Below are 390,961 nucleotides of genomic sequence, written 5' to 3'. Positions count from 1 at the left end.
CAAATTTTTCTTTAGACATTTTTAAAAGTCCCTCTAAACAAACACGGTTACGATGGTACGTTACCACATTAACCTAATGTAGAAAATAATACTATTTGTTACTAAGGAAAAGAGGAAGATAGAAGACTTAGTGGTGCTGATAGGCGGATTTGAACCGCCGACCTCACCCTTACCAAGGGTGCGCTCTACCAACTGAGCTATATCAGCGTTTGGAGCGGGCAGCGGGAATCGAACCCGCATCATTAGCTTGGAAGGCTAAGGTAATAGCCATTATACGATGCCCGCTGTTCTAAATTCGTCTGTCCCATAGGATTCAATTAAGAGATGGTGGAGGGAGAAGGATTCGAACCTTCGAAGGCTGAGCCAACAGATTTACAGTCTGCCCCCTTTGGCCGCTCGGGAATCCCTCCACATTAATTGAATACTTGTTTCGATAAGCGTTAAATGGTGCCGACTACCGGAATCGAACTGGTGACCTACTGATTACAAGTCAGTTGCTCTACCTACTGAGCTAAGTCGGCGTTGCGTTTCGTAAGCAAGTGGTGCGCATTATAGGGATTTAGAAAAAGCTTGCAAGTCTTTTTTTTGAAAAAATATTAAAAAAGCAGTCTTTCGATTGTTAAATATGCAAAGTGATGATTTTTTAAATATTTTTTACCTTTTTATTGCTGCAATTCCCCAAATAATGTTATTTATACTGTATATTTCTACCCATAAAAGCTAGGATAACTCATCATATTTAAGAGATTTTGGCAATGAACTTGCAAAAAAACAAAAAAATCACACCGTTCCTAACGTTTGAACGCAATCAATGGGCAGAATTACGTAAATCCGTTCCTCTAAAGCTAACTGAACAAGATCTCAAGCCACTTCTTGGTTTTAATGAAGATTTATCACTAGATGAAGTCAGTACCATCTATCTTCCTTTGGCTCGCTTGATTAACTACTACATTGATGAAAATCTTAAACGCCAACAGGTATTACATAAATTCCTTGATGTTGCATCACCCAAAGTTCCCTACATTATTAGTATTGCGGGAAGTGTATCTGTTGGCAAAAGCACCTCTGCTCGTATTTTACAAGCACTACTCTCGAACTGGCCTGAAGAGCGAAAAGTCTCCCTTATTACCACAGATGGCTTTCTTTATCCTCTTGCAACCTTAGAAGAAAAAAGCTTGCTCAAACGCAAAGGCTTTCCAGAATCTTACGATATTCAGTCACTTATTCGTTTTGTTTCGGATATTAAATCGGGTAAAAGACAGGTTAAAGCTCCGATTTATTCGCATCTTACCTATGACATTATTCCCGATCAATTTAATGAAGTGGATCAACCAGATATTCTTATTTTAGAAGGGCTTAATGTACTACAAACAGGAATGAACTACCCAGCTAGCCCACACAATGTGTTTGTTTCAGATTTTGTAGATTTTTCAATTTATGTAGATGCCGATGAAGATCTACTCAAAAAGTGGTATATCAACCGTTTCTTGAAATTCCGCCGTAGTGCATTTTCCGATCCTAACTCTTATTTCCACCATTTCTCGCAATTATCGGAACAAGAGGCAATTTCTACCGCATCAACAATTTGGGATGAAATAAACGGGCTAAACTTACGTCAAAATATTCTACCAAGCCGAGAAAGAGCTAACTTAATTTTGGTAAAAGGCGATGATCACGCTATTCAAACAGTGAAGCTAAGAAAATAAATGGCAAAATCGACAGGTTTCCAATTTAAACAATTTTTCATTGCACACGACAAATGTGCGATGAAAGTTAATACAGACAGCATTATTCTTGGCTCCATCGTCAATACCTCGCAATGTAAACAGATCCTTGATCTAGGAACAGGTTCAGGATTACTTGCAATAATGTTGGCACAACGTACCGCTTACGATTGCCAAATTACCGCCGTAGAATTAGAGCAAAACGCGTTTATACAAGCCACAGAGAATATTCACCATAGTCCTTGGTCAGAGAAAATTACACCAATACAAGCGGATGTTTTACAATTAACATTAACAGATAAATTTGACTTGATTGTGTCTAATCCCCCTTATTTTGAACATAGTCTTGCTACCAGAAGTAGCGAACGAGATCTGGCTAGAACTACTCCCCAAAGCCATTTAATTTGGTTAGCACAAGCGAAAAAATGGCTAAAAGAAACTGGCCATATTGCATTTATTCTCCCTACAGAAACAAGTGAAAAGTTAATTCAGCAAGCTAAACACCAAAATTTACACTGTGTTGAGAAGTGGAATATCATCACGAAAGAAGGGAAAAAACCGAAAAGAAGCATTACGATTTTTTCTCAGCAAATGACTACGTATATTGAACAAGAATTGATTATTTATCAATCTAACAACGAATATACCCAAAGATTCAAAGAACTGACAAAAGACTTTTATTTGAATGGGTGAATTCAAATAACTGTGGGAAGGCTATACCTTCCCACAATGCTTACCAACTATAGCGATAAACCGCTTGCACTTTATAAGGCTGATCTAAGCGCTTTATAAAGTAAAAAGCCTACCACTTTTTGTAGCAGGATTTATATTATATTCTAAAATTAACCTTGTGAAGAAATACGTTTCATATCTGTCATATAACCACGTAACTCTTGACCAATTAACTCAACTGGGTGGTTGCGGATTGCATCATTAATATCACGCAAATATACATTGTCGATTTCAACTGTTGGTGTTGGTTCGCCTAAATCGCCTTTTTGTAACGTCGGGATTAATTTCTCTGCAAGAATTGGGGTTGCAACGTGTGAGAATAAGTAGTTACCGTATTCTGCTGTGTCTGAAATTACCACGTTCATTTCGTATAAACGTTTACGAGCGATAGTATTCGCAATTAACGGTAATTCGTGTAATGACTCATAGTAAGCAGATTCTTCATAGATACCGCTTGCAACCATTGCATCAAATGCCATTTCAACACCCGCTTTAACCATTGCAACCATTACTACGCCGTTATCGAAGTATTCTTGTTCAGAAATTTTGATACCATCTGCTTTTGGTGAATTTTCAAAGGCTGTTTTACCTGTTTCTTCACGCCATTTTAATAAGTTAGCATCACCATTAGCCCAGTCTGCCATCATTGTTGATGAGAATTCACCGCTGATGATGTCATCCATATGTTTTAGGTATAGGAAGTTAAGTTGTTCTTTAATTTCTTCCGCTAATTCAAATGCACGAATTTTCGCAGAGTTAGATAAACGATCCATCATTAACGTGATACCACCTTGTTTTAAGGCTTCAGTGATGGTTTCCCAACCGTATTGGATCAATTTACCTGCATATGCTGGATCTTTACCGTCCGCGACTAATTTGTCATAACATACGATAGAACCTGCTTGTAGCATACCGCAAAGAATAGTTTGTTCGCCCATTAAGTCAGATTTAACTTCAGCAACAAATGAAGATTCTAACACGCCTGCACGATCACCACCTGTTGCTGATGCCCACGCTTTTGCAATAGCTAAACCTTCGCCTTTCGGGTCATTTTCAGGGTGAACCGCAATAAGAGTCGGCACACCGAAACCACGTTTATATTCTTCACGCACTTCTGTACCCGGGCATTTTGGTGCTGTCATTACAACAGTGATGTCTTTACGAATTTGTTCACCTTCTTCAACAATGTTGAAACCGTGTGAATAACCGAATGCTGCACCTTGTTTCATTAAAGGCATTACATCTGCAACCACTTTAGAATGCTGTTTGTCTGGTGTTAAGTTAATCACTAAATCTGCAGTTGGGATTAACTCTTGGTATGTGCCAACTTTAAAACCATTTTCAGATGCACGAGTAAATGATGCACGTTTTTCTGCAATCGCTTCTGCACGCAATGCGTAAGCAATATCTAAACCAGAATCACGCATATTTAAACCTTGGTTTAAACCTTGTGCACCGCAACCTACGATAACGATTTTCTTGCCTTTTAAAAAGTTACAACCGTCAGCAAACTCGCTACGATCCATAAAACGACAGCGACCTAATTGGTCTAATTGTTGGCGTAAGTTTAATGTGTTGAAATAGTTAGCCATTTTTTTGTTCCTTCTGAATAAATAGGGATAATTAAACGTTATGAAGTATAACTTAAACTTATAATTGCCAAAAGTGATATTATTAGGATTTATAATTGCATATTTTGCAAGTTACAAATTTTTGAGAGAAAAGCACCGTTTGCTTTTCGTCTAGGAAATGTTCGGCTATAATTACGGAGTTTTTCACTCCACAATTTTATAGAAGGAAACCAAAATGGGCTTAGAAAACGTACCTGCTGGTAAAGAGTTACCAGATGATATTTATGTAGTAATTGAAATTCCAGCAAACTCAGATCCAATCAAATATGAAGTGGATAAAGAAAGCGGTGCTTTATTTGTGGATCGCTTTATGGCAACAGCGATGTTCTATCCTGCAAACTATGGTTATGTAAATCACACTCTTTCTTCAGATGGTGACCCAGTAGATGTTTTAGTTCCAACACCATATCCATTACAACCAGGTTCTGTAATTCGTTGCCGTCCAGTTGGCGTATTAAAAATGACTGACGAAGCAGGTGGTGATGCAAAAGTAGTTGCGGTTCCACACACTAAGTTAAGTAAAGAATATGACCACATCAAAGATGTAGGTGATTTACCAGCATTGTTAAAAGCACAAATCCAACACTTCTTTGAAAGCTATAAAGCATTAGAAGCAGGTAAATGGGTTAAAGTAGAAGGTTGGGAAGGCGTTGAAGCTGCTCGCCAAGAAATTTTAGAATCTTTCGAACGTGCGAAAAAATAATTTTAAATATTTATAAATTAAATGCCAAAGCTAATCCCTTTGGCATTTTTTAGATCAGGATGCAAATATGAAATCACTCAAAAAATTCGGTTTAGCTATTATGCTTGCAACAGGTTTAGTTGCTTGTACCACAACCCAAGATATTAACCAAGAAGCCGCATTAAGCTACCGACAAGTACAACAAGAAGCAAAATCAAAAGGTGTACTTGATACTACCTCTGCAACATCTAAACGTATTCACGCTGTATTTAATAAAATGCGACCGTACGCAGAAAAAGAAAATAAAACAGGTGTTCCATTTAATTGGGAAATCAGTGTAGTACGCTCTGATGAACTCAATGCGTGGGCTATGCCAGGCGGCAAAATGATGTTCTATACTGGACTCGTTGAAAAGTTAAAACTTACCGATGATGAAATTGCAACAGTAATGGGGCACGAAATGGCTCACGCACTAGAAGAACACGGTAAATCAGATCGTACCGTAAGTACGATTACAGGTATTATCGGGGCTGTTGCCGATGTAGCAGTTACTGCAAGCACAGGCGTAAATACCGAAGGCTTACTGAGTACTGGCGTTGATTTAATTGCCAACAAACCTTTCTCTCGTAGTCAAGAAACAGAGGCTGATGAAATTGGCTTATTTTTAATGGCAAAATCTGGTTACAACCCTAAAGCCGCACCAAACGTATGGGTAAAAATGAGCCAAGCAACGGGCGGTTCAGGTGGCTTACTCGAAAGTTTAATTTCTACTCACCCCGTCAATGCTGATCGCCAAGAAAATTTACAGCGTTTAATGCCAAAAGCAATGGAATACTACAACGCAAGAAAATAAGCGGTAGGATAAATCTCATTTTTTACAAAAGTCTTTGAAAATACCAAAGGCTTTTTTTGTTTCTTAATAATTTTTTAAGATTTGTTTGGTTTAATACGCTCAACAAAGCAAGAGAGCCTTGTTTTTACATTTAAACACTTTAACTAAGGAAATTAACGATGAAAAAATTATCTCTAATTACTGCATTAGCATTATCAACTATCAGCGTATCAGCATTGGCTTCAGGCTTTCAAGGTACAGCAAATGGTGGTTTTACTAATAATGCTCAAACAGTTAGCCGAGTGACTGATATTAAAGATCTGCGTGATGATCAATATATCGTTTTACAAGGTAAAATTGTAAAACAGCTTACCAAAGATGACTTCTTATTCCGTGATGCAAGCGGTGAGATTGTTGTGGAAATTGACAAAGACGATTGGGGTGGTACACAAGTTGGTCCAAATGATGAAATCCGTATTTTTGGAGAAGTAGATAAATCGTGGAATAAAACAGAAGTTGATGTTCACCGTGTAGAAAAAGTACAATAAATAACCCTAAAGGAAAAAGTGGCGAGAGTGCCACTTTTTCTGTTTATATCAGTGTAGATAAGTATAAGAGAATAACAATGCGAATTTTATTGATTGAAGACGATAACTTAATTGGTGAAGGGTTAAAAATTGGGCTAACAAAATCAGGCTTTAGCGTAGATTGGTTTAGGGATGGAAAAACAGGGCTAAACGCCTTGGAGGCTGCCCCTTATGATGCCGTTGTATTAGATCTTACCTTACCTAAAATGGACGGTTTGGAGGTATTACAACAGTGGCGAAAAGCTAACCAAGATATCCCCGTACTTATTCTTACCGCTCGAGATACACTAGACGAACGCATTACAGGATTACAACGTGGTGCCGATGACTATTTATGCAAGCCATTCGCACTAGCTGAAGTTGTTGCTCGACTACAAGCCTTAATTCGCCGCCGCTACGGGCAAACTAACCCGATTATTGAACATAGCTTAGTCAAGTTTGACCCTAACCAACATAAAGTTTTCTTACGCGACCAAGAAATCTCACTGACAACTCGAGAATATAATTTACTGGCACTTTTTATGCACAATAAAGAGCGTGTATTAACCCGTTCTGCTATTGAAGAAAAACTCTATACTTGGGACGATGAAGTGAATAGTAATGCTCTTGAAGTTCATATTTATAATTTGCGTCAGAAATTAGGTAAACAGTTTATCCGCACCGTCCACGGTGTTGGCTATACCTTAGGAAAAAATGATGAAGCTGATTAAAAATGCTAGTTTACGCTTACGTTTAATCATTGTAATTTCCTTAACTGCATCATTTATTTGGCTTATTTCTACCGTTGTTGCGTGGCTACAAGTGCGTAAAGAAGTTAATCAAGTTTTTGATGCACAACAGATTTTATTTGCACAACGATTAGCCAGTTCAGACTTGCGAGCAATGCTTATTGAGCGTCCGCACCCGAAGGAAAAATACCACAAAAAAGGCGGATTTCGAGCAGATTTTGATGATGATGCTTTAGCATTTGCTGTCTTTACTTCACAGGGAGATATGCTACTCAGTGACGGAAGAAACGGTGATAACTTTCTTTACAGTCGAGAGCAGGGGTTTACTCGTTCACATTTAAGCAGCGATGATGACGAATGGCGTATTTTTTGGCTACCGATTGGTGACGGAAAATTAGTCATTGCTGTGGGGCAAGAGCTTGATTACCGAGAAGACCTTATTTTAAAAATGGTTTTCGGGCAAATGTGGATTTGGTTTGCTAGCCTACCATTATTGATTGCTCTCGTGATTTGGTTAATTAGTCGTGAACTGAGAACCCTAAAACAAGTGAGTGAACAGGTTCGTCAGCGTACTCCTGAAGATCAAGCGGTCATTTCCACTGAAAATTTACCAAAAGAGATTTTGCCACTGGTCAATAACTTAAATCACTTTTTTAGCAAAACATCAACAATGCTTTTGCGTGAACGGCGTTTTACTTCTGATGCCGCCCACGAATTGCGTAGCCCGTTAGCAGCGTTAAAAATCCAAACAGAAATCGCTCAACTTGCAGGAGATGATAGTGAATTACGCGAGAAAGCATTAGATAACCTAACAAAAGGGATCAATCGTGCTACACAGCTGATTGAGCAACTACTCACGCTATCTCGTTTGGATAATTTGCAGGCATTAGAAGGTGTGGAAGATATACATTGGGAGAAACTCCTTCCATCGCTAATCGGCGAATTGTATTTTCACGCAGAAAAACGCCAAATGGAATTACAGTTTGAGCAGCTTGCAACGCCAATGCTCAAACAAGGACAGCCACTTTTACTGTCGCTAATGGTTAGAAATCTCATTGATAATGCTATCAAATATTGCCCTGAAAGCACAATTATTCGAGTGACACTCGCCAAACATAAACTGATTATTGCAGATAACGGAGGTGGCGTTGATAGTACAGATTTAGCAAAGTTAGGGCAACGTTTCTACCGCCCTGCAGGTCAAAATGAAAAAGGTAGCGGTTTAGGCTTATCTATCGTTCACCGTATTGCGGAGTTACATCAATACCAAGTGAATTTAGAAAATAGCGTATTAGAGAAAAAACAGGGATTAAAAGTCACGATAAGTTGGTAAAACATTTGGGGATATATTAGATTAATATTGGTTTAAAGCTCTTAATTCTATAAGTCTTTAAGTGCAGAAGATCAAACTTAATCTGATAGTCCCCCTTCAGGTTTTCTACATATGGGTAAATGTTCGTCAACTGTTACTACCATTGTTGTAATTAATAAAATTAGATATACGCTGTAACAATATTGATGAGTGTGGCCTGCTATATAGTCAATTAACATTAAAATAAAACACCAATTCCTATTCAATGCTTTCAAGCTTAGATAAATACCTTCTAAGCCATCTCTTAATAGTTTCTCTGTGTTTTATAATAATTGGACACTATTTATGGTCATCATCCTTCCAGACCTTAAACTGTTGCATTAGCTGTCTCATTTGTTGGGTATTTTTCTTGAATGCTCGGCAATAAGGACAAAATAGTAGGTGAATATTTACTGCGCAACGTTGATTAAATGCAAGTTGTTGTTCATTACCTAAAGAAACTAGCTCTGTAATTTGTTTACATTTTTTCATTATTTTTTCTCCCCAAACCAATTTTTTGATAAACATGCTTGCAGTTGTAATCTAGCCCGAAACAGAATAACGTGTAAATTAGACGTGGAAACTTCACATTCCTGACAAATTTCATCAGTGTTCATTTCCAAATATTCTCTCATCATAAAAATTCTTGCTTGTTGGGCAGGTAGTTGTGTGAGACAGGTTTCAAAAATTACCCAAAACTCTTTTTTATAGGTACTACTCTGTACGCTTTGCCATTCACTTGGCTCAAAATAAGTTACATCCCAGTGATCTCGTTCAGTAAAGAAGGCATTCGGAGTGTCTTCTTCATAAATTTCAGATACGGTGACTGTGCGTTTACGATAGTGAATTAAATCAATAATTTTATTTTTTAAAATAGCGAAAACCCAAGTTTTTAAGGCAGATTTACCTTTAAAAGAATGTGCATTTTTATAAGCACTTGTGAGAGCTTCTTGCACTACATCTTCGGCAAGATCGGGATCTTTTAGTTGCAGAGTTGCGAATTTCACCATTTGCTGACGAATTTCTTCTATTTGCTGTGGTGGAATTTGAGTAAGCTTTTGTTGCTCTCTTTCCATTATGAATTCTCCTTTTATAATATTTATACTATTTCAGATTACTAGCAAACGTTAATTTAGCAACCATTTTTTCCACTAGCTCTTTATAGACTAGAAAAATAAATAGCGTTAAAACTTTTGTGGTTTTAACGCTATTTTATCTTTAGATTAATGAGACTGCATCAACTACACATATCCATAATTCATTAAGCGTTGATAGCGGCGATCAAGCAATGCTTCTTGATCTAAAGGTGAAAGATCAGCCAAATCATCGAGTAAACGTTGTTTTAAGTTAGCTGCCATTTCATCTACATTACGGTGCGCTCCGCCGAGTGGCTCTGGCACGATGTTGTCGATAAGTTCTAACTCTTTTAAACGTGGTGCGGTTAAGCCCATTACTTCGGCTGCTGTAGAAGCTTTATCAGCGCTTTTCCATAAAATAGAGGCACAGCCTTCAGGTGAAATAACGGAATAAGTACTATACTGTAACATATTTACTTTATCGCCCACACCGATGGCTAATGCACCGCCAGAACCGCCTTCACCGATAACCGTACAAATTACTGGTACTTTTAAGGTTGCCATTTCACGTAAGTTACGAGCAATCGCTTCAGATTGTCCACGCTCTTCCGCTCCAATCCCTGGATATGCTCCCGGAGTATCAATGAATGTAATAATTGGTAGATTAAAGCGTTCTGCCATTTGCATTAAACGTAACGCCTTACGGTAGCCTTCAGGGGCTGGCATTCCGAAATTACGTTTTACTTTTTCTTTAACATTACGCCCTTTTTGATGGCCTATAACCATTACAGGACGACCTTCTAAACGAGCAATACCGCCTACAATTGCTTTATCATCTGCAAAAGCACGATCACCTGCCAGTTCATCAAACTCTGTGAAGATTTTTTCAATATAATCTAAAGTATAAGGACGACTAGGGTGACGAGCCATTCGGGAAACTTGCCAAGCATCAAGATCAGCAAACGTTTTTTTAGTTAATTCTTCGCTTTTCTTTTGTAAGCGTGCGATTTCATCATCTAAATTGATTTTATCATCATTGCCAACCGCAGAACGTAGCGCATCAATTTTTGCTTCTAATTCGGCAATCGGTAACTCAAAATCTAAATATTCTTGGTTCATAATTTTTCCTATCTGTTTTCGCAGAAATAAAACTGCCGTATTCTATCAGTGATTTTCATCTCAAGCGGTTTATTTTTACGATTTTTTGCAAAAAATCTGACTGATCAGACCGCTTATTCAAAGCTAACTCACGCTAAACTGCCCCATACAACCTTTATCTTTAAGCATTAAATCGGTTACGCCGAAGGTAAAAGGCAACGCATCAGTGGCAGAATGTTCAAAGCGGACAAGCAAGGTAAGTTCTTGATCTTTTTCCAACCAAACGGTATCTCTCCACGCCAACTGTTGAATTGGGCGTTTTTGGCGGTTTTCCGTTTCGATGATAAATTTTGCTCCTTGTAAACTAAAACCGATAGATTCATTAGTGGTTAAGTACCAACGCTCTACACTGCCTTTTTGAGCGGTAAAATCAATTCGCTTAGGATCAAAACGCTGTTGGTTAATTAAGCGGTCAAAAGGACGCAAGGTAAATTTACGCTCTTTGCTAATTTTTAGATTAAAATCATCTTTATTAAATGGTGGCAAAGTTACATTTGAATGTAGTGCTGAAGGTAAACCTTGTGGACGAAATTCCACGATTACGTTATCAATCAACTCATCATTATTTTCAAAAAATTGCTCGATTTTGTCAAAAAATCCACGTTTCTGACCGCTTATGAGTGAAATTGTGTCGCCTTCGTTGAGATCTATCAGCAGTTCTACACGTTCTGATGGAGCAAGAGAAACTGACTGGCTTTCAATGGGTTCGGCAAAATAGCCTATACCTGTTGCGATTACATAAAGTGGCTTGTCATTGTCCAAGCGTAAATCATAACGACGTGATAGGGAGGCATTTACAATACGTAATCTCACCCAGCCACGTGGCACTTCGAAATAGGGAGATTCTTGTCCATTCACAAATAGTCGTTTACCGAGAAATTGTGGGGCTTGGTTATCCAACACTTGCACGCCAGAACTGTTTGTTAGTTGGTCTTGGATTATCAACGGGATATCGTTTACGCCATATTTATTTGGAAGTTGAGCTTTACGACTTTCACTATCTTCTATGAGCCACAATCCTGCAATGCCACGATAAACTTGATAGGCTGAATTAAGCATTGTATCTGCACAATACCACGCAGTACAGGCGGGTTGATTAACGGATAATATCGGCGACCAACTACTGTTAGGGTCAAATTGACGATGAATAGAGCCGATCATTTCCGTAGGTGCCAATAAACCTTGAATATTCACCGACATTTTTTGTGGAAGGCTGTTTGTGTAGGTTAGTTTCACAAAATCGCCCGACTTCACTCGAACGGTAGGAGCAAGATAGTGACCATTTACTCCCCACACATCAGCTAATTTTCCTTGATCAAATTGAGTTTGTGCAGCACGAAAATCTAAACGTACAGGTCGCCCACGACCAACATCAATGAGGGGTGGAATCGTCAATGGTTTACGCGTTTTTGCCAAAAGCGTATTAGGTGCAAGGGAAATACCACTAGCAAGTGCTGCACGAGAAAGGAATTGTCGGCGAGAAAGTTTCATCGTGATTACCGTTTTACTTTTTTTGTTCTAATTGAGCCACTTCTTGATCTAATTCGGCTAATTTATTTGCCATGAGTGTGTGGCATTTTTCCATCAGTTCTTTAATATTTTCTCGGTTGTAGCCTGTGGTATCAACGGGCTCAAGCATTTCACAAATAACGGTGCCGTTATCCCAGCGGTTGAGATCAATTTTATTATGTAAGCTTGAGCAAACAACGGGCACAATTGGCACGCCAGCAGCAACGGCTGTGTGGAATGCACCTGTTTTAAAAGGCAACAAACCACGCCCACGGCTTCTTGTGCCTTCTGGGAACATCCAAATAGATACTTGTCTCTCTTTGATAATCTCCGCCACTTTATTCATTGTGCTAATTGCACTGCTGCGTTTTTCTCTATGAATAAAAATGTTGCCTGTTGCCCAATAAACCAAACCAAAGAAAGGAATCCAAATTAAACTGCGTTTTCCAACACTGACTGTTCTTGGTGGCATCATCGAAGAGATAGTAAGCATATCGTAGTTATTTTGATGATTACCAATATAAATAGCAGGATGAATTGCGTGTTGTCTGCCACGCATAATCAATTTAAGACCGACTAAGCGATGAAGTGAACCAAAAGATCGAGCAACAACCCCCACAGAGCTTGGGTGACGAAGGCGAGCTAATGCATAAAGAGTTCCAACAACACTAATAACAATAGAAGCAATCGCAACCGCAATAACACGCAAAAACATCAACATAATAAAATACCTTTAACAAAAAAACTGAAGATAAAGTATAACGAAAATGGCTAAAATTACCATAAACAAACGCTATGATTTACGTTGAATCAATTTATTAAATCAATTTTCATTACAACAAAAAATCGTTATATTAGTATTGCTTTTAAAGCATCGCTCATTTAATTTTGAAGAAAGGACAGATTATGACCCAAATTACATTAGCAGGTAACCCAATTGAAGTAGCGGGTACATTTCCAGCAAAAAATACAACTGTTGAAAATTTCACTTTAGTAAACAATGGCTTAGAAACTGTTGCATTAGCAGATTTTTCAGGAAAACGTAAGGTATTAAACATTTTTCCGAGCATTGATACTGGCATTTGTGCAACTTCTGTGCGTGTTTTCAACCAAAAAGCAGCTGAATTAGCAAACACAGTGGTACTTTGCATTTCAGCAGATTTACCTTTTGCACAAGATCGTTTCTGCGGAGCAGAAGGCATTGCCAACGCTCAATCACTCTCAACGTTCCGTAATAAAGAGCTACATACGCAATTAGGCGTAGATATTGCAACAGGGCCTTTGACAGGTTTAACAGCTCGTGCTGTGATCGTGCTAGATGAAAATAACACTGTTTTACACAGTGAATTAGTACCTGAAATTAAACAAGAACCAAACTACGATGCTGCATTAGCTGTGCTTTAATCTGATAGCGGTACGTTATTGAAAATAATTTGGGGCTTTCCTAGATAACTAGAACAAATTCTCCCTCTTAAAATGGAAATTTGAATTTTTAAGTCTCTGTCACAACGCCATATACATTCCTTTAAATAAAGCTCAAAATGCTCTTTAGGAATACGCATTAAACTTGCGTAAATGGCGTTTTGTTTGAATCCAAAAATTATCAATTCCGTTAATATAATTTGTTTTTCTACAAAATGCGTGCAGTGACACCTGCCACGAAAAACCCAATGTGGCTTGTTTGTGCTAACTTAGACGACTTTTTCTCATTCAGATATTTTATCCTAAATGGAATTTTAGTAAGTTATATAGGGCAGCCCCAATAATTTTTATAAGGATAATAGGAAATGAATAAAACAATCTCTCTTGGCAATGTACATATTGCAAATGATAAACCCTTTGTACTTTTCGGTGGAATGAACGTATTAGAAAGTCGTGATATGGCAATGCAAGTTTGCGAAAAATACGTTGAAGTGACCCAAAAATTAGGTGTGCCTTATGTCTTTAAAGCCTCTTTTGACAAGGCAAATCGTTCTTCTATTCACTCTTATCGTGGGCCGGGAATGGAACAAGGCTTAAAAATTTTCCAAGAGTTAAAAGATACATTTGGCGTTAAAATTATTACAGACGTACACGAAATTTATCAATGTCAGCCTGTTGCTGAAGTGGTTGATATTATTCAGCTCCCTGCATTTCTTGCTCGTCAAACTGACTTAGTTGAAGCAATGGCTCGCACTGGTGCGGTTATCAATGTGAAAAAGCCCCAATTTTTAAGCCCAGGGCAGATGGGAAATATTGTTGAGAAGATTGAAGAGTGCGGTAACGATAAAGTCATTTTATGTGATCGTGGAACGAACTTTGGTTACGATAATTTGGTTGTCGATATGCTTGGCTTTAGTATTATGAAAAAAGTATCAAAAGGTTGTCCAGTGATCTTTGATGTCACGCACTCGTTGCAATGCCGAGATCCTTTCGGTGCAGCATCGGGCGGTCGCCGTTCTCAAGTGACTGAACTTGCCCGTTCGGGATTAGCGGTGGGATTAGCGGGATTATTCTTAGAGGCTCATCCAAACCCAAATCAAGCAAAATGTGATGGCCCATCAGCATTACCACTTTCCGCTTTAGAAGGTTTTGTTAGCCAAATGAAAGCGGTAGATGATTTAGTGAAATCTTTCCCCGAATTAGATACATCAAATTAAATAATAACGGTTAGCGTTGTCGCTAGCCGTTTTTTATAAACAAAAGTCGTTTGTAAATTTTTTGTTAAAACTAACCGCTTGTTATATAGTCACGATAAATTTATACAATAAGAAATAAAGGAGTTAATGATGTTGAACATTGTTTTTTTAGATAGAACAGGAGTGCCAGCAAGCCACGATATTCCACGTCCAAGTTTTCCACATAATTGGGTTGAATATGATCGCACTTCAGCAGATGAAACTTACGAACGAGCTAAAGATGCAGATATTGTGGTGACCAGTAAAGTGGTTTTTAATAGTGAGCTTTTAGCAAAATTACCAAAATTAAAATTGATTGCGATAACCGCAACAGGAACCAACAATATTGATTTAGTTGCCGCAAAAGAGCTGGGTATTGCGGTTAAAAATGTAACGGGATATTCATCAGTGACAGTACCTGAACACGTTTTAGGAATGATCTTCGCTCTTAAACATAGTTTAGTTGGCTATCATCGAGATCAAATCGCTTCTGATCGTTGGGCAACCTGTGGGCAATTCTGCTATACCGATTACCCGATTACAGATGTGCGCGGTTCAACATTAGGCGTTTTTGGTAAAGGGTGCTTAGGCACAGAAGTTGGGCGTTTAGCACAACTACTAGGAATGAATGTGCTTTATGCAGAACATAAAGGTGCAACAACCATTCGTGAAGGTTATACCGCATTTGAAGATGTTTTAAAACAAGCCGATATTGTTACATTGCATTGTCCATTAACTGAAACGACACAGAATTTGATCAATGCAGATACATTAGCCTTAATGAAACCAAGTGCTTACTTAATTAATACTGGACGTGGTCCTTTAGTTGATGAAACAGCTTTATTACACGCCCTTGAGAATGGTGTGATTGCAGGGGCTGCATTAGATGTATTAGTGAAAGAACCACCTGAGAAAGACAACCCGCTTATCCAAGCAGCAAAACGTTTACCTAATTTATTGATTACCCCACATATTGCGTGGGCGAGTGATTCCGCAGTAACTACTTTAGTCAATAAAGTCGCACAAAATATTGAAGAATTTGTCGCAACGGGAAAATAGGAGACTTCGATGAAAACAAAAACAGCAGTTGCATTAGCATTCGCTTCATTATTTGCTTTTTCAGCACCAGCAATGGCAAATGAAATGGCAAAAATTGAAGTTAAAGTTCAACAATTAGACCTACAAAATGGTAATAAGGATGTGGGTGTTGTGACGATTACTGAATCGCCTTATGGTTTAGTCTTTACACCAAATCTAACAGGACTTTCTCATGGGTTACATGGTTTTCATATTCACGAGAACCCAAGCTGTGAACCTAAAGAGAAAGATGGAAAGTTAGTTGCAGGTTTAGGTGCTGGCGGGCATTGGGATCCAAAAGGAACGAAAAAACATGGCTTCCCTTGGGTAGATGATGCTCATTTGGGAGATTTGCCTGCATTAACGGTGGATCACGATGGTAATGCAACTAATCCTGTACTTGCCCCACGCTTGAAGAAATTAGATGAAGTAAAAGGGTACTCATTGATGATTCACGCAGGTGGAGATAACCATTCTGATCACCCTACACCTCTTGGTGGTGGCGGTCCACGAATGGCTTGTGGCGTAATTAACTAAAAAATAACACAGCATAAGCGGGTAGATTTTGGTAGAATTTTACCAATTTCTACCCGCTTATATTTTTTAATAAAATGATGAATTTTAAGATCCCTTTATTTATTGCATTACGCTACTGGCGTTCTAAGAGTGGCGACAAATTTGGCCGATTAGTCACTAATTTGGCCAGTTTAGGCATTGTCTTAGGTGTCATGGCATTGGTAATTGTATTGTCGGTAATGAATGGTTTGGAGAATACCCAAAAACGCAATTTACTTTCAACGTTACCCCACGCTATTGTTACGCCCAATGAACGTCCTTGGGATGTACCAAAATCACTGCCTGCTCCGAATTTTATTGATAAAGCAGTAGTTATTAACCGAGCAAATGTCATTATTCAAAGCCAGCAAGGTATAAATGCAGGACAGCTGATTGGCGTTCAGTCGAATAGCGATGATCCTTTACTAGCAGAAATAACAAATCTCTCGGATTATCTGCCAAATAACCAGTACAATGTGGTTATTGGTTCTCGCCTAGCGCAGCAATTGAATTTAAATATAGGCGATAAAATCCGTTTAATGATTACGGAAAATAGTCAATATACTCCATTTGGACGAGTACCTGTTCAGCGATTATTTACTATATCTGAGATTTACTATTCCCAAAGCGAAGCAAGTGAATATATCTTATTTGCTAATCTGAGTGATGTGGGGCGTTTATTACGCTTGGAAGAGACTACTGCACAAGGATTGCGACTATTTTTAGCTGATCCATTCCAAGTAACTGAGCTTGCTCAATATTTCCCCGAGAATAATTGGCAAATTAACGATTGGCGTGAACAGAAAGGGGAATTTTTCCAAGCAGTGAGAATGGAAAAAAATATGATGAGCTTGTTGATTAGTTTAATCATTATTGTCGCCATTTCGAATATCGTGACTTCTTTAAGTTTAATGGTGGTTGATAAACAAGGCGAAATTGCTATTTTACAAACACAGGGATTAACAAAAAGCCAAGTAATGCAAATTTTTGTTGCACAGGGTGCGATAGTGGGTGTTATCGGAGCATTATTAGGGGGCGGGTTAGGTCTCTTAATTGCTCAACATTTATCAGAGATACTTAATTTTATAAACCCTTTAGGCGTAGTGTTACCTACAGAAGTTGCCTATTCACAAGTTGTGATTGTATTACTTTCATCAATGGCATTGTCCTTATTATGCACGCTTTACCCAGCTTATCGAGCAGCTAAAATTGAACCAGCAGAGGCGTTACGTTATGAGTAGAAAATCGCCAATCCCCAAAATGCCTTGGGCGGCTGATCATCAATGGCAGTTAAAACCTTATTCTTTATTCGTTATTTGTTTTGCAATGGCGTTGATGGGAATCGGCGATGGATTGTTGGTATTGGCTAATTTGGGGGCAACACCTTGGACAATTTTTGCTCAAGGTGTGGCTTTACAAACAGGATTATCTATTGGTGTTGTAATTGCAATTGTAAGCTTAATCGTATTGTTATTATGGATTCCACTTAAATTACGCATTGGTTTAGGGACTTTGCTGAATGTCTTCATCATCGCACTTTTTGTCGATCTCACCGTCAATTATATTCCTACTCCATCAGGTATGATAGCTCGTATTTTCTTGATGATTTTTGCTATTGTTCTATTCGGCATTAGTACGACATTTTACCTTTCTTGCCAACTTGGAGCCGGACCTCGTGATGGTTTGATGGTAGGTGTTTGTTTAAAATATGGTTGGAAAGTTGGGGTTGTTCGTACAACCATTGAAGTGACAGTAGCTCTTCTAGGGTTATTATTAGGTGGCACATTAGGTATCAGCACTATTGCTTTCGCTCTTGGCGTAGGTTGGATTATTCAATTTACAGCAATTGCATTCCAACGTTTTTCTCGTCAAACAAGCGGTGAGATTTAATCAACATTTTACAAAGGGGTTATTAATGTCAAATATTAAAGAGATCTATTTAGCAGGTGGTTGCTTTTGGGGAACAGAAGCATTTATGCAACGCATCAACGGGGTGATTGATGCTGAATCTGGTTATGCAAATGGCGGTAGTTTAAATCCAACCTATAAAGATGTTTGTAATGGAAGTGGACACGCAGAAGTTGTCAAAGTGACTTATGATGCTGAGAAAATCAGCCTAGCAAAATTATTGGATTATTACTTTAAAGTGATTGATCCAATCAGTGTCAATCAACAAGGTGCGGATAAAGGTATTCAATATCGTACCGGTATTTATTATGTTAATCCACAAGATAGCCCGATTATTACTCAATCTCTCGCAGAATTACAAAAAGCCTATACTCAGCCATTAGCGGTAGAAAATGAGATGTTAGAACACTATTTTCCTGCTGAAGAATATCATCAAGATTATTTGGATAAAAATCCGAATGGTTATTGTCATATTGATATTCAGCTAATGAATGAGATCTTAAAAAATCAAGATTAGGCGAGATAAAATGGGATGTATCGGTAACCTTTACTGAAGTGTAAATTAGTGGAAGTTATAGTCAATTTTTATTATAATTGGTAGGCTACTACTGGATTTTTGCAGTATTTAGTTTATTCGATTTTGATAATAGGAGAAAATATTATGTCTACGATGGAAGGAAAAAAAGTTCCTCAAGTTACATTCCATACTCGTCAAGGTGATCAATGGGTTGATGTTACCAGCTCAGAGCTTTTTGATAATAAAACAGTCGTATTGTTCTCATTACCGGGGGCATTTACCCCAACTTGTTCATCAACACACTTACCACGCTATAATGAATTAGCTGCAGAATTTAAAGCATTAGGTGTTGATGATATTATTTGTGTATCAGTGAATGATACTTTTGTCATGAACGCTTGGAAAGCAGATCAAGATTGTGCAAATGTAACTGTATTACCAGATGGAAATGGTGAATTTACCGCTGGCATGGAAATGTTGGTTGATAAAAATGATCTTGGTTTCGGCAAACGTTCTTGGCGTTATTCAATGCTTGTTAAAAATGGCGTGGTTGAGAAAATGTTCATTGAACCAAATGAACCAGGCGACCCATTCAAAGTATCTGATGCAGATACAATGATTCAATATCTCAAACCTGATTGGAAAGCAAAACCATCAGTCTCTATTTTTACAAAACCAAGTTGCCCTTACTGCATTAAGGCTAAAGCTTTATTAGCTGAGAAAGGTTTCGCTTACGAAGAAATTGTGTTAGGTCGTGATGCTAGCACCACTTCTGTTCGTGCGATTACAGGCAAAACTAGCGTGCCACAAATTTTCATTGGTGGTCAATACATTGGTGGTAGTGACGATCTTGAAAAGTATTTTGCTTAATTTTTAAGAATTAAAGTTTACTAATATTAAAACTTAGCTCATATTACTGTGGGCTAAGTTTTTACATTTATATCTAGCATATTATTTTGTCTATTACACCTCCATTACACCGATAATTAAGAGTGAGAAGTAGACTAGCACACTTGCTAATCTAATACCGTCCCTAAACAATTCCTACCAGTTATTTAAATCCCATGTGCCGATAGTCTATTACCCCAAGATTTCACCAATCTTAAACCAATCACTGCGCCCGTTTAAAAAGTCTTGAATAGACATCGGTTTTTTACCCGAAGGTTGTAGTTGGGTAATGTTTAATACCCCCTCTTGAGTGGCAATTTGAATCCCGTTTTTATCAACAGCCAAAACAGTTCCTGCTGTTTCGGTTTGGTGTGGAAGTACGTTTGCTTGATAAATTTTGATGCGCTCTTCAACACCTTCTCGCTGTAATGTCAAATAAGCAATAGGTGCAGGGTTGAAAGCTCGAATGTTACGCTCTAACTGACAAGCGGTAAGATTCCAATCTAGTTTTGCTTCTTCTTTTGTTAATTTTTCCGCATAGTTTGCTAATTCATCTTGTTGTTTTTCTGGACTAAACTGACCGCTTTCCAAGCCATTTAATACGTCAATTAACGCAGGCGGTGCTAGTTTGGCAAGCTTAGCATAAAGTGTCGCAGACGTTTCTGTTGATGTAATAGGCGTTGTGACTTTATAAAGCATATCACCTGTATCTAGCCCGATATCCATTTGCATAATCGTAATGCCTGTTTCCTTGTCTCCAGCCCAAATTGCACGCTGAATTGGAGCTGCACCACGCCAACGTGGAAGTAGTGAACCGTGAACGTTTAAACAACCATACTTAGGCGCGTTAAGCACTGCCTCGGGCAAAATCAGCCCGTAAGCCACTACAACCATTACATCGGCATTAAGTGACTGTAGCTCTACTTGCGTTTCTTCTTTACGTAATGATTTCGGTTGATAGACAGGAATGTTATGTTCTTCCGCAAGTTGTTTAACAGGACTAGCTTGCAATTTTTTGCCACGTCCCGCAGGCTTATCTGGCTGAGTATAAACAGCAATAACGTTATGGTCTGAGTTAAGTAATGCTTGTAAATGGGTTGCTGCAAAATCAGGTGTGCCAGCAAAGATAATGTTTAGTTTTTTCATCGTTGATAATAAAAATGTTATTTTGTCGAATAACATTATTGTAACGTAAAAATGGTTTTAACGTTGAAACAAATTAGGCAATTAAATAATGTTCAATTTTTATACTTGCTCTATTTTATCAATCGAAGTAATATTGTATCTACTTAACTACATTATTAGGGGAGAACAAAATGCCAATTATGACCTGTCGTGAATTTAATCAACGTTCTAGTCAAGCTCAAAAAGCGGCGATGATTGAGCCTGTGATCATTACTAATCGTGGAGCACCCGCATTTGTGTTAATGACATATAGTGAGTATGAAAAAGCACAGCAGGCAAAACCATTTCGTTCTGCTTTAGATGCTTTATTGCCTATTGATGATGAAAATATTGATCTAGAATTACAACCACGCAGTCGTAGTCAACGCCGTCCTATAGATTTAGAAGATTAGGGGTAAAAATGTATTTACTTGATACAAATGTAATCAGCGAAGTGCGCAAAATTAAACAAGGTAAAGCAAACCCTAATTTTGTTGCGTGGTTTTCAACAATCTCAGAACAAGATATTTTTATCAATGCTATTGTGCTAATGGAAATTGAACGAGGTATTCTGGCGAAAGAACATAAGGATTTTCGCCAAGGTACTGTTTTGAGAACCTGGTTCGATAATGTCGTTTTACCGACATTTCACAGTAAAATCCTTAAAATAGACGAAAAAACAGCAGAGATCTGTGCCAAATTACATATTCCTGATCACGCTCCTGAAAACGATGCTTGGATTGCCGCCAGTGCTATTCAACATAATTTAACACTCGTTACTCGAAATTCGGCTGATTTTATACGCACAGGCGTAAAGTTGTTTAATCCGTTTGAAGTGTAAATTGATTGAATACAAGCGGTGAGATAGCAATATCAATTTGCAAATAGGTATAATAGCCACTCTTTCTGCTGTTTAGACTAAATATCCAATTATATGTCAGTCCGTTCAATATTGTCCTGAAATGATCTTCATCATAATTCAAACAATCCCATTTGCCCATCATCATTCATTTGCTTTGGTTGCCCCCTTTTATCTAGGTCTAGAATCTGCATTATCATTGGCATTGGATTTGTAGGATCAATTACAATAACCTTCGTATCTTGCATCACTTGGCGATTTAAATCATATTTTGGATTTTGTTGATATTTATCGTGATAAATAACTGCACGAGGAATACCATACTCTAAAGATTTCTCCATTGCGTGACGTGAGCCACTGTCAATTTTCAATGCGGTAGGATCTACACTATTCGGAGTATAACTGGCACTTAAGATTACAATATCACTAAATAGTGCTTGTAAACGATCTCGTTTAACATAACGAGAACTTAATTCCATTTTAGTGCTAGGTGAATCGAAATATTCAGTAATAAGTAATCCACCACTTTCAACTATTTGTTGAGAAAACTCACGATGTTTAACAGGCATTATATTATTTAATGGACTTGGCAAAATCGCCACCGTAGCCCCGCCAAATTTGAGTGTTTGATCGTGGGCGATAAAATCACATCCTTGAGCAAGACCGCTTACAATTACAGCATCTTTTTGCACTAAATGGCTAACGATTTTACGTTCATCCATTTCAGTATCTTCATCAGGTGTTAAAACACCAATTACTGCCACATTAGTATTTTCTAAACTTAATAAGCCTAGATCACCTTTATAAAAAAGGACGTTAGGTTGTTCACTTTCTTTTACTGTACCTCTATAGGTTGGGAATTTTTCATCTCCAATTGCTACAACCCCATCGCAGCTATCACCTAAAAGTAAAATCTGCTTTTCAATATGATTTTTTCTTTGCAAGAAAATATCTTCTGAAACAACTTCTTTTTTTACATTTTTTTCTAATAATTCAACTATTAATTCAAAAGGATAAATTTTTTTGCTACTCAAATTTTTATTGATCCAAGCATCTCCAATCCCATTGAACGTTTTTGCAGTAAGAATATTTAGAGCATTATCAGAATATTTCATTATTTTATCCTCAAAACGGAATCTCATCATCCAGCGTATCAATTGGATTGCCAAAACCAAAAGCATCGAACTTGATATTTCTTAAACTATCATTGTGGTGAACAGTTCTCGCCACTGTAAATAATACTACTTTATTTGCACCTTCATCTAATAATGCTTGAATACAATCTTCATCAATATTAATAGTTTTAGTGTAAATATCATCAATAAGTAAAATATTTTTTCCTTTTACACCGAATGAAACCAGACAGGTTTCCTTGGTAATGCCAGGGTATGGTAAATCTCCATCACCACCATATTCCGGTTTATGGTGGAAATGAGTCGTTCTCGTATTCTTGAATCTCTGAATCTGCTTTATATTTATTCCAATATCCAACGCAATCTGTCTCATTGTATCTGAAAAAAGAAGCTGATTAGGCTTGTAGTAATCTGTTGTCTTAGCTCGAGGCACTATACAAATAGTATCTAAATGTTCTTTTTTTATAATTTCACTGACCGAGTCATAACTGCTAACTAGAAGCTCCTTACAAGCATTATTTAAATCAACATTACTATTTGTTCCAAAGTCATTTTTTAGACAATTAATAAAATCTGGATTATTGGGTTTTCTCCAACCTAAATAATCTAAAACATAATAGGCTTGAATATTTTGATGTAAATATTCATTGATTTCAAGTTGATGAGAGTGTGAAAGCATTTTTAACTTCCTTAGGATTGATTTGAACAAGTCTTATGCCTGAAACCCCTGATAATTTTGCTGAATTAAGTTGATGTTCATCATCATCTATAATTACTACATCATCAGGGTTTAAATTTAATTGAGAAATGACCAATGAGTATTTGTCTAAACTGTCATTAGTGTAAAAAATACGATCGAATAGACCTTCTAAATTAAAAAAATCTAATATAGGAATAACACGTCTTGGATTTGCATTAGTAACTAAAATTATTTTTATTTCAGGATTAGATTTAATATCTTCTAGTACTCTAATCAAAGCCTGATTTTTTTGAATGTAGGACATAAAAGCAGGATATATTTTATTCTTATAAGCGGCAATTTTAGGTACATCAAGTCCAGTATTAAGTATTTCAAGAATAATCTCATAAAAACCTGTTTTCGTAATACGTCTATCAGGCATAGAGGAAACAATTAACTGATATTGTTCATCACTTACTTTGATTTGTGAAATATCCTCTATAGAACGTAGATAGGCAAGATTATTAGCTTCATTGGTAAACGCTAGCGTATTATCAAAATCAATGAGTAAGTATTTATAAGCTGGTAGATTATGCAACATAGCGAAACTTTGTAAAAAATCCTGTTGTAAGATTATGTCCATTCTACAAATCATTCACTTATGCTACAATCCACAAAAAATTCACATTACCTCCACAAAAAGTGCTGATAAGGTTAGGCTATGAATATCAATGATAAAATCCGTTTATTTCGTGAAGATCATCAGTTATCGCAAGAAGAAATGGCGACAAAATTAAGTATGTCCACTAAGGGATATGCCAAAATTGAACGTGGTGAAACAAGAGTTAATTTTGAAAGATTGGAACAAATTTTAGCTGTGCTAAATGCCGATATTTATGAATTACTAACTTATGGGGAAAATAAAGGAATTACTATCAGTACAGGGAATAATAATACTAATGCAAGTTCAAATATCTTCTTAGGTAATGATGATGTTGCAAAATTAAATTTAATGCTAGCCCATAAAGATGAAATTATTAAATTAAAAGATGAGACAATTGAAAGCTTAAGAAATGAAATTAGTCTGTTAAAAGAAAAACTGGCTAATACTAAATAGTAAGTAGCTCCAAATATAAAGCGGTAGGATTGTGACAAAATTTTGCAATATTTTATCATAATCCTACCGCTTATTTTGTGTCTCCAATATTAATGCTTCAATTTGAGTTAATAATTCAGGTACAGATGTAATAGCTGTTTCATAGACTACCACAAAGTCTAATTCAAAATAACCGTGAGCAATAACATTTCGCATACCTCTCATATAACGCCAAGGAATATGTTTATGTTGCTCAATAAATTCAGGATATTTATTGCTTAATACTGTAGCAATTTCACCCATTGCAATTAAGCTCATTGCGACAGCATTTTCGGAACGTTTATCACTTAAGAAGTCTTCTAAAGGCATACCTTCCACAAAAGCCTGAATATCTAAACAAAGTGAACGAATTTTGCCTAAATAATCAGGTACACGAAAATCGACACTCATAGTAATTTTGCCTCTGCTAATACTTGCTGACGAAATTTTTCAGGTAAACTGCGTGGGGTAAGAACATCAACTTTTATACCAAGCAAATCTTCCAATTCCATTTGCAAACCACATAGATCAAACATTGTCGTTTTAGGAGTGGTATCTACCAAAATATCTAAGTCACTGTTTTCGGTGTCTTTACCTTTGGCGACTGAACCAAATATACGCACATTCTCCACTGCAAATTGTCGGCTGATTGCCATAATTTCAGTGTGTTTAGCTTGAATAAGTTGAGATGGGGTCATAATCGGCACCTTTAGTCACTCTCGTTGGTGAAAAGTATAACGGAAAAGAGCTTGATTTGAAATTTTGAATAAGGCTTTTTCCTTTAATTCGGTATAGCGTTATGTTTAGCCGACAGAAAAATAAGATTTTCCTAATAACAAAAGCGGTAGGACTTCGCAAATATTTTGCAAATTGCAAAAATACCTTAAAACCCTACCGCTTGTATTGATTGTCTAACGCAAAATCAAAATCGGTTTATCGCTATTGCGTGCAACTTTAACCGTATTTGAACTTAAACCTTTCGCTTTTGGTTTACTACTTGCTAACATCACAATCAGATCGACCGATTTCTCTTCAGCAATACGGTTAATTTCTTCATAAATTGTACCATGCGCAACGATGTGTTGTACTTTCGAACCTGCCGGGAAATGCGTTTGAGTAAATTCGTGTAAGGCTTTATTTGCTTCTTCAATCACAGATTTATCAAAGTTCTTAGGTAAGAATGCGGAGATAAAACTATCATCAATCGGCTCAATAATGGTGACGACACGATAAATCGCATCAGGGTTATTCGCAGTAATTTGTAGTGCGGTATCCACAACAAATTTGGCACTTTTCAAATCACTTAAATCAATCGCAATTAAGAGTTTATTATACATATTGATTTCCTTTTAATAAGCGGTCAGATTTTTGCAAAATTTTTCAATCATCTCACCGCTTTAGCTTTTTAATTAAGGTTTACGGCGACGTTGATTCCAAGCAACCCCTAAAATGAGTAACAATGCAGGAATGAACATCAACTCTTTTGGTAATGAGTTTTGTGGTAAAGCTACATCAAGAATGGTTTGATCCCAATTTAAGCCGACTTTAGCGGCTGGGGACTCAAGCTCGACATTATCAATGATAATTTTCGGTGATGCTTTACCGTCAATCTCAATTTTCTCGCCTGTATCCAGTAACGTTAAACCAAGTGCTTTAATTCGATCTTCGCCACTATCACCTTGTGGTACAGTGAGCTGTGAGTAAAACTCAATTGGTTTACCGTATGGGTTTACACCCGCCACTTTAATGGTTAAATGTTGCCCCACTGGTGTTTTCGCAATTTCTTCAACCATTTGTGCAGGCTCAATATGGCGAGCAGTTGGTGAAATATGCTCCATAAAGAAGCCCGGTCTGAATAATACAAAGGCAGCAAAAATAAGTACGAGACTTTCCCACAGTTTATTTTTCACTAAGAAATAGTTCATTGTTGCTGAAGTAAAAATCAAGATACCAATAGTCGCACTCAAGAAGACTAAAATACCTTTCGCCCAACCTACATCAATTAACAATAAATCGGTATTGAAAATAAATAGGAATGGCAAAATAGCGGTTCTTAAACTGTAATAGAACGCTTGAACCCCTGTTTTGATTGGGCTACCGCCTGAAATTGCCGCAGCAGCAAAAGAGGCTAAGCCAACAGGTGGGGTTACGTCTGCCATAATGCCGAAATAGAAGACAAAAAGGTGAACAGCAATAAGCGGTACGATTAGACCATTTTGTTTACCTACTTCCACAATAACTAATGCCATTAAAGAAGATACGACAATATAGTTTGCGGTGGTTGGTAAGCCCATTCCAAGAATTAAACTGAAAATTGCCACAAGGATTAACATCAACAAAATGTTACCCATTGAAAGCATTTCAATAATGCCCGAAAGTTGTACGCCAAAACCTGTTAATGACACTGCACCCACAATAATACCTGCGGTTGCGGTTGCAATACCAATGCCGATCATATTGCGAGCACCAGACTCTAAACCATCTACCAGTTCTTGTACGCCTTGTTTGAATAATGCAGTTTTATTGCCCTGATCTTGACGGAAGAAACTTAATAGTGGGCGTTGAGTGACTAAAATAACAGAAAGAGCAGCCGTTCCCCAGAAAGCAGATAGCCCTGGTGACATTTGCTCAACCATTAAACACCACATTAACACAACAACAGGAAGAAGGTAATGTAATCCTGCATTCACTGTTGGTTTGCGATATGGCAATTTTGCAACTTGTGAATTTGGATCGTCCATTTCTAAATCAGGGAAACTTGCCACACGCTTAATTAACGCGAGGTATGCCACTGCTAATAATACACAGACAATTAAGAATGCAAAATCAGGTGTAACGGTTTTGATCCAACCTAAGCCATAGTAAACAGCACTTGCTAAAGCTACCACTGCTAAGATATAGCTTACAACTTTTAGTAGGGTAACAAGAATAGGGCTAATTGGCTCAACTCGCTCTAATCCTTTTAATCCCATTTTTTGAGCTTCTAAATGCACAATATAGACAAGGGCAATATAAGAAATCAGAGCAGGTAAGAATGCGTGAGTAATTAACTGGCTATACGGCATATTAACGTACTCAATCATTAAAAACGCTGCAGCCCCCATTACAGGTGGCATAATCTGACCATTCACTGATGATGCAACTTCAACAGCTCCTGCTTTTTCAGCACTCAAGCCGACACGTTTCATCATCGGAATAGTAAATGTCCCCGTAGTAACTACGTTGGCAATCGAAGAGCCAGAGACTAACCCTGTTAAAGCAGAAGAAACCACCGCAGCTTTACCCGGTCCACCACTTAAATGTCCTAAGTAAGCGAAAGCGGTTTTAATAAAGTAGTTACCCGCACCAGCTTTGTCTAACAATGCACCAAACAATACGAATAAGAACACATATTTTGTGGAAACACCAAGTGCGACACCAAATACCCCTTCAGTTGTGATCCACTGTTGGTTAATAATTTGAGAAAGTGAGCCTGAACGGTGGCTGATAATCCAGCTGGTTGGTAAAAATTGCCCGAAGTAGTTATACAACAAAAATACCACGGCGATAATCACTAACGGCAAGCCAAGACTACGGCGACAGGCTTCTAACAATAGTATAATACCTAAACAGCCTGCAATAATATCTTGTATATTTGGTGCACCAAAACGAGTCACCAAGCCTTCATAAAAGAAAATATAGTAAGCGGCAAGGAAAGCACCGAGCGTTGCAAATAGCCAGTCTTGATAAGGTACTCGATGTTTTGGTGAAGTCGCAAATGCAGGGAAAGAGAGATAAGCTAAGAACATTGCAAAAGCGAGGTGGATTGAACGTGCTTTTGTATCATCAATCACCACGTTGAGATCTAATCCCCAATTACGCAATACCTCTTGCAACCAAAATGGGAACGGTGATGTGTAATAAAGTTGGAATAACGACCATAGAATTGCCGTCGCAACAATAATCTTTTTGGTTAATCCTGATGGATTACGCCCTCCAGAGTCACTTGATGCCACCATATCTTGTAGGTCATCATAGCTGGCTGTTTTTTCTTGTGCGGACATAAATAAAATATTCCTAAAATGAGAAAACAAGCGGTCTGTTAGTTTAAAAATTTTGCAAAATTTTATACGCAACTAACCGCTTGTGATGTTGAACCGAAAAAGGCAGGAACTGACCTGCCTGTAAAAATAAAAGGGCTAAAATTATTTAATCCAACCTTTTTCTTTATAGTAACGTTCTGCTCCTTCGTGTAATGGTGCAGATAACGCATTTTTCACCATATCTTCTGCTTTTAAGTTCTCGAATGCTGGGTGTAAACGTTTGAAACGGTCAAAGTTATCAAATACCGCTTTCACTACCGCATAAACTTTATCTGCTTCAACATCAGTAGAAGTCACTAAAGTCGCATATACCCCGAAGCTTTCCACAGGGTTATCCGTACCTTTATATAACCCACCTGGAATAGTTGCTTTTGCATAGTAAGAGTTTTCAGCAACTAATTTATCAATTGCTTCGCCTGTCACTGGGACTAAGTGAGCATCACAAGATGCTGCGGCTTCTTTTAATGCACCATTTGGGTGACCAACGTTATAAGTGATTGCATCTAAGTTGTTATCACACATTACTGATGCCATTTCAGATGGTTTTAATTCAGACGCAACTTTAAATTCTTTGTCTGTCCAACCTTTTGCATTTAAAATCACATTCATTGTCGCACGAGTACCTGAACCAGGGTCGCCCACATTTACACGTTTACCTTTTAAATCATCAAAAGACGCAATTTTGGCATCGGTACGAGCCATTACGGTAAACGGCTCTGGGTGAATAGAGAAAATAGCACGCAATTTATCGTTTTTCTTCCCTTCAAAAGAGCTTGAACCGTTGTAAGCGTGGAATTGCCAGTCAGATTGTGCAATCCCCATATCCATTTGTTTAGCTGCAATTGAGTTTAAGTTAGCCACTGAACCACCTGTTGAAGGGGCATTACATTTTACTTGTGTTTTTGCAGTATCGCGGTTTACTAATTGACAAATAGACTGACCAACAACGTAATAAACACCTGTTTGACCACCCGTACCAATAGTAATAAATTTCTCTTCTGCTTGAGCAGAGATTGCAGTGGTTGCAAGTGTTGCGAATAAAGAAAGTTTTAATAATTTTTTCATCTAATGGATCCTCTTATCAGGAAAGAATAGAATATGTTGTGTTATGATTTGATTATCGTTAGAAAACAATAACAGGTAACAGATATACAAGACTTTTAAATGATACGCAAACGATTTCTTCATTAAATATGAAGAAAGTCACAATTTTGTTACAAATTTTTTACGAAAACAGAAAATGGAATATTTTATCCCCAAGGCAGAAATTATCTTTGAAGAAGAGATCAAAAAAAGCCGATTTATCACTTACTTGCGTCATACGGAAGGGTTAGAACAAGCCAAAGCCTTTTGGGCGGAGATCAAGCAACAACATCCACAAGCTCGTCATCACTGTTGGGCTTGTGTTGCAGGTTCGCCCAACGACTCACAACAATATGGCTTTTCTGACGATGGCGAACCATCAGGTACAGCAGGTAAGCCAATGCTTAGCTATTTGATCGGAAGTGGTTTGGGGGAAATCAGTGCGGTAGTCGTTCGTTACTATGGCGGGATTTTGCTCGGCACTGGCGGGCTAGTAAAAGCCTATGGCAACGGTGTGCAACAAGCCCTACTGCAAGTGGAAAAATTCCGCAAAGTTTTACGCCAATCTTACCGCTTACAATGCGAATATGATCAATTTAACAGCTTGCAACATCTCATTGATGAGTGGGATATTGTTATTGAAGAACAACAATTCAGCGATAAAATTGAGCTAACGCTCGCTATCAACCCGACACAAGTTGAAACCTTTCAAATGCTTTTAACCCAAAGGTTTGCAGGCAAGCTAGCACTTGTAAAAGCGGTTTGATAGTGGAATTTTTTTACAAGTTTAATTGCTTGGAATAACCGCCTCTCTTGCAATCCAAGTCATCCAAGTTTGTTGTAAAAGCGGTTTTAATTCGGCACTATTTGTGGTTAGTGTTTCCAGCTCTTGCAAAATAGCTGCTAATGATGCACTTTGTTCGCTCAAATAAGTGAGTAACCAGAAATCCAGTTGGTTTAAGGTTTGAAAATAAACACCAAATTCACTGTCTCGCCACACAATCAATTGAGTGGTTTGAGATGCCAATTCAACAAATTGGGAGCTAATAAAATCGCTCTCATAACTGCGTAAAAAAGCACAGCCTGATAATTTCATTTCTGTTTGTTCATCCCACTCAAATGATGACGGCACATTTTCTTGAGACACTTCTGCCAATAGCTGTGTATATTCAAAATCCATTAGCTCAAGAATGGCAGGCGTAAATAACTCTCGTTGTTGGCAAAAAGTGAGAAATTCCCCAGCGATATCTTGGAAATAAGGCGAATGGGCTTTTCCTTCTCGAATAAAGATTTCTTTGCTTTCTACCCATTGTGAACTTTCAAGATGTTTTGGCACTTCTACATAGCAACGATCGATAAATCCTAGGGTATTATTTCTGACTAAACGGGCGTAAACAGCTAAACGAGTTGGATCGTACGAATGCTCTGCCGATATACCTTGCCGAATAGCATTGGCAAGGGCTTGTTGAGTTTCGACAAGTTGATTATGGCTATTTGTGATATTTTTTGTGGTCATTCGCTTTCACCTTCCCCATTATTTTGCATATTTTCTTTGCAATTCAGCGATATGCTGTATTTCAGCACATAATTCTGAAAAGGGTGGAAAATTAAAATCACGTTCCAATAATGTTGGCGGAATATGGGGTAAACGCTGATAAGTATAATCAAGCAGATCCCAAACCGTTCCTTTTACCGCTTCACCGTGAGTGTCGATCAATAATTCTGGTAGATGGCGGAATTCTCCTTTGACTTTATTAAACGATTCGCCACTTTCATTGATAGGCGTGGTGGCAGAATGATCTTCATCGTGTCCTGCAATATGAATGTAATTTACTCGGCTCACATCGACATTATCAATAAACAGATAAGGATCGAGCAAATTGTGATTAACGCCATTTACATAAATGTTATTGACATCTAAGTGAATGCCGCAATCAGCTTCCTGAGCAATCGCATTTAAAAATTCCACTTCATTCATTGTGCTAGTTGGTGAGTGTAAATAGTAGGAAGTATTTTCTAGCGAGATGCGACAGCCTAAAAAATCTTGTACATCACGAATGCGTTGGGCTGTATGCTTTACAGCTTCATCAGTAAATGGCATCGGTAATAAATCGTACAAATGCCCTTCACATTCACAATAGCTTAAATGCTCGGAGAAAAAATGTGCGTTGTATTGTGTCATTAAGGTTTTTATTCCTTGCAATAGCTCTCGGTCTAAAGGGGCTTGTCCACCTAAAGACAAAGATAGACCATGAACGGCAAGGGGGATTCGTTCTGCAACTTGGTCAAATTGATAACGTGCTAATCCCCCCATTTTTAGCCAATTCTCAGGGGCAACTTCCATAAACTGAATCGTGCGGTTATCGGGTAGCTGTAAAAAATCTTCCGCTAAATCACGTCGATAACCTAAACCTGCTCCAACTAACATTATTTTCTCCTGTTAATTAAGCGGGTTGATTTGTAGAAAAAATAGCAGATCTACCCGCTTATTGTGTAACGTTATGGTTTACTTTGAACCACCACATTTACCTTCGCCGCATTTACCTTCAGCCGCTTTCATTTTTGGATCAGCTTTTTTATCGTGTCCACCACATTTGCCTTCACCGCATTTACCTTCAGCCGCTTTCATTTTCGGGTCAGCTTTCATATCATTGCCACCACATTTGCCTTCACCACATTTACCTTCTGCGGCTTTCATTTTTACGCATTTGCCATCTTTCATTTCCATACAATTATCAGTCGCCATTTTGTCCATTGACTTGGTTTCTGCACTCACTTGAGCTGAAACTGCCATTGCTAATGCACCTGCTAATGCGGTTAATGTTGTTACTTTTTTCATTTTAAGCTCCTATTCGTTTTTTTATAAAATTAAAGAAATTTCAACCATTTATAAGTTGAATGTTTTTTCTGTAAAAAATAATCTACAGAAAAGAACCCTGCTCCCTGCATTAAGAGCGGTAATAGCGTTACTAGATAAATCAACGGCATTTTAAAACCGCTATTACATACGTTATACCCTAGCCCTGCGTGAACCGCATACCAAGCAACCAAAGTTAAAACAGCTAAACTTAATGCACTAAATCGTGTGAATAAACCGAATGCAAGCAATACAGGAAAGAGTAATTCACTTCCCATTGCAACCACCCAGTTAAAATCCGCAGGTAAAAGATGAAACGGAAATGGAAACTGATCTTGAATTGAGCCAAACCAATTTTCTCCATTCCATTTTTCAATGCCCGCTTCTAAAAATTCATAGGCTAAAAATAGGCGGAGCCCTAATAAACCTAATCCTGTCGCTGACAAGCATTTAACCTGACACGCTGTCGGTGTTGCTTTTGTTAGCATTGTTGTCTCCTTTTATTTATTCTTTGCAAAATTAGACGGAGTGCTTTCTAGGTTCTTACAAAAATTTCAAGATTTTTTTGGAATAAGTTATAAAGAAAACAAAATATCATTATTCATCAATGAGTTATGATTAAAAAGAGTCGAGAAAGGAAATGAGTAATAAGTCTGTTAATAAGGATATTTGTGCATCAAGGGGCTTGTGTCTATTGTAGTTAGGATAGATTAAGACTTTTTATCACAATGACATTTTGGGGGAACAGGATCATCACCCCCTTCACTTAATGGATGGCAACGGCTAAGGCGTTTTGCGGTGAGCCAACTGCCTTTTATTGCTCCGTGAATACGAATTGCATCTAAGGCATATTGTGAGCAAGTGGGATAAAATCGGCAACGGGGGCCAAGCAATGGGCTAATGACGTAACGATAAAAATGTACCAATCCAAGCAATAAATAAGCAATTACGCTTGGTTTTGTTTGGTTTGTTGGGCGAGACGAATGTGGCGTTGCCATAGTTTTTCCAAAATCTCGAATAATTCTGCGTTACTTAATTTGCCAATGCCTGCTTTAGCAACAAAAACAAAATCATAATGAGGTAGCTGTTGCTGTTTTAGGCGAAAACTTTCTCGCACAATACGTTTAATTCGATTGCGATCGTGGGCTCGTTTTAAATGTTTTTTGGCAACAGTTAAACCTAAGCGGGGATTTTGAAGAGAGTTTTCTCTCGCAAGAAGCGTTAGTTGTGGAGTGCTTGCACGAAAAGGCTGTTCAAAAACAGCTTTAAATTGAACGGGAGCTAACAGACGTAGCTCCCGAGAAAAAGTTAGCTTATTCACACTAGTCACTTATTTAAACTAAGTGCTTTGGCTCGCTTACTGCTATTACGCAGATAAGCTCTTACGACCTTTAGCACGACGACGTGCTAATACTTGACGACCGTTTTTAGTTGCCATACGAGCACGGAAACCGTGAGTACGAGCACGTTTTAATACTGATGGTTGAAATGTACGTTTCATTTGCTATCTACCTAATAAATTAAATAACATTGGCTATGTGCCAAATAAGGATTACGAAAAATAGAGTGCGAATTCTACCGATAAAGAAAGTAAAGATCAAGGTAATTCATCTGTTAGTTAGAGTTTAATTGCTAAAAAGAGTACAACAAATAGCATAACGCCTAAACTTTAGGTGACTATTGTATCAGCAAGCGGTCAAATCCCAAGTATCCTTTACAAATGGATTTACCCTTGATTTATTAAGGTTACTTTGCTAAAAGATAGCTTTCAATGCGTCATTTTTTAGGGGGAAAGTATGATTCAATCAATGAAACAGTTTCTGAAAATGGAATCAGCAGGTGGGATTTTATTATTGATTTTCGCAACCTTTGCAATGATTTTTGCAAATTCGCCATTAAAAGAGCTTTACTTTGACTTTCTTGAAATGCCTGTGAGTATTCAAATTGGCTTATTTAGTATTCATAAGCCTTTACTAATGTGGGTTAATGATGGTTTTATGGCGGTATTTTTCATTCTTGTTGGTTTAGAAGTGAAACGAGAAATGCTTGTTGGGGCACTCTCTAGCTACCAAAAAGCAATTTTCCCAGCAATCGGTGCTGTGGGTGGAATGGTTGTGCCTGCACTGATTTACGCCTTATTTAACTTATCTTACCCCGAACATCAAGCTGGTTGGGCGATTCCAATGGCAACAGATATTGCCTTTGCAGTTGGTGTACTTGCTTTGCTCGGTAAACGAGTGCCTTTCGGCTTAAAAATCTTTCTACTTGCCCTGGCGATCATTGATGATCTTGGGGCAATTGTGGTAATTGCCATTTTCTTTTCTCACGAATTAAGTACAACAGCGTTAGTCTCTGCGACCATTGCTATTACTGTGTTAATTGCAATGAATCGCTTAAAAGTAACCGCTTTGTGTGCTTATTTAGTAGTTGGGATTATCTTATGGGCATCGGTATTAAAATCAGGCGTACACGCCACTCTTGCTGGCGTTATCATTGGTTTTTGCATTCCACTAAAAGGTAAAAATGGCGAAAAGCCGTTAATGGATTTGGAACATATTCTTGCACCTTGGTGTTCTTTTGTGATTTTGCCACTGTTTGCCTTTTCAAATGCAGGTGTTTCTTTATCAGGAATGGGCTTACATAGCTTAACTTCAACCTTAACCTTAGGGGTTACTTTAGGGCTCATTGCAGGGAAAACCTTGGGCGTATTTAGTTTCAGTTATTTGGCGGTTAAATTAGGCATTGCCAAATTATCTGATGACGTGAATTTGAAACAAATTTTTGCAGTAGCGGTACTTTGTGGTATCGGTTTTACAATGTCAATGTTCCTTGCTGGGCTAGCATTTGGTGGCGAAGAAGCCGATGGTAAATTTATGTCTTTAGCTCGCTTGGGTATTTTGATCGGCTCATCAGTTTCTGCGATTGTGGGTTATGTGTTATTAAAACGCTTTACTAAGCCTATAAAACTAGACAAATCAATAGGTTAAGGTATTATTCATTTCTTTTACGCTTCGCTCTTGGGTGAGCGGAGTCGTAAATTTTAGCAAGATGTTGAAAATCTAAGTGAGTATAAATTTGGGTTGTAGATAAGTTGCTGTGTCCAAGCAATTCTTGCACCGCTCTCAAGTCAGAGCTTGCTTCTAACATATGTGTTGCAAAGGAATGGCGGAGCTTATGTGGGTTTAAATGAGTCGTTAGCCCCTGTTTTTTCCCCCATTTTTCCATTGCCAGTTGAATGGAGCGATGAGATAAACGCCCACCACGTTGATTTAAGAAGACAGCATTATCTTTAGGTTGAAAAGCCGCTCTCACTGCAAGCCATTGTTGTATTGCCTCAATCGCTTTAGCACCCATTGGGACAATCCGTTCTTTATTACGTTTTCCCAGAACCTTCACTTCTCCGACTTGTAAATCCATATCGCTTAAATTTAACCCTTGTAACTCAGATAGGCGTAAACCCGAGCTATACATCAGTTCCATCATTGCCAAATCTCGCAAGTCAAGCGGTTCGTTACTCTCAATATTTAGCAACTGTGTTACCTGTTCGGCATCGATATTTTTTGGTAAATGTTTATTTGTCTTTGGTGCTTTAATACCAATCGCATTATTCGTTTTTAGCTCTCCTTTACGCACCAAAAAAGCGAGAAATTGTCTTAGTGCAACTAGCCTTAGTCCGATACTTTTGGCGCTTAACCCTTTTTTATGGCTCTCACTCAATACCCAGCGAATAACCGAAACATCAACATCCTGCCATTCAGTAATCTGTTGGTTAGCTAATAATTCACAAATAGCGGTGAGTTGGCGTTGGTAATTTGCTAATGTGTGTGCACTTGCTTGCTTTTCGATACGCAGAAAATCCCAGTACGTTTGAGTATGTGTATAAAGTGAATGGCTAGACATTATAAAGAGATATAGTGAACAATAATGAGAATAAAATTAAATGGAAAGTAGGTTGTTGGCAAGAAAAAAGTGATAAGAAATCTCGTCTTAAAAATAGCAATATCAATATTTTTAAGACGAGTGAATCAGTCATTAACCGTGAGCGTTCTCTTGACGGTGACCTTCATCTAAATGAACAAAGTTCACTAAATCATCGGTACTTACTTGGAAAGCTTTACCAAAACCTTTTACAAATAAGCCTTGTTCAGGTTTAAAGCAAAATAGGTTGAAGTCTTCCATTTTGGATAAATCCGCTACAATATCTCCATGACGAGCTTGCAGAGCAGCAACTGCACTTTCCCATTCTGCAGAATGACGAGCTAACACACGAGCTGTTGCATCAAAAGTCAAACGGCGACGAGCATAAATTTCACGAGTTTTACTTTCGTCATCAATTAACATTAACGATACTTTTGGCACTTCTTGCAAATTACGAGCGTGACGTGCAATCGTTGAGATTAGCACCTGATATTCGCCATTGTTGATCACAAATGGTGCATAACTAACATTTGGTGTACCATCTTTGTCTACAGTCGCAAGCACAATCGTTTTAGTTTGTTGTTTGAGTTCTTGGATCTCTGGACCTAAACGATTTTGTAGTACTTCCTGACGATTGGTTGTCATATTGTCCCCTTTTATTTAAATGATTTGAATAGTTCAACTTGTTCTGGGAAGAGCTGACGCTTCTCATCTCGACCTAAGTAAATCTTAAAGATAGTTTGCCCGTTATGCGCAATAAATGCGATGTTATAGCTTTCTTTACCACGGAATGGCAAGCTTACAAAAGCAATTTGAGCAATGTTATCTAGTTTTAAATGCCCATGAATTGCCCCTTCATCATCCTTCATATTTAGGTTGTAATAACCACGCCCAATAATTCCACTTGGGAAACGATCTTTAATTTCAAAGATCGATCCTTCTTTTTCAATAATGGTGGTAAAAATTCCCCAATTACTTACCGCTTGTAAAATTTCTTCCGCACGTTCTGCAGGAAATACACGAACAAATTCTTCAGGTAATGCTACTAATACATTACCTTCAGGCGTGTTTAACTTGTCCGCAATTTCAAGGGTGATAAGGTTTGGTTCTTGAGCTAATAATTCAGCCACTTGTTGTTTGAGAGATGACATATTCTGGTACCCTTAATAGTTTTGATAGTAATTATCAATTATATTTTTTTTGCTTGAGTATGCAAGAAAAATCCATATTTTGTCTGCTATAAACATAAACCTAAAATGCCTATTTAAATAAAATAGATATTCCAACTTTTAACAAGATCAAATTATACCGCTTTTTGAATGTATTTATGATAATTCAACTGCAACCACTGCAAGCCAACAACGGCAATAACATTATCTATTTTACCTTGCTCAACCCATTGATAGGCTTGCTTTCGACTAACGACGTGAACAAGAATATCTTCGTTTTCTTCTTCTAGCCCATATACACCGCCGACCTGTGAGCTATCCACCAACCCTAAGAAAATATGTAAGCGTTCTACCGTTCCACCTGGGCTATCCCATACACTGACTGCGTGCTGTAAATTGCTTACGGTCAAACCCGCTTCTTCTTGGCTTTCTCGAATAGCTACTTCTTCAGGCGATTCGTCAGTATCAACCATTCCTGCGATAAGTTCGACCAACCAAGGCGATTGTGAGCTATTTGGATCATAAGCCCCGATCCGCACTTGCTCAACCAATACAACACTGTCTCGTACAGGATCGTAAGCGATTACTGCTGATGCAGCCCCTTTAATCAATAATTCACGAACAACTTCGCCACTCATTCCTCCTGAAAATAATTTGTGTCGAAAGAACATTTTCTTAAGTTCAAAATGCCCTTTATAAACTGTTTCTTCGCGGATGATCTGTAAATCTTGTTGTGAAAATTGGTGAATTTGGCTCATATTTTTCCTTAACTTTTACGTAAGCGATCAGAATGTACAAAATATAATGCGATGACCATCACTAATATCGCAAGTGCAAATAATAATGTGTGCATTGCATTAGAATGATCAACAATAATTAACCTGACCATTGCGGTAATGCCGATATATAAAAAATAGCGTAATGGAAAATGGTAATTATATTTAAAATATTGAACTATTAGCGCAAGAAATTCAAAATAGAGAAAGAAGATAACAATCTTCTCAACAACTTGGAATTTCTCACTATGGTGTAATAATAAATCGATTAACGAATAAGCTTCAGAAAATAAAGCATAAGATAGAATAAGACCAGCAGCTAATAATGAAATATTTAATAACCATTGAAATCCTTCTGAAACTAATTTTCCAAAATGAGAGTGTTGTCCTTCAAAATTTATTTTTGGCATAGCGAATGATTAACTTGATAGATAATAGGGTTTAAATTTTCAATTAAATGAAGTTGCCCATTTTCCCATTGATAAATAGGCGGTAATGATAGCATAAATTCAGGTTGCTCAAAGAAATAAGCGAGATAAAAAGGTAACTGATCATAAAAGCATAGCTGACCTTTCGGACAATAAGCTGATGTAATCCTTTGCTTACTTAATGAATGCTGCACTTCAGAAAGTTTAATAATTCCTACGCCTTGTGATTTTAAGATAGCTTCTCGCAGGCACCAACTCAAATAAAAACGAGAAATAAGCGGTTGGATTTGCGGCAAAATTTGCGTATCCTGAATTTCAGTAATCTCTTGCTCACTGGCATAGTATTTCAATAATTCATTATAACGGCGTGTTTTTTGTGGGTGTTCAATATCAATCCCAACTACTCGCTTTATCCTATGATCCGATAGAATAATCGCAACCCATTCCCCTGAATGAGAAATATTAAAATCTACTTCACTATTAGGAATATATGGGCGACCACTATCGGTTTTCTGAATGTTATTTAATAATGTTAAATCAAGATTATGTTTTTGAAATGCCTTATATAATAGAAAATCGGCCATTTTACGACTTTTCCATTTATTTAAAAGGCGTTCAGAGAAATGAGAGATATTATTTTCTTGCCATTTTTCACTATTAAAAAATTGATTAGGAATAAATTCCTGATTATGTGCAAATAAAATAGAGAAGCGGTTAGTTTTGTGCATTTTTTTACAATTTCGTTTTACAAAAACAGTGGTTTAGATGGTCATCAACTAATCCCATTGATTGCATAAAAGCATAGCAAGTCGTTTCCCCAACAAAAACAAATCCTTTTTTCTTCAAGGCTTTAGACATTGCTTTAGAAATGTCTGTTTTAGCAGGTACATCACTTAAATCAGTGATATTATTGACTTGTGGTTTGCCATTAACAAATGACCAAATAAATTGGCTAAAATCTTCGCCTTCCGCTTGCATTGCAAGATAAGCCTTTGAATTACGAATAATTGCTGCTAATTTTGCTCGGTGGCGGATTAAGCCTTGGTTTTCCATTAAACGATTAAGATCATTCTCACTCATTTGAGCGATCTTTTGGGGATCGAATTGATAAAATGCAGATCGATAATGTTCTCGCTTTTTCAACACTGTAATCCAAGAAAGCCCTGCTTGTTGGCCTTCTAAGCAGATCTTTTCAAACAACTTCTGACTATTAAATTCAGGTTTTCCCCATTCGTGATCGTGATAATCAATATAAATTTGACTATCTCCAACCCAATCACAACGCACCATTTGTAACTTCTCTAAAAGTAACTAACATCTAGCCCAAATAATTTCCCCAACAACCGTAATAACATTGATTAGGGTTGATGGGGAAGTCTCTAAGGGCTATATGCTTGAATAATTACTACTTCTTACATCCTGGGAACCCTAAGGCCTCACGACTTGCATAATAAGCTTCCGCCACGCCTTTAGTTAATGCTCGAATGCGTAAAATATAACGTTGGCGTTCGGTTACAGAAATTGCTTTGCGAGCGTCTAATAAGTTAAAGCTATGTGCAGCTTTTAAAATACGTTCATACGCTGGCAATGGTAGCGGTTTTTCTAAATCCAATAAGTATTGCGCTTCTTTTTCATACTGCTCAAAACATTTGAATAAGAAATCAACATCAGCATATTCAAAGTTATAAGTGGACTGCTCGACTTCGTTTTGGTGGAATACATCGCCATAAGTGGTGATACCCAATGGACCATCCGACCAAACAAGATCATACACACTATCGACACCTTGAATGTACATTGCCAAACGCTCTAAACCATAGGTAATTTCGCCCGTTACAGGTTTACATTCTAAACCGCCAACTTGTTGGAAATAAGTAAACTGGGTCACTTCCATGCCGTTAAGCCACACTTCCCAACCTAAGCCCCACGCCCCTAACGTTGGGTTTTCCCAGTTATCTTCTACAAAACGAATGTCATTTTGAGTTGGGTCGAAACCTAGCATTTTTAGGCTATCTAAATAGAGTTCTTGAATATTATCTGGAGAAGGTTTAATCACCACTTGGAATTGATAATAATGCTGTAAGCGGTTTGGGTTTTCACCATAGCGACCATCGGTTGGACGGCGTGAAGGTTGCACATAAGCAAACGCCATTGGCTCTGGCCCTAATGCACGCAAGCAAGTCATTGGGTGAGACGTTCCCGCCCCTACTTCCATATCGAAAGGTTGTACAACGGTTGCCCCTTGACTTGCCCAGTAATCTTGTAAGGCAAGAATCATACCTTGGAAGGTTTTCACATTAAATTTTGCTGACATTGTGATTCCTATTGATAAATTCAGTTAAAAATGTTGGCTATTATAGCGGTAAGCGGTGAGAACGTGGGAATTTTTTGCAAAATTTATTAAGAAAAAACCTTGCAAGTTGCAAGGTCTAAAATAAGTTGATTTAAAATCAAACATCTACAATTTTGAGAAGAATTTATAGGATGGAATGACTAACAAGCTCGCAAGCACAGCTTTAATTACACCACCAATGATGAACGGATATAAACCAAAGGCTAATACTTTATCCGCAGGTACAAAGAACGATAATTGTGCTAGTCCAAATACAAAGGTAATTACTGTTGCAAGTAAGGCAACGGCAACACTTTTCCAGAATGAGCTTAATACACCTTTGTCGCTAAAGTATCCAAGTACATAAGCTGTTGGCACGAAACCAATCAAATAACCACCTGTAGCCCCTAATAAGGTTTGGAAGCCAGAGGAAGCATTCGCAAAAACAGGTAAGCCAATTGCACCTTCAAACAAGTAAAGTAACACTGCTGATACTGCCGCTTTTCGTCCTAATGCAAAACCGACAACGGTTAATGCGAGAGTCTGTCCCGTAATTGGTACGGGATACATCGGCACTGAAATTTGAGCAAAAATAGCAATTAAATTTGCACCAATTACGGTTTTCAGAATAAAAGCAAAAGCACGGTTAGCTTCTAACCATCTTTTAGTTTGGGTTAATTGTGCTGTGAACATAGGTTCTCCTTGGGTGAATAACACAAGCGGATTATACTGAAAAGCATTTCATGAAGTAAAACAAAATAGGAGTCATTGTGGTAAAACCAGTCTATATTTACTCTGATGAAGGCACTAGTGAGGTTGGAGTGAAATCGCTACAACTTGCTATACCACAGAAATTGGGGTATTCGGCTCATTTGATTAAGGCTGAACAACTAATTCAGCAAGGATTGGAAGATGCTGCTGCATTCATTATACCTGGGGGAGCAGATCTGCCTTATTGTGCCAAATTAAATGGTGTTGGTAATCAGTTAATTCGGGCGTTTATTGAGAAAGGGGGATTATATATTGGTATTTGTGCAGGTGCATATTATGCCTGTAAGCAACTAGAATTTATTGGGCAAGATTATAAGGTATTCGGTGATAGGGAGCTGTCGTTATTTAATGGCGTGGCTATCGGCTCTTTGCCTGATTTAACCCAACAGCATTACTATGATGAAAGTGTAACATCTAAAGCAATGGTTGAAATCACCTTGGCAAATCAACAAAGTAAGCCATTCTATTATCACGGTGGAGCAACATTTGTAGCGCCATCGGATTCCACTCATCAAGTTCTTGGCTATTATTCGCAACAACGCCCTGCGATTATTTATGGCACATTAGGCAAGGGGCATTATTTATTATCTGGCGTGCATTTCGAGCTACAAGCAAGTATTTATCAAGAGTACGTGGTTGCTAATACGAAAAGTTTATCTGAAAAGATCAAAGAACAACAGATTATGCAACAACTAACATTTGATTATGGCGAGACTGTTTGGGAAAAAATAAGAGAGATATTGATGAGAAAATAAAAATAGAGCAAGGTCAGTGCCTTGCTCTATCTCTTTAGTTAAATTTAGGGTGCTGGATAATAAGTGTGTGAACCTGGACCAACAGGTAAACCAAAGACAAAGACCCAAATATAGAACAACATTGTCCAACCAACAATAAAGATGAACGAATAAGGAATCATCATTGCCATTAGTGTTCCGACACCTGTATCTTTCTTATAACGAACCGCCACAGCCATAATTAAGCCAAAATAGCTCATCATTGGTGTAATGATGTTGGTTGTTGAATCGCCGATACGATATGCCGTTTGAATCACTTCTGGTGCATAACCGACTAACATTAACATTGGTACGAAAATAGGTGCAGTTAATGCCCATTGTGCAGATGCTGATGAAATCATCAAGTTAATAAAGGCACATACTAAAATAAAGCCGATAAATAGCGATGGTCCCGTTAAACCAAGTTTAGTCAGTAAATTAGCACCTTCTACCGCCACAATCGATCCTAAGTTTGTCCAACCAAAGAAAGCAACAAATTGTGCAGCAAAGAAAACAAGTACAATGTACATTCCCATTGAACTCATACTTGATGACATTGCTTTAACAACATCATTATTATTTTTCATGGAGCCAGTAACTCGACCATATACATAGCCTGGAATACCGAAGAAAATAAAGATAAAGACAACAATACCGTGTAAGAATGGCGAACCTGCAACTAACCCTGTTTTCGGATTACGCAAAATACCGTCTTCAGGCACAATAGACCAAGCTAACAATAACGAGAAAATAAGAGCGGTAATACCTGCCCAAACTAAGCCTTTTTTCTCTAATGGCGTTAATTTTTCCACTTTATTTTTCAAGATTTCAGCATCCGCTGCACTTGCAGGATCGTATTTGCCCAATTGTGGTTCTACAATTTTTTCTGTAACAAAATAACCTAGGAATGAAACCAAGAAAGTACTGATGAACATAAAATACCAGTTCGCTTCAGGGCCCACGACATAATTTGGATCTACCAATTTCGCAGCTTCTTGAGTAATACCAGAGAGCAATGGATCTACCGTCCCTAAAAGCAAGTTAGCACTATAACCACCAGAAACCCCAGCGAAAGCTGCAGCAAGACCAGCCAATGGGTGACGACCCAAAGCGTGGAAAATCATTGCAGCTAATGGAATGAGTACCACATAGCCTAATTCTGCGGCAGTATTAGAAATTACCCCAGCAAACACAACGGTAAAGGTAACTAATTTTTTCGGTGCACCGATCACTAAACCACGTAATCCAGCAGAAATTAGCCCGGATGCTTCTGCAATACCAACACCAAGCATTGCCACTAATACCGTACCTAAAGGTGCAAATCCTGTGAAGTTTTTCACCAAGCTACTTACCATATAACCAACACCTTCGGCACTTAGTAAGTTTTTCACTGCAATCGTACCGCTAGCATTTGGACGAGGATCTGGCACACTCACTCCCATTGAAGATAAAATGGCAGACACCACAACCAATATGACACACATCATCATAAATAAAATAATCGGATGTGGTAATAAGTTACCAAGCCACTCTACACCACCTAGAAAGCGTTGAATGGCGCTCTTTTTCTGCAAATTGTCTTGCATTAGACATTCTCCTTAGTTATAAAAAATCGGCGAATTATCACACAATATCAGCAAAAACAAAATATATGTAACATTTTTTTCACATCAAATTTATGAAAATTGAACCTTAGCGCCAAAATACGATACACTAACAAGCAAAAATAAAGCCTAGGAGTTTAAAATGAATATCCCATTCTGCTTACCTGAAAACATCAGCCCAGAAGACTTTTTGCAAAACTATTGGCAAAAAAAACCGCTTCTTATCCGTAATGGATTACCACAAATTGTTGGATTATTCGAACCACAAGATATTATTGAACTAGCCCAAGAAGAAGAGGTAACTTCTCGCTTAATTCAAACACAACAAAAAGCAGAAGGTGAAAAGTGGTCGCTTAAACGCAGTCCACTCTCTGCAGAAGATTTTGATAATTTACCAGAACAATGGTCTGTTCTTGTTCAAAATCTAGAACAATGGTCGCCAGAATTAGGGGCATTATGGCAGGCATTCAACTACATTCCGCAATGGCAACGTGATGATATTATGGTCTCCTATGCCCCAGAGGGTGGCTCAGTTGGCAGACATTACGATGAATATGATGTGTTTTTAGTGCAAGGCTACGGACACCGTCGATGGCAATTAGGTAAATGGTGTGATCCAAGTACTGAATTTAAACCTAACCAACCCATTCGTATCTTTGATGATATGGGCGAACTCATTTTTGATGAGATTTTGGCACCTGGCGATGTGCTATATGTACCATCTCGTTTATCTCACTACGGCGTTGCACAAGACGACTGTTTAACTTTCTCATTTGGATTACGCTATCCAAATGCAACCGATTTAATCGAAAATCTCTGTAAAACGATTGAGCATCAAGCAGAAACCTTACCAAGCTCACAATTCGCGATGCCATTCCGCTTATCGCCAAACGTCCAACCGAATGCGTTACTCGATCCAAAAATGGTTGCAACATTAAAAGCACAACTCATTGATTTATTAGCAAACTCAACACAATTCGATGCATTATTTACTCATAGCGTAGCCACTGCGGTAAGCTCACGCCGTTATGAACAACTAACCGAAGATAATGAATTTTATCCTGATGAAGTGCAAGAAGTATTGGAAGCAGGTGGGTTTATTCAACAAGATGCAAATGTAAAAATTCTTTATACCGAAAACCCATTGCGTGTTTATGTTAATGGTGAATGGATTGACGAATTAAATGACGCTGAAGCAAATTTACTGATCCGTATTGCTAACGGTGATGCAATTTCGTGGAATAAACTTGCATCAAAAGTGGAAAATCAAGATCAACTTGAATTATTACTCGATAGCCTATGCGACTGGCTAGACAGTGGTTGGGTGGTATTGGAAGAGAACGAGCAAGGATAATCCCTGTAAGTTCAACGAAAATTGATAGCACCAACCTGAACGTTGGTGCTTAAATTCCATATAGTGTCATGGACAAAAGTGTGGATTTTACTCATTCTTCTATCAAAACACAATGACAACCAAACTATTTGAACCTTCGTTTGAGCAAGTTCTATTGCCTATCATCGATTTACTTAACAGTGCCTTTAATAATTATCTTATGGCAATTTACGATTTCATCGAATAAAACGATTATCAGCACTTGTCAATGATCTAAAATACAATAATATCATCTTGCCTTTACCTTCTTATTTACACATTTAAATGCCTAATTCATTCCAAATTTCATCAATACGTTTAACCACATTCGGATCTTTTTCAATTGGGGTACCCCATTCTCGTTGGGTTTCTCCTGGCCATTTGTTTGTCGCATCTATCCCCATTTTTGAGCCTAGCCCTGCGATAGGGGAGGCAAAATCTAGGTAATCAATCGGGGTATTTTCGATAAGCGTTGTATCACGAGCAGGGTCGCAGCGAGTAGTAATTGCCCAAATGACATCTTTCCAATCTCGAGCATTCACATCATCATCGCAGACAATCACAAATTTGGTGTACATAAACTGACGTAAGAAGGACCAAACCCCCATCATTACGCGTTTAGCGTGTCCTGCATATTGCTTTTTAATCGTTACTACCGCTAAACGATATGAACACCCTTCAGGCGGTAAATAGAAATCCACAATTTCTGGGAACTGTTTTTGCAAAATAGGAATAAAGACTTCATTTAATGCTTCACCCAGTACCGCTGGTTCATCAGGTGGACGACCTGTGTAGGTAGAATGATAGATAGCATCACGTCGCATTGTGATATGGGTTACCGTAAATACAGGGAAATACTCTTGTTCATTATAGTAACCTGTATGATCACCATAAGGGCCTTCTAAAGCGGTTTCTTGTAAGTCGATATAACCTTCCAACACAATTTCCGCACTGGCTGGCACTTCCAAATCATTGCTGATGGATTTCACAACTTCGGTTTTATGTCCACGCAATAGCCCTGCAAATGCGTATTCGGAAAGAGTATCTGGAATAGGCGTAACTGCTGCCAAAATAGTTGCAGGATCTGTCCCTAATGCCACAGACACAGGGAACGGTTTATCAGGATTAGCCTCTTTCCATTCTTGAAAATCTAATGCTCCACCACGATGAGAAAGCCAACGCATAATCAATTTATTCTTCGCAATTAACTGTTGGCGGTAAATACCTAAATTAAGGCGTTTTTTATAAGGCCCTTGAGTAATCGTTAGCCCCCAAGTGACTAGAGGAGCAACATCGCCTTTCCAGCAGTGCATAATCGGCAGTTTGTAGAGATCAACATCCTCTCCCGATAACACGATCTGTTGGCAATCAGCTTTACTTAATACTTTACTTGGCATATTAAGTACTTGTTTCCATTGTGGAATTTGCCCGATTAAATCTTTAAATCCTTTTGGTGGCTCAGGTTCTTTCAAAAAGGCTAATAATTTACCTAGCTCTCGCAAAGCAAGTGTGCTTTCTTGCCCCATTCCCATTGCAACACGATCCGCTGTACCAAATAAATTGCATAGCACTGGCATATTAAACCCTTTCGGATTTTCAAACAGTAGTGCTGGACCGCCTTTACGCAGGGTGCGATCGGCAATTTCCGTCATTTCTAAATAAGGGTCAATTTCTTGAGTAATGCGCTTTAACTCGCCTTTTTGCTCAAGTACGGACAAAAATTCACGCAAATTTTTATATTTCATTATGTTGTTCCTGTATATCATCTTCGCCCTAAAATTTTGACTTTTTAGGGCGACAGAAGAGAAGATTTGAAACGCTATATTGTCGGTTTCTTTTATTGAACAAATCTAAAATTTGGAAGAGCGTGCATTCTAAACCTTGTTAATATAACTACACAAGCAGGCTAGCCCTTAAATGTCGGTAGCATATTAAACATTGCGAGGAAATGAAATAAAGCGGTCACAATACCAAATATAATTACCAATAAAATGGTTACAGAACCACCTCCAACAATGAAGCCAGATTTACCTTTTGCTAAGGTGCGAGATTTTCCAGCAAGCAAGGCTGGGATAGCACAAGCCCAAATGGTAGCCACTGCTCCCGCATAACCAATAGCTTTTAAAAAACCTAGCGGAAATAAGACCGATAAAATAAGCGGTGGTAAGAATGTGACAGCCCAAGATTTTGTGCGGCCTAATTTACTGTCATCGAATTTGAATAAGTCTGCCAGGAAGTCAAATACCCCCAGTCCAACACCAATAAAGGAAGAAAGTATCGCCGCAATAGAGAAAGCATTGATCGCTTGTTTTACAGTACTAGATTCAATCACGTTGCCTAACGCTTGCAATAGCACATCTAAGTTACCATCACTGGCAATAACTGGTGCAAATTGATTACGAGGTAAGTTGCCAAAAATAGACCATACCCAAAGTAAATATAGACTTAGTGCAATCATTGTGCCACCAAGAATAGCGAGTTTTGCTTTACGCTCTTCACCATAGTAAGCACGCATTGTTGCAACAGAGTGATGGTAACCAAAAGAGGTTAATGCGACAGGTAAAAGCCCCATTGCATACATTGCATAGTCGGCATCTACTGCTTGAGTGTCAAACAGTGTACCAATATCAATATTGGCGGTTAGCCCAAACACACTAAAGATAAATGACAATGCCATAAAAATAATTAGGATTACCGAAACTCTATCTACAATGCGAGTGGAATGCCATACAAAAAATGAAAAAAACAGCACAAAAATAATTGACCAAATGCGAGAATCTAACACCATAAAATTCCCCATTAGCTCACTTAAGATACCTCCAGATGCTGTGGTATAAGCATAAAGCAGGATGCCACCAACGAAATAAACGGACAAGTTATTAATAACATTGACTGTGTTGCCTAACAAACTTTTAGTTACGGTATTGAATGAGGCTCGTAAATCAAAATGTTTATAAGCTTCAAGCAGTAACCAGCCAGATAAGGTCATAACAACCATTGTTAAACAGATGATCAACGTTGACCAAATAGTCCAAGCGCCAGCACCGGATGTTGGTAAACCAAGCATACCTGCTCCTACGCATACACTCGCGATGATACAAGCACCACCAAAGATAGAGGGACTTTTTTTCATAGTAAATTTCCTTGTAATAAAGTAAAAAAAAGCCACCCATATTATTTTAAGGGTGGCTAATGTTTATTAAACTTCTTTTAAACGAGCGGTGAAGTGACGTAATACTTTTGGCTCATAAGTAAAGGTTAATCCTTTGATATTTTGAGCATTTTCCTTCACTTTTTTAAAGGCCTCAATAATAAAGTCCATATGAGTTTGTGTATAAGTCGCACGAGGAATTGTTAAACGTAATAGCTCCGCAGGGCAAGGTAATTGTTTGCCTGTCTTTGGATCACGACCAAGTAAGAATGAACCAATCTCAACGGCTCTGATCCCTGCAACCTTATATAGCTCACAAGCAAGCGCTTGAGCAGGGAATTGATCTGCTGGGATATGTGGTAATAATTTACCAGCATCAACGAAAGCTGCGTGTCCGCCAGGCTGTTGGCACACAACCCCGATATTTTCTAAACCTTTAACAAGATATTCAATTTGGTTGATACGATAAGCTAGCCAATCTTGGCGCATACCATCGCGTAAACCAACCGCTAAGCGCTCCATTGCACCGCCTTCTAATCCACCATAGGTTGGGAAGCCTTCTTGTACCACACAAATGGTACGACATTCGTTATACACATCTTCCATAGTACTATCTTTAAAGCACAATAATCCGCCCATTGGCACCATAGCATCTTTTTTGGCTGACATTGCTAGTGCATCGGCATATTTGTAGCTTTCGTAAGTGATTTGCTCAATTGTCCAATCTTTATATTCTGCTTCACGTTGCTGAATGAAATAAGCATTTTCTGCAAAACGAGCTGAATCCATAATGACAGGAATGTCATACTTACGAGCAATTTCATACATCGCTTTCATGTTTGCTAATGATACAGGCTGACCACCAGCAGAGTTACAAGTAATCGTACATACAATATAAGGAACGTTATTTGCACCTACTTCTAGGATGCCTTGCTCTAATTTCTCTAAATCAAAGTTACCTTTGAAATCATGATCCACGCCAGTGTCAAAAGCTTCTTTGATGTAGGTATTACGCACAGTTGCACCATTGATTTGGCTATGCCCTTGTGTGGTATCAAAGAAATAGTTAGAAAAAACCACCATTTTGCTACGATCTAAGCCTTTTTCTTGTTCACGTTTTTTAATTAAAACAGGAATGTAGATTTGTTCTGCACCGCGCCCTTGGTGAGTTGGTATTGTATATTCATAGCCAAAAATTTCTTTAACTGCATTAGCAAGAGCATAATAACTACGACTACCGCTGTAAGCTTCATCTCCGCGTAACATTGCTGCTTGCATATCTTGCGTGACTGCACCTGTACCACTATCAGTTAGTAAATCAATGAAAATGTCTTTGCTATCCAATAAAAAAGGGTTCATTCCCGCCTTTAAAATAGCCTCATCACGATATGCACGAGTTGTACGTTTTACAGGTTCAATAACACGAATACGAAATGGTTCTGGTAAATGTTTAAAGTTTTCCATAGTGGGATCCTCAAAAAATAAAAATGGTCAAAAAGCAAAAATAAGCCAAGAAGGCTATTGCTTAATTAAAAAAACAGATAGAGATAAGCAAAAATCAAATGCTTATTAATGGGGAGAGTTAATGCACTATGGGAAAATAAAAGGCAACGACTGGATCAATAATAATCCAAACTTGGTTGGGTGATAAGGTTGAAAACATAAGTAATCCTTCAGTTTATAAATGGAAGAAAACAATCTTTTATTGAGAATGTTTCTCAGCTATGTAAACTAACACCTGTATAAAAATTTGTCATCTATGATTTTTCAAATGTGTGAGAAATATCACAAAAAGATGTACTTTTATAACTCATAGTGTATTGGCTTATCACTTTAGTAATAAATTTAGACTAATATCATGCACATACTATATTTGTGGTTATACACTATTTTGTCTTTTGTGTGTAAGCGGTAAGATTACCGTAAAAATTTACCGCTTAAATAACCATAAAAAAATTATAGAAATATTATGGAATTCTGCTAAGATCTAAAGAATCAATGAACATACGGGAGACAATAAAATGTTTAAGAAAACAACGCTTAGCCTAGCTTTATTAGGTGCCACAACGATTGCAAATGCTGACGTCCTTACCACAGTAAAACCGCTAGGTTTTATCGCAAGTGCCATTACAGATGGCGTAACTAACACTCAAGTGCTATTACCAACCAGTGCTTCACCACACGATTACAGCTTGAAACCATCAGATGTTGAAAAATTACAATCTGCGAATTTAGTGGTGTGGGTTGGTGAAGAAATGGAATCTTTCTTAGAGAAAAGCGTGGATAACTTAGCGAAAGAAAAAGTGCTTACGCTTGAAGATGTTGAAGAAATCAAACATATCGTAGAACACACTAAAGAAGAGAAAGAAGAACATCACGACCACGATCATAAGCACGAACATAAACATGAGCATAAGCATGATCACAAACATGAACATAAGCATAATGGACACGACCATGATCACGATGAAGACTGGCATATTTGGCTCTCACCAGTAGCAAGTGAAAAAATTGCAGAACAGATTGCAATGCGTTTGAGCCAACAAATGCCTGAACAAAAAGCTAAAATTGAAGAAAACTTAGCGAATTTTAAAGTAGCATTAAATACAAAAAGTGCAGAAATTGCGAAACAATTTGAGAATGTGAAAGAAAAAGGTTACTACACTTTCCACGATGCTTATGGTTATTTTGAGAAAACCTACGGTTTAAATTCTTTAGGTTCATTTACTATCAATCCAACCATTGCACCAGGAGCCAAAACGCTAAACGCTATTAAGAAAAATATCGCCAAGAATAAAGCGGTTTGCTTATTTGCAGAACCACAATTTACGCCGAAAGTGATTGAAAGTTTGAGTAAAGGTACATCGGCAAAAGTAGGGCAATTAGATCCGCTTGGTGCAAAAGTTGAATTAGGAAAAGATGCCTACCCACAATTTTTACAATATCTGGCTGATCAATTTAGTGAATGTTTAGCTAAATAAGCTATCTTGAATTTGAAAGCACTTGCTAACAACAAGTGCTTTTTTATTTCCGTATTTTAACTTAACCAACAAAACTTTTCGCTTACTGCAGTTTTCATTAGGAAACACCATTTAAAATAGTAGGTAAATTTGATTCTATTACGAAATCAATATGAAAAATTCATTTTAGGTTTCGATTCACTACTTCTTTTGAACGGTGTGGGATATCTCTATTTTATTCAACTAAATAATTCACAAACTATCTAACGGAAACTCCGCAATATGTTGAGCTAAAAAAGTCTGTAATTGCGATTATATTCGGCTATATGCCAGTCCAAAATGCAACAAGGTTAAATCCGATCAATGCGTTGAGTCCTGGATAACTAGCGAACAAGCGATATATTTCCTTATTTTGTTTGCAAAAAATTCACATTATCACGCCATTTCTTAATACAAAAAAGACGAGATAAGGCGAATAATTCTAAATGGGGAATTGCCAGATTGGCTTTGCTTTTCCATACTTTATTAACATTAATGAGGCTGATGCATATATAAGTATTTGACTGATTAATTTCGTCTGGGCTGAGTAAAATCATTATTCTTTCACCCTCAAATAAGCTAAGATGATTGTAAATATTTGTAAGGTAACAAGTAGTATTTAAATTCCTTGCGAACACATTTTGAAATGTTGCATTTAGATTATAAATTCAATGAGTAAAAAATAATGAAGAATTTTACCGGACTTCAATTACAACTTGAGATATTACGCTTCATACCGAAAACTCGATTTATTACTTCGGATGAAATTTTGCAAAAGTTAAAAGATCTTGGTATTCAACGAGATTTAAGATCTATCCAACGACAAATGCAAAAACTTTGTGAACAATTTGATATTGAATGTGATATGCGAGATCGCCCCTATGGTTATCGTTGGAAACCGAACACTAAGGGGCTAGATTTACCCATTTTAAATGAGCAACAGTCGCTTGTTCTGATGTTGGCAAAACAATATCTCAAAGGTATTTTACCTGTCAGTATTATGAGTTCAATGGACGGCTTTTTTCAACAAGCAGAATATAATCTTGTTTATGATAGCCACAAAAAATCAGGGGCTGAATGGCTAGATAAAGTTGCCATTGCTCCAACCAGCCAGCCGCTTTTGCCTGCTCAAATTGAGCACTCTATTTTTAGGGAAATTAGTATCGCACTTTATAATAATTGCTTGCTTGAAGTACATTATCGCAATCAATCTGGTGTGGAACATTACGCTGAAGTTAAATCACTTGCCCTCGTACAACAAGGAGCAGCACAGTATCTGGTCGTGCAATATGTGGACGATAAAATCAGGCATCTTGCTTTACATCGTTTTATCAGTGCCAAAGCCACCACTTTTGTCTTTAAGCGTCCTGATTTCAATCTGAAACACTACCTTGCCGAACAACATTTTGGCTTTGGTGATGGTAAAAAGATCCGTTTTACTTTCCGCATTGCTAAACCTTCAGGGTTTCATTTAACAGAAACACCTTTGTCTGCCGATCAAAGTATTATTGATGAAGGCGAAACCTATCTTGTGAAAGCTACAGTAGTCGAAAGTGAAATGCTAAATTGGTGGATTGCGAAGTTTGGAGATGATTTGGAAGAAGTTAGTCGGGAAGTTATTTAATACGATACTATAGTTAATTAATGACAAAACATTAATCCGTGTTCAATGCAATCAAACTTATCTAATTTAACTTTGATATTAATTGACTATAATTTGATGGAATTCATATGAGTTTATAATTATCTTAGGGAGTATATGATGAATACACCAAATCTTTTTAGCATAGCAACCAAAGAACTTAGCCAAGATGCATTTTTTACATGGCTAATATCATTTGCTGATGAAAAATATGAAGAGCATTTATTAAATCAATGTGCTAGAGAATTTATTATGGAGATGATTAAAACTAAATATTCGTCTTTTAATGAAACAATAAAAAATGTAGATGCGAAACGACAATGGAAAAATATTGATATTATTGTAACAATTAATAATAAATACTTTGTTGTTATTGAAGATAAAACTTATACAAGGCAACACGATAAACAGTTATATCGATATAAAGTTAATGCAGAAAAACATTGCAAAGAGAGAAACTTATTAGAACCTGTGCTTATTTACTTAAAAACAGGCAATGAGAGCTTATCTAGTCTTAATCATGTAATAAATGAAGAATATGTGGTTTTTGATCGTCCTAAAATTCTCTCAATTATTAATAAATACTCGTCAATCAAAAATGATATTTTTAACGACTTCTTTATTAATTTATCTGATATAAACAATAGATACAATAAGTTTATAGAAAAGAATATTAGAGAATGGAAAGGAAATGATTGGGAAGGTTTTTATATGCTCATTGAGAAAAGCCTGAAATTAGATGATATTAATTGGGGGTTTGCCAATAATCCTAATGGTGGATTTTGGTGGTGCTGCTTTTCTTGGTTAGATTGGAAGTATCATTGCAGTATTTATATGCAGTTAGAACAGTATAAAAATAGATTATGTTTTAAAGTTGAAACTGATTCCAATATGGAAGAGTCAAGGGCAGATGTTAGAAATGAGCTTTATAGGGCTATTGTGAATAAGGCTAGAAAATCAGGATTAATAGGGATTAAAAAGCCTGAACGATTTGGTTCAGGAGCTTATATGACTTTTGCTGTTGTTGAGCAGGAAAATTGGCTTGGTGATGGAATTATTAATGTTGCCAAAGTTATTGAAAATATACATAACTACCAAAATTTCTTTACTGAATTTCATAAAGAGTTAATGTAATCGAATATATGGCGACATAATTTGTCGCTTTAATCTCTAAAATACCTTTCATCAAAAGATGAAAGGTATTTTTTATGGAGGGTAATAAAATGGAAAGAGTAGAAAATGAGCAAATGTATAAACTAACCGCACCAACAGTATCGCTTTATGCTGAAAAAATGATGTTGAAAGTGTTGTTTGAACATAGAGGGCTAGAAGCAATTTTTCAAGAATCCCGTTGGAAAAGCAATGAGGTTGCGAGTGCATTAGGCTTACCGAGTAAGTTAGAGCGAGAAGAAAATTTACCTGAATTAGTTAAGCAGTTATTGCTACCACGTTATAAAAAATTGAAAAAAACGACCGTATTTTCTGATAAAGATTGGCTACAAACGGAAGAAAATTTAGCAAAATTGGCTCAAATTCTATCATTAAATGCTCCTGAAGTTGAAGTATTACGTTTTTCATTACATCTCAAAATTGAAAGTGGTTTTGAAGACGTTTTTAATTATTTTTCACAAAAAAATTTGGCTCAATCGACAGATATTTTAGCGGAATTGCTTAACTTACCGAGAGAAAGTGTGCGTTCTAGCCTAAAAAAGAGTAGCAAACTCTTTCAGTATGGATTGTTAAATCGTGCTTATAACCCTAGTGATATTGATGAATTTATAGAATGGGGCGAGATTTTAGATCCCGAAGATTTTCTCCTTTCCCCTATAAGTGAAGAAAAATTATTAAAAAACAGTGTGATTCTAAGTGATCAACCTAAGCTCTCTTTGGCTCACTTTTACTACCTTGATGAAAATCTCAGTGTGATGCAGCATTATCTTCAACGAGCAGTTGAAAAACAGCAAAAAGGTGTCAATTTTCTGATTTATGGCAGACCTGGTACGGGTAAAACTGAACTGGCGAATGTGTTGGCAAACTCGCTCAATTTAACAGCTTATAATATTGCTTATATGGACGATGATGGTGATGTTATTCGCGCTGAAAATCGCCTCAATCATTGTCGATTGTCGCAAACACTTTTGGAACGAAGCCAATGTAATTTGTTGATTTTTGATGAGATTGAAGATGTATTTGCCAATTCATTCTTTGATCGTTCTATAGCTCAGAAAAACAAAGCATGGTTAAACCAGTTGTTGGAAAATAATGCCGTACCGATTATTTGGCTTTCCAATTCTGTATATGGTATTGATGAGGCATTTCTACGCCGATTTGATTTTATTCTAGAAATGCCTGAATTGCCTATCAAAAACAAAGCTGAATTGATCCGCTCTTTGGTTGGAGATAAGCTATCAGAAGCCTATGTGCAACATTTTGCTCAAGAGCGGTCATTAACACCTGCGATTTTAGAAAGGGCAATTAAGGTAGCAAATCAGGTAAATTTTGTAGATAAAAATTTTGCAGATATTCTGCTTAATCTATTTAATCAAACTTTGCAATCGCAAAGAAAAGTGAAAATTCAACCGCTTGCTGAAAATAAAGTATCGTATGATTTGGATTGGGTTTCTTGTCAAGGGAACATTCACCACATCAGTGAAGGATTAAAACGCAATAAAAAAGGTCGAATTTGTTGCTACGGTCCTGCTGGAACAGGTAAAACTGCTTGGGCAATGTGGCTTGCAGAGCAACTTGATATGCCGCTATTGCTTAAACAGGGATCTGATTTACTTGATCCTTATGTGGGAGGTACGGAGAAAAAAATTGCACAGGCATTTGAGCAAGCTAAATCAGATAATTGTGTATTAGTTTTTGACGAAGTTGATAGCTTTTTGTTTTCGCGAGATGGGGCACAGCGCAGCTGGGAGCGTTCTCAAGTGAATGAAATGTTAACGCAAATTGAAAGATTCGATGGCTTGTTGATCGTTTCTACTAATTTGATAGATTTACTCGATCCTGCAGCATTGCGTCGCTTTGATCTCAAACTGAAATTCGATTACCTTACCCCGAAACAACGCCAAGATTTTGCACAAAATCAGGCTGAAAAATTAGGCTTAGGAAAGTTAAGCGAAAGAGATCTGCATTTTATCGAATGCTTGAATTTACTGACACCTGGGGATTTTGCAGCAGTAGCTCGTCGTCATCAATTTTCCTCATTTGAAGAAACGAAAACGTGGTTAAATGCTTTGCAAGAAGAGTGCCAAATTAAGCCCCAATTCAACCAAACAAGAAGAATTGGCTTCTAGCTAGTTATATGGGGAAGCTTGGGATAATCAAATCTCGCAGAGGAAATAATTGATGAAAAACGATCTTAATTACGCTGTTGAATTAATTAAAAAATCCGATGGTATTTTAATTACTGCTGGTGCAGGTATGAGCGTTGATTCTGGCTTACCCGATTTTCGCAGTGTGGGTGGATTTTGGAATGCTTATCCTGCTTTTCGTGAGCATAATATCAATTTTGAAGATATTGCCACACTGCTTGCGTACGACCAAAATCCCGAACTTGCTTATTGGTTTTACGGACATCGCTTGTTGCAATACCGCAATATTATACCGCACGAGGGGTATCAAATTTTAAAACGCTGGGCAGCTACAAAACCGCAAGGCTACTTTGTTTTTACCAGCAACGTAGATGGACATTTCCAAAAAGCAGGTTTTGAAGAAAGTTGCGTTTATGAAGTACACGGCACGTTGGAACGTCAGCAATGTATTAAAAATTGTCACCATTTGAGTTGGTCTGCGCAGGATTTTCACCCTGAAGTCGATAATACAATGTTACGTTTAACTAGCGAAAAGCCACATTGCCCTAATTGTGGTGGCTTAGCTCGTCAAAATGTGCTGATGTTTAATGATTGGACTTATGTAAGCACTTACCAAAATACCAAAAAAGTGCGGTTGGATATGTGGTTAGAAAAGGTAAAAAATCTTCTCGTGATTGAGCTAGGAGCAGGCAAAGCCATTCCAACGGTAAGACATTTTTCTGAACGCACAGCAAAAATGAAAAAGTGAGGTCTCATTCGTATCAATACGCAAAATAGCGGTGTGCCGAAAATGCACTTTTTGAGCCTAGAAATGACCGCACTTGAGGCATTAAAAGCTATTGATGCGTTGCTTAATGTAGATGAATCAGACTAAAAATAAGCGGTAGAAAAATGGAAAAATTTTGCAAAATTAGTTTTTGTCAGCTAGCAGGAAAAAATAAACGGCGTAATCAAGATGCGTTATTTAATGGCGAATCTGTTTTTCAATATGTTTTCAAGAAATTATACTTCAAGAATGAGATATGCTCTTATTATGCACTGATGGATTAACTGACAGCATTGATTCAGGTAATAGAAAACAGATTTGGGATAGATATGATAATATTTTAGAACGGTTAAATGGCTATCAAAAGTTGGTGAAAGATTTGATGTTTTATGATTATATGTCGGTTATAATTCCTAAAATTTGTTAAATTAAACTTAGGAGATTGTAAAATGACAGATTTGCATATTAGTAAAGAGAGTATTGAAAACCTTTTTAGTAAATTACCAAGAGGAAAAAAATTCATTATTCCAGACTATCAGAGACCATATAGTTGGGATATTGAAAAGTGTGAAACACTATGGAGTGATATTGAGTCTTTTAGCAAAACAGAAGAAGCAGCTAAACATGAAAGTTATTTTCTTGGTACGATTGTTTCCTATGAAAATAATGATAATCAAGAAATTATTGATGGTCAGCAAAGAATAACATCTTTTATGTTGTTATTAAGAGCTTTTTATACTCAACTAGAAAAAATGGATAGCAATAATAAAAATGTAATTGGTCTGAAACAAAGATTAGAGCCTTGTATATGGGAAATTGAAAGAATTTCTCGAGAAGTAGATAATAAGTCTAATATTAAGATTCTTTCCGATGTTGCTACTGAAGCAGATAATGAGACATTTCATAAAATTATTGAGAGTGGGCTATTTGATGAAAAGAAATTAGATAACTATACTCAAAATTATGCTTATTTCCTAAAAACATCACAAGATTACGCAAAAAATCACCCAATGGAATGGGAGAACCTATGTGTAACAATATTGGAACAATGTATTATATTACCTATAAAATGTGATAGCCAAGATACTGCATTGACCATTTTTTCAACATTAAATGATAGAGGACTACCGTTATCCGATTCAGATATTTTCAAAGCTAAGATGTATAAAACTTCTGAAAATAGAAAAGAATTTGTTGAGAAATGGAAAGAGTTTTCAGAAATATGTAAATTATCTGGATTAAACATAGATGATATTTTCAGATATTATTCTCATGTTATTAGAGCTAGAAATGAAAATACAGAAAAAGAAATTGCTTTAAGAAGATTTTATTTAAAAGAACACTTAAAAGATGTAGATCTAGATAGTTTAATTAAGTTGGCAAAATTCTGGTTTGAAATAAGAAACCAAAGCCCAACTCCAGTTAAAGAAGATAACGATTATATCTCTATTGAGTGTAGAAAATATATACAATGTCTTAATCATTATCCAAATGATTATTGGAAATATGTAGTTAGTGTTTTCTTCTTTTCTGAATATAAAGAGTTTAATGAAGAATTTTTGTCTCTTCTTAAAAAGCTAGTGGCATTTTTATTTGCAAAATTCATTGAAAGCCCTACGGTTAATGCAATAAAAACAGATGTTTTCAAGTTCTGTGTTTTTGTTTATTGGAGAGGTAAGAAAGGTTCAATGTTAGAATTGCCAAACAAAGACGAAGTTTTCAAAAATATTCGTTTGTTTAGCAACTCCAAGTTAACTAAGTCTTTAATTCTTTTGCATTCTTATCTTGTTGCAGGAGATGATCAAAAAGAATTGATTTCATCTACTTTTGATATTGAGCATATTTTTCCTAAGAAATGGCAAGATACTAATTATAATAGTTGGGATTTAAAAGAAGCTGAATCTTACTTAGAAAGACTAGGTAATAAAATTCCATTTGAAAGTAGGTTGAATATTCAGGCTGGAAATGGTTATTTCGGTAAGAAAAAAGAAAAGTATGCGTTGTCTAAGATCTATGAAGTTAAAAAACTTAGTAAATATGAGAAATCTGACTGGAATAAAGAAGATATTGAAGTTAGAGAGACACAAATGATTGATTTACTCCAGTCATTCTTTTCTAAAAACTTGTAATTAAATCTGGAGGTTTAGGTTATTTCGATCTAAGCCTTTTTTATATTTCCTAGCCATACTAAATGTCGTCTCACTTATTACAATAATCACATTAAAACAAAAGAGGAAATAACTATGCCTATGTTGATTTACACTATCGGTGATTATTTTGCACTAAATAGAAAAGATGTTCATTTGATTCACTCTAAAAATGCAACAGAAGATAATTGGGAAGATGGGAATGATATGTCGATTGATCCTCGCTTTCAATGCTATCTTTTATCACTTAAGGGCTGCATCAAGCAATTTGGAAAGGATATTTCGATTACGGTATGAGTTAGTGGAGAATTGTTTTAATCTTGCGATCTAGTATAGAAGATCAAACTTAATCTGACAGGCACTACGGTTATAAATGGGAGTCTATCAGATTGGGTTTATTCTTCTGTAAAACCTACCTACTTATTCTTGTTGTATAATAACGTTTTCTGTTTATATCGGTGTATCCTTAATGTCTTTAGAAAACCTATTATTGTGGCGGCGGTTTATTTCTACCCTTGCCTTTTTCTCAATGCAAACCGTCTTTTTTGTGTATCTACAACAAAAAGGCTTATCTAATGCACAAATCGCATTTTCGCTCTCGTTGCTATTCTTTTGTAGCCAAGCATTAGCTATTGTGGCAGGAATACTAGGTGACCGCTACGGCTTAGCTAAAATGATGTTATTAGGTTGCTTACTTGATGTGATTGCCTATATTTTCTTTCTCTCTGCAACACACTATTTCGTACTATTATTAGCAACGATCTGCTTTGGGTTGGGAAGCTGTCTATTTGCGACGAATGCAAGAGCCTGTTTATTGGCGTTAGCCGGAGATGAATACTCCGCTAAAACTCGCTTACAAGGGAAGTTTTTGAAAGTCACTAGTATGTCATCAATGGCAGCACCGTTATTAACGATTCCTTTTATTAAATTTGAACAGATTGAATGGCTTATCTGGTGCTGTTTTTTATTAGAAGCAGTACTTTTTACTTTTATGGCAAGACCATTTTATCAAATGAAAAATGTGAATAGCTTAGTTAAATTTCGTTGGGGACAAATTCGAGAAATTATTACAAAAGAGTTTTTATTCGTCCATTTGATGCTACTCTTGCCGATTAGTGTAGCAATGTCTTTCTTCGTAATTTTCCCTTATCTATTTGATAATAAACTAAGTGTACCTGAGCAGATTCCTGTTGCATTATTTATCAATGGTTTAATGACGGTAGGGTTACAATCAACCTTTTCTAAACATATCAATTTAACCCAAAAGCAACTACTTTGGATTGGGCCATTATTAGCAGTGGGCATGATTTTACCCTGGTTTATTACCTTGAAGTATGCATCACTGGTTTCAGCCTATCTTTATTTGATTGTATTTACTGTCATTGAAGTTTATGTTTTAACCGCAATGGCTAATTTATTAGTGAAATTTGATAATGGAACAAATCGCGGATTTATCTTCGGATCTTCCCGCTTATTACAATCTATTTCCACGATGATCATAATGAACTTAATACCCTATTTATTTTTAATTTAAAGCAGCTCAGGATAATAAATGAAAACCATAATGTTAATTAGCTTAGGTGCGATATTCGGTGCGGTATTCCGTTGGAAAATGGGAGTGTGGATTAATGGATGGTTTCACTCCTTCTTTTTAGGCACATTAACCATCAATATAATAGGGTGCTTTGTTATTGGATTATTATTAGGACTAAATTTGCAAGATAGTACTAGGTTGATCGTCATTACAGGGTTTTTAGGCAGTTTTACTACTTTTTCTGCATTTTCTATGGAAGTCAGTCAAAGTTTATTAGCAGAAAAATGGCTAAATGCTTTCATTATTTTTAGCTGTAATTCATTTGGTGGCATATTCGCGACTATTTGTGGTATCTATATCATAAAAATATTTACCAACTAATATAATTACAAGTCGATTATTCAGACGAATAATCGATAGATAAAATAATCTAACCAATTACTAAATTTACAAAAAACACAATATAACTTACCGCTTATTGAGAACTCAGTCAGTGCTATACACTAAGCCATCAGAGCCATTCAACAAGCGGTAAGTTTATGAAACTTTTTTACAATTTTAATTAACGATCTCTCAAAACTAATAAGCCTTAATTTCAAACTCTTGCTGCAATTTTTCAATACTGTCGATTTTCTCGAAGCCTTTCAAATTAGCAGGTTGATTGATTTTGTCATTCACACCAATCGCTTGGCTAGCAAAAACTAAACCACTTTGTTCTATAACCGCTTTTTGATAAAACGAGATAATATCTTGCTGGGTCAGCTGTTTAATTTGCTCAATAATTTGCGTTTTGCGGTCAAACTTATTATTTCCACGAGCAAAATCTGTAAGATATTCACCAAACTCCTGCCCTAGAGACTCTGGCTTATGCTGTAATAGCTCAATCAAACTGTTGCGATATTTTTCAAACTCAGCTTGTGGCATCTCTTTGAGCTTGGTGAAGGTTTCTGTAAAGAAACGTTCATTATGCTGCATAATGGTTTGAGCTGATGCTGTTGGGCTTTGCACCAAGAATTGTAATCCTGATGTTTTACCTACTGCTGTCGTTGTCGCATAGACTACATAGCCAAGCTGTTTGTCGGTACGTAGATCGTCAAAATACCAGCGAGAAATAATGCTTTTCAGTAACGATGCTCTGCTGATTCCTTCTAACTCTGGATAATTCGTTGGGAAAAAGGCAATAGCAAAAGCATTATCTTGATGAGGGATATGTTTAATATAATTTATTTTACGTTGGCTTTGGTTGATATCCAAATAACGACCAAAATCTAGCGTTTTATTATTATTTTTGAGTAATTTCTCCGTTTCTAATGCGATGTTTTTTACCTGTTCATCAGATAAATTACCCACAGATAATAAACGTAAACTCGTTGCTTGAGTTAAAAGTTTTTCACGAATAAGGGCAATATCTGATAATGTAACTTGAGCAATCATTTCTCGTTTTTTGCTATTTTCAGCATAAGGATAATTTGCAAAATTACCTAAAGCCATATTCGCTTGACGAGCTGCATTATCTTTATCTAAACGATCTAATGCTTCTAAATAACGCTGCTTTGCTTGTGAAAGAAAATGCTCACTTAATTCAAATTGTTTAAAGTTTGAAATGCTATCTTGCAAAAATTTTGCCATATTCTGCGTATAGCCTTCTACGCGAATCGCCAAACCATTTTCGCCTAAAACAGGGGAAAGGGACATTCCAGCTACTGATGCCTGAAAGGCCAATTTAGTACGAGCTAAATCTGCCATATAGCCAAGTAATACTGCACTCACCTCTTGTTTTAAATCCACGACTTCAGGAGAGATTTTTAAACCTAGCAACAAGGCAACTTTTGGCTCATTTGGGAAATAATGACTTGGCATTGCATAAATTTCCGTTCCAGCTTGTTTATCAATAAGTTGTGGTTTTGTACGAGAATTATCCACCTTATTTAGTGAGAAATCCGTCGCAAAATAAGGGTTTAATGCAGGCAATTTGATTTCTGGGTTATCGGCAAAATTAAGCCATTGCTGTTTTTGTTCGACACTAAATTTTGCAACAGCATAAGGTGCTTCGAAATATTTAGTTTTTTTATCTGTTGGTGCTTTATCGTCAATCAACATAATACGAGCATTATCAATATGCATTTCTGCTAGTTTTGCTTGAATAGCTTTTTTATCCATTGTTTCGATGAGATAAGGCTGATCGATAATATGTTCTAATGGGTAATTCAGCATTTGGCTAACCAATTGGGCAACATAATCTCCACTTTTCTCAACTTGTAAATGTTGGAATTCTTGATTGAGGCTCTCTTTTAATTCATTAAAATAGCTTTCTTGAATACCTGATTGTTTTATTTTTTCTATTTGTTGGAAAACCATTGAGATAATTTTATCTTTTTCAGCTAGCCCTTTTTCAGTTAATTGAATATAGAAAGTAAAATCACCACGATTACGGCTTACATCATCAGATGCAGTTGCTTGAATACCACTATCAGATAAACCCTGTTTAACTAAATAATCTGACAATGTGCCATCACTATTATTACTAAAAACATAAGATAGATAATTCCCTGATTTTTCTTTGAATGCAGATTTATCTTCTGGTAAATCAAAAGAAATGGCTAACATTTTATTAGGCTTAACTGGTTTATAAGAAATAAACACCCCTTTATCTTCTGTTCTAAAAAATGGCACAGTAACTTTAGGTTCAGATAATTTTTTATTTTCTACCTTACCTAAGGTCTTCTCAGCTAATATGACCAGTTTTTCGATTGGCTGATTAGAATATAAAACGGCTTTCATTAAATTTGAAGAATAATATTTTTGGTAGAATTTTACTAACTCTTCTTGTAATTTACTGTCTTCTTTATCTGATAAGGTTATATTATTTCCTACTGCAAATTTAGTAATAGGGTGATTAGGATTTGCCGTAGCTAAATTAACATCGTGCATTAAAAAACCGTCATTAGATTTCGCTCTCACCATTTCAGCATTGACTGCATTAACTTCTTTTTTCGCATTACTTTCAGCTAATAGTGGTTGAGCAAAAGCATCACTTAAACGTGCCACTGCTTCATCAAAGGCATTATTATTCACCTCTAGATAATAAACTGTGCGATCTGGTGCGGTATAAGCATTGTTATAGCCACCATTTTTAGTTAAAAAACCATCTAAACTATTGGTTTCAGGGAAAGATTTTGACCCCATTAAGATCATATGTTCAAGGTAGTGGGCAAGCCCTTGCTGTAATACCGGATCTTCCATTGAACCAATCGGTAAACCAATAGACATCAACGATTTATTCGCTTTATCATCAGAAATCAGCAATACTTCCATTCCATTTGCCAATTTAATCCCTTGATAAATGGCTTTATCAGTTGGACTTTTGTTGATGGCGATGTTAATCAGCTCGAAGTCTTTTTGTTGCTGGCTAACGGTGATAGCGGTCGGATTTTGCGTAGAATTTGCAAAAACTTGTGTAGAACTAACCGCTCCCAAAGCAAGAATGGCTTGTAATGTATAGCTTAATACGGATTTTCTCATTATTCCTCTCCTTTTATATGGTCAACCATTGTGGCAAACCAATCGAGTGTACGTTGATGAATGTCAAGATAATTTAATTCATTTTGTTGCATTAAAATACGTTTAATATAATTGTCGTCTAATGCGGATATTGCATTGGCACAATAATTTTCTATATTGATATCCTTTTTATTTAAATCTTTAAAATAACCTATAAGATTATAGTTGATGACAATTTGCAAGATTCTTCCGCTATCTAAATAATCTTCAATATAGCGAGTAAGTAATGCTCTCGCATCTTCTTTGCTAATGGCTGAGAATGTCAATGCTTTTACATCTTTATTATCACGATAATAGAATTTAATTTGTTTTATACCTACATTAGATAATGTTAAGATTAGATGATATATCCATATCTGAATTATGTCTTTATCACGCAGCTTACCTACTCGCCACAAAACGACTTCATCATTAAATCTATTTTTTATATTACCTACTAATCGTAAGTCATTTTCTAACAGTGTAAATTTTTCATCAATTTCGATAATTTTACTTGATTGAGACAAATAGCTATCAATTTTGTCTTTAAGTAGTTCTACATTATCAATTAAATTCTCTTTAGATAATGTCTCAAAATGCTTTATAGGTAAATTACCTTTTAAACGTTCATTCGTGAAAAAATGTTCAAAATTTTCTTTATCTTCTTTAACTAGGTAGTCTAATAAAATAAATCTATCTAAATGAGATAATGAAAAATTCTCGGCATCGGATATTTCATCTTCGTATCGTTCAAAATTAACACCAAGATGAACATTAAAAAAGAATTTCACTGGGGATTGCAAATACTGGATCAAATGTTGAATGTCAATTTCAGTCTGTACTTCAACATTATCAAGAGTAACTGGAGTAATAAAAGATTTAGCATCAGTACTTTGCTTATTATTTTCCAACCATTCTTTATCATAACTAATATGGTTATGTTGAATATTTTTAGGGCTGAACACTGTCATTGGATGATGACTAATTTCAATCTCTTTATAGTAGCTCTGTTCAGGAATAATATTTTTTTGTACAAAATTCAGTAGCTGTGATACCAATACCGAAGGCAATTTTTCCGAGTTATCAGTTAAGGAACGTCCAATATAACTAATATAGAAAATATTTTGAGCCGACAATAAGGCTTCTAAAAATAGATAACGATCATCATCACGTCTTGCTCGATCTCCTTTTTGTGGAGCATATTGCATTAAATCAAAACTATTTAAGGTTTGCTGACGTGGGAAATTACCTTCATTCATTCCAAGTAAGCAAACGACTTTAAAAGGGATTGCTCGCATTGGTAATAAGGTACAGAAATTCACTTTACCCATTAAGAAGTTTAAATTGCTGCGTTCTTGATTTAAATAGCGTTCAAATAATTGTGCTATAACTTCAACATTGAGCTTTTCTGTGAATTTAGCTATTTCAATATAATTAACAATTTTTTCAATAGTTTGCTGCAAGACTAAAATGGTTTCTGCATATTCACTATTATCTGCATAAAATTGATTAATCAACTCTGTTAGTTGTATTTTCCAATCATTAATGTCTTGAGCATCTTGAATAAAATTAAACCAAGCGGTAAGATTTTCAATAAATTTTGCAATTTTTCCCACAAGATCAGCACTTAATCCATAACTTTCATTAAAAGCCAAAATATCTTGCCAGCTATTATTTTGCTCTTTTAAACTCGTTCCGAGTAATAGTCGGTTAATACCATTTTCCCAAGAGTTATAATTTCCCCAGTCTAGATTATCTTTATTAAATCCGTAGCGAACACCTGATGCAATTACCCAGTGTTTAATTATTGAGAATTGTTCTTCAGATAAATTAAATTTATCTCTTATGGCTTTCACATCAAATAAATCTAGTACTTCTTCTGTTGTCATTTTTCTCTCTTTAAAAGAGAGTAATTGCAAGAAACTTGCAATAATTGGATTTACATAGCTAATTTTCTGATCGGATAATGTAAAAGGTATAAAACGGGGATCTTGATAAGCATAGCGTGAAAATACCGCATTGATATAAGGTGCGTAGCTATCAATATCGGCAGACATTACAATAATATCTTTAGGTGATAACTCTGGGTTTTGCTCAAACATAAAGAGAAGTTGGTTATGGAGAACTTCAATTTCTCGCATTTTGCTATGACAAGAATGAATTTGAATAGAGCGATCATTTTCTGCAATAGATAATTCAGGTTTATGCTCGAAATTTAAAATAGATTGTTTTATCTGTGTTAAAAGCACGCTATTTTCTTGCACTATTGGTGTAAATAAATTGACTTCCTGATGCTGTTTTTCAACTAATAAATTTAGAAATTCTTTACCTTGTTTTCCCCAGGTGTTCAGTAAATAATTCCCTTGATATATAGAACCCTCTAATTCTTGAGGTGATAATTTATGTTTCAATAACAGCTTTTCTAATAGTTTTTCTTCTTGATTATCAGCCCAGAAAATTTGGCTAGGATTAGTAAAGAATAAATGTATTTGGCAATGTTCACTTAATTTATGTAATACATTGATTTGTGTTAATGGTAAAGATGAAATACCAAAAATAAAAATACGTTTTGGTAGTTTTTGTTTTTCTATTTCAGTTAAATTGTCTAATTTTTCAAAATAGCGTTGTTGTAAATAGGCTCGATGAGAAGTATTAAAAACAATTTCATCGCTATCCTGTTTTAAATCATTCACTAACACATTCCATAATAGACTTTGCCATTGAATATTTTGCCAAATTTCAGTTTCATCTTTAGAAATAAAAGGGCTTTGTTGCTTAAGATGAGCAAAATGACTTTCGAGATTTCCTTTTTCCCAGTCAATTAGCCAATCTGGGCGGTAAACTAAGTATTGGTCAAATAAATCAGCTATTTTACTGGCGAGTTGAAATAATTTGAGTTGCTCAAAAGGGTTCAAATAGGCTTTGAGTGGTGAAAAGCTAGGATGTTCTAAATAGTTCGGAATTAAGCGCATTAAACGCCATATCATTGCATCACGTTCAAAAATATTCTCTTTTGGGAGTTCAGGAAAAAGCAAGCGATACTGCTGCCATAGAAAACTTGTCGGGTAAGGGAAGTTAATGTTCCCAGCAATGCCGAGCCTATCTGAAATTTGAATTTGTAACCATTGTGCCATTCCAAGACTTTGTACCAAAATGGTTTCAGACTCAAGGGGGTTGGGATTTGGATCTTCTTGTAAAATATGGATAAGGAGTTCTTTTTGTAGATCTAATTGATCTGAGTGATAAACAATAAACATAGCCATTCCTTTTGTGTGATGAGCTATTTTACCTTGTTCACTTTGAATGATCTACCTACTCAGTGGAGCTCAGTTCTATCTTTCCAAGCGGAAAGATAACGGTGATTTTTTGCTCTAAACAACTGATTTCAAAATTAAGATTATTTTGTTTAACTATTTTTTCACAAGGTTCATTGATTGCTTTTAAGTTAAGTTGATTTTCTGCGATCTGTAGGGCTTGTTGCTTTTGGTAAAGATAATTTGCCTGCTTATTTTGTAAAGATTGCCAATTAGCATAGGCTAAAAATAAAATCATAAAGAGAGAAATTGCGATAAGTAGGCTTGTAAGTGTTTCTGCTTTTACTATTTTAATCATTTGCTAATAAATTCCTTGAATAAGGTAAATATTGCCAGTAAGAAAATTGCTCTTCAATGGTATTAACGACCGAGCTTTTATAGCTCAAATTACGCTCTTCACGAAAATTGTCATAAGATGAATAGAGTACACCATAAATTTTTTTACCTTTAATATCAAAATAATGATCAGTGATAATAATTCCATAGAAATCCTGGTTTAAACGCTCATCTATATCATTAGTCATTATGACAATTTGTGGTTCACTTTCACTACTATTTGGTAATTCATCTAATGAAGAAGCATAATGCAGAGAAGATTGATAACGTTCTAAATCTAACCAATCAAGAATGTTATCTACTTGAATATATTTATCTTTGGTAGGTTTAGGTTGAATAAAAATACTCTTAAGAATACAACTGTATTGATATTTTACATCACCACTCTTTTCTATTATATTTTCTCGCTGCTGTTTATGACATTCATTATTTAGTTCTGATAAGGATTTTTTAAACTCAGTCAATAGTTGAAATTTCTGATTGAGATATTGATGATAACTATTCTGTGAATAATGATCTCGATATAATATATCCTGGTAAAATAAAAAAACAACTACCAAAATTCCACTAAACAGCAGTAATGATGTTAATAATGCACTTGCTCGGTATAATTTCATTATTTTTCTTTACCATTTAAAATATAAACATAGCTATTTAACTCATATGTCAATTTCTTATCTTTTGCTGTTGAAGTGATAAGGTGAATGTGCAATAAGCTTCCTTCATTTTTCCAAGAGAAGGTTAGATTCTCCACTGTATAATCCGCCAAATCAGACATTTTTCTCCACTTTCCCGTTTGACAATTAGAGAGATATTCTTGACAATATTCACCAACACAATTATCAATACTTTTATTTTCAAAGACATAAATCATATTATTCTCAAACTTAAATCCAAAAAACTCTTTACTAATTTCTTTAGTTTTATTTGATTTGTGCAGTTTACAACTTTTTGTTTTATTTCTATTACCAATACAACCATCGCCATTAAGATCATAGAAAAAAACAAAGCACCGTTTATTTAAGAAATAATGTTGATCATTATCAGAGAATAACTCAACATTAGATTGTTCTCGATAATCACCTTGATAAGCAAGATGCTGTATGTTTTGTTGTAAATAGTTAATAATTTGATGCGATTGTTTTTGCAAGTTAAATAGTTTCTCTTTTTTATATTGATTAAAATAAAAATTATTTAGTAAGTTAGAAATAGAGAGTAATATAATTGTTCCAATAAAAATCACAACCAGTATTTCGATTAGGGTAAAAGCTTTATAAGTTCTTATTACAGTTTGATCTTTTATTTTTCTGAATAACATTTACTACTCCATTTTGTTCAAAATGTAATGTTTCACTTAATTTGTTAATAGATAAACCTAAACATTTAGATTCTATTCGACCTGATTTACCATCTAAATTGATAAATGTATTTGGATATAGGCTTTTACTTATAAAATTAACACCATAATGTTTCTGTTTATATATTAAATAATTACCTGATATATGGCAGTTAGAGAGATTTAGACAATCACAACTTAGTTTCTTCTTACCATCGACTTTCTCTAATGCAATAATGCACCAGTTTTGTTTATCTGAATGAATTGTAAAGGAATAGTTTTGTTTAGAATAATAGGATTTCGCCTGCACCTGATAGAAAAATGATCTAATTTGGTTAATATGATTGTTTAAAATAAAGTAATCTTGTATTTTAAAAAATATGGGAGAAATGAAATAGATAGCAATAATAGAGATTGCTAGGGTAGTGAATAATTCAATAGTTGTGAATGCTCTATACATAATATCTCCCAAAAGATAGGGAGATATTAAGTCAGAATATTAATTTGTATAGTCAGTTAATCAAATTTTGCGATCGTGATCGAAAAATTAGAATGAGGTAGTATCTTGGAATAAGCCTACTTTGAGATCTGTTGCGGTATAAATAACTTTACCATCTACTTCTACTTCGCCATCCGCAACACCCATGACTAATTTACGATTGATCACTCGTTTCATATTGATGCGATAAATTACTTTTTTCGCTGTTGGTAAAATTTGCCCTGTGAATTTTACTTCACCAACACCTAGTGCACGCCCTTTACCTTTACCACCAATCCAACCGAGATAAAATCCAACAAGTTGCCACATCGCGTCTAAGCCCAAACAGCCTGGCATCACAGGGTCGCCAATGAAATGGCAACCAAAGAAAGGTAAATCTGGATGAATATCTAATTCCGCTTCAATATAACCTTTCTCAAATAAGCCTTCATCTTGTGCCATTTTGGTAATTCTATCCATCATTAGCATTGTTGGTGCAGGTAACTGTGGCCCCTCTGCACCGAATAATTCGCCACGACCTGATGCGAGTAAATCTTGATAATCATAGCTAGATTTGATGTTAGGTGTACAACTGTTCATTATTTTTTCCTGTAATAGATGGGTAAAAGCCTATTATATTAGGCAGTTTATATGCCATCATAGTAACAGAGTTATAAAATAGCGTACAGTTGTAAGCTGACTTGTCGGATCAGTTAGCGAGCCTTAAAAAATAATTTGCAAAGTTTTTGTAGCGTCGAACCGCTTGTTCCTTCACTCTGATTATTTTCAATCTGTTGATGGACTAAAGCATAGATCGATGATTGCTCACTCTCTTCGGGAAGATCTTCGTCATAAAATGCGTGTTGTAGCAAAATTTGAATCGCTTCAGACACATTTTCTACCGTCCATATATGAAACCGCTTTTCTCTAATTGCAGAGAGTACTTCGGGTTTTAAACTCAGATGAGATAAGCAAACACTTGGAATAATCACGCCTTGTTTTCCTGTTAATTCTCTAGCTTGGCAAATGTTGAAAAAGCCTTCAATTTTTTGGTTTACCCCCCCCACGCTGAGAACATTTCCAAATTGATCGATTGCTCCCGTTACTGCAAAAGATTGCGGTAAAGGTAGCTTTGTTAAGGCGCTGATGAGTACGCAAAAGATCGCTAATGATGAGCTATCACCATCGACTTCTCCGTAAGATTGTTCAAATGCAAGAGAGGCAGAAAACGGTAACTGAGTTGGAAATTCAAGTAAATTTGCTAAACAGGATTCTGCAATCATTATCCCTTTAGAATGAATATTGCCCCCAAGCTCAACCTTACGTTCGATATCTTGAATTTCACCATCGCCATACTGAATATTACAGCTAATACGCAATGGCTCGCCGAAAGCGTAAGGTACACCATCAAACTCAACAACGGAGAGTGCATTTATTTGTCCAACAACTTCATCTTCTGTTTCGATATAAAGCTGGTTATCTAAAATATCTTGTAGTACATATTGATTTAAAACTGCCGATTGCTGTTCTAATGTAGTTAAATAATCTTGAATATCAGCAAATTCATTTTGGTTTGGATAAAAAGTAGCGATTGCCAAAATGTGTTTTTTCAACAATGTAGGCGAAATTGAAATGAGTTTCTGATTTTCACTTTCACGAATATAGTGGCGAAGTAATTGGTTAAGTGCTTTATGTGAGAAACTCTTATTCAATAGTTTTTGAGTAAACGTTTGGACATAATTGCCCCATTGTTCGATTTGTATTGGCTCTGAAACGGCGAGATAAGACTCTATTTCTGCATATTGGCAGAATTGATATAGTGAATCATCGTAAGCATAGAGTGTTGCAATATCATCTCGGCTACCCACTAAAATCAGTTTAAATTCCGCTTGAATAGTTGGCTGTGCTTTAGGAACGGCATTAACCATACAGGGTTCATAATGTTTGAACAGCAGTGCTTGCTTTAACTTATCCCATTGAGTGAGATCAAGTAATAGCGTATTGATATTGAGTAGTAAAACATCATTCTCTAGCGTCTGTAAAATCCCTTCTATATTTTCAATACGATTTTCTTTCTCTAAATAAAAATAATATCCAAATAAACTATTACGATTAAATTCATTTTTAATCGTTGCCTGAATATGCTGTTTAACTAAGAAACTATTTATCTCTGTTAAAAATTCAGGAAGTGTTTCTGTTTTTAGAATTAAACAAGAGCCTGTATCAGCTAAGCCAAATTGCTGTATTGCATTTTGAGCATTTTTCTGAAAATCAAAAAAACTGATAGGGCTATACTTATCTGAAAATGAATATTCAATATTTAGTGATTGCCATTTAATCGGAGAGAACTGCACAAGATTGCCTCATTATAGAAATTTGCCCCATTATACCTAGAATTCAGCTATACTTCACAACATAGTCGCTTGATTTTGGAAATTTCATCGACTATCTATTCGGAGGCAAAATGAGATATCAGAAACTAGAAATTCAAGAAGCCAATTGGAAATGGAAATATCTACTTAAAAAGCATCGAGAAGGCGAAAACATTACCAAACATACGGAGCAAACGCTGATCGAATTAAAAGTCCAGCTACTGACCACATTACAAGAACCAGAAGAAATTGAGCAATGGATTAAGGCTGAAATGACTTCCGAACAACGCAAAAAAATGCGTCAATCTATTCGTGCAAGACGTAAACGCTTTTTTAATGCCGAGAAGCAATCAACACGCAAGAAATCCATTGATTTAGACTATGCAAGCTGGCTGAGGTTATCCAAACAGTCCACTGATATGGGAATGACTTTATCAGAAACGATTCATTACTTAATTGATGAGCTTGAAAATAAAGCGATTTATGCCGAACAACTCACTAAAATGAAAGCAAATTTGAAATCGTTGTTGAAGTAAACAAAAGGGCTGACCCGATATATTGGACTCAGCCCTTGAATTTATTAAGCGATCCAATGTTATTAATTGGATCACAATATCAATCACAATCTTACGATTAGTCGCCGAGACGCTCTTTGATACGTGCAGATTTACCTGAACGCTCACGTAAGTAGTAAAGTTTAGCTTTACGTACCGCACCTTTACGTTTAACAGCGATGCTGTCAACTACTGGTGAGTGAGTTTGGAATACACGCTCAACGCCTACGCCATTTGATACTTTGCGTAAGGTGAATGCTGAATGCAAGCCACGGTTACGAATTGCAATAACCACGCCTTCGAACGCTTGCAAACGTCTTTTACTACCTTCTACTACCCATACCTTAACTTCTAATGTGTCACCTGGACGGAAGCTAGGTACATTTTGTTTTAACTGTTCTTGTTCGATTTGTTTGATGATGTTACTCATTTTGTAAACCTTCTAAATCCTAGAATTAACTGATTTTGTGTCGTTGTTTAATCTTCTTCAACAACACCCTTTGTTCGTCAGTCAGAGCTAGGCTATCCAATAGCTCAGGGCGTCTTAACCACGTTCGCTCAAGCGATTGTTCTAATCGCCATTTACGAATTTCTTCGTGATGACCCGACATCAGCACCGTAGGCACAGGTTCGCCATCTAATACTTCGGGGCGTGTATAATGCGGGCAATCCAGTAATCCATCAGCAAAAGAATCTTCTAATGCGGAGGCTTGTTTGCCTAATACACCAGGAATAAACCTTGCAACAGCGTCAATCAACGTCATTGCGGGTAACTCCCCCCCTGTTAGAACATAATCACCGATTGACCATTCCTCATCAATTTCAGCTTGAATCAATCGTTCATCAATGCCTTCGTATCGCCCACAAACTAAAATCAATTTTTGATTTGTTGCTAGCGCTTTTACGCCTGCTTGATCGAGCTTACGTCCTTGTGGCGAGAGATAAATCACTTTAGCCTCTACACCATCTTCCTTACAAGCGGTTGCTTTTGCTTGGTGAATTGCATCACGTAGCGGTTGCACCATCATCAACATTCCTGGTCCACCACCATAAGGGCGGTCATCAACGGTTTTATGTTTATCAAACGTGAAATCTCGAGGATTCCAGCATTCTACTTGTAAGAGGTTTTGTTTTACTGCTCTACCTGTTACCCCGAATTCGGTAATTGCTTTAAACATTTCAGGAAAGAGTGAAATGATACCAATCCACATAGTTATAATTTCCTAATTTGCTACAACTAAAGCTAACCGCATACCTGAGGTTAGAAACCAGCGTCCCAATCCACCGTAATTGTTTTGGTGGCGAGATCTACTCTTTTAACTACTTGTTCATATAAGAACGGAATTAAACGTTCTTGTTTACCAAAAGCATCTTTACTGTTTGCACGTACCACTAAAACATCATTTGAACCCGTTTCCATTAGTTCGGTCACGATACCCATTGTGTAGCCTTCAAGGTTTACCACTTGGCAACCAATTAAATCGTGCCAATAGTAATCACCCTCTTCCAATTCAGGAAAGCAGCTTAAATCTACACCAATTTCTATATTTGTTAAGAGTTGAGCAGATTCTCGGTCATCTGTCCCGACTAATTTCACAATCAAATCATTATTGTGATAACGCCACGTTTCAAGTTCAACTTGTTGCCATTGGCCTTTAATATTTAAGAACCAAGGCTGATAGTCGAAAATGCTTTCAGGAAATTCTGTTGATGAATAAAGACGTAACCAGCCACGGATACCATAGGTAGACCCTAATTTCCCCACAACTTCAATTTTTTGTTCGCTCATATTCACCTACATTTAATAATTTGTGGAAATTAAGCTGTTTGACGAGCTTCTTTCACTAATGTTGCAACACGATCTGAAAGTGATGCACCTTTAGCAACCCACTCATCAACTTTAGCAACATCTAAACGTAAACGTTCAGCGTTACCTGCTGCGATAGGGTTGAAGAAACCGATACGCTCAATAAAGCGACCGTCACGCGGTGAACGGCTGTCCGCTACCACGATTTGATAGAATGGGCGTTTTTTAGCTCCGCCACGAGTTAAACGAATGGTTACCATAACCTTCCTCTAATTTTTGATAGTAAAAAGAAAACCCTCGTTCGAGGTGAGGGTACGAAACTTGTCTTGCTCAATAAAAAGAGAGAAAACAAGCGGTCGGATTATACTGATTTTTTACAAAAAAACAAGGGATATGAGGATATCTGATGAGAGAGTATAGATAAAAGAATTAAGCATTAACAACGGAATAACATTTGAATAAATCAAAATCGGTAAAGATAATTTATCTCTTGTTCTTTACCGATTTTTATTCACTAAGGCTCTTATTTTTTAAGCTTTTTAACAGCTTCTTTCAATGGAGATACTTTTTTCTCCGTTGCTTTTTTCACTGTTTTCTTAGTCGTTGTGGTTTTGCTTTCCTTTTTCTCAGCTGAGGTTTTTTTTACCGCTCTTTTAGCTTTTGCTGGTGAAGATTCTGCCTCTGGTGATGCCAAATTTAGTGTTAAATTATGTGAATCAGCCCATTCAACCAATTTAGCTAAGAAAATATTTCCCATTGGACGAGGATCACCTGTAAATAATGTGGCCAACCCATTATTGTCAATAATATGACGGCGTAGTTCTAAACGCTCTTGATGGTTTTCAGCTAAACGAATTGCACGATCTACATACTCATCAACAGTGTTAGCAATCAGCCATTCTGGTAAGCCTAAGCGTTTAAATAATCCTTCATCAATATGCTCGTGTACTTCAGGACCTGTTTTACAAACACCCACCAAGCCAAGTGTTACCATATCAATAATGCCATTGGTATTACCAAATGGGAATGGGTTTAACATCATATCGCAATTATGCAGAATGGTTAGGTATTGATGATAAGGTGTGTGTGGATATGCTGTAGCACTATCACCTAAATGGCTTTTAATAAAGCGTTCAACATAAGGATGAGTAATGCCTGAGGATTGTCCTAGGGCGAAGTGGAAGTGTACTTTCACATTTGCTCGTTCTTTAATTACGCGTAATGCTTCTAGGAAATAAGGGTTTAGCTTCATTGTGGTTGCAGCAATACCAATATTCACTACTTCAGGATTTTCTCTGAATCGATATTCTACATTGGTTGGAGCTAATGCAGATGGCACATAAGGTAGAGCATCTTTTGGTAAGCGTAATAATGTTTCGCTGAAGCATTCTTCAGCACCGACATAATCATCTTCCACAATAACATATTCGATAAAATCAGAATGTGTTGTCGCTGGGTGCCCCAAAGCTACCGCTTGGATTGGTGCAAGACGAGTATTACTTGCAAAAATGGTGGTTAAATCCATACCAATGCTTGGCATATACAGAATTGCCGCTTGGTTTTCATCACAGACTTTTTTCAATACTAGTAATTTATCAATAACTGTGCTTGGATCTAATAAATGAAATTCATCAAATACAGCTCGTCCAGCTTCATCGACGGCTTCACTTCCTAACCCGATAAGGTAAAATTTCTCACGAGCAGCAATCATTGATGTTGAGTGCGTGCGATAAATTGAATGCGCCGAATGGAAGTGTTCTAATAAGACCACCATTACAGGCTTTCCATTACGGTAACCTATTGTAGATACATCACGATCTTGCCAGTTCAATTCGAGTAAATGACGTCTAAGGACTTGGTTTAACGCTTTTTTCACAATATGCTTATTTTGTGCAATGTCGTAGCTACAATGCATATAAACATCGTGAGAAATATTAGCAGGTAAGCGATTTAGGTTATTAAGCTGAGCCAGTTTATCTGGAAACCACTGTAGAATCGCACCTCTTTTAGCAAATGATGCACTCGTACCAATAAATCTTGGTGATTGTAATGCAAAACATAGTGATGCACATAGCTCGGGTGATAATACCCACAGCGAATCTAAATTTAAGCTGACATTTGATTCAGGTAAATAGAGAATGCAGAATTTAATCACAGCTGCTTCAGTAGGTTCGATATGAATATCTAAAGGATTTTCTGTATTTGGATTGCAGTTATAGTTTTGTAGGATATGATCCGCATTGACATACGGCGATGCAGCAAATATGATCGATAGCCAACGTTGAAGAGTTAAAAAGCGTTGTGCACCATCAAGGGTGATAACTAAATTCGGGTCTTTGAATAACGTGGTAATTGCCACTGCCATTCTAGTGCAGAAATAAATCGCTTTTTCTTTTGGCATATTGTCCAACTGCTGTGGGCAATCAAATTCAATATGATGAAGTTCACCAAAGTTGCTGTCAATTTGACTTAAAATTGATAACAATTCATTACAAGCTGTTTCATAATCCTTATTTTCGACTGCTTGTTCAAACCTAATAACATTTGGTTTTTGTTGTTCTGTCATTCCTATTCTCCTAGAAAAATTAACAAGTTCCCCACAGATCATATTCATCTGCGTGAGTAATTGTTACCGAAATAATTTGTCCAACTTCGACATTTTGCTCGGTTAAATTATCAATATAAACCACACCATCAATTTCAGGTGCATCTGCCATTGTACGACCGATAATGCCTTCATCATCAATCTCATCAATAATAACAGGCAATACTTTTCCAATTTTCTGTTGTAATCGCTCTGCGGATATTTTTTGTTGTAATAACATAAAACGATGGAAGCGATCCTCTTTAACTTCTTCTGGCACTTGATCTTCCATATCAGTAGCCACTGCTCCATCTACTGGGCTAAATTTAAAGCAACCTACACGATCGAGTTGTGCTTCTCGCAAGAAATCCAGTAATAGTTGGAAATCTTCTTCCGTTTCACCAGGGAAACCCACAATAAAAGTAGAACGTAAAGTGAGTTCAGGGCAAATTTCACGCCATTTTTTGATACGCTCTAAGGTTCTTTCAATTGAGCCTGGGCGTTTCATCGCTTTGAGTATTTTTGGACTCGCGTGCTGTAATGGAATATCCAAATACGGCAAAATTTTACCTTCCGCCATCAGTGGAATTAAATTATCCACGTGCGGATAAGGGTAAACATAATGTAAACGTACCCAAGAACCTAATGAGCCAAGTTTTTCACATAGTGTCATTAAATCATTTTTAATCGGCATTCCATTCCAGAAAACGGTTTTAGTCGCATTTTCTTTCTTTTTATCTAAACCGTAGGCAGAAGTATCTTGCGAAACGACTAAAATTTCTTTAACACCTGCATCTACTAAACGTTTTGCCTCGTCTAAAACTTGTACGATAGAGCGACTATCTAAATCTCCACGCATTGACGGAATAATGCAGAATGTACAGCGATGGTCGCAACCTTCCGAAATTTTTAAATAAGCGTAATGTTTCGGCGTTAATTTAACCCCTTGCTTTGGCACAAGGCTCACATAAGGGTTATATTCTGGTTTTGGCACATATTTATGGACGTGTTTCATTACCGCTTCATAACTATGTGGACCTGTAATTTCCAATACTTTCGGGTGAACTTCTCGGATCTGATTTTCTCGTGCACCTAAGCAGCCTGTTACGATCACTTTGCCGTTGGCTTCTAAGGCTTCACCGATAGATTCTAATGATTCTTGAACAGCACTGTCGATAAAACCACAGGTGTTCACAATCACTAACTCCGCCCCTTCATAACTTGGAATAATGTTATAACCATCAGAGCGAAGCTCTGTCAAAATACGTTCCGAATCCACTAAATTTTTCGGGCAACCAAGGCTAATAAAGCCAATGTTTGGTGCTGAATGCATAAATAATCTCGATAAAAATAACTAGGTAATAAAAATTGATCTATTGTATATCAATAGGAAAAGAGGAAAATTGTACAAAAATTATTAAGATAAAGCGATAATAAGCGGGCGGTTTAGCGTAAAAATTTGCAAATTTTTGCAAAGAACCGACCGCTAGGAAGGCATTAATCTATACTATTAAGCATTGCTAATACAATTGCGGAGGATTTTTCAGCTGCAAGTGGTAAAAATTCATCGAAAGAGAGATGAGATTCTTTATCTGCCACATCAGAAATCGCACGCACCACCACAAATGGTACTTGGAAAGCGTGACAAACTTGAGCGATAGACGCAGCTTCCATTTCGACTGCTGCAACGGTTGGGAAATCTTGGTGAATTTGAGCGATTTTGTCCGCACCATTGACGAAGAGATCGCCACTACAAATTAGCCCAACCACTGCATTAAAGCCTGCTTTTTGGCTTTCTTTAGTGGCAAGTTCAACTAACTGAGCATTAGGTGTAAAGCCTGCTGGATTTGCTGGTAATTGTCCTTTTTCATAACCAAATGCTGTTACATCAACATCGTGATGGCGAACATCGCTAGAAATCACAATATCTCCTACATTTAATTTGCTATCTAATCCCCCCGCTGAGCCAGTATTGATAATCACATCGGGCTTAGTCAGTTGAATCAGTAATGTTGTACCAATTGCAGCGGCTGTTTTACCAATGCCCGATTGTAATAAGGCAATATTGGTATTGTTAATTTTACCTTCATAGATTTTACAGCCCGCGATTTCGGTGATTTTAGGTTCTGCAATATAGCTAAGTAAAATCTCAACTTCCTGTGCCATTGCACCAATAATTGCTATTTTCATTGGGGTTTCTCCTGTTGTTCTTGTTGTAGTTTCTCAACTAAAAAATCTAACACTGCATAAGTGTAATCATCGTTATATAAGGTATTACGAATTAAAATATATTTTCCATTTAGCACTGCAATCGGCGTAATAGGTGGTTCATATTGCACATAATGTTTTTCTGCTTGTTCAACGAGTTGTTTTACTGGTTCAGACTCAAAAGTTTGATGAAACTGTGCAATATTCAGTTGATTAGTAGTCAGCCATCGTCTGATTGCCTCATTGTTTTCCACTAATTCTCTTTTATTTTTGGTATGTGCACTATCAAATAAGTATTTATCACTCAAATCTGGACGACCAATCACTGTAAAGGTTGCATTCAGTTGAGCGGTAAAACGAGAGCCTTTCGGAAAAGCAGGGGAGCGAACTAACGCTACTTTATCGCTATTGCGTTTTGCGTAAGCAGTTAAATAGTCATCTGCATCTAAGCAGATCTGACAGCCATATTCATAAAAATACTGTATTAACACTTTGTCTTTCGGTAAAGGAATATCCAATGTTTTTTTATAAGAATAGTAGCCCTTTCCATCTTTAAAAAGCGGTTCGTTTTGCTGACTTTTTCGCAAATTACCCACAAAATCCAACCGCTTATTATTCGCTGACTTATCAAAAATTCGTGAGTTTTCTGCTTTTGATGGTAATGCTAACCATAAGCCCAATAGGCATAATAAAAAGATTTTATATTTCATTTTTGTATCAATAGTGTGGCGGTGGTGTTTCTTCCGATTGGCTTGCGATATTACTTGGTTGCATTCCTTTGAGTTTTTCTGCCAAATGTCGCATCTGATTTTGTAATTTATCAATGGCAAACTGTTGGGTAATTAACGCTTGGTTTAATTCTTCAATCGTTTGTTCTTGAAAAGCCACTTTTGTTTCAAGTTCGGTTAAATAATCCAGCACTTTTTCAAGATTTGTTGTCATATCCATCATAAAAAGGTTGTATTCAAAAAGAATACACTTTACCCTATCCCACTTTGTTTTTACACACTTTTAAAGGAAAACTTATGTTAAAAACTAAACTTTCTGCAGTTGCGGTGCTTGCAACTACGCTTTTTACTGCTCAAACCGCGTTAGCTGAAAAAGCCGACCCTAAATTTGTTGATGATTCCTCTTACGCGTTTGGCGTGTTAATGGGTAAAAATATTGAAGGTATGATTGAATCACAAAAAAATCTTTTCCCATACAACCAAGATCGTATTTTAGCGGGTGTTCAAGATACATTGAAAAAAAGCGGTAAATTAACCGATGACGATCTCAAAAAGCAACTTGAGAATTTAGATAAATATTTACGTGAGCAAGAGAACAAAATTCAAGCAGAAAAAAATAAAGCGACCACAGAATCAGGCAATAAATACCGTGCGGATTATGAGAAAAAATCAGGTGTAAAAAAAACAGCATCGGGCTTGCTCTATAAAATTGAAAACGCAGGCGAAGGTGAGTCACCAAAAGCAACGGATACCGTAAAAGTTCACTATAAAGGGACTTTAACAGACGGGACAGTTTTTGACAGTTCTTACGAGCGTAAAGAGCCGATTGAGTTTCAATTAAATCAACTTATCCCAGGTTGGATTGAAGCTATTCCAATGCTGAAAAAAGGTGGAAAAATGGAAATCGTATTACCACCACAATTAGGTTATGGCGATCGTCAGGCAGGAAAAATTCCAGCAAATTCAACGCTGATTTTTGAAATTGAATTGCTTGATTTTAAAGCAGCAAAATAAATTTATTTCCCCCCTTTAACTAAAGGGGGATTTCATTTTGGATATCTGTAATGAGTGCAACATTTAATCCCCTTTCTGATGAAGATCACGCTATTTTAGCGTCTTATTTCCCTGTCGTTGATGGTATTGCCGCCTTAATTGGAGAGCATTGTGAAATCGTGCTACATTCTCTAGAGTTTCTTGAACATTCGGCAATTTATATCGTCAATGGGCATAATACTGACCGTAAAATTGGTTCACCCATTACCGATAGAGCCTTGTGGTCACTTCATCATATGCAAACGGATAGTGTATCAAAACCCTATTTTACTCGAGCAAAAGGCGGGGTATTGATGAAGTCTATCACTATCGCTATTCGTAATGGCAAACAGCACGTTATTGGGCTAATTTGTATCAACCTAAATTTAGATGTGCCTGTTTCACAATTTTTAAGTACGTTCATCGCACCACAAGAGAGCGATACTAGCGTGAATTTTGCCAGTTCCGTTGAAGACTTGGTGGCACAAACGATAGAAAGCACGATTGATGAAATCCAAAATGATCGAAATGTGGCGAATAACAATAAAAATCGTCAAATCGTGACCACTTTATTTGAAAAAGGGATCTTTGATATTAAAGATGCAATTAACCAAGTTGCAGAACGGTTAGATATCTCTCGCCATACCGTCTATCTCTATATACGCCAGATCAAACAGGATAACGAATAATGCACTATGTTCTTGCCATAAAAGGCGGTGTCTATGGCTCGCAATCTGCCTATTTAGCTTATCAAGTTGCTAATGAATTATTAGCGGCAGGTCATTTCATTTCACAAATTTTCTTTTTTCAAGAAGGGGTCAGCAATGCAAATAAATGGGTTGATCCTGCCAGTGATGAAATCAATTTAGTCGAAGAATGGAAAAATTTAGCCGAAACTTACCGCTTGTCGTTACATCTTTGTATTGCCGCAGCCCAACGTCGCGGTATTGTGGAACATAATCTTGCTGATTGTTTTGTGTTGGCTGGATTAGGTGAATTTAGTCAAGCCGTTTTAACATCCGATCGATTACTGACATTTTAAAATGAAAAAATATAAACTTGCCATTGTTTTTACCCAGCCCCCTTTTGGTTCAAGTACGGGTCGAGAAGGACTAGATGCATTGCTTGCTGTAAGTGCCTTTTGTGATGAAGATGAAATTGCGATTGTATTTATCTATGACGGCGTGTTTAATTTAATCGCTCATCAAGATCCAACTCAGATTTTACAAAAAGATCATATTGCTACATTCAAATTACTTGAACTTTACGAACTGAGTGAATGTTTTATTTGTCAAAATTCCCTTGAAGAACGGCAATTACAGCAAGCAGAATGGATATTAGATGAATTGCATTTTGTCGAACGAGAACAGATATTTTCCTTATTACACCAAGCAGAAAAAATACTGACTTTTTAACTTATAGGTTTAAAAATTATGCTTTATACCTTCTCAAAAGCACAATACGATCTTCATCAACTACAATCCATCCTTTCACAAGTTCAGCCTGAAGATGCCGTTGTTTTATGGCAAGATGGTGTATTACAAGCGGTCAAATACCCTGAATTTTTTGCAACTATCACAAATCTTTTTATATTAGAGAATGATCTACAAGCAAGGGGACTAAAAACTGATTTTAAAGTGATTTCCTTAAGTGAATTTGTTATGGTAAGCGAGCGATATTATCCGCAATTTGCATTATAGGTGGTGAAGATGGATTTACACGCAATTCGAGAAGATTATAGCAAACAAGCACTATGCTCCCTTCTTAACTTTAAGGATGTTCTATGGCAACAATGAAGGATATTGCACGAATTGCGGGAGTATCACTTTCTACCGTCTCACACGTTGTCAATCGTTCTCGTTTTGTGAGCGAAGAAATCACACAGCGTGTACAGAAAGTAATTGATGAATTGCATTACAAGCCCTCCCTTGTCGCCCGTAGCCTGAAAGTAAAAGAAACGAATACGATAGGAATGATTGTAACTGCAAGCAATAATCCTTTCTTTGCTGAAGTTGTTCACCACGTTGAGCGTTACTGCGAACGACACAATTACCATCTTATTCTAGTCAATACAGAAGCTAACCATCAAAGTTTACAGAAACACTTAGAACGCTTGTTATTAAAACAAGTTGATGGATTACTACTCATGTGTGCCGAGCCACAGGATATCAACGTTGAGTTTATTACCGAGATTCACTTGCCTATGGTGGTTATTGATTGGTGGCAACAACCTTTAAAAGCGGATATTATTCACGAAAATTCAGAACTTGGCGGCTATCTTGCGACAAAAGCACTTATTGATGCAGGTTATACCGATATTGCAGTGATTACTGGGGAATCATCAAAACCTTTAACCGTTAATCGTTTACAAGGTTATAAGCGGGCAATTTCAGAATATCATTTACAATATCGTCCAGAATGGATTATTGAAAGTCATTTCCATTTTGAAGGTGGAATTGAGGCAACTCAACAATTATTGGCTTTGTCAAAACGCCCAAGAGCAATTTTTGCAATGAGTGATAGTATTGCTATCGGGGTCTATCAAGCTCTTTGGCAAGCAGGATTACAGATCCCACAAGATATTGCAGTGATTGGCTATGACAACATTGAATTAGCTCAGTATTTATCGCCACCACTTTCTACGATTCACCAACCGAAAGCTCGTTTAGCCAAAAATGCCGTTGAACAATTAGTTAAACGTATCAGAGATCCTAAAATTCCATTAAATATTGTACAACTCACACCAGAGTTGGTTAAAAGAAGCTCCTTTTAAATAAAACTCATTTTTAGGGGCTGTCCTAGATAACTAACAAAAATTCGATTTACGATAAAAATATTTGAATGAGAAAAAAATCGTCTAAGTCAGCACAAACAAGCCAAACTAAGATTGCATTAGGTGCTGATGCCTGTATGCTAGAGAGTGCGTTTGTATATGCTCTGGCGGATTCTGGGCAAGCAGGCGTAGAAAATATGCTCGATATTTTCAAAAAAGAAAGGTGTAATGGACAAAATAGTTGGCACAAAGTGGCTTAAATTCTTATATTACGGTGCTATATAGCAGTTGCAGAAAGATTTAACTAATTGAAAACATTAGAAGATAATCTGCTTGAGCCACTTACTATAAATATTCTTAGCAACTATTTTGCCCATTTCCTTTTAATAACGATCAAGCTATCAAGGAATTAGCTGCTCTAAACGCCATAAATCCGCAAAACTGGCTCGTTGTTTGATTAAATGAGCTTGGTTGCCATCAACCATTACTTCTACGGCTTGAGGGCGAGAGTTATAGGTCGAAGACATTGTTGCACCATAAGCTCCCGCCGAACGAACTGCAATTAAATCACCTTCTGCAACGGCTAATTCACGCTGTTTACCTAAAAAGTCCGAGGTTTCACAAATTGGACCAACAACATCATAAACTGCTTTTTCACGCACTAAACTCTGGTCAATTTCTATAATTTGCATATAGGCTTCATACAGTGCTGGGCGAATCATATCGTTCATTCCTGTATCCACAATCGCAAAATTACGGTCTTCATTCTGTTTGATATATTCGACTTTAGTGACCAAAATCCCTGCATTTGCAGTAATAGCTCGTCCTGGTTCTAAAATTATTTCTAAATTCGGATAGGCTTTAAGTTTATTTAACAATGCTGCTGCATATTCTGTTGGGTGCGGAGGCGTTTCATCTGTGTAAGTTACACCCAATCCACCACCTAAATCTAAGTGATGTAATTCAATACCATCTTGTTTAAGCTGCTCCATTAGCACAACCAAGCGATCTGTCGCATCTAAGAATGGTTGTAATTCAGTTAATTGCGAACCGATATGGCAATCCATTCCTGTAATTTTTACGTTCGGTAATGTTTTGGCAAAACGATAAACTTCACGAGCTTCGCTAACGCTTACGCCGAATTTATTCTCTTTTAAGCCTGTTGAAATATACGGGTGAGTATGAGCATCAACATCTGGATTAACGCGTAAAGAGATCGGGGCAATTTTACCAAGTTGCCCAGCCACGTCGTTAATTCGTTTTAACTCAGGAATAGATTCAATATTAAAGCAACGAATACCCACTTCTAATGCTCGTGTAATTTCTTGACGTGATTTTGCCACACCAGAAAAAACCACCTTACTTGCCTCTCCGCCAGCAGCAAGGACACGCTCAAGTTCGCCTTGAGAAACAATATCAAAGCCTGAACCTAACCGAGCCATTACATTTAATAATGCGATATTTGAATTGGATTTCACCGCAAAGCAGATTAAATGTGGGTGTTCGCCAAAGGCATCATTAAACGCGTGCCAGTGGCGTTCAAGAGTTGCTCGAGAATAAATATAAGCGGGTGTACCAAATTGTTGAATAATATCTGTCACGGCAATTTCTTCAGCAAACAGTTGCTGATGTCGATAATTAAAATGATCCATAATCTTCCGAGTATATAAATATATGTGTAAATAATTGAGATAATCACACCGCTTATATTACGGCTGTTGCTCTTGCGGTGTATTTTCTGGGAAGTAAAGCGGACCTTTTACCCCACAAGCCGTTAATGTGATACCGCTGAACAATGCAATAATCAGTAATTTTTTCATAGCACCTACTTTAGAACTAGCGACAAGCGAACTTCGCTCAAAGAATGGCGATTGTACCGAAGATATGCAATACACGCAAAGAAAAAGCCAAGCTAGCTTCATAAGTGGTCAGATAAGCTGGCTTTCCAAGTCTCCATAAAAGCATACTTGATCCAATGTATGCTAGACTGCGAAGAGAAAAATGACATTATAGAAAGCCTATTTATTCTAGCGTTATAAGCCTAAGTAATCCTTGATGAAAATCTAAGGCTCTATATTATTTTAGGGGCTGAAGTAGATTAGCAAGAATGTTAGTCTATAAAAATGAAGATAACTCATTGTAAATTAAAGAAATATATACAAAAAAGACTGCTTGAATTTTTTGTGCTTGAAGTGACCGCTCGTTCAGCTGCTGATATTCTTGGTATTCAACCTAACTCAGCGATTTTGTTTTACCATAAAATTCGTCAAATCATCGACTACCATTTATCCCTTGAAGCCAATGATATTTTTGAGGGAAAAATCGAGTTAGATGCGAGCCATATTGGCTGCTCATTAATGTCAGCCTCTTTGTTACTGAGGCTCAGAGAATATATAAAAAACAGAAAATAGTAATTTAACTTTAGAATTGACTGATATCATTTAATAAATCATCCTTTTGATAACATTGTTTAGGAGAAAAAATGGAGAATTTTGTAAAAGATTACCAGCTAAATATTAATCTAGCGATTATCATAGTATTAATCCTTACCGTTCCAAATGTTGCCATGACTGAGTTTCAGATAAATATTTCTCAGTTTATTGATGACTATTTATTTGGTGATATAGGTTTAGTTTCATTAGATAGACCTTTTATGTCTAAGGTCATTGCAAATTATATTATTATATCTGCGATTTTATCTGGAGTATTATGCTCTTTCATTAATAATTTCTTTGAAGGAGAATTCTCCTTTGGAGGAGTTTTAATACTCTTAGTTTTTTTTATCATCGCTTTATATTGGTCTGTACTTTCTAATCATATTGTAATACCGCCTGAAAAACCTTATATACGGATAGCTAAGAACTCTTTAGTTTTTTATGGAATATGTGTGGCTGGCTGTTTTTGCTTTTTATCAATAGGAATTACAACAATCATTTATCTTCTGAAAAAAACCAAATCATTTATTGAATTAATCAAATAAATATAAGGAGATTTGAGTGGAATTAAATAATGATCTTGCCCTTAATACTTAGGAGTTTTCTATGATTGCCTTAATGATTTTAACTTTCTTTATTTTCGTGATACTCATCACCATTGGCTTGGCTTATGTGGTTAAAAGAAAATGGCTTAAATGCTGCATTATTATTTTCCTGCCAATGATTGCTTACTTTAGTGTATTCTTTGGGCATTTTATTAAGTTATTTATTCACCCTGTTTATTGCTATGTTCATCGTAATGAAGGGATTATCATTCACACATCACCAGATAAATGGCGAGAAATCAAAGGAAAGGATTTTGCTATAAAACCTATTGTTGGATATGACGCAGATGGATATTTATGGGATTCAGGAAGATATTTTGATTTTAACTATGAAACAGATAAATTTTTCGGTAAAACAAAATATAAACTACACTCAGTAAATACAAATAATCCAAATTTAACGCTGTATGTTGATTATGATGGAATTAATTACATATCTTCTAAAACCACCTATATTTCTTATGATATTAGTAAGGAGAGTGTTTTGGCTTCATTTTCAGAATATTCTAATCCCTATATTTTTCTCTTGGGGCTTTTTGACGGATTTTATGAATGTAAACAGCCAGATTCTCTTGATGAATTAAAAGATTATATAAATAAAAACTACACTTCATCAGAGTAATTAAGATTTTACATGATTGTTCTAGTTCTTATACGCTCAAAAGAAAATGGCTGAGGGTTTACAGCTTACATAAAAGCACTCATCGCATTATTGGATTTATGCTAAACTCTCGCCCAACAATTTCCAGCTTGAGAAACGCAATGAGCCAGCCACAGCCGTTAATCCGAATTTTACCCCCTCAGTTAGCTAACCAAATTGCCGCAGGTGAAGTGGTTGAGCGTCCTGCATCCGTAGTGAAAGAGCTGATCGAAAATAGCCTTGATGCGGGGGCTAATCAAATTCAAATTGATATCGAAAAAGGCGGTTCACAGTTAATTCGTATTCGAGATAATGGCTGTGGGATCGGTAAGCAAGACTTAACCCTTGCCCTTGCCCGTCACGCAACAAGCAAAATTTCCACCCTTGAAGATTTAGAAGCCATTTTAAGTTTAGGCTTTCGTGGCGAAGCGTTAGCCAGTATTAGTTCGGTATCTCGTTTAACGCTCACTTCTCGCCCTGAATATCAGGCAGAAGCGTGGCAAGCCTATGCTCAAGGCAGAGAAATGGAAGTTGAAATTCAGCCTGCTTCCCACCCTATTGGCACAACCATTGAAGTAGCAAATCTCTTTTTTAATACCCCTGCACGCCGCAAATTCTTGCGTACAGATAAAACGGAATTTGCCCATATTGATGAAGTTGTTCGCCGCATCGCACTAGCCAAACCTAATGTAACTTTTGTGCTAACCCATAATGAGAAAAAAGTACGCCATTATAAAGCGGTGGAAGATCGTAGCCTTGAACAACAACAGAAACGAGTAGCTACAATTTGTGGCGATGAATTTATCCAACAGGCGACACATATTGACTGGCAACACGATGATTTACATCTCTATGGCTGGGTCGGTTCTCCTACGCTTGCTCGCCCACAAAATGATGTCAGTTACAGTTATGTAAACGGACGAATGATGCGAGATAAAACCATTAACCACGCCATTCGCCAAGCCTATGGCGATCTATTGCCGAAAGAAACCTATCCTGCATTTGTATTATTCTTGGATATTGATCCGAGTTATGTAGATGTTAATGTCCACCCAGCTAAACACGAAGTCCGTTTTCATCAAGGCAGATTGGTTCACGATTTTATCTATCAAGGCGTGCTGAATGCTTTACAAGCTCAACCACACTTACCTTTATCGGAAAGTGAACTCGGCGAACCTCTGCCAACTTATGTGCCAGATACAAATACGGGAGCATCAGGGCGAAATATCTTTGCAACCTCTACGGTTTCACCAATGCCATCATTCTCATCATCAGAAAGAGACAGCAAAGAACGCTTTAGTCGTTCAGCATCGACTTATTTTTCTGAACACCAACGTGAAAACGTCAATAAAGGGGCACAAAAATGGTATGGGGAATTATTAAAAACGGAAACAAACCCAACAAAACACCAAGAAGATCCTGCGGATAAGCGGGTAGATCCTACTGATATTTTGCAAAAAACTCCGCTAATCTCACCGCTTAACAATATTGCTCCGCCATCAGCCACCGATTATAGTCAAGTGCTTGCGGTTGTAAAAAATCAAGCACTGTTATTAAAACAGCGTGATGAGTTCTTTCTCTTGCCTTTAAATCAACTGACACAACTTCACTTACAGCATCAGCTAGAAAAACAGCAGAGACAAAGTTTACTTATTCCACTAAATTTAACGCTTGATCAGCCACAAGCAGAACATTGGAAAAAAATTGCTCAACCGCTTGCAGAATACGGTTTTGTGATCCAACCCAAGCAATTTCAAGGGCAAATACGTTTAAGTATATTGCAAGTGCCAACTTGTTTACGCGAGCAAAATTTACAGCAATTATTGCTCAAGCTACTGCAACAACAAGCGGTGGATTTAGCCGATTTTTTTGCAAAAAATATTGAGCATCCAACCGCTTATAGCCTAGCCGATGGCATTAGTTTAATGGCGGAATTAGAACAGCACGCTCACACTCAACAACGGTTAGAAACACTCAAAATCCGAATAGATTTTGCTCACTATTTAGCCCCATTAGCTAATTAACATCATAAACGAAAAAAATTATCGAAAAAAATGTGCAGTACTCCACATTTTTGAACATTGCTTACTGACAATGAGTATTAAATCAGTAGAGTATCGCTCTAGATTATTTTTTTAGAGTTTACCCAAAATGAAAGACGCTTATCGATTCCCCGATTTAGCGTCCATTGTACGAATTGTGCAGATTACTGATCCCCATTTATTTGCTTCGGACGATGGACGATTGCTTGGTGTTCCGACCATTCAAAGTTTTCAAGCCGTACTAGATGCTATACAACAGGAGCCTTTTGACTATGATTTTATTCTCGCCACTGGCGATTTAGTCCAAGATCATAATCGAGAAGGCTATCATCGCTTTGCTCAGATGGTAAAGCCCTTGAAAAAGCCGATCTTCTGGTTAGAGGGTAATCACGACTTACAGACACAAATGCACAATGCCCTGGCTCTTTACGCACAAATTCAACCACATAAACAAATTTTAGTCGGCGATAAATGGCAGGTACTAATGCTAGATAGTCATATTGAAGGCATTCCCAAGGGTGCATTAAGCGATGCTCAACTTTCGTGGTTGGCTGAAAAATTAGCTGAATATCCTGAACGCAATGTGTTAATTGCTTTACATCACAATATTCTTCCAACTAATTCAGCTTGGTTAGATCAACATAGCCTTGCAAACCCCTATCAGCTTGCGACTGTACTAGAGCCTTTTCGCCATAATATTAAAGGGATTATACACGGGCATATTCACCAAGAAGTGGATAGTGAATGGCTAGGCTATCGTATTCTTGCAACCCCTTCTACCTGTATTCAATTTAAACCAAATTGTGATCAATTTACCCTAGATCCATTGCCACAAGGCTGGCGAGAACTTGAATTATTTCCTAACGGCACGATTCACTCACGTGTAAAACGCCTCATGCATAATACTTTCTTACCTGATTTTAATGGCTGGGGCTATTAGATTTTACCCAATAAAAAATGGGAGCCCCTCAAATCACTCCCATTTCCTATTTGCCTTATTCAATCTAGCGGATTACTCCACCGTTACCGCTTTAGCAAGATTGCGTGGTTGATCAACATCAGTGCCTTTGATTAGGGCAATGTGGTATGAAAGAAGTTGAAGTGGCACTGTATAAAAAATTGGTGCGGTAACTTCATCAACTTTTGGCATAACTATGGTTTTAAATCCTTCTGAATCACTAAATCCAGCATCATGATCCGCAAAGACATAAAGCTGTCCGCCACGAGCACGTACTTCTTCAATATTTGATTTCACTTTTTCGAGTAAGTCATTTTCTGGTGCCACCACGATCACTGGCATATCACTATCAATCAGTGCGAGTGGACCATGCTTTAATTCCCCAGCCGCATAAGCTTCAGCGTGAATATAAGAAATTTCTTTTAATTTCAAAGCGGATTCCATTGCGATTGGATAAAACTCACCACGTCCTAAAAAGAGTGTGTGATGTTTATCCGCAAAGTCTTCCGATAATTTTTCAATTGCTTTATCAAAAACTAGTGTACTCTCAATTTGTGCTGGTAAGCGTTGTAGAGATTGAACAATATGTTTCTCTTGTTCTTCACTTAAATTGCCTTTTAAACGACCGATTGCAACATTTAATAGTAACAAACAGGTGAGTTGCGTTGTAAAGGCCTTAGTTGATGCCACGCCAATTTCAACCCCTGCTTTTGTCATAAAGGCAAAGTCAGATTCACGCACTAATGAAGAACTTGCTACATTACAAATCGTCATTGCTGCCATAAAGCCTGATTCTTTTGCTAGACGCAATGCGGCTAAGGTATCTGCCGTTTCACCAGATTGAGAAAGTGTGATCAATAAACTATTTGGACGAGTCACAAATTTACGGTAGCGGAATTCAGAGGCAATTTCCACATCACAGCTCACGCCTGCAATAGATTCAAACCAATAACGAGCAACCATTCCCGCGTTATAAGATGTCCCACAAGCAACAATTTGAATATGTTGAGCATCTTTGAGAATTTGTGCAGCATTAGCCCCAATTGCATCAACCACAACTTTATCATTGGTAATACGCCCTTCTAAAGTGTTACGAATTGCCACTGGTTGTTCAAAAATCTCTTTCTGCATATAGTGGCGATATTGTCCTTTATCCGCAGCATCTTGTTCAAAGTTACCTTCGTGGATTTCACGCACTACTTTTACACCACTACGATCAAAAATATCGACTGAGCGACGAGTAATTTCTGCGACATCACCTTCTTCTAAATAAATAAAACGGCGAGTAACATTCAATAGTGCAAGCGGATCTGATGCAAGAAAATTCTCTCCCATACCTAATCCGATGACTAATGGGCTACCAGAGCGAGCAACAATTAAATGTTCAGGCTCTGCTTGGTTCATCACCACTGTGCCATAAGCACCACGCAGTTGCACCACTGCTTTTTGGACCGCTTCTAGCAAACTCTTAGCACTGCGTAATTCCCATTCGACTAAATGAGCAATAACTTCAGTATCCGTCTGTGATTGGAATGGGTAGCCACGAGCTTGTAATTCGCTACGTAATTCTTCATAGTTTTCAATAATGCCATTATGTACAACCGCGATATTCCCCGAGCGATGTGGGTGAGCATTCGTTTCAGATGGTTCACCGTGAGTTGCCCAACGGGTGTGAGCGATCCCTGTTCCACCTAATAATGGGTTGGCGTCCAGAGCTTCGTCTAATGCTTTAACTTTGCCGACTCGGCGAACAATTTGCATCTGTTTGTCGAGATTTAATACAGCAATCCCTGCTGAGTCATAACCGCGATATTCTAAACGATGTAAACCATCGACTAAAATTTCCGCGATATCACGTTGTGCCACTGCACCTACGATTCCACACATATTTTGCTTTCCTTTTGTAAATATTTGAGAAAATGTAACCGCTTATAAGCGGTCAGAAACCACTAATTTTTTGCAAGAATGACTTCAACGCCCTGTTGCTCAATCTGTAATTGAATCTCTGGTGCAAGTTGGTCATCTGTAATCAATTTATCAATTTGTTGCCATTGCAATTCTAAATTAGGCATTTTCCGCCCAATTTTTTGCGATTCAATCAACACAATCACTTCTCGAGCTACTTCTGCCATTACTTGACTTAAGCCGATAAGTTCATTAAAGGTTGTTGTTCCACGTAAAAGATCTAAGCCGTCAGCACCGATAAAAAGTTGATCAAAGTCGTAAGAACGTAATACTTGCTCGGCAACCTTCCCTTGAAAAGATTCAGAACGAGAATCCCAAGTTCCCCCTGTCATCAATACCGTAGGTTCGCATTCTAAGGTGGTTAATTCATTGGCCAAGGCTAAAGAATTGGTCATAATCACCAAACCTGTTTGGTTTAAGACTTTGACTAACGCACCTGTTGTGCTTCCGCTATCAATAATAATGCGATTATGTTCTCTAATCTGCTGAACAGCGACTTGAGCAATAGCTAACTTTTGTTTCGAAAGTTGTTCGTGAGATTCTTCAATCAACTCGGTTGGAATTTTTATTGCTCCACCATAGCGACGCAATAAAAAACCGCTTTCTTCCAAAGCGGTTAAATCCTTGCGAATTGTAACTTCTGAGGTTTCAAACAAAGTTGCCAGATTCTCAACACTGACTTCACCTTGTTCTTGTACCATATTAGCGATAATTTGACGACGTTGCTGCGTATTTCGTTTTGACATATCTATTTCATTTATCTTTCGAACCGAAACTTATATCGCATTATATCGCAAAAATACCAAATGAAAAGTAAAGAAAAATGGTTAGCTTAAAATTCACTCGCTATTTACTTAACGGTGAGAAGGTAAAATATATCGGCTAAGGTATCGCCAAACGACAATCAAAGTAATGATGGCACCAATGATGATTGGCTCAAGCGTAATACTTTTTACCGACCAATAATAGTGAATACCTGCACTGATAATAGCTAAATAAGCAAACTGATGAATCGTAAACCATTTTTTACCCAGAGCATTTTTAATTGAAGGCAGGGACGTTATAGCCATTATGAGCAAGATAATAAATGCGATACCACCAAAGATTAAGTAGGGACGCTCCACTAATTCCTCGAAGAATAAGGTGAAATCAAAATTCAGCTCTAAAGCTAGATAACTAGCAACGTGAAGTAACGCATAAAAGAATGCCCATAATCCCAGTGGACGACGTAAAATCTGATATTGGTTTTTATTGACTAACTGTAAAACAATCCCTAATAAAAACATAATACAGAAAATAACAATGGCGGTATAACCAAGAAAATGCTCAATTTCTTTTATAGGATCTGCACCTAAAGCGGTTTCATTTTCAGATAACAATACTGAAGCCAGCCAAACAAATGGGGCAAAACACCCCAAATGGATTATCACTCTATATAGTGTCAGCATTAGTAATTTACCCTTAAATCTAAACCTTTATATAGATGAGCGACTTCTTGCTCATAACCATTAAACATTAACGTAGGTTGACGTTTAACGCTTAATAAACCACCAGAGCCGATCACTCGTTCAGACGCTTGTGACCAACGTGGGTGATCAACATTCGGATTAACATTGGCATAAAAACCATATTCTTGTGGTGCTAATTTTTCCCACGTAGTTTGTGGGCGAGTTTCTGAAAGCGTAATTTTTACAATGGATTTAATGTTCTTAAAGCCATACTTCCAAGGCACCACTAAACGAATTGGAGCACCGTTTTGTGGCGGTAAGGCTTTTCCGTATAAGCCAACGGACATTAAGGTTAATGGATGCATAGCTTCTGCAAGCGTTAAGCCTTCCACATACGGATAATCAATACCACCACCAAAGAAACGGTTTTTTTGCCCTGGCATTTGTTCAGGATCGTACAAGGTATGAAATACGACATATTTAGCTCGGCTCATTGGCTTTGCTTTAGCAAGCAGTTTATTCAATTCGAAGCCAATCCAAGGCACAACCATTGACCAGGCTTCAACACAACGAAAACGATAAATACGTTCTTCTAACGGAAATTGTGTGAATAGCTGGTTATAATCTAAGGTAAATGGATTTTCTACTTCACCACCGATTTCAACTGTCCAAGGATCAACCTTAAAATCTTTCGCATACTGTGCAGGCGAGCCTTTATCAACGCCAAACTCATAAAAATTATTATAGCCCGTCACTTTATTCTCTGGAGTTAGGATCAAATCACTTTTACCAGCTGCTTTAAAATCTAATTTTTTCAACGTGTTATTACTCTCCGCTAAGCTGATATTAGGTAACATCGTTGTAGCCGCACCCAGCCCCATTGCAGTAATAATTTTACGGCGTTGATAAAAAATATCTTCAGGGGTAACATCATTTTCAGTTAATTTTTTCATTATGATCTCCTCATCGCAGTATAATCTATCTATTGGACGTACCTAGTCCCCAAAAATTACAACAAAATACCGATTATTGACAAAAATTATCCTTTATTTGTTAGATTATATCGCTCTAGAATAAAAATAACTTATTGTAAATCAAGAGATTCCATAAACTTTTTGAATTATTGTTCCTATTTTACTTGGTCTAAATCCAGCCTATTCATCTATGTTTTACAACCCTAAAAAATATTTTGGCACGAGAGGGTTACTCTCGTGCCATTAGAATATACGTATAAAAAATTTTATCTCATCTAGTAGGGGCACACTGCTTGGGTCTGTTTATTAAATATAACCAATTAAGAATCGCCAGAAATCTGAAAGTTTAAGCGATACATACTCCATAAACCGCAAAACTTTGCTAAAATCCTGCCGCTTATGGATAGGAGAACAGGATGCAAATTGTTACTAAGTTAATTCCAACAAAACTAATATCAAGTCAGTCGCCACCGATTTTGCAATCTCAATTACAAGGAGTTGAACGAGTTGCATTGTTGCGTCTATTAGATCAAGCGAAATCCTATCCACTTACCTTAATTACTGCCCCAGCAGGCTATGGCAAAACAACTTTACTTTCCCAATGGAAAAATCGTTTATTAGCCAAAAATATTCCGTTGGCGTGGTTTACTCTAGACGAAAGTGATAATAAAGCGGAGCAATTCTCACATTATTTCGCATCTGCGTTAGCCAAAGCAACGGGGATTTCGTTACAAGATATTGGCTATCAAAACAGTTTAATCGATTATTTTGGTCGATTATTAGCACAATTAGATCAAGTGCAATCCCATTTTTATCTGATTATTGATGACTATCATCTCATTGAAAATAGTGAAATTCACGATGCCTTGCGTTTTTGGTTAAAGCATCAACCAAATACCATGAGCTTGATTTTGCTCTCTCGTCTTACGCCGCCACTGAGTATTACTAATTTGCGTATTCACGATAAATTATTGGAAATTGATGTTCATCAGTTGGCATTTACGCCTAATGAAACTCGTCAGTTTTTTGAGCAAAAATTAAATGAAACTTTAAGTGATGAGATTGTATTTTCGCTGTGTGAACGTGTAGAAGGTTGGGCAACCGCCTTACAGTTAATGATTTTAGCGATTAAGCAAAATAGTGAGTTAATTCATTTTCCTGAAAAATTATTAAGTAAACTCAATCAGTTACATATTGCCGATTATTTAAATGAAGAAGTTTTCCATTATGTTGAACCTGAAGTGAAACAGTTTATGCAACGCTGTGCCATTTTACGTTCAATGAATGAAAAATTGGTCTTAGCACTGACGAAAGATGAAAATGGTGTTAAAAAACTTGATGATTTGGAGAAACAAGGCTTATTTATTCAGCGTTTAATCCAAGATGATGGCGAAATCTGGTGGAAATTTCACCCGATTTTAGCCTCCTATTTAGCTCAAAGTTGCCGTTTAGAATTACCGAATGAGTGGCAACAACTTCATCAAACGGCATCAATGGTTTGGTTAAAATTGGGCTATGGCTCGGAAGCCTTATATCACGCTCAAATGCTAGATAACCCTGAAACGCTTTACCGTATTTTACAAGAAAATGGTTGGTCTCTGTTTCATCAAGGGCAATTAAAATTACTGGAAGATTGTTTAACCCATTTACCTTCAGAATTTTTATGGCGTGATGAGAATTTGGTGTTGTTAAAAGCGTGGTTGGCACAGAGTCAGCATCGTTATCAAGACGTATTGGGTATTTTGCAAAAATTTCAGCCAAAAGCACCGCTTACAGAGAGTTTTCAAGGGCGATTTGATGCGTTGCGGGCTCAGGTTGCTATCAATAATGGTGATGAAGAACAAGCCTATTTATTGGCAACTCAAGCATTAAATAATTTGCCATCAGAATTTAACTATGCACAAATTGTAGCGAAGTCTGTTATTGGTGAGGCACAACATTGTCGTGGTTATTTAAAAGATGGCTTGCAGATAATGCAACAAGTAGAAAAATTAGCCACTCAACAACGGGCTTATCACCATTGGCTGTGGTCGAGATTACAACAGTCTGAAATTCTTTCTGCACAAGGTTTTTGGCAATCTGCTTATGATTTATTGAAAGAAACCACGCAACAGACTAACGATTTTCATCAAATTCCGATGAATGAATTTTTGCTCCGTTTAAAAGGGCAAATTTTATGGGAATGGCATCATTTGGACCAAACAGAAGCGATGGCAAATGCGGGGATTGAATTACTTGAGAATGAAGAAGAGCAAGTTCAATGTTTGGCGTTATTAGCTAAAAGTTCTTTAACTAAAGGCGATCTCAATAATGCAGAGCGTTTAATCGAGCATTGTCGTAGTTTACTTGCTCGAAGCTCGCCCCATAAAGATTGGGTTACCGCCATTGATGAAGTGCAGCTGATTTATTGGCAAATGAAAGGTGATACGCAACATTTGGAAAGTTGGTTGGCTCAGGCACATTTCCCTGCTCAAGAACATAATCACTTTACTCAACGTCAATGGCGTAACATTGCTCGTTGCTATTTATTGCGGGAAGATTATGAGCAAGCATTACGAATTTTAAATAGTTTGTTAAAAACCACGGCTATTTTTAATTTAGTCAGCGATAGCCAACGTGCGTTAATTTTGCGCAATCGCTTGTATTACTTGCAAGGTAAGCCAGATTTAGCCCAACGAGATCTTATTCAAGCACTTAATTTGAGCCAGCAAACTAACTTTATTAGTGCGTTTGTGATTGAAGGGGATTTAGTTGCACAACAAATTCGTCAATTATTACAGCTTAATGTACTTGATGAGCTTTCGACCCATAAAGCACAATTTATTTTACGCAGTATCAACCAACATAATCGCCACAAAACCGCTCATTTTGATGAAGCCTTTGTGAAGAGCTTGTTGGAAAACCCACAAGTGCCAGAATTATTGAAGATCAGCCCGCTTACCCAACGGGAATGGCAAGTGTTAGGGCTGATTTATTCGGGATATAGCAACGAGCAAATTTGCCAAGAATTAGTGGTGGCGATCACCACTATTAAAACCCACATTCGTAATCTATACCAAAAAATTGGCGTGAGTAATCGTAGTGAGGCGATTGAATACACCCGTAGTTTGTTGCGAATGATGGGGTATTAGGACGGAGTTTTCAGAATTATGTAACCGTTACACAATCTCCCCTCGCCCGCTTGCGGGAGAGGGAAGATTTGACGTTCGTTCAGAACGGCAAATCAGGGAGAGGGCAAAGGATGGTAAATTTGTGAAAAAGTGGTAAAAAGTTACCGCTTGTTTGCCCTCTCTCTGCTCAAAATTGCTGAACGCATTTTTGAGCTGTCTCTCTCCCGTAAACGGGAGAGAGTATCTTTTATTTTGTGCAATGACTACATAATATCGGATTTACAGCAACTCCGCCTGTTCTAAAATTTTCTGTTGCTCTAACGCCAACTTCGCTTGGCGTTTTTCTTCTTTACGAATTTCATCTTCCGCCTCCCATTTGTCGTAGGCTTGGACAATTTTGGCGACAACAGGGTGGCGAACAATATCGTGGCTATCAAAATAGTTAAAACTTAACTCCTCAACATTGCCAAGCACTTCCATTGCGTGCTTTAAGCCTGATTTTTGGCTACGGGGTAAATCCACCTGAGTTACATCCCCTGTGATCACTGCTTTAGAATTAAAACCGATACGGGTTAAAAACATTTTCATCTGTTCAATGGTGGTATTTTGGCTTTCATCTAAAATGATAAAAGCATCGTTGAGCGTTCGACCACGCATATAGGCAAGCGGTGCGATTTCGATAACATTTCGCTCCATTAGTTTTTGTGCACGTTCAAAGCCTAGCATTTCAAATAGGGCATCGTACAGTGGGCGTAAATAAGGCTCAATTTTTTGTCCGAGATCGCCCGGTAAAAAGCCAAGTTTTTCACCTGCTTCAACCGCTGGGCGAGTGAGCAGAATACGGCGAATTTCTTGGCGTTCCAACGATTCTACCGCCGCAGCAACCGCCAAAAATGTTTTCCCCGTTCCTGCAGGCCCAATACCAAAGCTAATATCGTGGTTTAAAATATTGCGTAAATAGGCTTGTTGGTGTTCGCCTCTAGGTTTAATGACTCCCCTTTTGGTTTTAATCGCAATTTCATAACCCGATGATTGCCACTGACCTTGTAACAACATTCGACTTTCTTGAATTGCCATATGTACATCTTCTAAGTCCAACTCTTTAATTTTTCCTTTTAGTGGTGCGGTTTCTGCATAGAGCTGCTGAATAAGTTTGGCACTATTTTGCAATAGTGACGGAGAGTAGTGATTTTCTTCTTGAGGTTGTAAGGTAAAGGTAAATGCGTGGCGAGCAATAATAAGATTAAAACTTTTTTCGATTAGTGCGAGGTTTTCATCAAAAGCACCGCAGAGTGATTGTAAGCGAGCGTTATCTTCGGGTTCTAAGGTAAAGATCAATTCGTTCAAAATGTTTCCTTTAGTTACTGTTATTTGCCGTTTTTTTGTATGGTACAATGTCTGCATTGTCGCCGCAACCATTGTTTATTTTGCTGCTTTAACCTATGGTATTGGCAACTGTGGAAGATTACTCTGTATGATGGATAGGCGTTATCGTTTAAAAGTTAAAACGCATTAGGAACAGGAAAATGACAACAGAAAACAAAAATTTCTTTCGGAAATTACTCGATAAATATAACCAACTTTGCAAAGATTTAGGCGTTGATGCTGGGGCTTGTCGTGGTTGCGTACCTGTTGTCAAATTTGACCCTGAACCTGAAAAAAAGAACGAGCCTAAAGATGTAAAAGAAGATAAATAGGCAAAAAATATAAAACCATAGCATCGTAATTACTCAGCGGTGCTATGGTTTTTTCCTACTCTGACTTCATACTCCAGTGACAGCCAAAAGGATGATTTATCTCAATGGAGAGTAAAGAATAATAGTGAAAATAATTTTATTTGGAGATCTGAAATGACGAACTTAACTTCCTTTCAAACAATGGCAGAGCAAGCATTACACGAATATTGTGAACGCCTTTCTTTACAGCCTAAAGATCTTTCCACAACGATGTGGTATCAATTTATTGCACAAATTAGCCAACAAGCTATTTTGCAAAATTTCCCTAAAAACGCACCGCTTACAAATACTCGTAAGGTTAATTATCTCTCAATGGAATTTTTAATCGGTCGCTTACTGGGTAATAACTTAATGAGCTTGGGCGTTTATCAAGACGCTGAGAGCTTATTAGCCAAATATGGTCAAAATTTGGTGGACGTACTAGAACAAGAACGCGATCCATCATTAGGTAATGGTGGTTTAGGACGTTTAGCCGCTTGTTATTTAGATTCAATGGCGAGCCTTGCTCAACCTGCGGTTGGCTACGGTTTACATTATCAATACGGTTTATTTAAACAGGGTTTTGGTTCAACGGGCGAACAACGAGAAACAGGTGATGGGTGGAATCGAGATTTCTATTTACAACAACATCATCGCCCTGAATTACAGCAAACGGTTGGATTTGCTGGGGAAGTTTTACATTGTGGCGATGATCGCTATGAATGGCAGCCTGCGTGGACTATCTGCGGTGAAGCATTTGATTTACCTGTTGTTGGCTATAAAGGCGTACAACAGCCGTTGCGTTTATGGCAAGGATATAGTGAAACCGCTTTTGATTTAGCCCAATTTAATGATGGCGACTATTTACTGGCGGAAAGTAAAGTGGTCGATGCGTCCAAATTAACTAAAGTGCTCTACCCGAACGATAATCACCAAGAAGGTAAAGAACTTCGTTTAATGCAACAATATTTCCATTGTGCTTGCTCAATTGCTGATATTTTACGAGAGCATTTAGCGAAAGGTCGTAGCTTACAACAGCTCCCTGAATTTGAAGTCATTCAGCTGAATGATACTCACCCAGCTATTGCGATTCCTGAGTTAATGCGTGTATTACTCGATCAACATCAACTCCATTGGGAAGATGCATGGGCGATCTGTTCAAAAACCTTTGCTTATACCAACCACACATTATTGCCTGAAGCCCTTGAGCAGTGGGATCAGCCTTTGTTAGCTAAAATGCTACCACGCCATTTAATTATCATTGATCGTATCAATAACGAGCTTTATCAACAGGTTAAAGCCGAATTTAGTGAAGATGAATTTAGCCAAGCGTGGCAAGAAACCGCCGTTTTAATGAATAATAAAGTCAGAATGGCAAATTTATGTGTTGTTGGCTCTTTTGCAGTAAATGGAGTGGCACAAATTCACTCTGATTTGGTGGTAAGCGATCTTTTCCCTGCCTATGCTCGTTTATTTAAAGGACGTTTCCACAATGTGACTAATGGTATTACCCCTCGCCGTTGGATTCGTCAATCTAACCCTGCGTTAAGTCAGTTATTAGATCAACATATTCAAGGGGATTGGACAAAAGATCTTGAATTACTACGCCAAATTGAGCCACTTGCAAAAGATCCGCAATTCCAGACCGCTTATCGCCAAATCAAACAGCAAAATAAACAAGTGTTAGCTCAAGTTATTCAAGAAACTATCGGCTTAAAAGTGAATGAAAATGCGATATTTGACGTTCAAATTAAACGTTTCCACGAATATAAACGTCAGCATTTAAACTTACTCAATATTATTGCGACTTATCAAGAATTAAAGGCAAATCCTGCTCAGGAATGTGTACCGAGAGTCTTTATTTTTGCAGGAAAAGCTGCACCCGGCTATTTTATGGCAAAACAGATTATCCAAGCGATAAACGGTGTTGCTAAGGTTATCAATAGTGATCCTGATATGCAGGGTAAGCTGCAAGTTGCTTTCTTACCTGATTACCGAGTGAGCTTGGCAGAAAAAATTATCCCGGCTGCAGATGTTTCCGAGCAAATTTCCCTTGCAGGTAAAGAAGCATCGGGTACAGGGAATATGAAATTGGCACTAAACGGTGCAATTACATTGGGGACATTAGATGGTGCTAATGTAGAAATTGCAGAATACGCAGGGGAAGAAAATGTGGTTATTTTCGGCCATACCGTTGATTCTGTTCGCCAATTACGCACAGAAGGATATGTCTCTAAACGCTATTACGAGCAAGATGAAACCTTGCGTAAAGCGATTGATGCACTTGCAGATGGTACTTTCTCTGATGGCGAAACAGAGCGTTTTGAAGCCTTAGTGAACGATATGCTTCATCACGATTATTTCTGCGTATTGGCGGATTTTGCAAGCTACCGCCAAGCACAGCAAGAAATTGCAAAACGTTACCAAAATCAGACCGCTTGGGTAGAATCCACCATTCTCAATACTGCTCGTCTAGGTACTTTCAGCTCTGACCGCTCAATTCGTGATTATCAAACACGCATTTGGTATAAGGCATAGTATTAGGCAAAAATAACTGTAAATGGAAAAGTCGTTGCTAATAATATTTTTCTTATGTTATTAGCAACTCTTTTTATTTAAAAAAATCCAGTATAAACAATATATTACTCTTTCTCATTAAGCTGCTATGAGAGCATCATTTATCCTCGGTTCTTTAAATAAGCATTCTAGCCTATTTGTCGTTTTTTCTACATCTAGGTCAGCGTATATCTCATAGGTAAATAACTAAATACCATTAAATACTTGGTAAAGCACGTTTAACAGCAGCTAGTTGTCTGATGAGTTTATAGGGGAATTTTTATTTGGTGTGAATGTTGAAAAATGGGCAACATACACTGTTGCCCTGAATTGATTAACGAATTACCACTACATCAATCGCAGATGGTCCACGATCTGAATCTTGAACAGTATATTCTACTTTATCGCCTTCATTTAAAGTTCTAAAGTTAGTGCCTACGATACCAGAAAAATGTACAAATAAATCTTTACCATTATCCGCAGGAGTAATAAAACCGAACCCTTTATCTGAGTTAAACCATTTAACTGTGCCTTGTAATTTAGACATTTTGTCTTCCTTTATGTATGAAATTAAATTTGTGCTTGAAACAAGCGGTAACGCTAAGAAATTGAATTTAGATAGAGATAGATATTAAAGGACTTTCAGGAACAAATTTAAAACTTGTAGTACAGGAAGTGCAATAAATAACGAACTTATATAACCCGCTTTTTAGCTTGAGAGGCATTAGAACACGTTACACCATTTAAAGCAAACGTTTTCTCAGTAAAAAAATAGTAATAGTAAAAGGTGAGAGAACTCTTTTCTAATAAATGATCTCACCAAGAAAAGCTATTTAGTAGGAAAAGCAGTAGTGATTAAATGTCCCGTTTTGCTGTTCCAATCCACTTCTGCAATAACAGCAGGATAAAAATGGACACTTTGTTGATGTTGGGTCAAATGTTGAACCAAATCAAAGACTAAAGGAAGGTGAGAAACAATTAAGATATGCTTTGCACCTTCTTCATTTAGAAAGGAGAGATAATCCAATACATTATCAGGATCGCCCGAAGGGGTAATTCCCTGCCAAGTTTCGATAATATTTGCAAAACTTTGCATATATCCTACCGCTTGCATTCCTTGACAAAGATGTTCTGCAGTTTGTTGTGTGCGCACATAGGGGCTAACGATAATCTTATCAAAAATAATTGATTGATCTAAAAGCCTTTTTCCTAACCATTGGCCTTGTGTATATGCCATCATTTCACCATTTTCGGTCAATGTTCTTTGGCTATCGGATGTAGCATTGAAGCCAGCTTCTCCATGCCGCATTACCCAAATCTTCATTATTCTTCCCGTCCTTATATTTAAACTAAGCAGATTTATGCGTATAATGCCCCCCGTTTTTTATGGTTGCAAGCAATTTCTATAGAACCGCAACCGACTGAAAAGATTTCAATTATTTTTAACTATCATGAATGGAGTAACTCAATAATGTCTCGTAAACTCAGAAGAACCAAAATTGTTTGTACAATGGGTCCTGCAACAGACCGTGGCAATACGTTAGAAAAAATTATTGCCGCTGGTGCAAATATGGTTCGTATGAACTTCTCTCACGGTGTACCTGAAGACCATATTGGTCGTGCGGAAAAAGTGCGTGAAATATCTAAACGCTTAGGTAAACACGTTGCGATTCTTGGCGACTTACAAGGTCCAAAAATTCGTGTATCAACGTTCAAAGAAGGGAAAATTTTCTTAAATATCGGTGATAAATTTACCCTTGATGCAGATTTACCAAGAGGCGAAGGTACACAAGAATCAGTGGGTTTAGATTATAAAAATCTACCAAATGACGTTGTACCGGGTGATATTCTATTATTAGATGATGGTAACGTTCAATTAAAAGTGATTTCTATTGATGGTAAAAAAGTCTTTACTGAAGTGACTGTTGGTGGCCCATTATCAAACAATAAAGGGATTAACAAATTAGGCGGTGGTCTATCTGCTCCAGCCTTAACAGAAAAAGATAAAGAAGATATTAAATTAGCCGCAAAAATTGGTGTTGATTATCTTGCGGTATCTTTCCCACAATCAAGTGCAGACTTACACTACGCACGCCAATTAGCTCACGAAGCTGGTTTAGATACTAAAATTGTTGCGAAAGTAGAACGTGCTGAAACTGTTGCGACTGAAGAAGCGATGAATGACATCATCTTAGGTGCTGATGTGATTATGGTGGCTCGTGGTGACTTAGGTGTTGAGATCGGTGATGCAGCGTTAGTTGGCGTTCAGAAAAAATTAATTCGTCGTTCACGCCGTTTAAATCGTGTTGTGATTACTGCAACGCAAATGATGGAATCAATGATCAAAAAACCAATGCCAACTCGTGCGGAAGTAATGGACGTTGCAAATGCGGTATTAGATGGTACTGATGCGGTAATGCTTTCAGGTGAAACAGCAAATGGTGATTACCCTGTTGAAACAGTAAAATCAATGGCAGAAGTTTGTTTAGGTGCAGAAACAATGCCAAGCATCAATGTGTCTCGTCATCGTATGGAAGATAAATTTAATGCGGTAGAAGAAGCGGTTGCAATGTCAGCAATGTACACAGCAAACCATATGGACGGCGTGAGAGCAATTATTGCATTAACACATTCAGGTGAAACAGCAAAATTGATGAGTCGTATCAGTTCAGGTTTACCAATTTATGCTCTTTCTCGTAATGAGAAAGCGTTAAATCGTGCCGCACTTTATCGTGGTGTAACACCAGTCTTCTACGATTTAGATAGCCGTACTATTGAAGGTGCGAAAAAAGCATTAGCCTTATTAAAAGAACAAGGTTATTTAATGAGCGGTGATTTAGTGCTTCTCACTCACGGTGATGAATTAAAAGAAGGCGGTACAAATACCAGCCGTTTATTACGTGTTGAATAATTAGTCATCAAGAAAAAATCCACGCAAATGCGTGGATTTTTATCATCAACCTATTTACTCTCTTACCTATTATGCTAACACTACTCGCGTATCTTAAATCGGAAAAACTGATCTCAGAATTAAATTATCAATTTGCTAAATTGATCGATAATAAACAGCAAAACCAGGGCTATTCAAAGTTACAACAGGATTTAGCGATTTTGGTTAGTGCTTTGGTTTCTTTTAATGTAATGCAAGGTCATAGTTGTATTCGACTAGACTCGGCTTTGGCAAGTAATCCTTTTGGCTTAAATCGGGAATTGAGTGATGCAATTTTGCAAAAAATTGAGCATATCTCACCGCTTGAATGGCAAAGTGTGTTAGCCAATCACATTGCGTTTAGCGCTGATCCAAATAAAGTAACGCCGATGTTATTCCAACATCAACGAGTTTATTTCTATCGCTATTGGCAAGCTGAAAACCAAATTGCACAATATCTTCAACAAGCGGTCAGTTTACCGACACAAAATACAAATTTTACCCTTGAACAGCAGATTATCACTCAATTTTTCCCAGAAAAATCAGAAAATATTGACTGGCAGAAAATAGCTGTGGCAACGGCACTAAAACAGTCATTTAGTATTATTTCAGGTGGTCCAGGAACAGGCAAAACTCGCACTGTTGCCATTTTATTAGCCGCATTACAACTCAAGCAACTCAAGCTTGGGCTACCGTTACTGAACATTGCACTTGTTGCTCCAACAGGAAAAGCGGCGGCTCGTTTAAAAGAATCTATCCACCAAAATTTACAGGGGCTATCTTTGCCCGATAACTTAAAAAATGAAGTGCCGACGAAAGCCTCGACAATTCATAGCTTGATTGGGATTTACCCCCATAGCGATACGCCACGTTACCATTCACAAAATCCACTGCATATTGATTTAATTGTGGTCGATGAAGCCTCAATGATTGACTTATTTGTGATGGATAAATTACTCAATGCGTTAAAACCAAATACTCGGGTTATTTTACTGGGTGATAAAGATCAGCTTGCGTCCGTAGAAGCAGGCAGTATGATGAGTGAGCTTGGGCAATTTTTAACTTTGGGATACAGCCCTGCTCATAGCCATTATTTAAGTGAAACTACTGGGGAAATGATTCCAGCTAAGAGTGATAATCCACCTTTTATTTGTGACTCTCTTTGCCACTTACGGCATAGTTATCGCTTCGATGATCGGTCTGGCATCGGGCAACTGGCAAAAGAAATTAACGCTCAACAAGCGATCAGTTCCTGGGATATTTTTGCTGATTCACAATTTACTGATCTGAGTTTATGTGCTTATCCGAATGCTAGTGAGTTTGCTACACAGCCACTTTGGACACAGCATTGTGTTGAAATGGTCGTCAAAAAAGCGGTCATGCTTTATCGTGATTATCTGCAAGAAGTCAAACATTATAGAAGTGAACCTACAAAAGAAAATATTCAGGCTATTTTTACCGCTTTCCAACAAGTGCGTTTCCTTTCCGCCCTACGAGTTAGTGAACTAGGCGTTGAGAAGCTGAACCATACAATCGCAGAAGCGTTGCTACAACACCATTTGGTTCACTTCCGCAACAGTCGCGAAAACTACATTGGCAAGCCTATTTTGGTGACTGAAAATGCCCCACAACTCAATATTTACAGTGGCGATATTGGAATTATCCTACCCGATGAGCAAGGTAAATTGCGTGTTTATTTTGAAACACAAACAGAAAAAGGTGATTATTTAAGTATCTCTGTAAATCGTTTACCGAGTAATGAACCTGCTTATGTGATGACAGTTCATAAATCACAAGGCTCTGAATTTGCTCATACGTTGTTAATAATGCCTCTTACGTTCTCTCCTGTAATCAGCAAAGAGCTACTGTACACAGCAGTGACACGAGCCAAATCACAATTTACCCTATTTAGTAATGAAAAAATCTGGAAACAAGGGGTAAATATGAAAATTCAACGTCAAAGTGGTTTAACAGAACAGTTAGCAAGTTTCCATTAGCAATAAAGCGGTATTTTTCTGCTGTAAAACTACCGCTTTCCCACTTTTAATTTCAATTTCTCACTCAATTTATGATGTAAGCCAAATATTTTCTTATTTAAAAGGCGTAGAATGATATCCATTTCTTATGGTTTGGATTCAGCAGTTATGAGCCTCATTCAAAATAATGGACGTTTACTTAAACAAAACTTCGCATCAGGATTAGTTGTTTTTCTCATTGCCTTACCGCTCTGCTTAGGGATTGCATTAGCATCAGGCGCTCCGCCATTATCAGGTATTGTGTCTGGTATCGTGGGCGGTATTGTCATTGGTTGGCTAAGTACATCGCATATTAGTGTATCAGGGCCCGCTGCAGGGTTAGCTGCAATAGTGTTAAGTGCGATTAGTGAATTAGGTTCTTTTGAACTCTTTCTATGTGCAGGTTTAATTGCTGGGGCTATTCAGCTCTTACTTGGGCTTATCAAGGCAGGAAGTATTACAAACTATATTCCTTTTGCGGTAATTGAAGGTATGTTAGCAGGTATTGGGGTTATCATTATTATTAAAGAGCTACCTTATGCCTTAGGGAGCGATAAATTATTATCGGTATTTTCTGATCCAATTATTCACGTTCATTTAGGTTCATTGATTGTCGCTTTTACCGCTTTACTGATTGTGATTGGCTGGGATTTTATTCCACAACTGCGAAAAATTAAAATTCTGCCATCAGCACTAATTGCAGTGATTGTAGGAATTCTTATCAACGAATGTTTCATCTATTTTAATAGTCCATTGGCTATTCCGACCAGCCAATTAGTGCAACTTCCCGTACCAGAAAATTTAGAACAAGCAGAAAGATTGATCCGTTTTCCCGACTTTTCAGGCTTCAGTAACCAAATTGTTTGGGTAACAGGGATTACCATTGCGATTGTTGCCTCTATTGAAACATTGCTCTCAATTGAAGCAGCGGATCGTTTAGATAAACATCGTCGCATTACTGATACAAATCGAGAATTACGCACGCAAGGCATTGGGAATGTAATAGCCTCCTTATTGGGCGGTTTACCGATGACTTCTGTGATTGTTCGATCTTCTGCGAATGCGAATGCAGGGGCAAGCCATAAAATTTCTGCTATTTTCCACGGGCTACTATTACTTATTTGTGTACTGTCTATTCCAAGCCTACTGAATAAAATTCCCCTTGCTAGTTTAGCCGCTATTCTGATTATTATTGGTTACAAACTTACTAAACCAAGCATCTATTTGCACTTTTGGCAGAAAGGTATCTATCAATTTATTCCTTTTGTTGCCACTATGATTGCAGTGGTCTTTTTAGATTTGTTAAAAGGAGTAGGAATTGGCTTAATTATTAGTATTTTGTTTATTTTATACGGTAATATGAAACGTTCTTATTATTTAAGTCGAGAAGAATTGGTGGATGCAGATAATATTGTGTTAGAGCTAGGTGAAGAAGTGTCTTTTTTAAATAAAGCCGCATTAAAGAGAACATTAAAAAATATTCAACCTAATTCTAAAATCACTATCAATGCAGAACGAGCCATTTATATTGCGAGCGATATTTTAGAATTACTTGAAGATTTCACGAATGTCTATGCTCAAGAAAATAATATTCAAGTTAAATTGAAAGGTTTTAAATATGATTATGAGCATCAAGAAGGCGTTGAACATACTCACGTCAGAGTAGAGCATAGGAGTAGAATATAAATACACAAGCGGTTGCTTTAATCGAATTATTTGCGAAATATCATATTAAAGTAACCGCTTGATTAACTGTTATATCTCAATTAGTTTGTCACAAAACTATCAAATGTTAATTCATAGTTATCGCCATCTCGGCTATATGAAATATAGCGTGGGAATTTTTCACCTACATATTTCTTCACCGTAATATATTTATCACCGGTTTTAAATCGATAGGTAATTTCTTCAACGGAATTTCCTTTTACTTGGAGACTTTTTTGCGATTTATTGAGTGCTACATTTTCTGAAGGATATAATTTTTTACCATTGGTTGTTTGGAAACTATTTGGTAACTTATCGTAGTAACTTAATTGGAAAGCTAGCGTAAATAAATCAAATGTTGGTAATGTTAGCGATTCTTTTTTCAGTGGTTCTTTTACCTTACCATATTGAATGGTACTTGAATCCAATTCAGCCATCGCATAAGTTTTACCGTTACGAGAATCTCGATAACTTAACATATTAAACTGTTTATTGCTTTCATAACCTTTGGCTGTAAAGACAATATTGTATAAAGGCACATTTATTTTTGACTGAATTGAATAATTTTTGCCATCATTTTTGAAATGAACGTAAGCGGGCATTAAATAATTCGAGCTATACTTCAGATTAAAATTTTCTGCGACAAGATTGGCACTTAAGCCCAAAAAGCTGAACGCTAATACCACAAACTTATTTAATAATTTCATTATTTTTCCTCTAAATTGGTGCTTTCAAACAAGCGTAAAATCGCATTGTTATCCCGCAACTGCTCAGCTTCCTCCACCTTCATTTTAGTTAAATGTGGTGAAAAATAGCTAATAAAATCATACATATAATTACGCAAGAACATTCCGCGTTTAAATGCAATTTGCGTCATACTTGATTGGAAAAGATGGCTTGCATCAATTGCAACCAAATCTTTATCATACTGCGTATATGCCATCGATGCCATTATACCAACCCCTAGCCCTAAGCGAACATAAGTTTTGATTACGTCAGCATCCGTTGCGGTAAATACAATATTTGGCAATATACCTACTTTATTAAAAGCGTGATCGAGATCGGAGCGACCTGTAAATCCAAAGGTATAGGTAATTAAATCATATTTACCAAGCTCTTCGACCGTTAATTTCTGATTTTGTTTCGCTAATTGTGCTAAAGGGTGATCAGGTTTGACAATAACTGAACGATTCCATAAATAACAAGGTAATAATATCGCATTTTCAAAGAGATATTGTGCTTCTGTGGTAATTGCAAGATCGACTTCCCCTGCAATCAAGGCATCGTAAATTTGATTTGGAGAGCCTTGATGTAAATGTAAGCTAACTTCAGGATATTTTGCTTTAAATTTTTCAATCACATCAGGTAACATATAACGAGCCTGTGTATTGGTTGTAGCAATACGCAAGACCCCACGATTTGGACGAGTTTGTTCTTCCGCTACCGATTTAATACTTTGAGCCTTCACTAATAACTCACGAGAAATTGCTACAATTTTTTCGCCCGCCGGCGTTAGTCCTTTAATATGCTTGCCATTTCGCTCAAAAATGTTGATCCCAAGCTCACTTTCAAGTAAGCGGACTTGTTTACTGATCCCTGGCTGAGACGTATAAAGCACTTCCGCCGCTTCAGTAATATTGAGATTTTGGTTCACAATTTCGACAATATAACGTAGTTGTTGTAGTTTCATAATCAGCTCACTTCTGTAAAATTTTCATTAAATCTAACCGCTTACAATCTTCACTAAGTCAAGAATCTCAGCAATTTCATAAGTTGGTTGAATTGTTGTGCTATTTGGTTGTTTTGTTGGATTAAACCAACAAGTATCGATTCCGACATTAATTCCACCTTGCACATCAGAAGATAACGTATCGCCAACCATTAGAATAGCGTGTTTATCAACATGTCTCATTTGTGCAAAAGCTGATTCAAAGATTTGTGGTGCAGGTTTAGCTGCTCCAACAGTTTCAGATACAACGACCACATCAAAATATTTATTTAATCTCGTATTCTCTAAGCGTTTTTGTTGTAAAGCTTGAAAGCCATTGGTAATGATCGCCATTTTTACTTTACCGAATAAGCTATCTAGCATTTCCCTTACATTTTCTAATGGCTGGCTTAACAATGCCATTTCTGCCATTAACTCGTGATTTAACGCCAAAGGCTCTTGCCCTGTCTGTTGTGCTATTTTTTCAAAGCGAATTCTTTGTAAATCTTGTGCTGTGATCTCTTTATTTTGATAAGCGACCCAAAGCGGTTTATTAACCGCTTGAAATTGCTCATAATCTTGTTCATTAAATGGCACGCCATAACGTTCCATCATTACTTTTAACCCTAAAAATGAGTTGAACGAAAACAGCGTTTCATCCGCATCAAATAAAATCCACTGATATTTCAATTTTCCACCTTATGAGCATCGTGTTGAGATCGATTCTTCAAGTGCCATCCATAAAATATTTACTTATTTTAAATAGCTTTTGTTACTTTTAGTTATAAAAAGTAAATTAATATTTAGAACGAATCGGAATGTTATAAAACCAAATGAGATAATAAAGGAATATCGTAGATAAGTTAAGTTTACTGCTCGCAAGAAGATTAGTTCGTTTTGATAATAAACAAGCGGTTTGATTGGTAAATAGTTTTGCAAAACATATCTAAAATCAAACCGCTTTCTATTGTTTAGTAATGAAGGACTGCTTGATGAGCTAGCTCCCTAGCAAGTTTATCTATATGTAACACATCTGCTATTTGTTTCACTTTTATCGGAGCAATATTTTCCACCACGCTACGATTGATATCGACAATATCAGTAAAACGAATCTGCTCATTTAAAAACGCTTCAACTGCAATTTCATTTGCTGCATTCATTGCTGTTGTTGCATATTGTCCTTCGGCAAAAGCATCAATGGCTAATTTTAAATTAGGATAACGTTGGAAATCAGGCTCAATAAAGGTTAATTCTTTAATTTTAAAGAAATCTAAAGGCTCTACTCCAGCGTAAATACGGTTTGGATACGCCATTGTGTGTGCAATCGGCGTTCGCATATCGGGGTTTCCCATTTGAGCAATTACGCTACCATCGACATAGCGAACCATTGAATGAATAATCGATTGCGGGTGGATAATAATTTCCATTTCATCTGCTGTGGCATTAAATAACCAACGTGCTTCAATATACTCCAATCCTTTATTCATCATTGTGGCGGAATCAACGGAGATTTTTCTCCCCATAGACCAATTTGGGTGAGCAACCGCTTGAGCAGGTGTAATCGTTGAAAATTCTGTTAAAGACTTCGTACGGAATGGACCACCGGAACCCGTTAAAATAATTTTGCTAATGCCTAATTCTGCTAATGGACAAAAACCAATTTGTTGCTGAGCTTCTGGCGGTAGTGATTGAAAAATTGCATTATGTTCGCTATCCACAGGAAGTAATTTTGCCCCAGATTTTTTCGCCTCATCAATAAATATTTGCCCACAAGTTACTAACGATTCTTTGTTTGCGAGCAGTACCTGTTTCCCTGCTTGTACTGCAGATAAAGTGGGTAATAACCCCGCTGCACCAACGATAGCTGCCATTACCATATCAACATCAGTGTGAGCAGCTAATTCACAAATGGCTTTTTGCCCCGCGAAAACTTCCGTTTTACAATTTCTTTGTTTTAAATTATCGGTTAATTGCTTTGCGGCATTTTCATCATCAAGAGCAGCAAAGCGAGGTTGATATTTCTCACATTGTTCAGTCATTAAGGTAACATTACGCCCACCCACTAAAGCAAATACCTGATATTGTTCTGGGTTATGATCTACGACAGATAAGGTACTTAAACCAATTGATCCCGTAGAACCTAAAATTACGAGTTGTTTCATTTTTATCCTATTTTTATCTCATTTTATATATGAATTGAGTATATCACTTTACGCCAATAAACTCAGTCTTTGACTCTGCTGATCTCAAAATCATATATTATTTTAGATGTAATCCTCGTACCTAAGAAATCAGTCGAAATTAGATAATCCCACAGCAATGCTTGAATTTCTTACCTGAACCACAGATACAAGGTTGTTTCTGTGTGGGTAATGGAACGGTGGGATCAACAAAAAACCAGCGATTATTGATCTTCACAAAGAGAGAAATTTCGTGATGAGCTTCTATACCCGATTCAGTTTGGAATAAGGCGTTAAACTCTACGGTACTGTGCTGTTTTGAAATAGCAGGCTTATGTTCCAAAATTTCTAATCCTGCCCAACGAGTTGATTTGCCCCATTGTTCCATCGCTTGTCTATCAAGTAGAGCTTGTTGGCTTGGCACTGTGGTTGCCACAATATAATCAATGTTTACTTGAGTATAAGCAGAATAACGTGAACGCATTAGCTGTTCTGCTGTACTAGGATATTGTTGTGTAAGATGAAATGGCTGACAACATTCCTGATAGGTTTTTCCAGATTGGCAAGGGCATAATTGTGTCATAACTTGTAAAAAATCGGCGGTAACTGACCGCTTGTTAAGGTTGAATGCTTATATGAATTTGAAATAAAAAACCTGTGCTCAAGAACACAGGTTTTTCAACTAAATAGAATTATTTTTTCACACGAGTGTGTAAACCTTTCTTCTCTAAGTTACGATAAATCAACCATTGTTGTGCAATCGTAATTAGGTTAGACGTTAGCCAGTAAAGTACTAAGCCTGACGGGAACCATAAGAAGAATACTGTAAAGAGTACAGGCATAAAGTTCATTACTTTCTGTTGTACTGGATCTGCAACTGGTGTTGGCGACATTTTTTGTAATAAGAACATTGAGCCACCCATTAGTAATGGCAGAATGTAATATGGGTCTTGTGCCGATAAGTCTTGAATCCAGCCAAAGAATGGAGCGTGGCGAAGTTCTACCGCTTCCATAAATGTCCAATAAAGTGCGATGAAAATTGGCATTTGTAACAGAATTGGTAAACAACCACCCATTGGGTTTACTTTTTCTTCTTTATACAATTTCATCATTTCTTGGCTCATACGTTGGCGGTCATCACCGAAACGCTCACGCATTTCTTGAATACGTGGTTGTAACATACGCATTTTTGCCATTGAGGTATATTGAGCTTTGGTGAGCGGGTACAGAATTGTTTTTACTACAATTGTTACCCCAATAATTGCAATACCCCAGTTAGTTACAAGGCTTTGGATAAAGGTTAAAAGCATAAATAGTGGTTTTGCAATAAACCAAGCCCAACCATAATCTACGGTTAAATCAAAGTTATTTGCTGCTGCCGCCATTGCATCTTGGTCTTTCGGGCCAGTCCATAAATTGCTCTTAATGGTTGCTTCGCTATTTGGAGCAACTTGAGTAATAGGGCCACGATAGCCGATAGTGCCTACACCGTTTGCTGTGCGAGTGTAAAGGTTATTTTCCGCATCTTGATTTGGGATCCAAGCAGACACAAAGTAGTGTTGCAAAATTGCGGCCCAACCAGCTTTGGTATCAATAGATAGGTTTGCTTTTGCCATCTCATCAAAGCTATATTTTTTATAGTTTGCTTCTGAAGATGAATAAGCGCCGCCAGTATAAGTAGGCATTGCGAAGTTACCTGAGCTTTCAATTAAAGTATGTTTAATTTGCCCGTAAGGTTGAACTTCCACAGTTTCAGCACTGTTATTTTTAATCGTGTAATTTACCGCAATATCATAACTACCACGTTTTAATGTGAAGGTTTTGGTATAAGTTACACCATCTTTTTCTAATACTAACGGCACAGTAAGTTCATTTTGATCATCGGCTAGACGGAAATTATCCGCTGTTACTTGATACTGAGCACGACCAGAGTTGGTATCAATACCGTTTTTACCAACTAAACCACTTTGGGCGATATACTGGATTTTTTCATTGTCTTGTAATAATTCAAATGGATTTTGAGAATTCAGCTCCGCATTAAATTTTAATAGATCCGAATCAACAACATCACCACCTAATGTATCAACGGTTAAACGTAATACATCACTCTCAATCGTGATTGTTTTGCCTTTAGTTGATTGTTCAGTAAGAGGTGAACTTGCATTAGACGATGCAGGTACATCACTCGATTGGGCAACTTGTTGTGGGGCCTGTGCTTGTGCCTGTTTTTGTGCTTGGATTTCAGGATTATAGTCCTGTTGCCATTGCGTAAAAATCAAGAACGACACAAGCAGTAAGCCCATAATCAGTAAACTACGGTTTGAGTTCATTTTAAGCTCTCTGTGGTTAAAGGGATATCCCTAGGTTAAAAAAGGGCTATTCTAATATAGGTTGTTAAACGATCCAACCAACTTTTGAACAACAAGCGGTATTTTCTGATAAGTTTTTATAGATGATGTCTTACTTTTGACATTAATTGATATAAAACCTAGCTTTTTATCTTGCTATACATCCGATTTAACAACCTTAAATACTAAAAGAAGAACCACAGCCACAAGTTGAACTTGCATTAGGATTGTTCACAACAAAACGAGAGCCTTCTAACCCTTCTACATAATCGACAGTACCACCGATTAAATATTGTAAGCTCATCGGATCAACCACTAGTCCCACACTTAGATTTTCGATAGTCAAATCACCATCATTGATTTCATCATCAAAAGTAAATCCATATTGAAATCCGCTACATCCCCCACCAGTGATGTACACGCGTAAACGCAGATTTGGATTTTCTTCCCCTTCAATTAAACTTTTCACCTTTTTCGCTGCCGCGTCAGTGAATGTCAGTGGGACAACGATATCACTCATTTGTAAACCTATTAAATTTTTATAATACTTGTCTATTATCTAACAAGTATAAGGTTCAATCAAGATTTGATCTAACGCAAAATTTAGTTGATTTTCTTTTTGTGAAGAACATTTTAGAATAGCGCTCTATTAATTTTCCTAAAAATATAAGCAAAATGATGAAAACCATTTTCGTAACAGGCGGTGCGGGCTTTATTGGTTCTGCGTTAATTCGCTATTTAATTGAGCATACTGAGCACAACGTAGTAAACATTGATAAACTCACTTATGCAGGGAATTTATCCTCTCTTGAAACAGTTAGCCATAGCTCACGTTACTATTTTGAACAGGTTGATATTGCTGATAGCGGTCAGATTTCTGCACCTTTTGGCAAATATCAGCCTGATGCCATTTTTCATCTTGCGGCAGAAAGCCACGTTGATCGTTCAATTGACAGTGCAAAAGCCTTTATTGATAGCAATATTGTAGGGACTTTCACACTATTAGAATGTAGCCGTCATTATTTACAACAGCTAAATGAAGCGAAAAGAAACCAATTTCGGTTCATTCATATCTCAACCGATGAAGTGTTTGGCGATTTGGATGATAAACAAACACTTTTTACCGAAAAAACGCCTTATGCCCCAAGTAGCCCATACTCTGCATCAAAAGCAGCGAGCGATCATTTAGTTCGTGCGTGGTATCGAACTTACGGCTTGCCTACCATTATTACTAACTGTTCCAATAATTACGGTTATTATCATTATCCTGAAAAGTTAATTCCATTAGTGATTTTAAATGCGTTACACGCCAAGCCTTTGCCGATTTATGGTAATGGTGATCAAATTCGAGATTGGTTATTTGTTGATGATCACGTTAAAGCCCTTTACCAAGTGTTTATCTCAGGAAAAGTTGGGGAAAGCTACAATATTGGTGGCAACAATGAGAAACGAAATATTGATGTCGTACAAGCGGTCTGTTCGTTGCTCAATTTTGCAAAAAAACAAGGGAAACTAACCGCTTACCAAGAACACATTGCCGACATTGATGATTTTAATCAGTTGGTCACGTTTGTTGCAGATCGAGCAGGGCACGATAAGCGTTATGCAATAGATGCAAGTAAAATTCAACAGGAACTAGGCTGGAAGCCAGAAGAAACCTTTGAAACAGGCTTAACAAAAACAGTGGATTGGTATATTAAAAACCCACAGTGGTGGCAGCCATTGTGGGATAGGTGATATAGTTAATCCGCATTCTTCATTAAATTTTGAAAATTTTTTTACCTTAGCCCTTGAAACTCTCAAATTTATCTCTATTTATTGTTCCGTCTGAGCGGGAACGTCAAATTACTTCCCGTTTATTTTTGAAAAAATCTTTTAAGTTGGCTTGAAATGTAGCGAAGTAACCCTATTTTGTAGCTAACTTTAACGAACATACAAATTTATTTGGAGAATTAAAAATGGGAAAAATTATTGGTATTGACTTAGGTACAACCAACTCTTGTGTAGCCGTAATGGACGGCGATAAACCACGCGTGCTTGAAAATGCAGAAGGTGCACGCACAACACCATCAATTATTGCTTATACCGACAAAGAAACCCTAGTTGGTCAGCCTGCAAAACGTCAGGCAATCACAAATCCGAAAAATACCTTATTTGCAATCAAACGTTTAATCGGTCGTCGTTTTGAAGATGCTGAAGTACAACGTGATATTGAAATTATGCCATTTGAAATCAGCAAAGCTGACAATGGCGATGCGTGGGTAACGGTAAAAGGCGAAAAAATGGCACCGCCACAAATTTCTGCGGAAGTATTGAAAAAAATGAAGAAGACTGCGGAAGATTTCTTGGGCGAGTCAGTAACTGAAGCGGTAATTACAGTACCAGCATATTTTAACGATGCACAGCGTCAAGCAACTAAAGATGCAGGTCGTATCGCAGGTTTAGAAGTAAAACGTATTATAAACGAACCAACAGCAGCAGCATTAGCTTACGGTTTAGACTCTAAAAAAGAGAACCAAATCATCGCAGTTTACGACTTGGGTGGTGGTACATTCGACTTATCTATTATCGAAATTGATAACTTTGATGGCGAGCAAACCTTTGAAGTGCGTGCAACCAATGGTGATACTCACTTAGGTGGTGAAGACTTTGATAACCGTTTAATCAACTACTTAGTAGAAGAGTTCAAAAAAGAACAAGCTGTTGATTTACGCAACGACTCAATGGCAATGCAACGTGTGAAAGAAGCGGCAGAAAAAGCGAAAATTGAGCTTTCATCAGCACAATCTACGGAAGTAAACTTACCGTACATTACAGCGGATGCAACTGGCCCTAAACACTTGGTTTTAACCGTAACGCGTGCAAAATTAGAAGCGCTTGTTGAAGATTTAGTTGCTCGTTCATTAGAGCCAGTAAAAGTCGCATTAGCAGACGCAGGATTGTCAGTATCTGAAATCAATGATGTGATTTTAGTGGGTGGTCAAACTCGTATGCCATTAGTGCAACAAAAAGTGGCTGAATTCTTCGGTAAAGAACCACGTAAAGATGTAAACCCAGATGAAGCGGTTGCAATCGGTGCGGCTGTACAAGGTGGTGTTTTAGCGGGTGATGTAACAGACGTTCTTTTATTAGACGTAACACCGTTATCATTAGGTATTGAAACAATGGGTAGCGTAATGACAAAACTTATTGAGAAAAATACCACAATCCCAACGAAACATAGCCAAGTGTTCTCAACAGCGGAAGATAACCAAAGCGCAGTAACTATCCATGTATTACAAGGTGAACGTAAGCGTGCAAGTGATAACAAATCGCTAGGTCAATTTAACCTAGACGGTATCCAACCTGCACCACGCGGAATGCCACAAATTGAAGTAACGTTCGATATTGATGCAGACGGTATCTTACACGTGTCAGCGAAAGATAAGAACACAGGTAAAGAACAAAAAATCACCATCAAAGCCTCTTCTGGTTTAAGTGATGCTGAAGTTGAGCAAATGGTGCGTGATGCAGAAGCAAACGCAGAAGCAGACCGTAAATTTGAAGAGTTAGTCCAAACTCGTAACCAAGCTGACGCGATTGTTCACTCAACGCGTAAACAAATCACTGAAGCTGGTGATGCGTTAAATGCAGATGATAAAGCGAAGATCGAAGAAGCCGTTGCAGAGCTTGAGAAAGCAGCAAAAGGCGAAGATAAAGCAGACATTGAAGCGAAAATCGAAGCTTTAGTGAAAGTGTCTGAGCCACTTATCCAAGCAGGTCAAGCACAAGCTCAACAAGGTCAGCAACAAGCCCAACAAAGCCACAAAGATGACAGCGTAGTGGATGCTGAGTTTGAAGAAGTGAAGGATAATAAGTAGTCTTTCTGTGTGAAAATGTAGGGGCGTATTGCATACGCCCTTTTAACGTATAAAATTTGGAGGAAATATTATGGTTGTAAAAGATATTCTAAAAAATATTTCTTTATGGATAAAACGTAATTTAATAGCTACTGTATTAGTTGGCATTATTATTCCAGTAGGGCTTTTTGTATATGAATACAATGATAGTAAAAATAAAGACTATTTATTAGAACTTGATAGTGCTAGAAAAGAAGTTGACAAAATACAAAATACAAATGCTTGGTTAATAAAATGTTTAACTAAAGATTCTTATCCTGAGAAAATCTGTATTAGCCATTTGTCATACAATAAATACGATAGTAAAGAAAAATATATAGCTCAAATAAAGAGAGTATTTGTTGCAAATAAAAACATACTTAGCGATCTTTTTAAATATGAAAAGAGAGAAAATATTTATATCATATTAGAGAAATTACTTACTGAAAGTGATATCAATAAATTTAGTTTATTATTAGATGAGTTTAATACTGAACTGGATTTGTTACAAGAATTTATAGCTACTGAATACCACAAAAAGACAAAGTAATTTTTATAGAATTTATACTTTATCATTTCTGCAATTGAAATCCCCCTATAGCGCCCCTTTTTAACGGGTGCTGAAATGTATAAAAGGCACTCGTGTGGACACGAGCGCCATCAGGGATATTTGGTAGCCTAGACTTAAACTCGTACTTAACAAGCGGTTAGATTTCACCAAAACTTTGCAAAGAAACCGAAATGAAACTTTACCCAATCATCACAAAAACATTAGACAACACAGCAATTAGCCAAGATTTTCAACAACTTTGGCAATCGGTTGAATTACCTAAAAATAGTCAGTGTTATGGAGTTTATTTCAACTATACCGAACAAGGTTATGATTTTGCGATTGCAACAGAAACACCAAATCAAAATATGCCAATTATGATTGAAGATTTAACTTGGTATGAAAAATTTAGTACTAAAGTTGAGTTACTTGGCGAAACGTGGGAAAGCATCAATCGCAAAGGAAAACAAGGTTTGTTAAGACGTGCCTTTACGGTTGATTTTGAACAGTATCAGCCAGATGGAAAGGTTGATGTGTTTGTCTCGATTGTGGCACATTGTTAAAAAGCTCTCTCTTTGCTAAAGAGGGGAAATATTACAAGCGGTCAAATTCCAGCAAATTTTTACAAATTTAAAACGGAAGATTTATGTCAAAACGTGATTATTATGAAGTCCTTGGATTAAGCAAAGGGGCAAGTGAGCAAGAGATCAAACGTGCTTATAAGCGTTTGGCGGCGAAACATCACCCTGATAAAAACCAAGGCAGTAAAGAAGCAGAAGAAAAATTTAAAGAGATCAAAGAAGCCTACGAAGTGTTAGGCGACAGCGAAAAACGTGCAATGTACGACCAATACGGTCATCAAGCCTTTGAGCAAGGTGGATTTGGCGGAGGCGGTGGCTTCGGCGGATTTGGTGGTGGCGGTTTCGGTGGCTTTGAAGATATTTTCAGCGAAATGTTTGGCGGTGGTTTTGGTGGCGGACGTGGTCGTCAGCGTGTTGTGCGTGGCGATGACTTACAATACAACCTTGAAATCACTCTTGAAGAAGCCGTTCGTGGCGTGAAAAAAGATATTCGTATTCAAACACTTGCGGAATGTGATACTTGCCACGGTAGCGGTGCAGAATCTGGCAGTAAAGTTGATACTTGCCCAAGCTGTCACGGTTCAGGACGCATTCGCCGTCAGCAAGGTTTCTTTATGACAGAACAAGCCTGTCCAACTTGCCACGGTACAGGTAAAAAAATAGAGAAACCTTGTAAATCGTGTCACGGTGATGGACGTGTGCATAAGACCAAAAATCTCTCTGTTACTATTCCACCAGGTGTTGATACTGGCAATCAATTACGCTTATCAGGCGAAGGGGCTGCTGGGGAAAATGGCGCACCAGCTGGCGATTTATATGTGGTTATCCACGTTAAAGAACACGATATTTTTGTGCGTGATGGCTCAAATCTCTATTGCGAAGTACCGATTAGTTTCACAATGGCTGCATTAGGTGGCGAGATCGAAGTACCAACCCTAGATGGCAGAGTGAAATTAAAAATCCCAGCTGAAACGCAAACAGGCAAACTTTTCCGAGTGCGTGGCAAAGGCGTGTCTTCTCCAAGAGGTGGCTATGCAGGAGATTTAATCTGCAAAGTTATTATTGAAACGCCAGTTTCACTCAATGAAGATCAGAAAGAATTACTGCGTAAATTAGAAGAAAGTTTAGAAGGAACCGGTAAAAATCGTCCGAAACATCAAGGTTTTTTTGATGGCGTGAAAAATTTCTTCGATAACTTAGGTAAATAGTAAGTTAAATAACAGAGAACGGTAGGGAAACCTACCGTTTTTTATGAATATCAAAACCAACAATATTTGTTGTCTATTTAAAATCGTTGTATGATTTCCGTCAAATTCTCGCAAAACAAAGAGCAAAATATGAGCGAAACATTTTCTTTAATTACCACATTCCAACCTGATTTATGCGTCAAGCTTGAACAATATCGCATTATTGATATTGAAGGTGCAGACGCTGAAAAATATTTACAAGGTCAATTAACTTGCGATGTAACAAAACTTGCAGAAGGCGAACAAACCTTAACTTGCCATTGTGATCCTAGGGGTAAAATGAGTGCTCTGTTCCGCTTATTCCGTCAATCTGCAACAAAATTTGTGGCGATAATGCCAGTCGATTTGTTACCTGAAGCCTTGGTGCAATTAAAAAAATATGCTGTATTTTCTAAAGTGACTTTTACGGAAACAGGGGACGCGATTTATGGCACAACAAGCGGTGAGATTTTTGCAAAATTTCACGAAAATGTAACCGCTTGTCGCATATCAACTGAGCCTACTCGCTATCTGTTATGGGGTAATTTAACCTTAGAAACCACAGGGAAAGGTAGCGATTGGGATTTGCTTGATATTCAACAAGGTATTCCTTTATTGTATAAAGCAAATCAGTTTGAATTGATACCACAAGCCACAAATTTACAGCAACTTGATCAAGCAATTTCCTTTACAAAAGGCTGCTATATCGGGCAAGAAACAGTCGCAAGAGCAAAATATCGTGGGGCAAATAAACGAGCATTATTCACGTTAGTGGGTAATGTTCAAGGTGAAATCACGTTGCCAGAGGTTAGCTCAAGTGTTGAGATGCAAATTGAACAAAACTGGAAATCCACAGGCACAATTTTAGCCGTTCAGCAATATCAAGGGCAACTTTGGGTGCAAGTTGTAATGAATAAAGAGGTTGAAGCAGAAAGCGTATTCCGTCTTGGTAATGTAATGCTTTCAATCGCTCCGTTGCCATACTCTTTGGAAGAAAAATGATGAGTGATTTTGTCTATCCACAAGCGACACTTATTGCTGGTGTTGATGAAGTAGGGCGAGGACCTTTGGTTGGAGCGGTCGTTACTGCTGCGGTAATTCTCGACCCCAATAATCCTATTACAGGGTTAGCCGATTCTAAGAAATTATCTGAAAAACGCCGAATAGCCTTAGCCGAAGAAATTAAACAAAAAGCACGCTGTTGGTCATTAGGACGTGCGGAACCTGATGAAATCGACCAACTCAATATTTTGCACGCAACAATGTTAGCAATGCAACGGGCGGTAGCAGGATTGGCGATTCAGCCTGATTTTGTATTGGTTGATGGCAATCGTATTCCGAAATTAACAATGCCTGCTCAAGCGGTAGTAAAAGGCGATAGCTTGGTGGCTGAAATTAGTGCTGCATCTATTCTTGCGAAAGTAGCAAGAGATCTTGAAATGGCAGAACTCGACCAACGTTATCCGGAATATGGATTTGCTAAACACAAAGGTTACCCAACCAAATTGCATTTTGAAAAACTTGCGGAATTGGGCGCAACGCCTTTCCATCGTAAAAGTTTTGCTCCTGTTGCCAAAGCCCTAATGAAATGAAAAAAGAAGAACACTACTTACAACGTTGCTTAGAATGCGATACGGTTGTGAATATTGCAAAAGATCTGCATAATCAGACCGCTTGTTGCCCAAATTGTGATGAGGTCTTACAGTCAGGCAATCGCTGGGGATTAAGACGTTGTACGATTATTGCCCTTTCTATTTTGATTTTATTACCCTTTGCACTATGGTTTCCATTGATGAGCATTGACCTATTAGGTGTGCCGATTGACGCTTCGGTTTGGGGTGGAGTATGGAAGATGGCAACTGCAGGTTTCCCTTACACTGCTTTTATGATTTTAATTTGCTCGGTCATAATGCCTATCTCTTTTGCATTATTAGTGATTTCCTTGCGTTTACAACGTTTATTAGGCTATCGTCCTCGATACACTCTGATTTTTCTCAAAAAAGCAAAACAGTGGGTGATGCTTGATGTTTATTTAGTGGCTCTAGCGGTTGCCGCTTTCAAGGTACGTGAATATGCCCCGCTTTCTTTTGATATTTATTTGCTTCCTTTTGTATTAACCACCATTCTGACGATTTTGTTGTTTATCAAAATTGATCCGAACCGATTGTGGAATGAGTTTTACCCTGAATATCATTCGCTTTCCCCCGATTACCCATCACAGCCAACACTTTGCCCTGAATGTGATTACACTTTCGATGAAAATATTGTCGATAAAAAAGGGCGACAACGTTGCCCACGTTGTGAAACCAACTTGGCAATTCCTGATAGTGCTAAATTACAACGTGTTTGGGCAACCCTTGTTGCTGGGGTGATTATGATGATCCCTGCGAATATTTTACCGATCTCATCAACGGAATTTGCAGGCTCAACTTCCGCAGACTCACTAATGAGCGGAGTGTTACTCTTTATCTCAATGGGAAGCTATACGGTGGCCGCAATCGTATTTATTGCGAGTATTGCTGTGCCGTTTAGCAAAGTAGGTGTGATTTTATATTTATTACTTGCTATCCATTTTCGTTGGAAACACCCAATCCATTGGCAGATGAAATTGTTACATTATGTCCATTTTGTTGGACGTTGGTCTATGTTGGATTTATTCGTGTTAGCACTGATGATGTCATTGGTAGAACGTGGGCAAATTATTAGCTTCTCAGTGGGCGATGCAGCGTTCTATTTCGGTGCCGCGGTCTTTTTAACGATGATCTCTTCATCTAATTTAGATGCAAGAATGTTATGGCGAATCCACCGAGAACATCAAGATACAAAAACAAGCGGTTAGATTTGCTCAATTTTTTGCAAAGGTTTATACTTCAACCCCGATATTCATAATAAAAAGGAGGACGCTATGCGTGTCGATACCTCTCAACTCTGTGATATTTATTCCGATCAAGTCGATGTAGTCGAACCTATTTTTTCGAGCTTCGGAGGAAATTCTACCTTTCACGGAAAAATTACCACAGTAAAATGTTTTGAAAGTAATGGCTTGATTGCCGAAGTTTTAGAGGAAGACGGACAAGGCAGAGTTTTATTAATTGATGGTGGTGGTGCAGTTCGCCGAGCATTGATTGATGCGGAATTGGCTCAACTTGCCGTAGATAACGGCTGGGAAGGCATTATTGTTAATGGTGCTGTACGCCAAATTGATGTGTTAGAAAGCTTAGATATTGGTATTCAAGCGCTGGCACCGATTCCAGTGGGGGCAGAAGATACGTCTGTTGGTGAAATTGATACCCCAGTCAATTTTGGTGGCGTCACATTCCTACCTGAAGATTATGTCTATGCTGACCTTACAGGCATTATTCTTTCACCAGAATTGTTAGATTTTGAAGAGATGACAGAATAGTCTTTAGTCATAAGATAGTAGAGAATAAAGGACGCTTGTTAAGCGTTCTTACAGACCATAGCGCAAAAGTGGATTTATTTTTAGCGGCTGAAATAGATTAGCTCTAAATTTCACTGTATTATCCCAATGTTTTGAGTGCATTTTAGGCATCCAAACATTAGACTGCCAAAAGGATGAATTTAGGCAGAAAAGAATTTAAGCTCAAATTAATCTGACAGACACTGTGATTTTAAACATGGGCTGTCAGATTGAGTTTGAACATTTATAACTTAACATCATCCACATAACGTTTAATAAATTTTGCTTGATGCTTTTGCATCACTTCTTCAATCGAAATATTGTACTTATCCGCCAAAATAAATAAGTTGTCAAATACATCACCAAGTTCTTCAATCAGATTTTCACGTTTTTGTGTTTGATCTTGTTCAATCTGATCTGGACGCTCACGTCCAATTTCAATGGCTCGTACAGCACACGCGACTTCCCCGACTTCTTCAGATAAATAAGCCAAACGTCTAAAAACATCGTGACGATACCAATTTTGTTGTTGATAGAACTCACTCACCCATTGTTGATACTCTGAAAACTGCATTTGGTTTACCTTAAAAGTTTGTTATGATTTCGGTACACTTTACTGAAAATAGGAAGAAAAAGAAATGAATATTACCGTTTATTGTGGGGCAAGTCTTGGTAATAACTCAAAACATCAACAAGCTACTATCCAATTAGGGCAATGGATTGCTCAAAACGGGCATACTCTCATTTATGGTGGCGGAAATGCAGGACTAATGGGTTTAATTGCCAACACTGTCTTAGAAAACGGAGGTAAAGTAATCGGCATTATGCCAACCTTTTTACAAGAACGAGAACTTGCTCATACAGGCTTAACAGAAATGATCAGCGTTGATTCAATGTCTGTACGTAAACAAAAAATGATTGAACTTGGAGACGTCTATATTGCTCTACCCGGTGGTCCAGGAACTTTAGAAGAAATCAGCGAGGTGATTTCGTGGGCAAGAATCGGGCAAAATAATAACCCTTGTATCCTATTTAACAGCGACAATTACTACCAACATCTTCAACAATTTTTTTATAAGATGGTCGAGCAAGGCTTTTTAACCGCAACCGACCGCCAAAAAACACTATTCTCCGATGATTTGAATGAAATCACCCATTTTATTGCCCATTATACGCCACCTGAAGTTAGGCGTTATTAATTGGTAATTAACACTGTTTTATAAAAAATCTGCACCTTAATCAGTTAGCTATTTTCGAACTTTTGGGATGCAGATCATATTTCTTATAAAATTAGGTCGCTTTTAAATTTACTGAATAATTAAGGCACAATCACTGTGAAAACGTATGCGGCTAAATTTACTAATAACACGATACCGTAGAGCATATTAGAACGTCCGTGGTTGAGTGAAACCATTACCACAAAGGTGGATAATGCAAGTAAAACCATTGATTTCCAGTCTAAGCCTAAAACCATATTGATGTCGTACATTAGACATACAATAACAACCGATGGAATGGTTAAACCGATACTAGCTAATGCCGAACCTAATGCTAAGTTTACGCTCGTTTGAAGACGGTTACGGCTGGCAGCAGTTAAAGCAGCTAACCCTTCTGGCATTAGCACTACCGCAGCAATAATAACCCCAACTAGTGCAAGTGGTGCACCTGCACTTACTACCATACTCTCAATTGTTGGTGATAATGCTTTTGCAAGTAAGACAACTATGCCTAAACAAACGACTAACAGCAACAAGCTGATTAACGCTACTTTGGTCGATGGTGGTTCGGCGTGATGCTCTGGGTTATCATCATCCGCTAAGAAATAATCACGATGACGAACGGTTTGCACCATAATAAATGCTCCATAAAGCACTAACGATGCGAACGCAACAAAGACTAACTGTGATGGGCTATATGTTGGGCCTTCGGTTGTGGTGGTAAAGTTCGGCAAAATTAGGGTAAACGCTAAAATTGAAATAAGCGTAACTAATGCCGTACTAACAGATTTTTTACTAAAAAATTGTTCGTGGTGTTTAAGTCCACCAATCAATAAACAGCCACCTAAAATACCATTTAAGATCAGCATAATTGCTGCAAATACGGTATCTCGTGCAAGATATGCTGCGTTATCACCGCCTGCGATCATGAGCGATACAATAAGTGCCACTTCAATGACAGTAATCGCTAAGGCTAAAATAATGGTACCGAATGGCTCTCCCACTTTGTGAGCCACTACTTCAGCGTGGTGAACGGCAGAAAGAACACTACCAATTAACAATGCACCGCCACCAATTTGTAGCCATAAACTATCTTTTACCCCAACAAAATAAATAACCCACGCCAAAATAGGTAAAATAACTGACCATAACGGTAAAGGAGAATGTGTGTTGTTTGCCATAAAACCTCTCTGTTATTAAAATTAGCAATCTTGATCTTTTGTGCTCATTATTTCAATGATCTGCCTATCCATATGCACCATACTTTTCGTAGCAATCGCACAAAGATTATTGATTGATTTATCTACGCTATGCTCCACAATACCTTCATTGCCTGTTACTCGGCTATTATCTAACGCCATTAGTACCGCTTTATAAGCAGATGAAACACCCGTAGAAACTTTCATTGCACAGCTATTTGCTGCACCATCACATAACACACCGCTAATATCACCAATCATACTACAAATCGCCATACTAATGGCATTAAAACGTCCACCTAGTAAATATGCCATTCCCGCCGCACTTCCCATTGCAGCGGTTGTCACCGCACACAATGCGGAGAGTTTTGGTAATTTACTGTGGATATAAATTGCAATTGTATGTGATAGAAATAATGCTCTGATCAGTTGTTCATCATTTGCATTAACAAAGCGAGCAACAATGACCGATGGCATTGTGGCAGCAATTCCTTGATTGCCTGAGCCTGAATTACTCATCGCAGGGAGTAACGCACCTCCCATTCGAGCATCTGATGCGGCTGTCGTTTCAATTACGATTCGATTAAGTAAGTCATTTGAAAGTAACCCAAGTTCAATCTGTTTTCTTAACGTCCTACCAATATGTAAGCCATACTCTTTCTCTAAACCTTCTTTAGACAAGGCACTATTGAGCTTGGCTGCCTCAGCAATAAACGCAATTTCCTCAAGGGGAGTTTGCATTGCAAAGTCATAAATATCTTGTGCAGTAAGTTGTTCAAAAAATTGATAGTCATCGACTACCTCAAGCACTTCTGCTTGCTTTTGAAATAAAATCTCGCCATTTTTCTCAATCAGTACAACATTCGTATGAGAATCTTGAATACAGACTTTAACCCAACCTTGTTCACCTAATACAAGAGCTTCGGAATAAAGGGGAAAATCCACATTGGCAATATCAACTCTGACTTGATTGGCATTAAGCATTGCTTTTGCGAGTTCGACATCTTTTGGTTGAATATTTTTCAACACTTCCAATCCTGCATTAGCATCGCCTGCAATCGCACCTACTGCGGCGGCTATCGGCAATCCCACCATACCTGTTCCAGGCACAGTTACCCCCATCCCATTCTTCATTAAGTTTGGGGAAACTTTTGCTTGAATCTGCAATAAATCTGAACCTAAATATGAGACTGCAATAGCAGATGCCAACGCGAGCGAAATTGGTTCAGTACAGCCTAATGCTGGGGCTACATCTCGTTTTACAATTGCGATCAACTGATCGCCAAATTCTATCTTTTTCATCCAACTCTCAACTTTTGTAAAAAACGCAACATTCTAACCGCTTGTATCTCTTGATAAAAATAAAATTTGAGATTAGTTGTTTACACTTGCATAAAAATGCAATTTGTGTGAATTAAAAATAAAATTTGTGCTTATATTGGCACTTTTCAAAAGTTTAACTTGAATGCAATCGTTTGCTCTATTAAACTTAGTCGCCTACTTCTAGCAAAGGTTAATGGCGACTCGAAAGTACCAACCAACAGACTTTATTATTAGGAGTAAAATAATGTCGAAACCAGCAATTCTTGTTCTTGCAGATGGTTCAGTTTTTCACGGAAAATCCATTGGTTATGATGGCTTCACTATTGGTGAAGTGGTCTTTAATACTGCAATGACAGGTTATCAAGAAATTCTTACCGATCCTTCTTATCATCATCAAATTGTTACTTTAACGTATCCCCATATAGGTAACACCGGGGCAAATGATGAGGACACAGAATCCCGTTCCGTTTATGCCGCAGGTTTAATTATTCGTGATCTTCCTCTTTTACACAGCAACTTCCGCTCTAATATTTCCCTCCAAGATTACCTTATAAAAAATAAAACTGTTGCGATTGCTGATATTGATACTCGTCGTTTAACGCGTATCCTGCGTGATAAAGGTGCTCAAGCAGGCTGTATTTATGTGGGTACAGATGAAGCCAAAGCTTTGGAATTAGCAAAAAGCTTCGGCTCAATGGCAGGTCAAGATCTTGCTCAACGCGTAACGTGCAACGAGCTTTATCAATGGACGGAAGGTGAATGGCATTTACCTGTATCAAATAATGGCAAAGCTTACGAAACACAAAATCAACCTGAATTTCACGTCGTTGCCTACGATTTTGGGGTAAAACATAACATTTTAAGAATGTTAGCAGAACGTGGTTGCCGCTTAACCGTAGTACCAGCAAAAACATCAGCAGAGGCGGTATTAGCGTTAAATCCAGATGGTATTTTCTTATCCAATGGGCCAGGCGACCCAGAACCTTGTGATTATGCAATTTCCGCTATTCAAAAATTATTAGCCACGAAAAAACCAATTTTTGGCATCTGTTTAGGGCATCAGCTACTAGGTTTAGCCGCAGGCGGTAAAACCAAAAAAATGACATTCGGACACCACGGTGCCAACCACCCAGTACAAGATCTCGATAGCCAAAAAGTGCTAATTACGAGCCAAAACCACGGTTTTGAAGTGGATGAAGCTAGCCTACCAGCAAATGTACGAGTGACTCACCGATCTTTATTTGATGGAACCGTACAAGGTATTGAATTAACTGATCAATCAGCATTTTCATTCCAAGGGCATCCAGAAGCCAGCCCAGGCCCAAATGATGTTGCCTACTTATTTGACCGTTTTATCACTGAATTGAGAAAGGCGAAAACAGCTTAGTAGCTGATAGACATTTGGAGTAGAAGACTGATGCGAACTTACCCATTCAAACTGGTTAACGTCTTTGCCGAAAGCCATTTTGGTGGTAATCCACTGGCGGTATTTCCCCAAGCGGATAGCTTGGGTGATGAGGAAATGTAGCAGACCAAACGGCCTTTCTTTAAGGCTTGATGAACAACAGACAATTTATGTTGGTGGGAATGTGATTGAAGTTGGAGAAGGGAATTTTACATTACCCTGACAAGCGGTGGAATTTTAAGAGAAATTTGCAAAATGTTGTGAAGAAGTGACCGCTTGTATAAAGATGAAATACAGATAATTTATCAGATTAACCAAAGAGAACCACAAAATGCCAAAACGTACAGACATACAAACAATTTTAATTATTGGAGCAGGTCCGATTGTCATCGGGCAGGCGTGTGAATTTGACTATTCGGGAGCGCAGGCGTGTAAAGCGTTGCGTGAAGAAGGTTATAAAGTGGTGTTAGTCAATTCTAACCCTGCAACGATTATGACCGATCCGAATATGGCGGACGTAACTTATATTGAGCCGATTGAGTGGCGAACTGTTGCGAAAATCATCGAAAAAGAGCGTCCAGATGCCATTTTGCCAACAATGGGCGGACAAACCGCATTAAACTGTGCGTTAGATTTATCTCGCAATGGTGTATTGAAAAAATACAATGTCGAGTTAATCGGTGCAACAGAAGATGCGATTGATAAAGCGGAAGATCGTGGTCGCTTTAAAGATGCGATGACCAAAATCGGTTTAAATACCCCGAAATCCTTTGTTTGTCATAGCTTTGAAGAAGCACTAACTGCACAAGAACAAGTAGGCTATCCAACCTTAATCCGTCCTTCTTTCACAATGGGTGGTTCAGGTGGCGGTATTGCTTATAACCGCGATGAATTTATGGCAATTTGTGAACGTGGTTTTGAAGCCTCACCCACTCACGAATTACTGATTGAGCAATCTGTATTAGGTTGGAAAGAGTATGAAATGGAAGTGGTGCGTGATAAAACCGACAACTGCATTATCATCTGCTCTATTGAAAACTTTGACCCAATGGGCGTACATACAGGCGATTCTATTACCGTTGCTCCAGCTCAAACCTTAACAGATAAAGAGTACCAAATTATGCGTAATGCCAGCCTTGCGGTATTGCGTGAGATTGGGGTAGATACAGGCGGTTCTAACGTTCAATTTGCGATTAACCCTGCAAATGGTGAGATGATCGTCATTGAGATGAACCCTCGTGTAAGCCGTTCTTCAGCCCTTGCATCAAAAGCAACAGGTTTCCCGATTGCAAAAGTCGCTGCTAAATTAGCGGTAGGTTATACCTTAAATGAGTTACGTAATGATATTACGGGTGGTTTAATTCCTGCGTCTTTTGAACCAACACTTGACTATGTCGTAACCAAAATCCCACGTTTTGCCTTTGAAAAATTTGCAAATGCCGATGATCGCTTAACCACGCAAATGAAGTCGGTTGGCGAAGTAATGGCAATGGGACGCACATTCCAAGAGAGCTTGCAAAAAGCCTTGCGTGGCTTAGAAACAGGTATCTGTGGTTTCAATTTACTTTCGGAAGAACCTGAAAAAATCCGTCGTGAATTAGCTAACCCGGGTCCTGAGCGTATTCTTTACGTTGCTGATGCTTTCGGTGCGGGTTTCTCATTAGACGAAGTTCACCACTATTCTAAAATCGACCCTTGGTTCTTAATTCAAATTAAAGATCTTATTGATGAAGAACTGGCTTTGGAGAAAAAACAGTTCAGCGATTTAGACTATGATGAATTACGCCGTTTAAAACGCAAAGGTTTCTCAGATAAACGCATCTCTCAATTAACCAAAGTAAGTGAGAAAACAGTGCGTGATTACCGCCGCAGTTTAAATATTCTACCTGTATATAAACGTGTCGATACCTGTGCTGCAGAATTTGCTTCAGATACTGCATATCTCTACTCAACTTATGAAGAAGAGTGCGAATCTAATCCATCAGATCGTAAGAAAGTCATGATTTTAGGTGGTGGTCCGAACCGTATTGGACAAGGGATTGAGTTCGACTACTGCTGTGTTCACGCATCATTAGCATTGCGTGAAGCAGGTTTTGAAACCATTATGGTGAACTGTAACCCTGAAACGGTTTCAACGGATTTTGATACATCAGACCGCTTATATTTTGAGCCATTAACGCTTGAAGATGTGCTTGAAATTGTACGAGTAGAAAACCCTTGGGGTGTAATCGTACATTATGGTGGTCAAACGCCATTAAAATTAGCGAATGCGTTACACGAAGCAGGAGTGAATATTATCGGGACATCCGCAGATAGCATTGATGCTGCAGAAGATCGTGAGCGTTTCCAACGTATTTTAAATGACCTAAATTTAAAACAACCCGCAAACCGTACCGCTCGCAACGCATCTGAAGCAGTAGGACTAGCAAATGAAGTGGGTTATCCGCTTGTCGTTCGTCCTTCTTATGTCTTGGGTGGACGCGCAATGCAGATTGTTTATAACGATGATGAGCTCAACAAATATATGCGTGAGGCGGTATCTGTTTCAAATGATAGCCCGATCTTACTCGACCATTTCTTAAATAATGCGATTGAAGTGGATGTGGACTGTATTTGTGATGGCGAAAATGTTGTTATTGGTGGCATTATGCAACACGTTGAGCAAGCAGGTATTCACAGTGGTGACTCAGCTTGTTCATTACCTGCATACTCCCTAAGCGGTGAGATCCTTGATGAAATTCGCAGACAAACTAAAGAAATGGCATTTGCACTTAAAGTACGTGGTTTAATGAATGTTCAATTTGCAGTACAAAATGATGTTATTTATGTGCTTGAAGTCAATCCACGTGCAAGCCGTACTGTGCCTTTCGTGAGTAAAGCAACAGGACAATCGCTGGCTAAAATTGCTGCTCGAGTAATGGCTGGAGAAACTTTAGCGGAACTGAATGCGTTAGAAGAGGTTATTCCACACAAATATTTTGTGAAAGAAGCGGTATTCCCATTCATTAAATTCCCAGGAGTAGATACTATCCTAGGGCCTGAAATGCGTTCAACAGGTGAAGTAATGGGCGTTGGTGAAACCTTTGCAGAAGCCTTCTTTAAAGCTCAACTTGGGGCGGGAGAACGTATTCCAAAAGTCGGTAAAGTCTTTATGTCTGTGATTGATCAAGATAAAGATACCTTACTGAAAATTGCCAAACGTTTCCAAGAACAAGGCTATGGCTTATGCGCAACCTTCGGGTCGGCTAAATTCTTACGTGAAAATGGCATTGCTGTCCAAACCATCAACAAAGTGCGTGAAGGTCGCCCACATATTGTCGATGCACTGAAAAATGGTGAAATCGCTCTGGTCATCAATACCGTAAGTGGCGATCCAGAAGTCATTGTCGACAGCCACTCAATCCGCCGTACTGCGTTACAACAACGAGTACCAATTTACACTACGATTGCTGGTGCAGATGCGGTGTCAGTGGGCGTACATCATATTAATGAATTTGATGTCTATTCTGTCCAAGAGCTCCATAACGAGATCAAACACTAACTAATAAAAGCGGTGAGATTTGGTAAATTTTTTACTTAATCTCACCGCTTTAGTTAAGGTGTAATGGAAAAAATCTAATACAGTCCCTTAAATTTTACTCAATTCTTTTCGCATTTGATCAATAACAGCTTTATAGTCGGCTTGGTCAAAAATCGCAGAACCTGCAACAAACATATCTGCTCCTGCTTGTGCAATTTCTGCGATGTTATTGATTTTTACTCCACCATCAACTTCAAGGCGAATATTACGTCCACTTTGAACAATACGGCGACGAACTTCTCGTAATTTATCTAGAGTCGAAGGAATAAAGGCTTGTCCGCCAAAGCCAGGGTTTACCGACATTAATAAAATCACATCAATCTTATCCATTACATAGTCTAAATAATGTAGTGGTGTTGCAGGGTTAAACACTAAGCCAGCTTGACAGCCATTATCTCGAATAAGCTGTAATGAGCGGTCGATATGTTCGCTGGCTTCGGGGTGGAAAGTAATAATATTAGCACCTGCTTTGGCAAAATCGGGAATAATTCTATCAACAGGCTTTACCATTAAATGCACGTCAATTGGGCATTGAATACCGTAATCACGCAATGCTTTACAAATTGCAGGCCCAAAAGTTAAATTCGGCACATAATGGTTATCCATTACATCAAAATGAATTAAGTCAGCTCCTGCGTTCAGCACATCATTTACATCATCGCCTAGGCGAGCTAAATCCGCAGAAAGAATAGAAGGTGCAATAAGAAATGGTTGCTGAACCATTGTAGTTCCCCTTAATTGAAAAGTAACAATGTAATAATGAACGTTAGCCTAGTATATTTTAGCTCAATAAACGTTGAGAAACCAAATTTTTAAAAGCCATAAAAAAATTATAGCTATTTTTCAAAATATCAGGCAAAATAAATCCACTTTTTATTTATGGTTTTATTTGGAGTTTATATGAAAAAAGGAATCCACCCTGAAAATTATCGTGAAGTCTTGTTTTATGACAGCAGTGTACAACAAGGCTGGGTTATTCGTTCTTGTGCGAGTACCAGTAAAACAATGGTTTGGGAAGATGGCAAAGAGTATCCGCTTTATCCGTTAGATACTTCTTCAGCATCACATCCTGTTTATACGGGTAAACGTCGTGAAGCCAATACTGAAGGGCGTGCAAGTAAATTTAATGAACGCTTTAAAGGTATTTCAAGCTTAACGAGTAAAAAATAAGGAAACACAATGAAAATTTTAAATTCACTGAAAACAGCAAAATCTCGTCACCCAGATTGCCAAATTGTTCGCCGTAAAGGTAAACTTTATGTGATCTGCAAAACGAACCCACGCTTTAAAGCTCGCCAACGTTAGTAAAAATAATTTATCTATCAAAGCGGTTGTTTTAGATGAGCAATTTGCAAGCTTTTGCTAAAATCTTACCGCTTATTTCCTACTTCTTAAAACAGATCTTCGACTCTCTTTTCAAATAGGCAGAAATTTTTGTAAGATCGTGAGATCTTAACCAATTTTTCAGGTATCATAACAAACCCTTTTCATTACTATTTTGGAGCAAATCGTGTCTTCCCTTTGGTCTGATTGTTTAAGCCATTTACAAACAAAAGTTTCCGCAACAGATTACAGTACTTGGCTACGTCCACTTCAAGCAGATCTTGTGAATGGGGAGCTGGTTCTTTATGCTCAAAATCAGTTTGTGGCAAATTGGGTACAAGATAAATTTATTACGGAGATTACAGGCTTAGCTCGTTTTTTGGCTAAAAGTGATGAGCTACAAGTTTCTCTCAGGGTTGGTTCCAAGCCGACTGAGCCGCAGGCTACACCTGTGGTAGAGAAGGTTGAGAGTGAGCTTGTATCCCCAAATCTACGCACAGGCATTACCGAAACACTCACTTTTGGCAACTTTGTGCAAGGTAAATCCAACCAACTGGCGAAAGCCGTTGCTCAACAAGTTGCCGCAAACCCTGGAGAGAATCACTGCAATCCATTTTCATTGTATGGTGGAACAGGCTTGGGTAAAACTCACTTATTGCACGCTATTGGTAATGAAATTTTGAGTCATAAGCCGAATGCCCGAGTGGTTTATATTCATTCGGAGCGTTTTGTGCAAGATATGGTAAAAGCAATTAAAGCAAATACCATTGAAAATTTTAAGAAATTTTATCGCTCGTTAGATGTATTAATGATTGATGATATTCAGTTTTTTGCCAACAAAGAAGTTACACAGGAAGAATTTTTCCATACCTTTAATTCACTCTTTGAACGTAGTAAACAAATCATTGTAACGTCTGATGTATTTCCTAAAAACATTGAAAATATTGAAGAGCGTATTCGCTCCCGTTTAAGTTGGGGCGTAAATGCAGCTATTGAGCCGCCAGAGCTTGAAACCCGAGTTGCAATTTTAATGAAAAAAGCCGAAGAACGTGGCGTATATTTAGAAGAAGATGTTGCTTTTTTCCTTGCACAAAAATTACGAACTAACGTAAGAGAATTGGAAGGGGCATTGAATCGTGCGATTGCGTGGAGCAACTTTACTCATCGTCCGATTACTGTTGATGCGGTGCGTGAAGCCTTAAAGGATCTTATTGCATCTTACGATCATTTAATTACGATCGAGAATATTCAGAAAATCGTTGCGGAATATTACAATATAAAAATGGCGGATCTAAAATCAAAAAGTAGAACTCGATCCGTTGCTCGCCCACGCCAAATGGCGATGGCACTAGCGAAAGAACTGACTAACCATAGCTTGCCTGAAATTGGGCGAGAATTTGGTGGTAGAGATCACACTACTGTAATGCACGCTTGTAAAACAATCAGCGAAATGCGTGATACAGATAGCAGTATTCAAGAAGATTATACTAACTTAACCCGTAAATTATCGTCTTAAGGAATGGTTATGCAATTTACAATTACTCGTGAACAATTACTAAAACCTTTACAACAGGTTTGTGGGGTATTGAATAGCCGCCCAAGCCTTCCTGTCATCAATAATGTTCTACTCGAAATTGAAGGTAATCGCCTTGCATTAACAGGGACAGATTTAGAAGTAGAATTAACCACCCAAGCAGAGCTGGCACAAGCGGTTAAATCCGCAGGAAAATTTACCATTCCTGCAAAGAAATTCTTAGATATTTGCCGAGCTTTACCAGAAGATAGCGTGATTTCGGTACAGTTTGAAGAAGATCGAGCTTTAATTCGTGCAGATCGAAGCAAATTCAATTTAGCAACTTTACCTGCATCAGATTATCCAAATTTAATGGATTGGAAACCTGAAGTAGATTTTACTATCGATCAAGCAACGCTTGCTCGCTTAATTGATGCGACTCAATTTTCAATGGCAAACCAAGATGCCCGTTACTTTTTAAATGGAATGAAGTTTGAAACGGAAGGAAATTTATTAAGAACCATCGCGACTGATGGTCATCGCCTTGCAGTTTGTACCATTCCACTCAACCAAGAGCTTTTAACTCATTCAGTGATTGTGCCACGCAAAGCGGTACTTGAGTTAGCTCGTTTAGTCGGACATAGCGATAATGCGGTACGTTTAGAAATTGGCACGAATAATTTGCGTGTATCAATGGACGGTATCGTCTTTACCTCAAAATTGATTGATGGGCGTTTCCCTGATTATCGCCGAGTATTCCCGCGTAATGCAGATCGTGTATTGGAAGCCGATGCTGAAAGCTTAAAACGCTCTTTGGTACGTGTCGCGATTTTATCTAATGAACGTTTCCGTGGAGTGCGTTTAGCATTAAGCCAAAATTTATTGAAATTAACAGCCAATAACCCAGAGCAAGAAGAAGCAGAAGAAATTGTTGATGTTTCGTACGAAAATGTGGAAATGGAAATTGGCTTTAACATCAGCTACTTATTAGATGTATTAAATACGTTAAAATGCCAACGTGTTCGCATTAACTTAGTTGATGCAAACTCAAGTTGTTTAATTGAAGATTGTGATAATTCAACGGCGGAATATGTCATAATGCCAATGCGTTTATAATCAAAAATCACACCGCTTGTAATGTCATTATCTCGTTTAATTATCAATAATTTTCGTAATTTAACTGCCGTGGATCTCGAATTGAGCCACGGCTTTAACTTTTTAATTGGTGAAAATGGGAGTGGCAAAACTAGCCTGTTGGAAGCCATTTTTTATTTAGGACATGGCAGATCCTTTAAAAGCCATATTAGTAATCGGGTAATTAACTACGAACGCGATCATTTTGTGTTATTCGGTAGAGTAGAAGAAGCGAAACACGAATGGTCAGTCGGGTTACAAAAAACTAGGCAGGGCGATACTACACTCAAAATCAATGGTGAAGATGGAAAAAAGATTTCCGATCTCGCTCATTTATTGCCAATGCAAGTAATTACACCAGAAGGGCTGACTTTGTTAAATGGTGGGCCAACCTATCGCCGAGCTTTTTTGGATTGGGGATTATTTCATCAGCATAATGAATTTTATAACCATTGGGCAAACCTCAAACGCTTGCTTAAACAGCGAAATGCAGCTTTAGCTCAAGTCCGAAATTATGCAGAATTACGTCCTTGGGATATCGAATTAGCAAAATTAGCTCATCTTGTGAGTGATATGCGAGCTGTATATGCGGAAGCTCTCCGCCCTGAAATTGAAAAAACCTGCCAATTTTTCTTACCTGAATTAGAAATTACAGTCAGCTTTCATCAAGGTTGGGAAAAAGAGAGTGAATATAGTGAGATTTTAATGCAAGGTTTTGAGCGAGATCGCACTGTGGGGTACACAATGGTTGGGCCACAAAAAGCAGATTTCCGCTTCAGAGCCAACGGATTACCTGTGGAAGATGTTCTCTCTCGTGGGCAGCTAAAATTACTGATGTGTGCATTACGTTTGGCACAAGGGGAATATTTAATTACCCAAAAATCCCGTCAATGTCTATTTTTAATTGATGATTTTGCATCAGAGCTAGACCCAACCAAAAGAGCTTTATTAGCAGAACGCTTACGTCAAAGCGGTTCACAAGTTTTCGTTACCGCTATTACTCAAGATCAGCTTAACCAAATGCACTGGCAAGGACAACAGTCAGATAAACGTTTTAGCGTAACACAAGGTAAAATAGTACTTTTGTAATTTAATAAGATTAAGAAAAACTATGAAAAACATTTCTTAAATCAGCACTTCTAATAAATTTACCACGTTATACTCAACGCCTTTGAACGAGCCCACGACTTCCAATATCATTTACCACTACATAATGATCAGTTCCAAATTTACTACATTTTACTCGGTTTTAGCCTTGAAGAACTGGCACTCAAGTGGTTGAGCGAATTATAAAAGCCTTTAGAATATAAATTATAAAAATAAGCGGTTGGATTTTGGGGATATTTTGCAACTCAACTTTATAGCGAGTAAACTACATTCATTTTACAGAATTTTCTTAAAATCAAACCGCTTATGTCATTACTTCAATTTACTTTACCCAAAAGCGACAGCACCCATCAAGATCACCAAACGTTAGGTAATCTTGTGGGGCATTCCGATACGCTTGCCATTGCGGAAGCGAGCCAGCAATTTAATGGCTTGAGTGTGGTTGTTACGCCCGATACTCGCACTGCATTACGTTTAGAAAAAAGTTTATCGCAATTTACGCCATTGCCAGTGCAGCTTTTCCCTGATTGGGAAACTTTGCCTTATGATAATTTTTCGCCCCATCAAGATATTATTTCAGCTCGTCTTTCTGCACTTTTCCAATTACAACAAGGCAGAAAACAGATTTTATTGTTGCCGATAAGTACGTTATTGCAAAAGGTATGTCCACCGAGTTATTTAGCGAATAATGTTCTATTGATCAAAAAAGGCGATACATTTTCGATTGAGAAATTACGCTTACAACTTGAAAATGCGGGGTATCGAGCTGTTGAGCAAGTTTTAGAATATGGTGAATATGCGGTGCGTGGGGCATTGCTTGATCTCTATCCTATGGGGGCAGAGCAACCGTATCGCTTAGATTTTTTTGATGATGAAATTGATTCAATTCGTACTTTTGATGTGGATAATCAACGCACTATTGCCGAGATTGCAGAAATCAATTTATTGCCTGCTCACGAATTTCCAACTGACAGTAAAGGCATTGAGTTTTTCCGTGGTCAATTTCGTGAGCAGTTTGGCGAAATTCGCCGAGAGCCAGAGCATATTTATCAGCAGGTAAGTAAAGGCATTTTGAACGCTGGTATTGAGTATTGGCAGCCGCTCTTTTTTGAGCAAATGGCGAGTTTATTCGACTATTTGCCTGAAAATACGTTGTTCATCACTTTCAATGATATTCAAGCTAAGGCAGAGCAGTTTCATCGAGATACTGAACAGCGTTATGAAAGCCGTAGAGTTGATCCAATGCGTCCATTGCTTGCACCAAATAAGTTATGGTTTGCAATTGATGAAATAAATCAACAACTTAAACGTTATGCACGCTTGAGTTTAACCAGCGAGAAAGTCAGAAAATCTGCGGCAAAACAGAATGCCAATTTACAACCTTTGCCTGATATTGCGATTCAATCAAGCAGTAAAGAGCCTTTTGCTCAATTCCAGCAATTTTGCCAAAAGCTGACGGGGCAGATACTCTTTTCGGTAGAAACGGAAGGCAGGCGGGAAACGTTATTAGAGCTACTTTCGCCACTGGGTATTAAACCTAAGCAAATCAAAAAACTAGAGCAAGTGTCAGATCCATTTAATTTGATGATTGGGAATTTAGATCAAGGGTTTATGATCGAGCAAGCAAGCGGTGAGATTCTTGCAATCATTTGCGAAACGGATCTGCTTGGCGAAAAAGTTCAACAGAACCGTAGCCGAGAGAAGCAACGAAAAACCGTTAATCCCGATACTTTAATTCGGAATCTAGCAGAACTGAAAATAGGGCAAGCCGTTGTACATTTAGAAAATGGAGTTGGGCGTTATGCAGGGCTAACAACCTTAGATGCAGGCGGTATTAAAGCAGAATATTTAGTTTTAAATTATGCTAATGATGCCAAATTATATGTGCCTGTTGCCTCATTACACCTGATTAGCCGTTATATTGGTGGGGCTGATGAAACTGCTCCTTTACATAAATTAGGCAGTGAAGCGTGGGCGAAAACACGTCAGAAAGCGGCTGAGAAAATTCGTGATGTCGCTGCCGAATTACTTGATGTGTATGCTAAACGTGAATCTCAAAAAGGCTTTGCATTTCAATATGATCGAGAGGCTTTCCAGCAATTTAGTGCAACTTTCCCGTTTGAAGAAACTGAAGATCAGAAAATAGCGATCAATGCGGTAATTAGTGATATGTGTTTACCGAAAGCAATGGATCGCCTGGTGTGCGGTGATGTTGGTTTCGGTAAAACGGAAGTAGCAATGCGAGCGACTTTTTTGGCAGTAATGAACCAAAAACAAGTTGCTATTCTTGCCCCTACTACGTTGTTAGCACAGCAACATTATGAAAATTTTAAAGATCGCTTTGCAAATCAGCCTGTTAATGTTGAAGTATTATCTCGTTTTAAAACAGCAAAAGAACAAAAAGAGATTTTAGAGCGAACAGCCGAAGGTAAAGTCGATATTTTGGTTGGTACGCATAAATTATTACAAGGTGATGTGCAGTTCCGAGATTTAGGCTTGTTGGTGATTGATGAAGAGCATCGCTTTGGGGTTCGACAAAAAGAGCGAATTAAACAGCTAAGAGCGAATGTGGATATTTTAACGCTCACTGCGACACCTATCCCTAGAACCTTAAATATGGCACTAAATGGAATGCGTGATCTCTCTATCATTGCCAGCCCACCTGCCCGCCGTTTGTCGATTAAAACCTTTGTTAGACAAAGTGATGATCTGCTTATTCGAGAAGCTATTTTGCGTGAAATTCTGCGTGGCGGACAAGTTTATTATCTACATAATGACGTTGCGACTATCGAAAATACAGCTCAAAAATTATCAGAGCTTGTGCCTGAAGCCCGTATTGTGATTGGACACGGGCAAATGCGAGAGCGTGATTTAGAGCGAGTAATGTCCGATTTCTATCATCAGCGTTTTAATCTGTTGGTTTGCTCAACCATTATTGAGACAGGGATTGATGTCCCAACAGCGAATACCATTATTATTGAACGAGCAGATAAGTTCGGACTTGCACAGTTACACCAGTTGCGTGGACGTGTTGGGCGTTCTCATCATCAAGCCTATGCTTATATGCTAACGCCACACCCGAAAACATTAACCAAAGATGCACAGCAACGCTTGGAAGCAATGAGTAGTATTGATAATCTTGGGGCAGGTTTTGTGTTGGCGACCCACGATTTAGAAATTCGTGGTGCAGGCGAATTACTCGGAAGTGAACAGAGCGGACAGATTGAATCTATCGGCTTCTCACTTTATATGGATCTGCTTGAAAGTGCCGTAAAAGCCCTACAAGAAGGGCGTGAACCGACTTTAGATGAAATTACTCAGCAACAAGTTGAGATCGAGCTACGAGTGCCCGCATTATTGCCTGATGATTATGTACCTGATGTCAATATGCGTTTGTCTTTCTATAAACGTATTGCCAGTTGTGAAAATGTGGAAGGGTTGAAAGATCTTAAAATTGAGTTGATCGATCGTTTTGGTTTATTGCCAGAAGCTACGAAAAATCTATTTCAAATCACACAATTACGCCATTTGGCGAAAGGGTTAGGGTTGAAAAAAGTTGATGCAGGCATCAATGGTGGATATTTAGAATTTAAACCCACCGCTCAACCTGACCCGATGAAGTTCTTAAAACTTATTCAATCGGATAAACAAACCTATAAATTTGATGGACCACATAAGTTCCGTTTTAGTAAACCAATGGAAAATTCGGTAGAGCGATTAGCATTTGTTAGTAGCTTGATTGAAGATCTTAGTCAAGATCAGATGTAGTATAGGTTAAGCGGTTAGATTTTAATAAAATCTTGCAAAAATTCAGCAAAAAGCGTGAATTTTAAACTAACGAAAAAGATTTTTAAAATTCCGTTTGACACACTCTAATAAATCGCTAAAATGCACGCCATTGAGACGCTACAGCCACGTAGCGTTTTTTGCGGGAATAGCTCAGTTGGTAGAGCACGACCTTGCCAAGGTCGGGGTCGCGAGTTCGAGCCTCGTTTCCCGCTCCAATTATTTAAAGCGTTGTGCCCGAGTGGCGGAATCGGTAGACGCAAGGGATTTAAAATCCCTCGCCTTTCGGGGCGTGCCAGTTCAAGTCTGGCCTCGGGCACCATTTAAATTCATACCAAACAATTCAATGCGGGAATAGCTCAGTTGGTAGAGCACGACCTTGCCAAGGTCGGGGTCGCGAGTTCGAGCCTCGTTTCCCGCTCCAATTATTTAAAGCGTTGTGCCCGAGTGGCGGAATCGGTAGACGCAAGGGATTTAAAATCCCTCGCCTTTCGGGGCGTGCCAGTTCAACTCTGCTCTCGGACACAATTTAATTGTTTTTAGATGTATTAGATTACCCCTAAATTTCGCAATGTTTTAAGCCGTATTTTAGGTGTAACAACGTTAAAAGATATTCATATTCCTTCAAGCATAAAGGAAAATTTTTTCGGTTTATTGCACTATATTTTCGAAGAAGTTACTTTATTTGACTCCAAATCTCGGATTTTCACGACAGTGCGCTCTGTTGCTTTATTTTACCACCTAAATTTAATAAACCCATCTTGTGATTGTTAGAATAAAATATGATAGTTTACTCTCTTGTTTAGGTTGAATTTTAACATTCATATTCTAAACGGAAAAAAATGCTCACTTTTTATAGTGAATTGTCATCTGTCTAATTCTCTAGATTTTATGTTAATTAACTATAAATGCACACTATTGCCTAGTTAAAAATAAAAAACCCAGCATAAGCTGGGTTTCTTAAATCTAAAACAAAAATTATTTGATTTTTGCTTCTTTATAAACAACGTGTTTACGCACAACAGGATCAAATTTTTTGATTTCCATTTTTTCTGGCATATTACGTTTGTTTTTAGTTGTTGTGTAGAAGTGACCAGTTTCAGCAGTTGAAACTAATTTGATCTTCTCGCGATTACCTTTAGCTGCCATTGGTTACTCCTTAGATTTTTTCGCCACGAGCACGGATCTCAGCTAATACTGCATCAATGCCTTTTTTATCAATAATACGCATGCCTTTCGCTGTTAAGCGTAAAGTCACGAAACGATTTTCGCTCTCAACCCAGAAACGGTGAGTGTGAAGGTTTGGTAGAAAACGACGTTTTGTCGCATTCATTGCGTGCGAACGGTTGTTACCAACTGCTGGACGCTTGCCTGTTACTTGACAGACTCTAGACATTTTTAATTCTCCGATATTACTTAAGCTTAAGCTAAATGGTTCGGGCTACCAGAAGGGCTCAACACCATCTGACGACCTCGTCAGGCACATAACCCGACCCACAGACTATTTTAAAGAGTGCGGATTATACTTGTTTTGCCCCTTTCATTCAAGGGGAAATTTGCTCATTTTCTGCATTGGACTTCTCTTCTTCGAATGAAAAATAATCACCTTTTCCCACAATAATATGATCCACAAAGCGAATATCCACCAGATCGCAAGCCATTTCGATCTTTCGAGTTAAATAACGATCTGCTTCGCTTGGCTTGCAATTACCTGATGGGTGGTTATGTGCCACAATAATCGCAGCGGCATTATATTTTAGTGCGGCTTTGATTATCTCTCGTGGATGCACCGATGCTTGATTGATCGTACCAAAAAATAACTTTTCTTGTTTAATCAAACGGTGTTGATTATCTAAAAAGAGTACCATAAAAACTTCACGTTCATCGTCTTCAAGCTCCGATTGGAAATACATTACCGCTAAGTAGGGAGCGCTGATTGTTTCATTAACTTCCATCTGCTGTGATAAATAACGCTTGGTCATCTCCTTTGTTGCTTGTAGTTGAATATATTGAGTTTTCCCTAAACCTTTTACTTGGCAAAAATCATCTAAGTTTGCAGTCAGCAAGCCACGCAATGAACCAAAGGTATTCAATACTTGATTAGAGAGTTCCATCACTGGCAATCCTTTTACCCCTGTGCGTAGAAAAATGGCGAGTAGCTCTTCATCAGTTAAAGATTTTGCACCGAATTGTAATAATTTTTCTCTCGGCATTAGGTTATTGGATATTTGTTTCATATTTTTTACTCAATTAAATTTTGGCGGAAAAAGCATAAAAGAAGGCAAGCCTTATACCAAAAGACTTTAGTTGGTTTTTCGATCGAGATCGCAAAAATAGGGCGTTGTGAGCAAGTGCCTATTTGCGTAAAATAGCCTTTTATTTCTAAAAGCGATCTTACTATGCTCAAAAACAAAAAAATTGTTGTTGGAATTACTGGCGGTATCGCAGCGTATAAAACAATTGAACTGATTCGTCTGCTAAAAAAAGCGAATGCAGAGGTTCGAGTAGTACTTACACCTGCGGCAGAAGCCTTTGTAACACCACTGACTTTACAAGCGATTTCAGGTAATGCGGTTTCACAATCTTTGCTCGATCCGCAAGCGGAGCTGGCTATGGGGCATATTGAGTTAGCAAAATGGGCGGATTTAATTGTTATCGCTCCTGCGACAGCAGATTTTATTGCAAGACTAGCAATTGGAATGGGCAATGACTTACTTTCAACCCTCTGTTTAGTGACAGCAGCTCCGATAATGTTAGCTCCAGCGATGAATCAACAGATGTACAAGCGGTCGGTTGTACAGCAAAATTTGCAAAATCTGCGTACACAAGGTGTATTGACCGTTGGGCCAAATAGCGGATTTCAAGCTTGTGGCGATATGGGGGAAGGACGAATGTCTGAACCTGCAGAAATTTTCCAACATATAGTACAGCATTTTTCAGCAACACAAGATCTGCAAGGATTAACGGTTGCGATTACCGCAGGGCCAACTCGTGAAGCGATTGATCCCGTTCGTTATATCAGCAATCATAGCTCAGGAAAAATGGGATTTGCGATTGCAGAAGCCTTTGCTAAACGGGGGGCAACAGTAACCTTAATTAGTGGCCCAGTAAATTTATCGACCCCAAATAATGTTGAACGAGTCGATGTGATTTCAGCACAAGAAATGGCGCAACAAGCGGTAAGATTTGCACAACAATCTGCCATTTTTATCGGTTGTGCTGCAGTGGCGGATTATCGTGTTGAAAAGATTGCTGAACAAAAAATCAAGAAAACCGCCGATAACGCTCATTTAACGCTTAAATTAGTTAAAAACCCCGATATTATTGCCACTGTGTCAAATTTGACTGAGAATCGTCCTTTCACAGTGGGTTTTGCCGCAGAAACGGAAAATGTGGCGGCATATGCTAAAAGTAAACTACAGCGTAAAAATTTAGATTTAATTTGTGCCAATGATGTATCCGAAGGGCAGGTTTTTGGTTCAGAACAAAATAGCCTTCAGCTCTTTTGGCAAAATGGCGAGAAAATCTTACCGCTTACCGACAAAAGCCAGCTTGCTACACATTTAGTCAATGAGATTATTGATTTGTATGAAAAGGTGCAATGAAGTTAGAAGTTATTCAAGATCACTTAGGTGAAGGAACTTTTCCAACTTTTGCCAAAGGTTCTTTAGTTAATTTATTATCAGCTTGAAATTCCGATTAAAGATTTACAAGGAAATAAAATGAAACAGATCGATTTAAAAATTTTAGATAGCCGTATTGGCAACGAATTTCCACTTCCAACTTACGCCACAGAAGGATCGGCAGGGTTAGATTTAAGAGCGTTAATCAATGAGCCATTAACGATTGGAGCGGGGCAAACGGTGCTAATTCCAACGGGCATCTCTATTTATATTGCAGATCCAAGTTTGGCGGCGGTAATTTTACCACGATCGGGATTAGGGCATAAAAACGGGATCGTATTGGGTAATTTAGTTGGCTTAATAGACAGTGATTACCAAGGTCCATTGATGGTTTCATTATGGAACAGAAGCCAAGAAGCCTTTACAGTGAATGTGGGAGATCGCATTGCTCAGCTTGTTTTTGTGCCAGTGGTGCAAGCTCAATTTAATATAGTAGAAGATTTTACGGCTACCGAACGTGGTGAAGGTGGTTTTGGCCATTCAGGTAAGCAGTAATAAGCGGTGAGTTTCTGCTAAAAATTTGTAAAAAGGGGATAAAATGACAGAAATTGTCGTGAAAATGCCAAAAAAATCTATTAAAGAGCGTCAGCAACAAGTGTTGGAAGTATTGATTAGTTTACTCAATTCTGAAACAGGGATGCAGCGTATTACAACGGAGCGTTTGGCAGCTGCAGTTGGGGTGTCAGAAGGGGCGTTATATCGCTATTTTCCAAGCAAAACCAAAATGTTTGAAGCTCTAATTGAGCGAATTGAATTTACTTTAACCAGTTATATCAATGCGAGTAAGCGAAAAGAAAACACTGAATCGGCAGTTAAAGCAATCTTACAAACTATTTTAGAATTTGCTCAAAAAAACCCTGGGGTGACACGCATTCTAACAGGGCACGCTTTGATGTTTGAAGATAAAGAGCTTAAAGCTCGTGTTGCTAAATTTTTTGATGGGTTAGAGCTACAGTTCGTTAATATTCTTCAGATGCGTAAGCTAAAAGAAGGGCGAGCCTTTGCCGATGAGCGGGCATTGGCAGGTTATTTAGTTAATTTCTGTGAAGGGCAATTTTTACGCCTTGTTCGCTCAAACTTTACGTTTAATCAGCACCAACACTTTGAAAAACAGTGGGCGTTGATTAAGCCACTTTTCTATTAGTTTTCTACATAGGATAGATAATGATTATTCCTTGGCAATCTTTGGAAGAAACAACGTTAAACAACATTCTCGACTCTTTTATTTTACGAGAAGGGACGGATTACGGTGTGAGAGAGCTTTCACTCTCTGAAAAACGAGAGAGATTACTTGCTCAGTTAAAATCTGAGCAAGTAGTGATTGTATGGTCTGAATTACACGAAAGCCTTGATATCAAAGATAAAAAATCTTTCTTAGGGAATTACTGAATTTGTGCTAAAATCACTCGGAGCAATTACGCTATAAATGGATTAAAAGGCTTATTATATGCAAGATGTTTCTATTTCTACTGCTCAACTTGAAAATGTGTCCCCTTTACCATCAATTCATGATCCAGCAGTAGAGTGGTTTTTAACCCACTGCCATATCCACCGCTATCCTGCTAAATATACGCTTATTCACGCAGGGGAAGATGCTGAATCGCTGTTTTACATTGTAAATGGTTCAGTTTCGGTGTTTATTAAAGATGATGACGGTAAAGAGATGCTCTTAACTAATCTTGGGCAGGGGGAGTTTGTTGGTGAGATTAGCTTATTTGAAGAGCGAACACAGCCTCGCACTGCTTGGGTTAGAACCAAAGGGAATTGTGAAATAGCGGAAATTTCTTATAAAAAATTTAAACAGCTTGTGCATTTAAATCCTGATATTTTGATGTATTTATCTGCTCAAATGGCTCGCCGTTTACGGATGACATCTCGCCAAGTAAGTAATCTTGCTTTTTTAGATGTAACAGGGCGTATTGCTCAAACTCTAATGAACCTAGCCAAAATGCCAGATGCGATGACCCACCCACAAGGTATGCAAATTAAAATTACTCGCCAAGAAATTGGACAAATGGTTGGGTGCTCTCGTGAAACAGTTGGACGCATTTTAAAAATGCTTGAAGATGATGGGCTAATTTCCGCTCATGGTAAAACAATAGTGGTATTTGGGACGAGATAGTCTAACTATACTCTAATATGATATTAAATGCCTTGATATATAAATGTAAAGGTATTTTGGGGTACTCACAAATCTCTAGACATTGTGCTAGAGGTTTGATTAATAGGGGATACCCCAAAGGTGTAAAGGTGTAATGGCACAATAGTGGTTATAGGATATGATTTTCTACAACTTATTTTGTGAAAATACTATAAAAAGACTAGCTATTTTGGTCTATTACAACCTATTTAATCCTTTCCAAACGCTGAATTAACGTCTCTTCGGGGACAGCTTGAATTTTTCGCATTTGATAGAATAGTAATGCAGCTGCAATACTCAAACTAATGCAGAACATAATCCAGAAACCGCTTGCTGCCATTGGTTGGCCTAGCCAGTCAGTCATCGACAAAATATATCCAAAGGGCATTCCCACTAGCCAATAGCAGAAAATCGTAATGGCTAGAGTGGGATTGGTATATTTATAACCGCGTAAAATACCATTACACACCACTTGTAAAGCATCAGGAATTTGATAAATCGCTGCAAAAATCAGTAGGCTTGATGCAATTGCAATAGAAGTTGGATCACTTGTAAATGCGTGTGGGAGTAAATTTCGACAAAGAAAAATCACCGCAGCAAAGAAAATCGCTAATATTACTCCCGTAAAGAGTGCGTGATAGCTGAGATGTTTTGCTCCTTCAATATTTTTTTGTCCAAGTGTCTGCCCAACAAGAATTGTCGTCGCAATCCCAAAAGAGAGTGGGATCATAAAAAAGAGAGAACTTGTCTGTAACGCAATTTGATGGCTTGCAACCACTTGTGCCCCTAAAGGTGAAATAATGAGAGATGATGTAGCAAATAACATTACTTCCGTAAAAAGAGCAAAACCAATAGGAGTGCCCAATTTAAATAGCTTGAGCAAAGTTTCTCGGTTTGGCATTTCGATCCACTTATCGAATAACTTAATATCTTTTTGGGGTTGGTTGGTATAGCAGTAATGTAGCATCAAGCCAAACATTATCCAATTCACAATAGCCGTTGCGACACCACAGCCAACTGCTCCCATTTCGGGTAAGCCGAATTTTCCAAAGATAAAAATATAATTCAGTGGAATGTTAAGTAATAAACCAATGAAAGTAATGATCATCGCAGGCTTAGGGTTAGATAAACCATCATTCATACAGCGTAAATTTACGGATAACAATGCAGGGATAAGCCCGACACTTAATGCAACTAAATATTGTGCAGTTTTACCAGAAAACTCCGCAGGTGTTTGCATAAATTCAAGAATAAGATTGCTATTCAAATAAATGGTAATAAGTGGAATACTTAAACCAATTACAATCCAAAAACCTTGACGAATCTGGTGGACAATTAAATGGCGTTGACCTGAACCATTTAGGTAAGAAACTGTTGGGGTAATGGCATTTAAGATCCCTAAAACAAATAGAAACAGAGGAAAGTAAATAGAATTGCTAACCGCAATTGCTGAAACATCAGCATCACTGACTAATCCAGCCATAATAATATCTGCCAATCCCATTCCTGAAACTGCTAGCTGAGAAATAAAAATAGGCGTTGTCAGTTTTAACAGCCGTTTCATATTTTCAGGATATTGTTGCCATTGAAAGTTCATCTTATTTCTCCCTTTTCATTTTTTAGTTTCTTGTTCGCCAGTTTAATTTATTGTGTTTCTAAAAATCAGGGTCAACATTAAAAGTCATTGGTTCACCTGTAATCGGGTGAGTAATAGATAGCGATTGTGCGTGTAAACAAAGCCTTGGAGCCAAACTTCTTGCCAGTGGATTTGCATAAAATTTATCGCCTAAAATAGGGTGTCCTAACGCCAAACTATGCACTCTTAATTGATGTGAACGCCCTGTATATGGAGTTAATTTTACCCTTGTAATGTTATTCGGATAATGTGCAAGAATTTCATAGAATGTTACCGCTTGTTTACCTCGCTCAAAACAGATTTTCTGACGAGGGCGATTTTCCCAATCACAAATTAACGGAAAATTGATTGTGCCAGTATCGCCAACGCTCTCGCCTAATTTACCCCATAGTAACGCTTGATAATGCTTTTTCGGCTCACGTTCACGAAATTGACGCTTTAACTCTTTTTCTGCCTGTTTACTTAATGCAAACAGTAAGATCCCACTTGTTGCCATATCTAAACGATGAGCAGGCTCTGTAAAGCCATATTTCTGTTGAACTCGAACCATTGCACTATCCTGATATTCAGGCCGATTTCCTGGAACAGAAAGTAATCCACTCGGTTTATTGATTACCAAAATATGATTATCTCGATAAACTTCATCTAGCCAAGGGTCTGTTGGAGGGTAATATTCGATAAGTGCCATAATGCTTGTTATAAATTACGTCATATAAATTTCGTCATTCTAACAGAGATTAAGACTAATCCCTAAAAGAATGGAAAATATTATCTGACCGATCTTTTGACTGCACTAGGGAAAAATATATTTCCTAGATGAGTTAAAGCAATATAACTTTAAATAACTGAATTATTTTGAGTTTTAGCGGTCTAGTCTATCGACCAATTTTTTAATCAACGTTAAGGAAAGAATATGAATTTTAATCAAATTTTAAATACCGTATTAGGCACCGTGAAACAATCTGCGGGCAAAATCAATAAACCAAGTGAAAATACAGCAGATACAATCACTAAAATTGGTGGTGGTGCTGCTTTAGCGGGTATTTTATCAATGGTATTAGGCAGAAATGGTGGAGCAAGCCTAACAAAACTTGGCTCACTCGCTGCATTGGGCAGTATTGCTTACCAAGCCTATCAAAATTATCAAAAAGATCAGGCAAATACTCAGCAACAAGTGTCTGAAGCTGCATTTACTTCAACATATCATAGCGAAGAAGAACGTAGTAATGTAATTTTGCGCACAATGATTGCAGCAGCACTGTCTGATGGCATACTTGATGAACACGAAAAAGCATTAATTGAGCAAGAAGGGGGTAATGACCCTGAATTACAACAATGGCTATCACAAGAAATCGCAAACCCTATTCGAGTTTCCGAGATCGCTAGCATTGTCGGTAACGATGTTGCATTAGCAAGCCAGGTTTATTTAGCCGCTCGTGTTGTTTGTAAAGAACTTTCTCGTAAAGAGATTGTATTCTTATCACAACTCGCCACAGCGTTAAATCTTGATGACGCTTTAGTTGAACAACTTGAAAAACAAGCGGGCTTTTAATTATATTTTTTACAAAAAATGGCAAGGCTAATTCCTTGCCATTTTGATTTAAGCGGAAAATAGGACAGATTGCATCTACTCATATGTAGAAGATCAGGGCGGTGACCATTGATTAGAAATAGACTTAGACTTAAGTAGTGAGTTCTGCAAAATTTTTTGCCTATCCGACCGCTTGTTAATTAACGGCGTTCATCCTCGAAATCGTCATCTTCATCATCGAAGAATTCACCGTCTTCACCATATTCATCTTCATCGCTGTTTGGATCTTCAAAATAGGTTCCCCAACCTTCGTATTCTGCTCCTGCTTTTTCAATCAAGGGCAGTAACTCTTTTTGCTGTGCGGTGATCAAGTCAGCATTTAATTCAATTTCACTGACAATGTCACACACGAAAATAACTTTACCATTTTCTTCTTCAAGTTCTTCAGCTTCAGAAATTTCGTAGCCAAGTTTATAGGCATCAACCACTAATTTTTCTAGTTTATCAAAATCGTGGTGGGCTACGTGGTGCTCAATAATATAAAGTGCTTCAGGATCTGAACCATCAGCGAGTAAGTCTTCGATAATTTCATCGGTGGTTTGGCGTAATTCGGTTAAATCGTACATTGTTTATTCCTCTATTGTGGCAAATACTTCTGCAAACCAAGTATCAAGTTTGTTAGCTAATTTATCAATACCAATACGGTTTAGGGCGGAATAGGCTTCTACTTGAACATCACCTTGGAAAGGTAAAATAGCTTCTCTGACCATTTTCACTTGCTTACTTCTCGCACTTTGGCTCAATTTATCCGCTTTGGTTAAAAGTAATAGCACTGGAAGTTCTGATGCGACTGCCCATTCGATCATCTGTTGATCGAGATCTTTTAATGGGTGGCGAATATCCATTAAAATCACCACGCCACGCAAACAATTTCGTTTCTGCAAATACTCGCCTAAAGCATCTTGCCACTGGCGTTTCATCTGTTCAGGTACAGCGGCGTAGCCATAACCAGGTAAATCAACGAGCTTACAGTTTGGCTCAACTTCAAATAGGTTGATAAGCTGAGTTCGACCTGGGGTTTTTGATGTGCGAGCAAGGCTTTTTTGGTTAGTGAGTGCATTTAATGCGGTTGATTTTCCTGCATTAGAACGCCCTGCAAAAGCAATTTCTACGCCATTATCTTCAGGTAAATGACGAATATCAGGGGCAGAAGTTAAAAAATGGGTTTTATGATAGTTAAGTTTAATCTCTGTCATTTTTTTCTATAAAATTAGTCTGTTTATTTCAGTATTGTGTGACTATTCTAATTTATCTCGTCGCAAATGTATCCCTAAAAATTTTTTAACGATGGAAATTCATTATTAAACATACTTAATTGCTAGAATTTTTTCATCTTTGAAATAGGTTTTTGCCAGTGATTTGGACGTTGTAAACTGGGGGCGCGTGAGAGTTTGCAATCAATACTCACAAATCAAATGATCCGGATGGGAGAAACGATATACTGACAACGGTTGTATTGTTTATTTTAACTCATTTAAGATATAGGTGGGGATAAACCCGACCCGTATTATATAATTTCTTAGCTTATATATACGTATTGGTTTGCACAGATTGGATTATAATCTAACAATAGTTAGTCCTAATTCTCCACTTCTTATTTTATTTTTGAGGCTGAAGCAGATTAACAGGAATACTGTACTGCTTCAACTTTAAAGTATTTATTAACAGCAATCTTAGCTATGAAGCTACTCTTTTAAGAACAACTAAAAACTTTTGTTTACATTTAAGAAAATCTGTTTCTTATCATAAGAATATATAGCAATATTACTATCTGTTTTAGAGTAATTAAATGTTAATCTTGGTGTTAAGCCCCAGAAATGTAGATTTTTATTCCATAGCGAAATAGATGCAGAATATTCCTTATTTTTTTGTTTCATACCAAAGAAAGTTTTTTCTTTGTAGTTACGTTTACCTACTCCTAAGGTAGTAGAAGTCGCAAAACCTTTACCCCATTCCTGCCCCCAGGTTAGTCTTGTGCCAATTCGCTCGTAAGAGTTAGTATCATCTTTAGCTGATTTTTTAGCTGTATCAAGAGCCAATGACCAGTATTGTGTAGCACTTGGTAAATACATTACGCTATTAGACAGACTATGAGATGCACCATTATATTGTTTGCTATAACTCAATCTATCATACATTTCATAACCAAAGTCATAAGAGGACGTATATTTCCAGTTCTGATTTAGCCAATACGATAAATTAAATACTGCACCATAGGTGTTAGAATATTTTTTTAGAGACTTGGTTGAATTAGCTCCACCAGCATACCAGCGTTTATCAATATAAGGAGTTAAAGACAAATCTAATCTCGCATTAGAATAGCCGATACCTAGTCCAACATGAGCATTGACATCATTATAGTATTTATTATCCCAATAATATTTAGTGGATAAATTGCTATCAAAGGCAATATATTTACCGTTACTCAGATTCCATTGCTTATTTGCGCCAACCCATGCAGAAACACCTTTTCCGGATTGTCTTGGAGACGAATACGTAATTGAATGACCATTTGGTAATGTAACTTTTGTTCCTTGTTTAGCTGCATTTGATAAATTTTTATCATTTAAAAAGGTACCACCAAAAGAAAAGTCCCATTCTTCTTTACGGTTGATTGCATTAATATAGTTATCAAATACCACAATATCTTGTTGTGATACGCCTCTTGAGGCTTTTAAGTGTTCAAATTGTTTTTTTGCAGCTTCAAATTCTTGGTTATAAAATAGTGTCTCAGCCAATTGAAAACGAATAAAATTGTTATCTGGAAATTTGGTATATAATGTTCGATAGGCTAATATAGAATCACTTAAATTCTTATCTCTTAATAAAATAGCATTTGCCCAATCAATTAAAGATGTATCCGCATTTGGTACTAAAGCATATAACTTAATATATCCTGGTAGAATACCAACATTTTTACTTATCAATGCTTTTACAAGTAAATCTTCTAATATATCTGGATTTTCAACTAATTCACGCCCTGTATATTGTACAACTACTTTATCACTTTCTTGCGAAATGTTGTCATGTCCAATCTGATTATTTCTTAGTAACTCCTTTTCAATTTTATCAGAATTAACAACTGGTTTCATATCTACACTCGTTTGGTTTGGGTCTTTATTTAGTTCCCAGGCAGCACCAGATATAGGAATAAGAGTTGAAAAAAGCGCAAGGTATAAAGGTTTTATATTCATTTTAAAATTCCTTAATAGTTATATAGTCATTTCTATAATGTACCTATAAATACATCATAGAAATGACTACAAACTCCTAAAAAAACAGTCCATATTAGATATGGACTGTTTACAATAAAGCTAAGTTAAACTAAAACTATTTGTTTTCGTCAGTTTTAACACCCCAAGCAGATCCTTCAGCAGGAGCTGAACCTGGTACATTTTGTACTTTAGCACCGAATACTGCACCCCAGCTATTTGCTGGATCGGTAGCTTTACTTGCTAATGAACCACCTAACTCTTGAGCTTGCTCACCAAATAAGTTCGCATTGAATGTACCTTCGCCACCACTTGAACGCATAGAAGTACCAGAAATACTTCCGTTATTTTCTAATTTACCATCAAATTTAGCGATTGTACTTGCACCATTGCTCCATACATCATATAAAGAACCAGCAACATTCTTAGTTGCTAAATCAATTTTAGCTGTAACGTGAGTACCACTTACTAAATTTGGCTGTGGGATTTTTGGCTCTGCACTTAAAGCATTAGGAACTTCTTTGCTTGGTGCTTTTTTCTCTAATACAGGTGAATGTTTGAAACCATAAGTTACTGCATGACCTTGGTAAGTTAGGCTACCAGCATTAACTTTTTGACCTTTGCCATTATATGTTGCATAATCACCCGCTAATTTAGCCGCTAGGTCTGCATTATAAGCAGTATCACCAACACCACGATAGAAATAGCTATCCTCAGTACCATTTACACCATATTCACCGTAGCTAACAACTTTAGTTTTATATGCACCTGTATCTAAGCCATTTTTAGTATCTTCACGCTTAACCTGATCTAATTTCGATGTTACACGACCATATTGAACATGACTTAACTTAGTACCTTCAGTATATGCACCTCTTTGGTCTTTCTTACCGAAAGGAGCGTTTGCTAATGCACTTTCACTACCAATTACCTTACCATTTGCATCTTTACCTACTAAAGAATTACCATCAACAAAGGTTCTGTGTCCATAAACTTCAGCAACAGTTTTAGTACGATCACGTAAATCAGCAGCTGTATGAACACCACCTACAACTTGATCATTAGAGATATATACTTTACGACCTTCTTGGTAAACCAAAGCTAAGCCAGAATCTGTACCAGCAGTAGATGTTTTAGTTTCGTTTGCTGTTCTTACAACACCGCCTTTAGTATTACCAGCAGTTTTGTAAATATGGTTTAATTTGTGTTGACCACTAGTATTGACTGTGTTACCACGGAAATCAAAATCTTCTAAGTAACCAATAGGTGCTGTTGGATCTGTAACATATGTATCACCTTGTTTTTTCAATGGTACCGATACAACGATAGTATCTAAACTTGGATATAGCTCAATACTCATATTGTCTGAACGACCAGTAGAGCTAGATGCCAAATCATTCTCGATATTTAAAACAAAATTAGATTTGTTCTTTTTAACTAATTTGTGACCTACAGATGTAGTAGCTTTAACTTTTTCTTCTGCTGCTTTAGCTGCTGCTGCTTTAGCTGCTGCTGCTTTAGCTGCTTTATCTGCTGCCTCTTGTGCTGCTTTAGCTGCTGCTGCTTTAGCTGCTGCATCTTTTGCTGCTGTATCGTCACCACCTTTGCTACCACCAGAGCTACAAGCTGCTAATACTGCAGCTGAGATTAACGTTAAGCTAAATTTAACAAATTTGTTTTTGTTCATAATTTTTTAACCTTTATATAAAGTTATTGAGTAAAGACACTCATAATATCTTGAACTATTATTAAAATACAATAGTTCCCCTTTTGTATACAAAAGACCGATTAGTCTTTCAGACGTAATTTACACCAAAGAATAAGAATGAGATCAATCGTTATTTCCACTTTAAGGTTAAAATGCAACCAAATAAAGTATGTATAATACACAAAATAAGCTCTCTAAAGCCTCAACTTATTTTTCAGTTTTAGGCTCTTCATTGCTCTCCACAGCATTCGGGGCTTCTTTCGTTCCACTTTTAAGATCAGAAGCTACATTTTGAATTACTTTTCCTGCACTGTCCATTTTATCTGCAATGACTTCTTTGGCATCTTTTAATGTTGAGCTTAAAGACTCTTTCACTTCACCTAACGCTTCAGATAACTTACTTTTCTTTTCTGATGTAGTTTTTTTCACCTCTTCAACTACTTCTGCAACCGCTTGTTTTGGCTGACTTAACTTAGCTTCAATAGCTTGCTTCACTTCTTGCCATTTATCGTCTGAAATTTTTCTTGCTTCTGCCACTTGGCTTTCTACTGAATTTTTCATTTCTGTCAGCTGTTTTTCTGTTTCTTGCTTAATTTTTGCAATTCTTTCTTCTGCAGATTTGTTTGCTTCTGCAACTTTTTCATCTGCTTGTTGTTTTACTTGAGCTACTTTTGCATCAGCTTCTTCATATGCTTTAGCTATATGTTCTTCAGCAATTTTCTGGATTTCGACTAACTTCTCATTTGCAACTTTTTCTAATTGAGCAAATTTTTCTTGAGATACCTTTAAATCTGCTTCGAGTTTACTTTTTCCATTATCACAAGCAGTTAAAGTAAAAACAGTTCCCAATGCAATCGCTAATAATGATTTCTTCATTTTAAATTCCCCTATGTTTTCAATAAAATAAAGGCACAGAAAACTGTGCCTAAATATAAACTAAAATTATTTGGTTTCAGTTGAAGGTTTTATTTCTTCTACTTTTTCACCAACAGCCTTCATAGCATCTTTTGCTTCAGAAACTGCATTTTTCATTGCATCTTTAGCTTCTGCCATTTTTGTTGCCGCTGCATCTTTCATTTCAGTTGCTTTTGTCGCTGCCGCATCTTTAGCTTCAACTACAGCTGCTTTAACTTCTTCTGTTTTTGCTGCCGCTGCATCTTTCATTTCAGTTGCTTTTGCTGCTGCCGAATCTTTAGCTTCAACTACAGCTGCTTTAACTTCTTCTGTTTTTGCTGCCGCTGCATCTTTCATTTCAGTTGCTTTTGCTGCTGCCGAATCTTTAGCTTCAACCGCAGTTGCTTTAACTTCTTCTGTTTTTGCTGCCGCTGCATCTTTCATTTCTGTTGCTTTTGCTGCTACCGCATCTTTAGCTTCAACCGCAGCTGCTTTAACTTCTTCTGTTTTTGCTGCCGCTGCATCCTTCATTTCAGTTGCTTTTGCTGCCGCCGCATCTTTAGCTTCAACCACAGCTGCTTTCACTTCTTCTGTTTTTGCTGCCGCTGCATCCTTCATTTCAGTTGCTTTATCTGCTGCCGCATCTTTGGCTTCAACAACCGCTGCTTTCGCTTGCTCTACTTTAGTTTCTGTTGCCTGTTTAACTTCTGCGGCTTTCTCTTTTGCTTGGTCACAAGCTGCTAACGTTAAAGTTGAGCCTAATACTAATAATGCTAATAATGATTTTTTCATAATCAATTCCTTAAATTGAAGGGTTAAACGATGCAATTAGAGAGCCTTTTTTGAAAAAAGTTCACAATGACTCTCTATTTATCATCATTTGATTATTCTTGCACCGAATTGGTTGTTCTTGATGCTGAATAAACGTGACTTACTGCGCTACTATGCCCACCAAATCCTTTTCCGTAGAAATAGTATTTAGAACCTTGCCACTCTGTAATTGGGAATGGTTCGGTCTGCTCATCAGAAGATGCAGCAATCACCGTATCCGCTTTAGTATGGCTAACTCGAGAGAACGTGCCTAATTTACCTTCAAATTGATAATTGCTTTGGTAAATTCCAATTACTTGCTCCGTTTGCTCCACATTTGCTACATCAACATTTGATTGAATCTTATCGCTTTCAACTAACTCAATATGGCGACGTTCGTGATTTTCTTTTACTAGATCGCGATTTGTAGGTTGAGAAACTACTAAGCCAAATGGCTCAATGGTTGTAACATCTGATGTTAATTGAACATTCTCACTAGCTACAGACTCTTTTGGATACTGGTGCTCTTTTACCAAATCACGATCTGTTTCTTGGGTAACAACAGTACCGAAAGGCGTGCTACTTTCAACTACGGGTTGAACACTTTTCTCTTGTTGTTGCAACATTTCATCAACAGATAAGAATGTTGGTTTTTCTTCTTGTCTTACTGTTTCGCAAACTTTTACCCAGATCTTACCGCTTGCAAATTCAGGCGAGGCAACAGCTGAAGTCAATGGCATTGGTGCTTTAACTTCATCTTTACGTTCACGACGACGTTGATTACCCACTCGTAAATGACGCGGTAAACGACGCTGACGAGATTCTCGTCCTTCACTCCGTTCTTCAGTTTCGGCTGTTGTAATGACAGGTTCAACATTATCTACTTTTGGTTCAACAAATTGCTGAATGCTAGCAGCTTTCGTTGCTTTCACGTCATTGGTTGGTGCTTCTGCTTTTGCAGTTTCAACTTTTGCTACTTCTTGGGTATTGTCAGCCACATTTTCAACTCGTACTTTTTTGCGTAAATCGCGACGTTGGCGACGCTCTGCAATTTTGGTATCTCGCTCTTTTTCTTGAACTGCAACCACTTCTTCCACAACTTCTCGGCGCTTTTTCGACTCCGTTGATTTCGCTTCTTCTTGTGGTGCTTTACGCTCTTGTCGCTCGTTACGAGTAGGACGTTCACGGCGTTGCTGACGGCGATCTCTTGAATTACGCGTTTTACCTTTTGTTTTCTTCTCTGGCTCTTTCGGCGCTTCGCTAAACCACCCTTTAATTGTTGCCAATAAACGACTAATCAATGATGGTTTTGCTGGCTCAGTTGGCGTTGGTGCAGGTTGAAGATTTAACTCTGTACTCTGTAATACAGACTCTACTGTTAATACAGGCTCATTACGGCTCACTAAAGCATCTTCAGAATGATGATGTGTTTCACAATTATCTTCAGATTTTTCTTGATAACGTTTCGCTAAATCATAACTCAACGTTGGAACAACTTCATTTTCACGCAAACGATACACACTAAAGTGTGGTGTTTGCATACTTTCTGTTGGTACAACAATCACTTGAACATTATGACGTTTCTCAATATCACTGATAGCTTTACGTTTTTCGTTCAACAAGTAAGAGGCAATTTCAACTGGAACAATGGTATGTACCTGAACAGAGTTCTCTTTAATTGCTTCTTCTTCCACTAAACGCAGAATAGATAAAGCGATAGATTCATTATCACGAATTTTTCCAGTGCCTTGGCAACGTGGGCAAACGTGTGATGAAGCTTCACTCAATGATGGGCTTAAACGCTGGCGAGACATTTCCAATAAGCCAAAACGAGAAATACGACCAAATTGAATTCTTGCTCGGTCTTGGCGAGTGGCTTCACGAATACGATTTTCTACTTCACGTTGATGACGAACTGGCGTCATATCAATAAAGTCAATGACAATTAAGCCCCCTAAGTCACGTAAACGGAGTTGGCGAGCAATTTCATCAGCAGCTTCTAAGTTAGTATTTAATGCTGTTTCTTCAATATCACCACCACGAGTTGCTCGTGATGAGTTAATATCAATTGCCGTTAAGGCTTCAGTGACATCAATAACAATTGAGCCACCAGAAGGTAAACGCACCTCACGTTGGAAGGCGGATTCAATTTGTGATTCAATTTGATAATGACTGAATAGCGGTACTTCACCTTCGTATAAGCGCACACGATTGATAAAATCAGGACGCACTAAACGAATATGATTTTTTGCTTTTTCAAAGACTTTTTTGTTATCAATTAAAATTTCACCAATGTCACGACGCAAATAATCACGAATTGCACGTACAATCACATCGCTTTCTTGGTGAATTAAGAATGGTGCCGGGCGAGACTCTGCTGCTTTTTTGATCGCCTCCCAATGGTGAAGAAGAACTTTTAAGTCCCATTGTAACTCTTCTGGTGATTTTCCAACGCCAGCAGTGCGGACAATTAGACCCACATCATCAGGAACTGTCAAGCTATCTAATGCTTCTTTCAGTTCTAAACGTTCATCGCCTTCAATACGGCGAGAAATCCCACCAGCTCTCGGGTTGTTTGGCATTAAAACCAAGTAACTACCCGCTAATGAGATAAAAGTAGTGAGTGCCGCACCTTTGTTACCACGTTCTTCTTTACCCACTTGGACAATCACTTCTTGTCCTTCTTGGATAATGTCTTTGATATTTGGGCGACCTTGGAAAACATAACCTTCAGGGAAATATTCGCGTGAAATTTCTTTTAACGGTAAGAAACCATGACGCTCTGCTCCGTAATCAACAAAAGCGGCTTCAAGACTGGGTTCTACTCGGGTAATTTTCCCTTTGTAAATATTGGCTTTTTTCTGTTCATGACCTGGACTTTCAATATCCAAATCGAATAAACGTTGCCCATCAACAAGAGCAACTCGCAACTCTTCTTTTTGAGTTGCATTGATTAACATTCTTTTCATTGTGTTTTCTCATTATTGTTTTATTTTGTAATACACACTTGTCTTTTTCGTACTAAGCCGATAGTGGCAATCTCCCGATTGTCTTAATAATGTAATATCAGACAAGCTGTGCCTATGATGATATTTTTTATGTCTTACACTCAAAAACTTTTGGCTGCATAATCAATCAGTTATGCCTGTTTAATTGAAATAACAAGCGGTGTTTTCTTCCCTATTTTTTGTAAAACTGCCGAGCAGTCCGCATAGCGAGAAAAACGTGCCATTATGGCATTTAACGCAGAAAATAGAAAGGTAAAACAGAGCGATTTTTTGACAAATACCCGGGTAAGATCATACTTTCCATAATTTTATGATCTAATAGCGATTTATATGCAATCTCAGTACGAGTCATAAAATGAATGTTTTCAGTTTTTTCGACAATTTATTGGTTTCTCGAACATATAAAAAAATACTTTTATATCAGTAATTTAGATGTTGATGCAGAGACATTAGTGATAGGCGAGAGCAAAAAATCTAGCCATGTTACATCAATTATCCTTGCCGCCTTAAACTTGGAATGATTACAGTGGAGTATGCCGAGAAAGATAACGAGAGCAAATTGATGTAATGAGTTTAGATATCGCCTGTTGCTCGGGCATGGCTTGAAAAATGGGCAACATATACTATTTCCCCTTGATAAAATCAAAATTCGCTGTAACTAGTTCTTTACTTAATGATTATACTGCGGTAAAATGGCACACCTTTTTTAGTTCTATGCTGCTGACGATTATGGCTAAAACAGACTAATCGAAATAGATTGCAGCTTATTTTAAACATATATTTCCTTGAGGTGATGGCATATGCCAGTAATTAAAGTTCGTGAAAATGAATCATTTGACGTTGCATTACGTCGTTTCAAACGCTCTTGCGAAAAAGCGGGTATTTTAGCAGAAGTTCGCGCTCGTGAATTCTACGAAAAACCAGCTGCTGTACGTAAACGTGAGAATGCATCTTTAGCAAAACGTCACGCTAAACGTAATGCTCGTGAGAACGCACGTAACACACGTTTATACTAATTTAACGTTTTAACGTTATTCAAGAAACCGTGAAACCAATTGGAATCACGGTTTCGGCATTTATAAATATCCCATTTTATAAGCATTTATATTTTGCAAAATTTTTATAAAATCTAACCGCTTATTATTCTCTCGCAAGGATATTCAATGAAAGGCACAATTCCACGTTCATTTATTGATGATCTTATTGCTCGAACCGATATTGTTGAGCTTATCAACAGTCGTGTTAAATTGAAAAAGGCTGGACGTGATTATCAAGCCTGCTGTCCGTTTCATCACGAAAAATCTCCATCATTTACCGTTAGCCAATCCAAGCAGTTTTACCACTGTTTCGGCTGTGGGGTACATGGTAATGTGATTAGCTTTTTAATGGAATATGACAAACTTGAATTTCCTGAAGCGATAGAAGAACTTGCTGCATTACACGGACTAGAAGTTCCACGTGAGAATGTGTTAAATAGGGATGGAAAGCCACAAACGAGTTTACAAACCAGACGTAATCTATACGAATTACTTAATGCGGTTGCCCAATTTTACCAACAACAGCTAAAGCAAGACCAAGCCAGTCAAGCATATTTGGACTATCGTGGCTTATCTACCGAAATTATTCAACGTTTTGAAATCGGATTTGCACCTAATGCAATGGATTCTGTCTTGCGAAAATTTGGGACAAGTCAAGATGAAGTCCAGAAATTATTAGATACAGGAATGCTTTCTAAAAACGATCGTGGAAATGTTTACGACCGTTTTCGTAACCGAGTAATGTTCCCGATTCGAGATAGACGTGGACGAGTAATTGCATTTGGTGGGCGAGTGATGGGCGATGAAAAACCGAAGTATTTAAACTCACCTGAATCGACAACTTACCACAAGGGTAACGAACTCTACGGTTTATACCAAGCCTTACAACATAATGAGAAACCCGATTTTCTATTTGTAGTGGAAGGCTATATGGATGTCGTTGCGCTTGCTCAATATGGTATCAATAATGCCGTGGCATCTTTGGGTACAGCCACGACAGGCGAACAAATTCAGCAGATGTTCCGTTGCACAGAGCAAGTAATTTGCTGCTATGATGGCGATAGAGCGGGTCGAGATGCGGCTTGGCGAGCATTAGAAAATTCCCTACCTTATTTACACGATGGTCGCCAGTTAAAGTTTATTTTCTTACCTGATGGGGAAGATCCTGATACTTTTGTTCGTCAGCAAGGAAAAGAAAGGTTTGAAACCTATTTACAACAAGCACAAACATTAAGCGATTTCTTATTTAACTCACTATTAGCAGAAGTCGATCTTTCAAACAAAGAAGGGAAATCTAAACTCGCATCACTAGCGATCCCATTGATTAAGCGTATTCCAGGTCAAATGTTGCAAGTCTATTTACGCAATATTTTAGGACAAAAATTAGGAATTTTAGATCCTGCTCAAATTGAAGCGCTTCTACCGCAACAAGTAAATAGCACAAATGCTGGTCTTAAAACACCTAAAATTGAACGAACACCAATGCGGTTGTTAATCGGCTTATTATTACAAAACCCATCCCTAGTGAGCTTTGTTACTGAAGAAATTATTTTATTAGAGCAACTAGATGAAAAAGGAACACCACTCTTCTTAGAATTAGTGGATATTTGCCGACAGCATCCGGGAATGACCATGGGCGGATTACTTGAACATTTACGAGAAAGTGAGCATTATCGCGCCCTTGAAATGCTAGCAAATTGGGATCATTTAGTTGCACCTGATAATATTGAAGAAACGTTCAAAGAAACCCTCAGATTTTTTTATAAAAAGTTTGTGAACCAAGAAATTGAACGATTACAAGCTAAAGATCGCCAATCTTCCTTAACACTAGAAGAAAAACAGGCACTGATTACTTTGCTTTCTATGAAAAATTAAGCGGTTACTTCCAAGGAATTTTTTACAAAGCTACATATCAAGGGTAAAGAGTGGTATAATCCATCACTATTTTGTCCTCGTAAAATGCAAAAACGGATACAACTATGGAACAACAGTCTCAATTAGAAGAACAACAATCTCAGTTAGAACTGCTTATCGCTCAAGGGCGTGAGCAAGGCTACTTAACGTTATCAGAAGTTCACGACCATCTTCCTGAAGAGCTTGTCGATGCCGATCAAATCGAAGACATTATCCAAATGATCAACGATATGGGGATCAAAGTATTAGAAAGAGCACCTGATGCGGATGATTTAATGCTAGCAGGTGGTATACCAGATGAAGATGTCGTAGAAGAAGCCACAAAAGTGCTTTCTACTGTGGAATCGGAATTAGGGCGAACAACCGATCCTGTGCGTATGTATATGCGTGAAATGGGGACAGTTGAACTTCTAACTCGTGAAGGTGAAATTGATATTGCTAAACGTATTGAAGATGGTATCAATGCGGTTCAATGTGCAGTTGCTGAATATCCAGAAGCATTAAGCGAATTTATCGGACGCTATATCGAAGTAGAAGCTGGTACAATGCGTCTATCTGATTTAGTGACCGCTTTTGTTGATCCAAATGTAGAAGAAAACGTTGTTTTAGAAGAGATTGATGTCAATTTAGATGACGAAGAAAATTCAGAAACTGTTGCCGATGTAGATGATGAAAATGAAGAAGATGAAAGCGATGGCAGTTCTGATTCTGGTGATGATAATAGTATCGATCCAGAATTAGCTCGCGAAAAATTCAATGCATTGCGTGAACAACACGAGAAAGCATTACAAACCATCCAAAAATATGGACGTTCAAGCAAACGCTCACGAGATCAAATTCAAGCCTTGTCTGATATTTTCAGAGAGTTCCGTTTAGTGCCAAAACAGTTCGACTTATTAGTTGAATTTATGCAAAAAATGATGAAACAAGTGCGTGTGGAAGAACGTCAGATTCAACGTTATGCCGTTGAATATGCACAAATGAAGAAAGCAGATTTCTTAAAAGCATTCCAAGGCAATGAAACATCAGACGAATGGATCGAGAAAGCAATCAATGCGAAAAAAGGTGCGGTTCCAAAACTTGCCGATTATGCAGAACAAATCCGCATTAACATTGTGAATCTACGACAATTAGAAGAACGCTCAGGACTAACGATTACTCAAATTCGTGAAATTGGCGGACGTATTTCTGAAGGCGAATTAAAAGCTCGCAAAGCGAAAAAAGAGATGGTTGAAGCAAACTTACGTTTGGTTATTTCTATTGCCAAGAAATACACAAATCGTGGTTTGCAATTCCTTGATTTAATCCAAGAAGGAAATATCGGCTTAATGAAAGCGGTCGATAAATTTGAATATCGCCGTGGTTATAAATTCTCAACTTATGCAACTTGGTGGATCCGCCAAGCAATTACACGTTCGATTGCCGACCAAGCTCGTACAATCCGTATTCCAGTGCATATGATTGAAACAATCAATAAACTGAACCGAATTTCTCGTCAATGTTTACAAGAAATGGGACGAGAAGCAACGCCTGAAGAACTCGCAGAGAAAATGGGAATGCCTGAAGATAAAATTCGCAAGGTGTTAAAAATTGCTAAAGAGCCAATCTCGATGGAAACACCAGTCGGTGATGATGACGATTCACATTTAGGTGATTTCATTGAAGATAGTACATTAGAATTACCATTAGATTCAGCAACAGCAGAAAGCTTGCGTATTGCAACTAATGAAGTTTTAGAAGGTCTAACACCGCGTGAGGCGAAAGTACTGCGTATGCGTTTTGGTATTGATATGAATACCGACCATACTCTTGAAGAAGTGGGTAAACAGTTTGATGTAACTCGTGAGCGTATTCGTCAGATTGAAGCGAAAGCATTACGCAAACTAAGACACCCAAGCCGTTCGGAAACATTGCGCAGTTTCTTAGATGACTAATTCTTTTCCCTTGCCTCATTGGCAAGGGATTTTTTTATCTTTCGCAAAATAATTTTGGAAAGCAACCGCTTATATATCATTAAGGAGAACATTATGAAAAAATCATTAATTGCGATGCTGATTTCTTCAGTGTTAATACTAACAGCGTGTGAAGATACTAACCTTCCACAAAAAGTATTTGAGGCAGAGAAAAAAATTGTTCAACTAGAAACAGACTTCAAAAAATCACAAGCAGATTTAAGTGCGACAACAGAAGAGCTTAATAAACTGAAAAGTGAATATGAAACACTGAAAGGCGAATATTTTACGGCTAAAACTGAATTAGATAAGAAATCAGTTGGTTTTCCTACATTACAAGTAGAAATTAACCCGATCTTTAATAAATCTGAAACCGTTAAGCACCCGAAAGATCCAACAGATGAATACTATCGTGAAGAAACTGGCGTCAGTGTTTTTGCTTCTCTAGCGACTACAAAAGTTGATTGGTTAGATCAGCTCCTTTTAAAAGAGGCGTTTAAATATGTACAGGCAGAAAATGAGACTGTACCGACAGAGCTTACGCAAGAAATTATCAAAGAACGCTTAGAAAAAGATTACAATGAGTTAGTTGCAGAAGCGAAAGAGGATAAACCGATTGGCTTAAGTTATAGTCTTGAAAGTAGTTATCTTGGGCAACGTAACAACATTGCTACATTTTCAATGGTTCAGCACACTTATTCGGGTGGAGCTCACGGAATGTATTTTACTCGATACATCAATGTGGATGCCAATAAAAAAGCCGTCATTCAAGTCGATGATCTAGTTTCTCCTAAAAATCAGGCTCAGGTTAAAGAAATGTTATGGCAAAACTACCGTAGTGATCGCTTAAATGAACAAGGGCAATATGACGGCTATGCAAAAAAAGAAGATATTGAAATTTCAGAAAACTTCTATTTTGCCCCAGAGGGAATCTATTTTGTGTATTCACCTTACCATTTAGGGCCTTTTGCGGAAGGAGAAGTTGAAATTGTGCTAGATTGGTATTCTGCAAATAAACTGATCAATATCTCTTATCAACGTACAGAAAAAGATGGCTATGGTTTGAACCCAAACGAAATGTAATTAGGTTATAAGTATTAGAAGCGGTTGGATTTGCAAAGAAATTTACAAATCCAACCGCTTTTTATATTTAATGATTAGCGAGATGTGATAAATAAACATCAAAACGATGGTTCTTAGTCTCTTGGCTAAAATCAGGTTTCTGCTCGGCAAGGAACGGAGCATAGTCTGGGCGTTTAACCACAACACGTTTACGAGCTAATTGCTTCGCTGGAGAGAAAAAATCATCGGAATCTAAGTCCGCCCCCACTAAATGTTGGAAAACCCGCATCTCTTTTTTAACTAATGCACTTTTTTGCTTGTGGGGATACATTGGGTCAAGATAAACCACATCAGTGTAATCTAGGCTAGGATTTAACTCATAAATAGAACGAGCAGTAGAAAGTTTCATCCGTTGCTGCATAAATTGCCCAATCTCAGCATCAAGGTAAGCTCGCTCTAATCCATCTTCAAGCAAAGCACATACAATTGGGTTACGCTCCACTAAAGTCACTTGGCAACCAACACAAGCCAAGACAAAGGCATCTCGTCCTAGTCCTGCAGTTGCATCAATTACAGTCGGTAGATAATCGCCTTTAATACCCACCGCTTTTGCTACAGCTTCGCCACGTCCGCCACCAAATTTTCGGCGGTGTGCGAGAGTACCATCGACAAAATTGACTGCAATCGCACCTAATTTATGCTCATCTACTTTGCGTAGTTCTAAACGTTCATTGGTGAGAACCAAGGCTAAAATAGCATTGTTGTCGTGAACCAGTTGCCATTTGTCGCAAATAGACTGAAATTTGCTGTGATAATCGCTTTCGTTAATCAGTTGGATCATAAAATAAAATGTTCAAAGAGTTCATCGATATGGGCATTCAAGCAATCTTTTCCTGCAACGTTTTCATTTTGCCACGCTTGTTGCAAAATTTGTGGCGAAACTAACCGCTCATAGTGGTCAGCAAGCGGAAAATAACTGATATGCCAAGGCTCTATCCCTATTTTTTTATCTTCTCTATCCATAAACGGAAAATAAAAACCAAATTGTTCCGCATTAGCCAAGAGCCAATTAGCCAAGCGTTGAAAATATCCACCTGTCTGATACTCCCAAGGTTCTAACTGCAATTTTTGCCCTTGTGGCAATAAATCAGGGTCGAAAATATCAATTTCTGTTCCCCAATGATGACGACTTGCTCCAGGAATTGCAGACCAACGCAGAATGGCCTGACATTTTTGCCACTCATTGAGTGAACTTAGATCAATCGCATTGCCATCATCATCGTGGACTTTACGTTCACCATTAAATTTTGCATTCCAAATTTGCTGTTGTCGTTCAAAATCACGAAAGGTACTGGCTGGTTGCAAATTAAACCCTACATTTTTTGCTGCTTGCTGTAATTGTACAAAGGCAGTAGCAACATCTGCTTGCAAGTAATGGTTTGAGGATAACTCATTTACCAAAGGAATAAGATGCTGCCTTGTTTTCCCTGTGAGTACATCATTTAAATTGTGAACACTCATTTAATTTGACTCGGCTAAAACGTCTTCAAGAATTGCATAATAAACTTCACCGCAAGTTGCTAAATCGTCTATATCAACGCATTCATTCACTTTATGAATGGTGGCGTTTAATGGGCCAAACTCAATCACTTCAGCACCCATTGGTGCGATAAAGCGAGCATCAGAAGTACCGCCCCCGGTATCAAGACGCGGTGTGATTTGGGTAATTTTTTGCAATACTTTGACTGCTGTATCAACGAGTTTTCCTTTAGCAGTTAAAAAAGGTTTGCCTGATAAGTGCCAACTAATACGATATTTTAAGCCATGTTTTTCAAGCATTTCTGCGACTTTTTGTTTAATCAATTCATCGTTTACTTCCGTACAATAGCGTAAGTTAAACTGCACAAATAACTCCCCGGGTATCACGTTGTTGCTCCCTGTTCCTGCTTTTACATTAGCAACTTGTAAACTGGTCGGTGGGAAGAATTCGTTACCTTGATCCCATTGATAGCTGGTTAATTCAGCCAAGAATGGTAAGGCTTTATGTACGGGATTTTCAGCAAGATGAGGATATGCAACGTGTCCTTGAATACCTTCAATATAGAGATCGGCAGTAATGGATCCTCTACGCCCGTTTTTAATCACATCACCTAATTGCTTGCTACTCGATGGTTCACCCACAACGCAGTAATGGATAGGCTCTTGACGCTGAATAAGCGTTTCAACCACTTTCACTGTGCCATCTTTGGCGGAGGCCTCTTCATCAGACGTAATGAGTAATCCGATTTTACCTTTATGATTAGGATTATGTCTTACAAAATTTTCTGCAGCGACAACCATTGCCGCTAATGAACCTTTCATATCTGCAGCACCACGCCCGTAAAGCATATTATCGACGATACGGCCTTCAAAAGGTGGATAAATCCACTGTTTCTCATCCCCAACAGGCACCACATCAGTATGACCCGCAAAAGCAAAACACTGCCCTTCACCGTGAGTTGCCCATAAATTTAATGTATCACCAAAAGGTAACCATTCCAATTTAAATCCTACCGCTTCTAAACGTTCTGCAATGAGTTGCTGACAGCATTGATCATCGGGGCTAATAGATGGACGTTGAATTAGCCCTTGTGCTAAGTTAATAATTTGGTTCTTCATATTATTTACCAAAAGCCTGTTCATATTCTGTTTCATTAAAACCAATTAACGCAATATTCTCGGTTAAAACGATAGGGCGTTTAATCAGTGTGGGTTGTTCATTAAGTACTTTTAACGCTAGCTCTTTACTTAAATTATTTTTAATCTCATCATCTAGTCCACGCCAAGTAGTACTGCGTTTATTAACTAAATTTTCCCAACCAAATTTATCTGCCATTTGTGCCAACCAATTTGCATCTAAACCATCTACTCGATAATCGTGTAACTGTGGCGATAAAGCGTTATCTGCTAACCATTTAATTGCTTTTTTGACGGTATCGCAGTTTTTAATACCATAGACTTTTGTCATTTTATTTCCCTTTAAACAATGAGATACTAATTTACATTATTGTTTGTTATTTTTCGTTTGGCTACTAATTCCGTAAATAAAAATTCGTAGCAGATCTTGGAAGAGCTGTTGTTCATTACCTATATAGTGATTAGTGATCTCTTTTTTTCGAGAAAATATATCAAGAGCTTTAATCAGCATATCTATTAAAACAATAGGAATATCTCTCGCAATAATATCTTTCTCCTGTAATTGTGTAAAAAAATAGTGCATAAAATCGTGTTTTTCTTGCTCCATTTCTCGGAAAAACATTGTTAATTCAAGATCTAAGGAATGTAAATCAGATAGTATTGCTTGACTATACAAGCCATCTAGAGCTTTTTTCTGTAAAGAAAAAATAGTTTCAATGATTTCTTCTAGACTTGCTTGCTGTTCCAGTAATTGTAAAAAAGCCTGACGAGTTGTATTTTTTTGCTCGGTAAATAGTTCTTTTATCAATGCTTTTTTATTTTTGAAATGCTTATAAAAAGTGACCCGGCTTACCTTGGATTGTTGGCAAATTTCGTCAATAGAAACCCTTTTCAAACCTTGTGCTGAAAATAGTTGTTCGGCAATCAGTTTGAGTTTATCAATCTTTTTCATCTTATTCCCCCAACATTGCGGATCTTAACGGTATATTTTTAAAATGCAAGTTTATAACAATTCTCATTTACAATTATGATTTGCTTTAGTAAAATTTACAAAAATATTTTTTGTTTTAATATTTTGTAAACCAAGGAGTGTTTATGCGGAAATATATGATGACTTCTCTATCGATATGTAGTGCTATTTATACAAGCAATACGTTAGCAACAGAAGGAAAACCAGAAAAATTAGACGAGATTACGGTTATAGGTGAAAAATTTGAACGTAGTCGGTCTACAACAAGTTCTAGTTTAGAGCTATTTAGCTATAAAGAGATGGTTAGGAAGCCTAATTATTCGGCACTAAACCAGTTAATTAGAAATAACACGAATATTTTAGAAACCGGCTTAGGGAATGATTTACCTACCATTCGTGGTATTGAGGGAGCTGGACCTGGGGCAGTCGCTTTCTTTGCTGGAGCAAGACCAAGATTAAATACTCAAATTGATGGGAGAACCTCCAATTATAATGAATTAGCGTATGGTACAAAATCTTTGTGGGATATAAAACAGGTAGAAGTATATAAAGGTCCACAAAGTTATGCTCAAGGTCGAAATGCCATTGCGGGATCAATTATTATGCAGAGTAATGATCCTACTTCTGAGTGGGAAGGCGCCACAAAGATAACTGTAGGCAATCAAAGTCGCTATCAAGTAGCAGCAATGCTATCAGGTCCTATTATACGAGATGAAGTATTATTCCGTCTTAGTGTGGATAGACAAGGAAGAAAATCGTTTGAAAATTTAGCAACGTATTCTCCTGCTGGAAATTCTCGCCAATTTGAAACAACAACGACAAGAGCCAAATTACTTTGGTTACCATCTAACTTACCTGATTTTTACAGTCGCTTAACTTTTAATCATATAAAGTCAAAATCTCCGCAGGGAGAAAATACTCCAAATGCAGTGAGTAATCAGTATCGTCCAGTATTTCAAACTCGTTCAGGTTCTTCTATTTGGGAAATCGGTTATCAGTTATCTCCAGAGTGGAAGCTAGAAAATAGAGCTATTTATACGAATTACATTCATGATCGCTTATCTTTAAACTTTCCTAAAGGTGCTCCAGCTCGTGTGGATGGTAGGGAATGGCAAGTTGAACCTACTTTGAAATATGATTATGGAAACCATCGTGGCTTACTCGGTATTTTTTATTTTGAAGGAAACCAAGATGACTCCGTTTCAATGAATGTTCTGAATGCTTACAAAGATACAACAAAAACCAAAGCTATTTTTGGTGAACTGACATTTAATCCAACTACAAACTTAGAAATAAGTATATTTGGTCGTTATGAGCAGGAAAAACACAAACGCGTTGGTGGGCTAGGTCGTTTTGCACTAGATCATCAAGACAAAAAGAATGTCTTTTTACCAAAGTTAGATATTGCTTATTTGGTGGATGAGTATCAGCGTATAGGTATGAAAGTAGGACGAGGATATAATCCTGGTGGTGCAGGAATTACATTTGCACCACCATTTAAAACTTATACTTATAAGGCTGAGTTTGTTTGGAATTATGAACTCTATCATCGTTGGAAATCTCAAGATAAACGTTGGTTAGTGACAAGTAACGTTTTCTATAACGACTACAAAGATATGCAAATTCCATACACTGAAGGGCGAGCAGTTTACATTCATAATGCGGATAAAGTTCATACTTACGGTGCTGAGCTTAATGCAAATTGGGAGGTTGCAGATCGCTTTCACTTATTTGGAGGTGTAGGATTGCTAAAAACGAAGCTGAAATCCTATCCGATTGCTAGCTATCAAGGAAATGAACTTGCGAGATCACCTCGTTATACCTTAAATTTGGGCGGTTATTATCAATTCCCTATAGGAGTTGAAATCGGAGGTGATATTCGTTGGACAGATGGTTATTTCTCTAATCAAGCGAATAGTCAAGAATCTCGTATAAGTGCTTATTCACAAGCAAATGCACATATTGCCTATAACTTTAAATATGGTCGTGTGGCTCTAAATATAGATAATATCTTTAATTCTCGTAAGAAAGTTGTGACAACTGCTTTAGGAACTACTTATCAGCAACCACTACAACTTAGCTTATCTACGGAACTGAGATTTTAATTATGGCAATATCTCAACATTCAGATATTTGTTCTCCAGTAGCTAAACAATTACGTTTGGCTACTGGCCTAGCAATATTATCACAAGGTTTAAAGCTAATTATTTGGGTGCTAATGGTCAAAATAGTTTTGCTTGCAGAGCAAACTAAGGAATTTCCACTTATACAAATTATACTATTACTAGTAATCTCAATTAGTTATTACACTTGTAAAATCAAGGCTCACGATCAATCGCATTATGCCGCTTTTGAATTAGAAAAAATATTACGTCAGCGTTTAGTGAGTAAAATTAGTCAGCTACCGTTGGGAAAAATTAGACAAATTGGTTCGGGAGCGATGGCTAAAGTAATATGTGATGATGTACACGAACTACACAGTTTTGTTGCAGACGCCCCTCCGCTTAGAGCAGAAGCATACTCGACACCATTATTTGTCTTCCTTGCACTCTTTCTTATAGACTGGCAACTTGCTTTTGCAACCTTAATATTTACTGTGTCCATATTTGTATTGATGAAATGGTTATTGCGCCACAGTAAATTATCGCGCAATGAATATGCAAAAGCTGTAGCAAATATAAATAGCTCTCTTATTGAATATGTACAAGGCATGAGTACTATCAGGACATTTGATGCTGGTGAAGGGTCTTATAGTCGTTTCAATACAGCACTAAATGAATTTAATAAGGTAATGCTTGCCTGGTTGAAAAGGGTAGGATTAGCTACTCGTTTGGCAAGGAGCTTATTTAGCCCGTTACCAATGATGCTTTTCCTTGTTGTTGCTGGAGTGATTTTACAGAAATACCATTCTATAGCATCTGAAACACTCTTTTTCTTTTTAGTTTTAGCTGCTGGATTAATTGAAACGATGCTTCCCTATATGAGTTTATTTCATTTATTGGAGAAATCTAGAGCTGCAATTGAACGGATTTATCAGATTGAAGCTGAGCATAACATTGTTACTCAACAACCATATCAGTTTCCAACCGACTACTCTATCTCTTTTCAACAAGTAGATTTTGGTTATGATAAACAGCAAAAGCTTGCATTGAATGAGGTTAGTTTTACAGTACCAACCAATACTTTTACAGCAATTGTCGGAGAATCTGGGTCTGGGAAGAGCACTATTATCAATCTTTTATTACGTTTTTGGGATACTACAAGCGGTCAGATTCTTCTGGGGAATTGCAATATTCGTCATATTCCAACAGAGAATTTGATGTCATTATGCTCAGTTGTGTTTCAAGATAATTTTCTATTTTCTTGCACAATTGCAGAGAATATTTCCTATGGACTTAATGATGTAAGTCAAGAGCAGATTGAAAACGCAGCTAAGAAAGCCCAAATCCACGATTTTATTATGAGTTTGCCCGAAAAATACAATACAAAGGTTGGTGAAAGAGGGCAATTATTGTCTGGTGGACAGAAACAGCGTTTAACTATTGCGAGAGCATTTCTACAAGATAGACCAATATTATTACTAGATGAACCGACTTCTTTCTCTGATGCAAAAAATGAAGCCAGCTTAGTTGAAATATTCCAAACATTGATGAAGAATAAAACGGTAATTATGATTGCTCATCGATTATCAAGTATTGTAAAAGCAGATCAAATTATATATTTATCTCAAGGAAAAATTATCGCTAAAGGTAATCATAATGATCTGTTAAAAGAGTCTCCAGCATACCAACAGCTATGGATGGATTATCAGCAAGCACACCAGTGGAAAATGAGATAGTAGGAATGAAGATACAAGATTATTTTAATGAGCAAACGCAAAAGATCAAACCGATTTATTACATATATTATTATTTAATAAATTCATCAGGATCACAAAAACCTAAGTTATTGAGAAGTTTATTTTTTTCAGTTCTTTCTTCAATATTATTTGGTGTGGCGATTGTATCAATGTATCCTTTTTTAATGGCTTTGGAATTAAATGATAATTATCAATTAACATTAATATTTATCATCTGTTCTTTAGTTATGGCTATTGTCTGTCGGGTTATTGCGGAGCAATATGATACAAAAGGCTATTCTCATTATGCTGCTTTTGAATTACGTAAATTATTAGGGGAAAAATTAAGAAAGGTTTCTTTATGTACTTTAACTAGCTTTCGTTCAGGTGAATTAAATTCTATTCTCGTTCAAAGTGTAAATGAAGCAGCTGGTTTTGCATTTACATTAATTAGTATGTTAATTTATGGTTCTGTAATTCCTATTTCGGTTTCTTTCTTTTTGTTATTTATAGATTATCGTTTTTCTATTCTTATTCTATTTATCTTGATTGTTATTATTCCACTATATTTATGGAGAAGAAAAGCATTTAGAAGAGGATTTAGCCTATTGGCTGAAGCACAGCAACATCTAAAGGGAGAATCAATAGAATTTATTCAAGGGCTAGATATCCTTAAGTTAACAGGACAAACTCAAAATCAGCAACAGAAATTTCAACGTGTGATTAATGATGTTGCAACTATTCAAAATATAGGAACTAAAAAAGGAGAACGCCCTAATTTTATTATTACATCAACTACACAGTTGAGTTTAATACTAATTCTTATTTTTGGTGTATCTTGGTTAGTTTCTGGTAGTGTAGATTGGGCCTTATTAGCGATGCTAGTTATTTTAATGGCGAGAATTGCAGACATACTCAATTTTTTTGTGCAAATGTCATCTTTATTAGAAATATTTGTAATTAGTTGTGAAAAACTAGAAAAAATAATGGCATTACCAGAATTAGTTGAAAATCAGCTCGATAAAATGCCAACGAATTACAATATTGAATATAAAAATTTGCATTTTTCCTATTCAGATAAGGAAGTTTTGCGAAATATTAATTTATATATTCCTGAAAATACATTAAATGCTTTTGTGGGAGAGAGTGGCTGTGGAAAAACAACATTAGTAAGAATGTTGCTACGTTATGCAGATCCACAGAAAGGAACTGTTTTAATTGGCGGTATTGATATTAGAGAATTTAGTCAAGAGCAGCTAATGAGTTTAATTTCGGTTGTTTTCCAAGATGTTTATTTATTTCAAGATAGCGTAATAAATAATATTAGAATGGCAAAGCCATCTGCTACAGATGAAGAAGTCATATCAGCTTGCAAGCAAGCTCAATGTCATCAATTTATACAAGATCTACCAATGGGGTACCAAACAATATTGAATGATATGGGAAGTAATTTTTCTGGAGGGGAAAAACAGCGTCTGGCCATTGCTAGAGCTATTCTGAAGAATGCTCCTATCTTGATCTTAGATGAACCGACCGCTTCGCTTGATACAAAAAATGAGCTTGCTGTGCAGAAAGCATTAGATTTATTGGTTAAGAATAGGACTATCCTAGTCATTGCTCACAGATTATCGACTATTGTATCGGCTAATCAGATTTTTGTGTTATCCAATGGAAGTATTGTTGAAAAAGGAGAACATCAGACGCTGTTAGCAGATAATCGAAATTATGCACAATATTGGAGTTATCAGCAAAATGGAAAGTAAGATACCTTATCAATTACGCTATCAAGATTGGGCGTTGTTATTAACCAGTACATTTTTCAAATTTAGTATTGTTGCATTTTATATGATTGCCTTATTTGCGATGTTGAAAGATATAGGGTTTGATTTAACACAATTGAGTTGGATTTACTTATTAGGCATATTTGAAATCGGAAAGTTTATTATTTCACCTGTGATTGAATATTTCCGTTTCGAGAAATTTGGAAAATTCCGAACTTGGTTATTTATTTCAAATTTTTTTGTGATATTTAGTATATCTTTACTCTACTTTATCGATCCTATTCAACAATATACCTTACTACTTTTAATTTGTTTGTTACTTAATTTTAGTAGCTTGATTTTTGGGTGTGCTACTCTAGGATTAATGTGTGCTTTCTCAAGTAAAAAACAGTACGGAATTGGTAGTGCTGTACAAGTCATCGCAGGTAGATTAGGGAAGATCATAGGGGGAGCGTTAGTACTCTTTATATATCAGTACTATGGTTGGAATGCTGCAGTTTCCGTAATGTTTATTAGTTCACTATTACTAGCAATACAAATTTTATTGTATGCTGAACCTAAGTCGCTAATACAGGAAAAAGTGACTTTTGGTCAATTATATAAGAGATTTGTTTTATTCTGGAGACAGCAGAATAATGGATATCAATGGTTTCTAATACTATTTCTTATATTCATTCCCAGTGGTGCATTGGTAAGTACATTCGTACCTAGTTTAAGCTCATTGGGGTGGAAAAGTAACGAAATAGGTGTCTTACTTTCAGTTGTAGAACCTATCCTAACTGTATTTTTTGCGCCACTAAGTGTATTGCTATTACGCAGATACTCATACTTTAATGTTATTTTTTATATTCTCTTATCTCAAGTATTAATTTTTGGACTATTTTCTATATCATCTCATTTTAGTAAAGAAAATTATCTATTTATAGCATTCCCGATATTGCTACTAAGTATTAGCTATGCTCTATTAGTACCTTGTTTACTAACCCTTGTTTTAGATAAATCCGACAAAAATTACCCGACACTAGATAGTTCTTTACAATTCTCAATTGCATTATTAGGTGGGTATTTATCTGGATTCTTCTCTCTCAGATTTGCTAATATATTTAATTTTGATGTGGTTTATTATTTTTCCAATACAATATCTCTTATTATCCTAATTTTATTTTTTTATAGTCGAAAGAATTTATTTAACTAAAACTAATTCGAATTGTTATGAATATGAGAAATCACTCACATTCCGCCATCGCTTGCCAAATCTTTAACGCATCTGCAGTTTCGGCGACATCGTGAACACGCACAATTTTTGCACCGTTTTGTACGGCTAACAATGCTCCAGCAACACTGCCGATTGTACGTTGTTCAACAGGTTTGTTTAGCACATTGCCAATCATTGATTTACGAGATAATCCAGCTAATACAGGGTAACCAGACTGCACAAAAGCATTGATATGTTTGAGTAGTTGATAATTGTGCTGTACAGTTTTGCCAAAGCCAAAACCAACATCTAAAATAATATGCTCTTTCGGAATACCTGCGGTTAAACAGGCAAAGATACGTTGGTTAAGAAAGTCGGCAACTTCTTCAACCACATCATCATATTCGGGATTTTGTTGCATATTTTGTGGCGTGCCTTGCATATGCATTAGACAAACAGGTAAACCTAATTGTGCGGCGGTTTCTAGTGCATTCGGTTCTTGTAAAGCACGAATATCATTCAGAATATCAGCGCCAACTTTTGCTGCTTGGCGGAAAACTTCTGCTTTAGAACTATCTACGGAAATTAAGCAATCAAAACGTTGGCGAACCGCTTCTACAAGTGGAACAACACGTTCTAACTCGTCAGCTAAATCCACAATAGGTGCATTCGGGCGAGTGGACTCACCACCAATATCAATAATATTGGCCCCATCATTGAGCATTTTCTCAACTTGGTAAAGGGCTTTATCCAGTGTGAAAAATTTACCTGAGTCAGAAAATGAATCAGGGGTAAAATTCAAAATTCCCATAATCTTTGGAGAAGTGAGATCTAACAAGCGGTCAGATCCTTGTTGGTTTTTGAAATGGATTTGCATAATTGTTCTACACGTGAAATTTATCGAGAAATGACTTCAATATCATCATATTTAATATAGCTACCTACCGCAGATATAACCTTTTTCACTTTGATATGAGAGCCAATATCTACGCGTCGATATGTTTCAGTATCATCAATTTCTTCTGTACCAAAATCAGAATAAAACCTTACATAATGATAAGAACTTCGCCTTTTGGATGTATATTCCTTATCCAAAACAGTAGCAGGGTATATATATTCCTCTCCCAAAAGCAATGTATAGTGAAAAGAAATTGCATTCATAAATAGTAAACCTATAAATATTGGAGCTAATAAAGTTGCACCAATATTTTTTAATATCTCTAACAATTCGCTATTTTGCTCTGTGTTCTTATCTAAAAAAATCCATTTCACAGATAAGGGTAAGAAGATGATGAATGACGTAATCATATAATAAGTCACATTTTCCGTTGTGACCTCAAAATTCATATAAATATAGAGCGAATAACCTATTGAGAGTAACATAATTAGGCTAAACAAATAGCTTTTGCCATTTTCCATCTGCAAATTTCCTTTCAAATTTGACCGCTTGTCACTACTCCGTCCTGAGTTTTGCCAATACACCTTTCAAGGTTTTATCAAGCGGAGCGGTAATCACCATCTCTTCACCTGTTTTAGGGTGTTCAAAACGGATCGCATAAGCGTGAAGGAATAAGCGATTTAGCCCAACAGTTTGCATTTTCTGATCAAACTCACGATCACCATATTTATCATCTAAGGCAATAGGGTGTCCTGCATATTGGGTATGCACACGAATTTGATGAGTTCTTCCTGTTACTGGAGATGCTTTTACGAGTGTTGCAGTAGGGTAACGCTCTTCAATCACAAAACGTGTTTCAGATGGTTTGCCTTCTTCGCTCACTCGCACAATTCGCTCACCACTAGAAAGCTCATTTTTTAATAGCGGAGCTTTAATCACTTTAACGTGAGATTGCCACTGACCACGCACAAGGGCGAGATAATCTTTTTGTACGATTTTTTCTCGTAGTTGTTCGTGCAAATTACGCAGAGCAGAACGTTTTTTTGCCACAAGCAAAATGCCAGAAGTATCTCGGTCAATACGATGTACTAATTCTAAAAAGCGAGCTTCCGGACGTAATGCTCGTAACGCTTCGATAACCCCAAAACTTAAACCGCTACCTCCGTGAACTGCAATCCCTGATGGTTTATTGATGACAAGCATTACTTCATCTTCATATAAAATGTGCTGTTCTAATTCTGCAACCTTATTTAATTTGGTTGAAATCGGTGCTTCATTTTTTTCAGCGACTCGTACAGGTGGAACACGCACAATATCTTCGGCTTGCAACTTATATTCAGGTTTAATTCGCCCTTTATTAACACGTACTTCGCCTTTACGCACAATACGATAAATTAAGCTTTTGGGTACGCCTTTTAATTTAGCAAGTAAGAAGTTGTCCAGACGCTGTCCAGCCTCATCTTCGCTAATGGTAAAAAATTGCACTGTGGCACTAATGATTTTTTCTGTTGTCATTACGATCACTTATAAAACAAAATTGCATAAATCCTACCACAAATTTACCCTTTGCGGAAAAATGGATTATGCTAGAATTCCATTTTATTTTACTGTTGTAAATATAGGAGAGAGAATGACAGCACAAGCAAATAATGCCAATAATGATGGGGTATCAGAAGTCGTACAAAATTTGAATGTACAAGAAGCCACCAAAGTGATTAAAAAAGTGAGTTCAATGGATGTCCAAATGATTTTAGATCAATGGATTATTCCATACGGCACTAAAATTTTGGTTGCTATTGTAATTTATATTGTAGGTAAATTCCTTGCTCGAGTATTAAGTCGAGTATTGGGACGCATTGTATTGGCATCAAGCCGAGATGAAATGCTCCAAAGCTTTGTATCATCAATGAGTTACTTTTTATTCTTACTTATTGTGGTTATTGCTTCACTCTCTCAACTAGGCATTAATACCAGCTCTTTAGTTGCCTTAATCGGTGCTGCAGGTTTGGCGATTGGTTTGGCTTTACAAAATTCACTGCAAAATTTTGCTGCTGGAGTGATGATTTTAATCTTTAAGCCATTTAGACGTGGCGATTTTATTGAAGCGGCAGGGACTAGCGGCAAAGTTGAGCAAATGGGTTTACTGGTGCTTGAATTGCGTACTGGTGATAATAAAACCGTATTAGTGCCGAATGGTAAAGTCTTTGCAGATAGCATTACTAACTACTCTCGCAATGAAACTCGTCGAATCGATATGATTTTTGATATTAGTTACGATGCCGATATTGAGAAAGCCAAAAGTATTATTGCTCAAGTGTTATTTGATGATGAGCGAGTGCTTAATCACCCAGAGCCAACCATTGCGGTAGGAAATTTGGCCGCAAATAGTGTGCAATTATTTGTTCGCCCTTGGGTTCAAACCTCACAATATATGAACACGCAATTTGATTTATTGGAAAAAGTGAAAATAGAATTTGATAAAGCGAATATCTCAATTCCATACAATCAATTGGATCTTCATTTCCCTGATGATGGTGTCATTACACTAGGTAAACCAAAATCATAATTACGGAAAGCGGTTAGATAAGCGGAATTTTTTGCAAATTCCGCTTTTTTGTATCAATAAAACCATAAAAAAATTATTGATTTAGATTTCGGGAGTGTTTATCATGGAATAACCATTATTTTTTTAAGGTTTATTATGAAAATAAATAAAATTAGTTTAGCTATTATGTTGAGTTGTCATTCTGTATATGCTTCAGAGCAATTAGAACAGGTTAATGTTTTAGCTCAAGATTCTGTAGGTTATCATTTAGGTAGAGCAGCATTAGAAAAAATATCAGTAACAGATAAATCCATCAACCATATTCTACTTAAATCACCGTTAGTCAGGGGAGCAAGTGAAGCAAATAATAGTCTCACTCAAGGTGAAATCTCACCACCGAATATCACGTTTTATGGTGAAAAGTACTACAACAACAACTTTCTTATCAATGGGATCTCGACCAATGATAATGTAAACCCAATTGGGTTAGGTAACCAAAGTGTTTTACCAAGAGCAAGGACGCTCACGGTTGATCCTGAAAGTATCCCAACAGGACACCCACAGTTATTTTGGGTAAGCCCTGATCTTATTCAATCTGTGGAGGTCCTTGACAGTAATATTCCAAGCCGTTATGGTCAATTTACTGGAGGTGTTGTTGAAGCTGAATTATTAGAACCAGATTTTAAACGACATTCAGGTAAGATTTCATATAGAACCACGCGAGACAGCTGGACCAAATTTCATATTGATGGGCAATTAAGAGAAAGTTTTAACAAAGCAGAATACCCATTATTTCAACCTAAATTCACTAAACATCAGTATCATATTCAAGTAAATCAACCTCTATCTAACAGTTCGGCACTACTTTTTGCTTATGATAGACAAGATTCGTTTATTCCACAGCACCAACGTTATTTGAAACAAACAAATAAACAAAAACGCCGTAATGAAACATTTTTGTTGAGTTATAAAAATGAATTAAATGGCAATAACGTATTGCTCACGAACCTAATGTATTCGCCACATATTGGAGATTACTATCTTGATAATGTGAAAAACGGTGCGTTCAGAGAAAGTGGAGGTGGTTGGCTAGCTTCATTACGCTGGAAGAACTACAACCAATTAGGATTATTAACAACAGATTTATCTTATCGTACCACTAAAAACCAGACAGCTTATGATGCTCAACATTTATCTAACTATTATGTAACTCCGAGTATCAACTGGCTATCTGAACCTGATCCTGATAACGATGAATTTAATACAGCAAGAGAAGGTGGAATCGGTAAGAAATTTACCCAGCAAAAGCAAATTCAATTTAAGCAATCACTAGATTTACACAAATGGCAAACAGCACAGCTTGAACATAATTTGAGTTTAGGCTGGGAATACCAATATAACCAATCGCAACTTAGACAACCGAATCTATCTGTTCAAAGAACATATAGTCATTATTTAATGGGAGAGCGATTTACACAAAAACAATGTGATGAATGTATTCCAGGCGAACAATATGTAGTCAGTCGTACATTTTATTATCCAGTAACAGGAAAAGTTGATCATAATCGAGTAGCACTTTATTTACAAAATAGAATGAAATGGCACAATTTTACTTTAACGCCCGGCGTTAGAGCAGAATACGGGCAATTTATGGAAAAGTGGAATATTGCACCTCGCATCGCTTTAAATTATGACGTGTTAGGGTTAGGCAAAACATATATTTCCACAGGATTTAACCGCTATTATGCAGATGATTTATTGGACTACCAACTACGTTCTAGCTTTAAGTTTAAAGGTGAAGAAGAGCGACGACTAGACTTTAGTGGTTGGGATTACAAAACAAATCAATTTACAACCAATTATCGTGGTAGCACATTAAAAACGCCTTACAGTGATGAAGTAAATGTGGGAATTACTCATCGGTTTAATAATGCTATTTTAGAAGCAAAATGGGTTCAACGTAGTAGTAAAAAACAGTTTGTAACTAAACGAGAAGACAATTTACTCTTACTTACTAATTCAGGTTATGGGAAAACAAATAATATCAGTTTACAAGTAAGTAATCCTGAAGTAATTAAATTACCAAGCGTTGAGTTAGGTTGGAAGATTGGGGTGAGTTATCAAAAGACCAAATCTAATCAAACGATTGATTATACCCAAAGTGATTGGAGCAATTTTGGTATTACGAAAATGATTTACAAAGGTAAATTAAGAGACATTGATCAAATGCCAAGTCAATCTTTTAATGATCCTTGGCGAGCATCGCTTCAACTCAATAGTTATTTCCCCGCACTTAATTTATCATGGTTACAACAACTTAACTATGAATCTGGTTCTCGATATTACGAACGTAAGGGAGCTAGATGTTCAGCTGTTAATAGCGAGTGTGCAGGCTACGAAGGATTAGTTGTCAAGCTATCAGAGATTAAGCAGTCACGTAATATTACTCTCGATTGGACGTTCTCATGGAAAAAAGCAATGTCACAACATCAGGCAATCTCTATGGATTTAAGTGTATTCAACGTATTAAATCGAGTTTCTAAAGCGAATATCGTTGATGATGGTAGTGGCGGTAGCTATCAAACATATAAACCAGGCAGACAATTTTGGTTAGGTGCGAAATATGAATGGTAATATTTAATAGTAGCTCACTATGTAATTAACTCAAAAAGCGGAATTTTTACAACTTCCGCTTTTTAGTTGTCAACAACGCTAGATACACCTACAGTTACAACAAGAAATAAAATATTTAAAAAATGGTGCTTTTTATTATATGCTCCAAAGTTAGATAAATTCTCGACAAAAAGAAAATGCGATCTTGTCCTGGAAATTCTCGCATGTTCACCTTGTTCTTCCCTTCCCATTTCCTAAGCTTTCTCGTATAATCAAATACTATTTTTATTAAAAAAGTTAATAATTACAAGTCAATGCAATTAATTCGTGGTGTTCATAATCTTGGCTATTATCCAGCGTTGCAAGGTGGGTGTGTGCTGACGATTGGTAATTTTGATGGTGTACATTTGGGGCATCAGAAAATTATTCATCGTCTTTTGAGCAAAGCTCATTTATTAAATTTGCCTTCAGTTATAATGATTTTTGAGCCACAACCTCGAGAATTTTTTGCAAAAAAACAACAAAATCTAACCGCTCCCGCACGTTTAATGCGATTACGCGATAAAGTTAGTGCATTAAAACCATTAGGAATTGACTACCTTTTATGTGTCAAATTTGATAAGCACTTCGCAGAACAAGAGCCTCTAACATTTATTCAAGATTTATTGATTGATAAATTACAAGTGAAGTATCTTAGTATTGGTGATGATTTCCGTTTTGGCCAAAAGCGAAAGGGAGATTTTGCAATGCTACGAAGTGCAGGTAAAAAATATGGTTTTGAGGTAGAAGATCATCATAGCTATTGCTTGGGGAAAGATCGTATTAGTAGCTCATTAGTGCGTAACGCTTTGGAACAAGATAACTTGTCTCTTGCTCAAGAGTTGTTAGGTAGACCTTATACTATTAGTGGGCGAGTGGCTCACGGTAATAAGTTAGGAAGAACGATTGGTTTTCCTACCGCAAATATTATGCTAAACCGCCTTGTTACCCCTATTCAAGGGGTCTATGCAGTAGAAATCGAAACACCTAGTGGTTGTTTTAATGGTATTGCGAATGTCGGAAACCGCCCGACTATCAATGGAACTAAGCCTTTATTAGAAGTTCATCTTTTTGATTTTAGTGAGCAAATTTACGGCCAGGCAATACAAGTCAGCTTTTTGAAGAAAATTCGTTCAGAGATTAAATTTGCAAATTTTGAAGCTTTAAAGCAGCAAATTGAACAAGATGTGGTAGCAGTGAAAGAATTTTTTACAAGCGGTAAGATTTGCTAGATTTTTTGTAAAAAATAGCAAGAACAGACCGCTTATCTTATTTATATTTTTGATTGATTGGAAAATAATATGACAGACTACAAAAACACTTTAAACCTGCCTGAAACAGGTTTCCCAATGCGTGGGGATCTGGCAAAACGTGAGCCAGATATGTTGAAAAATTGGTATGATAAAAATCTTTACCAAAAAATTCGTGAAGCATCAAAAGGCAAGAAAACCTTTATTTTGCACGATGGTCCTCCGTATGCAAACGGTACACTTCACTTAGGACACGCAGTTAATAAAATCCTCAAAGATATAATTATGAAGTCTAAAACGGCATTGGGCTATGATACACCTTATGTACCGGGTTGGGACTGCCATGGTTTACCGATTGAATTGAAAGTAGAAGGTATTGTGGGTAAGCCGAACGAGAAAATTTCTGCTGCCCAGTTCCGTCAAGCTTGTCGTGATTATGCAAAAGAGCAAGTAGAAGGTCAGAAAGCGGATTTTATCCGTATGGGTGTATTTGGTGATTGGGATAACCCTTATCTCACAATGAATTTTAATACCGAAGCAAACATTATTCGTACCTTAGGCCGTGTGATTGCTAACGGTCATCTTTATAAAGGTTCTAAACCTGTTCATTGGTGTTTAGATTGTGGTTCTTCTTTAGCTGAAGCTGAAGTAGAGTATGAAGATAAAGTATCCCCTTCTATTTATGTACGTTTCGCTGCTACAAATAGCGCCGAAGTCGAAACTAAATTCAATGCTCAAGGGAAAGGAAGCGGACAGATTTCTGCGGTAATTTGGACAACAACCCCTTGGACATTACCCTCTAACAGAGCAATTTCATTAAATCCTGAATTAGATTATCAACTACTTCAATTTGGTGATGAGCGTGTGATTTTAGCCTCTGCATTAGTTGAAAGCGTGCAGAAAGCAGCAGGTGTTGAACAAGTTGAAGTGTTAGGTTCTGCAAAAGGATCTGACTTAGAACTGCTCCGCTTTAACCACCCATTTTATGATTTTAGCGTACCATTTATTTTAGGTGATCACGTTACCACAGATGGTGGAACAGGTTTAGTTCATACTGCACCAGACCATGGTCAAGATGACTTTATCGTCTCGAAAAAATATGGTTTAGAGATGGCTGGCTTAGTGGCCAATGACGGTAAATTTATCTCAACTACGCCATTCTTCGCAGGAAAAGGGGTCTTTGAAACAAATGATCTTGTGTTAGAAAAATTAAAAGAAACAGGCTCATTACTTAAATTAGAACGTATTAAACATAGTTATCCACATTGTTGGCGTCATAAAACCCCGATTATTTTCCGTGCAACACCACAATGGTTTATCGGAATGGAAACGCAAGGCTTACGCCAACAGGCATTAAGTGAAATTAAACAAGTACGCTGGATTCCAAGTTGGGGCGAAGCTCGTATTGATAATATGGTGGCAAATCGCCCTGACTGGTGTATCTCGCGTCAACGTACTTGGGGTGTGCCGATGACGATGTTTGTCCACAATGAAACGGAAGAGCTACACCCACGCACTTTAGAATTATTAGAAGAAGTTGCAAAACGTGTAGAACAATCAGGTATTCAGGCTTGGTGGGATCTTGATCCAGCTGAGCTATTGGGCGAAGATGCAAAAACCTACCGTAAAGTACCAGATACCTTAGATGTTTGGTTCGATTCAGGATCAACTTATGCATCGGTGGTTGAGCAACGTCCAGAATTTAACGGTAAATCTGCTGATATGTATTTGGAAGGTTCAGACCAGCATCGAGGTTGGTTTATGTCTTCTTTAATGCTCTCTACCGCAACAAATGGCAAAGCACCTTATCGCCAAGTCTTAACGCATGGTTTTACCGTAGATGAGAAAGGCCGCAAAATGTCTAAATCACTAGGCAATGTAATTGTTCCAAGTGAAGTTTGGAATAAAAATGGTGCGGATATTTTACGTTTGTGGGTTGCATCAACAGACTATACAGGCGAGATTGCTGTTTCACATAAAATCTTAAATAGTGCAGGTGATACTTATCGCCGTATTCGTAATACCGCTCGTTTCTTATTAGCGAACTTGAATGGCTTTGATCCACAACGTGATCTTGTTAAGCCTGAAGAAATGATCTCATTAGATCGTTGGGCGGTAAGCTGTGCGTTAGAAGCACAGAAAGAGATTAAAGATGCTTACGATAATTATCAATTCCATACAGTAGTGCAACGCTTAATGCGTTTCTGCTCGATTGAAATGGGATCGTTTTATTTAGATATTATCAAAGACCGTCAATACACAACGAAAGCAGACAGCCTTGCTCGCCGTAGTTGCCAAACTGCGTTATGGCATATTTCAGAAGCCTTAGTTCGTTGGATAGCTCCTATTCTATCATTCACCGCTGATGAAATTTGGGGGTATTTACCAAAAGTAGAAGGGCGTTCAGAGTTTGTCTTTACTGAAGAATTTTATGAAGGTTTATTCGGCTTAGGTGAAAATGAACAGCTTGATGATGCTTACTGGCAACAGCTACTCAAAGTGCGTGCCGAAGTAAACCGAGTACTAGAGCAGGCTCGTAACGATAAACTGATCGGTGCAGGTTTAGAAGCGAAAGTCACCGTTTATGCTAACGATCAAATCCGTCCATTATTAGAACAGCTTGGCAATGAGTTACGTTTTGTGTTGATTACATCACAAACAGTGGTCAAGCCATTAGCAGAAGCGGATATTGCAGAAGGTGAATTAGCGGGGCTTGCGGTGAAAGTTGAACGTGCGGACGGTGAAAAATGTCCACGTTGCTGGCATTATTCAACAGATATTGGTGCAAATGCAGAGCACCAACATATCTGCGGACGCTGTGTTGAAAATGTGGTAGGTGCAGGCGAAAAACGCCAATTCGCTTAAAACGTAAAATATATGTAGGGTGGGCTTTAGCCCACCATTGACTACTTAAACTCTAATTTTTGTTATTGAGCTTATCTTCAAGACCTTTTCAATAGAAACTATAATACAAATAAGCGGTCTATTTTAGTAAATTTTTTACCAAATCTTACCGCTTAGGCTTTATGGAGCAATTCAATGCTGAGTTTAAACAAACTAACTCGTGCAAGAAACTATTTGGATAAATTGCAATATCTACCGCAATCAGCTAATCAAATTCATTTTCTGCGTAATAGTGCCGAATTTAAACAACAAATTCTAGCCTTAATTGCACAAGCAAAATCTCGAATTTATATTACAGCACTTTATTTTGAGAAAGATGAAGCAGGACAAGAAATTCTTGATGCCCTTTATCAAGCAAAGTTAGCTCGTCCTGGATTAGACATTAAAATTTTAGTCGATTGGCATCGAGCACAACGTGGACGTATTGGTGAAGATGCCCACAGTTCAAATGCAGATTGGTATGCTAAAGTTCGTCAGCAATATAACTTAGCCACAGAGAATGATATTGCCTTTTATGGTGTCCCTATCAATGGACGTGAAGTTTTTGGGGTATTACATTTAAAAGGTTTTGTATTTGATAATACCCTGTTATATAGCGGTGCAAGCATCAATAATGTTTATTTACATCAATTTGAACGCTATCGCTACGATCGCTATCATCAAATTGAAAATAAAGCCTTAGCAGACAGCTTTGTGAAGTTGATTGATGAACATATTTTGCCTAATGTTGCGGTTAATCGTTTAGATGAAACTCGTCCTAAAACCACAGAAATTCGACCGCAAATTAAAGCGTTTCGTAAGTATTTAAGCCAGCAACAGTATCATTTTAGTGGAGAGAAAAAGCGTGATGATGCTTTGATGCTTTCTGCATTATTAGGGCTTGGGCGAAAAAATAGCTTGAATAAAACGATAGAAGCCTTGTTTTATCAAGTTGAACAGAAATTAACGATTTGCACCCCTTATTTTAATTTCCCTCGTTCTCTGCAACAGCGAATTAAATGGCTGTTGAGTAAAGGGAAAAGTGTTGAAATCATTGTGGGAGATAAAACCGCAAATGATTTCTATACACCGCCAGAAGAGAAATTTACTATGGCATCGGCATTGCCATATTTATATGAAAAGAATTTGAGAGCGTTTACAAGACGTTTTGATCCTTATATTCAAAATGGTCAGCTTAACGTTCGTTTATGGAAACACGATGCAAATACTTACCACTTAAAAGGTGTTTGGATCGATAACCGTTATATTTTATTAACGGGTAACAATCTGAATCCGAGAGCTTGGGGGTTAGATGCAGAAAATGCAGTATTGATTTCTGATCCTAAAGCCGAATTAGCGGAACAATCTACACAAGAACTTGAACAAATTCGTACTCACACAACATTACTAAGTCATTATAGTGATTTAGAAATCCAGCGAGATTATCCTGAGAAAGTGCGTAAATTATTGAAGAAATTTGGTAGAGTGAAGTTAGATAAAATAGTCAAAATGTTGTTATAAAACAAGCGGTCAGTTCCTAGTGAAATTTTGCAAATTTTCATTCGAAACTGACCGCTTTCTCATTACAGAATGTTATTTTTTATTTTTAAGATCTGCCACTTTTTGTGAACGATAGATTGCGTTGATTGCGTGAACTAACGCTCTTGCAGATGACTCGACAATATCAGTGGCTAAACCAACACCGTGGAATCGGCGCCCTTGATGTTCTACCACAATATCAACTTGTCCTAATGCTTCAGCCCCTTCACCTTTTGCGGTTAAATGGTAGTTGAGCATTTTAATTTCCATTCCGGTAATTTTGAGAATGGCATTAAATGTGGCATCAACAGGACCATTCCCACCTTGTGATACTTCGCTTAAGCGTTGTCCATCTAATTCAACTTGTACAAAGGCAGACGCTGGTAAACCACTGATAAGCTGTGAGGTAATCACGTCTAATTTCAAACGATCTTCATCGCCTTGTTGCATATCAATAAAGGCAAGGGCTTCTAAGTCGTAATCGAAAACTTGTCCTTTCTTATCAGCAAGTTTTAAGAAAGCCCCGTATAATTTATCTAAATCGTAGTCGCTTTCTTGATAACCCATTTCTTCCATATGGTTTTTAACCGCAGCACGCCCAGAACGAGCAGTCAAATTGAGTTTTTCTTTTTTCAAACCAATTGTTTCTGGTGACATAATCTCATAGGTATTTTTGTTCTTCACCATTCCGTCTTGATGAATACCTGATGAGTGAGCAAAAGCATTTGAGCCGACAATTGCTTTATTCGGTTGAATAGGCATATTACAAAGTTGGCTAACCATTTGGCTGACACGATGGATTTCTTGCGTATTAATGCGAGTATCTAAGCCGTTAAACATATCTTGGCGGGTTTTAATAGCCATTACCACTTCTTCTAATGCGGTATTGCCCGCTCGTTCACCAATACCGTTAATGGTACACTCAATTTGTCTTGCACCGTTTTGTACTGCGGTAAGTGAGTTAGCGGTTGCCATACCTAAATCATTATGACAGTGAACAGAAATCACCGCTTTATCAATATTTGGAACACGATTCATTACGTTAGCAATAATATCTCCATACTGGTAAGGTAAGCAGTATCCAACGGTATCAGGAATATTAACGGTGGTTGCCCCTGCGTTAATCGCTGCTTCAACTATTCGACAAATGTTATCTACCCCAGTACGCCCCGCATCTTCACAAGAAAATTCAACATCATCAGTATAGCGTCTTGCTCGTTTAACAGCATTAACCGCCATTTCCAATACATCATCAAAAGTGCGGCGAAGTTTGGCTTCTACGTGCAATGCAGAGGTTGCAATAAAGGTGTGAATACGGAAGGCTTCAGCTACTTTTAAGGCTTCGGCAGCTACGTCAATATCTTTATCCACTGCACGAGATAATGCACAGACTCGGCTATTCTTAATATGGCGAGCAATGGTTTGTACCGATTCAAAATCACCCGATGAAGACACAGGGAAACCCACTTCCATTACATCGACTCCTAAACGCTCTAGAGCAAGGGCAATTTGTAGTTTTTCTTTTACGGTTAAACTTGCTTTTAATGATTGCTCACCATCACGTAAGGTCGTATCAAATATAATAATATTGTTGCTCATCAGGTAACCCTCTCTCTGAATTAAATCTCTTTTATGTATAAAAAAGCCCGCATTTTAACGTGCGGGCTAAGTGTGGATAGTGAACTTTTTCTCCTACCGAATCTCATCCTCGCACAGAATGCGTGAGAAGCAGTGTTAGGTTAAGAGAAAGAAGTTTCATCATTGTGTGTTTTATGTTTGCATTAGTTATTCGTAAATTGGTCGGTATATTAACCTTATATAGAATGAAGTCAATAGCATTTTATGCTATAAGCAAACGATTGACTGTAGAGTAATTGTGCTTTATTTAGTTTAAAATCTTATATTTGTTTTATTTATTAGTTTTTTATACCTTTTTACTCTATTGTTACCAAAATAAAAAAGGAGTTATGGAGTAAAATTCAATCTTTAATATAAATAGCTTGATTTACTATTTTTTATACACTTTATCTCTTTTAGAGATTTTATTTTGATGTTAAACCATAAATTTGTTAGCCTTTTACCATTATTTTTTGAGCTAAGGATATTCTATGTATAAACCATTTCGTGCAATTATTTCCGATTTAGATGGAACATTACTTAATCGACATCATAAGATTGGACAATTTACGATTGAAACACTGGAAAAACTGGCTAAGCAGGGGATAGATATTTATCTAGCAACAGGACGAAATTACCCCGATGTTAAACACATTATTAGTAAAGTAAATGTCCAAGATGCAATGCTTGTTACCTCAAACGGTGCAAGAGCAAATAATTTAGCTGGTGAACAATTAGCTAGCTATTATTTACCTGAAGCTTTAGCATTCGAAATAATGACGCAGACACCTTTTGATAAAAAAATGGTATGTTTGAATAGCTATCAAGGTGATGAATGGTTTATTAACGTAGATGTTGAACAGTTACGAGAATATCATCAAGACTCAGGATTTATGTATCAGGTTGTTGATTTTACTCACCACCACGCAAAGCAGACAGAAAAGATTTTCTTTATTGGTAGAAATCCAGAATGCTTACTTCCCGTTGAACAGTATATTCAGCAAACCTATGGTGAGTTAGTTCAAATGACTTATTCCACACCACAATGCCTAGAAATTATGGCAAAAGGTGTATGTAAAGCTAATACATTGCAAGATCTAGTAAAATTAAGAGGATATGAACTCTCTGATTGTATTTCTTTTGGTGATGGAATGAATGATGTTGAAATGCTTTCACTGGCAGGAAAAGGCTGTGTGATGGGGAATGCTGACTTTCGTTTAAAACAATGCTTACCCAATAATGAAGTGATTGGTAGCAATAAAGACGAAGCAGTGGCAAGTTACATTCGAGCTATTTTTGGTTTACTTTAGTATTTCCAAGGAAAACGGGCTTACAAAGAATAGGTTATTAAATATGAATGTTCAGTTAAAACGTTTCGAAACTCTTGTAGAATTTAGTCTTAATCTGAGACAGCTCATTGTTTTTATATTTTAGGATAAATAAAGAAATTTGGGGCAATAGCCCCAAAATAAATCGGAATGTTTGCTCAAAACCTAAGGATTGTATTATTGAGCTAGGAGTTTTTTAGTTAAATCAATTACTTGTTGAATTTGATCTGGGGATAATTTACCCTCTGACACAAACTGGACTTTACCAGATTTATCTAAAACTGCGATAAAACTCTCTTTTTCTTTGAGTTGCCACGCTTTTTTAACAGTGCTGTTTTGATCCAAGATAACTTGGCTATGCGAGTTTTCTAATTTTCCATCTTCTGCACTGCTTTTCACAAAAGCACCCGTAGCAACTATGGCATCGTCAGCATTGATAATTGTGGTAGTTTGGTATTTTGCACGATCAAAGCCTGCACTTTTAATGGCGTTGATCAAACCTTGGTTTTTCTCTTTTACGCTACTTCTACCCGCTAGGTGATGAACAACTCTCACTTTTCCAGATAAACTTGCTGAAGACCACGCTTTGTAGTTGATCTTTTGACCTTGAGCAACTAACTCCCCATCCTCTGCTACCGTAACAGGAGGTAAGGTTGCATTTAACTGTATGTTATGTGCCATAGCACTATTTACAAAAAATAGTGCTGAAATAACCGCTAGTGATGATAATTTTTTCATTTTTTACCTTTTTCTATTGAATTGTTAAGTAATAGGAACAATTATGGCCATTCTACACTGAAAAAGAGAATGCAAGAGAACCGATCAGTCTCTTTATTGATTTTCTTCTCGTTTAATAGGTAATTTTATGCTATTTTACACAGCGTTTTTCTCTTGGTAGAAAAGAATTTTATTATTATTTTTTGAATTTTAAGGAGCTTAATATGCAGCAAGGTGGCGGATTAGAAATGATCTTTATTTTGGTAATCTTTGGTGTAATCTTCTATTTTATGATTTACCGTCCACAAGCAAAACGCCAAAAACAACAACGTGAACTTCTCGCTAGTTTAGCAAAAGGTAATGAAGTGCTAACAAGCGGTGGTTTAGTGGGTAAAATTACCAAAGTATCAGCAGAAGATGAAAATATCGTGATTGCGTTAAATGATACAACAGAAGTTACTATCCAACGTGCATTCGTGGTTGCAGTGTTACCAAAAGGTTCATTGAAATCTCTTTAATTATTTCTTTTAAATACGGGGATATATTGTGTTAAACCGTTTCCCTCTTTGGAAGAACCTGATGGTGATCTTTGTGATCGCCATTGGTGCTTTATACGCCCTTCCAAATTTATATGGCGAAGATCCTTCCGTACAGATTTCTGGTACAAGGGGTCAACAAGCGTCTGGTGAAACTCTCACCAAAGTTCAATCTGTTCTTCAATCAATGAATATCACACCAAAAGCAATGAGTTTAGAAAACGGCTCTATTTTGGTACGCCTAAGTAAAGATGAAGAGCAACTTCCTGCTAAAGAAAAAATTTCTGAAGCACTTGGCAATAATTATTCTGTAGCATTAAATCTTGCACCTGCGACACCTCAATGGCTTACCGCTATCGGTGGTGAACCGATGAAACGTGGTTTGGATTTACGTGGTGGTGTCCGTTTCTTGATGGAAGTGGATATGAAAACCGCTTTGGCTAAACAACAGGATCAGTTGCAAGAAACATTACGAACAGAATTTCGTAAGGAAAAATTACAATATAAAGCGGTTAAAAAAGCCGATAATTTTGTAAATGAAGTAGAGTTTGCGGATAGTGATTTTGCTGATAAAGCGATGCGTTATATTCGTAGAATGCATACTAATTTAGAAGCAACCCGCCTATCTCCCACTGAAGTCACAATTAGCCCATCAGCTCAAGGTTTAGCAACAGCTCGTGATACAGCAATCGAGCAAAATCTTTCGATTTTGCGTAAACGTGTTGAAGAGCTAGGTGTTTCTGAACCGACTATTCAGCGTCAAGGTGCAGATCGTATTGTGGTTGAGTTACCTGGTGTTCAAGATACCGCTCGTGCAAAAGAAATTTTAGGTGCAACAGCGACGCTTGAGTTTCGCTTAGTCAATACCACTGCAAATCCTGAATCTGCGGCTCGTGGTATTATTCCTGCAGACTCTGAAATTAAACATACCAAAGATGGTGCACCAACAATTCTTTTCCGCAAGGCAGTATTAGGTGGTGAGCATATCATCAATGCCAATTCAGGTGTCGATGATAAAGGTTTACCACAAGTGAGCATCAATCTTGACAGTGAAGGTGGTGAGCTAATGGCAACCGCCACAAAAACTGCCGTAGGTAAGCCGATGGCAACCCTTTATAGTGAGTTTAAAGACTCAGGTCGCCGAGATGAAAAAGGCAAAGTGATTTTAGAAAAACACGAAGAAGTCATCAATATTGCCACCATCAACTCTCGCTTGGGTAGCCAGTTCCAAATTACAGGGATTGATAGCCCTGCTGAAGCACAAAACTTAGCGGTTCTTCTGCGTTCTGGTGCGTTAATTGCTCCAATTGTGATTGTTGAAGAACGTACTATCGGTGCGTCTTTAGGGGCGGATAACGTCGCACAAGGTATGGAGGCTGGGCTGTTAGGTTTAGCTTTAACTATCTTATTCTGTGTAGTTTACTATAAAGTCTTTGGTTTATTTGCTACAGGTGCTTTATTAGCAAACCTTGTTTTAACCATTGGTTTAATGTCACTCATTGGTGCAACTCTCACAATGCCAGGTATCGCAGGGATTGTGTTAGCAGTTGGTATGTCAGTAGATGCTAACGTATTGATTTATGAGCGTATAAAGGAAGAAATTCGTAATGGACGTTCCATTCAACAAGCGATTCACGAAGGTTATAATGGAGCGTTTACCAGTATCTTTGACTCAAACTTAACAACGGTATTAACGTCATTGATTCTTTATGCAGTGGGTACTGGGCCAGTGAAAGGCTTTGCGGTTACCTTAGCATTAGGGGTAATGATCTCAATGTTTACCGCTATTACAGGAACTCGTATGTTAGTGAACTGGGTTTACGGCGGTAAACGTGTTAAAAAACTTTGGATTTAGGGGAATCAAATGACTGCACAAACAGAAAAAGAGGTAGAAATTAAACTACCATATCGATTGGTTCCTTTTATGAAATACCGAATGGCTGCATTCCTGTTCTCTATTATTGTAACGGGGTTATGTATTTTTACGGTAGTAACAAAAGGGTTTAACTGGGGGCTTGATTTTACTGGCGGAACAGTTATTGAAACCAATTTTTCTCAACCTGCGGACTTAGCTAAAGTGCGTGATGTGTTGGATAAAAATGGTTATCCAAGTGCATTGGTACAAACGTTTGGTGGGCAAAAAGATGTAATGATCCGTCTGCCTGCCTCTGCTGGCGATATGACATTAGGTAATAAAGTAATGGATTTAATCCATCACGAACTGGATGCTGGAGCAAAAATCCAAAGTATTGAGTTTGTCGGTCCAAATGTAGGGGAAGAGCTAACGCAAGGGGCGATTTATGCGACTTTAGCTACGCTTGCAATGTTATTACTTTATGTCGGTATTCGTTTTGAATGGCGTTTAGCAGTGGGCGGGATTTTAGCCCTTTTCCACGATGTAATGGTGACTATCGGGGTATTTTCATTCTTACAAATTGAGATTGACTTAACCTTTGTTGCTGCGATCTTATCGGTGGTTGGTTACTCATTAAACGATAGTATCGTGGTATTTGACCGCGTGCGTGAAAACTTCCCGAAAATTCGCCGTTCAACTTCAATAGAAGTGGTCGATATATCGTTAAGCCAGACACTTTCTCGTACATTGATGACATCGATCACAACGTTATTTGTTGTGCTCGCACTCTACTGGCTAGGTGGTCCAACATTGCATAGTTTCTCACTTGCATTACTGATCGGTATTGGTTTTGGTACTTACTCATCGATCTACATTGCGATTGGTGTTGCGTTGCAACTTGGCTTGAAACGTGAACATATGATTCAACCAGTTGTAGAAAAAGAAGGTGCTGATCAACAATCACTAGTCGATTACTAAATAACGATTAAATAGATATAAAGCGGTATGATTTGTGAAAAATTTTGCGAATCTTACCGCTTTTCTATTTCCATTTTTAGTTAATTTATTTTAAGGGACTGTATTGGATTAGCCCTAAATTTCACACCATTTCCGCAATGGTTTTAAGCTGCATTTTAGGTGTTCCAACATTAAACCGAAATTCACATACCTTCAAGAATAAAGGAAAGTTTTTTCGGTTTATTCCATTATATTTTCGAAGTACTCGCTTGGCTTGACTCCAAAAATTTTCAATTCCGTTAATGTGATTTTCTCGCTCGGCAAATATCTCAGAATGGTTAATTCTTTCGTGATGAAATTCACTCACATCTAGGGATAAAATAGTGCTGCAGAATTGGGGGGGTATCCCAAATACATAGGCGACGGATCGAGCGGTTACTTTTAATACAAAAAATTCAAGTGCTCATCTTCATCTGACTAGACTAGCATACTTGCTAATCTAATATAGTTCTCTAAGATTTAAAACAAAGCATCAATATTCCTTGCTATAAAATAGCAAACGTTTGCTTAAATTGATATAATTCGCCAGTTTTCTATTTATCTTACAGGATTCTCCTATGCAAATTAGTCTTAAAAAAATCTATTCAGGAAAAGTACGTGATCTATATGAGATTGATGATAAACGTATGTTAATGGTAGCAACAGACCGCTTATCTGCGTTTGACGTTATTCTTGATGATCCGATTCCAGGTAAAGGCGAAATTCTTACCCAGATTTCAAATTTCTGGTTTAATAAACTTTCACATATTATGCCAAATCATTTTACTGGTGATTCTGTTTTTGATGTGCTCCCAAAAGAAGAAGCGGAAGCAATTCAACATAGAGCAGTAGTATGCAAGCGTTTAACACCTGTAAAAATTGAATCAATCGTACGTGGTTATTTAACGGGAAGTGGCTTAAAAGACTATAAAAAAACAGGTACTATTTGTGGATTGCCTCTACCTGAAGGGCTAGTTGAAGCAAGCAAATTACCACAACCAATTTTTACGCCATCGAGCAAAGCAGAAGTTGGCGACCACGATATCAATATCAGCTATGAAGAATGTGAGCGTCAAATCGGTGCTAAACTTGCCGAGCAAGTAAAAAAAGCAGCATTGGCACTTTATACTGAGGCAGCAGAATATGCTTTAACGAAAGGTATCATTATTTGTGATACCAAATTTGAATTTGGCTTAGATGAAAATGGGACTTTAACGTTAATGGATGAGGTATTAACGCCAGATTCTAGCCGTTTTTGGTCTGTAGATACTTACCAAGAAGGTACAAATCCGCCATCATTTGACAAACAATTTGTGCGTGATTGGTTAGAGAATAGTGGCTGGAACAAACAAGCACCAGCTCCAAAAGTGCCTGCTGATGTGATTGAAAAGACAGTAGCAAAATACCAAGAAGCGTTGGATTTATTGACTAAATAAATCAATAAAGTTAGGGCATAACAGCTATACTGTTATGCCTTTAATTTTTACTTACTTGATAGCCCGACAAAAACCAACACTTTCTTACATTTTCGGCACAAATACTGGCGATTTTGCCGCAAGATTGCATTATGTCGGCGGACAGATAGTTGATGTGTTTGGCACTCACAACGATAGTTAAATCGTTCTCCTTGTACGCTAGCCGTATCAAAGCAATGGTAGGTTTCTGCTGGGACGCCTAATACGGTTTCCATTACCATTTTCCACTCTTTTCCGTGAGGCTGAACACGCCCGAATTGTTGATAAACCACTAAATGTGCCAGTTCGTGTGGTACAACTTGTTGTATAAATGTTTCGCCATTTTCTTGAAGCAAAATCGGATTTAGACGGATCTCATTTTGTTGTAGATAGGCAACGCCTGCTTTCATTCCTTTGACATCATAATTGACAGTTGGTAGTAGGAAATTTTTATTGAAGTAGCAACTAGCCTTATCCAAATCTCGCTTTATCTGGCGTTGGACTTGCATTTTTAAATGGCGAATCGAGATCATTAACGTGGGCAATCCATTACCGACCATTGCTTATCATAACAAATATATAGCTCATTTTTACTTGCCCCTAAATAAGCATTTTTAAGCTGAGGGTTATATTTTTTGACCCATTGGAATAATTCTTTACGTGATAAATCTTGTGCAGGCAAGTTTAAGCTACGGAATAATTCACGTTGTTTCGCAAAATAGCTTTCTGCATCATTAAAAGCGCAAGCACCGTGCTTTTCCCATTGCCCCTGTAAAAGAGATGCGCCTGGAGATTCTGGTAAATACTGTTTAATCAATGTTTCAGGTAATTGAGCTAAGTCACCTTTACAAAAACGAGGGTGGTCGGCAGGTGATTTGGCTTGTGCATTTTGTGGCCATAAACCGTGGATAACCCAGCCAAATTGAGCTTTATCATTACATTGATATTGCAAATGTTTTGGAACATTCCCGCTATTTTTCTGTTTTTGTAGATCGCAAAATTCAGGCGACCAAGATAGAGCAAGCATATAGTAATCAACAGGTGAGTTACGATTTTGCCCTAAATTATCATTTGCCATTAAGGTATCATATTGCCCCAAATCGTTAGGTAATGGTTGTTGGGATTGTGTTTGCGTATTGGGGCTAGGCGTTACAGATTTCTTCTCATTATTTCGCCAAGTAAAGATGGCAAAAATGACAATAATGATTAAAAAAATCAACTGATTAAGTTTACGATTCTTATTGGTTTGTGTTTTTTTCATTTGAAGTAAATTAGGCGTAATAAAATGCCTACTATACCGAAAAGATACCGCCTTGCAAGCGGTAAGATTAGCCTAATATTTTGCAAAGTACGTCTGATTTTTAAGTTATTATTATCTTTGGTTATATAAAATGCATAATGTTTCCTTAACTTTTCATAAGAAATCCGTATTCTGTGTCAAAATTAACATCACTTTAATAAAGAAGGAAATGACCATGACTATTTATGCAGATAACTCAGAAACTATTGGCAATACTCCCCTTGTTCGCTTAAAAAATTTCGGACATAACGGTAACCTTTTAGCAAAAGTGGAAGCTCGTAATCCAAGTTTTAGCGTGAAATGCCGTATCGGTGCGAATATGGTGTGGCAAGCAGAAAAAGATGGAATTTTAACTAAAGATAAAGAAATTATTGATGCGACAAGTGGTAATACGGGGATTGCATTAGCCTATGTAGCTGCTGCTCGTGGGTATAAATTAACGCTAACAATGCCTGAAACAATGAGTATTGAACGCCGCCGTTTATTACGTGGTCTAGGAGCAACCTTAGTACTAACTGAAGGTGCAAAAGGAATGAAAGGCGCGATTGCTAAAGCAGAAGAGATTTTAGCAAGCGAACCAAACCGTTATGTGATGCTAAAACAATTTGAGAACCCTGCAAACCCTGCTATTCACGAACAGACAACAGGCCCTGAAATTTGGGATGCAACTGAAGGGAATATTGATGTATTTGTCGCTGGTGTTGGTACAGGTGGTACTATTACAGGGGTTAGCCGTTATATTAAACAACAAAAAGGTAAACAAATTGTGAGTGTTGCTGTTGAGCCGAAAGAATCTCCAGTAATTACACAAACTTTAAATGGCGAAGAAGTTAAACCAGGCCCACATAAAATTCAAGGTATCGGCGCAGGCTTTATTCCTAAGAACTTGGATTTAAGCTTAATTGACCGAGTTGAGCAAGTGGATAGTGAAACTGCGATTGAAACTGCTCGCCGAGTTCTTTCAGAAGAAGGGATCTTAGTTGGTATCTCATCAGGTGCGGCAGTAGCGGCAGCAGATCGTTTAGCGAAATCACCTGAATTTGCAGATAAAACTGTTGTGGTGATCTTGCCATCAGCTTCTGAGCGTTATCTCAGTACCTTATTGTTTGAAGGCATTGATGCCTAACTTGAGGATAATTTTGAAAATTTATACCTCCCTGGCATTTAATTAAGGGCTGAAGTAGATTAGCAGTTATGTTAGTCTACTTCAGCACCAAAGAAAAAAATGACCAGGCAAAGCAGAATAAGCCTCTCTTTTTCGTATTTAAAACGATAAGGAAAAATATTTACTGTCGTTGTTGAAAATACCAAGATTAAACGTTTCTCCTTGTTATTAAAATGAAACTGAATAGTTGGAGATTCTACGTATACTTATCACAGTGATGATGCCCAAAATGTGGTTGAATTTCATCACGAGCAAATTAACCATTCAGAGACACTTATAGAGAAGAACATCATATCAATGGAATATGAGAATTTTAATTTTTGGAGTAAGGCCAAGCGAGTACTTCGAAAATATAATGGAATAAACCGAGAAACCTTTCATTTATTCTTGAAGGAATGTAAATTTTAGTCTAACGTTGGCCCACTAATATCCAAAAAATGGTGTGAAATTTAGCACTAATCTACTCCATCCTTATATTTTTTCGTAAACCTACAGAAAAACCTTATACATTTTCAGTTACAATATAAGTAATTTCTACATTATTACCCCAATCCATGCCTTATGGTAGTTCACTCAAATTTAAGGAATAACTATGACTTCATCTCTCTCTCTCTTTGAAAAAGCCCAAAAAGTAATCCCAGGTGGTGTAAATTCGCCTGTTCGAGCCTTTAAAGGCGTCGGCGGAACACCTGTTTTTATCGAAAAAGCACAAGGTGCTTACATTACCGATAGCGAAGGTAAACGTTATATTGATTATGTGGGATCTTGGGGCCCAATGGTGTTAGGACACAATCACCCTGCAATCATCAATGCGGTACTTGAAGCTGTGCCAAATGGGCTAAGTTTCGGCGCACCAACCGCTATTGAAATTGAATTAGCCGAATTAGTATGTAAACTTGTTCCATCTATTGAAATGGTTAGAATGGTCAGCTCTGGTACAGAAGCCACCATGTCCGCAATCCGTCTTGCTCGTGGTTATACCAAACGCGATAAAATTATTAAATTTGAAGGCTGTTATCACGGTCATTCTGACTCTCTACTAGTAAAAGCTGGCTCTGGTGCATTAACACTCGGTCAGCCAAGCTCTCCTGGTGTTCCTGAAGATTTCGCCAAACATACCATTACTTGCGAATACAACAATTTAAACTCCGTCAAACAAGCCTTTGAACAATACCCAAATGAGATTGCCTGTTTAATTATTGAGCCTGTGGCTGGTAATATGAACTGTATTCCACCAAAAGATGGTTTTTTACAAGGTTTGCGTGAGCTATGCACTGAATACGGTACTGTCTTTATTATTGATGAAGTAATGACAGGGTTTCGTGTGGCATTAGGTGGTGCTCAAGCACACTATGGTGTAACGCCTGACTTAACTACTTTAGGTAAAATTATCGGTGGCGGTATGCCTGTCGGTGCATTTGGTGGCAAAAAAGAAATTATGGAGTATATTGCACCAACCGGTCCAGTGTACCAAGCGGGGACACTTTCAGGCAACCCGATAGCAATGTCAGCAGGTTTAGCCTGTTTAACCGAGCTATCAAAAGCAGGTAATGAAGCCAAACTAGCCGAAAAAACCAAAACGCTTGCGGAAAGTTTCAAAACGCTTGCAGACAAGCACAATATTCCACTAACAGTGCAATATGTTGGCGGTATGTTCGGTTTATTCTTTACAGAACAGCAAACTATCGAAAGCTATCAAGATGTAATGAAATGTGATGTTAATGCTTTCAACACCTTCTTCCACAAAATGTTAGAAAAAGGTGTTTATCTTGCACCAAGTGCATTTGAAGCTGGCTTTATGTCACTTGCTCACAGTGATGAAGACATCGCCTACACATTAGCAATGGCAGATCAAGCCTTTGCAGAAATGAAATAACGACAGCAAGCGGGGAGATTTTGAGAAATTTTTGCAAAATCTCCTTCTTTTTATAACATAGCGATAGAAATCGACAGTGAAGTGCCTTGTTACATATTACGTAGCCACTACATAACATTGCAAAATTTTGCTACAATCTGAGCGCTTATTTATCATCAAAGAGAAGAAGAATGACGATCAACACCAGTACTTTTAATCGCTCTTGGGCGAGAGTGGTGCTTAATGCACTACTACGTTATGGCGTAAAACATTTTTGTATTGCCCCTGGCTCTCGCTCTACTCCGCTGACACTTGAAGCGGTAAGATTACAGCAACAAAATGCAGCCGAATGCCATACGCATTTTGATGAGCGTGGTTTAGGCTTTTTTGCGTTAGGGGTGGCGAAAGCAACTCAAGCACCTGTGGCGATTATTGTCACTTCTGGTACTGCGGTGGCAAACCTTTACCCAGCAGTGATTGAAGCGAGCCTTACTCATCATAAATTGATCGTCTTATCGGCAGATCGTCCGCCTGAATCAATTGGTTGTGGTGTAAATCAGGCAATTCAACAGCAACATATTTTCGGGCAATATCCTGTGGCAAGTTTGAATTTGCCAAAACCTTCTTCTCATTTTAGCCCAAATTGGTTAATTGCAACGGTTGAACAGGCTTGCACACAACAAGTAGAAAAAGGGGGCGTTGTGCATATCAATGCACCGTTTGCAGAGCCTTTATATGATGCTGATGAAAATGCGATTGGGCAAGATCCTTGGTTAGCACCTATTCAACGTTGGTTAAACCAACCCCAAACAAAATGGATCGACCAACAGGCGACTCAACAAGACGTGTTAATGCACGAAAATTGGGATTATTGGCGAACCAAACGTGGTGTGGTTGTTGTAGGTAAATTACCTTTAGAGCAAGGAATGGGCTTGAAACTTTGGGCGGAAACGCTCGGTTGGTGTTTAATCAGCGATGTGCAATCAGGTATTGAAGCAAGTCTGCCATTTGCTGATATTTGGCTATCAAATAAAACTGTCGAACAGCGTTTATTACAAGCCGATATTGTAATCCAATTTGGCTCGCAAATTGTGAGTAAACGAGTAAACCAATTTCTCAATGCGTTTAAAGGCGAATTTTGGTTAGTTGAAAACTCCCAAGATTACCTAAACCCTTATGCACATCAGCAAACTCGTTTTGTTGCCAAAGCTCATCATTTTACACGAGTACATCCACCGCTTCGCCAAAAACCTTGGTTACTTGAGCCATTGGCATTATCACAATTCTGTGCCGGTTTTATTGAGCAACAAGTGGGCGGTAATTTGAATGAGGCTTCATTAGCACACCATATTGAACGAGTAATGCCGCCAAATGGCAACCTATTTTTAGGGAATAGTTTATTTGTACGATTAGTTGATGCACTGTGCAAATTACCTGAGGGCTATCCTGTTTACACTAATCGTGGAGCAAGTGGCATTGATGGCTTAATTGCGACCATTGCAGGTATTGCAAAAGGTAGCAATGCTCCAACTGTTGGGGTTATTGGTGATATTTCTTGCCTACACGATCTAAACTCTATCGCATTGCTACGCAATATTACGCAACCAACACTCTTATTTGTGATTAACAATAACGGTGGGGCAATTTTTGATATGCTACCTGTTGATGCTCAAGCAAAAGAAAAATACTACCGTTTATCGCACAATTTAGAATTCTCACAAATTGCCACAATGTTTGGTTTAGAATATCTACGCCCTTACACTTGGGCAGATCTCGCCACCAAACTCAAACAAGCATACGCTCGCAAAGGTGTAACGATTGTCGAAATCAAAGTGAACGATCAGGAAGGTAGCTCATTATATAAAGCCTTACTCGAACAAATCTCACGAGCTTCTATTGACTAATGTTAGCTTACCAATGGCATCGTGATTCGGGCATTCCTTTGGTTTTCCTACACGGATTGCTCGGCTCTCAACAAGATTGGCAACAGGTCATTTGCCTGTTGCAAAAAAATCCACAAATCCGACCGCTTACGCTTGATCTTCCTTGCCATAATCAAAGCCAACATATTGATTGCCGTAGTTTCAGCGATGTTCGTCAACAACTTTATTCCACGTTAAATACCCTTATTCAAGAGCCGTTTTACTTAGTGGGTTACTCATTAGGCGGGCGTATTGCATTAGATTATCTACATCATCAAGAGCAGGCTAACTTGCTAGGTGTGGTGTTAGAAGGTGCTAACATAGGGCTACAAAGTGAACAGGAACGTCAGACTCGTTGGCTGAATGATCAACATTGGGCAAAACGATTTCGTACCGAGCCACTTCGCAATGTGCTAGAAGATTGGTATCAACAAACTGTTTTTGCCGATTTAGATATTCAGACGCGGGCTGATTTTATCCAAAAAAGGCAAGATAATTGCGGAGAAAAAATTGCACAAATGCTTGAAGCGACGAGCCTTGCCAAACAACCCTTTTTTGATTGCAAAACGAGAAATGATCTGACCTTTTTTATTGGAGAAAAAGATCAAAAATTTCGACAAATGGTTGAAAAGCATCATTTGCCTTATCAACTGATATTAAATGCAGGGCATAATGCACATCAGCAATCCCCTGATCTCTTTGTGAAAAATTTATTAGCTTTTATCGAAAGGAAATAATATGGCTTTACGTCGTTGCCCAGAATGTCATAAAAAAATTAGTGATAGTGTGGAACATTGTATTCATTGTGGTTTTTCGTTCAAAGAGGCTGATTTAGAAATTTATAAGCAAAAACTTGAACAACGCCGTTTAGAAAACCAAGAAATCAATCGCCAAAGTGTCAAGATCCATCTCATCTGGTTAGCAATATTCATTGCAGTGATTGTCACTGCAACGGTGCTACAAAATTAAACGGCCACAAAATGTAGCCGCCATTATTATTTAGAAACTAACATAACCATTTAATTTTTCTAAAGTGCTTTCACCAATTCCTGATACTTTTGAAAGCTCGGCTATATTTTTGATTTTCCCATACTTTTTACGGTATTCAATAATCGCTTTTGCTTTAACTTCACCAATTCCATCTAATGTTTGTAATGTTTTTTCATCAGCGGTATTAATATTTACTTTAGCTACTTTTTTTGCACTATTTTTAGCTGAAGTTAGTGTTTCTTTCGCATTAGCTACTTTTGTTTCAGCACCTTGTTTTACCACTGAAGCTTTTTCTGTTGCTACTGATTTTGCAGAATCTTTCGCTGATGTTACCACTTCTTTTGCGTTAGCTACTTTTGTTTCAGCACCTTGTTTTACCGCTGAAGCTTTTTCTGTTACTGCTGATTTTGCAGAATCTTTCGCTGATGTTACCGCTTCTTTTGCGTTAGTTACTTTTGTTTCAGCACCTTGTTTTACCGCTGAAACTTTTTCTGTTACTGCTGATTTTGCAGAATCTTTTGCTGATGTTACCGCTTGGTTGGTTACACTTTCTTTGATTGTAGCCATTGGATTGGTTGTTTCTGCAAATGTAGTAGAAGAAACTGCCATAGCAATACCAAGTGCAACTAACGATTTTAATGATTTCATTGAAGAATCCTTATAAAAATAAATAATGTTTATTCTAGGAAAGCCTAGAGCCAAGCATAAGACATATAGTTAAAGTTAAAGTTCCATAAAATAAAAAGGCTATTCTCCATCACAAGAATAGCCTTTACACTTTTATTTAACAGAAACTATAAGTTGATTACAGCAAAGAATACAAGTACGCTATAAAGGGCTGATAATCCGTAGAAAATCCAAGCACCAGCAGGAATGTGTACTTTAAAATCATGTAATCCTAAATGGATACGGTGCATACCACACCACATCGGGAAAATTAAAAATGCTAAGATAGCTAATTTTCCGATCCAAGTATGCGCAAATGCAATAATATTATCTGGAGTGATAATCCCAAATGGTAATAAAAAACCGAGAATTAACACTAACACAGGGAAAAAGATCGCACTAATTGCACCACCAGCACCGAATAACAACCATACTGCTGGTTCATTCGAACGTTTTGGGTTAAGTTTATCCATTTTATTCCCCTTATACTAAAATTAAAGCAAGTAAGCTCACAAATGCGGTAATTCCCCAAAAAGCTCGAGAAACTAAAGTCACGTTGATGCGTTCATTTTTGACAATAATATTCATCATTTGTGGCGCCATGCCAAAGAAAGTAAAGCTATTTAATAATACCGCCCCTAAGGTAATAATATTTAGAATAACTACCACTGGGTTTTGTAAGAATCCCACGAAATCAGTTTCAAAAGTGCCTTTACCTAAAGAAACTAATCCATAGAGTAAAACTAAGCAGAACCAAACAGTTGGTACTGATGTACTTTCACGCAAGACATAGAATTTGTAAAAATCTAACTTTTTCCACCATGTTGGTTTAATCTCACGCACATATTTTTTGCGTTTACTGGCTGTTGTTGTCATCTTACTCTCCTTACTTCTGCGGTTTTAACATTGCAAATACATAGTCTTTCGCACTTTCAATCTTGCCTTGGTTTACAGCAGATGCTGGTCCAACGTGTTTTGGACAAACTTCTGAACAATAACCAACGAAAGTACAACTCCAAACACCATTTTTGCCGTTTAGAATTTTCATACGTTCCGCTTTACCATTATCACGGTTATCTAAATTATAACGGTGAGCAAGGGTTAATGCGGCAGGACCAACAAATTCAGGATTTAAACCAAATTGTGGACAAGCTGCGTAACATAAACCACAGTTAATACACATTGAGAATGTACGATATTTCTCTAGTTGTGCTGGAGTTTGTTTTGTACGACTTTTCGCTAATTCTGCTGATGGGTGAGGTTTGCCATCTAATTCTGGTGCTTTATTATCAATGATATATGGCTTGATAGATTCCAAACTTTCAATAAAGTGGCTTAAATCAACTACTAAATCACGTTCAATCGGGAAGTTTGCAAGCGGTTCAATTCGCATATAACCACTGTAATCACGTAAGAAGGTCTTACAAGCCAATTTTGGCTTGCCATTTACCATCATCCCGCAAGATCCACAAATCGCCATACGGCAAGACCAACGATAAGATAACTCTGGCTCTAATTCATCTTTAATATAGCCAAGTGCATCAAGTAGTGAAGTTTGGCTATCGTAAGGTACTTCATATTTAGCTAAGAATGGCTCGTTATCTTGTTCAGGGTTATAACGAAGCACTTCGACTGTCATTTTACTTTGGTTAGTCATCTTCTGTTACTCCTTTTTTGCTGCCGCTTTTTCTTGTGCTTCCGCTTCTGCACCATAAACACGTTTTGCAGGTTGTGATTTAGTAATTTTCACATCGCTATATTTAATCGTTGGTGCACCATCTGCATTGTAGAATGCTTGAGTGTGTTTTAAATAATTTACATCATCACGCTCTACATAGTCTAAACGTTGGTGAGCACCACGAGATTCTTTACGTTCAACTGCTGATGATGAAATAGATTGAGCAACATCAAGGATATATCCAAGCTCAATTTTGTAGAGTAAGTCCGTGTTAAATACGCTTGAGCTATCTTTTACTTTGATACGTTTATAACGTTCTTTTAACTCTGCAATTTTAGCGACTGTTTTTTCCATACTTTCTTGTGTACGATAAATACCACAGCCTTCTTCCATTGAGTCACCCATTTCATTACGAATTTGTGACCAAGATTCTTCGCCCTCTTGACGAGCTAACGCATAAACACGTTCTAATACATCTTGAGCCTGTGCATCAATTACTGCTTGATTACGTGGACTAGCTTCGACTGCACGTTGAGCTGCCATCTCACCTGCTACTTTACCGAACACGACTAATTCAGCTAGTGAGTTTGAACCTAAACGGTTAGCGCCGTGTAATCCTGATGATGCACACTCACCGACTGCAAATAAGCCTTTAATGCAAGTTTCGGCTTGTTGATCAACTTCAATACCCCCCATCGTATAGTGAACAACTGGACGAACAGGAATTGGTGCTTTAGCGGGATCTACACCCTCATAAGCTTTTGCTAATTCACAAATAAACGGTAAACGTTCGTGTAAGTATTTTTCACCTAAATGACGTAAGTCTAAATGTACGACATCAACACCTTTTGCTGTTTTTAATGTGTTGCCTTTACGCCATTCTTGCCAGAATGCTTGAGAAACTTTGTCACGCGGACCTAATTCCATATATTTATTTTCTGGTTTACCGATTGGAGTTTCTGGTCCTAGACCATAATCTTGTAAATAACGATAGCCATCTTTATTCACTAAAATACCGCCTTCCCCACGACAACCTTCAGTCATCAAAATACCGGTATTTGGTAAACCTGTTGGGTGATACTGTACAAATTCCATATCACGCAATGGCACACCATGACGATAAGCCATTGATAAACCATCACCTGTTACGATACCACCATTGGTATTGAAACGATATGCACGACAGCCACCGCCTGTTGCAATAACAACTGCATTTGCATTGATTTGGACGAAAGTTCCTTCCATCATATTCATTGCGACACAGCCACGAGCGTGACCATCATCAACTAAAATATCTACAACAAAATGTTCATCAAAACGAATAATCTGCGGGTATTTAATTGATGTTTGGAAAAGGGTATGTAATAAGTGGAAACCTGTTTTATCGGCTGCAAACCAAGTACGTTCGATTTTCATCCCACCGAAACGACGTACGTTTACATCACCATCTTCTTTACGGCTCCAAGGGCAGCCCCAACGTTCAAGTTGAGTCATTTCAACTGGAGAGTGCTCTACGAAGTACTCTACCACGTCTTGTTCGCACAACCAGTCACCACCACCAACGGTATCGTGGAAGTGTTTATCATAAGAGTCAGTTTCTTTAACTACCGCAGCAGCTCCCCCTTCTGCCGCAACAGTATGGCTACGCATTGGATAAACTTTTGAAATTAAAGCTATTTTTAGATTTGGATTTGCTTCCGCAGCTGCAATTGCAGCTCGTAAACCGCCACCACCAGCGCCCACAATGGCAACATCAACATTGATAGTTTGCACAATTTCCTCCTTGGGAATATAAATACATCAACTAAAATTTGCAGATATTTTGCCATTATTTCTTATGGTTTATAACCACTTTTTACAATTTCTTAACATAAAAAAAGCAGTTTTGTGATCTATCTCAAAAAACAGATCAAGCCATTCCAAGGTATTGATAATCGCTCTTATTAAGTATGTGATTTAATAAGAAATTTTACTAAATAAGCTAGTCATATTTATATAAACACTATAATAATTTATCCACAATAATGAATAAAAACAATGTTACAATATTCCCCATGTCATATTAAGTAACGCTCAGACAAAAAGCCCTACATTATCTTCATCTGTGTTACAAAATTATGCCATAGCCCTTAGCGTAACCATAAACTAAAGAAGCTGTAGCCTCATCAAGATTATGAACTTGTTTATATTGATGAGCAGGGAGTGATTCTTTATTTTTATGTTAATTGACTATACTATGCCAATGAAATCTCTTTTTTTGTTTTTTATTCTCTTACTGAGCTTTACTGCTCAAGCAAACTCATCTTGCATTGAAAATCGTAGCGAAAATGGTGTTATTCATATCAGTAAGATCAATCTGAATTGTCCTCATCTTGAAATGATTACGACATTACCAAAAGATCAGGGATTAACTGTTTCTGAATTTGCTGAAAAATATCAAACTAATGTGGCAATTAATGGGAGCTTTTTCCGTAAAGATCTATCGCCTCTTGGCTTAAATATCTCTCAATTTAAAAAATGGCAAAAAAGCAATGACACCTTAGCTCGCTCTTTTTTGGCTTGTACCGCCAATAATCGTTGCCATATTGATCCAATAAATCGTATTACTTCTGCTAAGCCTAACTGGAAATTAGCACTCGCAGGGTGGCATTATTACAGTGAAAAATCAGGTAAATTTGAATGTTCCACACGTGACAAAATTGGTTGTTCGCAAGATATTTTTACGGGTAAGCATCCAAGAACAATGATTGGGTTAGATGAAAAGCATAACTGGCTCTATTTAGTTGTAGTTGAGGGGCGACAGCTTACCTATCGTGGAATGACAATGGATGAATTAGCACAATTAGCGACCCAGCTAAATCTAACTTACGCATTGAATTTAGATGGCGGGGGAAGTTCGACAATGGTGATTGATAATAAACGTATCTCCGCGCTACCTTTGTTACAAGGTTCAGAAAGAAAAGTTGCTAATCATTTTGGCGTGAGATTACAGCGGTAACAAACTTATTATTTCTATATAGGAAAGAGTCTATTGCTTTTTAATGCCTTTATCTAGCATAGGTGAAATTATAGAATAGTCCCTAAGTTGATACAAAATGAAGGACTTACAATGAAATATCTTTATCACTCAGCTGACTCTCGTGGCAATGCTGATCATGGTTGGCTAAAAAGCCGTCATACTTTTAGTTTTGCAAATTATTACGATCCTGAACGCTTAGGTTTTGGGGCGTTGCGTGTTATCAACGATGATTTTGTCGAAGGTGGAATGGGGTTTGGTACTCATCCCCATAATAATATGGAAATTATCTCAATTCCTTTGTCTGGCGATTTGGCTCACAAAGATAGTATGGGAAATGGTAGTATTATTCGCAATGGCGATATTCAAGTAATGTCCGCAGGCACTGGTATTACCCATAGCGAAATGAATGCAAATCGTGATCAAGCGGTTACATTTTTACAAATTTGGGTAATTCCGAATAAACGCAATGTTGAACCTCGTTATCAACAAATTACCATTGCTGACCAAGCTAAACCGAATGATTTCCAGCAAATTCTTTCACCCAATCCTGATGATGAAGGCGTTTGGATTCACCAAGATGCTTGGTTCTCACTAGCAAAATTTGAGCTTAACCACAGTAAAACGTATCAATTACATAAAGAAAATAACGGTGTTTATGTATTTGTTATTAAAGGAAATGCGAAAATCGGCAACAAAGAACTCAATGAACGAGATGGTTTAGCTGTATGGGACACACAATCTTTTGATGTCACTGCATTATCTGAAAATGCAGAAATTTTGCTGATGGAAGTGCCTGTGGCTTAAACATAATAAGTGTCATATTTTATAACGCCCGAATCTGTCGGGTGCTTAACATTGATAGTGTGTAAGGGATTTCCTAAATCATTTACGCTCTTCTACTTGTCGTAAAATATCCAAAAACTCTTGAGGTAAATAAGTTACCGCTTTGGCTTTGATTTCTTCTGGCACGCCTTGATAAAAGGTTTCTGCAATTGAGCCTGTAATTGCAGCAATAGTGTCAGAATCTCCACCTAAAGATACTGCAAGACGTATTGAATCTTCAAAATCTCGGCTTTCTAAAAAAGCAATAATAGCCTGTGGCACACTTCCTTGACAGCTGACATCAAACTCATAAACAGGGCGAATTTCATCGCAAGTCTGATTTAAGTTATAGGCAAAAAGCTGTTCAATAAAGTCTTTAATAAACGCCTTATCTTTACCTGCTCTTGCAAAATAAATTGCCGAAGCCACCGCTTGTGCCCCCTTAATGCCTTCTGGGTGATTATGCGTAATCTCAGCAGATTGTTTTGCTCGCTCTAATACCGTATCAATATCATTGCAAAGCCAGCCCACTGAAGAAACTCGCATTGCCGAACCATTCCCCCAGCTGTTATAAGGTACAGGAATAACATTCGGGTTTAACCAACGAACAAAAGTACCACCGTAGCCAGCATAAGGATATTTATTTCCCCATTTACGCACTATCGCAACAAGATCATCTTGGTAATTGTTCAACGCCCATTCTGCAATAGCGATAGTACAAACCGTATCATCAGTAAAACAGCATTCAGATGTAAATAATTCAAAATCGACACCCTTATAATTATTAAATTCAAAACGTGAACCAATAATATCGCCTGTAATTGCTCCAAACATATTTTTCTCCTAACTTAATATATTCTTGTAGATATAGCCACCTAAATAAATAATTATCAATAGAAATAATGATAATGACTTTATCCTCTCTAGTAATAATATTATAGGTGATACTTTATAATCACACCTAATTACAATATTAAAATTTCTTTGATACACAAATAACTCAGAATCGTCATCCTTGTAGTCATTAAATTCAACATCTGAACCAATAATATCACCTGCAGTAGCTCCCAATATATGTTTTATCCTATTTAATGAAAATGATTCTTGCTCTGCTAAATTTACCGTTTCACCTGTATTTTCAATAGTTTGAACAAATTGATTTAAACAATTTTCAAATTCTATTCCCCAATTAGTATTTTCAACAGAAGGATTCAATTGAAATTCCGTATCAGGAAGCATATTTTCAAATGGAATTTGAGATACCCCAAGTGATAAATAGATACCATTTATTTGATCGAGTATGGATATAAATTTCTCTAATTCTTTTTGGGCTTCTTTTTTTAATTTGTTTAGCTTTTTTAAACAACCTTTTCTCTGCCATTCAATCGCTTTTCGGGCAATCCAATTTTCATCACCAAAAGTCATTTCACATTTAACTGCTTTTAGTTTCAACGGTGATGTATCTGGCAAATCTTGAGATAATTTAATACTAGATAACAAGAGCTCTATTTTAAGATTGTCTAGCTCTTTTTCTTTCTCTGTTTTATCTGATAGAGATGGGGTTATATCTGTCATATAGCATTCCTCTGTGGTAAAAGTACTGTTTTGTAATAAGCCTATTGTTACCTAAGAGAAATGTTTATGCACGTCAGGTTGTGTCGTGGGGAAAAATTTTTTATAAATGTGAATAAATCCTCCCTTTTAAGCTACTAGCAACCTATAGCTTGGGGTATTTAATGAATGGACACACGCAGTGTGTCCGAAACATCGTCAATAATCTATATGTGCATATCTTGCACCATTAGATCTTTGGAAATTTTTTTAGAAATGGTGAGAATTGAATTTTTTCAACAAAAGATAATTTTCGAGTTACTGTTTCTTCGCCACATTTCGGACAATTACCATAAAATACATATACAACATCAGAAGTCATCAATACATCACTTTTCCAATCACATTTAGGGCAACATTCTCTTAATGGTTCATTAAATGGCATCATAATTCGGGTTTCCTTATATTTTATGTAATGTTATTTGCATTCACTACGGGATAAAACGGCTTACCCCAATCAATTTCAGAATGATTTTCCATCATAATTTGTAACATTGCTGGAATGAGCAGTTTTAAAACATTACAACCATCGCGTAATTGTTCTCGATTAACTCGACTATTGTAAGTTGCACCACCGTGAATAATTTGGTTTCGTAATGTATAAAGGCGACCAAACATCACATCTAAAATACGTTCTGTTTTTTGATTTTCTAAAGCGGAGAAAAAACGTTCACGCTCTTTTATCTCTAATTTTAGGTACTCTTTTTCTGGGATTTTTCCGTTATGAAAATCCCAAAAAGGTTGGAAAACAAAAGGGTTATCCAACAACAAGCGGATATATTGAGGAAATTTTTTCCAAACTAAGTGATAGATCGTTTTCTCATTATCAAATGAGCAAATTCGTAATAAAAACTCATTAAATGTTGCTCTATCTCTTTGCTCGTCTAGCTCACGAGCATAAGCGGCATTAAAAGCAATCCATAATGAAATAAACTGACTATCTAAATCTGCATCTTGTTCAGCTTTCTTTAACCAGCTTAGAGAACGATAAACTCGTAAGCGGAAATTGTCATTAAAAGATTCTTTGTGGAATTTGAAGGTTGATTCTAGTTCTAATAGCATAACGGCAACTGATTATTTAAATTTATGGATAGGGTTTAAGATAGTATTCTAGTTGATAAATCATAGAGCCAATCTGATTGATTGGCTCAACTTAAATATAGTTTGAATTTATCAGTGAATAGAATCTAATTCATAAAAATTAAATTTTCAATTAATTTATTTAGAGAATCAGGAATTTCTTTATCTTCTGGGAATTTAAACTCATTAAAATACAAAATATTGGAATGCTTGTTATCGTATAAATAATATTGGTGTCCATCCCCAAATGAATAAAGCACAACACACTCTATAGGTAGTTCAGGAAATTCACGTCTCAATGCCAATGTTGCACTGATTACATTGAGATAGCTATTTTCAGGAATACCTAAGCCATAGAATTCTTCTCCATTAGCTGAGATTGCCCCTATATTAACCAAAAAAGTTTTGTATTCTACAGAAAAAGAACAGCCTAGTTTTTGCTCAGCACTATCGATCTCAGCTTGGTTTGCAGTGTGAAGACTAATACCTTCAGTCAATAATTTATTTTTTAAATCACACATTTTTTTCTCCTATTACCCATTATTAGACATCATTATTAGCTTGTTGTTCTTTTACTGCTTCAGCCATTGCTTTCCAATGTTCTTTACGCTCTTGATTAAAATTAGGACGAGCAATTTCTGATTCAATAGCTTTATCGTGAAGAATAGCATCGTTTCCATCTCCTCTATGTTCTTTCTGGGTTAGCTGTGCTAACGGAGCATCACTACTTTGACCAACATGGTGTAGTTCAATTGGTTTTCCATTTTTATCCAATGGAGCTAATCCCTGCTCCATTCTTTCAAGATTTGTTCTTCCAAGCTCATCTTTTTGGTCATAATCAATGTCTGTTCGAACCAAACACCATTTACCATTGATTTCCATTGGTTTTAGCCCTGCTTTTTCATAAATCTCAACTTCTTCTTCACTGGTTAAGTTTTCAATGATCTCCTCAGGCCACCCATTTTCTCTTAATCGTTCCTTTGTTTCATCAGTAATCGGAGTTAAGTCTCGATTTTCTAATGATTCGAGTAATTTTTCTGAATCCATATTTGTGGGAGCAATATAACATATACGAGGATCATCTTCAGCGATATCAAGAGGTTCTACCTGAGGAGAAGGGTATAAATCGCCACCATTCAAATCACCGCTTATATCGTCAGTATCTGGCAACTCTACTTTGGGAAAAGGATGCAGATCCCCACTATCCAAATCACCGCTTATATCGTCAGTATCTGGCAACTCTACTTTGGGAAAAGGATGTAAATCTTTATCATCTGAATTATCTTTTAAATCCTTAATCTCAGAAGAAATATCTATTTTATTAAAATTACCTAGTTCATTCATAATACAATTCCTTATTTAAAAATATATTATCCTAATAGTTTGAAAAACTCTTCTTTTGATGAAATATATTCATCTGTTATGGAAGAATAAAATCCTATTAATTCTTTATCTGAATAATCCAATATATTTGCATCAGGATCTTTTTCTAATGTATTTAACATATTTAATAACTTATTTTTATGTTTGGGAAGGATAGTTGAGTCCTGAAATACATTTCTTATTTTTTCAAAGTCTAACTTATCTCGCTTTTCTAATTTTTTACTAAATAAAAACTTAGCTAAACATTCATTGAATATTTTTCTTTGTTCTTGTTTCTTTTCTTGCCTTTTATCTGGTTGTTCAAAATACTGCTCATTAGTTTCAAAATAAGCAACCTTACACAAAATCGGCTCTAACCAATCATTTTGATACACAACAGCTACGCCTTTTGGTAGTTTAGCAATTTCTTCTAGTTGCTCATCCGTTACACCGGATGCCTTAGCAGCCAAGCGACGATCTGTTTCTTCAGGTAAACGCATAATAATTTTGGTGTTGGTATTACGAATAGCTGAAATATCTACCGCACCAGGTGATTGGTCTGCAATAATAAAACCTTCTCCATAAGTACGCATTTCTGCAATTGCATTAGATAGCATTTCAACGGCTTTACCTGCCACATTTGAACCTTCGCTACTTTGCTCGCTTGATGTACGTTTTAAAATGTTATGCGCTTCTTCTAAAACCGTAACGTGTTTTAGCTTCACATTCATTCCATTGCTTTCGCTAGTACGATGTTCGCTTAAACGCATAACTAAAATACCCATAATGAGAGATTTCGTTTCTTGCGAACCTATACGGCTTAAATCTACGATCACATTTTCATCAAATAAAATATGATTATCGACTTCATCAGCACTGAAAATTTGCCCATTTAATCCGTTTGTTAAAGATTTTACTCGGGTTACTAAAGAACCTTCATAGTTACTTTTTACCTCTTGCGAGAATTTAGATTCGTTAATCACTTTTTCTAGCTGTTGGAGCAAATCTTTAAAACTTGGGAAAAGGTTTTTATGTCTATTTTCAGAAGTTTCTAAATTCCAACCACTTACTCGATAGGCTTCAAGCATTGCATCTTTCAACACAGCTGGCATTGCAGCATACATCGGCCAGCAGACGTTAAAAATCTCAACCAAGCGATCAATATGCTCTAAAACGTGAATATCTTCAGGGAATTTGAATGGATTGATACGTAAAAGTGATGTTTTTTGAGGATTAGTCCCAAAAACCTTCACATCAGATCGGAAGCCAAACACATTTTTATACTCCCCTTTAGCAGGCTCAATTACCATAAATTTCACATCATTTTGGTTGAGCTGATCCAGTAGTTGGTAAACCGTATTACTTTTCCCTGAGCCTGTTGAACCTGTGATAAAAATATGGCTAGAGAGTTTTTCTACATCAAGTTCTACTTTTTGTGGTAAATCCTGCCATAAATGACGAACTTGCCCTAAATTGACCACTCTTTCTGCTTTTTCATTTTGTCCGTTTACATTTTGGATACGGCGACCAAATGGCATCGCTTCCACTACCGTAACAGTCGAAGTAGAACGACGTGGTAGCGAAAGTTGAATTGCCATTTCTTTGCCTGATACCAACGTTGATGGGGTCAAATAACCAACACCTAAACCTTGAGAAAACTCTGCGGTTAAACGAGGGTGAGATAAATTTGCCAACCACGTTAATACATCTTTTGCCAAGGCTTTGTTTGGGCGTCCTTTTACTTCGGTGTTATCCCAAGTTGTAAGAGAAAAATCTTCACTATTGGAATTTGCCCCACGCATTAACCCTAAGAACATACTAGCAAGCGATTGTGATGCAGCAGTGTTATCACTGATAAAATATGCCGCACTGTTCCAACCACCATAACGGCGAGCCTCATTAACACGCTCTAATTGTTGATCCACCTTTTTCAACATCTGTTCAATATTTTTATCCGTCATTTCTAAAGTAATTTGACGGCTAGAACCGATAGTTTGATTAGTACTATGGGCTTTATTTTTATTTATCGCAGTATTTTCGTTTTTTGTTTCGGATTTTGCTGTGCTTTCTGAAGAGCCCTCGGTTTCATTTTCGGATGTTCCAGTGGTTGTAGAAGAACTGCTCCCTTCTGTTGTACTGCTGCCTAGTACGGTACTTAGCACAGCACCGCCTACGCTGATACCAATACCAATAAGTGGATTAGATAAACCTGCCAATGCAGCGATTTGAATTGCACCATTTGCTACTGTTGAACCAACGGCGATTGCTTTTTGAGCAGCACCTGCTGTGGATGTGCTGCTAGATGTACCATTGGTTTGACTAATATTTTTACCACGAGAGATGCTATAACTTGTTCCCTTAGTTTCAGTCAGACCAATACTTGTTCCAAAAGAGTGGCTGATGCCTTCACTGATACTTAACCCCACACTATCACTTTCATTTTCACCAAAAGAAAGTGTTTGTTTGAGTAATGGGGAAGCTGAGTGGCAACGCCTTCATAACCTGCTTGAATCCTATCTAACTGATGAGCAGAGACTGGTTCAGCTAAAATCAATGCTTGATATTCACGCCCTTCTGCTGCATCAATAAAATGCTCCAGCCCTTGCATAAAATGCTCACGTTCTTCTACGGAGAGAGAAGGCACACCTGTTACTGCTGTGATCGATAATGAGCGTTCAGATGCAAAATCTTTAATTAGCTCTTCACTCTCTTTACCTTTCAATCGATTAAGTTGGCTACCAGCAAAGTGCCCTTTAAAGGTTTCATCGAGTAATTGTCCAGCAGTACCGCCTTGCATTTTATTCGCTGCTCCTCTTGTACCAAGATAGAGCATCGTTTCAGAACCATTACTTTGTAGTAATAAGAACACAGAATAACCAGCTGTACCCAGTGCCGTGTAAGCTGCTGTCATACTTTCTAGCATTGATTGTTTATTTTCCAATACTACTCGTTCAACCTTGAAAATGCGTACATCGGTAGCAAAATTGATTTTGATTTCCTCTGATGGGAACTTCTCTAGTGTTTGTAAATCAAATTGCCCTAATTCAGATAAATAACTTTTATTGAGTAATTCACGCCCATTAACCAATGCGGATAACGCTTTTCGACGAATTTGTTGCTCTTCAATTTTTAACATTTCTTGATTAGCCACTGATATTTCTCCTTAGTGAAAAAGTTTCCATAATGCCAACGCGACTAACCCACCTACGGCAAGAATGGCTGCTAATACTTTGGAATTACTGTTATTTGTTGATTGTTCCTTTGTTTGTCGTGCGGGTTGCCCCGTTTGACTACGCGGTGTAGATTGTGATGCAGTACGTTGCGAGCCAGCTTGAGTTTGCACTTGTGGCTCTTTACGCTCCACTTTAATTTGTTGGAAATCAGGATCGCCTTTCTTCATCAAAGTTTCACGCACATTTACCAAATGGAAAAAACGCACCAAAGCAAAGTTCAGGTTCAAATCACCTTGCTGTAAGTTAAAATAACGCCCATTCCATTTGCTCTCATCTTGCTCAATTTCCGCAATAAAAGCACTGGTTTTATACTCTTCAAATACGCCTTTTGCATTTTTTTCCACATAAAAGACCGCTTGTATAAGCTCTTCAATGGTTAAGCGGAAGTCTGATAATTCTGCAAATAAAAATGCACGAATTGCGGATACATCTTGTGCGTCTATATAGCCTTTTAGTTTGCTATTTGGTATATAACGGCTTAAATCTGGCTCAACATACTGATTAGCTTTTGGTGTTTCTTGGGTAAAATTAGTTGTCGTGTTTACTGTTTCAGTCATATTTTCTACGGCAAATCCTTGTTCTGGGATTTGTTGTAGCCGTTCTTTTACCTGAATTAGATGCTCGCACAATTCCTGAGAAAAATTATTTGCAAGTAAATTGACCTTACTAAAGAAATAATGGCTTACCCAATGGTGCTGGAGTTTTAAATCGGCTTTAATATGCTCGGCTAATGGGGAGAAAATCCCCCCTTGTTTTACTAGTTCTGCTAATTCTTTGCGATTTTGTGCAGCAGAAATTTTTCCGTTCTTTAAATTAGTAATAAATTGCTGTTTCATCTTAGTTCTCCTTAAAGGGAAATGACTTGTTCTAATTTTTCCTTAAACTTATTGATCTGATCTAATTTTTGTTCAGCGTCCTTAATTTGCTGATCTAATTTCTCTTCATTTTCCATTTTTACTTGCAATTCTTCGGTAATTTTATTCATTGCAGCAGTATATTCTTCATCAATGAATGTCTTAAATTGGTTAAGATAAGTTTTAGTATCTTCTTCAATTTTATTATAGGCATTCTCTACTATTCCATTTAAGTGTTGATAAATGTTATCGTCTTTAGTTTTGTAGAATTTATTCAGGTCTACAACAAAATATTCATCTCCATAAATATCATCTCCCCAAGTCCAAAACTTGAATGTAGAGAAATACTTAACTTTCCCAATTACATCTCTAGTTGAAAAAGTGTCATTATCTCCCACTGATAATTCTAAGTTGCTCATTGTCTGTTTTAAACTTTCCAATACTGGTAATGGTAGTTTGCTAAAATCCTCGCCATTAAATAAGCTATTATTAAACTTATCAAAAATCTGTTTCAATTTGCTCTTTGCTTTCTCTTGTGCTTCTTCTACTAAAGTAGGGAAATAGGAAAGCAATTCCATTGCTTTATTTCTCACGTCTTCTTCCAAGCTTGCCACTCGGCGTTTTGCCTCTTCTACAGTAGCTTCCCCCTTAAAATCACGCCCAAATTTAGACATCATTTCTCGTATATCGGCTTCTTTATCTCTAATTTGACTTATAATCTCCTTAGAGAGTATGTTACTGCCATTGACTGAAGAATAAGAAGAGCTAGAAGAGAGAGAATAGCTAGAAGAATGAGAAGAACTATCAACCAACAATCCATCAATCTTAGCTTTGGCATCCGCTTTTAGTTGTTCACTATTTCGTAGATTTCCTAAAATTTCTTTGACGCGTTCTAATTCATCCTTCTTTAGTTTCAATGATCTAACTAATTCTTGCTCATCACTGCTGATTTGGATTGTGGTTTTTAACGCGTCATAGGCACGATTAACACGGTTTGGCAAATTATATTTATCAATATATTCATCAATCATCGCCTCAATTGCTGGAATACCTGTACGGTATTCAGCTGGAGCAACCTCACGACTTGCTAAAATCTGTTTGGCACTGCTGCTTAATGGCATATGTTCAACAAAATCAATGCCAGGGTAATCGCCATCAGGTAAACATTTTCGTTTCCATTTATATATTGAATCTTGTTCATCACGAGTTAATTGTTCGTTAGCAATTTCTCTTCTAATCAATCCTGTATTTAATGCTGAGACGGGATAAACAAGTGGGTCATCAATCCCATAACTTCTCAAAATATCGCGAGCATCTTCTAAGAATTTTTCAACAGTGGTTTCTTTCTCAATATCAATGCAATCCATTTTATTAATTACAAAAATAAAACGATCTTTACTCTGCTTACCGCCTTTTCTCATAATATCGGAAATCATTGATAATACTGATTTATCGTCATCTATCCCCAAGTGCTGAGCGTTTAATACATATAAGATCAGTGGATTACGTAGGGAATCTTGAATATAAGCTTGGGTGGTTTTCCAGTGGCTTCTATCTTGGCTGTTGTTAGGCCCCGGAGTGTCACTAATAACCAAACGGACATCTTCACGCTCTGTAATACCAACAATATTCCCTTCCAACTTAATAAGTTTGGTATCTTCTAATTTGTTCCATTCTTGTAAGGTCGCAAGAGTGATTTGCTGTTGTGGATCAACCAGTTCACCGTCTTTGTTGTAGCGTTCACCAATAAATTCTTTATGTTTCATTTTGTCATTATCAGTGATTTGAGCAATAGTAGCTGTCGTTGCTTGGTTCGCATTCGGTAATAGTTCACAGCCTAGCATTGCGTTAATAAATGTCGATTTACCTGCCGACATTGTTGCTGCCACATATACGTCAAAATCACGGTTAAATGCAGCTTCAAAATTAGCTTGAATTTCTTTACTTTGTTCGATTTTTTCTTTGAAAATAGGGTGTTGCTGAGCTTCTTGCATCAACCCTTTAATTTGCTCCAAACGCTCACTAACTTCGGTAGCTTTTTCCCATTTAACATTAACTTCAATGCCTTTTTCTTTGGCTTTTTCTGCTGCAATTTTTACATCAGAATAATCCGCTTTTACGCCTTTAAAAATCACATTAAAACTGCCATAGCCATTAAATTCATTGCGATCGACTTCTTCAAAGAAGTTTTCAATCCAAAGTTGTAAACGTTTATTTGCATATTGCATTAACGATGAATTTACTGCTGGAGTTTGCCATTCTGCATCTTGTGAAGGGCGAGCAAAAAAGTGAGTTTCAATAGTAAACGGGTTATGTTCAATACGAATTTCGTAACTCATAGTCTTTTCCTTATGGGTAAGTAGATAAATTAAAATGGGGTTTTCGATAATCTTTGTTGCAATAAATATTGTACAACACCAAAACCAGTTCGCATTATTGACTTGCTTAGGCGTTGTTTGGTAATAGTGCCGTTAGCAAATTTTACTCTGCCAACAGCTTTTGTTTTCTTTAATTTATTTAATATTTTGAGTTTTTGTGTCGTTTCTATTGTAGATGCAATAATCAAATTATCGTTTAAGCTGTTCAAAGCAATATTGACATCTGCTCGTTCAGTGCGTGTAAGCGGTGTATTATTTAACATTTTTTGCAATATCAGTGCGTAATGTGCCGCTGTTGGAATAATAGTGGGTTTATTAAATCCAATGTTAATGAGATATTTTTGAGCATTTGCAACCACCTTATCTAAACGTTCGCCTTTTTCTTCATCTAAGCAATCCGCTTTATTGAGTAAGAAAATAATCTGCTTGTGTGGATCTTTTTCTAATGTAGCTTGGATTTTCTCTAACAGGCTTTTATCATCATTTACTCCTAGTTGTGTTGCATTTAGTACATACAAAATCAAACCATAATTACCATCATTAATGACTTCCATCGTTAAATTCTCGTGGCTTTCATCTTGGCTATTATTAGGGCCTGGTGTGTCGTAAATAACAATATCCATTGCATCATTGTGTAAAGCCTGAATATCTCCTGCAATATCAATCAATTTGATATTAGGGTCAGCATTCCACTTTTTCATCGTATCAGCATCAATTTTGTGAGATTCTTCTAGCAATTCATTTTGGTATGAATAAGCACTTCCAGAAAAGAAAGGTAGATGATCTTGATCGTGAATTCGGGTAATGGTAGCTGTCGTTGCTTGATTGGCAGAATGGAGCAATTCTTTCCCTAAAAGAGCATTGATCACCGTTGATTTTCCTGCACTCATTGTGGCAATCACAACCACATCAAATAAATTTTTTGACATATATATCCTATGTTAAAGATTACAATTACGATTTTTTATACACTACACTAATTCGATTATTTGCAATATCCCTTGCAATTTCATAATCAGGGTCGTAAGTTAAGATATTATGTGCAGCGATAGAGGCGAGAGAGAAAATACCTAATGCAGGGTTTAATAATCCTGCCATTCCTGCAACAATGCGATTTTTAGTGTAAATTCGGCATTTTAAGTATTGGCTTTCAATATACTTTTCTAAAACTTCTGTGATATCCAGCATATCTTCCGTTTTTACACCGCAGATCTCAAAAGATTGTCTGCTATCAATAAGTGTTTGGAATTGGTTGTAATAATTTGAATAAGTGAGTGTTGCCATTGTTGTTCCTTAGTTATTACTCGTTAAATATTGCTGAATATTTTCAATCATTTTATGTTGTAGCCTGTCGGGGCTAACAATCGTCAAATGGGGGATCCAGTACTGCACAAGGGGAACGATTTCCATTTCGTTGATATTTTTACAGGAAAGGAGTAGTCCGCCGTCATCGAGTCGGTGTAATAATTGTTGGTTAGGCAGTAAATTGCGGCGTAAAAAATAAGGGGCGGCAATTTTGTTCACTTTCACCACCACTTCAGCAATTTGGTTGCCGTGAGAGATGCTGTCGTTTTGTTTAATCTCTTCTATAAATTGTTGATTGGGTTCGAAAGTTTGATCAAGCACTTTGAGTTTGCTAATCTGTTTAAAGCAAAAGGTTTTCTGTTTGTCTTGATCGGTGCCGAGTACATACCAAATGCCGTTTTTGTTGATCAGTGCGTAAGGGGCAATTTGGTAAAATTTTCCGTCAATCTGACCGCTTTTGATGTAATCAAAGTGGATAAATTGGTGTTTTTCGATGGCGGAATGAATTTGATCAAAGGCTTTTTCTAAGCCACTAATATCTTCATATTCAAAGCCTTTAATGCGAATGCTATCAACCAGTTTTTCTTGGAAGAATTGGCGATCAATTTTAGGGAAAAGATCAGCTATGCTGGCGAAACTGGCAAAGCGTTCAATTTCGCTTTGGTTGAATACGCCTAATTTTGAGCGGTCAATTTGGTAATAACGTGGGCCTTGCTCTTTCCATTCTAAAAAAGAAAGGCGTTCGTTGATATCACGTTGAATGGTGCGAATGGAGCAATCAAATTCCCCTGCTAATTCATTGATGTCGATTCGTTCTTGTGTATTTAATTGCGAGAGAATAAACGCTAAACGTTGTGCGAGTAGATTGTTCTTTTTCATTTTTTCTCTTGTCTGAGTTGCTTATGGCACTATATTAAAACAGTCATATTGAATTAGCACGTCAGGTTATGTCGCTTATTAAAAATTTGCTGATGTTATACTATTTTTATGTTGGACTGATGAGCATGTATTTAGCTAAAATAATGGTTCAGCTTTTTAGTATAACGCTTATACTCCCTTTTTAATCCAGTACTGATAAGGCACAGATGCAGTTTGGCTTTGTAGCAGTTGATGATCCATAAATTGACAAAAACTCGGAATATCGCGGGTGGTGGCAGGGTCGTCAGCAATGATAAATAGCACTTCCCCATCAGCCATATTACGAATCGTTTTACGGGTAAGCATTACAGGCTCAGGGCAACGCAGCCCTAAGGTGTCTAAGGTTTGATGAATAGTTATTTCGTTCATTATTTTTGATTACTTAACATAAGGCAATAAGATGAAAACATTATTTTCGCAACATATTGTACGATTACAGCAGATTGTCCAACAAGCGTTAGAATTAGCTCGCTTAGATGGCTTGTGGATTTACGCAGGGGGAATGAAATATCATTTTTTAGATGACCAAACCGCACCCTTTAAAATCAACCCACATTTTAATTATTTCTTCCCAGACCCAACCGCAGAACAAAGCTGGATTTTTGTTGATGGAAAAAATAAACCGAAAGTTTATTTTTATGCACCGCAAGATTACTGGCACGTTGTGCCTAATCCGCCTGTTTCTGCATTTTTTGCCGATGAATTTGACTGGCAAATGCTAACTGAACCTAGCCAAATTAAGCAATATATTACGCAACCGCAACATTGTGCTTTTATTGGTGATGATGTAGCGTTGGCAGAAAGTTTAGGCTTTGAACATATCAACCCTAAGAAAGTGTTAAATGTACTGCATTTTGAACGTTCGATCAAAACAGAATTTGAAATTGAATGTATTGCTAAAGCACAATATAGTGCAATTAAGGGGCATTTAGCAGCGAAAGATGCCTTTTTCTCAGGGAAAAGTGAGTTTGAAATCAATCTCGCTTACCTGCAAGCAACAGAACAATCGGATAATAACGTCCCTTATGGCAACATTGTTGCGATTAACCAAAACAGTGCAGTGTTGCATTATACTCGCTTAGACACTCAGTTACCAAAAGCTCGCCACAGTTTCTTGCTTGATGCAGGTACAACTTGTTGTGGTTATGCCTCAGACATTACCCGTAGCTATGCTTATGATCCACAAAGCGAATTTGCTCAGCTTGTGGCTCAAATGGAGCAATTTAAATTAGCAATCATTGATGAGCTAAAAGTGGGAATTAACTATTTGAGCTATCACACGCAAATGCACCAGTGGATTTCGCAAATGTTGCGTGAATTTGATTTTGTTAAACTACCCGCCGAGCAAATTTTTGAAGAAGGAATTAGCCGTATTTTCTTCCCTCATGGATTAGGGCATCAGCTTGGCTTACAAGTACACGATGTGGCAGGTTTTCAACAAAATCATCGGGGAACACATAAAGCTCCGCCAGATATTTATCGAAGTTTACGTTGTACTCGTGATCTTGCCGAAGGAATGGTACTCACAATTGAGCCGGGGTTCTATTTTATTGAGATGTTGCTAAATCCTTGGCGAAATGCACCGCTTGCTCGTTTCTTTAATTGGGACAAAATTGATCACTTTAAGCAGTTTGGTGGTATTCGAGCGGAAGATAATGTTGTCATTCGAGCGAATGGAGCAGTAAATCTAACTGCGCTGGCAGAAAGGTAAAATAATTATTGAATTAAATTGCATATTTATGCAATAATTGACGCCATTATGAAGCGGTGCGATCCGCTTTTTTATTTACAAAAGGAAGAAATGAGTATGGCACTTTGGGGTGGGCGTTTTACACAAGCCGCAGATCAACAATTCAAATATTTTAACGATTCATTACGTTTCGATTATCGTCTTGCTTTGCAAGATATTGATGGCTCAATGGGGTGGGCAAAAGCCATTCACTCTGTTGGTATTATTAGTGCAGACGAATTAACGCAATTACTTGCTGCATTAAAACAGTTGCGTGCTGAAGTTGCACCCAATTTAGCGATTGTACTGCAAGAAGATGCGGAAGATATTCATAGCTGGGTTGAATTGCAACTGATTAAAAAAGTGGGCGATCTCGGTAAAAAATTACATACGGGGCGAAGCCGTAATGACCAAGTTGCTGTGGATATGAAATTGTGGTGTAAAGCACAAGTCCTTTCTTTGCAAGAATCTGTTCGTGCTTTACAAGAAAAATTAGTTGAAACGGCTGATGCTAATCAGCTTTCTGTAATGCCAGGTTATACCCATTTGCAACGTGCCCAACCAATTACTTTTGCTCACTGGTGTATGGCGTATTATGAAATGTTAGAACGTGATTATAGCCGTTTAACCGATGCCTATAAGCGAATGAATACTTGTCCGCTCGGTTCAGGGGCTTTAGCTGGAACGGCTTATGGAATCGATCGCGATCAACTGGCACAAGATCTCGGTTTTGAAACCGCAACTCGCAATAGTTTAGATAGCGTATCAGATCGTGATCACGTGCTTGAATTATTAGCGGCGGCTTCGATTAGTATGATGCACCTTTCACGTTTTGCAGAAGATCTGATTATTTTTAACAGCGGAGAGTGTCATTTTGTTGAGCTTTCTGATCGTGTGACATCAGGTTCATCACTGATGCCACAAAAGAAAAACCCAGATGCTTGTGAGCTTGTTCGTGGTAAAACAGGGCGAGTATTCGGAGCATTAACAGGTTTATTAACCACCCTAAAAGGCTTACCGCTTGCTTACAATAAAGATATGCAAGAAGACAAAGAAGGTATTTTTGATGCCCTTGAAACGTGGCAGGCTTGTATCAACATTTCAGCGTTAGTCCTTGAAGATATTAAAGTCGATACCGAAAGTACCAAAGAAGCCGCTCGCCAAGGTTATGCAAATGCCACCGAATTAGCCGACTACTTAGTTGCAAAAGGCATTCCATTCCGCGAAGCACATCATATCGTGGGCGAAGCGGTGGTATATGCCATTGCACAAAGTAAGGCGTTGGAAGAATTAAGTCTTACGGAATTTAATCAGTTCCATTCTTCGATTGCGGAAGATGTTTATCCTATTCTCTCCCTGGATTCTTGTTTAGCAAAACGTTGTGCTAAAGGTGGCGTGAATTTAGATCGTGTTGCTGAAGCAATCCAAGTGGCAAAAATCAATTTAGGGTTGTAATAATTTATTGTATTTACAAATGGACACACGCAGTGTGTCCTAATAAAAAAGCAAAAGTTTTGCCAAAAAAGAGCAATATCTCACTGCTTAAGGAGAAAACCATGAGCCAATCATTTCCCCCTGAAATCAATATCGTAACCTATAATCAAATTCCCGTTGTTGAAGTGAATCACCCTAAATGTCAGGCTAAAATTTCACTACAAGGGGCACAGTTATTCAGTTGGCAACCTGCTCATTGTTCGCAAGATGTATTGTGGCTCAGTGAAGTCGAACCTTTTGTAGAAGGGAATGCAATTCGTGGTGGTATTCCGATTTGTTACCCTTGGTTTGGTGGAGTGAAACAACCTGCTCATGGTTTTGCTCGTTTGCGTCTTTGGACATTGAACCAATATCAAATCACAGATGATGGCGTTGAGCTACTTTTCAAGCTCGATAATGATGCTGAAATTAAGATGCTATTAAATGAAACTTGCACCCTAACTTTTACTCATTTCAGTGAAGAAGCTGCTCAACTTGCTCTGCATAGCTATTTCAATGTTGCCGATATTGAGCAAGTCGCAGTGTTTAATCTACCTTCTGATTGCTTTAATTCTCTGACACAGCAACAACAAGCGGTCAGTTCGCCACGAAAAATTACCGAAAATGTTGATGAAATTTATTCAGCTGAAAAATCACCAAGTATCATTGCAGATCAAGATAATCATCGTGAAATCAGTGTTGAGCATATCAACGCTTCACAAATTGTCGTATGGAATCCTTGGCATAAAGTCACGAGTTCAATGAGTGAGCAAGGTTATCGAACAATGTTATGTGTTGAAACCGCTCGAATTAGCTCACTTTTAGCTAAAGGCGAGCAAGTTAGTGTGAAGATCAGCGTAAAATCAAACTAATTTATGCTATTATTTGCCCCATTGCCAAATGGGGCATTTAATTTTTAAGAGAAAGCTATGACAGAATTAAAAAATGATCGTTATTTAAGAGCATTATTGCGTGAACCTGTGGATATGACACCTGTCTGGATGATGCGTCAAGCAGGGCGTTATTTGCCAGAATATAAAGCAACTCGTGCACAAGCAGGGGATTTTATGTCGCTATGTCGCAATGCAGATTTAGCTTGTGAAGTCACGCTACAACCTTTACGCCGATATGATCTTGATGCGGCTATTCTGTTTTCCGATATTTTAACCATTCCAGATGCAATGGGCTTAGGGCTAAGTTTTGGTGCAGGTGAAGGGCCGAAATTTGCACGCACGATCCAAACTAAAGCTGATGTAGATAACCTACCCATTCCTGATCCTGAAGGGGAATTACAGTATGTAATGAACGCTGTGCGAACTATTCGCCGAGAGTTAAAAGGCGAAGTACCCTTGATTGGTTTTTCAGGTAGCCCTTGGACACTAGCAACTTATATGGTTGAAGGTGGATCGTCAAAAGCCTTCACCAAAATTAAAAAAATGTTATATAGCGAACCAAAGGTCTTAAACGCTTTACTGAATAAATTAGCCGATAGCGTAACGCTTTACCTGAATGCTCAAATTAAAGCGGGGGCTCAATCAGTGATGATTTTTGATACTTGGGGGGGCGTATTGGCTCATCATGATTATCCTCAATTCTCATTGCAATATATGCATAAAATTGTCGATGGTTTAATTCGTGAGAATGAAGGACGAAAAGTGCCTGTAACTCTCTTTACTAAAGGTGGCGGATTATGGTTAGAAGCGATTGCAGATACTGGCTGTGATGCCGTTGGTTTAGACTGGACGGTGGATATTGCTAATGCACGAGCCAGGGTGGGACATAAAGTTGCTTTACAGGGTAATATGGATCCGAGTGTGTTATATGCGCCTGCTGAGCGTATTGAGCAAGAAGTTAGCGATATTTTAGCTGGGTTTGGTAATGGTTCAGGTCACGTTTTTAACCTTGGACATGGTATCCACCAAGATGTACCTGAAGAAAGCCCGAAAATATTTGTTGATGCAATTCACCGCTTATCTCAACATTATCATGAAAAATGCAATGACTAGGCTCAACAGCTAGCGAATAATTTAAGGAATATAACGATGCGCAATCCTATTCATAAACGTATGGAACGCTTTGAAACTTGGCAACACCTAACTTTTATGGCGTGCTTATGTGAGCGAATGTTGCCGAATTTTGAGCTTTTTTGTGATGTGAGCAAGCGGTCAGATCAGGCTAAAATTTTCCAAAATATTCTTAATTTAGTTTGGGAACATCTTACTGTTAAAGGAGCAAAGATTAACTTTGAAAATCAATTAGAGAAACTTGAGGAGATTATTCCTGATGTTAATCAATTTGATTTTTATGGCGTTTTACCCGCAGAAGATGCTTGCGAAGGTTTATCCGAATTGCTACACGCTATCATCGCAGGGGAAACATTAGAGCAAGCGATTAAATTAAGTCAGCTCTCATTATCAACTGTTGCGACTTATGTGGAAATGCAACAAGAGCGAGAATTAAACGAGCAAGAGCTAAAAAATACCCCTGAAATCCAAGAAGAATTAGACGTACAGTGGCAAATTTATCGTTTGTTAAATGAATGTGAAGAACGAGATATTGAATTGATTTTAGCCCTTAAAAATGAGATACGCACCAGTGGGATTAGTAATATTGGGTTAAAATTTAACCAATAAGTGCGGTAAAACTAACAATTTTAAAATTATTCTCTTTGAGAATAATTAACTTTAGATTAAGCTATCGCAGCATTCACGCAATTTTATTAAACTAAATCTTTTAGAGGATAATCATTATGAACAAAACTGAGTTAATCGATGCAATCGCAGCAGGTGCAGAGTTAAGCAAGAAAGATGCAAAAGCAGCATTAGAAGCAACATTAAATGCGATTTCTGATAGCCTTAAAAAAGGTGATGCAGTACAACTTATCGGTTTCGGTACTTTCAAAGTAAATCACCGTAAAGCTCGTACAGGTCGTAACCCAAAAACTAACGAAGCGATTGAAATCCCAGCAGCTAATGTACCAGCGTTCGTTGCAGGTAAAGGATTAAAAGATTTAGTAAAATAATTTCGCTGAATTAAATTTGAGAATAAGCCTAGAGAATATCTAGGCTTTTTGCGTTTATTAGACTTGATTTTTCCGCTACAATATCGCCAATTTTTACCATTCAACGAAATAAGACAAAAATAACACAATGAAACCATCTATTATCAGTAAATTAGAAAGCCTTAGCGAACGCCATGAAGAGTTACAAGCCTTGTTAGGTGACCCTTCTGTTATCAATGACCAAGAAAAATTTAGAGCTTATTCTAAAGAGTATTCACAGCTCGAGGAAGTTGTTGGAACATTTAATCGTTGGAACAAATTACATAGCGATATTGAAGAAGCTCAAATTCTGCTTGATGACCCAGATATGAAAGAGATGGCTCAAGAAGAGATTGCAGAAAATAAGGCTGAGATTGAACAGCTAGAACAGCAATTACAAATTTTACTTCTACCAAAAGATCCGAATGATGAATATAACGCATTCCTTGAGATTCGTGCAGGAACAGGCGGCGATGAAGCGGGTATTTTTGCAGGTGATTTATATCGTATGTACAGCCGTTATTGTGAAGGCAAACGTTGGCGTATTGAAGAGCTATCTGCTAACGAAAGTGAGCAAGGGGGCTATAAAGAAATCATCGTGAAAATTAGCGGTGAAGGTGTTTATGGACAGCTCAAATTTGAATCGGGCGGACATCGAGTTCAACGTGTACCAAAGACAGAATCACAAGGGCGTATTCATACTTCAGCCTGTACGGTTGCAGTAATGCCAGAATTGCCAGAGTCTGAGCTACCTGAAATTAACCCAGCAGATTTGCGTATTGATACTTATCGTTCATCGGGTGCAGGTGGTCAGCACGTTAATACAACCGATTCAGCGGTGCGAATTACCCACATCCCAACAGGGATTGTTGTGGAATGTCAAGACGAGCGTTCCCAACATAAAAATAAAGCAAAAGCTTTAGCAGTATTAGCTTCTCGTATTGTACAGGTTGAAAAAGAGAAACAAGCACAGGAGCAGGCAGATACTCGCCGTAACTTACTTGGCTCAGGCGACCGTTCGGATAAAATTCGTACTTACAACTACCCACAAGGGCGTGTTACTGATCACCGCATAAATCTCACCGTTTACCGTTTAGATGAAGTGATGAACGGTAAAATTGATGAGTTAATTCAGCCAATTATTACGGAATATCAAGCGGATCAGCTAGCAGCATTGTCGGAGCAGCCTTAATAACTAAAATGAATTATCAACAATGGCTCAAATTCGCTGAACAGACCTTGCTTGAGAATACGGAGCAAGATCCCTTTCTCAATGCGAAAGTTGATGCGAATTTACTGTTACAAGCGGTAACAAAACGTTCTAAATCTGCAATTTTTGCTTTTTCGGAAACAGTGCTAAATGATGTTGAGCTAAAACAATTAGCAGAATTGCTTGCTCGCCGAGCTAAAGGGGAACCTATGGCATATATTTTAGGCGAAAAAGAGTTTTGGTCATTACCGCTAAAAGTATCAACGGCGACTTTAATTCCCCGTCCAGATACCGAGCGATTGGTTGAAATTGCGTTAGAGCAGGCTCATAAGCGGGCAGATTTACATAAAAATCTACAAATTTTGGATTTAGGCACAGGCACAGGAGCAATTGCTTTAGCGCTAGCCAATGAGCTACCGAATGCAAGTATTATTGGGATTGATAAACAGCCAGAAGCGGTAATTCTGGCGGAACAAAATCGCCAACAATTAGCTTTATCTAATGTGAAATTTTTCGTTAGCGATTGGTTTCAAACCTTGCAAAATCGGCAATTTGACCTTATTGTGAGTAATCCCCCCTATATTGACGCTAACGATGAAAATTTAATGAAAGGGGACGTGCGGTTTGAACCATTATCCGCATTAGTAGCAGAGCAAAATGGTTTAGCGGATTTGCAAAAAATTATCGAAAACGCACCGCTTTATTTGCACAAAAATGGAGTGCTAGTACTGGAACATGGTTGGCAACAAGCCAGTGCAGTACAAGCACTATTTAAACAATATCAATGGGATAACCCACAAACCGCACAAGATTATGGCGGTAATGATCGAGTAACTTGGGCAGTATGGACGAAATAATTAGCATATCAACTTTTACCAAAAAGCAACGTACTGAATTACAACGTTTTTTATATCGTGAGCTAATTCGATTAAGTACGCTAGTAGATGATAATCTGACTGAACCACAAATTTATGGTTTGATGTCGGCATTAGTTAAAAAAGCAAAATATCAAGTTAATGCAGAAGGCGATCTTCCACGTATTCAGCAATTACTCAATTTTATGTATGGCGAGCAAGGTTTTCATTGCCATCATCAAGAGTATTTTTACACCGATAATTTACAGATAGACAAAGTGCTACGCCGTAAACGTGGAATGCCAGTATCATTAGGGGCTGTATTATTGCACCTAGCATCTGCATTGGATTTACCACTCTATCCTGTTAATTTTCCAACGCAATTAGTTGTACGAGCAGAAATTACCACCGAAACAGGACGTAAAGAAACCCATTTTATTAACCCTTGGGACGGTTCTTTTTTAACTCGAGAAAAAATGGAAAAATGGTTAGAGGGAGAAATGGGATTTGGCACAGAGCTAAGCCGAGATTTTTTACGAATTGCAGAAGCTGACGAAATGTTAGAGCGGTTAGAAACAGTCTTTAAAATGGCACTAAGCCGAGAAGGTCGCTATGAAGATACTTTGCGTATTATTGAGTACCGCTTGATGTTTCAGCCTGAAGATCCTTATGAAATTCGGGATCGTGGAATGGTCTTGGCGAGTATGGATTGCTATCAAGCGGCTTATGATGATCTTAGTTATTTTATCGATCAATGTCCTGATGATCCGTCTGCGATGATGTTAAAACTAGAAATTGCAGGGCTTGAAAAACAAAGTAAAGCCAGTATGGTGCATTAAATACGGGGCTAATATACTTCAGCACCTATAATTTTGTTTTTCAATTGGTTATTATTTTTTATCGGGACGCTCTGTATAGTATACGTCCCGTCTGAATGGAAAAACTTTTCAACAACCTAAGGTAAATTTACTTCGCCGAAACGTGTTTAATAAAAATCTGGCGAGGCTGTTTTAGACCAAGTTGTTCAGCTTCATTAACTAAATTCATCGCTTTGTTGATATCTTTGTCTTTTAATGCTTTAAGTACAGCTTGGTTAAAATAGTTTTCCGTACTTTGTTCTACTGGTTGAGTAGGTTTATTCTCTTTAGTCGATTTAGGCATATCGGTTGCCACAGTACCAATTTGTGTCGTTGGTGTTTTGGCTTCAAATAAAGGGCCATTTAAACCGATAAATTGACTTGTTTGAACGCCTTCCACTTCCACGCTTACTTTACCTTGATTACTATGTGTTACTGTAATATCTGCAATCGCAGGTGGTTGATTACCTTTTGCTTTAGCTAATAATTTGGCTGGGTGAGTCATCATTGTTTTGCCTTGTAGCTCTTGCTCAGTTGTGTAGATCAACAGATAAATAAAATCTTGATTGTTAGCTGGTGTTAAACTTAGCTCAGCTTGATATTGTGCTGGGTTTAAACCACGCTCTTCACTGAATTTGAATTGTGATGCGGGATAACGCATCGCAGGATTAAAGTGGGAATCAAGCACTAAAGCATTAGGTACAAAAATAGTATTATTTTTTTGTACAGGACTTGCAATGTTAAGTTTTATCATCCCTTGATTAGCGGGGATTTTATAAGCAAGTACATTACCGCTTGCACCTTGTAATTGGTTAGTAAAATGGTCGACATCACTGTCATTTTGCTGTGATAATGCTACATCTTTCCATTGGATATTCGCAAGCTCTGCCTTACTTGGTTGTAAGACTGTGGCATACAGTTGTGAAGTAAAAAAAACGGTTGAGAGTAAAAGGGCAATTTTGGTTTTCATAACGCCTCCGAGAGATAAACAAGCGGTCAGTTTTGCAAATTTTTTTACCAATCTGACCGCTTCACTGTTTTATTTTGATTTTAATCCATTATATTTGGAAGTAATCAAACATTACCACCACGCTTCAAATTGAACGCCACCAATAAATTCACCATCTTTTGCTTTATAGCCAGCATTGGTACGATTTGCTGTGTTGAATTTGTCGTTCCAGTGAGCGTAAGTTCCAAAGACTCGGATCGCAGGGCGTGCCCAAATACTTGAACCTGCTTGCCATTGTTGTGCAAGGGTGTATTTGGTTAGACTGTTTTTCTTGCCGGTTGCTTGATCTTTAATTACATCATAGCCAACTTCTGCCAGTGTGCTCATCGTATCATTCCATTTATACATCGGACGAATACCGGCTGAATACCAGGTTTTACCTTGTTTATTTTTTAGGTTTGTTTTTTCGTAGATTAAAGCATACATTACTTCAACTTTATCACTTGCAGTAACAACGCCTTGATTGATTAAGCGGAGCATATCGCCACGATTGCTAGATAACGAACCTTGTGCGTGTCCGTTATTCCAAGATGTCATCGAGTCTTTAGCGTATTGTGCAGTGAATTTATTAAAGCCACCAAAGAAATTACCTTGGGTATATTCTAGCGTTGCCATATAGCCTTTTTTCGTTGCTTTATCATTGGCAAAGCGTGAATCATCTTTTTTGTGAGCATTACCATAATCAAAGCCGATTTCTAATGATCCGTCTTTCCAAAGTTCAATCCCAGCTAAACGAACATCAAAAATATCGTTGTAAACGTCTTTTTCCTTACTACGATCACTCTTATAAGTTTTTGTTGCATAATCATAGTAGTAAGAGAATGCACCACCCGATTCGGTATCGCGAGTTACCGCTAAAGAGAGTTTACCAAAGCCTAAATCCACATTTTCAAGTCCAGCACCCGGACCTGAAATATCCCAGTAGTAGAAGTCATTCATATGCACATCGTGGCGTTGGTAGAAACGTTTACCTGCCCATAAAGTCGCACCCGGTAAGCTATCAGCAAAGTTTTTGAATTGTACATTTAATTCTCGTAATGCTGGGCTTGTTGCTGTCCAGTCATTATTGTGTAGCGTACCGCCATAAGCGACATTCGTATCAAAATAAATGGATTTTTCACCCGATTTAAATAATTCTTGACCTAATTTCAGTTCAGCATAAGTATCTGACTCATTACCTAAACGGTATTTTGACCCACCACCGTTTACGCTAAATGCAGATTGCTCACCACCGCCAGAAGTCCAGCCGATACCTGAACGAGCATAGCCGTGAAAATCAACCGCTAATGCTGAAGTAGATAGTAAAGCACCAGAAATAAGAGTTGCTAATACGCTCTTGTTAATATTCATAGGAAACTCCTTATGTAATAGTTGTAAGTTAAGGTTTACATTATGAAAAAAATCGTTATACGCCGAGTTCTTTGAATAACCGCTTGCACGCTGTGCCATCTTCTTTGAAGAGATGGCAGCGATTTGGATTGATGCCAATGGACATTTGATCTCCTTCTTCCACAAGCACAATATCATTTTGACGGTAAACTAGGCTTTGTTTGATTGGTGGCATTTCAACGTGAACTTGGGTTTCATTGCCAAGTTGTTCCACCACTTTTACGGTGCCTGTGATACAAACTTCACTTTGATCACAAGGTAAAAGATGCTCTGGGCGAATACCAAGAGAAAGGTTATCGCCTACTTTCACACCTGTACTATCCACAGGAATCCAGAAATTCAGGTGTGTTGAATCTGGTAACTCGATTTTTACGCCATCTGCTTTTGTATCAATGACTTTTACAGGTAAGAAATTCATTTTTGGTGAACCGATAAAGCCTGCAACAAAGCGGTTAGCAGGGTAGTGATAGAGCTCTAAAGGTTTACCAATTTGAGCCACATTGGTGGTAATTTGTGTGTTGTTTCCTAGCGCTTGTAATACCACGATTTTGTCAGCGAGTGTCATCGCTTCAACTTGGTCGTGAGTAACGTAGATCATTGTTCTACCAAGTTTTTTATGTAGCTTAGAAATCTCTACTCGCATTTGTACACGCAAGGCTGCATCTAAGTTAGAAAGCGGTTCATCTAGCAAAAATACTTCAGGTTGAGAAACCAAGGTTCGACCAATCGCAACACGTTGGCGTTGTCCGCCTGAAAGCTCTTTTGGTTTACGTTGTAATAAGTGTGCAAGTTGTAAGATTTCTGCGACTTGATTAACACGTTGTTCAATTTCTGCTTGTTGTTTTCCTGCTAATTTCAAACCGAATGACATATTTTCAGCCACATTTAAATGTGGATAAAGGGCATAAGATTGGAACACCATACCTATATTACGTTTGGCAGGCGGTACATCATTCATTCGTGTTTCGCCAATATAGAGATCGCCTGTTGTAATATCTTCTAAACCGGCAATCATTCTTAATAAAGTGGATTTTCCGCAGCCTGAAGGGCCAACAAAAACAACAAATTCGCCTTCTTTAATATCAAGATTTACATCTTTTGAGATATGTATATCGCCGTAGGATTTTCCGACACTCACTAATCTTACATTTGCCATTTTAATTATCCTTCATTTACTATTATTTCAACGTTGCTAAGATTACTCATTCTTTGTCCAGTTGAAATCATACTTAGCAAAAAATTTTTTACTCAAGTTAAAAAATCTTTTTAACTAAAAAACACAAAATTTTGTGAGCTTACTCACATTTTTAAGTGATATTTTTGTGATCTGTTTCACGCTTTTTCCGCTTTGATCTAAAAATGTGAAATAGATCACTAAATAAACTGATGGGGTTGAGAAAGGGGGATGATGAACTCCATTATCAAATCTTTCATTATGCAACCGTCAAATTTCATTTAACCTAAAATGAGGAAAAAGCGATGAAAAACTTAACCAAAACAGCATTAGCCGTATTTGCAGGATTATGTTTAGCACAAGGCGTGCAGGCGAAATTAGTTGAAGGTCAATTAAACATTTGGATTAACGCCGATAAAGGTTATAACGGCTTAGCCGAAGTGGGTAAAAAATTTGAACAAGAAACAGGGGTAAAAGTTGTTGTAGAACACCCAAGCAAATTAGAAGAATTATTCCCACAGGTTGCATCAACTGGCGATGGCCCTGATATTATTATTTTCGCTCACGACCGTATGGGCGGTTATGCACAATCAGGTTTATTGGCAGAAGTTCACCCAAGTGCAGACTTTAAAGCAAAACTTTCTGATATTGGTTGGAATGCGACCAAATATAATGGCAAACAAATTGCGTATCCGATTGCGGTTGAATCTCTTTCATTGATTTACAATAAAGATTTAGTAGCAACTCCGCCGAAAACGTGGGAAGAAATTGAGAAATTAGATAAAGAACTCAAAGCGAAAGGCAAAAATGCGATTATGTGGAACTTGGCAGAACCGTATTTCACTTGGCCGATTATTTCTTCACAAGGTGCTTATGCCTTTAAAGTAACGCCTGAAGGCTATGACGTAAAAGACATTGGCGTAAATAATGAAGCCGCTCAAAAAGGCTTAAAATTTGTCGTTGATCTTGTTAAAAATAAAGTAATCAATGCGGATACAGACTATTCTGTTGCCGAAGCGTCTTTTAATAAAGGCGAAACTGCAATGACTATCAATGGTCCTTGGGCATGGTCAAACATTGAGAAAAGCAAAATCAATTACGGCGTTGCGGTATTACCAACTTTAAATGGTAAAGCAAGTAAACCATTTGTAGGTGTTTTAAGTGCGGCGGTTAATGCTTCAAGTCCGAACCAAGACCTTGCTAAAGAGTTCTTAGAAAATCATCTCTTAACGGATAATGGCTTAGACACTGTAAATACAGATACACCACTTGGTGCGGTGGCATTAAAGAGTTTCCAAGCAAAATTAGCCTCGGATGCTCGTATTGCAGCGACAATGGCAAATGCTGAAAATGGTGAAATTATGCCGAATATTCCGCAAATGAGCCGTTTTTGGTATGCTGAAAAAGCTGCTATTGATAGTGCAGTCAATGGTCGTCAGCCTGTGAAAGCAGCTCTTGATGAAGCTCAAGCAAAAATTGAGAAAGAGTAATTTAAAGCACTCTCTTTAGAAAAATCTAGGGAGATTTGATATAAATGATTAACAAAAAGTAAGTGATAAAAACCCTCTTATTTTTCTACAAATCTCCCCTAACCCCTCTTTACTAAAGAGGGGAATAAAATGACAAGCGGTTACTTTCTATCAATTTCTTGCAATTTCCTACTCGCCGTTCAAAACAAGGAAAATAAAATGCTAACTTCCACTCATACTTCAACTGCTCCACTTTGGAGCAAACGCATTTTTATTGCACTTTTGTATCTCATTGCTTTTTATTTAGTGTTTACTATTTACTTACAAGGCGAAATTCTTTTTGCACTTTTAACCTTGGTTGTTGTGGCATCAGGTATTTTTGTATTTAGTTCAGAACGAGCATATCGCTGGCGTTATCTTTTCCCTGGTGTTTCGGCGGTAGGTATTTTTGTGGTATTTCCACTTGTTTGCACCGTTGTGATTGCATTTACTAATTATAGTGGGACGAACCAACTCAATTTTGAAAGAGTGGTCAGCCAACTACAAGCCCAACGTTATTTTTCAGGAGAACGCTACAATTTCAAATTACTTGAAGCAGAAAGCGATAAATTCCAAATCTTATTAGAAAATAGTGCATTGCAAAAAAATTATCTTTCCGCACCGCTTGCACTGACTGAATTAAAAGGAGATGTGAAATTAGACGAAGTGGCTCTTTTGCCTGAAAGCAAAGTTGCACCATTAAAAACTATTACGCAAAATCGCCAACAATTACAAACAATCAATGCGATTTTGCCTAATGATGAAATGCTGACAATGAGTTCACTTCGTCAATTTTCACAACAAAGCCACCGCTTTAGTTTTGATATTGAAGGTCAAATTTTAACCAATAATGAAACAGGCGAACGCTATAAACCGAACGATCATATTGGTTTCTTTCAACAGATTGATGAACAAGGGAATTTTAGTGGAAAACGTTTAGAACCTGGCTACACAGTGGGTATTGGTTGGCAAAACTTTGTTAAAATTTTAACCGATGAAGGCGTACAAAAACCTTTTATTCAAATCTTTATTTGGACAGTGACCTTCGCTTTTCTTACGGTTTTTTTCACTACGCTGTTAGGAATGATCTTTGCATCTTTAGTACAGTGGGAACCTTTAAAAGGTAAAGCAGTGTATCGCCTATTATTGATTTTGCCTTACGCTGTACCAGGCTTTATCTCCATTTTGGTGTTCAAAGGCTTATTTAACCAAAGTTTCGGGGAAATTAACCTTATTTTAAATAACTTATTTGGTATTCGCCCTGAATGGTTTAATGATCCGTTCTTGGCTAAAGTGATGATTTTGATCGTCAATACTTGGTTAGGTTACCCTTATATGATGATCGTCTGTATGGGATTATTGAAAGCTATCCCGAATGATCTTTATGAAGCCTCTGCGATTGACGGTGCAACGGTATGGCAGAACTTTACTCGCATTACAATGCCACTGCTGATTAAACCATTGATGCCATTAATGATTGCTAGTTTTGCCTTTAACTTTAATAACTTTGTGTTAATTCAGCTGCTTACACAAGGTCGCCCATCAATGATCGGTACAAGTACGCCAGCAGGACATACTGATTTATTAGTCAGCTATACCTACCGCATTGCCTTTGAAGGTAGTGGAACTCAAGATTTCGGCTTGGCGGCTGCGATTGCGGTGATTATCTTCTTACTTGTGAGCGGTTTAGCATTATTCCAAATTCGCTTAACCAAATTACAGCAAGATTAACAGGGAGGAAAATATTATGGCTATTGTTCAACCTAAATCAATGAAAACACGTTTGTTTGCTACACATTTTTTCCTGATTGTATTTTGTGCGTTAATTATGTTTCCATTGTTAATGATTTTAGGGATCTCACTTCGTCCAGGTAACTTAGCTCTTGGCGAAATTATTCCAAGCCAAATTTCACTTGAACACTGGAAATTAGCATTAGGGTTTAGTGTGACCAATGCAGATGGTACGGTAACTCCGCCACCATTCCCTGTCTTATTGTGGCTGTGGAACTCCGTAAAAGTCGCTGGCATTACGGCAATCATTACGCTTGCTCTTTCAACGACTGCCGCTTATGCCTTTGCTCGTTTACGCTTTGCAGGGAAATCAATGTTGCTACAAAGTATGTTGATTTTCCAAATGTTCCCTGCTGTGCTTTCTCTTGTTGCGTTATACGCATTGTTTGATCGACTAGGCAACTATGTGCCATTCTTAGGACTGAATACTCATGGTGGCGTTATTTTTGCTTATCTTGGTGGAATTGCAATGCACGTTTGGACAATCAAAGGCTATTTTGAAACGATTGATAAATCACTGGAAGAAGCAGCCGCTCTTGACGGTGCAACACCTTGGCAAACTTTCCGCTTAATTTTATTGCCTTTGTCTGTACCCATTCTAGCGGTGGTATTTATCCTATCTTTTATTTCATCAATTATCGAAGTGCCTGTCGCTTCTTTACTCTTGCGTGATGTAGAAAACTATACGCTTGCCGTTGGAATGCAACAGTATTTACACCCACAAAACTATTTATGGGGGGATTTTGCAGCTGCAGCAATTTTATCCGCTATCCCAATTACGTTGGTATTTATTATTGCACAACGTTGGTTAGTTGGCGGATTAACCGCTGGTGGTGTAAAAGGTTAAAGAATTCGTAAGATAATTTTCTTCTGCTTGTAGGGACACACTGCGTGTGTCCGAACGAAAAAATAGAAATAAAAAAGATTTGGAGCAATAAAATGAAACAATCTCACCCATTTTTAAACAGCTATTTCCTTGATGAACACGGTCGCCGTTGCTATGCAGAACCAAGTGTATATGAAAAAGTGGCTAAATTACTTGGGACACCCAAAAGCCCGAAAATCTTACCCTTTGTGAAAGTATTCAAACAAGGTGAAGCGATTTCTATTGCATTATTTGTTGCGGATAAAACGCAAAAAATTCCTCAAGCGTGGCAATTAACCTTAGAAAGCGGTGAGATTTTAACGGGAAAATGTAAACGCAATACCATTCATTTACCGAATAATTTGCCCCTTGGTTATCACCAACTTAGCCTTGGCGATAGCAATGCAAATTGCCGTATTATTATTACCCCTGAACGAGCATTTCAGCCAACTGAATTAGCAGAGAAAAAGAAACTCTGGGGAGCAATTTTACAGCTTTATACGCTCCGTTCCGAACAAAACTGGGGAATAGGTGATTTCGGCGATTTAGCTGAATTTCTAACGCGATTAGCGGAAAAAGGCGGACATTTTGTTGGTTTAAACCCTATTCACTCACTTTTCCCTGCTAATCCTGAAGGGGCAAGCCCGTATAGTCCGTCTTCTCGCTTATGGCAAAATATTCTTTATATTAACGTTGGTGCGATTGAGGCATTTCAACAGAGCCAAGAAGCTCAAGCGTGGTTCTATTCTAATGAGATCCAACGCCAATTAAATGAAGCTCGTCAAAAAGAATATGTGGATTATTCACAAGTAACTTGGCTGAAATTAGAAGGGTTACGCTTAGCTTATCGCCATTTTTGCCAACAAGATCAATCCCAATTTGAACAATTTATTGCCGAAAATGGCGAGCCATTAAAAGTGCAAGGAACATTTGATGCATTACATCAATGGCTTTCCTCACAATTTAGTGAGCAGTGGGGCTGGAGTAGTTGGGATGTAAAATATCAAAGCTATCACACCGCTTCCGTACAGCAATTCCAAGTAGAGCAAAGCGATCTAGTACGGTTCTATATGTGGTTACAATTTATCGCACAGCAACAGTTACAAGCCTGTAACCAACTTGCAAAACAATTAGGAATGCCAATCGGTTTTTATCGAGATCTTGCTGTTGGCGTAGCCGATAATGGTGCAGAAACCTGGGCGGATAAAGATCTTTATGTGTTAGGTGCATCTGTGGGGGCTCCGCCTGATATTATGGCTCCACAAGGACAAAACTGGGGCTTATCGCCTATGCACCCAGAAGTATTGCAAGAACGTGGCTATCAACCCTTTATCGATCTATTGCGAGCCAATATGAAAGACTGTGGGGCATTACGGATTGACCATATTCTTGGCTTTGCTCGTTTATGGTGGGTGTCAAAAGGCGATAGTGCTAAGAACGGGGCCTATGTGAAATATCCTTTAGAAGATCTGCTTTCTATTTTAGCCCTTGAAAGCCAACGCCATCAATGTTTAATTATTGCTGAAGCCTTAGGTACTGTACCAGAAGGAATGTTAGAAGCTCTAGAGGATAAAGGTATTTTGGCGTACAACATCTTCTACTTTGAATATGATAACCAAGGTAGCAAGCCACTAGAAAACTACCCTTATCAAGCAATGACGACACTTAGTACCCACGATTTACCAACGGTACAAGGCTACTGGAAAGGCTATGACTTTGAACTTGGGCAAAAATATGGTGTTTACCCAAACGAAGAAGTGTTGCATATCTTACGCGATACTCGTCATTCTAATAAAGAAGCGATTCGTAGAGCGGTGGAAAGTGTTCAAATTTTAGAGCCTGATAGTGCAGGTATAACCCAAGTGTTCAATCATCAGCTACAAAGCTATGTAGCTGATACGAATAGCGTGCTATTTGGAACACAGCCTGAAGATTGGCTGAATATGTTAGAGCCTGTTAATATTCCCGGCACAAGTACCGAATATCCAAACTGGCGTAGAAAGCTATCTCAAACCACACAAGCTATCTTTGCTGATGAAAAGGTACAACAGTTACTTGATACAATTTGCCAAAAGAGAAACAAATAAAGATCCATTCATTGATTAGACTGAAATAAAAATGCTGCTTAACAAGTCGTGATTTCAGACTATGGATAACCCCACTTTTACAGACAATCTAGTAAGGGTGGGTTTATTTTGGCGCTTTAGTTCTTTTCTTGCGCTTTACTTTAAATTGTCGCTTAAGCGGTGAGTTTGGCAGATTTTTTACCACCATCTTATATAAAACCTTTTAATTTACAAATTTCTTTAAGAATCTCACCGCTTTTTGCTGTTTTATAGTATCCTTCTTGCTTTAGTTATTGCCTTGTAAGAGAGTATTTCCTTTGAGTAAACGCCGATTAACCCAAAATCAACAACGCCGTATTCAATCTAATCATCATAAAAAAATCAGTAAAAAAGAATTTGAGTGGCAAGATGAAATGCTTGGCGATATTCAGCAAGGTATTGTCGTTACTCGCCACGCCAAACACGCTGATGTGGAAACGGAAAGCGGTGAGATTTTTCGTTGTAATTTACGCCGTACACTAAAGAATGTTGTTGTGGGAGATGTGGTTTCTTGGCGGTTAGGAAATGAGCAATTACAAGGGATAAGTGGTGTTATTGAAGCGATTTATCCACGCAAAAATGAATTAAGTCGCCCTGATTATTATGATGGTATCAAGGTAATGGCGGCAAATATTGATCAAATTATTATTGTGTCCGCGGTATTACCCCAGCTGTCGTTGAATATTATTGATCGTTACTTGGTCATTTGTGAAAATGCGAATATTCCTGCTTTGATTGTGTTAAATAAAATTGATCTGCTTGATGCTCAAGCTCGTCAAGAAGTCGAAAAACAGTTGGCAATTTATCAAAAAATTGGATATCAAACGCTCTGTTTATCGGCAGATAGTGGTGAAAATATGGCAACATTAGATGCTTATTTAGCACAAGGTACTTCTATTTTTGTTGGGCAATCAGGCGTTGGAAAGTCGAGCTTAATCAACCGTTTATTACCTGAGGTGAACGCTCAAACGGGGGAGGTTAGTGATATTTCAGGGCTAGGACAACATACTACAACTGCATCTCGTTTATATCATCTACAACAAGGTGGGAATTTAATTGATTCGCCAGGGATTCGTGAATTCGGATTATGGCATTTAGAGCCTGAACAAATTACCCAAGGCTATCGTGAGTTTCAATCTGTATTGGGAACTTGTAAATTCAGAGATTGTAAGCATAAAGATGATCCAGGTTGTGCAGTGCGAGAAGCGGTTGAATTGGGTAAGATTGATTCTGTTCGTTTTGAAAACTATCATCGTTTAATTGAAAGTCGTGAGGAAACAAAAAGCCAGCGACATTTTCGTAAAGAGGATTTGTAAAATTGTAAATCTAAAATTTGCAAATCATTTTCATTTGCTTAATTTCCGAGAAAGTATATAATAGAAAGTGCGTAAGGCCATAACTTTTTTAAGGAGATTAAAATGAAAAAAATAGTCGCGCTCTTAGGTACAATTTTACTTGCTGCTACACCATTGTCAGCAAAACAATTTAAAGTTGTCACAACCTTTACTGTTATTCAAGACATCGCTCAAAACGTAGCGGGTGATAAAGCAGTGGTAGAATCTATCACTAAACCAGGTGCTGAAATCCACGATTATCAACCGACCCCGCAAGATGTTGTAAAAGCACAATCTGCTGATTTAGTGCTTTGGAATGGAATGAATTTAGAACGTTGGTTTGAGCGTTTCTTCACTCAAGTGAAAGATAAACCAGCGGTAGTAGTAACAGAAGGTATTACCCCAATTTCAATTTATGAAGGCCCATATAAAGATATGCCAAATCCACACGCTTGGATGTCTACCAAAAATGCCTTAATTTATATTGAAAACATTCGTCAAGCATTGGTGAAGTATGACCCAGAGAATGCAGAAGCCTATAATAACAATGCAAAAGCTTATGCAGCAAAAATTACTGCGTTAGATGAGCCACTTCGTGCAAGACTAAATAATGTGCCTGAAGCACAACGTTGGTTAGTAACTAGCGAAGGTGCATTTAGCTATTTAGCACAAGATTATGGCTTTAAAGAACTCTACTTATGGCCGATCAATGCAGATGCTCAAGGCACTCCGCAACAAATCAAAAATGTTATCAAGAAAGTACGTGAGCATAAAATTCCTGTCGTATTTAGCGAAAGTACAATTTCTGATAAACCTGCAAAACAAGTTGCAAAAGAAACAAAAGCAAAATACGGTGGCGTGCTTTATGTAGATTCTCTATCTACTAAAGAAGGTGCAGTGCCAACTTATATCGATCTGCTTAATGTTACTGTAATTACCATTGTAAAAGGTTTCGAAAAATAGGTTGTAACTAATGAGATATCACGTAAGTTCGCTTTCTGTGAAAGATGTTACTGTACGTTATAACAATGGGCATACTGCCATCCACGATATTACCTTTGACCTAACTGGTGGCACAATTTGTGCATTACTAGGGGTCAATGGTAGTGGAAAATCCACTCTATTCAAAAGCATTATGGGGCTAGTAAGTCCCGAAGGAAAAATCAATATTTGCGGTATGCCTGTTGATCAGGCATTAAAGCAAAATTTGGTTGCCTATGTACCGCAAAGTGAAGAAGTGGATTGGCAGTTTCCAGTGTCTGTTTATGACGTGGTAATGATGGGACGCTATGGTTATATGAACTTCTTACGCTTGCCAACAGCGTTAGACAAGCAGAAAGTGCTTGATGCAATGGAGCGAGTCAATATTGCTCACTTGCGTGATCGCCAAATTGGTGAGCTTTCTGGTGGGCAAAAAAAGCGTGTCTTTCTTGCCCGAGCCTTAGCACAAGAAAGCCAAATTATTTTGTTAGATGAACCCTTTACAGGAGTGGATGTAACCACTGAAAACGCAATTATGGATCTATTGAAACAATTGCGGGATGAAGGACATCTTATTCTTGTTTCCACACATAATCTAAGTTCTGTTCCCAGTTTTTGTGACCAAGCAGTAATGATTAACCGAACCGTTCTCGCAGCAGGTGCGATTGAAACTACTTTCACCTCTGAAAATTTAGAGCGTGTGTTCGGCGGAGTATTGCGTTATCAACATTTTCTTGCGGATGAATCAGAACAACGCAAGGAATTGTAATGTTTGAATGGTTACTTGAACCTTTCTCTTATGATTATATGTTTAAAGCCATAGTGGCAAGCGGTGCGATAGGAGCAGTCTGTGCTTTTCTTTCAGCTTATTTAATGTTAAAAGGCTGGTCGTTAATTGGTGATGCACTTTCTCACGCTGTCGTTCCGGGTGTTGCTTTGGCATACGCATTTTCATTACCTTATGCGATAGGGGCGTTTTTTTCAGGCTTTATTGCAACTATTGCTATTTTAGCGATTAAATCGGTTACCAAATTAAAAGAAGATGCCATTATTGGTTTTATTTTCAGTACTTTTTTTGCTTTTGGATTACTGATTATTTCTATCAATCCAACATCAGTAAATGTGCAGTCTATTATTCTTGGTAATATTTTAGGTATTGCCGATGAGGATATGTTACAGGTTGCTATCATTCTTGGGGTTTCACTCTTTTTTCTGATTATTTATTGGAAAGATTTATTACTTGTCTTTTTTGATGAAGTGCAAGCAAAAGCTGTCGGTATTTCACCTATTCGACTTAAAATTCTATTTTTCTCTCTGCTCAGCGCTTGTATTGTAACTGCTTTACAAAGTGTGGGTGCAATTTTAGTCATTGCGATGGTGGTTACACCCGGGGCGACTGCTTACTTACTGACGGATAGATTTGGAAAATTACTGATTATCTCAATTATTCTTGGTGGCGTAACTGGTTCCGTTGGAGCTTATTTAAGTTATTTTGCAGATGGTGCAACGGGTGGATTCATTGTTTCACTACAAACTTTGATTTTTCTAATCGCCTTTTTCTTCGCACCTAAATATGGATTATTACCCCGTAAATTTGCAAAAAAATCGCAAAAAGTGACCGCTTACGGAGAAAGTAATAATGTTTGATGCCATTATAAATTGGTTTGCTGAACCACTTTCATATCCCTTTATGCAACAAGCATTGATTGTTGCTATGGTTGTTGGTGTTGTTTGTGCCACTTTGTCCTGCTATTTAGTCTTGAAGGGGTGGTCATTGATGGGTGATGCAATTTCTCACGCCGTACTACCAGGGATTGTAATTGCTTACTTACTTGCTATTCCATTAGCAATTGGCGCTTTTGTCTCGGGTATTTTCTGTGCTGTTGCTGTCGGTTATCTGAAAGACAACAGTCGAATTAAAGAAGATACCGTAATGGGAATTGTTTTCTCAGGAATGTTTGCCTTTGGATTGGTGTTGTTTGCCAAAGTACAGAGTGATCAGCATTTAATGCATATTTTGTTTGGCGATTTACTTGGTATAACAGCAGAAGAATTTCGTCAATCGTTGTGGATTGCATTAACAGTATTACTTGTTATTTTAATAAAACGCAAAGATCTACTGCTTTATTGCTTTGATCCTAGTCACGCAAGAACAGTTGGACTAAATAACAAAGTGTTACACTATGGTTTATTGGTCCTACTTGCATTAGTTATCATCAGTGCGATGCAAGTGGTTGGGGTTATTCTAGTTGTTGCGATGTTAATTACTCCAGGGATTACAGGATATACCTTAGCAAAGCGTTTTGATCGTATGTTACTTATTGCCATAGCAACATCCTTGATGAGTGCCTTTTGGGGCGTTTTCCTAAGTTTCCATTTTAATGTTGCGACGGGTCCGGCTATTATTTTGATACAAGCGTGCTGTTTCTTGATCAGTTTTGCGATAAGTAAGTTACGCTGATGTTACCGATATAAATAGAAAGAGCCAGTAATCGAATTACTGGCTCTTTTAGCTAATACTAGACATATCAATAACGTTGTTTAATTGAATTGAGAGCAATTAACCCTTTATCACAACTTTTTTGTTGAGTGGGAATATCCATTTTAACAATTTGTTGTTTAGAGGAAGAAAGTTTCTCTTGTAATTTTTTTACTTGGGCTGTGTGCGTACCAGGTTGTTTAGCGGCTTCAGCAATTAACTTATCACCTTCATTAAATAACTTTTGGCATTGTTGAGCTAGTTTATTACTAGATGATACTTTTGCCATTGATAAAGAAGATGTTTTTACTTCAGATGCTAAGGTTGTTCCTGAGAGAATAACTGTACTTAGTAAAATTAATATTTTTTTCATACAAAATACCTAAAGATAACGATTTCTGAATCCTATCAAAGAAAATCATTTTAGTCACATATTTATTTTTATTTCTTGTAAAATTTTTTGCTATATCTAATGACTTTTAACGGGAAATTCGTAGATTGATTTATATCAATAAAGATTAAATAAAGGTTAATAAAAGTTAAATTTTAAGCCAAAAATGTGAATTATGTAATGGTTTTGCTATTTTTAATTCCAATGTTTACGAGTAGAATGTAGCGCTGACAATCTAGATAAAAATAGGTTTTAAGCTGTTTTTTATTCAGGTCAATTTTTATGGGTGATTACTTGTATTTTGTAGTCAATAATTCAGATTCATATAGACAAAGAGGTTTGAGATGTTAGACGTTGTTGAACTCTCACGATTGCAGTTTGCTTTAACTGCTCTCTATCACTTCTTATTTGTACCTTTAACGTTGGGGCTTTCTTTCGTACTTGTTGTGATGGAAACACTTTATGTTACCACGGGCAAAGAAGTGTATAAAGATATGACAAAATTCTGGGGTAAATTATTTGGTATTAACTTTGCTCTAGGGGTAACAACTGGTATCACAATGGAATTCCAATTTGGTACTAACTGGTCATACTATTCTCACTATGTAGGTGATATTTTTGGTGCTCCATTAGCTATTGAAGGCTTAATGGCATTCTTCTTGGAATCTACATTTATTGGTCTTTTCTTTTTTGGTTGGGATCGTTTATCTAAAGGTAAACATTTAATCGCAACTTATGCTGTTGCATTTGGTTCTAACTTCTCTGCATTGTGGATTTTAGTTGCAAACGGTTGGATGCAAAACCCAGTAGGTTCAGAATTTAACTTTGAAACAATGCGTATGGAGATGGTAAGTTTCTCTGAGTTATTACTTAACCCAGTAACTCAATCTAAGTTCTTACATACCGTTTCAGCTGGTTATGTGTGCGGTGCTATTTTTGTATTAGGCATTAGTGCTTACTATATTTTAAAAGGTCGTGATTTAGGTTTTGCACGCCGTTCATTCTCTGTGGGAGCTAGTTTTGGTTTAATTTCTATCGTTGCAGTGTTAGTAATGGGGGATGAATCTGGCTATGAAATTGGTAAAGCACAACCAGTAAAATTAGCTGCGATGGAAGGTGAATTTGAAACTCACCCAGCACCAGCACCTTGGAATGTGGTTGTATTACCAAATACTGCGGAGATGAAAAATGAATTTTCACTTTCTATCCCTTATGCAGCAGGTATTATTGCAACTCGTTCTTTAGACACTGAAATTACAGGTTTAAAAGATTTAAAAGCTCGTAATGAACAGCGTGTTCGTAATGGTATGGTTGCTTATGCGTTATTAGAAAAATTGCGTTCAGGTAACTATACAGCAGAAGAAAAAGAAGCGTTTAAAGCTGTTCAACCTGATTTAGGCTTTGGTTTATTATTAAAACCTTATACTGATAAAGTGGTTGATGCAACTGAAGAACAAATCAAGCAAGCTGCTGCAGATACAATTCCTAATGTTGGTCCAACATTCTGGTCTTTCCGTATTATGATGGCTGCTGGTGGTTTAATGCTACTTCTTATTATTGCAGCATTCGTACAGAACGTTCGTGGCACGGTAGGAACAAAACCAATCTTACTTAAAGCATTATTATGGGGATTACCATTACCATGGATTGCAATTGAGAGTGGTTGGTTTTTAGCTGAATATGGTCGTCAGCCTTGGGCAATTTACGAAGTATTACCAACAGGTGTTGCGAATTCAGCATTAACTACGACAGATTTATGGATCTCAATCGGTTTAATCTGTGGTTTATACTCACTATTCCTTGTAGTAGAGATGTATTTAATGTTCAAATATGGTCGTTTGGGACCAAGTTCATTAAAGACAGGTCGTTATTATTTCGAACAATCTACTAACAAGTAGGAGATTAAGATATGTTAGATTATGAAGTTCTACGATTTATTTGGTGGATTTTAATCGGTGTTCTGTTGATTGGTTTTGCGATTACTGATGGCTTCGATATGGGGGTATTAACCTTATTACCTGTTGCTGGAAAAAGTAATGTAGAACGCCGAGTAATGATCAATTCAATTGCTCCACACTGGGATGGTAACCAAGTTTGGTTATTAACAGCGGGTGGTGCGATCTTCGCTGCATGGCCAACTGTTTATGCAACATCATTCTCAGGGTTCTACTTAGCAATGATCCTTGTGTTAGCCGCATTATTCTTCAGACCAGTAGGTTTTGAATATCGTGCAAAAATTGATGATGCTAAATGGCGTAATGCTTGGGACTGGGGATTATTTGTTGGCGGATTCGTTCCATCACTTATCTTTGGTGTAGCATTCGGTAACTTATTACAAGGCGTTCCATTTGAATTTAACGAGTTAAATCAAGTGAAATATACGGGTTCATTCTTTGGTTTATTAAATCCATTTGCATTGTTATGTGGTGTTGTAAGTTTAATGATGCTTACTACACAAGGTGCAACTTGGTTACAAATGAAGACCACAGGTGAATTACGCAATCGAGTAAGAACGATAGCTCAAGTAACAGCATTAGCTACTTTAGGTGCATTCATTCTGGCTGGTGTATGGATTTATTTCAAAGATGGTTTTGTTGTAACAAGTACTTTAGATCATACCGCTCAGTCTGTATTTACAACTAAATCAGTTGCAGTGGAAGCGGGTGCTTGGTTCCGAAATTATGCAGAAATGCCAGTACTTTGGGTAATTCCTGCGTTGGGTGTAGTGGGTGCATTACTAACAGTTGTTGCTTCTAAAGCAAATAATTCTGGTTTAGCATTCTTTGCATCATCAATTATGTTAGCTGGAATTATCTTAACTGCGGGCGTTTCAATGTTCCCATTTGTTATGCCATCAATTTCTCACCCAGAAATGAGTTTAACAATGTGGGATGCAACAGCGAGCCATAATACATTAAATATTATGTTTATCGTTGCGTGTATTTTCGTTCCGATTGTTTTAGCTTACACAATCTGGAGCTACATTAAAATGTACGGACGTCTTGATGTTAAATTCATTGAGAAAAATAGTGCAAGTTTATACTAAGGAGAACCAAATATGTTTTATGTAACTTGGGTATTAGGTGTTTTACTTGCTATTCTATTTGCGACAGTGGTTACGATTAGCATTGAAAAGACAGGTAAATTTGACGAATAATGATTGATTTATTCTATGACATTACAAGAAAGGGCTGGCTAAAAGCCCTTTCTTTTATCCTAGCAACAGCAATGTTTGCATCAATTTTATTAAATGCAAATACGTTTGCGATGTATTTTGGGGGGCGTATTCCTTATTTGGCGGTTCTTGTATTTTATGGAATGGCTATTTTATGGATCCACGGAATTGGGTTTGAGATCAAATCCAGCTTTTTTAAAGCTATTTTCCTACCCATTATTGGCTATTTGATTGTTTTACCATCACTTCTTTACATTGCTTTAAACTAAAAAGGCTATTTCACTCAAGCTCTAACATTTTTACTCATCGAAAGTGGAAAGAGCTTGCACAACAAATTTTCTCTCTCTAAAATAAGCAAAAATTTGCGCCTAGTTTTTGGGCGTTTTTCATTTGCACAATAGGATTGCTCAATGAATTTTCCTATTCGAATATATTATGAAAATACTGATGCTGGTGGTGTCGTTTATCACGCTCAGTATTTAAATTTTTTTGAACGAGCTAGAACCGAATTTTTACGCTCTTTATCTTTTTCACAAGAAAATTTATTGAGAGATAGAATTGCCTTTGTAGTTAAGAAAATTGAGATTGATTATAAAGTACCAGCTCGTTTAGACGATTTACTTAATGTTGAAACAACGATTATTGACATCAAAAAGGCGTCAATTTTATTTCAACAAAAACTGTTGAAAGATAACCTTTGTTTAAGTGAAGCGAGAGTGTTAGTTGCTTGCGTGGACTTAAATAGAATGAAGCCTATCGCAGTTCCTCAGGAAATTTATCAAGCAATGCAACAAGCGGTTTGATAAGTTAAAAGTTTTACAAATTCGGAGTTTGATTAAATGGCAACTGAATTTAATTTAGTTTCATTATTTTTAGAAGCAAGTATTGTGGTAAAAGTAGTAATGTTTATCCTAATTGCTTTTTCTATTTTATCTTGGGCTGTGATTATTCAGCGTAGCAAAGTACTTGCGAGAGCAAAAAAAGATTCTTTAGCATTTGAAGATCGTTTTTGGTCTGGTGAAGATCTTCATCGTTTACACGAAGGTTTAGAACATCGCCGTGATGGTTTAAGCGGTGCAGAACAAATTTTTTATGTTGGTTTTAAAGAATTTAACCGTTTACAACAGGCTAATCCTGATGCTCCAGAATCGACTATTCAAGGGTCAAGCCGAGCGATGAACTTAGCATTAAATCGTGAGTTGGAAGAAGTTGAAAATTACATTCCGTTTTTAGGTACAGTCGGTTCAATTAGTCCATATATCGGTTTATTTGGTACTGTTTGGGGGATTATGCACTCATTTATGGGATTAAGTGCGGTGAAACAGGCTACATTACAATCGGTTGCCCCAGGTATTGCAGAAGCGTTAATTGCTACGGCGATTGGTCTATTTGCAGCAATCCCTGCGGTAATGGCGTATAACAGATTAAGCTTACAAGTTTCAAAACTTGAGCAGAATTATGTGAATTTCATTGATGAATTCACAACTATCTTACACCGTCAAGCATTTGCTAAAAAATAAATTGCAAGTTTTAGTATAAAACTGACCGCTTAGAGTGTTCGGAAAGTATTTTGATATAAAGAATTAAAGAGGATATATGTCTTATCGTCGTGGTAAACGTAATGGCATTAAATCGGAAATTAACATTGTTCCCTTTCTAGATGTATTATTAGTATTGTTGCTTATTTTTATGGCAACAGCACCAATAATTAGTCAGAGTGTGGAAGTTGATTTACCAGAAGATCGTCATAGCCAATCAGTCTCTAATGAAGATAAAACTCCAGTGATTTTAGAAATTGCTGGTGTGGCACTGTATAAGTTAAAAATTGAAGGGAACTATATTCAGGCTAACGGACAAGAAAATCTGACTGAGCAAGATATTATTGCTTATGCAGGAGAGGCATTCCAAAAAGATAACAACACGTTATTTTTGGTAGCAGGGGGAAAAGATGTTCCTTATGAAGAAGTAATGAAAGGCATTTCATTATTGAAAGATGCAGGCATTAAGTCCGTAGGATTAATGACCGAAGGTAAATAATCAGCAAGGATAATGTGTGAAATCTAGAAACGATAGACTAGAGTTAGCCGTAATTATTTCAATCCTACTACATCTTGTATTGATAGGATTGTTATTGTTAGGCTCATTATTTACCAAAATGATTGAACCTGCTGCTGGCGGTAGTGGGGGCGATTCTGAGTCTTTTGACGCTGTGATGGTAGATACTGGGCAGGTTGCGGCAGAATATGGGCGAATAAAGGAAAATAAACAAGGTAATCGTCCTAAAGTCGAACCAAAAGAAGAACCGAAGGAAGAAGTTCAAGAGTCTGTTGAAGATGTACAACCTACTCCTGAGGAAGTTGCAGAAGAGAAGAGAAAAGAGCAAGCAATCGCTTTACAAAAGAAACAGGAAGAAATTAAAAAGCAACAAGAGCAAAAACTTCAGGAAGAACAAAAACGTCAAGAGCAACAGCGTCAGCAAGAGTTAGTCAAACAAGAACAACAAAGAAAACTTCAGGAAGAAGAGGCTACTCGTAAAAAAGTAGCTGAAGCAGCTAGACTAAAAGCTGAAGCAGAAGCTAAAAAACTGGAAGCAGCGGCTAAGCAAGCTGAAGAAGATAGAAAAGCTAAAGAAGCTGAAAAACAGAAAGTATTAGAAGAACAGAAGAAAGCAGAGGCTAAAGCTAAAGCAGAAAAAGAAGCAAAAGAAAAAGTTGAGAGAGAGGCTAAAGCTAAAGCAGAAAAAGAGGCAAAAGAAAAAGCTGAAAGAGATGCTAAAGCGAAAGCAGAAAAAGAGGCAAAAGAAAAAGCTGAAAGAGATGCTAAAGCGAAAGCAGAAAAAGAGGCGAAAGAAAAAGCTGAGAAAGAAGCTAAAGCTAAGGCAGAAAAAGAAGCTAAAGCCAAAGCAGAAAAAGAGGCTAAAGCGAAAGCCGAAGCTGCCGCAAAGGCCGAAAAAGCCAAAAATAATAAAGCCCTAGATGATTTCTTAAATAATGGTGATATTGGTGGTGGTACAAGTAAAGGCGGGAATAAAAATAGCTCTGGAAGCCAAGGTAGTGGTGGAACGAGTGGTTTAGGTCAAGGAGCGAATGTTGATGGTAGTGCCTACGGGCAAAGAATTAAGAAATTGATTGAATCACGTTATCGCGTTGATCCAAGTTTTGCTGGAAAACAATGTGATGTGAAAATTTTCTTAGAGCGAGATGGTACTATCAGAAATTATCAGGTTGTAGGAGGCGATAAAGCTGTATGTGATGCTGCCGTAAGTGCAATTGTCGCAACAAGAAAAGTACCACCTGCACCATCTGATCAAGTTTATCAGCAATATAAATCACCAACGCTTGATTTTAGTTTAAAAGTTAAATAACAATCTAACCCGAGAGGTTCAAAATGAAATTAGTTTCTCGTTTTACGAGTACAATAATGGCAATGGGTTTATTAGTATCAGGTTTGTTAAAAGCAGAATCTGATGTCAGAATTTCTATTGACCAAGGTGTAAGTACAGCACAGCCGATTATTGTCGTACCATTTAAAGCAAATGGTGCGGTGCCAGCAGATGTTGCTCAAATTATTTCTGATGATTTACGCAATAGTGGTAAATTTTCTCCAATTCCGAGAGAAAGGCTACCATCTCAACCAGGATCTGCTACTGAAATTGTGCCTGACCAATGGTCAGTTTTAGGGGCTGATAATGTTGTTGTTGGTCAGGTGTCTGCATCTGGCGGTGGCTATAATGTTGCTTATCAATTAATAGATGTATTAGGTACTTCAGGTGCTGCAGGAAATGTGATTGCACAAGGTTCCTTTAATGTACCTGCGGCACAAATTCGTTTAGGTGCTCACACTGTAAGTGATCAGGTTTTTGAGAAATTAACTCAAATTCGTGGTGCATTTAGAACAAAAATTGCTTATGTTGTTCAGCGTGGAGTATCTTCGTATGAATTACGTGTTTCAGATTATGACGGATTTAATGCTTTTACGGTTGTAAGTAGTAAAGAGCCTTTGATGTCGCCTGAGTGGTCGCCAGAAGGTTCAAAATTAGCTTATGTAACTTTTGAAAATAAAAAATCACAAGTAGTTGTTCACGATTTACGTTCGGGTGGACGTAAAGTGGTCGGATCACTGAAAGGGCATAATGGTGCGCCAGCATTTTCACCAGATGGTTCAAGAGTCGCTTTTGCGTCCAACCAAGATGGACAACTAAATATTTATGTTACTAGCGCAAGTGGTGGTTCACCAAAGCAATTAACAAGCGGAGCAGGTAATAACACTGAGCCTAGCTGGTCTCCTGATGGCGGTTCAATTTTATTTACTTCTGATAGAAGTGGTTCTCCACAGGTTTATCAAATGAGTGCATCTGGTGGTGGTGCTAGCTTGATTGGTGGCAGCGGTAGTGGTAAAATTTCAGCAGATGGCAAGAATTTAATCATGGTTTCGAGTGATAAAATAGTAAAACGGGATTTGACTTCAGGTAGCACAGAAGTATTGAGTTCTACGTTTTTAGACGAAAGTCCAAGTATTTCACCAAATGGAACAATGGTTATTTATAGCTCTACCAAAGGTGTGAGCAAAGTGCTACAATTGGTGTCCGCAGATGGCCGTTTTAAAGCTAACTTGCCAGGAGCAGGTGGACAATATAAGTTCCCTGCTTGGTCACCGTATTTGACAAAACAATAATTCTTTTGGAGAAAAAAATGAAAAAACTAGCTAAAGTATTAATGATTGCGGCACCAGCTTTCGTTTTAGCGGCTTGTAGCAGCTCAGATGACAAAGCAGCAAGTGCGAACGCAGGTGTAAATGGCCAAACATTTGGTGGCTTATCAGTACAAGATTTACAAACTCGTTATAACACTGTGTATTTCGGTTTTGACCGTTATACTGTTGAAGGCGAATATCAACAGTTATTAGATGCTCATGCAGCATACTTAACATCTTCACAAGGTAAAGTAACTGTTGCGGGTCATGCTGATGAACGTGGTACACCAGAGTACAACATCGCATTAGGTCAACGTCGTGCAGATGCAGTACAAAACTACTTAGCATCTAAAGGTGCTTCTAATGTAGCAACAGTTTCTTACGGTGAAGAGAAACCAGCAGTATTAGGTCACTCTGAAGCTGACTATCAGAAAAACCGTCGTGCAGTGTTAGAGTACTAATTTTTACTTTAATTGTTAGCACTAAAGCCCCGATTTTTCGGGGCTTTATTTTTTAAGTATTTTTTAAGTTTTTTCCGTTAAAATAGCCAACACTATTACTTGTAGTTGGGAGATAAAATGCAATTTGTAGGAAAAATATTAGGTTTTATTTTAGGATATAAATTTTTCGGTGGATTCTTTGGTGGGCTATTAGGGCTTATTATTGGGCATTGGGGAGATAAAAAACTCTATGAGTTAGGTTCTGTTTCATCAAGCATTTTTGGGAAAGGGCTGACACGTCAATCTTTATTTATGCAAACTACTTTTGCTGTTTTAGGACATATCTCTAAGGCAAAAGGAAGAGTAACTGAAGATGATATTCAGTTAGCTCGCAATTTAATGGCATCAATGAAATTAGATGCCAATCAACAGCAATTAGCTCAGAAAGCCTTCACATTAGGCAAAGATACTGAGTTTCCTTTGCGTAAGGTCATTCAAGAATTTAGGGAGGCTTGCGGACAACGTAATGATTTATTGCGTTTTTTTGTTGAAGTTCAGATGCAAGCAGCCTTACAAGATGGTTCTTTAGATCAAAAAGAGCAGAAAATTTTATTTACTATTGCTGAAATTTTAGGAATGTCACGTATTCAATTTGAGCAAATGCTCGCAATGGTGGCTGCTGCACAGCAATTCCGTTCAGGTTATTATCAACAAAGAGCCTATCAACAAGGTCATTATCAGCAATCACAGAGTAGCAATGGACCAACTTTAGAAGATGCTTATAAAGTATTAGGTGTAGCTGCATCAGATGAACAAAATACAGTGAAGAGAGCTTATCGTAAATTGATGAATGAACATCATCCAGATAAATTAGTTGCTAAAGGTCTTCCTCCAGAAATGATGGAAGTGGCAAAAGAAAAAGCACAACAAATTCAGGCGGCTTACGATCTTATCTGCAAGACAAAAGGATGGAAATAATGCAAACGCGTTCTCATATTGTTCCGTTATTTCTTGCAATTGTTATTATTGCGCTCTCTATTTGGTCAGGATTAGCACCTACCGATAGAGCAGTATGGTATGCGGAAGTTATGCCTATTTTTATTATCTTTGGATTATTGATTGTAACCTATCCACTCTTTCAATTTAGTGGACTTGCTTATTTCTTAATGTCTTTATGGATGATAATGCACTTGGTTGGTGCAAAATATACTTTTGCAAATGTTCCATTTGAATGGGCTAATCAATATCTTTCCCCTTTTTTAGGTGAAGAACGCAACCATTTTGATCGAGTCGCGCACTATATTATCGGTTTTTATAGTTTCCCAATGGCAGAATGGTTATTACGTAAACGTAAATGCGGATTAGGTGTTGCCTTTTTCTTTTCGCTATTTTTTATTATGTCAGTGGCTGCGAGCTATGAAATTATTGAATGGCAATATGCGGTGATCGAAGGGGGCAATGCAGGGATTGAATTTCTTGGTTCACAAGGAGATATTTGGGATGCTCAAAAGGATATGCTAGCCGATACTTTAGGCGCATTGACTGCTTTGTTGATTTACTTAGTTGCTCGTCCAGATTTACGACTACGTAGTTCCTACTAAGCGGTAAGATTTTGTGAAAGATTTGCAAATAGTACCAAGACTGATTTTGGCTCCAATGCAAGGGGTGTTAGATCCTTTTGTTCGTCAATTACTGACTGCAGTAAATGATTATGATCTCTGCATTTCTGAATTTGTTCGTGTCGTGGATCAAAAATTACCGAAAAAGGCTTTTTATCGTTTGTGCCCAGAATTACATAATAATGGTTTTACGCCGTCTGGTACACCTGTTCGGGTGCAGATTTTAGGGCAACACCCGCAATGGTTGGCTGAAAATGCAGCGTTAGCAGTGGAATTAGGATCGCACGGCGTGGATCTGAATTGTGGTTGTCCATCAAAAACAGTGAATGGCAGTAATGGTGGAGCATCATTACTCAAACAACCCGAATTGATCTACCAAGCAACAAAAGCAATGCGAGAGGCTGTACCAACCGATCAACCCGTATCGGTCAAAGTCCGATTAGGTTGGGATAATAGCAACACTTGTTTTGAAATTGCCGATGCGGTGCAACAAGGCGGTGCAACAGAAATTACGGTACACGGTCGAACTAAAATGGACGGATATCGTGCAGAACGTATAAATTGGCAAGCTATTGGAGATATCGCGAAACGGCTTACTATTCCTGTGATTGCAAATGGTGAAATTTGGGATTTTGCATCTGCAAAGAAATGCCAAGAAGTCACCGCTTGTCAATCGCTAATGATTGGGCGTGGAGCATTAAATGTGCCAAATCTGAGTCGAGTCATCAAATTTAATCAGGTTAAAATGAGGTGGGATAACGTATTAGAGCTACTTTTCCAATATGTCAATATGGAAAATAAGCAAGATACGGGGTTCTATCACGTTGCTCGGATTAAACAATGGCTACGTTATCTTGATAAAGAGTACCCAGAAGCAGAGCAATTATTTGATATTCTCAAAAAAGAACATGGCTATGATGGTTTAAAACAACATATTATTCAGGCGGTAAATCAGAATGGAAAAACGTATTTTTAATGAAGAAGAGCCAAAAGTTGCTCAACATCAACCCAAGCAAGAATTTTCTCATACGGACGATATTCAACTCGATATCACTGAAGAAATTGAACCTAAATTAGCCTTTGAAGAAACGGTTAAACCGTCTCGTTTTTGGATTCGTTTGTTTTTAGGTGCATTGGTTCTTTTAGGTGTGGCAGTTATAGCCCAATCGGTTCAATTGGTGATTGATTCGTGGAAGCAAAATCAATGGATCTATTTAGTTTTTGCTATTGCATTTTTTGCGATTAGCTTAGCTGGCATTGGTGCGATTATGAGTGAATGGCGTAAATTGTTGTGGTTGCGTAAACATCATTATCAACAGCAAGTAAGCCAACAATTACTAGATGATCATTCTGCAACAAGCGGTGAAAAAGCCACTGAATTTTGCAAATCCACGCTTGGCAATTTATCTCAAACACCAATGATCCAACAAGCACAACAACGTTGGCAATCACAGCTTGATGATGCTTACAATAGTAAAGAAGTATTTTATCTTTTCAGCCAAACAGTGTTAAGCCCAATTGATAATCAAGTAAAAAAATTGATTAGCAAAAGTGCAACTGAAAATGCACTGATTGTTGCCATTAGCCCGTTGGCTATTGCCGATGTATTGATGGTGGCTTGGCGAAATATTGCTCTTGTTAATAAAATCACGAAAGCTTACGGAATGGAATTAGGCTATATCAGTCGTTTAAAATTATTTAAGATGGTCTTAACGAATATGGTATTTGCTGGAGCAACGGAGATTGTTACTGATGTGGGCAGTGAATTTTTCTCGCAAAATCTTACCGCTAAACTGTCAATGCGAGTAGCTCAAGGGATAGGCGTAGGCTTATTAACGGCTCGTTTAGGTATCAAAGCAATGGAATTTTGTCGCCCAATTGTTTTTCAAAAAGGGGAACGACCAACACTTTCTGTTGTCAGACAAGAGCTATTAGGTGTCTTGAAAACGACTTTATTTAGCAAATCAGGGCAAAAAGAAAGAGAAGTGAACTTGTAAGGTTTCACTGAACTAATAAACAAAAGGTCAATAGACCTTAGCATAGAAATTTTAACATTAGAGGTTTACATTTATGAAAAAATGGATTGTGATTATCGTCCTTGCGGTTGTGGCATTATTTGGAGCGATGACATTAAGTAGTAGTTACAACAGCTTGGTAAAGGCAGAAGAAGATATAAATTCTGTTTGGGCAAATGTAGAATCGGCTTATCAACGCCGAGCGGATTTAATCCCAAATTTAGTGAATACGGTAAAAGGGCAGGCTAACTTTGAGAAGGAAACGCTCACTAATGTGATTGAGGCTCGAGCAAAGGCAACTCAGACTAAAATTGACCCAACAAATGCGACTGAAGAACAAATGGCTCAGTTCCAACAAGCTCAACAAGGTTTAAATTCAGCACTTTCTCGTTTATTAGTTAGTGTAGAAAAATACCCAGAATTAAAAGCTCACGAAGGGTTCTTAAATCTTCAAGCTCAAATTGAGGGTACAGAAAATCGTATCAATGTAGAGCGTAATAATTTTAATGCGGCAGTAAAAGAGTATAACAAAAAGGTTCGCCAATTACCGACCAAATTAGCAGCTTTGTTATTTGGTTTCAGCCCAAAACCACAATTCAAAGCGGAAGTCGGCTCAGAAAAAGCACCTGTTGTAAACTTTAACTAATCACGTAAGGGCGTAATATACGCCCTTCATCTTTTTGCTATTTTGCAAGAAAATGCAAAAATCTAACCGCTTATTAAATATAAATGAGGAATGAATGGGATTATTTTCATTTTTTGAACGTAAATTGCCTCTCGATACTAAACAGATCGAAGAGGCAATTTCGCATTTAGAGAAAACAACATCGGCTGAGTTACGAGTTGTAGTAGAGCGTAAAGCTAAACATAAAAATGCACTTGAAAGAGCAACACAACTTTTTAATGAATTAGAAATGTATAACACAGCAGACAGAAATGGCGTATTGCTTTATCTCTCTTTTAAGCCACATTTAATTGCGGTGATTGGTGATGAAGGTATTCATCAAAAAGTTGGAAATTCATTTTGGCAGGGTGTCTATGATGCAATGAAAGCGGATTGTCAAAAAGGACAGTTTACTCAAGCGATTTGTGAAGGTATTAAGCAAGTGGAAGGACAGCTAGCACAGTACTTTCCTATTCAAGCGAATGATGTGAATGAATTATCGAATGAGGTGATTATTAAATGAGAAAAAATATAGCTCGTTATGCCATATTATGTGCCACGCTATTTTTTACGTTATTTAGTTTTGCTAATTATCCCACAGTGCCTAAGCCATTTCGCTATGTGTCTGATTATACTCAAACATTGACACAACAAGATCGCCAGATCTTAGAGAATGCTTTAATTGATTATGCATCAAAAACAAGTTCCCAAATTGCCGTTGTGATTGTTCCCAATACAAATGGTGAAGCGGTATCGAGTTATTCGCATAACTTATTTAATCAATGGGGAATTGGCAGACAGAAAGAAAACAATGGTGTGTTGTTGCTGATTGCGAAAGATGACCGAAAACTCTTTATTGCAACAGGACGTGGACTAGAAGCTGCATTGCCTGATGCGATTGCATCTTCAATTATTCGTAATGACATAACCCCTTATTTCAAACAGAATTTATATGCTCAAGGCATTGCTAAGGGGCTATCTTCAATTATAGCTGCAACACAAGGGGAATATGCTCCCGCTGCGGAGGAAGAAACTCAAAACTTATTTGGCTTAGATGATGAGCAGATCTTTTTTATCATTGCTATTGCTATTTTCATCTTATTCCAATTTATTGGTCGAGGAGGAAATAGATACATAAGCCCAAGTACCGCAGATAGAATTATTCGTACGGCGAGATCTTCTGGCGGATTTGGTAGCGGACGTGGTGGCTTTGGCGGAGGCTTCGGTGGCGGTAGTGGCGGAGGATTTGGCGGCGGAAGCTCTGGCGGTGGCGGAGCTGGAGGGAGTTGGTAGTTTAAAATAGAAGGGGTAATACTTTACGAAAATCAACAGTACAAACAAGCCATCGAGCAACTTACTATTAGCACCAGCAATTCAAGATCTAGCTGAACGCTATTTAGCAAAAATGGAGAAAGAACAGGGCTGGCAACCTGATTTCATTGTGCAATATGTTCGTACCGATAATGTTAATAATGCCTCTAGTTCCTCAGTAGTTAATATCAATGGACGACAATTAGCCAAAGATAAAGATTCATTACCACAATCGGCAGAAGGTTTTCGCTATGGTGTTGGCATATCAAAATCCCATAATCTGACAAGTAATCACTATCTTAACACTTCACTGCATTACAACGGTGTTTATTATTGGGATAATCAAGATTACAGCGAGCAATCACTTCGCTTTAGCTTGGGATACCAATATCGCAATGCCAAAATGAGCTTGGGTATTACGCCATTTGTTGAGCAAAATTGGCTAGGTAGCCCACGCTATAGTAAACAGTTCGGTGTAACACTGCACAGCTATCGCTATTTAAACTTAAAATGGATTGCTTCAGCTCGCTTAAACCATAGCCAAAAACGTTATCAAGACTACTTAACCGCAAGCCGTTATGATGGTTTCCAAAATAGTGCTTCATTGGCATTACGTTGGCAAGCGGTCAGATCTTGGCAATTTTTTGCAAGTATTGATGCAAATCGAGATCAAACCAAAGAAAAAGCATCATCTTCCCATAAATTTGGTGGAGAACTTGGCGTCATTTATCGCTGGAAAAGTTGGGGAACGGAATTTAGAAGTAGCTATGCCAAACGCCATTTTGAAGGAAAGCATTATCTTTATGGCTATAAACGTGCCGATAAAGAATATCGGGCAAATTGGTCTCTATGGAATGAAAAATGGGCGTGGAAAGGCTTAATGCCGAAGTTGAATTTCAGTTATATGAAAATCCATAGCAATATGCCTGATTTATATTCAAGAAAAAATGGAGAATGGTTTTTGACTGTGGAAAAACAGTTTTAAATTGAATTTCCTATCACGATATAATCTAGTGGTTCGTCCCAACTCTCTAGTGGTAAACACTCTAACTGTTGGCATTGATGAGCCAATCCAACGCTGATTAAATGTTTGGCTTGGGAAAGGGTTCGGTCGTAAAACCCGCCGCCCATACCAAGCCGATTGCCTTGTGTATCACAAGCAACAAGGGGGACGAAGATCATTTCTAATTCGCTAATTGGCAATACTTTTCTAACGTCTAATTTGGGTTCTAAAATTCCAAAACGGTTAGAGGATAAATCTGATTTATCATCAAAACGCAAAAATAACAGTTGGTGTGATGAAAAGGGGTGTAATACGGGAAGATAAATCTTTTTGCCTATTGAGCGTAATTTTTCAATCAAAGGAAGCGGTGAGATTTCGCCATTAAATGGTAAATAAAAGGCAAGGTGTTGAGCGGCATAATGTTCAATCAATTCTAGCGATTTGGGGATAATATTTTGTGCTGCAAAGCGTTGCTCATCAAGGGTTAATGCTTGGCGTTTGGCTCGCATTTGTTTGCGAAGTTGGTTGCGTTGTTCGCAAAGTGGAAGTGGGGAAATATCATTCATCATAAAAAGAGACCCGAAGTGCCGTTATCAGTTGTGGTCCTTGAACCAGACGGTTCAAGGGAGTCGAACGTAATCACTTTTAGGCTTCTCGCAAGCGAGCCTGCTCACCAACGATTAAGGGTTCAACTCAAGGAGTTTTAAATATCGGCTCAGGGACGTAACTAACAACGCACACCTCAGGCAAAATGAATACTAACGGAATTTAGCAAAATTTCCTAGTGTTCAGATCAAGAAAATCGCTGAAATCGAATTATTCGTTATTTTCTTGACCGATTGGAACTGCTTGAGCATCAGTCGATTGGAATTTTGCCAATGAGCTGTCTAGTTGTTGTACACAAGCCATTAAAACATTTTTATTTTCTACGTTTTTACGTTGTTCTTGTTCCAGCTCGTAGTTTAAGTTAAGGGCAACAATAGATAGCACTTTCTCAAGTTGAATAATTCCAGATTGCTCTTTTAATGTTGCAACACGTTCTTCTAAGCGTTTCGCTGATGCTAATAAAAAATCCTGTTGCTCAACAGGACAATAGAGACGCAGAACCTGTCCGAAAAGGGATAATTCAATATTATTTTTCGACATTATCGGGAAATCCTTACCAAAACAAAAATTTTTGCTATTATGCCACTCTTTATTCAAATCACAAAATAACAGGTTATGGCTATTTTACAACCGAACGAATTTCAACAACTTATTACAGATTTACAGATTGAATACACCCCGGCTGAGTTTCATGGTTTTATCAGTGGATTAATTTCAGGCGGTATTCAAGATGAGTCGTGGAAGACACTCACCTACCAAGTGACCAATGATGGGCACGCTTTTTCACAAGCTCCACTCAAAAAATTAACTGATTTTTATCAACAGCTTAGTGAAAGTTTTGATGAAGCGAATACGCTATTTTCACTTTGGTTGCCAAGCGAAGAAGATGGTTTTGCTTTAGCTGATGGCATTGCACAATGGACAAATCACTTTTTACTGGGGCTAGGTTTAGCTCAACCTAAGCTACAACAAGAAACTGATGAAGTTGGCGAAGCCATTGATGATTTAGATGAAATCGCTAAACTTGGCTACGATGAAGAAGATAAAAGTGAAGATCTACTCGAAGCAGGGGAAGAAATTGTTGAATACTTGCGTATTGTTTCACTTTTCCTACACAGCCATTTTACTCAGACCAAAACGGTAAATAAACCACAAGTACATTGATATTGATGTTCTCTCTCATATTTCTGTGAGAGAGAACTATTTATTCTTAGCTATTTAACCAATTTCTTAAAATCTGCTCTCCATATTCAGTCATAAAAGATTCAGGATGAAACTGCACGCCATAAATCGGCAGAGAATAGTGTTTCATCGCCATTAACACATTTTGATCACAAATAGAAGTTGCAACAAGCGGTGTATTTTCAAGAGACTTTTGCAAGATAGCCCACGAATGATAAAGCCCAATATTAAATTGTTCGGGCAGATTTTCAAAAATGGGATTTTGTTCTTTCTGGATTAACGGACGTTGTTGCCCGTGGCGAACATTTTCTAAGTTATATAACGTCCCACCAAAAAATTCACAAATGGTTTGATGCCCTAAACAGACACCTAAAATAGATTTATGCTGATGGTAGCGCTCTAGCATTTCAAAAAGTTGCGGATAGGCTCTAGGTACATCAGGGCCAGGTGAGATCATAATATGGCTGAATTTTGCTACGTCATCTAAATTTAATTGCTCAACAGAAATAACTTGGCTTTCTACGTTCATTTTGCGTAGTAAATCAACCAAATTAAAGGTAAAAGAGTCGTGGTTATCAATGATTAACAACATTATTTCTGATCCTGTTCGCTGTTTTCCACTTTATCAATAATTAAACCTAAACGAGTCGTATCCCAGTCATTCGCCAGTAATTCCACTTGGGGCAAGGTTTGACTCGCTTTTGTTGAAAGTTGTTGGAAACGCTCAACCTTACCGACTAACCCTTGTTTACCCACTAAAGACGTAACTGTCTGATTATAGTATTTGCTTGCGGTGGTTAGCGTATTCCCAAGTTTAGCTAAACGCTCGGCAATTACACAGACTTGATTATAAATATCCCCTGCTTTTTCACTGATTTCTCGCGCCTCAGCATTACCACGCTCAATTCGCCATAAGTTTGCAACAGTGCGTAAAATTGGCATTAAGGTTGTGTGCGACACAAGAATAACATTTCTTTCATAGCCATAATTGAATAATTGCGGATCGTGTTTCATCGCTTCAATATAGGCTGGCTCAATCGGCACAAACATCAATACAAAATCAGGGCTTTTAATCCCAATTAAGTTACTATAATTTTTCTTCGATAGCCCATCAATATGCTGACGCAATGAACGGCAATGTTCATCTAAGGCTTTATGAATTGCAAAATTATCTTCGGAACGCACCGCTTGGTCATAAGCAACAAGGGAAACTTTGCTATCTAAAATAAGCTGCTTATCATCAGGCAACCGTACAACAAAATCGGGGGCAAAGCGTTTTCCTTCGTCATTTCGATAACTTTCTTGGGCAAGATAATGCTCGCCTTCAAGTAAACCTGCCGATTGTAAGGCACTTTCTAGCTGGATTTCCCCCCAATTCCCTGCAACTTTATTATTTCCTTTCAATGCAGTAGTTAGATTTTGGGCTTCTTGCGACATTGATAGTCCAATTTCAAGCACTCGTTTAATTTCGGTTTCTAAATTAGCATTTCCCTTGATGGCTTCAGAATGTACTTCATTAACCCGTTTTTGAAAGCCTTCTATTTGCTCTTTAAACGGTTTTAAAAGTAAGTCCAATGCATTTTTATTACTTTCAGAAAATGATTTACTTTTTTCGTCTAAAATTTGCTGTGCTAAATGCTGAAATTCCACATTTAACTGCTGACGAACTTCTAAAAATTGCCGTTGCTGACTTTCAAAATTCGCTTGTTTTTCATTTAATGTGGTGCGTAGCTCAGCTAATTCTTGCTGAGATTGAGCAAGTTGAACGTAAAGCCCCTGAGTTTCTCGCTCTTTATGGCTAAATTGATTTTGGCTGTGTTGAAGCTGTTCTTCTAAACCTTCCGCTTTGGTATGAGCAGAACCAATACGCTCTTTTAACTCATTGATATAACGCTCTAACTGATTTTCTGCATTTTCTGCTTGTTCAATTTTCTGCTGTAACTGAGTAATTAAGTGATCGCGTTCCAATAAACGCTCTTGGCTACTTTCAAATCGAGTTTGTTGTTGAATACCCCATTGTTCTAATTGACTTTTTTCAGCTAAGAGTGATTGATGCTGACTTGAGATCTGTTCAAGTTGTTGTTGAGATTGACTCAGATCTTGCTGTAATTCAAGACGATCTCGTTGATAGCGACTGCCTGAAAAAAACAGAAATAAACATAATATGATTAAGCATAGAATGGCAATATACAGCCAAATTTGATCAATATGAGGCATTAGTGTTATCTAAAATACTGTAAAAAATTATAGGTATTTTACACATTAAATAGGCTAGATTGAATAGTAATTGAATAGATTAAATGAAAAGGTGGGCAAATTATAGGCATTTTATTTTGCTATACGCTCATTAGATAAAACCTCTAGCCAGATGTCTAGAGGTTTTTAGCGGTCTGAGTGAATCAAAAACTTTGACTAAGCAAACTATTCTGTTGGTGCGACTTCTTCAATTGGGGCTTGGCCTTCCACTTCATCAGCCTTAGTTGGTTGATTTTGCTGCTTATCCTTACTCAAAGAGAGGGCATCCCATACACTTGGTTTCGCTTCTACCACTGTTCCTCCACTGGTACAATAACGCTGTCCCTTATCTTTCCAAACAGGGATTTGACGTGGGCTTGAACAATCCCAAGAGCCGTAACTATTAATACCAACCCACTGTAGATTTGGAGTTTTTGGTAAAACAAAAGGCAGTGGTGTAGTTCGTTTTAAATACTCTTTATAAACTTGCAATGCACCACTTGAACCCGTTAAGTGCGTATCGCTATTGTTATCTTTGCCTAACCAAATAGTCGTCACATTTTCACCGTCAATACCTACAAACCAAGTATCACGAGCATTGTTGGTTGTTCCTGTTTTGCCGGCTAAACGGAGTTGAGCAAAATCATTTTGTAAGCTACGAGCTGTTCCACGTTCTACGACTTGTTGCATTGCGTATAAGGCTTGAATAGCTGCTTCAGGCGGTAGTACTTGAGTGCTAACTTTGTCTATATCCCGCTGTTGAATCACTTCGCCAGTATGAGAAATAATCGCCTCAATGGTCGTAAGCGGTGTTTTTAGCCCTGAATTTGCCAATACTTGATAAGACTTAGTGACATCATAAGGCGAGATTGAATACGAGCCTAATAATGTTGCTGGGTACGGTGGAATTTCTGCACTATCCCAACCCATCTCTTTTTGTTTTGCAATGACTTTTTTCAAGCCGACTTTCATTCCAATATTGACCGTTGGAATGTTTAAAGAGCGAACAAGGGCATCCATTAACATTACTGAACCGCTGAAACGGCGATCATAGTTGCGAGGAGACCAAGGCGGACTGCCTTTGATCGTAATCGTAATTGGTTGGTTATTAATTGGAGTGTTTAAACGGAATAAATTCGGTTGTGCTAAACCAATCGCATAGATTGAAGGCTTAACTAATGAACCAATCTGTCTTTTCGTTTGAATTGCGCGGTTAAAGCCCGCAAATTGTGTTAGACGCCCCCCAACCACTGCACGCACTTTACCCGTTTTATATTCTGCAACAACAATCGCTGATTCTAAGTCTTTGATTTTCTTATTTTGTTCTTCAAGACTTTCTAAACCATTAATAACAGCTTGTTCTGCTGCACTTTGCTGTTTATGGTCTAAAGTGGTAAAAATTCTTGCTCCCGAAAGCTTGGTCATATTATTTTCGCCAAATTCCGCTTTCAATTCAGTAGCGAGAGTTTGCATAAAGGCGGGCTGTTGGCGGTAAACGCTGCCTTTTTCTTTAATACCTAACGGCTGTTGTACGAGAAAATCATATTCAGATTGCGTGATTTTTTGATGCTCTAGCAGAATTTTTAAAACCACATTACGTCGTTCTAAGGCAAGTTGTGGATTACGCCAAGGGTTGTAGAGAGATGCACCTTTCGCCATACCAACCAATAATGCCATTTGTGATAAGCTAATTTCCTGAATAGGTCGCCCAAAATAGAACTGGCTAGCAAGAGCAAAACCGTGAATTTGATAACTACCGTTTTGTCCTAAGTAAATTTCATTTAAATAGGTTTCAAGAATACGGTTTTTATCATAGCGAGCATCTAAAATAATGGACATCAATGCTTCGTTAATTTTACGCTCTAACGATTTCTCACTAGTTAAAAAGAGATTTTTAACCAATTGTTGAGTAAGCGTACTTGCGCCTTGTACTGTTTTCCCTGCTTGATAGTTTGTTACTAAAGCTCGGATAATACTTAATGGGCTAATCCCATTATGTTCATAAAAACGCTTATCTTCGGTCAAAATTAACGTATCTATCAGCAAACTAGGATAATTATGCAAATGCAGAGCCTGACGTTCTTCATCGTTGTCTGAATGTAACATTGCGATCAATTTAGGATCGAGACGAAATTCATCGACTTGCTTACGTTGAATAAGATCTTCGATCGCCGCCAGTTTATTATCAATAAAACGCATACGAAGGACACGTTGAGCTTCAGGCGTTTCAGGAAATGGAAATGCGCGGCGGAGTAATACTAAGGTGTTACCATCAATTTTAAAATCACCAGGCGTTACAATATTAGAGACTTCACGATAGCCATTGTGAATTAAAATTAGCTTGGTTTGCTCTAAATCTAAATTGTCGGATAGTTTAATACTTTCAATGCGAGAATACACTTCAGCAGGTAGCTGCCAAATCTGCCCTTCCATTTTAGAGCGAATTTTACTATCTAAATAAATACCGTAAATGCCGACACAACAAGCTCCAAGCACTGAGAGCTTAAAAAGTGTTGGAATAAAGTATGCTTTGCGTTTAGGTTTTTCAGGTTGTTCTGTTTCAGGCAAATTTGACATTGTAATGTTATCTATAAAAATTAAGCGGTGTGATTTTACAAGAATTTTGCAAAATCGTACGCTATCAAATCAATTATTTTTTATTTTATTGCAAATTTTCTTGACCCTAGCAAGATTAAGGTAAATCATATAGGTGATAATGGTCACTTACTTTAGCTATGGAGTTATGATTATGTCTGAACAACATTATATTCTTGTTATAAATTGCGGAAGCTCCTCCCTTAAATTTTCAATAGTTAACCCTGAAAATGAAGAGAGTGTTTTATCGGGTTTAGCGGAATGCTTACTCTTGCCAGAAGCAAAAATCAGCTGGAAATATCAAGGCGAAAAACAGCAAACAGCCCTACCTCAAAAAGCAAATCATACAGACGCTCTGCAATTTATCACCGAACAAATTCTTACCCACTTCCCTGAACTCAAACAACAAATTAAAGCCATTGGACATCGTATAACGCATGGCGGTGAAAAATACTCTCAACCGACTATTCTTACCCCATCAGTACTTGATGATTTATCGGCTTTAGCGGAACTTGCCCCATTACACAATCCGGCAAATGTAACGGGAGTAAAAGCTGCACAAGTTGCTTTTCCTCATTTGAAAGAAAAAAATGTAGGCGTGTTTGATACAGGTTTTCACGCGACCTTACCACCACAAGCGTATTTATATGCGTTACCGATTTCCTACTATGAAAAATACGGTATTAGACGCTACGGTTTCCACGGTATTAGCCACTATTATATTGCTTATAAAACCGCCGAGTATCTAGACAAGCGGTTGGAAGATTTGAATATGATTAGCTGCCATTTAGGAAATGGGGCATCCATTACCGCAATCAAAAATGGACAGAGCATTGATACTTCAATGGGCTTTACACCTTGTGAAGGGCTGGTAATGGGAACACGCAGTGGAGATGTCGATCCGGCGTTATTGATTTACCTAAAACAAAAGCTCAATCTTTCTACACAAGAAACGAGCGATCTTATCAACAAACAATCTGGCTTACTTGGCTTAACCAACGGAAGTAGTAGCGATTTTCGTTACATTACAGAGAATTACGCCAAAGACAAATACTGCCAAATTGCATTAGACGTATATATCCACCGCCTTGTAAAATATATTGGTTCTTATGCAGTATTGTTAGATAACAAACTCGATGCCATCGTATTTACTGGTGGAATTGGTGAAAACTCGGAATTAGTTCGCCGTTTAGTGCTTGAAAAATTAACCATTCTAGGTTTTGAACTTGATCAAGAACGTAATTTAGCTGCTCGCTTCGGACAAAATGGCAAAATCACTTCGGATCAATCTCAGCACTCAGCCTATGTGATCCCAACAAACGAAGAACTCGTTATTGCAAAATATACAGCCAGTTTTATTTAGGTCGCTTGAAAGTATTTCTTGAGAAAAGCTATTTTCGGTGGGTTTTAAGCCCACCTTATATTTTTCATCAGTAAACAAGTCATCCATATATCGTTTTAAACTGGCATAAATAATTAATCTTCAATAAAAATTTTCCTTAACCTACCGCTTGTCAGGTACAATAGACTCATTTTCAAATCCAAGTAGAGAACATATAGATGAAAGAAACCATTGTGGCACAAGCTACGCCAATCGGTCGTGGGGGCATCGGTATTTTACGCGTGTCTGGTCCACAAGCAGCCGAAGTGGCTCAAGCAGTATTGGGTAAATGTCCAAAGCCGAGAATGGCTGATTATCTTCCTTTTAAAGATGAAGATGGCACAATTTTAGACCAAGGAATCGCCCTCTTTTTTAAAGCACCAAATTCATTTACAGGGGAAGATGTCCTTGAATTACAAGGACACGGCGGACAAGTGATTTTAGATATTTTGCTTAACCGTATTCTCAAAATTAAAGGTATTCGTATTGCACGAGCAGGGGAGTTTTCTGAACAAGCCTTTTTAAATGATAAACTCGATCTTGCTCAAGCAGAAGCGATTGCCGATTTAATTGATGCGACATCAGAACAAGCTGCTCGCTCAGCATTAAAATCACTACAAGGTGAATTTTCTAATAAAATCAATCAATTAGTAGATTCTGTAATCTATCTTCGCACCTATGTTGAAGCGGCTATTGATTTTCCTGATGAAGAGATTGATTTCTTAGCGGACGGTAAAATCGAAACAAAATTAAACGAAATTATTGCCCAATTAGCGAATGTTCGTCAAGAAGCCAAGCAAGGCACAATTCTGCGAGAAGGAATGAAAGTCGTGATTGCAGGCAAACCAAATGCAGGCAAGTCTAGCCTACTCAACGCATTGGCAGGGCGAGAAGCAGCGATTGTGACGGATATTGCAGGCACAACCCGCGACGTATTGCGTGAACATATTCATATTGACGGAATGCCTTTACATATAATTGATACAGCGGGGTTACGAGAAGCCAGTGATGAAGTAGAGAAGATCGGGATCAAACGAGCTTGGGACGAGATTGCTCAAGCAGACCATGTCTTATTGATGATTGATAGCACTGAGTCCCAAAGTGAACATTTCCAACAAGAATGGGCAGATTTTTTAAGTAAATTGCCGAAAAATATTCCAGTTACGGTGATCCGCAATAAAGTAGATCTGACAGGCGAAAGTGAAAGTTTAGTCGATGTGGATAACTTTACGCTTATTCGTCTTTCTGCCCAGACTAAAGTGGGCGTAGATTTATTGCGTGAACATCTCAAAAAATCAATGGGTTATCAAAGCTCTACGGAAGGTGGATTTATCGCTCGCCGCCGCCATTTAGTTGCATTGGAAACTGCCGCAGAACATTTACAGCGTGGACACATTCAACTAACGCAATTCCACGCAGGTGAGCTACTCGCCGAAGAATTACGTCTCGTGCAAAACGCATTAAGCGAAATTACAGGGCAATTCACTTCAGACGATCTACTTGGGAACATTTTCAGTTCTTTCTGTATTGGTAAGTAGCCAGTCTTTCCAATAAATCAAGCGGTCACTTCCCCATAATCTTTTGCAAATTTTTATGGAAAAGTGGTCGCTTGTCTATGTATAAAAAATTACAACATGGTTAATGTGCAGAATTTTCTAATCCATAAATTTCTCGATTAGGGTCACAGTATGTATTTGCTAACTCTTTACCATTTTTACTGACAGATACTCCACCACCAGCTTCCCTAACAAAGTTATTCCAAATAAAATATTCAACACCTTTATTGAACATTGTAATATTCATCGCCTGAATACCACTATCACGAGTATTTTCAACATCAGAGATTCTATTTGTGAATACCATTTCAGGTTTGCCTGGTTTTCCATAGCTATACTGGTAATTGCTACCAACTTTCTCGATTGAAAGATGTTTCCCATTTTTCATAAAACAAGAAAATATAGTGCTATTAGCCATTGTAGGCTGGATAGTCGCTGTAAATAAAACGGTTATTAGAGCTAATTTTTTCATTTTAAATATCCTTTAGGAGTAACAAGATCATAAAATCATTTAATAAAATTGTTTAATCGGTTTTAATTTAGATGGGGATTTAACATCTTTTACTTTTAAGGGTATCCCACCAATTTCAGTGATTTTTACATAGGATTTCTTCTTTGTCCCTTTATTCATTCCTTGAGAATCACTTTCATTTAAACCAGGAGAATGAATATATAATGTTCCTTTGATTGTTGCAATATAAAACCCATCTTCACTCTCATCCTTTATTCATTTATGGAATGATAAAAATTGATCTGATTACTCGTTATAACCCATAATTTTCCCAAAATGTCATGTGAAAGCAACCGCTTACTTTTCTATTTAGCAAAATTAGCTTACTATTTCTAACATTTAGTTCTCTTGTCAGGTTGCACTATGCACTTCGCCATTCTACCGATTCGAATCATTCTATTTGCATTATTGGCCTTTGGATTATGCCGTATTGGTTTATATTTTGTTCATTATGATTACTTCTCGCCATTAACACTTTCTGAAGTTGCCAAAGGGTTGGTCAAAGGCATTCAATTTGATAGTGCTACAACAATGCTTTTCTGTTCGCCAATGTTGGTATTGCTAAGCTTACCTTTTAAAGCCATTCAAGGAACGAAATGTCGCACATTATTAGCTTGGCTGTGTGCTTTAATGATTTTTGTAATGTGTGCTTATAGTTTAGGCGATCTCACTTATTTTGGTGAAGTACAGCACCATATCGGTGCGGAAATTCTCAATTTGAGTGCCGATCAAGGTGCGTTAATTGAAATTGCACTCAGTTCTCGCTTAGCTTATACCCTAGGTAGTTTAGTCGGCTTAATACTATTCGGGATTTTGTGGTACTACGTCATTCAACGTCCACTCACACAGCAAGCCGTCCTTCCGCAAAATAAATGGTTACGTTTAGCTATTTGGTTGTTACTTGCAGGGATCTATTTCATTTTATTTAGGGGGATTGTTCTTTCTAGTCGCCCAATCAATTTAAGTGATGCTTTTACGGGGAGTAAATTACAACAGGCGAATCTCGCCTTAAACCCCGTTTATACCACTTATCGAGAAAGTCGTAATCGTTTAAAAGAGCAACCACTCAATTACGTTTCTTCAACGGAGTTGCAAAATTTTGCCAGCAAACAACCGCTTATTTTTAAATGGCAACATCCTGAAAATAAGCCAACGAGTAAAAATGTGGTACTCGTGTTATTAGAAAGTTGGAGCTATAAATATATTGATGCATTAGCAGGTGGAAGTTATAAAGTTACACCGTTTATGGACAGCCTTGTGGCGAAATCTCAAGTTTGGGATAACTATTACGCAGCAGGGCAACGTAGCATTGTGGGTATTCAAGCGGTTCTTTCTTCTACGCCTTCGTTACAAAGTCAGCCTACTCTTGGCTTTGGCTTAGAATTAAAAGAGATGAGCCGTATTGCTCAGATTGCCAATCAACAAAATTATCGCACTGTAATGATGCAATCTTCTGCTCGCCGTTCATTTCATATGGATAGCATTGCCAACGCACTTGGTTTCCAAGAATATTACGGTAAAGAAGATGTTCCGCTCTTACGAGAATATCCGCAAGAGCAGCCTCGTTTTGGTTGGGATTACGATGCGTTGCAAACCTTTAATCAAAAATTAAGTGAACCAGCCAAAAAACAGCCATTCTTTGCGTTTATGTTTACAGGAACAACACACGAACCATTTCCTAAAATTGGTAGTGAGTTCGAGTTATATCCACACGATGACCAAGGCGAAAATGGTTTCCTAAATACGCTAAAATATAGTGATTGGGCGTTACAGCAGTTTATGCAATCGGCAGAAAAACAGCCTTGGTATCAAAATACTATCTTTATTTTTACAGCTGACCACACACTAAATGCAGAAAGTGATGATAATTTGCCACAGCGTTTCCATATTCCGTTGGTCATATTTAGCCCTGATGGCTCATTAACGCCGATACGTCATACTGAATTAGCTTCACAGTACGATCTATTTCCTTCCATTATGGATTTACTAGGATTTAACCAGCCTATTTATACTTTCGGGAAATCATTATTTGCCAATGAAAAGAGTGAAAGCGTGATGCTTAATCAAGGTGATACAGTTGGAATGATTACACCAACAACGTGGGTAGGTTTTACACCTGAAGGTATTCAAGAGAAGGCTGAAAACTACTCCGCTAAAGATGAACAGGCTCTGCAAAATCTTAAACTAAAAATGCAATATGCCGATCAGCTTTTACGAGAGAATCGTTGGATAAAGCCATGATAGAAGATTAAACCCAATCTTCTACACATAATGCTCTTATTGAGTGATACATTATTTAACATTTAATATACCCTTTACCCTAACTAAGCGGTTAGTTTCGGGTATTTTTTTACAAATTTTGCTTACTTTAGGGGCTTTGTTATAATCACTTGGTGTTTTTTAAACATAACAAAAATTATGGGATTATTTGAGTCAATTTTAAGTATTATTTTGCTGATTATTATCAGTGCGATTATTTCATCTGGTGAAATTTCGTTAGCAGGAGCAAGAAAGCTAAAATTACAACAGATGGCAAATGATGGGGATTTACGAGCCAAGAAAGTCTTAGAACTTCAAGAGCAGCCGGGACAATTTATTACGGTTGTTCAGATAGGGCTAAATATGGTTGCTATTTTAGGGGGGATGATCGGTGAAGGACAAATCACGCCTTATGTCTATGCATTTTTATCTAAGTATAGCCAAGCGGAATGGTTAGAAAGTGTATCGTCTTGGTTATCCTTTGCTTCGGTTACGATGTCTTTTATTGTGTTTGCTGATTTAATGCCAAAACGAATGGCAATGGCGAGTCCTGAAAAAGTCGCAGTGAAAATGGTCGGTATTATGACCTTCTGTATTTTCTTATTTAAACCGTTGGTACTGTTATTTGATAGTTTAGCCAGCGGTTTATTCCGAGTCTTACGCATTTCAACTATTCGCCAAGAAAGTATGACACCCGAAGATATCATTGCGATCGTTGATGCTGGAGCAGAAGCTGGGGTGCTAAAAACACAGGAACATTATTTAATTGAAAATATTTTTGATATGCAACAGCGAACCGTTACTTCAACAATGACAACACGTGAGCATATTGTCTTTTTAGATAAATCGTTTACACGCCAGCAGACCTTAGAAACCTTACAGCAAAATTCACATTCCAAGTTATTGATTACAGATGGCAGCCTTGACAAAATTATCGGTTATGTTGAATCGCACACGCTATTAACGCTCTATTTGCAACAAGATATTGTTTCGCTGACAGATAATCGAGTATTAAGAAAAGCACTGTACATTCCCGATACACTCTCACTTTATGAAGTGCTTGAGCTTTTCAAATCATCAGGAGAAGATTTTGCTGTTATCATCAATGAATATGCACTTGTGGTGGGCATTGTAACCCTAAATGACGTAATGAGTATTGTGATGGGCGAACTCGTTTCTAATGAAGAAGAACAAATTGTTCGCCGAGATGAAGATTCGTGGTTAATTGATGGCTCAACACCATTAGAAGATGTAATGCGTGCGTTGAATATTGAATCTTTCCCAAATCAAGAAAACTACGAAACAATCAGTGGATTTATGATGTATATGTTACGAAAAATCCCGAAAAAGACTGACTTTGTGCTATTTGAACAGTATAAATTTGAGATTATTGATACCGAGAATTTTAAAATCGATCAACTGATGGTATCTCTACGCAAAGACATTAAAACGGAGGAATAATGGCAATTACGTTATATCATAATCCTAAATGTAGTAAATCACGTGAAACCTTGGCACTGATACAACAAGCGGGTATTGAACCAATCATTGTGGAATATCTTAAAACACCTCTTTCACAAGAGACAATTCAGAGGTTAATTCAAGAAAGTGGTATTTCATTACAAGAGGCGTTACGCACAGATGTTGAGGAATACGCTCAATATATTGAAGGAAAAAGCCTTTCAGACGATGCCATTATTCAGTTAATGGCACAATATCCAAGATTACTGAACCGCCCTTTTGTAAGCGGTGAGAAAGGTACAAAATTTTGCAGACCGCCAGAGTTGGTAAAGTCATTGCTCTAACATTTGCAAAACATTTAACGAAACAGACCGCTTGAATGCAACAAGCTAAGGGAAATAATGAAAAACATTCTGCTACTTAATGGGCCAAACTTGAATATGTTAGGTAAAAGAGAACCACAAATTTATGGTTCTCAAACATTGTCTGATATTGAACAACATTTACAACAACTGGCTAAACAACAAGGTTTTCAGCTTGATTATTTCCAAGCTAACGGCGAAGAACCACTTATAAATCGTATTCATCAAGCATTTGGAACGGTTGATTTTATTATTATTAACCCTGCCGCATTTACGCATACCAGTGTTGCGTTGCGTGACGCATTATTATCAGTGGCAATTCCATTTGTTGAGGTGCATTTATCGAACGTCCACGCTCGCGAACCTTTCCGCCATCACTCTTATTTAAGTGATATTGCCAAAGGTATTATTTGTGGACTCGGTGCAAAAGGTTATGAATATGCACTCGATTATGCTATTCAGTCTCTAAACAAAGCGTAATTTATTGTTATTTTCAATCACTCAAGCACTATTTTTATTTTATTAACTGCTACGATCAGTTAGAAAATTTGGCGAATTTCGCCAATTTTGCAATAATTTTATCGCAAATTAGCGGAAATTCGGGTAATCTATACCACGTTTTGCTCTGAGGATTTTACTCAGAGTCCTTCTTATTTTTTATATCAAAACGGATCTCACTATGGATATTCGCAAAATCAAAAAACTTATCGAACTTGTTGAAGAATCAGGTATTACTGAACTAGAAGTTTCAGAAGAAGAAGGTACAGTACGCATTAGTCGAGCTGCACCTGTTGCAGCACAAGCTGCGGTACAATATGTGGCAGCACCACAAGTTGCACCTGCAACGCCTGCGACTCCTTCAGCACCTGCTCCTCAAGCAACAACGCCAGCAGCACCTGCTGAAGTGAGTGGACACGCAATTCTTTCACCAATGGTTGGTACTTTCTACCGTAGCCCAAGTCCAGATGCAGCACCATTTGTAGAAGTGGGTAAATCGGTAAAAGTTGGCGATTCACTTTGTATCGTTGAAGCAATGAAAATGATGAACCGTATTGAATCAGATAAAGCTGGGGTAGTAAAAGCTATCTTAGTAAATGATGGTGAAGCGGTTGAATTTGATCAAAAACTTTTCATTATTGAATAATTCATTTCTCTCAAGCGGTGAGTTCTTGCATTTTTTTCGCAAAATGTAACCGCTTGTCATTTTAAGGAAAAATGCCAATGTTAGAAAAAGTTGTCATTGCAAACCGTGGTGAAATTGCTTTACGCATTTTACGCGCGTGTAAAGAACTCGGCATCAAAACTGTGGCTGTTCACTCTACAGCAGATCGTGAACTCAAACACGTTCTACTTGCAGATGAAACCATTTGTATTGGGCCAGCACCATCAACCAAAAGCTATTTAAACATTCCAGCGATTATTGCTGCAGCAGAAGTAACAGGGGCTGATGCAATTCACCCTGGCTATGGTTTTTTATCTGAAAACGCTAATTTTGCAGAGCAAGTAGAAATGTCAGGTTTTACTTTTATCGGCCCAACAGCAGATGTTATTCGCCTAATGGGAGATAAAGTGTCTGCAATCAATGCGATGAAAAAAGCAGGTGTGCCTTGCGTACCAGGTTCTGGTGGCCCGATTGGGACTGATGTTCAAAAGAATAAAGAAATCGCTCAGAAAATTGGCTACCCTGTGATTATTAAAGCATCTGGTGGCGGTGGTGGTCGTGGAATGCGAGTTGTTCATCACGAAAAAGATTTAGAAGAATCTATTGCGATGACAAAAGCAGAAGCGAAAGCCGCCTTTAATAACGATATGGTTTATATGGAAAAATACCTAGAAAATCCACGCCATATTGAAATCCAAGTGCTTGCAGATACACACGGAAATGCAGTGTATTTAGCAGAACGTGACTGCTCAATGCAACGTCGCCATCAAAAAGTGGTGGAAGAAGCACCTGCACCAGGTATTACTGAAGAATTACGCAAGTTTATCGGTGAGCGTTGTGCTAATGCTTGTATTGAAATTGGCTATCGTGGAGCGGGTACTTTCGAGTTCTTATATGAGAATGGTGAGTTTTATTTCATCGAAATGAATACTCGTTTACAAGTAGAACATCCTGTTACAGAAATGATTACAGGTATCGACTTGGTAAAAGAACAACTTCGTGTTGCGGCAGGCTTACCTATCTCAGTAAAACAAGAAGATATTAAAGTGCGTGGACACGCGATTGAGTGTCGTATCAATGCGGAAGATCCAAGTACATTCTTACCTTCGCCAGGTAAAATTACGCGTTTACATATCCCTGGCGGTTTAGGTGTCCGTTGGGATTCTCATATTTATGCAGGTTATTCTGTTCCACCACATTATGACTCGATGATTGGTAAACTAATCACTTATGCTGAAAATAGAGATATTGCCATTCGCCGTATGGAAAATGCGTTATCAGAAACCATTATTGAAGGCATAAAAACGAATATCCCACTTCATCAGCAAATTTTATCTGATGAAAACTTCCGTAAAGGTGGGACTAATATCCACTATTTAGAGAAGAAACTAGGGTTAAAATAGTTTAATTCCTGTAAAAACCCCGACTAACTCATCGTTATCGGGGTTTTTGCTAGGCACAGTAGAAAAATTTGTTGCTAGTGTTTATTTTTTAAATGTTAGTAACTCTGTTTATTTAAAAAATCTTTTATAAACAACACATTACGTTTTTCGTTAATTCATTGTGATTGTTTAATCCTCGCATCACAATCTGTTGATAGGTTTGTCTACATCATGTGTAATCGTCCAAATTTTAATGGGAGCTAATTTATTCTTGAAGGAAAATGTTTTATAGCATTTATGACAAAAATATCGCTGAATATTATTTATGGTCTCAAACTGACTAATTCAGTTGCCTTTTCTCAATTTTGGCTAGAGATTGTGTAAACAGACGATATATCATTTCATATTCTTCAGTATTTTCTGACAGCGTTGGGTTAAATTCTGTGATTTCAAATACGCTAAGATTTTGTAAGACTAAGAGCTGCTCTAATAACATGGTCATTTCTGCTTCTGTAAAGCCTTCCGAAACAGGTGTTCCCGTTGCACTAATTAAGCCAGCATCAAGGGCATCAATATCAAAACTTACATAGAGTAAATCAACATCGGCAAATTGCTGTTTAACTTGGGCGAGAACCTTTTCAAATCCAAGTTCTCGCATTTTCTGTGTTGAATAATAAGGAATACTTAGTTCTTGAATAAGAGCTATCTCTTGTGATTCAAAGTCTCTTAAACCTAAGAAACAAATATCTTGTGGCAAAATGCCTTGAGAAGTTGGTGCAAGCTGTTTTAAATGCTGCCAGTAGCGAGCTACTTCAGGGGTAAGTGTATGAATTTGTTGGGCTAAATTATCTTGGCGTAGTATGGCCGCAAGGCTCATTCCGTGGATATTGCCTGATGGTGTGGTATATGGTGTATGTAAATCAGCGTGAGCATCGATCCAAATCACACCAATACGTTTTTTAGGATAAGCATTACAAAATGCGGATAGCGTTCCTATCGCATTGGAATGATCCCCAGTCAGTATTACAGGGAATTCTGACCGTTGGTAATATTGCGTTAAAACAGGAACAAATTGTTGGAAAAAAGCGGTCAGATTATCAATATATTTTGCAGGTGGGGTAAGATATTTACTGTTTGAATGGTTTTCAAAAATGGCAGTAGGTTGAATAGAATGTCGCTCGCATAACCATTTTACTCCCTCATGGCTCCCCCGTTTGCCAGCACCAGTATCTGATAAAATTTGAATAATGTTGATTGTTTGCATACTGTTTCTCCATAAAATAGTATGAGTATTACCTAAGTTATGCAAATAATCAACATTTCCCTAACAAAAAATTAACATTTTGGAGTTTATCTAGGTAATTTCTGGCATTTAGGGCAGTAAAAACTGTTTCGCTGCCCGATAATTTGGGCTTCGATCAAGCTACCGCAGTCATTACATTCCTTCCCTTTTCGCCCATAAACTTGCAATACTTGAGCAAAATAGCCAGGTTTGCCATCAGGCTGAATAAAGTCCTTGAGCGTTGTACCACCTTGTAAAATGGCTTTAGAAAGTACAGATTTAATCACAGTAACCAATCGCTCACACTGTTTTGGGCTTAAATTTTGTGTAGCCAGGTTAGGATGAATACCTGCCTGAAAAAGCGATTCACAAGCGTAAATATTACCCACACCGACAACCACTGCATTATTCATAATGAAGTTTTTTACTGCAACAGTTTTATTACGGCTTTGTTGATAAAGATAGTTGCCTGTAAATTGCTCTGAAAGTGGTTCAGGGCCTAATTTGACTAACAGCTCCGCATTTTCAGCATTTTCCACCCATAACCAAGCCCCAAATTTACGAGGGTCGTTATAACGCAAAATAGTTCCATCTGTGGTAACTAAATCAACGTGATCGTGCTTACCAATCTCTTTTTCAGTCTGTTTAGTTAAAATCCCCAGTGAACCAGACATTCCAAGATGAATTAAAATATCGCCTTGATTGGTCTGAATGATGAGATACTTAGCTCTGCGATAAATCGCTAGAATTTTTGCTCCAGTCATTTGGTTTAATTCATCACTGACAAGCCAACGTAGTTGCTTTTGGCGAATAATAATTTGCTCAATATTTTTCCCAACTAAGTAAGGGGAAACACCACGCACACTCGTTTCAACTTCGGGTAATTCAGGCATTTTTTCTCCACATAAGCGGTAAGATTCACGAATGATTTTGCAAAACGGGAAGTGTTCCTCACTTCCCGTTTTACGCTATTTTGTCATTTTGGCAATAATGTAGCCCAACAATGTTCCGATAATTGCAAAAGGCAACCATTCCATTGAGTAAGCAGTTAATGGTAACTGAGCAATAAATTCCACTTTTGCCACTGATGCGATGGATACGACAGTAACCAAAATAATCGGTAAGCCTTGAGCTAATTTAGGCAAAGGCATAACTAGATTAACTAGCAGAACCAGTAAGGCGGTCATTGAAATCGGATAAAGCACCAACAGTACAGGAACAGATTTGCTAATCACAGCATTTAACCCTTGATTTGCTAAACCAAAGCCGATCAAGGTAAATAGCACTGCATAGGCTTTATATGGAATTCTTGGGAATACGCTGTGGAAGTAGGCTGAAGTGGAAACTACCAAGCCAATAGCGGTAGTTAAACAAGCTAATGTTACAATTAAACCAAGCAGGCTACGCCCAAGCTCACCAAAGGTTTGATTTGCGGTTGCATTGAGAATAAATGTACCTAAATTTTGACCTTTAGTTGCAACATCAGTGACTGTATCTGCACTTAATGGAATTTTATAACCAATCCAACCAATAGAAATATAAATCACTGCAAGTGAAATGGCGGCGATCAATGCGGCTAAGGTCGTTTGTTTTACAAGTGAACTATTAGCTTGAGCTTTTGCTTTGATACCATTGATGACAAGCACGGAGAAGGCGAATGCGGCTAGTGCGTCCATTGTCTGATAACCTTCAATAAAACCTGTAAAAAATGGTGTTTCTAATGTTTTTACTTCTGCCGTTTCTATACCAGAGAAGATCATTACCGCACGAATAACTAGGGCTATAATAGCAATTAGCAGAGTAGGGGTAAGAATTGCTCCGATACGATCAACCATTTTGCTTGGGTTTAAACTTAACCATAACGTAATCGCAAAATAACCAAAGGTAAACAACAATAATGATGTAGGGCTAGTTTGTTCTAAAAATGGTGTAAGAGCGATGTCATACGCTGTTGCGGCTGTACGCGGAATGGCAAAGAAAGGCCCGATGGTCAGATAAATTGCTCCAAGCAATAATAACGAGATGATTGGGCTAATATTTTCCAACGCTTTTTTGTAACCGCCTTCGTAGTAAGCTGCCACAATAGTTGCCACTAAGGGTAAACCTACGCCAGTTAGCACAAAACCAGCAATAGATGTCCAGAAATCAGCTCCACTATCAAAGCCTAATTTTGGTGGGAAAATTAAGTTACCTGCTCCAAAAAAAACAGCAAATAACATAAAACCTACCACAAGGGTATTTTTATTCATTATAAAACCTCACAAAAACGCAAATTGCGTATTATCCACTAAAAATAAAAAACGATGAACCAATTCAATTTGGAATTGGTTCATTTACTACTTAATCAATGATATTGATATAAACTAACCGCTTATAGCGATTAGCTCATATATAAACCACCATTAACGTGAATGGTTTCACCGTTGATGTAGCCAGCATCATCAGATGCAAGGAAAGCAACTGCTTTTGCAATATCTTGTGCTGAGCCTAATTTTCCTGCTGGAATTTGACTTAAGATCGCATTTTTTTGATCTTCGGTTAATTCATCAGTCATATCTGTTGCAATAAAGCCTGGAGCGACTACGTTTACTGTAACGCCACGAGATGCCACTTCTTTGGCTAATGATTTTGAAAAACCAACCAAACCTGCTTTAGCTGCACAATAGTTTGTTTGACCAGGGTTACCCATTGAACCTACCACTGAACCAATCGTAATGATACGTCCGCCTTTTTTCATCATCGGACGTAATACTGCTTTTGATAAGCGATAAACTGACGTGAGATTAGTTTGAATAATATCGAACCAATCATCTTCTTTCATACGCATTAACAAGCCATCACGAGTAATGCCGGCATTATTGACAAGAATATCAATATCACCAAATTGTTCTTTAATTTGAGCGAGTACTTGTTCGATAGATTCAGCGTCAGCAACGTTTAACACTAAGCCTTTACCTTGTTCACCTAAGTAAGCTGAAATAGATTCTGCTCCTTTTTCAGATGTTGCTGTCCCGATGACGAAAGCGCCTTTAGATACTAATTCTTCTGCGATTGCTCGCCCAATTCCACGAGTTGCACCCGTTACCAATGCGATTTTATTTTGCATATTCGTTTATCCTAATTGATTGATTATTTTCTCTTTAGAAAAGTTAAATTAAAATTCGATAGTTTCAAAGGTTGCGACATCATTGACTGCTTTTGCCGAAAGTTCTTTGACAATACGGCTTGTTAAGCCTGTTAATACTTTATTTGGCCCGATTTCATATAAGCTTGTAACGCCTTCTTGTGCCATTTTTTCAACACTTTCTGTCCAACGAACAGGACTGTAAAGTTGGCGAACTAGCGCATCACGAATCTTATCAGCATCACTTTCTACCGCAACATCAACGTTGTTGATAACAGGCACAAGCGGTGCGTTTAATGGAATATTTTGCAATGCTTGAGCCAGCTTTTCAGCTGCTGGTTTCATTAAGGCACAGTGAGATGGCACGCTCACAGCTAATGGTAATGCACGTTTTGCACCAGCTTCTTTACAAAGTTCTCCAGCACGTTCTGCGGCTGCTTTTGTTCCTGCAATCACAACTTGTCCTGGTGAGTTAAAATTCACCGCAGAAACAATTTCGCCCACTTCTTGTTGGGCTTGTTCACAGGCTTTGATGATCGAATCATTATCTAAGCCGATAATCGCAAACATTGCGCCAGTTCCTGCAGGTACAGCACTTTGCATTGCTTGTCCGCGCAGTTCAACGAGTTTAATCGCATCTTGGAAATCTAACACGCCAGCACAAACTAGTGCAGAATATTCGCCTAAACTATGTCCTGCCATTACCGCAGGTTTTTGTTCTGGGAATTTCTCTTGCCAAATACGATAAAGTGTGACTGATGCAGCTAATAGAGCAGGTTGTGTACGTTGTGTTTGACCAAGATCTTCTGCCGTTCCATTTTGAACAAGATCCCATAAATCATAACCAAGTACATCACTCGCTTGTTTAAAAGTTTGTTCAACAACTGGGTAAATAGGTGCAAGATCCGCTAACATTCCAACCGCTTGCGAACCTTGTCCGGGGAATACCATTGCAAATTTAGACATTTTTTATCCTCTTATTTAATTTCTGAATTTTTCCATTTCTATCACGAAGTGGGATAGCTAATCATTTAATCCGCTGAATAATATAGTTTACCGATCTCAATCTTTTGGCGACCATTTGCTTCACGCCATTTATTCGTATCTCTTAATGAATAGACACAACCACAGTATTCTTGTTGATAGAAACGCTCACGTTTACTGATTTCAATCATTCGTTGTGAGCCACCACCTTTACGCCAGTTGTAATCCCAATAGACCACATCATCATATTTTTCAGCGGCACGATGTCCACAGCCATTGATTTGGTTCATATCTTTCCAACGAGAAATCCCTAAACAGCTAGTAAACACAGGAAACCCGTTTTGATGAGCATATTCGGCTGCTTTTTCAAAACGCATATCAAAGCACATTGTGCAACGAATACCACGCTCAGGCTCATCTTCCATTCCCTTCGCACGATCGAACCAATTTTGGCGGTCGTAATCTGCATCAATAAATGGAATGCCCCATTTTTCAGCAAAGCGAATGTTTTCTTCTTTACGGATCAAATATTCTTTCAATGGGTGAATGTTCGGGTTGTAAAAATAGATGGTAAATTCAATCCCTGATGCGTGAATGGCTTCCATCACTTCTCCAGAACAAGGGGCACAACAAGAGTGTAGCAACAATTTGTTATGTCCATTTGGCAGTTCTAATTTTTCACGCACAAAAGGTGCATTTGGATCTTTGCCCTTACGGGTCTTTTTGATTGGTTGTTCAGTCATAGGTATCACTTAAAATTCTAAAAAATATCGGTATTAGTAACTTCTATCCACCGACAAATATGCCAATGAAATCAACGCTTGTTTATATTCATTATCAGGTAACTCTACAATTGCATCAACGGCTTTTTGTGCTTCTTGCTTGGCTCGCTGCATTGCATAATCAAGAGAATGATGTTCAGCCATAATTGCCAAAATGTCATCAAGAGCTTCACGTTTTCCGCCTTGCTCAATTGCTTCACGAATAAGGGTGGATTGTTGTTCATTGCCGTTTTTCATTGCGTGTAATAATGGCAATGTTGGCTTGCCTTCGGCTAAATCATCGCCGATATTCTTGCCTAATTTTTCTGCATTCGCACTGTAATCTAAAATATCATCAACTAACTGGAAAGCCGTACCGAGGTAACGCCCATAATCTTTTAGTGCCGTAATCAAGCGAGCATCTGCTCCAGCAACAATCGCCGCACATTGTGTTGCGGCTTCAAACAGGCGGGCGGTTTTGCTGTAAATGACCTGCATATAATTTTCTTCAGTCGTGTCAGGGTCATTTACATTCATTAGTTGCTGTACTTCACCTTCCGCAATCACGTTAGTTGCATCAGACATTACTGCTAAAATATCTAAGGATTGTAAACTTGCCATCATCTGAAAAGCACGCGTATAGATAAAATCGCCAACTAATACGCTTGCAGCATTGCCAAAACGTGCATTTGCTGTTTCACGTCCTCGACGCATATCCGATTCATCAACAACATCATCGTGTAATAACGTTGCCGTATGGATAAATTCCACAAAAGCTGCGCAGGTAATGTGCTGTTGCCCTTTATAGCCTAAAGCATTAGCCGCTAATACTGCAATTAATGGGCGAATGCGTTTACCACCGCCACTAATAATGTAATGTCCAAGTTGGTTGATTAGGACGACATCAGAATTGAGTTGAGCCAAAATTGCATGATCAACAGCTTGCATATCCGCTTTGGCAAGTGCAGAAATCTGTTCAAGGGTAAGTTGCTTTGTCATTGATGGAATCTTTTTATAATAAATAAGGCGAGATTTTACCTTAATGTGTAGATTGGTTCAAAATAAGAATGCAAACAAGCGGTCTGTTCCGATGAGAAATTTGCAAAAATTGTCATTTTAAGGGATTTTTGAGTGTAAAGGACGCTAATAAAGCGTCCCGTTTTAATTCACTATTCTGTGTTGCTAGAAGATGTCGGATTAAATGGTTCGACTTTAGCCAGTTTCACCACATTATCGTTTACTTCTAAAATGGTTACTTTGAGATTAAGTAAAGTAAATTGCGTATCTTCATCGGGAATTTTTTCTAGATGTTCCAAGATCAAACCATTAAAGGTGCGGACTTCATCAACGGGTAAATTCCAGTTAAAGAGTTTGTTGAGATCACGCAAGTTTGCAGAACCTTCAATCAATACTGAGCCATCAGATTGTGGTTTAACTTCTTCATCTAATGTTGGTGCGGCAGATGTGGTAAATTCACCCACAATTTCTTCTAGAATATCTTCCAAGGTAACCAAACCTTTAATATCGCCATATTCATCAACCACTAAACCGATACGTTCTTTATTGGCTTTGAAGTTCATTAATTGGGTAGTTAATGGTGTACCTTCGGGGATAAAATAAGCTTCATCAACCGCACGAACAAGCATTTCTTTAGTAAATTCATTACGTTCGAGCATTAGACGGAATGCTTCTCGAACTCTTAACATGCCAAGAATACTTTTATCCATATTGCCTTTGTAAATCACCACACGCGCGTGTGCAGCACCAGTGAGCTGACGCATTATGGCTTTCCAATCGTCATCAATATCAATGCCACCGATGTCGTTGCGTGGAACCATAATATCGTCCACTGTTACCTTTTCCATATCTAAGATAGAAACAAGCATATCTTGGTGAGCCGTTGGAATAAAACGTCCAGCTTCAAGTACCACTCCGCGTAGCTCTTCACTACTTAGCCCCGATTTTTCTGATTTACGAATGCGTAAAACTTTCATTAACCCCCTGATGATAAGGTTCATCAAGAAAACGAGTGGTCGCAGCAATTTTTGTAGTGGCATTAAAATGTGGCTAGCACTAAAGCCAACTTTTTCTGGATAAATTGCTGCAATGGTTTTAGGGAGAATTTCAGAGAACACCAGCATTACAAGAGTCAGTAAACCTGTTGCAATCGCTACGCCTGCATCACCAGAAAGTTGTAAACCAATCATACCTGCGATAGTCGCAGCCGCATTATTGACTAGGTTATTACAAATTAAAATAAGGCTTAACAGCGAGTCGGTTTTACCAAGAAGTTTTTCCGCTTGTTTCGCACCACGATGACCTTTTTCAGCCAGATGTCGCATTCGGTAGCGGTTTAAAGACATTAGCCCTGTTTCAGAGCCAGAAAAAAATGCAGATAAAACGAGAAGGATAGCGAGGGCAATAAATAAGCTACTCAGGGGGATACTTTCCAACGTAAAATTCCTATGTTCGTGAATCAAATAAGCGGTTAGATTGCAGGAAATTTTTGCAAAAAATAGCGATAATCCAACCGCTTGCTAATCCGTATTTACACCATACGGCTGCCAAAGTAGGCAAAAGTTAGCAACATCATACCTGAAATTGAGTAAATTAGCACCCGATTTCCACGCCAGTGCAGTTTCCATTGTCCTAACAATAAAATGCCATAAACAATCCACGCCATAAATGAAAAAATTGCTTTATGAATGTGTTCAGTCTCGAGGAAATTTTGTAGGTATATCATCCCTGACAAAAGTGTTAGGGTTAGAAAAAATTGTGCGACTAAATTAAGTGTAAAGAAATGGCGATTGACCGTCATCAATGGCGGTAATACTGGCGAGAGAACATTTTTCTTGCGTTTGAGACGACTATCTAACCATTTCAGTTGGAAAGCGTAGAGTAGTGCAATCGAAAACAGCGCGTAAGAGAAAATCGCAATGGCTAAATGCAACATCAAGCCTGTATTTTCTGCGATTTGCTTAATAAAACTGCCTTCCACAAAGGTGGATAGCACAAGATGAACAATACCCATTGCATAGATAATCGACAATGGAAACCAAATGGTTTTCCAACGGAGTAATGCCAATGTGGCTAAACCGCTGATGCTCACACTAATCAGTGAGCCAACATTCATTATCGTGAAATTTTGCCCTCCCCCCACAAACAAGAGTTGTGAAATATTAACCGAATGGAAGATAACAGCAAACGAACCTAAAATAAATACAGCTTTTACATTAAGTTTTTGGCTACTGTCCAGATGAGCCAATGTGAGCGTAATCCATAACAACGCCCCAAGATAAGTTAGAATGGCTAATATAGCGAATAACATTGTGAATGCCTAAAAAATAAGAATAGTTTTCAATAGAGTATAACGTTATCAGTTTTTCGATTTTTTGGCTACGATACGGATCAAAAATTTATATGAGCAGATTATTAATTTCATTTGGGATCTGTTTTGGCTCGGGAATAAAAATTTGTTTATGTCTTTGTAACTCGCCTTTTTCTAACACAATGCTACTTTTAGGGACTTTGAATAGCTTACTTAAATATTTGATTAAATGAGCATTTGCTTGTCCATCGACAGGTGGGGCAGTAATCGCAATTTTAAGCTCATTATCGTGTAAACCGACAATTTGATCTCGGCTGGCTTTGGGTTGTAAAAAAATCCGCAAGCGAATACCTTGCGGATTTGTGGTTAATTCAACGGCTTGCACTGTTAATCCTTAAGCCACAGCCCATAGTAGCCCAAATAAATTATAGAACAGTGTATTGAGTAGAAGTAAGCCGAAACCCAATACCATTACTGAAAAATCAAGCATTCCTGTGCGTGGTAAGACTTTACGGATAATACTGAGAACTGGTTCAGTAATTTGTGCAACAACATAATCAAGAGGGTGATTACCTTGTGTTACCCAACTCATTAAGGCACGAATTAAGGTCGTAAAAAAGAGAATTTGCCCAAAAGTTTTTAATAAACTGAGTAAACCAATGAGTACAGCTCTAGGGATCTCAAAACCAAATAAGATAAATTGTAAGCTAACGATAGCCATTGCTAATAATAATGCAGCAAAATTTATGCGTTTAACCGTTGGGATAATTTTGCTCACAGGGTTTACAATCGGATTGGTTAAACGCATCAACGTTTGTGAAATCGGCATATAAGGATCGACATTACAAAATTGTAGCCACGTTCTTAATACCAAGACAAAGTTAAAAAAGCCAACAATAATTGACAAAATAGGGGCTAGGAACTCCATTTTATTTCTCCGAAATACTCTCTCTTAAAGAGAGAGTATAGATATGACTACGCTTCGTTAATTGGTAAATCCCACCAAATATCAAATAAGCTACTCACTTCAATTTCAATTAAACCGTTAGCTTCTAACCATTTTTGTACAAGTTCGCGGTGTGATTCATCGCATTTGCCTAATTTTTCTAAGCAAACTAAGCCTTCCCAATGTAAATAGCCGCTACCTTCGTAAGCTAAACCATTTGGGCGGATCACTTCATCAATAAAACGATCAACGGTATTATCAATTTGGTCAATACCAGTGCCTTCAGCAAATTGGAATTTCACTAAAAAACCAAGTTCTTGGAATTCAGCTAAGTGCATTTTTTTACGTTGTCTGCGGTTGCGAGTTGGTTGTGTCATTTTAAGTCTCCTATGTCATTACTGTTTAATAAAGTAGAGATCCCAAACGCCGTGTCCAAGTTTATGTCCACGTTCTTCAAACTTTGTAAGCGGACGAAAATCAGGGCGAGGGATAAAATCATTCGTTGCAGATTGATTTTGTAATTGTGGGAATTGGCGTAATACTTCAAGCATATGCTCAGAGTAATTTTCCCAGTCTGTTGCCATATGAATAAAACCCTTTGGTGCTAATTTTTCGAGTAAACGCTCGACAAAAGCAGGTTGTACAATACGGCGTTTATGGTGTTTTGCTTTTTGCCAAGGGTCAGGGAAGTAAAGTTGTAATCCACCCAGTGAATTTGGTGCGATGCTATCTCGTAAAATTTCTGTTGCATCGTGGCAAATTACACGCAAGTTTTTAACGCCTTTTTCCACTGCATAGGCAATACAAGCCCCAACACCAGGGGTATGAACTTCAATCCCAATATAATTGCGATCTGGATTTTGTTCTGCCATTTCCACCAGGGATTTCCCCATTCCAAAACCAATTTCTAGCACAACAGGGTTATTATTGCCAAAAATAGTTGCAAAATCGAAAGGGGTATTTTGATAATCTAAACCAAGATTAGCCCAGTTATTATTCATCATATCTCGTTGATAATCGCTTAGGCGACCTGTGCGTAACACAAAGCTACGCACTTTTCGCACATAACGACCATCAGCAGTAAATTCGGCTTGTTCAACGGTTTTACGCTTTTTGTCCGCAAAAGTTGTCTGTTCCATATTATTTTAGTTTTGTTCCATTAAATACTTGGAAGTGTAAAAAATCCTAATTATCTCACCGCTTCGCTAGAAACGAACTAAGGCAGAACCCCAAGTCCAACCGCCACCGAAGGCTTCAAGCAACAATAATTGCCCACGTTGAATACGCCCATCACGCACAGCTTCATCTAATGCAACAGGGATTGTCGCTGCACTTGTATTACCGTAGCGGTCTAGAGTAATAACGACTTGGGAAAGATCCATAGCCAATTTTTCCGCCGTTGCACTAATGATGCGTAAATTGGCTTGATGTGGAACCAGCCAGTCAAGAGCAGATTTATCAAGGTTATTTTCACTTAATGTTTCTTCAACAACATTAGCCAGTTCTCTTACGGCAAGTTTGAATGTCGCATTGCCTTGCATCTCAATATAGCCAGATTTTTCAACACCACGTTCTGCTTGTGGTAACACGAGTGAGTTTGTTTTATCTGCTGCAGAATGTAAATGCGTAGAAATAATCCCTTCTTGTTCACTAGTTTCTAAAATGACCGCACCAGCACCATCACCGAATAACACGACTGTGCCACGATCGGTTTCATCTAATTTGCGAGAGTTAAGATCAGAACCAACCACTAATGCCTTTTTCACTTTACCACTTTTGACAAATTGATCTGCAACACTTAAGGCATAAACAAAGCCTGTACAAGCTGCGGCCACATCAAAAGCAATGGCATCTTCAATCTCTAAAATACCTTGAATTTGGCAAGCAGCACTTGGATAAGCGTGCGAATTGCTGGTTGTTCCAACAATGATGAGATCGATTTCTTGTGGATCAATCTGTGCTTGTTCTAAACATTTTTTGGCTGCTTCTGCCCCCATTGTTGCGGAAGTTTCGTGAGCAGCGGCAATACGGCGTTCTTTAATACCTGAACGGGTAGTGATCCACTCATCTGAGGTGTCCACCATTTTTTCTAAATCCGCATTAGTACGGATTTGGCTTGGTAAATAGCTACCAGTCGCTAAAATTCTACTGTACATATCTTGTTCTCAATAAATTTAGACTGCTCCCATTATACCGCAAAATCCGCATATTGCGAAAATGGTGTAGAAAGAGATTAGAAAAATAAGGAATGCAGATCTTTTAAGTTTTGAATTTACAATCTAAATACAACAATTTTAACCTCAAATACAACTCAAAACATTGTGAAAATAGTATAAAATTTAGGCTAATATAATACAGCCCCATATTTTCACAAATTTGAGATTGCAAATAGTGAGAGAAAAATTCAAAATAGCGGTTTGATTTTTCTAAAAATTTACCATTTAAGTGAGTGATTATGAACGTAGCAGAATTTCATCAAGAAATAGAAAAAGTATGGGAACATATCGAAGAACAGCTAGAAGAACAAGGCTGTGATGTAGATTGCGAAACACAAGGTGCGGTATTTACCATTACTTTTGATGATGACTCTCAAATTGTGATCAATAAACAAGAAGCAATGTTAGAACTCTGGTTAGCAAGCAAATTAGGTGGTTTCCATTTTGCCTATCGTGATGGCGATTGGGTAAGTGCCGAAGGGCGTTCTTTTTGGGTTCATTTAGAAGAAGCCGTTGCTCGCCACGGAGAAACTCTCTCTTTTAGCTAATGCCCATCTCAAATCTTGCAAAAGCCAAAGAAGTTTTACATAACGTCTTTGGCTATCAATCATTCCGACAAGGTCAATCTGAAGTAATTGACGCCATTCTTACAGGCAAAGATTGCCTTGTCATTATGACTACTGGTGGCGGTAAATCGTTATGCTACCAAGTGCCTGCATTATGTTTAGACGGCATTACATTAGTGATTTCCCCTCTCATTTCGTTAATGAAAGATCAGGTAGATCAATTATTGACAAACGGTGTGGAAGCCGCCTATCTCAATTCAACTCAAACCTTAGAAGAACAGCAGAAAGTTGAGCAAAAAGCCCTATCAGGACAACTTAAATTACTTTATCTTTCGCCAGAAAAAGTAATGACATCAGGCTTTTTTCACTTTATTTCACATTGCAAAATAAGCCTGATTGCTGTTGATGAAGCACACTGTGTTTCACAATGGGGACACGATTTCCGCCCTGAATATACTTTACTCGGCGGATTGCGAAAAACTTTCCCAAACATACCGCTTGTAGCACTTACTGCAACTGCCGATCCTACTACTCGAGTAGATATTTTACAGCATCTAAAATTACAAGATCCGCACACTTATTTGGGCAGTTTTGATCGCCCAAACATTCGTTATACCGTACAAGAAAAATTTAAACCAACAGAGCAGTTAATTAAATTTATTCTTAGCCAACAGGGTAAAAGTGGCATTGTTTATTGTAATAGTCGTAAAAAAGTAGAAGAAATTACCGAAAAATTAGCTGCTAAGCGAGTAAGTGTAATGGGCTATCACGCAGGAATGACAATGCAAGAGCGTGAAACGGTACAAAATGCTTTTCAGCGAGATAACATTCAAGTAGTTGTCGCTACCGTTGCTTTTGGAATGGGGATCAATAAATCTAATGTCCGCTTTGTTGTACATTTTGATTTACCCCGTAGTATCGAATCCTACTATCAAGAGACAGGACGAGCAGGACGAGATGATCTTCCAGCAGAAGCGGTGCTTTTTTACGATCCGTCAGATTACAGTTGGTTAAATAAAGTCTTATTAGAAAAGCCAGAAACTGAACAACGCCAAATTGAGCAACATAAATTACAAGCGATAGGGGCATTTGCTGAATCTCAAACCTGTCGCCGTTTAGTATTACTCAACTATTTTGGGGAATCTCAGCAACAACCTTGTAAAAACTGCGATATTTGTTTAGATCCACCTAAACAATACGATGCCTTAGTGGATGCTCAAAAAGTGATGTCAGTTATCTATCGAACAGGGCAACGTTTTGGTCTTCATCACGTTATTGCGGTATTACGCGGATTGAATAACCAAAAAATTCGGGAATTACAACAAGATACTCTTTCAGTCTATGGTATCGGTAAAGATAAATCACAAGAATACTGGATAAGTGTTGCTCGTCAGCTTATCCATTTGGGGCTTATCCGCCAAAATATTGTAAACCATTCAGCATTACAACTGACCGAATCTGCCCGCCCCATTTTGCGTGCAGAAACAAGTTTATCACTCGCAATGCCACGATTGAGCTTTTCTGCAACGGCTTATGTACAAAAACAACAAGTTAATCACCGTTATGATAAAGATTTATTTGCTCGTTTACGTTTCTTACGCAAGCAAATTGCCGATAAAGAAAATATTCCACCTTATGTCGTTTTTAATGATGCAACATTACAAGAAATGGCAGAATATTTACCGAGAACCGAAGATGAAATGCTAGAAATCAACGGTGTCGGCGAGAGAAAACTAGAGCGTTTCGGCGAGTTATTTTTAAATTTAATCAATGAGCATTTGGATAATCGCTATTCCTGATCCCAAGGGTAAATACCACCATAATTTGATAAATTTAGCTCGTTAAGATATTTAATTATTGCGTTATGTATTTCATACTTTTCTTGTTCTAGAAATGTGCCATAAATGCAAAAACCACCAAAAAATTTTTGAACATCAAAAATATAATTTACAGTGAATAGCTTGGTACAAATACCTTGTAATCCACTATTTACTAGAGTTTTCCATACATTAGTATCGTTTTGTTTACCACTAAACCACGTATTACATACTAAAAGTGCTATATTTCTATGGAGAAAAAAACAGTTCGTATCTATATGGCTTTCTTTATGTAAATTCACAGAAAAATTGACTATATTTCCATATATATTCATTTTTAAATCTATGGGGTTAGGCAAAATAGAGCGATAAAATCCGATAGATTCAATAGAATCTGGTGATAAAAATTCCCCATCTAGCGTATATAGATTGCGTAATGAGTAAGCATAATCATATTCCTCATTTTGCAATAACTTGACACCCGATTCAACGTGATTAGGTTCATACCAGTTATCATCATCTAAATAACAAATAACATCTTCTTTCACTAAAAAGGGAGCAATAGCGTTGATACTGCTATTTGTCCAGCCATTTGCACCTGTATTCATCGGTAGGTAGGTAACAATAACTTCAGGATATTTATCAAGAATTGTTTTTGCTTGTTGATGGTATTGCTTACCATCAACAAACACATAATGTTTACAAGGGTAACTTTGCTGACGGACGCTTAAGATAGCTCTCTCCAAATCTGAGCGACCAATTGTGGAAGTAATAACCGCAACACTTAACATAATGACACCCTAAGTATTGCGTATTGCGTATTGCGTATTGCGTATTGCGTATTGCGTATTGCGTATTGCGTATTCTACCATAGTATAGTTTCTTCCTGTATCAACATTTATAGAGATTTATGCGGATTACGCGTATTACTATCAACTAAATTACGCATTAGTAACGCATAATCCAGTTCAACATCAGCTGGAACATCTAAGAAAACAAAATGACCATCGCCAAGCCCTGCTTCAACACTTTCGTTTTTACGATTTAGCATTCGCTCAATTTTGAAGACAATATTGCCTTTTGGCGTCATCATTTCCACTTCATCGCCGAGTAAAAATTTATTTTTTACTGCTACTTCCGCCATTCCTTGCTCATTACGTTTGCCTGTGAATTCCCCGACAAACTGCTGACGTTCAGAAATAGAATAACCATAATCATAATTTTGATATTCATCGTGAGTATGACGACGTAAAAATCCTTCCGTATAGCCACGATGAGCAAGAGATTCTAAAGTATCCATCAATGATTCATCAAAAGGTTTCCCTGCAACAGCATCATCAATCGCTTTACGGTAAACTTGAGCAGTTCTAGCACAGTAATAGAATGATTTTGTACGACCTTCGATTTTCAATGAGTGAACACCGATCTGAGCTAATTTTTCAACGTGTTGTACCGCTCTCAAATCTTTTGAGTTCATTATATAAGTACCGTGTTCATCCTCATAAGCGGTCATTTGTTCGTCTGGTTTTTGCGATTCTGCTAGTAAAAAGACTTTGCTGGTGGTATCACCTTCCCCTAAAGTCGGTGCAACATTTTTAATTTGGATTTGCTGTTCAGGCTCAATTTTATCGGCAACATTGTTTGACACAATATTCCCAACATCATCTAATTTTCCTTCTTCTACCTGATATTCCCAGCGACAAGCGTTAGTACAAGTCCCTTGATTTGGATCTCGCTTATTGATATAGCCAGATAATAAACAACGTCCAGAGTACGCCATACATAATGCACCATGTACGAAAATCTCAATTTCCATATCTGGTACTTGTTGACGAATTTCTGCAATTTCATCAATCGATAATTCACGCGATAAAATAACGCGAGTTAGCCCCATTTGTCGCCAGAATTTAACGGTCGCCCAGTTTACCGCGTTCGCTTGTACTGAAAGGTGAATATCGATTTGTGGGAAATGCTCACGCACAAGCATAATTAAACCAGGATCCGACATAATTAACGCATCGGGTTGCATTGCCACAACGGGTTCTAAATCTTTAATAAAAGTTTTTAATTTTGAGTTATGCGGTGCAATATTCACGACCACATAAAATTTTTTACCTTGAGCGTGTGCTTCATCAATCCCAATTTTTAAATTAGCGTGATTAAATTCATTATTACGCACACGTAGGCTATAACGCGGTTGCCCTGCATACACAGCGTCTGCACCATAAGCAAAGGCGTAACGCATATTTTTTAGCGAGCCAGCTGGCGACAAAAGTTCTGGTTTGTTTTGTAACATTTCAAGTCTCTTTCTGATAACAAGTCAGCACCTTCTTAATAGAAGGCGTAAAAAAGGCGACATTCTAACGGAATATCGCCTTTTGAGTAAGCGGAAAATTTGCAAAATTAAGCAGAAATCTCACCGCTTATTTGAAAGATGAATTAGCCTTGTGCTTTCTCAATCAAAAACTGGCTTAATAATGGCACTGGTCTGCCCGTTGCACCTTTAGTTGCTCCTGATTTCCATGCAGTACCCGCAATATCAAGGTGTGCCCAAGAGTATTTTTTCGTAAAATTAGATAAGAACACGCCAGCCGTAATTGCCCCACCAAAACGTCCACCGATATTTGCAAGATCAGCAAAGTTTGATTTTAGTTGCTCTTGATACTCTTCACCCATCGGTAAGCGCCACGCTTTGTCTTCTGCTTGTTCAGCAGCAGAGAGTAATTTATTCGCTAACGTATCGTCAGTTGAAATTAAACCACTATTATGCGCACCAAGTGCTACCACACAAGCTCCCGTTAGGGTTGCGACATCAATCACCAATTCAGGTTCAAAACGTTCTACATAGGTGAGTGCATCACACAATACTAAACGCCCTTCAGCATCGGTATTTAACACTTCAACCGTTAATCCTGACATGGTAGTAAGAATATCGCCTGGGCGATATGCATTACCATCAGGCATATTTTCACAACCGGCTAAGACACCGATAACATTTAACGGCAATTGCATTTCAGCAACGGCTTTCATCGTACCATAAACAGAAGCTGCACCACCCATATCGTATTTCATTTCATCCATTGCTTCCGATGGTTTAATTGAAATACCACCTGAGTCGAAAGTTAGTCCTTTTCCAACTAACACAATTGGTTTTGCATTTGGATTTGGGTGATTTTTGTATTCAATTACCGACATATAAGCAGGATTTTCTGAACCACGAGAAACCGCTAAATAAGAATGCATTCCTAAACCAGCCATCTCTTTTTCATCAATAATCGTCGTTGTCACGTTTGAATAAGCTTTAGCCAACGCTTTGGCACAATCTGCCAAATATTTTGGGTTACAAACGTTTGGTGGGCAATTTGCCAGATTTTTTGCAAAATTTACCCCTGAAACAATCGCTTGAGCCTGTTTTAAGGCAAGCTCCGCAGCAGACATATCACCCCAAATAGAAAATTGAATCTGCTCCAAGCGGTTATTTTGTTCAGATTTTATGCTTTTAAAGTCATTGTAGCTATAACGTGTTTCAGCAATACTTTCTACAGCAAAGCGTAAATGCCATTGCTCACTGCGATCTTTGATTAGCTCATTATCTAAAGCAAAGGTAAGCTTGGTCGCAGCGGTTTCTTGAGTAGCTTGCAAGGCTTTCTGCACAATTTGCTTATATTGACGTGTTGTTAGTTCGCCTTTTTTACCACAACCTAACACAACGATTCGCTCTGCTTTTACATTTGGGACAGTATGTAATAATAAGGCTTGTCCTACTTTTACCGGTAAATCGCCTTTATTTAATAAAGCGGTTAAATAACCACCACTTAATTGATCGATTTTTGCGGCGACTTGAGATAATTGATTATCTTCATAAGCACCGACAACAAGACAGTCGGTAGCTTGTTGTACAATATCATCTTTAATCAGATTAAATTCCATAAATACTCCAGTGATTTTTTTTGCTGAAAAGGGTATGATTACACATTTTTAAGCGGTCATTTTCTGAGAAGAATTTGCAAAAGAATGCAAATAACTTACCGCTTGAACTTGCGTTAAAAATGCGAGTCGTAACGCTACTCACTTACGAAAAAATTGCAAGCACTAATTTGCTAAAATGAGAAAAACTTCGTGATTTTAAGTCGATATCTAACAAAAGAAATTTTTAAAAGCCAGATTGCTATTCTGTTTATTCTGTTGGTCATCTTTTTCTGCCAACAGCTTGTGCGGGTTTTAAGCTCGGCAGTCAGTGGGCGAGTGCCTACGGATTTAGTATTAAGCCTATTAGGGCTAGGTATGCCAACAATGGCACAGTTGATGTTGCCATTGTCGCTGTTTATTGCCTTATTGCTGACGCTTGGGCGTTTTTATGCGGAAAGCGAAATTACCGTAATGCGAGCTTGTGGCGTAGGGCAAAGCATTTTGGTGAAATCCGCCCTATTTTTATCTTTGTTTACCACCGTTGTTGCAACCTACAATGTCTTTTGGCTCACGCCTTGGGCAATCAATAAGCAGAGTGAAATGTTAGCCGAAGCAAAAGCAAACCCTCGTTTTGCAGCACTGTCGGCGGGGCAATTTATGTCTGCGGGGGGCTATGTTCTGTTTATTGATAACATTCAAGAAAACAAAATTAACGATATTTACGTTTTTCAGCCACATCAACAGAAGAAAAATAAACCCTCTGTGGTGGTGGCAGAATCGGGTGAATTACAAGGCTTACCAAATGGTGATCAACTGCTTACATTAAGCCACAGCACTCGCTATGAAGGCACACCACAAACGGCTGATTTTCGTATTTCGAGCTTTGAGAACTATACCGCTCATCTTGGCTATCAAGATGTTGAAACAGATGAAAAATTAGTCCAACGTGCAGATTTAACCAAACTGCTCAATGATACATCACCAGAAGCACAATCTGAATTACACTGGCGTTTAGCGTTAATTTTAGCTGTACCGTTAATGGCATTATTAGCCGTACCGATGAGTAGCGTAAACCCACGTCAAGGACGATTTGCAAAACTACTCCCAGCACTTTTGCTTTATCTCATTTATTTCTTACTGCAAAGTTCGCTCAAATCAGCAGGCAGTTCAGGCAAGGTCGATGCTTCCGTACTGATGCCACTAGTTTCAGTTGCATTCTTGTTATTGGGCATAGTGTTAAATGCTTGGGATAGTAAAGGATTATCTGCACTACGTTATCGTTTAAGTGCTAAGAAAGGTGTGAATTAAGATGAATGTATTAGAACGTTATATTGGTAAAACTATTCTTGCATCAATTATGCTCACACTATTTATGTTAGTTGGGCTTGGCGCAATTATTAAATTTGTAGAAGAATTTCGTGCTGTCGGGCAAGGCTCTTACGATGGCTTACACGCTGCTTATTATACCTTTCTGACCATTCCAAGAGATGTCGAAACCTTTTTCCCGATTGCAGCACTGTTAGGCTCACTAATGGGGCTTGGCGCATTAGCAAGCCGTAGTGAATTGGTCGTAATGCAAGCGTCTGGATTTTCACGTTTCCGCATTGGATTAGCGGTAATGAAAACCGCAATTCCACTGGTTATCTTCACAATGGTTATTGGTGAATGGGGTGTGCCGCAGACGGAACAATTTGCAAGAAATATGCGTTCTATTGCTCAAAGTGGTGGCTCAATGTTGGCTACGCAAGGTGGTTTTTGGGCAAAAGATGGGAATAATTTCATCTATATTCAAAAGATCAATGATGAAAGAAATTTGAACGATATTTTGATCTATGAATTTGACAAGCGAGAGCTAAAATCCATTCTAAAAGCCCAAAAAGCGGAATATCTGAATGATGAATGGCTATTAAAAAATGTAGAAAAATCCATTATTGGCGAGAACCAAATCAATCAAGATAAACAAGCTCAACAATCTTGGCAGACCAGCATTACACCAAGTAAATTAGGGATTGTTTCACTCAAGCCTGAGTCGCTATCCATTACAGGATTAGCAGACTATGTTGGTTTCTTGAAAGAAACAGGGCAAGATCCAAAACGCTTTGAAATTACGTTATGGCGGAAAATTTTCCAACCGATCTCAATGGCGGTAATGATGTTGCTAGCAATTTCCTTTATTTTTGGTCCATTACGCAGTAGCACGATGGGAGCAAAAATTGTTATTGGTATCCTTGCAGGTTTCGTATTCTATGTTGCAAATATCGTGTTTGGTAATTTAAGCCTTGTTGTTTCGTGGCTACCTGTTCCACTCGGTGCATTAACCCCAAGTTTAATCTGTTTGATGATTGTATGGTGGTTATTAGGTAAGAAAAGGGATTAAGGAATTTCATAATGTCACAACCACGCTTTGTCCATTTAAAAGTTCACAGTGATTTCTCGATGATTGACGGTTTAGCGAAAGTTAAACCGTTAGTCAAAACTTGCGTTGCGAATAATATGGTGGCAATGGCATTAACTGATTTCACCAACTTCTGTGGTTTAGTCCGTTTTTATGGAGAAGCATTGAGTTCTGGGGTGAAGCCGATTGTCGGGGTGGATATAATGGTTCGCCCTGATCCAGAAAGTGATGAGTTGTTTGAACTAACACTACTGGCAAAGAATAATGTTGGCTATCATAATATTACTCTTTTAATTTCAAAGGCTTATCAACAAGGTTACTTTCAATTCCCTGTGGTTGAAAAGGCGTGGTTAGCCGAGTTAAATGAAGGCATCATTGTGCTATCTGGTGGGCGTAATGGTGATGTAGGCAAAGCCTTACTTAAAGAAAATTTGGCAGAAGCGGAACAGTTACTTCAATTTTATCAACAACATTTTGCCGAACACTACTATCTTTCGCTCTGCCGCACTGGGCGAACCGATGAAGAACGCTATATTCAACAAGCGGTGGTTTTTGCTCAAAAATTTGCAATTCCTGTTGTTGCTGTCAATGATGTCATTTTTTTACACCAAGATGATTTTGATGCTCACGAAATCCGAGTAGCTATTCACGATAGCTATACTTTAGACGATCCAAAACGTCCCAAAAAATACTCCGCCCAACAATATTTCCGTACTGAAGCGGAAATGTGTGCATTATTTGCCGATTTACCTCAAGCTATTGAAAATACGCTACAAATTGCGCAACGCTGTAATGTAACGATTCGTTTAGGGGAATACTTTTTACCGAATTTCCCAACGGGCGAGTTATCTGTCGAAGATTTCTTAGTCAAGAAATCGAAAGATGGCTTGGAAGAACGCCTTGAGTTTCTCTTTCCCGATCCTGAAGAACGATCAAACAAGCGGTCGGTTTATGATGAAAGATTGCAAATTGAGTTAGATGTCATCAACCAAATGGGGTTCCCAGGTTACTTCTTGATTGTAATGGAATTTATCCAGTGGTCAAAAGATAACGATATTCCTGTTGGTCCTGGACGTGGTTCTGGGGCAGGATCATTAGTTGCCTATGCATTAAAAATTACCGATCTTGACCCCCTTGAGTTTGATCTGCTTTTTGAACGTTTTCTCAATCCAGAGCGGGTTTCAATGCCCGATTTTGATGTTGATTTCTGTATGGATGGACGAGATCGTGTTATTGAACACGTTTCCGAAACCTATGGAAGACAAGCTGTTTCACAAATTATTACCTTTGGTACGATGGCAGCCAAAGCAGTAATTCGTGATGTAGGGCGGGTATTAGGGCACCCTTATAGCTTTGTGGATCGTATCTCTAAATTGATTCCGCCTGATCCCGGAATGACCCTCGCAAAAGCCTTTGATGCAGAGCCGAAATTACCTGAATTATATGATACCGATGAAGAAGTGAAAGCCTTAATTGATATGGCTCGCAAACTTGAAGGGGTAACGCGTAATGCAGGGAAACACGCAGGTGGCGTGGTAATTGCACCCACTGCCATCACCGATTTCTCACCTCTGTATTGTGATTCAGAAGGGCTACACCCTGTTACTCACTTTGATAAAAATGATGTTGAGTATGCAGGCTTAGTAAAATTCGACTTCTTGGGCTTACGCACTTTAACGATTATTAAATGGGCGTTGGAGATGATCAACCAACGCCTTGCACGAGAAGGGAGAGAGCCTGTTCGAATTGAAAGCATCCCCCTTAATGATAAAAAAGCCTTTGAGCTGTTACTCAAGGCGAAAACCACAGCGGTATTCCAACTTGAATCTCGGGGGATGAAAGATTTAATTTCTCGTCTCAAACCAGACTGTTTTGAAGATATTATTGCATTGGTTGCATTATTCCGACCAGGCCCGCTAGAGTCTGGAATGGTGCAAAACTTTATCGATCGTAAACACGGCAAAGAACCTGTTTCTTACCCTGATCCACAGTATCAACACGAATCATTACAACCGATTTTAGAGCCAACCTACGGGGTTATTGTTTACCAAGAACAAGTAATGCAGATCGCACAAGTATTAGCTGGTTACACATTGGGTGGTGCGGATTTATTACGGCGTGCAATGGGTAAGAAAAAACCTGAAGAGATGGCAGCACAACGTTCCACCTTTGAAGAAGGGGCGATCAAAAACGGCATTGACGGCGGATTGGCAATGAAAATCTTCGACTTGGTAGAAAAATTTGCGGGTTATGGTTTTAATAAATCTCACTCGGCTGCTTATGCGTTGGTTTCTTATCAAACACTGTGGTTGAAAGCCCATTATCCTGCTGAATTTATGGCGGCGGTAATGACATCAGAGTTGGACAATACAGATAAAATTGTTGGTTTCTATGATGAATGTATCAATATGGGACTAACAGTTGTACCGCCTGATATTAACACAGGAAAACACCGCTTTAGTGTGAATGAAAAGGGTGAGATCGTCTATGGTTTAGGGGCAATTAAAGGGGTTGGCGAAGCACCTGTTGATGCGATTTTAGAAGCGCGTGATAAAGGGGGTATTTTTAAAGATCTGTTTGATCTCACTGCTCGAGTTGATTTACGAAAAGTCAATCGCCGAACCTTTGAAGGCTTAATAATGGCAGGGGCTTTTGATAAATTAGGCCCACATAGAGCCGCTTTGTTAAAGAATTTAGAAGATGCACTAAAAGCTTCAGATCAACATTCAAAAATGGAAGCATTAGGGCAAAGTGATATGTTTGGGGTGCTTACCGAAACGCCAGAAGAAGTTCAAAATGCCTATGCAAATACCCCAAAACTCAGTGAACAAGCTATTTTAGAAGGCGAAAAATCAACCTTAGGACTTTACTTAAGTGGACACCCAGTTGGACGTTTTTTAAAAGAACTTGCTCATTATGCCCCTGCTCGTTTAAATGAGATACAGCCAACTTATCGCGGACAAACAGCTTGTGTTGCAGGAATGGTAATGGCATCTCGTATTGCGGTAACCAAAAGAGGAAGTCGCATTGGTATTGCCACCATTGAAGATAGGTCAGGAAAACTCGATATAACCTTATTTTCAGAAGCACTTGAAAATTATGGCCATCTATTACAAAAAGATGAAATTATTATCGCCATCGGTTCGATACAGCACGATGATTTCAGCGGTGGTTTAAAAATGTCTGCTAGAGAACTACTCTCTCTTGATGAAGCAAGAAGTCGTTATGCCAAAAGCCTTGCACTTGCAATTTCACAAGAGCAACTGACCGCTAGTTTTGTTAAAGAATTAACCGAAATTTTAAAGCCTTATAAAGATTCAACTTTACCTTTACATTTCTACTACCAAAGCCCTGAAGGACGAGCCTTATTAGTGGGCGATATTGAGTGGCGAGTAACGCCCAAAGAGATCATGCTCACCAAGCTAAAAGAGTTACTCGGTGAGAATGCTGTTGAATTGGAATTTGAATAAAACTATCGGTTATTAAGGAACTGAAATGCTAGTCCGTTTATATACTTTACTTGGTTATATTATTCAGCCACTACTGTTATTGGTAATGTGGTATCGTGGTAGAACTTTGCCTGAATACCGTCAACGTTTATCCGAACGTTACGGATTTTATTCAAAAATAACACAACCTAAAGCGAATGGCATCGTGATTCACGCCGCCTCAGTCGGTGAAGTGATTGCCGCAACGCCATTGATTAAAGCAATTCAAACTCAATATCCTGAACTCGCGATCACTGTTACCACAGTAACTCCAACAGGATCCGAAAGGGTAAAATCGGCTTTTGGAAATAGTGTATCGCATGTTTATCTTCCTTATGATCTACCCGATGCAATCAATCGTTTCCTAAAATTTGTTCAACCACGACTTTTTATTGTGATTGAAACGGAATTATGGCCAAACTTAATTGATCAAATATATCAACAAAATATTCCATTTGTGATTGCTAATGCTCGCTTATCGCCAAGATCAGCTAAACGTTATGGCTGGATAAAAAATCATTTAAAGGGAATGTTCAATCAGATTGATCTAGTTTTAGCCCAAGATGAAGTGAGTGCAAATCGCTATATTCAACTGGGTTTTGATTCACAACGTCTAGTGAATACTGGTAATCTTAAATTCGACTTAAACGTAACTACAAAGCAATATCAAGCAATAGCAGAGGCCAGGGTTCACTTAAATCTTAACCTACGTCGCCCAGTTTGGATTGCAGGTAGCACGCACGAAGGGGAAGAAAATCTAATTTTAGAAGCTCATCGTAAATTGTTAATTGCACACCCGAGCCTATTATTGATTTTAGTACCACGACACCCAGAACGCTTTGCAAATGTTGAAGAACTACTTAGAAAAATAAAAATACCTTATGTTAAGCGGTCAGATCAACGTAGTATTTTACCAAATACTCAAGTGTTACTTGGTGATACAATGGGGGAAATGATGTTACTTTACGGCTTAGCACAAGTGGCTTTTGTTGGTGGAAGCCTGGTGAAACACGGAGGACATAACCCACTTGAACCGATAGCATTTGGACTCCCTGTTATTTCTGGCTTACACACGTTTAACTTCCCAGAAGTCTTTAGTAAATTGCGTAATGTCGATGGAGTCGTTGAAATTGAGAGTAATGTCGATGATCTTGCGGATGCCGTTAATTATTTCTTGGAAAATCCTGAATTAGGTAAAGAAATTAGCCAAGCAGGTTATGATGTTTTAAAAGAGAATCAAGGGGCGTTAAAACGCCACTTAGCATTACTATCGCCTTATTTAGAATTAAAGAGGAATAAAGATGAATAAAACGGTCATTTACCCAGGTACTTTTGATCCGATTACCAATGGTCATTTGGACGTTATTCAACGTTCTGCAAAGTTATTTGATCACATTATTGTTGCCGTAGCTAAAAATCCGAGTAAACAACCGCTTTTTAGCCTTGAACAACGGATTGAATTAGTTAAGCAAAGTTGCCATAACCTAAATAATGTAATTGTGCTGGGATTTAGTGGTTTACTGGCAGATTTAGCCAAAGATCATAATGCCACTGCATTGATTCGCGGTGTTCGTGGTGGAGCGGATATTGATTATGAAATTCACCTTGCACAACTTAATCAACAGCTACAAAATGAATTAGAAACGGTATTTTTACCCTCTTCATTGGCGTTGCGTTATCTCTCTTCTACAATGGTGCGAGAAGTTTATCGACACCAAGGCGATGTCGCACAATTTGTGCCAAAGAATGTTTATCAAGCGTTACAGCAATTAAGGAATGATAATGAGTGAACAAAATAAACAAAATTTAATTTGGATCGATCTCGAAATGACTGGGCTAGATCCTGAAAAAGAGCGTATTATTGAAATTGCGACCATTGTTACTGATAAAGATTTGAATATTCTTGCCGAGGGACCTGTGCTCGCTATCCACCAGCCTGATGAACTGCTCAATAAAATGAGCGAATGGTGTGTCAAAACACATACGGAAAATGGTTTAGTCGAGCGAGTTAAGCAAAGTAAATTAACCGAACGAGCGGCAGAATTACAAACTCTCGATTTCCTGAGAAAATGGGTACCGAAAGGTGCATCGCCAATTTGTGGTAATAGCGTTGCACAGGATAAACGCTTTCTTTATCGCTATATGCCTGATTTGGCAGAGTTTTTCCATTATCGTCACCTAGATGTTAGCACCCTAAAAGAACTAGCAAGCCGCTGGAAACCAGAGATGCTCAATCAGTTCAGTAAAAAAAATACACATTTAGCATTAGATGATATTAAAGAATCAATTGAAGAATTAAAATTTTACCGAGAACATTTTATTAAATTAGATTAAATAGCAGACAATAATGACAAAAATACAATTTTATTTTGAAAATGAAACACAAATGTTGGAATTTGCTAGCAAATTAGCGGTCTCATTCCAAGATTTTTTTGCAAATCATCGTGATAAAGGGTTAGTGATTTATCTCAATGGTGAATTAGGTGCAGGAAAAACCACTCTTACTCGTAATATTGTGCAAGCCTTTGGGCATAAAGGGAATGTAAAAAGCCCGACTTATACGCTAGTCGAAGAATATCATCTACCGCCTTATTCTCTTTATCATTTTGATCTTTATCGTTTAGCTGATCCTGAAGAATTAGAATTTATGGGTATTCGTGATTACTTCCGCCCACAAACACTCTGTTTATTAGAATGGGCAATGCGTGGGCAAGGAATGATCCCAAATGCAGACATCATCATTCAAATTGATTATGCACAAACGGGCAGAAACCTTGAATTACAAGCACAAAATGAAATCGGACAAACAATTATTGCGAATTTTCTAGCAAATCAAACCGCTTAGTAAAGTCTATTTGAGAAATAAAATGAAACATAAACTTTTAAAAATTTTACCGTTGGTTGCTTTATTTACTTTTAGCATTACAAGCTATGCCAAAACAGTCATTGCGATTGATGCTGGGCACGGCGGAAAAGATCCAGGTGCAATGGGGAAAACTTTAGGTATCAAAGAAAAAGATGTTACCTTATCTATCGCAAAAGAGCTAAAATCCCTACTGGATGCCGATCCCAATTTTCGAGCAGTGATGACTCGTAGCGGTGATTATTTTATTCAGCTACCAAATCGAACAGAAATTGCACGTAAAAATAAAGCCAACTATTTGGTGTCTATTCACGCAGATTCATCGCCAAGTTCAGAGAATTTACGCGGTTCATCTGTGTGGGTTCTATCTAACCGTCGTGCAAATGATGAATTAGGTAAATGGCTAGAAGATCATGAAAAACAATCTGAATTACTAGGTGGAGCAGGTTCTGTACTTGCTCAGGCTAACGAGCGATATTTAAGCCAAACCGTCCTCGATTTACAATTTTCCCATTCACAACGATCAGGTTATGAATTGGGTAAAACGATTCTTAGTAAAATGAGCAATGTGACTAAATTAGCCAAAAGTGCACCACAGCATGCAAGTTTGAGCGTGTTACGTTCGCCTGATATTCCATCTATCTTAGTTGAAACAGGCTTTCTCTCTAACGCAACGGAAGAAAAACAACTCTCTTCTCTGGCATATCGTCGCCAAATTGCTAGAGCTATCTATAACGGTTTAGTTGAATACCAACGTAAATACTATAAGGTATCTCCAAAAGCCATTCATGCTGAGAAAAACGAAAGTAAGAAAGAGAGAAAGGAAAGCAAATCGGAGACAAAAGAAACTAAAAAGGTAGAGCAATCTCAGGCTAAACCGAATAATAAAGCTGAAGCTAAAAAAACAGCAGATAAAACATCAAACGAAACGACCAAAGGAAATACAAAGACTAAAGAAAAAACATCAAGTAAAGAGAGTAAGAAAGAAGTTGATATCAATGCCAAATTCCATATTGTGCAACAAGACGAAACTCTCTATTCTATCGCGAGAATGTATAAAACTACCCCTGAAAAACTAAGCCAACTTAACGATATTAAACAAAATAAAATCGTGGTCGGGAAGAAGTTAAAATTGAGGTAGTTAGGTGTAATGGAAAAAGTGGCTTAGAGTCTTATACTGTAAGTATGAACTTCTAAAAATTAACAAGCGGTCGGATAGGCAAAATATTTTGCAGATCTGACCGCTTAGGTTTGATCTTATACATATAAACACCACTATCTAGCTTAATTTCCTTTTTAATAATAGGGAGTAGCGTTTCACTCTTGCTATTTTCAACAATGACTGTAAATAGCTTGACCTTGTCGTTTTAGGATGCAGAAAAAAGCTACGATGACCGTTCGAATAGGTTCCGTCTAACTCAATTTTTCCGTCAAATACTTCATCTGTCCCAAAAGATAAATGATAAAGCATAACCTCAATAATTTTGTGGTAAAACAATGCCGCAGAATTAGGACTTATCTCCAGTAAATCAGCTGCTGAGCTAGCTGTTACTTCTAATACAAAAAATTTAAGTAGTTTTTTCTGCATGGATTTCTTTAGTTTACAATGAGTTATCTTCATTTTTATAGGCATAACATAAATGTTAATCTACTTTAGCTCTATATTTTATATCAGTAAGTTAGATGTTGAGTTAGGCACGTCAGCTCAATGTATTCGAAACATCATGGATGTTGTTTATAAAAAGGTGAATGTACCGTAGGTGATGAGTGGAAAGTACGAAATCTGGCCATCTTGTGTCTATTATCCTTGGAATTGGCGCGATTCCATTTGAAAACGGGCAACATATGCGGTTGCACTATGCTTTTGATATTTAGCTCATAAAACCGCTTGCTCATAAATGGTTAAAATTATAAAATCTTCCGATTAAAGTGGTAAAAAGTGGTATTTTGTGGTGAAAGTTGTGATTTGGCCATAAAATCTATAAGAATCAAACTATTAGGTACGAGTATGTTTCGTGGTGCATCTGCAATTAGCTTAGATAATAAAGGGCGGTTGGCTATTCCAACACGTTATCGAGCTGAGTTATTGGAAAAACACCAAGGACATTTAATTTGCACAGTAGATATTCGTCAGCCTTGTTTACTGCTTTACCCATTACACGAATGGGAAATTATTGAGCAAAAATTACTCTCTTTGTCGAATTTTGACCCAGTACAACGCCGTATTCAGCGTGTAATGCAAGGGTTTGCCACTGAATGTGAAATGGATTCTGCAGGGCGTATTTTACTTAGCCCAACCTTACGTCAGCACGCACAACTTGAACAACAGATAATGCTTGTTGGGCAATTAAATAAATTTGAAATTTGGCAAGATAAACAATGGCAGGAGCAAATTGCTGAAGATTTGGCAATTGGTGGCTCAGTCGATATGCTAACTTGCGAAGCGTTACAAAATTTCTCTTTGTAAATCATTGGATAGCTAAAAATAGCAGGAAATTAAAATGAGTGATAACCCTAAACATATTACCGTACTGTTGAATGAAGCCGTTGAAGGATTAGCAATTGATCCTAATGGGATTTATATTGATGGTACTTTTGGTCGTGGTGGGCACTCTCGTCTGATTTTAAGTCAATTAAGTGAAAAAGGGAGATTGATTGCGATTGATCGTGATCCTCGTGCTATTGCGGAAGCTCAGACCATTAGAGATTCTCGTTTTCAAATTGTTCACAGTGCATTTTCGGCAATCCCTGAAATTTGTCAGCAGTTTGAGTTAGTCGGAAAAATCAACGGTATTTTACTGGATCTAGGGGTTTCTTCTCCGCAATTAGATGAAGCGGAGCGTGGTTTTAGTTTTATGCGTGATGGGCCTTTAGATATGCGAATGGATACCACAAAAGGTTTGTCAGCGATGGAATGGCTGGCTCAAGTCTCCGTAGAAGATTTAGCCTGGGTACTCAAAGAATTTGGTGAAGAACGTTTTGCAAAAAAGATTGCACAAGCGGTGGTTTCTTACAATAAATCTGCACCTGAAAAGATTTCTCGCACACTTGAATTGGCTAATATTGTCGCCAATGCCGTTCCCTTTAAAGATAAACATAAACACCCTGCGACTCGTACTTTCCAAGCAATCCGCATTTTTATCAATAGTGAGTTAGATGAATTAGAAAAAGCACTTAATTCTGCAATCAGTGTGCTTGCTCCACAAGGTCGTTTATCTATTATTAGTTTCCATTCACTTGAAGATCGCATGGTAAAACAGTTTATGCGTAAACATAGCAAAGGCGAAGTTGTGCCAAAAGGTCTGCCTATTTTAGAAAGCGAGTTGAATAAAAACATTCCGCTTAAAACGATTGGTAAAACTATTATGCCAAGCGATGCTGAAATTGAAGCAAATCCACGCTCACGAAGTGCTGTTTTACGAATTGCGGAGAAAAGATAATGTCGAATGAACGCTATCCTTTACGTCAAGTTATTTTAGACGACTTAACAAGCCATAACAAAGTGGCATTACTTTTGCTGTTATTGGTCATAGTAAGTGCTGTCGCAACAGTATGGGTAACACATAAAACACGTCTCTTAACAGCAGAGCAAGGGAAATTGATTCAAACAAATAATAAATTACAAAATCAGTTTATTCATTTGCAGTTAGAAGAAAAATCACGTAGCCAGCGAATTCAAGTGGAAGGAGTGGCGAGTAAATTAGGACTACAAGCAGTAAAGAAAGAGCAAGAAATTATTTTAGTGAGATAACGAGTAATGAAAAAAACGGTGAGATTCAAGCCTAAAAAAGAAAATAACAAGATACCAGAGCAACCATCTAAAAACATTCCTAGTTTTATGCCAAAGCGATTTTGGTTTGTTTATGTTTTTATTGGTGCGATGGCGGTCGCCTTATTTGGTCAAAGTTTTTATTTACAGTTAACAGATTCTGAGCGCTTAATAAAAGAAGCGAATAAACGTTCATTACGTGAAAGTGAGATCCCTTTTACTCGAGGGCAAATTCTCGATCGTAATGAGCAAGTTCTCTCTATTAGTGTCCCAATGTATTCGATTACGATGGATCCTAAAGAATATTTTGATTCATTATTACGTCGAGATAAACAAAGATGGCGTAAGCTTTCTATGGAAATTGGTGTATCGGCCAGTAAAATGGAAGCCAGTGTTAATAATTTTATTAAACAAAAAATAGATAAAACACAAAAAAAATATGATCCTCGCTCTATTTTAAACAGTAAAAGTGAAGATTATTGGGCGTTGCTTGCTCGTTCTACGGGTGTTGATTATAACTTATTGATTGAAAAGGTTAGAAACAATCCAAATTCAGCTTTTGTATTAGCGGATAATGAGATAGAAAATTTAGAAAAAGAGAAACTCCAAGCATTAGCTAAGAGCGTATCAATGAGCTATAAAGATGTAATCGGTCGTTTATATGATGCATCTGAGCAACGTTTTATTTATATTTCTCGACACCATTCTGAAATTTCTGCTGATTATGCGAAAGCACTTAAAATTGAAGGGTTAGTCATTAAAACGGAATCTCGTCGTTTTTATCCAATGGGCGAAGAAATCTCTCAGCTAGTTGGGTTTACGGATGTAGAGGATAAAAAAGGTCAGGAAGGCTTGGAGAGAAGCTTTGATTCACTATTAATAGGCAAAAATGGTAAACAAGTTTTTCGTAAAGATGCTCGTGGCAACGTGATTGAACGTATTAGTGATGAGAAAGAATATACCCCACAAGATGTCATTCTGAGTATTGATGAAGAACTACAATCAATGGTCTATCGTGAAATCAAAAAGTCTGTTATTGAAAATAAAGCAGAGTCTGGCACTGCAGTATTGGTCGATATTCAGACAGGGGAAATTTTGGCAATGGCGAATGCACCATCTTATAACCCGAATAATCGTACTGATTTTAAACCTGAGCTAGCACGTAATCGAGCGATTACTGATACTTTTGAGCCTGGTTCAACGGTAAAACCTTTAGTCGTCCTTACCGCTTTACATAATAAAGCAACTTATCCTGGTGAAATATTGAACACTCGACCATTTGCAGTAAATGGTCATACGATTACCGATGTTGCACCTAGAGAAAGCCTATCATTAACTGGAATTTTACAGAAATCAAGTAATATCGGGGTAAGCCGTTTGGCATTGAGAATGCCACCATCGGCATTAGTTGATACTTACAGCAAGGTAGGATTTGGTAAAGATACAGGGCTAGGTTTGGGCGAAGAACGTGGTACAAACGGAGATCGTAAACGTTGGGCTGATGTTGAAAGAGCATCAATGTCTTATGGCTATGGGTTAAATGTTACGCCATTACAGTTAGCTAGAGCCTATGCTACTTTAGGTAGTTTTGGTATTTATCGTCCTTTGTCTATCACTAAAGTTGATCCGCCAGTAATTGGAGAGCGGGTACTTCCAGAGAAAATTACACGTGATGTAGTACATATGATGGAAGGAGTCGCTCAAAAAGGCGAAGGTGGACATCGTGCTGCGGTTGATGGTTTCCGCGTTGCAATTAAAACAGGTACAGCACGTAAATTAGAAAAAGGGAAATATGTAGAAAAATATATTGCTTATACAGCAGGCATAGCGCCAGCCAGCGATCCTCGTTTTGCTTTGGTGGTATTAATTAACGAACCAAAAGCAGGTGTGTACTATGGTGGTGCTATTTCGGCTCCACTATTCTCTAGTATTATGGGTTACACATTAAAATCCAGAAATATTAAACCTGATAATATTACAGAAGAAACTCGCCAAGCAGTAAGAGAACTTAAACCACATCAAACGAATTAGAGAGAAAGATTATGAACCGTTTGCTCACTTTTTTACCTGAATTACCAATTTGGACGGAAATAAAGTCCTTAAATCAGATGACACTAGATAGCCGCCAAGTACAACAAGGCGACTTGTTTGTCGCCTTAAAAGGACATAATGTCGATGGTCGTCAATTTATTAGTAAAGCCATAGAACAAGGTGCTGCAATTATCTTAAGTGAAGCCGATGATGACATTGATGAAGCAGAACTGGATAGCAAATTTGCAAAATATAATCTTGATCGTACCGCTTGTAAGGTTATTGCAATGCCTAAATTGGCTCAACATCTCTCTGCTATTGCAGATAGTTTCTATCAACAGCCTTCGCATAAATTAACACTAGTTGGGATTACTGGCACAAACGGAAAAACCACAACAGCTCAATTACTTGCTCAGTGGTGTAATCTGCTTGGCGGAAAGTCCGCAGTAATGGGGACGATCGGCAATGGCTTATATGGTGCAGTACAAGAAGCGGTAAATACCACTGGTTCAGCAATTGAAATTCAACGCAATTTAGCTAGTTTTGTTGAACAAGGCGCAGATTTCTGTGCAATGGAAGTTTCCAGTCACGGTTTAGCTCAATACCGAGCAGAAGCGTTAGATTTTGATTTGGCAATTTTTACCAATTTAAGTCGAGATCATCTCGATTACCACAACACAATGGAAGAATACGCTCAAGCAAAATTTCGCTTATTTGATGAACTTAATACCAAACAGCAAGTCATTAATGCCGATGATGAGATAGGGCAACAGTGGTTAAGTCAGTTACCAAATGCCGTTGCGGTGAGTATTAACCCTCAAATATCGTTAAGTCAAAGCCGTTGGATTAAAGTGACAAAAGTCGATTATACCTTGAAAGGTGCCACCATTGAGTTTACCTCAAGCTGGGGCAATGGCTCACTAAACAGCCGATTGATTGGGGCATTTAATGTGAGCAATTTACTTACTGCGTTCGCAGGGTTACTGGCGTTAGGCTATGATTTGCAAAAATTAGTCGAAACCGCACCGCTATTAAATGGGGTATGTGGGCGTATGGAATGTTTGGTAAGTGAAGAAAATCAAGCAGAAAACCCAATGGTTATTGTGGATTACGCACATACACCTGATGCATTGGAAAAAGCCTTGGAAGCTGCTCGTTTGCACTGTGAAGGTGACTTATGGTGTGTCTTTGGTTGCGGTGGCGATCGTGATACAGGAAAACGTCCGCTAATGGCACGCATTACAGAACAAAATGCCGATAAAGTTATTGTAACGGATGATAATCCACGCACAGAAGACCCTGATGTTATTTTTTCCGATATTATGCAAGGTTTTAAAAAGCCGAATAAAGTCCAACAAATGCACATTCGACAATATGCGATTGAAACAGCAATTGCTCAAGCAGAGCCAAAAGATGTGGTGTTGATTGCAGGAAAAGGTCACGAAGACTACCAAATTATCGGCACGAAGAAATACCATTTCTCCGATCAAGAATGGGCGAAGAAGTTTTTGGGGTAATATGAGTCAGATTCTTGATTTTTTAGAGCAGAAAGGTACTGATCATAAAGGGAGAACGATCCAAGATATTTGGGCGTTTGATATTTTTAATTTAGAGAATAATCATGATTTTATCCAGTGGATATTTCCATTGGATACACCCACAAAATCTAATCGTTTTGCTCCAATATTGACCGAGAGCGATTGTGGGCAGATTAAGAAAAGCGAAATTGCACAATATAGTTTGCAGAAATCCTTAGATGTAATGCTCTCTTTTTGGGGGCTAAAATTAGAGAATGGGCGAGTTATTGTAGCAGAAGAGCTTGATCGTAATAGAATAAACCACTTTTGGATTCGCCGTACAAACCATAATCAACTAAGAATAACTAGAACGATTAAAAGTCTTGCAATGTTAGGGCAATTAGAATTAGCAAGACAATTACAACAAGGTATTTTAGAGATTGCTAAAAATTATGCGATACACCCAGAAACCATTGAGTTTTGGCAGTCTGCTTTAATAGAGCAGCCTGACAAAGATGAATGGAAGTAGTAATCGCTAAATAAAAACAATGTATTAAGTAAAATAACATGATAAAACAAACCACCCAACAGATCGCCCAAACTTTAAATGGCAAATTGATCGGTAATGGCGAGATTACGATTGAAAGCATTAGCACCGACACTCGCCAAGCGGTGTTAAATGGCTTATTTTTTGCATTAAAAGGTGAGAAATTTGATGCTCACGATTATGCTCAACAGGCTGTAGAACAAGGCTGTATCGCTGTAGTGGTGGAAAGGGAGTTAAATCTTTCCGTACCACAAATTATTGTAGAAGATACTCGTTTAGCATTAGGGCAGTTGGCAAAATGGTTAAAGGCAGAAATTAACCCTAAAACAGTAGCAATGACAGGCTCTTCGGGTAAAACAACTGTTAAAGAAATGACTGCAAAAATTTTGCAGAAAGTTACCGCTTGTGATGATGAAGTGCTTTACACTTTTGGTAACTTAAACAACGATTTAGGGGTGCCGATGACGTTACTCCGTCTTACACCACAGCATAAATTTGCAGTGGTCGAGTTGGGGGCAAATCATATTGGCGAAATTGCTTATACCGCAGAGATTACACTACCTGATGCTTGTTTAGTCAATAATGTGGCGGCGGCTCATTTAGAAGGCTTTGGCTCTTTAAGTGGTGTTGCACAAGCTAAAGGAGAAATTTATCGTGGCTTAAAACAAGGCGGTAAGGCGATTGTGAATTTGGCACATTATTATCCCCAATGGCAAAAAGAGATTGGTGAGCACGAGTTACAATCTTTTTGTTATACAGGCGAGGATAAAGATAGTTATGCTGATTTTTGGGCAGAGAATGTTGAGCTACATTTGAATGGCTCTCGCTTTACGTTACATTCCCCACAAGGGGAGGTCCAGATCAATCTGCCTTATTTAGGTGAACATAATGTCAGTAATGCTTTAGCGGCAAGTGCTTTAGCAATGGAAGTTGGAGCGGATCTCGATGCGATTAAAATGGGGTTAGAACAACGTTCTAATGTTAAAGGACGTCTATTCCCGATTGAAATCAATCCACATTTATTGTTGATTGATGATAGCTATAATGCCAATGTAGATTCAATGAAATCAGCGGTTTCCGTTCTGAAGAATTATCCTGCATTTCGTATTTTTGCAGTGGGTGATATGGCGGAATTAGGCGATGAAACTACCGCTTGTCATCAAGAAGTCGCGGATTTTGTGGCTAAAGCTGAACTGGATTTAGTGGTTTCATTTGGTAAAGAAAGTGCAGTTATTAGCAATAATGCAAGACATCATTTTACAGATAAAAACCAAATGGCAGACTTCTTACTGCCGATTATTTTACAAAAAATAGAAGAAAAACAACCGCTTGTTTTATTAGCGAAAGGCTCTCGTAGTCAAAAAATGGAAGAGCTTATTCGCTCTTTATGTCACTCTTTTAATGTTTCTTTTTAAGGATTAACAAATGTTAGTTTGGTTAGCTGAATATTTAGTGCAATATCACACTGTATTTAATGTGGTGTCATATATCACTTTCCGTTCCATTATGGCACTTTTAACTGCATTGATTATTGGGTTATGGATTGGACCGACGGTTATTCGCCGCTTACAAATCTTAAAATTTGGTCAAGAAGTCCGTCACGATGGGCCCGAGAGCCATTATAAAAAGCGTGGAACACCAACGATGGGCGGAATTATGATTTTATTTGCTATTGGCGTCAGTACGCTACTTTGGGCAAATCTTTCTAATCCATATGTGTGGTTTGTTCTATTTGTACTTTTTGGCTATGGTGTTATTGGCTTTGTTGATGATTATTGGAAGATCGCCCGTAAAAATACCGATGGTTTAATTGCTCGTTGGAAGTATTTTTGGCTTTCAGTGATTGCCTTGATCTCTGCTTTTGGAATGTATGCAGTAGGTAAAGATACCGCAGCGACACAATTAGTTGTCCCATTCTTTAAAGATGTGATGCCACAGCTTGGTCTATTCTATATAGTACTTACTTATTTTGTGATTGTCGGTACAAGTAATGCAGTAAATTTAACGGATGGGTTAGATGGGTTAGCCATTGTGCCAATTATTATGGTGGCTAGTGCTTTCGCTTTAATTGCTTGGGCAACAGGTAACTATAACTTTGCTCAATACTTGCATATTCCGTATATCAAATATAGCGGTGAGTTAGTTATTTTATGTACGGCGATTGTCGGGGCGGGTTTAGGATTCTTGTGGTTTAACACTTATCCTGCTCAAGTCTTTATGGGCGATGTGGGGTCCCTTTCTCTCGGTGGGGCATTAGGTGCAATCGCCGTACTCGTTCGCCAAGAATTATTACTCGTCATAATGGGCGGTGTGTTTGTTGTAGAAGCATTGTCGGTCATTTTACAAGTCGGCTCTTACAAATTACGCCAAAAACGTATTTTTAGAATGGCTCCTATTCATCATCATTTTGAATTAAAAGGTTGGCCAGAACCAAGAGTTATCGTCCGTTTCTGGATTATTACATTGATGTTGGTATTAATTGGCTTGGTTACATTAAAACTACGTTAATTAAACTGACGTTAAAGCGGTTTGATCAGCACTAAATTTTACAATTAAGAGAATCATAAAATGCAAAATCAGTATCAGGGTAAAACAATCACAATTATTGGGCTTGGCACAACAGGGCTTTCTTGTGTGGATTTCTTTGCAGATAAAAATGCAACTGTGCGTGTTATTGATACACGAGCTAACCCAGCAGGAGCAGATAAACTGCCAAGCGATATTGCATTGCATACTGGCAGTTTAAAGCTAGATTGGTTATTAAGCTCTGATTTGATTGTGATTAGCCCTGGAATTGCTTTGGCAACACCTGAAATTCAACAAGCCATTCATCAAGGTGTAGAAGTGGTGGGCGATATTGAGTTATTTTGTCGTGAAGCTAAAGCTCCGATTATTGCGATTACAGGCTCAAATGGTAAAAGTACTGTAACATCATTAACCACAGAAATGGCAAAGCAAGCAGGCATAAAAGTGGGAATGGGTGGCAATATCGGCGTGCCTGCGTTGAGTTTATTAAAAGGTGATTATGAGCTCTATGTGCTTGAATTATCGAGTTTCCAGCTTGAAACAACCTATTCACTTAAAGCGAAATCAGCAACCGTATTAAATGTCAGTGAAGATCATATGGATCGTTACGACAGCATTGAAGATTATCGCCAAGCAAAACTCAAAATTTATCAGAATGCAGAATATGTCATTGTGAATGGTGAAGATCCGCAAACCCTGCCCGAACAAGCGGTAAGTTGTTTGTTTAAATTTGCAGAAAATAGCGGAGAATATCGTTTAGAAAACGGTGGGCTGTATAGTGGTGATGAGTTAATTCTTCCAAGCCAAGAGATGTTATTAAAAGGTCGCCATAACGAAATGAATGCTCTTGCTGCCATTGCATTAGCTGAAAAAGCGGGTGTGGCGAGAAGTGGTATTATTCAAGCCTTGAAAACTTATTCAGGATTAGATCATCGTTTCCAACCTGTTCCAACTACTGATGGCGTGCGTTGGATTAACGATTCGAAAGCGACTAATGTAGGCAGTACTGTTGCTGCATTAAATGGATTAAAAGTTGAGGGTACACTTTATCTACTATTAGGTGGCGATGGTAAAGGAGCCGATTTCTCAGAATTAAAACCGCTTATCAACCAAGAGCATATTTGTTGTTACTGCTTTGGGCGTGATGGTAAACAGCTAGCAGAGCTTACCACAAATAGCGTATTAGTTGAAACAATGCAACAAGCGGTAGAGGCCATTCGTCCACTATTAAAAGCCGGCGATATGGTTTTACTTTCTCCTGCTTGTGCAAGTTTGGATCAATTCCCTAATTTTGAAGTGCGTGGTAAGCAATTTGCAGAATTAGCACAAGGAGTCGCACATTAATGCGAGAAAAAATAAAGCAAGAGTGGGATAAATGGATGAAATTAACTCCTGCAAATTCCCTTTATGATCGTGCATTGATTTGGTTATTTATTGGCTTGCTTACCATTGGTTTTGTAATGGTCACTTCAGCATCCATTCCTGTAAGTACACGATTGTATGACGATCCTTTCCATTTTGCGATTCGAGATGCTTTTTATGTGGCGATCTCACTTCTAGCATTTAGTCAATTTATTCGTATCCCAAGTGATAAATGGGAAAAGTGGAATGTATGGTTTTTTATGATCTCATTATTGCTATTATTTCTCGTATTGATACTGGGTAAAAACGTAAATGGTGCAACTCGTTGGATTCCAATTGGTCCGATTAACTTCCAGCCTGCTGAATTAGCAAAACTCTCTGTAATCTGCTATTTCGCCAGCTTTTATGTTCGCCGTTTTGATGAAATACGTACTCAACGCTGGGGGTTTATTCGTCCATTTATGATTTTAGGGGTGTTTGGTGGGTTACTGCTTTTACAGCCAGATTTGGGGAGTACAGCGGTATTATTCGTATTAACTTTTGCAATGCTATTTATTATGGGAGCAAGACTTTTCCAATTTATTGTCTTAGCCGTAGTGGGTGCACTATTATTTGGCGCGTTGGTTCTGACATCAGAGTATCGTATCAAACGAGTAACATCGTTTATGGATCCTTTTGCAGATGCTTATGGCGATGGTTTCCAGCTTTCTAATTCACAAATGGCTTTTGGACAAGGTGAATTCTGGGGGAGTGGTTTAGGGAATTCCATTCAAAAGCTCGAATATTTGCCTGAAGCACACACCGACTTTGTAATGGCTGTTGTTGGAGAAGAATTTGGTTTATTAGGAATCATTGTCATAGTGTTATTACTTTGTACTTTAACTTTACGTGCTTTAAGAATCAGTAAAGAATCCCTAGTATTAGAAGAGCGTTTTAAAGGATTCTTTGCGTTTGGTATTGCGGTGTGGATTTTTATTCAAGGCTTTGTAAACCTTGGTGTTGCATCGGGGCTACTACCGACTAAAGGATTAACTTTCCCTTTAATTAGCTACGGTGGTTCAAGTTTAGTTGTTATGGCAATCGCGATAGCAGTATTGGTTAGAATTGATCATGAAAATCGTTTAGTGAAAGTTGGACACGCCCACTTAAACGATGATTGATAAGGGATAAATATGACAAAAAAATTATTAGTAATGGCAGGCGGAACGGGTGGACACGTTTTCCCTGCTATTGCAGTGGCTAAAGAATTACAGCAACAAGGTTGGGACATTCGCTGGTTAGGGACTAAAGACAGAATGGAAGCAGAGCTTGTGCCCAAGTACGGTATTCCGATTGAGTTTATTCAAATTTCAGGAATTAAAGGCAAAGGGATCAAAGCCTTATTAACCGCACCTTTTGCTATTCTAAGAGCAGTATTCCAAGCGAGAAAAATTATTAAAGCCTATCAACCTGATGCGGTATTGGGTATGGGGGGTTATGTGTCAGGGCCGGGTGGTATTGCTGCAAAATTATGCGGTGTACCAGTTATTTTACATGAGCAAAATGCTGTAGCAGGTTTAACTAATGTTTGGTTGTCAAAAATTGCACACAAAACATTGCAAGCCTTTCCAACTGCTTTTGCTCATGCTGAAGTGGTGGGAAACCCTGTTCGCCAAGATTTATTTCAAATTGCACCACCAGAACAGCGTTTCGCTGAAAAAGGCTACCCAATCAATATTTTAGTAATGGGTGGAAGTCAAGGAGCAATGGTGATTAACCAAACTGTGCCTGAAATGGCTAAGCTCTTTGGCGAGCAAGTTTTTATTAGTCATCAAGTTGGTAAAGGTAAATTAGCTGGTGTTGCTGAAATTTATCAAGCTACGGGTAATGGGATCGCTAGTGAGTTTATTGATGATATGAAAGCAGCTTACGAATGGGCTGATTTAGTCATCTGTCGTTCTGGTGCTTTAACTGTTTGTGAAATTGCGGCAGCAGGTTTGCCTGCAATCTTTGTGCCATTTCAACATAAAGATCGCCAGCAATTTTTTAATGCTGAATATCTTGCTCAATCAGGTGCGGCAATTATTATTGAGCAGAAAGATTTTAATTCTGAAAGTTTAGCTCAAGCCTTAGCACCATTGATTGCAGATCGTCAGAAATTAACAGAAATGGCGATAAAAGCGAAAGAAAAAGCTACACCATTGGCAGCTAAACGTGTCGCAGATGTTATTAAAGAGCATTGTTTATAATTTTATGATGAGTCATAACGGGCTAGATAAAAGATCTAAGCGGTGAGATTTGACTTATTTTTTACAAAATATCCGAATAAGGAATCTGAATGAAAAATTTCCAAGATAAAGTTAAAAAGCTAGTACCTGAAATGCGTCGTGTAAATCAAATCCATTTTGTTGGTATTGGCGGTGCTGGAATGAGTGGTATCGCTGAAGTATTACTTAATGAAGGTTATCAAATCAGTGGTTCAGATATTGCAGATGGAGCTGTTACTCAACGTTTAGCTAAAGCAGGGGCCAAGATTTTTTTCGGTCATCAAGGTGAGAATGTTACTGGTGCAAGCGTTGTGGTTATTTCGAGTGCAATTACCGATGATAATCCTGAAGTGGTTGCAGCCAAGAACGCAAAAATTCCAGTGATTCAGCGTGCACAAATGCTATCGGAAATCATGCGTTTTCGTCACGGGATTGCGATTGCAGGTACTCACGGGAAAACAACAACAACTGCAATAATTTCAATGATTTATACTGAGGCTGGCTTAGATCCTACCTTCGTTAATGGCGGTTTAGTGAAATCAGCGGGCAAAAATGCTCATTTAGGTGCAAGCCGTTATTTAATTGCAGAGGCGGATGAAAGTGATGCGTCATTCTTACATCTGCAGCCAATGGTTTCTGTGGTAACCAATATTGAGCCTGATCATATGGATACTTATGGTGGCGATTTTGAGAAGATGAAGGATACTTATATCCGTTTCTTGCGTAATTTACCCTTCTACGGTTTAGCTGTGATGTGTGCCGACGATCCTGTAGTGATGGAAATTGCACCTAAAGTAGGACGACAAGTTTTAAGTTATGGTTTTAGTGAATTTGCCGATTATCGTATTGAAGATTATCAGCAAACAGGATTTCAAGGTCATTATACGGTAGTTTGCCCGACAGGCGAGCGAATTGAAGTTCTATTGAATGTACCTGGTAAGCACAATGCACTAAATGCAACGGCAGCATTGGCTGTTGCGAAGGAAGAAGGTATTGATAACCAAGCGATCTTGGCAGCTCTTGCCGAATTCCAAGGGGCTGGTCGTCGTTTTGACCAACTTGGCTCATTTATTCGCCCTAATGGTAAAGTAATGTTAGTAGATGATTACGGGCATCACCCAACTGAAGTTGATGTAACTATTAAAGCCGCTCGACAGGGCTGGGATAATAAACGTGTTGTAATGGTCTTTCAACCGCATCGCTATTCTCGTACTCGTGATCTTTTTGATGATTTTGTACAAGTATTATCGCAAGTCGATGCACTTGTCATGCTTGATGTGTATGCCGCAGGTGAAGCCCCAATAGTGGGGGCGGATAGTAAAGCATTATGTCGTTCTATTCGTAACTTAGGAAAGGTCGATCCAATCTTAGTTTCGGACACTAGCCAGTTAGGTGAAGTACTTGATCAGATTATTCAAGATGGCGATTTAATTTTAGCTCAAGGAGCTGGTAATGTGAGCAAACTTTCGCGTGATTTAGCGGAAAGTTGGCGTCAATAATATTCTCTTGCGGAAGACCTAGTTTGGAAGCGGTGAGATCAATAAAATATTTTGCAAGTAGATAATGGTAATAGCAATGAGTTTAAAAAATGAAAAAATAGCGGTGTTATTTGGTGGTGTTTCTGCCGAGCGTGAGGTATCACTGAATTCTGGTGCAGCAGTTTTAGGTGCTTTACAAAGTTTAGGCTATGATGTTGAAGGAATTGATACAAAAGAGTACCCGATTGAAAAATTAAAAGAAAAAGGTATTCAGCGCGTTTTTAATATTTTACATGGTGGTATCGGTGAGAATGGCGTATTACAAGGGGCTTTAGAGCAACTTGGTATCCCTTATACAGGTTGTGGCGTAATGGCATCTGCAATTACTTTAGATAAATTCCGTACGAAATTGTTATGGAATGCTGTCGGTTTACCTACTGCAGAGATGGTTGTTGTTCGTCGCGGTGAAGCGGTAAGTTCTGAAGAAATTATTGCGAAATTGGGTTTACCTTTATTTGTTAAGCCTGCTAGTGAAGGGTCGAGTGTTGGAGTCAGTAAAGTAAAGACCGCAGAACAGCTTATCCCAGCCATTGAAGAAGCTCTCAAATATGATGCCATTGTATTAGTAGAAGAGAATTTAGCAGGTGCAGAGTACTCAGTACCTGTATTGGACGGTGAAGTATTACCCGCTGTACAAATTATTCCAGATGGTGAGTTTTATGATTACCACGCCAAATATGTATCTGATAATACACAATATCTTTGCCCAGTTTTATCAGAAACACGCCAAGCAGAAGTTGCAAAATTGGTTAAAAAAGCTTATGACGTAGTGGGTTGTCGTGGTTGGAGTCGTATTGATGTAATGGAAGATGCGAACGGACAGTTCAGATTGGTTGAAGTGAATACTTGCCCAGGAATGACAAGTCACAGTATTTTCCCTAAATCAGCCGCAACAGTAGGATATAGTTTTGAGCGTTTAGTAGAGCGAGTATTGGAGCTAAGTATTTAATGGTAATGGCGTTTCGGAAAAAACCGACATCGGTAATTCGAACTAAAGCAAGTAAACCGAAAACTCCAACGAATTGGTTACATCTGATTAAACCAATGTTGATGTTTTTGTGTCTTCTGTTTGCTTATGTAATGTATAGCAACTGGTCTAGTTGGTTAGCATTGTTAGATAAAACACCGATTCGAGCATACGCATTAACCCATAAAACACAATTTACCACCAATTCGGATATTCGGGATCTATTATCAAAAGAGCCTGTGCTTAAGGGCTATTTTGGACAAGATATTCAAGAAATTAAAGATAAATTTCTTGAAATCCCTTGGATTAAAGATGTCGCAGTGAGAAAAGTTTATCCGGATCGCATCAGTTTAACTTTGGTTGAACATCGCCCAACGGCAATTTGGAACCAAACACGTTTTGTTTCCGCTCAAGGTGTGGTATTTGATTTACCTAAAGAGCGTTTTAATGCTGATGGGTTGCCGGAGCTCTATGGACCTGATTCCGAAGCAAAAAAAGTCTTAGAGGCTTGGTATAAAATCCAAAAAGATTTAGAATCTCGTAATTTGGTTCTAAAATCTGTGGCAATGGATATTCGAGGTTCTTGGACAATAACACTCAATAATCACGTTGAATTAAGACTGGGGCGTGGTGATTGGTTGCCCAAAATTGATCGATTTGTTACCATTTTCCCTGAAATAGAGATTCCGGATGGAAAACGTTTATCTTATGTTGATCTACGTTATGAGCATGGTGCGGCAGTAGGGTTTATTTCTCAATAATTTTATCATTTGGCAAGTATAATAAATATGACAAAAGTAGCAGAATCTAAAATAATAGTTGGTCTTGAAATTGGCACACATAAAGTGGTTGCTGTAGTAGGCGAAGTATTGCCTGATGGTGTTATTAACGTCATTGGTTCAGGTGTTAGTCCTTCTAAAGGTGTACAAGGTGGTAGTGTTGTTGATTTAGATGCCGCAGTAAGTTCAATTCAACGTGCTATTGAAGAAGCTGAATCTATTTCAGAATGTAAAATTATGGGAGTAACATTAGCGTTATCGGGGGCTCATATTACAGCGTTTAATGAAAGTGGTACTGTGCCACTTTCTGGTGAAGTGAAAGCCGAAGATTTAGATAATGCTATCCATATTGCTCGCTCAATTAAATTACCTGATGGATTAGAAACCTTACATATTATCCCGCAAGAATATAAAGTGGATAGATTACCAGCTACTAAAAATCCCCTAGGTTTATCAGGAATGCGATTACAAGCACAAGCTCATTTAATTACTTGTCATAATGATTGGTTGCGTAACCTTAAAAATGCAGTGGAACGAAGTAAACTGAAAATTGATCAAATTATCTTTTCAGGGCTAGCATCAAGTTACTCTGTTCTTACTGAAGACGAAAAAGAACTCGGTGTCTGCTTAATTGATATTGGTAGTGGCACGATGGATGTGTTGGTTTATACCGATGGTGCTTTACGTTATAGTAAAGTTATTCCTTTTGGTGGATATAATATTACAGACTATATCGCCAATATGCTGACAACGTCTCGTAATGATGCAGAAAATATTAAAGTGCAATATGGCAGTGCTATTTCTCCACCAACACATTTTCCTGAAAAGAAAATTGAAGTTGCTGGCTTAGGTGGAAGAGCACCAAGAACTTTTAGTAAAGAACAGTTGTCGAAGATCACATCTCAGTGTTATCAGGATTTATTAGGTATAATTGCTAATGAATTAACACAATTACGAACTGATTTGTATCAAAAAGGGATAAAACAAGAATTAATTGCGGGAATTGTTTTAACTGGTGGTGGTTCTCAAATCGAAGATATTGTAGAATGTGCAAAATCTGTCTTTGGTTTACAAGTAAGAGTGGGATATCCACTGAATATTACGGGTCTAACAGACTATGTGAATAAACCACAATATGCTACAGTTTTAGGATTATTGCAATATAGCCATTATAACGAGGATTCTGATACAACGCCTCAGATACCTGGTGAAGGATTCGTTGAATGGTTGAAAAAAGCGGTTAAGAAAACAGTTAAATTTACAAAAGATAAATTCTAAACATCAGCGGGTAACTGATGTTTTACAGGGAGAATAAAAATGTTTGAGCCTATTTTTGAAACAACTCAAGATGCGGTGATTAAAGTTATCGGTGTCGGCGGCGGCGGCGGTAATGCTTTGAACCATATGGTTGCAAGCCAATCTGATGAGGTTGGAAGTGTTGAGTTTTTCTCAGTAAATACAGATGCTCAAGTGCTACGCAGTAGTGTTGTTCGTAATACCATTCAAATCGGTGCGAACCTGACAAAAGGTTTGGGTGCTGGTGGTGATCCAAATGTTGGACACCAAGCAGCTGAAGAAGATAGAGATGCATTAAGCAGTATGCTGGCTGGTGCCGATATGGTCTTCATTGCTGCTGGTATGGGTGGTGGTTCAGGGACTGGTGCAGCCCCAGTAATTGCAGAAATCGCCAAAAGCCAAGGTGCTTTAACTGTTGGTATCGTGACTAAACCTTTCTCTTTTGAAGGAAGAAAACGCTCTGCCTATGCAGAACAAGGTATCAAAGAGCTTGCTAAACACGTTGATTCTCTCATTATTATCCAAAATGATAAATTATTAAAAGTGTTACCTAAAAATGTAAAATTTAACGAAGCATTTGGGGTAGCTAATGATGTATTGCGTAATGCGGTATTAGGTATTACGGATATGATTACTTCAGAAGGTCTAGTAAATGTTGACTTCGCTGACGTGAAAAAAGTAATGTCTGAAATGGGTCGTGCAATGATGGGAACTGGTATTGCAGAAGGTGAAAATCGTGCGGAAAATGCAGCGAAAGAAGCCGTAGCAAGCCCATTATTAGAAGATGTTGATTTATCAGGTGCTAAAGGTATTTTAGTGAATATTTCTTCAGGTTACGATATTGAGCTTGCTGAGGTAAATACCATTATGGAATATGTAACTAGCTTTGCAGATCCAGATGCAGCGATTATTTTTGGTTCGGCATTCTATCCTGAAATGGAAGGTAAAATTCGTGTTACGTTAGTGGCAACAGGTATTGGACAACCAGAGGAAATCGTTCCACTAAGAATGACTGGACAGCAACCACAACCTCAGGTACAACCAGCTCAGCAACCACAAACGTACCCATTTGGTTCTAGTTATGGGCAACCCACTCAGTTTGGTGGGCAGCAACAACAAACTGTACAAAAGCCACAGCAAGTAGATAATTCTCAAATTTTTAACCCAACAGCTATTCCTGGCTTTATGCGTAATGGGCAGTAATAGTTTGATTGAGATAAATGGGAAATAAGGAAAACGATATGATTAAACAAAGAACCCTTAAACAAACTACAAAAGTGACAGGTATTGGTCTGCACAGTGGTAAAAAGGTAACTCTCACGTTGCGTCCAGCACCTGCAAACACAGGTATTATTTATGCACGTACAGATCTTGATCCTGTCGTTTATTTTCCTGCCAGTGCAGATGCTATTCGTGATACTACATTATGTACCTGTATGATCAACGATGATGGCGTGCGTATTTCGACCGTTGAACATCTCAATGCAGCGATGTCTGCATTAGGTTTAGATAATATTATTGTAGAAGTTGATGCTCCTGAAATTCCAATTATGGATGGTAGCTCAAGTCCTTTTATCTATCTTTTATTAGATGCTGGAATTGAGGAACAAGAGGCAGCGAAAAAATTTATTCGCATTAAAGAAACGGTACGTGTTGAAGATGGCGAGAAATGGGCTGAGTTTAAACCGTACGAATACGGGCTAAAACTAGATTTTACGATCGATTTTACTCACCCTATGATTAGCAAAAATGTGCGTAATTATAAAATGGAGTTTTCAGCTCAGCATTTCATTCAGCAGCTAAGTCGTGCAAGAACATTTACATTTATGAAAGATGTTGAATATCTTCAGTCTATTGGCTTAGCTTTAGGCGGTAGCCTAGATAATGCGATTGTCTTAGATGATTATCGTATCCTGAATGAAGAAGGCTTGCGTTTTCAAGATGAATTAGTTCGTCACAAAATGCTAGATGCTATCGGTGACCTATTTATGTGTGGGTACAATATTTTAGGTGATTTCACAGCATATAAATCTGGTCATGGGTTAAATAATAAATTGCTCAGAACTGTCTTAGCAAATCAAAATGCTTGGGAATTTGTAACCTTTGAAAACAAAGAAACTGTACCACAGGCGTACCGAGTGCAAGAGGGAGTTTTTATCTAATATAAATAAACCCTGCGTTTTCGAGTGTTATACCTACATTGCTAGCTATATGTAGTGAGAATAAAATAAAACCGAAACTTCATTTCCTAATTGGGAATGGTTTTTCGGTTTTATTACTTTATAAGAGAGTAAATTATTACGATTAATAGCGATGTGATTTCTGCTATTTTTTGCAAAATTTCCGTGAAATCTCACCGCTTGTTATCCTTTCCCTACACAATTAAAGCCTTTTCCGTTACAATTCAATCATTTTTTGCTATATGTTAGAGAGATTATCAATGTCAAATCCACAAAGAAAGATTTTAGTTACTTGTGCCTTACCTTATGCTAATGGAGCAATTCATTTAGGGCATATGCTTGAACATATTCAAGCGGATATTTGGGTACGTTTCCAACGTATGCGTGGGCATAAAATTCATTTTGTCTGTGCAGATGATGCTCACGGCACCCCAATTATGCTTAATGCAGATAAATTAGGCATTACACCAGAAGAGCTTATCGAAAAAGCGAAAGCAGATCATATCGCAGATTTCTCAGGGTTTAATATTAGCTTTGATAACTATCACTCTACGCATAGCGAAGAAAACAGAGAGCTAACTTCGGCAATCTATAAAAAATTAAAAGCAAATGGCTTTATTAAAAGTAAAGTAATTTCACAATTATTCGATCCTGAAAAAAATATGTTCTTGCCTGATCGCTTTGTTAAAGGTACTTGCCCAAAATGTAAAGCAGAAGATCAATATGGCGATAACTGTGAAGTCTGTGCCTCTACTTATAGCCCAATGGATTTAATTAACCCACGTTCTGCTGTATCGGGTGCAACGCCAGTGGTTAAAGAATCGGAACATTTTTTCTTTGATTTACCAAGTTTTGAAGGAATGTTAAAAGAATGGATAAGTTCAGGCTCACTCCAACCTGAAATTGCCAATAAAATGCAAGAATGGTTTGAAAGCGGTTTACAGCAATGGGATATTAGCCGTGATGCACCTTACTTTGGCTTCCAAATTCCTGATACAGAAAATAAATTTTTCTATGTATGGTTAGATGCACCTATCGGTTATATGGCCTCGTTTAAGAATTTATGTGATCGCACCGACATCAACTATGATGATTTCTGGAAAAAAGACTCCGATGCAGAGCTTTATCACTTTATCGGTAAAGATATTGTTTATTTCCACAGCCTCTTCTGGCCAGCTATGTTAGAAGGTAGCGATCACCGCAAACCAACCAATGTGTTTGCACACGGTTATGTAACGGTAGATGGACAGAAAATGTCGAAATCTCGTGGTACTTTTATTCAAGCAAGTACTTATTTAAAACATATCGATCCTGAATGTTTACGTTATTACTATGCAGCTAAATTAAATGACCGAATTGAAGATCTCGATTTCAACCTCGATGACTTCGTACAACGTGTAAATAGCGATATTGTCAATAAATTAGTGAATTTAGCTTCTCGTAATGCAGGTTTTATCACAAAATGTTTTGATGGAAAACTGGCAGGTGAACTGCAGGATCCTATTCTTTTTGCTGAATTTATTGCACAATCAGAACAAATTGCTGCATATTACGAGAGTAGGGAGTTTAATAAAGCGATTCGTGAAATTATGGCATTAACCGATAAAGCGAATAAATATATTGATGAAAAAGCACCTTGGGTTATCGCCAAAGAAGAAGGCAAAGAGACGGAATTACAAGCCGTTTGCTCAATGGGGTTAGAATTATTCAGAGTATTGATGAGCTACTTAAAACCTGTGTTACCACAGCTAGCGGAGCGTGCTGAAGGGTTCTTACAAACTCAATTACGTTGGGACAACATTGATACCCCATTATTCAACCATACTATTGCACCATTTAAATCATTATTCTCTCGTTTAGAGAAAAAGCAGATTGATGCAGTAATTGAAGAAACAAAACAGCTCTTTGCTCAAACTACTCAGCAAGGCGCAAAAAAAGGAAAAGAAATGACCGCTTGTGATACTGCAGTAGAACCTATTGCTCCTGAAATTACCATTGATGATTTTGCAAAACTGGATTTACGAGTGGCTAAAGTGTTGAAATGTGAGGCAGTTCCAAAATCGGATAAGTTATTACGCTTTGAATTAGATCTTGGTGACCATACTCGCCAAGTATTCTCGGGTATTAAAGCAGCTTATAACAAGCCTGAAGAGTTAGAAGGTCGATTTGTGATTATGATTGCTAACCTTGCACCACGTAAAATGTCTTTTGGTATGTCAGAAGGAATGATTTTATCGGCAGGAACGGGGGGCTCAAACCTCTTCTTACTTTCAGCCGACAGTGGCGTAATAGCAGGAATGCAGGTGAAGTAATCACTAATAATGTATTACTTCAAATAGTTAGACGGGAATAAGGAATATTATGATCCAACAAACACTTTCAATCATTAAGCCTGATGCGACTAGGCGAAATATTATCGGTGAGATTCTTACGCAGATTGAACAAAGTGGCTTATCTGTTAAAGCCTTAAAAATGTTACATTTAACCCAAGAGCAAGCGGAAGGATTTTATGCAGAACATCAAGGCAAGGATTTTTTTGCACCACTTGTTGCATTTATGACGTCTGCTCCGATTGTTGTTGCAGTCTTAGAAGGAGAAAATGCGATTACTCACTATCGCACTCTGATGGGGGCTACTGATCCTGAGAAACGTGAAAAAGGCACAATTCGAGATCGCTTTGCACTAAGCTATCGAGAAAATTCAGTTCACGGTTCAGACTCAGAAAACTCTGCAAAACGTGAAATTGCTTACTTCTTTACTCCGAATGAGATAGTAAAGTAGCAATTAGTGTTTCATCTTAAACTTAAGGTGAAAGTCAGATATAAACTATACAAACTCCAAATGAAATCCCATTTCGTGAGAAACATCATAAAATGGGATTTTTTATTTGATTCTTATTTCCAGATGGATCGATTTAGCAAAAATGGGTTACAATCATAATAATTATTTTATTATATAAATTAAATGCAAGGGGTTTAAATGCTAAATTTATCAGCACAAAATATCCGTTTAAATAATGTTGTTAGCAATAAAGAAGAAGCAATTCGACTTGTTGCTCAAGGCTTAGTAAATAATGGTAATGTCGCCGAAGGCTATGAAACGGGAATGTTAGCGAGAGAAACGCAAACATCGACATTCTTAGGCAATGGTATCGCGATTCCGCACGGTACACTTGATACTCGCCATCTTGTACAACAAACAGGCGTACAAGTATTACAATTTCCAAATGGCGTAGAATGGGGTGAAGGTAATACCGCTTATGTAGTTATTGGTATCGCTGCTAAATCAGATGAGCATTTATCACTTTTACGCCAACTTACAACCGTATTAGGCAATGAAGAAACCGCTGAAAAACTGGCAAAAACACAAGATTTAGCTGAATTTATTGCATTATTAAGTGGTAAACGTAGTGAACCTGTTCTTTCAGCAGAACTTCTATCCTTAAATATCGAATCGACTAGTCTTATTACTTTATCCGCTATCAATGCCGCTAAACTTCAAGAAAAAGGCTATGTTAATCAATCTTTTATTAGCGATGTGTTGGCTACAACACCGCTTAATTTAGGTAATAACGTTTTCTTGGCAGATAGCGCAAAAGGAAATCAACTCAATGGGATTGCAGTAGCCCGCAACCAAGTAGGTAAAACGTTAATTACCGTTTCTGTTATTGATGAAAGTCTAAATCCACAACTTGCGAAATTGACACAAATTGCTGTTCGCCAAAAATTAACCATTGCACCCATTGAGCAAATTCTTAATCTGTTTGGCATCGAAAGCCAAGCTCACTCAGCTAATGAATATGCGACTGCTGCAAATTCCAGCCAAGATCAAACCGCTTGTGCAGGACAAATTGTGGCAACCTTCACCGTACGCAATGAACACGGTTTACACGCCCGCCCTTGTGCCGTATTAGTTCAAACGTTAAAGCCATTTGAAGCAAAAGTAACGGTTGAAAACCTTGATCGCCCAGTTGCCCCAGTTAATGCAAAAAGTACAATGCGTGTTGTTGCATTAGGTGCAACTAAAGCTCATCGCTTACGCTTTGTCGCAGAAGGTGTCGATGCTCAACAAGCATTAGAAGCCTTAGGTAAAGCATTTGCTGAAGGGTTAGGCGAAAATGTGAGTTTTGAACCGCCTGTTGCTGATGTAATTGAAAGTGGTAATGCTCCGTTGGTGCAAGTAGAAAACTCGGTACAAGCGGACAGTTCTGTACAAAATTCTGCAAATCCTACTGTTGAAAGCACACCAGTAAATACAGGCGAATTAGAAGCGACCTTTACGATTAAAAATGAACACGGTTTACACGCTCGCCCTTGTGCAATATTAGTGAATGAAGTGAAAAAATATAATGCGACCATTCAAGTACAAAACCTAGATCGTGATACTCAACTGGTTAGTGCGAAAAGTTTAATGAAGATCGTGGCATTAGGTGTGCAAAAAGGACATCGCTTACGTTTTGTTGCAACAGGCGAAGAAGCACAAAAAGCCTTAGATGGTATTGGTGCAGCTATCGAAGCTGGCTTAGGCGAATAGGAGCAAATAATGAGCCAACAATTACGCATTGCTACTGTTACGCTTAACCCTGCTTTTGACCTTGTCGGTCGCCTTGCTCGTATTGAGATTGGTGAAGTGAATACGGTTGAAACACTAGGGCTATACCCAGCAGGTAAAGGGATCAACGTTGCGAAAGTATTAGCTGATTTAGGGACTTGTTTAACCGTAACAGGCTTTCTTGGTGAAGAAAATCAAGGAGATTTTGTTCACGCATTTCAGCAAAATGGAATGAATGATGAGTTCTACCGTATTCAAGGTAAAACCCGTATCAATGTCAAAATCACCGAAACGGAAGCGGACGTTACCGATTTAAACTTTCTTGGTTTTGAGATTTGTACAAATGATTGGCGTAAATTTACCGCTTTATCACAACGTTGGAATGAACAATTTGATTTAGTGGCGGTATGTGGATCTTTACCGCGTGGCGTTAGCCCTGAGCAATTTGCTGAGTGGTTAAAATCACTACATGAACAAGGCTTAAAAGTGGTGCTAGACAGCAGTAATGCGGCGCTGACTTGTGGTTTAAAAGCACAGCCTTGGTTAGTTAAACCTAACCGTAGAGAGCTTGAAGTGTGGGCTGGTCATCCATTGAATAACTTAGATGAGATTATTACCGCTGCCCAACAACTTCGTGGCGAAGGCATTGAAAATGTAATCATCTCAATGGGAGAAAAGGGCTCAATTTGGATCAACCAAGAGGGTGTTTTACAAGCTCAACCACCACGTTGTGAAAATGTTGTCAGCACTGTTGGTGCGGGCGACTCAATGGTCGCAGGTTTAATTTACGGTTTTGCACAAGGTTGGGACAAAGCTCAGACCTTACGCTTTGCTAGTGCAACTTCTGCCCTCGCCGTTTCACAAAGCAATGTTGGCATTAGTGATAAAACCGCATTAGAACAGATTTTGAGTAATGTGGTATTAACCGAATTATCGTAAATCACCCTATTTAACTATTTTAAGATTAACCATAAGGAACTAAATAATGAATATTTCATTTGTATTCCCAGCACAACTTGGCAAAGCTCGTACTTTCCTTGTAAATGAAGTGCTAACTGCCGCAGCGAAACAACAAGGACACAATGTTGTTGCAGTAGATCAAGCTGAATTTGTTGTGTTATTTGATGAACAAATTCCTGCTAATGTTGTAGGTAAACAAGGCGCTATCGTCAGTTTAGAACAAGCCTTTACCCAGCCTGAAAACGTGCTGACACAAGCGGTAAGTTCTGCTCAAACTTTTGCAAATGCAACTCAAGCCGCAATTTCAACATCAGCGGTCAAAAATATTGTGGCAGTGACTGCTTGTCCAACGGGCGTGGCTCATACATTTATGTCAGCTGAAGCGGTTGAAAATTATGCAAAAGCTCAAGGTTGGAATGTGAAAGTTGAAACGCGTGGACAAGTTGGTGCAGGTAACCCTATTTCAGCGGAAGAAGTGGCTGCGGCTGATTTAGTCTTCGTTGCTGCGGATATTGATGTTGATCTCAGCAAATTTGAAGGGAAACCGATGTATCGTACATCGACAGGTTTAGCTTTAAAGAAAACGGCTCAAGAGTTTGAGAAAGCCTTTAAAGAAGCAAAAGTTTATATGGGTGGTAATAGTTCAGCTCAAGCAGGTAATGAAAGCTCAACCAATGAGAAAAAAGGCGTGTATAAACACTTAATGACAGGGGTTTCTCATATGTTACCGCTTGTTGTAGCAGGTGGTTTATTGATCGCGATCTCATTTATGTTTGGGATTGAAGCTTTCAAAGATGGCAATATTGGAGGTGGCTTACCAAAAGCGTTAATGGATATCGGTGGCGGAGCTGCATTCCACTTAATGATTGCGGTATTTGCAGGTTATGTTGCTTATTCGATTGCAGATCGCCCCGGCTTAGCGGCTGGTTTAATTGGAGGTATGCTTGCGACTAACGCAGGTGCAGGGATTTTAGGTGGTATTATTGCGGGTTTCCTTGCAGGTTATGTGGTGAAATTCTTAAACGATAACATCAAATTACCCGCAAGTCTTGCCTCGCTAAAACCCATTCTAATCCTACCGCTATTAGGCTCTGCCATTGTGGGTTTAGCGATGGTATATCTTATCAACCCTCCTGTTGCAAGTATTATGGAAGCACTTTCTAACTGGCTAAATTCAATCGGTCAGACTAATGCGATCATTTTAGGTGCGATTTTAGGTGCTATGATGTGTGTTGATATGGGCGGCCCAGTAAATAAAGCAGCTTATACTTTCGGTGTTGGTTTAATTGCCTCTCAACAATATACGCCAATGGCAGCAGTAATGGCAGCAGGTATGGTGCCACCAATTGGAATGGCTATCGCAACGTGGATTGCTCGTAACAAATTTACCACCAATCAGCGTGATGCAGGAAAAGCCTCATTCGTATTAGGTTTATGTTTTATCTCGGAAGGTGCGTTACCATTCGTAGCGGCTGATCCAATGCGTGTTATTGCAACCTCTATTCTAGGTGGTGCAACTTCTGGTGCGATTTCATTAGGGTTAGGAATTACGTTACAAGCTCCACACGGTGGTTTATTTGTCATCCCATTTGTATCTCAACCACTAATGTACTTAGCGGCTATCGCAATCGGTTCAGTGGTAACAGGTGTAACCTACGCCATTATCAAACCAAAAGTGGAATAATTCAGACAGAATAATAAGATATAACAATATGGGTTTTAATAGATCCATATAAAATATGTTTGATATTGATTTTTATTTAAACTGATTATATATTTGGAACTGGTTTTTAAATAAAAAATCATATACTAACTTATCATTGTAGTTCTATTTACAGGGGAATTTTTATGAAAAAATTGACTAAATCAACATTAACGGTATTAGCAATTGCAGTTTTATCAGCATGTTCTAGTGGTGGTAATAAAGGAGGAGATAATTCATCAAATAATACGACTGCAACTAGTTCGTCTACTCAGAATACAGCGACACAATCAGACCCAAAAACTCAACAGCCTAATAATAACAGCAATAAAATTTTTGGTGGTGTGTACTATGGTGGAAAATCTTATCCGATTGATGATGTATCAAAACATCCAACAACATTAATTATTGCAGGGCATGAATTTGTACTACAACAGCCAGGTTTGTCTTCGGGTTCTTTTACAACTATTGGTCAAAATGTAAAATATAATGGAACAATACTACAACCTGGTGTATATAGCGGTTCAAAATTCTCAACAGCATTTGGCTATATTGCTGCAGGTTCTCGTTCAGCAGTTTACTATCAAGGTAATAATCCAACTGACGTATTACCAAAAGGTAAAGCGACTTATATTGGTGATTCTGTATATGTGAATCACGGGCAACCAAAAACACAAAACGGTAAATTAAATCTTAACGTTGATTTTGATAAAAAGAGCCTAGAGGGTACTATTTTTGCAGCTGAAGATAATATCGCAGCGGTGACAGTTAAAGAAGCTCAATTAAATGGGAATTCATTTGCGGGTAAAGTTGTTCAAAATGGTCAAGAAGCTGATGTCAACGGTAAATTCTATGGTATTAATGCTGGGGAATTAGCTGGTGCTTACTCTGATGGTACAGGTAATTCAGGGTGGCAAGGAGCTTTCGGGGCGAAAAAACAATAGCTATAACAAGATGGCTGAGAAATGGGTGTAATGGACAAAGTCATTAGTGAATTGTTCGTTACACCTATTTACATAAGGAAGCTAGTTTTTTTGCTGAAACATCATAAAACCAATGCGATGTCTTGCAGAAATTCTGCGTTTTAGACGGTAAATTTGTAAAATACGGCGTGATTTATTGCAGTTTAAGCGTTTTATTCTGCGTTTTAATTTTCGTTTTTTAAACACTTATAGCTCCTTAGAATTCGGTGTCTCATTTTCTACTTTAGATGATTTTTTTATCGAATTATCTTGTTCTGTTGTTTGTTCTTCCTGACGTTTATTCTCATTAGCTTGCTCTTTTACTCGTTGGTAATTGATTATACTGTGGTAATAGCGCCGAATATTCTCAACATAATTAAAGGCTTCAAAGCCACGAGCGTAGCCATATTTTAGATCGCTGTAATAGCGCTTTTCAGCGAGTAACGGTAAATTCTTTTTCACATCTAACCAATTATCAGGATCACCACCAAGTTGCTTAGTTAAGCGTCTCACATCAATAAGGTGTCCAAGTCCCATATTATAAGCGGCAAGGCCAAACCAAATTCTATCTTCTTTCGCAATCGTATTTGGAAGTTGATCTATTAATAGATGTAAGTATTCTGATCCCGCTTTAATACTTTGCTCGGGGTTGGTGCGATCTTTAATATTCATTCTATCTGCAGTATCTCGAGTCAGCATCATTATGCCACGAACTCCCGTTGGAGAGGTTGCATTTGGATCCCAGTGTGATTCTTGATAAGCGATGGCGGCTAGCATTTGCCACTCAAGATCACCTCGATATTTTTCAAATAAATGTTGATATTTAGGCAAAGTGCTCTCAATAGCTTTTAAATAACTTTGTGAGTCAACGTAGTCAAAACGGAATAAATGATTAAAATATTTCTCTTCAATACGAGCAATCACCCCTGTTTCATTAGCTTGGTGCATAAATTCTAACAATGCTGCTTGTAGCTCGCTATACGCATTATTTTGTAAATACCAAACGACAGGAGACTCATCTGTTAAATCAAAACCAACAGCCAGATTAGGTTTAATATGTTGAGCTGCTGAAACATCCACTGAAGTTGCAACAGTATAAGGAATTTTCCCTTCTGCAACTTGTAATAAAAGTTCTTCTTGAGTGAATTTATCGCTAATAATCCAACGTAACTGCGGATGATTTTCTTGGAGTTGTTGAAGAATAGGTAGTACTGCTGAACCAGTAGGGATCACTAATTCGCTTTTAATATCTTCAATTTTGTACGGGCGTTGAGTGCCTTTTTGATACACAATTTGCCAAGATGTTGAATAGTAAGATGCACCAATTTGAAACTGTTTAACTTTATCTAAATGAAAGAGTAAACCCGCTGCGGCAATATCAATCTCTCCATTCTTTAATGCTTGTAATAAGGATTCACTGGTTTGATAGGGCTCAATATGTAGCTTAACTTTCAAATAATTAGCAAAGGCATTCGCTAAATCAAATTCAATCCCTTCTTGTCCATTTGCTCCAACAAAATATGAGAGCGGGTGGTTGATCATTCCCACTCTCAATGTCTTACTATGCTGAATTTGGGTATAACGATTTTGTTCTTGCTGCATTGCCTTTTGCCAAGGATATGTCATATCCCAAGCCCATAATAACAAGGCAATCCCCAAAACAAGTCGGATAGCAATATTCTTCAAATCAAATTTCTCTAGCGGTTTAATTTAATTGTGTAAGTGTATAGCAAAGCCAAGTGAAGATCAAAATGTCGCTAATAGCTTATGAATAAGCAGCCAAAGCCTGTAAGGTTTGATAGGCTCGATCAGTTACAAGCAAGGCTTTTACTTTTGTAACGTTTGCTTTGATATCTCGTTTTTCCCAAATAACCGCATTAGCATAGCGACATTTACATCAACTGCATCAATATGAGCTTGTTTGCCTTTTCCTTGCAGTAAAGCGGTCAGATTTTGCTAAAAATTCGCAAACAGGTGCAGGGGATAATTGCAAAAGAGTTTGTTTAATCAAAGGCAGAACAGCTTTACCATTCTCGGTGAGTGCTTGAAAGGTAACTGTTTTTTCATGACAAAAAAATATGCATAGCCGATTGAACGAACAATAGGCCTTTCAAGCTATTAAACTAGTACAAAACAACAAGGTCAAGCGAGTTTTGTTATTTATTCCATTTTGTGTAGGATAGCTGTAACTTTTCTCAAAATCCAATCACCTGCGAGAGTTAAAATCTCGTTTCAAAAATCAGATTGATGTTTTTATCGGTATAAGAATAAAGTGTCGGTAAATTACTACGGTTTTTACGCCACGAAAATTGTAATTTAGGTGTAATACCAAATAAATGCCAATCTCGTTTCCATAAGGTTAAACTACTGCTCAACACTTTGTCTTGACGGATTTTTCCTAAATTTAAGACCCCACCTAAAACTGCAACATCTTTATATTGTCGTTGTGAATAGCTGAGATTTAAGCGGCTAGATAGCCCCCATAATTGCCACTCTTGTCCCCAGCCAAAACGTAGGCTTTTGGTGTCGGAGCTATACTGGCGAATTTGTGTTGTTTCTCGGTTAAAATCCCCACCAAGATAGAAAAATTGTTGTGGTTTTGTTAGCCACAATAATGTGGCAGAAACTAACTTGCTGTTACCATTTTGCAATGGATTATCATAATAGCGGTGTTTGCCATATTCCATTGCTGTCGAGATTTGCCAATTCGGTGAAAGCCAATGGTTAAATTCGGTGCGAACACCTTGAGTGTTACGGTCTCGGGCATTACTTAACCAACGTCTTTCAAAAAAAGGTAGCAAGCGGAAAGTGGATTTTTCCGTTTTATAAGCATAGCCAAGCAATGTACGGTTTGTCATTTCATCATTATCGTGGTTGTCCCAATAGAGTTTGCCATAGAGATTGTTCTCAAAAGCAAGATAATGTGCATTCATCATATTAAAATCACGAGATAAATCGGCACTGTATGCCACACCATTGGCTTTTTTCGGGAGTAAACCGTTCCCTTTGACAAATCCTGTGTTTTCTATTTCAGGGCTATGAGAGGCGTTATTTACATTATCATCTTTAATATAGTAAGCCGTTGCCCCAAATTGCCAACTGCTGCGTTTTTTTAAGGCTGCAAGATAAGCATCAATCAGCTGGGCAACTTGAGGAGGGAGATTTTCCACACTTTTGGCTTTGTTAAATTGGTCTTCTGCGGCATTGTTTTGTTGAGCATTAAAGAGTGAAATGGCTAACTCAATTCGTACTGCATTTAGGTTGGGCTGTTGTGCGAGAATTTTGCGGTAGAAACGAATAGCTGTGACATTATCATTATCAAAACTAGCCAGTTTGCCTTGTGCGAAATCAATTAAAATAGGGTCGGTATTTGGCAGGGTTTGGTAAATCTCTAATAATACACGAATAGCCTCTTGGTTACGGGCAAACAGAGCATCACTCAGCAATTTATGAGTAAGTTGTGGGTTTTGTTTCAGTTGCTGTTCGTTGATTTCAATAACGGGCTTAGTTGCACTTTCTGCTGGTAATACAGGGCTTGCTTGTGGAGCGGTAGGTTTAGCCACATTATGTAAATGTTGTTCTGTTTCATTTGGTGTGGCACTTAATGCGGTAGGTAAGCAGAATAAAGGCAAAAGGTATTTTTTCATAAAGGCTCTCGAAGATTTATAGTTTGCAAAAAATCAGCCAAAACTGACCGCTTTTATCATTTTCAGTGAAAATAAAAGCCGATCTGTCGCAAAAGCAGATCGGCTTAGGGGCTAATAATTATTTAGCTTCTTTGGTTGCACCGAATACAGCGTCATAGCTCTTAATATCGCCTACTTTCGCTGATTCATTATGTAGCTTAATATGACCTACAGCATCACTCATATCTTTACCCATAAACACAGCTTGATATTCTCCAACAAGCGTGCCATTTTTTTGATGTACAATAACAGCTTCTTCTCCAAATGTTCCTTTGAATGCTGCGTTTATTTTTTCCATAGGTAGCGTTACTTTACCTAATGTTTGAGAATCTAAAGTACCTGATACGCTACTTTTATCAATATTTTGATCAAAGCGAGCATTTAATGTAATTGAGCCATCAATTTTAGGTGAGGATATAGAATTAACCTTAGAGAAAATTGAATTTGCATTTTGTGATTCCTGTAGTTTTCCTATAGATGCTACTACGTTTCCTTTATAAGTTGCATCGCCTACGAGATGTGGCTTCCATCTAATAACACCATCATTGACAGATATATCAATACTTTCGCTTTGAAGTGAAAAACCTCTATCGTGTAAGCCTAATGCAAATAACTGTATTCCATTATCGGTAAATAATGCTCCGTAGGAAGAATAAGGTTGGTTCACTACAATAGTATTGATTTCTTTGGTTTCGCCAACTATATTCGGATCTTTAAATTTACCAATATTTACTCCCATTTTCGGAGCTTCTTTGTTCAAATCAACGTAAATAGTATCATTATACTCAGAGTGCTTAATAACAGAGCCAACACGTTTTATTATAGTAGACCCTACTTGCTCGCTCTTACTCTGCTTAGATTGAGCTATAACAAAACCTGTAGGGATATTATCGACAGAATACTCATTTATAAGCTTAATATTACGCCACTCGACTCCATTTTTATCCAATTTATTATCAGTTAAAGTTGGTGAAGATGGATTTGGTTGTTCAGTTGGTTTAGGCTGTTCAGTTGGTTTAGGCTGTTCAGTTGGTTTAGGCTGTTCAGCTGGTTTAGGTTGTTCAGTTGGTTTAGGTTGTTCAGTTGGTTTAGGTTGTTCAGCTGGTTTAGGTTGCTCAGTTGGTTTCGGTTGCTCGGTTGGTTTAGGTTGCTTAGTTGGTTTCGGTTGCTCAGTTGGTTTCGGTTGCTCGGTTGGTTTAGGCTGTTCAGCTGGTTTTGCTTGTTCAGCTGGTTTGACCTGCTCAGTTGGTTTAGTAACTTGAGTTGGGGCTTTTACATCAGATGATGAATCATTAGATTTACAGCCAGTTGCGGTAATTGCGACAAATAATGCAAGTGCAGAAATTTTAAATGTTGTATTCATAATGAATCCTTAATTGAATATAAAGAAAACAAATTGATCGCTTTTAATGTTATTTCTGTATAAAAAATACAAAAACTTACCCATTCTAAAAAAAAAAAAAAAAATCAAGACCTGAAGAAAAAAATAGAAACTTTAATTTTTTAGGAGAATTTGTAAATTATTGTCTAAATCTTACCGCTTGTTGTAGAATGTTTTCGTTCTCATTGGGGTGCTTTGTAATAAGGCTGAGAAATACCCATAGAACCTGATCTGACTAATATCAGCGTAGGGATTTGAGGCAGGAAACTTGTATCATCTTGTTTTAAATCCTTCTGTTTTCACAACGAGAAGGAACATTCAATGAAATTAACTCACCTTTTTGCACTTTCTAGTCTTGCACTTTCTGTATCTGCAGTGGCTAATCAATCTGTTTTAACAGTTTATACCTATGATTCATTTACATCAGAATGGGGACCAGCACCTAAGCTAGAAGGCTTATTTGAAAAACAATGTCAATGCGATCTGAAATTTATGCCTTTTGAAGATGGGGTAACAATGTTTAACCGTATTCGCTTAGAGGGCAAAAAAACGAAAGCAGATGTCATGCTTGGTATTGATAATTTTGTGATGCCTGAAGCAGAAAAATCAGGTTTATTTGCACCACATAAGCTAGAAAATAAAGGGTTAGATTTACCAGAGCAGTGGACGGATAAAACCTTTGTCCCTTACGATTTCGGTGAATATGCTTTTATTTACAATAAACAAAAAGTGGCAAATCCACCAAAAAGTTTAAAAGAGCTAGTAGAACGCCAAGATCTTAAAGTGATTTACCAAGACCCACGCACCAGTACCGTTGGACGTGGCTTGCTCTTTTGGGTAAATACAGTGTATGGAGATAATGCAGAAAAAGCGTGGCAAGACTTAGCGAAACATACGGTAACCGTAGGTAAGGGCTGGTCTGAGACTTACGGTGCATTTTTAAAAGGTGAATCGGATTTAGTATTAAGTTATGCCACTTCGCCACTTTATCACCAATGGCACGAGCAAGATCAAAATTATGTGGCAGCCAACTTTGAAGAAGGGCATTTAGTGCAAATTGAAGTCGCAGCAATAACAAAAACCAGCAAGCAACCTGAATTAGCTCGTCAGTTTTTGAGTTTCCTGCAACAGCCAGAAGCTCAGAAAATTATTTCATTCCATAATGTAATGAAACCAGTGGTGAGTGAACAGGCTGACCCTGCTTTCAAAACATTACCAAAATATGAGAAGTTAGCTTTTACTCAACCATCAACTGAAACAGTAAAAAAATGGTTAGCGACTTGGCAGCAGGTTTTGAGTAAATAAATTAGTCTCGGAATATAAAAAATGCCGACCAATTATTGTCGGCATTTTTATGATAGTCAGGTTAATTACGCTTTATCACCAATTAGCACAGATTCTAACGCAATTTCAATCATATCGTTGAAAGTCAATTGACGCTCTTCTGCAGTGGTTTGTTCGTGAGTACGAATATGGTCTGATACAGTACAAATTGTTAGAGCTTTTGCACCAAATTCAGCTGCAACACCGTAGATTCCCGCTGCTTCCATTTCAACGCCCAAAATACCGTATTTCTCCATTACATCAAACATTTCTACATCTGGTGTATAGAAAAGATCCGCAGAATAAAGGTTACCCACACGCACAGGCACACCTTTTTCTTTTGCCGCTTGAACTGCCGCTAATGTCATATCAAAATCAGCAATCGCTGCGAAATCGTTATCTTTAAAGCGAATACGGTTTACTTTAGAGTCGGTACAAGCACCAACACCGATAACAACATCACGTAATTTAACGTCTGGTCGAACGGCACCACAAGAACCAACACGAATAATTTTTTTCACGCCATATTCAGTAATTAGCTCTTTAGTATAGATTGAGCACGATGGAATACCCATTCCGTGCCCCATCACTGAAATTTGACGACCTTTGTAAGTACCTGTGTAACCAAACATATTGCGAACATCAGTCACTAATTTCGCGTCTTCTAAGAATGTTTCTGCAATGTATTTTGCACGAAGTGGGTCACCTGGCATCAATACAACATCTGCAAATGCACCTGCTGGTGCGTTAATGTGTGGAGTCATTTTATGTTCCTTCTAGTAGAGGTTATTTGTTGAAATCAATAATCGCTGTGCCGTAATCCATAGGCGATAAATCAAAGTAGGTTGCGATAGTTTGTCCTATGTCTGCAAAAGTTTCTCTGCGACCATAAGACTGTTTTGCTACGTTTTTACCGTATAGCAAAACGGGTATATGTTCACGGGTATGATCTGTTCCTTGCCACGTTGGATCGCAACCATGATCAGCTGTAATAATCAAGAGATCCTCATCTTGAATTAATGTTAGTAATTCAGGTAAACGGCTATCCCAATATTCTAATGCGTCAGCGTAACCTGCAATATCGCGTCGATGCCCAAAATCTGAGTCAAAGTTCACGAAGTTAGTAAATACAATGGTATTGTTACCGGCTGCTTTTACTTCTTCTAATGTACGCTCGAATAACTCGGGTAAGCCTGTCGCTTTGATTTTACGGGTAATGCCTGTGTGTGCGTAAATATCAGCAATTTTACCGATAGAAACCACTTCACCACCTTTTTCATCGACTAATTTTTGTAGAACAGTCGCAGAAGGTGGTTCTACCGCATAATCTTTGCGATTGCCTGTACGGCTAAATTCCCCTGCTTTTGCACCAATAAAGGGGCGAGCAATAACACGTCCGATATTGTAACCTTCAAGCTCTTCACGCACGATTTGGCAAAGTTCATAGAGTTTATCTAAGCCGTAGGTTTCTTCGTGACACGCGATTTGGAATACTGAATCGGCGGAAGTATAAAAAATGGGAAATCCTGTACGCATATGTTCTTCGCCAAGTTCATCTAAAATAACCGTTCCAGATGAATGGCAGTTGCCTAAATAACCTTCTAAGTTAGCACGTTTAACGATTTTATCGAGTAACTCTTGTGGGAAACTATTTTCGTGCTGTGGGAAATATCCCCAATCAAAAAGCACAGGAACACCGGCAATTTCCCAGTGACCTGAAGGCGTATCTTTCCCAGAAGAAATTTCTTTAGCATGGCAATAACCACCGATAAGCTCTACATTTTGTGCTAATCCAACTGGGTAAGAGCCCGACGACTCTTGAGCAGCAAGCCCCAAACCTAATTTATTCATATTAGGTAATTTGAGCAAACCTGAACGGCGGTGATCATCTGCTTTTCCTGCCGCACATTGTTCTGCAATGTGCCCTAAGGTGTTTGAACCTTTATCACCAAATTTCTCGGCATCTTCTGTATAGCCGATACCGAAAGAATCGAGCATCATAATAAATACACGTTTCATTTTACTTTCCTCTCAATAATAAGCGGTAGGATTGAGTTAAATTTTTGCAAAATCTTACCGCTTGTTGATTAGTAACCTGTTGTTTGGGTTTGATTTTGATCGTTTAAAGTTGCAAGTAAATTATTCAGTAAACTTGATGCACCAAAGCGGAAATGTGCTGATTTTACCCATTCTTTACCTAAAATATCAGCAGCGAGATCAAGATATTGTTGAGCTTCTTCGGTTGTTTTAACACCACCAGCTGCTTTAAAACCAACACGATCAGCTACGGCTAAATCGCGAATTGTTTCAAGCATTATGCGAGCGGACTCAAGGGTCGCATTCACAGCAACTTTACCTGTTGATGTTTTAATAAAATCCGCCCCAGCTTGAATAGCAATTTCACTTGCTTTACGAATTAGGTTTTCTGTTTTTAATTCACCCGTTTCAATAATTACTTTAAGCAATACATTTTGTTGTGCGCAGACGGCTTTACATTGTTTGACCAGTTCATAGCCAACTTGTTCATTGCCTGCAATCAGTGCTTTATAAGGGAATACCACATCGACTTCATCTGCACCGTAAGCAACTGCGGCTTTTGTTTCTGCCACTGCAATTTCAATATCATCATTACCATGTGGGAAATTCGTAACAGTAGCAATTTTTACTTGCTCATTTTTTTGTTGTGTCAAGGTTTTGCGAGCAATTGGCACAAAACGTGGATACACACAAACTGCTGCAGGTGTTCCAAATGATGTATTACCTTGTTGGCAAAGTGAGATGACTTTTTCGTCCGTATCATTATCGTTTAATGTGGTTAAATCCATTAAGGATAATGCGGTTTGAGCAATGTGTTTTAGACTCATTTTATTCTCCTTTTATGTACTTAAAAACTTGACGCAAACGTTTACCTAGCCCATAAACGACAACACCACAGAAATTCTGTGGTGTTGGTTTCGTTATTTATCGTTTACAGTACAGCACCGCCGATACCGATAAACAATCCTGCAATCGCAGCACTCATTAAGTTAGAGAGTGAACCGGCGATAACAGCTTTGATACCCATACGAGCGACATCGCCTCGACGATTTGGTGCCATTGCACCTAAACCACCAATTAAGATTGCGATAGAACTGAAGTTAGCAAAACCACAAAGTGCAAAGGTAACAATTGCGATTGTTTTTTCACTTAATACAACGGTTGTTTCAGGTTTTAAGTAGTTTACGAAATCAACATAAGCAACAAATTCGTTTACCACTAATTTCTGACCGATTAAAGAACCCGCTACTTGAGCTTCTGCCCCCCAAGGCACACCAATTACCCAAGCAAGTGGTTGGAATACATAACCGAGTAATGATTGAAGTGTTACACCTTCAAATCCTGCTAAACCACCAATCCAACCAATTAAACCATTTAACATCGCGATCAATGCGACGAATGAAATTAACATTGCACCTACGTTCATTGCTAATTGCATACCTGAGAATGTACCAATAGCCGCTGCTTCGATAACATTTGATGGTTTATCTTCAATATCTTCTTCAGATAATTCATCTTTAAAAGGCTCTGTTTGTGGGTGTAAAATTTTAGCAAATAATAAACCGCCAGGTGCAGCCATAAATGACGCTGCGATCAAATAAGTTAATGGAACGCCCATTCCTGCATAGCTGATCATTACAGCACCTGCAACAGAAGCTACACCACCACACATTACCGCAAATAACTCTGAGTTAGTCATTGATTTAATGTATGGTTTAACTAATAAAGGTGCTTCAGTTTGACCTACGAAAATATTTGCTGCCGCAGACATAGACTCAGGTTTTGATGTGCCTAATACTTTTTGTAACGCACCACCAAGAATGCGAATAACAAATTGCATAATACCTAAGTAATATAAAACAGAAATAAGTGCAGAGAAGAAGATAATAGGAGGAAGAACTCGAAGTGCGAAAACGAAACCGCCGCCGCCAAAGACTTCAAACATCTTATCGCTTACTAAGCCACCAAATAAGAAACTGATACCATCATTACTATAACCAATAACAGCACTTACACCCTCAGCAGCTTTAAGGAGTGCCTCACGACCAAGTGGCACATAAAGAATTAAAGCGCCAATACCAATTTGAATAGCTAATGCACCGAATACAGTGCGGAAGTTAATTGCTTTCTTATTATTAGACAACAAAAATGCAATCAAAAGGAGTACAGCAATACCTACAAGGCTCATTAATGCATCCATTGTTAAAAGACCTCAATAAATATAAGTAAGGAAAGGCTAATTTCAATAAAAATTAGCAGTAAAAAGTTCCGCTACTATACCGATTTTTTTTGTCAAAATCTTTAAATTTTTGCAACTTTGTAGAGTTAATTTAAATAGTGACCAAAAAATTTGATCTATCTCTCACTTTTTTTGTCTATTTGTTGCTTTGTGTAGCATAGCGTATTATGCTTGGAGTTAATCTTCTTTTTTATTAGAAATAATGGAGTTTATATGTCAAGATTATCCAAAGAACAGATTTTAGCACAGTTACAAAATGGACTTATTGCTTCTTGCCAGCCGGTTGATGATGGCCCTATGGATTCTCCAGAAATTGTTGCTGCGATGGCGGCGGCATCTGTCGCTGGTGGGGCTGCTGGGTTGCGTATTGAAGGTATTGAAAATCTGAAAGCCGCTCGTAAAGTAGTTAATGTACCTATTGTTGGGATCGTAAAACGTGATTTACCCGATAGCCCTGTTCGTATCACTCCATTCTTGCAAGATATTGATGATTTATATAATGCAGGTGCGGATATTATTGCGTTTGATGGAACAGATCGTATTCGACCAACAACCATTGAAGCCTGTGCAAAACGTATTCAGGAACTTGGAGCAATGTCAATGGCAGATTGTTCTACCTTTGCGGAAGGAATGTATTGCCAAGAATTAGGCGTGGATTTAATCGGCAGTACTATGTCGGGCTACACTGGTGGTGAAATTCCAAAAGAGCCAGATGTACAGCTTGTACGTGATTTGGTTGCGAATGGTTGTCGAGTAATGGCGGAAGGGCGTTATAACACCCCTGAGCTCGCTGCATTAGCCATTGAAAACGGAGCTTATGCAGTAACCGTTGGATCTGCACTTACCCGTTTAGAGCATATTGTTAGCTGGTTTGTCTCTGCTATCGATAATCGCAAAAAAGGGGCGTAAAATGACCGCTTGTCTTGCTATTGATGTGGGTGGTACAAAAATTGCTGCCGCATTGGTTACCTTAAAAGATAAAGAAGCCCAAGTTGCTCAACGTATTCAAATTCACACACCACAAAACCCAAGTGCTGAAGCTTTAGATGATGCGTTAGCTCAAGTGTTACAAACATTCCAAGGGCAATTTGATAAGGTTTCGGTGGCATCAACGGGAATTATCCAAAATGGGATTTTAACCGCACTAAATCCTAAGAATTTAGGTAATTTAGCGTTTTTCCCTTTAGAACAAAGTATTGCCAAACATACTGATAAGCCAATCACATTGTTAAATGATGCGCAAGCGGCAGGTTGTGCTGAATTTTTACGTCAAGATGATGTAGATAATTTTGCATTTATTACTGTTTCAACTGGGGTTGGTGGCGGAATTATTTTAAACCGCAAGTTATTTACAGGTACAAATGGCGTTGCAGGACATATCGGACATAGCCTTGCTGATCCAAATGGCGAACCTTGTGGTTGTGGTCGAGTAGGGTGTGTTGAAGCGATTGCGGCAGGCAGAGCGATTGCACGAGATGCTGCAAAATGGGAAAATCCTTGCGAACCGCCTGAAGTATTTAACCGCTTCCGTCAAGGCAATCCACAAGCGGTAGCTTTAGTCGATAAATCTGCAAAAGCGATCGCACATTTGATCGCTGATCTTAAAATCAACCTGGATATCCAGCGTATTGCTCTCGGAGGAAGTGTCGGATTAGCGGAAGGTTATCTTGCTCGTGTTGAGTATTTCTTAGCACAAATGCCAGAAATCTACCGACCAAATATCGTACTGGCTCACTATGCTCAAGATGCAGGGTTAATCGGTGCAGCTTGGTGGGCTGAAAATCAGTTTTAATATATCAATAAAAATGCCGAGTAATTCGGCATTTTTAATTTTATACGTTCAACTCTGCTTCATTGCCACGTTCTTGTAGCCACTGTTTACGATCTTCCGCCCGTTTTTTAGCGAGAAGCATATCCATCATTTCAAAGGTTTCAGCATCATCTTCTTCACTAAAAGTATCTAAGGTTAATTGCACTAGACGACGAGTATTCGGATCCATCGTCGTTTCACGCAGTTGGCTAGGGTTCATTTCGCCCAATCCCTTAAAGCGTTGTACGTTTGGTGTGCCTTTTTTCTTGGCTAAACGCGCTAAAATTGCCTCTTTTTCACTTTCGTCTAAGGCGTAATGGACTTCGTCTTTTCCAATATCAATACGGTAAAGCGGTGGCATTGCGACATAAACGTGCCCTTTGCGGACTAAATTTGGGAAATGGCGTAGGAATAATGCACAAAGTAGCGTAGCAATGTGTAAACCGTCTGAATCTGCATCAGCAAGAATACAGATTTTGCCATAGCGAAGTTGACTTAAATCATCGTTGTCGGGGTCAATACCCATTGCAACGGCGATATCGTGAACTTCGGTAGAGGCTAATACCTGATCGGAAGAAACTTCCCAAGTATTTAAAATTTTGCCACGCAAAGGCAAAATAGCTTGGTTCTCTTTATTGCGAGCTTGCGTTGCCGAACCACCTGCAGAATCACCTTCTACTAAAAATAGTTCTGTTTGCGATAAATCTTGTGAAATACAATCTTTTAGCTTACCGGGTAAAGCAGGGCCACTCACTAATTTTTTACGCACCACTTTTTTCTCAGCTTGCAAACGATGTTGTGCCGAGCTAATTGCCATTTCTGCGAGTTGTTTACCTACATTGATGTTTTGGTGTAACCAAAGGGTAAATGTATCTTTTATTGTATTTTCAACATAGCTTGAGGCTTGGCGAGAAGAAAGGCGTTCTTTCGTTTGCCCTGCAAATTGTGGTTCTTGCATTTTAAGCGATAACACATAAGTACATCTGTTCCAGACATCATCTGCGGCTAATTTTATTCCTCGTGGCAAGAGTGAATGGATTTCACAAAATTCAGCAATGGCTTTAAATAAGCCCTGACGTAAGCCATTAACGTGAGTGCCGCCTTGTGCGGTTGGGATTAAATTGACATAACTTTCAGTGAGTAATTCACCCTGTGGTAGCCACGTTACCGCCCAGTTTAATGCTTCAGTTTCATTAACAACATCACCAATAAAAGCAGGGTTTGGTAAATATTCTAGCGATTTTAATGCGTCTGCTAGGTAATCAGATAAACCATCTTCGTAATACCAAGTTTCTTGGGTGTTATTGATGTGATCGGTAAAGTTGATAGTTAATTTCGGGCAAAGCACCGCTTTAGCTCGCAGTAAATGGCGTAAACGGCTAACGGAAAATTTAGCGGAATCAAAATATTTGGGATTAGGATAAAAACGAACAGTTGTCCCTGTTTGGCGTTTAGGGCAAGTGCCGACAACAGTTAATTCTTCTACTTTTACGCCATTTGCAAAAGCGATAGTGTAAATTTCCCCGCCACGTTTAATCTTAATTTCAACACGCTCTGAAAGGGCATTTACCACCGAAATACCCACACCGTGTAAACCACCAGAAAAAGTATAATTTTTATTTGAGAATTTTCCGCCAGCGTGAAGCTTAGTTAAAATGAGCTCTACACCTGAAATTTTTTCGGTGGAGTGAATATCAACAGGCATTCCACGCCCATTATCGACGACTTCCAATGAGTTATCGCTATGCAAAATAACATCAATTTGATTTGCATAGCCTGATAATGCTTCATCCACACTATTATCAATTACTTCTTGCCCTAAATGATTTGGGCGAGTAGTATCAGTGTACATTCCTGGGCGAAGTTGTACGGGTTCAAGATCTTTGAGAACTGTAATTTCGTCCGCATCATAGCGTTTTTCAGACATTTTTAACTCTCGTGTAAAATTAGCGTGGTAATCGAAATCGGGATAATAAAACAGGGGCGGATTCTACCGAATTTATCCCTATGGCTCAATCAAAATCACAAGCGGTGGGTTTTCGCTCTTAATTTACAAATGACTTTTTAGGAGAAAATAATGGCAATGATTAAATTACAACTTGGTGGATTACATTGTAGCCACTGTGAAAAAAGCGTAAAAAATGCACTTGCAGGCGTTGCTCGTGAAGTGCATATCGACTTAACTACCCAGATTGCTGAAATTGATAGCGATGAAACAGTCGATAAGCTAATTGACTGTATTGAAGCTATCGGCTTTGATGCGAAAGAGATCTAAATGTCTAAAGAACAACAATTTTTACTTTCTGGTTTGCATTGTGCTGCTTGTGTGCATCGTGTCGAGAAAGTGGTAGGAAAAATTCCTAATGTGGAGTTTGTGTCGGTTAATTTAGTCGATCAAACCGCTTTTATTGAAGGTAATGTTTGCCCACAAGAGATTATTCAAACCATCACCAAAATAGGTTTTGGAGCGGAATTACTTGAGAGCGAAGAAATCCGTCGATCTAAACAACAAGCTCAAAATGCTCAGTTATTGAGAGAGAAAAAATGGCAATTTATCTTTTCTCTTGCAGTTGGAGCATTGTTAATGCTTTATGGAATGCTCACAGAGATGCACCTTACTCCCGAAAATCAGCCGATTTGGTTTGGTTGGGCGGTTGTGACTGCTTTGATGCTCTATATGAGTGGTAAGCATTTCTTCATAGGAGCGTGGACAAGCCTGAAAAACCATTCTGCCAATATGGATACGCTCATTGCAGTAAGTACAGGATTAGCGTGGCTTTATTCTTTTTATCTTACCTTAAATAGCCAATGGAATTCCCATCTATATTATGAAGCCAGTGTGATGGTTGTCGGTTTTGTGAATTTAGGTAAGTATTTAGAATTAAAAGCTAAACAACGTTCTTCTTTTGCATTAGAGAAATTACTCGATTTAGCGCCGCAACAAGCGGTGGTTTTTAACGGGGAATTTGCAAAAAGTATTTCGGTCCAAGGAATAAAACCTGAAATGAGAGTGCAAGCCTTAGCGGGAGAACGCATAGCCGTAGATGGACGTTTGGAACAAGGTGCTATTTGGGTTGATGAATCAATGCTAACAGGAGAAGCCTTACCCGTTGAAAAACATATTGGGGACAAAGTTCGAGCGGGTACGGTAGTGCAAGACGGTGCAGGTATTTATATTGCCGAACAAGTAGGTTCACAAACCGCTTTAGCTCGCATTATCAATGCGGTTCGCCACGCTCAATCAAGTAAGCCACCGTTAGCAAAATGGGTCGATAAAGTTGCCGCTATTTTTGTGCCTGTGGTTATATTGATTGCGTTATTGAGTGCAGCCATTTGGCTTTTGTTAGGTAAAGAGTTTCAATTTGTGTTGTCGATTTTTACTACTGTATTGATTATCGCCTGCCCTTGTGCTCTGGGCTTGGCAATTCCTCTTTCAACTATTGCTGGTGTTGCGCGAGCCGCTGAGTTTGGTGTATTAGTGCGTAATATTGATGCGTTACAAGCCTGTAATGAGCTTGATACCTTGGTCTTTGATAAGACAGGCACGCTAACCACTGGTGAAATGGAAGTGATCAATATTGAAACTTTGAATTGTTTTACTCAAACTGAGCTGCTTAGTTTGGTAAAAAGTATTGAACAACAGGCTACTCACCCAATTGCCAAAGCAATCGTAAAATTTTGTGATAATCATATCGCTTGTGAAATTGAAAATAGGGAAATAGATAAGCTACAAATTATTAAAGGGCAAGGCATTATTGCCACCTATCAACAGCAACAAGTTAAAGTGGGTAACCAGAAATTTGTTAATTTCACTGCGGATCTCACCGCTTATTCCCCTGCAACGACCTTTGTTTTTGTGGCTATTGATGAACAAGTTGTCGGGATTATTCAGTTACAAGATCGTTTACGCCCTGAAAGTAAACCGCTTATCCAGCAGTTTCAACAACAAGGCTATTATTGTGTAATGCTAACGGGGGATCGCCAAGTTACAGCGGAGTACTATGCTCAACAGCTAGGGCTAGATCAAGTTATTGCGGAAGTATTACCCGAGCAAAAGGCCGAGCAGATATTCAAATTACAGCAACAAGGCAGAAAAGTGGCGATGATTGGTGATGGTATCAATGACAGTCCCGCTCTCGCTCAAGCAAATGTGGGGATTGCAATGCATAACGGGAGTGAAATTGCGATTGAAACAGCCGATTTATCTTTAATGCGTAAGGGGTTACAGCCTTTCGCGGAGATTTTACCTTTTTCGAAACGAGTAATGCGTAATATGCAGCAAAGTTTAATGGGCGCATTTATTTATAACCTGATCAGTATTCCTGTAGCGGCAGGCGTATTTTATTCCTTAACTGGCTGGCTACTTAACCCAATGATTTCTGCAATTGCGATGACACTTTCGTCTATTACAGTGGTTTTAAACAGCCAACGTTTGTTGAAATAAGCGGTGAGTTTTATCAAAAGTTTTACTATTTACTGTTTCAATTTGGCGAAGTAGTTCATAATTAATTCACAAGCAATACGGACTTTTTCTGATTGAATTCGTTGTAGCGTGACTAAATAGAGCGGAACAGGCGGTAATTGCCAATCGATAAAAAGTTGGATTAACTCACCGCTTGCAATATCAGCTTGAACATCATCAATAGGTTGGATTGAAATGCCCAGACCTTGCATTGTTAAGCGGCGACTTGCATAGAGCGTATTACAACTAATGCGATAAATGGGCGTTATCACTTGTTTTTGATTGCCATTATTAAATGTCAGTGAATTAAAGTTAGGGTTTGAAAAATCAATCCAGTCTAATTTAGCTAATTCAGCCAAGCTAGTTGGAATCGCTTTATCTTGAAAGTATTGACGATGGGCAACAATGGCCCATTTAAAATCATAAATATGGCGTGCAATCATATTATTGCTTAATACGCCAGAGCCCGCACGCAGTGCAATATCGACTCGTTGTTCTAATAAATCAATCACAGTGTCTTCAAATAATAGGTTTAAACGAAATTCAGGATGATTATCTAAAACCGACTTGAAGGCGCTTGTGAGTAAGCTATCTGTAAGCCCTGTTACACAAGCAATAGTTAATTGGCCTATTGGTTGAGAACGCAAAATTTCCACGCTTTTCATTGCATCTTCGGCACTTTGTTGCATTTTGGCTGCGTGCTGATAGAAAATATCTCCAGCTTCGGTTAGTGATAATTTGCGAGTGGTACGATTTAATAATTTAATGTTTAGCTGAGTTTCAAGCTTTTGAATGGCTTGGGTAATAGCAGATGGTGTTAATGAAAGCAGATTCGCGGCGGCTTGCATTGAACCTTGTTCAACTACCGCAGTAAAAATAGTGATAGATTTATAATCGTACATAACACACCTCTGGCGAACTTTATTAAGTTATGCTTAATAGTGTATTTATAAAATTGATAATGATCAAATTTCTTTAATCATTATAATGCCTCCACAGCCTGACTTTCCGTCAGGCTTCTCATTTTTTATATAAGGAAAGTAAAATGAATCAATTATTAGACAAATTCAGCCCAGTCGTTTTTTTATTAGTGCGTATTGTTACGGGCTATATGTTTTTATTACACGGTACAGCGAAATTTTTTGAGTTTCCAGTATCAATGACAGGCGGGAACGGTAGCGTAGAGCTATTTTCTTTATTCGGTCTTGCCGCTATTTTAGAAGTGGTTGGCGGTATCTTTATTATTTTAGGTTTATTCACACGTCCAACGGCTTTTTTGCTCTCTGGTCAAATGGCATATGCCTATTTTATCGTGCATGCAACAGCGGAAAACGTATTACAGCCAATGCTTAACAAGGGTGAATTAGCCGCATTATATTCGGTTATCTTCTTATTATTTGTGGTAACTGGTGCTGGAAAATTATCGCTTGATTACAAGTTTTTTGGTAAAGCTAACTGAGATTCGTCCCAACCTAGATAATCAACTTAAACTTCTTTTAAGTTTAGTATTTGAATGCTCTTTGCTTGCTCATTATGATGAACGTTAGTGAATTGAATAATAAAAAAGCCTTGCATTGCAAGGCTTCGAAATGATTACAAATTAACGCTAATTTATTAAACTGGTGGAGATAATCGGGATCGAACCGACGACCTCTTGAATGCCATTCAAGCGCTCTCCCAACTGAGCTATATCCCCAAAAACGAGAGAATAATATGCTCTCGTTTTTTTACTGTCAATTATAAAAACACAATCAAAGGCTGATTGTTTAAAAACTGACTAATTATGAGTTTGGATAAATTCAATCGCTTTTTGAACACGAGCAAGCGTACGCTCTTTGCCAACTAATTTGGCTGTAATATCCATTGATGGCGATTGTCCAGAGCCTGTTACTGCTAGGCGGAACGGCATTCCAACTTTACCCATACCAATCTCAAGTTCTTGAGCGGTTTGGTTCATTGCTTCGTGGATATTTTCAACTGTCCAATCATTACAAGCGGTGAGTTTCTCGCTTAATTTTGCAAGTGGTGCAATCGCTTCAGCTTTAAAGTTTTTAGCAACTGCTTTTTCATCATAAGCAGTAAATTCTTCAAAGAAATAACGGCTTGCACTTGCCATCTCTTTTAAAGTTTTACAACGTTCACCCAATACGCTCACAATCTCAGCAAGAGCAGGTCCATTACTGTAATTAATTCCTTGGTGTTGCATATGCCATTCTAAGTATTTGGCAACATAGTTTGGATCAAGAGTACGAATGTAGTGCTGATTTAACCATTGTAATTTTTCGGTATTAAAGGCACTGGCAGACTTGCTTACCGCTTCAAGATTGAATAGTTCAATCATTTCTTCACGAGAGAAAATTTCTTGATCTCCGTGTCCCCAACCTAAACGAACAAGGTAGTTATTAAGTGCTTCAGGTAAATAGCCATCATCACGATATTGCATTACGCCAACAGCTCCGTGACGTTTAGATAGTTTTTGCCCATCATCACCTAAGATCATTGAAACGTGAGCATATACAGGAATTGGTGCACCCAACGCTTTTAAAATATTGATTTGGCGAGGGGTATTATTGATGTGGTCTTCGCCACGCACAACGTGAGTAATTCCCATATCCCAGTCATCAACCACAACACAGAAGTTGTAAGTTGGTGAACCATCAGTACGACGAATGATCAAATCGTCTAGCTCACTGTTACTGATTTCAATACGTCCGCGTACTGCATCATCAAAGATAACCGAACCTTCCGTTGGGTTTTTAAAACGAACAACGTGCGGAGCATTTATATCCTCTGGTGTGCTGTGTACACAGTGACGGTCGTAGCGTGGTTTTTCTTTATTATTTTCTTGTTCTGTACGTAATGTTTCTAAACGTTCTTTTGAGCAGTAGCAACGGTATGCTAAGCCTTGCTCAATCATTTGATCGATAACTTGATTATAACGATCGAAACGTTTGGTTTGATAATAAGGGCCGTGCTCCCATTCTAAATTTAACCATTCCATACCTTCTAAAATGGCTTGGGTCGCTTCTGGAGTAGAGCGTTCTAAATCAGTATCTTCAATACGTAATACAAATTCGCCTTGGTTATGTTTGGCATATAACCAAGAGTAAAGGGCTGTTCTTGCACCACCTACGTGTAAATAACCTGTTGGGCTTGGTGCAAAGCGAGTACGAACTTTCACATTTGGATCTAATGGGAAAAGGGTTTCAATTTTCATTCTCTATCCTAATTCAATTTTTTAGCAAAAAACTTAGCTATTTTACTCTTATGATCGGGGAATAGTAGTGAAAATTTAGTATTTTGGGCGAAAAAATCATCGAACAAGTAATATTTTGCAAAAATTGTTTGACGATAATTTTAAGATCCCTATAATGCCACTCCGCAACGCACTGTTGCACAGTTTGAAAAGGGCGATTAGCTCAGTTGGGAGAGCACCTCCCTTACAAGGAGGGGGTCACTGGTTCGAGACCGGTATCGCCCACCACTTCTTAAGTGCCAACCTTTCAAACATTCCCTTGATTTAAGTCTCAAGTGGGCGATTAGCTCAGTTGGGAGAGCACCTCCCTTACAAGGAGGGGGTCACTGGTTCGAGACCGGTATCGCCCACCACTTAGACTTAAAATCTAAACTTCATATCTATGAAGGGCGATTAGCTCAGTTGGGAGAGCACCTCCCTTACAAGGAGGGGGTCACTGGTTCGAGACCGGTATCGCCCACCACTACTTTAAGCTCAGTTCCACACTTAATTTTCAACAAACTTTTTTCTATTGTTACTTAATTTAGTTTTGTGATCTCGATCGAAAAATTTATTTTTTCAACTTTGCAAATCTAAGAAAAATCACTAGCCTAAATGCCCAGACATCAGTAGAATTCGCTCTCTTTTATTCAAGCAAAACTAGGCACAGTCCTAATCTTTGCCGTAAACCGTGTAATAACGAGGCTATTTCTAATGTCACAAGCAATTCAAGCAACCAATGCAGGTTGCCAAACATCTATTGAACAACCAGAAAAAGAAAAAATTAATTTATTAAATTTAAATCGCCAGCAAATGCGTGAGTTATTTGCGGATATGGGCGAGAAACCATTTCGTGCTGATCAGCTAATGAAATGGATTTACCATTTTGGTGAAGATAATTTCGATAATATGACTAACATCAACAAGGTATTACGAGAAAAACTAAAACGTGTTGCTGAAATTAAAGCACCAGAAGTTGCAGTCGAACAACGTTCTGCCGATGGTACGATTAAATGGGCGATGTGGGTTGGTGATCAACAAATTGAAACGGTATATATTCCTGAAGATGATCGTGCAACGCTTTGTGTATCATCACAGGTAGGTTGTGCATTGGCTTGTACATTCTGTTCAACAGCACAGCAAGGTTTTAACCGCAATTTAAGTGTCTCTGAAATTATTGGACAAGTTTGGCGAGCCTCAAAAATTATCGGTAATTTTGGGGTGACAGGCGTACGCCCGATTACCAATGTGGTTATGATGGGAATGGGAGAACCATTACTCAATATGAATAATGTCATTCCGTCAATGGAAATTATGTTAGATGATTTTGCTTACGGTTTATCCAAACGCCGAGTAACCCTATCGACATCAGGTGTTGTCCCTGCATTGGATAAAATGCGTGAACAAATTGATGTAGCACTCGCGATTTCACTTCACGCTCCAAATGATGAATTGCGTGATGAAATTGTACCGATTAACAAAAAATATAATATCAAAATGTTAATCGACTCAGTGAATAAATACCTTGAAGTCTCGAATGCAAATCACGGTAAAGTAACGATCGAATATGTGATGCTAAATCAGGTAAATGATAGTGTTGAACACGCTCATCAACTTGCCGATGTGTTAAAAAATACGCCGAGTAAGATCAACTTGATTCCTTGGAATCCATTCCCTGAAGCACCGTATGCAAAAAGCTCAAATACACGCATTGATCGCTTCCAGAAAACATTAATGGAATATGGCTTTACGGTTACAGTGCGTAAAACTCGTGGTGATGATATTGATGCGGCTTGTGGGCAGTTAGCTGGTGATGTCATTGACAGAACGAAAAGAACCCTTGAAAAACGCAAATTTGGGGAAAGTATTGCATTGCAAAATCACTAAATTTATTCAATTTCTCTTAATTTAAGAGAGATTGTTATACCCCCTTCTACAATGGGGAAATCAATGGAGAAACGAAATGGCATTTGCAAAATTTTTCAGAAATCTAACCGCTTGTATGCTGGCATTATGGTTAACTGGCTGTACTTCACAATCTTCGGAACAGGAACAAGTGAAGTTTAATCGCTCCGAAGCCGTCACAGCTAGAATTAAGCTTGCGATTGCTTATTTAGAACAGAATGATTTCCCCAAAGCGAAACAGAATATTGATAAAGCTCTTGAACACGATAATCAGGACTATCTTCCACATTCGGTATTAGCTTATTATTATCAACAAATTGGTGAGAACGCCAAGGCTCAAGAAACGTTTAAAACCGCTATTTCATTGAGTGAAAAACTCAGTGAAACAAAACAGCCACGCCCAGATGTACTGAACAATTATGGGGCATTTTTATGTAAACAGGGTGAGTTTGATAATGCCTACCAAAAATTTGAGCAAGCACTACAAAGCCAAGAACGCTACTATAATCAGGCTGATACCTTAGAAAATATTGCTTTATGTGCTCATCAACAACATAACCAGACTAAGCAGAATGATGCAGTGGCACAGTTAGAAAAGTTAGAGCCTAAGCGAGCAAATAACTTAAAAGTGTTACTTAAATAGCTTGCTGAATAATTGTTTGAATTTGTTGTAGGCCATTTAAACGAGTTTGGGTTAGGTTACGCGTAATTTGTAACCGATCAAAAATCTGTTGAAGATTGAGCTGGGTTAGCTCTTTCGTTGTGATATTTTGTAACGCAGTCACCACAATAAAGAGTAAACCTTGCATTAAACGGGCATCGCTATAAGCCTTAATAATTCGAGGTTCTGTTTGAAATTCAAACCATAAACGACTCTCACAACCATAGATTTCAGGCATTGATGCGAGTTCTGTTTCAGTTGGTTTAGGAAGTTGTCGGCTGAGTTGAATTAACAAGCGGTATCTTTCTTCCCAAGATTTGCAATGTTCAAATTGCGTATAAATTTCATCTAATAACATAAAAGTTGGTTGATTAAGAATAAATAGCAAAAGATTGTAACGATCCAACCGCTATTTGTTAATCTCTTTATTTATGCTTTGGGTAAATTTTGGTAGAATTTGCTCATTCAAACTGATTGATAGAAGGAACAAAAAATGGCAGTTATCCCAATGGTCGTTGAACAAAGCTCAAAAGGTGAACGAGCGTATGATATTTATTCACGCTTATTAAAAGAGCGCATTATTTTCTTGAGTGGTGAAGTGGAAGATAATATGGCAAATTTAATTGTTGCTCAATTACTTTTCCTTGAATCAGAAGATCCAGAAAAAGATATTCATATCTATATTAACTCACCTGGTGGTTCAGTGACTGCAGGAATGGCAATTTTCGATACGATGAATTTTATTAAACCTGATGTGAGTACTGTATGTATCGGTCAAGCCTGTTCTATGGGAGCGTTTTTGCTTTCTGCTGGAGCAAAAGGTAAACGCTTTGCATTACCGCATGCACGCGTAATGATTCATCAACCATTAGGTGGATTTCGTGGGCAAGCATCGGATATTCAAATCCATGCTCAAGAAATCTTGAAAATTAAGCAAACCTTAAATCAACGTATGGCAGAACATTCAGGTCAGCCATTAGAGAAAGTTGAAAAAGATACCGATCGTGATAATTTTATGTCAGCCGATGAAGCAAAAGCCTACGGCTTAATTGATGCGGTTGTTAGTCATAGAGAATAAAAGAATGAGTAAATTTGATAAAGAACCACATTGTAGTTTTTGTGGTAAACGTCGCACTGAAGTTGATGCGTTAATTGAAGGAACAGAAGGACACATTTGTAATCAATGTATTGAAGACTCCTACGCCTTATTAACGGGTGATGATGAAGCTTTAATTGATGATGAAATCAACCAAGACGAACAACAATTTTTTGAGAAAGTACCTACGCCACATGAAATTCACGCTCATTTAGATGATTATGTAATAGGGCAAGATCACGCTAAAAAAGTATTGTCTGTGGCGGTATATAATCACTACAAACGTTTGCGTAATGCCTTATCAGGTAATAAAGAAACTGACGGGGTAGAGTTGGGTAAAAGTAACATTTTGCTTATTGGCCCGACAGGAAGCGGTAAAACTTTATTAGCGGAAAGTCTAGCTCGCCGTTTAAATGTGCCTTTTGCTGTGGCTGATGCAACAACATTAACCCAAGCTGGCTATGTGGGTGAAGATGTTGAAAATGTGATCCAAAAATTGCTGATGAAATGCGATTATGATGCGGAACAAGCAGAGCGTGGCATTATTTTCATTGATGAAATTGATAAGATTACGCGTAAATCTGAAAACCCGTCTTTGACACGAGATGTTTCTGGCGAAGGGGTTCAGCAAGCCTTATTAAAACTGATTGAAGGTACAGTCGCAAATATCAATCCGCAAGGCGGACGTAAACATCCAAAACAAGAAACAATCCCTGTGGATACGTCCAAAATTCTCTTTATCTGTGGCGGTGCATTTGCTGGCTTAGATAAAATTGTAGAAACAAGAACAAATAAACAAGGCGGAATAGGCTTTGGTGCAGAGCTGAAGAAAGACAAAGATCGTGAGGCTTTAACAGAGCTTTTCAAGCAAGTTGAGCCTGAAGATTTGGTTAAATTCGGTATTATTCCTGAACTAATTGGTCGTCTGCCTGTGATTACGCCACTTTCAGAGTTAGATGAAGAAGCACTTATTCAAATTCTAACAGAGCCGAAAAATGCCATTATCAAACAATACCAAGCATTATTTAAAATGGAAGGTGTTGAGTTGAAATTTACTAAAGATGCCTTGGTTGCGATTGCTCAAAAAGCGATTTCACGCAAGACTGGTGCTCGTGGTTTACGTTCTATCGTTGAAAATTTATTATTAGATACGATGTACGATTTACCTTCTCTTAATGCGAAAAAAGTCACTATCGGCAAAGGCTGTATTGAAAAAGGCGAAAAGCCGAAGTTGGAGTAACAACGATCCTATTTTTCTGGTGGGGATAAACCCCACCCCTACAGTTTAGCAACAATGAATTTTTGGCAAAAAAAATCTATTCTTACTTGGCTACTATCGCCCCTATCCTTACTCTTTTGGTTAATCAGCCAAGGGAGGAAATGGCTTTTTAACAAAAAAATCCTGAAATCTTACCGCTCTTCTATCCCTGTATTAGTTGTTGGTAATATTTCCGTTGGTGGTAATGGCAAAACACCAGTGGTTATTTGGTTAGTAGAACAATTACAGCAACAAGGCATTAAAGTTGGTGTTATTTCTCGTGGTTATGGCGGAAAAAATAAACAATTTCCACAGCTAGTCACTGCCCAAAGCGATCCTAAGCAAATGGGCGATGAACCCGTATTGATTGCTCAACGCACTCAAGTGCCAGTCGCGATTTCTCCTAATCGTCAGCAGAGTATTGAATGTTTGCTACAACAGTTTGAATTAGACTTGATAGTCACCGACGATGGTTTGCAACATTATGCTTTAGCTCGTGATATTGAGTGGGTTGTGATTGATGGTGAACGCCGTTTTGGTAATGGATTTGTGCTACCAGCTGGGGGGTTACGTGAGTTACCAAGTCGCTTAGAAAAGGTACAAGCGGTCATTTGTAATGGCGGAATTGCAAAACAAGGTGAATGTTTAATGAGGCTTGAACCAGAATTTGCTGTTAATCTTAAAACGAATGAACGTAAACCATTAAGCGATTTTTCTCAAAAAGATGTGATTGCTTTAGCGGGTATTGGTTATCCGCCACGTTTTTTCAAAATGCTACAAGGCTATAATATTCAACTTGTGGCGAGCCATAGTTTTGCCGATCATCAATCCTATTCATTAGCGATAATTCAGCCATTAGCCAAAGATAATCTTCCCTTATTGATGACTGAAAAAGATGCGGTAAAGTGCTATGCATTTGCTCAAGAAAATTGGTGGTATATTCCCGTTTCTGCAAAATTTTCTGAAAAAGATACCGCTTATTTGTTAAATCCTATATTGACCTTATTAGGTCTGGAGAGAAAAGAAAATGAATGAAAAATTACTTAATACCATTGCTTGCCCATTAACTCATCAGAAATTAGAGTGGGATAAAGAAAATAATCGCTTAATCAATCGAGAAGCTAAATTAGCTTATCCCATAGAGAATGGTATTCCAGTATTGTTACCAGAAAAAGCCGAGCAAGTATCGCTATAAACCTAAATGCAAAAAAGGAAGCCTTTGGCTTCCTTTTTTGACATCAGTCAGATTATCTTGCACGGAAGATAATGCGTGCTTTACTTAGATCGTAAGGTGTCATTTCAACGGTTACTTTATCACCTGTTAAAATACGAATATAGTTTTTACGCATTTTTCCTGAAATATGAGCGGTAACAACGTGTCCGTTTTCGAGTTCTACTCGGAACATTGTATTTGGTAAGGTTTCTAAAATTGTACCTTGCATTTCAATGCAATCTTCTTTAGCCATTTATTCCTCTTTGAATTGATTACTTTTAAAAATTACTCTGTGCCAGTGGCAAAACGTGCCTATTATACTCTCACTTGCCCGAATTACAATCACTTACGCTTAAAAGCTCGACGTCGAGAGTGAAATCGTTGGCTCTGTTTAGCAGTTTCTATTTTATTTAGTCGGTTAGGGACGCTGATAATTTGTACTTTTTTCCGAGTGAAATAGAAAAAGCAGCTAATAAATAAACCACCTGCGAGAAATAAGATCACTAATTCTCCGTATAACAGATGGAAAAGCTCATTTACTTTGCCTTGTGTCGTTTGTCCATATTGAGAATCAAAGGTTACGCGTAAAAAACCAACTAAATCTTGTTGAGAAAAAATCGGTTCGACAATTTGCTGTGTAGCACGTTTTTCTTGGTTTTTATTGTGCAGTTCAGGCTCAAATTTGAGTGCGTTATGGCTTTGTGCAATAAGCGTACCTGTTGTGGAGTATAGATTTGCATCAATCACAAATTCTTCTTTGGCAAAGGTATCTAATGCCTCAACAAGTTCATCATTTTTAACATTTTTCACTAACATCAATGAAAAAAGCTTTGCTTGTTGGCGAACTAATAAATGCGATAAATTAGAAACTTGGTTGATACTGGCTAATTGTGAGCCGACTTTAAAGTGGTTTATCCCCGTTAAAATAACGGCTACGATTGCAAGGCAAAGTACCATTACAAATAAAATAGCACTTGTCTTAACGATTTTTCCGCTTGAAATTCGCATCTTTTTTCCTCAATGACTAACGCCGTGATTTTAGCCTGTAAATTGATAATGAACAATCTAAACTAGAAATAGACAGCTTGCGATTATTTTCTTATTATTCGTGTGGATGATTTCTCACAATGATTATTAAAGCAAATGACACAAACATTTTTTATTTATTCGCAAACACTTTCAAATCAACAAATGGAGCGGTTTCACCTTGAAAATCAGCTGACTTTTTTAGGTTCAACTCGCTATCTTGGCTATCAAATTGCATTTTTTGAAGGCGATCTTACCGCTTGTTTAGGTGAAAAAGCACAGCAAATCAATGCGGATATTAGCGCTCTTGATATTCAGGCTGATTTATCTCAAAAAGGTTTATTGGTAATGGATATGGACTCAACAGCAATTAAAATCGAGTGTATTGATGAGATCGCAAAATTGGCTGGAACAGGTGAAATCGTATCGGCAATTACAGCAAGTGCGATGCGTGGTGAGCTTGATTTTGAGCAGAGTTTGCGTAAACGTGTTGCAACACTAGCGAATGCACCCGAAACGATTTTGCAAAATGTGCGTGAAAACTTACCGCTTATGGATGGTTTTGAGCAAATGGTGTCAATTTTACAGCAGTACGGTTGGCATATAGCGATTGCCTCAGGCGGATTTGATTATTTTGCTGATTATTTGAAAAACAAGTATCAATTAGATGATGCGTTCTCAAATCAACTTGAAATTATTGATGGTAAACTCACAGGGAATGTACTCGGAAAAGTTGTTGATGCACAGTATAAAGCCGAAATATTACAAACATTGGCAGAGCGTTTTAATATTCCGCAAACACAATGGGTTGCTGTTGGCGATGGTGCTAATGATCTACCGATGTTAAAAACAGCCAGTTTAGGCGTTGCACTTCACGCTAAACCTAAAGTGCAAGAGCAAGCGAAAACTGTGGTAAACTTTGGTGATCTGAGTGCGTTAGTCTTATTACTTAATGCAAAAAATTTATTTAAAGAATTAAAAGGAGAATAAAATGCCCTCTTTCGATATTGTATCTGAAATTACCTTACACGAAGTGCGTAATGCGGTAGAAAATGCTAACCGCGTACTAAGCACTCGTTATGACTTTCGTGGTGTGGAAGCGGTTATTGAGTTAAATGAGAAAAATGAAACCATTAAATTAACTACGGAGTCCGATTTCCAGCTAGAACAGCTCATTGAAATTTTAATCGGTGCTTGTATTAAACGTGGGATAGAACATAATTCATTGGATATTCCAAGTGAAAGTGAACACCATGGTAAGTTATATAGTAAAGAAATCAAACTAAAACAGGGTATTGAAACGGAAATGGCGAAAAAGATCACTAAATTGATCAAAGATTCTAAAATTAAGGTTCAAACTCAAATTCAAGGCGAGCAAGTTCGAGTAACAGGGAAATCTCGAGATGATTTACAGGCGACAATTCAACTTGTAAAAGGTGCTGAATTAGGGCAACCTTTCCAATTTAATAATTTCCGTGATTAAGCTAACTTAATGAATTTGTGGCGATTTTGTTCATAAAGCATTAAAAAATCGCCATATTGACTAGTTAGTCGCCAAGTGTTTTATTTTTTCAAAAAAGCGTTTGACATATTTTTATAAACTAGTAATATGCACGCCCACAGACACAGTGAGTGGTGAGATGGCCGAGCAGGCTGAAGGCGCTCCCCTGCTAAGGGAGTATGGGGTCAAAAACTCCATCGAGGGTTCGAATCCCTCTCTCACCGCCATTTACTTTATCGGGCACCCGTAGCTCAGCTGGATAGAGTACTCGGCTACGAACCGAGCGGTCAGAGGTTCGAATCCTCTCGGGTGCGCCATTTTAATATTTCTATCGTATTAAAGTGGTTATTAGCCTTACTAAATAAGCTTAGAAATAAAGTAAATCATCGTTATAATTCAAATACGCACCCGTAGCTCAGCTGGATAGAGTACTCGGCTACGAACCGAGCGGTCAGAGGTTCGAATCCTCTCGGGTGCGCCATTTCAATAAAATCAAATAACCCAAATTAGATAACTCCCCATTTTATGCTGACCTTTGCTCATCAAGAACATATCCAAACTTATTATTCTGATACTCGTAATATTCACTTAAAACAACCTAGCTTAACTCAAAAAATTTCTGCAGATGTTTGCATTATCGGTTCTGGATTTTTAGGGCTTTCCACTGCGATTGAGTTAGCTGAAAAAGGCAAAAAAGTTGTTGTTCTTGAAGGTGCAAGGATTGGTTTTGGTGCTTCGGGGCGTAATGGTGGTCAAGCGATCAACGGTTTTGAAGAAGGCATTGATGAATATATTGAACAAGTTGGTTTTGATAAAGCAAAACAACTTTGGGATATGTCCGTAGAAGCCATCAATATTATTGATGAGCGTGTAAAAAAATATAATATTCAGTGTGATTGGCGTAAGGGGTATGCAACATTAGCCTTGAACCAACGCCGTTTAGCCGATCTTATCGCCATTGAAAAGGCAAGTCGCCAACATTTTGGTTATAGCCAAATGGAATTATGGGATAAAGCTAAACTAAAACAACATTTGGGGAGTGATATTTATTGTGGTGCTTTGTATGATGCACAGTCAGGGCATTTACATCCCCTTAATTATTGTTTAGGTTTAGCCCAGGCAGCATTAAATTTGGGTGTGGAAATTTATGAACACTCACCTGCATTAGACATTCACTCAAGCTCAACAGTAAAAATTGAAACACCGCAAGGTATTGTGACTGCTAACAATGTTGTTTTAGCAATGAATGCTTATATTGATGAAAAGAGCAATAAGAAGTTTGGGCGTAAACTTGCTCGTAAAATTTTACCCGTAGAGAGTTTTATTATTACCACAGAGCCTCTTGAACAATCGGTTGCAGATAGCTTAATCAATAATGGAATGTCTGTTTGTGATAACAATATTCTTTTAGATTATTACCGCTTAACCGCAGATAATCGTTTATTATTTGGTAGTGACTCAAGCAATAATGTCGATATGGTTAAAAAGATGCGGAAAAATATGTTAGCTGTTTTCCCACAATTAGAAAATGTGAAAATTGACTATGGGTGGGGTGGACCTATTGATATGACATTAAATGCTTCACCGCATTTTGGACGAATTCAACCTAATATCTATTTTGCTCAAGGGTTTTCAGGACATGGTGTTGCACTTACGGGCTTAGCTGGACGCATTATTGCAGAAGCGATTGAGGGTAATGATCAGCGTTTATCCGTATTTGAACAACTAAAAGTGCCGACAATTTTTGGAGGAAAATGGGTAAAACGAATGGCACTTAACATTGGTATACCATATTACCGTTTCTTAGATAAATATCGATAGTATTCATTTATAGTAACTCAATCATATCAAAATATCTTAGTTACATTATCATCGTCCTAGACAAGCTTATAAGCCAAATACAACGTGAGAGAAGTCAATACTTTATCATGGTTAAAGGGGAAATTTCTGGGAAGATAATTGTTCGCCAGAGCAAATTCAATCTTGCTTAAAGTAAGAAAAAACTCTTATTTCACTAGTTTTATGACAATTTATCTTGCTATGTGTAGAGAGATAGGTAGGACGATATTAGGTTTACGGGTAAACAATGGTAAATAAAAAGTCTAGTCCTTTATAAAGAGAATATATTCCCAAATTTACTATAGTACTATGTTGGTAGGGGATTAGAAACAAAGGGCGGTAGATAAATGAAATCACCGCCCACTCAAATCCCCAAATTGTAAAACGCCCTATAAGGTCTACTTTAATGAAGTGTTCCAAAGAGTTTGACTATTCAAGGATTAAATAAATTGAATACAGGTTAGCCCATACCGTATTTTTTTAATTTTTTACGTAATGTACCACGGTTAATGCCTAGCATTGTTGCTGCACGAGTTTGGTTTCCACGAGTGTATTGCATAACCATATCTAACATTGGGTGTTCAATTTCAGATAAAACCAACTCATATAATTCTGTTGGATCTTCACCATTTAATTGAGATAAATAATTTCTAACCGCTTGTTTCACATTATCGCGAAGTGGTTTGTTCACTTGTTGAGATTGTGCATTCAGCATTGATACTGTTAATGGGTTTGTTACTTGTTGTTCTAACATTACTTTCTATCCAACTTATTAGGATTCTTTCGAATCAATTTTACAAAATCTTCTAATGCTTGCATTTGCTCTAAGCTCGAGCTTAACGCATTAAAAGTACGTTTAAAATTTGAGTTTGGGCTTAATGTTTCCACATACCAGCCAACGTGTTTTCGAGCAATACGATAACCTTTTTCTTCACCGTAAAACTGGTAAAGATCATCAATATGCTTGAGCATTAGTTGGCATTTTTCATCTATTGAAATAGATGAATATTCCCCTTTCTCTAAGAAGTCTTCCACTTCCTTAAATAACCAAGGATATCCAAAACTTCCACGTCCAATCATCACTGCATCAGCCCCTGTATAATCAAGAACTTGTTGTGCTTTTGGGGCAGAAATAATATCTCCATTGGCAATAATGGGTATCGAAACTGATTGCTTGACAGCTTTTATCGAATCATACTCAGCTTCGCCTTCAAAGAGACAACTACGAGTACGTCCGTGGATTGTTAGTGCAGATATACCTGCTTTCTCAGCTATTTGAGCAATCTCTAGGCAGTTTCGATTTTCAGGATCCCAACCTGTTCTAATTTTTAATGTTACAGGTACATCAACAGCTTTTACTACACTATCTAAAATACGAGCAACTAATTCTGGTTCACGCAAAAGGGCAGAACCTGCCATTTTTTTATTTACCTTTTTAGCTGGGCAGCCCATATTAATATCAATAATATCGGCACCATATTCGACATTGACTTTCGCAGCATTTGCCATTTCAGTAGGATCAGAACCTGCTATTTGTACAGCATTTATACCTATTTCGTGATGATGCGCTAAGCGTAACTTCGATTTTTCGGTATGCCATACATCAGGGTTTGTGGACATCATCTCTGAGAAAGTTAATCCTGCGCCCAATTGGCTACATAATCGACGGAATGGTTGATCCGTAATGCCCGCCATGGGTGCTAGGAAAATACGATTTTTAATTGCATATTGCCCTATTTGCATTGCGGTATTCCTTGATTAAAATAAAAGCAGATTTAACAAGAGTGTGATCCAAATAAAAAGTACGGCTTAAAACCGTACCTTCTTATATTCCCTTTTCCATAAGGAAAATATCCTTTTGATTCAAGGGTGGGTATAATACGCATTTTTTAGCGATTTTGGAAGTCTATTTCTTCATCAATTTGAAAAATTTTACAGAATAAAAATATTGTCATTTTTACAACATTGGTGAACGATTCTTATGTAAAAACTTGGAAACCAAATTTTCAATACGTGATTCTACTTGGTCACCTAATCGTTGAGCCAGCTTTTTCTTTTGACGATATTTTACTTCAATAACATCTTTTTCCTTGATCGCATTGAGCACAATGTCATCGCTTGTTGCAATTTCATCGACAAGATTCAATTTAATCGCTTGTGTAGCAAACCAATGTTCCCCTGTTGCGACTTGTTCAATTTCCACTTGTGGGCGATTTTCTTGTACAAATTGCTTAAATAACTGATGCGTTTCTTCCAATTCTTGTTGGAATTTCTGTTTACCTTTTTCTGTATTTTCACCCACGAAGGTTACTGTGCGTTTATATTCGCCAGCAGTCATTACATCAACATCAATCTCATTTTTCTTTAATAAACGATGAATATTGGGTACTTGAGCTACAACCCCAACAGAGCCAATCACAGCAAAAGGTGCAGAAATAATTTTATCTGCGACACAAGCCATCATATACCCCCCACTTGCTGCCACTTTATCTACCGCAATGGTTAAGGGAATATTACGCGTTTTTAAACGTTGCAATTGTGATGCGGCTAATCCATAACCATGTACAACACCACCAGGGCTTTCTAATTTTAATAAGACTTCATCTTTTTCTGGACTAACTAGTGCAATTAGCGCATCAATTTCTTTACGTAAACTGCTTACAGCACTGGCGTGAACATCACCATTAAAATTCAAGACAAAAAGACGTGATTTAGTTTCTTCGGATGGTTCTTCACCTGCTTTTAAGCGTTTCTTTTCTAACTTAGCTTTCTCTTTTTGTGCTTTCTTTTCTTGTTTTTCTAAATGTTTCTGTTCCGCTTCACTTAAAAATAAGCTACTCAGCGTTTTTTCTTGCTCTTGATACTTTTCTGTTAAATTTGTAATGGTGATTGTGCCTGTCTCAGGTTGCTTACGGCTTTCAAGAATAATCATCATCACAACAGCAACAATACCAAATACGGTTAAGAGTTCTAATAAGAAAATGCCGTAGTTTAGTAATATCTCTTTCCACATAATTTTTATTTTCCTTCATGATTTATGGTAAAGTGGTGGGTTTATATCAAAGTTTTGCAATATTTTGACTTCATCTCGCCGCTTGTTGCTAGTTAGTAAGCTGTTTCTATCGGAAGATCTGCTCTTACCCAACCTTCAAAACCACCTTTAACGCTATAAACACGTTCAAAGCCTTGTTCAACAAGATATTGCGCGGTATTGCGACTACTTACTCCGTGATAACAGCTTACTAAAATTGGCTGATCATAATCATATTCATCTAAAAATTTACCATAACTATGATTGGTTAAATGAAATGCATCTTGTGGATGGCTATAGCTAAAACGTATTGCATCTCGAATATCAACTAAAACAGCTCCTTCATTTTGCATCATATCCCAAGCTTGCTGGGGGGTTATTTCAATAAAAGTTTCTTCCATATTTTTCCTAAAAAATAAGCAATAGTGCCAAGAATATATCATTAAATGAATGATTCGCATAATGAATTTCATTTGAACTTTAGAGTTAAAGGCATATAATACGAACTATTCTCAAATACATAATCTTATTTATTTTATATTTTACTTACAGGAGGATTTTATACCATGGAACAACTATTTCACTTTTTACAACAATATATTGACTACATCATTTTGGGTTTGCTTGCACTGATGAGCTTAATTCTGTTTTCGAAGATCATTGAGCGTATTTTGTTTTATCGTAAGGTAAACGTTACTAACTATGAAACTTTGCAAGAACTAGAAATTGATTTAACGCATAATTTAACAACTGTTTCAACTATTGGTTCTAATGCACCTTATGTCGGTCTATTAGGTACGGTAATTGGTATTCTTTTAACATTCTACGAGTTGGGGCATTCAGGTGGTGAAATTGATGCAGCCTCTATAATGGTGCATTTATCTCTAGCGCTTAAAGCAACTGCTGTTGGTATTTTAGTAGCGATTCCTGCAATGATGTTCTACAACGGCTTTGGACGTAAAGTAGAAGAAAATAAACTCAAATGGCAAGCACTAGATGTGCGTAAATCACGTAGTTAAATTACTTACATAACATAGTTAAGCGGTTATTTTTACGAATAAATTTACCATTTGAGATAAAAATTATGAAAAAATTTGATGAAATCAATATTATTCCTTTCATTGACATTATGTTGGTTTTACTTGCGATTGTACTTGTTACAGCTTCCTTCATTTCTCAAGGAAAGATTCAGGTAAATGTACCAAAAGCCTCAACGACTCAAGCAATGAAAGCGGATGAACTTGCTAAATTATTGACTATTACAGAGAATAACGAGTTCTTTTACAATGATAAGCCAATCACTAAAGAAATGCTGAATAGTGAGATTGCAACTTGGGATAAAACACAAAAAGTAACTTTGAAAGTAGATGGTGCAGTTGCATTTGAGAAGTTTGTTGAGCTGACAGATGTATTAGCTGCGAATGAAATTAAAAATGTCGCAATCGTAACAAAGAAAGAAACAGCAAAATAGGGCGAGAAGATGGAAAAAAAATATTCTCGGGTTGGTTTTATTGTTTCTTTACTTGCACATAGTACTTTATGCTCAGGTATTTGGTGGCTTGTCAATCAACCAAAACCAGAAAAGCCAGTAGAAGAAGTAACCAGTATTTCGATGGAGATGATGGCGGCGTTGCTAGAACAACCCGCTGTTGCAACTGCGCCTGAAGAGGTTGTGGAAGAAAAACAGCCAGAGCCAGAACCTGAACCAGATCCAGAAGAGGAAGAGCCAGAAGCGATTCCTGAGCCAGTGAAACCTATCGAGAAACCGAAAGAGAAACCAAAAGAAAAGCCAAAACCAAAACCGAAAGAGAAACCAAAGCCAAAAGAAGAGAAACGCAAAGAGCCAGAGAAACCAAAAGAAATTAAGAAACCTGTTAAGGCATTGGAGAAAGCACCTGAAGTAAGACAAGGCATTGTAGCAAAAGCAGTACCAGCTCCAATTCAGAGTAATAATGTAAAACAAGGTACGTTGAATGGTTCTACGGCATCAACAGCAACTACTGGAACATCTAGTGGCTCGAACGCAAGTGCTTCTGGCAGTGAAATTGGTGCTTATAAAGCACAATTACAACGAGCTTTACAGCAACGGGCTCAAAATAGTTATCCGCAGAGAGAACGAATGATGCGTAAGACTGGTGTTGTTACTTTAGCATTTTCAGTCTCTGCATCGGGGCAAGTCACTAATGTAAGTGTGATCAATTCATCTGGAAATAGTAGCTTAGATGCAGCGGCTGTAAAAGCGGCACAAAGTACCAAAATGAATTCTCCGCCACCTGTTGGTTTCCCGACATCATTAACTGTGCCAGTAAGATTTAATATCAACTAATAAATAGCCCTTAATAATTCGACTTATTAAGGGCTATCATTTGATTAAATATTCTGCCTTGCCACTGAGTTTTGATAACCAAACTGTCGCCACGCTTCATATACGACAACAGCAACGGAATTGGATAAATTCATACTACGGCTATCTTTACACATTGGAATGCGAATTTTTTGAGACATTGGTAAGCTATCTAGAATAACTTTAGGAATACCACGACTTTCTGGTCCAAACATCAGAAAATCACCTAACTCATACTGAACATCGCTATGGTTAGGTTCGCCTTTTGTTGTTAATGCAAATAAACGTTTTGGTTTAGCTTTGGTGATAAAATCATCAAAATCTTTATATTTCTGAATATCGACAAATTCGTGATAATCAAGCCCAGAACGGCGTAATTTCTTATCGTCCCAAGCAAAACCAAGTGGCTCAATCATATGTAAGCGAAAACCACAATTTGCACATAAGCGGATAATATTACCACTATTTTGTGGAATTTCAGGTTCGTATAAAACTATATCTAACATTCTACTCTCTTATAACTGCTCTTTTTGATGAGTGATGATCCAGCAGTTGTGAATATGCGGATTGCGTTCAAAATCAAGGGGTAAAGTTTTGTGTGAAATATTTTCTGCATTGAGCCCTAGTTGTGCCAACCCTTCAAAATCCATTTTAAATCCACGTTTATTATTGGAAAACACGATAGTACCATCATTGGTTAAAATACGTTTGAGTTGTTTGAGTAGCTCAATATGATCCCGTTGTACGTCCCAGCTATTTTCCATTCGTTTGGAATTTGAGAACGTAGGTGGATCAACAAAAATTAACTCAAAACGTTCTCGACATTCTGCCAGCCATTGCAAACAGTCTGCTTGGAATAGACGATTATGGCGAAGTGATAAATTATTTAACTCTAAGTTTTGTTCCGCCCAGTTAAGATAAGTATTTGACATATCTACGGTAGTGGTAGATTTTGCACCATTTAATGCCGCGTGAATGGTTGCAGACCCTGTGTAAGCAAATAAATTCAAAAAGGTTTTACCTTTTGCCATTGTACCAACCATTTTACGCGTTAGGCGATGATCGAGGAAAAGCCCCGTATCAAGGTAATCTGTTAAATTTACCCATAATTTTGCCCCATATTCATTCACATAAAAGTAGTCGCCTTTATTCGCTAATTTCTCATATTGGTTTGTGCCTTTTTGCTTCTGACGTACTTTAAGCACTAATTTATTTGTTTCTACGCCAGTCACATAGAGCGTGGCTGATACTGCGTCTAATAGTCTTTGGCGAGCTTTATTTTCATCAATATTTTTTGGAGCCGCATATTCTTGCACCACAATATGATCCGCATAGCGATCAACAGCTAAGTTATACTCAGGTAAATCTGCATCATATAAGCGATAGGCGTCAATACCTTGCTGTTTTGCCCATTTCTCCATTTTTTTGATATTTTTGGCTAAACGGTTAGCAAAATCCTGTGCGACATCTTTCCCAGCGTGAGCTGTTTGTTCAAAAACGAGATCTGTTTTTTGTTCAACCGCTCGATCACTAATGAAATAATTTTTTTGCACACAATCTAATGGGCCATTTTTGGCTTTAAATTGGCGAGCGGAACGTAAGCGTAAGCAATTTAATAATTCAGGCTCACCACTAAAAATAGACGCATTCCAACCTGCAAATTGTTGTTTAAGGCGTTGCCCAAATACTGAATAGAGAGCAATCAGTGCAGGTGTTGTTCCTAAACGCTCACCATAAGGTGGGTTACAAACGACTGTTCCTATTTGCTCTGGGAATGGATTTTTAAGTGCTGCAACATCACCTTGTTGCCACTGAATTAAATGAGCGACCCCTGCATTTTCGGCATTTTGTTGTGCTTTCGCCAGTACTCGATGGTCAAGATCAAAACCATAAAAATTAGCAAGCGGTGAGATTTCACTATTTTTTTGCAATTCAACCGCCTGATCGAATACGTGTTTCCATAAGGCTTGGCTATGCCCTTTCCAAGCATAAAATCCCCATTTTTGACGGTTGATTTGTGGGGCAATGTTAGCTTGCATTTGAGCTGCTTCAATTAACAAGGTTCCGGAACCACACATAGGATCAACTAATACTGTTCCTTTTTTCCAACCTGAACGTAAAATAATTGCTGCTGCTAGCGTTTCTCGTAGCGGAGCTTTCCCTGTATCTTCACGATAGCCACGTATATGTAACGCATCACCGCTTAAATCTAAAGAAACCACAAGATTTTCACGATCTAAATAAACATGAATACGTACATCAGGGTTAATCTTATCTACTGTTGGGCGAGCAAAACCTTTACGTTCGAAATAATCGACGATTCCGTCTTTTACGCGCATCGCTCCAAATTGAGTGTGGCGGATTTCTTGGTTAGTACCATTAAAATCAACAAAAAAAGTATCTCGTGGATCAAACAGATCTGCCCATTGGTAACTGACGATAGAGGCGTATAAATCACTATCGCTAAAAATTTTAGTTTGAAGTAATGGTAATAAAATACGAGATGCCAAACGGCTATGCAATAAGGCTTTATACACTCCTGTTTGATCGGTAGTAAAGTGCACACCTCCTTGAGCAATTTTACATTGTGCATCAGTGATTTGCTCTAATTCGCTTTTTAGCATTTCTTCAAAGCCACGAGCAGTGGTGGCAAAATAAGTCGTTTTTGTTGTCATTGTGAGTTTTTCTGTCAATAAAATTGGGCTAATTATAGCGGAATAGCGTAATAAGCGGTGAGATTTGATGAAAAATTTGTAAGTGTCTAATTATTAAAATGCAAACTTAATAAAAAATAATTATTCTCATTTGCATTTTGTTGTACAATTAGTACAAAAGATTTCATTCACAAAACCAAAGGAAACTAATTATGAAAAAGTTATTTAATACGGCTGTCGCTCTTTCTCTTTTCGCAACAACACAATTCGTAAATGCGGTGACAGTTAAGGATCGTAAAGGCGATTTTACATTAGATACTGTGCCACAAAGAGTAGTGGCGCTGGAGTATTCTTATGTTGATGCCCTTGCTCAAATTGGAGTAAGTCCTGTTGGTGTGGCTGATGATAACGATAAAACTCGTATTCTTCAGCAAGTGCGTGATAAAGTTCAGCCTTGGGAATCTGTGGGTACACGCTCCCAGCCAAGTTTAGAAGCGATTGCAGCATTAAAACCCGATTTAATCATTGCAGATGATAACCGCCATTCAGCCGTATATGAAGAGTTAAAGAAAATTGCTCCAACAGTTGTGTTTAACTCTCGTAACGAGAATTATACGGAAAATTTAGAAACCGCACAGAAAATCGGTGATTTATTGGGTAAATCAAATGAAATGAAAGAACGTATCACTAAACACGAACAATATATTAGTGATATTGCTAAAAGTTTACCGAAAGGAAAAAAAGCGATCATTGGCATTTCTCGTGAAACTCAATTCAATCTATACAATAATGAATCTTATGCTGGTGGCTTAATTGAAAAACTCGGTTTTGAAATGCCTAAAGCAGCATCTGACAATAAACCAAATAGTGTTGTTGGCTTAGAGCAAGTAGTGGCAGAGAAACCAGAATTCATGATTTTAACTCACTATCGTGATGAAAGTATCGCTAAAAAGTGGGAAAACGAAGCATTATGGAAAGCAATTCCTGCGGTAAAAAATAATCAAATTATGATAGTAGATGGTAATCTTTTGTCTCGAGCTCGTGGTATTGAAGCGGCTGAAATTATTGCTAAAGAAGTACAAGGTTTCGTAAGTAAATCTACGAAATAATTAGCACAAAAGATTTCATTCACAAAACCAAAGGAAAATAGTTATGAAAAAGTTATTGAATACGGCTGTCGCTCTTTCTCTTTTCGCTACAACACAATTCGTAAATGCGGTTACAGTTAAAGACCGTAAAGGCGATTTTATATTAGACACTGTACCGCAACGAATAGTAGCGTTGGAATATTCTTATGTTGATGCTCTTGCTCAAATTGGCGTGAGTCCTGTTGGTGTAGCTGATGATAATGATAAAACTCGTATTCTTCAGCAAGTGCGTGATAAAGTTCAGCCTTGGGAATCTGTCGGTACTCGCTCCCAACCAAGTTTAGAAGCAATTGCAGCATTAAAACCCGATTTAATTATTGCAGATGATAACCGCCATTCAGCCGTATATGAAGAGTTAAAGAAAATTGCTCCAACAGTTGTGTTTAACTCTCGTAACGAGAACTATGCGGAAAATTTAGAAACCGCACAGAAAATCGGTGATTTATTGGGTAAATCAACTGAAATGAAAGAACGTATCACTAAACACGAACAATATATTAGTGATATTGCTAAAAGTTTACCGAAAGGAAAAAAAGCGATTATGGGAGTCTCTAGTGAAACTCAATTCCATTTACACAACAATGAATCTTATGCTGGTGGCTTAATTGAAAAACTCGGTTTTGAAATGCCTAAAGCAGCATCTGACAATAAACCAAATAGTGTTGTTGGCTTAGAGCAAGTCGTGGCAGAGAAACCAGAATTAATGATTTTAACTCATTATCGTGACCAACACATTGCCCAAAAATGGGAAAATGAAGCATTATGGAAAGTTATTCCAGCGGTAAAAAATAACCAAATTATGACTGTTGATGGCAATCTCTGGTCTCGAGCTCGTGGCATTGATGCGGCTGAAATTATCGCTAAAGAATTGCAAGGTTTTGTGAATAAATCTACGAAATAATGAGAACATTTGTTTATTGGTTTTTCCCCATTGTTGCGTTAATTATGCTTCTATGGGGAAGTCTTTTTTTGTACTACCCAACGGCTATATCAGGGTTTGAAGCCCTTGAAGCCTTTTATGGCAGTCATGATGAACTGATCCAAATTACAATTTTGGATTTGCGTTTACCTCGTTCTTTAGTTGCGATAGTAATGGGGGCAAATCTTGCTGTTGCAGGTGTGTTACTTCAAACGATCACCCGTAATCCTCTAGCCTCTCCCTCCCTACTCAGTGTTAATGCGGGGGCAAGTTTGGCTATGGTTACCGCAACGGCTGTAATACCAGCTTTCTTTTTAGGATATAGTATTGCGTTTATCGCCAGTGTCGGTGGTGGTTTAAGTTGGTTACTGGTAATGCTAATTAGTGGCGGTTGGCGTTCAAGCTCCGATCGTCATCGTGTTATTTTAGCAGGGATTGCGGTTTCACTATTTTGTGCAGCATTAACCAAATTAGTCATTATTATTGCAGAAGATCACGCTGCTAATATTCTTAACTGGTTAGCAGGCGGGATTGCTCATACTCGCTGGGTAGAATGGTGGATTATTCTTCCCTTTTTCTTGCTTAGTGTCATGTTTTGTACTTTTTTTGCTCAGCAACTCAATTTATTGAATTTAAGCGATGAATCTGCCCAATCTTTAGGCGTCGATTTATTTCGCTTACGTTGGCTGGCTAACATTGTAGCGCTGCTAATTATTGGCTCAAGCGTTAGTATTGCTGGTCCTATGGCATTTATTGGGTTACTCATTCCTCATTTAGCTCGCTACTATATCGGTTATGATTTGCGTAAAACCTTGCCGATGTCGATGATTTTAGGTGGAAGTCTAATGCTACTGGCAGATATTACTGCCCGAGCAGTTACTTTCCCAAGTGAAATTCCCGCAGGAGCCATTCTTGCTCTCATCGGAGCGCCTATTTTTGTACTCTTTGCAAAAGGAAAGCGTTAATGAATATATTTAAGCGGTCTGTTTTACGCTATTTTTTGCAAATTGGATTTTATCCTATAACGCTCATGATTACGCTCTTGCTTTTTATATTGAGCTTACAGCTTGGTACATATAGCCTGTCATTACAGGAAATATGGCAAATTTTACAAGAACCGAATAATCCGCATTATTTCACACTCTTTGAATATCGCTTACCTAGAGCCATTCTAGCGGTATTGATGGGCGGAGCACTAGCTGTTTCAGGAGTGTTGATTCAAAGTGTAGTAAGAAATCCTCTTGCATCACCTGATATTTTAGGTATCAATAATGCTGCAGGACTTATTGCTGTTCTCTGTTTAATTTTCTTTCCTGGAATTGCTTTCTACTGGCTACCTATTTTTGCTTTTATTGGTGGTATTCTGTCTTTTGTGATTTTATGGATTATATGTGGCTTTCATTTCCGCCCGATCAAAATGGCTATTATTGGTGTCGCACTTTCTGCGTTATGGGCGGCAATTAGCCATTATTTAATGCTCTCTAATCCGCTCGATATCAATTCAGCAATGCTTTGGCTGACTGGGAGCTTATGGGGAAGAAGTTGGTCTTACCTTACCGTTATATTACCTTGGCTACTTGTTTTATTACCATTACCTTTTATATTTTGTCGAGATTTAGATACTTTAGCTTTGGGAGAGCAAAAAGCAGCTACATTAGGTGTACATATCAGCAAAACTCAAATTTTAATTTTGCTTTTATCTGTTGCATTAGCGACGACAGCTGTTGCTATTTGCGGACCTATTGCTTTTCTAGGATTAGTTGCACCACACTTAGCAAGGCATTTAGTCGGAGGTCGTCACCGAAGATTATTACCTGCTGCCTTATTACTTGGTGTTATCTTACTATTATTATCCGATATTTTAGCTCGTATTATTGCTCCACCTGTTGAAATCCCTGCCGGGATTTTAACTGCTATTCTTGGTGCACCTTATTTCTTCTATTTATTGATGAGAACCAAATAATGAGTTTAGTTGTAGAACACCTTCAGCTTGCCTACCACGATAAAGTGATTGTACAAGATCTTAATTTAACCTTACCCAGCCAAAAGATTATTGGTCTTATTGGACCAAATGGCTGCGGTAAATCAACGGTACTAAAATCATTAGCTCGTTTACTAAAACCTAAAAATGGTAAGGTTCGCCATAAATCCTCAGATATCTGGCAAATATCTGCTAAAGAATATGCCAAAATTTTAGCATTCTTGCCACAACAGCATCTTGTTCCCGAAGGCATTAGCGTAAGAGAATTGGTTGCCTATGGGCGATCTCCTTACCTAAATTTATGGGGAAAACTAAGTGAAAAAGATGAACAATTAGTGGAGCAAGCAATGCAACAAACTCAAGTTGTTGAATTAGCTGATAAGTTAGTGAGTGACTTATCAGGAGGACAGCAGCAGAGAGTCTTTCTAGCAATGACATTAGCTCAAAATGCGGATATTATTTTATTAGATGAGCCGACGACTTATTTAGATCTCAATCACCAAGCTGAGTTAATGTCGATGATGCGTCATTTGCAACAGAAAGGAAAAACGGTAATTACGGTATTACACGATCTGAATCAGGCTTGTCGCTATTGCGATTATTTGGTTGTTTTGAAACAGGGAAAATTGATCGCAGAAGGGTCCCCAGATGAAGTTATGAATGCAGAATTACTGAAAGGGGTTTTTGATCTTGATGTAGAAATCCACCCTGATCCTGTCAGTAGGACGCCAATGTTTATTTTAAAGTAAGAGCTATCCTAGATGATTTGCCTGCCAAAAGCTAGATAGCTATTCAAAGGACTGATTTCGATATTATATCGAAGTTAGTTCCTTTAGTTTTGATTTAATTCGATTGATTCTTTATTGTAGTAACGTACATAACCACCTATTGACTATTTAACATCATTAATACTTTCAAGGGCTTTCTCTTGAATGAGTTGAGTAGTACAGTCATGAGGAATACCACGCAAACCTAGCGGTCAGATTGCGACAATAATTTGCAAAAATTACTCGTTATCTGACCGCTTGTGCAATAACTGATTGCTAAAGTGAGAAATATTGAATTAGTAATCCAAATCGTCTTTATAAAGAAGATAATCAGTTTTAAGAGCCTCAATTAGCTCAACAAAATCATCTGGCAAAGGTGCGTGCCATTCCATTAATTCGCCTGTAATCGGGTGTTCTAAACGTAGCATCGCAGCGTGAAGAGCTTGACGTTTAAAATTACGAAGAACAGTTAAAAAATCTTCACTCGCACCTTTAGGTGGGCGAGGTCTGCCCCCATAAAGTTGATCACCAAGCAGTGGGTGTGCTATATGAGCCATATGCACACGAATTTGGTGGGTTCTCCCGGTTTCTAAACGTAAGCGTAAACGGGTATAATTACGGAAACGTTCCATAATTCGATAGTGAGTTACCGCGGCTTTCCCCATAGGGTGTACTGCCATTGCGGTACGTTTTGTTGGATGACGAGCCATTGGCTCATCAACTTTTCCGCCTTGAGTCATAATCCCACTTGCCACAGCCTCATATTCACGCGTAATTTTACGCTTTTGGAGAGCATTAACTAAATGAGTCTGAGCAGGAATCGTCTTGGCTACCACCATTAAACCCGTTGTATCTTTATCTAAACGATGGACAATTCCCGCTCTCGGCACTTCTGCAATAGCAGGGTAATGATATAGTAATGCATTTAAAACGGTACCATTAGGGTTTCCTGCGCCAGGGTGAACGACAAGATCCTTTGGTTTGTTGATTACAAGAATATCATCATCTTCATATACGATATTGAGTGGAATATCTTCAGGTTCAAAACGTACTTCATCTTCTACTTCGGCTTGAATTTCAATATATTCACCGCCAAAAACTTTTTCACGAGCTTTGTTGATAATAGTGCCATTCACTGACACTTGATTATTTTCGATCCAAACTTTAATACGGGAACGTGAATAATCTGGGAATAATTGTGCAAGTGCTTGATCTAATCTTGCTCCCAGTAAATCAGGGGTTACTTCTGTTTGTAGCGTAATTTGTTGAGTCATTCTCTATAAAATTCCAAATTATGATTTTCTTCTTGTATGATGTCCTATAAAATAACGCCACTTTTAGATGAACTTTGTAAACAATGGCGAGTCGAACGCCATTGTACATTAACTTTTCATCGCAGACACTTATTATAGGTAAATCATTATGCGTAAATTCAGCTCAATTGCATCTTTTATTCTAGCAGCCTGTATTATCTCTGGCTGTTCAAATTCAAATAAAAATGAATTTGAAGGTATTCCATCTCAAGAACTTTATAACAAAGGCCAAACATTCTTACAGGATGGTGACTATAACAATGCAATTCGCTACTTAGAGGCTGTTGATGTTATCAGCCAACAAGGCGCTTATGGTGAACAAATTCAGCTAAGCGTGATTTATGCACAATATAAATTAGGCGAATATTATAAAGCACTAGATGCGGCAGAACGTTTCGCTCGTACTTACCCTAATAGTGCCTCAATGGATTATGTATTCTATCTTGCAGGTTTAAGTAATGCTCGTTTAGGTGATAATTGGTTCCAAGATTTATTTGGTGTTGATGATTCTAAACGTGCAGTTGAAACTTCTCGTAATGCGTTTGGAAACTTCCAAAGTATCGTGCAACATTATCCACATAGCCAATATGTTCAAGATGCACAAAACTGGATGGCATATTTAAGAAATCGTTTAGCAAAACACGAACTAAATATTGTGAAATATTATATGAAACGTGATGCTTATGTTGCCGTTGTAAACAGAGTAGAAGATATGCTTCGTTATTATCCAGATACTCAAGCGACACAACAAGCCTTACCATATTTACAAAAATCTTTTGAAGCTATGGGGATTACTGATTCAGCCCAAAAAGCAGCGACATTAATTGAACAAAATAAAGATAAAACCTTCCCTGATGCAACTAAACCAGCTTATGGTGAGCAATTCTAAGCGGTAAGATTCACTTTATTTTTTGCACAAATACCGTTAGGGCGTACGATATACGCCCTTTTAATATTTATATCCTTCCAATTCTTTGAATAGATAATCAAGATGCGTATTTTAGGAATAGAAACTTCTTGCGATGAAACTGGAGTCGCAATTTATGATGAACAATACGGCTTAGTTGCAAACCAGCTATACAGCCAAATTGAAATGCATGCCGATTACGGTGGTGTTGTTCCCGAATTAGCCTCACGCGATCATATTCGTAAAACATTACCTTTGGTTCAAGCTGCATTAGAAGAAGCAAATTTAATCCCCAATGATATTGATGGCGTTGCTTATACCGCAGGGCCTGGGCTAGTAGGTGCATTATTAGTAGGATCAACTATTGCACGCTCATTAGCTTATGCGTGGGATGTACCAGCCTTGGGGGTTCATCATATGGAAGGGCATTTACTTGCTCCAATGCTAGAAGAAAAAGCACCCGAATTCCCATTTGTCGCATTACTTGTTTCTGGTGGACATACCCAATTAGTCAAAGTCGAAAATGTCGGGAAATACGAGTTATTGGGTGAATCTATTGACGATGCCGCAGGAGAAGCCTTTGATAAAACAGCTAAATTACTCGGGCTAGATTATCCAGGTGGAGCAGCGTTAGCAAAATTAGCAGAAAAAGGAACCGCTTGTCGCTTTACTTTTCCACGTCCAATGACAGATCGTCCAGGTCTTGATTTCAGTTTTTCTGGGCTAAAAACCTTTGCAGCCAATAAAATCAATGCAAATTTAAATAGCGAAGGAATACTAGATGAACAAACTCGATGTGATATCGCTCACGCATTTCAACAGGCTGTTATTGATACATTGATAATTAAATGCCGCCGAGCCTTGCAACAAACAGGCTACAAACGTTTGGTTATTGCAGGTGGCGTGAGTGCAAATAAACAGCTGCGAGCCGATCTAGCGGAATTGATGCAACAATTAAAAGGCGAAGTATTCTACCCTCGCCCCCAATTTTGTACGGATAATGGTGCAATGATTGCTTATGCTGGGTTTATTCGCCTAAAAAATGGTGAGCAAACTGATCTTTCCGTTAGTGTTAAGCCTCGCTGGCCAATGACAGAACTGCCAAGTATTATTGAATAATTGTAGAAAAATTAAGGGGGAATATTCCCCCTATCATTTAGCTATTTAGTGTAACTTCATCGTTGGACGCAGGAATCGGTTAATTCGTCCTACTAGCATTATTAATCCCGTTTTTACACACCCATGTAGTGCAACTTGGTGCATTCGATATAGGGATAAATAAGCAATCCTTGCAATTTTCCCTTCAATAAACATAGATCCTTTCGTTAAATTGCCCATTAAGCTGCCAATAGTGCCAAAACGAGAGAAAGAGACTAAAGATCCTTTATCATCAAATACAAAAGCTTTTAATGGCTTATCCTCTAACTGAGCTATGATATTTTTACCACAAGCAGAAGCCATTTGGTGTGCAGCTTGTGCCCTTGGCGGTACAGGTTTACCATTTTCTTGCATTAAAAATGCACAATCACCAATTACATAAACGGAATCATCACTTAATGTTTGCAAAGTATCTTTTACTGCAATTTGGTTAAGGCGATTTGTTTCAAAACCAAATTTCGTAGTGATTTCAGATGCTTTTACACCAGCAGCCCAAACCATTAAATCAGCTTCAATCTTCTCACCATTTTTAGTGATCAACGAATTCTCCGTTGCTTCAACGACAGCTGTATTCGTCATTACATTGACGCCTAACTCACGCAGTTCTTTAATTGCAGACGCAGAAACACGCTCTGGCAAAGCAGGTAACAAACGGTCTCCTGCTTCAAGCAGAGTAACCTTCAAGCTTGTGTTATTTAATTTACCATAGCCATAAGAGTTTAAATTTTTAACGGTATTATAAAGCTCCGCAGATAATTCAATACCTGTGGCGCCACCACCTACAACTGCAATATGCACTTCTTTCTCATTGTTATTCGAGAACTTCAAGAAAAGCTCCATCATTCGTTGATGGAATAATTTTGCCTGTTCTGAACTATCTAAGAAAATACAATGCTCTGCAACACCAGGAGTGCCAAAGTCATTTGAACGACTACCAATAGCAATGACTAATTTATCATAAGAAATTTTACGCTCTGCCACGAGTAACTCTTGTTTCTCACTATAAATAGGAGCAAGAGTGATAAATTTTTCTGCAGCATTGACGCCTGTTAATGTTCCTTGTTGAAATTCGAAAGCATGGTTTTTAGCGTGTGCACGATAACTCAACGCATCAGTACCATCATCTAATGAGCCTGTAGCGACTTCGTGCAGTAAGGGTTTCCATAAATGGCTAATATTTTTATCAACTAAAATAATATTTGCCTTTTTCTTTCTACCCATTTTATTTCCTAAATAAGTAGCAAGTTCCAATCCGCCAGCTCCACCGCCGACAATAACAATAGTCTGCATAATTTGCTCCGAAGTATTAAAATTAAAAGTAAAACTGGAGGGAATTTTAGACCTTCTACATAATAAAGCTAGATTTTTTATTGAATTATTTTATGAAAAAAATAAATAACCATTCGTTTAAGTTGTACACAGGCTAATATTGTCAAGTAGCATCTTTCATAAATTTTTTTGTTTTTTTACAATACAACCCTAGTCAAAATATAACTTATTGATTTATAACAACAAGTTATTTTGCAATCAATTGTAAATTAGCAATAAAGATCCCAGTATTTATAAAGGGTTAAGCGATTTTAATTAAAATAATCCACAAAGTTATCCACAGGATTTGTGGATAGAAAAACTGAGTTTTATCGTTCTCTTTTTACTGATTTTATAAACAGTAATGGTGGGCGATGACGTAAATCTTTAAATTCATTATGCCACTCTGTCTGATCTGCTAACATCGGCTCTTCCACCTTTGAAATCTCAAATCCAGTTTCAATCAGACAATTTAAAATAGTCGCAGTGGTTCTATGATAAGTTTTGAAAGGTTGCTGAAACCAATTTCTATTTCGCAATCCTTCTTCTCGGTAAAAGTTAAGGCGATAGGCTATTTGCTGCTTATTTTGATCTTTAACCCAGCGTTCTCCTTCACGAAAGCACGTGGTTATTGGGTGTTCTTGTGAAAAAACTAACATACCATTGGGAGCTAGTTTCGAGTGAATACGTTGTAATAAGCCTTTCAGATCTTGAACATAGTGGAAAGCAAAAGAACTCGTCACTAAATCAAAATGAGTTTCCTCAATCTGATCTAAATGCTCCATTGGTAAACAGTAACAACGATAAGCGGTTTGATCATAACCATTTTTTGCAAAACCTTGCTCTGCCTGTGCTAGCATTGATTGAGAAAGATCTAAGCCCACCACTTTTTTTGCTCCTTGTTGCAAATAATGGATAAGATGCTCTCCGACGCCACAACCTAAATCAAGCACTTGCTTGTGATTAAGATCGGGCAAAAGCGAGAACATTGTTGGTTTTTCGACTATCTCATTTAGGCTAATCGGGTTCTCTCGCAATTTTAAATAATTAGCAAAAAAAATCGGATTATCATAAACACTCTGCTTCATTTTCTCTTGCTCACTTTTCTAATGCTATAGCTTTTCTAAATTTGCCATTTTGGCAATCAGCCATTTAATCCCTTGTTGTACAAAAGCAACTTGTAAGCGAGTTTGATCGCCACTGCCTTCGACATTGATGATTGTACCTTGTCCAAATTTCTCGTGACGGACTTTTTGCCCCATCTTCCAAGGGCTATCCTCTAGTATAGAAGCGGTTGGTTTTGGGGAATTTTTTGCAAAAAAGTGAGCTGGTCGATTGATGTTACCACGCAAACGGACTTCTCGAATGTGCTCTTCAGGTAATTCGGCAATAAATCGGGAAGGTAAATGACGCTCTTCTTTACCATATAAACGACGGTTTTCCGCATAGCTAATTGTGAGTTTCTTTTTCGCTCGGGTAATACCGACATAAGCTAAACGCCGTTCTTCTTGCAAACGCCCTTCATCAAAGCTCATTCCGCTTGGAAAAATTCCTTCTTCTACACCAACAATAAATACTCGTGGAAATTCAAGCCCTTTTGCTGAGTGTAAAGTCATCAGCTCCACATAATCTTGGTGTGGTGACGCTTGGGTTTCACCTGATTCTAATGATGCGTGAGTCAAAAAAGCAGTCAGATCGCTCATTTCTTCTGCTTCATCAGGTTTATTAAATTGACGTGCAGCAGTGACTAATTCTTCCAAGTTTTCAATACGAACTTCACCTTTTTCACCTTTTTCTTGTTTATACATTTCGTATAAGCCAGACTTACGGATAACAAAATCAGTCTGTTCAAAAAGTGGCATTTGTTCTGTTTCTTGCTCAAGTGCATTGATTAAATCCACAAAACGTAATAAAGCCGATGCAGCTCGCCCTGAAAGTTGCTCTTCCTGAACAGCAACTTGAATAGCTTGCCATAAAGTAATTTGGCGTGTACGAGTGAGCTGTCGTAAAATATCTAAGGTGCGATCTCCAATACTACGTGGTGGCGTATTTACCACACGTTCAAAAGCAGCATCATCTTGGCGGTTAGCAATCAAGCGTAAATATGCCAAAGCATCTTTGATTTCTTGGCGTTCAAAGAATCGCATTCCACCATAAATACGATAAGGGATACTTGCTTGAATAAGCGCTTCTTCAATAACACGTGATTGGCTGTTGCTACGATAAAGCACTGCACACTGATTTAGCTCTCCTTCATCTTCTTTCCATTGTTTAATTTGTGATGCAACAAAACGGGCTTCATCAAGCTCATTGAAGGCACAATAAATATCAACGGGCTCACCCTCGCCACTATCTGTCCATAAATTCTTACCTAATCGGTTTTCATTATTGGCAATCAAGCCATTAGCTGCATTTAAAATATTCCCCGTAGAGCGATAATTTTGCTCTAAACGAATGGTCTGTGCATTGGTGTAATCGTCTAAAAAGCGTTGAATGTTTTCAACTTGAGCACCACGCCATCCATAAATTGATTGGTCGTCATCACCAACAATCATTACATTGCTGCTATTGCCTGCAAGTAAATGAATTAAGTCATACTGAATGTTGTTGGTATCTTGAAACTCATCAATGAGAATTTGGCGAAATCGTTGTTGATAGCGCTGTAAAATCAATTTATTTTGTTTAAATAGCTCATAAGTTCTAATGAGTAACTCTGCAAAATCGAGTAAACCTGCACGATCGCAAGCATCTTGGTAAATTTGATAGATCTGAACTAATTTTTTAGTATTAGCATCATCATTAGGTTCGATATCTTTTGCTCTTAACCCTTGATCTTTCTTAGCATTGATAAACCAAGCGACTTGTTTTGGTGGAAAATGCTTTTCATCAATGTTATGTAATTTCAATAAGCGTTTAATCAGGCGTTGTTGATCTTCGCTATCCATAATTTGAAAATCTTGCGGAAGATTCGCATCAAGGTAGTGCATTCTCAATAAGCGGTTAGCAATGCTGTGGAAAGTGCCGACCCACATTCCAAATAGTCGGTGATCACTAGATTGAGATAAGGTATGTTCAATACGATGACGCATTTCTGCTGCGGCTTTATTAGTAAAGGTCACAGCCAAAATACTTGATTCCGGGATGTTCTCCACACCGATTAACCAGGCAATGCGGTGCGTTAATACCCGAGTTTTACCACTACCAGCTCCAGCTAATACAAGATAGTTACCTAATGGAGCAGCAACAGCCTCTCGCTGTTTATCATTTAATCCATCTAACAATAAAGAAAAATCCATCACAACGCCTCTTTTATGTGATTTTATACAGTGTTTTTGCCATTATAGCTTACAAGCGGTGAGATTGGATGATTTTTTTGTAAAAGAGCAAAAGTTAGCATAAAAAGAGTTTGTTTTATAAAAAAATAAGGGGCTGAAGTAGATTAACGCTCAGGACAATATCGCATTTTCTGTCAATTTATGATCTGATGGAAACTCATATTCCACATCAATATAGGTTGTAAAATGAGTATTGTCCGTTTTTTCGAGCATTTATCTGACCCTCCTAGAGCATATAATCAAAAGTACCCATTTTTAGATATCGTCTTTCTTGTTGTCACTGCTGTGATTTCAGATGTCAACAGTTGGACATAAATCAAAATGTTTGGAGAATTCCACTTGGATTGGTTGCGAAAATATCGTTCTTTTGAACAAGGCATTCCTGTTGATAATACCATAGCACGACCATAAAACATATTGAACCCACAAGCATTTAAAGAGGTTTTGCTGAATTTTATCAATGAGATAAGCTCACAACAAGAGCACAACTCCCTTGCATAGCATAACGATGCTAGAGTCGATCTAGCGGTAAGAAAAATGAACCGCTGGCAGTGATGGAAGTGTTAGACAGTTTTTGTGTGAAAAATGCGATTATCACGGTGGATGCCATGAATACGCAGAAGAAAATTGCATCAAAAATCATCGAGAAAGAGGTCGATGAGGTGATGCCCTTGAAGAAGAACCACCGCCAGTTTCAGTCTGAAGTGGAAACCTATTTTCACAAAATAAGTCGAGAGAGCTCAAGAAATGATAACGTGCTTTGAAGATATTGATGCAGAACGTAGTCGCATTGACGAACGTTGTTATCGCAGACTAAAAGTGAGTGATTGGCTGATGGATGCAAAGGAATGGAAGAGAAACTCACAGCAGCGGGTTGGTCTGATAAATTTAGAGATGAACTGTTTTTTGGTGTTTAGATTGAAAAATGGGTAATATATACGGTTACTCTGGCATAAAACACAAAATTATGTCCAGTATTTTTTTACAAATTAGGTGATATTAGATAGAATCCTTTATAGTTTAGAAGATTATTTATTGCGGAGACATTATGCTATGCCAACCAACCAACTGAATATATTTTTCAAACAGATTGGTTTAGTCACAATATTCCTAGTTTAGATATGGGGCTGAAGTAGATTAGCCCTAAATATCACACCATTTTTGCAAGGTTTTTAACTGTGGTTTTGGTGTACCAAAGTTAAACCGAAATTCACATTCCTTCAAGATTTTCGGTTTATTCCGTTATATTTTCGAAATACTCGCTTAGCTTGGCTCCAAAAATTTTCAATCCCATTGATATGATTTTCTCGCTCGGCAAATATCTCAGAATGGTTAATTCGCTCGTGGCGGAACTCACTCACATCAAGGGCATCATAGCTACGATAAGTATCGGTATAAACCCAGCTATCAGGCTTGATTTTCCTTTTAATAACAGGGAATAACGTTTCATCTTGGTATTTTCAACAACCACTGTAAACACCTTTCCCTGCCGTTTTAATATACCAAAAACAGCAATTTTTCCCGCTGCACCTCGACCACGTTTTCCTTTACGATGTCCACCAAAATAGCTCTCATCTAATTCGATTTTTCCCTCAAAATATCATTGGCTTCAAGGGATAAATGGTAGTTAATGACTTGACGAATTTTATGGTAAAACAAAATCGCTGAGTTAGGTTGAATACCAAGAATATCAGCAGCTGAACGAGCGGTCACTTCGAGTACAAAAATTCAAGCAGTCTTTTTGTGTGGATTTCTTTAATTTACAATGAGTTATCTTCATTTTTATAGATTAACATAATTACTAATCTACTTCAGCCCCTTAGATATTATTTTTAATCAATTGAAACCTATACGAATTTTAGAAATAGGTTCATTTGAAGGACGTTCAACGCTTCATTTTATGGAAAAGATGAGTGAATATGCAGAAACTATAGAAATCTATTGTATAGATAGCTGGGAAGGTGGACTAGAACATAAAGAAAATTGGAATATGGATACCGTAGAGCAAGTATTTGAACACAATATGCGTCTAGCTATTCAGCAATTCCCAAGAACAACACTTTTTAAGTGCAAAGGGTATTCACACCCTAAAATGATGGAATTACTAGTAGAAGGAAAGAAAGGTTATTTTGATTTCGTTTATGTTGATGGTTCTCACGAAGCTCCAGATGTATTGTTAGATGCTCTATTAGCTCACCAATTAGTAAGGGTTGGTGGAGTCATTGCATTTGATGATTATTTATGGTCTCCAAAAAGTTGGAATGAAGCAGATCACTATTTGTTAGTAAAACCAGCGGTAGATAGCTATGTTAATACATACCAGCGTAAGGTTTCTGTAATTCAATCATTACCGACTTACCAATTATATGTAGTGAAAATAGCAGAATAATAGTTGAAATTTTCAACAAATGGTGATTTTTTCCGATTTTTTGCCATTTTTTTGAAAAAAGTGCTTGCGTTGTGTTCAGATTTCTCTATAATGCGCACCACACAACGACGCACTGTTGTGAACGAATAAGGTTTTACGGTGCGTCGTT

General features: G+C 37.9%; 368 protein-coding genes, 15 tRNA genes, 1 other RNA gene, 13 pseudogenes and 1 riboswitch. Of the genes and pseudogenes, 217 read left to right on the top strand and 180 right to left on the bottom strand.

Features of this window, described 5'->3' with window-relative positions:
* Positions 1 to 131: 131 nt before the first annotated feature.
* The 4 genes from A1D26_RS01945 to A1D26_RS01930 all read right to left on the bottom strand — a co-directional run bounded on the left by A1D26_RS01945 (position 132) and on the right by A1D26_RS01930 (position 521).
* Positions 132 to 207, bottom strand: a tRNA-Thr gene (locus tag A1D26_RS01945).
* 3 nt (positions 208 to 210) lie between these two features.
* Positions 211 to 285 (bottom strand) — tRNA-Gly (locus tag A1D26_RS01940).
* Positions 286 to 325: 40 nt separating this feature from the next.
* Positions 326 to 410: transfer RNA gene (locus A1D26_RS01935), tRNA-Tyr, on the bottom strand.
* Between the two features lie 35 nt (positions 411 to 445).
* Positions 446 to 521, bottom strand: a tRNA-Thr gene (locus A1D26_RS01930).
* Between the two features lie 234 nt (positions 522 to 755).
* Between A1D26_RS01930 and coaA the strand changes: the two genes are divergently transcribed.
* Both coaA and A1D26_RS01920 read left to right on the top strand, forming a co-directional pair.
* Entirely contained in the window at positions 756 to 1,706 is a 951-nt protein-coding gene (gene coaA / locus A1D26_RS01925) for a type I pantothenate kinase (protein ID WP_157402415.1), read from the top strand.
* Entirely contained in the window at positions 1,707 to 2,417 is a 711-nt protein-coding gene (locus A1D26_RS01920) for a tRNA1(Val) (adenine(37)-N6)-methyltransferase (protein WP_157402414.1), read from the top strand.
* 149 nt (positions 2,418 to 2,566) lie between these two features.
* On the opposite strand, the gene ilvC is transcribed toward A1D26_RS01920, so the two are convergent.
* Positions 2,567 to 4,048: a ketol-acid reductoisomerase gene (gene ilvC / locus A1D26_RS01915; protein WP_157402413.1), complete on the bottom strand. Its 1,482-nt coding sequence runs from the start codon at positions 4,046 to 4,048 to the stop codon at positions 2,567 to 2,569.
* A 214-nt stretch (positions 4,049 to 4,262) separates the two neighbouring features.
* Between ilvC and ppa the strand changes: the two genes are divergently transcribed.
* From ppa to qseC, 5 genes are all read left to right on the top strand, one after another.
* Positions 4,263 to 4,790, top strand: a complete 528-nt coding sequence (gene ppa, locus A1D26_RS01910; protein ID WP_157395349.1) for an inorganic diphosphatase — start codon at positions 4,263 to 4,265, stop codon at positions 4,788 to 4,790.
* 67 nt (positions 4,791 to 4,857) lie between these two features.
* Positions 4,858 to 5,622 (top strand): M48 family metallopeptidase, encoded by a 765-nt coding sequence (locus A1D26_RS01905; protein ID WP_157402412.1) that lies wholly within the window; start codon positions 4,858 to 4,860, stop codon positions 5,620 to 5,622.
* Between the two features lie 158 nt (positions 5,623 to 5,780).
* Positions 5,781 to 6,149: a YgiW/YdeI family stress tolerance OB fold protein gene (locus A1D26_RS01900; RefSeq protein ID WP_157402411.1), complete on the top strand. Its 369-nt coding sequence runs from the start codon at positions 5,781 to 5,783 to the stop codon at positions 6,147 to 6,149.
* A gap of 77 nt (positions 6,150 to 6,226) precedes the next feature.
* Entirely contained in the window at positions 6,227 to 6,898 is a 672-nt protein-coding gene (locus A1D26_RS01895) for a response regulator (protein WP_157402410.1), read from the top strand.
* Positions 6,885 to 8,249 (top strand): quorum sensing histidine kinase QseC, encoded by a 1,365-nt coding sequence (gene qseC, locus A1D26_RS01890; RefSeq protein WP_157402436.1) that lies wholly within the window; start codon positions 6,885 to 6,887, stop codon positions 8,247 to 8,249. The genes A1D26_RS01895 and qseC overlap by 14 nt, the downstream gene beginning before the upstream one ends.
* A gap of 318 nt (positions 8,250 to 8,567) precedes the next feature.
* Here the strand turns inward: qseC and A1D26_RS01885 are convergent, their stop codons facing one another.
* The 5 genes from A1D26_RS01885 to A1D26_RS01865 form a co-directional block, all read right to left on the bottom strand.
* On the bottom strand, positions 8,568 to 8,759 hold the full coding sequence (locus A1D26_RS01885; RefSeq protein WP_157402409.1) for an anti-sigma factor family protein: 192 nt from the start codon (positions 8,757 to 8,759) through the stop codon (positions 8,568 to 8,570).
* Positions 8,759 to 9,343 carry a sigma-70 family RNA polymerase sigma factor gene (locus A1D26_RS01880; protein ID WP_157402408.1) on the bottom strand — a complete coding sequence of 195 codons (585 nt, stop codon included), beginning with the start codon at positions 9,341 to 9,343 and terminating at the stop codon, positions 8,759 to 8,761. The genes A1D26_RS01885 and A1D26_RS01880 overlap by 1 nt, the downstream gene beginning before the upstream one ends.
* Before the next feature lie 165 nt (positions 9,344 to 9,508).
* Positions 9,509 to 10,462: an acetyl-CoA carboxylase carboxyl transferase subunit alpha gene (accA, locus tag A1D26_RS01875; RefSeq protein ID WP_157402407.1), complete on the bottom strand. Its 954-nt coding sequence runs from the start codon at positions 10,460 to 10,462 to the stop codon at positions 9,509 to 9,511.
* Positions 10,463 to 10,585: 123 nt separating this feature from the next.
* Positions 10,586 to 11,992: a multicopper oxidase domain-containing protein gene (locus A1D26_RS01870; protein WP_198303032.1), complete on the bottom strand. Its 1,407-nt coding sequence runs from the start codon at positions 11,990 to 11,992 to the stop codon at positions 10,586 to 10,588.
* Between the two features lie 13 nt (positions 11,993 to 12,005).
* Positions 12,006 to 12,731, bottom strand: a complete 726-nt coding sequence (locus tag A1D26_RS01865; protein WP_157402406.1) for a 1-acylglycerol-3-phosphate O-acyltransferase — start codon at positions 12,729 to 12,731, stop codon at positions 12,006 to 12,008.
* A 185-nt stretch (positions 12,732 to 12,916) separates the two neighbouring features.
* Here A1D26_RS01865 and tpx point away from each other — a divergent pair, with 185 nt between their 5' ends.
* Positions 12,917 to 13,414: a thiol peroxidase gene (tpx, locus tag A1D26_RS01860; protein ID WP_157402405.1), complete on the top strand. Its 498-nt coding sequence runs from the start codon at positions 12,917 to 12,919 to the stop codon at positions 13,412 to 13,414.
* Here tpx and A1D26_RS01855 read toward each other — a convergent pair.
* Positions 13,411 to 13,659 (bottom strand): annotated as a pseudogene (locus A1D26_RS01855) (hypothetical protein); the annotation flags it as partial. The gene tpx and the pseudogene A1D26_RS01855 sit on opposite strands and share 4 nt — an antisense overlap.
* Before the next feature lie 138 nt (positions 13,660 to 13,797).
* Between A1D26_RS01855 and kdsA the strand changes: the two are divergent.
* The 7 genes from kdsA to A1D26_RS01820 all read left to right on the top strand — a co-directional run bounded on the left by kdsA (position 13,798) and on the right by A1D26_RS01820 (position 19,594).
* Positions 13,798 to 14,649, top strand: a complete 852-nt coding sequence (kdsA, locus tag A1D26_RS01850) for a 3-deoxy-8-phosphooctulonate synthase (RefSeq protein ID WP_157402404.1) — start codon at positions 13,798 to 13,800, stop codon at positions 14,647 to 14,649.
* A gap of 129 nt (positions 14,650 to 14,778) precedes the next feature.
* Positions 14,779 to 15,726: a 2-hydroxyacid dehydrogenase gene (locus A1D26_RS01845; protein WP_157402434.1), complete on the top strand. Its 948-nt coding sequence runs from the start codon at positions 14,779 to 14,781 to the stop codon at positions 15,724 to 15,726.
* Between the two features lie 9 nt (positions 15,727 to 15,735).
* Positions 15,736 to 16,281: a superoxide dismutase family protein gene (gene sodC, locus A1D26_RS01840; RefSeq protein ID WP_157402403.1), complete on the top strand. Its 546-nt coding sequence runs from the start codon at positions 15,736 to 15,738 to the stop codon at positions 16,279 to 16,281.
* 77 nt (positions 16,282 to 16,358) lie between these two features.
* Entirely contained in the window at positions 16,359 to 17,540 is a 1,182-nt protein-coding gene (locus tag A1D26_RS01835) for a lipoprotein-releasing ABC transporter permease subunit (protein WP_157402433.1), read from the top strand.
* A complete protein-coding gene (gene yczE, locus A1D26_RS01830) occupies positions 17,533 to 18,189 on the top strand; it encodes a membrane protein YczE (protein WP_157402402.1) in 657 nt (218 codons plus the stop codon). Before A1D26_RS01835 ends, yczE begins: the two co-directional genes overlap by 8 nt.
* Before the next feature lie 25 nt (positions 18,190 to 18,214).
* Complete coding sequence (gene msrA / locus A1D26_RS01825; protein WP_157402401.1) at positions 18,215 to 18,724, top strand: peptide-methionine (S)-S-oxide reductase MsrA; 510 nt, start codon at positions 18,215 to 18,217, stop codon at positions 18,722 to 18,724.
* Positions 18,725 to 18,868: 144 nt separating this feature from the next.
* The gene (locus tag A1D26_RS01820; protein ID WP_157402400.1) at positions 18,869 to 19,594 is read left to right on the top strand and encodes a glutathione peroxidase; all 726 of its coding nucleotides are present in this window, start codon (positions 18,869 to 18,871) and stop codon (positions 19,592 to 19,594) included.
* A gap of 210 nt (positions 19,595 to 19,804) precedes the next feature.
* Here the strand turns inward: A1D26_RS01820 and fmt are convergent, their stop codons facing one another.
* Complete coding sequence (gene fmt / locus A1D26_RS01815; protein ID WP_157402399.1) at positions 19,805 to 20,758, bottom strand: methionyl-tRNA formyltransferase; 954 nt, start codon at positions 20,756 to 20,758, stop codon at positions 19,805 to 19,807.
* Positions 20,759 to 20,928: 170 nt separating this feature from the next.
* Here fmt and A1D26_RS01810 point away from each other — a divergent pair, with 170 nt between their 5' ends.
* A complete protein-coding gene (locus A1D26_RS01810) occupies positions 20,929 to 21,189 on the top strand; it encodes a type II toxin-antitoxin system prevent-host-death family antitoxin (protein ID WP_157402398.1) in 261 nt (86 codons plus the stop codon).
* A gap of 8 nt (positions 21,190 to 21,197) precedes the next feature.
* Positions 21,198 to 21,617, top strand: a complete 420-nt coding sequence (locus A1D26_RS01805; RefSeq protein ID WP_157402397.1) for a type II toxin-antitoxin system VapC family toxin — start codon at positions 21,198 to 21,200, stop codon at positions 21,615 to 21,617.
* Between the two features lie 131 nt (positions 21,618 to 21,748).
* On the opposite strand, the gene A1D26_RS01800 is transcribed toward A1D26_RS01805, so the two are convergent.
* Genes A1D26_RS01800 through A1D26_RS01790 form a run of 3 tightly spaced genes read right to left on the bottom strand, consistent with a single transcriptional unit; the run spans position 21,749 to position 24,048 of the window.
* Positions 21,749 to 22,750, bottom strand: coding sequence for a DNA-processing protein DprA (locus A1D26_RS01800; protein ID WP_157402396.1), 1,002 nt, complete (start codon positions 22,748 to 22,750; stop codon positions 21,749 to 21,751).
* 10 nt (positions 22,751 to 22,760) lie between these two features.
* Positions 22,761 to 23,447: an amidophosphoribosyltransferase gene (locus A1D26_RS01795; RefSeq protein WP_157402395.1), complete on the bottom strand. Its 687-nt coding sequence runs from the start codon at positions 23,445 to 23,447 to the stop codon at positions 22,761 to 22,763.
* Positions 23,422 to 24,048, bottom strand: coding sequence for an HAD hydrolase-like protein (locus A1D26_RS01790; protein WP_198303030.1), 627 nt, complete (start codon positions 24,046 to 24,048; stop codon positions 23,422 to 23,424). The genes A1D26_RS01795 and A1D26_RS01790 overlap by 26 nt, the downstream gene beginning before the upstream one ends.
* Positions 24,049 to 24,168: 120 nt before the next feature.
* Between A1D26_RS01790 and A1D26_RS01785 the strand changes: the two genes are divergently transcribed.
* Positions 24,169 to 24,564 (top strand): helix-turn-helix domain-containing protein, encoded by a 396-nt coding sequence (locus tag A1D26_RS01785; RefSeq protein ID WP_157402393.1) that lies wholly within the window; start codon positions 24,169 to 24,171, stop codon positions 24,562 to 24,564.
* 63 nt (positions 24,565 to 24,627) lie between these two features.
* Here A1D26_RS01785 and A1D26_RS01780 read toward each other — a convergent pair whose 3' ends face one another.
* From A1D26_RS01780 to A1D26_RS01760, 5 genes are all read right to left on the bottom strand, one after another.
* The gene (locus A1D26_RS01780) at positions 24,628 to 24,993 is read right to left on the bottom strand and encodes a HepT-like ribonuclease domain-containing protein (RefSeq protein WP_157402392.1); all 366 of its coding nucleotides are present in this window, start codon (positions 24,991 to 24,993) and stop codon (positions 24,628 to 24,630) included.
* The gene (locus A1D26_RS01775) at positions 24,990 to 25,280 is read right to left on the bottom strand and encodes a nucleotidyltransferase family protein (protein ID WP_035492202.1); all 291 of its coding nucleotides are present in this window, start codon (positions 25,278 to 25,280) and stop codon (positions 24,990 to 24,992) included. Before A1D26_RS01775 ends, A1D26_RS01780 begins: the two co-directional genes overlap by 4 nt.
* 213 nt (positions 25,281 to 25,493) lie before the next feature.
* The gene (locus tag A1D26_RS01770; protein ID WP_157402391.1) at positions 25,494 to 25,919 is read right to left on the bottom strand and encodes a universal stress protein; all 426 of its coding nucleotides are present in this window, start codon (positions 25,917 to 25,919) and stop codon (positions 25,494 to 25,496) included.
* A 72-nt stretch (positions 25,920 to 25,991) separates the two neighbouring features.
* Positions 25,992 to 28,625, bottom strand: coding sequence for a TRAP transporter permease (locus tag A1D26_RS01765; RefSeq protein ID WP_157402390.1), 2,634 nt, complete (start codon positions 28,623 to 28,625; stop codon positions 25,992 to 25,994).
* Between the two features lie 141 nt (positions 28,626 to 28,766).
* Positions 28,767 to 29,729 (bottom strand): TAXI family TRAP transporter solute-binding subunit, encoded by a 963-nt coding sequence (locus A1D26_RS01760; protein WP_157402389.1) that lies wholly within the window; start codon positions 29,727 to 29,729, stop codon positions 28,767 to 28,769.
* A 175-nt stretch (positions 29,730 to 29,904) separates the two neighbouring features.
* Here A1D26_RS01760 and A1D26_RS01755 point away from each other — a divergent pair, with 175 nt between their 5' ends.
* Positions 29,905 to 30,513, top strand: coding sequence for a YigZ family protein (locus A1D26_RS01755; RefSeq protein WP_157402388.1), 609 nt, complete (start codon positions 29,905 to 29,907; stop codon positions 30,511 to 30,513).
* 21 nt (positions 30,514 to 30,534) lie between these two features.
* Here the strand turns inward: A1D26_RS01755 and A1D26_RS01750 are convergent, their stop codons facing one another.
* The 7 genes from A1D26_RS01750 to rpmH form a co-directional block, all read right to left on the bottom strand.
* The gene (locus A1D26_RS01750; RefSeq protein WP_157402387.1) at positions 30,535 to 31,263 is read right to left on the bottom strand and encodes an HvfC family RiPP maturation protein; all 729 of its coding nucleotides are present in this window, start codon (positions 31,261 to 31,263) and stop codon (positions 30,535 to 30,537) included.
* A gap of 18 nt (positions 31,264 to 31,281) precedes the next feature.
* Entirely contained in the window at positions 31,282 to 32,175 is an 894-nt protein-coding gene (locus tag A1D26_RS01745) for an HvfB family MNIO-type RiPP peptide maturase (protein ID WP_157402386.1), read from the bottom strand.
* Between the two features lie 78 nt (positions 32,176 to 32,253).
* Entirely contained in the window at positions 32,254 to 32,586 is a 333-nt protein-coding gene (hvfA, locus tag A1D26_RS01740; protein ID WP_157395642.1) for an oxazolone/thioamide-modified RiPP metallophore HvfA, read from the bottom strand.
* A 29-nt stretch (positions 32,587 to 32,615) separates the two neighbouring features.
* Entirely contained in the window at positions 32,616 to 33,092 is a 477-nt protein-coding gene (locus tag A1D26_RS01735; protein WP_157402385.1) for an HvfX family Cu-binding RiPP maturation protein, read from the bottom strand.
* A gap of 222 nt (positions 33,093 to 33,314) precedes the next feature.
* Positions 33,315 to 33,602, bottom strand: a complete 288-nt coding sequence (yidD, locus tag A1D26_RS01730; RefSeq protein WP_157402384.1) for a membrane protein insertion efficiency factor YidD — start codon at positions 33,600 to 33,602, stop codon at positions 33,315 to 33,317.
* Positions 33,551 to 33,925: a ribonuclease P protein component gene (gene rnpA / locus A1D26_RS01725; protein WP_157402383.1), complete on the bottom strand. Its 375-nt coding sequence runs from the start codon at positions 33,923 to 33,925 to the stop codon at positions 33,551 to 33,553. The genes yidD and rnpA overlap by 52 nt, the downstream gene beginning before the upstream one ends.
* Positions 33,926 to 33,970: 45 nt before the next feature.
* Positions 33,971 to 34,105, bottom strand: a complete 135-nt coding sequence (rpmH, locus tag A1D26_RS01720; protein ID WP_005599701.1) for a 50S ribosomal protein L34 — start codon at positions 34,103 to 34,105, stop codon at positions 33,971 to 33,973.
* Positions 34,106 to 34,400: 295 nt separating this feature from the next.
* On the opposite strand from rpmH, the gene nhaA reads away from it, so the two are divergent.
* Positions 34,401 to 35,591, top strand: coding sequence for a Na+/H+ antiporter NhaA (gene nhaA, locus A1D26_RS01715; RefSeq protein ID WP_157402382.1), 1,191 nt, complete (start codon positions 34,401 to 34,403; stop codon positions 35,589 to 35,591).
* 4 nt (positions 35,592 to 35,595) lie between these two features.
* Here the strand turns inward: nhaA and xerC are convergent, their stop codons facing one another.
* From xerC to A1D26_RS01670, 9 genes are all read right to left on the bottom strand, one after another.
* Positions 35,596 to 36,504 carry a tyrosine recombinase XerC gene (xerC, locus tag A1D26_RS01710; RefSeq protein WP_157402381.1) on the bottom strand — a complete coding sequence of 303 codons (909 nt, stop codon included), beginning with the start codon at positions 36,502 to 36,504 and terminating at the stop codon, positions 35,596 to 35,598.
* 132 nt (positions 36,505 to 36,636) lie between these two features.
* Positions 36,637 to 37,167, bottom strand: a complete 531-nt coding sequence (hutZ, locus tag A1D26_RS01705; RefSeq protein WP_157402380.1) for a heme utilization protein HutZ — start codon at positions 37,165 to 37,167, stop codon at positions 36,637 to 36,639.
* A gap of 11 nt (positions 37,168 to 37,178) precedes the next feature.
* A complete protein-coding gene (gene hutX, locus A1D26_RS01700; RefSeq protein WP_157402379.1) occupies positions 37,179 to 37,673 on the bottom strand; it encodes a heme utilization cystosolic carrier protein HutX in 495 nt (164 codons plus the stop codon).
* Between the two features lie 152 nt (positions 37,674 to 37,825).
* A complete protein-coding gene (gene nudF / locus A1D26_RS01695) occupies positions 37,826 to 38,449 on the bottom strand; it encodes an ADP-ribose diphosphatase (protein ID WP_157402378.1) in 624 nt (207 codons plus the stop codon).
* An 8-nt stretch (positions 38,450 to 38,457) separates the two neighbouring features.
* A complete protein-coding gene (psiE, locus tag A1D26_RS01690; RefSeq protein WP_157402377.1) occupies positions 38,458 to 38,877 on the bottom strand; it encodes a phosphate-starvation-inducible protein PsiE in 420 nt (139 codons plus the stop codon).
* Positions 38,865 to 39,623 (bottom strand): 4'-phosphopantetheinyl transferase family protein, encoded by a 759-nt coding sequence (locus A1D26_RS01685; protein WP_157402376.1) that lies wholly within the window; start codon positions 39,621 to 39,623, stop codon positions 38,865 to 38,867. The genes psiE and A1D26_RS01685 overlap by 13 nt, the downstream gene beginning before the upstream one ends.
* Before the next feature lie 4 nt (positions 39,624 to 39,627).
* Complete coding sequence (locus A1D26_RS01680) at positions 39,628 to 40,185, bottom strand: DNA-3-methyladenine glycosylase I (protein ID WP_157402375.1); 558 nt, start codon at positions 40,183 to 40,185, stop codon at positions 39,628 to 39,630.
* 115 nt (positions 40,186 to 40,300) lie between these two features.
* Positions 40,301 to 41,209: a glycine--tRNA ligase subunit alpha gene (glyQ, locus tag A1D26_RS01675; RefSeq protein ID WP_157402374.1), complete on the bottom strand. Its 909-nt coding sequence runs from the start codon at positions 41,207 to 41,209 to the stop codon at positions 40,301 to 40,303.
* A 144-nt stretch (positions 41,210 to 41,353) separates the two neighbouring features.
* Entirely contained in the window at positions 41,354 to 41,920 is a 567-nt protein-coding gene (locus tag A1D26_RS01670; protein ID WP_157402373.1) for a biotin transporter BioY, read from the bottom strand.
* 77 nt (positions 41,921 to 41,997) lie between these two features.
* Here A1D26_RS01670 and A1D26_RS01665 point away from each other — a divergent pair, with 77 nt between their 5' ends.
* Positions 41,998 to 42,753, top strand: coding sequence for a BPL-N domain-containing protein (locus tag A1D26_RS01665; protein ID WP_157402372.1), 756 nt, complete (start codon positions 41,998 to 42,000; stop codon positions 42,751 to 42,753).
* 44 nt (positions 42,754 to 42,797) lie between these two features.
* Here the strand turns inward: A1D26_RS01665 and A1D26_RS01660 are convergent, their stop codons facing one another.
* Positions 42,798 to 44,357, bottom strand: coding sequence for an AbgT family transporter (locus tag A1D26_RS01660; RefSeq protein ID WP_157402371.1), 1,560 nt, complete (start codon positions 44,355 to 44,357; stop codon positions 42,798 to 42,800).
* A 160-nt stretch (positions 44,358 to 44,517) separates the two neighbouring features.
* Between A1D26_RS01660 and A1D26_RS01655 the strand changes: the two genes are divergently transcribed.
* Positions 44,518 to 45,729: a ribosomal protein uL16 3-hydroxylase gene (locus A1D26_RS01655; RefSeq protein WP_157402370.1), complete on the top strand. Its 1,212-nt coding sequence runs from the start codon at positions 44,518 to 44,520 to the stop codon at positions 45,727 to 45,729.
* A gap of 299 nt (positions 45,730 to 46,028) precedes the next feature.
* Here the strand turns inward: A1D26_RS01655 and ubiD are convergent, their stop codons facing one another.
* From ubiD to tnaC, 4 genes are all read right to left on the bottom strand, one after another.
* A complete protein-coding gene (gene ubiD, locus A1D26_RS01650; RefSeq protein WP_157402369.1) occupies positions 46,029 to 47,492 on the bottom strand; it encodes a 4-hydroxy-3-polyprenylbenzoate decarboxylase in 1,464 nt (487 codons plus the stop codon).
* A gap of 161 nt (positions 47,493 to 47,653) precedes the next feature.
* On the bottom strand, positions 47,654 to 48,880 hold the full coding sequence (locus tag A1D26_RS01645; protein WP_157402368.1) for an aromatic amino acid transporter: 1,227 nt from the start codon (positions 48,878 to 48,880) through the stop codon (positions 47,654 to 47,656).
* 66 nt (positions 48,881 to 48,946) lie between these two features.
* Positions 48,947 to 50,362, bottom strand: coding sequence for a tryptophanase (gene tnaA / locus A1D26_RS01640; RefSeq protein ID WP_157402367.1), 1,416 nt, complete (start codon positions 50,360 to 50,362; stop codon positions 48,947 to 48,949).
* 118 nt (positions 50,363 to 50,480) lie between these two features.
* Positions 50,481 to 50,561 (bottom strand): tryptophanase leader peptide, encoded by an 81-nt coding sequence (tnaC, locus tag A1D26_RS09740; protein WP_157402432.1) that lies wholly within the window; start codon positions 50,559 to 50,561, stop codon positions 50,481 to 50,483.
* A gap of 358 nt (positions 50,562 to 50,919) precedes the next feature.
* Between tnaC and znuA the strand changes: the two genes are divergently transcribed.
* The 10 genes and pseudogenes from znuA (at position 50,920) to A1D26_RS01590 (ending at position 61,684) form a co-directional block, all read left to right on the top strand.
* Positions 50,920 to 51,879 (top strand): zinc ABC transporter substrate-binding protein ZnuA, encoded by a 960-nt coding sequence (gene znuA / locus A1D26_RS01630; RefSeq protein WP_157402366.1) that lies wholly within the window; start codon positions 50,920 to 50,922, stop codon positions 51,877 to 51,879.
* Between the two features lie 700 nt (positions 51,880 to 52,579).
* Positions 52,580 to 53,521 (top strand): helix-turn-helix transcriptional regulator, encoded by a 942-nt coding sequence (locus A1D26_RS01625; RefSeq protein ID WP_394370206.1) that lies wholly within the window; start codon positions 52,580 to 52,582, stop codon positions 53,519 to 53,521.
* Between the two features lie 135 nt (positions 53,522 to 53,656).
* Positions 53,657 to 54,673 carry a PD-(D/E)XK nuclease family protein gene (locus A1D26_RS01620; protein WP_198303028.1) on the top strand — a complete coding sequence of 339 codons (1,017 nt, stop codon included), beginning with the start codon at positions 53,657 to 53,659 and terminating at the stop codon, positions 54,671 to 54,673.
* A gap of 89 nt (positions 54,674 to 54,762) precedes the next feature.
* Positions 54,763 to 56,838, top strand: coding sequence for an AAA family ATPase (locus A1D26_RS01615; protein WP_232516782.1), 2,076 nt, complete (start codon positions 54,763 to 54,765; stop codon positions 56,836 to 56,838).
* 52 nt (positions 56,839 to 56,890) lie between these two features.
* Positions 56,891 to 57,730 (top strand): annotated as a pseudogene (locus A1D26_RS01610) (SIR2 family NAD-dependent protein deacylase).
* A gap of 17 nt (positions 57,731 to 57,747) precedes the next feature.
* A pseudogene (locus A1D26_RS09735) lies at positions 57,748 to 57,856 on the top strand (PP2C family protein-serine/threonine phosphatase); the annotation flags it as partial.
* 215 nt (positions 57,857 to 58,071) lie between these two features.
* Positions 58,072 to 59,751, top strand: coding sequence for a DUF262 domain-containing protein (locus A1D26_RS01605; RefSeq protein ID WP_157402364.1), 1,680 nt, complete (start codon positions 58,072 to 58,074; stop codon positions 59,749 to 59,751).
* A 114-nt stretch (positions 59,752 to 59,865) separates the two neighbouring features.
* Positions 59,866 to 60,066 carry a hypothetical protein gene (locus A1D26_RS01600; RefSeq protein WP_157402363.1) on the top strand — a complete coding sequence of 67 codons (201 nt, stop codon included), beginning with the start codon at positions 59,866 to 59,868 and terminating at the stop codon, positions 60,064 to 60,066.
* A gap of 172 nt (positions 60,067 to 60,238) precedes the next feature.
* Positions 60,239 to 61,303, top strand: coding sequence for an MFS transporter (locus tag A1D26_RS01595; RefSeq protein ID WP_157402362.1), 1,065 nt, complete (start codon positions 60,239 to 60,241; stop codon positions 61,301 to 61,303).
* Positions 61,304 to 61,321: 18 nt separating this feature from the next.
* Positions 61,322 to 61,684, top strand: coding sequence for a fluoride efflux transporter FluC (locus A1D26_RS01590; protein ID WP_157402361.1), 363 nt, complete (start codon positions 61,322 to 61,324; stop codon positions 61,682 to 61,684).
* Positions 61,685 to 61,882: 198 nt separating this feature from the next.
* On the opposite strand, the gene ptrA is transcribed toward A1D26_RS01590, so the two are convergent.
* From ptrA to A1D26_RS01550, 8 genes are all read right to left on the bottom strand, one after another.
* On the bottom strand, positions 61,883 to 64,825 hold the full coding sequence (ptrA, locus tag A1D26_RS01585; protein ID WP_157402360.1) for a pitrilysin: 2,943 nt from the start codon (positions 64,823 to 64,825) through the stop codon (positions 61,883 to 61,885).
* Positions 64,825 to 68,100 (bottom strand): exodeoxyribonuclease V subunit gamma, encoded by a 3,276-nt coding sequence (recC, locus tag A1D26_RS01580; protein WP_157402359.1) that lies wholly within the window; start codon positions 68,098 to 68,100, stop codon positions 64,825 to 64,827. The genes ptrA and recC overlap by 1 nt, the downstream gene beginning before the upstream one ends.
* Before the next feature lie 55 nt (positions 68,101 to 68,155).
* The gene (locus A1D26_RS01575; RefSeq protein ID WP_157402358.1) at positions 68,156 to 68,455 is read right to left on the bottom strand and encodes a DUF5374 domain-containing protein; all 300 of its coding nucleotides are present in this window, start codon (positions 68,453 to 68,455) and stop codon (positions 68,156 to 68,158) included.
* Complete coding sequence (locus tag A1D26_RS01570; protein ID WP_157402357.1) at positions 68,448 to 69,110, bottom strand: DUF2572 family protein; 663 nt, start codon at positions 69,108 to 69,110, stop codon at positions 68,448 to 68,450. Before A1D26_RS01570 ends, A1D26_RS01575 begins: the two co-directional genes overlap by 8 nt.
* Positions 69,110 to 69,811 carry a PilW family protein gene (locus A1D26_RS01565; protein WP_157402356.1) on the bottom strand — a complete coding sequence of 234 codons (702 nt, stop codon included), beginning with the start codon at positions 69,809 to 69,811 and terminating at the stop codon, positions 69,110 to 69,112. Before A1D26_RS01565 ends, A1D26_RS01570 begins: the two co-directional genes overlap by 1 nt.
* Entirely contained in the window at positions 69,765 to 70,289 is a 525-nt protein-coding gene (locus tag A1D26_RS01560; protein ID WP_157402355.1) for a Type II secretory pathway, pseudopilin PulG, read from the bottom strand. The genes A1D26_RS01565 and A1D26_RS01560 overlap by 47 nt, the downstream gene beginning before the upstream one ends.
* Before the next feature lie 87 nt (positions 70,290 to 70,376).
* The gene (gene fabA / locus A1D26_RS01555) at positions 70,377 to 70,907 is read right to left on the bottom strand and encodes a bifunctional 3-hydroxydecanoyl-ACP dehydratase/trans-2-decenoyl-ACP isomerase (protein WP_157402354.1); all 531 of its coding nucleotides are present in this window, start codon (positions 70,905 to 70,907) and stop codon (positions 70,377 to 70,379) included.
* A 113-nt stretch (positions 70,908 to 71,020) separates the two neighbouring features.
* A complete protein-coding gene (locus A1D26_RS01550) occupies positions 71,021 to 72,661 on the bottom strand; it encodes a S16 family serine protease (RefSeq protein WP_157402353.1) in 1,641 nt (546 codons plus the stop codon).
* Between the two features lie 110 nt (positions 72,662 to 72,771).
* Between A1D26_RS01550 and matP the strand changes: the two genes are divergently transcribed.
* The gene (gene matP, locus A1D26_RS01545; protein WP_157395655.1) at positions 72,772 to 73,215 is read left to right on the top strand and encodes a macrodomain Ter protein MatP; all 444 of its coding nucleotides are present in this window, start codon (positions 72,772 to 72,774) and stop codon (positions 73,213 to 73,215) included.
* A gap of 97 nt (positions 73,216 to 73,312) precedes the next feature.
* Here the strand turns inward: matP and rplS are convergent, their stop codons facing one another.
* The 9 genes from rplS to A1D26_RS01500 form a co-directional block, all read right to left on the bottom strand.
* Positions 73,313 to 73,663, bottom strand: coding sequence for a 50S ribosomal protein L19 (gene rplS / locus A1D26_RS01540; protein WP_103853869.1), 351 nt, complete (start codon positions 73,661 to 73,663; stop codon positions 73,313 to 73,315).
* 25 nt (positions 73,664 to 73,688) lie between these two features.
* Positions 73,689 to 74,444, bottom strand: coding sequence for a tRNA (guanosine(37)-N1)-methyltransferase TrmD (trmD, locus tag A1D26_RS01535; protein WP_157402352.1), 756 nt, complete (start codon positions 74,442 to 74,444; stop codon positions 73,689 to 73,691).
* A gap of 50 nt (positions 74,445 to 74,494) precedes the next feature.
* The gene (gene rimM / locus A1D26_RS01530) at positions 74,495 to 75,022 is read right to left on the bottom strand and encodes a ribosome maturation factor RimM (protein ID WP_157402351.1); all 528 of its coding nucleotides are present in this window, start codon (positions 75,020 to 75,022) and stop codon (positions 74,495 to 74,497) included.
* A gap of 29 nt (positions 75,023 to 75,051) precedes the next feature.
* Positions 75,052 to 75,300: a 30S ribosomal protein S16 gene (gene rpsP / locus A1D26_RS01525; protein WP_157402350.1), complete on the bottom strand. Its 249-nt coding sequence runs from the start codon at positions 75,298 to 75,300 to the stop codon at positions 75,052 to 75,054.
* A gap of 263 nt (positions 75,301 to 75,563) precedes the next feature.
* Positions 75,564 to 77,606: a UDP-glucose:protein N-beta-glucosyltransferase gene (locus A1D26_RS01520; protein WP_157402349.1), complete on the bottom strand. Its 2,043-nt coding sequence runs from the start codon at positions 77,604 to 77,606 to the stop codon at positions 75,564 to 75,566.
* Between the two features lie 19 nt (positions 77,607 to 77,625).
* The gene (rimO, locus tag A1D26_RS01515) at positions 77,626 to 78,957 is read right to left on the bottom strand and encodes a 30S ribosomal protein S12 methylthiotransferase RimO (RefSeq protein WP_157402348.1); all 1,332 of its coding nucleotides are present in this window, start codon (positions 78,955 to 78,957) and stop codon (positions 77,626 to 77,628) included.
* Between the two features lie 164 nt (positions 78,958 to 79,121).
* Positions 79,122 to 79,814, bottom strand: coding sequence for a 5'-methylthioadenosine/S-adenosylhomocysteine nucleosidase (gene mtnN, locus A1D26_RS01510; RefSeq protein ID WP_157402347.1), 693 nt, complete (start codon positions 79,812 to 79,814; stop codon positions 79,122 to 79,124).
* Entirely contained in the window at positions 79,811 to 80,542 is a 732-nt protein-coding gene (locus A1D26_RS01505) for a thioredoxin domain-containing protein (protein WP_157402346.1), read from the bottom strand. Before A1D26_RS01505 ends, mtnN begins: the two co-directional genes overlap by 4 nt.
* Positions 80,543 to 80,549: 7 nt before the next feature.
* The gene (locus A1D26_RS01500; RefSeq protein ID WP_157402345.1) at positions 80,550 to 80,774 is read right to left on the bottom strand and encodes a SlyX family protein; all 225 of its coding nucleotides are present in this window, start codon (positions 80,772 to 80,774) and stop codon (positions 80,550 to 80,552) included.
* An 83-nt stretch (positions 80,775 to 80,857) separates the two neighbouring features.
* Here A1D26_RS01500 and fkpA point away from each other — a divergent pair, with 83 nt between their 5' ends.
* The 7 genes and pseudogenes from fkpA to A1D26_RS09615 form a co-directional block, all read left to right on the top strand.
* Positions 80,858 to 81,574 (top strand): FKBP-type peptidyl-prolyl cis-trans isomerase, encoded by a 717-nt coding sequence (gene fkpA / locus A1D26_RS01495; RefSeq protein ID WP_157402344.1) that lies wholly within the window; start codon positions 80,858 to 80,860, stop codon positions 81,572 to 81,574.
* Between the two features lie 50 nt (positions 81,575 to 81,624).
* Positions 81,625 to 82,281: a helix-turn-helix transcriptional regulator gene (locus A1D26_RS01490; RefSeq protein WP_157402343.1), complete on the top strand. Its 657-nt coding sequence runs from the start codon at positions 81,625 to 81,627 to the stop codon at positions 82,279 to 82,281.
* Positions 82,281 to 82,634: a sulfurtransferase complex subunit TusD gene (gene tusD, locus A1D26_RS01485; RefSeq protein ID WP_157402342.1), complete on the top strand. Its 354-nt coding sequence runs from the start codon at positions 82,281 to 82,283 to the stop codon at positions 82,632 to 82,634. Before A1D26_RS01490 ends, tusD begins: the two co-directional genes overlap by 1 nt.
* A 1-nt stretch (position 82,635) precedes the next feature.
* The gene (gene tusC, locus A1D26_RS01480) at positions 82,636 to 83,007 is read left to right on the top strand and encodes a sulfurtransferase complex subunit TusC (RefSeq protein WP_157402341.1); all 372 of its coding nucleotides are present in this window, start codon (positions 82,636 to 82,638) and stop codon (positions 83,005 to 83,007) included.
* 18 nt (positions 83,008 to 83,025) lie between these two features.
* The gene (gene tusB / locus A1D26_RS01475; RefSeq protein WP_157402340.1) at positions 83,026 to 83,292 is read left to right on the top strand and encodes a sulfurtransferase complex subunit TusB; all 267 of its coding nucleotides are present in this window, start codon (positions 83,026 to 83,028) and stop codon (positions 83,290 to 83,292) included.
* Between the two features lie 83 nt (positions 83,293 to 83,375).
* A complete protein-coding gene (locus A1D26_RS01470; RefSeq protein WP_157402339.1) occupies positions 83,376 to 84,365 on the top strand; it encodes a substrate-binding domain-containing protein in 990 nt (329 codons plus the stop codon).
* Positions 84,366 to 84,478: 113 nt separating this feature from the next.
* A pseudogene (locus A1D26_RS09615) lies at positions 84,479 to 84,586 on the top strand (alpha-hydroxy-acid oxidizing protein); the annotation flags it as partial.
* A 180-nt stretch (positions 84,587 to 84,766) separates the two neighbouring features.
* On the opposite strand, the gene lysA reads toward A1D26_RS09615, so the two are convergent.
* Both lysA and lptM read right to left on the bottom strand, forming a co-directional pair.
* Complete coding sequence (lysA, locus tag A1D26_RS01460) at positions 84,767 to 86,017, bottom strand: diaminopimelate decarboxylase (protein ID WP_157402337.1); 1,251 nt, start codon at positions 86,015 to 86,017, stop codon at positions 84,767 to 84,769.
* 57 nt (positions 86,018 to 86,074) lie between these two features.
* Positions 86,075 to 86,185 (bottom strand): LPS translocon maturation chaperone LptM, encoded by a 111-nt coding sequence (lptM, locus tag A1D26_RS01455; RefSeq protein WP_157395427.1) that lies wholly within the window; start codon positions 86,183 to 86,185, stop codon positions 86,075 to 86,077.
* Between the two features lie 303 nt (positions 86,186 to 86,488).
* On the opposite strand from lptM, the pseudogene A1D26_RS01450 reads away from it, so the two are divergent.
* From A1D26_RS01450 to cpdA, 5 genes and pseudogenes are all read left to right on the top strand, one after another.
* Positions 86,489 to 86,713, top strand: a pseudogene (locus A1D26_RS01450) (IS1595 family transposase); the annotation flags it as partial.
* 134 nt (positions 86,714 to 86,847) lie between these two features.
* Positions 86,848 to 87,345 (top strand): hypothetical protein, encoded by a 498-nt coding sequence (locus A1D26_RS01445; RefSeq protein WP_157402336.1) that lies wholly within the window; start codon positions 86,848 to 86,850, stop codon positions 87,343 to 87,345.
* 61 nt (positions 87,346 to 87,406) lie between these two features.
* A complete protein-coding gene (locus tag A1D26_RS01440) occupies positions 87,407 to 88,027 on the top strand; it encodes a hypothetical protein (protein WP_157402335.1) in 621 nt (206 codons plus the stop codon).
* A 140-nt stretch (positions 88,028 to 88,167) separates the two neighbouring features.
* Positions 88,168 to 90,069, top strand: a complete 1,902-nt coding sequence (gene mutL / locus A1D26_RS01435) for a DNA mismatch repair endonuclease MutL (RefSeq protein ID WP_157402334.1) — start codon at positions 88,168 to 88,170, stop codon at positions 90,067 to 90,069.
* A 127-nt stretch (positions 90,070 to 90,196) separates the two neighbouring features.
* A complete protein-coding gene (gene cpdA / locus A1D26_RS01430; RefSeq protein ID WP_157402333.1) occupies positions 90,197 to 91,027 on the top strand; it encodes a 3',5'-cyclic-AMP phosphodiesterase in 831 nt (276 codons plus the stop codon).
* Positions 91,028 to 91,099: 72 nt separating this feature from the next.
* On the opposite strand, the gene glmS is transcribed toward cpdA, so the two are convergent.
* From glmS to msrP, 4 genes are all read right to left on the bottom strand, one after another.
* Positions 91,100 to 92,932, bottom strand: coding sequence for a glutamine--fructose-6-phosphate transaminase (isomerizing) (glmS, locus tag A1D26_RS01425; RefSeq protein WP_157402332.1), 1,833 nt, complete (start codon positions 92,930 to 92,932; stop codon positions 91,100 to 91,102).
* Positions 92,933 to 92,994: 62 nt separating this feature from the next.
* Complete coding sequence (locus A1D26_RS01420; RefSeq protein WP_157402331.1) at positions 92,995 to 93,756, bottom strand: DeoR/GlpR family DNA-binding transcription regulator; 762 nt, start codon at positions 93,754 to 93,756, stop codon at positions 92,995 to 92,997.
* A 108-nt stretch (positions 93,757 to 93,864) separates the two neighbouring features.
* Positions 93,865 to 94,458 carry a protein-methionine-sulfoxide reductase heme-binding subunit MsrQ gene (locus tag A1D26_RS01415; protein ID WP_157402330.1) on the bottom strand — a complete coding sequence of 198 codons (594 nt, stop codon included), beginning with the start codon at positions 94,456 to 94,458 and terminating at the stop codon, positions 93,865 to 93,867.
* On the bottom strand, positions 94,458 to 95,411 hold the full coding sequence (gene msrP / locus A1D26_RS01410; protein WP_157402329.1) for a protein-methionine-sulfoxide reductase catalytic subunit MsrP: 954 nt from the start codon (positions 95,409 to 95,411) through the stop codon (positions 94,458 to 94,460). The genes A1D26_RS01415 and msrP overlap by 1 nt, the downstream gene beginning before the upstream one ends.
* 437 nt (positions 95,412 to 95,848) lie before the next feature.
* Here msrP and malT point away from each other — a divergent pair, with 437 nt between their 5' ends.
* Positions 95,849 to 98,563 (top strand): HTH-type transcriptional regulator MalT, encoded by a 2,715-nt coding sequence (gene malT, locus A1D26_RS01405; RefSeq protein ID WP_157402328.1) that lies wholly within the window; start codon positions 95,849 to 95,851, stop codon positions 98,561 to 98,563.
* A 258-nt stretch (positions 98,564 to 98,821) separates the two neighbouring features.
* Here malT and A1D26_RS01400 read toward each other — a convergent pair whose 3' ends face one another.
* Positions 98,822 to 99,889: a PhoH family protein gene (locus tag A1D26_RS01400; protein WP_157395205.1), complete on the bottom strand. Its 1,068-nt coding sequence runs from the start codon at positions 99,887 to 99,889 to the stop codon at positions 98,822 to 98,824.
* A 1-nt stretch (position 99,890) separates the two neighbouring features.
* Here A1D26_RS01400 and A1D26_RS01395 point away from each other — a divergent pair, with 1 nt between their 5' ends.
* The 3 genes from A1D26_RS01395 (at position 99,891) to glgP (ending at position 102,795) form a co-directional block, all read left to right on the top strand.
* Positions 99,891 to 100,058: a hypothetical protein gene (locus tag A1D26_RS01395; RefSeq protein ID WP_157402327.1), complete on the top strand. Its 168-nt coding sequence runs from the start codon at positions 99,891 to 99,893 to the stop codon at positions 100,056 to 100,058.
* A 10-nt stretch (positions 100,059 to 100,068) separates the two neighbouring features.
* Positions 100,069 to 100,239, top strand: a complete 171-nt coding sequence (locus A1D26_RS09530) for a DUF5363 domain-containing protein (protein ID WP_198303026.1) — start codon at positions 100,069 to 100,071, stop codon at positions 100,237 to 100,239.
* 153 nt (positions 100,240 to 100,392) lie between these two features.
* Complete coding sequence (gene glgP / locus A1D26_RS01390) at positions 100,393 to 102,795, top strand: glycogen/starch/alpha-glucan family phosphorylase (RefSeq protein ID WP_157402326.1); 2,403 nt, start codon at positions 100,393 to 100,395, stop codon at positions 102,793 to 102,795.
* Between the two features lie 352 nt (positions 102,796 to 103,147).
* Here the strand turns inward: glgP and cspE are convergent, their stop codons facing one another.
* Together cspE and sixA are read right to left on the bottom strand one after the other, a co-directional pair.
* Positions 103,148 to 103,360: a transcription antiterminator/RNA stability regulator CspE gene (gene cspE / locus A1D26_RS01385; protein WP_157402325.1), complete on the bottom strand. Its 213-nt coding sequence runs from the start codon at positions 103,358 to 103,360 to the stop codon at positions 103,148 to 103,150.
* A gap of 282 nt (positions 103,361 to 103,642) precedes the next feature.
* Positions 103,643 to 104,137, bottom strand: coding sequence for a phosphohistidine phosphatase SixA (gene sixA / locus A1D26_RS01380; RefSeq protein ID WP_157402324.1), 495 nt, complete (start codon positions 104,135 to 104,137; stop codon positions 103,643 to 103,645).
* A gap of 147 nt (positions 104,138 to 104,284) precedes the next feature.
* On the opposite strand from sixA, the gene pyk reads away from it, so the two are divergent.
* From pyk to A1D26_RS01365, 3 genes are all read left to right on the top strand, one after another.
* Positions 104,285 to 105,724, top strand: coding sequence for a pyruvate kinase (gene pyk / locus A1D26_RS01375; RefSeq protein WP_157402323.1), 1,440 nt, complete (start codon positions 104,285 to 104,287; stop codon positions 105,722 to 105,724).
* Between the two features lie 71 nt (positions 105,725 to 105,795).
* Positions 105,796 to 107,739, top strand: coding sequence for an exodeoxyribonuclease V subunit alpha (gene recD / locus A1D26_RS01370; RefSeq protein WP_157402322.1), 1,944 nt, complete (start codon positions 105,796 to 105,798; stop codon positions 107,737 to 107,739).
* 147 nt (positions 107,740 to 107,886) lie between these two features.
* Positions 107,887 to 109,443 (top strand): SulP family inorganic anion transporter, encoded by a 1,557-nt coding sequence (locus A1D26_RS01365; protein ID WP_157402321.1) that lies wholly within the window; start codon positions 107,887 to 107,889, stop codon positions 109,441 to 109,443.
* Positions 109,444 to 109,523: 80 nt separating this feature from the next.
* Here A1D26_RS01365 and A1D26_RS01360 read toward each other — a convergent pair whose 3' ends face one another.
* From A1D26_RS01360 to erpA, 7 genes are all read right to left on the bottom strand, one after another.
* A complete protein-coding gene (locus A1D26_RS01360) occupies positions 109,524 to 110,168 on the bottom strand; it encodes a hypothetical protein (RefSeq protein ID WP_157402320.1) in 645 nt (214 codons plus the stop codon).
* Positions 110,168 to 111,151 carry an HTH-type transcriptional regulator CysB gene (gene cysB / locus A1D26_RS01355; RefSeq protein ID WP_157402319.1) on the bottom strand — a complete coding sequence of 328 codons (984 nt, stop codon included), beginning with the start codon at positions 111,149 to 111,151 and terminating at the stop codon, positions 110,168 to 110,170. Before cysB ends, A1D26_RS01360 begins: the two co-directional genes overlap by 1 nt.
* A gap of 33 nt (positions 111,152 to 111,184) precedes the next feature.
* Positions 111,185 to 111,859, bottom strand: a complete 675-nt coding sequence (gene yjjG / locus A1D26_RS01350; protein WP_157402318.1) for a pyrimidine 5'-nucleotidase — start codon at positions 111,857 to 111,859, stop codon at positions 111,185 to 111,187.
* Positions 111,860 to 112,140: 281 nt separating this feature from the next.
* The gene (gene ispC, locus A1D26_RS01345; RefSeq protein ID WP_157402317.1) at positions 112,141 to 113,331 is read right to left on the bottom strand and encodes a 1-deoxy-D-xylulose-5-phosphate reductoisomerase; all 1,191 of its coding nucleotides are present in this window, start codon (positions 113,329 to 113,331) and stop codon (positions 112,141 to 112,143) included.
* Between the two features lie 139 nt (positions 113,332 to 113,470).
* A complete protein-coding gene (locus tag A1D26_RS01340) occupies positions 113,471 to 113,932 on the bottom strand; it encodes a YchJ family protein (RefSeq protein WP_157402316.1) in 462 nt (153 codons plus the stop codon).
* 109 nt (positions 113,933 to 114,041) lie between these two features.
* On the bottom strand, positions 114,042 to 115,679 hold the full coding sequence (gene yidC / locus A1D26_RS01335; protein WP_157402315.1) for a membrane protein insertase YidC: 1,638 nt from the start codon (positions 115,677 to 115,679) through the stop codon (positions 114,042 to 114,044).
* A gap of 196 nt (positions 115,680 to 115,875) precedes the next feature.
* On the bottom strand, positions 115,876 to 116,217 hold the full coding sequence (gene erpA / locus A1D26_RS01330; RefSeq protein ID WP_157402314.1) for an iron-sulfur cluster insertion protein ErpA: 342 nt from the start codon (positions 116,215 to 116,217) through the stop codon (positions 115,876 to 115,878).
* 158 nt (positions 116,218 to 116,375) lie between these two features.
* Here erpA and rfbB point away from each other — a divergent pair, with 158 nt between their 5' ends.
* The 9 genes from rfbB (at position 116,376) to rraA (ending at position 125,335) form a co-directional block, all read left to right on the top strand.
* The gene (gene rfbB, locus A1D26_RS01325) at positions 116,376 to 117,434 is read left to right on the top strand and encodes a dTDP-glucose 4,6-dehydratase (RefSeq protein ID WP_157402429.1); all 1,059 of its coding nucleotides are present in this window, start codon (positions 116,376 to 116,378) and stop codon (positions 117,432 to 117,434) included.
* Positions 117,435 to 117,655: 221 nt separating this feature from the next.
* Positions 117,656 to 119,557, top strand: coding sequence for a molecular chaperone DnaK (gene dnaK / locus A1D26_RS01320; protein ID WP_157402313.1), 1,902 nt, complete (start codon positions 117,656 to 117,658; stop codon positions 119,555 to 119,557).
* Positions 119,558 to 119,627: 70 nt separating this feature from the next.
* Positions 119,628 to 120,125, top strand: a complete 498-nt coding sequence (locus tag A1D26_RS01315) for a hypothetical protein (RefSeq protein ID WP_157402312.1) — start codon at positions 119,628 to 119,630, stop codon at positions 120,123 to 120,125.
* Positions 120,126 to 120,316: 191 nt separating this feature from the next.
* On the top strand, positions 120,317 to 120,688 hold the full coding sequence (locus tag A1D26_RS01310) for an AraC family transcriptional regulator (RefSeq protein ID WP_157402311.1): 372 nt from the start codon (positions 120,317 to 120,319) through the stop codon (positions 120,686 to 120,688).
* Positions 120,689 to 120,771: 83 nt separating this feature from the next.
* On the top strand, positions 120,772 to 121,914 hold the full coding sequence (gene dnaJ / locus A1D26_RS01305; protein ID WP_157402310.1) for a molecular chaperone DnaJ: 1,143 nt from the start codon (positions 120,772 to 120,774) through the stop codon (positions 121,912 to 121,914).
* A 129-nt stretch (positions 121,915 to 122,043) separates the two neighbouring features.
* Complete coding sequence (ygfZ, locus tag A1D26_RS01300; RefSeq protein ID WP_157402309.1) at positions 122,044 to 122,934, top strand: CAF17-like 4Fe-4S cluster assembly/insertion protein YgfZ; 891 nt, start codon at positions 122,044 to 122,046, stop codon at positions 122,932 to 122,934.
* On the top strand, positions 122,931 to 123,524 hold the full coding sequence (rnhB, locus tag A1D26_RS01295; protein ID WP_157402308.1) for a ribonuclease HII: 594 nt from the start codon (positions 122,931 to 122,933) through the stop codon (positions 123,522 to 123,524). The genes ygfZ and rnhB overlap by 4 nt, the downstream gene beginning before the upstream one ends.
* Entirely contained in the window at positions 123,521 to 124,771 is a 1,251-nt protein-coding gene (locus A1D26_RS01290; protein WP_157402307.1) for a paraquat-inducible protein A, read from the top strand. The genes rnhB and A1D26_RS01290 overlap by 4 nt, the downstream gene beginning before the upstream one ends.
* A 66-nt stretch (positions 124,772 to 124,837) precedes the next feature.
* Complete coding sequence (rraA, locus tag A1D26_RS01285) at positions 124,838 to 125,335, top strand: ribonuclease E activity regulator RraA (protein ID WP_157402306.1); 498 nt, start codon at positions 124,838 to 124,840, stop codon at positions 125,333 to 125,335.
* A gap of 262 nt (positions 125,336 to 125,597) precedes the next feature.
* On the opposite strand, the gene A1D26_RS01280 is transcribed toward rraA, so the two are convergent.
* Positions 125,598 to 125,927: a MazG nucleotide pyrophosphohydrolase domain-containing protein gene (locus A1D26_RS01280; protein ID WP_157402305.1), complete on the bottom strand. Its 330-nt coding sequence runs from the start codon at positions 125,925 to 125,927 to the stop codon at positions 125,598 to 125,600.
* 64 nt (positions 125,928 to 125,991) lie between these two features.
* Between A1D26_RS01280 and A1D26_RS01275 the strand changes: the two genes are divergently transcribed.
* Positions 125,992 to 126,552, top strand: a complete 561-nt coding sequence (locus A1D26_RS01275; protein WP_157402304.1) for an LOG family protein — start codon at positions 125,992 to 125,994, stop codon at positions 126,550 to 126,552.
* A 119-nt stretch (positions 126,553 to 126,671) separates the two neighbouring features.
* Here the strand turns inward: A1D26_RS01275 and A1D26_RS01270 are convergent, their stop codons facing one another.
* Positions 126,672 to 127,751, bottom strand: a complete 1,080-nt coding sequence (locus A1D26_RS01270; protein WP_157402303.1) for a calcium:proton antiporter — start codon at positions 127,749 to 127,751, stop codon at positions 126,672 to 126,674.
* Between the two features lie 21 nt (positions 127,752 to 127,772).
* Positions 127,773 to 129,071, bottom strand: a complete 1,299-nt coding sequence (locus A1D26_RS01265) for an L-cysteine desulfidase family protein (RefSeq protein WP_157402302.1) — start codon at positions 129,069 to 129,071, stop codon at positions 127,773 to 127,775.
* Between the two features lie 265 nt (positions 129,072 to 129,336).
* Between A1D26_RS01265 and carA the strand changes: the two genes are divergently transcribed.
* From carA to carB, 3 genes and pseudogenes are all read left to right on the top strand, one after another.
* Positions 129,337 to 130,479 carry a glutamine-hydrolyzing carbamoyl-phosphate synthase small subunit gene (gene carA / locus A1D26_RS01260; protein ID WP_157402301.1) on the top strand — a complete coding sequence of 381 codons (1,143 nt, stop codon included), beginning with the start codon at positions 129,337 to 129,339 and terminating at the stop codon, positions 130,477 to 130,479.
* A gap of 30 nt (positions 130,480 to 130,509) precedes the next feature.
* A pseudogene (locus tag A1D26_RS01255) lies at positions 130,510 to 130,617 on the top strand (PhzF family phenazine biosynthesis protein); the annotation flags it as partial.
* A gap of 211 nt (positions 130,618 to 130,828) precedes the next feature.
* Positions 130,829 to 134,038: a carbamoyl-phosphate synthase large subunit gene (gene carB / locus A1D26_RS01250; protein ID WP_157402300.1), complete on the top strand. Its 3,210-nt coding sequence runs from the start codon at positions 130,829 to 130,831 to the stop codon at positions 134,036 to 134,038.
* Between the two features lie 87 nt (positions 134,039 to 134,125).
* Here the strand turns inward: carB and rpe are convergent, their stop codons facing one another.
* Entirely contained in the window at positions 134,126 to 134,800 is a 675-nt protein-coding gene (gene rpe / locus A1D26_RS01245) for a ribulose-phosphate 3-epimerase (RefSeq protein ID WP_157402299.1), read from the bottom strand.
* A gap of 177 nt (positions 134,801 to 134,977) precedes the next feature.
* Here rpe and A1D26_RS01240 point away from each other — a divergent pair, with 177 nt between their 5' ends.
* The 10 genes from A1D26_RS01240 (at position 134,978) to A1D26_RS01195 (ending at position 143,465) form a co-directional block, all read left to right on the top strand.
* Positions 134,978 to 135,247, top strand: a complete 270-nt coding sequence (locus A1D26_RS01240; protein WP_157402298.1) for a type B 50S ribosomal protein L31 — start codon at positions 134,978 to 134,980, stop codon at positions 135,245 to 135,247.
* A 9-nt stretch (positions 135,248 to 135,256) separates the two neighbouring features.
* Entirely contained in the window at positions 135,257 to 135,382 is a 126-nt protein-coding gene (gene ykgO, locus A1D26_RS01235; RefSeq protein ID WP_006249481.1) for a type B 50S ribosomal protein L36, read from the top strand.
* 193 nt (positions 135,383 to 135,575) lie between these two features.
* Positions 135,576 to 136,916, top strand: a complete 1,341-nt coding sequence (gene dnaA, locus A1D26_RS01230; RefSeq protein WP_198303024.1) for a chromosomal replication initiator protein DnaA — start codon at positions 135,576 to 135,578, stop codon at positions 136,914 to 136,916.
* Positions 136,917 to 136,925: 9 nt separating this feature from the next.
* Positions 136,926 to 138,029 (top strand): DNA polymerase III subunit beta, encoded by a 1,104-nt coding sequence (gene dnaN / locus A1D26_RS01225; RefSeq protein ID WP_157402296.1) that lies wholly within the window; start codon positions 136,926 to 136,928, stop codon positions 138,027 to 138,029.
* A 21-nt stretch (positions 138,030 to 138,050) separates the two neighbouring features.
* Positions 138,051 to 139,136, top strand: a complete 1,086-nt coding sequence (gene recF / locus A1D26_RS01220; protein ID WP_157402295.1) for a DNA replication/repair protein RecF — start codon at positions 138,051 to 138,053, stop codon at positions 139,134 to 139,136.
* Positions 139,137 to 139,460: 324 nt separating this feature from the next.
* Positions 139,461 to 142,922, top strand: a complete 3,462-nt coding sequence (gene mfd / locus A1D26_RS01215) for a transcription-repair coupling factor (RefSeq protein WP_157402294.1) — start codon at positions 139,461 to 139,463, stop codon at positions 142,920 to 142,922.
* Positions 142,923 to 143,082: 160 nt separating this feature from the next.
* Positions 143,083 to 143,158, top strand: a tRNA-Gly gene (locus A1D26_RS01210).
* A 17-nt stretch (positions 143,159 to 143,175) separates the two neighbouring features.
* Positions 143,176 to 143,262, top strand: a tRNA-Leu gene (locus A1D26_RS01205).
* A 26-nt stretch (positions 143,263 to 143,288) separates the two neighbouring features.
* A tRNA-Gly gene (locus tag A1D26_RS01200) sits at positions 143,289 to 143,364 on the top strand.
* Positions 143,365 to 143,381: 17 nt separating this feature from the next.
* Positions 143,382 to 143,465, top strand: a tRNA-Leu gene (locus tag A1D26_RS01195).
* A 23-nt stretch (positions 143,466 to 143,488) separates the two neighbouring features.
* Here the strand turns inward: A1D26_RS01195 and A1D26_RS09730 are convergent.
* The 4 genes and pseudogenes from A1D26_RS09730 to radC all read right to left on the bottom strand — a co-directional run.
* Positions 143,489 to 143,616: pseudogene (locus A1D26_RS09730) on the bottom strand (IS1595 family transposase); the annotation flags it as partial.
* A 302-nt stretch (positions 143,617 to 143,918) separates the two neighbouring features.
* Positions 143,919 to 144,089, bottom strand: a complete 171-nt coding sequence (gene rpmG / locus A1D26_RS01190) for a 50S ribosomal protein L33 (RefSeq protein ID WP_005624479.1) — start codon at positions 144,087 to 144,089, stop codon at positions 143,919 to 143,921.
* 10 nt (positions 144,090 to 144,099) lie between these two features.
* Positions 144,100 to 144,336: a 50S ribosomal protein L28 gene (gene rpmB / locus A1D26_RS01185; RefSeq protein ID WP_006251446.1), complete on the bottom strand. Its 237-nt coding sequence runs from the start codon at positions 144,334 to 144,336 to the stop codon at positions 144,100 to 144,102.
* 148 nt (positions 144,337 to 144,484) lie between these two features.
* Positions 144,485 to 145,177 carry a RadC family protein gene (gene radC, locus A1D26_RS01180; protein ID WP_198303022.1) on the bottom strand — a complete coding sequence of 231 codons (693 nt, stop codon included), beginning with the start codon at positions 145,175 to 145,177 and terminating at the stop codon, positions 144,485 to 144,487.
* Between the two features lie 162 nt (positions 145,178 to 145,339).
* Between radC and coaBC the strand changes: the two genes are divergently transcribed.
* The 5 genes from coaBC to crp all read left to right on the top strand — a co-directional run bounded on the left by coaBC (position 145,340) and on the right by crp (position 148,745).
* Positions 145,340 to 146,545 (top strand): bifunctional phosphopantothenoylcysteine decarboxylase/phosphopantothenate--cysteine ligase CoaBC, encoded by a 1,206-nt coding sequence (gene coaBC / locus A1D26_RS01175; protein ID WP_157402293.1) that lies wholly within the window; start codon positions 145,340 to 145,342, stop codon positions 146,543 to 146,545.
* Between the two features lie 117 nt (positions 146,546 to 146,662).
* On the top strand, positions 146,663 to 147,118 hold the full coding sequence (dut, locus tag A1D26_RS01170; RefSeq protein ID WP_157402292.1) for a dUTP diphosphatase: 456 nt from the start codon (positions 146,663 to 146,665) through the stop codon (positions 147,116 to 147,118).
* Positions 147,119 to 147,161: 43 nt separating this feature from the next.
* On the top strand, positions 147,162 to 147,767 hold the full coding sequence (slmA, locus tag A1D26_RS01165) for a nucleoid occlusion factor SlmA (protein ID WP_157402291.1): 606 nt from the start codon (positions 147,162 to 147,164) through the stop codon (positions 147,765 to 147,767).
* A 20-nt stretch (positions 147,768 to 147,787) separates the two neighbouring features.
* The gene (locus tag A1D26_RS01160; protein WP_157402290.1) at positions 147,788 to 148,012 is read left to right on the top strand and encodes a YheU family protein; all 225 of its coding nucleotides are present in this window, start codon (positions 147,788 to 147,790) and stop codon (positions 148,010 to 148,012) included.
* Positions 148,013 to 148,070: 58 nt separating this feature from the next.
* The gene (gene crp / locus A1D26_RS01155; protein ID WP_157395383.1) at positions 148,071 to 148,745 is read left to right on the top strand and encodes a cAMP-activated global transcriptional regulator CRP; all 675 of its coding nucleotides are present in this window, start codon (positions 148,071 to 148,073) and stop codon (positions 148,743 to 148,745) included.
* A 223-nt stretch (positions 148,746 to 148,968) separates the two neighbouring features.
* Here the strand turns inward: crp and A1D26_RS01150 are convergent, their stop codons facing one another.
* On the bottom strand, positions 148,969 to 150,360 hold the full coding sequence (locus tag A1D26_RS01150) for an MATE family efflux transporter (protein ID WP_157402289.1): 1,392 nt from the start codon (positions 150,358 to 150,360) through the stop codon (positions 148,969 to 148,971).
* Between the two features lie 58 nt (positions 150,361 to 150,418).
* Complete coding sequence (rluA, locus tag A1D26_RS01145) at positions 150,419 to 151,087, bottom strand: bifunctional tRNA pseudouridine(32) synthase/23S rRNA pseudouridine(746) synthase RluA (protein ID WP_157402288.1); 669 nt, start codon at positions 151,085 to 151,087, stop codon at positions 150,419 to 150,421.
* Positions 151,088 to 151,312: 225 nt separating this feature from the next.
* Here rluA and A1D26_RS01140 point away from each other — a divergent pair, with 225 nt between their 5' ends.
* A complete protein-coding gene (locus A1D26_RS01140; protein WP_157402287.1) occupies positions 151,313 to 151,951 on the top strand; it encodes a tellurite resistance TerB family protein in 639 nt (212 codons plus the stop codon).
* A 179-nt stretch (positions 151,952 to 152,130) separates the two neighbouring features.
* Here A1D26_RS01140 and rraB read toward each other — a convergent pair whose 3' ends face one another.
* The 8 genes and pseudogenes from rraB to rne form a co-directional block, all read right to left on the bottom strand.
* On the bottom strand, positions 152,131 to 152,556 hold the full coding sequence (gene rraB, locus A1D26_RS01135) for a ribonuclease E inhibitor RraB (protein WP_157402286.1): 426 nt from the start codon (positions 152,554 to 152,556) through the stop codon (positions 152,131 to 152,133).
* Between the two features lie 3 nt (positions 152,557 to 152,559).
* Complete coding sequence (gene yihA / locus A1D26_RS01130; protein WP_157402285.1) at positions 152,560 to 153,186, bottom strand: ribosome biogenesis GTP-binding protein YihA/YsxC; 627 nt, start codon at positions 153,184 to 153,186, stop codon at positions 152,560 to 152,562.
* Positions 153,187 to 153,693: 507 nt separating this feature from the next.
* Positions 153,694 to 155,184, bottom strand: a complete 1,491-nt coding sequence (locus A1D26_RS01125) for a surface lipoprotein assembly modifier (RefSeq protein WP_157402284.1) — start codon at positions 155,182 to 155,184, stop codon at positions 153,694 to 153,696.
* Between the two features lie 136 nt (positions 155,185 to 155,320).
* Complete coding sequence (locus A1D26_RS09525; protein ID WP_198303020.1) at positions 155,321 to 156,889, bottom strand: transferrin-binding protein-like solute binding protein; 1,569 nt, start codon at positions 156,887 to 156,889, stop codon at positions 155,321 to 155,323.
* Positions 156,890 to 157,117: 228 nt separating this feature from the next.
* Positions 157,118 to 157,786 (bottom strand): hypothetical protein, encoded by a 669-nt coding sequence (locus A1D26_RS01115; protein ID WP_157402283.1) that lies wholly within the window; start codon positions 157,784 to 157,786, stop codon positions 157,118 to 157,120.
* 66 nt (positions 157,787 to 157,852) lie between these two features.
* On the bottom strand, positions 157,853 to 158,596 hold the full coding sequence (locus A1D26_RS01110; protein WP_157402282.1) for a hypothetical protein: 744 nt from the start codon (positions 158,594 to 158,596) through the stop codon (positions 157,853 to 157,855).
* 92 nt (positions 158,597 to 158,688) lie between these two features.
* A complete protein-coding gene (locus A1D26_RS09725; RefSeq protein WP_394370216.1) occupies positions 158,689 to 158,847 on the bottom strand; it encodes a hypothetical protein in 159 nt (52 codons plus the stop codon).
* Between the two features lie 149 nt (positions 158,848 to 158,996).
* A pseudogene (gene rne / locus A1D26_RS01105) lies at positions 158,997 to 161,574 on the bottom strand (ribonuclease E); the annotation flags it as partial.
* A gap of 848 nt (positions 161,575 to 162,422) precedes the next feature.
* Between rne and rpsU the strand changes: the two are divergent.
* The 4 genes from rpsU to A1D26_RS01085 all read left to right on the top strand — a co-directional run bounded on the left by rpsU (position 162,423) and on the right by A1D26_RS01085 (position 167,608).
* On the top strand, positions 162,423 to 162,638 hold the full coding sequence (gene rpsU / locus A1D26_RS01100) for a 30S ribosomal protein S21 (protein ID WP_157402281.1): 216 nt from the start codon (positions 162,423 to 162,425) through the stop codon (positions 162,636 to 162,638).
* 147 nt (positions 162,639 to 162,785) lie between these two features.
* On the top strand, positions 162,786 to 164,534 hold the full coding sequence (dnaG, locus tag A1D26_RS01095; RefSeq protein WP_157402280.1) for a DNA primase: 1,749 nt from the start codon (positions 162,786 to 162,788) through the stop codon (positions 164,532 to 164,534).
* 104 nt (positions 164,535 to 164,638) lie between these two features.
* Positions 164,639 to 166,507 (top strand): RNA polymerase sigma factor RpoD, encoded by a 1,869-nt coding sequence (gene rpoD, locus A1D26_RS01090; RefSeq protein WP_157402279.1) that lies wholly within the window; start codon positions 164,639 to 164,641, stop codon positions 166,505 to 166,507.
* A gap of 93 nt (positions 166,508 to 166,600) precedes the next feature.
* Positions 166,601 to 167,608: a DUF3298 and DUF4163 domain-containing protein gene (locus A1D26_RS01085; protein WP_157402278.1), complete on the top strand. Its 1,008-nt coding sequence runs from the start codon at positions 166,601 to 166,603 to the stop codon at positions 167,606 to 167,608.
* A 67-nt stretch (positions 167,609 to 167,675) separates the two neighbouring features.
* Here the strand turns inward: A1D26_RS01085 and A1D26_RS01080 are convergent, their stop codons facing one another.
* Genes A1D26_RS01080 through A1D26_RS01060 form a run of 5 tightly spaced genes read right to left on the bottom strand, consistent with a single transcriptional unit; the run spans position 167,676 to position 171,215 of the window.
* Complete coding sequence (locus A1D26_RS01080; protein ID WP_157402277.1) at positions 167,676 to 168,428, bottom strand: class I SAM-dependent methyltransferase; 753 nt, start codon at positions 168,426 to 168,428, stop codon at positions 167,676 to 167,678.
* Positions 168,425 to 169,108: a M15 family metallopeptidase gene (locus A1D26_RS01075; RefSeq protein ID WP_157402276.1), complete on the bottom strand. Its 684-nt coding sequence runs from the start codon at positions 169,106 to 169,108 to the stop codon at positions 168,425 to 168,427. Before A1D26_RS01075 ends, A1D26_RS01080 begins: the two co-directional genes overlap by 4 nt.
* On the bottom strand, positions 169,109 to 170,245 hold the full coding sequence (gene dapE / locus A1D26_RS01070; RefSeq protein ID WP_157402275.1) for a succinyl-diaminopimelate desuccinylase: 1,137 nt from the start codon (positions 170,243 to 170,245) through the stop codon (positions 169,109 to 169,111).
* Between the two features lies 1 nt (position 170,246).
* Complete coding sequence (locus tag A1D26_RS01065; protein ID WP_157402274.1) at positions 170,247 to 170,594, bottom strand: ArsC family reductase; 348 nt, start codon at positions 170,592 to 170,594, stop codon at positions 170,247 to 170,249.
* A 36-nt stretch (positions 170,595 to 170,630) separates the two neighbouring features.
* Positions 170,631 to 171,215 (bottom strand): TetR/AcrR family transcriptional regulator, encoded by a 585-nt coding sequence (locus A1D26_RS01060; protein ID WP_157402273.1) that lies wholly within the window; start codon positions 171,213 to 171,215, stop codon positions 170,631 to 170,633.
* Positions 171,216 to 171,370: 155 nt separating this feature from the next.
* Between A1D26_RS01060 and A1D26_RS01055 the strand changes: the two genes are divergently transcribed.
* The 4 genes from A1D26_RS01055 to A1D26_RS01040 are packed head-to-tail and all read left to right on the top strand — an operon-like array spanning position 171,371 to position 178,047.
* Positions 171,371 to 173,338 carry a TonB-dependent receptor gene (locus tag A1D26_RS01055; protein WP_232516781.1) on the top strand — a complete coding sequence of 656 codons (1,968 nt, stop codon included), beginning with the start codon at positions 171,371 to 171,373 and terminating at the stop codon, positions 173,336 to 173,338.
* Between the two features lie 2 nt (positions 173,339 to 173,340).
* On the top strand, positions 173,341 to 175,071 hold the full coding sequence (locus A1D26_RS01050; protein ID WP_157402271.1) for an ABC transporter ATP-binding protein: 1,731 nt from the start codon (positions 173,341 to 173,343) through the stop codon (positions 175,069 to 175,071).
* Positions 175,029 to 176,834: an ABC transporter ATP-binding protein gene (locus A1D26_RS01045; protein ID WP_232516780.1), complete on the top strand. Its 1,806-nt coding sequence runs from the start codon at positions 175,029 to 175,031 to the stop codon at positions 176,832 to 176,834. Before A1D26_RS01050 ends, A1D26_RS01045 begins: the two co-directional genes overlap by 43 nt.
* Positions 176,797 to 178,047 (top strand): MFS transporter, encoded by a 1,251-nt coding sequence (locus A1D26_RS01040; protein WP_232516779.1) that lies wholly within the window; start codon positions 176,797 to 176,799, stop codon positions 178,045 to 178,047. The genes A1D26_RS01045 and A1D26_RS01040 overlap by 38 nt, the downstream gene beginning before the upstream one ends.
* A 31-nt stretch (positions 178,048 to 178,078) precedes the next feature.
* On the opposite strand, the gene folP is transcribed toward A1D26_RS01040, so the two are convergent.
* The 3 genes from folP to rluC are packed head-to-tail and all read right to left on the bottom strand — an operon-like array spanning position 178,079 to position 180,460.
* Entirely contained in the window at positions 178,079 to 178,924 is an 846-nt protein-coding gene (gene folP, locus A1D26_RS01035; protein WP_157402270.1) for a dihydropteroate synthase, read from the bottom strand.
* 20 nt (positions 178,925 to 178,944) lie between these two features.
* Positions 178,945 to 179,466, bottom strand: a complete 522-nt coding sequence (locus tag A1D26_RS01030) for a hypothetical protein (protein WP_157402269.1) — start codon at positions 179,464 to 179,466, stop codon at positions 178,945 to 178,947.
* A 34-nt stretch (positions 179,467 to 179,500) separates the two neighbouring features.
* Positions 179,501 to 180,460 carry a 23S rRNA pseudouridine(955/2504/2580) synthase RluC gene (gene rluC / locus A1D26_RS01025; protein WP_157402268.1) on the bottom strand — a complete coding sequence of 320 codons (960 nt, stop codon included), beginning with the start codon at positions 180,458 to 180,460 and terminating at the stop codon, positions 179,501 to 179,503.
* 115 nt (positions 180,461 to 180,575) lie between these two features.
* Between rluC and A1D26_RS01020 the strand changes: the two genes are divergently transcribed.
* The 5 genes from A1D26_RS01020 (at position 180,576) to pssA (ending at position 189,796) form a co-directional block, all read left to right on the top strand.
* On the top strand, positions 180,576 to 181,511 hold the full coding sequence (locus tag A1D26_RS01020) for a mechanosensitive ion channel family protein (protein ID WP_157402267.1): 936 nt from the start codon (positions 180,576 to 180,578) through the stop codon (positions 181,509 to 181,511).
* Positions 181,512 to 181,646: 135 nt separating this feature from the next.
* On the top strand, positions 181,647 to 184,124 hold the full coding sequence (locus A1D26_RS01015) for a TonB-dependent receptor (protein ID WP_157402266.1): 2,478 nt from the start codon (positions 181,647 to 181,649) through the stop codon (positions 184,122 to 184,124).
* A 293-nt stretch (positions 184,125 to 184,417) separates the two neighbouring features.
* Positions 184,418 to 185,374 (top strand): bifunctional riboflavin kinase/FAD synthetase, encoded by a 957-nt coding sequence (ribF, locus tag A1D26_RS01010; protein WP_157402265.1) that lies wholly within the window; start codon positions 184,418 to 184,420, stop codon positions 185,372 to 185,374.
* Between the two features lie 69 nt (positions 185,375 to 185,443).
* Complete coding sequence (gene ileS / locus A1D26_RS01005) at positions 185,444 to 188,257, top strand: isoleucine--tRNA ligase (protein WP_157402264.1); 2,814 nt, start codon at positions 185,444 to 185,446, stop codon at positions 188,255 to 188,257.
* A 174-nt stretch (positions 188,258 to 188,431) separates the two neighbouring features.
* Positions 188,432 to 189,796, top strand: coding sequence for a CDP-diacylglycerol--serine O-phosphatidyltransferase (pssA, locus tag A1D26_RS01000; RefSeq protein ID WP_157402263.1), 1,365 nt, complete (start codon positions 188,432 to 188,434; stop codon positions 189,794 to 189,796).
* Between the two features lie 72 nt (positions 189,797 to 189,868).
* On the opposite strand, the gene leuA is transcribed toward pssA, so the two are convergent.
* Positions 189,869 to 191,413, bottom strand: coding sequence for a 2-isopropylmalate synthase (gene leuA, locus A1D26_RS00995; protein ID WP_157402262.1), 1,545 nt, complete (start codon positions 191,411 to 191,413; stop codon positions 189,869 to 189,871).
* Positions 191,414 to 191,922: 509 nt separating this feature from the next.
* Between leuA and A1D26_RS00990 the strand changes: the two genes are divergently transcribed.
* On the top strand, positions 191,923 to 192,741 hold the full coding sequence (locus A1D26_RS00990) for a Cof-type HAD-IIB family hydrolase (RefSeq protein WP_157402261.1): 819 nt from the start codon (positions 191,923 to 191,925) through the stop codon (positions 192,739 to 192,741).
* A gap of 195 nt (positions 192,742 to 192,936) precedes the next feature.
* On the opposite strand, the gene A1D26_RS00985 is transcribed toward A1D26_RS00990, so the two are convergent.
* Positions 192,937 to 193,497: a YtfJ family protein gene (locus tag A1D26_RS00985; protein WP_157402260.1), complete on the bottom strand. Its 561-nt coding sequence runs from the start codon at positions 193,495 to 193,497 to the stop codon at positions 192,937 to 192,939.
* Between the two features lie 203 nt (positions 193,498 to 193,700).
* On the opposite strand from A1D26_RS00985, the gene yajC reads away from it, so the two are divergent.
* Genes yajC through secF form a run of 3 tightly spaced genes read left to right on the top strand, consistent with a single transcriptional unit; the run spans position 193,701 to position 196,845 of the window.
* A complete protein-coding gene (yajC, locus tag A1D26_RS00980) occupies positions 193,701 to 193,994 on the top strand; it encodes a preprotein translocase subunit YajC (RefSeq protein ID WP_157402259.1) in 294 nt (97 codons plus the stop codon).
* Between the two features lie 28 nt (positions 193,995 to 194,022).
* Complete coding sequence (gene secD / locus A1D26_RS00975; RefSeq protein WP_157402258.1) at positions 194,023 to 195,867, top strand: protein translocase subunit SecD; 1,845 nt, start codon at positions 194,023 to 194,025, stop codon at positions 195,865 to 195,867.
* Positions 195,868 to 195,876: 9 nt separating this feature from the next.
* Positions 195,877 to 196,845, top strand: coding sequence for a protein translocase subunit SecF (gene secF / locus A1D26_RS00970; RefSeq protein WP_157402257.1), 969 nt, complete (start codon positions 195,877 to 195,879; stop codon positions 196,843 to 196,845).
* Between the two features lie 114 nt (positions 196,846 to 196,959).
* Here secF and A1D26_RS00965 read toward each other — a convergent pair.
* Positions 196,960 to 197,200: pseudogene (locus A1D26_RS00965) on the bottom strand (transposase); the annotation flags it as partial.
* Between the two features lie 241 nt (positions 197,201 to 197,441).
* On the opposite strand from A1D26_RS00965, the gene A1D26_RS00960 reads away from it, so the two are divergent.
* Entirely contained in the window at positions 197,442 to 198,299 is an 858-nt protein-coding gene (locus A1D26_RS00960) for a phosphoribosylaminoimidazolesuccinocarboxamide synthase (protein ID WP_157402256.1), read from the top strand.
* A gap of 47 nt (positions 198,300 to 198,346) precedes the next feature.
* Here the strand turns inward: A1D26_RS00960 and A1D26_RS00955 are convergent, their stop codons facing one another.
* Together A1D26_RS00955 and A1D26_RS00950 are read right to left on the bottom strand one after the other, a co-directional pair.
* The gene (locus A1D26_RS00955) at positions 198,347 to 198,850 is read right to left on the bottom strand and encodes a SprT family zinc-dependent metalloprotease (protein WP_157402424.1); all 504 of its coding nucleotides are present in this window, start codon (positions 198,848 to 198,850) and stop codon (positions 198,347 to 198,349) included.
* The gene (locus A1D26_RS00950; RefSeq protein ID WP_157402255.1) at positions 198,850 to 199,578 is read right to left on the bottom strand and encodes a ribonuclease T2 family protein; all 729 of its coding nucleotides are present in this window, start codon (positions 199,576 to 199,578) and stop codon (positions 198,850 to 198,852) included. Before A1D26_RS00950 ends, A1D26_RS00955 begins: the two co-directional genes overlap by 1 nt.
* 214 nt (positions 199,579 to 199,792) lie before the next feature.
* On the opposite strand from A1D26_RS00950, the gene cysK reads away from it, so the two are divergent.
* The 6 genes and pseudogenes from cysK (at position 199,793) to A1D26_RS00925 (ending at position 205,528) form a co-directional block, all read left to right on the top strand.
* Positions 199,793 to 200,743: a cysteine synthase A gene (cysK, locus tag A1D26_RS00945; protein ID WP_157402254.1), complete on the top strand. Its 951-nt coding sequence runs from the start codon at positions 199,793 to 199,795 to the stop codon at positions 200,741 to 200,743.
* 209 nt (positions 200,744 to 200,952) lie between these two features.
* Positions 200,953 to 201,190: pseudogene (locus A1D26_RS09720) on the top strand (IS1595 family transposase); the annotation flags it as partial.
* A gap of 184 nt (positions 201,191 to 201,374) precedes the next feature.
* On the top strand, positions 201,375 to 202,658 hold the full coding sequence (gene hemL, locus A1D26_RS00940; RefSeq protein ID WP_157402253.1) for a glutamate-1-semialdehyde 2,1-aminomutase: 1,284 nt from the start codon (positions 201,375 to 201,377) through the stop codon (positions 202,656 to 202,658).
* 176 nt (positions 202,659 to 202,834) lie between these two features.
* Positions 202,835 to 204,541 (top strand): 2-succinyl-5-enolpyruvyl-6-hydroxy-3-cyclohexene-1-carboxylic-acid synthase, encoded by a 1,707-nt coding sequence (gene menD / locus A1D26_RS00935; RefSeq protein ID WP_157402423.1) that lies wholly within the window; start codon positions 202,835 to 202,837, stop codon positions 204,539 to 204,541.
* Positions 204,541 to 205,296, top strand: coding sequence for a 2-succinyl-6-hydroxy-2,4-cyclohexadiene-1-carboxylate synthase (menH, locus tag A1D26_RS00930; protein ID WP_157402252.1), 756 nt, complete (start codon positions 204,541 to 204,543; stop codon positions 205,294 to 205,296). The genes menD and menH overlap by 1 nt, the downstream gene beginning before the upstream one ends.
* Position 205,297: 1 nt before the next feature.
* Positions 205,298 to 205,528, top strand: a complete 231-nt coding sequence (locus tag A1D26_RS00925) for a zinc-ribbon domain-containing protein (RefSeq protein WP_157402251.1) — start codon at positions 205,298 to 205,300, stop codon at positions 205,526 to 205,528.
* A 30-nt stretch (positions 205,529 to 205,558) separates the two neighbouring features.
* Here A1D26_RS00925 and A1D26_RS00920 read toward each other — a convergent pair whose 3' ends face one another.
* The 5 genes from A1D26_RS00920 to frdA all read right to left on the bottom strand — a co-directional run bounded on the left by A1D26_RS00920 (position 205,559) and on the right by frdA (position 209,666).
* Entirely contained in the window at positions 205,559 to 206,197 is a 639-nt protein-coding gene (locus A1D26_RS00920) for a ComEA family DNA-binding protein (RefSeq protein WP_157402250.1), read from the bottom strand.
* 146 nt (positions 206,198 to 206,343) lie between these two features.
* Complete coding sequence (gene frdD / locus A1D26_RS00915) at positions 206,344 to 206,688, bottom strand: fumarate reductase subunit FrdD (RefSeq protein WP_157402249.1); 345 nt, start codon at positions 206,686 to 206,688, stop codon at positions 206,344 to 206,346.
* A gap of 10 nt (positions 206,689 to 206,698) precedes the next feature.
* Positions 206,699 to 207,091 carry a fumarate reductase subunit FrdC gene (gene frdC / locus A1D26_RS00910; protein WP_157402248.1) on the bottom strand — a complete coding sequence of 131 codons (393 nt, stop codon included), beginning with the start codon at positions 207,089 to 207,091 and terminating at the stop codon, positions 206,699 to 206,701.
* Positions 207,092 to 207,101: 10 nt separating this feature from the next.
* Positions 207,102 to 207,872, bottom strand: coding sequence for a succinate dehydrogenase/fumarate reductase iron-sulfur subunit (locus A1D26_RS00905; RefSeq protein WP_157395306.1), 771 nt, complete (start codon positions 207,870 to 207,872; stop codon positions 207,102 to 207,104).
* 6 nt (positions 207,873 to 207,878) lie between these two features.
* Positions 207,879 to 209,666 carry a fumarate reductase (quinol) flavoprotein subunit gene (gene frdA / locus A1D26_RS00900; protein ID WP_157402247.1) on the bottom strand — a complete coding sequence of 596 codons (1,788 nt, stop codon included), beginning with the start codon at positions 209,664 to 209,666 and terminating at the stop codon, positions 207,879 to 207,881.
* A 469-nt stretch (positions 209,667 to 210,135) separates the two neighbouring features.
* Here frdA and A1D26_RS00895 point away from each other — a divergent pair, with 469 nt between their 5' ends.
* Together A1D26_RS00895 and A1D26_RS00890 are read left to right on the top strand one after the other, a co-directional pair.
* Positions 210,136 to 210,891 carry a phosphodiester glycosidase family protein gene (locus tag A1D26_RS00895; RefSeq protein ID WP_157402422.1) on the top strand — a complete coding sequence of 252 codons (756 nt, stop codon included), beginning with the start codon at positions 210,136 to 210,138 and terminating at the stop codon, positions 210,889 to 210,891.
* 111 nt (positions 210,892 to 211,002) lie between these two features.
* The gene (locus tag A1D26_RS00890) at positions 211,003 to 211,716 is read left to right on the top strand and encodes a pirin family protein (RefSeq protein WP_157402246.1); all 714 of its coding nucleotides are present in this window, start codon (positions 211,003 to 211,005) and stop codon (positions 211,714 to 211,716) included.
* Between the two features lie 78 nt (positions 211,717 to 211,794).
* On the opposite strand, the gene A1D26_RS00885 is transcribed toward A1D26_RS00890, so the two are convergent.
* From A1D26_RS00885 to tusA, 14 genes are all read right to left on the bottom strand, one after another.
* The gene (locus tag A1D26_RS00885) at positions 211,795 to 212,568 is read right to left on the bottom strand and encodes an ADP-ribosylglycohydrolase family protein (protein WP_157402245.1); all 774 of its coding nucleotides are present in this window, start codon (positions 212,566 to 212,568) and stop codon (positions 211,795 to 211,797) included.
* 9 nt (positions 212,569 to 212,577) lie between these two features.
* Positions 212,578 to 213,309, bottom strand: coding sequence for a hypothetical protein (locus A1D26_RS00880; protein WP_157402244.1), 732 nt, complete (start codon positions 213,307 to 213,309; stop codon positions 212,578 to 212,580).
* Between the two features lie 226 nt (positions 213,310 to 213,535).
* On the bottom strand, positions 213,536 to 213,733 hold the full coding sequence (locus A1D26_RS00875; RefSeq protein ID WP_157402243.1) for a hypothetical protein: 198 nt from the start codon (positions 213,731 to 213,733) through the stop codon (positions 213,536 to 213,538).
* A gap of 20 nt (positions 213,734 to 213,753) precedes the next feature.
* A complete protein-coding gene (locus A1D26_RS00870; protein ID WP_157402242.1) occupies positions 213,754 to 214,407 on the bottom strand; it encodes a HEPN domain-containing protein in 654 nt (217 codons plus the stop codon).
* A gap of 125 nt (positions 214,408 to 214,532) precedes the next feature.
* Positions 214,533 to 214,946, bottom strand: coding sequence for an SMI1/KNR4 family protein (locus A1D26_RS00865; protein WP_157402241.1), 414 nt, complete (start codon positions 214,944 to 214,946; stop codon positions 214,533 to 214,535).
* Between the two features lie 22 nt (positions 214,947 to 214,968).
* Positions 214,969 to 215,769, bottom strand: a complete 801-nt coding sequence (locus A1D26_RS09520; protein WP_198303017.1) for an HNH/ENDO VII family nuclease — start codon at positions 215,767 to 215,769, stop codon at positions 214,969 to 214,971.
* Between the two features lie 26 nt (positions 215,770 to 215,795).
* A complete protein-coding gene (locus A1D26_RS00855; RefSeq protein ID WP_198303015.1) occupies positions 215,796 to 218,213 on the bottom strand; it encodes an ATP-binding protein in 2,418 nt (805 codons plus the stop codon).
* A complete protein-coding gene (locus A1D26_RS09515) occupies positions 218,204 to 218,938 on the bottom strand; it encodes a hypothetical protein (RefSeq protein ID WP_198303013.1) in 735 nt (244 codons plus the stop codon). Before A1D26_RS09515 ends, A1D26_RS00855 begins: the two co-directional genes overlap by 10 nt.
* 12 nt (positions 218,939 to 218,950) lie before the next feature.
* Positions 218,951 to 219,856 (bottom strand): hypothetical protein, encoded by a 906-nt coding sequence (locus A1D26_RS00850; protein WP_157402240.1) that lies wholly within the window; start codon positions 219,854 to 219,856, stop codon positions 218,951 to 218,953.
* An 11-nt stretch (positions 219,857 to 219,867) separates the two neighbouring features.
* On the bottom strand, positions 219,868 to 222,213 hold the full coding sequence (locus A1D26_RS00845; protein ID WP_157402239.1) for a dynamin family protein: 2,346 nt from the start codon (positions 222,211 to 222,213) through the stop codon (positions 219,868 to 219,870).
* A 29-nt stretch (positions 222,214 to 222,242) separates the two neighbouring features.
* Complete coding sequence (locus A1D26_RS00840; RefSeq protein WP_157402238.1) at positions 222,243 to 223,181, bottom strand: dynamin family protein; 939 nt, start codon at positions 223,179 to 223,181, stop codon at positions 222,243 to 222,245.
* 25 nt (positions 223,182 to 223,206) lie between these two features.
* On the bottom strand, positions 223,207 to 223,536 hold the full coding sequence (locus A1D26_RS00835; RefSeq protein WP_157402237.1) for a hypothetical protein: 330 nt from the start codon (positions 223,534 to 223,536) through the stop codon (positions 223,207 to 223,209).
* Between the two features lie 9 nt (positions 223,537 to 223,545).
* Positions 223,546 to 224,436, bottom strand: coding sequence for a helix-turn-helix transcriptional regulator (locus A1D26_RS00830; protein WP_157394900.1), 891 nt, complete (start codon positions 224,434 to 224,436; stop codon positions 223,546 to 223,548).
* 168 nt (positions 224,437 to 224,604) lie between these two features.
* Positions 224,605 to 224,844 carry a sulfurtransferase TusA gene (gene tusA / locus A1D26_RS00825; protein WP_157402236.1) on the bottom strand — a complete coding sequence of 80 codons (240 nt, stop codon included), beginning with the start codon at positions 224,842 to 224,844 and terminating at the stop codon, positions 224,605 to 224,607.
* A gap of 31 nt (positions 224,845 to 224,875) precedes the next feature.
* Here tusA and pepQ point away from each other — a divergent pair, with 31 nt between their 5' ends.
* From pepQ to A1D26_RS00780, 9 genes are all read left to right on the top strand, one after another.
* Positions 224,876 to 226,186, top strand: a complete 1,311-nt coding sequence (pepQ, locus tag A1D26_RS00820) for a Xaa-Pro dipeptidase (protein WP_157402235.1) — start codon at positions 224,876 to 224,878, stop codon at positions 226,184 to 226,186.
* A gap of 96 nt (positions 226,187 to 226,282) precedes the next feature.
* A complete protein-coding gene (argH, locus tag A1D26_RS00815) occupies positions 226,283 to 227,659 on the top strand; it encodes an argininosuccinate lyase (RefSeq protein ID WP_157402420.1) in 1,377 nt (458 codons plus the stop codon).
* Between the two features lie 101 nt (positions 227,660 to 227,760).
* Positions 227,761 to 228,549 (top strand): D-hexose-6-phosphate mutarotase, encoded by a 789-nt coding sequence (locus tag A1D26_RS00810; RefSeq protein WP_157402234.1) that lies wholly within the window; start codon positions 227,761 to 227,763, stop codon positions 228,547 to 228,549.
* A gap of 57 nt (positions 228,550 to 228,606) precedes the next feature.
* A complete protein-coding gene (gene hemE / locus A1D26_RS00805; RefSeq protein WP_157402233.1) occupies positions 228,607 to 229,683 on the top strand; it encodes a uroporphyrinogen decarboxylase in 1,077 nt (358 codons plus the stop codon).
* Between the two features lie 36 nt (positions 229,684 to 229,719).
* Positions 229,720 to 230,310 carry a YjaG family protein gene (locus A1D26_RS00800; protein ID WP_157402232.1) on the top strand — a complete coding sequence of 197 codons (591 nt, stop codon included), beginning with the start codon at positions 229,720 to 229,722 and terminating at the stop codon, positions 230,308 to 230,310.
* A 116-nt stretch (positions 230,311 to 230,426) separates the two neighbouring features.
* Positions 230,427 to 230,699, top strand: coding sequence for an HU family DNA-binding protein (locus A1D26_RS00795; RefSeq protein ID WP_157393984.1), 273 nt, complete (start codon positions 230,427 to 230,429; stop codon positions 230,697 to 230,699).
* 127 nt (positions 230,700 to 230,826) lie between these two features.
* Entirely contained in the window at positions 230,827 to 231,909 is a 1,083-nt protein-coding gene (prfA, locus tag A1D26_RS00790) for a peptide chain release factor 1 (protein ID WP_157402231.1), read from the top strand.
* An 8-nt stretch (positions 231,910 to 231,917) separates the two neighbouring features.
* Positions 231,918 to 232,784, top strand: coding sequence for a peptide chain release factor N(5)-glutamine methyltransferase (prmC, locus tag A1D26_RS00785; RefSeq protein ID WP_157402230.1), 867 nt, complete (start codon positions 231,918 to 231,920; stop codon positions 232,782 to 232,784).
* On the top strand, positions 232,772 to 233,620 hold the full coding sequence (locus A1D26_RS00780; RefSeq protein WP_157402229.1) for a SirB1 family protein: 849 nt from the start codon (positions 232,772 to 232,774) through the stop codon (positions 233,618 to 233,620). Before prmC ends, A1D26_RS00780 begins: the two co-directional genes overlap by 13 nt.
* Positions 233,621 to 233,747: 127 nt before the next feature.
* On the opposite strand, the gene A1D26_RS00775 is transcribed toward A1D26_RS00780, so the two are convergent.
* From A1D26_RS00775 to malK, 3 genes are all read right to left on the bottom strand, one after another.
* Positions 233,748 to 234,608, bottom strand: coding sequence for a MalM family protein (locus A1D26_RS00775; protein ID WP_157402228.1), 861 nt, complete (start codon positions 234,606 to 234,608; stop codon positions 233,748 to 233,750).
* A gap of 111 nt (positions 234,609 to 234,719) precedes the next feature.
* Entirely contained in the window at positions 234,720 to 235,997 is a 1,278-nt protein-coding gene (locus A1D26_RS00770; RefSeq protein WP_157402227.1) for a maltoporin, read from the bottom strand.
* A gap of 55 nt (positions 235,998 to 236,052) precedes the next feature.
* Positions 236,053 to 237,192, bottom strand: a complete 1,140-nt coding sequence (malK, locus tag A1D26_RS00765) for a maltose/maltodextrin ABC transporter ATP-binding protein MalK (protein ID WP_157402226.1) — start codon at positions 237,190 to 237,192, stop codon at positions 236,053 to 236,055.
* A 323-nt stretch (positions 237,193 to 237,515) separates the two neighbouring features.
* On the opposite strand from malK, the gene malE reads away from it, so the two are divergent.
* The 9 genes from malE to A1D26_RS00720 all read left to right on the top strand — a co-directional run bounded on the left by malE (position 237,516) and on the right by A1D26_RS00720 (position 248,255).
* On the top strand, positions 237,516 to 238,700 hold the full coding sequence (gene malE / locus A1D26_RS00760; protein WP_157402225.1) for a maltose/maltodextrin ABC transporter substrate-binding protein MalE: 1,185 nt from the start codon (positions 237,516 to 237,518) through the stop codon (positions 238,698 to 238,700).
* A gap of 198 nt (positions 238,701 to 238,898) precedes the next feature.
* A complete protein-coding gene (gene malF, locus A1D26_RS00755; protein ID WP_157402224.1) occupies positions 238,899 to 240,449 on the top strand; it encodes a maltose ABC transporter permease MalF in 1,551 nt (516 codons plus the stop codon).
* A 16-nt stretch (positions 240,450 to 240,465) separates the two neighbouring features.
* Entirely contained in the window at positions 240,466 to 241,356 is an 891-nt protein-coding gene (gene malG / locus A1D26_RS00750; RefSeq protein ID WP_157395193.1) for a maltose ABC transporter permease MalG, read from the top strand.
* A 92-nt stretch (positions 241,357 to 241,448) separates the two neighbouring features.
* Positions 241,449 to 243,461, top strand: coding sequence for a 4-alpha-glucanotransferase (gene malQ / locus A1D26_RS00745; RefSeq protein ID WP_157402223.1), 2,013 nt, complete (start codon positions 241,449 to 241,451; stop codon positions 243,459 to 243,461).
* Positions 243,462 to 243,757: 296 nt separating this feature from the next.
* On the top strand, positions 243,758 to 244,795 hold the full coding sequence (rsgA, locus tag A1D26_RS00740) for a small ribosomal subunit biogenesis GTPase RsgA (protein ID WP_157402222.1): 1,038 nt from the start codon (positions 243,758 to 243,760) through the stop codon (positions 244,793 to 244,795).
* Between the two features lie 102 nt (positions 244,796 to 244,897).
* Complete coding sequence (locus A1D26_RS00735) at positions 244,898 to 245,776, top strand: metal ABC transporter substrate-binding protein (protein ID WP_157402221.1); 879 nt, start codon at positions 244,898 to 244,900, stop codon at positions 245,774 to 245,776.
* Positions 245,777 to 245,786: 10 nt separating this feature from the next.
* Positions 245,787 to 246,563, top strand: a complete 777-nt coding sequence (locus A1D26_RS00730) for an ATP-binding cassette domain-containing protein (RefSeq protein WP_157402220.1) — start codon at positions 245,787 to 245,789, stop codon at positions 246,561 to 246,563.
* A complete protein-coding gene (locus A1D26_RS00725; RefSeq protein ID WP_157402219.1) occupies positions 246,563 to 247,441 on the top strand; it encodes a metal ABC transporter permease in 879 nt (292 codons plus the stop codon). The genes A1D26_RS00730 and A1D26_RS00725 overlap by 1 nt, the downstream gene beginning before the upstream one ends.
* Positions 247,442 to 247,445: 4 nt before the next feature.
* Positions 247,446 to 248,255: a metal ABC transporter permease gene (locus A1D26_RS00720; protein WP_394370208.1), complete on the top strand. Its 810-nt coding sequence runs from the start codon at positions 247,446 to 247,448 to the stop codon at positions 248,253 to 248,255.
* Between the two features lie 67 nt (positions 248,256 to 248,322).
* On the opposite strand, the gene A1D26_RS00715 is transcribed toward A1D26_RS00720, so the two are convergent.
* A complete protein-coding gene (locus A1D26_RS00715; RefSeq protein WP_157402217.1) occupies positions 248,323 to 248,646 on the bottom strand; it encodes a DUF5339 domain-containing protein in 324 nt (107 codons plus the stop codon).
* Between the two features lie 362 nt (positions 248,647 to 249,008).
* Here A1D26_RS00715 and A1D26_RS00710 point away from each other — a divergent pair, with 362 nt between their 5' ends.
* The 18 genes from A1D26_RS00710 to A1D26_RS00625 all read left to right on the top strand — a co-directional run bounded on the left by A1D26_RS00710 (position 249,009) and on the right by A1D26_RS00625 (position 263,565).
* Positions 249,009 to 250,562: a cytochrome ubiquinol oxidase subunit I gene (locus tag A1D26_RS00710; RefSeq protein ID WP_157402216.1), complete on the top strand. Its 1,554-nt coding sequence runs from the start codon at positions 249,009 to 249,011 to the stop codon at positions 250,560 to 250,562.
* An 11-nt stretch (positions 250,563 to 250,573) separates the two neighbouring features.
* On the top strand, positions 250,574 to 251,710 hold the full coding sequence (gene cydB / locus A1D26_RS00705; RefSeq protein WP_157402215.1) for a cytochrome d ubiquinol oxidase subunit II: 1,137 nt from the start codon (positions 250,574 to 250,576) through the stop codon (positions 251,708 to 251,710).
* A gap of 12 nt (positions 251,711 to 251,722) precedes the next feature.
* A complete protein-coding gene (locus tag A1D26_RS00700) occupies positions 251,723 to 251,821 on the top strand; it encodes a CydX/CbdX family cytochrome bd oxidase small subunit (RefSeq protein ID WP_157394057.1) in 99 nt (32 codons plus the stop codon).
* Positions 251,821 to 252,108 carry a cyd operon protein YbgE gene (gene ybgE / locus A1D26_RS00695; RefSeq protein WP_157402214.1) on the top strand — a complete coding sequence of 96 codons (288 nt, stop codon included), beginning with the start codon at positions 251,821 to 251,823 and terminating at the stop codon, positions 252,106 to 252,108. The genes A1D26_RS00700 and ybgE overlap by 1 nt, the downstream gene beginning before the upstream one ends.
* Positions 252,109 to 252,249: 141 nt before the next feature.
* Entirely contained in the window at positions 252,250 to 252,642 is a 393-nt protein-coding gene (gene ybgC / locus A1D26_RS00690; protein WP_157402213.1) for a tol-pal system-associated acyl-CoA thioesterase, read from the top strand.
* 36 nt (positions 252,643 to 252,678) lie between these two features.
* The gene (tolQ, locus tag A1D26_RS00685) at positions 252,679 to 253,359 is read left to right on the top strand and encodes a protein TolQ (RefSeq protein ID WP_157394060.1); all 681 of its coding nucleotides are present in this window, start codon (positions 252,679 to 252,681) and stop codon (positions 253,357 to 253,359) included.
* 76 nt (positions 253,360 to 253,435) lie between these two features.
* Complete coding sequence (gene tolR, locus A1D26_RS00680) at positions 253,436 to 253,876, top strand: colicin uptake protein TolR (RefSeq protein ID WP_157402212.1); 441 nt, start codon at positions 253,436 to 253,438, stop codon at positions 253,874 to 253,876.
* A 16-nt stretch (positions 253,877 to 253,892) separates the two neighbouring features.
* On the top strand, positions 253,893 to 255,203 hold the full coding sequence (gene tolA, locus A1D26_RS00675) for a cell envelope integrity protein TolA (protein WP_157402211.1): 1,311 nt from the start codon (positions 253,893 to 253,895) through the stop codon (positions 255,201 to 255,203).
* A 23-nt stretch (positions 255,204 to 255,226) separates the two neighbouring features.
* Complete coding sequence (gene tolB, locus A1D26_RS00670) at positions 255,227 to 256,513, top strand: Tol-Pal system beta propeller repeat protein TolB (protein ID WP_157402210.1); 1,287 nt, start codon at positions 255,227 to 255,229, stop codon at positions 256,511 to 256,513.
* Between the two features lie 17 nt (positions 256,514 to 256,530).
* The gene (pal, locus tag A1D26_RS00665; protein ID WP_157402209.1) at positions 256,531 to 256,992 is read left to right on the top strand and encodes a peptidoglycan-associated lipoprotein Pal; all 462 of its coding nucleotides are present in this window, start codon (positions 256,531 to 256,533) and stop codon (positions 256,990 to 256,992) included.
* A 117-nt stretch (positions 256,993 to 257,109) separates the two neighbouring features.
* On the top strand, positions 257,110 to 257,949 hold the full coding sequence (gene djlA / locus A1D26_RS00660) for a co-chaperone DjlA (protein ID WP_157402208.1): 840 nt from the start codon (positions 257,110 to 257,112) through the stop codon (positions 257,947 to 257,949).
* The gene (locus tag A1D26_RS00655) at positions 257,949 to 258,572 is read left to right on the top strand and encodes a DUF2238 domain-containing protein (RefSeq protein ID WP_157402207.1); all 624 of its coding nucleotides are present in this window, start codon (positions 257,949 to 257,951) and stop codon (positions 258,570 to 258,572) included. Before djlA ends, A1D26_RS00655 begins: the two co-directional genes overlap by 1 nt.
* 40 nt (positions 258,573 to 258,612) lie before the next feature.
* On the top strand, positions 258,613 to 259,566 hold the full coding sequence (dusC, locus tag A1D26_RS00650) for a tRNA dihydrouridine(16) synthase DusC (protein WP_198303034.1): 954 nt from the start codon (positions 258,613 to 258,615) through the stop codon (positions 259,564 to 259,566).
* Positions 259,547 to 260,587: a YcjF family protein gene (locus A1D26_RS00645; RefSeq protein WP_157402206.1), complete on the top strand. Its 1,041-nt coding sequence runs from the start codon at positions 259,547 to 259,549 to the stop codon at positions 260,585 to 260,587. The genes dusC and A1D26_RS00645 overlap by 20 nt, the downstream gene beginning before the upstream one ends.
* A 73-nt stretch (positions 260,588 to 260,660) precedes the next feature.
* A complete protein-coding gene (locus tag A1D26_RS00640) occupies positions 260,661 to 261,251 on the top strand; it encodes a LemA family protein (RefSeq protein WP_157402205.1) in 591 nt (196 codons plus the stop codon).
* A 94-nt stretch (positions 261,252 to 261,345) separates the two neighbouring features.
* A complete protein-coding gene (locus tag A1D26_RS00635; protein ID WP_157402204.1) occupies positions 261,346 to 261,792 on the top strand; it encodes a TPM domain-containing protein in 447 nt (148 codons plus the stop codon).
* Complete coding sequence (locus A1D26_RS00630) at positions 261,789 to 262,562, top strand: TPM domain-containing protein (RefSeq protein ID WP_157402203.1); 774 nt, start codon at positions 261,789 to 261,791, stop codon at positions 262,560 to 262,562. Before A1D26_RS00635 ends, A1D26_RS00630 begins: the two co-directional genes overlap by 4 nt.
* Positions 262,563 to 262,674: 112 nt before the next feature.
* Entirely contained in the window at positions 262,675 to 263,565 is an 891-nt protein-coding gene (locus A1D26_RS00625) for a surface lipoprotein assembly modifier (RefSeq protein ID WP_232516778.1), read from the top strand.
* Here the strand turns inward: A1D26_RS00625 and A1D26_RS00620 are convergent.
* The 3 genes from A1D26_RS00620 to A1D26_RS00610 form a co-directional block, all read right to left on the bottom strand.
* The gene (locus A1D26_RS00620) at positions 263,562 to 264,152 is read right to left on the bottom strand and encodes a 5-formyltetrahydrofolate cyclo-ligase (RefSeq protein ID WP_394370207.1); all 591 of its coding nucleotides are present in this window, start codon (positions 264,150 to 264,152) and stop codon (positions 263,562 to 263,564) included. The genes A1D26_RS00625 and A1D26_RS00620 overlap by 4 nt on opposite strands.
* A gap of 3 nt (positions 264,153 to 264,155) precedes the next feature.
* Positions 264,156 to 264,335: non-coding RNA, 6S RNA (gene ssrS, locus A1D26_RS00615), on the bottom strand.
* Positions 264,336 to 264,399: 64 nt separating this feature from the next.
* Positions 264,400 to 264,729, bottom strand: a complete 330-nt coding sequence (locus tag A1D26_RS00610) for a cell division protein ZapA (RefSeq protein ID WP_157402202.1) — start codon at positions 264,727 to 264,729, stop codon at positions 264,400 to 264,402.
* Between the two features lie 75 nt (positions 264,730 to 264,804).
* On the opposite strand from A1D26_RS00610, the gene A1D26_RS00605 reads away from it, so the two are divergent.
* Positions 264,805 to 265,353, top strand: a complete 549-nt coding sequence (locus A1D26_RS00605) for a UPF0149 family protein (protein ID WP_157402201.1) — start codon at positions 264,805 to 264,807, stop codon at positions 265,351 to 265,353.
* Between the two features lie 46 nt (positions 265,354 to 265,399).
* Here A1D26_RS00605 and A1D26_RS00600 read toward each other — a convergent pair whose 3' ends face one another.
* From A1D26_RS00600 to mrcB, 3 genes are all read right to left on the bottom strand, one after another.
* Complete coding sequence (locus tag A1D26_RS00600; RefSeq protein ID WP_157402200.1) at positions 265,400 to 265,963, bottom strand: anthranilate synthase component II; 564 nt, start codon at positions 265,961 to 265,963, stop codon at positions 265,400 to 265,402.
* Complete coding sequence (gene rmuC, locus A1D26_RS00595) at positions 265,963 to 267,588, bottom strand: DNA recombination protein RmuC (RefSeq protein ID WP_157402199.1); 1,626 nt, start codon at positions 267,586 to 267,588, stop codon at positions 265,963 to 265,965. The genes A1D26_RS00600 and rmuC overlap by 1 nt, the downstream gene beginning before the upstream one ends.
* Positions 267,589 to 267,792: 204 nt before the next feature.
* Positions 267,793 to 270,183, bottom strand: coding sequence for a penicillin-binding protein 1B (gene mrcB, locus A1D26_RS00590; protein ID WP_157402198.1), 2,391 nt, complete (start codon positions 270,181 to 270,183; stop codon positions 267,793 to 267,795).
* Positions 270,184 to 270,355: 172 nt separating this feature from the next.
* Between mrcB and A1D26_RS00585 the strand changes: the two genes are divergently transcribed.
* Both A1D26_RS00585 and mnmE read left to right on the top strand, forming a co-directional pair.
* Entirely contained in the window at positions 270,356 to 271,564 is a 1,209-nt protein-coding gene (locus A1D26_RS00585) for an acetate kinase (RefSeq protein ID WP_157402197.1), read from the top strand.
* Between the two features lie 197 nt (positions 271,565 to 271,761).
* Positions 271,762 to 273,120: a tRNA uridine-5-carboxymethylaminomethyl(34) synthesis GTPase MnmE gene (gene mnmE, locus A1D26_RS00580; protein WP_157402196.1), complete on the top strand. Its 1,359-nt coding sequence runs from the start codon at positions 271,762 to 271,764 to the stop codon at positions 273,118 to 273,120.
* Positions 273,121 to 273,220: 100 nt separating this feature from the next.
* Here mnmE and A1D26_RS00575 read toward each other — a convergent pair whose 3' ends face one another.
* On the bottom strand, positions 273,221 to 273,610 hold the full coding sequence (locus A1D26_RS00575) for a hypothetical protein (RefSeq protein WP_157402195.1): 390 nt from the start codon (positions 273,608 to 273,610) through the stop codon (positions 273,221 to 273,223).
* A 402-nt stretch (positions 273,611 to 274,012) separates the two neighbouring features.
* Here A1D26_RS00575 and A1D26_RS00570 point away from each other — a divergent pair, with 402 nt between their 5' ends.
* The 6 genes from A1D26_RS00570 (at position 274,013) to accC (ending at position 280,296) form a co-directional block, all read left to right on the top strand.
* Positions 274,013 to 275,890: an LTA synthase family protein gene (locus A1D26_RS00570; protein WP_157402194.1), complete on the top strand. Its 1,878-nt coding sequence runs from the start codon at positions 274,013 to 274,015 to the stop codon at positions 275,888 to 275,890.
* A gap of 177 nt (positions 275,891 to 276,067) precedes the next feature.
* Positions 276,068 to 277,369, top strand: coding sequence for a hemolysin family protein (locus tag A1D26_RS00565; RefSeq protein ID WP_157402193.1), 1,302 nt, complete (start codon positions 276,068 to 276,070; stop codon positions 277,367 to 277,369).
* Positions 277,369 to 277,713, top strand: a complete 345-nt coding sequence (gene arsC, locus A1D26_RS00560; RefSeq protein ID WP_157402192.1) for an arsenate reductase (glutaredoxin) — start codon at positions 277,369 to 277,371, stop codon at positions 277,711 to 277,713. Before A1D26_RS00565 ends, arsC begins: the two co-directional genes overlap by 1 nt.
* 57 nt (positions 277,714 to 277,770) lie before the next feature.
* Entirely contained in the window at positions 277,771 to 278,211 is a 441-nt protein-coding gene (gene aroQ / locus A1D26_RS00555) for a type II 3-dehydroquinate dehydratase (RefSeq protein ID WP_157402191.1), read from the top strand.
* A 199-nt stretch (positions 278,212 to 278,410) separates the two neighbouring features.
* A complete protein-coding gene (accB, locus tag A1D26_RS00550; protein ID WP_157402190.1) occupies positions 278,411 to 278,875 on the top strand; it encodes an acetyl-CoA carboxylase biotin carboxyl carrier protein in 465 nt (154 codons plus the stop codon).
* A gap of 77 nt (positions 278,876 to 278,952) precedes the next feature.
* Entirely contained in the window at positions 278,953 to 280,296 is a 1,344-nt protein-coding gene (gene accC / locus A1D26_RS00545; RefSeq protein ID WP_157402189.1) for an acetyl-CoA carboxylase biotin carboxylase subunit, read from the top strand.
* A 319-nt stretch (positions 280,297 to 280,615) separates the two neighbouring features.
* On the opposite strand, the gene A1D26_RS00540 is transcribed toward accC, so the two are convergent.
* From A1D26_RS00540 to A1D26_RS00475, 14 genes are all read right to left on the bottom strand, one after another.
* The gene (locus tag A1D26_RS00540; protein WP_157402188.1) at positions 280,616 to 281,539 is read right to left on the bottom strand and encodes an arginase; all 924 of its coding nucleotides are present in this window, start codon (positions 281,537 to 281,539) and stop codon (positions 280,616 to 280,618) included.
* An 86-nt stretch (positions 281,540 to 281,625) separates the two neighbouring features.
* Entirely contained in the window at positions 281,626 to 282,450 is an 825-nt protein-coding gene (mutM, locus tag A1D26_RS00535) for a bifunctional DNA-formamidopyrimidine glycosylase/DNA-(apurinic or apyrimidinic site) lyase (RefSeq protein WP_157402187.1), read from the bottom strand.
* 75 nt (positions 282,451 to 282,525) lie between these two features.
* Positions 282,526 to 283,806: a branched-chain amino acid transport system II carrier protein gene (gene brnQ / locus A1D26_RS00530; RefSeq protein WP_157402186.1), complete on the bottom strand. Its 1,281-nt coding sequence runs from the start codon at positions 283,804 to 283,806 to the stop codon at positions 282,526 to 282,528.
* A 131-nt stretch (positions 283,807 to 283,937) separates the two neighbouring features.
* Positions 283,938 to 284,663: a 3-oxoacyl-ACP reductase FabG gene (gene fabG / locus A1D26_RS00525; RefSeq protein WP_157393740.1), complete on the bottom strand. Its 726-nt coding sequence runs from the start codon at positions 284,661 to 284,663 to the stop codon at positions 283,938 to 283,940.
* A 48-nt stretch (positions 284,664 to 284,711) separates the two neighbouring features.
* The gene (gene fabD, locus A1D26_RS00520) at positions 284,712 to 285,647 is read right to left on the bottom strand and encodes an ACP S-malonyltransferase (RefSeq protein ID WP_157402185.1); all 936 of its coding nucleotides are present in this window, start codon (positions 285,645 to 285,647) and stop codon (positions 284,712 to 284,714) included.
* A 65-nt stretch (positions 285,648 to 285,712) separates the two neighbouring features.
* Positions 285,713 to 286,408 (bottom strand): epoxyqueuosine reductase QueH, encoded by a 696-nt coding sequence (locus A1D26_RS00515; RefSeq protein WP_157393742.1) that lies wholly within the window; start codon positions 286,406 to 286,408, stop codon positions 285,713 to 285,715.
* A gap of 33 nt (positions 286,409 to 286,441) precedes the next feature.
* Positions 286,442 to 287,425: an octaprenyl diphosphate synthase gene (ispB, locus tag A1D26_RS00510; RefSeq protein WP_157402184.1), complete on the bottom strand. Its 984-nt coding sequence runs from the start codon at positions 287,423 to 287,425 to the stop codon at positions 286,442 to 286,444.
* 170 nt (positions 287,426 to 287,595) lie between these two features.
* Positions 287,596 to 288,879, bottom strand: coding sequence for an HlyC/CorC family transporter (locus tag A1D26_RS00505; RefSeq protein ID WP_157402183.1), 1,284 nt, complete (start codon positions 288,877 to 288,879; stop codon positions 287,596 to 287,598).
* Between the two features lie 95 nt (positions 288,880 to 288,974).
* On the bottom strand, positions 288,975 to 289,754 hold the full coding sequence (locus tag A1D26_RS00500) for a cytochrome C assembly family protein (RefSeq protein WP_157402182.1): 780 nt from the start codon (positions 289,752 to 289,754) through the stop codon (positions 288,975 to 288,977).
* A gap of 88 nt (positions 289,755 to 289,842) precedes the next feature.
* On the bottom strand, positions 289,843 to 290,139 hold the full coding sequence (gene yggU, locus A1D26_RS00495; protein ID WP_157402181.1) for a DUF167 family protein YggU: 297 nt from the start codon (positions 290,137 to 290,139) through the stop codon (positions 289,843 to 289,845).
* A gap of 9 nt (positions 290,140 to 290,148) precedes the next feature.
* Positions 290,149 to 290,682: a YggT family protein gene (locus A1D26_RS00490; protein ID WP_157402180.1), complete on the bottom strand. Its 534-nt coding sequence runs from the start codon at positions 290,680 to 290,682 to the stop codon at positions 290,149 to 290,151.
* A 47-nt stretch (positions 290,683 to 290,729) separates the two neighbouring features.
* Positions 290,730 to 291,077 carry a YggL family protein gene (locus tag A1D26_RS00485; protein ID WP_157393748.1) on the bottom strand — a complete coding sequence of 116 codons (348 nt, stop codon included), beginning with the start codon at positions 291,075 to 291,077 and terminating at the stop codon, positions 290,730 to 290,732.
* 18 nt (positions 291,078 to 291,095) lie between these two features.
* Positions 291,096 to 291,839 carry a tRNA (guanosine(46)-N7)-methyltransferase TrmB gene (gene trmB, locus A1D26_RS00480; RefSeq protein ID WP_157402179.1) on the bottom strand — a complete coding sequence of 248 codons (744 nt, stop codon included), beginning with the start codon at positions 291,837 to 291,839 and terminating at the stop codon, positions 291,096 to 291,098.
* A 66-nt stretch (positions 291,840 to 291,905) separates the two neighbouring features.
* On the bottom strand, positions 291,906 to 292,856 hold the full coding sequence (locus tag A1D26_RS00475; RefSeq protein ID WP_157402178.1) for a beta-ketoacyl-ACP synthase III: 951 nt from the start codon (positions 292,854 to 292,856) through the stop codon (positions 291,906 to 291,908).
* Positions 292,857 to 293,155: 299 nt separating this feature from the next.
* On the opposite strand from A1D26_RS00475, the gene cyaY reads away from it, so the two are divergent.
* Positions 293,156 to 293,464 carry an iron donor protein CyaY gene (cyaY, locus tag A1D26_RS00470; protein ID WP_157402177.1) on the top strand — a complete coding sequence of 103 codons (309 nt, stop codon included), beginning with the start codon at positions 293,156 to 293,158 and terminating at the stop codon, positions 293,462 to 293,464.
* The gene (recQ, locus tag A1D26_RS00465; protein ID WP_157402176.1) at positions 293,464 to 295,281 is read left to right on the top strand and encodes an ATP-dependent DNA helicase RecQ; all 1,818 of its coding nucleotides are present in this window, start codon (positions 293,464 to 293,466) and stop codon (positions 295,279 to 295,281) included. Before cyaY ends, recQ begins: the two co-directional genes overlap by 1 nt.
* Here recQ and A1D26_RS00460 read toward each other — a convergent pair.
* The 3 genes from A1D26_RS00460 to A1D26_RS00450 all read right to left on the bottom strand — a co-directional run bounded on the left by A1D26_RS00460 (position 295,272) and on the right by A1D26_RS00450 (position 299,229).
* Positions 295,272 to 296,090: a glycosyltransferase family 2 protein gene (locus A1D26_RS00460; protein ID WP_157402175.1), complete on the bottom strand. Its 819-nt coding sequence runs from the start codon at positions 296,088 to 296,090 to the stop codon at positions 295,272 to 295,274. The two genes, recQ and A1D26_RS00460, sit on opposite strands and share 10 nt — an antisense overlap.
* Positions 296,091 to 296,197: 107 nt before the next feature.
* Positions 296,198 to 297,595, bottom strand: a complete 1,398-nt coding sequence (gene trhP, locus A1D26_RS00455) for a prephenate-dependent tRNA uridine(34) hydroxylase TrhP (protein ID WP_157402174.1) — start codon at positions 297,593 to 297,595, stop codon at positions 296,198 to 296,200.
* A 143-nt stretch (positions 297,596 to 297,738) separates the two neighbouring features.
* Positions 297,739 to 299,229 carry a leucyl aminopeptidase gene (locus A1D26_RS00450; protein ID WP_157402173.1) on the bottom strand — a complete coding sequence of 497 codons (1,491 nt, stop codon included), beginning with the start codon at positions 299,227 to 299,229 and terminating at the stop codon, positions 297,739 to 297,741.
* A gap of 189 nt (positions 299,230 to 299,418) precedes the next feature.
* Between A1D26_RS00450 and lptF the strand changes: the two genes are divergently transcribed.
* From lptF to A1D26_RS00410, 8 genes are read left to right on the top strand one after another with little or no spacing between them, the layout of a single operon-like run.
* Entirely contained in the window at positions 299,419 to 300,516 is a 1,098-nt protein-coding gene (gene lptF / locus A1D26_RS00445; RefSeq protein ID WP_157402172.1) for an LPS export ABC transporter permease LptF, read from the top strand.
* Position 300,517: 1 nt separating this feature from the next.
* Positions 300,518 to 301,585, top strand: a complete 1,068-nt coding sequence (gene lptG / locus A1D26_RS00440; protein ID WP_157402171.1) for an LPS export ABC transporter permease LptG — start codon at positions 300,518 to 300,520, stop codon at positions 301,583 to 301,585.
* A gap of 11 nt (positions 301,586 to 301,596) precedes the next feature.
* Entirely contained in the window at positions 301,597 to 305,073 is a 3,477-nt protein-coding gene (gene dnaE, locus A1D26_RS00435) for a DNA polymerase III subunit alpha (protein WP_157402170.1), read from the top strand.
* Positions 305,074 to 305,098: 25 nt separating this feature from the next.
* The gene (gene waaA, locus A1D26_RS00430; protein WP_157402169.1) at positions 305,099 to 306,400 is read left to right on the top strand and encodes a lipid IV(A) 3-deoxy-D-manno-octulosonic acid transferase; all 1,302 of its coding nucleotides are present in this window, start codon (positions 305,099 to 305,101) and stop codon (positions 306,398 to 306,400) included.
* Complete coding sequence (gene coaD / locus A1D26_RS00425) at positions 306,393 to 306,881, top strand: pantetheine-phosphate adenylyltransferase (protein ID WP_157402168.1); 489 nt, start codon at positions 306,393 to 306,395, stop codon at positions 306,879 to 306,881. The genes waaA and coaD overlap by 8 nt, the downstream gene beginning before the upstream one ends.
* Positions 306,874 to 307,425, top strand: coding sequence for an oligoribonuclease (orn, locus tag A1D26_RS00420; RefSeq protein WP_157402167.1), 552 nt, complete (start codon positions 306,874 to 306,876; stop codon positions 307,423 to 307,425). Before coaD ends, orn begins: the two co-directional genes overlap by 8 nt.
* 13 nt (positions 307,426 to 307,438) lie before the next feature.
* Entirely contained in the window at positions 307,439 to 307,936 is a 498-nt protein-coding gene (tsaE, locus tag A1D26_RS00415) for a tRNA (adenosine(37)-N6)-threonylcarbamoyltransferase complex ATPase subunit type 1 TsaE (protein ID WP_218958683.1), read from the top strand.
* A 22-nt stretch (positions 307,937 to 307,958) separates the two neighbouring features.
* Positions 307,959 to 309,095: an N-acetylmuramoyl-L-alanine amidase gene (locus A1D26_RS00410; RefSeq protein WP_157402166.1), complete on the top strand. Its 1,137-nt coding sequence runs from the start codon at positions 307,959 to 307,961 to the stop codon at positions 309,093 to 309,095.
* Between the two features lie 124 nt (positions 309,096 to 309,219).
* On the opposite strand, the pseudogene A1D26_RS09510 reads toward A1D26_RS00410, so the two are convergent.
* Positions 309,220 to 309,575 (bottom strand): annotated as a pseudogene (locus A1D26_RS09510) (IS1595 family transposase); the annotation flags it as partial.
* A 387-nt stretch (positions 309,576 to 309,962) separates the two neighbouring features.
* Here A1D26_RS09510 and mraZ point away from each other — a divergent pair.
* The 23 genes from mraZ (at position 309,963) to A1D26_RS00290 (ending at position 336,869) form a co-directional block, all read left to right on the top strand.
* A complete protein-coding gene (gene mraZ / locus A1D26_RS00400) occupies positions 309,963 to 310,421 on the top strand; it encodes a division/cell wall cluster transcriptional repressor MraZ (protein WP_157402165.1) in 459 nt (152 codons plus the stop codon).
* A gap of 34 nt (positions 310,422 to 310,455) precedes the next feature.
* Positions 310,456 to 311,394, top strand: a complete 939-nt coding sequence (rsmH, locus tag A1D26_RS00395) for a 16S rRNA (cytosine(1402)-N(4))-methyltransferase RsmH (RefSeq protein WP_157402164.1) — start codon at positions 310,456 to 310,458, stop codon at positions 311,392 to 311,394.
* The gene (ftsL, locus tag A1D26_RS00390) at positions 311,391 to 311,705 is read left to right on the top strand and encodes a cell division protein FtsL (protein WP_157402416.1); all 315 of its coding nucleotides are present in this window, start codon (positions 311,391 to 311,393) and stop codon (positions 311,703 to 311,705) included. The genes rsmH and ftsL overlap by 4 nt, the downstream gene beginning before the upstream one ends.
* A 6-nt stretch (positions 311,706 to 311,711) precedes the next feature.
* Complete coding sequence (locus tag A1D26_RS00385) at positions 311,712 to 313,754, top strand: penicillin-binding transpeptidase domain-containing protein (protein WP_157402163.1); 2,043 nt, start codon at positions 311,712 to 311,714, stop codon at positions 313,752 to 313,754.
* 11 nt (positions 313,755 to 313,765) lie between these two features.
* Positions 313,766 to 315,271 (top strand): UDP-N-acetylmuramoyl-L-alanyl-D-glutamate--2,6-diaminopimelate ligase, encoded by a 1,506-nt coding sequence (murE, locus tag A1D26_RS00380; protein WP_157402162.1) that lies wholly within the window; start codon positions 313,766 to 313,768, stop codon positions 315,269 to 315,271.
* Position 315,272: 1 nt separating this feature from the next.
* Positions 315,273 to 315,800 (top strand): opioid growth factor receptor-related protein, encoded by a 528-nt coding sequence (locus tag A1D26_RS00375; protein ID WP_157402161.1) that lies wholly within the window; start codon positions 315,273 to 315,275, stop codon positions 315,798 to 315,800.
* A 38-nt stretch (positions 315,801 to 315,838) separates the two neighbouring features.
* Positions 315,839 to 317,233, top strand: coding sequence for a UDP-N-acetylmuramoyl-tripeptide--D-alanyl-D-alanine ligase (gene murF / locus A1D26_RS00370; RefSeq protein ID WP_157402160.1), 1,395 nt, complete (start codon positions 315,839 to 315,841; stop codon positions 317,231 to 317,233).
* Between the two features lie 10 nt (positions 317,234 to 317,243).
* Positions 317,244 to 318,326 carry a phospho-N-acetylmuramoyl-pentapeptide-transferase gene (mraY, locus tag A1D26_RS00365; protein WP_157402159.1) on the top strand — a complete coding sequence of 361 codons (1,083 nt, stop codon included), beginning with the start codon at positions 317,244 to 317,246 and terminating at the stop codon, positions 318,324 to 318,326.
* A 60-nt stretch (positions 318,327 to 318,386) separates the two neighbouring features.
* On the top strand, positions 318,387 to 319,688 hold the full coding sequence (gene murD / locus A1D26_RS00360) for a UDP-N-acetylmuramoyl-L-alanine--D-glutamate ligase (protein ID WP_157402158.1): 1,302 nt from the start codon (positions 318,387 to 318,389) through the stop codon (positions 319,686 to 319,688).
* Positions 319,688 to 320,866: a putative lipid II flippase FtsW gene (ftsW, locus tag A1D26_RS00355; protein WP_157402157.1), complete on the top strand. Its 1,179-nt coding sequence runs from the start codon at positions 319,688 to 319,690 to the stop codon at positions 320,864 to 320,866. The genes murD and ftsW overlap by 1 nt, the downstream gene beginning before the upstream one ends.
* A gap of 12 nt (positions 320,867 to 320,878) precedes the next feature.
* Positions 320,879 to 321,934: an undecaprenyldiphospho-muramoylpentapeptide beta-N-acetylglucosaminyltransferase gene (gene murG, locus A1D26_RS00350; protein ID WP_157402156.1), complete on the top strand. Its 1,056-nt coding sequence runs from the start codon at positions 320,879 to 320,881 to the stop codon at positions 321,932 to 321,934.
* 89 nt (positions 321,935 to 322,023) lie between these two features.
* Complete coding sequence (gene murC / locus A1D26_RS00345) at positions 322,024 to 323,451, top strand: UDP-N-acetylmuramate--L-alanine ligase (protein WP_157402155.1); 1,428 nt, start codon at positions 322,024 to 322,026, stop codon at positions 323,449 to 323,451.
* Positions 323,452 to 323,527: 76 nt separating this feature from the next.
* Positions 323,528 to 324,439 carry a D-alanine--D-alanine ligase gene (locus tag A1D26_RS00340; RefSeq protein ID WP_157402154.1) on the top strand — a complete coding sequence of 304 codons (912 nt, stop codon included), beginning with the start codon at positions 323,528 to 323,530 and terminating at the stop codon, positions 324,437 to 324,439.
* Entirely contained in the window at positions 324,439 to 325,218 is a 780-nt protein-coding gene (locus A1D26_RS00335) for a cell division protein FtsQ/DivIB (RefSeq protein WP_157402153.1), read from the top strand. The genes A1D26_RS00340 and A1D26_RS00335 overlap by 1 nt, the downstream gene beginning before the upstream one ends.
* A 27-nt stretch (positions 325,219 to 325,245) precedes the next feature.
* Positions 325,246 to 326,514, top strand: a complete 1,269-nt coding sequence (ftsA, locus tag A1D26_RS00330; protein WP_157402152.1) for a cell division protein FtsA — start codon at positions 325,246 to 325,248, stop codon at positions 326,512 to 326,514.
* A gap of 39 nt (positions 326,515 to 326,553) precedes the next feature.
* On the top strand, positions 326,554 to 327,735 hold the full coding sequence (gene ftsZ / locus A1D26_RS00325) for a cell division protein FtsZ (protein WP_157402151.1): 1,182 nt from the start codon (positions 326,554 to 326,556) through the stop codon (positions 327,733 to 327,735).
* A 38-nt stretch (positions 327,736 to 327,773) separates the two neighbouring features.
* The gene (lpxC, locus tag A1D26_RS00320) at positions 327,774 to 328,694 is read left to right on the top strand and encodes a UDP-3-O-acyl-N-acetylglucosamine deacetylase (protein ID WP_157402150.1); all 921 of its coding nucleotides are present in this window, start codon (positions 327,774 to 327,776) and stop codon (positions 328,692 to 328,694) included.
* 278 nt (positions 328,695 to 328,972) lie between these two features.
* Positions 328,973 to 331,024 (top strand): methionine--tRNA ligase, encoded by a 2,052-nt coding sequence (metG, locus tag A1D26_RS00315; RefSeq protein ID WP_157402149.1) that lies wholly within the window; start codon positions 328,973 to 328,975, stop codon positions 331,022 to 331,024.
* Positions 331,025 to 331,073: 49 nt separating this feature from the next.
* Positions 331,074 to 331,493, top strand: a complete 420-nt coding sequence (gene ndk, locus A1D26_RS00310; RefSeq protein WP_157402148.1) for a nucleoside-diphosphate kinase — start codon at positions 331,074 to 331,076, stop codon at positions 331,491 to 331,493.
* 198 nt (positions 331,494 to 331,691) lie between these two features.
* Positions 331,692 to 333,245 carry a fused PTS fructose transporter subunit IIA/HPr protein gene (fruB, locus tag A1D26_RS00305; RefSeq protein WP_157402147.1) on the top strand — a complete coding sequence of 518 codons (1,554 nt, stop codon included), beginning with the start codon at positions 331,692 to 331,694 and terminating at the stop codon, positions 333,243 to 333,245.
* Positions 333,246 to 333,254: 9 nt separating this feature from the next.
* On the top strand, positions 333,255 to 334,202 hold the full coding sequence (gene fruK, locus A1D26_RS00300) for a 1-phosphofructokinase (RefSeq protein ID WP_157402146.1): 948 nt from the start codon (positions 333,255 to 333,257) through the stop codon (positions 334,200 to 334,202).
* Between the two features lie 46 nt (positions 334,203 to 334,248).
* On the top strand, positions 334,249 to 335,907 hold the full coding sequence (locus A1D26_RS00295; protein WP_157402145.1) for a fructose-specific PTS transporter subunit EIIC: 1,659 nt from the start codon (positions 334,249 to 334,251) through the stop codon (positions 335,905 to 335,907).
* A gap of 164 nt (positions 335,908 to 336,071) precedes the next feature.
* Positions 336,072 to 336,869: a Slam-dependent surface lipoprotein gene (locus tag A1D26_RS00290; RefSeq protein WP_157402144.1), complete on the top strand. Its 798-nt coding sequence runs from the start codon at positions 336,072 to 336,074 to the stop codon at positions 336,867 to 336,869.
* An 81-nt stretch (positions 336,870 to 336,950) separates the two neighbouring features.
* On the opposite strand, the gene A1D26_RS09505 is transcribed toward A1D26_RS00290, so the two are convergent.
* The 5 genes and pseudogenes from A1D26_RS09505 to A1D26_RS00275 form a co-directional block, all read right to left on the bottom strand.
* The gene (locus A1D26_RS09505; protein ID WP_198303009.1) at positions 336,951 to 337,094 is read right to left on the bottom strand and encodes a hypothetical protein; all 144 of its coding nucleotides are present in this window, start codon (positions 337,092 to 337,094) and stop codon (positions 336,951 to 336,953) included.
* Entirely contained in the window at positions 337,095 to 338,573 is a 1,479-nt protein-coding gene (gene mltF / locus A1D26_RS00285; protein WP_157402143.1) for a membrane-bound lytic murein transglycosylase MltF, read from the bottom strand.
* 79 nt (positions 338,574 to 338,652) lie between these two features.
* Positions 338,653 to 338,843: pseudogene (locus A1D26_RS09500) on the bottom strand (anthranilate phosphoribosyltransferase); the annotation flags it as partial.
* A gap of 263 nt (positions 338,844 to 339,106) precedes the next feature.
* Entirely contained in the window at positions 339,107 to 340,534 is a 1,428-nt protein-coding gene (locus tag A1D26_RS00280) for a surface lipoprotein assembly modifier (protein ID WP_157402142.1), read from the bottom strand.
* 118 nt (positions 340,535 to 340,652) lie between these two features.
* Complete coding sequence (locus A1D26_RS00275) at positions 340,653 to 341,936, bottom strand: hypothetical protein (RefSeq protein WP_157402141.1); 1,284 nt, start codon at positions 341,934 to 341,936, stop codon at positions 340,653 to 340,655.
* A gap of 194 nt (positions 341,937 to 342,130) precedes the next feature.
* Positions 342,131 to 342,225, top strand: a riboswitch (TPP riboswitch).
* Positions 342,226 to 342,275: 50 nt separating this feature from the next.
* On the opposite strand from A1D26_RS00275, the gene thiB reads away from it, so the two are divergent.
* Positions 342,276 to 343,259, top strand: coding sequence for a thiamine ABC transporter substrate binding subunit (thiB, locus tag A1D26_RS00270; protein ID WP_157402140.1), 984 nt, complete (start codon positions 342,276 to 342,278; stop codon positions 343,257 to 343,259).
* A 65-nt stretch (positions 343,260 to 343,324) separates the two neighbouring features.
* On the opposite strand, the gene deoD is transcribed toward thiB, so the two are convergent.
* The 4 genes from deoD to A1D26_RS00250 all read right to left on the bottom strand — a co-directional run bounded on the left by deoD (position 343,325) and on the right by A1D26_RS00250 (position 347,514).
* Positions 343,325 to 344,041 (bottom strand): purine-nucleoside phosphorylase, encoded by a 717-nt coding sequence (deoD, locus tag A1D26_RS00265; protein ID WP_157402139.1) that lies wholly within the window; start codon positions 344,039 to 344,041, stop codon positions 343,325 to 343,327.
* Between the two features lie 22 nt (positions 344,042 to 344,063).
* Positions 344,064 to 345,296: a phosphopentomutase gene (locus A1D26_RS00260; protein ID WP_157402138.1), complete on the bottom strand. Its 1,233-nt coding sequence runs from the start codon at positions 345,294 to 345,296 to the stop codon at positions 344,064 to 344,066.
* A 68-nt stretch (positions 345,297 to 345,364) separates the two neighbouring features.
* Complete coding sequence (deoC, locus tag A1D26_RS00255) at positions 345,365 to 346,141, bottom strand: deoxyribose-phosphate aldolase (RefSeq protein WP_157402137.1); 777 nt, start codon at positions 346,139 to 346,141, stop codon at positions 345,365 to 345,367.
* 104 nt (positions 346,142 to 346,245) lie between these two features.
* Positions 346,246 to 347,514, bottom strand: coding sequence for a NupC/NupG family nucleoside CNT transporter (locus tag A1D26_RS00250; protein WP_157402136.1), 1,269 nt, complete (start codon positions 347,512 to 347,514; stop codon positions 346,246 to 346,248).
* 252 nt (positions 347,515 to 347,766) lie between these two features.
* On the opposite strand from A1D26_RS00250, the gene A1D26_RS00245 reads away from it, so the two are divergent.
* Both A1D26_RS00245 and A1D26_RS00240 read left to right on the top strand, forming a co-directional pair.
* On the top strand, positions 347,767 to 348,462 hold the full coding sequence (locus A1D26_RS00245; RefSeq protein ID WP_157402135.1) for an N-acetylmannosamine-6-phosphate 2-epimerase: 696 nt from the start codon (positions 347,767 to 347,769) through the stop codon (positions 348,460 to 348,462).
* Between the two features lies 1 nt (position 348,463).
* Positions 348,464 to 349,345, top strand: coding sequence for an N-acetylmannosamine kinase (locus A1D26_RS00240; RefSeq protein ID WP_157402134.1), 882 nt, complete (start codon positions 348,464 to 348,466; stop codon positions 349,343 to 349,345).
* A 40-nt stretch (positions 349,346 to 349,385) separates the two neighbouring features.
* Here A1D26_RS00240 and parE read toward each other — a convergent pair whose 3' ends face one another.
* Entirely contained in the window at positions 349,386 to 351,290 is a 1,905-nt protein-coding gene (gene parE, locus A1D26_RS00235) for a DNA topoisomerase IV subunit B (RefSeq protein WP_157402133.1), read from the bottom strand.
* Positions 351,291 to 351,440: 150 nt separating this feature from the next.
* Between parE and A1D26_RS00230 the strand changes: the two genes are divergently transcribed.
* Both A1D26_RS00230 and A1D26_RS00225 read left to right on the top strand, forming a co-directional pair.
* Positions 351,441 to 351,638, top strand: coding sequence for a heavy-metal-associated domain-containing protein (locus tag A1D26_RS00230; protein WP_157402132.1), 198 nt, complete (start codon positions 351,441 to 351,443; stop codon positions 351,636 to 351,638).
* On the top strand, positions 351,639 to 353,807 hold the full coding sequence (locus tag A1D26_RS00225; protein WP_157402131.1) for a heavy metal translocating P-type ATPase: 2,169 nt from the start codon (positions 351,639 to 351,641) through the stop codon (positions 353,805 to 353,807).
* 29 nt (positions 353,808 to 353,836) lie between these two features.
* Here the strand turns inward: A1D26_RS00225 and A1D26_RS00220 are convergent, their stop codons facing one another.
* Positions 353,837 to 354,727 carry a LysR family transcriptional regulator gene (locus tag A1D26_RS00220; RefSeq protein WP_157402130.1) on the bottom strand — a complete coding sequence of 297 codons (891 nt, stop codon included), beginning with the start codon at positions 354,725 to 354,727 and terminating at the stop codon, positions 353,837 to 353,839.
* A 143-nt stretch (positions 354,728 to 354,870) separates the two neighbouring features.
* Here A1D26_RS00220 and A1D26_RS00215 point away from each other — a divergent pair, with 143 nt between their 5' ends.
* The gene (locus A1D26_RS00215; protein WP_157402129.1) at positions 354,871 to 355,284 is read left to right on the top strand and encodes a DoxX family protein; all 414 of its coding nucleotides are present in this window, start codon (positions 354,871 to 354,873) and stop codon (positions 355,282 to 355,284) included.
* 161 nt (positions 355,285 to 355,445) lie between these two features.
* On the opposite strand, the gene A1D26_RS00210 is transcribed toward A1D26_RS00215, so the two are convergent.
* A tRNA-Ala gene (locus tag A1D26_RS00210) sits at positions 355,446 to 355,521 on the bottom strand.
* An 81-nt stretch (positions 355,522 to 355,602) separates the two neighbouring features.
* Positions 355,603 to 357,042, bottom strand: a complete 1,440-nt coding sequence (gene gltX / locus A1D26_RS00205) for a glutamate--tRNA ligase (RefSeq protein ID WP_157402128.1) — start codon at positions 357,040 to 357,042, stop codon at positions 355,603 to 355,605.
* A gap of 191 nt (positions 357,043 to 357,233) precedes the next feature.
* Between gltX and A1D26_RS00200 the strand changes: the two genes are divergently transcribed.
* The 5 genes from A1D26_RS00200 (at position 357,234) to pilW (ending at position 359,608) form a co-directional block, all read left to right on the top strand.
* Positions 357,234 to 357,309 (top strand) — tRNA-Val (locus A1D26_RS00200).
* A gap of 49 nt (positions 357,310 to 357,358) precedes the next feature.
* Positions 357,359 to 357,434, top strand: a tRNA-Val gene (locus tag A1D26_RS00195).
* Positions 357,435 to 357,468: 34 nt separating this feature from the next.
* A tRNA-Val gene (locus tag A1D26_RS00190) sits at positions 357,469 to 357,544 on the top strand.
* A gap of 230 nt (positions 357,545 to 357,774) precedes the next feature.
* Entirely contained in the window at positions 357,775 to 358,947 is a 1,173-nt protein-coding gene (locus tag A1D26_RS00185; protein WP_157402127.1) for a bifunctional tRNA (adenosine(37)-C2)-methyltransferase TrmG/ribosomal RNA large subunit methyltransferase RlmN, read from the top strand.
* Between the two features lie 76 nt (positions 358,948 to 359,023).
* Positions 359,024 to 359,608, top strand: a complete 585-nt coding sequence (pilW, locus tag A1D26_RS00180) for a type IV pilus biogenesis/stability protein PilW (protein ID WP_157402126.1) — start codon at positions 359,024 to 359,026, stop codon at positions 359,606 to 359,608.
* On the opposite strand, the gene A1D26_RS00175 is transcribed toward pilW, so the two are convergent.
* Entirely contained in the window at positions 359,601 to 359,984 is a 384-nt protein-coding gene (locus A1D26_RS00175; protein ID WP_157402125.1) for a SufE family protein, read from the bottom strand. The genes pilW and A1D26_RS00175 overlap by 8 nt on opposite strands.
* Positions 359,985 to 360,119: 135 nt before the next feature.
* Here A1D26_RS00175 and clpP point away from each other — a divergent pair, with 135 nt between their 5' ends.
* The 4 genes from clpP to A1D26_RS00155 are packed head-to-tail and all read left to right on the top strand — an operon-like array spanning position 360,120 to position 363,175.
* Positions 360,120 to 360,704, top strand: coding sequence for an ATP-dependent Clp endopeptidase proteolytic subunit ClpP (gene clpP / locus A1D26_RS00170; RefSeq protein ID WP_157402124.1), 585 nt, complete (start codon positions 360,120 to 360,122; stop codon positions 360,702 to 360,704).
* 4 nt (positions 360,705 to 360,708) lie between these two features.
* A complete protein-coding gene (clpX, locus tag A1D26_RS00165) occupies positions 360,709 to 361,962 on the top strand; it encodes an ATP-dependent protease ATP-binding subunit ClpX (protein WP_157402123.1) in 1,254 nt (417 codons plus the stop codon).
* Between the two features lie 54 nt (positions 361,963 to 362,016).
* Positions 362,017 to 363,015, top strand: coding sequence for a tetraacyldisaccharide 4'-kinase (gene lpxK / locus A1D26_RS00160; RefSeq protein WP_157402122.1), 999 nt, complete (start codon positions 362,017 to 362,019; stop codon positions 363,013 to 363,015).
* Positions 363,008 to 363,175: a Trm112 family protein gene (locus tag A1D26_RS00155; RefSeq protein WP_157402121.1), complete on the top strand. Its 168-nt coding sequence runs from the start codon at positions 363,008 to 363,010 to the stop codon at positions 363,173 to 363,175. Before lpxK ends, A1D26_RS00155 begins: the two co-directional genes overlap by 8 nt.
* A gap of 52 nt (positions 363,176 to 363,227) precedes the next feature.
* Here A1D26_RS00155 and infA read toward each other — a convergent pair whose 3' ends face one another.
* Both infA and A1D26_RS00145 read right to left on the bottom strand, forming a co-directional pair.
* Entirely contained in the window at positions 363,228 to 363,446 is a 219-nt protein-coding gene (infA, locus tag A1D26_RS00150; protein WP_005598198.1) for a translation initiation factor IF-1, read from the bottom strand.
* 89 nt (positions 363,447 to 363,535) lie between these two features.
* Positions 363,536 to 364,201, bottom strand: coding sequence for a YtjB family periplasmic protein (locus A1D26_RS00145; protein WP_157402120.1), 666 nt, complete (start codon positions 364,199 to 364,201; stop codon positions 363,536 to 363,538).
* 135 nt (positions 364,202 to 364,336) lie between these two features.
* On the opposite strand from A1D26_RS00145, the gene serB reads away from it, so the two are divergent.
* The 6 genes from serB to A1D26_RS00115 all read left to right on the top strand — a co-directional run bounded on the left by serB (position 364,337) and on the right by A1D26_RS00115 (position 367,541).
* On the top strand, positions 364,337 to 365,209 hold the full coding sequence (gene serB / locus A1D26_RS00140) for a phosphoserine phosphatase SerB (RefSeq protein ID WP_157402119.1): 873 nt from the start codon (positions 364,337 to 364,339) through the stop codon (positions 365,207 to 365,209).
* 1 nt (position 365,210) lies between these two features.
* A complete protein-coding gene (locus A1D26_RS00135; protein ID WP_157394150.1) occupies positions 365,211 to 365,702 on the top strand; it encodes a YajQ family cyclic di-GMP-binding protein in 492 nt (163 codons plus the stop codon).
* Positions 365,703 to 365,853: 151 nt separating this feature from the next.
* Positions 365,854 to 365,947 (top strand) — tRNA-Ser (locus tag A1D26_RS00130).
* 13 nt (positions 365,948 to 365,960) lie between these two features.
* Positions 365,961 to 366,037 (top strand) — tRNA-Arg (locus A1D26_RS00125).
* An 87-nt stretch (positions 366,038 to 366,124) separates the two neighbouring features.
* A tRNA-Arg gene (locus tag A1D26_RS00120) sits at positions 366,125 to 366,201 on the top strand.
* Between the two features lie 44 nt (positions 366,202 to 366,245).
* Complete coding sequence (locus A1D26_RS00115) at positions 366,246 to 367,541, top strand: NAD(P)/FAD-dependent oxidoreductase (protein WP_157402118.1); 1,296 nt, start codon at positions 366,246 to 366,248, stop codon at positions 367,539 to 367,541.
* Between the two features lie 478 nt (positions 367,542 to 368,019).
* On the opposite strand, the gene fis is transcribed toward A1D26_RS00115, so the two are convergent.
* The 4 genes from fis to glpE form a co-directional block, all read right to left on the bottom strand.
* Positions 368,020 to 368,313 (bottom strand): DNA-binding transcriptional regulator Fis, encoded by a 294-nt coding sequence (fis, locus tag A1D26_RS00110; protein WP_157402117.1) that lies wholly within the window; start codon positions 368,311 to 368,313, stop codon positions 368,020 to 368,022.
* The gene (dusB, locus tag A1D26_RS00105) at positions 368,313 to 369,302 is read right to left on the bottom strand and encodes a tRNA dihydrouridine synthase DusB (RefSeq protein ID WP_157402116.1); all 990 of its coding nucleotides are present in this window, start codon (positions 369,300 to 369,302) and stop codon (positions 368,313 to 368,315) included. The genes fis and dusB overlap by 1 nt, the downstream gene beginning before the upstream one ends.
* Positions 369,303 to 369,516: 214 nt before the next feature.
* On the bottom strand, positions 369,517 to 370,572 hold the full coding sequence (gene sohB / locus A1D26_RS00100; protein ID WP_157402115.1) for a protease SohB: 1,056 nt from the start codon (positions 370,570 to 370,572) through the stop codon (positions 369,517 to 369,519).
* 92 nt (positions 370,573 to 370,664) lie between these two features.
* Positions 370,665 to 370,991 (bottom strand): thiosulfate sulfurtransferase GlpE, encoded by a 327-nt coding sequence (gene glpE, locus A1D26_RS00095; protein ID WP_157402114.1) that lies wholly within the window; start codon positions 370,989 to 370,991, stop codon positions 370,665 to 370,667.
* Between the two features lie 165 nt (positions 370,992 to 371,156).
* On the opposite strand from glpE, the gene exbB reads away from it, so the two are divergent.
* From exbB to A1D26_RS00080, 3 genes are all read left to right on the top strand, one after another.
* Positions 371,157 to 371,609 (top strand): TonB-system energizer ExbB, encoded by a 453-nt coding sequence (gene exbB / locus A1D26_RS00090; RefSeq protein ID WP_157402113.1) that lies wholly within the window; start codon positions 371,157 to 371,159, stop codon positions 371,607 to 371,609.
* A gap of 65 nt (positions 371,610 to 371,674) precedes the next feature.
* Positions 371,675 to 372,061: a TonB system transport protein ExbD gene (gene exbD, locus A1D26_RS00085; protein ID WP_157402112.1), complete on the top strand. Its 387-nt coding sequence runs from the start codon at positions 371,675 to 371,677 to the stop codon at positions 372,059 to 372,061.
* 9 nt (positions 372,062 to 372,070) lie between these two features.
* On the top strand, positions 372,071 to 372,916 hold the full coding sequence (locus tag A1D26_RS00080) for an energy transducer TonB family protein (RefSeq protein WP_157402111.1): 846 nt from the start codon (positions 372,071 to 372,073) through the stop codon (positions 372,914 to 372,916).
* 44 nt (positions 372,917 to 372,960) lie between these two features.
* Here the strand turns inward: A1D26_RS00080 and trmL are convergent, their stop codons facing one another.
* Positions 372,961 to 373,440: a tRNA (uridine(34)/cytosine(34)/5-carboxymethylaminomethyluridine(34)-2'-O)-methyltransferase TrmL gene (gene trmL / locus A1D26_RS00075; RefSeq protein WP_157402110.1), complete on the bottom strand. Its 480-nt coding sequence runs from the start codon at positions 373,438 to 373,440 to the stop codon at positions 372,961 to 372,963.
* A gap of 9 nt (positions 373,441 to 373,449) precedes the next feature.
* Positions 373,450 to 375,609 carry a bifunctional 23S rRNA (guanine(2069)-N(7))-methyltransferase RlmK/23S rRNA (guanine(2445)-N(2))-methyltransferase RlmL gene (gene rlmKL / locus A1D26_RS00070; RefSeq protein ID WP_157402109.1) on the bottom strand — a complete coding sequence of 720 codons (2,160 nt, stop codon included), beginning with the start codon at positions 375,607 to 375,609 and terminating at the stop codon, positions 373,450 to 373,452.
* A 191-nt stretch (positions 375,610 to 375,800) separates the two neighbouring features.
* Between rlmKL and A1D26_RS00065 the strand changes: the two genes are divergently transcribed.
* From A1D26_RS00065 to fecE, 5 genes are read left to right on the top strand one after another with little or no spacing between them, the layout of a single operon-like run.
* A complete protein-coding gene (locus A1D26_RS00065) occupies positions 375,801 to 376,697 on the top strand; it encodes a Fe(3+) dicitrate ABC transporter substrate-binding protein (RefSeq protein ID WP_157402108.1) in 897 nt (298 codons plus the stop codon).
* 43 nt (positions 376,698 to 376,740) lie between these two features.
* The gene (locus A1D26_RS00060; protein ID WP_157402107.1) at positions 376,741 to 377,637 is read left to right on the top strand and encodes a Fe(3+) dicitrate ABC transporter substrate-binding protein; all 897 of its coding nucleotides are present in this window, start codon (positions 376,741 to 376,743) and stop codon (positions 377,635 to 377,637) included.
* Entirely contained in the window at positions 377,637 to 378,620 is a 984-nt protein-coding gene (fecC, locus tag A1D26_RS00055) for an iron-dicitrate ABC transporter permease FecC (RefSeq protein WP_157402106.1), read from the top strand. Before A1D26_RS00060 ends, fecC begins: the two co-directional genes overlap by 1 nt.
* Complete coding sequence (gene fecD, locus A1D26_RS00050) at positions 378,620 to 379,618, top strand: Fe(3+) dicitrate ABC transporter permease subunit FecD (RefSeq protein WP_157402105.1); 999 nt, start codon at positions 378,620 to 378,622, stop codon at positions 379,616 to 379,618. Before fecC ends, fecD begins: the two co-directional genes overlap by 1 nt.
* Entirely contained in the window at positions 379,618 to 380,385 is a 768-nt protein-coding gene (fecE, locus tag A1D26_RS00045) for a Fe(3+) dicitrate ABC transporter ATP-binding protein FecE (protein ID WP_157402104.1), read from the top strand. Before fecD ends, fecE begins: the two co-directional genes overlap by 1 nt.
* Before the next feature lie 314 nt (positions 380,386 to 380,699).
* Here the strand turns inward: fecE and rluD are convergent, their stop codons facing one another.
* Positions 380,700 to 381,677: a 23S rRNA pseudouridine(1911/1915/1917) synthase RluD gene (gene rluD, locus A1D26_RS00040; RefSeq protein WP_157402103.1), complete on the bottom strand. Its 978-nt coding sequence runs from the start codon at positions 381,675 to 381,677 to the stop codon at positions 380,700 to 380,702.
* A 148-nt stretch (positions 381,678 to 381,825) separates the two neighbouring features.
* Here rluD and A1D26_RS00035 point away from each other — a divergent pair, with 148 nt between their 5' ends.
* Positions 381,826 to 382,605, top strand: coding sequence for an outer membrane protein assembly factor BamD (locus A1D26_RS00035; RefSeq protein WP_157402102.1), 780 nt, complete (start codon positions 381,826 to 381,828; stop codon positions 382,603 to 382,605).
* 102 nt (positions 382,606 to 382,707) lie between these two features.
* The gene (tsaD, locus tag A1D26_RS00030; protein ID WP_157402101.1) at positions 382,708 to 383,742 is read left to right on the top strand and encodes a tRNA (adenosine(37)-N6)-threonylcarbamoyltransferase complex transferase subunit TsaD; all 1,035 of its coding nucleotides are present in this window, start codon (positions 382,708 to 382,710) and stop codon (positions 383,740 to 383,742) included.
* Between the two features lie 45 nt (positions 383,743 to 383,787).
* Here the strand turns inward: tsaD and A1D26_RS00025 are convergent, their stop codons facing one another.
* From A1D26_RS00025 to A1D26_RS00010, 4 genes and pseudogenes are all read right to left on the bottom strand, one after another.
* Positions 383,788 to 385,071 carry an NAD(P)/FAD-dependent oxidoreductase gene (locus A1D26_RS00025; RefSeq protein ID WP_157402100.1) on the bottom strand — a complete coding sequence of 428 codons (1,284 nt, stop codon included), beginning with the start codon at positions 385,069 to 385,071 and terminating at the stop codon, positions 383,788 to 383,790.
* A gap of 347 nt (positions 385,072 to 385,418) precedes the next feature.
* On the bottom strand, positions 385,419 to 386,177 hold the full coding sequence (locus A1D26_RS00020) for a class I SAM-dependent methyltransferase (RefSeq protein WP_157402099.1): 759 nt from the start codon (positions 386,175 to 386,177) through the stop codon (positions 385,419 to 385,421).
* A 24-nt stretch (positions 386,178 to 386,201) separates the two neighbouring features.
* Positions 386,202 to 388,385 carry a DNA helicase II gene (gene uvrD / locus A1D26_RS00015; RefSeq protein ID WP_157402098.1) on the bottom strand — a complete coding sequence of 728 codons (2,184 nt, stop codon included), beginning with the start codon at positions 388,383 to 388,385 and terminating at the stop codon, positions 386,202 to 386,204.
* Between the two features lie 1,182 nt (positions 388,386 to 389,567).
* Positions 389,568 to 390,204 (bottom strand): annotated as a pseudogene (locus A1D26_RS00010) (IS1595 family transposase).
* A 24-nt stretch (positions 390,205 to 390,228) separates the two neighbouring features.
* On the opposite strand from A1D26_RS00010, the gene A1D26_RS00005 reads away from it, so the two are divergent.
* A complete protein-coding gene (locus A1D26_RS00005; protein ID WP_218213639.1) occupies positions 390,229 to 390,813 on the top strand; it encodes a class I SAM-dependent methyltransferase in 585 nt (194 codons plus the stop codon).
* Positions 390,814 to 390,961 lie beyond the last annotated feature (148 nt).

Origin of the sequence: Ursidibacter maritimus (assembly GCF_009761395.1) — a bacterium.
GTDB lineage: Bacteria > Pseudomonadota > Gammaproteobacteria > Enterobacterales > Pasteurellaceae > Ursidibacter > Ursidibacter maritimus.
The sequence above is the reverse complement of the archived record's forward strand: the minus strand, read 5'-3'. Positions and strand labels throughout refer to the sequence as shown.

Coding starts and splice junctions, on each gene's coding strand:
- A1D26_RS01115 (WP_157402283.1), bottom strand. CDS start 157,786: ATGAAGAAATCATTATTAGCGATTGCATTGGGAACTGTTTTTACTTTA.
- ftsA (WP_157402152.1), top strand. CDS start 325,246: ATGACAAAAGTAGCAGAATCTAAAATAATAGTTGGTCTTGAAATTGGC.
- tolB (WP_157402210.1), top strand. CDS start 255,227: ATGAAATTAGTTTCTCGTTTTACGAGTACAATAATGGCAATGGGTTTA.
- A1D26_RS01065 (WP_157402274.1), bottom strand. CDS start 170,594: ATGACAAAAGTCTATGGTATTAAAAACTGCGATACCGTCAAAAAAGCA.
- A1D26_RS00290 (WP_157402144.1), top strand. CDS start 336,072: ATGAAAAAATTGACTAAATCAACATTAACGGTATTAGCAATTGCAGTT.
- crp (WP_157395383.1), top strand. CDS start 148,071: ATGCAAGATGTTTCTATTTCTACTGCTCAACTTGAAAATGTGTCCCCT.
- mraZ (WP_157402165.1), top strand. CDS start 309,963: ATGTTTCGTGGTGCATCTGCAATTAGCTTAGATAATAAAGGGCGGTTG.
- brnQ (WP_157402186.1), bottom strand. CDS start 283,806: ATGAATAAAAATACCCTTGTGGTAGGTTTTATGTTATTTGCTGTTTTT.
- fruK (WP_157402146.1), top strand. CDS start 333,255: ATGAGCCAACAATTACGCATTGCTACTGTTACGCTTAACCCTGCTTTT.
- pyk (WP_157402323.1), top strand. CDS start 104,285: ATGTCTCGTAAACTCAGAAGAACCAAAATTGTTTGTACAATGGGTCCT.
- A1D26_RS01015 (WP_157402266.1), top strand. CDS start 181,647: ATGAAAATAAATAAAATTAGTTTAGCTATTATGTTGAGTTGTCATTCT.
- A1D26_RS00985 (WP_157402260.1), bottom strand. CDS start 193,497: ATGAAAAAATTATCATCACTAGCGGTTATTTCAGCACTATTTTTTGTA.
- A1D26_RS09530 (WP_198303026.1), top strand. CDS start 100,069: ATGACAACAGAAAACAAAAATTTCTTTCGGAAATTACTCGATAAATAT.
- A1D26_RS01820 (WP_157402400.1), top strand. CDS start 18,869: ATGTCTACGATGGAAGGAAAAAAAGTTCCTCAAGTTACATTCCATACT.
- A1D26_RS01735 (WP_157402385.1), bottom strand. CDS start 33,092: ATGCTAACAAAAGCAACACCGACAGCGTGTCAGGTTAAATGCTTGTCA.
- recD (WP_157402322.1), top strand. CDS start 105,796: ATGCTAACACTACTCGCGTATCTTAAATCGGAAAAACTGATCTCAGAA.
- thiB (WP_157402140.1), top strand. CDS start 342,276: ATGAAATTAACTCACCTTTTTGCACTTTCTAGTCTTGCACTTTCTGTA.
- sohB (WP_157402115.1), bottom strand. CDS start 370,572: ATGTGGAAAGAGATATTACTAAACTACGGCATTTTCTTATTAGAACTC.
- tusA (WP_157402236.1), bottom strand. CDS start 224,844: ATGAACGAAATAACTATTCATCAAACCTTAGACACCTTAGGGCTGCGT.
- rpsP (WP_157402350.1), bottom strand. CDS start 75,300: ATGGTAACCATTCGTTTAACTCGTGGCGGAGCTAAAAAACGCCCATTC.
- malQ (WP_157402223.1), top strand. CDS start 241,449: ATGAAACAATCTCACCCATTTTTAAACAGCTATTTCCTTGATGAACAC.
- A1D26_RS00635 (WP_157402204.1), top strand. CDS start 261,346: ATGGGATTATTTTCATTTTTTGAACGTAAATTGCCTCTCGATACTAAA.
- A1D26_RS00870 (WP_157402242.1), bottom strand. CDS start 214,407: ATGCTATTAGAACTAGAATCAACCTTCAAATTCCACAAAGAATCTTTT.
- dnaK (WP_157402313.1), top strand. CDS start 117,656: ATGGGAAAAATTATTGGTATTGACTTAGGTACAACCAACTCTTGTGTA.
- fecD (WP_157402105.1), top strand. CDS start 378,620: ATGAATATATTTAAGCGGTCTGTTTTACGCTATTTTTTGCAAATTGGA.
- murF (WP_157402160.1), top strand. CDS start 315,839: ATGATAAAACAAACCACCCAACAGATCGCCCAAACTTTAAATGGCAAA.
- A1D26_RS00335 (WP_157402153.1), top strand. CDS start 324,439: ATGGTAATGGCGTTTCGGAAAAAACCGACATCGGTAATTCGAACTAAA.
- mraY (WP_157402159.1), top strand. CDS start 317,244: ATGTTAGTTTGGTTAGCTGAATATTTAGTGCAATATCACACTGTATTT.
- ygfZ (WP_157402309.1), top strand. CDS start 122,044: ATGAGCGAAACATTTTCTTTAATTACCACATTCCAACCTGATTTATGC.
- trmB (WP_157402179.1), bottom strand. CDS start 291,839: ATGGAACAGACAACTTTTGCGGACAAAAAGCGTAAAACCGTTGAACAA.
- A1D26_RS00260 (WP_157402138.1), bottom strand. CDS start 345,296: ATGAAACGTGTATTTATTATGATGCTCGATTCTTTCGGTATCGGCTAT.
- rimO (WP_157402348.1), bottom strand. CDS start 78,957: ATGCATTCAGCACCAAACATTGGCTTTATTAGCCTTGGTTGCCCGAAA.
- A1D26_RS00215 (WP_157402129.1), top strand. CDS start 354,871: ATGAATCAATTATTAGACAAATTCAGCCCAGTCGTTTTTTTATTAGTG.
- A1D26_RS00245 (WP_157402135.1), top strand. CDS start 347,767: ATGTCAAGATTATCCAAAGAACAGATTTTAGCACAGTTACAAAATGGA.
- A1D26_RS01420 (WP_157402331.1), bottom strand. CDS start 93,756: ATGTCAAAACGAAATACGCAGCAACGTCGTCAAATTATCGCTAATATG.
- A1D26_RS00835 (WP_157402237.1), bottom strand. CDS start 223,536: ATGGCAACACTCACTTATTCAAATTATTACAACCAATTCCAAACACTT.
- rraA (WP_157402306.1), top strand. CDS start 124,838: ATGCGTGTCGATACCTCTCAACTCTGTGATATTTATTCCGATCAAGTC.
- accB (WP_157402190.1), top strand. CDS start 278,411: ATGGATATTCGCAAAATCAAAAAACTTATCGAACTTGTTGAAGAATCA.
- mrcB (WP_157402198.1), bottom strand. CDS start 270,183: ATGTCAAATTTGCCTGAAACAGAACAACCTGAAAAACCTAAACGCAAA.
- A1D26_RS00220 (WP_157402130.1), bottom strand. CDS start 354,727: ATGTACGATTATAAATCTATCACTATTTTTACTGCGGTAGTTGAACAA.
- msrA (WP_157402401.1), top strand. CDS start 18,215: ATGTCAAATATTAAAGAGATCTATTTAGCAGGTGGTTGCTTTTGGGGA.
- menH (WP_157402252.1), top strand. CDS start 204,541: ATGTTAGCTTACCAATGGCATCGTGATTCGGGCATTCCTTTGGTTTTC.
- A1D26_RS00725 (WP_157402219.1), top strand. CDS start 246,563: ATGTTTGAATGGTTACTTGAACCTTTCTCTTATGATTATATGTTTAAA.
- mutM (WP_157402187.1), bottom strand. CDS start 282,450: ATGCCTGAATTACCCGAAGTTGAAACGAGTGTGCGTGGTGTTTCCCCT.
- tusD (WP_157402342.1), top strand. CDS start 82,281: ATGCACTATGTTCTTGCCATAAAAGGCGGTGTCTATGGCTCGCAATCT.
- A1D26_RS01050 (WP_157402271.1), top strand. CDS start 173,341: ATGGCAATATCTCAACATTCAGATATTTGTTCTCCAGTAGCTAAACAA.
- frdD (WP_157402249.1), bottom strand. CDS start 206,688: ATGGATAAACTTAACCCAAAACGTTCGAATGAACCAGCAGTATGGTTG.
- A1D26_RS01340 (WP_157402316.1), bottom strand. CDS start 113,932: ATGACACAATTATGCCCTTGCCAATCTGGAAAAACCTATCAGGAATGT.
- rnhB (WP_157402308.1), top strand. CDS start 122,931: ATGATGAGTGATTTTGTCTATCCACAAGCGACACTTATTGCTGGTGTT.
- glgP (WP_157402326.1), top strand. CDS start 100,393: ATGACGAACTTAACTTCCTTTCAAACAATGGCAGAGCAAGCATTACAC.
- yidD (WP_157402384.1), bottom strand. CDS start 33,602: ATGGCAACGCCACATTCGTCTCGCCCAACAAACCAAACAAAACCAAGC.
- murC (WP_157402155.1), top strand. CDS start 322,024: ATGAAAAATTTCCAAGATAAAGTTAAAAAGCTAGTACCTGAAATGCGT.
- radC (WP_198303022.1), bottom strand. CDS start 145,177: ATGAAACAAATATCCAATAACCTAATGCCGAGAGAAAAATTATTACAA.
- A1D26_RS00810 (WP_157402234.1), top strand. CDS start 227,761: ATGAGCCAATCATTTCCCCCTGAAATCAATATCGTAACCTATAATCAA.
- dnaG (WP_157402280.1), top strand. CDS start 162,786: ATGAAAGGCACAATTCCACGTTCATTTATTGATGATCTTATTGCTCGA.
- A1D26_RS01685 (WP_157402376.1), bottom strand. CDS start 39,623: ATGCACAAAACTAACCGCTTCTCTATTTTATTTGCACATAATCAGGAA.
- A1D26_RS01765 (WP_157402390.1), bottom strand. CDS start 28,625: ATGTCCGCACAAGAAAAAACAGCCAGCTATGATGACCTACAAGATATG.
- A1D26_RS01565 (WP_157402356.1), bottom strand. CDS start 69,811: ATGTTATTCAGAAAAATAAAAGATCAAACTGTAATAAGAACTTATAAA.
- hutZ (WP_157402380.1), bottom strand. CDS start 37,167: ATGACAACCAATCGTCAGGAAGTACTACAAAATCGTTTAGGTCCAGAG.
- A1D26_RS01265 (WP_157402302.1), bottom strand. CDS start 129,071: ATGAAAAAGATAGAATTTGGCGATCAGTTGATCGCAATTGTAAAACGA.
- A1D26_RS01870 (WP_198303032.1), bottom strand. CDS start 11,992: ATGAAACTTTCTCGCCGACAATTCCTTTCTCGTGCAGCACTTGCTAGT.
- A1D26_RS01045 (WP_232516780.1), top strand. CDS start 175,029: ATGGATGGATTATCAGCAAGCACACCAGTGGAAAATGAGATAGTAGGA.
- nhaA (WP_157402382.1), top strand. CDS start 34,401: ATGATTCAATCAATGAAACAGTTTCTGAAAATGGAATCAGCAGGTGGG.
- A1D26_RS01310 (WP_157402311.1), top strand. CDS start 120,317: ATGAAACTTTACCCAATCATCACAAAAACATTAGACAACACAGCAATT.
- sodC (WP_157402403.1), top strand. CDS start 15,736: ATGAAAACAAAAACAGCAGTTGCATTAGCATTCGCTTCATTATTTGCT.
- hutX (WP_157402379.1), bottom strand. CDS start 37,673: ATGTCATCTCTCAAACAACAAGTGGCTGAATTATTAGCTCAAGAACCA.
- A1D26_RS01900 (WP_157402411.1), top strand. CDS start 5,781: ATGAAAAAATTATCTCTAATTACTGCATTAGCATTATCAACTATCAGC.
- A1D26_RS00115 (WP_157402118.1), top strand. CDS start 366,246: ATGCTGACCTTTGCTCATCAAGAACATATCCAAACTTATTATTCTGAT.
- rpsU (WP_157402281.1), top strand. CDS start 162,423: ATGCCAGTAATTAAAGTTCGTGAAAATGAATCATTTGACGTTGCATTA.
- A1D26_RS00565 (WP_157402193.1), top strand. CDS start 276,068: ATGGGATTATTTGAGTCAATTTTAAGTATTATTTTGCTGATTATTATC.
- cysK (WP_157402254.1), top strand. CDS start 199,793: ATGACTATTTATGCAGATAACTCAGAAACTATTGGCAATACTCCCCTT.
- deoD (WP_157402139.1), bottom strand. CDS start 344,041: ATGACTCCACACATTAACGCACCAGCAGGTGCATTTGCAGATGTTGTA.
- xerC (WP_157402381.1), bottom strand. CDS start 36,504: ATGTCTAGCCATTCACTTTATACACATACTCAAACGTACTGGGATTTT.
- exbB (WP_157402113.1), top strand. CDS start 371,157: ATGGAACAACTATTTCACTTTTTACAACAATATATTGACTACATCATT.
- yajC (WP_157402259.1), top strand. CDS start 193,701: ATGCAGCAAGGTGGCGGATTAGAAATGATCTTTATTTTGGTAATCTTT.
- A1D26_RS01680 (WP_157402375.1), bottom strand. CDS start 40,185: ATGGTGCGTTGTGATTGGGTTGGAGATAGTCAAATTTATATTGATTAT.
- A1D26_RS01745 (WP_157402386.1), bottom strand. CDS start 32,175: ATGTTAGTTGGAGCAGGTTTAGGTTATCGACGTGATTTAGCGGAAGAT.
- A1D26_RS00620 (WP_394370207.1), bottom strand. CDS start 264,152: ATGATGAATGATATTTCCCCACTTCCACTTTGCGAACAACGCAACCAA.
- A1D26_RS00925 (WP_157402251.1), top strand. CDS start 205,298: ATGGCTTTACGTCGTTGCCCAGAATGTCATAAAAAAATTAGTGATAGT.
- dnaN (WP_157402296.1), top strand. CDS start 136,926: ATGCAATTTACAATTACTCGTGAACAATTACTAAAACCTTTACAACAG.
- fabA (WP_157402354.1), bottom strand. CDS start 70,907: ATGAACAGTTGTACACCTAACATCAAATCTAGCTATGATTATCAAGAT.
- ybgC (WP_157402213.1), top strand. CDS start 252,250: ATGAATTTTCCTATTCGAATATATTATGAAAATACTGATGCTGGTGGT.
- A1D26_RS00460 (WP_157402175.1), bottom strand. CDS start 296,090: ATGTTAAGTGTTGCGGTTATTACTTCCACAATTGGTCGCTCAGATTTG.
- A1D26_RS01085 (WP_157402278.1), top strand. CDS start 166,601: ATGAAAAAATCATTAATTGCGATGCTGATTTCTTCAGTGTTAATACTA.
- ubiD (WP_157402369.1), bottom strand. CDS start 47,492: ATGAAATATAAAAATTTGCGTGAATTTTTGTCCGTACTTGAGCAAAAA.
- A1D26_RS01750 (WP_157402387.1), bottom strand. CDS start 31,263: ATGACCACAAAAAATATCACAAATAGCCATAATCAACTTGTCGAAACT.
- A1D26_RS00135 (WP_157394150.1), top strand. CDS start 365,211: ATGCCCTCTTTCGATATTGTATCTGAAATTACCTTACACGAAGTGCGT.
- A1D26_RS00795 (WP_157393984.1), top strand. CDS start 230,427: ATGAACAAAACTGAGTTAATCGATGCAATCGCAGCAGGTGCAGAGTTA.
- accA (WP_157402407.1), bottom strand. CDS start 10,462: ATGAACCAAGAATATTTAGATTTTGAGTTACCGATTGCCGAATTAGAA.
- znuA (WP_157402366.1), top strand. CDS start 50,920: ATGTTTAAGAAAACAACGCTTAGCCTAGCTTTATTAGGTGCCACAACG.
- A1D26_RS09520 (WP_198303017.1), bottom strand. CDS start 215,769: ATGAATGAACTAGGTAATTTTAATAAAATAGATATTTCTTCTGAGATT.
- hemE (WP_157402233.1), top strand. CDS start 228,607: ATGACAGAATTAAAAAATGATCGTTATTTAAGAGCATTATTGCGTGAA.
- folP (WP_157402270.1), bottom strand. CDS start 178,924: ATGCAAATCCATTTCAAAAACCAACAAGGATCTGACCGCTTGTTAGAT.
- A1D26_RS01445 (WP_157402336.1), top strand. CDS start 86,848: ATGGAGAATTTTGTAAAAGATTACCAGCTAAATATTAATCTAGCGATT.
- coaA (WP_157402415.1), top strand. CDS start 756: ATGAACTTGCAAAAAAACAAAAAAATCACACCGTTCCTAACGTTTGAA.
- A1D26_RS01360 (WP_157402320.1), bottom strand. CDS start 110,168: ATGAAATTATTAAATAAGTTTGTGGTATTAGCGTTCAGCTTTTTGGGC.
- A1D26_RS00410 (WP_157402166.1), top strand. CDS start 307,959: ATGAAACATAAACTTTTAAAAATTTTACCGTTGGTTGCTTTATTTACT.
- rluC (WP_157402268.1), bottom strand. CDS start 180,460: ATGACAACAGAAAAAATCATTAGTGCCACAGTGCAATTTTTTACCATT.
- prfA (WP_157402231.1), top strand. CDS start 230,827: ATGAAACCATCTATTATCAGTAAATTAGAAAGCCTTAGCGAACGCCAT.
- A1D26_RS00890 (WP_157402246.1), top strand. CDS start 211,003: ATGAAATATCTTTATCACTCAGCTGACTCTCGTGGCAATGCTGATCAT.
- A1D26_RS00625 (WP_232516778.1), top strand. CDS start 262,675: ATGGAGAAAGAACAGGGCTGGCAACCTGATTTCATTGTGCAATATGTT.
- tusB (WP_157402340.1), top strand. CDS start 83,026: ATGCTTTATACCTTCTCAAAAGCACAATACGATCTTCATCAACTACAA.
- lpxC (WP_157402150.1), top strand. CDS start 327,774: ATGATTAAACAAAGAACCCTTAAACAAACTACAAAAGTGACAGGTATT.
- carA (WP_157402301.1), top strand. CDS start 129,337: ATGTCGAAACCAGCAATTCTTGTTCTTGCAGATGGTTCAGTTTTTCAC.
- A1D26_RS01395 (WP_157402327.1), top strand. CDS start 99,891: ATGTTTCCTTTAGTTACTGTTATTTGCCGTTTTTTTGTATGGTACAAT.
- rpe (WP_157402299.1), bottom strand. CDS start 134,800: ATGGTTCAGCAACCATTTCTTATTGCACCTTCTATTCTTTCTGCGGAT.
- A1D26_RS00025 (WP_157402100.1), bottom strand. CDS start 385,071: ATGCAGACTATTGTTATTGTCGGCGGTGGAGCTGGCGGATTGGAACTT.
- A1D26_RS01670 (WP_157402373.1), bottom strand. CDS start 41,920: ATGTTCACAGCACAATTAACCCAAACTAAAAGATGGTTAGAAGCTAAC.
- hvfA (WP_157395642.1), bottom strand. CDS start 32,586: ATGAAAAAAGTAACAACATTAACCGCATTAGCAGGTGCATTAGCAATG.
- rpoD (WP_157402279.1), top strand. CDS start 164,639: ATGGAACAACAGTCTCAATTAGAAGAACAACAATCTCAGTTAGAACTG.
- A1D26_RS00600 (WP_157402200.1), bottom strand. CDS start 265,963: ATGTTGTTAATCATTGATAACCACGACTCTTTTACCTTTAATTTGGTT.
- uvrD (WP_157402098.1), bottom strand. CDS start 388,385: ATGGATTTTTCTTTATTGTTAGATGGATTAAATGATAAACAGCGAGAG.
- A1D26_RS01560 (WP_157402355.1), bottom strand. CDS start 70,289: ATGTATAGAGCATTCACAACTATTGAATTATTCACTACCCTAGCAATC.
- A1D26_RS00655 (WP_157402207.1), top strand. CDS start 257,949: ATGCAAACGCGTTCTCATATTGTTCCGTTATTTCTTGCAATTGTTATT.
- mnmE (WP_157402196.1), top strand. CDS start 271,762: ATGAAAGAAACCATTGTGGCACAAGCTACGCCAATCGGTCGTGGGGGC.
- A1D26_RS01570 (WP_157402357.1), bottom strand. CDS start 69,110: ATGAAATTATACCGAGCAAGTGCATTATTAACATCATTACTGCTGTTT.
- tsaD (WP_157402101.1), top strand. CDS start 382,708: ATGCGTATTTTAGGAATAGAAACTTCTTGCGATGAAACTGGAGTCGCA.
- malK (WP_157402226.1), bottom strand. CDS start 237,192: ATGGCAAATGTAAGATTAGTGAGTGTCGGAAAATCCTACGGCGATATA.
- malG (WP_157395193.1), top strand. CDS start 240,466: ATGGCTATTGTTCAACCTAAATCAATGAAAACACGTTTGTTTGCTACA.
- A1D26_RS00715 (WP_157402217.1), bottom strand. CDS start 248,646: ATGAAAAAAATATTAATTTTACTAAGTACAGTTATTCTCTCAGGAACA.
- A1D26_RS00735 (WP_157402221.1), top strand. CDS start 244,898: ATGAAAAAAATAGTCGCGCTCTTAGGTACAATTTTACTTGCTGCTACA.
- A1D26_RS01440 (WP_157402335.1), top strand. CDS start 87,407: ATGATTGCCTTAATGATTTTAACTTTCTTTATTTTCGTGATACTCATC.
- fecE (WP_157402104.1), top strand. CDS start 379,618: ATGAGTTTAGTTGTAGAACACCTTCAGCTTGCCTACCACGATAAAGTG.
- rluD (WP_157402103.1), bottom strand. CDS start 381,677: ATGACTCAACAAATTACGCTACAAACAGAAGTAACCCCTGATTTACTG.
- exbD (WP_157402112.1), top strand. CDS start 371,675: ATGAAAAAATTTGATGAAATCAATATTATTCCTTTCATTGACATTATG.
- dut (WP_157402292.1), top strand. CDS start 146,663: ATGAAACAGATCGATTTAAAAATTTTAGATAGCCGTATTGGCAACGAA.
- A1D26_RS09525 (WP_198303020.1), bottom strand. CDS start 156,889: ATGAACAAAAACAAATTTGTTAAATTTAGCTTAACGTTAATCTCAGCT.
- recF (WP_157402295.1), top strand. CDS start 138,051: ATGTCATTATCTCGTTTAATTATCAATAATTTTCGTAATTTAACTGCC.
- rfbB (WP_157402429.1), top strand. CDS start 116,376: ATGAAAACCATTTTCGTAACAGGCGGTGCGGGCTTTATTGGTTCTGCG.
- cydB (WP_157402215.1), top strand. CDS start 250,574: ATGTTAGATTATGAAGTTCTACGATTTATTTGGTGGATTTTAATCGGT.
- sixA (WP_157402324.1), bottom strand. CDS start 104,137: ATGAAGATTTGGGTAATGCGGCATGGAGAAGCTGGCTTCAATGCTACA.
- A1D26_RS00250 (WP_157402136.1), bottom strand. CDS start 347,514: ATGGATGCATTAATGAGCCTTGTAGGTATTGCTGTACTCCTTTTGATT.
- A1D26_RS00850 (WP_157402240.1), bottom strand. CDS start 219,856: ATGAAACAGCAATTTATTACTAATTTAAAGAACGGAAAAATTTCTGCT.
- mutL (WP_157402334.1), top strand. CDS start 88,168: ATGAGCCAGCCACAGCCGTTAATCCGAATTTTACCCCCTCAGTTAGCT.
- A1D26_RS01060 (WP_157402273.1), bottom strand. CDS start 171,215: ATGAAAAAGATTGATAAACTCAAACTGATTGCCGAACAACTATTTTCA.
- A1D26_RS00490 (WP_157402180.1), bottom strand. CDS start 290,682: ATGGAGTTCCTAGCCCCTATTTTGTCAATTATTGTTGGCTTTTTTAAC.
- coaD (WP_157402168.1), top strand. CDS start 306,393: ATGAATAAAACGGTCATTTACCCAGGTACTTTTGATCCGATTACCAAT.
- A1D26_RS01140 (WP_157402287.1), top strand. CDS start 151,313: ATGAATTTTAATCAAATTTTAAATACCGTATTAGGCACCGTGAAACAA.
- glpE (WP_157402114.1), bottom strand. CDS start 370,991: ATGGAAGAAACTTTTATTGAAATAACCCCCCAGCAAGCTTGGGATATG.
- slmA (WP_157402291.1), top strand. CDS start 147,162: ATGACAGAAATTGTCGTGAAAATGCCAAAAAAATCTATTAAAGAGCGT.
- A1D26_RS01590 (WP_157402361.1), top strand. CDS start 61,322: ATGAAAACCATAATGTTAATTAGCTTAGGTGCGATATTCGGTGCGGTA.
- A1D26_RS00585 (WP_157402197.1), top strand. CDS start 270,356: ATGTCTGAACAACATTATATTCTTGTTATAAATTGCGGAAGCTCCTCC.
- A1D26_RS01645 (WP_157402368.1), bottom strand. CDS start 48,880: ATGAAAAAAAGTCCCTCTATCTTTGGTGGTGCTTGTATCATCGCGAGT.
- rluA (WP_157402288.1), bottom strand. CDS start 151,087: ATGGCACTTATCGAATATTACCCTCCAACAGACCCTTGGCTAGATGAA.
- A1D26_RS00280 (WP_157402142.1), bottom strand. CDS start 340,534: ATGAAAAAATACCTTTTGCCTTTATTCTGCTTACCTACCGCATTAAGT.
- A1D26_RS01270 (WP_157402303.1), bottom strand. CDS start 127,751: ATGGCAAACAACACACATTCTCCTTTACCGTTATGGTCAGTTATTTTA.
- A1D26_RS00295 (WP_157402145.1), top strand. CDS start 334,249: ATGAATATTTCATTTGTATTCCCAGCACAACTTGGCAAAGCTCGTACT.
- tpx (WP_157402405.1), top strand. CDS start 12,917: ATGACCCAAATTACATTAGCAGGTAACCCAATTGAAGTAGCGGGTACA.
- A1D26_RS00540 (WP_157402188.1), bottom strand. CDS start 281,539: ATGCAAACAATCAACATTATTCAAATTTTATCAGATACTGGTGCTGGC.
- A1D26_RS00770 (WP_157402227.1), bottom strand. CDS start 235,997: ATGAATATTAACAAGAGCGTATTAGCAACTCTTATTTCTGGTGCTTTA.
- A1D26_RS01780 (WP_157402392.1), bottom strand. CDS start 24,993: ATGAGTGTCGATTTTCGTGTACCTGATTATTTAGGCAAAATTCGTTCA.
- A1D26_RS01125 (WP_157402284.1), bottom strand. CDS start 155,184: ATGAATATAAAACCTTTATACCTTGCGCTTTTTTCAACTCTTATTCCT.
- A1D26_RS00990 (WP_157402261.1), top strand. CDS start 191,923: ATGTATAAACCATTTCGTGCAATTATTTCCGATTTAGATGGAACATTA.
- dusB (WP_157402116.1), bottom strand. CDS start 369,302: ATGCAAATAGGGCAATATGCAATTAAAAATCGTATTTTCCTAGCACCC.
- ftsW (WP_157402157.1), top strand. CDS start 319,688: ATGCGAGAAAAAATAAAGCAAGAGTGGGATAAATGGATGAAATTAACT.
- A1D26_RS00960 (WP_157402256.1), top strand. CDS start 197,442: ATGCAAATTAGTCTTAAAAAAATCTATTCAGGAAAAGTACGTGATCTA.
- fis (WP_157402117.1), bottom strand. CDS start 368,313: ATGTTAGAACAACAAGTAACAAACCCATTAACAGTATCAATGCTGAAT.
- A1D26_RS01800 (WP_157402396.1), bottom strand. CDS start 22,750: ATGAAATATTCTGATAATGCTCTAAATATTCTTACTGCAAAAACGTTC.
- clpX (WP_157402123.1), top strand. CDS start 360,709: ATGAGTAAATTTGATAAAGAACCACATTGTAGTTTTTGTGGTAAACGT.
- erpA (WP_157402314.1), bottom strand. CDS start 116,217: ATGAGTGATATCGTTGTCCCACTGACATTCACTGACGCGGCAGCGAAA.
- A1D26_RS00875 (WP_157402243.1), bottom strand. CDS start 213,733: ATGATGCCATTTAATGAACCATTAAGAGAATGTTGCCCTAAATGTGAT.
- A1D26_RS01290 (WP_157402307.1), top strand. CDS start 123,521: ATGAAAAAAGAAGAACACTACTTACAACGTTGCTTAGAATGCGATACG.
- coaBC (WP_157402293.1), top strand. CDS start 145,340: ATGCTCAAAAACAAAAAAATTGTTGTTGGAATTACTGGCGGTATCGCA.
- rraB (WP_157402286.1), bottom strand. CDS start 152,556: ATGTACGATTTAACCGAATTACGCCAAACCACCGATGAAATTATCGAA.
- secF (WP_157402257.1), top strand. CDS start 195,877: ATGACTGCACAAACAGAAAAAGAGGTAGAAATTAAACTACCATATCGA.
- A1D26_RS00450 (WP_157402173.1), bottom strand. CDS start 299,229: ATGGAATTTAATCTGATTAAAGATGATATTGTACAACAAGCTACCGAC.
- A1D26_RS00385 (WP_157402163.1), top strand. CDS start 311,712: ATGAAAAAAACGGTGAGATTCAAGCCTAAAAAAGAAAATAACAAGATA.
- A1D26_RS00340 (WP_157402154.1), top strand. CDS start 323,528: ATGAGTTTAAAAAATGAAAAAATAGCGGTGTTATTTGGTGGTGTTTCT.
- ptrA (WP_157402360.1), bottom strand. CDS start 64,825: ATGAGAAAATCCGTATTAAGCTATACATTACAAGCCATTCTTGCTTTG.
- A1D26_RS01595 (WP_157402362.1), top strand. CDS start 60,239: ATGTCTTTAGAAAACCTATTATTGTGGCGGCGGTTTATTTCTACCCTT.
- A1D26_RS00775 (WP_157402228.1), bottom strand. CDS start 234,608: ATGAAAACCAAAATTGCCCTTTTACTCTCAACCGTTTTTTTTACTTCA.
- A1D26_RS01615 (WP_232516782.1), top strand. CDS start 54,763: ATGGAAAGAGTAGAAAATGAGCAAATGTATAAACTAACCGCACCAACA.
- A1D26_RS01805 (WP_157402397.1), top strand. CDS start 21,198: ATGTATTTACTTGATACAAATGTAATCAGCGAAGTGCGCAAAATTAAA.
- A1D26_RS01275 (WP_157402304.1), top strand. CDS start 125,992: ATGAATATTACCGTTTATTGTGGGGCAAGTCTTGGTAATAACTCAAAA.
- A1D26_RS01500 (WP_157402345.1), bottom strand. CDS start 80,774: ATGACAACAAATCTTGAAAAAGTGCTGGATTATTTAACCGAACTTGAA.
- A1D26_RS00155 (WP_157402121.1), top strand. CDS start 363,008: ATGAATGAAAAATTACTTAATACCATTGCTTGCCCATTAACTCATCAG.
- A1D26_RS01810 (WP_157402398.1), top strand. CDS start 20,929: ATGCCAATTATGACCTGTCGTGAATTTAATCAACGTTCTAGTCAAGCT.
- pssA (WP_157402263.1), top strand. CDS start 188,432: ATGCTGAGTTTAAACAAACTAACTCGTGCAAGAAACTATTTGGATAAA.
- A1D26_RS01605 (WP_157402364.1), top strand. CDS start 58,072: ATGACAGATTTGCATATTAGTAAAGAGAGTATTGAAAACCTTTTTAGT.
- A1D26_RS01785 (WP_157402393.1), top strand. CDS start 24,169: ATGAATATCAATGATAAAATCCGTTTATTTCGTGAAGATCATCAGTTA.
- recC (WP_157402359.1), bottom strand. CDS start 68,100: ATGTTTATTGTTTATCACTCAGATCAATTAGATCTACAAAAAGAACTC.
- A1D26_RS01470 (WP_157402339.1), top strand. CDS start 83,376: ATGGCAACAATGAAGGATATTGCACGAATTGCGGGAGTATCACTTTCT.
- A1D26_RS01040 (WP_232516779.1), top strand. CDS start 176,797: ATGCACAATATTGGAGTTATCAGCAAAATGGAAAGTAAGATACCTTAT.
- ispB (WP_157402184.1), bottom strand. CDS start 287,425: ATGACAAAGCAACTTACCCTTGAACAGATTTCTGCACTTGCCAAAGCG.
- yidC (WP_157402315.1), bottom strand. CDS start 115,679: ATGAACTCAAACCGTAGTTTACTGATTATGGGCTTACTGCTTGTGTCG.
- tnaA (WP_157402367.1), bottom strand. CDS start 50,362: ATGGAAAACTTTAAACATTTACCAGAACCATTTCGTATTCGTGTTATT.
- infA (WP_005598198.1), bottom strand. CDS start 363,446: ATGGCTAAAGAAGATTGCATTGAAATGCAAGGTACAATTTTAGAAACC.
- tolQ (WP_157394060.1), top strand. CDS start 252,679: ATGGCAACTGAATTTAATTTAGTTTCATTATTTTTAGAAGCAAGTATT.
- A1D26_RS00865 (WP_157402241.1), bottom strand. CDS start 214,946: ATGTGTGATTTAAAAAATAAATTATTGACTGAAGGTATTAGTCTTCAC.
- fmt (WP_157402399.1), bottom strand. CDS start 20,758: ATGAAAAAACTAAACATTATCTTTGCTGGCACACCTGATTTTGCAGCA.
- A1D26_RS01075 (WP_157402276.1), bottom strand. CDS start 169,108: ATGAGTGTTCACAATTTAAATGATGTACTCACAGGGAAAACAAGGCAG.
- A1D26_RS01620 (WP_198303028.1), top strand. CDS start 53,657: ATGATGAATACACCAAATCTTTTTAGCATAGCAACCAAAGAACTTAGC.
- djlA (WP_157402208.1), top strand. CDS start 257,110: ATGCAATTTGTAGGAAAAATATTAGGTTTTATTTTAGGATATAAATTT.
- A1D26_RS01660 (WP_157402371.1), bottom strand. CDS start 44,357: ATGCAAGACAATTTGCAGAAAAAGAGCGCCATTCAACGCTTTCTAGGT.
- A1D26_RS00800 (WP_157402232.1), top strand. CDS start 229,720: ATGCGCAATCCTATTCATAAACGTATGGAACGCTTTGAAACTTGGCAA.
- prmC (WP_157402230.1), top strand. CDS start 231,918: ATGAATTATCAACAATGGCTCAAATTCGCTGAACAGACCTTGCTTGAG.
- A1D26_RS00710 (WP_157402216.1), top strand. CDS start 249,009: ATGTTAGACGTTGTTGAACTCTCACGATTGCAGTTTGCTTTAACTGCT.
- A1D26_RS00515 (WP_157393742.1), bottom strand. CDS start 286,408: ATGACTGAACAACCAATCAAAAAGACCCGTAAGGGCAAAGATCCAAAT.
- ilvC (WP_157402413.1), bottom strand. CDS start 4,048: ATGGCTAACTATTTCAACACATTAAACTTACGCCAACAATTAGACCAA.
- kdsA (WP_157402404.1), top strand. CDS start 13,798: ATGAATAAAACAATCTCTCTTGGCAATGTACATATTGCAAATGATAAA.
- A1D26_RS00880 (WP_157402244.1), bottom strand. CDS start 213,309: ATGACAGATATAACCCCATCTCTATCAGATAAAACAGAGAAAGAAAAA.
- A1D26_RS00780 (WP_157402229.1), top strand. CDS start 232,772: ATGGACGAAATAATTAGCATATCAACTTTTACCAAAAAGCAACGTACT.
- cspE (WP_157402325.1), bottom strand. CDS start 103,360: ATGTCTAAATTACAAGGCACAGTTAAATGGTTTAACTCAGATAAAGGG.
- rplS (WP_103853869.1), bottom strand. CDS start 73,663: ATGAGTAACATCATCAAACAAATCGAACAAGAACAGTTAAAACAAAAT.
- aroQ (WP_157402191.1), top strand. CDS start 277,771: ATGAAAAACATTCTGCTACTTAATGGGCCAAACTTGAATATGTTAGGT.
- glmS (WP_157402332.1), bottom strand. CDS start 92,932: ATGTGTGGAATCGTAGGTGCAGTGGCACAACGTGATATCGCGGAAATT.
- A1D26_RS01150 (WP_157402289.1), bottom strand. CDS start 150,360: ATGAACTTTCAATGGCAACAATATCCTGAAAATATGAAACGGCTGTTA.
- ykgO (WP_006249481.1), top strand. CDS start 135,257: ATGAAAATTTTAAATTCACTGAAAACAGCAAAATCTCGTCACCCAGAT.
- murD (WP_157402158.1), top strand. CDS start 318,387: ATGCAAAATCAGTATCAGGGTAAAACAATCACAATTATTGGGCTTGGC.
- clpP (WP_157402124.1), top strand. CDS start 360,120: ATGGCAGTTATCCCAATGGTCGTTGAACAAAGCTCAAAAGGTGAACGA.
- A1D26_RS01505 (WP_157402346.1), bottom strand. CDS start 80,542: ATGAAATATAAAATCTTTTTATTATGCCTATTGGGCTTATGGTTAGCA.
- A1D26_RS01160 (WP_157402290.1), top strand. CDS start 147,788: ATGATTATTCCTTGGCAATCTTTGGAAGAAACAACGTTAAACAACATT.
- A1D26_RS01240 (WP_157402298.1), top strand. CDS start 134,978: ATGAAAAAAGGAATCCACCCTGAAAATTATCGTGAAGTCTTGTTTTAT.
- A1D26_RS01055 (WP_232516781.1), top strand. CDS start 171,371: ATGATGACTTCTCTATCGATATGTAGTGCTATTTATACAAGCAATACG.
- pal (WP_157402209.1), top strand. CDS start 256,531: ATGAAAAAACTAGCTAAAGTATTAATGATTGCGGCACCAGCTTTCGTT.
- fecC (WP_157402106.1), top strand. CDS start 377,637: ATGAGAACATTTGTTTATTGGTTTTTCCCCATTGTTGCGTTAATTATG.
- A1D26_RS00375 (WP_157402161.1), top strand. CDS start 315,273: ATGAGTCAGATTCTTGATTTTTTAGAGCAGAAAGGTACTGATCATAAA.
- A1D26_RS01760 (WP_157402389.1), bottom strand. CDS start 29,729: ATGAAAAAATTATTAAAACTTTCTTTATTCGCAACACTTGCAACCACT.
- A1D26_RS00060 (WP_157402107.1), top strand. CDS start 376,741: ATGAAAAAGTTATTGAATACGGCTGTCGCTCTTTCTCTTTTCGCTACA.
- A1D26_RS00840 (WP_157402238.1), bottom strand. CDS start 223,181: ATGTCAAAAAATTTATTTGATGTGGTTGTGATTGCCACAATGAGTGCA.
- accC (WP_157402189.1), top strand. CDS start 278,953: ATGTTAGAAAAAGTTGTCATTGCAAACCGTGGTGAAATTGCTTTACGC.
- A1D26_RS01770 (WP_157402391.1), bottom strand. CDS start 25,919: ATGTATAATAAACTCTTAATTGCGATTGATTTAAGTGATTTGAAAAGT.
- A1D26_RS00955 (WP_157402424.1), bottom strand. CDS start 198,850: ATGATCTCGATTCGCCATTTAAAAATGCAAGTCCAACGCCAGATAAAG.
- A1D26_RS00950 (WP_157402255.1), bottom strand. CDS start 199,578: ATGAAAAAAACACAAACCAATAAGAATCGTAAACTTAATCAGTTGATT.
- A1D26_RS00700 (WP_157394057.1), top strand. CDS start 251,723: ATGTTTTATGTAACTTGGGTATTAGGTGTTTTACTTGCTATTCTATTT.
- cysB (WP_157402319.1), bottom strand. CDS start 111,151: ATGAAACTACAACAACTACGTTATATTGTCGAAATTGTGAACCAAAAT.
- A1D26_RS00500 (WP_157402182.1), bottom strand. CDS start 289,754: ATGTTATTCGCTATATTAGCCATTCTAACTTATCTTGGGGCGTTGTTA.
- psiE (WP_157402377.1), bottom strand. CDS start 38,877: ATGCCAAAAATAAATTTTGAAGGACAACACTCTCATTTTGGAAAATTA.
- A1D26_RS01080 (WP_157402277.1), bottom strand. CDS start 168,428: ATGATCCAACTGATTAACGAAAGCGATTATCACAGCAAATTTCAGTCT.
- A1D26_RS01315 (WP_157402312.1), top strand. CDS start 119,628: ATGGTTGTAAAAGATATTCTAAAAAATATTTCTTTATGGATAAAACGT.
- tsaE (WP_218958683.1), top strand. CDS start 307,439: ATGACAAAAATACAATTTTATTTTGAAAATGAAACACAAATGTTGGAA.
- A1D26_RS00275 (WP_157402141.1), bottom strand. CDS start 341,936: ATGAATACAACATTTAAAATTTCTGCACTTGCATTATTTGTCGCAATT.
- A1D26_RS01885 (WP_157402409.1), bottom strand. CDS start 8,759: ATGAAAAAATGTAAACAAATTACAGAGCTAGTTTCTTTAGGTAATGAA.
- A1D26_RS00080 (WP_157402111.1), top strand. CDS start 372,071: ATGGAAAAAAAATATTCTCGGGTTGGTTTTATTGTTTCTTTACTTGCA.
- fabG (WP_157393740.1), bottom strand. CDS start 284,663: ATGCAAAATAAAATCGCATTGGTAACGGGTGCAACTCGTGGAATTGGG.
- rsmH (WP_157402164.1), top strand. CDS start 310,456: ATGAGTGATAACCCTAAACATATTACCGTACTGTTGAATGAAGCCGTT.
- A1D26_RS00645 (WP_157402206.1), top strand. CDS start 259,547: ATGGAAAAACGTATTTTTAATGAAGAAGAGCCAAAAGTTGCTCAACAT.
- leuA (WP_157402262.1), bottom strand. CDS start 191,413: ATGAGCAACAATATTATTATATTTGATACGACCTTACGTGATGGTGAG.
- tolR (WP_157402212.1), top strand. CDS start 253,436: ATGTCTTATCGTCGTGGTAAACGTAATGGCATTAAATCGGAAATTAAC.
- ileS (WP_157402264.1), top strand. CDS start 185,444: ATGACAGACTACAAAAACACTTTAAACCTGCCTGAAACAGGTTTCCCA.
- tnaC (WP_157402432.1), bottom strand. CDS start 50,561: ATGTTTTCAACCTTATCACCCAACCAAGTTTGGATTATTATTGATCCA.
- rmuC (WP_157402199.1), bottom strand. CDS start 267,588: ATGCCTCATATTGATCAAATTTGGCTGTATATTGCCATTCTATGCTTA.
- lpxK (WP_157402122.1), top strand. CDS start 362,017: ATGAATTTTTGGCAAAAAAAATCTATTCTTACTTGGCTACTATCGCCC.
- A1D26_RS00640 (WP_157402205.1), top strand. CDS start 260,661: ATGAAAAAATGGATTGTGATTATCGTCCTTGCGGTTGTGGCATTATTT.
- matP (WP_157395655.1), top strand. CDS start 72,772: ATGAGATATCAGAAACTAGAAATTCAAGAAGCCAATTGGAAATGGAAA.
- orn (WP_157402167.1), top strand. CDS start 306,874: ATGAGTGAACAAAATAAACAAAATTTAATTTGGATCGATCTCGAAATG.
- A1D26_RS01655 (WP_157402370.1), top strand. CDS start 44,518: ATGAATATCCCATTCTGCTTACCTGAAAACATCAGCCCAGAAGACTTT.
- A1D26_RS01110 (WP_157402282.1), bottom strand. CDS start 158,596: ATGAAAAAATCATTATTAGCATTATTAGTATTAGGCTCAACTTTAACG.
- A1D26_RS00730 (WP_157402220.1), top strand. CDS start 245,787: ATGAGATATCACGTAAGTTCGCTTTCTGTGAAAGATGTTACTGTACGT.
- rpmB (WP_006251446.1), bottom strand. CDS start 144,336: ATGTCTAGAGTCTGTCAAGTAACAGGCAAGCGTCCAGCAGTTGGTAAC.
- lptM (WP_157395427.1), bottom strand. CDS start 86,185: ATGAAAAAATTACTGATTATTGCATTGTTCAGCGGTATCACATTAACG.
- gltX (WP_157402128.1), bottom strand. CDS start 357,042: ATGAAAATTGAAACCCTTTTCCCATTAGATCCAAATGTGAAAGTTCGT.
- glyQ (WP_157402374.1), bottom strand. CDS start 41,209: ATGTCAGCAAAATTTAATGTGAAAACCTTCCAAGGTATGATTCTTGCC.
- murE (WP_157402162.1), top strand. CDS start 313,766: ATGAACCGTTTGCTCACTTTTTTACCTGAATTACCAATTTGGACGGAA.
- fruB (WP_157402147.1), top strand. CDS start 331,692: ATGCTAAATTTATCAGCACAAAATATCCGTTTAAATAATGTTGTTAGC.
- ppa (WP_157395349.1), top strand. CDS start 4,263: ATGGGCTTAGAAAACGTACCTGCTGGTAAAGAGTTACCAGATGATATT.
- ribF (WP_157402265.1), top strand. CDS start 184,418: ATGCAATTAATTCGTGGTGTTCATAATCTTGGCTATTATCCAGCGTTG.
- msrP (WP_157402329.1), bottom strand. CDS start 95,411: ATGAAAAAATTAACTGAAAATGATGTTACCCCTGAAGATATTTTTTAT.
- arsC (WP_157402192.1), top strand. CDS start 277,369: ATGGCAATTACGTTATATCATAATCCTAAATGTAGTAAATCACGTGAA.
- A1D26_RS00145 (WP_157402120.1), bottom strand. CDS start 364,201: ATGCGAATTTCAAGCGGAAAAATCGTTAAGACAAGTGCTATTTTATTT.
- waaA (WP_157402169.1), top strand. CDS start 305,099: ATGCTAGTCCGTTTATATACTTTACTTGGTTATATTATTCAGCCACTA.
- A1D26_RS00905 (WP_157395306.1), bottom strand. CDS start 207,872: ATGACTAACCAAAGTAAAATGACAGTCGAAGTGCTTCGTTATAACCCT.
- A1D26_RS00020 (WP_157402099.1), bottom strand. CDS start 386,177: ATGAAGCAGAGTGTTTATGATAATCCGATTTTTTTTGCTAATTATTTA.
- A1D26_RS01905 (WP_157402412.1), top strand. CDS start 4,858: ATGAAATCACTCAAAAAATTCGGTTTAGCTATTATGCTTGCAACAGGT.
- trmL (WP_157402110.1), bottom strand. CDS start 373,440: ATGTTAGATATAGTTTTATACGAACCTGAAATTCCACAAAATAGTGGT.
- rimM (WP_157402351.1), bottom strand. CDS start 75,022: ATGAGCGAACAAAAAATTGAAGTTGTGGGGAAATTAGGGTCTACCTAT.
- A1D26_RS00605 (WP_157402201.1), top strand. CDS start 264,805: ATGGCTATTTTACAACCGAACGAATTTCAACAACTTATTACAGATTTA.
- hemL (WP_157402253.1), top strand. CDS start 201,375: ATGACTTCATCTCTCTCTCTCTTTGAAAAAGCCCAAAAAGTAATCCCA.
- A1D26_RS01835 (WP_157402433.1), top strand. CDS start 16,359: ATGAATTTTAAGATCCCTTTATTTATTGCATTACGCTACTGGCGTTCT.
- rpmH (WP_005599701.1), bottom strand. CDS start 34,105: ATGAAACGTACATTTCAACCATCAGTATTAAAACGTGCTCGTACTCAC.
- ispC (WP_157402317.1), bottom strand. CDS start 113,331: ATGAAACAACTCGTAATTTTAGGTTCTACGGGATCAATTGGTTTAAGT.
- A1D26_RS01920 (WP_157402414.1), top strand. CDS start 1,707: ATGGCAAAATCGACAGGTTTCCAATTTAAACAATTTTTCATTGCACAC.
- lptG (WP_157402171.1), top strand. CDS start 300,518: ATGAATGTATTAGAACGTTATATTGGTAAAACTATTCTTGCATCAATT.
- A1D26_RS01415 (WP_157402330.1), bottom strand. CDS start 94,458: ATGCTGACACTATATAGAGTGATAATCCATTTGGGGTGTTTTGCCCCA.
- tusC (WP_157402341.1), top strand. CDS start 82,636: ATGAAAAAATATAAACTTGCCATTGTTTTTACCCAGCCCCCTTTTGGT.
- A1D26_RS00035 (WP_157402102.1), top strand. CDS start 381,826: ATGCGTAAATTCAGCTCAATTGCATCTTTTATTCTAGCAGCCTGTATT.
- A1D26_RS00610 (WP_157402202.1), bottom strand. CDS start 264,729: ATGTCGAAAAATAATATTGAATTATCCCTTTTCGGACAGGTTCTGCGT.
- yczE (WP_157402402.1), top strand. CDS start 17,533: ATGAGTAGAAAATCGCCAATCCCCAAAATGCCTTGGGCGGCTGATCAT.
- rpmG (WP_005624479.1), bottom strand. CDS start 144,089: ATGGCAGCTAAAGGTAATCGCGAGAAGATCAAATTAGTTTCAACTGCT.
- A1D26_RS01865 (WP_157402406.1), bottom strand. CDS start 12,731: ATGTTGATGTTTTTGCGTGTTATTGCGGTTGCGATTGCTTCTATTGTT.
- fkpA (WP_157402344.1), top strand. CDS start 80,858: ATGTTAAAAACTAAACTTTCTGCAGTTGCGGTGCTTGCAACTACGCTT.
- A1D26_RS00225 (WP_157402131.1), top strand. CDS start 351,639: ATGTCTAAAGAACAACAATTTTTACTTTCTGGTTTGCATTGTGCTGCT.
- dapE (WP_157402275.1), bottom strand. CDS start 170,245: ATGAAGAACCAAATTATTAACTTAGCACAAGGGCTAATTCAACGTCCA.
- qseC (WP_157402436.1), top strand. CDS start 6,885: ATGAAGCTGATTAAAAATGCTAGTTTACGCTTACGTTTAATCATTGTA.
- murG (WP_157402156.1), top strand. CDS start 320,879: ATGACAAAAAAATTATTAGTAATGGCAGGCGGAACGGGTGGACACGTT.
- A1D26_RS01600 (WP_157402363.1), top strand. CDS start 59,866: ATGCCTATGTTGATTTACACTATCGGTGATTATTTTGCACTAAATAGA.
- A1D26_RS00895 (WP_157402422.1), top strand. CDS start 210,136: ATGAAATCTCTTTTTTTGTTTTTTATTCTCTTACTGAGCTTTACTGCT.
- A1D26_RS01755 (WP_157402388.1), top strand. CDS start 29,905: ATGGAATATTTTATCCCCAAGGCAGAAATTATCTTTGAAGAAGAGATC.
- parE (WP_157402133.1), bottom strand. CDS start 351,290: ATGTCTGAAAAACGCTATGATGCGGACGAAATTACAGTTCTCAAAGAT.
- frdC (WP_157402248.1), bottom strand. CDS start 207,091: ATGACAACAACAGCCAGTAAACGCAAAAAATATGTGCGTGAGATTAAA.
- A1D26_RS00630 (WP_157402203.1), top strand. CDS start 261,789: ATGAGAAAAAATATAGCTCGTTATGCCATATTATGTGCCACGCTATTT.
- A1D26_RS01845 (WP_157402434.1), top strand. CDS start 14,779: ATGTTGAACATTGTTTTTTTAGATAGAACAGGAGTGCCAGCAAGCCAC.
- cpdA (WP_157402333.1), top strand. CDS start 90,197: ATGAAAGACGCTTATCGATTCCCCGATTTAGCGTCCATTGTACGAATT.
- nudF (WP_157402378.1), bottom strand. CDS start 38,449: ATGAGCCAAATTCACCAATTTTCACAACAAGATTTACAGATCATCCGC.
- A1D26_RS00475 (WP_157402178.1), bottom strand. CDS start 292,856: ATGTACAGTAGAATTTTAGCGACTGGTAGCTATTTACCAAGCCAAATC.
- A1D26_RS00485 (WP_157393748.1), bottom strand. CDS start 291,077: ATGACACAACCAACTCGCAACCGCAGACAACGTAAAAAAATGCACTTA.
- pilW (WP_157402126.1), top strand. CDS start 359,024: ATGGCATTTGCAAAATTTTTCAGAAATCTAACCGCTTGTATGCTGGCA.
- A1D26_RS00065 (WP_157402108.1), top strand. CDS start 375,801: ATGAAAAAGTTATTTAATACGGCTGTCGCTCTTTCTCTTTTCGCAACA.
- A1D26_RS01795 (WP_157402395.1), bottom strand. CDS start 23,447: ATGCTTTCACACTCTCATCAACTTGAAATCAATGAATATTTACATCAA.
- A1D26_RS01895 (WP_157402410.1), top strand. CDS start 6,227: ATGCGAATTTTATTGATTGAAGACGATAACTTAATTGGTGAAGGGTTA.
- A1D26_RS01280 (WP_157402305.1), bottom strand. CDS start 125,927: ATGCAGTTTTCAGAGTATCAACAATGGGTGAGTGAGTTCTATCAACAA.
- dnaE (WP_157402170.1), top strand. CDS start 301,597: ATGTCACAACCACGCTTTGTCCATTTAAAAGTTCACAGTGATTTCTCG.
- A1D26_RS01020 (WP_157402267.1), top strand. CDS start 180,576: ATGACAGCACAAGCAAATAATGCCAATAATGATGGGGTATCAGAAGTC.
- mtnN (WP_157402347.1), bottom strand. CDS start 79,814: ATGAAAATAGCAATTATTGGTGCAATGGCACAGGAAGTTGAGATTTTA.
- yihA (WP_157402285.1), bottom strand. CDS start 153,186: ATGACAGAGATTAAACTTAACTATCATAAAACCCATTTTTTAACTTCT.
- A1D26_RS01490 (WP_157402343.1), top strand. CDS start 81,625: ATGAGTGCAACATTTAATCCCCTTTCTGATGAAGATCACGCTATTTTA.
- rlmKL (WP_157402109.1), bottom strand. CDS start 375,609: ATGACAACAAAAACGACTTATTTTGCCACCACTGCTCGTGGCTTTGAA.
- A1D26_RS00175 (WP_157402125.1), bottom strand. CDS start 359,984: ATGTTATTAGATGAAATTTATACGCAATTTGAACATTGCAAATCTTGG.
- lysA (WP_157402337.1), bottom strand. CDS start 86,017: ATGGATCATTTTAATTATCGACATCAGCAACTGTTTGCTGAAGAAATT.
- ybgE (WP_157402214.1), top strand. CDS start 251,821: ATGATTGATTTATTCTATGACATTACAAGAAAGGGCTGGCTAAAAGCC.
- A1D26_RS01790 (WP_198303030.1), bottom strand. CDS start 24,048: ATGTTGCATAATCTACCAGCTTATAAATACTTACTCATTGATTTTGAT.
- ftsZ (WP_157402151.1), top strand. CDS start 326,554: ATGTTTGAGCCTATTTTTGAAACAACTCAAGATGCGGTGATTAAAGTT.
- dnaJ (WP_157402310.1), top strand. CDS start 120,772: ATGTCAAAACGTGATTATTATGAAGTCCTTGGATTAAGCAAAGGGGCA.
- A1D26_RS00830 (WP_157394900.1), bottom strand. CDS start 224,436: ATGAAAAAGAACAATCTACTCGCACAACGTTTAGCGTTTATTCTCTCG.
- ndk (WP_157402148.1), top strand. CDS start 331,074: ATGATCCAACAAACACTTTCAATCATTAAGCCTGATGCGACTAGGCGA.
- A1D26_RS01575 (WP_157402358.1), bottom strand. CDS start 68,455: ATGATTAAAATAGTAAAAGCAGAAACACTTACAAGCCTACTTATCGCA.
- malE (WP_157402225.1), top strand. CDS start 237,516: ATGAAAAACTTAACCAAAACAGCATTAGCCGTATTTGCAGGATTATGT.
- pepQ (WP_157402235.1), top strand. CDS start 224,876: ATGAAAACATTATTTTCGCAACATATTGTACGATTACAGCAGATTGTC.
- A1D26_RS00845 (WP_157402239.1), bottom strand. CDS start 222,213: ATGAGTTACGAAATTCGTATTGAACATAACCCGTTTACTATTGAAACT.
- A1D26_RS00240 (WP_157402134.1), top strand. CDS start 348,464: ATGACCGCTTGTCTTGCTATTGATGTGGGTGGTACAAAAATTGCTGCC.
- A1D26_RS01520 (WP_157402349.1), bottom strand. CDS start 77,606: ATGACAGAACAACAAAAACCAAATGTTATTAGGTTTGAACAAGCAGTC.
- argH (WP_157402420.1), top strand. CDS start 226,283: ATGGCACTTTGGGGTGGGCGTTTTACACAAGCCGCAGATCAACAATTC.
- fabD (WP_157402185.1), bottom strand. CDS start 285,647: ATGTCTAAATTTGCAATGGTATTCCCCGGACAAGGTTCGCAAGCGGTT.
- recQ (WP_157402176.1), top strand. CDS start 293,464: ATGCCCATCTCAAATCTTGCAAAAGCCAAAGAAGTTTTACATAACGTC.
- malT (WP_157402328.1), top strand. CDS start 95,849: ATGCAAATTGTTACTAAGTTAATTCCAACAAAACTAATATCAAGTCAG.
- trmD (WP_157402352.1), bottom strand. CDS start 74,444: ATGTGGATTGGTATCATTTCACTCTTTCCTGAAATGTTTAAAGCAATT.
- A1D26_RS00230 (WP_157402132.1), top strand. CDS start 351,441: ATGGCAATGATTAAATTACAACTTGGTGGATTACATTGTAGCCACTGT.
- A1D26_RS00920 (WP_157402250.1), bottom strand. CDS start 206,197: ATGAAATCATTAAAATCGTTAGTTGCACTTGGTATTGCTATGGCAGTT.
- A1D26_RS00185 (WP_157402127.1), top strand. CDS start 357,775: ATGTCACAAGCAATTCAAGCAACCAATGCAGGTTGCCAAACATCTATT.
- trhP (WP_157402174.1), bottom strand. CDS start 297,595: ATGTTACAAAACAAACCAGAACTTTTGTCGCCAGCTGGCTCGCTAAAA.
- mfd (WP_157402294.1), top strand. CDS start 139,461: ATGTCATTACTTCAATTTACTTTACCCAAAAGCGACAGCACCCATCAA.
- A1D26_RS01775 (WP_035492202.1), bottom strand. CDS start 25,280: ATGACCCCATCTCAACTTATTCAAGCTAAACACACTGAAATTATGGCA.
- A1D26_RS00570 (WP_157402194.1), top strand. CDS start 274,013: ATGCACTTCGCCATTCTACCGATTCGAATCATTCTATTTGCATTATTG.
- deoC (WP_157402137.1), bottom strand. CDS start 346,141: ATGAGTCTAAAACACATTGCTCAAACCGCATTATCCTTAATGGATTTA.
- A1D26_RS00575 (WP_157402195.1), bottom strand. CDS start 273,610: ATGAAAAAATTAGCTCTAATAACCGTTTTATTTACAGCGACTATCCAG.
- serB (WP_157402119.1), top strand. CDS start 364,337: ATGACACAAACATTTTTTATTTATTCGCAAACACTTTCAAATCAACAA.
- A1D26_RS00885 (WP_157402245.1), bottom strand. CDS start 212,568: ATGTTTGGAGCAATTACAGGCGATATTATTGGTTCACGTTTTGAATTT.
- A1D26_RS01365 (WP_157402321.1), top strand. CDS start 107,887: ATGAGCCTCATTCAAAATAATGGACGTTTACTTAAACAAAACTTCGCA.
- A1D26_RS01030 (WP_157402269.1), bottom strand. CDS start 179,466: ATGGAAAATGGCAAAAGCTATTTGTTTAGCCTAATTATGTTACTCTCA.
- carB (WP_157402300.1), top strand. CDS start 130,829: ATGCCAAAACGTACAGACATACAAACAATTTTAATTATTGGAGCAGGT.
- A1D26_RS01880 (WP_157402408.1), bottom strand. CDS start 9,343: ATGGAAAGAGAGCAACAAAAGCTTACTCAAATTCCACCACAGCAAATA.
- metG (WP_157402149.1), top strand. CDS start 328,973: ATGTCAAATCCACAAAGAAAGATTTTAGTTACTTGTGCCTTACCTTAT.
- cyaY (WP_157402177.1), top strand. CDS start 293,156: ATGAACGTAGCAGAATTTCATCAAGAAATAGAAAAAGTATGGGAACAT.
- malF (WP_157402224.1), top strand. CDS start 238,899: ATGCTAACTTCCACTCATACTTCAACTGCTCCACTTTGGAGCAAACGC.